This is a genomic window from uncultured Pelagimonas sp. (assembly GCF_947498515.1).
GTDB lineage: Bacteria > Pseudomonadota > Alphaproteobacteria > Rhodobacterales > Rhodobacteraceae > Pelagimonas.
Map to the genome: position 1 here is coordinate 1 of NZ_CANMKO010000002.1, position 454,645 is coordinate 454,645.

The following is a 454,645-nucleotide window of genomic DNA, read 5'->3' on the forward strand; positions in this document are numbered from 1 at the left end:
TGGCGCGGTTGACGGGGCTCGAACCCGCGACCCCCGGCGTGACAGGCCGGTACTCTAACCATCTGAGCTACAACCGCTCACTGCCGCCTGACCGTATTGGCCGTGGCGTGAGAGGGCTTTTAGGGTTAGGTCCGGGTGCCGTCAAGCAGATTTCCCAACCTTTTTGCAGCTAATTTCACTTGGGGAAAAATTGCGCTGAAAACCGCCCCTAGGGCACCGTGTCATCGCGGCCACGATGCGAGCATCCCGCCACATTTTTGACAAAATCACCTTGCGCATCAAGCGGATGACAGGCTCTTGTCTATCCTATCTGCTTTTTCCGCCATTTTCTGCCAAGGATGGCCCCCTATGACTGTTTTTTCCCGCCGGACCTTTGTGTCCGCTGGTACCGCTGCGTGCGTGTTGTCGCAGCCAACCCTTGCCGAAGCCGCAGCCCCTGCGATTTCGCTTCCTAAAGACGTGGCCCGCCGAGATGCGGCCACGGTGATGGCGGTGAAAACCAGCACGCCGGTTGTGGCCATGACCTTTGACGACGGGCCCCATCCCAGCCTGACCCCAAAGCTATTGGATATGCTCAAGTCGCGAAATCTGCGCGCTACGTTCTATCTTATTGGGAATCGTGTCGTGACCTGGCCCGATATCGTCAAACGCATCGCCGATGAGGGCCATGAGATCGGCAATCACAGCTGGTCGCACCCGAATCTTGCGAAACGGTCGAATAGTTCGGTTTTGTCGGAAATCGACCGCACCACTGATGCGATTTACAAGGTGACCGGGCGGCCACCCGTCACGTTCCGCCCCCCCTATGGGTCCTTCACCAAGCGTCAGCGCCTCATGCTCTATAATGAACGCAACCTGCCGACGATTCTATGGTCGGTGGATCCGGAAGATTGGCGTCGTCCCGGTGCCAGCGTCGTGGCCAAGCGAATCCTGCGCCATTCCCGCCCCGGAGCGATCATCCTAAGCCATGACATCCAAAAAGGCACCGTGCGGGCCATGCCCAATACCTTTGATGGGTTAACGGCGCGTGGCCTTAAGTTTGGCACGGTTAGTCAGATGATGGGCTGGCCGCTTTGGCAGCAACGCAACTTTCGCCGGGTGGTGAGCAAGGGGTAAGCCCCCTGCCCGCCTTGGCGACGCGTGTTTAGAAAAAGTTCTGTTCGTACTTCCAATTGTCGGCGTCCGGCGTCACCGAATCGAGATCGTAATCATTGTCGATGAGGTGCTGAGCCGTTGCGCTGCCCATTTTGGCGGCCTTGTCGATAATTTGCCGCCCGGCGTCTTGATCCATGGCGACGCCGCGCCCGCGCATCAGATCAAGCCCATAGTTAAACGCCGCAACCTCTGAGCCAAGTTCCATGGCGCGGCGGTCCAACTCGGCGGCGGCTTTGGGGTTTTCCGGCGCGCCAAGGCCGTTGTCTTCCATCCAGCTTAGCCACGTCATGCCCTGAACGTCGCCATTTTGGCTCAGCTCCTCAAAAATCTCGCGGGCGACAGCATGGTTGCCTTCTTTCGCGGCCCCGTAACCGATGATTCCCATCATGGGATGGCGTTCGCCATAGCGCATCCGATCAAGCGCGCCGCGCATCGACAATTCTTCGGGGTTCAAAACCCCATCATCGTCACCGGGATCATAGTTTTCGGTGGTAAAGGTCTGGGCGCTGACCGGAGCGGCCAAGCACAGCATGAAAATGAATCGCAACATGGGGTGTCCTCCTATCTTTGCGCCAGACAAGCAAAAACGGCCCTGACAGGTGTCAGAGCCGTGCAAGAGAGATGCAAAAGTTTTGCAAAATCGATGTTCTGGTGGGTTAGCCCGCGATTCTATAGCCTTGACCATGAACCGTTTCGATCAACTCGGCCTCGCCCAGTTTGCGACGCAGCCCGAGTAGATGTTGATCAAGCGCGCGAGAGTTGGGCATGTAATCCCGCCCCCACCCGGCGTCATAAAGCGCGTCCTTGCTTACCACCTCACCGGGATGATCGGCCAGCTTGCGCAAGATCGCGATATCACGGGCGGTGAGCTGTTCTTCGGTGCCGTTAACGACGCAACTGCTTCGGCGTGGGTTGATTGTAACGGGCCCAATGGCAAAGCTTTCGGGATCAGTCGGGATTTCGGGACGGCGGCGCAGCAGCCAGAAAAACCCAATCACCACAACCAACAACACGGCGATGATCACATAGAACCAGACCATGACCTTTTCAAAATAGGCAAAATACGGGTCGTCGGCCGAGGCCGGCGTGCCCATCGCTTCGGCATCGAGCACAAGGCACAGGGCCGGTTCCGAGCGGCAATGATACAGGCGGTCCGGCGATAGCGTGCTAGCTACGGTTTTGCCCGCCCCGGCAGTTTGGCTGATGGCGCGCAGCTCCGCCTCGTTATTGAGCACAATAGAATCGCTATGATGGGGCACGCCATTTGGTGGGAAAATCACCTGACCGGCATCATCCCAGCGGATCACCCCAAGCAATTCAGGGGTTTCGGCAATGTGTAGCCGCGTTTCCTGCACGGTTTTGGGCAGTTTTTGCACCATTTCATCAACCGGAGCCGCCAGTGCTGCTCCCGACCACAACGCCAGAAGCGCCCCAAGTGAAAGTATCTGTTTCATAAAACCTTGGCTTCTACCTTGGGCTATTGTCATTTTCGCGCTAGGCTAAGAGGTCGCAGCAAGAAAGACCATGCGGCAAAGGTCGGCCCTTTACCCCGGCCCCTGCTTTTCCTATATGTTTTTCTCAAGAATAACTCGGAAGGACCGGCAATGACTGATGCCAGCCCCCAAATGGAAGGCGCGCCGCTGATTGCGCCGTCTAGCACAGAGCACCCGCTGCACGACACAATTGTCGAGGCCTGCCGCACTGTGTTTGACCCGGAAATCCCGGTGAATATCTTTGATCTTGGTTTGGTTTATACCGTTGAGATCAATGATGAAAACGAAGTGCGCGTTATCATGACCCTGACCGCGCCGGGCTGCCCCGTGGCGGGCGAAATGCCGGGCTGGGTACAAGAGGCGATTGAGCCGGTGCCTGGTGTGAAACACGTCGATGTCGAGCTGACATGGGAACCGCCCTGGGGCATGGAAATGATGTCAGACGAAGCACGGCTTGAGCTGGGATTCATGTAAGAAGGCCTTTTCACTTCCTTTTTAGAAAAGAAAGTGATATGACTTCCTCATGACCCTCACCGTTCTTACTGGCGATATCGTCGATTCCACAAAACTAGACAGCGCTGCGCTGGACCGGGCTATGGAGGCTTTGTCTGACGCGGCGCTTGTCATTTCCGCTTGGGACAGCGCTCCTTGCCTCTTTGGCCGCAATAGCGGCGATGGTTGGCAATTGGCGCTGGGCACTCCATCGCGCGGATTGCGAGCTGCGCTATATATACGGGCCTGCTTGCGACGCCTCGACAAGACCATGACGACCCGTATCGCAATCGCGACCGCAGAGGGCCAGCTCCCCGATAACCTAGACATCAATAGCGCACATGGGCCGGTTTTTGTGTCTTCGGGCCGGTTGTTGGATCGCATTTCGGGTCATACCCATATGGCGCATGCCGCGGGTGGAGCGTTGAATGCCACCGTGGTGCTAGCCGATCACATTGCACAGGGGTGGACGCAGGCACAAGCGCGCTCCTTGTGTGAACTATTGCCCCCCGATGCCGGACCGCGCGAAGACGCGGCAAAGCGGTTAGGCGTGTCGCGCCCCGCCGTCAACCAAGCGCTTTGGGGCGCAGGTTTTCCGGCGCTTGATCAAGCCATCAAAGATTGGGAACACCCAAGATGAAACCGAAAACACTTCCTTTGCGGCAAAGAAGGTGAATATGCTACCTCTTCCGATTGATCCGGCTGTTGCCCAAAGCTTTGCGGCGCTGTTGTTGGCCCATGTTCTGGCTGATTTTACATTTCAGACCAATTGGATGGTGCAGCACAAGCAAAAACCCATGGTGTTGCTGCTGCATATTGCGGTGGTCTTTGTCTTGTCGACTGTTTTTCTTGGCGGGATATGGCAGGTGGCATTGGTCGTGGCGCTGGCGCATTTGGTGATTGATGCGATCAAAACATGGGCGCTTCCGGCCCAGATACGCAGCAGCCTAACGGCGTTTATGATCGACCAAGGGGCCCATATGATCACGCTGATCTGTGCGGCGGTCTGGTGGCCCGGCGCGATTTCCCAAGGGATATGGGCCGATTACGCGCCGATCGCCCTGCCCCCGGTGATCCTTTTGGCGGGGTTTATCACATCGGTCACTGCAGGTGGCTATGTTGTCGGAATGTTAACCGCGCGCTATCAAGCTGTGGCCGACATCCCCGAGGTCGGGTTGCCCGACGCCGGGCGCTTGATAGGCTGGCTGGAACGCAGCATGATTTTCTTGCTGGTGCTAATTGGTCAGCCCGGCGGCGTCGGTTTTTTGATCGCGGCCAAGTCGGTTTTACGGCTCGACACCGCCAAACAAGGCCGCCAAGCCAGTGAATATGTCATTATCGGCACCATGGCGTCCTTTGCTTGGGCGCTGGGCGCAACATATAGCACGCTTGCCCTTCTTGAGATTGCATCGCGCGTGCCCTAAATAGGAAGTCTGAGGAAAAGAGGTATCCTATGTTCAGCATTCCGGGAAAACAGGCCGTGTCCATGACCCCAGCGGCGGTCAAACAGATTTCGCGCTTGATGGAACGTGACGGGCGTCACGGGCTGCGCATTGGCGTCAAGAAGGGCGGCTGTGCGGGCATGGAATACACCATGGACTATGTTGATACCGCCGACCCCAATGACGAAATGGTCGAACAGGATGGTGCACGGGTGATGATCGCCCCGATGGCGCAGATGTTCCTTTTCGGAACCGAGATTGATTATGAAACTTCACTTTTGGAAAGCGGCTTTAAGTTCCGCAATCCCAACGTGACTGACGCCTGCGGATGCGGTGAATCGATCAAATTCAAGGATGTGTCCGAACTAGAGGCCGAACGGCAAGGCGACGCCTAAATTCAAAACCTTACGAGCCACTCTTAAGGTGAACGTAGGTCTCGTTAAACCGTTTTTGCAAATGGTCCCCGGCGCGAATGACCTGATCCGACCCCAAGGGCGCGACATTGGTGTCGTGGTTGGGGTTGAAAAACAGCGGCACCGATATGCGCTCCTGAGCTGAGCCTTTGACCCGGTGGAGCGTCGCCTTGACCCGGCCCTTGGTCCACATCTCGAGCATCTCACCGAAATTGATGATGAACGCGCCCGGTTCCGCTTGAACCGGGAACCAGGTGCCATCGTTTAATTGGACCTCAAGCCCCGGCACGCCATCGGTGCCAAGCAGGGTCAAGCAGCCATAGTCCGTATGCGCGGCAATGCCAAAATCCTTGTCCCCGGCCCAAACCGGCCGTGGCGGATAGTAATTGCCTCGCAAAAGGGCCATGGGTCGGTCAAACTTATCGTCAAAATAGTGCGACTCCTGACCAATGGCGGCGGAAATCCCGCGTAAAATATCCATCGCGACCGCAAGAGCCGACTGGTAATAGGCCTCGATCACCGGTCTAAAATCGGCCGGATCAGAGGGCCACAGGTTGGGCGCATAGACCGATAGATCGCTACCCGGAATTTCAAAGCCACAGTCAAAAACCTGTTTGTAATCGGGGTTTGCATTCGGATCGACCTGCTCGGCCTTGGGCGCGCCCCATCCCCGGTTTGAACCCGTTTCCGCCATGTCGATTTTGCGTTTTTCCGCTTCTGGCAGGGCAAAAAATGTACGATAGGTGTCAATCACCGCACGAAACTGTTCCGATCCAATGGCCGTGTTATACAAAACAAGAAACCCGGTCTCCTCTGCACCGCGACGCAACGCGTCAAGAGTGTCGGCATCACGGGCTGCGATCTTTTGGGCATCCAATCTCGGGATCATACGCTTTCCTCCTGCCCGTGTTTCATGGCATGACATATCCAAACGCGCAACTGGGCTTGACCAGCATCACCGCCCGGCGATGATAGCGCCAACAAAGCAGGAGATTCCATGAGACGTAAACTCGCCGCTGGCAACTGGAAGATGAACGGCACCACCGCTGCATTAGCCGAAATCAAGGCCATGACAGAGGAGGTCACAGGTGACATCGATGTGTTGATCTGCCCCCCTAGCCCGTTGATTACAGGGGCCAAATCCGTTTCCGGCGACATTGCCATTGGCGGGCAAGATTGCCACGCAAAACCCTCGGGTGCACATACGGGTGATATTTCCGCCGCGATGCTCGCCGATGTCGGAGCCAGCCATGTGATCCTTGGCCACTCCGAACGCCGCGCCGATCACGACGAACAAGACGACGATGTGCGCGCCAAAACCATCGCCGCGTGGGAGGCCGATCTAATCGCGGTTGTTTGCGTTGGTGAAACCCTCGCGGAACGAGAAGCGCAAAACACGCTAGATATCATCGGCGGCCAATTGGCGGGCTCGATCCCGGATGGGGCCACGGGTTTGAACCTTGTTGTGGCTTATGAACCGGTCTGGGCCATTGGCACCGGCAAAGTCCCCACCACCGACCAAATCGGTGAAGTGCATGATTTCATCCGTGCCAAACTTGAGCGCCGCTTTGGGGCCGGTGTTGGCCGCTCGGTTCGCCTGCTCTATGGCGGTTCGGTCAAAGCCTCCAACGCCGATGAAATTTTTGCGGTATCCAATGTCGATGGGGCTTTGGTGGGCGGCGCGTCCCTTACGGCCGCGGATTTCAACCCAATCATCAAGGCCTTAAACGCCAGCCTGTGATGCAAACAAAAGTGAGGGGTTAGCCCCTCACACTCCCCGGAGTTTATCCGGCAAGACAAAGACAATACCCCGTTTCATTTCGGCAGGTAACCTCCCTCCTCCACAAAACAAAACGACGCCCCAATTTGGAACGTCGCCTTGCCAGTTTCGTAAAAAGAGCGCGCGGTAGCGCTCCTTTTTGAGTGCGATTAGTTGGTGATGATCTCTGGGCCCATGAACTTGGTCGGCAGATATGTCGACAGCCATGGAATGTAGGTCACCATGATCAGGAAGACGAAGAGCACAGCCAAGAATGGCAGCGCCGCGCGCACAACCCGCATCATTGGCATGCCCGCCACCCCTGAGGTCACAAACAGGTTGAGACCGACCGGAGGTGTGATCATGCCGATTTCCATGTTGACCACCATGATGATGCCGAGATGGATTGGGTCGATGCCCAACTCAATCGCGATTGGGAACACCAGAGGTGCCACGATCACGATCAGACCCGACGGTTCCATGAACTGGCCACCGATCAACAGGATGATGTTGACGATCACCAGGAACATCACCGCGCCAAATCCAACATTGATCATCGCACCGGCGATCTGTTGTGGGATTTGCTCATCAGTGAGAACATGCTTCAGGATCAAAGCGTTGGCGATAATGAACATCAAGGTGATGGTCAGTTTGCCCGCTTCAAACAGCGTGTCTTTGGTGTCCTTGTGGAAGAACGCCGTCACAATCGCGATGGGTTTGGACAACAGGGATTTGTTTGGCGCGCCGTCTTTGCCCGCCAAAGGCCCCATATCGCGGTAGATGAAGTTGGCGATGAAGAAGGCATAGATCGCCGCCACCGCCGCCGCTTCTGTGGGGGTAAAGATACCGCCATAGATGCCGCCCAGAATGATCACGATTAGGAACAGGCCCCAAATCGCATCAAAACCGGATTCGAACACCTCGCCCCAACCGCGCCATTCGCCTTTGGGCAGGCTTTTGACCCGCGCAATGACATAGATGGTGATCATCAGCATGGTGCCCGCCAAGAGGCCCGGAATGACGCCCGCAAGGAACATCCGTCCGACCGAGACTTCGACCGCAGAGGCATACACAACCATCACGATCGAAGGTGGGATCAAGATACCCAAGGTCCCCGCGTTGGCGATAACGCCGGCGGCGAAGTCTTTGGTATATCCGACCTGACGCATCCCGGCGATGACGATAGAGCCGATGGCGACAACCGTTGCCGGGCTAGAGCCGGACAGCGCCGCAAAAAGCATACAGGCAAAGACACCCGCAATCGCCAGTCCACCGTGAAAATGCCCAACAATGGCAATGGAAAAGCGGATGATCCGCCGCGCCACACCGCCCGTCGACATAAAGGACGAGGCCAGAATAAAGAACGGGATCGCCAGAAGCGTGTAGTGGCCCGCCATCGCTTGGAAAAAGCTTTGCGCAACAGCGCTCAGCGAGGTGTCAGACAACACCAAGAGGAAAAGGATGGAGGAAAAGCCCAATGACACCGCGATTGGCACACCAATCAGCATCAGGCCAATGACCATCATGAAAAGAATTGCGACATCCATGGGATCAATCCTCGCGATTCAGATGGGCGACATCGTCGACCGCATCTTCGGCTTCGTGACTGACAATCAGGCTCTCCTGATGGCCGGTCCAGATTTTCCAACCCGCTTGGCAGAAACGATAGAGCAGCAGGGCCGCGCCAAAGGGCAAGATGAAATACGGGATAAAACGCGGGATCTTTTCGTAAGATTCGCCTTGGTTAAAGATCGGCTCGATAAAGCGCAGCCATTCAGGGATGCGGATATCGTCGACCTCATACCAAGCCTGATCGCGGCTATCGGCGAACCCGGTGGGGAACCAACGCCCCGAGGTGGCGTCAAACCCGGCAAAAGGTGCCCAATAATCCCATGCGCCTTTAAGCAAGAGCGCCGCGTAGGCGATGCAAATGGCGGCGGCAACCAAGCTTAGGGTGCGGCGCGCCGTTGGCGAGACCATGTTGAGGATGACGTCGACCCCAAGGTTGGCGGTCTTTTTCACCGCGTAGCTGATGCCAAATAGAACGAGCCAAGCGAACAAGAAGCTGGTTGCCTCAAGCGCCCAGATCATCGAGCGCGGAGCCTCGATGCCGATCACACCTTCGAAAGCGCGCCACCAGCCGGAATTGAATACATAACGGATAATCACGTTCACAAAGGTGATGATTGTCATCAGTCCCAGAATGATCGCGATAAAACTTTCCTCAAGCTCGTCGATAAAACCGCCGAGCAATGAGGGATTGTGGGAATGATCAGACATCCCGCCCTCCACTGTCCAAAGAGGATATGAAAAACCCGGCCCAAACCGATGTGGGCCGGGTTATGAGATAAGGCGCGGGGCCTTAGTACATCGCGTTAACTTTTTGCGCTTCGTCGATGTTTTCCTGACCTACGTCGTCTTTGAACTGCTCCCAAACGGGCTTCATGGTTTCAACCCAATCGGCACGCTGTTCTTCAGTCAACTGACGCACAACACCACCGGCATCGATAACCGCCTGTTTGGCCGCCTGGTTCACAGAATAGGCTTCGCCGTTACGCACTTCGGTGACTTCGGAGATGATTGTCGCCAGCTGTGTTTGAACATCCTCTGGCAGGCTGTCCCAGAAGTCGGTCGACGTCACGAGCATATAGTCGATGATGCCGTGGTTGGTTTCGGTGGTCCCGTCCTGAACTTCAAAGAACTTCTTGCCGTAGATGTTGGACCAGGTGTTTTCCTGACCATCCACAACGCCGGTTTGCAGCGCGCCGTAAACTTCGGAGAAGGCCATTGGCTGGGGCGAGCCACCAAGTGCGGCCATTTGTGCCTTAAGAACTTCGGAGTTCTGAACGCGGAACTTCAGGCCCGCAGCATCGGTTGGAGCTTCCAGCGGCTTGTTGGCCGACATCTGCTTCATGCCATTGTGCCAGAACGCCAGACCCAAGAGACCACGACGGGTCATGGATTCTTTCATCGCCTGACCGGTGTCAGAGTTCTGGAACGCGTTCACAGCATCCATGTTTTTGAACATGAAAGGCAGGTCAAACAACCGGAAGGTTTTGGTGAACTGCTCAAACTTGGACAGCGACGGCGCGGCCAGTTGAACGTCACCGTTCAGCATCGCCTCAAGCACTTGGTTGTCATTGTACAGGGTCGAGTTAGGGAAAACCTCAAGGCAGGCTTTGCCGTTCATCTCGTCATTGACGCGCTGCTCCAGCAGGCTCGCTGCGATGCCTTTTGGGTGTTTGTCGGTGTTGGTCACGTGGCTGAATTTGATGACGATTTCGCCATCATCACAGGCCGCCATGGCACCGGTTGCGCTTGTCATCAGAGCGGTGGCCGCAACAGCGGACATCAGGAACTTCTTCATGGGTATCCTCCCCAAAAGTTGAATTATGACTGCGCCACCCCTCCTCGGGTGGCTGACGGGTTAACAAAGCCCTCTGGGACGAATCGGATCAAGCCACGAAGGCATCTCGCCCAAATAGATCAGTTTTATGTCGTAAATTCTGAAGGTTGCCCTCGAATTGAGCAGTTTAGAAAACAGCACCAGAGTAGGGTTGTGCGAAAACCCGCACATGCGTTAGCGCCGGTTGTGCGGAAATCCGCACAAGATAACCGAATCGTGATTCGAATATTTCTAGTCGCGAAAATCTTCGGGCTTGAGCCCATGTTTCGCCAGCTTGTCGTAGAAGGTCTTGCGCGGCAGTTTCAATGCTTCGGCGGCCGCGCGGGCCTGCCCACTTGCTTTGCCCAACGCCTCCGCCAAAAACGACCGTTCAACCTGAGCCAAACGCTCAGCCAGCCCAAGGTCATTGCTCTGCGCCGGACCGGCCTGCCCCAACCCCAACACCAGCCGCATGGCCTCTGACATCAGCGCCCGGGCATTTCCGGGCCAGTCCCGTGCCATCAAATCGGCCAGCAAATCATTGGGAATCTCTGGCACCGGTTGCCCGGCTTGTTCGGCGGCTTGAGCAACATAGTGACGGAAAATAACCGGGATATCTTCGGGGCGCTCGCTTAATGCCGGTATGCGCAGGGTCATCACATCAAGGCGGTAAAACAGATCCGGTGAAAAACGCCCCTGCTGCACAAGGTCCGATAGGTTTAACGTCGTGCCGCCAACAAGCTTGGCCCCGCCGCGCTCCATCAAATCCATCATCGCGATCTGCGCATCCATCGACAACGCCCCGATTTCATCGAGGAAAAGCGTCCCGCCACTACATTGCTCCCAAAGGTCATGAAGCTCTGCGCGGGTCAGATCAGCGGCTGCTCGCTTTTCAAACGGGCCTTTGGCGCGGATCGAGCCAAGGTGAATCACCTCGGCGATTTTTGACACACCGGAGCCCGGCGCGCCGGTGATTAAAACATCCGCCCCGGCTTGCGCAGCCGCGCGGGCGCGGAGCCGCAAGGCATCCGCCTGTGGTGAAATACCGAAAATCAAACGAGCCGCTGGATCGCTGGCCTCAAACTGCGCCTTTAGGCGTCGATTTTCCAAAACCATATTTCGGGTGTGGATAGCGCGCTGAACAACGGCGATCAAATCTTTGGAAGAACAGGGTTTTTCCAAAAACCCATAGGCCCCCATCGACATGGCCCGCACCGCCATAGGGATGTCCCCCTCACCGGTCAACAAGATCACCGGCAGGTCTGGGTCCTGACCATTAGCGTGATCCAAAAGATGGAAACCGTCCCGACCTGGCATCCGAATATCTGAGACAATGACACCCTCAAAATCTGAGTTAATGTGATCTTTAGCCTCGAGAAAGGACCCCGCCGTAAAGGCAGAAATATCCGCCAGTTCAAGAGTTTGCGATAAAGCATCACGTACTTCGATGTCGTCATCAACCAACAAAACTCTCATCATCTATCGCCTGTTTTGATTGCGGATTGCGGGATGGCGGGCGGGGCGACAGGCTTTGCCTGAGCGGCGTCACCATCCTCGCACCAATAATCTAGCTCAACCGTAAAAACTGCGCCCTCGGCGCTGTTGGTGCCTCGGATTGCTCCGCCAAAGCTTTGCACCAACCCATAAGAGATCGACAACCCCAACCCCATGCCTTCTCCAACTTCCTTCGTCGAATAAAACGGTTCGAAAATCCGGTCCGTATCATCAATACCCGGCCCAAAATCTGTCACTGTAACAGAGAGTTGCGGACCATTATTAATGCAAATTCTTATCTGTTTTCGATCCAAGCCCGCCATAGCATCAGCGGCATTATTGATCAAATTCACAAAGACCTGACTAAGCCGCACCTCGCCGCCACGGGCAAAAACCGGCCCACCGGTGACGCTCGGAGTCCAAGCAAGCTCAACCCCATCATTTCTCAACCGCGTCTCGGTCAACTCTACTGCGGATTGGATCACTGAGACCAAATCCACCTTGCCCATCGGTTCGTTTTCGTTGCGGGCAAAGGCGCGCAGATTGGTGATAATTCGCCCGGCTCGCGCTGCCAATTGGCTAATCCGGGCAAGGTTCTCTTGGGCTTTATCTGGTCGATCTCGGTCTAAAAAAGCTTCACCGTTTTCGGCATATTGGCGGATGGCCATAAGAGGTTGGTTTAACTCATGGCTGATACCGGCGGACATTTGACCAAGGGCCGAAAGCTTGCCAGCCTGCACCAAGTCTGCTTGCGCTTTGCGCAAAGCCGCCTCGGCTTCTTCGCGCTCCACAACTTCGTGGCGCAGCGCGGTATTGGCTTGCTCCAAATCCGCCGTTCGCTCTTTGACACGCCCCTCTAGGGCCTGATTTGCCTTAGCCAAAGCCCGACGCCGAGCGCCTGCATATAGCAAAAACGCCCCCAGCCCCAAAAACAAGGTCGCAACAACCGCCGCTTGCAAACCGGCAAGGCGCTGAGCTGGACGTACGTCCAAAAGTGCCTCTCCGGTCATACCAATAACTGGCAAGGGTTGGCGCAAATACATCGCTTTGGTCGGCACATAGGGACTTAGGGCTTGGTGCCACATGTCAAAGCCATGAACGCGCATTCGTTCGACATCGTAAACTTGCCCCGTTGGATTAACAAAACCCCGCATCCCCCTTTGCCAAAACAGCAATTCAGAGCGACTTGTTACAAATATCTGCCCTTTGTCATTGCTGAAAAACACCGTTGGTCTTGAGGCGCGCCAATCCTGTTCCAGAGTATCAATGTCAACGGCAACCACCAAAACGCCGCGCACGCCACCTCCGGGCGCGAAACTGGGCGCGGCAAAGTAATAGGCCCGGCGATCGAACCGATCATTCACCCCGTGACTGGCCCCCAAGGCCCCCACCTGCGCGCGTTGAAAAAACCGGCTCTTTCCATAACTCGTCGGGCCGCCGTCGTGCGAGGACGCCAAAACCGTGCCTTCGTTATCAAGGTAGAAGGCCGTCAGCGCGCCGGTTTTATCAACTGTTTCCAAAAGCAATTGATTGGCCGCCTCGGGCCGGTCGCCCCTGTGCAACCCGGCCAGTGCCGGATGATCCGATTGCAGCACAGCCGTCGAGCGATAGCGCAATAAACCGGCCACCAGGCGATCCGAAGCCAAGGCCAAATCGGCCTCTCCCCGTGCCGAGAGCTGACCTAGCGCCTGACTATAGCCATAGCTCCATGCCCCCCAACTTAGCCCCGCGACGCAGGCCAAATACAGCACAACGGCCCAGCCGCGGTTGAAGGTCACTTTTGCCATGAGGTTCTTTAGCACCCTTCACGCGCCCCTACAAAGGCAAGGCCGTGGTCGCCTTGATCTCTTCCATCGATAGCAAGGCGGTGACGTTGTGGACCTTCACCTCGGAAATAAGGGCTTGGTAGAATTCGTCATAGGCGCGGGCGTTTTTGACCCGCACTTTGAGGATATAATCAATATCACCGGCAAGGCGATGCGCCTCTTGCACTTCGGGGCGCGCCTGTAGCGCGGCGAGAAACTTTTGCTGCCAATCGGATTCGTGTTCCGAGGTGCGGATCAGAACAAAGAATGTCGCCTCAAATCCAAGCGCCTCGGCGTCCAAGACAACCGTCTGCGCACCGATGACGCCGGCCTCGCGCATTTTTCGGATGCGATTCCAAACCGGGGTCTTCGAAGAGCCAACTTCGCGGGCAATTTCATCCAAAGATTGTGAGGCATCTCGCTGCAGTGCAACAAGGATTTTCCGGTCTGTATCGTCGATCTTCATGCATCGTTCCTGTTTTTGGCGATTTCAGGAACCGCGCTCCAGTTCGAAGGTCACTTTAGAACATCATTCCTTATTTGCCCAGCGATCTGGCAACACCTAGGGAAAATTTCCTATATTGGAAGCAAGAAACAGCCAAACAACACATCCCGAGGCCAATATGCCCCTGAAACAGATCATAGCCAACCTGCGCCCCAAGCGCCCTGCCCGTCTCCCGGGTCTGGTGCGTTTTGTTGGCGCTGGTCCGGGTGATCCGGACTTGCTAACGCTCAAGGCGTTGCGCGCCTTGCAGGAGGCCGATGTTGTCATCCATGACGGTTTGGTCTCAGGTGACATTGTACGTCTGGCCACATCGGCGCTCAAGTTTATTCCGGTCGGCAAGAAGGGCTTTGGCAGCCACACCCCCCAAGAGACCATCAACGCCCATATCGTTGAAAACGCTCAAAAGGGATATAACGTTGTGCGCCTCAAAGGCGGCGACCCAACCGTTTTCGCCCGCCTTGACGAAGAGATCGAGGCGCTAGAAACCCATGATATCGCCTATGACATCGTGCCCGGCATCACGGCGGCCTCGGCGTCCTTGGCCACTATTGGTCAATCGCTAACCAAACGCGGGCGCAATGCCTCGGCGCGAATTTTGACCGGTCACGACATGAAGGGCTTTGCCGATCATGATTGGCGCGCTTTGGCCGGATCGGGCGAAGTGGCGGCCATCTATATGGGCAAACGCGCCGCGCGGTTCATTCAGGGCCGTTTGTTGATGCATGGGGCCGCCCCCGAAACACCCGTGACCGTGGTCGAGAACGCTAGCCGCGCCGATCAGACCGTTCTGGCCACCACGCTATTGAATTTGCCTGACGCCGTTGAGCAGGCCAACCCAACCGGACCGGCCTTGATGCTTTGGGGCCTTGCCCCGCGCGATGCCGCCACCCACCCCGTTTTAAAGCAGGAGCTTGCCTGATGGCCAAAGCCTTCACTCCCAAAGTTATCACCGCAAATGCCCTTGCCGAAGGGGATGTTGTGTATCTGGACGCCAATGATGTTTGGGTGCGCGATTTGGCCCAGGCCGATCTCATCACCGATGAGGCCGTCGCCGATGCCCGTCTGGTTGAGGCCAGCACCCAGCATGACATCGTTGTTGGTGTTTATCTGGCCGATATGAAAGCCGGTGAAAACGGCCCCGAGCCAGTTCATTTTCGCGAAGAGTTCCGCCGTCGCGGGCCTTCGAATTACTTCCACGGCAAACAAGCCGCTGTTTAAGCACAGACCGCAGGAGACCAGCCATGTATAGCTATTCCGATTTCGACGCGGCCTTTGTTGCCGAACGTAACCGCCAATTCCGTGCTCAGGTGGATCGCCGCCTGTCGGGGGCGTTGACCGAAGATGAGTTCAAGCCGCTGCGTTTGATGAACGGTGTCTACCTGCAGCTGCACGCCTATATGCTGCGCGTTGCCATTCCTTATGGCACGCTCAACAGCCGCCAGATGCACAAGCTGGCCGATATTGCCGATCGTTGGGATCAAGGTTACGGCCACTTTACCACGCGTCAGAACATTCAGTATAACTGGCCAAAACTGGGTGATATTCCCGAAATGCTCGACGCGTTGGCCGAGGTTGAGATGCATGCCATCCAGACATCGGGCAACACCATCCGCAACGTGACCGCGGATCATTTCGCCGGGGCCGCCGCCGATGAAATCGCCGATCCGCGCCCCTATGCGGAATTGCTGCGTCAGTGGTCGACCGATCACCCGGAATTCCAGTTCATGCCGCGTAAGTTCAAGATTGCCGTGACCGGTTCGCCAAATGATCGCGCCGTGACCAAAGCGCATGATCTGGCCTATCGCATGGTGCGCAATGAGGCCGGTGAACCCGGTTTCGAAGTCATCGTGGGTGGCGGTCTGGGCCGCACGCCGATGGTTGGCAAAGTACTGCGCGCCTTCCTGCCGCAGGAAGATCTGTTGGCGTACTCCGAAGCGGTTGTGTCGGTTTGGAACATCCTTGGCCGTCGCGACAACAAATACAAAGCCCGCATCAAAATCACCGTGCATGAACATGGCATCGAAGAGATTCAGCGCCTGACCGAAGCGCGCTTTGAAGAGATCAAGCCGCTTTACAAAGGGGCCGATCAAGCACAGTTGAAGGCGATTGAAGCACATTTCACCGCGCCTGAGTTCGCTGAGCGTTCGGTTTCGGGCTTTGAGCGTGCCTATAACACCGATCCGGTGTTCCGCAGCTGGGCCGATACCAACCTGTCCGAGCATAAAGCCCCCGGCTATGCCATCGCGCAGATTTCGATCAAGAAACACGGTGAAACACCGGGTGATGCGACAAGCGAACAGATGCGCATTATGGCCGATATCGCATCGGAATTTGGCCATGACGAGCTACGCATAAGCCATGAGCAAAACGTGGTTCTGCCGCATGTTCACAAGGACGACCTGCCGGAAATCCACGCGCGTCTGAAATCGCATGACCTTGCCACTGCCAATATCGGCAAAATCAGCGATATCATCGCCTGCCCCGGTATGGATTATTGCGCCTTGGCGACGGCCCGTTCGATCCCGGTGGCCCAACAAATCGCCACGCGGTTTGACGAGCTGAAGTTGGAAAACGACATTGGTGATCTCAAGATCAAAATCTCGGGCTGCATCAATGCCTGTGGTCATCACCACGTGGCGCATATCGGCATTCTCGGTCTCGATCGTGGTGGCGTTGAAACCTACCAGATCACCTTGGGTGGCGATCATACCGAAACCGCCGCAATTGGCACACGTACCGGCCCCGGCTTTGGCTATGATGAGATTGTTCCTGCGATTGAACGTCTGATCGCGGCCTATATGGATCAGCGTCTAAACGAGGATGAGACATTCCTTGAAACCTATCGCCGCATTGGCATGCCGCCCTTCAAAGAGGCGCTGTATGGCGAAGAGGCAAACAAACGGTCCAAGGCAGCCTGATCCGATGACAAACACATCTGCCGGATTTCCCGGCCGCAACACCGGGGCGGTGCCCGATTGGGACGCCCTTAAGGAACGCGTAGAGGCCCTGAACGCCCGCTACCGCCATCACTCCGCAACAGCGGTGCTTGAAGGTGCCCTACGCGACCCCGAAGCCGGACGCATCGCCATGGTGTCGTCCTTTGGGGCAGAAAGCGTCGCGCTTTTGCATTTGGTGGCGATGGTGGATCGCAAGACGCCGATCTTGTTCATCGACACGCGTTTGTTGTTTGCCGAGACGCTGGTTTACCAACAGGAGCTTGCCGAACGGCTGCATCTTGAAAACCTGCAGATCATCCGGGCCAGTCAGGCCGTGCTGGACAAGCATGACCCGTATGGAGCCTTGAAACTTTCTGACCGGGATCGCTGTTGTGATCTTCGCAAGACCCAGCCATTGGAACAGGCGCTAAATGGGTTTGACGGTTGGATCACCGGTCGCAAGCGCTACCAAAGCGCGTCGCGCGCCAACCTCGAGTTCTTTGAGCTTGAAGAGGCGACAGGCCGGATCAAGGTCAATCCATTGGCCCATTGGGGCCCCGATGATGTGCGGGTTTATATGGAAGAAAACCGCCTGCCCAAACACCCGCTGGTGGCCCAAGGCTATCCCAGCATTGGCTGCCTGCCTTGCACAAGCAAGGTCAAGCCCGGCGAAGACCCCCGAGCGGGTCGCTGGCGCGGCGAAGAGAAAGAAGAGTGCGGCATTCATTTTGTGGATGGTCGTGCAATACGCCCCGGCGCACCCGCCGAAGGTGAGACACAAGGAGAAACGGCATGAGCGTGATCGTGACCGACAGCGGCTTTGCCGCAGATGACTGGACCGGCGCATTTGACGGTGAAACCGCAATTGATTTGACGTCTGACGTCGATGCCAGCACCGTGGCCTTTGACGACGCCGAGATCATCCGCGTTGATTTCCCAAGCTTTGCCGACGGGCGGGGTTTTACCATTGCCCGCCTGTTGCGCTTGCGTGGCTACACCGGCCGGTTGCGCGCCAAGGGCCATGTGATCAACGAACAATACGCCATGGCGCGGCGTTCAGGCTTTGATGAGGTCGAGATCGATGACGATCTGGCCGCCCGTCAGCCAGAAGACCACTGGACCGCCCGCGCCAATTGGCAAGAGCATGATTATCAGGCGCGGATGCGCGGTTAATCCTCCAATCGTTTGGGTAATTAAGCCGTTGCCAGTCATTTCGAACTGGCAGCGGCTTTTACCTGACATATATCAAAGCTAAATCTGAGTTACCGGTTTTATAAACCGGCAAAGGAATCATGACAGAGATGACCGCAGTGACCGAAGCCCCCGTCAAAGAAGCCAAAAAGCCGGCGATGCCGGATGCGCAAACCGTAACCGAAGTCAAACATTACACGGATCGTTTGTTTTCGTTCCGCTGCACCCGCCCCGCCTCTATGCGGTTCCGCTCGGGCGAATTTGTGATGATTGGCCTGATGGCGATGAACGAAAAGACCGGCAAGGAAAAGCCTTTGCTGCGCGCCTATTCGATTGCGTCGCCAAGCTGGGACGAAGAGCTGGAATTCTATTCGATCAAGGTTCAGGACGGCCCGCTAACCTCACGCTTGCAACACATCAAGGTGGGCGATGAGATCATCTTGCGCCCCAAACCGGTTGGGACATTGGTGCATGACGCGCTCTTGCCCGGCAAACGCATCTGGTTCTTTGCCACCGGCACCGGTTTTGCGCCCTTTGCCTCGCTTCTGCGTGAACCGCAGACCTATGAAGATTACGATGAAGTCATCATCACCCACACCTGCCGCGAAGTGGGCGAGCTAACCTATGGTCATGATCTGATCGAAGATTTGAAAACCGACGAATTGCTCAACGAAGTGATCGGCGAAGGTTTCTGGAAGAAGATTAAATACTATCCGACCACCACCCGCGAAGAGAGCCCCAAGATGGGCCGTATCACTGATTTGATGCGCTCAGGCGAAGCTTTCAAGGATTTAGGTGTTGCGCCTCTAAACGCCGAAACCGATCGCGCGATGATCTGTGGCAATCTGGCCTTCAACCTCGAACTCAAAGAGATGTTCGAAGAATATGGCCTTGAAGAAGGGGCAAATTCGGACCCCAAACATTACGTCGTTGAAAAGGCGTTTTTGGACTAAAACCGGTTTTTTGGGCCGATTTTGGCCCGCTTAACCCGATATGCACTTCTTTCTGGCCTCTTTGCTCCAACGTAACTTGGAGGCCAGAATGGACACCACCCCCCGCAAAACGCAAGCAACCCCAAAAACGTCGCCGAACCCTGTGTCGAGCGCGTTTTCTGCGATCAAAGCAAAGCGGTTGCAGCTTGATCATCTTTTGACGCGCTACGATGTTCGCAAAATTTCCCCAACTGAAATCGACAGTTTTGTTGAGGATATGGCAAAAGCCGGCCAGCCGGTTAACGCAGAGATGCTCATGCTTGCCAGTTTTGGCAAAAGCTTTTTGGATCATCTGGCTCAGGTCACCGGTCAACCCTACAACGCCTCTGTTCAGGTCGATATGATTGACGTCGCCAAAGGTCAGCGCGATGTGGCCGCACGGGCAAAGTCACATACTGAGGATTGGGACCAATTCCTGAGATTCCTGCATGTTCTGGAAGATCGGTCTGATAATTTTATGACCGCGACCCCGTCTTAATCGCGGTCCTGACCAATAAAAAAGGCCGCGAGGAATTCCCGCGGCCTTTGTTTTTAAGCTGGTGTTCGCTTACAGTCCAAGCGCGCCCTTGAGCTGGTCCAGAATGCCCGCGAGCCCGTCTGGGTTGCTCTTGGCTTGTTCCAGCAGAGCTTTGGCACCGGTTTTGGCAACCATGTTCAGCTCTGACCCATCGATATATTCGGCGACTTTGTCGTAGTCGAACCCTTCTACGGTCAATAGATCAGTAATCCCCGGCGTAGCTGCTGCATCCGCAGCTTCGGCGGCTGGTTCTGCAACGGCTTCAACAGCTTCGGCAGCTGTGTCTGCGGCTGCATCGGCTGCTTCGGCGGCGGGCTCCGCAACGGCGTCAACTGCTTCGGCGGCTGTGTCTGCAGCAGCATCGGCGGCTTCGGCGGCGGGCTCTGCCACGACGTCAACTGCTTCGGCGGCTGTGTCTGCAGCAGCATCGGCGGCTTCGGCGGCGGGCTCTGCAACGGCGTCAACTGCTTCGGCGGCTGTGTCTGCAGCAGCATCGGCGGCTTCGGCGGCGGGCTCTGCAACGGCGTCTACAGCTTCGGCGGCTGTGTCTGCAGCAGCATCGGCAGCTTCAGCAGCGGTATCTGCAACGGCGTCAACTGCTTCGGCGGCTGTGTCAGCGGCAGAATCGGCAACGTCTGTCACCGCATCTGTGGCCACATTGGCAGCGTCAGCGGCGGCATCTACTACCGCGTCTCCAACAGCACCAGTGCCTTCAACGGCATCAGCAACAGCTTCAACAGCGGCATCAGCGGCACCATCCGCAGCGTCTTTGACCGCATCCGCTGCCCCTTCCGCGACAGCAGCGGCATCGTCAGCGACACCTTCAACTGCTTCAACAGCGTCGTCCGCTGCATCCGCGACATCGGCAACGGCCTCGTCAACCTTGTCCGCAACCGCATCAACCGCATCGGTTACGCTCTCTGTTGCTTCCGCCGCACCTTCGGCAACGGCCTCGGCCCCTTCGGCTGCAGTATCAGCCACATCCTTTACAGCGTCACCAGCGGCGGCGGTTGCCTCTTTGGCCATATCCTTGGCAGACTGCCCAGAATACAAAAAGTACCCACCCGCTGCGACGACGGCTGCAACAATAATCAGGATCAACTTCTTCATGTCGAACTCCTTGCTAATACATCAAAACTAGCGCGAGCGACTCCCCCACGCGCTTCCGAGACCGGGTTTGACGTTGCTTTGAAAGCACCGCAAGGGGGAAAGACGCATATTCTGCAGCAAGCAAGGCGATTTGCCGCTTGAAAGAGCGCGTCGTCAAGTTTACCTTGCCGCCTTGATTGAGACCATAATTGGAGCAAACCCATAGCCCGCCGACCGCATAACGCGCCACCACAGCGCGACACTGGCCCCCGCGTGAATGACCGTATTCGTGCCAATGAAATCCGCCTCATCGGCGCAGAAGGTGAAAACGTTGGCGTTGTCACCCCGCACCGCGCCATGGAAATGGCCGAACAGGCAGGTTTGGACCTCGTTGAGATTTCCCCCAACGCCAATCCGCCGGTCTGCAAGATCATGGATTACGGTAAGTTCAAATACGAACAGCAAAAGCGTGAATCCGAAGCCCGCAAAAAGCAAAAGACCATTGAAGTCAAAGAGGTAAAGTTCCGTCCTGGCACGGATACCCACGACTATGATGTGAAGATGCGCAATGTTTTCAAGTTCCTTGAAGGCGGTGACAAGGTCAAAGTGACCCTGCGTTTCCGCGGTCGTGAAATGGCGCACCAACAGCTTGGTCGCGAATTGCTTGAGCGTGTTGCTGAGGACGTCAAAGACCTGGGCAAGATCGAAAACATGCCCAAGATGGAAGGCCGTCAGATGGTCATGATGATTGGGCCGCTGCCCAAGTAATCTGCCCTTTTGGTTGAGCACTAGAAATGAGAAACCCGCCGATTCCCGGCGGGTTTTTTCGTGCAGCAGTAAAAACTGCCTTTTGCTTACGGGTTGAGCAACCAGATGTTTTTTAAGCGTCGCGCAAACGCCCGCGCTGTGGGATCTCCTTGAGCAACCCGCCAACCCCCATTCCAGCGATATCCTGCGAGGTAACCGGAACGCCACAGAGCAACCGCTCTAAGACCCAATCCGCCCCATTCATCGCAGGCGACTTTGCACATCCGGGCAGGCCAATAACCGGCTTGCCCTGCAAATGCCCAAAGAACAGCAAATTACCGGGATCAACCGGCATCCCGAAATGCGTCACCTCCCCCCCCGCAGCACGTAAGGCTTGCGGGGCGACATCCAAAGCATCCGACGTGGCGGACCCCGTCAGGATCAACAGGATATCGGCGTTGGCCTGTTTCAAAGCCGTGGCGAGCGGATCGATCTCATGGGCCACAACTTGGTTTGGAGACAGCGCCACCCCCATACGATCCAATCGATCTTTGGTTGCACTATAGCCCTTGTCGCCATTTTCCCCTGCATCAACAGTGGTTTGGATCAAGCACGCGGATTTGCAGGCAACCCGGCGTAACCGTAAACCAGCCTGCCCCGCCAAACAGGCCGCGTCCAGCGCCGCTTCGGGCACCCCATAGGCGATGATCTTGACCGTCGCCACCATATTGCGCGACGACACGCGTTGCCATTTAGGTACCGTGGCGACCGTTATCATTGGATGCAATGCGTTTAACGCATCAATACGATCCGCTAAAACCTCAACAACACCAATATCTTGCGCGTAGATATTCACACGGCCAGTTGCCGCCTTTCCAAGGCGGAGACCCGCCAATTCCGGGTCCGGCACCAGAGCCCGTGCCAAACGCTCTGCCGCGTGATCTTCGCCTATATCACCAGGGTCCAATCGGGCAACCGTCACCTCTGTGATCCCAGCCCGTGCCAAAACCTCTTGATCCGCCGCCTCGATCACCCTGCCTTTACGAAGCCGCCCACCGGAATAGGAGACGGAATGCGCCAAAATGGCACCTCGCGCATCGTCCAACGGCACTGGTCCAAATTTCATGCGCCTTTCCTAAGCACTTGCACCATCTCTGACAGGATCGAGACCGCAATTTCGGCCGGGCCAGCCGCCCCTAGATCAAGACCGATTGGGCCATGAATGCGCGCGATGTCATCCGCCGTAAATCCGGCCTCTTGCAACCGCGCCACGCGTTTTGCATGGGTTCGCGTCGACCCCAATGCGCCGATGTAAAAACACCCTGACCGAAGGGCCTCCGTCAAAGCGGGATCATCAAGTTTTGGGTCATGAGTGAGCAAAACCAGCGCAGTACGCCCATCAAGCCCAAGCGCCTGCACCGCCTCGTCCGGCCAATCATGCACGATACGTTCCCCGGGAAACCGCGCTTCGGATCCGAATGTTTCGCGCGGATCGATGATCACCGGATCATATCCGGCAATGCGCGCCATGGGTAACAGGGCTTGTGTGATGTGTACCGCGCCAACAACGATTAGTCGCAAAGGCGGGTTGTGAATGGCGACAAAAACCCGGCTGTCTGGTTCAAATCCAGAGCGGTCCATGCGAAAGCGATCCTTGTGACCAGTCCCGTCAATTCGTCGCAATCCGCTATCTAAATCAACGACATAAGCCACAGCGCGCCGGTCCGCACGGGCCGCAACGAGCTGTTGCAACATTTCTTCAGGGAGGACCGCCCCTATTGGTTCGAGCAACACACGAATGGTCCCGCCGCAGGCCAATCCAACGGCAAAAGCGTCCCCATCCGAAACGCCAAATTCCAGCTCCCGGGCTTCGCCGTCTTCCAACGCCTCCATCGCCTCAACGATCACAGCCCCCTCGACACAGCCGCCAGAAACCGACCCTTCGATTTGCCCGGTGCCGGATATGGCCAATTGCGACCCGACACGACGTGGCGCAGACCCCCAGGTTTCAATCACCGTGGCCAAAACCGCACCTTGGCCGCCTCGATGCCAGGCCAAGGCCTGTTCAGGTATCCCGTCAAACCGATCCATCACCCACTCCTCCTAACCCAAGTTTTAACATGGGTGTGACCAAAGTCGCCCCCTCCTAAAGTCTGCCATTCCATATCTTTTTCAAGGGGTCGATTGAGGCAAGCTTCCTTCCCCCGGGTCCGGGGGAAGGTCAGGTTGGGGGCCGCTGGAACTGGCGCGCCTTGGCGCGGCCATTAGCGACCGGGCTAACCTTTGGTCACGTCGTGTTTGTAGATCCAGTCAAACTGACCAAGCATTTTTTCTGGTGCAAAACGTCCCAACACCCCAAGGCCAAGATGCGCGACCCCTCGGGTCAAAGGATTGCTAAGATGATACTTCCAAGCATTGCCATTGGCGGCTTCGACAACCTTGACCACTCGATCCCGACGACGGTTTTGGTAGGCCTGCAAACCGCTTGCATTGTCCTGCGCTTTGTCCAACTCATCCGCCAAGACCCAAGCGTCTTCCATCGCCATCACCGCGCCCTGTGCCATGAACGGCAAGGTTGGATGCGCGGCATCCCCGATCAAAGCGACGTTTTTACCATGCCATTTGCGCGCAACATTATGACGAAACAGCCCCCAAACACCGGGTTTATCGGCCGCGTGCAACATCTCTGGCACCATACCGCCAAAACTGGAAAACGCGGCGCGCAGTGTCGCGGGATCGTCGATGTGGCTCCATCCTTCGGCCTGCCATTCACGGCGCTCTTCCACCGCAACGAGGTTCACGGCCTCGCCGCCCCGCAAGGGATAGCTGACCAAATGCCGGCCCGGCCCCATATGAACACGCGCCTCGGGCGGATGGCCCATCACATTAGGCACCACGGCGCGCCAAGCGACTTGCCCGGTGAAAAACGGCGCTTCGACACCGTTCAAAACCGGGCGCAGTACCGAATGCAGCCCATCCGCACCAATCACCAGATCATCGTCGAACTGATCACCATTGGCCATTTCTACACGTGGTTTCGCACCGGGTTGCACTGTTTCGGCCTGTTGCAAAAGCCGGATCTGAACCCCGGCCTCTCGGGCCGCCGTGGCCAAAAGCTCAACAAATTCGGCACGATGCACAAAGCGATAGCTATCTTGCTTGGGAAGTTTGGACAGGTCGAGCCGAAGCACTTCCCGCCCCTGTTTATAATCTCGGAGCGATACCGCCTGCCCGGCGACAGTTATGTCACAAAACGCGCGGTCCAAGCCAAGCGCCTCAAGCACGCGAAACCCGTTGGGCGAAACTTGGATTCCTGCCCCGACTTCGCGAATGGCATCGGCCTGTTCCAAAACACGGACATTTGCCCCCTTGGCGCGCAAGGCCAATGCCGCTGTTAAACCGCCAATTCCGCCGCCAATAATGGTGACGCCTGTGCCGTCCAATGCCATGATATCTTCCCTCAAAAAGCAGAACGCCGGAGCCAACAGCCCCGGCGCTCATGTCTTGTATCGCAACAGCGCAACAGCGCCGGTTACCAAATCGGGTGACCCAATTAGTCGTCGCGATGGACCTTTTCGCGCCGTTCGTGGCGTTCCTGCGCTTCGAGCGTCATGGTCGCGATCGGGCGCGCATCAAGCCGTTTCAGGCTGATGGGTTCCCCGGTTTTCTCGCAATAGCCATATTCGCCTTCGTCAATCCGGCGCAGCGCGGCGTCGATCTTGTTGACCAGCTTGCGCTGACGATCACGTGTGCGAAGTTCAAGCGCACGATCGGTTTCCTCACTGGCGCGATCATTCACATCCGGAATGTTGCGCGTACCTTCTTGCAAGGTCTCAATCGTGTCACGGCTATCCGCCAAAAGCTCAGTCTTCCAAGCCAACAACTTGCGGCGGAAATACTCAAGCTGCCGTTCATTCATGAAAGGTTCGTTGTCTACCGGACGATAATCGTCAGGAAGGAAATTCTCAGGTTTCATGGTACCCCCGTTCGTTTCACCAACATCCGTCATGTTAAGTATCTCTCCAGAGTATTGGTGCCCCTCGGCGCAGCATCTACCGCATGGCCACGGTGATGTCACTAGCGAAAGCGTCAAATTGGGACACGGAAAACGATAGTAGAACAACATCTCCTAAACTCCCGTAAACAAGTCACTTCCCCATGAGAACGCTAACATCCTGAGCAAAGTGACGAAACGGTGCATCTTGCCAAGCCGCCCCGCTCTGGATACGCCTTGGCCCGAAGTTTTCAGGAGAGTTCCATGCGCTTTCAAGGCACCGATTCCTATGTCGCCACCGACGATCTGACTATGGCAGTGAATGCCGCCGTGACCCTAGAGCGCCCTCTATTGGTCAAAGGCGAACCCGGCACCGGGAAAACGGAACTGGCCCGTCAGGTGGCCGATGCGCTGGGTGCGCCGATGATTGAATGGAACGTCAAATCGACCACCAAGGCCCAACAGGGGTTATATGAGTATGACGCCGTCAGCCGTTTGCGCGACAGTCAATTGGGCGATGAGCGCGTCAACGATGTGAAAAACTACATCCGCAAAGGCAAGCTTTGGCAGGCTTTTGAGGCCGATCGCAAAGTGGTTTTGTTGATTGACGAAGTCGACAAGGCCGACATCGAGTTCCCCAACGATCTGTTGCAAGAGCTCGATAAGATGGAGTTTCACGTCTACGAAACCGGCGAAACCATCCGGGCCGTGAACCGGCCGATTGTGATCATCACCTCAAACAACGAAAAAGAATTGCCCGACGCGTTTTTGCGCCGCTGCTTCTTTCACTACATCAAGTTCCCCGATCACGACACATTGCGTAAAATTGTCGAAGTCCATCATCCCGGAATCAAAGACGCGCTTTTGACTACGGCTCTGACGCAGTTTTACGAGCTTCGCGACCAACCCGGTTTGAAAAAGAAACCATCAACGTCCGAGGTTCTGGATTGGCTCAAGCTGTTGCTCGCTGAGGATCTGGATGCTGAGGACCTCAAGCGAGATGGTGCAAACGCCCTGCCCCGGCTGCATGGTGCCTTGCTGAAGAATGAACAAGACGTTCATTTGTTCGAGCGACTGGCCTTTATGGCGCGGCGCGACCGCTAAACAAGCGGTTGCCCCTAAACTCTCGTAACTTGTTAAGAGTGGTTAACACGTTTTAACCACTTTTACGCCCAATGCGCGGCTTTGCCCCTGCGTCACCTAGGCCAAAAGCCGCAAATGCGCCGTGTTTCAACAGGCAATTACCCCTATTCCGATAGTCGAATGTTGCATAGTTGCACCTCGCAAACCCCTGCGTTTTATGACAAATTGGACCAATCCCACAAACGGGAAAAAATTTTGTCATTGGGTTCAGTCCGCTCTGTGCAGAAACCGTGTTTTTGCCCTATAGTCTCCCTACAGAGGACAGAAAAACACCGGATGTCTTGTACATCTGAGTAAAACAATGAGCAGGCAGGCTTCTAAACGTGTCCCAACGAATGGCTTTGACCGAGCGCGCTTTGCGTGCAGAGGGCGGTCCAGTGCGAACAGATTTTCGGAATGATGTAGTGTCATTTCGGGGTGTCTCTTTGCCTTATGCGACCTTCACCTCGCCGCTTGCGGACCGCTTTGGTGCGCTATCCTGTCGTGCGGCCACTTATATCATACGCCCCTTCTCGACGTTGTCTCAGGTATTCGATGTCATCGCCCGGTGTCTTTTGACCCCTTTGGCGTTGTCACACCTTTCCTCAATGACCCGAGGCTGTGATGCGTAGAACCCGTCGACTTCTTCTTCCGCTTTATCTGATGCTTGGGGCTTGTATGCCGGTCTCGCAATCAGACACCCCAACGCGATCAGCCACCACCGTCGACACCGGCCTTCCGCCGATGAAGGTGTTCTCGGTCCCCCGCCCGCAGGCCCCGGTCGCCTCCAACTCTGATATGGCGCGCGACTTTCTTGATCTGGCCTTTACGCTGGAATCGGGGCGCACGCTTAGCATGTTGACCCGCTTTGAAGGCCCGATTTCCGTCAATGTCGCCGGATCGCCGCCGCCGTCTTTGGGCCCTGATCTGACACGCCTTTTGCATCGTCTTCGCAATGAGGCCGGGATCAACATCAATCTGACCAACTCGGCCAACGCCAATATCACCATTCAGGCCGTGACCCGCGCCGATATTCGCAAATACCTACCCCAGGCGGCCTGTTTTGTTGTTCCGAATGTCTCGACCCTTCAGGAATACAAAGCCCATCGTCGCACCCGCAAGACCAGCTGGTCACAGCTAACCAAGCGCAACAAATTGGCGATCTTTATTCCCAATGATTCCAGCGCTCAGGAAGTCCGTGACTGTTTACACGAAGAACTGGCTCAGGCACTTGGCCCGCTGAACGATTTGTACCGTTTGCCCGACAGCGTCTTTAACGACGACAACGTGCACACGGTTCTCACAGGGTATGACATGACCATTCTGCGCATTTACTACGACCCGTCGTTGCGCAATGGCATGACCAGAAGCCAAGTGGCCGATCGCCTTCCTGCGATTCTTGCCAAGGTTAACCCACGAGGTCAGGGCAAACCGGCCCGACGTTTGAACAAAACGCCGCGTGTTTGGATTGACGCCGTACAAACCGCGCTTGGCCCCGGTGCCAATCCCGCCCAACGCCGCGCCGCCGCCACCGAAGCGTTGCAGGTAGCCAAGGCCATGGGCTGGTCCGATCACCGTCTGGCGTTTTCGCATTATGCCATGGGCCGCTTGTTGCAAGCGGTTGATCCCGAGGCCGCGCAGGACCACTTTGTTCTGTCGCAACGCCACTTTGGCACCGGTCCGGACACAGCCCTCCACCGCTCTTATGTGGCGTCACAGCTGTCGGCTTATGCCATCAGCGCCGGTCGCGGAGAAGATGCGCTTTATCTTTTGACGCCCCATCTCGACACAGCGATGCGCCATGAAAACGCGGCGTTGTTGGCGACCTTAATGATGTTGCGCGCCGAAGCGTTGGAAATGACGGGCCGCACCACCGAAGGCCGCCAAGTCCGACTGGACTCGCTTGGCTGGGCACGCTACGGGTTCGGCTCTGACTGGGCCGTGCGTGCAAAGCTGCGCGAAATCGGCTCGCTCAACCCACAAAGACGGAGAATTGGCGGGTTATGATCGTTATCTTGGGCGCATTGATCGGAGCGTTGATCGGCGGAATGACGGCCAAACGCCGTAACGGTGACAAGGCTGATATCGCCCAATATGCGGTTGGATATGCCATTGCCTTTGCCCTTGTCGGGGTCATCCTGACCATCGCGATTGAAAAACTGATCGCCTGAAGACCACATTTGGGACCCGACAAACAATACATAAACGCCTCGGGGACCTCCGGGGCGTTTTTGCGTTGTCGTGGAATGATTTGAACGCAACGGCGCATATTGAAGGCCCCGTCGGCCTCGCATAAGGTCCGCGCATGTTTGTACCCTTCTTTGAAAATCTCCGCAGCGCCGGTGTGCCGGTGTCCTTGCGCGAATACCTCGCCTTTCTCGAAGGGATGAAGGCCGGGCTTGCCACCTATGACGTTGAAAGCTTTTACTTTCTGGGTCGCAGCGCCATGGTCAAGGATGAGCGTCACCTTGACCGGTTTGACCGGGCTTTTTCCGCGTCTTTCAAAGGTTTGGACGCCATCACCCCCGAACAAGTTCTCGACGCTGTCGACCTTCCGGCCGATTGGCTTGAGAAAATGGCCGAAAAGCATCTCACACCCGAAGAAAAGGCCGAGATCGAGGCGCTGGGAGGCTTTGACAAGCTGATGGAGACGCTCAAAGAGCGCCTTAAAGAACAGCAAGGTCGTCATCAGGGGGGCAACAAATGGATTGGTACCGCCGGGACGTCGCCCTTTGGGGCCTATGGCTACAATCCCGAAGGCGTACGCATTGGTCAGGATAAATCCCGCCACCAGCGCGCCGTCAAAGTCTGGGACAAGCGCGAATTCAAGAACCTTGATGATTCCGTTGAACTCGGCACCCGAAACATCAAGGTCGCGCTGAAACGCTTGCGCAATTGGGTGCGTGACGGGGCCGTGGATGAGCTTGATCTAGACGGCACCATTCAGGCAACTGCGGAACATGGCTATCTCGACGTCAAAACCCGCCCCGAACGGCGCAATGCGGTCAAAGTATTGCTGTTTCTCGATGCCGGCGGCTCTATGGACCCCTATGTGAAGATCGTCGAAGAGCTGTTCTCTGCGGCGCGGGTGGAGTTCAAACATCTCGAACACTTCTACTTCCACAATTGCGTCTACGAAGGTCTGTGGCGCGATAACCGGCGTCGCAGGGATGCGCAAACCCCAACTTGGGAGGTGCTCAACACCTATGGGGCGGATTACAAATGCATCTTTGTCGGTGATGCGTCGATGTCGCCCTATGAAATCGCCTATCCGGGCGGAGCAAATGAACATTGGAATCAGGAAGCCGGTCAGATCTGGCTGGAACGCATGCGCGATCAATGGAGCAATCATTTGTGGATCAATCCGGTGCCGGAAAAGCACTGGCAATATACGCAATCCATCCACATGATCCGCGAGATTTTCGAAGATCGCATGGTACCGATGACGCTAGATGGCATCGATCGGGGCATGCGCCTATTGGGTCGTTAACCAATTATCACAGTTGGATATATTCTCGGTCCGACGTTTGATTTTTGTAAACACATCTACGGCAAATATCGCCCCAAGTAATTTAGGGCGACGACATGACGAACGACTATCAGGACCGGCTGAACACTTTTGACCTGACAGGTGAAACACTTGAAGTACTTGAAAAAGCCGGGAAAATATTGGAACCCGCTTTGGATGAGGTTCTGAAAACTCTATACGCTCAAAACATGGCCGATGGCGAAGCGGGCGCATTCTTTCCCTCTGACAAGGCCCGTGATGCCGCCCGCGAAGCCCAAAGACATCATTGGAAAATGCTCTTGTCGGGCACATTTGATGAGTCTTATTTTGCCTCGACCGATCGTATCGGACGGGTGCATTTTGCCATTCAGCTTCCCTTCCCTTTGTTCTTCTCGACCTATGCGCGGGCCACGTCGGCCATGCAGGTCAAATTGTTGGCCAAAACATCGAAACCCAGTGTTTTTAAACGGTCTGAACGGCGCAACACTGACGCAATGTTGACGGCCCTGAACCTTGCTTTTGCATTGGACATGGAATTGGTGTCCAAGGCCTATTACGACGCCGTCGCCGAACAGGATCACGTGGCTTTTAACCACATTAGCTATGCCATGGCCGAGTTTTCCGAAGGCAATTTAACTTATCAAATCCCGCCCCCCGCCAATAGCGACTTTCCAGAAACGCATAACAGTCTACGTCAGGCAATCAACTCGGCGACGGGTAAAATAGGCGACATGATGCAATCGGTGTCTGACACCGCGCTTACACTCACCCATCTCGTGGCTGAAGTGGCGCAATCGACGGTGTCCCTATCGACTCGGACAGAGAGCCAGGCCGCGTCGCTCGAAGAAACCGCGGCTGCCATGCATGAGATCACTGAAAGCGTGGCCAGCCAGTCCGAGAACACCCTAGAGGCGGATCAGGTTTCACAGACGGCACGTAAGGAGGCCATGAATGGCGCAGAAGTGGTGCGCAAAGCCACGGATGCCATGACACAAATCCAAAACTCCTCTGATCAAATCACACAAATCATCAGTCTGATCGATGACATCGCATTTCAAACCAACCTCTTGGCATTGAATGCCGGTGTTGAGGCCGCACGGGCCGGCAACGCTGGCCGTGGATTCGCGGTTGTCGCCGCCGAGGTCCGCAATCTGGCCAATAGCGCCTCCGAAGCCGCCACAGAGATCAAAAACCTGATCAACAAGAGCAGTGAAGAGGTTCAGTCTGGGGTTGATCTTGTCGCGCAGTCAGGTGAAATGTTGGATAGCATCGTTGGAGATTTCGCCAAGGTCTCGTCTTTGGCATCGACCATTGCCGCAGCCTCGGCGGAACAATCGCGCGGTCTTGGAGAGATCAACCAAGCCGTTGGCCAAATGGATTCGTTTACACAACGAAATGCCGCGATGGTGCATGAAACCCTGAGCGCGACCGAAGAGATGCAAAAAACCGCCGCTGAATTGCGTCGAATGATGCAGCAGTTTCGGTTTGATGCGGCGGGAGACCCCGACGTGGAGATTGCCGCGTAGACATCAGCCAATTCCCGCGGGCAAACGTTTTGCCTATTTAGCAAAACTGTTGGTAACTGCTTGTTTATGAGATATAATGGTGGGTGATGAGAGGCTCGAACTCCCGACATCTTCGGTGTAAACGAAGCGCTCTACCAACTGAGCTAATCACCCGTGAGGCGGTGTTTAGCCAAGGCAGCTGATCGGCGCAAGAGGCAAAATGAACTTTTTCGACAGGTTTTTTGACAATCTTATGTTCGAAGAACTTTGACCCGAACTAAGCGGTTCATAACAAAGAAAGCGCGCCCTTTTCAGGGTGCGCTCCGATGATTTTTGGAAAGTGACAAGAGACTTAATCTCCTGACATCTAGGAAGTGAAAGAAGTCTGCATTCGCTGAGCTCAGGCCCGGCGAACCAAGCTTACTCCGCCGCCTGCGCAAGTGGATCAGGATCGGCTTTGTTGCCCTCTTCTGGTTGACGAATTCGGGCGTTAATCACCTGACCATTCACACCTTTTTTCATACGGTTCACTTTGATCTTGCCAAGCGGGCGCATGTTGATTTCACGCCCCTCTGCCAAAGCTTCGCCAAGGATCGCCAAGGCCGCCTCGATGGCTGGTTTCGCATCGCGTTTCTTGACACCGCTGCGTTCAACCGCCAATTCGATCAGCTCTTTTTTCTTCATCTCTTCGCGAGTCGACAAGGGGAGCTCTTCTACCTGGATCGCCACTTCGGGGTCCGATGCCGCAGGTACTGTCTCTGTTTTGTCGATCGCTTTGGATGGTGTCGATTTGGTCTTGGACGCCGTTGTCGAACGGGTCGTCTTCCGGGTCGTTGTTGCCATTTTGCCTGTCTCTGCTCTTGTTATATACGCGCGTTTTGTGCGCCGGAGCTCGTGCTCTCTGCTTTAAGGTTAACGTAAAAACGCAATTGATGCCAGCAATTGCTTGACTCACATGCAAAAAATCAGGCAGAAATCTCCGGATTTTCGTTTTTTTGGGGAATATGTGATGAAAAGTCTAGCTGCCGCTGCAATGTTCATAGCTCTTACCAATACCGTTCACGCAGGGTCGCTTGACGATCCGATCGTCGAACCGGTTATGGCACCAGTCATGATTGAGGAAGAGGCCGCATCCAGCAGCGCGCCATCTGGAGCATTGGTGATCACTTTGGCGACCATTGCCGTCTTTGGCGCAGCCCTGGCGAATTAAGCAGGGCAAGATAAAAAAGGCCCCGAGGTTTCCCGCGGGGCCTGTATTTTAGTGTGCAATTGCACCAGAGCCGGTGTCTTTCGCCCTCAAAGCGGCGGCTGCGGCGGCTTCTTCGGCGGCTTCGTCCCATTCAACCGGTTCAGGTTGTGCGGTCAACGCCTGCTCTAACACTTCTGACACGTGTTTAACCGGGATGATTTTCAACCCGTTTTTGACATTGTCCGGAAGCTCCGCCAGATCTTTTTCGTTCTCTTCAGGGATGAACACTGTGGTAATACCACCACGTAGCGCCGCGAGGAGTTTTTCCTTGAGGCCGCCAATTGGCATAGCGTTCCCGCGCAACGAAACCTCACCAGTCATGGCGATGTCGCGACGCACAGGTATGCCGGTCAGCACAGACACAATAGACGTCACCATCGCCAAACCAGCCGATGGGCCATCTTTGGGAGTTGCGCCATCCGGCACGTGAACGTGGATGTCCAACGTATCAAATTTCGGCGGCTTCACCCCGATCTCTGGCGAAATCGAGCGGACATAGCTTGCCGCGGCTTCGATGGATTCCTTCATCACATCGCCTAGCTTACCGGTCGTCTTCATCCGCCCTTTGCCAGGCAATTTTAACGCCTCGATGTGCAATAGATCGCCACCAACAGATGTATAGGCCAAACCGGTAACAACACCGACTTGGTTCTCCTCTTCGGCGAGGCCGTAGCGATACTTTTTCACGCCAAGGAAATCATCAATATTATCGGCGTCTACTGAGACTTTGTCGTCCTCTTTCTTGACGATTTTGGTCACAGCTTTGCGCGCCAGTTTGGCGATCTCACGCTCAAGGTTCCGCACCCCGGCTTCGCGGGTGTAATAGCGCACGATGGCGGTCAGAGCATCGTCCTTGACTTCAAACTCACCCTTTTTCAAACCGTGGTTCTTGACCTGCTTGTCAACCAAGTGTCGCTTGGCAATCTCGAGCTTTTCGTCCTCGGTGTAGCCAGACAGAGGGATAATCTCCATCCGGTCCAACAGTGGGCCGGGCATATTGTAGCTGTTCGACGTGGTAACAAACATCACGTTCGACAGATCATATTCGACCTCAAGGTAATGATCGACAAAGGTCGCGTTTTGCTCCGGATCAAGCACCTCAAGCATGGCTGACGCCGGATCACCACGGAAATCCTGACCCATCTTGTCGATTTCATCGAGCAAGATCAGCGGATTGGTGGTTTTCGCCTTTTTCAACGCTTGAATAATCTTGCCCGGCATCGACCCGATGTAAGTCCGACGGTGGCCCCGAATTTCGGATTCGTCACGCACGCCGCCAAGACTAATGCGAATGAACTCGCGTCCTGTTGCCTTGGCCATAGATTTACCAAGCGAGGTTTTACCAACACCTGGAGGGCCAACAAGGCACAAAATTGGGCCTTTGAGCTTGGAGCTACGGGCTTGAACCGCAAGATATTCGACGATCCGTTCTTTTACCTTGTCCAGAGAATAGTGATCTGTATCAAGGACTTCCTGAGCACGGTTCAAGTCCTTTTTGACACGGCTTTTTGCCCCCCACGGGATCGACAACATCCAATCAAGATAGTTGCGCACAACCGTGGCTTCGGCCGACATAGGCGACATATTCTTGAGCTTTTTCAGCTCCGCGTCGGCCTTTTCCTTGGCCTCTTTGCTCAGCTTGGTTTCGTTGATTTTCTCTTCGAGTTCAGCAATTTCATTGCTGCCATCTTCGCCATCACCCAGCTCCTTCTGAATGGCCTTCATTTGCTCATTCAGGTAATATTCGCGCTGGGTTTTCTCCATCTGAGTTTTGACGCGGGTCTTAATCTTTTTCTCAACCTGCAAAACAGACATTTCGCCCTGCATCAGGCCGTAGACCTTCTCAAGACGCTCAGAAATCGACAGAGTTTCAAGCAGTTCTTGTTTCTGAGGAACCTCGATCCCCAAGTGCCCGGCGACAAGGTCGGCAAGCTGCGCGGATTCAGTCGCTTCACCCACAGCCGAGAGCGCCTCTTCTGGGATGTTTTTCTTGACCTTGGCGTAGCGCTCGAATTCTTCGGAAACGGTGTGTACCAACGCTTCGAGAGCGGCTGGATCGCCGGGCATCTCGGTCAGGTGGTCACAGCTGGCTTCGAAGAAGCTATCGTTATCAAGGTATTCGGTGATCCGAACACGTGTTTGCCCTTCGACCAACACTTTGACAGTGCCATCGGGAAGTTTCAGCAATTGCAAAACGTTGGCAAGAACGCCGGCTTTGTAAATGCCGTCAGTATCCGGGTCATCAACCGATGGATCAATCTGACTGGCAAGCAAGATCTGCTTGTCGTCATTCATAACCTCTTCGAGCGCACGCACCGATTTATCGCGCCCTACAAAGAGCGGCACGATCATATGCGGGAACACGACAATGTCGCGCAACGGCAGCACGGGATATGAGGGGTTAAGATGCTGTTTCATGCTCGTTTCCTGTTCTTGGCAAGATGGCCCCGGCCCCGCTTTGCGGCAACACTTGTCCATCTCCGGTCTCGGAAGCTTAATCTGGGGTTAATGACGCGCAAGTTCAAGCGCGACCTCCCCCAAAGCGCCGCCTTTGGTGTTTAGAATGGACCTCTCCCACCGCAGGTGCAAGTGGGGTTTTGCCGCAGATTGGGGGGATTTCGCTTACTCTTTGTTGGTGTTCTGGGGCCGCAAGAGCACGGTTTCGGTCATATAAAGCACAGTTTCGTCACTTTTTAGCGTCAACTCAGTGAGTTCCAGAACCCGGTCGTCAAAATAGGCGATATAGGTGATGGTCCCAGCGGCGCTCATCCCGCTGGTTTCTGGCATGGTCACAACCAATTGTGGCAGGTCCGATGGCCCGCATTTGGTGTCAGACAGGACATCGGCCAGATCAGGACGACCAGTTGTGTCAAGCAGATCGTCGACCCGATCCACATCGTAGGGGCGTGTCTCGGAAAGCGCTGTGTCTTGGGGTTGGCCTGTGAGGTTGTCGAAGAACTGCGATGTCACGGAGCCGTTTGACGCGATTTCAACTTGGTAGGCCGAGGACCCCTTCACAAAGGACGTCACAGCATTCTCGATCGACATAGACCCATCGCGCGCCCATGTCCCTTGCAACCGATCAAGGATCTCTTGTTCATCGGTGACCCCACAAAATCCGTCGGCCAAAAGGATAGACGGAAAGCACATGCACAACAAAGCTGTGGTCAAAACACGCATGAATTTGGTCCTTTTAAAGCTGTTCGATGTCACCGAGGGCCCTTTGTGCATGAAAATCGGCCTCCCATGCATCAAACCGCCCTTCGGCAATCGCATCCCGCATACCCTGCATGATTTCTTGGAAATAGTGCAGGTTGTGCCACGTCAACAACATTCCGCTGACCATCTCGTGGGATCGGAACACATGATGAAGATAGGCGCGGCTATAACCGGAACAGGCCGGACAGGTGCAATGTTCATCAATCGGGCGCGGATCGTCGGCGTGGCGGGCGTTTTTGATGTTAATTTGGCCACGACGTGTCCAGGCTTGCCCGGTACGCCCCGAGCGTGACGGCAAAACACAATCCATCATATCGATGCCGCGTTTAACGGCACCAACGATGTCGTCGGGCTTACCAACGCCCATCAAATAACGCGGCTTGTCTTTGGGCAAATATCCGGGCGCATAGTCGAGGCAGGAAAACATCGCCTCCTGCCCTTCACCAACGGCCAGCCCACCAACGGCATATCCGTCAAAACCGATATCAATCAACGCCTTGGCGCTCTCTTCTCGGAGATCACTTTCAAGGCCACCCTGCATGATGCCAAACAACATATGCCCGGGGCGATCGCCAAAGGCGTCGCGCGAACGTTGCGCCCACCGCATCGAAAGACGCATGCTTTCCGCAATCCGATCCCGATCCGCAGGCAGCGCCGGGCATTCATCAAAGGCCATGACAATATCGGAGCCCAAGAGTTTTTGAATCTCCATCGACCGCTCTGGCGTCAGGTGATGTTTGGACCCGTCGATATGAGATTTAAAGGTCACGCCCTCTTCGGTCAGCTTGCGCAAATCCGACAGGCTCATGACCTGAAATCCGCCGCTGTCCGTCAAAATCGGACGGTCCCAATTCATGAATTTATGCAGCCCACCCAATCGGTTGATCCGCTCTGCACCTGGGCGCAGCATCAGGTGATAGGTGTTGCCCAACAAGATGTCCGCGCCAGTCTCGCGGACACTTCCGGGCAGCATACCCTTGACGGTTGCTGCGGTGCCGACCGGCATGAAAGCCGGGGTTCTGATATCGCCGCGCGGGGTGTGGATGACACCGGTGCGGGCCTGCCCATCTTGGGCCTGAAGATCAAAGGATGTCTGTGCCATACCGTCGGTTTGCCTCATGACGGCGCGCTTGCCAAGCCCCAGTTGCAGGCCAAGATGGAGGTACCAAGGCCACAGATTGCAAAACCTGTCATTGGCTGGGCTTTGCCCCCTTGCCCCCGACATGCGCGCACAGGATGATAAAGGAATGAGCAGAACACCAACTTATAAGGGCGGTATCAACGCCTTGCTGGCCCAATATGAGGGTCGTCGCGACAGTTTTAGCTATGCCGAGGGCGAAGGATTACCCCCCCTCGACGTTGATCTAAACACGCTGGCCAATCAGGTTGTGCCCGATCCAAACCACATCGACCAAGAAACGCGCCCGTTTCGGTCAAGCTATCACCGCAAACGCTTTCAATTGCGCGAAGAATTGCAGGGGCTGTCCGAGCTGTCCTATCTAAATGGAATGCTGATCGCCCATTTGCGCAAACGGGATGTGCCTGATCATGCCCCTGCCCTATTTGTGCGGCTTTGGGCCGAACATGGCGCGCAATTGGTTCGGGAATTGGATCAGAGATGGTTGGTTTCGGCGATCACCACCTTTGGCGATCACGGGGCAAATGCCACCCAACGCGCCACCGGCCTTGCCATGACCGCCTTGTTCGGCGCTATGAAACTTTATGAATCCGAACGCTTATATTCCGGCCTAACACCTGATCAACCCTTTGCATTAACTGGGAAAGTTCGGGCAAAACTTCCGTTGGATATGGACAGCTATTCCATTTCTGGCGGCGGTTTGGATGTCAATCTGATTGCCCGTCTTTGGCAAGAGGCACAGGGCGATACCACTATTGCCCCCCTTGCCCATCATTTGATTGAGCTTCTCATCCATGATGAGCGGACGCTTTTCCGCCGCCTACAGGTGATGAAGACCCGCCGTGACCGGCTGAAAAAGGTCAAAGCCAAATCCAACATCGCACCAGTTCCGGTGGATCGTCTCACTATTGGCCAACAAGACCTGAGATGGGGCATTGTAAGCACGATAAAGGCCCCTTTGGGTCAGATTGCCCGCTTTGCAGCCCATCATCTTGAGCTTGGCGCAGACACGCTCCATATTTTTTTGGACGATCCCAAACCGGAAACCGCGGCGTTTCTAGCGCGCCATCCGAAAATCCATGTCACCCTCTGCGACGACGCCTATTGGCAATCAACCGGTAAACGCCGGATGGAGGCGCATCAGCTGCGTCAGGCCTATAATGCCACGCGAACCCTACGCGCCACTGAGGATGATTTGCATTGGTTGGGCCATATTGACGTTGATGAATTCATCATGACCGACGCGCCTATGATTGAGAAACTGGCCTCCGTTGGCCCGGCAATTTCCATGGCGCGCATTCCCCCGGCCGAAGCCTTGGCCCCCGACCGCGGAACACCGGAATATTTCAAGCTGACCCACAAACAAGCCGGGGTAAAAAAGTCTGACCTTCAAGACATTTACCCGACATTCGGACTGCATCTATATGGCGGTTTCTTATCCCATAGTTCAGGCAAAGTTTTCGCCCGCACGGGTATTCCCGACACGCGACTTGGCATTCACACGTTGAAATACAACGGTGAAGATGCCAGCAATCGCGAAAAGCCAGAGGGGCTTTACCTTGCGCATTTTCATGCCCCCAGCTGGGAACATTTCCGAGGCCATCTTGATTTCCGCCAGACAAAGGGCAGCTATCGCCCCCGATCTGAACGCCCGGAATTGGGCCAAGCCGAATTGTTGAAATTCCTCTCTGACGAAGAAGGCGACGCAGGATTGCGCGCGTTCTTTGACGAGGTGTGCGCCGACACACCAGAGTTGCGCGCCCGCCTCAAAGCCCGCAAAATGCTGTTGCACCATCAATTCGATTTTGACGCCAGCGTCATGCGCGTATTCGGGAGGATGCCTTGACCGATCTCAACGCCCGTTGGGGTGTCGTTTCGACAATCAAAGCCCCCCTTACCGCAATTTTGAATTTCGCATCTTGGCATTTTGAGCTCGGGGCGCATCGCCTTTATCTCTATCTCGACGATGACGTGCCAGAAACGCTGGCGGCCTTGAAATCACATCCAAAGATCAAGGCCTTGCACACCGATGACGCCTATTGGAACAAGCGCAAAGGCCGTCCTCAAAAACATCAGGTCCGCCAAAGCCTCAACGCCCGTCATGCCAACAACCGACGGGTCGAGGTCGATTGGTTGGCGCATATTGATGTCGACGAATTCCTGTTTCCAACGACCGATATCGGCGATCTACTGGGCGCGTTGCCAGCCCAAGCCAAATGCGCCCGTGTCCGACCGATCGAAGCCTTGGCGCATGGGGACGCGGTAGAACCCGGCGAAACCGCGTTCAAAGCCTTTCACTTGGATCAACAAAAACGCCAAGCCGCGTCAGAGGCCTGTTTTCCCAATTGGGGTCCCTATTTATCGGGTGGGTTTTTATCCCATGTGGCGGGGAAATTGTTTTTCCGCACCGGATTAAAAGGCCTTCAAATCAAAATTCACAACATTGCTCTGGATGGCGTTCAAAACCCAGGCCAAGTTGAGATTCCCGACATTGAACTTGGCCATTTTCACGCCGACAGCTGGCAACACTTCATCCAAGCCTACCGATTTCGCCTTGCTCAAGGGTCGTATCGATCTGAATTAAAGCCGCAGGTGCGCAAAGACGGCACCCCGAATTTACATGATCTGTTTCAAGCCATCGAATCTGAAGGGGGCGAAAAGGCTTTGAAGGCGTTTTTCCACGAAGTTTGCGTTGCAGATATCGACCTTTGTCTCCGGCTCAAGGCAAATGGTTTGCTGCGCAGGCATCAAATGAATTTCCAAACCCTACGTGAAAAACACTTTCCAGGCATCAATACGCTGTAAAACCGGGGAAAGTTGCCGAAATTGAAACAATCAATGGATAAGACACACGGCCATGTGACCGCCGTGATTGACCTTGGCGCATGTTTTAACTAAACCACGCGCCAAGGGGTTGAGAATGCAACCATGCAAGGCCGAACGGGCCTGCCCCCTAAGCTGCCAGCGGGCCAAGGATCGTGTCCGCAAAAAATACGGACCCGAATGACAAAATTCAGTGACCTGAACCTAAGCCCCAAAGTCCTAAAAGCTGTGGAAGAGGCGGGCTATGAAAGCCCAACCCCGATCCAAGCCGGGGCTATTCCACCCGCCCTAGAAGGCAAGGATGTGTTGGGCATCGCCCAAACCGGCACCGGCAAAACCGCGAGTTTTACGCTCCCGATGATTTCGATGTTGGCCCGTGGTCGTGCGCGTGCGCGAATGCCACGCTCTTTGGTTTTGTGCCCGACCCGCGAATTGGCGGCGCAAGTGGCGGAAAACTTTGACACCTATTCCAAGCATGTCAAACTGACCAAGGCCCTGTTGATTGGCGGCGTTTCCTTTAAGGAACAAGACGCGTTGATCGACAAAGGTGTCGATGTTCTCATTGCCACCCCCGGCCGTCTTTTGGACCATTTCGAACGCGGCAAGCTTTTGCTAACCGGCGTTCAGATTATGGTTGTCGACGAAGCTGACCGGATGCTCGATATGGGTTTCATCCCAGATATCGAACGCATTTTCAGCCTGACACCTTTCACCCGCCAGACCCTGTTCTTTTCGGCCACTATGGCCTCGGAAATTGAACGGATCACCAATACGTTCCTTTCGGCACCGGCCCGGATCGAAGTTGCCCGTCAGGCTTCGGCATCCGAAACCATCGAACAAGGTGCGGTTGTGTTCAAAGCCTCGCGTCGTGACCGTGAAGGAAGCGAAAAACGCAAAGTTCTACGCGCGTTGATCGAAGCCGAAGGCGACAAATGCACAAACGCCATCATCTTTTGCAACCGCAAGGTTGATGTGGATATTGTTGCAAAATCCCTTAAGAAATATGGCTTTGACGCGGCTCCGATCCATGGGGATTTGGACCAATCCCAACGGACGAGAACCTTGGATGGGTTCCGCAATGGTGATCTGCGCATTCTTGTGGCATCAGATGTGGCAGCCCGCGGTCTTGACGTCCCATCGGTGAGCCATGTGTTCAACTTTGACGTGCCAAGCCATGCCGAAGATTACGTGCATCGCATTGGCCGAACAGGCCGTGCCGGACGTGATGGCAAGGCAGTTACCATCGTGATTCCACGCGATGAAAAGTATTTCGACGCTGTCGAAGCTTTGATCCAAAAAGAGATTCCCCGGATCGAAAACCCGGTGAAACCCGGTGAAAAACCGGTCAAAGCCGAGAAGCCCGTTCGCGAACGTGACGAGAAAAAGGATGAGCCGGTCAAGACGAGCCGCGCCAAACCCGAAGAGCCGCGCGAAGCTAAAAATACACGGTCACGCCGCAACGAAAAACCCAAGACCGACAACCGTCGTTCTGGCGGTGGTCGCGACAACACGATAGTCGGCATGGGCGATCATATGCCCGAGTTTATCGCGCTAAGCTTCGACGAACGTCGCGCCAGCTAAGATAATCTATTGAAATAGAAAAGCCCCGCGATCAGGATTTGATCGCGGGGCTTTTTGTTGTGGTGTCTTGTCCTGAAGGATCAGCTCAAACGGCTAATCACCACGGTGACTTCGGGCTTTTTGCCGATCTCATTCTGGCAGCTTTGGCGCGTGACTTTGCGAAGTTCGGCTTCCAACTTATCGTCATCGGTCATGATCTTGGCCCCTGCCCGACCCAACAATTGCGACAGGTCTTCTTCCAAAATATCAACCAGCGGTGCATGGCTGCGCCCTTGTTCTGGCAACCCCATGACTTCACACCATGGATCACCAAGTGCCTCGTCATCTTCGTCCAAAATCACCGTGACCAAAACATGCCCGTTCAACGCCATACGAATCCGGTTGCGAACAACGCCGTCCAAGGCACCGATTTGCACTGATCCATCCAGATAGGTGCGACCAGTCTCGATGTATTCCGTCACTTTGGGTTTGTTGCCGCTGAGATCAATCATCATTCCGTTGACTGCCAACACTCCCTGACGGCCCTTGGCTTCGGAGAGTTTGACATGCTCGCGCAAATGACGGTGTTCGCCGTGCATCGGTACCACGATTTGCGGTTTGACGATGTCTTGCATGGTTTCAAGATCGGGGCGGTTGGCGTGACCCGAGACGTGATAGTCCCCATCGCCATCACCAACAATATCAACGCCTTGCTCCGAGAACTGGTTCATGATGCGGATCACACCGCGTTCATTCCCCGGAATGGTTTTCGACGAAAACAAGAACAGGTCGCCCTCTTTCAAGGTGATGCCGTTGTATTTCCCACGCGCCAATTGCGCACTGGCCGCACGGCGTTCACCTTGGGATCCGGTGACGATCAACATGACGTTGTCGCGCGGTAGTTGCACCGCGTCTTCCGGCCCAATCACCGGTGGGAAGTTTTTCAAAACCCCCGTTTCGACCGAGGCTTCGATCATCCGACGCATCGCCCGGCCGAGCAAACAGATAGACCGGCCCGCCTTGGCCCCCGCTTCGGCCAAGGATTTGACCCGAGCCACGTTGGAGGCAAAGGTCGTTGCGATGACCATCTGATCGGCCTCGGCCACCAGCTTTTCAACCGCCGGGGTGACAATCGCTTCGGATCGGCCTGCGCTGCGCGAAAAGATATTGGTCGAATCCACAACCAAGGCTTTGACGCCATCCTTGGACACTTCGGCCCAAAGCTCGGGGTCCCAAGCTTCGCCAACAAGCGGAGTTGTATCGAGTTTGAAGTCGCCGGTATGGATCACACGGCCATCTGGGCTATCGATGACCAGCGCGCTGCTTTCGGGAATCGAATGCGAAATTGGCAGGAAACCAACAGTCAACGGCCCTGCCTGCACGGTTTCGGGCCATTTGCCGACGGTTTGCACCGCGTTGCCCTCAACTCCATATTCCGCAAGCTTGTGGCGCGCGATGTTCGAGGTAAAGGCACGGGCATAGATTTTGACGCCCAGATCACCAAACAGATGGCCAACCGCACCGACGTGATCTTCGTGGGCGTGGGTGATGAACACCGCCTCGATCCGGTTGCGGTTTTCCTTGAGCCATGTGATGTCCGGCAGGATCAGGTCAACACCCGGCGTGCTGTCCATGTCGGGGAAAGTCACACCAAGATCAACAACGATCAAACGTTCCTCACCCTGTTTGCCATAGCCATAGACATAGCAATTCATGCCGATTTCGCCGGCACCGCCCAAAGGTAGATAGATCAACCGCTCCGAACTCATGCGCTCTTAGCCCCCATTTTTCTTGTTATAATTATATATGACGGTCAGCCCATGCATGGTCAGGTCGTCTTCGATACTGTCAAATAGCATTTCGCCCGTCGCAAACAAGGGGGCAAGGCCACCTGTGCCAATAACCTTCATCGGGCGACCGTATTCTGCCTTGATCCGCGCCGTGATCCCTTGGATCAGCCCAACATAGCCCCAAAACACACCCGATTGGATACAGGCAACGGTGTTGGTTCCAATCACTTGCTCCGGTTGGCTAATGTCAACATGAGGAAGCGCGGCCGCCCCTTGGTGCAAGGCTTCGAGGCTGAGGTTCACACCGGGCGCGATGACGCCGCCAACATAGGCCCCGTCCTCGGCAACCACATCGAAATTGGTCGCCGTGCCAAAATCAACCACAACGACATCACCGCCATGACGATCATAGGCCGCCGCCGCATTGGCCAAACGGTCCGGGCCAACACCGGTTCCGGTGTCAACGCGTGGCAGGATCGGCAAATCACATCCGGGTTTTCCAACGACCAGCGGGCGACAGCCAAAGAAGCGATCGGCAAAGACACGCAGGTTAAAGACGACGCGCGGCACTGTTGAGCTAATAATCACGTCCGTAATGTCAACGTTTAGCCCGTAGTGGTTCACGAGGGTCGAATACCAGGTAAAATAGGCGTCCGCCGTGCGCGAATGGTGGGTCGAGGTGCGCAGGGTACACAAGAAGCTTTCCCCATCCCAGATCGAGAAAACCGTATTGGTGTTGCCGCAATCAATCGCCAAAAGCATGCGTTACGCCTTTCAGAAAAACACATCAGCAGCCGCGATTTCTTCGCGGCCTTTTGCGGTCTTTAAGACCAGATTGCCTTGCGCGTCTACCTCTTCAAAGGTGCCGGTGACCTCATGATTGGCCAATCGTGCTGTTACTACCTCGCCTAAACGCGCAGCGCGATCCATCCACGCCTGTCTGATCGGGGCAAAGCCATAGGTGACAAAGCTGGCCTCTCGCGCGGCATAAGCCTTGGCCAAAGCCGCCAACATCATCTCGGGGCTGACGCGTTTTCCGGTTTCGGCCAAAAGTGACACAGGCGCAACCGCCCCGCTTTCAACCTGAGCGGCATCCGGGGCGGCGATCAGGTTAATGCCGATACCGATGGCCAAATGCCCACCGGGTCCGCCGATCCCTTCGAGAAGAATACCCGCCACCTTGCCGCCATTTAGCAAAACATCGTTGGGCCACTTTAGAGCCAAACCCGCCGATGTCCCGGTCAAGGCTTCGAACGCATCATAGAGCGCAAGGGCGGTGACAAAGCTGCGCAAGGCCACAACATCCGGAGTTTCGGTTGGTCGCAAAACCAGCGTCGCCGAGAAATTGCCGAGCGGGTTGACCCACGCCCTACCCCGACGGCCACGGGCCGCCGTTTGCTTGAGGCCCAGTATCCATTCCGGGCCAGCCAGATCTTTGGCGATCCGGGCCGCTTCGGCGTTGGTGCTGTCCACTTCGGCCAACACACGTTTTCCATATCCATCAGGCCAAGCCATATGTCGCCCTTTCCAGCTTATGGGTCACCAGCGAAGTCGCGGTGCCTTAATAGAAATGACGCGCCACAATGGGCGCGTCACGTTTGTTCATTCTTGAGGCTGGTCGATCACTGGACCAATGTGGCCGCCGCCGATTGCGCCCATGTTTCAACACCAAACAGGTTGACCACACCCAGCACCATAATTAGTGCGGACAGGTACAACCCACCTTTGAGAACCCAAGACCCGTTTGTTTCCAGCGCCTCTTCTTGCTCTTCGCCAAAATACATGAAGAAGACAATGCGGAGGTAGTAGAACGCACCGATCACAGAGGCGATCACACCGGCGATTGCCAGCCACGCCAGATCAGCCTCATAAGCCGCGCGCAGCACGTAGAATTTGCCAAAGAAGCCAACAAGCGGTGGAATACCGGCCAAGCTAAACAGCAGGACCAACATCGCCAAGGCTTTTGCCGGTTCACGGGTGGAGTACATGCCGAGGCTGTCGATATCTGTGACCGGTTGGCCATCACGTTCCATCGACATGATAAAGGCAAAAGTGCCGATATTCATGGTCACATAGATCGCCATGTAGATCAGCATGGCTTGCACACCAAGCGCAGTGCCGGCCGCAAGACCCATCAGGGCAAAACCCATATGTGCGATCGACGAATAAGCCATCAGGCGTTTGATGTCGCGCTGACCGATTGCGGCGATGGCCCCTAGGAACATCGACAGAACCGACAGCAAGGCGATGACTTGGCTCCAATCCGAGATGGCCTGACCAAAAGCGTCAAACATCACACGGGCGAACATTGCCATGGCCGCGACTTTTGGCGCGGTGGCAAAGAAGGCAGTGACCGGTGTGGGCGAACCTTCGTAGACGTCCGGTGTCCACATGTGGAACGGCACAGCAGAGACTTTGAACGCCAGACCGGCGATCAGCAGGACCAGACCGATCAACAGGCCGGTCGAGACGTGACCATGAACAGCCGCGGCGATGATGCCTTCGAAGTTGGTTGTTCCGGCAAAGCCGTAAGTCAAAGACGCACCATAGAGCAGCAAGCCCGAGCTTAGCGCGCCAAGCACGAAATACTTCAAGCCCGCTTCGGTCGATTTCGCGCTATCACGACGGAAAGACGCGACAACGTAAAGCGCCAGCGACTGCAGTTCGAGGCCCATATAGAGTGTCATCAGGTCGGAGGCCGACACCATGACCATCATCCCGACAACCGACAAAGCCACCAGAATGGGATATTCGAACACCAACATGCCACGACGCGCCATGTAACCTTCGCTCATCAACAGAACACAGGCCGCAGACGCCAAGATGACGACCTTGGCGAAACGGGCGAACCCGTCAACAACCAGTAGACCGCCAAAGGCAGATGTGGATCCTTCGCCGGTCATCCCGATCCAGAAGGCGAGAACCAGAAACACTGCTGCTGTGACCCATGTCAGGGTCGAGGCCAGCTTGTCCTTGCCGGTGTAGACCGCACCAAGCAGCGCGCCCATGGCAAAAACCGAAAGCAGGATTTCCGGCAGGATGATATTGAGATCAGCCGAGATCATAACCCCGCCCCCTTAATGATGTTCGACATCAGCGGATTCCGCTGGCGCACTTAGGTCCGCCGCGGCAACAGCCGTGTCATAATGTTGTACGAGTGCCGTCACCGATGGGCCGATGCGATCAAGGATCGGAGCCGGATAGACCCCCAACCAGATTGTCATAAAGACAAGCGGCGCAAAGATCAGCTTTTCACGCAGGTTCATATCGGTGATGGTTTTCAAGCTTTCCTTGATCAGGTCGCCCATGACGACGCGGCGATAGAGCCACAGCGCATAACCAGCCGACAGGATCACACCGGTTGTCGCACCAGCTGCTACCCAGGTGTTTTTCTGGAAGACACCCATCAGCGTCAGGAATTCCCCGATAAAGCCAGAGGTGCCCGGCAGGCCGACATTGGCCATGGTGAAGAACATGAAGATCAGCGCATAGGCCGGCATCCGGTTTACGAGGCCGCCATAGGCATCAATCTCACGGGTGTGCATCCGGTCGTAGATCACGCCAACACAGAGGAAGAGCGCGCCAGAGATAAAGCCGTGGCTCAACATCTGGAAGATCGCGCCATCAACACCCTGTTGGTTGGCCGCAAAGATCCCCATTGTCACATACCCCATGTGCGCAACCGAGGAATAGGCGATCAGCTTTTTCATGTCCTCTTGGACCAGCGCCACCAGCGAGGTGTAGATGATCGCGATGACCGACAGGGTGAACACAAAGTTCGCCATGACATCCGAGCCAACCGGGAACATCGGCAGGCTAAAGCGCAAGAAGCCATAGCCACCCATTTTCAACAAGATCGCCGCAAGAACAACAGACCCGGCCGTTGGGGCCTGAACGTGAGCTTCGGGCAACCAGGTGTGGACCGGCCACATGGGCATTTTGACCGCGAAGCTGGCAAAGAAGGCCAAGAACAACATGGTCTGGAGGCCGCCGACAACCTGAATACCCAGAATGCTAAAGCTTTCGGTGGCAAAGTTGTGGCTGAGCAGTTTGACGATATCGGTGGTGCCCGCATCTGCGTACATCGCGATCATCGCAACCAGCATCAGAACCGAACCAAGCAGCGTGTAGAGGAAGAACTTGAACGAGGCGTAGATGCGTTCTTTTCCGCCCCAAATCCCGATGATCAGGAACATAGGGATCAGGCCCGCTTCGAAGAACAGGTAAAACAGGACCAGATCAAGCGCCATGAACACGCCAAGCATCAGCGTTTCCAAGAGCAGGAACGCGATCATGTATTCCTTGACACGGTGGCTGATGTCCCAAGACGCTGCAATCACCAGCGGCATCATGAAGGTGGTCAACATCACAAACAGAACCGAAATCCCGTCGACGCCCATTTTGTATTTCAAACCCAAAAGCCATTCACGCTCTTCGACCATCTGGAACCCGGTATCAGCGGGATCAAACTGAAAGAGAATGAAAAGCGAGATCAGAAAGGTGGCCGTGGTGGCGAACATCGCCAACCACTTGGCATTGCGGTCAACCGCCTCGCCTTTGCCGCGCAGCAACCCAGCCAAAATCAGGGCCGCCAAGAGAGGCAGGAAGGTGACTATGGAAAGCAAGTTACCCATTAGTGCGCTCCTCCGCTGAGCGTCATCCAGGTGATGAGAACGGCCATGCCGATCACCATCCAAAAGGCATAAGTGAAGATGAAACCAGACTGCGCCTTACCGGCAAGCCGTGTGAAGTAGGGCACAATTCCCATGGCGATACCGTTGAGGGTGCCCTTGATGATAGCCTCGTCGACGTTTTTCCAAAGGAAGCGTCCGAGTTTCAGCGACGGTTGAACGATCAAGAAATCGTAAATTTCGTCGAAGTACCATTTGTTCAACAAGAACAGGTACAGCGGGCGCTGCGCCTCGGCCAGTCGTTTTGGCAAGCTCGGGTTCACGATGTAGAACCAATAAGCCGTGGCCAAACCAATGATCATTGCGATGAACGGGCTAACCTTGACCCAGACAGGTGCGTGATGCGCCTCGTCCATGACATGGTTGTCCGGGGCCATATAGATCGCGCCCTCGGGTGCTGCGCCGTGATGGGCCGCTGCCGTTGCCGCATGATCGGGGTCGCTGTGCATGGCGACATGCTCTTTGGCGTCACCGTGGTCATCTGCATGATCGTCGGCTGCATGATCGTCAGCAGCGGGTGCCGCGTGATCATCGCCATGCTCGACGGCTTCGGCATGTGCCGGGATGCCAAAGAACTTGTTGACCTGATTGTGGTCGCCAAAGAACGATCCGTACCAAACCATACCGGCAAAGACTGATCCAAGCGCCAGAACACCCAGCGGCACCAACATGACCATTGGGCTTTCATGCGCGTGTTCGTGCGTATGCTTGTCGCCGCGCGGCTTGCCAAAGAAGGTCAAGAACATCAGGCGCCAGCTATAGAAGCTTGTGAACAGAGCCGCGATAACCAGCATCCAGAAGGCATAACCGCCCTGTGTCCCAGCCCACGCGCTTTCGATCACCGCATCTTTGGACAAGAAGCCAGCGAAACCAATATGGGTGAGCGGGATACCAACACCGGTGATGGCCAGAGTACCGATCATCATCGCCCAGAAGGTTTTGGGCAGCTTGTCCTTAAGACCACCGTAGTTGCGCATGTCTTGTTCGTGATGCATGCCGTGGATGACCGAACCGGCCCCCAAGAACAACATCGCCTTAAAGAAGGCGTGAGTGAACAGGTGGAACATCGCGACCGAGTAAACGCCGACACCCGCCGCCACAAACATGTAGCCCAACTGGGACATGGTGGAATACGCAATGACGCGTTTGATGTCGTTTTGGACCAGACCGATGGTGGCCGCGACGAACGCCGTGGTCGCCCCAAGGAAAGTGATGAAACCAGTGGCGTTTGGCGCGAATTCCATCAGCGGCGACATGCGACAGACAAGGAAGACACCGGCAGTAACCATGGTCGCAGCGTGGATCAGCGCCGAAACAGGTGTCGGACCTTCCATCGCGTCGGGCAACCATGTGTGCAGGAACAGCTGAGCCGATTTACCCATGGCACCAACAAAGAGCAGCAGCGCCAGAACTTCGGCGGCGTTCCATGTGCCCCAAAGGAAATGCAGCTGCGTTTCCGCCAGTGCAGGAGCCGCGGCAAAGATATCGTCAAACTTGACGCTATCGACCAAGAAATACAGGCCAAAAATACCAAGCGCAAAGCCAAAGTCACCCACACGGTTGACGATAAAGGCCTTCATCGCGGCGGCGTTGGCGGTTGGCTTGCGATAGTAGAAGCCGATCAAGAGGTATGAGGCAACACCCACGCCTTCCCAGCCAAAGAACATCTGAACAAGGTTGTCCGAGGTCACCAGCATAAGCATCGCGAAGGTGAAGAAGCTCAGATAAGCAAAGAAACGTGCGCGGTAGCTTTCTTCGCCGTCTTTGAACTGATCATCATGGGCCATGTAGCCAAAGCTATAAAGGTGGACCAGCGCCGACACCGTCGTGACAACAATCAGCATGATCGAGGTTAGGCGATCGAGGCGAATGCCCCAATCGGTGCTCAGGGTGCCGCTTTCGATCCAGCGCAAGACCTGAATATGTTGGGTCTCAGGGCCATGGGTCAGGAAGACGATCCAGCTGAGGGCGCAGGCGAGGAACAACAAACCGGTTGATACCCATTGCGCACCGCGGATCGAAATGAACTTCCAGCCAAACCCGGCAATCAAGCTGCCCACTAGCGGGGCGAAAAGGATGATGCTCTCCATCGGGTCAGCCTTTCATCACGTTGACGTCTTCCACGGCGATCGTGCCGCGGTTCCGGAAGAAGCAGACGAGAATGGCAAGGCCGATGGCGGCTTCTGCCGCGGCAACAGTCAACACAAACAATGTGAAGACCTGCCCAACCAGATCGCCCAAATGGGTCGAAAAGGCCACAAGGTTGATATTCACCGCAAGCAACATAAGTTCAATCGACATCAACAGGATGATGACGTTCTTGCGGTTCAGGAAGAGCCCGAAAATTCCGACGACAAACAGCACCGCTGCCACCGTCAGATAATGTTCCAATCCGATCATATCCCTCGTCCTTTTTGCGGCACTTGCCGCTGCGTCTAAATTTCTTCACACCCCGAATGCAATTCGGAGGCTCTGCTTCTTTGTTCACCTGCCGATGTCGGCAGTATCCGGGTTGCCCCGTATTTCGTTTCCCGTTTACCGGTCGTCGGCTTTTCGGCCGCGCAACCCAGCTTGGGACATCATGTCTTTGTTCGGGCTAGGTTTTTGCGATGATTTACTCACCACGTCCTTGCTCACCATTCTCGGCTTTGCGATCTCCAGAGCGATCCAAATCCCGCAGCTGATCAAAATGAATATGCTCATGCCCCGGCTCCCTTCGTTTCAGGGTAAAAAAGACGGCAAGCACAGGTCAGATCAACTGGATGCTCGGACTGCGCAGGATGGACCGGCTTTGACAGCGTTTCCAAACGCTCAACCCACAGCCCGGCCGAAACCGCCTTGTCATAGGTCGTATCAAGATCAACAGGATCAGTCCGCGCCCATTTAACAACCTCACCATAGGCGCCTGCTATGGCGGCTTGGTGATCAGTGGTCGACAACGGTTGACCGGGCCCAAACAGGACTGCTTCGTCCTTGGCACAATCCAACAGAATCTGTGTTTCGGTCACAAAACAGCCATCACCAACAGAGTGGACTTGCGCCGCGTATCCGAGCCACAGGTTTTCCGCCCCTGAGAGGCCTTCGCGACCAAAGGGTGCTTTCACATGCATCACAGAACAGGCCGCACCCAGTTCGGTCTTGGCCTGATCATTTGGGGCCGGCGAACATGCCAGCGCCCCGCCTGAGGCCAAGATCAAACTGCCCAGCAGCATGACAGGATATGAAAGAGCCCGTTTCAAGTGTTAAAGCCCCTGCCCCGGTTTCACGTCCTTAAGCTCCATAGCTTTGGCAGGATCGCGATAAATCTGGGCCAGAATGTCCTGACGCTTGACGCCCGTGCGGTGACGCAGAGTGAGAACAATCGCGCCAATCATGGCAACCAGTAGGATCAAACCGGCTAGTTGGAAGAGTAGGAAATACTGATCATAAAGGATCAGGCCCAAGGCTTGGGTGTTGTGAATTTCAGAGGCATCCGGTGTCGGAGCAGACAGCTGCGATTTCGCCACCTCGGCAAAGTCCCATGCGCCAAAGGCCATAGTCAGCTGCATCAGGATCATCAAACCGATAAGCAAGGCCAGCGGCATGTACTTTGCCATCTCGGCTTTTAGCTCGGCAAAGTCGACGTCCAACATCATGACAACAAAGAGGAAAAGAACCGCGACCGCGCCGACATAGACAATGATCAGCAACATGGCGACAAATTCAGCCCCCATCATCACAAAGAACCCGGCCGACGAGATAAAGGCCAGAATGAGCCAAAGAACAGAATGCACCGGGTTGCGGCTGATCACGGTGAACAGCCCGCCCGCAATGGCGCCAAGTGCAAACAGATAGAAGGCAAAGACCATCATGTCTCATCATCCTTTTTTTCAGCCATAACGTCCTTGGCCATCTCCATGGCCCGCGTCATGGCGGGAATTCCAGCGAACATCGACATTTGTGCGATTGTTTCGGCGATTTCTTCTTCGGTGGCCCCCGCTTCCATCGCGTGGCGCACCGTCGAGCGCATCGGCACTTCGGCCTGTGCCCCCTGCATTGTCAGACCGGCCAATGTCAGCAGCAGTCGGGTCTTGGCATCAAGACCGTTTTGCGACAGCCCTTTGCCAAAGAACATTTCCATGGCGTCTTTGCCCATGGTCGGCCAAAGTTTTTCAAAGCCCGACGGGTCAAAGGACGTCATGGCCGGGTTAAAGGCCTTGGTCATTTCCTGAGCCTGTTCCATCATCAATTCGAACGGAGTCTTACCAGTCATTCTGTGACCTCCTCGGTCTGACATGGGCCAAAAACGGACAAACGGGCCGCAACCCATTTTTCTCCGCCAAAGTCGCGCGGCTCCAGGATCGAAACGACTTCTTGATCGCCCATCTGAAACGGAGCGACTGTGGCCAAACCAGAATCCGGGCCACTAAATTGGGTACCAAACCCCTGCATAAGTTGGCCGTGAATGGCCCCAATCATCGCGTCTTGGTCTGGTGCATGTGTGGTCATGAAACAGCTGCAAAAACTGTCATGCTCAATAACATCCAACAAAACCTCGGGCGGCATGTGCCAACCACTGTCGGTATCTTGCAACCCGGCATCCTTGGCCTTGGCGTCAACATCGACAAAGCTTGGCGCGCTGGCCATACATACCTGTGCAAAAATCTGCGCGCGCATCGCAACCCAAGCATCACTGCCTTTTTCAACGTCTTGCTCTGCTCCGGCCACAGCGGAATTCACCGTTGACGCCTGAAGCGCAATGGCAAAAGCAGCAAAGAAGGTGGAGCGAAGAAACATCTGGTCAGGCCTTAGCGATAAGGGGCGTCAAGTTCGAGATTGCGGGCGATTTCCGCTTCCCAACGATCGCCATTCTCAAGGAGTTTGTCCTTGTCATAGAACAGCTCTTCGCGGGTCTCGGTGGCGAATTCAAAGTTCGGACCTTCGACAATGGCATCCACTGGGCAAGCCTCTTGGCAGAACCCGCAATAGATGCATTTGGTCATGTCGATGTCATAACGGGTGGTGCGGCGTGATCCGTCTTCGCGTGGTTCTGCGTCGATGGTGATCGCCTGCGCCGGGCAGATTGCTTCGCAAAGTTTACAAGCGATGCAACGCTCTTCGCCATTTGGATAGCGACGCAAGGCATGTTCACCGCGAAAACGCGGGCTAAGTGGGCCCTTTTCATGCGGGTAATTCAACGTCGCCTTGGGGGCGAAGAAGTATTTAAACCCCAACTGGAACCCCTTTACGAAGTCCGCAAGCAGAAAGTACTTGGCTGCGCGGCCATAATCGATGTTTGCCATCAACTGGTCTCCTCGGCTTGGGCCTTCATTTCAGCCTCTAGCTTTTCTGCGGTTTCCGCATCCATCAGCGGATCGCCATTTTCGTCATATTCAACAAACGCCGCGTCCTCAGCCGTGTCGGCCTCAGCGGGGTTATTTTGATCATCGCCCAAACCTTCAGCAGGCATGGCCTCGGCTCCGGCGGCCCAACGAAACAGAGCCGCAGCGATTTCATTGGCCTGTGGCATCAAATTGCCGTCTTCGTCCGTATCCGGAAGCCCGCAATCGCGGACAACAAAATCACCCAAGGTGATCATGTCGATATACTTCGCGTTCAACAGCGCCTGTTTCAGATCAGACATAACCGGTCTCCTTGTTCCAAAGCATCTGGCCAACGGTCAGGTCGAGGGCGCAGTTTGCGCCCTTTCCCAAAGTTTGACCAATTCGCTTTGTTACGATCATGGATCAGCCCCCGGTCGCATAGCGGGCATAAACGCCCCAGAACCATTCGAACTTGGCTGCAAAGGCCACAAAGACCACCCAGATCAGCGACATAGGAAGGAAGACTTTCCAGCCAAGGCGCATCAATTGGTCATAACGGTAGCGCGGTGTAATCGCCTTCACCATCGAGAAGAAGAAGAAGACAAAGACCATCTTCGACACCATCCAGAACACGCCATCAGGCAAGCCCGGAACCGGTGACAACCAGCCGCCGAAGAACATCACCGAAATCAGTGCGCACATCAGAACAACGGCGGTCAATTCGCCAATCATAAAGAGCAAGAACGGCGTCGAGCTATATTCAACCTGATAACCCGCGACCAGTTCCGATTCCGCTTCGGGCAAATCGAACGGCGGGCGGTTGGTTTCAGCAAGTGCCGAGACAAAGAACAAGATCAGCATTGGGAAATGCGGGATCCAGTACCAGCTGAGCAAGCCAGCCCCCTCTTGAGCTTTGACGATCTCACCAAAGTTCATCGAGCCGGACGAGATGACCACACCGATGATGATCAGGCCGATCGATACCTCATAAGACACCATCTGCGCCGCAGACCGCAATGAGCCAAGGAACGGGTATTTGGAGTTCGACGCCCAACCGCCCATGATCACGCCGTAAACCTCAAGCGAGGACACCGCGAAGACATATAGGATGGCGATATTTAGGTCTGAAATCACCCAACCGTCGTTAAACGGGATAACCGCCCAAGCGATAAAGCTCATCACCAGCGAAATCATCGGAGCGAGGAAGTAAACAAAGCGGTCCGCACCAGCAGGGACAACGACCTCTTTGACGATATATTTGATAAAGTCGGCAAAACTTTGGGCAAGACCAAAGAAACCAACGACGTTCGGGCCTTTGCGCATCTGGACAGCGGCCCAAATTTTGCGGTCGCCCCACATCAAAAACGCCAAGGCCACCAGCAGTGGTACAAGAACCGCGAGAATTTGTGCCACGATCACAATCGCGATGCCTAGGTAGGTTGTGGTAAAGAATTCAGCCATCAGGTCCTCATACCATCGGTATTCCGTTCTCAGCGCAGGCCGATGCGACGGTTTCAGCGTCGATCGTCTTGAGCCCACGGGGCAGCGCCGGCGAGATGGTGTAAACCGCATCTCCCTGCCAGAGGCCACCCTCTTCGTTTACTGTCGTGCGCAAATGCCGCGCAAAGCCATAGCCGCGAATAAGCGCATATTGCGCCGCAACACATCGGGCATAGTCATCGACATCCGTCGCGTCGCGCGCACCGCGCATCGCCACGTGAAAATTCACCAGATCACCGTCCAATAGACGGGTCTCAACGCCTTCATACTTTGGAGTAAACGGCAGCTCGGCCTGTGCGGATTGCTCCGTACAGGCGCTAAGGCTGCTGGCCAATCCGACCAAAGTTATGAAGGCAACCGCCCGCACGCTTATTCGGCCGCCATTGGGGCATTGGCCCGCTCTTTGGCACCACGTGACAGATCCGCCATCAGGCTGGATGCCCGCGCAACCGGGTTGGTCAGGTAGAAATCCTTGATCGCATAGCGGAACGAGGCGCTCCCCAGCTTGTCGGTGTCCAAGGCCTGCCACTCGTTTTCTGGAACGGTGTCGATCTTGGCCAAATGCGGAACGTCGGCAACCAAAGCCTGACGCAACGCAGCGAGGCTATCCCAAGGCTGTGTGGCGTCAAGCTCAGCGCTCAATGCCCGCAAGATCGCCCAGTTTTCCTTGGCCTCACCCGGCGCGAACCCGGCACGCATCGCCAATTGTGGACGCCCTTCGGTGTTCACAAACAGACCGTTTTCTTCGGTATAAGCTGCGGCGGGCAGGATCACGTCAGCGCGGTGTGCCCCACGATCCCCATGCGACCCTTGGTAGATCACCAATGGGCCGGCGGCGATTTCGACTTCGTCGGCACCGAGATTATAGACCACATCACAATCAGACACCGCATTGCGGCCACCGTCATTGACCGCGCCCACATCCATCGCGCCAACACGACCCGCAGCCGTGTGCAGTACAAGGAACTTGCTTTCGGTCAGTTCGGCATATTTCTGAGCTGCAGCCAAAACCGCAGCGCCATCCGCCTCGGCAATGGCACCTTGGCCAACAATGACCAGAGTTTCCTTGCCCTTGGCCCCTTCAACGTCTCCATCCAAAAGCGCCTGAAGCGCCGCGCGGTCGGTACCGGCGTGGTAGTATTCGTAGGTCAGGTCGACCTTCTCGCCAACCACACCGATGTTGCAGCCATTGGTCCAAGCACGACGAATACGGGCATTCAAAACCGGTGCTTCTTCGCGTGGGTTGGTGCCGATGAGCATGATCGCCGTGGCAGAATCGATATCTTCGATGCTTGCGGTTCCAACATAGCCCGAGCGATTGCCCGCAGGCAGACGCGCGCCGTCGACACGACATTCGACGATACCGCCCTGCCCTTCGACCAGCTGTTTGAGGCTATAGGCCGCTTCGGTCGAGGCAAGATCACCAACCAAACCACCCAGCTTGGTTGCGCCTTTGATGGCACTTGCTGCCTTGCCCAACGCTTCGGGCCAGGTGGCGGGACGCAGTTTGCCGTTTTCGCGGATATAGGGCGTGTCGAGACGCTGACGACGCAGACCATCCCAGACAAAACGTGATTTATCGGAAATCCATTCTTCGTTCACACCGTCGTGGTTGCGCGGCATGATGCGTTTGACTTCGCGCCCCTTGGTATCAACCCGAATGTTGGAGCCAAGCGCATCCATCACGTCGATGGTTTCGGTCTTGCTCAATTCCCAAGGACGGGCGGTAAAAGCGTAGGGTTTCGACACCAGCGCCCCAACCGGACACAGATCAATGATGTTGCCCTGCAGGTTCGAATCCAGCGTCTGGTTCAGATAGCTGGTGATCTCGGCGTCTTCGCCGCGACCGGTTTGGCCCATCTGGGTCAAGCCCGCGACCTCAGAGGTAAAACGAACACAACGTGTGCAGCTGATGCAGCGTGTCATGTGGGTTTCAACCAGTGGCCCAAGGTCGAGATCGTCAACAGCGCGCTTTGGTTCGTTGAACCGCGTACCAGACATGCCATAGGCCATGGCTTGGTCTTGTAGGTCGCATTCACCACCCTGATCGCAAATCGGGCAATCCAGCGGGTGGTTGATGAGCATAAACTCCATCACCCCTTCGCGGGCCTTTTTCACCATAGGCGAATTGGTTTTCACAACCGGCGGCTGCCCTTCGGGGCCAGGACGCAAATCGCGCACCTGCATCGCACAGGATGCGGCGGGTTTGGGCGGACCGCCCACAACCTCGACCAAACACATCCGGCAGTTGCCAGCGATAGAGAGTCGTTCGTGATAGCAGAATCGCGGCACCTCGATCCCAGCCTCTTCACAGGCTTGGATGAGCGTCATCGCCCCATCTACTTCTACTTCATGGTCATCAATGATGATCTTGCGCAAATCGGACATGCCCGGCCTTTCCACGTTCATGGCTGGCACGGCGCCCCTTATGACACGCCGCGGTCGCTCGCCTTCTAGCGTGTGTAGCCGCGCGACGCCAGTCGTTAGAACACGGAATTGCGGGAAAAATCGCCGCGCCCCCATGGATTGGGGCGCGGTTAAATGCAGGGTTTAGAATGTATATTCAGAATTTCACCCCGGTTTGGTAAGAATGGTTAACAAAGCCGGGGCAAAACGAAATGCGACCATGGTTTGACAAGGTGGCAACACGCGATCAACGCAAGAGCGTTCCGATACCAGTCTGGCGCTTGATTTCAGCCTTACCAAAGGAACAAAGCGCCTTGCGATCTTTGTAATTGACACCTTTTGCGGTCAAGAATGCTTCGGCTTTGCCGCGCATCCGGCGCTTTTCCTTCTTCGAGGTTACGTAATCCTCGATCTCTTGTTTTGTATAGCCCATGGACAGGGCCTTGTCCCGAAGATCATTCAATCGCGATAGGCCACGGATCATCCGAGCGTTAATGCCATCGCATTGTTTGCGTATCTCGTCGGCAATAGCGACTTCCATCAATTTGTCATCAATTGCCGACACTTGGCTTAGGGGTGCCTTTGCTGCCAACGGTTGGGCAGCGCCCAGAAAAATCAGAACAACGGGAATCAGGCGCATTGCGGCCCTCCTTGACTACTCATTTGCTCAAAGATGGGCCTAGGGCGGGCTGTTATTCAATATCAGCCGCCAAATCACTGAAAAATCGGCAGGTTCCCACCAATCTTACCAAGCCTGTCTTAACCTGGGTCGCGACAAGTTCCCATAAATGTCAGGGTGTCGTTTTCGACAACAAGCGCGCTTGGGTCCGTATTCGGGCCTACTTCCCAATCGATATCGGAGGAGCCGAAGTATTCGATACAGTGGCGAATCCCCTGATGTTCGGCCGCTTCAATAGCGCCCTCCAAGGAATTGGACACGGGTTTAACGCTGGCGACAAAATGCTGGCGGTCTGACCGCTCGGCCTTGGCCTTGGTGTTGAAGGTTTGGCCATCAAAGGTTGGCATTTTGCTGCTATTGAGGTTCAGTTTTGAACACCCGGCAACCGCCAGCCCCATCATCAAAAAGATTGCGAAACGTCCCATCTCAGGCCTCCTCTGCACAGCCGCGCGAAATTGCGCCACCTTGCCATGCGTTTACCTTAACCACTTCAATCCAATAAGCCAATTGCGTCACTTGGCTATTGCAAGTGTCGCCCGTGGGCCCGGATTGGTCAAGTCAACGATCGCCCTTAGAACAGCAATCCCAACCCCACAAGGCAGGCAGCAACAAACAAGCCGCCCAGAATTGTCATAAAAACAGAAGACTCTAAGCGCATTTTTTGATGGGGCCCCTGCCCGCCACGATATCCGCAATCACAGGTGCGATGTATTGGATAGAGACGTGTCATGCAGGCCGGACATTGATCCGGGTGAAGCCCAGTTTTGGGGCCATGTCGAAAAGGCATGATCTACTCGCATCATGAAAGGGATAGCACAAGAGACTGTTAGCAATAAGTTTTTAGAGCTGAGCGCAGGTACTTAAAACACCTAAAACCAAAGCCAAGCCCAATGGCGCTAACCGCCAAAAATTAAACTTGATCAGGTTCCAAGCAGGATCTTCGGGCGCGTCATCAAGCGAAAGCGCCCCTTTGTTTCCGCAAACTGGGCAGGCTCTGTCCAAATGGACAAGAGCAGTTTTGCAATCGGGGCAAAAATGCCCTGCCCCGATGTTGTCTTCTGCCATGTTTATTCGGCGGCAATCGCGCTCAGCTTACCGGATTTTTGCGCTTTGATCCGATCTTCTATTTCTTCGCGGAAATTGCGGATCAAACCTTGGATCGGCCAAGCCGCCGCATCGCCAAGAGCGCAAATGGTGTGGCCTTCGACCTGTTTGGTCACATCCCAAAGCATGTCAATCTCTTCTAGATCAGCCTCGCCACGAACAAGACGCTCCATGACGCGCATCATCCAGCCGGTGCCTTCGCGGCACGGCGTACATTGGCCACAGCTTTCGTGCTTGTAGAATTTCGCCAAACGCCAGATCGCTTTGATGATGTCGGTCTGTTTGTCCATGACGATCACCGCCGCCGTGCCGAGGCCCGAGCCAAGTTCACCGCGCAGGTAATCGAAATCCATAATCGCGTCTTTCATGTGCTCACCGCGCACACAAGGCACCGAGGAACCACCCGGAATAACCGCAAGCAGATTGTCCCAACCACCGCGAATACCACCGCAGTGCTTTTCAATCAGCTCTTCAAAGCTGATCGACATGGCCTCTTCGACAACACAGGGGTTGTTGACGTGACCGGAAATCGCAAAGAGTTTAGTACCCGCATTGTTTTGGCGGCCAAAACTGGCAAACCACTCGGGACCGCGGCGCAAAATTGTCGGCACAACCGCAATTGATTCGACGTTGTTCACGGTTGTGGGGCAGCCGTAAAGACCAGAGCCCGCCGGGAATGGCGGCTTCATGCGTGGCATGCCCTTTTTGCCCTCAAGGCTTTCGAGCAGAGCGGTTTCTTCACCGCAGATATAGGCCCCTGCCCCGTGATGTAGAAACAGATCAAAATCCCAACCAGACCCAGCGGCGTTTTTGCCCAAAAGCCCCGCGTCATATGCCTCATCAATCGCGGCCTGAAGCGCCTCTTTTTCGCGGATATATTCACCGCGAATGTAGATGTAGCATTTGTTAGCTTGCATGGCGAAAGACGCGATCAAACACCCTTCGATTAGAGTGTGCGGATCATGACGCATGATTTCGCGGTCTTTACAGGTACCCGGCTCGGATTCATCTGCATTCACAACAAGGTAGGACGGGCGACCGTCGCTTTCTTTGGGCATGAATGACCATTTCAACCCGGTCGGGAAGCCCGCACCACCGCGACCACGTAGGCCCGAGGCTTTCATCTGATCGATGATCCAGTCACGTCCGTTCTGGATGATTTTTGCAGTTCCATCCCAGTGGCCGCGCTTTTGGGCGCCGGCCAGCGTCCGGTCATGCATTCCGTAGAGGTTGGTAAAGATCCGATCCTGATCCTGCAGCATAGCCTACCTAATCCTTGTCTTTCTGGCGGTCCCGCCAGAGTCCGTAAATCATCCATATCGCCATTGCGAACCCGGCCAAAGCCAAAAGGTCAAACAAGACGCGTGTGCGCTGGGTCCAATCCAACGCTTGCCCAAGGGCGGTCATGACGATCCAACCAATCGCAACACCGGCAATGACGAGCGAAATCACCCGCCCTTGCCGTGCCTGATTGACCTTATCGTTCATGCCCGCCCCCAAGCTTATGCGGTTGCCAGTTCGAGGGCCTGATTGACCCAATCATTGCGCGAAGCCCGTCCCCGCACACCGGCGATGTTGTCATCTACCCATGCGGTCTGGGCTTCGCTCCATTCCGCAATCTGGTCGTAATGAAAAATGCCAGCCTCTTGCAAGGCCAAAGCCAATTTCGGGCCAACACCTTTCAATAGTGTTAGGTCATCCGCTTTGCCGTTGCGCGCCGCCTTAAGCATCTCTGGCTTGGGGCTTGCTAGCTTTGCTTTGGGGGCCGATTTTGCCTCGGCTTTTACCGGCTTGGCGGCAGCATTAACTGGTGCGGAAGCCTCTGCTTTTGGCTTCGGCGCGGGCGTAGCGGGCTTTGGGGCCGCTACTTTGGCCTCTACCACCTTAGGGGCTTCAACCACTTTGGGCGCTGGTGCAGCGGCTTTCGGTGCAGTGTCTTTTGGAGCTGCGGCTTTTGGAGCAGGTGCGGCGACTTTCTTGGCCGGAGCCGGAGTATTTGTCTTTGCGATCGTCTTCTCGACTGGCTTTGCAACAGGCTCGATCTTGGAGCTTGCAACTTTTGCAGGAGCAGGCTTCGCAACAGGCTCAACTTTTACAGGAGTCTCGGCAACGGCGGCTTGTTTCGCAGGCTTCTTTTCCGAAACCTTTTGGGCCGCTTTGGCGGTCACTTTAGCAGATACCGAAGTTTTCGGCGCAACTGCGGAATTCAGGGCACCAAAACCGGCGCTCCAACTCTTCCAAGGAAGATAGGCAAACCGCATGGCAGCTTCGCTCGACTGGGCAGCAAATTTTGTTTGCATGGCCATCATGCGCGCAACAGAGGTAAAATCAGGGGTCATGGTGTACAGTGGGGTCGTCTTGGTCACGTCATCGCTCCAAACTATGAAAAGCGCAGAACACCTGCGCAATTAAAGCCCCGTTCCTCCCCAACGTTGCTAGGTCACGCCTTGCATACTGCAGCGCAGCATGCAAGGCATAGCGGTGTCGCAGGGTCTTAGTAGACCCCGCCTTTGTCGACGCGTTTGGAGAATTCAGTTTCCCCACCCGCCGCCAGTATTTTGGCCTGCTCAACCCAATTATCGCGGGTCACGCGGCCTTTGAAACCAACCAGATTAGCATTGGCCCAAGCAACCTCGTCCTCGGTCCAAGCGGCAATTTGGCTAAAGTGGTAGACGCCAAGGCTATGACAAACCTTTTCAAGCTTTGGCCCAATACCTTTGATTTCTTTCAAGTTATCGGGGCCGCCTTCCAAGGGCGCTTCGAGTAAATCCGGCTTGGACCCCTCTTCGGTGCCTTCCTTGACGCCATCACCATCATAGTCTTCGCCTTGATCTTTGGGCGTCGCTTCCGTTTTTGGGGCCGTCTCGGTCGCGGCTGCTACTGCCGCCTCTTGCGGCGCTGCCGCAGCAGGTTCCTCAGTTGCAGCAGCTTTTTTTTCTGCCGCCGGCGAAGACGCCTCAGCCACATCCTTGTCGCCACCGTCATAGCGCCAAGTTCCCTTGCGCGCAGCAAGATCAGCCTGCCCTGGCAATTCAGTCGATGGCTTGATCACAGTCTCGGTTGCATCGTCACCACCATCAGGGACATCGGCATCAGAGGCGTCGGAAGCTGCGGCCGCAGCATCATCGCCAGTGCTTTCAGCTGCGACCGGCTTGTCGGCGCTCGTGTCATTCCCTTTGGCGTCCGCACCGGCGTCACCTGCCTCGGCATCGGCTTCGCCGTCATAGCTCCATTCACCCTTACGCTCGGCCAAATCGGCTTCGCCTGCCAAGGCTTTGGAGGGTTTGACCGTACCAGCAGCTTCACCTTCACCGTCGAATGCGCCGCCCGATGCCTCAACAGCATCCGCTTCGCTTTCGTCAGCCTTTGCCCCAGTTGTATCTTCGGAGACTGGGTCTGCCTTGGCTGTTGCTGATTCCGCGGGTGGTACCGACGCTTCGGGTGCCGGTTTTGCGGCGCTCGCTCCGGCAGCGGCAACACCAGCCGCAGCGGCAACGCCCGCGCCGCGACCTGCGCTGTCCACAGGTTGCGCCTCAGCTGGACTGCTGGCTCCAATAGCTGGCACGTCCGCGCAAAAGAGCCATTTGAACAAGAACCCAAGCAGCACCGCCGCCAGAATTCCCAAAATCAGCCCTGCAAAAATGCTCTTCCCGGCCACCGCGATAGCCATTAGGGCAACAAGTACCCCTATGACACCGGCGACTGTCCAGCATTTAACCGGGCAACTCTGTCCGCCATTTGCGTTGTTCATTCCCAAACTCCCTATCCGCTTTATCACTGACACCTAGTCTTTATAGATGTCGTCCTTTTTTGCACGGGTAGCAAATTCGGTTTCTTCCCCGGAAGCAAGGGTTTTGGCTTGGGACACCCAATTATCGCGGCTGGCGCGACCTTTGAACCCTTCAAGGTTCTGATCCACCCAGCCCAACTCTTTGTCTGTCCAAGCCGCGACTTGGTCAAAATGGAAGAAGCCCATGGAATTAAGGAGTTTTTCAAGCTTTGGGCCGACGCCTTTGATCAGTTTCAGATCATCCGCACCGCCCTCGCGGGCCGCGTCAAGGGCGGCGGGTTTGTCTTCGGCACTGGCTTCTACAGGCTCCGAGACATTGGTCGTAGCTTTGACTTCAGCGGCTGTTTTTTCCCCAGCATCAGCCTTGTCGCCGCTCTCGTAACGCCATTCGCCCTTGCGTTCAGCAAGGTCCGCCTGGCCCGGAAGCTCTTTTGAGGCTTTTAAAACAGCAGTGTCCGCAGTAGTCTCAGACGTTGCAGGTTCAACCTCGGCGGCCGCCTCTTCTGTCGTCGAAGAAGGCTTGCTCACCGGCGCAGAAACAGCATCAGAAGCCAAGGAAACCGCAGCCGCCGCGCCACCGTTTGACTGATCTTCCCAGCCCTGAACTACCGGAACTTCGGTGCCATCAATACGTTTGATTGTGTCGCCAATGTCATCGGCCAATTGCGCCGAGGCATTCAGCTTGATCGAGCCGTTCACAAACTCGGTCAACGACGAGATGCCCGATTCCGGCTCGGATGCGAAGCGACCATTTTGGGGGCCAACCGTCGGAACTTTGCCAGCGGCCATATCATCTAACAGTTGCCCCAGCTTTTCGGCTGTTAGGTCTTCGTAATAGTCTTTGCCGATCTGGGCCATGGGGGCGTTGGTGCAGGCACCAAGGCACTCGACCTCTTCCCAGCTGAATTTGCCATCCGCCGACACCGTGTGCGGCTTGTCGGCAATTTTGTCTTTGCAGACCGCCATCAGGTCTTCGGCCCCGCAGATCATGCAGGACAGGGTGCCACAAATCTGAATATGCGCAACAGTTCCAACCGGTTGCAGCTGAAACATGAAATAGAATGACGCCACTTCGAGTGCGCGAATGTAGGCCATACCCAGCATGTCCGCGACATATTCAATCGCTGGACGGGTGAGCCAGCTTTCTTGCTCCTGCGCGCGCCACAAAAGTGGGATGATCGCGCTGGCCTGACGGCCTTGGGGGTATTTGCTGACCTGATTTTGCGCCCAAGCCAGGTTAGCCGGGGTGAATTCGAAGCTTTCAGGTTGCTCAGAGTGCAAACGACGCAGCATATCTTTGGTCTTTCGGTTGGCTAACCGGGAACCATGTCACCCCGGTCACTGTTTTCTATTCCTGTGGCCCCTTACGTGAAAGGTTTAGGCCTCTGTGGGCGCGCAGGCCCCTGTTATCAAACGAATTCCGCCGCCTTCAAGCGCAACCGCTTCTTCGGTTTGCAACCGATATTGGCCGACTTCGATAACTTTTTCCCGTGGCAGCCCGGTTTGCAGTTCAACCGGCAGATAATGCCGTTCAGCGACGAGATCACAGCCAATCGAGGCCACAGCCGCATCATAGGCGGCCAAATCTTCGTCGGTGATGTCCTTTGGGGGCATGACACAGGCGGAGGCCAACGTCATAGCGGCCAAAGCGGGAACAAGTTTCTTCATTATCAGGCCTTTCTGCACGATCTTGGCAATGTCTGGCGGGTTTCTTCGCCAATCTGTTGCGCTGTCTTGGTCTGGCAGGGTTGGTTACTAAGGGACGGACAAAGCGGCCGGTGTCCCAGCCGCCTTGAAGATTACCTATCGATTTCGCCGAAAACGACATCCATGGTGCCGATGATTGCCGCGACATCGGCCAGTTGGTGGCCTTTGGCAACGTGGTCCATCGATTGCAAATGCAAGAACCCCGGCGCGCGCAGTTTGGCGCGGTAAGGTTTGTTGGACCCATCAGCGACCATATACACCCCAAACTCACCTTTAGGGGCTTCGACGGCGGCATAGACTTCGCCGGCCGGAACCTTGAACCCTTCGGTATAAAGCTTGAAGTGGTGGATCAGAGATTCCATCGAAGTTTTCATTTCGCTGCGCTTTGGTGGGGTCAGCTTGCCACGGGCCAAAACATCGCCCTGCCCTTCGGGAGCACGCAGTTTTTCAATCGCCTGCAAAATGATGCTGGTTGATTGGCGCATCTCTTCCATGCGGACAAGATAGCGATCATAGCAGTCGCCGTTTTTGCCAACCGGCACTTGGAAATCGAATTCATCGTAGCATTCATAGGGTTGCGCGCGACGCAAATCCCACGCAAGGCCCGAGCCGCGCACCATGACACCGGAATAGCCCCAATCAAGGATCTCTTCTTCGGTCACAACACCGATATCGCAGTTCCGCTGTTTGAAAATCCGGTTTTCGGTCAACAACCCGTCGATGTCATCGAGAACATTGGGGAAATGACCGGCCCACTCGATGATGTCATCCAAGAGCGCCTCTGGCAGGTCCTGATGCACACCGCCGGGGCGGAAATAGTTGGCGTGAAGACGGGCACCACAGGCGCGCTCATAAAAGATCATGAGCTTTTCGCGTTCTTCAAAGCCCCAGAGCGGCGGCGTTAGTGCACCGACGTCCATCGCTTGGGTTGTCACGTTCAGCAGGTGGTTCAACACCCGGCCGATTTCGCTAAACAACACCCGGATGAGCGAGCCACGGCGCGGAACCTCAACACCGGTCAGCTTTTCAATCGCCAGACACCAAGCGTGTTCTTGGTTCATTGGGGCCACGTAGTCGAGGCGATCCAAATAAGGCAGGTTTTGCAGGTAAGTCCGGCTCTCCATGAGCTTTTCGGTACCACGGTGCAGCAGGCCAATATGCGGGTCTGCGCGTTCTACGATCTCACCATCCAGCTCAAGCACCATGCGCAACACGCCGTGTGCCGCCGGGTGCTGAGGCCCGAAGTTGATGTTGAAATTGCGGATTTTCTGTTCGCCGGTCAGGGCGTCATCGAAACCTTTGGAGCCGTCCATTTAGTTGGCCTCCTTATTCTGAACCGGAGAGGAAAATGCCACGATCCATAGTAGGATCGGCACAGTAACCGGGATTAGTGTTATCAAAGCCAGCGGTGCCGGATAGCCGTATCTCGGCAACATCTTCCAAAATGGAACAACCAAAACCAAGAGAAGAAGATTAGAAAGGAGAAAGAAAAACTGTTGCTGGCTGCTCATGCCATCTGTGTAGACGTAAACAAATACGCCCCAGATGCCCAATCCAACCAAGCCAAACAGCTTATTCATCAACCTTTGGCCTCTTCCTGCTTTTCATCACCGGGCAGCACGTATTGCGCGCCTTCCCATGGCGACATGAAATCAAACTGGCGGTATTCCTGAACCAAGGACACGGGTTCGTAGACGACGCGTTTCAGCTCTTCGTCATAACGGACTTCGGTGTAGCCTGTGGTTGGGAAATCTTTGCGCAGCGGGTGGCCACGGAAACCATAGTCAGTCAGCAAACGGCGCAGATCCGGGTGGCCCGAGAACAGGATGCCATACATGTCAAATGTCTCACGCTCGAACCAATTGGCCGAAGGGTGGACATCAACAATCGACGGAACCATTTCGTCTTCGCGCACAGACAAGCGCAGGCGAATGCGGTGGTTTTGATACATCGACAAGAAGTGATAGACGACATCAAAACGCTTGGCCCGATCAGGGTAGTCAACGCCAGACAGGTCAACCAAAGTCGAGAATTTGCAATTCGGATCGGTCTTTAGAAACTCAACAAAGCCTTTGATATTGGCCGGGGCCACATCAATGTTGAGTTCACCATAGGCGATTTCCCAACCCAAAACGCAATCGGGGCGTTTGGCTTCGATCAATGTGCCCAGTTCGTTCAGTGCTTCACTCATCGTACAAGTGTCCCCGTCCGGCGAATTTTCTTTTGCAGCGCCGTCAGGCCATAGAGCAACGCCTCAGCCGTGGGCGGGCAGCCCGGCACATAGACGTCCACCGGCACGATGCGATCACAACCACGCACAACCGAATAGCTGTAGTGATAGTAACCACCACCATTGGCACAAGAGCCCATGGAAATCACATAGCGCGGCTCTGGCATCTGGTCATAAACCTTGCGCAGCGCCGGGGCCATTTTGTTGGTCAATGTCCCGGCCACGATCATCAGGTCAGACTGGCGCGGGCTGGCGCGCGGGGCGATCCCGTAACGCTCGGCGTCGTAACGTGGCATCGAGGTGTGCATCATCTCAACTGCACAGCAGGCCAACCCAAAGGTCATCCAGTGCAGCGAGCCGGTGCGCGCCCAGTTAATGATGTCTTCCGTCGAGGTCAGCAGGAAACCTTTGTCCTGCAGCTCGCGGTTGATGGCCTGAGTGGCGACTTCTTTGTCCGCGCCGACCTGGGTCCCTGTCATCACTCCCATTCGAGCGCCCCTTTCTTCCATTCGTAAGCAAATCCGGCTGTCAGCACCGCCAAGAAGACCATCATAGACCAGAAGCCAACCATCGAGATATCCGCAAAGGCCACGGCCCATGGGAACAAGAAGGCGATTTCGAGGTCAAAAATGATGAACAGGATCGCGACAAGGTAGAAACGGACATCGAATTTCATTCGGGCGTCATCAAATGCGTTGAACCCGCATTCATAGGCCGAAACCTTTTCCGGATCCGGATTGCGCACAGCAATCAGAATGGCGGCGAAAAGGAAAACAAGACCAATGACAACGGCAATGGCCACAAAGACGAGGATGGGAAGGTATTCCCGCAGCATCTCTTCCACGAGGCGGCTCCTTCTTTGGCACGCATAACGCGCGCAGATCGGTTCAGGGATGCCTTAGCCCTATGGGCAGGCAGGGTCAACAAGGCGGGTTGATATTCAATAGAATGAAATCGAAGGTAAACAGACCCGCAGATTGTCGAAATTTTATTGAATTTCATAAACTTGGGGTAGAATGCACCCATGGTCGCATTGCCTTGCGAATTATCAAAGCGCGCGCTTGCGTCGCGGAATCATTTCGCGGTTTTCTTGGGTCGGTCAATTTGTCCCGAGACTGGCAATCATCACATGGGCCGCAAAACCCGCCATCACCAACATGATCGGGCCCCAGACCGCGCGTTCCTTTTTGGACGGTGTGATCCAGTTCAGAATCGCGCTAATCACCATAACAGCAAGGGCAATCCACCCTGCCCTTCGCGGCCAATCCAAACCGGGAAACCCCGCCGCCGACAGGATCGCCAAGCCGCAAAACAGCAAAATGGGAATCGATATGGCCGCGATGATCCGCCCCCGAAGCGGAAGCGCACCAACATGTTGGCCGCCTTGAGTGTATTCGCCAAGCGGAGCTCCAGCGATCAATGCAATTTGAAAGAAAATGATGGCAAGACAGCCGGTTGCGAACAAATGGGCGATTTGCGTGATCATGGCTTTGGCTCACAATTTCGGAAATGGATGGTTTCGTGATACTCTGAGTGAACCATTCCGGCAATCACCCCATCAATAGGAGACTGCCATGCGGCGCATAACGGTCATTTTCGGTGCCATTGTTTTGGCGGCGGCTCCCGCTTGGACGGAAAACCAAGTGCAAACCCGATCACAAGGTCAAGATTGTTCAGGCGAGAGCCAGCAGCTTGGGCTTGATCCTATCCCCGGTGGGTTCCTTGAGTTACCCGCCAATGTCCGCCACATCCGGTTTGATCAGGATATCTCTCTTTGTGCGCAAGCCGGATCAGTTGAAGCGCGCGCCGCCTTGGTGCAAACCTTTTCCTGTGCCGATATTCGCGACAGCCCAGACGACGGTGTTGGAGTTGATTTTCTAACCGCAGACGGTACGCCCCATCACATCTGGCTGCATATCAACCCTGACAATGATCCACAGGTGCTGGAATTCGGTCTCTATAAACAAGAGACCGAAGTCTATTGGGCAGTCAGCAAAATCGCGGTTTGTAGCGGCTAAAAGCCATGCTCAAGTAATCCAAACCGGCTTGCGTTTGTCGAAAAACGCGCCGATGCCTTCTTGGGCTTCCTCGCCTTCCCATCGATCAACGAGCCCTTGAATCGTTTGGTCAATCACCTCTTCGGTGATCGGCATGCCAAGCCACCGGGTAAAGCGTTTGGCCTCGGCCACAGCCCCCGGCGCGACCGATAGATAGGGAGCAACCTCGGCCTCAACTGCCGCGTCAAGCTCATCCGCAGTTACTGCCTTGGCCAAAAGACCCAAAGTCACCGCTTCATCAGCCTTGAAAATGCGGGCTGACATGAAAACACGCCGCGCCATCGCCTCGCCCAACCGGGCCAGAACATAGGGGCCAATGGTGGCGGGGATCAGGCCAAGTTTGGTTTCTGTCAAGCCGAACTTCGCACCCTCAACCCCAATCGCCACATCACAAACAGACGCCATGCCAACACCGCCGCCAAAGGCCTGACCCTGGACCCGGCCGATAAGCGGTTTGGGCATTTCATTCAGCGCCTTAAGCATCATCGCCAGTTTTTTGGCCTCGACAAAGCGGGTCTTGGCGTCGGCGGCCATCTGATCCTGCATCCAGCGTAGATCACCTCCGGCGCAAAAGCTCCGCCCCGCCCCGGTTAAGATCACCACACGCACCGCATCGTCACCGCCCAATTGCTCGGCGGCGTCGGTCAGCTCGGCGATCATTTGCGCCGACATAGCGTTGTGTTTGTCCGCCCGGTTGAGGGTGAGTGTCGCGACACCGCGCGCGTCGATTTGGATATCGATCGTTTCGAACATTCAGGCGTCCCCCCGCATGGCGCGCGCCATTTGGGCGGCCTCATCCAAAATGGCCCGATCAAGGCCGGTTTCATATCCCAGCTGTGTAACACGGTCATGGACCGCCTCGGTGGCGACATTGCCCGCCGCACCCGGCGCATAAGGGCACCCCCCCAAGCCGCCAACCGCGCCGTCAAAAACCCGAAGCCCTTTGTCCAAAGCAACCTCAATATTGGCCAAAGCTTTGCCGCTGGTATCATGAAAATGCCCGGCAAGCTTATCAGCAGGCAGTTCGTTCAAAACCACATCGAGCATCTTGGCAATGGCCTCGGGCTGACCCCGTCCAATTGTGTCACCAAGCGAGATTTCGTAGCACCCCATGTCGCGCAGCGCCGCCACAACCCGCGCCACTTGCGCCGGATCTACGGCCCCGTCATAAGGACATTCAACCACACAAGACACATAGCCCCGCACCGGTAGTCCCGCATCTTGGGCGGCTTGTGCAACCGGTTTAAACCGCTCAAGGCTCTCGGCGATTGTCGCGTTGATATTGGCCTTGCTGAAGCCCTCTGAGGCAGAACCGAAAATCGCCACTTCGTCCGCCTTGGCGGCAATGGCGTTTTCCAACCCCTTCATATTAGGTGTGAGCGCCGCATAAGAAATGCCCGCAGCACGGCGAATACCGGCCAGAACATCGGCACTATCCGCCATCTGTGGCACCCATTTCGGGCTGACAAAACTGGCGCATTCGATGCGTTTAAACCCGGCCCGGCTAAGGCAATCAACCAATGCCACCTTGTCCGCCGTTGGGATTTGGCGTTTCTCATTTTGCAACCCGTCACGCGGGCCAACTTCGAAAATCTCAACGTGATTGGTCACAAATCAGGCCTCCGGAACCGGGTAAAAATCTTTGTCATAAAACTGTTGCGCGCCCTCTCGGGCACAGGCCCGCTGATGTGACGGCAGGGCTTCGATGCGAGCTTTGTAGGCCATGAGCTTGGGAAACTCAGAAAGATCAACATAGTAAGGCGCAGCAAAGAGGTTGAAGCCCATCATGATATCCGCCCCGGAAAACCCATCGGGCAAAAGCCAGTCGCCCTCCCTCATCCGGGCCTCCATCCCTTGAAGCGCCGCGCGCAGGCGGGCCACAGTCAGCTTGACGACAATCGGGCTTGGCTTCGCAGGCGGTCGCAAGAACACCATCTGAAGGTTGAGGTTTTCGATCAGGCTGGCCATGGTTTCCGAATAGTGGATCCATTGCAAATAGGCGGCGCGTTCGATGTGACCCGCGACACGACCGAGCTCCGGCGCATGGGTTTCGACCAAATATTCAAGGATCGCCCCGGATTCGGCCATTTCCAAACCATCAATCTCGATCGCCGGTATGCGTGTTGCTGGCGACACACGCGGCAAACCACTCTCGCGCATCTCCCTTGATCCGATTTGGTGTTCGATGATCTCAAGCGGGCCAAGTTTGGCCTCTAGGCCCGCTTCTTCGATCAGCCAAAGAATACGAAACGAGCGACCATATTGGACGTGATGCAGTTTGATCATGGGGTGGCCCTCCTCCGACCTTGTTCAACCATGGTGTTTTTCACCCATCCCGGCGCGGCGCTCGTCCAAAATCCGTGCACGGATTTTTCAAAAGTTTTGCAAAACTTTTGGGTGCGCCTGCCGAGCGGTTATTGCTTAGGCCTCGACCTCTTCTTCCAGACGGATCAGCGGGGCACCGGCCTCAACCTGATCACCATCGGCGACCAAAACCTCGGCAATAGTCCCGTCACGGCCCGCAACCATTGTGTGTTCCATCTTCATCGCTTCCAATACCGCCAAACGATCACCTTCGGACACGGTTTGACCAGGCGACACATGAACCGACACAACCCGCCCCGGCATCGGCGCAAGAGTGAGCGTCGCATCCGCGCCACCATCAGAATCGCGCGCCAACAGGTCAATCACACGATAGGACCGCCCGTAATCGGTGAAAATCGTGATTTCATCGCCGCTTTGTGCGAAATTGGCGGCGCGGTCACCATCCAGTTCCCAGCCAGACGCGGTGTGCAAAGCCTCGACCACCAGCCCATCAGTTTCAACCAAACAATCGCCGGCACCACGCATTCGCAGCTTGATTTCGCGCGGCTCACCACCGTCTTCAATCCACACCGTTCGAACAAGCGGTTGCCACAGGGTAAAACCGCTGCCTGCCCCGTCCTGATCCCAAATCCCGGCGGCGATAAGTGCCGCTTGCGCACGTGCCTGCGGATTGTCATCGGGCTGCGCAACCAAGGCGTCAATGTCACGGGCGATCAGACCGGTATCGACGTCACCGCGACCAAAACCGTCGTGTTCGGCCAATGCGCCCAAAAAGGACAGGTTCGTCACCGTGCCGGCCACTTCGGTTTCGCGCAAGCCGCGCGCCAACTGCCGCAAGGCTACGGCGCGGGTCGGGCCATGTACGATCACCTTGGCAATCATCGGGTCGTAATGCGGGCTGATCTCATCCCCCGACCGCACGCCGCTATCGGCGCGCACCCCGTCCGGGAAAGCCAAATGTGCCAAACGCCCCGTGGCAGGTAAGAACCCGGCCGGAACGTCTTCGGCATAAAGACGGGCCTCAAAGGCATGGCCCTTGATCGACAACTCATCCTGTTGCGCAGGGAGACTTTCGCCTGAAGCGACGCGAATTTGCCATTCGACCAAATCCACACTGGTGATCAACTCGGACACCGGATGTTCAACCTGTAATCGGGTGTTCATTTCCATGAACCAGAACCCGTCCTCGCGAAGCCCGTCCGAGCCATCCACGATGAATTCGACCGTCCCCGCCCCTTTGTAGCCAATCGCCTCGGCGGCGCGTACCGCCGCCTGCCCCATGGCTTGGCGGACGTTCTCCGGCATATCCGGTGCTGGCGCTTCTTCGATGACCTTTTGGTGGCGACGCTGAAGCGAACAATCGCGTTCAAACAAATGCACGGCTTTTTCACCATCGCCAAACACCTGCACCTCAATGTGACGAGGTTGCGAGATGAACTTTTCAATCAGCACATGATCATTGCCAAAGGCGGTCCGCGCCTCGGATTTGGCGCTTTCCAATGCGTCGACAAATTCTTCGGGACGCTCAACAAGGCGCATGCCTTTGCCGCCGCCCCCGGCAACCGCTTTGATAAGGACCGGATAGCCGATGCTTTGCGCCTCGACCTCTAGATGTCCGGGATCTTGGTCTTCTCCCATGTAGCCCGGAACAATTGGCACGCCTGCCTCTTGCATCAGCCTTTTGGCCGCATCCTTGAGCCCCATAGAACGGATCGCATGGGCAGATGGGCCGACAAAGGTCAGACCTGCGGCCTCGACTTGATCAACAAAATCGGGGTTTTCGGACAAAAAACCGTATCCCGGATGGATTAGCTGCGCCCCTGTGGCCTGCGCCGCGGCGATGATTGCGTCGCCGCGCAGATAGCTTGCCGCCGGGGCCGCTTCGCCGATGCAAATCGCGTCGTCGGCCAAAGCCACATGTTTCGCGCCCGCATCAACATCAGAATGCACCGCGACACTGCGCAGGCCCATTTTACGCGCAGTTTCGATAACGCGACAGGCGATTTCACCACGGTTGGCGATCAAAATGGTATCAAACATGGGGTATCTCCATGAGGTGTGGTCGGCAACGAGGGGCCTGCCCCTCGCGCTCCCCGGAGTTTAATTTGCAAGATGAAGACATCGATGAATAACGCATGGGTAAATCACATGCGGAACACGCCAAAGCGTGTGTCTTCGATCGGTGCGTTCAGAGATGCGCGCAAGGACAGCGCAAGTGTTTGGCGGGATTTTCGTGGGTCGATGATCCCATCGTCCCACAAACGGGCCGAGGCATAGAGCGGGTGCGCCTGGCGTTCGAACATCTCGATGGTCGGGCGTTTGAACTCGGCCTCATCCTCGGCGGACCATGTCCCACCTTTGCGCTCGATCCCGTCGCGTTTCACTGTGGCTAACACGCCTGCGGCCTGTTCGCCGCCCATGACGCTGATCCGGCTATTGGGCCAGGTCCAAAGGAAACGCGGCTGGTAGGCGCGACCGGACATGCCGTAATTGCCCGCACCAAAGCTTCCGCCGACCAACATCGTGATCTTAGGCACATTTGTGGTCGCAACCGCGGTGACCATCTTGGCCCCATGACGCGCAATACCTTCGTTTTCGTATTTGCGGCCAACCATAAACCCAGTGATATTTTGCAAGAAAACCAGAGGTATAGAGCGTTGGGAACACAGTTCTACGAAATGCGCACCCTTTTGTGCGGCCTCAGAAAACAAAACGCCGTTGTTGGCGATGATCCCCACGGGCATGCCCATGACATGGGCAAACCCAGTGACCAAAGTTTCGCCAAAGCGCGCTTTGAATTCGTCAAATCGCGATCCGTCAACCATCCGCGCGATGACTTCGCGGATGTCATAGGGCGTGCGCAAATCCCCCGGAACAACGCCTAGGATTTCATCGGGGTCATAGGCCGGGTCTTCGGGGTTTTGCAGGTTGACCAAAGCGCCCTTGGCGGGACCAAGATTGCCAACCGCGCGACGGGCAAGCGCCAGTGCGTGGCTATCATCCTCGGCCAGGTAATCCGCAACGCCGGAAAGGCGCGTATGAACATCGCCACCGCCAAGATCTTCGGAAGTGACAACCTCGCCAGTCGCGGCTTTGACCAAGGGCGGGCCAGCCAAGAAGATCGTCCCTTGTTCTTTAACGATAATAGTCACGTCCGACATGGCGGGCACATAGGCCCCGCCGGCGGTACACGACCCCATGACAACCGCGATCTGCGCGATGCCTTTGGCGGACATGCGGGCTTGGTTGTAGAAGATGCGGCCAAAGTGATCGCGATCTGGGAACACTTCGTCCTGATTAGGAAGGTTCGCGCCGCCGCTATCCACCAAGTAGATGCAAGGAAGATGGTTTTCCTCAGCGATCTCTTGGGCGCGTAGGTGCTTTTTGACCGTCATCGGATAATACGTGCCGCCTTTGACGGTGGCATCATTGCAAACAACCATAACCTGACGGCCCTGCACCTGACCGATGCCTGCAATCACCCCAGCACAGGGGGCGGCATTGTCGTAAAGACCGTGGGCCGCCGTGGCACCAACTTCAAGAAACGGGGTTCCGGGGTCAAGCAAGTTGGCAACCCGTTCACGCGGCAACATTTTCCCACGGCTGATGTGACGATCACGCGATCGTTCGCCGCCACCCGCCGCCGCCATGTCAGCGGCCTCACGGATTTCCGCCAACGCGTCGAGGTGAGCGGACTGGTTGGATTTGAATTGCTCTGAAGAAGCAATCGCTTGGGATTGGAGCTTCATGGTGTCTCCTGCCTTTTTAGGGTGTCTGCCTGCGCTTCTGCGGCTGCGCGGGCTTTGAGTTCTTTGCGGATAACCTTGCCAGTGACGGTCATTGGCAGCTCATCCAGAAAACTGATTTCTCTTGGGTATGAATAGTTTGCCAAGCGATCTTTGACCCATGTCTGAAGATCCCTTTCACAAAGGTTAACGTCTTGTTTTACAACAACATAAGCCTTAACGATTTCGGTTCGTAGTGGATCGGGTTTGCCCACAACGCCAACGGTGGCAACGCCGGGATGGGTGAGTAAACAATCTTCGATTTCAGCCGGGCCAATCCGGTACCCCGCCGAGGAGATCACATCGTCGTCGCGCCCAACAAAGCGCAAATAGCCGTCTTGAAACACACCGCGATCGCCCATGACCATCCAGTCGCCGCGAAATTTCGCGGCCGTTTCCGCCGGGTTATTCCAATATTCCAACAACATAGAGGGCGCGCCTCGACGGATCGCGATATCCCCTTCGCCGTCGACCTCGTGGCCATCTTCATCAATCACAGCGATGTCAAACCCCGGAACGGGTTTGCCGATGGCACCCGGTTGCGGAGGAAACAAAACGCTACAGGAGCTGGCCACCATATTGCATTCTGTCTGACCGTAGAATTCGTTGATTGTCACACCAAGCGCCTGTTGCCCCCAAGCGAGCATCTCGGCCCCTAAGGGTTCCCCACCTGAGGCCACGGTACGAAGTCCAGCAATTTGGGCGTTTTCCGCCTTAAGAAAACGCAGTGCCGTTGGAGGGAAAAATATATTTTTTACATGTGCTTGTGCAATGATTCTTAAGCATTCTTCGACGCTGAACTTTGCCATGCGTGCGGCCACAACCGGAACGCCAAGCGCCAGTCCGGGCATGAGAACATCAAACAGGCCTCCGATCCAAGCCCAATCTGCAGGTGTCCAAAGAACATCACCCTCTAAACCCAAGAAATCATGACTTATTTTGACACCGGGTAAATGCCCGTTTAGCATTTTGTGCGCATGAAGCGCACCTTTGGGTTTGCCAGTGGTGCCAGACGTGTAGATCAGCACCGCCGGGTCTTGAGGTCCTGTCTCGAGCATGGGTTGTGGAACAGGCTCAGAGAGGTCTGTTTGTTGGATAACAGCGACGTCGAAAGGGGATAGGAGAGCGGCCCCTTCTTCATCTGTTACAACAACTTGCGTGCCGGAGTTGTCAAGACGAGAGGCCAAGGCATCCCGGCGAAACAACTTGAACAAGGGAACAGAAATTGCGCCCAAACGCCAAGTCGCGATATGCGCAGCCGCGCAGAGCGGCGATTGACCCAAAAGGACACCAACCCGATCGCCGGACTGAACGCCACGCGCCACCAAAACGGCCTGCACCTGCCAGCTAAGGCGTTGTAAATCCGCATAAGTGACATCAACGCGCTCGCCATCCGACAAATCAATAATCGCCAGTTTGTCGGGGAACTTCGCAGCCCAGTCATCGCAGACCTGAGCCGCCATATTTAGCCGCTCTGGAAGCTCGTTCCGAACTGCCGCCCTAAGTGCGTCGTATGAAAGACCGCGTGGCAGCATCAGTCGCCCCAAGATTCCCCAAGCAAAACAGCTTGTTCCGCGGTGGTATGAATCAAACAGTTTAACGTAGCCGGGCCGCCACCTGTGCCGCCGCTCCATTGGCTGCGCTCGTAGTCACATTTGGCGTCACGAAACGGGATCCACGCGCGCTGCATCTGTTTCAACGCATCGGCCTGTGATGGGCCAAACCCTTCGTTCGCGATGTCGTTGGCCTTGGAGGTCGCCATTTTCGCCTTGTAGTTGACGTTCAACAACCTGTCCCAGTACTGAAATTCAGCATCCAAGCAACCGCTTTCGCCGTAGGTCGAAAACCCGCCCGGCGTGTCCTGCATACATTGCAGTGCAGAAAGGCCAACACAGTCCTGATAGGGCCGCGTGCTCTGAAGACACGCGTCGGTGGCATAATCAGAATAGGTCAAATCCTGTGCGGCGACACCGCTTGAGAGGACACCAAAGATGAAGGTGAGAAGACGCATACGAGGCTCCCGTTGTGGATTGCTGGGCCGGGCACCCTGCCCGACCCGCGCGGATCAGAGCATTTTGCTCATCAATTCCCGCCCAACCAGCATACGGCGAATTTCGCTTGTGCCAGCCCCAATTTCCATCAACTTGGCATCACGGAACAAACGTCCAACGGCCGCATCGGCCAAGAAGCCCGCGCCGCCAAGCGCCTGAACCGCCTGATGCGCCTGAACCATCGCCTGTTCAGACGCATAGAGACAACACGCCGCCGCGTCCTGACGGGTGACGGTGCCACGATCACAGGCGCGCGCGACTTCGTACACATAGGCCCGCGCCGAATTCATTGCGGTGTACATATCGGCAATTTTGCCCTGCATCAGCTGGAAGTTCCCGATTGGCTGACCAAACTGTTTGCGCTCGGCCATATAGGGCATGACCTCGTCCATACAGGCGGCCATGATCCCGGTGCCAATCCCAGCGAGAACAACGCGTTCGTAGTCGAGACCGGACATCAAAACGCGAACGCCTTTGCCCTCTTCACCAAGGATGTTTTCAAACGGCACTTCGACGTTTTCAAAGATCAACTCGGCGGTGTTCGACCCGCGCATGCCCATTTTGTCGAAATGCGGGCTTGTCGAGAACCCTGCCATGTCTTTTTCAACGATAAAGGCGGTGATACCCTTGGCCCCCGCATCGGGATCGGTTTTGGCATAAACAACCAGCGTATCGGCGTCAGGACCGTTGGTGATCCAGTATTTGTTGCCATTCAACACAAAGCGATCATTGCGTTTTTCGGCGCGCAGCTTCATCGACACAACGTCAGACCCGGCACCGGGCTCGGACATTGCCAAGGCCCCAACGTGTTCGCCAGACAACAAGCCCGGCAGGTATTTCTGACGCTGTTCGTCGGTGCCGTTCAGCTTGATTTGATTGACGCAAAGATTGGAATGCGCACCGTAGGACAAAGAGACCGACGCGCTGGCACGGGCGATTTCCTCAACCGCAATCACATGCGCGAGATAAGACATTTCTGCCCCACCGAATTTTTCGGGAACGGTGATCCCCAAGAGGCCCAACTCGCCCATTTCGGTCCAGAGCTCATTTGGGAACTCGTTTGTGCTGTCGATCTCGGCCGCCATCGGCTTGACCCGCTCTTGCGCCCACTTGTGCACCATATCGCGCAGGGCGTTTACATCTTCACCTAGATCGAAAGTCATGCTGGCCAGGAACATTGCTCTGCGCCTCCTCACGCTTATTGAACACCTGTTCAGTTAAGTACACAGATTTGATGAGTCGGGTCAAGCAATGCTTGAAAATTCCGAATTCAGGGCGTGTTCCATGCCTCTTGGAAAGGCCTTGTTAACGAACATACCAAATACACCTTAATTCGAGAGCTCTTGCACTTTTTCGCCGACGACGGCAGGAACATACGACAGCACAACCCTAGGTTCGGAACGCCAAACGTATGACAGTTCGATACAAGTATTTTCCAGACGAAGGGTTCCTGTTGATGAAGTATTTCGGGCGCTCGACGCATGCTCAGCAGGTCGAGCTGTTTTCAACGGTTGCACAACAATATGACGTTGTTCCCTTTATGAATTGCGTCTCCGACATGTCAGAGCTTACGCAAACAACGATCACCTCAAAAAACATGATGTCTCAGGTGACACAAATTACCCAAGCGCTAGATGCACTGCCGCACCCCATAAAACAGGCGCTGTATGCCCCGACCCCAATGTCCATGGGTATTTCGCGTATGTATCTCGGATACGCTGATCTCTCCGCCAATCTTGACATTCAAGTTTTCGATGACCTGCAAGAGGCCATCAATTGGGCGGGCAAATCCGGCCTTGCGAATGAGTTGTTTGAGACGTCCGAATGGGACGAAATCCCGGATTAGGCACCTAAACGCTATGCTGCTGCCAAACAGCCCCCACTTCAGCGCGAATAATCCGTGCGATCAAGGCGCAGTCGTCGAGTGAGAACGTTAGCGGCAAGCGCATGTCGACAATCCCGGTCAAAATCCTATCGCTGGCGGGCATGCGCTCCGCCTCTGTATAGCGCCAGCTGTCATAGCGTGATGTAAACCCTGCGGGCTCGGCCCCACCAAACCATTTAAGCTCGACCCCGCGCGCTGCACAGCGAGAGATGACCGCATTCACCGCCTTAGGAGACCAATCCAGCAGCAAGAATTGGATCGATGATCCCACAGGTCGAGCATTGGGATGGCGGCTTACGAGCTTCAAACCGGGTGTATCGGATAACCCTTGTTCAACAACGTCATATCGTTCGTTCCAGCGTGTCACTTGTGTTTCTAGATCGCGCAGTTGAGGCCGCAATATCGCCGCACGTATATTATCCATGCGCCCAGACACGTTTGGCGTTGTGTATTTCACTCTTTCAAAAACCTCAGGGTCCGGTGCCGCCAAATGACGTTCGTACAACATGTATGACCCGGACAGGATGATAGCGCGCGCGGCTATCTCTTCGTCATCGGTGACCAAGAACCCTCCTTCGCCAGAGTTCACATGCTTGTAGGTCTGCATCGAGTAGCAGCCGATTGCCCCCTGCCGTCCCGAGGGCACGCCCCGCCATTGTGCCCCCATCGTATGGGCACAATCTTCGATCACCGTCACATCGGCTGCATCACACATCTGCATGAGCCGATCCATATCGCACAAATGGCCGCGCATATGGGACAACATCAACACCTTGGCATGGCCAAGTTTGGCCTCAAGGTCGTCAAGGTCGATGACCAACTCATCGGTTACCCCGACAAATTCCGGTTTTGCGCCAATGCTGGCAATCGCACCGGGAACTGGGGCAAGCGTAAAGGCATTGGTCAACACCGTTTCACCGGGTTGCACCCCGACGGCCCGCAGCGAACAGGCCAAGGCATAGCCACCAGAGGCCACAGCAACACAGTATTTCGCCCCGGTTTGCGCGGCGAATTCCTGTTCCAACAACGCGGCTTCTGAAAACTCGCCCTCGGCGACATTATAGCGGTGCAGCCGACCATGATTCAAAACCGCAATCGCGGCCTCAATCCCTTCCTGTGGAATGGGTTCCTGTTGTGTGAAACTTCCGGTGAAAATCTCGGTCATGCGGAATCCTTGGTGGTGACGGTCAATTGATGCGCCAGTATCGGCGGCAAATCGCGTATGATTTAGGTCGTTTTCTGCACAAAACCCGTTTTTTCAGCCAATCAGACGCATGATTTCGGGATGTAGCTCGTCAAAATGGTCAATTACGCTTTCCGGTTTCAAAGGGCGTACATCTTCGCCACCAACGGCGAATGTCACCAAAATCGATGGCACACCAGCATTGGCCGAGGTCTTGCGATCCGTTTCGGAATCCCCAACCAAAAGTGAGGCGTCACGACGTCCGCCACAGTGATCAACAGCGGCCCAATACGGGGCAACATCAGGCTTGCGGGTGGCCACGGTATCGGCCCCAATCATCGATCCAAACAGATCACGCACCCCGAGGCTACGCAACAATTTCTCGGCCAGCGCTTCGGGTTTGTTGGTGCAAATGCCCACAGCATATTCGTTGCGTAGAAGGGTTTCGACCGCTTCAACCGCGCCGGGGTACATATGGGTATAGACATCAATGGCGCTATCATAGGCGGTCAATAATTCGGGATACCACTTATCAACGGTTTGCCCCGACATAAGCCCGGCTCGCGTCAAGCCCAAGGTCAACATTGCCTTGCCCCCACGCACCGCGGTTCCGGCATCACCAACCGGGTCAAGGCGTTCGTTAATCCCCATGGCATCAAAACAATGGTTGGCGGCGGCGATCAAATCACCGCTCGTATCGGCCAACGTCCCATCGAGATCAAAAATCACACAATTCTTCATGGCCTACCCTTTTGTCATATCCAGAAACCAAGCGTGACCAGTCTCTGCTTGCCCTATTTGACCAAAGCGATAAAACGGCGGCAACCAAAAGACAAATGGGATTGAGTTTTTGAGCATTGCCCTAATCGTACTTGCCGCTGGCAAGGGTACCCGTATGCAATCGGACCTTCCGAAGGTTTTGCACAAAATCGCCCATGCTCCGATGTTGTGGCACGCCATGCGCGCCGGGTCGGTCCTAGAACCAGAGCACAGCATCGTCGTTGCCGGTCATGGAGCAGATTTGGTCGAAGTCTCGGCCAAGGATTTTGATCCCGAGGCGCAGGTCGTTTTACAGTCCGAACAATTGGGCACGGCCCATGCGGTTGCCCAAGCAAAACCAGCGTTGGATGGATTTGAGGGCGATGCGCTTGTTTTATACGGCGACACGCCGTTTATCCGCCAAGAGACACTCGAAGCAATGGCCGAGGCGCGCGCCCAGAATGACGTGGTCGTATTGGGGTTTGAAGCCGCTGATCCGGGGCGCTATGGTCGTTTGGTGACCGACGGCGAAGAATTAATGCGCATTGTCGAGTTCAAGGATGCGTCACCTCAAGAACGCAACATAACGCTTTGTAATTCTGGTGTTATTGCCGCAAAATCCGATGTACTTTTTGATCTGATTGATGCCGTTGAAAACAACAACGCATCCGGGGAATACTATCTGACCGATATCGTTGCCATTGCCCGGTCTCGGGGGTTGTCGGCATCGGTGGTGCGCTGTGATGAAGCCGAAACGCTTGGTGTGAATTCACGCGCCGAACTCGCGACCGCAGAAAGCCTTTTCCAGACCCGCGCCCGCGCCGAATTGGTCGAAAACGGTGTTTCGCTTTTGGCCCCTGACAGTGTTTATCTGTCTTGGGATACGGTCATCGGGCGCGATGCTGAAGTTGAACAAAACGTTGTCTTTGGGCCGGACGTCACCGTTGAATCCGGCGCTCGTATCCGCGCCTTTTCACATTTGGAAGGGGCCCATGTTAGCCGCGGCGCCGTTGTCGGCCCCTATGCACGTCTGCGCCCCGGTGCCGAACTGGCCGAAGACACCCATGTCGGCAACTTTGTCGAAATAAAAAATGCCCAGCTCCACCAAGGGGCCAAAGCCAACCATCTAACCTATATTGGTGATGCGGAAATTGGCGAGAAAACCAATATCGGCGCAGGAACGATCACCTGCAATTACGATGGGGTTTTCAAACATAAAACCACAATTGGCAAACAGGCGTTTATCGGCTCTAACACCATGCTGGTCGCCCCGGTGACCATTGGGAACGACGCTATGACAGCTAGTGGGTCGGTCGTGACAAGCGATGTGCCCGATGGGGCCATGGCGCTTGCCCGCGCCAAACAAGTTAACAAAGAGGGCTTTGCCACCAAGCTATTTGCGATGCTTCGTGCCAAAAAAGCCAAAAAGCAGGCACAAAACGACTGATTTCGTGACAGACCTTGCTGAGTGCAGAAAACGAGTTGAGAGGAAGACACCATGTGCGGGATTGTAGGCGTTCTTGGAACCCATGAAGTGGCCCCAATTCTGGTCGATGCTCTGCGCCGTCTGGAATACCGTGGATACGACAGTGCGGGCATTGCTACCGTGAACAACGGTGTTTTGGATCGCCGCCGCGCGGTTGGAAAACTGGTGAATCTGTCTGACCTTTTGGTTCACAATCCATTGGCCGGAAAATCGGGGATTGGTCATACACGTTGGGCCACACACGGTGCCCCAACCACTGACAACGCTCACCCCCATAGGGCCGGCGATGTCGCCGTTGTCCACAACGGCATCATCGAAAACTACAAAGACCTGCGCGCTGAACTGGCCGAACACGGCATCGAACCGCAGACCGAAACCGACACTGAATCCATCGCCCTTTTGACGCATCATTTGATGTCACAAGGTAAAGCGCCGGTTGAAGCCGCTATGGAGACCTTGGCGCGCCTTGAAGGGGCCTTTGCCTTGGCATTTTTGTTTGATGGTGAAGAGGACCTGATGGTCGCTGGGCGCAAAGGCTCACCGCTTGCCATTGGACATGGTGACGGTGAAATGTATGTCGGGTCCGACGCCTTTGCCCTTGCCCCGATGACCGACCAAATCACCTATCTTGAAGAAGGTGACAGCGCAGTTTTGACCCGCAGCAGCCTCGAAATTCGCGATGAGGCCGGGCGGTTGGTCAACCGCGAAAAGAAAACCATTCAGGTTGACGCCGCTCGTGTCGACAAGGGTGGCTACAAGCATTTCATGGCCAAAGAGATCGCCGAACAACCGTCGGTTTTGTCCAATGCCCTGTCTGCCTATGTCACCGAACATGGCATTGCTCTGCCCGATCCCGGCATTGATTTTACCAAGATTGACCGCCTGACTATGGTCGCTTGCGGCACGGCTTTTTATGCGTGTTTCACCGCGAAATATTGGTTTGAACAGCTGGCCGGCCTTCCGGTCGAGGTCGATATTGCTTCTGAGTTCCGCTATCGCGAACCTCCGATTTCCGCCAACACAGCAGCTTTGTTTGTTAGCCAATCTGGTGAAACCGCCGATACGCTTGCTGCGCTGCGTTATTGCGAAGGCAAAGCCGACAAGATTTTCTCGGTTGTAAATGTTCAAGAAAGCTCGATCGCGCGTGAAAGCGATCTAGCCTTGCCCATTCACGCGGGTGCTGAAATCGGCGTTGCCTCAACCAAAGCTTTCACCTGTCAGCTTAACGTCCTGCTTTTGTTAGCTTTGAAGGCTTCTGTTGAGCGTGGGAAAATGTCTCAGGATCGGCTTGAAGAGATATTGAACGACCTGCGCGCCCTTCCCGGCACCATCAATGCGGCCCTTGATCGCGATGGAGATTTTGCAAAGGTTTCCAATCGCTTGGCCGAAGCGCGTGATGTTCTATTTTTGGGACGCGGCCTCATGTACCCGCTGGCGCTTGAGGGCGCACTTAAACTGAAAGAAATCAGCTATATACACGCTGAAGCTTATGCATCAGGCGAACTCAAACACGGCCCGATTGCCCTGATCGACAAACATGTTCCGGTTGTTGTCTTCGCGCCCAAGGACTCCCTGTTTGAAAAGACTGTGTCCAACATGCAAGAGGTCATGGCACGCGGTGGCAAAGTGTTGTTGGTTACAGATAGCGCCGGAGCCGAGGCCGCCGGGGCGGACGTCTGGCGCACCATCGTCATGCCCCAGGTGACCGAAGTCTTGTCACCGATGCTCTATGCCCTTCCGGCCCAGCTTTTGGCCTATCATACCGCCGTGGCCAAAGGCACCGATGTGGATCAACCGCGCAATTTGGCAAAGTCAGTCACCGTCGAGTAATTTCGTCGTCAGGAGTCCTTTATGGGAAAGCAGTTTGAGACACTCAACGAAGATCACATCCGCTTTATCGCGGATCAAAAGATTTTCTTTGTCGGTTCTGCCGCCCCAACCGGCAAGGTCAACATTTCCCCCAAAGGCGGTGACAGCCTGCGGGTGAAAGGGCCCAATCGGATCATATGGCGAAATCTGACTGGATCGGGCAATGAAACCGCCGGGCATCTGCCGCTTGAAAACCGCATGACGTTGATGTGGTGCGGGTTCGAGACACGCCCCATTATCTTACGCTGTTACGGCTCGGCAACGGTGTTTCATGCGCGAGACGTCGAGTTTGATGCACTAAATGCCGAGTTCAAAGAAGATGTTGGGGCCCGGCAAATCTTTGATATGACCATCGACATGGTACAATCCTCTTGCGGATATGCTGTTCCCTTCTTTGACTACCAAGGTGATCGAACGGTTCTGGAGGGCTGGTCCGAAGGTAAGGGCCGGGATGGGATTGACGCCTATTGGACAGATCGGAACACCAAAACGCTTGACGGCTTTCCAACCTATGTAACCAAAAATGATACTTGAGGACGCCCTGACCGCGCTGCGCGATGCATCTGAGCCGGGTCGCGCCGAAGGAAGCGCCGCCTATCACAAAGCCAAGCGTGACTATCTCGGTACGCCAAACCCGGCGATAAACGACCTTACCAAGGGGTGGCGTCAAACCCTTGACCTTGAGACCCGCGTAGCCCTATCCAGCGACCTTTGGGACACAAACATTCACGAAGCCCGTGTTGCGGCGGCCAAGCTTTTGACCCAAGCGCGTATTCGCCCCGACGACGCAGTTTGGGCTTTGATCCAATCTTGGGTTCCGCAATTTGACGCCTGGGCCATCGCCGATCATGCCTGTTCTGCTGGCGCAAAACGACTTGTTGCTAACCCGTCGCGTTTGGATGCGGTTGAGGCTTGGACAGTCTCAGAACATATGTGGACCCGCCGCGCAGCGCTTGTGATCACCCTTCCTTGGACCAAGCAAAACTTCCCGACGCCCGACGATCTCGACATCCGGGATCGGGTTCTCGGCTGGGCCGGTGACTATGTGCAGGATCGTGATTGGTTCATTCAAAAGGCTGTGGCTTGGTGGGTGCGCGACCTATCAAAACATGACGCGGATCGCAGCCGGGCGTTTTTGGATTTGCACGGTGACAAAATGAAGGCCTTTGCCCGCAAAGAGGCCGGTAAGTATCTAAAATAGCTTATTGCGTCTCCAAAAGCGCAGCCAAATCAAAGAGATGCTCTTCGAACTCGAGGCACATGATTATCTCAAGCGTCTCAGGGTCATAAAAAGCATTGGCCTCGTTGCAGGCCTCGACCTTTACGGTAATCGGCTGTGAAAACCGCAACTCTTCATTCAGCGCCGCCACTTCCGGCGCTATGATTTGCGCCGTCAGCGTGGTGTCATTGCCCGAAAAAATCATCGTGTGGCCCGATGTTCGCTCCGCCATGTCATCCAAAACCGCGCCCCAGCTGTCATAGGCCTGCGAGAATTCTTCGTAGCAGTAATCGGCCCGCTCCTGCGGCAAATCCATGTCGGCGGCAAAGGCTTCGCGCGCCTCGGGATCGGCACCATAAAACAGACACACCGTGTTGTAGAAACGTTGCTCATCTGGCCCGTGGACATCCCACCACGCCACATCGCTTTGATGCTCGTCTCGCAGGGCAGCTTCACCCAAGAAACCATCGGCAACGTCATAGGCAATGCTTTGCGCCGCCTCATCTTCGTAAAGCGCATCGACCAATAGGATTGAAAACACATCTGCGGCATCTTCTTCCTGACCAAAAACTGGCAAGGCCTCTGTGTCGATCAAGGCGTGTCCAAGTTCATGGTAGAAAATGCCGAGGATATTGGCTTCGACAAAGGCCTCTTCGGCTTCGCCAGCGGCCAACGGTGCCGCGAGACCGGCAATCACCACAGCCAAGAGCGATCTATTCACCGGCAAACACCTCAATCGTAGGGAGGTCAGTCAACGGCGCTTCGATCAGGCGCATGGCGGCAAGTGAAATTCGGCTTCCGGCCGTGTCAGGCCCGTCAATAGGGATCAAATCAACCTGGGCCGATTTGCCTGATCCGGGAAAGTACACACGACCGGTCTTGGGCGATGACACAAGCGGCGTTTCAAGCCAGAACCCCGGCTTGGTCACGTCGCCAAGGCTGGCCACTGTGTCGCCAAGTCGCTGTTCCCCCCCGGTCTGCACAGGCGCAGCGGCGGCGGCTTGCCGTTCTTCGGGAGTTGTTGTGTCAAACTGTTCAACTGTTCGCGCCGATGTCGCGGGTTTGCGTGCCGGCGATGTTGTCGCCGAAAGATCAAGGTCGCCCGGACGCGCCCGTGGCCGCACAGGTTGGCCGACAATCTCGCCCGCGGGCGCTTCTGGCCGAGTGCCTTCGGACGGTTTTTGAGCAAAAGGCATTTTGGCGCACGCGGCGGTGACCAATAAAAGACAGATTAGAACACAGACTCTCATGACAACACTCTACGACCTTGGTCCGACGGATACAATTCGCCGCGCACACTTGCTCAAATCCTTGCCGAGCGCTATCTGTTTTTCATGAGCCAGCCGCTAATAGACCCGTTTCACCGTCCCATTTCCTACCTGCGCGTATCGGTCACCGACCGATGTGACTTCAGATGCGTCTATTGCATGTCTGAAAACATGAGCTTTTTACCGAAAAAGGAGCTTTTGACGCTAGAAGAGTTGGATCGGATGTGTTCGACATTTGTAAAGCTCGGCGTTGAAAAGCTTCGGATCACGGGCGGAGAACCGCTTGTGCGTCGTGACATCATGACGTTTTTCCAACGGATGTCGCGGCATCTGGACAGTGGTGCGCTAAAGGAATTGACCCTAACAACCAACGGATCTCAGCTTGCCAAATACGCTCAGGCTTTGTTTGACGCCGGGGTGCGGCGTGTAAACGTGTCTTTGGACACGCTAGATGAAACCAAATTCGCCGACATCACACGATGGGGTCGCCTCAAACAGGTGAAAGAGGGCATCGACGCAGCGCAAAAGGCCGGTCTACGCGTCAAAATCAACGCGGTGGCGTTGAAAGGGTTCAACGAAGACGAGCTTTTGACCATCACCGAATGGTGCGCCGAACGCGACATGGATCTGACTTGGATCGAAGTCATGCCGATGGGCGATATCGGCAATGAAGACCGCTTGGATCAATATTGGAAGCTGGACGATTTGCGCGACCGCCTCCGCGAAACGTACACAGTGACCGATCTGCCCGATAGCACCGGTGGCCCGGCGCGCTATGTTCGACTTGAGGAAACAGGCCAGCGGATCGGGTTTATTACTCCGCTGACGCATAATTTCTGCGAAAGCTGTAACCGCGTGCGTTTAACCTGCACCGGCGAGTTGTTCATGTGTCTCGGCCAAGAAGACAACGCCGACCTGCGCGGGGCGTTGCGCAATCATCCAGATACCGAAGAACCGCTGGAAGAGGCCATCCGCTCGGCGATCCTACTCAAACCCAAAGGCCATGATTTCGACTATTCCCGCCAGATCGTAGATGGGAAAATGTCGCGCCACATGAGCCATACCGGCGGGTAGTTCTCAAGGTTAGAAAATTGAGGGCCAGCCCCCTTTAGAGCCGAACGGCTCTATTCACCCCCCAGGATACTAGGGGAAAGGAGAAGCCTCTGGTAGACCCAGATCGCTTCACGCCCGCTGCGTTTGAAACGTTGTGGGCGTTTTCAGTTGAACGCCAATGTTTCTTCTTTCCCAAAATATCCCCGCCGGAGGCTTGCGCCTTTAGGCGCAAATACGGTCTAGTTACTACCGGGACGGGCGATTTGGCCCCCGCCAACAGCCGCCGCAACCCGGGTTGTCGATGGGCAGGATGTTGGCAGGCCCCGCGCCACCCGCACCGCAAGAAACCCAAAAGCCTGCGCCTCGAGCATGTCACCGTCCAATCCGACAGCTTCGACCGGTTCGACCGGGCAATCCAAACCGACCTCTAGCATCTTCATCATCACCGGGTTTTTGCGCCCTCCGCCAGTGACCAACACACGTGACGGAAGGCTTGGGCAATGCTCCATTCCGACCATCACCGCCGTTGCTGCCATGGCCGTCATGGTGGCTGCCGCATCGGCATCATTCAATTCTCGCACCAAATCCAGCATCAGTGAAAAATCATCTCGGTCCAAGGACTTGGGTGGCATTTTGCGAAAGAACGCTTCTTCTAGAAACAGCTCCAGAGCGCCATCTTCGACGATACCTTTTGCGGCCAGTTTCCCATCGCGGTCACAATCATGACCCAAGCGTTCAGCAACAAGATCGTTGATCGGCGCATTGGCCGGGCCTGTATCAAAGGCCAACAACGCGCCCTCCTCTTCCGGTTTGGATTTGCGCGGGTCAACCCAAGTCAAGTTGCCCACACCGCCTAGGTTCAAAAAGGCCACGGGCGTGCGCGCATCGATCCACTTGGCGCAGGCAAAGTGAAAGAACGGGGCCAAGGGCGCCCCCTCGCCGCCCATCGCCACATCGGCCGAGCGGAAATCCCAGACAACAGGCACGCCGAGGGCCTCGGCCAAAGCATCGCCATTGCCTAATTGGTGGGTACCGCGACCATGCGGATCATGGGCCAAGGTTTGACCGTGAAAGCCCACCAGCTCTGCGCCATCAATGCCCTGCAACACCTGTGTATGAACGCGTTGCACAACCTCGAGCGCGGCCTCGGTATCCTCACCCTGCCAACACCCCAACGACGCACGCAATATGGCGCGTTCCTCGTCGCTATAGGCACGGTAAGCCGACGCTCCAAACGACAAAATCCGCTCACCATCGGTTTCGATCAGCGCCGCATCGACCCCATCAAGCGAGGTTCCAGACATCGCCCCCAGTGCTTTCACCGGATTTGCCCCCAACATACTCTTTCCCTCTGCTCAAACCTTACTTATAGCTTTGCGCGATATACTAAGAGGCGGACACATGACCTACCATCCCAAATCGGACTTCATGCGCGTGATGATCGAGCGCGGCTTTCTGGCCGACTGCACCGACTATCAGGCGCTCGACGACGCTTTGCTCGAAGGTATCGTACCGGCCTATATCGGCTTTGATGCGACGGCCAAGTCCCTGCATGTCGGAAGCCTTATCCAGATCATGATGCTGCGCTGGCTGCAGAAAACCGGACACAAGCCGATCACCTTGATGGGCGGAGGCACCACCAAAGTTGGCGACCCGTCCTTTCGCGCCGATGAGCGGCCTTTGCTAACGCCGGATCAGATTGACGCCAATATCGATGGCATCAAGAAGGTTTTTGCAAAATATCTCGATTATGCAGAGAACGACAACGAGCCCTCAAGTAGCGATGCGGCAGGGCAAAATAATGATGCGCTGATGCTCAACAACGCCGAATGGCTGGACGGGTTGAACTACCTAGATTTCCTACGCGACATTGGCCGTCACTTTAGCGTCAATCGCATGCTGTCGTTTGAATCGGTGAAATCGCGGTTGGACCGTGAACAATCGCTGTCGTTCCTCGAATTCAACTACATGATTTTGCAGGCTTATGACTTCCTAGAACTCAACCGTCGCTATGGTTGTTTGCTCCAGATGGGCGGCTCTGATCAGTGGGGCAATATCGTCAATGGGATCGACTTGACCCGCCGGGTTCTAGACAGCGAAATCTATGGTCTGACGTCACCTTTGTTGACCACGTCGGATGGCAAAAAGATGGGCAAATCGTTGAATGGCGCGATTTGGCTCAATGGCGACATGTGCGCGCCCTATGAATTCTGGCAGTTCTGGCGCAACACCACCGACGCCGATGTCGGCCGTTTCCTCAAGCTTTACACCGAGCTTCCGATCGAGGAATGCGAACGTTTGGGCGCTTTGGAAGGGTCAAACATCAACGACGCCAAGATCGTTTTAGCCAATGAGGTCACAACCTTGTGCCACGGGGCCGAGGCCGCCGTCGCCGCCGAAGCCACCGCGCGCGAAGTCTTTGAAAAGGGTGGGGTTGGCGATGATTTGCCGACATTGGAACTCACAGCTGATGACATTGGCGACGGGATTTCTATCGTTCAATTGATCGTCAAATCCGGTCTGGCGAAATCCGGCAAAGAGGCCAAGCGGCTGATTGCCGAAAACGGGGCCAAGATGGACGACGCCCCGCTTGAGCAAGCCGGACTTGTCTTGGACGCAGCCGCCTTGGCCACGCCGATCAAACTAAGCGCCGGTAAAAAGCGCCATGCTTTGGTCAAGCTGGCCGATTAACCGCTAAAAGGCGAATTGCACCACTGCAATCGCCAGGAACGGCAAAGAGAGCAGCGTTGCCAAGAGCAGCGCTGCCGCCGCTGTGGGGCGCGGTCTGGATTGATTAAGGGCCATGCTTGTCACCGGTTTCGACGGATTTGGGCGTAAAGAATCAGGTTTCATGCCCGCTATTAACCATCCTTAAACTTTCTATGACGTTAATTTGCGTCATGTCTGCGTTACGATTGCCTCTGCCCCAATCCCCCGAATACGCCCGCGCCTTTGAGGCGATGGGGCGACCGATCCGCCTTTGCAAGCGCGAGGCGCGCGGTGATCTTCGGTTGCTGTGGCAAATTCAATCCCGCAAATTTGGGCCGCTGGGCCGGGTTGATATGGTGTCACGAGGCCCGGTTGCCGCCTCAGATGACGATCGCGCCAGCTGGCTAGAACGCTGGCAACGCTGGCACGATGGTCGCCCGCTCATCCTGAATGCCGATGGAATGGCCGCTACGGATTTACGGCGCGCCGGGTTTTGGCCTCTGATGACCCCGGCAACCTTGGCGATGTTGCCGATTGACGCCCCCGAAAACATGCGGGCGCGCATGGCGCAGAAATGGCGCAACCGTTTGAACCGCGCTGAAGCCAACAAAATCAAAGTGACGCAGCACAATTTGAACCGTGACCATTGGCTCTTGAAGGCCGAATTAGAGCAAGCCCGCGCCAAGGGGTATCGCGGCCTGCCCCCGGCGTTTTCCGCCGCCTATAGCAATGCCAACCCCGGCAAGGCCGTTGTTTTTGAGGCCCGGCACCGTGGCGAACCAATCGCAGCGGCCCTTGTTTTGCGTCACGGGCCCATGGCCACCTGGCAGATTGGACATTCCACACCGCAAGGGCGCAAGCTCAACGCCATGAACTTGGTGTTGTGGACGATGATGACGCGCCTGTCAGAGCTCAATCATGACATGTTGGATTTGGGCATCCTAAACCGCGATGACGCACCCGGATTGGTGCATTTCAAACTCGGCACTGGGGCTATGCCGCATAAACTTGGTGGCACATGGCTCCATCAAGGCACCTTGGCCCCCATTGCACGGCGTTTACCGCTAAGGCTCGTCGCCTGATCCCTGTCACTTGCCACGCATCCATTCGCCGTTCGGCCAAAAGGCGTGGAAGGCAAAAGCAAACATCACATCATGAGGCAGGTCACGCCCCTGCTTGTCTTTGACCCGAACCGAGCCAACATCACGCCCTTTGGCGATTACACCATGATCAAGGGCCGAGGCCTGTCCGGTTTGCCACGACAAGGTGACACCGGCCTCTGATACCTTGCCTTCGCTCGCCAAGCGATCCATCGGCCAAGCCCGGTCGCCAACGCGCACCACCCGCATCAACGGCGGGATACCATGAGGCGGCATTTCACCTGAATACAGGAACGGGCGATGAGACCGGTCATACCCCTGATACGGATTGCGGCCATAGGCCCGATTCCAAGCCGGTTCGCCCATGACCAAGCCTTCGGGATGGCGCGCCTTGTATTGATCCCAGCTTTCCATCCAGCTTGGCAGTTGTTTTAACTCGACTCCGGTCATCTCGCCGACAATCCCGGTGCCAATCGCCTGTTGCCACCAGCTCTCGGTTTCGCGGTCATACATCACCATGTCGGAGTTGCGCAGCTTGCCCGACACGCCAAAGGTCAACACCCGCCCCTGAACCCGACGATCAAATGTCAGGCCGGAATTGCACAAGGGGCAAAAGGTCACCGCCACCGGAACGCCACCAATCTGATCGTTGACGATCTCATGCCACGTCAAATAACGGATCGGATAGGCGCGCGGGCGCTGGCCATCGATCTCAACGGTGATTACCGGCTCTGCGCCCCCTATCGAGGTCTCTTTATCGGCCGTAAAAAACTGAGGATCACTGAGCGCCGGAATGCCATCTTTGGGCGGACCGCCGGACATGATTTCAACCCAGTTCGGCACTGAGGTATTGTCAAAATCGGTATTGGGCCACTCATTCTTCCAAAACTTTGGGTCAGCATTGGCCGTGGTAGTCAAAAAACAAATCATAAGGGCAGCAATGAAACGCATGACGGGTCCTCCTTTGGGGATCATGCCACCGCAAACCCAACCTGCCCAGAGCCCATACGAAGTTGTGACCCGCTGTCAAATCACTGCAACGGGGTCTGGGGGTTGGCCCCCAGGGCCTTTACGGCCTGAGTAAAAACCAAAAAGAGCGCGCCATTTGGCGCGCCCCTCAAGCGAAACCCTGCGAACAGGATCAATCGATAACAGTGACCTTTTCCATACGGTCCGGCTCACCAATCACGGACCCATTGCGGCCCTCGCCACGTTTGATCGCGTCCAACACATCCAAGCCAGAAGTCACTTTGCCCACAACGGTATATTGACCGTCAAGGAAAGTGCCCGGCGCAAACATGATGAAGAACTGCGAATTGGCGCTATTTGGGTCTTGTGAGCGGGCCATGCCGACCACGCCGCGCTCAAAGCTGATATCCGAAAATTCCGCTTTGAGATCAGGGAGGTCAGACCCGCCCATTCCCGCCATGCGCATATCACCACCCGGTACGCCAAATTTGACATCGCCGGTTTGCGCCATAAAGCCTTCGATCACGCGGTGAAACACCACGCCATCGTATTTACCATCCGCAGCAAGGGACGTGATCTGGGTGACGTGACCGGGGGCCACATCTTCGAGAAGGTCGATTTCGATCACGCCATTGGCTTCGCCAGCAACTTCGATCTTCAGACCGCTGGCATAGGCTGGTGCGCCCAGCAATGCCAAAACAAAGGCAAACTTACGCATCTGCGGCCACCTTGACGCTGATCATCTTGTCGGGGTTCGCAGGTGGCTCTCCTTTTACGATGGCGTCCACATGCTCCATGCCCGATGTGACCTGACCGTAAACGGTGTATTGACCGTTCAGGAAATCATTGTCTTTGAAGTTGATGAAAAACTGCGAGTTGGCCGAGTTCGGGTTTGCCGAACGCGCCGCGCCCAAAGACCCACGCGCATGGGGGATCTTGGAAAATTCGGCTGGCACATCCGGAAGCTCGGACCCACCGGTGCCACAGCGGCGCGGTTGGTAGTCGTCGCTATCCATGTTGCCATGGGCCACGTCGCCGGTCTGGGCCATGAACCCATCAATCACGCGGTGGAACGCAACACCGTCATAAGCACCAGAGCGCGCAAGCTCTTTCATACGCTCAACGTGTTTTGGGGCCACATCGGGCAGCAATTCGATGGTGACGGTTCCGCCTTTAAGCTCCATCAGGATGGTGTTTTCCGGATCCTTGATCTCAGCCATGTCTCTCTCCGTAAAAAAGTCTGCCCCTGACCTAGCCCGCTTGCGCGACAATGCCAAGCAGACGTTGACCTCTGCGCCGGAAAGGGGCAGACAAACGCCAATTGGTTTGGGAGCAATATCATGGCCTGGAAAACCCTCGACGACATGGATCTGGCGGGTAAGCGCGTATTGACGCGCGTGGATATCAACGTACCCGTCGAAGACGGCAAAGTCACCGACACGACCCGCATTGAACGGATCGCAGCCACGGTTCAGGATATTCTTGATCGCGGTGGCAAGCCGATTTTGTTGGCGCATTTTGGTCGCCCCAAAGGCGAGCGTAACATGGATATGAGCCTTCAACCGCTTATTCCGGCGCTAGAAGCCGTCTTTGGTGCCCCGGTGGTCTTTGCGGCGGATTGCGTTGGTCCGGCGGCGGCAACGGTTGTTGATGCGTTGCAGGACGGTCAGGTTGCCTTGCTTGAAAACACCCGTTTTCATGCAGGAGAGACCAAAAATGATGCAGATTTGGCCGCTGAGATGGCCAAACTTGGCGATGTCTATTGCAATGACGCCTTTTCGGCCGCCCACCGTGCCCATGCCTCAACCGAAGGTCTGGCCCGCTTGTTGCCCGCCTGTGCCGGTCGTTTGATGCAGGCTGAGTTGTCTGCACTCGAAAGCGCGCTTGGCACGCCGGAACGTCCGGTCTTAGCGGTTGTGGGTGGCGCGAAAGTGTCAACCAAACTGGAATTGCTCGGCAATCTGGTGGCCAAGGTTGATATGCTGGTGATTGGTGGTGGCATGGCCAACACCTTCCTCGCCGCCCAAGGCATTGATGTAGGCAAGTCACTTTGCGAACATGAAATGGCCGACACCGCGCGCGACATTCTGACCAAAGCCAAGGATGCGGGTTGCGAGATTATCCTTCCCGTTGACGTTGTTGTTGCCCGCGAGTTCAAAGAAGGTGCGGCCAATGAAGTTGTCGCCAACACTGCCTGCCCCGCCGATGCGATGATTTTGGACGCTGGACCCGAAGCAGTCAAAGCGGTTCATGCCGCCATTGAAAAGGCCAAGACCTTGATCTGGAACGGTCCTTTGGGTGCCTTTGAAATTGCCCCCTTTGACACCGCAACCAATGCCGCCGCGAAATTTGCGGCTGAACGCAGCGAAGCGGGCAAGCTGATCTCGGTCGCTGGTGGTGGTGACACTGTTGCCGCGCTCAACAAGGCGGATGCGGCGGTTGATTTCTCGTATATTTCAACAGCGGGTGGCGCTTTCCTTGAATGGATGGAAGGAAAGGAATTGCCCGGAGTTGCGGCGCTCAGCTAAGCAACCACCGACACAGTTCGAACCGCCGCTCTCAGCCGAGGGCGGCGGTTTTCTTTGCCAAAACTTACCAGTTTCTAAGCTGTTCGATCGCCTCAGGCGAGGTAAAGGCCGTGGCATGCCCTGCCCCATCGCCGCCCTCAATAGCGCTTAGATCAATCACGCTAATGGGCAACCCATCAAGGCTTTCGGCCGATGGGATCGAGCCCAGCCGGTTTGGTTTGCCGGTCAAAAACGCAGCAAGATCAAGGGCGCGGTCCTTTTGCGAAACCATCAAGGTAAAGGGTTTGGGCAATGGATCGATGCGCCGGGCCTGCTGCTTGAACACGTCTTCGTCAATGTCCGGGCTGATCAGCGCGACCGCCGCCAACTGTTCAAGCCCGCGTTTGTTCCCGGAAATCGACATCTGGCGCAATGTTTCCATCACCAAATGGCTGCCCATGGAATGCGCGATCAAATAAACCCGACGTTTGCGTTTTGACAAAAGCGTCAGCAGCTCTTCCAACCCATCGCGCGAAAACATCACACTATCGCGGTCGTAGGCATAGCCCTGCGCGCTCCCCGCGGAGGGCCACGAAAACGCAATCACCGGTATACGTGCCTGATAATCATGGGCAACCTGGGCCAAGCGATAGATCGCCTCGGCGGTGTTCACGTTAAAACCATGTACAAAAACAAAGACGTCTTCATGATTTTCGCGGGCATTCACCGCCGCCATAAACGCCGCTGATCCGTCGTATGCTTGCTGATTTTGCACAACAAAATGCTTGTTCGGGTCCGGTTTGGCATAGCCCGGCCATTCGATCCGCCCCAATTGATGCGAGGCAGGTATGGAGATGTCCATTCGCGCAAACCGCACCTCGGCGTTGCGAATATCCCCAAATTCCTGACGAAAAAGCCCCTGTGTTGTGACTTCGGATTTGCGTCGGTTGGTCGCCACAAAAATCGGCTGCACAACCGCCTGCTCTTGCGTCAGTTTTTCGTCGTCAAAATTAAAGGCCCCACGCGGCGCGCAGCCGACAAGCGAAACCGAAACAATAAAAAAGACAAGAACCCGGATCAAAATGCTTTTCCACCCATTCGCAAGAGTTAACACAGTCGGTCAAAGGTTTGGCAGGAATGCAACGGTTTTCAAACCGATTCGTACCGAGCGAAATCACTCTCTTTTCCCCTTGCGTGGCTTGTGCCACAACCATTGCACGCATCCAGTCAAGAGATGTGATCTAGGGCAGTTCTGAATGACAATCCGCACCGCGCGCCCCTCTTTTGGCGTTCTGATCTTTTTCGCAGTGACGCTGAGCTTGTCAGCTTACTTCACCTTTGCTGCTGTGCAGGGTGATTTTGGACTGTTTCGTCGTGCGGAAATCACGGTCGAGGGTGAAAAGCTTGAACGCGAAGTCGAAGAGCTGCGCGCCGAAGTTGCCCGGATGGAAAATCTGACCCTGCGCCTTTCGGATGAGTTCCTTGACCTTGATCTTCTCGATCAACAAGCACGCGATGTCTTGGGGTTGGTTCGGAGCGACGAGATCGTCGTTAATTAACCCTTGGCCAGCATCGGTCATGGCTCATGTCACAGTCATGGCAACGTTTTTCAACTCCCTCATGTTATTATGTGCAATCTGAGCCATTCCGCCGCGCATTATTGTTGCGCGGCCACTTTACGCGCAGGCTTTGCCACGCTACGGTCACGGCAACCTGAACCTAAACTGGTTTAACGTTAAACATTCTATTGGGGAGGAGACGGCCATGGCCGCGCGCAAAACAACTGCCAAGCCCAATGTGTCCGCTGATGAGCTCTTGGCTTATTACAAGGACATGCTGCTGATCCGTCGGTTCGAAGAAAAAGCTGGTCAGCTTTATGGCATGGGGCTGATTGGTGGGTTCTGTCACCTCTACATCGGGCAAGAGGCCGTTGTTGTCGGGCTTGAGGCCGCTGCCGAAGAGGGTGACAAACGCATCACATCCTACCGCGATCATGGTCATATGCTGGCCTGTGGCATGGAACCCGGCGGCGTTATGGCCGAATTGACCGGGCGAATTGGCGGGTTGTCCAAAGGTAAGGGCGGCTCGATGCACATGTTCTCCAAGGAAAAGCATTTCTACGGCGGCCACGGTATTGTTGGCGCACAGGTTCCGCTTGGCGCGGGTCTCGCCTTTGCCGATAAATACAAAGACAACGGCCGCGTGACCTTCACCTATTTCGGCGATGGGGCCGCCAATCAGGGTCAGGTTTATGAAGCCTTCAACATGGCCGCGCTTTGGGACCTTCCGGTGATTTTTGTCATTGAAAACAACCAATACGCCATGGGAACGGCGCAAAAACGTTCCACGTCGACCCCGGAATTATACACCCGAGGCGAAGCCTTTGGTATTAAAGGTGAGGTTGTCGACGGCATGGATGTGCTGGCGGTTAAAGCGGCGGGTGAAAAGGCAGTCAAACACTGTCGCGCCGGCAAAGGCCCCTATATTCTTGAGATCAAAACCTATCGCTATCGCGGTCATTCCATGTCGGATCCGGCCAAATACCGCACCCGCGAAGAGGTCCAGAAAATGCGCGAAGAGCGCGACCCGATTGATCATGTGCGCGACCTGTTGTTGACCGGCAAACACGCCACCGAGGACGATCTGAAAACGATCGACAAAGATATCAAAGCGGTGGTCAGCGCCTCTGCCGATTTTGCCCGCGAAAGCCCGGAACCACCGCTCGAAGAGCTGTGGACCGACATCTACGCCGAGGTTTGATATGCCGCATTTTGAGATACATGCAGCCGATGTCGAAGCGGCGAAAAAGTTTTACGCAGGCCTGTTTGGCTGGACATTCAGCGCAATGCCCGGCGGCGAAGAGGTTGGTTATCACCTGATTGAGGGCTCCGACATTGGTATGGACAAGGGCGTGACTGGTGGCGTGATGGCCCGCATGGGCGCTGGCCCAGAACCCGGCAGCCCAGTGCGCGGTGGAACGATGACGTTCGAGGTCGCCGATTGCGATGATCGCTACCATTGGGCGCTTGCCAATGGCGGGGCCGAAGCCCTACCGCCGACCGACTTCCCCGGCATTGGCCGCTGCGCCTATGTCGAAGATGGCCAAGGAAATATTGTTGGCATGATCACCCAAGTTGCAGGAGACACAGTCTAATGGCTACCGAAATTCTGATGCCCGCCCTGTCTCCGACCATGGAAGAAGGCACCTTGGCCAAATGGTTGGTCAAAGAAGGTGATACAGTCCAATCCGGCGACATCATGGCCGAGATCGAAACCGACAAAGCGACGATGGAATTCGAAGCGGTCGATGAAGGGGTGATTGGCAAGATTCTGATCGCCGAGGGCACTGCCGACGTCAAGGTTAACACCGCCATCGCCATTCTGGTCGAAGAGGGTGAGGATGTCCCGGCGGCCTCTGCAGCAACCACGCAGGTTCCCCAACCGGCAGCCGCGGTTGCAGAAGCGGCCCCCGCCGGGGGCTCTTTGGCGAACTCTGGCAACACCGCCCCCCTTGCCCCCGTCAAGGCGACACCTCCTTGGCCCGAGGGCACAAAAACCAAAAAGCAAACCGTCCGCGAAGCGCTGCGCGATGCCATGGCCGAAGAAATGCGCGGCGATGGTGACGTGTTTTTGATGGGCGAAGAGGTCGGCGAATACCAAGGCGCTTACAAGATCAGCCAAGGCCTTTTGGATGAATTTGGCTCCAAACGGGTCATCGACACACCAATCACCGAACACGGATTTGCCGGTATTGGTGTCGGCGCTGCTTTTGGTGGGTTGCGCCCCATAGTTGAATTCATGACCTTCAACTTCGCCATGCAAGCCATTGACCAGATTATAAATTCCGCCGCCAAGACGCTCTATATGTCTGGTGGTCAAATGGGCTGTCCCATCGTGTTTCGCGGTCCAAACGGTGCCGCCGCCCGCGTTGGCGCGCAACATTCGCAAGACTACGCCGCTTGGTATGCGCATATCCCCGGCCTCAAGGTTGTGATGCCCTACTCGGCGTCCGACGCCAAAGGCCTACTGAAATCTGCTATCCGCGATCCCAATCCGGTGATCTTCCTCGAAAACGAAATCCTCTATGGTCGCAGTTTCGATGTTCCACTAATCGACGATTATACTGTGCCCTTTGGCAAGGCGCGCGTGTGGCGCGAAGGGACTGACGTCACCTTGGTAAGCTTTGGGATCGGCATGGCCCACACACTCGAAGCCGCCGATAAATTAGCCGAGCAAGGTATCAGCGCCGAAGTCATTGACCTGCGCACCCTGCGCCCTCTCGATACCGACACCGTGATCGCCAGCGTCCAGAAAACCAATCGCTGCGTCACCGTCGAAGAGGGATTCCCGGTTGGATCAATCGGCAATCATATCTCTGCTGTGCTGATGGAACAGGCCTTTGACTACCTCGACGCTCCGGTGATCAATTGCACCGGCAAAGACGTTCCGATGCCTTACGCGGCCAATCTGGAAAAACATGCCCTGATCACCTCGGACGAGGTGGTCGCCGCCGTAAAGCAGGTCACCTACCGTTAACCTTCATCTCGCCCGCTAAACTCCGGGGAGCGCGAGGGGCTGGCCCCTCGCTTCCGCCCCAAATCAGGAGCCGCCCATGCCCATTGAAATCCTCATGCCCGCCCTGTCCCCCACTATGGAAGAGGGCACCTTGGCCAAATGGCTGGTCAACGAAGGTGACAGCGTGCAATCCGGTGATGTGATCGCCGAAATCGAAACCGACAAAGCGACGATGGAATTTGAAGCGGTCGACGAAGGGGTGATTGGCAAAATCCTTGTGGCCGATGGCAGCGCCGAAATCGCGGTTAACACGCCGATTGCGGTTCTGCTCGAAGAGGGTGAAACCGCCGCCGACATGAGCACAGCCGCGCCACAAGCGCCGGCAGAGGCATCGCCTCCTGCCGCGGCTGTGGAGGCGGCACCCGTAGGGAGCTCCGACCAAGCCGCCGCCCCTGCCCCGCAACACACAGGTACCCGCGTCTTTGCCTCGCCTTTGGCCCGCCGGATCGCCGCGCAAAAGGGCTTGGATCTTACCCAAATCACCGGCTCTGGCCCACGGGGTCGTATCGTCAAAGCCGATGTAGAAGCGGCCACCGCCTCACCGGTTGCGGCTGCCCCGGCCCCTCAAGCTGCAACAGCTTCCGCGTCTCTCGCACCGGCGACAAAACCTGCATTGTCCTCCGGTCCATCCAGCGATGCAGTCAGCCGCATGTATGAAACCCGCGAGGTTACCGAAATCCCCTTGGATGGAATGCGCAAGACCATCGCGGCGCGTCTCACCGAAGCCAAGCAAAGCATTCCGCATTTCTATCTGCGTCGGGACATCAAGTTGGATGCGTTGCTGGCATTCCGCAGCCAACTCAACAAGCAATTGGCGGCGCGGAACATTAAACTCAGCGTCAATGATTTCATCATCAAAGCCTGCGCCAACGCCTTGCAACAGGTGCCCGCCGCCAATTCAGTTTGGGCCGGTGACAAAATCCTGCAACTCACCCCGTCAGACGTGGCGGTTGCCGTCGCTATCGAGGGTGGCTTGTTCACCCCTGTTCTTCAAGACGCCGATCAAAAATCGCTCTCGGCCCTCTCCGCCGAGATGAAAGACCTTGCCGCGCGTGCTCGCGATCGCAAACTGGCTCCGCATGAATACCAAGGCGGCAGTTTCGCGATTTCCAACCTTGGCATGATGGGCATTGAAAACTTTGACGCGGTGATAAACCCGCCCCATGGGGCCATTCTTGCGGTTGGTGCCGGTGTCAAAAAGCCGGTGGTCAACGAAGATGGGGCTTTGGCCGTCGCGACTGTGATGTCGGTCACTCTAAGCGTCGATCACCGGGTGATTGACGGAGCGCTCGGGGCCGAGCTGCTGCAAGCCATTGTCGACAATCTCGAAAATCCGATGATGATGTTGGCTTAACAGGTTAGAAAATCAAAAAGGCCGGTCACATCTGGCCGGCCTTTTCCAATTTTAATCCTAGTGCCTTAACCTTTGTCGTGGAGTAACTGGTCCATTTCGACCGATGGCTGATCACAGCCTGCCTTGCCGACAATCCGCGCCGGAACACCAGCAACGGTTGTGCAAGGCGGTACTTCCTCTAAAACAACCGATCCCGCCGCCACGCGCGAACAATGGCCAACACGGATATTGCCCAAGACTTTGGCCCCGGCACCAATCAAGACGCCGTTGCCGATCTTTGGATGTCGATCTTCTTCTTCCTTACCGGTCCCGCCCAATGTCACCGAATGCAACATCGACACGTTGTCACCCACAACAGCGGTTTCACCGATCACAATCGAATGCGCGTGGTCGATCATAATTCCCCGGCCAATGGTTGCGGCCGGATGAATGTCGATCCCAAAGACTTCGGAACAGCGCATTTGGAAGAAGTAGGACAGGTCCTTGCGCCCTTCTTTCCAGAGCCAATTGGCGATGCGATGGGCTTGAATGGCTTGGAACCCTTTGAAAAACAACAAGGGTTGCAAGAACCGATGACAGGCCGGGTCGCGTTCGAAGGTTGCGGTGATATCGGCGCGCGCCGCCATAGCAAGGTCGGGTTCCGAATTATAGGCTTCGTCACATATCTCGCGAACGATCTGCTCAGACATCTCGCCATTGGCAAGCTTGAGCGACACACGGTAGCTGAGCGCCCGCTCCAATGTTGGATGGTGCAAAACCGAATAGTGGATTAATCCACCTAGCAATGGCTCTTCGGCCACCGCTTCTTCGGCTTCTCGCATGATCCGGGCCCAGACCGGATCAATTTCCGCCAGTTTTGCGCGTCTCTCTGCCATCAGTGATCTCCTTTGACCTAGGCAGAATAACAGATAGTGCCTCCGATGCGAAACGCAAATCCGTGATCACACTGTTCACAAAGTACAATTTGAAATGTCTTTTGTAAGCTGTGGTTACGAAACGGGGCTTTGGCCTCGTTTAAATAGCGCCTCAAACACTAAAAACTGACATTCCAAATAGTCCCGATCATCAAGCCGGGGTTCACGGGCCAATGGCCGCATCATTGCCGCAGACATCAATGTCCCATTGCCCCATTGTGCATGGGCTTTGCGAAACCGTTTGCGATAGCAATCAGCGGCTGCTGCCTCTTTAACCAACAGATTTGCCAAACGGGCCCGCGCGCCCGACGGCACGGGCAACAAAGCCCTCGCCGCCGCGCTTATATCACCGGGAAGAACCGGTCTCATGACTGACACGTGACCGAGGCAAATGGCCCGGGCCCATATCGCGCCGACACTTGCGCCACGGCAATCTGATACTCACCCGTCAAACCATCCGAAACCTGTTGCGAGGCCGCATAGGACCAGATTGGCGACGACACCTGTGCCTCGCGGATAACGGTTTCGCCCTGTTGAACACGAACCAAATAGGATTCAGTGTCTTCACCCAATGGCACCTCAAAGCTGTCCCAGCCGTCGCCATCAATGCGCGTCCGTCTGATCCACGACACATCTAGGTCACCGGAAACCTCACTGGCGACAAGATGCGCCGGGCTATAGGGGCGCAACCCAATCCCATCAAAAGCAATCTCTTGATGTATATAGGTATCATCGTCAAAGGAGCGGCGCGCCGGCCCAACCCTGTAGTGACGCGACACTCGACGTTGCGCCGCCGCCAAAGCGATTTGCGCCGGAGCACCATCTAGCAAGACGACAAGCGCACCTTGTGGCCAGAACTCTGGCATCACCCCGTCAGTGCCTGCCTGTCCACGCAATCGGTGTGACAAAAGCCACCTGTCTTCGGACAAAAGCTCAGCATCGCGAAACTGGAAGAGCTCCCAATTGCCCGGGCTACCGTCGCCGATCGCCATAAGGTTGCCCCCGGCCAAAAGGGCCTCATCGCTCACCGATTGCAACGCCCCCGACAACAGTTGAACCTCAAGGGCTGAGCCATGGTCGATCAACCCGGATTGCGCCGCGAACAGCGGGGTTTGGGTCACGCCAACAACGGATTGCGCCGCAATGATGCTGTTGAGTTCGTAATCCGCATCCGTTGCCGAGTCATAAATCGCCGCCGATCCCGGCCAAGGTTCAGCAGTCAGCGCCAGATGCGGCGCATGCTCGACTTCGTCTCCGCTCATCAACGGGAGATCCATAAAGATCGGCGTGACCGGAACAGCGGCCTCGTACGGCCGTATAGCCGCGGCATCATCGGTGTAATCGGACGGTTGATAGACATCCGGCTCGATCCGAACCGCATCCACGATCTGATGATCCATCACATCCACCCGGTCGATCCGCGCCAAAGTTGGCCCCGATTTCGATGGGATACGCACGATGTCACCGGCCCCAAGCTGTAGTTTGGAGGGCGGCAAGGCAAAGCGCAACGTGTCACGCCCGACCCGCCCTTCGGCAAGCCAACGCTCCGCAGTTTGCAACCCTTCACCACGTGTCATGGTCAGGGCCAGCTCGGTTTCCGCGACCGCATGGGTTTCATCATCGGGCAAGATCGCCTCTTCGGCGGCCACCTGATGATCGCCGTCGGCCTCGATAAAGCGCACACGTACACGCCCCGCCATTTCAGCCTCACCGGCGCGCACTTCGGTCAGGTCGCCATCGACTTCATCACTCAACGCAAGGTCTTCGTGATTGATATCAATGGCTTTGAGCCCATCCCGCATCCGGAAAATCAACATGCCGTCGCGTTCGATTGCATCAAACCCGTGGGCTAACATCAGGGCCTGAAGCGAGCGCCGCGCATCCGTGACATTGGGTTCAACAAAGCCACGAACAACGCCATAGAGTTGGCTTGTATCGATATGCGTTACACCCGCCCGGTTACAAAGCTCCTGAACAACTGATGCCAAAGACCGAGCCGAGGCCCGTCCATTCAACCAATGGCCACGACGGTAATTTGCCCCATCAGACCAAAGCTCACTATTGCCGGGGAACCACGGGAATGGCCGCGCATCCCATGCCCAGACATAGGCATTGTCCATGTCCAACATCGGGCCATCATAGACCTCGGATTGTGGATTGTTGGCTTCATCCGACCAATAGCCCATCATGGCGCGCAGGTATTGCCGCTGCATGGCCTCATCCCGCAAACCATTGGAAAAATGCGGCAAGGACGATTCAGACGATTTTGGATCAAGGAACTTGTTGGGCTGGTTGGCCCCTTTGTTCACCGCCGCACAGCCCAATTCGGTAAACCAGATCGGCTTTGACTGTGGCTCCCAATCGGTGGGCGTGTCATCGCGTACACCGGCACGACGTTCGTGATGCCTGTTGCCCCACCAATTGCGGATATCCTTGTAGCGCCACACCCAGGGTTCGTTATGTTCCCCATCGGTGATTGCTTTGCGGTTTTGCGCCTCGCGCCCTTCGGCTGAGGAGTAATACCAATCATACCCTTCACCGCCTTCAATATTGGCGCGCAGGTAATCGACGTTGTAGGTATTCCCCCACTCCGCATCAGCATGATCATCCCCGTCACGCCAATCCGCGATAGGCATGTAGTTGTCGATCCCAATGAAATCGATGGCCTCGTCGCTCCAAAGCGGATCGAGATGGAAATACAAGTCGCCCGAGCCATCCTGCGGGTGGTAGCCGAAATATTCAGACCAATCCGCCGCATAGCCGATTTTCACATCTGGCCCAAGGATTTGGCGGCACTCAGCAGCCAACAGTTTTAACTGTTCAACCGCCGGGAAACCAGCCGCCCCGCGAATTTGCGTCAAGGCGCGCATTTCCGAACCGATGCAAAACGACGCCACATCACCTGCCGCCGCACAAAGCGCCGCTTGGTGAAGTACAAATCGACGATAGGACCATTCCTCTGGGCCTGAGTACGTCACCCCATCACCCGAAACGGAGAAATCAGACGCCGACACGGTGCCAAAGAAGCTTGCCACCTCTGCGTCTGCTGCTGCGGTCAAATCAGGAGAGCCGTCCTGACCGGGGGCAAGACTTGTGGTGATCCGTCCGCGCCAAGGCAGCTTGGGCTGCCCGGTTCCGCCGGTCCACGGGTCAACCAAAGTGTTGTCCCCCATCTGGTCCATCAAAATGAAGGGGTAGTACATGACCTTGAGGCCCTGCGAGGACATGCGGCGGATCGCTTGGATCACGCTAGCATCTGCCGGCGTGCCCCCATAGACAACACGGCCACCCTCTTCTGGAACGACTTGCGCCGATGCACGGTCTAACCCGCTGACCACCCAAGGCATTTTTTCGGAATCGAACTCGATCTGTTCGACTTTGGGTTGGATTTCACAGGACCCACAGCGCAAGTCATTGCCAAACCAGCTCACAACCAGCGACGCTGCTCCACAATTTGGAAGCTCATCGCGCAGTTGGTTTAGCGATGTATTGAAATCGGGTTCTTCGGAGGGCGAATTGACGTTTGTCACCTTGCGGCTGGACGCAATAGTCATCCCCCCCAAGACCTCCTCGGGCAGCTCATATTTGTAATAGGTCAGGTATACCGGATCGGTCGCCAAAGAGTATTCGCCGGTTCCCGGAATCATCGCGACCCCTTTGATCGCTTGGGGAACCTCTTCACTATCTCGAAGCTCTGGACGTGTGACCTCAAAGCTGAACTGGGGAACACGGTTGCCGAAACTCGCCAGATGCAGGTTTTCCATCACGACATATGCCGTCCCACGATAGGCTGGCACCTGCCCCGCCCCTTCGATGGCTTCTATCGTTGGATCAGGCATTTGATCATCGGTGCCATAGTAGACACGCATATTGAGGTCTTTGAGAGCAACCTCAGACCCATCCGCCCACACGCGATTGATGCCAGTGATTTCCCCCTCGCACAGGGCGATCCCTAGGCTAATGGAATAACTGTAAGATTTGACCTTGGGGTTGGGCGGGCCGCCTTTGCCGCCTCCGCCAGATTTCTTGACGTGTTCTTTGAACTCGGTTGCCCAAATAACATGACCGCCAACGCGCATCCGGCCATAGACCTGTGCGATTGGGGCCCCGTCACCGGCACCGCTTAGGCGGAACCGTTCGATTTTGCCCATTTCAATGGCGTCAGACCCTTGTCCCAGCAATCGCTGATCCAAAGACCGGCCGACAGAAGCCCCAATAAAACGGCCAACAGCAGTCATGGACAATCCCAAAAGAGATCCACCCATAGAACTGCCAAGTGCTGCCCCTGCAGCTGAAAGAAGGATAGTCGCCATCACTCGATCTCCAATGGTAGGGCAAACCGCGCGACGATGCGCCGTTCCCAGGACGCGCCAAGCGCGCTTTCGATCACCCCATGCCCGCTATAGGCATGTATGAATGAGGCCCCCGCCCCTGTTTCGGCCTGAATGCCGATATGTTTCGCAACTGCGCCTTCGCGCATGCGAAACAATAGGATATCACCGGGGGCCGCGTCGTCTCGTGGTTTGGGCTGCAAATGCCGCATGGCCGCACGCCACAAACGCTCATCACCCTGAGGTTCAGACCAGTCCATGCTATAGGCCGGAACCTTTTCGGGTTCCGATCCGATCACCTCGCGCCACACACCGCGCAACAGACCAAGGCAATCAGTGCCCGCCCCTTTGCGCGATGTTTGGTGCACATAAGGCGTACCGATCCAGCCGCGCGCAGCCTCAACCACACAAGTCATCTCCGGCTGCCCCCGTTTTGCTTTTTGGCATGTGTGGGGTAAACGGTGACCCAGTCCTCTTCGGGAATGTCCGGAAACCCTTGAAAATTCAACAAATTGTTAAATTTCAAACGGCAAGTTTCCATCCGTTTATCACAGCCCGCGCTAATCCGAATGATGTCACCGGGTTCGATAGTGGCGCGCAAAGGTTCCCAGATTTCAAGGTCACGATGACCGGTCCCCGTCAGCCGATCCCGCTTGATTGAACCGGATAATCCCTTGGCCGCACCGGAAATGACATCAAGGCGGCCACGTTGAAACCAGTCGGTTTCAAATTCAGTTGCGCCCTCAAAGGAAAATACCCGGTTATCCTCGACCTGCGCAACAGGAGCCTCAAGAAAGTAACCCGGCGTGTCGAGATCAAAGCGACAGCCACGCCCACCCAAAACCGCCGAACACGGTTTTTGGTAGACGCGCCCAATCGGGCGGCCAAGGGCTTCGGTTAACCCGCGCAACTCTGCGTGAAACGCCCCGCCGCCACGACGCAACTCGCCAATTGTGCCGCGAAACATGATCCGCCGCGCCGTGACGTCTGACCAGTTCACCAACCAGGCAATTACCTCTGCGCCGTCAAAACGACCAGCAGCAATATCCTCTTCACGAATAGCTGCATCGCTCAGCGCGCCCATGGCTTCGGTATTGTCCACCGACAACCCGGTTGCCTGTTGCAGGGCCTTGGCCGACAACCCTGTATCGGCCTTGAACTCATAGCCATCAAAGGCAAGCGCACGGTCGTGGTCGGTGAAACCAAATTTGGTACCATCCTTACGGATAACGGCCCAAGCCCGACAAACCGACCCAACCCCATCTTGCAAATGCGCATGAAGTGCTTCTGCTCCCGACATCAGACCCGAACCTCCACAACCGGTACATCCGGAACCTGGCCGGCGCGAAAACTCGCCACCGATACGTTGATACGATCGGTGTCAAAGCGCACAGGCACATCAAATTCGAAACCGGCACTGATCTCGACACCAGCCAGCGGGATTTCATCAAAGGTGATGATCCCGGTGTCGGTATCAATTTCAAAATGCACGCTTTCACGACGCTCAACATCTTGAACAGCCGCAACCACGGACCCTGCCACAGGTTTGGTGATTGGACGCGCATAGGTCGCCCCGCCGGACGTATAGTTTTTGATCAGCTGGAAATCCCGCCTCACACCATCGCCATGAGCAATGATCTGATCACCAGTCCCAATCCGTTTCGACGGAGCGCAGGATTTGAAATCAGCCCAGTCTTTCCAACGAAAACCAAACAACTGACCCTGACGCGCCTCAAAAAAGGCGATCAAAGCTTCGACATCATCCAACGACCGTAGCCCCAAACCGGCATCATAACGGCGACGTGAATGTGCCCAAGGCGTGTTGCGTTCTTCGTGGCCACTGGTCAGCTGAACGATATCGGTACGGCGCTCAGGCCCACCAACGGATCCAAAGCTCAGGTCCGCCGGGAAACGAATTTCATGAAACGACATAGTACCCTCCGATCACCGATTGCGTGCGCCACGTCCCAGTGCCCGGCTCATCTGAGCGGCAATCTGCGACTGGCTGCGTTGGAACCCCTGGGCGTCAGGGGTTTGAATATTCATCACGACATTGACCGGGCTGCCCCCGCCACCGCCGCGCACACCAAGCTTGCCATCGGGGCCACGCGCCAAGGGCATGATCGCCTCGGGGCCCGCTTCGCCCATTAGTCCCATGCCGCCACGCATCGGAAAGGTCACCGGCCCATTGACGACACCGCCATTTGCAAAGGGCATGACACGCCCTTGCGAAAAACTCCCGCCATCCGCAAAAGGCGAATACGAGCCAAACATGGCCGAGGCCCCATTGGCGATCATGCCACTGATATGGTTCGCCATCGGCTTGACGGCGGCTTTCCAAGCCACGTCAATCATCGAATTGGCCACCGTACGTAGCGCATCCGACAGTTTTCCACCGTCAAGAACAACGCCATCAATCGCCTTGGTCACACCTGAGCTCAAAGAGCGTTCAAGCCGGCTGGCACCCTGCCCGGCGGTGTCAAAACTTTGGTGAACTTTTCGCATTTCCTGATCGAACTGCGCCGCCACATCAATCGCCCCGCCAATCGAGCTTTCCAAAGCATCAACCTGCGCTTGCAGGTCATCCATCATCTCACTCTCAGCCATCTCGAAGCATCTCCTTGTTCACAGACGGGGCATCATCCGGAAACGCATCCATCAGCTCATCAAGCCGTGATCGTCCCATCGGTTTTCCGCCGTCACCCTCACCCAACATCAATTGCAACTCTGCCGGGGTCAGATCCCAAAATTCCTGGGGGCGCAGGCCAAGCCCGCGCATCCCCGCTCGCATGAGCTCTGGCCAATCAAACCCCTTCATCCGCCTGCTCCGGCAACATGAAGGCGCGGGCCAAAAGTTCGGCCGCTGCGCGTGTGGCCGCCATAGGACCACCAGCAATTTCGGCATTGAGCAGGTCTTTGGCCTGCCCCTGCCATCCGCCGCCCCGCAGCCCGGCCACAATGAGCGCCAGCACGTCACGCGTGCTGAAACCGCCCTGTTCGAACCGTTGCACCAGTTCCACCAGCGATCCGCTGTCCAGCCCGGCTTCCAACTCGGCCAAAGCGCCAAGTGTCAGCCGCATGTTGTGACGCTCACCATCAATGGTCAGCGCCACTTCCCCCCGCCACGGATTGCCCATTACAGCTCCGGCACCGCAATAAAGCTGAGCTCACCAGCCGACGCCATGGAGACTTCGTAGGTCGCCTCACCGTTATGCGATCCCGAATATTCGATGCTGGACACTTGGAACGCACCTTCGACGGTTCCAAAATCGGGAATGATCACCTGAAAGTCCGGTGTTTCACCGTCGAAAAAGATCTGACGCGCCCGTTCGTCGGTCTGGGCGTCCTTAAAGACACCAGAGCCCGAGATATTGGCGGATTTCACACCAGCCCCGGCCAACAGCTCGCGCCAGCCACCTTGGCTTTCCAACGTGGTCACGTCGACCTGTTCGGCGTTAAAGCTGACGCGGGTTGCGCGTAGGCCTGCCATTGTTTCGAATTGACCGTCACCAGACAGGTCCACTTTGACCAAAAGGTCTTTGCCGTTCTGAGCACCCATAGCTACTACTCCGTTTTGAAAAGGGTCAATTATCTTCCACGCGTGCGCGGAACGTGAGATCGATCCGACGAATGCCGCCGGTTTCGCGTGTTGCTTTGGCCTTGCGGAACCACAGGCCAACCAATCGGCCTCGGCTCAGGGCCAAATCTGCCTCATGCAAGGTGTCGCTGATGGCTCCAGCGGCCTGTTTGGCGGTCAAAAAGCCAGCGGTTTCTGTGACAACTGACACCACAAACTCGTGCCAGGCCCCGTCATCCGTTCCGTCACCTGCTTCGGTTGCCGTTTCCGGGCCGATGGCCACATAGGTCTGAGGCAAAGATCCGATTGGCAAAGCGTCAAAGATGTTGTCGCCCACCAAATTGTCCAACGTCACACTGGACTGAAGCTCTGCAAAAACTGCGGTTTGCAGGGGGCCAGATAATGCATAACTCATACCGCCAACTCCTCTTCGCAATGACAATTCAAGTAGAAGCCCTTTGGCTCGGCTTCGGTCACCGCTTCGATCCGGAAAATCCGATTGCCCATGAGAAACCGTTGACCAGCGACCGGGCGCGCCGAATGCCCGTCTGGGGCTCCACGCACAACGAACCGAAATCCCGTTACCGACACCGCGCCAGCATCCCCTTCGGCCAACCGTCCGCTCCGCGGCTGTACTTCGGCCCAAAGCGTTCCAAGCTGTTGCCATGCCTCGGTAAAACCACCGGCACCATCAGCTGTTCGTTGCAGAGCCTCGAGCGCAAGTTCTCTGTTTAGGTTGGGCCGTTTCATGCGCCCGTCCCCACCCGCACCAGACGGTAACGCGCAATCAAGCTGGTGACACCAAAGGGCATACAGCCTTGGCTCAACGCCGTTTCATCGCGGTATTCGTAGTAATGTGCAGCAAGCAACAGAACCGCCTGTGCAAGATCACTTGGAACGTCTTCAAAAGCCGGGCCAAAACCTGCGTCAAATCTGATCTCAACAGCACCTTCGCTCGGTATTGCGGGTAGAGCCGTTGATGTTGATTTTAGTTTCGGCTCGAAATTGTCCTTTTGCAGACGGTAGGCCGACGCATCCAACGTGGTTGTGGCTCCAAAACGATCCACATAGGTCACGTCCGAAATCGATTGGATTGGCGCAACCGGCAATCCTTGCGCTTGGGCATTGCGCCACTGTGCAAAGGTCACAACAAATCCACGCGTGATTAACGCTTTGCCTGTTCGCGCTTCGATTGCGGCCATTGACGCGCGTAAGAACGAGGCCAACACAGAATCTTGCAAATCATCTTCTGCAAACCCGCTGCCCAGTCGCAAATGACGCGTCAGCGCCTCGATTGGAAGGGCCGCATCGGGCACCTGAGTTTCTTCCACCAACATCATGTTTTATCTCCGAAATCCCTTGGCCTTCCCCTGTCCCCGTATGGTGACGGGCGCGCGCCGCCCACGCTGCACGGGCGGAGGGGGACTGCTGGACACCATCGGCTGCGCGCGCCCTGTGAGAGGCAGGACCTGCCCCCGCCTCTCATCTCGATGCTGCCGACTTAGACGTCAGCGCAGCGCAGCAGTTTGATGGCTGCAAAGTCGCTTACGTCGCCACCAACACGTTTGGACGCATAGAACAGAACGTGAGGCTTGGCGCTGAACGGGTCACGCAGAACACGCAAGTCAGGGCGTTCGGCAATGGTGTAACCTGCACCAAAATCACCAAAGGCGATCGGAGTTTCAGAGGCACCAATATCTGGCATGTCCTCGGAAATCAGAACCGGGTAGCCCAGAAGGCGCGCAGGTTCAGCAGCCGCCAAACCGTCTGCCCACAGATGACGACCATCCTGATCCTTCAGCTTGCGCAGCGCACCAGCGGTCTTGGAGTTCATGACAAAGGTCGCGTTGGCACGATATTCGGCACCCAGTGCATAGACGAGGTCGATAATCGTGTCGCCATTGCCCAAATCTGGGGTCAGATCGGTTTCAACATAGCCAAGGTTGCCCCAGCTCCATGTCTCGTTTTCAACGGCCGTGTGGTTTAGGAAACCACGTGGCTTGTCGATACCATCGCCGGACACAAAGGCAGATGCTTCAGCACGCGCAAACTTGTCAGAGATACGGCCCGCAAGCCATTCTTCGACGTTAAAGGCGCTATCGTCCAGCAAACGCTGAGAGATCTTTGGCATCGCGTTCAGCTCATAGAGCGGGATCGAAATACGCTCGATGGTCGGCGTACCAGTCTCAGCCGAGGCGGACACTTCGTCGGCCCAACCGGCACCAGTGTCATTCTGGTCGATCAGAACATCAAACGACGTTGCTTCAACGTTCACAACGTTCGAAATCGCACGGATCGACGCAGTAGAGGCAAGGGTTGATTTGATCGACTCTGCGGTCACTGGATCAACAAGGTAACCACCATCGGAGTTGACCGCCGAGGACATGGCCTTGCCTTCAAGCTCCAGGCCGCGCAGGCCGTCGTCTTCACCTGAACGCAGATATGCGTCAAAGGCTTTCTGGTGTGGGGCGTCAACCTCTGCGTGGGTCGACAGTGCGGGGCGTGCCGCTACGGCAGATTTATGATCAAGCATGGTCAGTCGCTCTTCCTGTTTATGAAGCTTCTCTTGAAGGTCGGCCTGTAAGGCCTTGAAATCCCCAATCAGTCCCGCCATTGCGGCACTCACCCGGGCGACCGGAGGCATATCTTCCCCGGTCCGAGACTTGGTCTCGGCTGTACTCATGTGCGTGTTCCTCATGAGTGGCGTGGCTCAGTCGCCCGCCAGGTTACGGCGGGCGTCTTCAATGACGTCCGCCAAGTCACCCCAATGATCGACGTCCAGCTCTTCAGCCTTGGCCGCCACTCGGGCACTGGGTAGCATCGGGAAGGTCACAAGCGACACTTCCCAAAGCTCCAGTTCGTTCAAGAGCCGCTGGCCCTTGTCATTCTTTGCCGCTTTCACGGTGCGGTAGCCGATCGACAACCCGTCAATCGCACCCGCTTCGATCAACGCTGCGGCCTCGCGGCCCTTTTCAACGCTGTCCAGCAACCGGCCTTTGACATAAAGGCCGCGTTCATCTTCGCGCACCTCGTCCCAAATCCCGATCGGTTGGGCCGGGTCATGCTGCCAAAGCATTTTGACTGCGCGATTGTCCGATTCCAGCTTTTTGAGTGAGCGGGCATAGGCCCCTTTGCTCACCACATCACCGCCCTGATCACAGGCCCCAAAGAGCGAGGCATAGCCCTCAATCTTGGTGCCTTCGACCACAGTGATCTCCGCGTCAAAGCGGCAGAACTTGTGTTCCAGATCCATGTTCCGTCCTTTCAATGGCGCGCTTATTGCGCGGTATGCATCAAGCCTTGGAAAGCCTCGGCAAGGATCACCCCAGCCACCCCGTAAACCGTGAGCCACAGGCGCTTTTCCAATCGTTCCATCAACATCTCGATGCGCGAAAACTTGTCGTTCAGCGCGTCGATATGAAGTTTGCTAACCCTTTCATGGGCTTCCAGCCGCAAGGCCGGCGCGCAGGCAAAGGGTTCCTTTGCACGCATTTCACTCACCGTTTTCCCCTTCCGGCAGCGCTGGCAGTCCCAGCATCTGGCGTTTTTCGGCGGCGGTTAGGAAGTCAGCAACCGCAACACGGTTCCACTGCGCGTCACGCTCCGTTGCCAAGGCCGGGACCTGGTCCAGGTCTGGTTTGAGCTCGACCTCTTCGCCGATATGGTTCGACAACCAACGCCCGACCGAGGCCGAGACTTTGCTCGCCAATGGCAAAACAGTCTGGCGATAAAACGCCCGGTGTGCTTCGGCATAGTTGGCAAAGGTCGCCTCGCCCGGAATGCCAAGCAACATGGGCGGCACCCCAAAGGCGGTGGCAATCTCACGCGCGGCGGCTTCCTTGGTCTTTTGGAATTCCATATCCGATGGCGAGAACCCCATCGGCTTCCAATCCAAACCACCTTCCAACAACATCGGACGACCGGCATTGCGCGCGCCTTGGTGCATGCTCTCCATCTCATGGGTCAGGCGTTCAAACTGCTCTGGTGTCAGATGCCCCTGGCCCTCGGCCCCTTTCCAAACAATCGCCCCGCTTGGCCGGGCGGCGTTATCAAGTAGCCCTTTGGTCCAGCGGCTGGCGCTGTTGTGGACATCCACGGCCTGCGCGGCGGCTTGCAACGCCGACAGCCCATAATGATCATCCTGAGGATGGAAATTTTTGACATGGCAGACTGGTGAAATCGGTCCGGTCACATTGAAACGATGCTTGCGGCCACCAACGCTATATTCATAAGCAACGGGCCAGCCATCGGCACCGGGCACAACGCGCATCCGATCCGAGCGCAGCACATGCAGCTCAAACGGAACGCCCTGTTCACCTGACACGGCTTCAATATAACCGTCACCCGACAAAAGCATTTGACCATAAAGCGCCTCAAAGAAATCTGCGCGACCCTGTGCCGGGTTTGGACCGGCAATGAGCTTGAGAACCGGATGTTCAGCGTAACGCATATCGGCGTCCTGAAGCACAAGCGGCAACGCTGCGGCTGCCTCGGCGATTAGCTTAACGGCGCGAAACCCAACCGGATTGCCAGCAAAGGCCTGCTTGGTCAGCGAAACCGTATCACGCGGTGACCAGGCCACACGCCCGCCCGCCATCTGCGCCACGATCCGCCCTGTGGCCGATGCCTTTGCCTCTGGTGCCGGTGTGCTGGCCATTTCGGGCTGCTGTGCGCGCCGCAGAAAATCGAATACCATTCGTCTCGCTCCTCTTCCTTGGCAGATATGTCACCGGGCAAGCCGAGCCTGTTCGCAAAAACCAATGGCCTTCGCGGTGCTCGCTCTGTGTCCGGGGTCACATCCTTTGGATCAGTGTTTCGAAGGCCGCCCTTCGTCTTGAAACCTAACTTAGGGTTTGCGGGTTAAGAGGCCTTGAGACCACCGCACGCAGGTGGCGCAACACCATAAGTAATTGAAAAACAACAATTATGTCGAAATGAAATTCTAGCGACCTTGGCGCGCCCGATGGCATCCGCTAATCATCTCGTATGAAACACAACCGTCTTCATAGTGTGGCCCATAATTTCGCCGACTCGCTGGCCGGTGGCCAAAGCTTCGTTGTCCCCGGTCATGTTCTGCACACGCATGTCTTTGCCGAAGCCGCCGCCAATAAAAATCGAAGTCTCACCATTGATTTTCTGACCGGGCAAACAAAAGGGGCCTACCCGGGGGTGAAGTCGAAGAGACGGCCTTGCTGTTCAAAACCGCATTTCCGGGGTTTTGTGACAAACATGGCGTCGACGTCCAAGATTTTGAAACCTGCACTGTTAAATTTTCGTCCGGATCGCCCGGAAACCGCTATACCATCACGGTCCAAGACAAAAACGGGCGCTCTAGTGCGCGCGAGTATTTGGCCCCCAACGGAAAACGCGCCAAACCTAAATAGCGCCCCATAGCAAAAGGCACCGCAAAACTGCGATGCCTTCTTAAAACTCAAACTAGCGCAAAACCCGAACTTTCGGGGTTTGCCATCCGGCGGGCTGCATCATCAACTCCGCCAAAGCCCAAACACAGGCATCCACCCGGTCCGGGCTCCCTGCCCCCTCAAACCCCGCATGGGTCATCAGGCACATCTGGCTCTCCAACTCCTCAAGGCCGCGACAATGTTTGATCCGGCCCTGTTCATAAAGCGCAGCAATCGGTTCCGCCCTCGCGGATTTGCCCCGCGTCGCGTGCACCGCCTTGACCGCAACCATCGGATCAACCTGCCGCAATAATTCCGACACCATCGCCCCGCCTTGGTTCACCTCGGCCACGACCCGGTCCGCTTCCCACCGTTTGGCCGCCTCAACCGCTGCCTCGGCCCAGCCCAAAGGCGAAAGGCCCTGAACCGTCGCGTCCTCTAGAACATAGGCGCGCCAATCCTTTGGCGGTCCATCTTTGACCACCCCGGCCACAACGATCCCGCATTCATCACTGGTTTTGCCTTCGCCTGCGGGCGGATCCACCGCCACAACAATCCGATCAAACTCCGGCAATTTCCCGGCCCGCGCGCCGTCAAACATCTCACGCGTCCAAAGCGCCCCTTCGATCTCATCAAGCAAGACCCCATCCAGTTCCTGCAGTCCAAGCTTTGAGCCCGCATAGCGCGCCCGCACTTCCTCAAGGAACGACTTCGCCAGATTGGCAGCATTCGCTTCGGTCGCGGCGCGGGTCACCACCGTAGACGGCAACTCCAACAGTTCCTTCAACACCTCAACATTGCGCGGCGTTGTCGTCACACAAACCTGCGGGTGATCGCCCAAACGCAACCCAAATTGCAGCATATCCCAGGTTTCGCGCGCCTTCTTCCACTTGGCCAATTCATCAACCCAAGCGCCATCAAATTGCGGCCCGCGAAGCCCTTCGGCATCATGGGCTGAAAAGGCCATCGCTTCGGCACCGTTGGGCCAAACCAAACAGCGCCGCGACGCCACCCATTTGGGTTTTCGATCCGGCGGGCTGCACGCCATAATGCCGCTGTCGCCGTAAATCATCACCTCACGTACCTGATCAAAGGTCTCCCCGATCAACGCAAGCCGTCGGCACTTGCCTTTGCTCAATGGTCTCGCCCCCTCCACCATCGATCGTACCCATTCTGATCCGGCGCGCGTCTTGCCTGCTCCGCGGCCCCCCAAAATGATCCAGCTACGCCAATCCCCCTCTGGCGCGAGCTGATGCTCATGCGCCCAAAATTCAAACATATAGGGGAGCGCAATGCGCCCCCCTTCTGACAATCCGTTCAGAAACTCATCCTGCACCGTCGCAGGGGCGGAGGCGAGCCAGACGGCACCCGATCTCATGTCGGGCCGCTTCAAGGTCGAGCCCGTAATCTCCGGTGATCTCGCTTTCTTTTCGTCGGATGGCATCAATCTCACACTCCGTTTCTCTGGCTGCCTTGAGCCAATACTTCACGTCACCCAGCAACTTGCCGGATTCGCCTTTCCTCTCGGGGTCTCCATTCCTGATACGTGCCCTCAGCTCACGAATTTCCGTGGTGAGGTCATCCAGCTCCTGCGCGATTTCTTCGCGTTGTTCTTCCAGTCGCTGAACATCTTCTTTTGCCCGGATCAAAACCGGGTCCTTTTCTGCTCTTTCCATGCTCGACACCTTTTTTGCCTGTAAGGTTGCCCCCTCCAGGGTGCATGGGCATGAGACATTTGCGGCGAGGTGTTGATCACCTTTTTGCTCCGCTCTCATACCGCGTCCAGCATGTTTGGGAAGTTACGTCGGGACGGGCTCTGGGTCAATCAGGGGTGCGAACGCAAGCCGTTGATACCGTTTACAAAACTTAAGAAAACGTTACCAGATGCACGGTAGTGCTTGCCAGCCCGCCAATTGCTCTGGCATCAGGGGCGTACCACAAAAGGAACCCTACATGGCAAAACTGTCCTCACGCATCACGTCCATCACCTCCGGCGGCTCCGACGGCTGGGAAGTCTTCTATCGCGCCCGCAAAATGGTTGCCGACGGCGAACAGGTGACGGAACTCACGATTGGTGAACATGATGTGCGAACCGACAACAGTATTCTTGACGCCATGCACCGTTCGGCGTTGGGCGGGCACACAGGCTATGCTCTGGTTCCCGGCGTTCACGCGCTTCGGGATGCGGTGGCAAAACGCATTCAAACCCGCACCGGTGCCCCGACAACCGCCGAAAATATCCTGATCACGCCCGGTGGCCAATCTGCGTTGTTTGCCGCTCATATGGCCGTGTGTAGCCCCGGCGATACCGCGCTTTACGTTGACCCCTACTATGCCACCTATCCTGGCACCATCCGCTCGGCTTCGGCCAATCCGGTCGCGATTCCAACACGCGCACGTGACGCGTTCCTGCCATCGCCAGACGAAATAACCAAAGCCTCGCAAACCCATAACGCGCGATCCTTGTTGATCAATTCCCCCAACAACCCCACCGGATCGGTCTATCCCCGTGAAAACCTCGAGGCCATCGCACAGACCTGCATCGACACTGACATGTGGCTGATCTCGGACGAGGTTTACGACACTCAAATCTGGGAAGGCGAACACATCAGCCCCCGTGCCCTCCCCGGCATGATTGACCGTACCTTGGTTGTCGGATCTCTGTCCAAAAGCCACGCCATGACCGGTTCGCGCATTGGTTGGATCGTCGGTCCTGTTGATGCCATCAACTGCCTGATTGATCTCGCAACCTCAACCACTTACGGCGTGCCCGGCTATATCCAAGACGCATCGCTCTTTGCGCTTGAACAAGGCGATGCGCTCGAAGAACAGATCGCCGCCCCCTTCCGTCGCCGCCGCGCCCTCATCCTTGATGTCTTGGCCGAGCAAAACACTGTGACCGCAATCCCTTCAAACGGGGCGATGTACACAATGCTCGACATTCGCGCCACAGGCCTTTCTGGTTTCGACTTTGCCCAAGCCCTTCTGAGCGAACATAAAATCGCCGTTATGCCCGGTGAAAGTTTTGGCACCTCAGCCGCGGGTCACATCCGCGTTGCCCTCACGGTTGATGATGCCAAACTGTCGGATTCTGTCAGGACGATATGCAAGTTTGCTCAAGAACTTTCAGAGGAGACCTAAGTGACGCATGATCCCGGTCCCGCCTTTCGCGCCCTGCATGTTCCGGGTGATCCGTTCATTCTGGCCAATGCCTGGGACATCGGATCGGCCAAAATGCTGGCCGCTTTGGGGGCTCCGGCGATCGCGACTTCCTCGGCGGCCCATGCCTTTACCTTGGGTCGCCCCGACATGGGCCACGTCACCCGCGACGAAGCGCTAAGCCATGCCTCAGACCTCGTTTCGGCGCTGTCTGTTCCGGTGTCCGGTGATTTCGAAAACGGCTTTGGCGAGGCTCCTGAAACCTGTGCCGAAACCGTTCGCCTCGCCTGTGAGGTCGGTCTCGCCGGTATCTCAATAGAAGATACCGCCCTCCCCGCCGACACCCCCTATCCCGCTGATATTGCTGTTGAACGCATCCGCGCCGCCGCATCGGCTTGCCGCGCTTTGCCACGTGATTTCATTCTCGTGGCGCGGGCGGATGGCGTTATGAACGGTCAATACGACCTCGCCGAAGCCATCCGTCGCATTCAAGCCTATGAAGCCGCCGGGGCCGATTGTGTCTATATCCCCATGCCGCCGAACTTCAACGATCTCGCCACCATCTGCGCGGCGACGGCCCTTCCCGTCAATGCCTTGGCCGCCGGACCATTTGCAAACCATGACCGAACCGCTTTCGCCAAGGCTGGCGTTGCGCGCATTTCCATCGGTTCGGCCTTGGCCCGTGTCACCCATCGCGCCATCTTTGATGCCGCTTCACAAATGTATGAAGACGGGATTTTCACCTCGTTGACGCATTCGATTTCTGGGACAAAAGTAGATAAACTTCTAATCAAATGACCGGCACAGCGATCACCACAATCCGAAATCTCGGTCCATCGGTAGAAGAGGCCCTGCACCGAGCCGGTATTCCAGACGCGGAAACCCTGCGTGACCTAGGCGCACACGAGGCTTACCGACGGATGCTAAAATCCGGCACACACCCCCATTTTATTGGCTACTATGTGTTGCATATGGCGCTTCAAGGGCGGCCTTGGAATGATTGCAAAGGCAAAGAAAAAGACGCCCTTCGCCAACAGTTTGACAGCTTGAAAACCACGACAACCGCTGATCCGCTGTCTCGTATCGAAAAAGAATTAGTTGCAATTGGAGTTATTCCAAAAGGCTTCAAAGACTAGTTTGGACACACTCCTAGCTGCAAATGCGAATAGTCAAAGGTGAACCAACACCAAAGGCCAAAGGCCAACGGCCAACGGCGACATTGTGCCTAATCTCGTTCGGCAAGCTGTCGAAAACGGTATGTCTCATGTCACAATACCGATCAAACACTTCAGGGCATCAACCAAGGCCCGAACCACGCAAACGGGGTTTGAACGAAGTAACTGGTTAAGCTGAAAAACCGGCAAGTGACCTACAAGAGTTCAAGAAACCATGCCTTTTTCGCGTGATTTCTCCAATGCCAACACATCTATAACCGATGAACCCCATTCCGGTTCTTGAGGTACGGCCGATACGGTTCAGTGTCCATTACCGTCTCCATCGGAGTTCGATTTTGGGAAAATCTGCCCCTAGCGGTCGCAAAAAAAGGGGCCCAACGGGGCCCCTTTCCAAATAATCAGATCTGAACGGCTTAGCCAACCAGTTCGAGACCCGAGAAGAAATACGCGATTTCGACTGCGGCTGTTTCAGGCGCGTCGGAACCGTGAACCGAGTTTTCGCCAACAGATTCAGCGAATTCGGCGCGGATGGTGCCGGGGGCCGCGTCGGCAGGGTTGGTTGCGCCCATAACTTCGCGGTTTTTCGCGATGGCGCCTTCACCTTCCAGAACTTGGGCTACGATTGGCGCGGAGGCCATGAATTCACACAGTTCGTCATAGAAAGGACGCTCGGCGTGTACCGCGTAGAAAACGCCAGCTTGGGCTTTGGTCAGGTGGATACGCTTTTGTGCAACAATGCGCAGGCCAGCTTCTTCAAACTTGGCGTTGATTGCACCGGTTAGGTTGCGGCGGGTTGCATCGGGCTTGATGATCGAGAAAGTGCGCTCAAGTGTCATGGGCTTGCTCCGTCAAAAATGTGCGGGCATGCGGCCCGGCGTTTCTATTGCGCGCGCCCTAGCACGGGACTGTTCGTTTGGGAAGCCGTTTCCGACATCAAGCTTTGCACGTTCTGCTCACTGCTGGTTGGTGCGCCCAAACCAAGGCCCAGGTTTTGAATTCAGAAGGTTTGACAAGGTGGCCTTCCTTTGACCAACTAAACAGTTGACACCGCATAATAGAGAGATTTCAATGACTCATTTTTTTGCAGTAACAAGCCTCGTGACACTGTTCCTCGTGTCAACGATTGCGCCGGCATCGGCTCAGGACACCAAAGAAGTATCCGGTTATCCAGTGTTCTCTGACTACCAAGAGTTTCGGGACACGCTGGACCCTTTGATCAAAAGCCGCCAAGTATCACAGTTTATGAAACTCTTTGGAGGCCGCCATAACTACAACCAAGCTCAGTCGGACGATCTGCAAGCCAAAATCAGAAGCGTTCGCCCTGTTGATTTTATCAATGTTGAGGTGATCAAGTCAGACAACGTATCAGACAATTGGCATCAAGAGCTCTTGGCCTATTGGACCGGTGCAGATTATCTATTCGTGTACATTTTGTACCAACAAAGAGATGAGGGCCTGTTTCCAATCAGTCTGTATTTTAACACTGATCTCAAAGAGCTTCTGCGCTTGGTGATGTAACTTTAAGCGTCAATCGCAATAAACCTGCCTGATCCCCCTTTGGGTGGTGGTCAGGCCTTAAATTGCCTGTTAAAGCCCGCCCATGTTACGCATCCAAGATATCGGTTATTCCGTCGAAGGTCGCCCCCTCTTTGAAGGGGCCAGTGCCACCATACCCGCAGGTCACAAAGTTGGCCTTGTCGGGCCCAATGGCGCGGGCAAAACCACGTTGTTCCGCCTGATCAAAGAAGAGCTGACCCTCGATACCGGCTCGATCTCCTTGCCGCCGCGGGCGCGCATTGGCGGCATCGCCCAAGAGGTCCCCTCCTCTGATATGTCCTTGATCGACACGGTGCTTGAGGCCGATACCGAACGCGCCGAGCTTATGGCCGAAGCGGAAACCGCCACCGATAGCAACCGTATAGCCGAGGTTCAAACACGTCTGGCCGATATCGATGCTTGGAGCGCCGAAAGCCGCGCGTCTTCCATCCTCAAAGGCCTCGGTTTTGACGCCGAGGCGCAAAAACGCCCCTGTTCCGATTTCTCGGGTGGTTGGCGGATGCGTGTTGCCTTGGCTGGCGTTCTCTTTGCTCAACCAGATCTGTTGCTGCTCGACGAACCGACCAACTATCTTGACCTCGAAGGTGCGCTTTGGCTTGAATCCTATCTCGCCAAATACCCCCATACTGTCATCGTGATTAGCCACGACCGTGGCCTTTTGAACCGTGCGGTTAACTCGATCCTGCATCTCGAAGACAAGCAACTGACTTATTACGGCACGCCTTATGATGGTTTTGTCAAAATGCGCGCTGAAAAACGTGCGCAAGCCAGTGCCCAAGCTAGAAAACAAGAGGCACGCCGCGCCCACCTACAAGGTTTTGTAGACCGGTTCCGCGCCAAAGCCAGCAAAGCCAAACAGGCGCAATCGCGTCTGAAAATGATCGAAAAGATGGACATGATCACCGCGCCCGAAGACGCGGCCAAGCGCGTGTTCAACTTTCCACAACCCGATGAGTTGTCGCCGCCGATTATCAATATCGAAAACGGTGCGACCGGTTACGGCGATGTCACCATCCTGAAAAAGCTCGACCTGCGCATTGATCAGGATGATCGCATCGCGCTTTTGGGGCGCAACGGTCAGGGCAAATCGACTCTTTCCAAGCTCCTTTCGGACAGATTACCCCTGCAAGCCGGGCGCATGAACAAGAGTTCCAAGCTGCGCATCGGCTATTTTGCCCAGCACCAGGTCGACGAATTACATCTCGACGAAACCCCGATCCAACATCTTCAGCGCGAGCGCCCGACCACCTTGCCGCCCAAACTGCGTGCCTTGCTTGCTGGGTTTGGCCTAATGGCAGATCAGGCGGATACCGTGGTTGCCCGCCTGTCCGGTGGCCAAAAGGCGCGACTGTCGCTTTTGCTCGCGACTTTGGACGCGCCGCATCTGCTTATCCTCGACGAACCCACCAACCACCTCGACATCGAAAGCCGCGAGGCTTTGGTTGAGGCGCTCACCGCCTATTCCGGCGCGGTGATTTTGGTAAGCCACGACATGCATTTGTTAAGCATGGTTGCGGATCGCCTTTGGTTGGTCGGTGATGGCACCGTCAAACCCTATGACGACGATCTCGACGCTTACCGCGCGATGTTGCTGACTCCGGACAAGCCCAACAAACCGGCCAAACCCACGGCGCCAAAACCCAAACGGGCGACGCGTGATGAACTCCTCGCGCTTCGCTCTGAGGTTAGGAAATGCGAAGAACGCATTGGAAAGCTTGAGGAAATGGCGGACAAGCTATCGACCAAGCTGGCAGATCCGGAACTGTACGAAAGCAATCGCGCCGGCGACCTTGCGGTTTGGAACAAGAAATACGCCGAAGTCCGAGGTGGCATTGCCAAAGCCGAAAGCCTTTGGGAAGCAGCCGTCGACAAGTTGGAAAAAGCCGAAGCAGGATAACCCTTGTCCCAGCCGTGTTTAGCGCATAGGCAAACCACATGGACACGGCTTTTCTCATCACCGCTTTTGCTACACTTTTTGTTGTTATGGACCCAATCGGGCTCACAACGGTGTTCATTGCCCTGACCCAAGGGACAAGCCCGGCACATCGCCGCGCGGTCGCATTTCGCGCGTGTATCATCGCCGGCGCAATCCTAACCTTGTTCACGTTTTTCGGTGAATCCGTCCTTGGCTTTATTGGAATTTCCATGCCGGCCTTTCGCATTTCCGGTGGTATTTTGCTGTTTCTGACCGCTTTGGACATGCTTTTTGAGCGCCGCACCAAACGGCGCGAAGACCGGGCCGAGGAAGAAGACTTTCCCGATCCGTCTGTTTTCCCGATGGCGATTCCGATGCTGGCCGGCCCCGGTTCGATTGCCACTGTGATTTTGCTGTCGGATCAAGCGGATGGCTTGGCCGAATTCTTCGGCGTTTTGGGCATCATGCTTTTGGTTCTAACCATGGGCCTGGCCTTTTTCCTCCAGGCTGGTCGTGTTGAAAAAGTGCTGGGACGCACCGGCATTATCGTCACCACTCGGCTTTTGGGCATGCTTTTGGCGGCCTTGTCCGTACAATTGGTTCTGGACGGGTTGCGCGATTTTGGCATTACCGCCGGATAGGCTTGCATCCCCCTGCAATCACTCCCAAATTACACATGGGTATCGTTTGCGCGCGGCGAGGAGTGTTTCATGGAAGATTTTGAAATCGCCAACTTGATTTATCTCGGGGCATTGGCCGCGGTTTTGGGAAGTTGGTACATTGTTCAAAACAAAGGCGGGCTTAGCAAGATGGTCCGCGATGCCGCCGCTTGGGTGTTCATTTTTGTTGGCGCACTGGCTGTGATTGGCCTGTGGGATGACATCCGTCAAAACATCATGCCCCGCCAAACCGTTATTGATGACGCTGGCCGGGTCGAACTCCCCAAGGGGCGCGATGGTCACTACCGTGTGACCCTAACCGTGAATGGAAAATCGGTTCCCTTTGTGGTCGATACCGGCGCAACTTCGGTTGTTTTGACCCATGCCGCCGCAGAACGCATTGGCCTTGACCCCGACAATCTGGTGTTTTTCACCCAAGCCATGACCGCCAACGGCCCCGTCGATACAGCCCCGGTTACTTTGGACAACGTCACGCTTGGCCCGTTTGAGGATAGCCGCGTGTCGGCCTATGTGAATGGCGGCGACATGGATACGTCGCTTTTGGGCATGACCTATCTGAACCGCTTTGACAGCATTCAGATCAAAGGCAACTTGATGATTTTAGAACGTTAATTTAGGCCGTTAGCTTTCGGCCTTCTTTTCCCAACGCCCTGTTTCCTCGGACCAATACTGTGCCGAACATCCCGCGCCCGTTAACTCTTTCCACTGAACGCGGGCGTTTTGAACCGCCTCTTGGTCATAGCCGTCGAACAGGATGCACACCCGATCCAGCGCCTTGACCTCGTCGGCGGTAATCCCGGCCCCATCTACTGTCATCACACAATTGGCGGCATTGGGTGCTTCGGGACCGCAAGTAAGAAGCACCGGTTGGAGCGCATCATGCGGCCCACCGATCTGGCCATGGGGCAGAAAATCATCCTCCTGCCCAAGCCAAAGCCGTTGATCCAGCCAATCCATCCGGCCGGGATCGGTGCCGCGCACTGCCACCTTCCAACCCGCGCCCAAAGCCTTGCCCAACAACATGGGCAAAGTGTCTTCGAGCGACCGCTGGGTCAGATGGTAAAAGAACGCGGCCCCCATGGGTTACTCGGCCTCGAACGTGTCGCGGACCAACCGATCAAGCGCCATAACGCCCCAACCGGTTGCGCCTTTGGGCGCAAGTGCGGTTTCTTTGGTGTCTTGGGCGACCCCGGCGATATCGAGGTGAATCCACGGCAAACCGTCTTTGACAAAACGCTGTAGGAATTGCGCTGCGGTGATAGACCCGGCCGCGCGGCCACCGATATTCTTAATGTCGGCTTTGCCACCATCCAAAAGCTTGTCGTAAACCGGTGCCAGCGGCATGTGCCACGCGCCCTCGCCTTCGGCCTTTGCCGCCTTGAGGAAGTCATTGGCAAAGCTGTCATCGTTTGAGAAAACACCGGCTTTGTCATGACCAAGCGCAATGATAATCGCCCCGGTCAATGTCGCCAGATCAATCATTGCGCGCGGCTCTTCGCTGATCTGCGCATGCCACATCACATCGGCCAAGACCAAACGCCCTTCGGCATCGGTGTTAAGCACCTCAATCGTATCGCCTTTCATGGACGTTACGATATCGCCGGGGCGCTGCGCCGTGCTCGACGGCATGTTTTCAACCAAGCCAACAAGGCCGACCACATTGGCTTTGGCCTTTCGCATCGCAAGGGTTTTCATCACCCCCGACACAACACCAGCGCCCCCCATATCCATGGTCATATCTTCCATGCCGGGGGCCGGTTTCAGGCTGATACCACCGGTGTCAAACACCACACCCTTGCCGATCAAGGCCAGCGGCGCGCCTTTGCCACCGCGCCAGCGCATGACAACAACCTTGGACGGCATGGCCGAGCCTTGCCCAACACCCAACAACGCACCCATGCCCAATTCGGCAAGCTTGTCCTCTTCGAGAACCTCAACCTCAACACCCAAATCCTTGAGCGCGACTAGGCGGTCGGCGAATTCGGTCGTTGTCAAAACATTGGCGGGCTCGGAGACCAGATCACGGGTAAAGGTCACCCCTTCGGCAACGGCGCGGGTTGCGATTGCGGCCTCTTCGGCAACCTCTGGGTCTTTGCACATCACCACGGCCGCGCCGAGATCTTTGGTTTCGGCGGTTTTGCGCGCATCAAAAACGTATCCACGCAATGCCAAACCCATGGCAAATTCCGCGGGATGTTTAACGTTTTCACCCAAAACAATCAGCGCGGCCTTGCCCGCGACCTTGGCCAATTTGGCCCCGGCTTTTCGGGCCTCAACAGCCGAGGGACGACGTTCGAGACAGATGATATCAACCGCTTCGGCCTTCATCCCCGCCGGATAGGCCAAGGAAACAACGTCTCCGGCCTTTTTATCGGCCCATTTTTCATCCTCAACCACGCGGGCAATCGACCCTTTGGTCAGGCGATTGAGCCGACGCGCTCCGGGGCTCATGGTGCCCTCGGACGGGATCAAAACCGCCACACGGCCCGTGGCCTCGGCCAATGCATCCAGATCAACAGGGGCAAATGAGAATGCGCGCAACTCGGTCATCTTGTTTTCCTTTGGCTAAACCTTGCCCAAGACCTAGCCTTGCGCGCACCGATTGACCAGAGCCACCTTTTCCCCGAGGCAAAGGTGACGTATTGTACAAATCGAAGGCACATCCGGGGGGACACTTCGTTTGCAGAGATTCGACAGATATGTGCTGTCGCAACTTATGGTGTTGTTTGGTTTTTTTGCCCTAGTGCTGGTATCAGTTTACTGGGTCAACAAGGCCGTTGTGCTGTTTGATCAACTGATCGCCGATGGCCACACCGCCGGCATTTTCCTCGAATTTACCGCGCTAAGCTTACCAGCGGTGATTTCACTGGTTCTCCCTATGTCGGCCTTCGCGGCCACCGTTTATGTCACCAACCGCATGTCCGGCGACAGTGAATTGACCGTGGTGCAATCCACCGGCTATTCACCGTGGCGTCTGGTGCGGCCTGTGTTGTTTTTCGGGATTATTGTTGCGGTGATGATGGCGATTTTGACCAATTTTCTTGTGCCCAAATCCGTCGAGCAATTGCGCCTGCGCCAACAAGAAATCTCAAGCTCCGTCGCCGCACGCCTTTTGCGCGAAGGTAGCTTCCTACATCCGTCCAAGGGCGTAACCTTTTATATTCGCGACATTTCTCCGAATGGCGAGTTGCATGATGTATTCCTGTCGGATCGCCGACAAGACGGTCGCGAAGTGACCTATACCGCCGAGCGCGCCTATCTTTTGCGTGATGATAGTGGCCCGAAACTGGTGATGCTGTCGGGGATGGCTCAGACCCTCGACCTTGAAGGTAAACGGCTCTCGACCACCAATTTCAACGATCTGACCTATGATATTTCTGGTCTCATTACGTCGCCCAAACCCAAACGCCGCCGGTTGAATTTTGTCTCAACCCCCGAATTGCTTTTGGACACGGATGCCATTGCCCTAGAAACCAAAAAGCCCGTCGCCGAGGTGTTGGAAGAAGCGCATTCGCGTTTTCAACAACCTCTGCTGGCTTTGGTTGCGTCCCTGATCGGCTTTTCGACCCTCATCGTCGGAGGGTTTTCCCGATTTGGAGTGACCAAACAGATTATCGCGGCGATTTTCCTGTTGGTGGTCGTCAAGCTGGTTGAAAGCACCATCACGGAACCGGCGCGAAACGATCCCCATTTGTGGCCGTTGGTCTATCTACCCAGCGTCGTCGGAATATTGATCGTGTTGTTTATGCTTTGGCGCGCCGCTCGCCCTTACCGGCCGCGTCGCTCGCAATCCAGCGAGGTGCCCGCATGACCCTTCACTTCTATTACGCGCGCCGCTTTCTGGTGATTTTCCTCTCGGTTTTGTCCGTTTTGGCGCTATTTCAGGCGCTCTTGGACCTGATCGAAGAATTGCGGTTTCTCGACGACGGGGCGACCTTTGCCCAAGTAGTTCAACTGGTTGGCTTGAAACTGCCCGAAGGTCTTTATCAAATCATGCCGCTTGTGGTGATCTTGTCGACCATCGCGATGTTTATCAGTATGTCACGCTCATCCGAATTGGTTGTCACGCGCGCCGCCGGGCGTTCCGGGCTTGCGGTTTTGGCCTCGCCTTTGGTTGTTGCATTTATTGTAGGTGGTTTGATTGTGGGCATGATGAACCCAATCGTGGCGGCGACGTCTAAACGCTATATTGAACTCAGCGAAAGCTTTGAAAATGGCGGTCGATCCGCTGTCTCTATTGGGTCCGAAGGTCTGTGGTTGCGGCAGGGTGGCCCTCAGGGTCAGGCTGTTATCCGTGCGTCGCGCGCCAATCCCGATGCGACCGAGCTTTATGACGTGTCCATCGTTAGCTATGCGCCCGATGGCGGCCCAGCTCAACGCATTACCGCACAACGGGCCACTTTGACCGAAGGGGCGTGGGTTCTTAGCGGGGCCAAAGCCTGGCCATTAACCGCCGGGTTGAACCCCGAAGCCGGGGCCAAAGAACACGACACGCTCAGCCTCACATCGACCCTAACCCCAGACAGCATTCGCGACCGCTTTGGCAAACCGTCCTCGGTCGCGATCTGGGATTTGCCCGGCTTTATCTCTGACCTAGAACTCTCCGGGTTTTCCGCCCGCCGCCACATCGTTTGGCTCAATATGGAATTGGCCCGCCCACTCTTCCTTGTTGCGATGGTTTTGATCGGAGCAGCCTTTACCATGCGCCCGGCCCGACTTGGCAAAACCGGCCTGTCGGTTTTGTCGGCCGTGATGCTTGGCTTTGGCCTCTATTATGTGCGAAATTTCGCCCAGATTCTTGGGGAAAGTGGTCAGCTGTCTCCGCTTATTGCCGCTTGGGTTCCGCCTGTGGCGTCAATCTTACTTGCACTTGGCCTCGTGCTGCATATGGAGGACGGATGATGCGACTAACCGCCCTCGCCTTTTGTCTGATGATGACCAGCCCCTCCGCGGTGTTGGCACAGGACGCTGCCACCAACTCCGCTCCGGCGCTTTTGGTGGCCGACAATGTGTTTGTCGAAAGTCAGGATCGTTTGGTGGCCACCGGCAATGTCGAAGCTTTGCATGACGGGGCGCATTTGACCGCCAACCGGATCATTTATGATCGCAGCACCGACAAGATCGAAATCGAAGGCCCCATTCGCATTGTTGCCGAGGACGGCACCGTTTTAACCGCCGATTACGCCACTTTGGATCAAGAGTTCCAAAATGGCCTGCTCAAAGGCGCGCGCATGGTGTTGGACCAGCAACTGCAACTTGCCGCAGTAGAGGCACGCCGCGCCGCTGGCCGTTATACGCAGCTAAGCCGCGTTGCGGTCACCTCGTGCCAAGTCTGCGAACATGAGGCAACGCCGCTTTGGCAAATCCGGGCCACACGTGTTGTTCATGACCAAGTAGAACGCCAACTTTACTTTGATAACGCGCAGTTGCGGGTGCTAGATATTCCGGTGCTCTACTTGCCCTTTATGCGCCTACCTGACCCGACATTGAAACGCGCCCGCGGCTTTCTTGTGCCAAGTGTCCGGAGCTCAACCTTGTTGGGAACCGGCTTGCGCGTGCCGTATTTCATCCCGATTGGCGATCACAAGGATCTTACACTAACCCCGTATTTGTCGCCCAAAACCCGGACGTTAGAATTCCGCTACCGTCAGGCCTTTGCCAATGGCGATTTGGAATTGACCGGGGCCGCCTCTAGCGATTCACTTTTGCCGGATGTGTTGCGTGGCTATCTTTTTGCCGAAGGGAGATTTGATCTCCCCAAGGATTTCAAACTGAAATTCGACATCAACACCGTTCTCGATGCCTCCTATCTGAACGACTACAATATTTCAGATGATGACCGTCTGAAAAGCTCGTTGACGTTGGAACGGGTTCGGCCATTGCAATACACATGGGCCGAACTCACGCATTTTGAATCCCTGCGCGAGCAAGAAGACAACGACACCCAAGCCGCCATCGCCGTGAGTTTGGGACATGAGCAGCGCTTTTTCCCGAGCCAATTTGCGGGTGGCGAATTTCGCGCCTCAATCGAAGGACATACGCATTATCGCTATTCCTCAATCCCGATTGACAGCGACGACGCGGATTTCGATGTCGATGGCCGTGATGTCACACGGGTGAATGCCGAGCTAAGCTGGCGTGATCGTTGGACGCTTGTCGGTGGCATTCGCGCCGGGGCTTCGGCCCATCTTTGGCTTGATCACTATCACACGGAACAGGACGACACCTCTGATAGTGCTGTGTCCGCCGCGACCCCCGGTGTCGCCGTCGACTTGCGTTGGCCCTTTCAACGCACGGGCGCAGATGGCAGCCGAAGCTTAATTGAGCCCATCGTTCAATATGGCTGGGTTGGCGGAGAGCGCGCCAAAAACCCCAATGACGAAAGCACCCGTGTCGAGTTTGACGAGGGTAATCTGTTGTCCCTGTCGCGCTTTCCGGCAGCAGACCGGCGCGAACGCGGGCAACAGTTTGTTGCCGGGTTGCGGTGGTTGCATGTGTCAAACACCGGCTGGTCCGCTGCAGCGAGCGTCGGGCGCGTTTGGCGCGATACCTTTGATGATGACTTCACCCGGTCCTCTGGCCTAGAGGGCAAAACCTCGGATTGGCTGGTCTCTGGTCGCTTTACCCATCCCTCCGGATTGTCCATCAGCGCGCGTGGCTTGCTCGATGACACGGGCCGCGCCACCAAGGCCGAAGGGTCCGCAACTTGGAGCAACACCCGCCTTGATTTAACCGCCTCCTACCTGCTTCTCGTCACGGATTCCGAAGAATACCGCGATCAGGCCCAATCAGAATGGACCTTTGACAGCACGGTGCGCATGTCCACCCATTGGAACAGTTCCTATGAGGCGCGCTATGATCTCGCGGATCAACGCCTTGACCGCCTCGGGCTTGGCCTGCAATACCGGAATGAATGTGTTGAAGTAGACCTCAAGGCAACTCGAAAATATGCTTCGGCAACCAATCTAGAACCCTCAACCGATTTCGACCTGACTGTCTCGCTGAAAGGTTTCAGCACCGGCGGCAGCGCCAAGGAGTATCGACGCACATGCGCCCATTGACCCGCTTTATTATGCCGCTGGCCCTTGTGGCCGCATTGTCCTTTGCCCCGGCGACACTTCCTGCTCAGGGCCTTTTTTCACCTGTCATCACAGTCAACGAACAAGTGATTACTGGCTATGAGTTGCAACAGCGGGCCACCATGTTGAAACTGCTGCGCGCGCCCGGCAACCCCGAAACCCTTGCGCGCCAACAGCTGATTGATGATCGTTTGCGCATGCAGGCCGCCAATGATGCTGGCATCCGCCCAAGCCGCGAAGAAATCCTTGATGGGATGGGCGAATTTGCGAGCCGGGCCAACATGTCGCGAGAAGATTTTGTCAAAGCGCTGGCCTCATCCGGTGTGTCCGAAGAAACATTCCGTGATTTTGTGCGCGCGGGTCTAAGCTGGCGGATGCTTGTTCAACAGCGGTTTGCCGGGCGGGCCAGTGTCTCCGAAGCTGAGGTGGATCGCGCGCTTTCCAAAGGTGGCGGCAGCAATATCAGGGTTCTGGTGTCTGAAATCATCATGCCCATGCCACCACAACAGGCCGCTCAGGTTCAAGAACGCGCTGACCGTATCGCCCAGCTGACCAGCCCGTCGGCATTTTCCGCCCAAGCCCGACGTTTTTCCGCCACGGCGACCAAGGGCAACGGTGGTCGCCTGCCTTGGCGTGATCTGTCTGAAATGCCCGCGCCCCTGCAACCCTTGCTTTTGGCGCTGCGCCCCGGTGAAGTCACGGATCCTATTCCGCTCGATGGGGCAATCGCCCTTTTTCAGCTACGTGACATTGAGGAAGGGGCTTACACTGCGCCGGAAGTCGCAGCTATTGAATACGCGGCCTATTATATGCCCGGCGGTCGTTCCGAAGAAACGCTGGCCAAGGCACGGGTTCTAAAGGGCAAGGTTGATCGCTGTGATGATCTTTATGGTGTTGCCAAAGGCCAACCAGAAGAGGTGTTGCAGCGCGACGCATTGCCTCCATCGGAAATTCCGACCGATGTCGCCTATGAGCTTTCCAAATTGGACCCCGGTGAGGTGTCAACGGCGCTGACCCGTGCCAATGGCCAAACTTTGGTTTTCCTGATGCTCTGTGGCCGATCGACCAAGATCAGCGAAGATGCCGATCGTGATCAAATCACAATGGGCCTTCGAAATCAGCGTGTTACTGCACAGGCAAACGGCTATTTGGCCCAACTGCGCGCCGACGCCCGCATCATCGAAAACTGAGCTTGCCAAACGTGTCGACACCAATTGCCGTAAGCTGCGGTGAACCCGCAGGAATTGGCCCAGAGCTGGCGGAAGCCGCCTGGGCCGAGTTGCGTTCAGATGTGCCGTTTTTCTGGATTGGAGACCCGTCGCATTTGCCCGGGACGGTGCCCCATGTTGTGATGGACGACCCACGCGATGCGATGACCGCCTGCGCCAAGGGCTTGCCCATTTTGCCCATGCCTTTCAACGGCGTGCGGGTGCCCGGTCAACCACAAAAGGCCCATGCCGCTGGGGTCATTGCAAGCATCGAAAGCGGCGTCGACTTTGTTCAACATGGGGTGGCCTCTGCGCTTTGCACCCTGCCTATTCACAAACAAGCTCTGGCTGATGGGGCTGGCTTTGCCTTTCCGGGGCATACGGAGTTTCTGGCTTATCTCGCGGGGGCCGATGAAGTTGTGATGATGTTGGCCTCTGAACAGTTGCGGGTTGTTCCGGCAACCATCCACATTGCCCTTGAGGATGTGCCAACTGCCCTAACCGCTGAGTTGTTGGAACGACGCTTGCGCATTACCCATCAGGCCTTGATTGAGCAATTTGGGATTGCTTCACCACGTATTGCGGTGGCCGGATTGAACCCACATGCTGGCGAAGGCGGGCGGATGGGGCGCGAAGAAATCAACATGATTATCCCGTTGCTCAACAAGTTGCGCGGCGAAGGTCTGAAAATTTCCGGCCCCTTGCCGGCCGATACAATGTTCCACGCCCAAGCAAGGGCAGGCTATGATGTGGCGGTTTGCATGTACCACGATCAAGCGTTGATCCCGATCAAAACACTGGATTTTGACCGCGGTGTTAACATCACTTTGGGCTTGCCCTTTGTGCGGACATCTCCAGATCACGGAACGGCTTTTGACATTGCGGGTCAAGGACTTGCAAACCCAAGCTCAACCATTCACGCCCTGAAACGTGCCTTTGAAATGGCACGTGCCAGTGCCCCATGAGCGACGCCAAATTTCGTGCACGAAATTTGCAAATTCCATCAATGGAATTTCGCCTGCCTAACAGACGGTACCCGACATGAGCCAAATCGACAGCCTCCCTCCGTTGCGTGACGTCATCACTGCGCATGACCTCAAGGCAAAAAAGGCACTTGGTCAAAACTTTCTGTTGGACTTGAACCTGACATCGCGCATCGCGCGTATTCCAGGCGATTTATCGAATACTGATGTGATTGAAGTTGGCCCCGGCCCCGGTGGATTGACCCGCGGTCTCTTAGCGGAAGGGGCGCGCAAGGTTCTGGCTATTGAAAAGGACAGCCGTTGCCTCCCAGCACTCCAACAAATCGCGGACCTCTATCCGGGGCGCTTTACCTATGTCGAAGGCGACGCCCTCAAAATTGATCCCTTGGAGCACCTGACACCGCCGATCGCGATCTGTGCCAACTTGCCCTACAATGTTGGTACGGAACTATTGATCCGCTGGTTAACGCCCAAAGAGTGGCCGCCCTTTTGGTCGTCTTTGACGTTGATGTTTCAAAAAGAAGTCGCCGAACGCATCACCGCAGCCCCCGGCTCCAAGGCCTACGGTCGCCTTGCCCTTCTTTCGCAATGGCGCGCCGATCCGCGCATCGCTATGACCCTGCCGCCCGAGGCGTTTTCCCCGGCCCCAAAGGTGCATTCCGCCGTTGTTCACCTCACCGCCCTGCCCGAACCGCGCTTTCCCGCCCGTGCTGATATTTTGGAACGTGTTGTCGCCAAAGCCTTTAACCAGCGTCGTAAGATGTTGCGATCCGCGTTGAAATCACTGGCCCCCGATGTCGAAGACCGTTTGATAGCAGCCGGAATCAAACCCACAGAACGTGCCGAACAGGTTCCTCTTGAGGCATTCTGTGCCTTGGCGCGGCAGTTTGAAACTAGCTAACAGTCATGGCTCGTCCTGTAGCGGCGGCGGCAATATAACGCTTTTTCAAGAAACATCTCTGCGCTATGCCTGCTTCTTTGATCTTCAACTCCATCTCTGGCCGACAATCCGATCGCCTCTGATATCGGACGCTTTCAAAAAGGCACTGAACTTGTTTGGTCAATCTCGGTGACTAGGCTCGTTTAGGCATGTTGTGCACGGTCGAGATTCTATTGGACAGCGCGTCGATTTACTACAACGAAAGATCGCCGATGGCTGGAAGACCATTGGGAACCAATTGGTTCGATCGTGACGGTGATTTTCTCAGTTACAAAACGGCGAATGGCCTAGATGTGCGTTAAAAGCCGTATGGCTGCAACCGCACCTTTGGCACCTGTACTTACACCGAGAATCGCAATGGCAAAAAACGCCGGCTGGTGAGCACAGTTGCTGTCAAAGGGACCTCCGCTTGTTGCACCGCGCGAGATCGCGACACCGGTGAATTGGCGCGCAAGGGTGGCTTTGAACTTGGCCCTAACTGTCTCAACACGACCGGCTGGCATTTGGTGAACAACTAAGAGCGCAAGGAAATTCGACTGCTCTCAGTCGCACCGCCAAACCAAAAAACCGAACGGATTCTAAACGTAGAAAAGGCACCCACTCGGGTGCCTTTTTGTGTTTACGCGCTCACCACTGATTTACTCTGCGGCGGAAGCATCCCCAGCGTCGGGCACCGGAGCAGGATCAGCCTTTGGCTCATCCTTGGCAGCGGCTGTTTCGGCCTTGGGCTTGCGCGGCGTACGCGGTTTGCGGGGCGCGCGTGGCTTCTTGGGCTTTTCGGCCTTTGGCTTTTCTTCCGCTTTGGCGTCTGCCTCTGCAGCAGGTTCATCAACCGGGTCTTTGGGTGCTTCTTTTACAGCCGCCTTAGGAGCCTCTTCTGGCTGCGGAGCCACCTTGGCTTCTGGCGTTTCGACCAGCTCAGGACCAGTGTCCTCAGGCGTTACAACGGCCAGAACATCCGGTTGGTCGGCTTCGGATGGATCAGGCTGCTTTTGCTTCTCGGCGTGCTGCGCCTCGCGTTGGGCACGATCACGGTCGCGCTGAGCCTGACGTTCCCGGTTTTCTTTTTCCTGCTGCTCACGACGTGCGTCTTGCTCGCGCTGCGCCGTGCTTAGCATACGCATGTAATGCTCGGCGTGCTGTTGGAAGTTTTCCGCGGCAACCCGGTCATTGCTTAGGGTCGAATCGCGCGCCAGCTGGTTGTATTTGTCAATAATTTGCTGCGGCGTACCGCGCACCTTACCCTCTGGTCCCGAGCTATCGAACACCCGATTGACCACATTGCCAAGGTTATTATTATTGTTGTTGTTGCGATTGCGGTTATTCTTGTTCCGCGAACGGGATTTGGAAGAGCGCATAATGTTCAGATACTCAGCCTAATTTTCGACTGTTGAGGGACCGTACGGCACATGTCGCGCCAGCTTAGAAACCGATCACCTATATGTTTGGCTTACTGTCGGGCCGGACAAGCAACTGTGTTCCGCCATCCCGACGGTATTTGAATAACCATAGCTGCGTCATCAAAACAAGAGGTAAAGACCAAACAGGCCGGAATTTGCCGCCAAAACCGCTATTTTGTGGCTTTGACACCCAGAACCACACGATCACGGCCATCCAGATCGGGAATCGTTGACACCTGCTGCAAATTTGCGGCGCGCATCATCTCGGCGACGGCCGCGCCTTGGGTTGGGCCGATTTCAACCATCAGCCGCCCGCCGTCCGACAAAAACGGGCCCGCGTGATCAATAATATGACGATAGGCTGTCAGGCCATCGGCCTCATCCGTAAGCGCCATGCGCGGTTCATGATCACGCACTTCTGGCGATAGACCCGCCATTTCGTCGACGCCGATATAGGGGGGATTAGAAACGATTAGGTCAAACGTCGCTTTGGTGCGCGTCAACGGCTCAAACCAACTCCCCTGCACGAGGTCGGCCCGATCCCCAAGGTCCAAAGCATTGCGGTTCCAATAGGCGACATTCAACGCCTCGGGGCTAAGGTCAATTCCAACCCCTTTGGCGGTGTGCGTCTCGGCCAAAAGGGTTAGCAAAATGCACCCTGACCCCGTCCCAAGATCAAGCACATGGTGAATTGGCAGTGCCAGAGCCGCCTCTATTAGGGTTTCGGTTTCTGGGCGCGGGTCGAGCACTTCAGGCGTGACCAAGAACTCGCGCCCATAAAACAAGCGCCGGCCAGTGAGATGGCTTACTGGCACCCGTTCGGCCCGGCGTTCGATCAAGGTGTGATAGATCACTTCTAACTCGGGTGTGACGTCCTCGGGCAAAAACAAAGTCAATCGCCCTGGAGGAACCTTGAGCACATAGGACAGCAATCGGCGGGCGTCTCGCCCTGCGTCTGGCACCTCGGCTGAGGTCAACCGTCGCGTTGCGATCGCCAAAAGCTCAGCCCCGCGCATAACGCCTCCTGACAGGCGCAACACCCGCAGCGCGCGCACCCAAATTCCGTGCACGGAATTTGCAAATCTCGTGCACGAGATTTAGCCCAAGTCGCACCCTAGCTCTCCATATCGGCCAAAAGCGCCGCTTGGTGTTCCGCTGTCAGGGCATCGACGATTTCATCCAAATCGCCCTGCATGATCTGATCAAGCTTATACAAAGTCAGCCCGATGCGGTGATCCGTCATCCGCCCTTGTGGAAAATTATAGGTTCTGATCCGCTCAGAGCGATCCCCGGACCCCACCTGTGATTTCCTATCCGCAGACCGTTCATCCGCCGCCTTTTGACGCTCAGCATCATAAAGACGGGCGCGCAAAACCTGCATGGCAATCTCACGGTTGCGGTGCTGTGATTTCTCGGAACTGGTCACCACGATACCGGACGGAATGTGGGTAATTCTCACCGCGGAATCGGTGGTGTTGACGTGCTGCCCCCCCGCCCCGGACGAGCGCATCGTATCAATGCGGATGTCATTGGCATTGATGGCAATATCGACCTCTTCGGCCTCGGGCAAGACGGCGACAGTCGCGGCAGAGGTGTGGATACGCCCCCCCGATTCTGTTTCCGGCACCCGCTGAACCCGGTGAACCCCGGATTCGAATTTCATCCGGGCGAACACCCCATCGCCTTTGATGCGCACAACAAGTTCACGAACCCCGCCCAATTCGGAATGGGCTTCTTCGATCACATCCCACCCCCAACCGCGCGCTTCGCAATACCGCTGGTACATGCGGGCCAAGTCGCCGGCGAACAAAGCCGCCTCATCGCCACCGGTACCGGGGCGTATCTCCAACATCGCCGGACGGGCATCTGCGGCGTCCTTGGGCAAAAGTGCCAATTGCACCGCATGTTCCACCTCAGGCAAACGCGCCTTGAGACTGGGCAGCTCTTCTTCTGCCAGCTCGCGCATTTCCGGGTCGTCCATCATCACTTCTGCCTCGGCAATATCACCGACAAGGCTCTCCCAGTCGCGGATCTGATCCACAACCGGTTTTAGCTCGGAATATTCACGGCCCAATTGCGCAATATCGCCCTCGCCGGACGACATGCGCACTTCGACATATTCCAGCCGCTCTTTGATTTGTTGTAAACGCTCAGTAGGGATCATTCAGGTTGCATTGCCCATCACGCAAGCCGGGTCAAGCACCCTCTTGCGAGAAGGCAGCCAACCACCCGTCAACACGGGTCTTATTCACACCCATATCCGATCGCCCAAACCGCAAGCGCCCCCAGACTTCCAACACGTCGCCGTTGGCCTGAACGGTGGTATAATCCGGGAACCCAAAGCCAAGGCTCCGGGTTATATAGGTGGCATGTCCGTCTTCTGGGCCACCGGCCAAAAGCACCGTGCGTGGCGTCGCCATGATGAGTTTATGCAAGCGTTCGAACCCGCCCTCACCGGCCGGTACCCGGCGGCGGACACCATCGGTTAGGTCCTGATCCGCCGAAACCTGCGGGTCGACATGCCAATCCGCGACTTCGGATGGGGCGAACCTAATCCACCCCAACACACCCAAAACGGCGATAAGAATCGCGAAAAATGCCATGCGCACGATGGTCCTCTGATTTTATTATTATGCTCGCCTCATCGATGCACCCAAAAGCGCGATTCTTAAAGGGTGCTTTGATCACATTTGCGGTTTTCCACCGATTTTTAAGCACCAGTCAGAGCAACGCTTAGCGTCGGGTCCAACCCCACAAACAGAGCAGTTCGGTCGCCACATGCGCCGCGGCAATGGCGGTGGCCCCGGTGGTATCAAAGGGCGGCGAAACTTCGACAACATCGCCGCCAACCATATTTATCCCGGCCAAGTCACGCAGCATCACCGCCGCTTGCGCGCTTGTCAAACCACCCCAAACCGGGGTTCCTGTTCCCGGCGCATAGGCCGGATCAAGCGCGTCAATATCAAAGGTGATATAACACGGATTGTCGCCAACAATGTCTTTGATCTGCTGGGCAATGGCTTCGGGGCCTTGGCGATGAACAGCGCGCGCATCGAGGATATTGAACCCAATCGTGTCCGGATTATCGGTTCGAATGCCAATCTGGGCCGAGCGTTCCGGCACAACCACGCCTTCTTTGGCAGCTTTGTACATGAAGGTGCCATGATCCACGCGCCCCGCGTCATCATCCGCCCAGGTGTCCGTATGCGCGTCAAACTGGATCACGCTTAGCGGCCCGTGCTTCTCGGCATGGGCGCGCAGGCACCCGTGCGTGACGGAATGATCGCCACCAAGAGCGACACAAGCACTTCCCTGCGCCAAAATTCCGGCGACATGATCCTCGATCAAACCGGGCACAAGATCGGGGCGGGCATAGTCAAAGGCCATGTCGCCATAATCGGCAATCGCAAACTCCGACAACACATCATAGCCCCAACCATACGGCGCATCACAAGGCTGCAGCAAAGACGCCTCTCGGATCGCACGCGGGCCAAGGCGCGTGCCGGGCCGATTGGTAACAGCTTGATCAAAAGGCAGGCCGGTGACGACGATATCCACCCCGCTCAGGACTTTGGAGTATTTGCGACGTAGGAACGAGGCCGCCCCGGCAAACACATTTTCAAAGGAGGGCCCTTTGAAATCCTTGCGCGTAAAGGCGTGGTCAATCTGGGTTTTGGCGTCTTCGAGGCTCATGGATCAGGCCCTTTGCAGTGTCGGGGTGGGCGGGTGGGCGACATTGCAAAGGGCCGGCCACCACATTTGATCAAATTCTGCCTCAGGTCAGATCACAAGGGCAAGGCTTTCTCGACCAATCTGGCGAAAAAGCTGGCCCCAACCGGCGCAATGGCGTCATTAAAATCGAACTCGGGGTGGTGGCAAACCGGCCCTCCGCCCTGCCCTAGAAACAAATACGCGCCCGGACGTGCCTCAAGCATGTAGGAAAAATCTTCGGCGGCCATGATGGGTTTGACATTGTCATCCACCTTGTCATTGCCAACAACCTCGCGCGCAACTTGCGCCGCAAAAGCCGCCTGATCAGCATGATTGACTGTTGCCGGATAGCCCTGTTCATAGGTGAGCTCCGCTGTCATCCCAAAGACCTTGGCCTGATGGTCGACGATCTCAGACATGCGTTCCATGACCAGCGCTTGAACGCCTTTGTCAAAACTGCGGACCGTCCCCTCGATAAAGGCCGTTTCTGGAATGATATTGTGACTGGTCCCGGAATGGATTTGCGTGACGCTGACAACCAAACGATCCAAAGCATCCACATTGCGCGACACAATCGATTGAATGGATTGTACGGTCGCCACGGCCGCCATGATCGGATCACGCGTGGAATAAGGCATCGCCCCGTGGCCACCCTTGCCCTTGATGTTGATCTGAAAGCTGTCAACCGCAGCCATCAACGGGCCCGGTGCGGTCAACAAATGCCCTTCGGCATCTTCGGGTGAATTATGGATGCCATAGACCTCGTCGATCTCAAAACGCTCCATCATGCCCTCTTCGACCATGATCCGGCCGCCACCGCCGCCTTCCTCATCCGGTTGAAAAATCAACGCGACCCGTCCGGCGAAATTGCGGGTTTCGGCTAGGTATTTCGCCGCCCCAAGCAACATGGTCGTATGGCCATCGTGGCCACAGGTATGGGCAACTCCGGGCACCTTAGAAGCGTGGTCCGTGCCCGACATATCATCCATGGGAAGCGCGTCCATATCGGCCCGCAACCCGATGGTGCGCCCGGGTTCTCGCCCTTCAATAATGGCGACAACCCCGGTGCGCGCAATACCCTCGTGAATTTCGGTGATCCCGAATTCTTTCAGCTTTTCAACAACAAACGCAGCCGTCTTAAAGCAATCCAACCCAAGTTCCGGGTGCTGATGAAGATGACGACGCCATTCCGTCAGATCATCTTGCATAGCGGCGATAGAATTCACGATAGGCATCGATAGGTCTCCTTTGCGCCAGAGCCTTTCGCAATTCCTCTCAAAGCTCAAGCGCTCTCTCACGCGGCGCGCAACAAAATCCATGCATGGATTTTACAAATTCCGTGCACGGAATTTGGGCCCGCTTAGACGCGATGCCGCGTTTCTATCAAACGGGCAAAGAAAGACGCCCCGATCGGAGCCGCGTCATCGTTAAAATCAAATTCCGGGTGATGCACTGACGGTCCAACTCCCTGGCCCAAAAACAAAAACGCACCGGGTCGCGCCTCAAGCATATAGGAAAAGTCTTCGGCACCCATTTCCGGCGGCAGATCATCAATCACCTGTCCCGACACCTCACGCGCCACATCCGCCGCAAACATCGCCTGTTTTTCGTGGTTGATCGATGGCGGGTAGCTTTTGTCGTAGTCCAGCTCGACCTCCATTTCAAAAGCCGCCCCCTGCCCCTCAACAATGGCGCGGATGCGCTGCTCGGCCAACGCCCTCACCTCTGGCGTCAAACTGCGCGCCGTTCCCGCAATCATCAATTCACCGGGAATCACATTCATGGCTGATCCGCCGTGAAATTGGGTCATCGAGACAACCAAGGCCTCAAGCGGGTCGACATTTCGGCTGACAATGGTTTGCAGGGCCTGTGCAATCGCCACCCCACAGGGAAAGGGATCACGGCAATTGGCGGGATAGGCCGCATGGCCCCCCTTACCGCGAACCGTGATGGTGAAATCATCCACCGCCGCCATGATAGGCCCACCATTTGTGCGAAACTCGCCCAGCTCTCCAAATGGGTCCGTGTGAAGCGCATAAACCTCTTCGATCCCAAACCGTTCCATCACGTTCTCATCTTGGACCATAATCCGCCCGCCACCGATGATTTCTTCGGCCGGTTGGAACAGCAAGACAACCTTGCCGGTGAAATTACGCGTCTCGGCCAAGTATTTCGCAGTGCCCAGCAACATCGCCGTATGCCCATCATGGCCACAGGCATGCATTCGCCCCGGCACTTGGCTGGTATAGGGTCTGCCGGTGGCTTCATCCATCGGCAGCGCATCCATATCGGCCCGCAATCCAGTCACCGGCCCGTCGCCCGTGCCGTTGATCACCGCGACCACTCCACTTGTTGCGATACCTTCATGAACCTCATCCACACCAAATTCGCGCAAACGCGCGGCAACAAAAGCCGCCGTTTTATGACAATCCAACCCAAGTTCCGGGTTTTGGTGGATATGCTGACGCCATCCCGCCATTTCCTCTGCAAAACCCGCAATTCGGTTCACAACTGCCATGGCTGGACTCCTCTGTCTTGATGCCGCATCCCTTTGGTGAACAAAAGCCTTGGGACATGCAATGACCGACGTGACGAAAGACGCCTCTGACAAACTGGTACACACCCCAAACGGCGGCATGCCCCGCCTGATCGAAATCATGCGCCGCCTGCGCGATCCAAACGACGGATGCCCTTGGGATTTGGAACAGGATTTCGCCAGCATCGCCCCCTATACCATTGAAGAGGCCTATGAAGTCGCCGACGCCATTGAGCGCGAGGCTTGGGATGAGCTTAAGGGAGAGCTGGGCGACCTGCTCTTTCAATCGGTATTTCATGCCCAAATGGCCGATGAGGCCGGGTATTTCAACTTTGATGACATCGCCGATACCATGTCGGACAAGATGGTCGCCCGGCACCCCCATGTTTTTGGCGACGAAAACCGGGACAAATCCTCAGACCAACAAACTTTGGATTGGGAAAAGATCAAAGCCGCCGAACGCGCTGCCAAGAAACAAACCGGTGTCTTGGACGGTGTCGCGATGGGCCTACCCGCTTTGATGCGGGCGGTGAAATTGCAAAACCGTGCCGCGCGGGTCGGATTTGATTGGCCCAGCACCGACGAGGTCTTTGACAAACTGGTTGAAGAAATGCGCGAAGTCGAACAATGCGAGACGCCCGAGGAAAAATTCGAAGAGTTTGGGGACTTGATGTTTGTCATGGCAAACTTGGCCAGACACTGGAAAATTGACCCCGAAGCGGCCTTGCGCGCCGCCAATGCCAAATTCACCCGTCGCTTTGAGTATATCGAAGCGGCGTTGGAGGCGCGTGGAAAATCCCCAAAAGACAGTGACCTACAAGAAATGGATGCGCTTTGGGATGCGGCAAAAATCGAAGAAAAAAGTACCTGATAATCATTATCAGGTATTGACCCAAGTAATTTAGTCAGGTTAAGAGACGCGCAACGAAAACGTTGCTTTAGGAGAGCACCATGTTCTTGCGCCTTACCACCGCCCTCACCACCCTGGCCGTTGCCGCACCCGCTTTTGCAGAAGAAATCAACATCTATTCCTATCGTCAGCCCGAGCTGATCGCGCCGCTTACAGATGCGTTTACCGAAGAAACCGGCATCAAAGTCAACGTCGCGTACCTGAAACAAGGTATGATCGAGCGCCTTCAGGCCGAGGGTAGCCGCTCCCCCGCTGACATGATCCTGACCACAGATATTTCGCGCTTGGCCGCCGCCGTAAACGCGGGTCTGACCCAACCGGTTAAATCCGAAGCGCTCGAAGCCAACGTGCCCGCCGCCTATCATGACCCTGACGGTCATTGGTGGGGTCTGACCACCCGCGCGCGGATTGTCTATGCTTCCAAGGATCGCGTCGCCGAGGGCGAAGTCTCCACCTACGAAGATCTCGCGGACCCGAAATGGAAAGGTCGCATTTGCACGCGCTCAGGCACCCATGCCTACACCATCGCGCTTGTATCGGCGATGATCGAACATCACGGTGCCGAGGAGACCAAAACCTGGCTCGAAGGCGTCAAAGCCAACCTCGCACGCAAACCACAGGGCAACGACCGCGCTCAGGTCAAGGCGATCTGGTCCGGCGAATGCGACATCTCGCTTGGTAACACATATTACATGGGCAAAATGCTATCGGACGAAGAGCAAAAAGCTTGGGCCGATAGTGTCAACGTGATCTTCCCCGTGTTCGAAGGGGCCGGCACCCATGTGAACGTCTCTGGTGTGGCGATGACCAAATCCGCCCCGAACCAAGAGAACGCGTTGAAAATGATGGAATTCTTGGCGTCCCCCAAGGCTCAGGAAATCTACGCAGAGGCAAATTTCGAATACCCGATCGCACCGGGCACCGAAGCCGACGCACTGGTCACCGGCTGGGGAAGCTTTACCGCCGATGACGTCAACCTTATGACCCTTGCTGGCCACCGTGCCGAAGCGCTGAAATTGGTCGAAACGGTCGATTTCGACGGGTAAGTCTCGAGACATCGGAAAACATCCCCAGTCACCAGCCTAGCAATAGAAAAGGCCCTCTCACTAACGAGTGGGCCTTTTTCGTGTTCCAACTGACGGGATGGTGGGCGGGGCGGCGTGCCCCTAGGGGCACCAGCGGCGCTCCCATCCAAAAGAAAACGGCGCCCAAAAGGACGCCGTTTCACTGCAAGTCTCAGAGAAGCTTAGGACGCTTCTGTGATGAACTTAACCGCATCGCCAAATGTCTGGATGGTTTCGGCGGCGTCATCTGGAATCTCGATGCCGAATTCTTCTTCGAAAGCCATAACCAGCTCAACAGTGTCGAGGCTGTCTGCGCCAAGATCGTCGATGAAAGAGGCGGCTTCAACAACCTTCTCTTCTTCCACGCTCAGGTGCTCAACAACAATCTTCTTCACGCGATCTGCGATGTCGCTCATGTTCTTTCCTCACTTCTATCAGGCCCGGTCGGCCCGTTTTGCCCTCGCCCCAACGGGGTGGCTTGGTTAGTGCCCCAGCCGGGGGGCTTGGTTTGCCCTTGCGGGCGGCTCGTTCCCCCGGATTTACCGGGCTCGTCTGGATAGAAGGAATCCACCCAAACCTTTTCCTGCGCGCCTATATCACAGGCAGCGGTGATGGCAAATGCTTTCCACCGCCGCAGGGTCAAAACCGTGCTGCGCGGTTACAACATGGCCATGCCACCATTGACATGCAAGGTCGCGCCCGTGGTGTAAGACGCTTCTTTGCTCGAAAGATACAAGACCGCCGCTGCGATCTCTTCTGGTGTGCCCATGCGCCCGGCGGGAACCTGCGTCAAAATCCCCGATTTCTGATCATCTGTCAGCTTGTCAGTCATCGCCGTTTCAATAAATCCCGGCGCAACAGCGTTCACTGTGATCCCACGCGAAGCAACTTCATAAGCCAAAGACTTTGACATGCCGATCACACCGGCCTTGGCGGCGGCATAGTTGCCCTGCCCCGGATTGCCAGTGGCCCCAACCACCGAGGAAATATTCACAATCCGGCCCCAGCGCGATTTCATCATGCCGCGCATCACCCCTTTGCAGAGGCGGAAGGTCGCGGTCATGTTGACCTCAACAACGCTGGCCCATTCATCTTCGGACATGCGCATAAACAGGTTATCGCGGGTGATCCCGGCATTATTGACCAGAATATCAACCGCCCCCATGGCCTCGATGGCTTGCTTGGGTAGGCCGTTCACGGCCTCCGCATCCGAAAGGTTGCAAGGCAACACAAAGGCGCGCTCGCCCAGCTCAGCCGCCAAAGCCTCAAGCGGTTCCACCCGCGTGCCAGACAGCCCGACATTGGCCCCCGCCGCATGCAGCGCTTTGGCGATTTCGCCGCCAATACCACCCGATGCACCGGTGATCAGTGCTGATTTTCCTGTCAGATCAAACATCTCTTATCCTTTCTCCGCCCGCCGTTCCGGGCCCCAAAAGTTTTCTGAAAACTTTTGCAAAACTTTTCGAAAAGTTTTGGTCGCCCAGATTAACCGTTTAGGCTTTCGGCCGCCGCTTTTGCGTCTGCGGCTGTGCCAATATTGCGCAGGGTCGCACCGCGATGGATGCGTTTCACCATGCCGGAAAGGGCCTTGCCCGCGCCAATTTCCCAGAATTCGGTGACATCGCGCGCCACCATCCATTCAACCGACTCGCGCCACCGCACAGAGCCACAAATCTGATCAACCAAAAGCGACCGGATCACGGCCGGGTCATCAATGGCCTCAGCGACAACATTGGCGACCACCGGAACTTTGGGTGTTTCAATATGTGTGGCTTCTAGGGCCTGCGCCATGGCATGGGCCGCGGGCTCCATCAAGGCGCAATGGAAAGGCGCGCTTACCGGCAGCAACAGCGCCCGTTTGGCCCCGGCTTCCTTGGCGATATCAACGGCGCGTTCCACGGCGGCTTTTGAGCCGGAAATCACCACCTGCGCAGGGTCGTTGTCATTGGCCGCAGCGCAAACCTCGCCTTGGGCCGCTTGTTTGGCAACCGCACGCACGGCTTCAAGGTCAAGACCCAGAATGGCGGCCATCGCTCCCTCGCCCACGGGAACCGCGGCCTGCATCGCATTTCCGCGTGCACGCAGCAATTTGGCCGCATCACCAACAGTCAACGCACCGGCCGCCGTCAGCGCCGAATATTCCCCCAAAGAGTGACCCGCAACGAATGACGCCGCCTCGATCGACACTCCTTCGGCCTCTAGCGCGCGCATCGCCGCAATCGAAGTCGCCATTAGCGCCGGTTGCGCATTGGCGGTCAGGGTCAGATCAGCAATGTCACCCTCCCAGATCAGGTCAGACAGCTTTTCGCCAAGCGCCTCGTCGACCTCATCAAAAACCGCTTTGGCTTGGGGATATGCCTCGGCCAGATCGCGGCCCATGCCGATGGATTGGGCCCCTTGACCGGGAAAGATGAAAGCGCGGGTCATGCCTGTCTCCTTAGGTAAAGCTCTTTGTCTCCCCCTGCCCTTACAACTCTGTGCCCCGCCGTGCAACGACAACGCACCAATGCTGTGCATTGGCGGCAATTGCGCGCAGTTTTGCAAAGGGTAAGACCAAGGGATCGTTTCAGGAGTTTGCCCCAGGAGTTTGCTCATGGCCCTCGCCAATACATCATCCCACTACGGGAGCCTTGCCAAAGCCCTTCATTGGCTGACAGCCCTTGGCATTTTTATCATGATCCCCTTGGGCATTGTCGCCAACGGGGCCGCTTCGGATAGCCCCGAGGCGCTTGCATGGAAGGTGCAGCTTTTTTCAGCCCATAAAACTTTGGGCATCACGGTGTTTGCCATCGCCATCGCGCGGATTTTGTGGATGTTCTCGCAACCCAAACCCGCACCTTTGCATCCCGATCGCAAGCTCGAAACCTTTGCGGCCGAAACTGTGCATGTCTTGCTATATGGCTCGCTTGTGTTGGTGCCCCTGTCGGGGTGGGTCGAACATGCCGCCACAACCGGGTTTGCCCCAATCCTGTGGCCCTTGGGTCAAAGCCTACCCTTTGTTCCACAAAGTCCGGAGTTGGCCGACATGGCCGCTGGGGCGCATATTGTTTTGGAACGAGTTTTGGTTGTGTCCTTGCTGCTGCATATCGCTGGGGCGCTCAAACATCGCTTTGTCGACCGCGATGAAACTTTGGCACGGATGTTGCCGGGGCAATCCTCTGAAGCGGCACCAATCACCGCCCCGCACCACAAGGGTCAAAAGCTCGCCCCTATAAGCGCGGCGGTTGTGGTGTGGATTGCAGGGTTTGGGATCGGCTCCGGTTTGGGTCTCTTTGATCACACCGAAATTGCCGCGCCCCAACTCGAAGCCGTTGACACCGAGTGGCAAACACGTGAGGGCACAATCGCCTTGACCATTTCCCAGTTTGGCAGCGCCGTTGCCGGTGGCTTTTCAGATTGGACCGCAAGCATTTCCTTTGACGAAACTGTGCAGGACGGCGTGGCGGGATCGGTTGATGTGACCATCGCTATTGCCTCGATCAGCCTCGGCTCGGTCACCTCCCAAGCGCTTGGCCCAGACTATTTCGATGCACCGTCGTTTCCAACCGCGCAATTCGTGGCCGATATCATCGTCCAAAACGACACCTATGTTGCCAAAGGCACTTTGACGATACGCGACCAAACGGTTCCTCTAGAATTTCCCTTCGACCTAGCCTTGGATGGCAATCAGGCACAGATGCAAGCCGCTTTCGAATTGGATCGTCGCGCTTTTGGCATTGGCGAGGGCAATCAAGACCCCGGTCAGCTTGGATTTGAGGTTGTTGTTGAGGTGTCACTCACTGCAGAGCGTTAACACCCAAGCCAAATCTGGACATAAAAAAGCCCCCGCGACACCAATCGCAGGGGCTTTTATTCATTAGCGATAGTCGCTTACTCGGCTTTCATTGCCTCAACCGAAATCATCAGCTGGACTTCGTCACTGACGTAGGGGGCAAAGGCACCCAAGTTAAACTCGGAGCGGACAACGGTCGTCGTGGCGTCAAAGCCGGCCCAAGGTTTGCCCGCCATCGGGTGGTCGCCCTCTTGGTTCAACTTGGCATCCAAAACAACCGGCTTGGTCACACCGTTCAAGGTCAGGTCGCCGGTGATTTTGGCGGTTGTGTCGCCAGTGACTTCGATGCTTGTCGAGGCGAAGTTCACCATTTCATCTTCGGCAGCGTCAAAGAAATCGGGAGCCATGAAATGGGTGAAACGTTCTTCCCAACCGGTCATCATGGTGCGAACCGGGAAAGAAACGGTAACAGACGACTTGGCAACATCGTCGCGATCCCAGGAGATCTGACCTTCAAAGCCAGAGAACATCCCGTAAGTCGTTGAATAACCGAGGTGGTTGTAGTTGAAAACAATCTGGCTATGGCTTGGGTCGAGCACATAGTTGTCGGCAGCGGTGGCTGCGATTGGGGCGGTGGCCAAAGCGGCAGCAACGAGGGCAAACTTCATGACGCGTTCCTTGTGTGTTCACGAAAAGATGCGACATAGGTGAAGCGTGGTCGCTCTGTGCGCAATTGCCCGATTACCCACAGATTTGGTGCGCATTTCAACAATCACGCGCCCGTGATCGCGAAACGCTTTAGGAACGCGCAACCAACATGCAACATAGTCCGACGATCAGCATGAACAAGGATAGGCCTAGCTTGATCAACAACATCACCGGATCGCCCGAGACGCTCGACACCAACCAGATGCCAAATCCGGCCATGCCCATTGTGCATCCGATGAAAGACAGGATCAGTTTTTGCAAAAACCGCGATGGGGCTGTTAAACGAGGGCCTTGTTTGGCCAACTGTGACATTGCGATATCCATGACGGGTCTCCTTGCCTTCTGACCCTCCCAGAATTTCGTTAAATAAAGACGTAAATTGGGCGGATCAGCGAGGATTTCAGGGCATCCCGATCAAGGCGGCAAAAAGGCCGTTCAAAAGCCGCCCATCGCCCTTGCATGCTTGGCCAAAGCGTGTAGAAGGAGCCATCCTTCGCAAGATAGTTTGAACCGCGCAGTCTCTCGTGGGTTGGGGCGAAAGGATTTAACCCGGCCCTTTGAAATGCGCCTAGATATAAACGGAGAGCACATGCCCCTGTACGAGCATGTCTTTATTTCGCGTCAGGACTTGTCCAACGCGCAGGCCGAGAGCCTTGTAGAGCACTTCACCACAGTTTTGGCTGATAACGGCGGCAAAGTCGTTGAGTCCGAATACTGGGGCGTGAAGACCATGGCCTACAAAATCAACAAGAACCGCAAAGGTCACTATGCCTTCCTGCGTACCGATTCCCCCGCTCCTGCGGTTAAGGAAATGGAACGTCTGATGGGTCTGCATGATGACGTGATGCGCATCCTGACCATCAAGGTCGATGAGCACGCCGAAGGTCCTTCTGTTCAGATGCAAAAGCGTGACGAACGTGGCGACCGCCGCGAACGCCGCCCACGCGACTAACCCAAAGAAGAGGAGCTAAACCATGGCTGCAAAACCGTTTTTCCGCCGTCGCAAAGTCTGCCCCTTCTCGGGCGACAACGCACCTAAGATCGATTACAAAGACACACGTCTTCTGCAGCGCTACATCTCTGAGCGCGGCAAAATCGTTCCTTCCCGTATCACCGCAGTATCCGCGAAAAAGCAGCGTGAATTGGCAAAAGCCATCAAACGCGCCCGCTTCCTCGCCCTGCTGCCCTACGCCGTGAAATAAGGAGAACTGACAATGAAAGTTATCCTTATGGAACGTGTGGCCAAGCTAGGCCAAATGGGCGACGTCGTAGACGTTAAAGCGGGTTACGCACGTAACTTCCTGCTGCTGCAAGGCAAAGCACTGACCGCCTCGAAAGAGAACATCGCTCAGTTCGACGCCCAGAAAGCTCAGCTTGAAGCGCGCAACTTGGAAACCAAAAAAGAAGCCGAAGCGCTTGGCGAAAAACTCGATGGCGAACAGTTCGTCGTGATTCGTTCCGCGTCTGACGGCGGCAACTTGTATGGTTCCGTCACCACCCGTGACGCCGCCGAAGTTGCAACCGCTGCTGGTTTCTCGATTGACCGCAAACAGGTTGTGATCATCGATCCAATTAAAGAGCTGGGTCTGCACACTGTAGATGTTGTTCTTCACCCCGAAGTCACCGTTCAGATCAAAATGAACGTTGCTCGCTCGGAAGAAGAAGCAGAACTGCAAGCCTCCGGCAAGTCGATCCAAGAACTGGCCGCTGAAGAAGAAGCGCAAGCTGAATTCGAAGTGTCCCAGTTGTTTGACGACCTTGGTGCCGCTGCTGACGAAGATGGTGATGATGCACCGGCTCCGGCCGCAGAAGACGACACAGCTTCCGAAGACTGATAGGTCTTTTGAAAAAAATAACCCGCTCGAGGCATCCTCGGGCGGGTTTTTTATTGCTCGGTTTAAACTTGGTATTCCCACATTCGGACCGCTTTAGACCTTAGTTGGAGAGTTCCAACGTTTTCGCACGGTCGTAAACGGATTGGGTCGGAACATTCAGCGTTTCGGCAGTTAACTGCCCCCCACCCTCATACCATAGGCTTTTGAACGCGGCTTCTGGCATCAACAAAGCAAAGGCAAAGCGCCGTGCTTCATTGAACGCCTCAGGGTCCGTTGGGTCATAAAGTGCCTGAATGCCAACATCGGGATGGGCCTTGCGCGTCGGGGGCACATGCAACAACCAATGGCCAAGTCCAGTCGCCGTTGCGAGACGATCATGCCGGGTTTTGGAGTTTTTTGCTAAAAAAATCACCGCGTTACGATCAGCGGGAACATCCAACAGGATATCGTTGGGCAGATCAGAATACTCTACATCCACTTCCAAAGCGCGGCACAACGAATCCAGCGGACCACCGTCTTGCAAAGACAATTGCGGGTTTTGAACCAGAAGCTTGTCAACAATGGCGAGTATCTGATCATCCGTCTTGCCGCAGGTCAAAGGCTCAATATACGGATAATTCGGGTATTTACGGGGCATTCACGACGTCCTACATGGCCAACTTAGAAAAGCGTAGCAGTTTGCTCTTAGTCAGTTAGCACGACAAATCTTTCCGCCCGGTAAATCCCCACATTACGCCAAGCTTCCCATGCAAAATCGTTTAGAAACCATGCAGCTACGGGGAATTTCCTGACAAAACCTCGGCCGGTAAAACCGATTTCAAGGTCATTCCGACCGTCTGAATTAGGGAAAACCAATGGAAAACTTTAAAATCGTTCTTTTAATCAGCGCTATGTCCTTGGGCGCGTGCACCGAACCGATGGATCGCTCCTACGTCACTGACGGCCCACGCAACGCAATGTTTTCACAAGATTTAAAGGGCTGCAAAGAGCTGGCTGCGAATTACCGCCCCGACGCACGTGGCAACGGGGCGCTGATCGGGGCCGCGAGTGGGGCTGTTTTTGGAGCATTGGATAACGAAGACGATGTCGCCGAAGGCGCGTTGGTCGGAGCCGGTGTCGGCGCAATAGCGGGTGTTGCGGCGGCTCAAGATGACCTAAACGTCGAAAAACGGCACGTTGTGATCCGCTGTCTTCAGAACCGCGGTCACAACGTGGTCGGCTAAGTGTTAGGACCCCAGGGCGGCAGCTTTGGGGTTTTATCCAATTTTGATAGCTTCGACTTTATCATTAGTAACTTCCTCACTTCTTTTGAGCAGTTTCAAAGAAATTGCGCGGACAAAAAGGAGGCTGCAATGACGTTCTTTGGCAAACCGCCTCAGAAACAAGACCAACACAATCGCGAGCAAAACGCGTTGTTAAAGATGATCGAGGAAACTCAGGCAGTCATCTATTTTGAGCCGGATGGTACTATCACGAATGCCAACCAAAATTTTCAATCGGCGCTTGGCTACGATCTGACTGAAATCAAAGGTCAGAAACATGCGATGTTTGTTGACCCTGAATATCGACAAAGCTCAGAATACAAAGAATTTTGGGAGGATTTGAGGGAAGGAAAATCCTTTTCTGATCAGTTCCCGCGACGGCGCAAAGATGGGTCCACCATCTGGATTCAAGCAACCTATTCACCGGTGCGAAATGACAATGGAGACATCACCCGCGTAATCAAAATTGCCAGCGATGTGACCGCTCGGCGCACCGGAGTTGGTAGCATCTCAAAGGGGCTTCATCGGCTTCGAGATGGGGATTTAACATATCGCGTTGCCCCCTGTGACGTTCCAGACCTTGATTCGGTTATTGAGGCCTTTAACGAAGCCTGCGACCAGCTGCAGTTTTTGGTATCGCAGGTGAAATCTGGTAACGCGACGATTTCTCAGAGCAGCAGTCTTATGCATCTATCGTCTGAACAGCTTTCGGAACGCACCGAAACACAAGCTGCGACATTGGAGGAAACCGCCGCGGCAATTGAGGCGCTGACCACCCATGCCACCTCTGCTGCTGATAAGGCGCGCAATGTTGATGACATCGCGTCCAATACCCGTGCCGCCGCGCAAGACAGCGGCCAAGTGGTCAAGGATGTGACCGACGCTATGGGACGAATCGAAAAATCGTCCGGGGAAATCTCTCAGATCATCACTGTCATTGACGATTTGGCGTTTCAAACAAACCTTTTGTCGTTGAATGCCGGTGTTGAAGCAGCCCGCGCGGGCGAGGCAGGACGTGGATTTGCCGTCGTCGCAACCGAAGTGCGTGCCCTTGCCCAACAATCAGCCAATTCGGCGCGTGACATCAAACAGCTGATCAACCAAAGCAGCGAACATGTGGCCGAAGGGGCGGAGTTGGTTCAGCAGGCGAGCCGTGAGTTAAACAATATTTTTGAAGGTGTCGGGACAATTTCTAGTCACATCAAAGATATCTCCAGCGGCCTGAACCAGCAGTCTTCGACATTGGCCCAAATTAACACTGCCATCGCTGATTTGGACCACGTGACGCAAAGCAATGCGTCAATGGTTCTGGAAACAACCGAGATCAGCAAATCGTTGCAAAAAGACAGCGCTTCCCTGTCTGATCAGGTTGCCAGTTTCAATACAACGCACTCCGATGCCACCGCTTGGGACACAACCAAAGGAAAAGTACAGCGCGCGTCTTAAACGAAAAAAGCCGCCTGAAATCTCAGGCGGCTCTCTATTAGTGTCAAGCGTTGGCTTACTCGTCGTCGAGCGCTTCCACAGCTTTTTGCAGATCGTCTTTAGAGATCTCTTTTTCGCTCACATTAGCCTGCTCGGCGATGTGATCGATCACTTTGTCTTCAAAGATTGGTGCGCGCAGCTGTTGCTGCATCTGTGGGTTTTCACGCACATAGTCAAAGAACGCACGCTCCTGACCTGGGTACTGGCGCGCTTGGTTCATAATCGCCTGGGTCATTTCAGCTTCTGAAACTTCCACTTCGGCTTTCTGCCCCAGCTCGGCCAACAACAGGCCTAGGCGCACGCGACGCTCGGCAAGTGTGTTGTGCTCGTCCGTTGGCTCGATCTTATCGTGATCGTGGCCTTCGACCTCTGGGTTTTCTTCATGCCACAGCTGGTGGGCAATCTGACCCGCTTCTGCTTCGACCAGCGACGGTGGAAGATCAAAAGAAACCAGTTTATCGAGCTCGTCCAGCATGGCGCGCTTCATCACCTGACGGGCTGCGCCGGTGTATTCCGCTTCCAAACGCTCACGGATTTGACCTTTGAGGCCATCCAGATCTTCGGCACCAAATTTTGTAGCCAGTTCGTCATTGATCTCAGCGGCTTTGGGCGCTTTGACTTCTTTGACTTTCACCTCAAACACGGCGTCTTTACCGGCAAGGTTTTCCGCGCCATATTCCTCAGGGAACTTGACGTTGACGTCTTTTTCGTCACCAGCTTTGACGCCGATCAGCTGCTCTTCGAAGCCGGGGATGAAGGAACCGGAGCCAAGTGCCAGCGGGTAATCTTCGGCGGCACCACCGTCGAATGCTTCGCCGTCAACTTTGCCCAAGAAGTCGATGACAACTTGGTCTTTGTCTTCTGCGGCACCGTCTTTGGTGTCGAATTCCTGCGCGGTTTCGGCCAGAGATGCCAGGGCTTCGTCGACGCTTGCATCATCAGCTTTGACAACCAGTTTCTCAACCGAGATGGCGCTCATGTCGACTTCTGGAACTTCGGGCAGCGCCTCGTAGGACATATCGACATTGATGTCGTCGCCCTCTTTCCAGTCTTCGTTGGTCATCTTGATTTCAGGCTGCATCGCAGGACGATCGCCACTGTCTTCAAAATGCTTGTTCATCGCGCCGTCGATGGTTTCCTGCATGGCTTCGCCCATCAGGCGCTGACCAAACTGCTTTTTCAGCAGAGGCATAGGGACCTTGCCCTTGCGGAAGCCTTTCATTTCGACTTCAGGCTGCGCTTCTACCAGCTTGGCATCAACCTTTGCATCAAGCTCGGCAGCTGTGATCACGATGGAATAGGCGCGCTTCAAGCCTTCGTTCAGGGTCTCGGTGACCTGCATGTTCGTCCTCTTTTCGGCTTGGCCGAGGCGCGCAGCGCCACAGCACATGTATAAATCTGCGCTCTTCTAAGCATGGGCGTCGGCCCGCGCAAGGTCATTTCTGTGCTGAATCGACCTGCAACCGCCCAACCAGGCGTAAATTGTCACTTTCCGCTGCTTCGCGGTCATCAACCGTCGCCTTGAACAAGGTTATACACTCGTGTCGTGAGTTTTGCACAAAGAGGCTGGCACCTTTCGAGAACCATCGCTAATGCGACGAAATGAAGTGCCCAGCCTCATTGTATCCTTCGAGCATAGCAGTCAGCCAAAAACAGTTTTTTGCTGTTATAACCAACCAATTTTGGGAAAGTTTAAACAACAATGCCAGCAAGTCTTAAGGCGGCGTTAACCGCTTGGACTTATCCGTCACTGAAGACCAGATCAGACCACTGAGGCGGACCTTTCAATGCTGCACAGACTGCTTGACCCGAACGCGACGAACAAACTGACACCTCGCAAAAACGAGCGCTATTCAACGTCTGTACCGGCGCAAGTTTCGCAAGGTCATCATGTTGTGCCATGCAAAGTAAAAGATGTTTCTTCGGCCGGTGCCATGGTTGAGTTTCAAGGTGATCCCTGTCCCTTTCAAGAACATCAAATCGTTCGTTTTACTGTCCCTGGACAGGGAACTTGTGAAGCTAACCTGCGCTGGATCGAACCCTTTAAGGCCGGGTTGGAATTTCGGATTTCCGAAGCTGAAAAACAGATTTTGGCGAGCTATTTGGAGACACGGTTAGCGGACCAGTTTTGACCGTCCTATTCAGAGCGACTTGACGGGAAGAAATCCAAGGTTACCCCAGGACTTGTTTTCACAGGGCAAGTCTGAAACACGCATCGCACCTTTTGAAATCAGTGATAATGGTGCGGGTGAAGGGACTTGAACCCCCACGCCTTGCGGCGCCAGAACCTAAATCTGGTGCGTCTACCAATTCCGCCACACCCGCATCCTAAACCGGTGACTCGCATTTCGCTGCTCCGGTCTGGCGGGGTTTAGCAAAGCTTTGACGTAAGTGCGAGAGGAAAATTACAATTAATTTGATCGGATTTAAGCGTAAGAAAAAGCGCGACATTTACTAGTTCTTGCAATAATATGGCGACAATGAGGCAGAAAACATAAGAGGCAATACGCCAATGGAACCGAAAACGGTCCGGCGTGCTCTAGGGGCAGATTCCCACGCGCGCCATATTGCGCCTGAAGACGCTTGTAATGCGTTACCCGCCGGAATGGTGGTTTTAACGTTGGACGGCGCACTTCCGGTAGAATTTTTGAACGAGGGGGATCGTGTGATCTCTCGCAATAGTGGGGTCGCAACGCTTGTTCGGATCAACCGCTATCGCCGCGACATCCCAACCGTTGAAATCCAACACGGAACGTTGGGTGTCTCACGCCCTGAACGCGACGCGCTAATTCCTGCAAATCAAGAGATTCATGTCAGAGATTGGCGTGCCGCAGCATTGTTCGGTGCGGATCAGGCTTTGGTGCCGGCCAGCCGTCTGGTGGATGGAGAGTTCATTCGCGATGCCGGCACAGTTACTTTGGACTTGTTCGAATTGCATTTCGATACACCACAAATCATTTATGCCGATGGTCTGGAGCTGGCATCGGCCACTCAAGTGACCGTGCCAGCCTGACCGTCTAGCACTAGTTTATAGGCCCAAGGATCGAAAAACCTTGGGCAATTGCTCGGGCAAATCTTCGGCAATCAACCCGGGCCCAAAGCTGCGTGCGCTTTCAGAGTGGAGCCACGCCCCGGCTTGCGCAGCTTCAACGGCATTCATTCCGCGCGCCAAAAGGCCTGTGATTACCCCAGCAAGGACATCCCCAGCCCCGGCAGTCGCCAGCCAAGGGGCCGATTGGTCATAGTAAGATGCATTGACTGAACAGTATCCCTCTGATGAGGCAATCACCGTGTCTGCGCCTTTGAATAAGACAACGCATCCGGCCCGCTTGGCCGCCTCGCGCGTGGCCTCGACCTTGGAAAACCCCGGTTCATGTTCGAGTTTGTCAGCAATATCCGGGAACAGCCGGGCGAATTCGCCGCCATGGGGTGTCAGAACACAGTTGTCATGTAAGGATTCAAACAAGATTTCCGGTTTACGTTGAAAGCGGGACAACGCGTCGGCATCAAGCACGGTGCCGCGTTTTGAAGACAGGGTGTTGCGCACCAAATCCGCCGTCGCAGGTCCAAGCCCCAAACCTGGCCCAAGGCAAACCGCATTAATCCGACTATCTTCTAAAAGTTCGGAAAGCCCATGGGTGCCATCAAGCCCCCGCACCATAATGGCGTTCAAATGGATGGCATGTTCGGTCACCGCCCGCATCGGACAGCCAACCGTCACCAGACCGGCCCCGACCCGCAACGCCCCGCGCGCCGCCAAACGCGCGGCCCCACCCTGTCCCGGAGGGCCGGACAAAACCAATGCATGCCCATGATCAAACTTGTGGCCCGAAAGTTTTTGCAATTGTGGGACATGTTTGACCAACGGTCGATCGCGACCAAAAAGCTTGGGCTCCAACAAACGAACATGTCCGGCTTTGGAAACGGGTAGCCCCCAAGGGCTATCGTAGGGCGGTATACCGGTTAGGCGTTTGATCACAATCTTGCCTGTCGGCCCATCACCAGACCCAATAAAATGGCCTAGTTTGGCATTGTGAAAGGTGACGGTTAAATCCGCATGAAACACCCAATCCATGAAACCGGGCCACTCCTGTGCCAGCCCCTCTTTCGGGTCAATATCGGGCAAAAGGATCGCCCCGGTATCAGACGACAAACCGCTTGCAATATCAACCGCAACACATCGACAGGTACGCCCATCTTTAAGTGCTTGCTTTTGCCATTGATCGCGAACCCGACGGAAGATGTCGGCGACAGTCTGCGGAACCGGTCGCGCCAACCCCGTTCCAAAGATCGCATCAACAACAAGGTCCGGTGCCGCCAATTCCTTGAGCTGCTCCCACTCAGTGGTTGCCCCGCCGAGTTCAATCCATTGTTTCTCACATTCAAGCGCATCTTCGGCGGACGCGCTGAGCGGCGCCAATTGCCACAACACAACCTCCCAGCCACACCGTTTCAACAAACGTGCAACAACAAAGCCATCACCGCCATTGTTACCGGGTCCACATAAAACAACCGCCTTCAGCGGCGCGTCATTTTGCCCACCAAACTCCGGGGAGTGCGAGGGGCTGCCCTCTTGCTCCGCTGTGCGCAACAATTCCGGCCATTCTTCAAAAACCGCGTCAACAACGCCCTGCCCGGCGCATTCCATCAGCTCAAGTCCTGTGACGTCCCCGCTCTTGATCGCGGCCTCTTCTATGGCCCGCATCTGCGCCGCCGTCAGCAATTCCGTCATCGTTCAAATCCCCGCGATTCACTTTCGCACATTTTTTAATCATTTCGCCCAATTTGAGGGCGTGATGAATTTTTCAGCACATCAAAACCGACCTGCGTCACCCTATCCGATTGTCCCTGACCAATAGAAGTGGTCTCCCTCAGCCCCAAGAAATGGGATTACATGAGAGGAGCCAAGGCCATGAAAAAGATCGAAGCGATCATCAAGCCATTTAAGCTCGATGAGGTAAAGGAAGCCTTGCAAGACGCCGGCATTCAGGGCCTTAGCGTCGTCGAAGTCAAAGGCTTTGGCCGTCAAAAAGGTCATACCGAGCTGTATCGTGGTGCAGAATATGTCGTCGACTTTCTGCCCAAAGTAAAAATCGAGATCGTTTTGGATGACGATCAGGTCGATGGGGCCGTCGAAGCGATCACATCCGCGGCGAAAACCGACAAAATTGGTGACGGCAAAATTTTTGTCTCCCCTGTTGAGCAAGCCATCCGCATTCGGACTGGCGAATCCGGTTCGGACGCTCTGTAAAACCACATTTCGGGGCGCAGAGGTTTCAACAAAACCATGTCCGCGCCCTGCTTAGATTTCAAGAACAACGCAACCAAGGGAATAGTGATATGAGCGCACAAGATCTGCTCAAGCTGATCAAAGACGAAGACGTCGCATATGTCGACATTCGTTTCACCGACGTACGCGGCAAGCTGCAGCACGTGACCGTCGATGTTGATCTCGTTGACGAAGACTTCCTCGAAGAAGGCTTCATGTTTGACGGCTCCTCCATCGCAGGCTGGAAATCGATTGAAAACTCGGACATGAAACTCATGCCCGACTGTGACAGCGCCTATGTTGATCCGTTCTATGCGGAAAAAACCATCTGCGTTCACTGCTCGATCGTAGAACCGGACACCGGCGAATCTTATGAGCGCGACCCACGTGGTACCGCCCAGAAAGCCGAAGCTTATCTGAAGTCCTCCGGCATCGGCGACGTTGCTTACATGGGCCCAGAAGCCGAGTTCTTCCTGTTTGATGACGTTCGTTTCTCGAACACAATCAACAAGGTATCCTACGAAGTTGATGCAATCGACGCCTCGTGGAACACCGACACCGAATACGAAATGGGCAACACCGGCCACCGTCCGGGCGTTAAGGGGGGTTACTTCCCTGTGAACCCAATCGACGACGCTCAGGACATCCGTTCCGAAATGCTGTCGACCATGAAACGCCTCGGCATGAAAACCGACAAGCACCACCACGAAGTGGCGTCCTGTCAGCACGAGCTGGGCCTGATCTTTGACAGCCTGACCAAACAGGCCGACGAGCTGCAGAAATACAAATACGTGATCCACAACGTGGCTCAGGCGTATGGTAAATCCGCAACCTTCATGCCCAAGCCGATCTACGGTGATAACGGCACCGGCATGCACGTAAACATGTCGATCTGGAAAGACGGCAAGCCCCTGTTTGCAGGCGACAAATACGCCGACCTGTCGCAGGAAGCGCTGTATTTCATCGGCGGTATCCTGAAGCACGCGAAAACGCTGAACGCCTTCACCAACCCATCGACAAACAGCTACAAGCGTTTGATCCCAGGGTTCGAAGCTCCCGTTCTGCGCGCCTATTCGGCTCGCAACCGGTCGGGTTGTGTTCGTATTCCATGGACTGAATCGCCAAAAGCCAAGCGCGTTGAGGCTCGTTTCCCTGATCCAGCGGCAAACCCCTACCTGTGCTTTGCAGCTCTGCTGATGGCTGGCCTTGACGGCATCAAAAACAAGATCGATCCCGGCGAAGCCATGGACAAGAACTTGTATGATCTGCCTGCCGAAGAACTGGCCGGTATCCCAACTGTTTGTGGGTCGCTTCGCGAAGCCATGGAGAGCCTGGAAGCCGATCATGACTTCTTGGTTGCTGGTGACGTGTTCACCAAAGACCAGATCGAAGGCTACATCGCCCTCAAAATGGAAGAGATCGAGCTGTACGAGCACACGCCACACCCTGTTGAGTTCGGCATGTACTACAGCTGCTAATCCATTTTGGATTTCAGATTTGGAAAGGCCTCCGGTTTCCGGGGGCCTTTTCTTTTGACCTCGTTTCTTTGGTCCAAACGCCCGCTCAGCGCCACATTATTGCCTTGAATTTTAATCAACTCATCGCTGTTTTGGGGCATTTTGATGTCAATTCGGGCCTTTCTTGTCAAAACGGCCCTAATCCAACGCCATTTTGACAAAACCAAGGGCGGCGTGACGCAGTCCTGCCCTATTTCCCTCTCCCCTGCCCCAGCACTGCCTTTCTTGCCCACGATACAGGTGTTTCAGGCACCCACCCGCAAAGGAGAGACAGGGCATGCAACGTTCATTGGCCACAACAGCAACCATGATCTTTACAGAAGATCGGTTTGTGTCCCTGTCCAAGGTGGCCGAGATTCTGACCACGGCCCTTTTGCGTGTCAAAGAGGTGGTTGCCGCCGTTGAAACCACGCAAAACTGTGTCATCGTGACCTGCGATCATTTTTGTGCACACCTCGAAGTCGTCTATGGCGATCGCGAAACCAATTTGACCGTTTGTGTTGCCGATCGAAATGACGCGCTACAATCCGACACCGATACCAAACGCGCCCATTTGGCGTTTTTGCTTTTCCCGCTCGCACTGAACCTACCGGTGACGTTCCTTGTTTGGCCAAGTTCGGATGTGCGTATCCCACGCTTGCGGTTCATCGAAGGGTTGGCGGACAGTTTCTCGCCGCATAAAGACGCAATTACACCGCGGGAAAAACCCAAAGATGATTTGCCCAATGAAGACGAGCTGCGCAGCCTGATCCGACAGGCCTCGGGCAGTTTGACCGGAGCAAACAGCCTGGCCCCGCCGCCAGAGCCAAAATCCATGTTTGAACGTCTGGCTGACGCCGCCCGCCCTGTTCTCAGCAGCCTACACTAAGAGTTGGGCCAATGGTGCTTGATGGTTGACGCCATGCTTTCAATAGGCAGGCTTTCCACCCCTGACCGGCCACGGGCAACAAAACCAACTACTGCCAAACCCGTTTGCGGCGTTATCGCATGAACGGCAATTGCATCGGGCACGATAAGGGTTCGCCCATAGGCCTGTTGTTGCGGGAGCGATAGGCTCGGCATCGCCAAATTGATCAATTCAGCACAAAACAAACAGGATTGGGATGACAGATCCATGCGCATATCAAAGGGTTTTCCCAACTGCGCCACCAATGTTGTCAGCGCATAGTCGCGCTCGGACTGATCCAAATCCGGACGTAGCATCGCAACACTATCAACATCAAAAACCTGCTCCGCAGGCGAAAAGGTGACCGCCGGCGGCGTGCTTTCAAAAAACACCTCGCCCTTGCGAATGCGATCATGGTGCGGGCGCAAAGCGGGTAAATCCCAAAGCCCACGCTGACGGAGCTGCGTTTCGGTGCCTAGATAGACCAATGAATGCGAGAAATAGCCCGGAATCAAATAGCCGCTGATCTGGCTTTTGTCGCTGACAAGCAAGATATCCAGCGGACGCAGATACCCCATCACATAGTCCCACGCTTCCGGCTTGTCCTTTAAATAAGGCCGTCGCAAGACTTGCGGCTTGTTCAAAAGAGCGGACTCATCGGCCTTTGGCTCCATGATCGACACCATCGGGTCGGGATAGACTTCAAGCGCAGCGCAGCACGCTTGACCAAGTTCTTTTGCACTTTGCTGATCGTTTGTTGGGGCAACTGTATATGGGGTACATGCCGCCAAAAGCGCCACTCCTCCAATCGCCGCGGCACAGCGAAGCCTTTGCCAAGTCGTCATTGCCTCTCCTTGATCCGACCAGACCATTTTTCGCCACAAAAGATGCGCCGTGGCGGTGGTTTTTACAAGCCGACTGTGCCGCAACCGCTTGCGGCATTTACGTCTGCGAGCCACGACCCAAGTCGCCCAAAGTCAGGAATTCCCCCTTGGCCCTGCGCCCCTAAACCGGTTAACGTCGCGTTGAATTTATACTTATGTCCGGAGAGCCTCATGCGCCGTTTCGTTACCGCCCTTTGCCTTTCACTATTGACCGCAGGCCCCGCGCTCGCCGCCAGCTGCGGCAATGACAGCTCTGGGTTCAACGCCTGGAAAAAGGAATTTGCCCGCGAAGCGCAGGCGGCAGGCGTCAAGCAAAGAGGCATTGATGCGCTTATGGGGGCAAGCTATTCCCACGGCACAATCAAAGCCGACCGTAGCCAAAAGGGTGTGAAGTACAGCTTTGATAAGTTTGTGAAAATTCGCCTCGGATCGCTTGACGGGTTCGCCGCAACGGCCCGCAAACGCAAGGCCCGCAACGCCAACTTCTATGCCAGCCTCGAAAAACGCTATGGTGTGCCCTCCGGTGTAATTATTGCGATCCACGGCATGGAAACCGCCTATGGCAAATTCATGTGGCCCAAAAAGGCCCCGACCGTTGTGTCGTCGATCTTGACCGTTGCCTATGATTGCCGCCGCTCGGCCTTTTTCACCCCCCATGCGATGGCCGCGTTGAAAATGGTCGATCGCGGCATGCTGAGCGCCAACCAAAAAGGCGCCTATCATGGCGAGTTGGGACACACCCAGTTCCTACCGGGCAACGCCATGCGCTACGGCGTTGATGGCAATGGCGATGGGCGTGTTGATTTCTACAAAGAGGCCGATGCGCTTGCCTCGACCGCCAACTTCCTGCGCCAAAAAGGCTGGAAGCCCGGTCAAGGTTACCAAGAAGGTCAGCCAAACTTTCGCGTCTTGAACGAATGGAACGCCGCAACCGTCTATCAACAGGCGATTGCCGCGGCTGCGATCCGCATCGATCAATAAGATTTACGTAGCGTTAACCATTACGGCAAAACGCGTTCGCTAAAATACCGTTAAAATCTTTATTCCGCCTGATTGTTACCCAATTCAGGCGGGATAACAGGTCCTCAAGATGAATGTTATTTCAATGAGGACTCTTATGTACGCCACCGAGTATCCATATGCAGGGTTGATTTTACCCGATGCACAGGATCTGGACCCTCGTCCGTACCTGAACGCCGCGCGACGTGTTCTAGCCAAACTAGACCCACATCCGAACGGCGGATCACGTCTCAATGACACTGCGGATACAGTACGAGGTGGATTTTTCGGCCTCCGCGTTACCCCTCAGGAAGACAGCGACTACGGCCCTCGTATGGTTCTCGAAGTGGTCACTAGCGAAGGCACGCCGACAGAAGACGAAGCCGCCGCACAGATTTTGTCTGACACGGTTCTAAGCGCCCTCAAGGATTCGCCTGCCGACATTATCGAATGGTATTCGCCAGACGTTTTGCTTGATGCCGAAGACTTTGTGCGTCTGCGTAGCTATGTGTCGCCCAAGCGCGGACGGGTAAACCCGACCCAACCTACTCCGCCTGCGGAAACTCGGACCTTGCCCGAACCTGCGCCCTTGTCCGAACCGATCACCGAAACCTTGGTTCTGGGTGACCATTTCGAAGAACAACCGCTGGAACGGGACATTTTAACTGAACTCTATGACACAACCGAGGATGAGCTCGCTGCGCCAGCGGCGACACCGGAACCCGAAGTCTCCGATCAAGCACAAACGTCAAGGCTTAGCGCGGCCAGTTGGTTGATCGCCGCCATAGTCGCCATCATTTCTTTTCCGGTCGGCGTGGCGATGTTCATCATTGGCCTCTATCGCGGCATGGATTTTCGTCTGGTATCGCAGGTGATGGTTGTGACCATTTTGTTCGCGGTTCTCTACAACACCGATCGTCTCAATCTGGTCCTGCGTCAGGTCTTGCAATAAGCCCGCATCGCGTCATCGCGGTTCAAAACAAAGCTGTGGATGGAAAACACCACAGCTTTGGTTTCTGGCAGCCTGAGGATGCATTGCCGTTCGCATCGTAAGTAAGGAGCTGTATCCGGATCTGCCGGAGGGCGCGGATCAGAAACCGCCCGAGGTTGAAACAGGTCCGGGTCGTCGTTCCAAAGCGCGTTCCATCGCCAAAGCGGTTTTTCCGGTCGCACACCGTCGAAAAGCCGCTGAACCCGTTTGGCAATATTCGGATCATACTCATCAACCGCTCCATGAATGTGGGTCAGTGGTCTGTTGATTTTTTCCATCAACATCCAACTGGCTGGAAAGCAGAGCACAGCTGCTGTCATCACATGTTCCGAGTCGGTTTTTTGGAGAATGCAGAAGTCTTCTTGAACTATTTTTCCAATTTTTTCCAGATCACTACCCTGCGATTCCGAAGTGAAACGCAGGGCTGCGCCCGCTGCATGATCTGGATTTTTTCCAGATAGAGGCGGTAGATTCTGCAACACGGTTTCTAAGAGTTCCTCGGCCGCCTCACCCGCACTTTGCGACTGGGCCAAAACATCTTGCGGTCGCTCCGTTATCAACCGTCGCCGAAGGGCCATTTGCTGTTCATAGGTCTCGTCGACATGCAGCCATTCCGCCATCTCCAAGGGCGCAATGCCGGGCAATGGCCTCGGCTTGGAGAGATCAAAAGGCAGGCGGCGATTTACTATCAGGGGTTGTTTAAAGCCAGTTTCAGATGTCATTTTCACCACTCTGGCTACGCGATCCGACATCTCGTTCTACGACTTTGTCGCGCAATCTAAGAACAGAAATGTCGCGCGTATAAATCTCTAAATCCGCTAAGGAAATCCATTTCAACGCTTTGGATTCAGCGGTGAGTTGAACCTCCCAATCATCCGCCTGCATCAAAAAGCGGACATCAAAATGCAGATGCTCTGGCTCCCTAGAAGTTGCAGGAATGCTGTGAATGTCGAGGTCAAAAACGTCGGGCGACAAGAATGAGATGTGCGACAGACCGGATTCTTCATAGGCTTCTTTTTGCGCGACAAACCGCACATCGCAAATCCCGTCACAATGCCCGCCCAGTTGCAGCCATCGGTCCAATTTTGCGTGATGGGTCATCAAAACCGCTCGTTTATCCGGCGACAGGACAAAAGCCGATCCGGTGACGTGACCGCCAATATGAGGGTCACGTGAAAAACTAGCCGCGCCATGTTCGTGTAAGAACGCCGCCAATCGCGCCTTGTCACCCCGTTCGCGGGCGTCATCAAACATAAAACGCCCGATATCGTGCAGATCAGTCATGAATAGACCTCGAAAAGCTTGCCCACAAACCGTGGTGATCCGAACCGGATATGTCCAGACGCGTCACCGTGTTTGCGGTGTCGAGACTTGTTAGAACATGATCGATCCCAATGGGTAAACCGACCATCGGCAAGTAAAAACTCACCATATAAGGGCCAATCCGCTTGGTTCCCGATACGGTTTGCATTTGGCTTAGCGTATGTGACCAGGCCACCGCGTTGAAATCCCCGGCGATGACAATCTGCCCATCCAAGCGTTCCAGATGAGGCAAGATTTGCGTCACATGATGGGCCTGCCCTTTTGGCCAAGGCCAGCTCAGATGAACCGACACCACCCAAATTGGCCCGAACGGCGTTTGCACCTGCATGCCCGCCAGACCATCACGGGTTGAACAAAACCCGCTTCCTGCGATTTTGGGATGGCGGGACAACACGGCCTCGCCTAGATCGTCCCCCAAGGGACAAAGGTGTTGTGACGGGTAATCAGGGCGCAGAGCGTCAAGTATTGGTCGATTGGTGACTGATACTTCTTGAAATGTTACAAAATCTGGCAGCCTTTGACGCACGACATCTATTGCGCCGGCCCCTTTGTCGCCTCGGTTGAACAACAGGTTTTGTTGATACAACGTCAGATCACCGCCGCTTTGCCCCGATGGCATTGCGTTGAAAACATGCACCGCCAGAATTCCAAGACAAAGGGCCGTGACGCCCCAACGGATCAATTTCGGCCAGGTCGACCAAGTGATCGCCAAGGCGCAAATCACGGTAAATTCAACCCGAAACACCGCCAGAGAGTCCCCGACCGGGTACCATTTCCCGGCAAATCCACCCAACACTGTCAGCCCAGCCAGTATTGCAACAGCTTTCACCAAAACCGTCAAACCGCTCACCTTCCCGTCATCAGACCGACACATCCCTTGTGTGCGGCCGCTTTGGCGCTCAGTTTTAGGGCAACGCCACACACATACAATCACAAGATCAGGGGCCGCCCCTGATACAGGATGTCAAATGCCCACTGAACGTATCACTTTCCAAGGCCATGACGGCACGCTTGCCGCCCGGCTTGACCTGCCCGATGGCCCGCACCTGACCACGGCGCTGTTTGCGCATTGTTTCACTTGCGGTAAGGATATTCCCGCCGCACGCCGGATTGCCGCCCGTCTTTCGGCGATGGGGATCGCGGTTTTACGCTTTGACTTCACAGGTTTGGGCCATAGCGAAGGCGAGTTTTCAAACACAACCTTCACCTCAAACGTTGCCGATTTGCGCGCCGCCGCCGCCTATCTGGAAACGCGTGGCATGGCCCCTAGCCTGTTGATTGGCCATTCGCTTGGCGGGGCGGCAGTGTTACGCGCCGCGCCTGATATCGCGTCCGTCAAGGCGGTCACAACCATCGGGGCCCCGTTTGACCCCGGACATGTGACACATAACTTCGGCGATGCGCTTGATGAAATCGCCGCCAAAGGCAAGGCCGAGGTCATGTTGGGCGGACGTCCCGTTACCCTTGGCCATGACTTTGTCAAAGACGTCGAGGCCGAAACGCTTGGTCCGATTATTGCGACAATGAAACGTGCGCTGTTGGTGCTTCATGCGCCACGCGATGAGATCGTCGACATTTCCAACGCGACCGAGATTTTCACCGCTGCAAAGCACCCCAAAAGCTTTGTAACGCTTGATGATGCCGACCATTTGGTCACCGATCCCTGTGATGCGGAATACGCCGCCGACGTGATTTCGGCCTGGGCCGGTCGCTATCTGGACCTGCGTCCACCTGCTCCGCCAATTGGGGCCCCCGAAGGGGTTGTGCGTGTCAAAGAGGCCGACCCCGCCGGGTTTTTGCAGGACATCCAACATGGGCCACATCACCACGCCGTTGCCGATGAACCGCTAGCCTATGGCGGGACCAATCGTGGCATGTCGCCCTATGGGTTTGTCGCCGCGGGTCTTGGGGCTTGTACGTCGATGACGATCCGGATGTATGCGCGTCGCAAAGGGTGGCCGCTTACCGGGATTTCGGTGGATGTGGTACATGACAAGGTTCATGCGCAAGACGCAGAAACCGCCAAAGACACGCGGGTTGATCGCTTTGTGCGCCGGATTTGTTTTGATGGCACTCTGAGCGAGGATCAAATCCAGCGATTGTTGGAGATTGCCGATAAATGCCCGGTGCACCGGACCTTGGAAAAGGGTGCCCAGATCGACACGGAACTGGCGGTATGCCCGTCGGAATAACGCCTTGCGTGCCCCTACCCCGCCTCGTCCAAGACCGTTAGGGCGTGGCGGAAGAGGAAGTGGAACTCTGATGCGCTTTGCGGCGTCATACGCGACAAGAGCAAAAACCGATAGTTGTCTGCATCCGCCATGCGCAGTGCAGATGACAGCGCCAAAAGCCAGCTTTCATCAAAGCTTCGATTGCCGTCACCGGGGGCGTTGAACGCAGGATCGCGCGCCAAAAGACGTGGCATGGCGGTCAACATCGCCGCCACTGGTTCCTCGGACTGACGCATGCCAGTCTCTTGGATATGGGCCGAAACAATGCGCAATGTTTCCAGCAATGGATCATAGCTAACATCCATATGTTGCACCCAAAGGCGCGACCAATAGGTATGAGCCGCCTGACGAGTTACCATGATGATCTCCTGTACCTTTGACCACAGCTATGGTATCCGAGTATTTCAGTCAAGTTTTTAAAACGCACAAAAAAAGGGCCCCGGAACCTCGGAGCCCTTTCTTGATTGTTTGTCGCTTACCTTAGTCGATGCGCTTGAGCAGCTCATCAAGGGATGCTTTGGCGTCACCGTAGTACATGCGGGTGTTTTCTTTGTAGAACAGTGGGTTTTCGATGCCGGAATAACCGGTACCCTGACCACGTTTGCTCACAAACACCTGCTTGGCTTTCCAGCATTCCAGAACCGGCATACCGGCGATAGGCGAGTTGGGATCTTCCTGAGCGGCCGGGTTCACGATGTCATTGGAACCAATAACAATCGCAACATCGGTCTCTGGGAAGTCGTCGTTGATCTCGTCCATTTCCAGCACGATGTCATAAGGCACTTTGGCTTCGGCCAAGAGTACGTTCATGTGACCGGGCAGACGACCGGCAACGGGGTGGATCGCGAAACGCACCTCTTTGCCAGCAGCCCGCAGACGGCGGGTCAGTTCAGCAACGTTCTGCTGGGCCTGAGCCACGGCCATACCGTAACCGGGGATGATGACAACGCTGTCGGCTTCTTCCAAAGCTTGGGCAACACCATCGGCGTCTATTGCGATCTGCTCGCCTTCGACTTCCATCGCGGGGCCAGACGCGCCACCAAAGCCACCAAGGATAACGCTAATGAACGAGCGGTTCATCGCCTTACACATGATGTAGCTTAGGATCGCACCGGACGAACCAACCAACGCGCCAACCACGATCAACAGATCGTTGCCAAGGCTAAAGCCAATCGCCGCCGCGGCCCAACCGGAATAGGAATTCAGCATCGAGACAACCACAGGCATGTCCGCGCCGCCGATCCCCATGATCAGGTGATAGCCGATAAAGAACGCCAGCAGAGACATCAGGATCAATGTCCAGCCGCCACCGGTGCTCATGTAGATGGCCAGCAGGATCAGCGAGCCAATGGCCGCTGCTGCGTTCAGCATATGCCCACCGGGCAATTGCGTGGCCGAAGAGGTCAGCTTGCCCGAGAGTTTGCCATAGGCCACAACCGAGCCGGTAAAGGTAATCGCACCGATGAACACACCTAGGAAGACTTCGACCTGAAGGATGCCGATTTCAACCGGAGTTTTATGCGCAACTTTGGCCGAGAAGCCCTTGAGCGCATCAATGCCAGCCGCATCGAGACCGGCAACATTGTTCATCACCAGTTCGGCGTTATAGCCAACAAAGACCGCCGCGAGGCCAACCAGAGCGTGCATACCGGCGACAAGTTCCGGCATCTGGGTCATTTCGACCTTGGTGGCCAGCATGTAGCCAATCACACCACCACAGGCGATCAGAATGACCGACAGCCACCACAACCCGGCACCGGGGCCGATCAATGTGGCGACAACCGCCAGAGCCATGCCAACGATGCCGTACCATACGGCGCGCTTGGCGCTTTCTTGTCCGGACAATCCGCCCAGCGACAAGATAAAGAGGACAGCCGCGACCACATAGGCCGCTGTTGTAAATCCGTAATCCATTGTCCTCTACTCCTTAGGATTTCTGGAACATGGCAAGCATGCGCCGTGTCACGAGGAAGCCACCAAAGATGTTGATCCCTGCAAAGAAGATCGAAATCGCGGCCAGCAGAACCACCAAGAACCCGCCGCCTGATCCGATTTGCATCAGGGCGCCAAGAATGATGATCGAGGAAATGGCATTGGTCACAGCCATCAGCGGAGTGTGAAGCGAATGCGCAACGTTCCAGATGACCTGGAAACCAATGAACACCGACAATACAAACACGATAAAGTGCTGCATGAAGCTTGCCGGAGCAACAAGCCCGACACCAAGGATCACTGCTGCACCAACCGCCAACAGGGTGACCTGCTGTTTGGTTTGCGCTTTGAATTCAGCAACTTCTTGGGCTTTCTTCTCTTCTGGCGTCAGCTCAGGAACAACTTCCTTGGGCTTGGCCGCAATCGCCGCAACCTTGGGCGGTGGCGGTGGGAAGGTGATCTCACCCTGATGGGCCACGGTCGCGCCGCGGATAACGTCATCTTCCATGTCATGATTGATCTGACCGTCTTTTTCAGGGGTCAGGTCGGTCATCATGTGACGGATGTTGGTCGCGTACAAAGTCGACGACTGGGCCGCCATGCGCGATGGGAAGTCGGTATAGCCGATAATGGTCACGCCATTTTCGGTGACAACTTTCTCGTCCATCACGGTGCCTTCGGCGTTGCCGCCTTTTTCGGCCGCAAGGTCAACGATAACCGAACCCGGCTTCATCGCCGCAATCATATCCGCCAGCCAAAGCTTGGGCGCTTCGCGGTTGGGTATCAAGGCGGTCGTGATGACGATATCGACCTCTGGGGCCAATTCGCGGAACTTGGCAAGCTGCGCTTCGCGGAACTCGGGGCTTGAGACCGCGGCGTAACCGCCGGTGGCCGCGCCATCCTGCTGTTCTTCCTCAAAATCGAGATAGACAAACTCGGCACCCATCGATTCGACCTGCTCCGCCACTTCTGGGCGCACGTCAAAGGCGTAGGTGATCGCACCAAGCGAGGTCGATGTCCCGATTGCGGCCAGACCCGCAACACCGGCACCAACAACCAAAACCTTGGCTGGGGGCACTTTGCCCGCCGCGGTGATCTGACCGGTAAAGAAACGGCCAAAATTGTTGCCTGCCTCGATCACGGCACGGTAGCCGGCGATGTTGGCCATGGACGACAGGGCGTCCATCTTTTGGGCGCGCGAAATACGCGGCACCATTTCCATGGCAATGACGTTTGCGCCCGATGCCTTGGCTTGTTCCAGACCGGCCTCATTGCCACCTGGATTAAAGAAGGTGATCAGCGTCTTGTCAGACGTCAGCCGACCCAGCTCTTCTTCGGTTGGTATGCGCACCTTGGCGATGATGTCGGCGGAAGTCCAAAGCGCGTCGGCACCCTCGACAACTTCGACATCGGCAGCCGCGTAATCAGCATCCGCAAACCCGGCTTTCGCACCGGCCCCGGACTGGATCACGCAATCGTAACCAAGTTTCTGCAATTGACGCGCCGAATCCGGTGTCATCGCAACGCGATTCTCACCAGCTTCGACCTCTAACGGCGTCCCTATCTTCACGGTATTCCCCTTTATGCTCAGGTACTCCTACGCCCCTGATGAGGCGTTAATTCGCGTTTCGCCTTGACTAAAGGCACTGCAGCGACAGGCAGCGCGCGCTGTAAAGCACAAAGCGCGATAAAGTTAAAGCCACCGGCGTGTTTGTTGCGAATAGCGCGTAAATTCGGCAACAAACTTTCGTCGTAATCCGTTTTCTTCCGGCTCGATGAATCGTTTTTCAAGAATCCAGACGAAGATGGGAATCAACGGCAGCGATAGCACCGCATCCCAATAGAGAATAAAGCCTGACAATATCAGGACATCCCCAAGATAAATCGGATTGCGTGACCGCTTGAAAATACCACTGCTCACCAAACGATCCGCGCTTTGATGGGGAATGATGGTGGTGCGATGGCGACGCATCTCATGAATGGCCAAAGCCATCAAAATCACCCCACCACCAATCAAGATACCGCCCAAAAAGTCAGCGAATCCGGGACCAAAGTCTAACCCTAGTGAGAAATAGGTCTTTTGCCACCAGGCCAACCCCAAGGCCCCCGCCAGCCAAACCGGCGGCATATCCAACCACTTCATGCAAACCCCCAGTGTTTCTTCTTTCCCAAAATATCCCGGGGTGAAGTGACCGCAAGGTCACAAGGGGCAGCGCCCCTACTCCCACTCCATCTCTTCAAACACGCGACCGGCGTTTTTGGTTGCCAATTCCTCAAACGTATCCATGTGCTTCCAACGTTCTTGATCAACGTAATAAGCCCCGGCAAGGTCGCCACCTGCGTCAATATGCGCCGCAATCTTTGCTCGCAAATCATGCAGGTAATCCGAGGTTCCCATGGTCACCATGGCCATGTTGGTCGGATGCCCATGTCCGGGGATCACATAAGTCGCCCCCAAGTCGGTAAACGGCCCCTCAAAGGTTTCCAACCAGCAACTTGTACAGGTTTCGGCAAAGATCGGCGGCATCCGCTCATGGAACGCAATGTCCCCGGCAATCACGATCTTCCATGCCGGAATCCAGACCTGAACGTCGCCGGGGTCATGGGCCGGGCCAAGGTGCAACGCCTCGATGGTCAATCCGCCCATTTCGATGACGTATTTGTCATCAAAGGACAGGTTCGCCGCAACAACCCGCGTCCCTTCGGCCTTGTCGCGATTATAGCGCTCCATCCCTTGCAGGATGAAATCGCCGTTTTCCTGAACCACATGGTTTGCATCCGCATGAGCCAGAATATCAACGCCAAGATCAGCCCAGTAGGCATTGCCGAGCATAGCATGCCCCTGCCCGTTCTCATTGATCACAAGTTTCACCGGCTGATTGGTCACAGCCTTGATTTCGTCGTGTAAGGCCGCCGCCAACCGCACACTGGCCCCACCATTGATCACAACAACACCGTCGCCGGTCACAATAAAGGACAAGTTATTGTTATGGCCCGAATTCTCATAGGTCGGCGGCGCGGTCGCCCCAATCGCCGAATAAACCCCCGGTATCACTTCGACCGGTTTGTCATAAAGCTCGGACTGTGGGTATTTGTCGGCAATATCTTCGCTGGCCAAAGCTGTTGTCGCCAACAGAGTGAACGCCAAAACGCTACGGATCATGCGGGGTCTCCTCCTGAAATCGAAAACACATTCGCATACGTGAATTGGAAAGCCAAGCGCCGTTGCGTCACGGCCCTCGTGTTCCCTTGTCTCATCCCAGATCACCGTTACGCTACCGCCAAACGGGAGGACATCATGCTTAACAACAAACACGCGCTGGTCACCGGCGGTGGCACTGGTATTGGGCTGGCCATTGCACAAACCTTGGCCGCCAACGGGGCAGAGGTCACAATCACAGGCCGCCGCACCGAAGTTTTGGAGGCCGCCGCAAGCGACGTAATCCACCCGCTGGTGATGGATGTCTGCGATGAGGCCTCGGTAAGCAAGGGAATCGCCTTTGCGGTCGCGGCGCGCGGCCCAATCCAAATATGCGTGCCCAATGCAGGCATCGCCGAAGGCAAATCCATCTTGAAAACCGATCTGGAGTTTTGGCGCAATATGATGGCCACCAATCTGGATGGGGCCTTCCTCACCATTCGTGAAAGCCTGAAATCCATGACCCAAACCGATTGGGGCCGGGTCATCGCCGTAAGCTCGATCGCTGGCGTTCGCGGCCTCAAAGGCGCGCCCTGTTATAGTGCCACCAAACACGGGCTTCTTGGGTTGATCCGCTCACTATCGGCCGATTACGCCACCAAACCCTACACGTTCAACGCCCTCTGCCCGGCCTATGTAGAAACTGAAATCATCACGCGCAACGTCACCTCGATCATGGAACGCACCGGCCTGCCCGAAGACAAAGCTCGCGCCTTGATGACCGACATGAATCCACACGGCCGCTTGATCACAGTCCAAGAAGTCGCCGATGCAGCGCTTTGGCTTTGTGGAGACAATAGTGGCTCTGTGAATGGACAGGACATCCGCATCGCAGGCGGTGAAATCTAACTGATAGGCAAAACCGAAACGGCACGCCTGAACACCAACTCGAGGAAGACGGCTCTGCCGGATGACGAGGGATCGTGGGTGTCCCATCGGGGCACCCCGTTTAACAACAGCCCGCAACCAATTGGGTTAAGTCGACAATCCGCGCCCAATCAACTTGGCCAATTGCACTAGGTTTGCGTCTAACTGATCAAAGGGCGGTTTTTTGATGCCATCAAGGGCCGATACGATCACCCGCGCCACTTCGCGCGCTTCGCCTTCATAACGCACCACCCCAGCGGCGGATTGCACCTCAAGCCAATCGGCAAAACCTTGTTCCAGCTGTGCCATACCTTCGGCGACATCCTCCGCCGATACCGCATGCCCCAGCGCCAATAGCTCTTCGCCGTGCGGCGCGCTCAGAACCTCTTCCATCCCGTCCAACTTGGCTCGAAATGCCTGTTCCAAAACCTGCTCTGGGTGGCCCGGTTCCGCCAAAGCCGCTCTGACTTTGCCGACTGCCTCGGTGAAATACCCCCGCACAAGGCTGCATGCCACATCGTCTTTGTTGCGGAAATATTGATACAATGCCGGGCGTGACATACCGGCCGCGCGCGCTAGATCCTCCATCGAGGTCTTGCGATACCCATACTGAGAAAAGGTCTGGAGCGCCGCCGTTAGGACGGCTTGAATTTTCACCGGGTCTTTGCCTGTATCATCTTTCATAAGACCCTTCTGACAAAAATTACAGTTTTTGTCAAACCGACAATTGACACCCTGACATTTTTCGCGCATTTTGTCAGAAGCGAACGGAAAGAGGAGTTTTCCATGGCCAAGTCGATTACCGTCAACGGGCAGACCCATCAGGTCAATCTGCCAGACGATGTTCCCCTCCTTTGGGTTCTGCGCGATGAGCTGAACATGACCGGCACCAAATTTGGCTGCGGCGTGGCGGCCTGTGGGGCTTGTACGGTTCATATTAATGGCGAAGCTGTGCGGTCTTGCCAGATGACGCTGTCCGATGTCGAAGGTGAGATCACAACAATCGAAGGTCTTGGCACCCCGGATATGATGCACAAGTTGCAACAGGCCTGGGTCGATAATCAGGTCGCCCAATGTGGATATTGCCAGTCTGGCCAAATCATGCAGGCCGCAGCCCTATTGGAAACCACGCCAAACCCCAGCGATGACGACATTGACGAGGCCATGGCCGGAAACCTCTGCCGCTGTGGCACCTACCCCCGCATTCGCGCCGCCATCAAAGACGCCGCCGGGTTGGAGGGATAAGACATGGCTAGCATTGGAAAAATCGCCCGTCGCACATTCTTGTTTGGCTCGCTCGCCATTGTTGGCGGTGTTGCCGTTGGCGCGTGGTATGTGAACAAACCTGCCCCGAACCCGCTTAAACCCGGCCCGGACGAGGCCGCGCTTAACCCATTCGTATTGATCAACGCCGATGGCATCACTCTGATCGCACCACGCGCCGAAATGGGCCAAGGCACGCATACCACTTGGGCCGCTCTGCTCGCCGAAGAACTCGATGTGACTTTGGATCAAGTCACCGTTTTACACGGTGAACCGGCGCAGGCCTATTACAACAGCGCTTTGATGGGTGAAGGGTTAAACACCAAGGGCTATGATGACAGCTCGTTCCAACATGCACTGGCCGGGGCCGTCGGCAAGGTTGGCAAAGTGCTCAGCCTTCAGGTCACTGGTGGGTCAACCGCCATGCGCGACGGCTATGAGCGGATGCGCGTAGCCGGAGCCGCTGCCCGCGAAATGCTCAAGGAAGCGGCGGCGCAACAGCTTGGCGTCAAAGCCAAAGAGCTGAAAACCGAAAACGGCACCATCATCGCCCCCGATGGCACCACCCTGCTCTATACAGATGTGGCCATGGCCGCCGCCGAGCTTGACCCGCCCAAGGTCAAACTGCGCCCGCAATCTGACTGGAAAATCCTTGGCAAGTCCATTCCGCGCATCGACATTCCCGGCAAATCCACCGGCACCGCGCAATTTGGCATCGATACCCGCCTGCCGGGGATGAAATTCGCCTCGGTACGCATGTCGCCCAAACGCGGTGGTATGAAAAGCTTTGACGCCCGCGATGCCAAGGCGATGCCCGGTGTCGAAAAAGTCGTTGATATGGGCGACGGCGTTGCAGTTATCGCCAATAACACTTGGTTGGCGATGCAGGCGCTCGACGCGATTGAGGTCGAATGGGACGATGCGCCCTATGAGGCCACAACCGACGCCATTTTCGCCAAGATCGAAGCCGGGTTTGACCTCGAGCCAAACTCGACCCTGCGCGACGATGGCAAAGCCGATATATTGCCCGAGGGTGCAACCGAGGTCACAGCCGAATACCGCGTGCCTTTCCTAAGCCATGCCACGATGGAACCGCAAAACGCCACAGCGTGGATTGATGGGCGCAAATTGCGCGTCTGGTCCGGCAATCAGGCCCCGGGTTTCACCCAAAGCGCATGCGCCGAAGAGGCCGGGCTTGATGTCGACGATGTGATTGTTGAAACCACCCTGATGGGCGGCGGGTTTGGACGGCGCGGTGAGCTCGACTTTTCGGTGCTGGCCACCCGTGTTGCCAAATCCGTTCCCGGCACGCCGGTTCAAGTCACATGGTCACGCGAAGAAGACATGACCCATGACTTCTATCGCCCCGGTGCCATTGCGCGCATGACGGGCGGTGTCAAAGATGGCACGGCGGTCTTGCTTGATGCGCGTGTGTCGGCCCCTTCGGTGACCAAACAGGCGATGAACCGCTGGCTTGGCTTCACCCCCGGTGGTCCCGATCGCGCCATCACCGACAGCCTGTTCAACCAACCCTATGGCATCGAAAACTACAGGGTGCGTGGCTATCAGGCCGACACCAACCCGCCAATGGGCTTTTGGCGGTCTGTCGGAGCGAGCTTTAACGGTTTCTTCTCCGAAAGCTTTGTCGATGAAATGGCGCTGGCGGCCGGTGTTGATCCGCTTGAATTCCGTCTCAAGCTAACGCGGGATGAATGGGAACCGGCCTATAATGTCTTGCAGGCCGTCAAAGAGATGTCGGGCTGGACCGGGGAAACACCTGATGGTGTCGGGCGCGGCGTGGCGATGGTCTATAGCTTTGGCTCCCCCGCTGCGATTGTCATCGAGGTCAAGGATCAGGACGGCGACATTCGCATGACCGACGCTTGGATCGCGGTTGATCCCGGCGTCGCGCTTGACCCATCCATCATCGAAGCCCAGCTTTTTGGTGGTATGGCCTATGGTCTTTCCGCAGCTATTGGCGAGGAAATCACATGGGCAGATGGTGAGGTCGAACAGCTCAACTTCCCAGACTACGAGCCGCTGCGCATTCAGCAAATGCCGCGGGTCAGTGTTCGCGTATTGGAAACGCAAGAGCACATCGGCGGGATCGGCGAAGTCGGCACACCGCCCGCTGCTCCGGCGCTGGCCAATGCCATTTTTGACCTGACCGGAACACGTGCCCGGAGCCTGCCGCTAAACAAGGAATTCAGCTTCTTCGTGTAAGATACACCTTTCGTTACAAGGAATTGCCCGGGCTTTATCGCTCGGGCTTTTTCACATCTGACCACAAAATATTTGTGTCCAACCTATCTAAAACTTTCCCCTGATTTGCCTCAATTGGCCCACATCGCCGCCACGCCGCAACTGTATCCCTTTTGGAAACGGACCCGAAAACCGGGCCACGAGCAGTGATTTAGGTAGGAGCGAGACGATGCCAAACGGTTATCTCGTCACATTAGGAAACGGGGTTCTGGATCCAGGCGACACAATAAGTGGCAGCCTGATCACCTTCACCACCTCAAGCAACCTTGGCAACGGCCAATGGGAATGGTCCGGCACCTATGGCGGCACCACCTATACAAACGAGCTTGAACCGGGCACCTATTACCTTGCCACCGATGGCAACACTTATTTTGTCCCTGCCTACGGCCCTGTCGATACGCTGACCTCTTCGAGCGTTGTGACCTCCCCCGCTGATGGCATTGTGTCGGGCACCTCGGGCGCCGATCTGATCGATCCGGATTTCACCGATAGCCAAGGCGAAAGCCCCGAAGATGTGTCCACCGGTGATGACATTCGCGCCGGTGATGGCAATGACACGGTGATGGCTGGCAACGGCAATGACACCGTCGACGGTGAAGCGAGCGATGACCTCATTTATGGCGACTACGGCACCTATACCCCGGACAACATCGCGCAAACCCTGAACTGGACCAACCAGGGCGGCAATGGCACCGATGTCTCGGCGGGCTTTACCCAAGACACCGGCGATATTGATGTGACGCTTGGCTTCACCAATGACGGCGACAACGCACCGCTGTTTCAGGTCGATACCGATGATTTTCAATATAATGCGGGTGGGTTTGCAGGCCGCTCGTCGCTTTACCTTTATGGCAACGGTGATGGCGATACCTCGACGACAAGCATCTCCTTTGGGGCCAGTTCCGGGGCATCCGTAGAAGACGAAGTCGAAAACGTCACCTTTCGAATCAACGACATCGACAGTTTTGCCGGCAACCACACCGATGTGATCACCGTCAACGCCTATGACGCCGATGGCAATGCGGTCACGGTAACCTTTACCCCTGCCGGTGGCGATACGGTTGTTGGCAATACCATCACGTCGGATGCCGCCTTGAACAACCCCAACGACGCGGATGGGTCGGTTCTAATCGAGATCGCCGGACCGGTGGCCGATATCGAAATCATCTATGGCAACGGTCAGGATGGCACTCAGGCCATCTGGCTCACCGATATGCAATTCGAAGCGGTTCAGATTGCCAATGGCGACGATTCCCTTATCGGCGGAAGCGGCGACGACACCATTTATGGCGAAGCGGGCAACGATACGCTTGATGGCGGTGCGGATGACGACGTTTTGGATGGCGGCATCGGGGCCGATAGCGTTCTAGGAGGGGCCGGTGACGACACGATCTTTGCCAGCCAAGGCGACACCATCAACGCCGGGGATGGCGACGATGTCATCACCCTTGTTGATCTTGCCGAAAGCGGTTCGGGTGACATCTTTATCGAAGGTCTCACCACCTTTGAGGGGACCGGCGATGTTCTTGACCTAAACGGCGTTGCCGATCGCGGCACCTTGAACATCACGTCGAACGTGGCGGGCGAGATGTCCGGCACGGTTCAGATGTATGATGGATCGGTGGTGAACTTCACCAATATCGACGACATCATTTGCTTTACCCCCGGCACGCGCATTCTGACCGCGACCGGGTACCGCGCCATCGAAACGCTGAAACTCGGCGATATGATTGTGACGCGCGACAATGGGCTTCAGCCGCTGCGCTGGACCGGGTCGCGCACCGTGTTGGCCCGTGGCAAAACCGCGCCCTACCGCATCGATCCCTCGCTCTTTGGTGGCGATCGCCCGCTCATGGTGTCGCCCCAACACCGCATGTTGCTCGAAGGCTATCAGGCCGAGTTGATGTTTGGCGTTGACGAGGTTTTTGCAGCCGCGCGTCATCTGGAAAACGGCCATGAGGTGCGTCAGGTCGAAGGCGATCTGGTCACCTATATCCACCTTATGTTGGATCAACATGAGGTCATCTACGCTGAGGGCATGGCCACCGAGAGTTTCTTTGTCGGGGCCGAGGCGCTCAAGGCGCTGCACCCACATGCCCGTGACGATCTATTTGAAAATTTCCCGCATCTGCGCGACGATCCGACAAGCTTTGGCCCGACCGCCCGCCTGTGCCTCAAGAAATACGAAGCCCAAGCTTGGATCACGCAAATGACAGCACAGCCAATGGCTTTGGCCGCTTAAGGTTACGCAGTCTTACGGACCGGATTGCGCCGTGCCTCGGCATAGGATCGCACCGCATCGCCAAAGGCGGTGAAAAGCGGGCGTGACACCGGATCATTGGCCGCATCCCATTCCGGGTGCCACTGCACCGACATCGTGAACCCCGGCGCATCCTTGATATGGATCGCTTCGGGGGTTCCATCATCTGCATGACCTTCGACAATCACCCGCGCACCAGGGCGTTTGATTCCTTGTCCGTGCAAGGTGTTGGTCATCACTTCGGTCGCGCCAAAGAGATCTTGGAATAGCCCCCCCTCTTTGAGGTGAACCATGTGGCGAATTTCGAACTTTTCCTCAAGCGTGCCGTCGGGCGGCATGCGGTGATTGTCCCGCCCCGGCAAATCACGGATTTCAGGGTGAAGTGAGCCACCCATCGCGACGTTGACCTCTTGAAAGCCACGGCAAATGCCAAAGAAGGGCTGACCGCGATCCACACAGGCCCGCACCAATGGCAAGGTGATCGCATCGCGCGCCCGGTCCATGTCGCCATGGGCGTCGCTATATTCCTCACCATATTCTTCGGGGTGCACATTGGGCCGCCCCCCGGTGAGCAAAAACCCGTCACAGGTTTCCAAAAGCTCTTCGACCGACACAAACCGCGGATCGGCCGGGATAAGCAAAGGCAAACAGCCCGACACCGTTGAAATCGCTTCTGAATTCATCGTCCCGCCCGCGTGGGCTGGATACTGGTCATTCAACAGATAGGAATTGCTGATGATACCAACTATGGGCCGAGGCATTTTAATCTCCTGCTTGTTTCACTCAGGTTTATACCACTCCGGGCCTTGTCGAAAGGTTTTCGAACGGTTCTAAGCGTGCGCAACCGCACAACGCCCATGTCACTTTCACGACACCGCGCGCAAAAGCTTGGATTTCAACTGTGCCCAAGCCGCGCTGATCATGCGTTTCGGCCCTAATTCACAACGGATAAGACCCGCGAGTTGAGATTCGGACAAACGTGCCACGCGCGCAATCGATTGGTCCCAATCGGCGACCCCATAGCGGGCGATTTTTCGATTTGCCCAAAAGCCAAACAGATATTGAACCAATAGCCGTTTTTGCCAGCGTTTCTGGTAATTGCGAAGCGGTCGGTCCGAATTCTGATCTGCGCAATCGCAAAGCCGCTGCCCCAAATCACGGCCCATTTCGATGGCAAGCCGAATGCCTTCGCCAACGGTTGGGGTCGCGACATTGGCGCTATCCCCGACCCGAATAATCCGGCCATACACCAAACGCGCGTCATAGGGTTCAGACGGGATAACCCCGGCGTTCACCTGAATACGCGCGCCGAGTTTCAGCCCGTACCCTTGCAGGAACTCAGGTGTGAGCAGTGGATCGATAATGTCGCGCGGCGACAGATCAGTATCGGGATGGATCACTCCAACACCGATGCGCAAATGATTGTTCGGGGCTGGAAAAATCCATCCATAGCCCTGCAACACCGGGTTTCCGACAAAAAGGACCGCGCGGTTTGTCGGGGCCTCTAAGATTTCATATTCGTATTCAATCCCAACGCCGCGACGTTCGGCCCGTTTGCCCAAAGCCAGCGATGCCAAAACCGCACGGGGCGTTCCCGAGGCATCAATCACATAGCGTGATCGATATTGAACATCGCCCTGCCCTTTTTGGCGCACATCAGAGAGATAGTGATCACCCTGTTTGACAGTGCTTTGGAACTTGGCCCCTGTGTAAACCTTGGCTCCCGCCTCACGCGCCAAATCGGCCAGCCATTGGTACAAGCCGGTGATGTCCAACACCGCCATTTTATGGTGATGCATGTGGTGAAAGCTACGCTGGTGATCAGATCGTATTTCGATCTCGTCTATGGTTTGATAAAACCGCTCGGGCACGCCAAGCGCTTGCAAATCACGCACCCACGACCCACCAGAGGTCCGCACCGGCTTGCCGATTTCGCTATCCTGATGAACAACAACACAGCTGAGATGCCCCGGCAATTGTGCGGCACAGGCAAGCCCCGCCGGGCCACCGCCAACAATCAACACATCGACATCAATCGGATCACCCACAGCGCGCATCCTGAAATGAGGGGCGGACGCAGCGCGTTATCCCAGAGAAACGCCCTTGCGACCGGCCAGATCGGTAAAATACTGCCACGCCACCCGACCAGACCGGGCCCCACGCGTCGCTTGCCATTCAATGGCTTCAGCATGCAGGGTTTCATCCGTTATTTCAACACCATAGGCGGTGCAATAGCCACGGATCATTGCAAGGTACTCTTCTTGGCTACAGGGATGAAAGCCGAGCCAAAGACCAAAACGATCAGAGAGCGATACCTTTTCCTCAACCGCCTCAGAGGGGTTAATCGCCGATCCACGTTCGTTTTCGATCATGTCGCGCGGCATCAGATGACGGCGGTTCGAGGTCGCATAGAGCACCACGTTGTCGGGCCGTCCGGCGACGCCCCCGTCCAAAACCGCCTTGAGGCTTTTGTAATGCTGATCGTCATGACTAAAGCTAAGGTCATCACAAAACAGCACAAACCGATAGGGCGCGTCGCGCAGAATATCCATCAGGCGAGACACTGTCGGAAGGTCTTCGCGCTGAAGTTCAACCAGCTTCAGATCGAGGTCTTGCGCACAAACAGCGGCGTGTACCGCTTTGACTAGGCTCGATTTCCCCATACCTCGTGCGCCCCACAAAAGGGCATTGTTGGCGGGTAATCCACGGGCAAATTGCAACGTATTGGCCAGCAAAGTATCGCGCGACCGATCCACCCCAAGCAAAAGAGACAGATCAACCCGCGAGACTTTGTTGACCGGTTCCAGCTGTTCCGGACCAGTGTGCCAGACAAAGGCCTCGGCACTGAAATCAGGGGCCGCCAGCGGCGCAGGAGACATACGCTCCAACGCCGCGGCGATGCGTTCCATCGGGTCGGTCAAGTGATCCATCACTTGCTATCGCCCTTTTCGTCGTCATCTTCGTCGAACTCTTTGAACAAGGGGTCTTCACCCTCTTCGTCGTCTTCGAACCACAATCCTTGCGCCCGCAAATCCGCTTCGCGGCGTTTTTCGACCATACGGACAAGGAAGATCGACAACTCATAAAGACCATAGACAACCGTGAACAAGATCAACTGGGTCACGACGTCCGGGGGCGTTACCAAAGCCGCCAAAATCAGGATGGCAATCATGGCGTATTTACGCACGCTACCAAGACCCTCAGCAGAGACCATGCCGGCCTTACCCATCAGGGTCAAAAGCACCGGTAGCTGGAAACACAGACCAAAGGCCATGATGAATTTCAGCGTGATATCAAGGCTTTCGTTCACCTTCCCAAAGAAAGTGATCCGAATTCCGTCATCGGTTTCCGGCACAACAGCGGCCGCGTCAGGCAGGTTTTGAACCGATCCGGCCAAGAGATTGGCAAAGATTGAACTGACATCCGCAAACCCAAGGAAAAACGCCATGGCCAGAGGTGTCACAACAAAATGGGCAAAGCTTGCGCCCAATAGGAACATCAAAGGCGAGGCGAGGATGAACGGCAAAAACGCATTCTTTTCAGTCTTGTAAAGACCGGGTGCCACAAAGCGCCAGAGCTGATGCGCGATCACCGGAAAGGCGAGCGCAAAACCAAACACCATGGAAATGCGAAACAGCGTAAACAGGTATTCCTGTGGGCTTGTATATTGCAACGTCGGGGACGGATCGCCCAACTCACGCAGGGTCGCTTCGATCGGGGCGAGCAAGAATTGCAAGATCGGCTCGGCCACGACAAAGGCCAGAATGATCCCGACCAAAAACGCCCCAACGGCGCGGATCAGACGGGTACGCAATTCTGCCAGATGTTCGATCAGCGGCGCGGCGCTGTCTTCGATCTCTTCTTCGGTGGCGCTCATGCGTCTCCTCCGTCGCCGCCGCCATCGGCGGGGCCGTCCGTGTCACGGGTCATCATTGCAGCTTCGAGTTCCTTGGCTTTCTTCGAGGCCTCTTCGGCCTCACGCACCTTGCGATCCGCCGCAACCCTGGCCGCGTTGGCCTCGATTTTCTTGCGGGCGTCTTCGCGTTCGGCTGCCAGTTTGCCGGTTTCGCTATTGGGGTCGAGGTCGGTGACAGAGCTGGTTAGATCTTTGGCTGCATCCTTGACCCCGTCCATGGCGGTCCCCACCGGGTTGGTTGCCGCTTTAAACGCCTTTTGAGCGTCCTTAACGCCACTTGCATCCGCCGCGTCATTCATGGCGCTGCTGAATTCGCGGGCCATGCCACGCGCTTTGCCAACAAATTGGCCTGCTTTTTTAAACAGAACCGGCAGATCCTTGGGGCCCACGACGATCAACGCCACAACCCCCACGACCAACATCTCGGGGAACCCGATATCGAACATGGCTACGCCTCGTTGCTTCAGACTTTGTCTTTTTCTTCCGCAGGCGTCACATCGACCGCCTCATCTGCGGCTTGGTCTTCGATCTCTTGTTTGCCGTCATCCACACCCTTTTTAAAGGCGGTGATGCCCTTGCCCACTTCGCCCATCAGCGACGAAATTTTACCGCGGCCAAACAGAACCAGAACCACGACGGCGATCAGCAGAAGGCCAGGAAGGCCGATATTGTTGAGCATGACTTTCTCCTTGTCACGGGCGGGCAGGTTAAGCGATCCGCCCGGATAAATTCTACATGACGTATCTAATGCGTCTCATCCCTATCGAAAAGCGCCAAAGCGACGCGTTGCGCTTTGACTTTTGTCATGAGAGTGTCAGTTGTCAGGAATTTGTCAGGAGCAAGTGAAACAATGCGGCGATCAGATCGGCTTTATGCGCTGATGCAACGGTTGCGCGATGGGCAATTGCACACGGCAGAGGCGATGGCGCAGGACCTCAAGGTGTCGGTGCGTACCATTTACCGCGATATGGAGACATTGGCAGAATCAGGTGTGCCCGTCGAAGGCACGCGCGGATACGGCTATACGGTACGCGCCGCTGTGACGCTTCCGCCGCTGAACTTGACCGAGAAAGAATTGGAAGCCTTGCATTTGGCGCTTGCCACGCTTGGGGCCTCCGGACTTGACGATTTCAGCGCCGCGGCACGCAGCTTGTCAGGAAAAATCGATGCGGTACTCCCCGAAGACTCGGGCCCCGCCCCTGCCCCCTTTGGCTTTGCCACCGATGCCTTTGCCGAAGCCGCCCGTGGCTTCACCCATATGCCCGCCATCCGCAGTGCCATCCGCGCAAGACAAAAGTTGCGCATTACCAGCGCCGGACAAGACCACATCATTCGCCCGCTCCATATTGATTACTGGGGCCGGGTTTGGACCTGTGTCGCCTATGCTGAAACGACGGGCGCGTTCTTGTCTCTTCGTATTGATCGCATCGACAGCCTTGCGGTCCTTCCCGGCCTATTCGTCGATGAGCCGGGCAAAACCTTGGCGGATTGGCGGGCCCTACAAGACCCGCGTCCCTAACCGGTTTTTTGGGGTCGTGTGTCCGACGCAGGTCGCAATTGGAACCGATTGACGATGGATTTCAGATGCTCCGCGCTTTCTCGCAACTTGTGGCTCGATCCTGCGGTTTCCACCACCATAGCAGCGTTTTGTTGCGCGACTTGATCTAGAACTGTCATTCCGGTGTTAATCTCCGTCAACCCATCGGATTGCGCACCGGCTTCTTGCGAAATTTTCGACACCTGCTGGGCCATGTCTTTGACCCCGCTGACAATCGCCTCAAGCGCATCACCGGTTTTACCAACCAAATCGACACCATGTTCGACTTGATCAGATGAATTTGTGATCAGCTTTTTGATTTCCATTGCCGATTCCGAGGCCCGTTGTGCCAAGGCACGCACTTCTGCTGCGACGACCGCAAACCCCTTGCCCGCCTCACCGGCCCGAGCGGCCTCAACCCCGGCATTCAGGGCCAGTAGGTTGGTTTGGAACGCGATGTCGTCAATCACCGCCAGAATGTGGGAAATTTCAGACGATGACTGTTCGATCTGGTTCATAGCCGCCACGGTGGAACGCACGATGGCTTCGCTTTCCCCGGCTTTGCCTTGTGCCGTATCCATTGCCTGCTCAACGGATTTTGCATCTTGCGCGGCCTGTGTCACAAACGCCGTCATCTCATCCAAAGCGGCGGCGGTTTCCTCTAGTGTTGCGGCCTGATTTTCAGTCCTCTGTGACAGGTTGTCAGAATCCTTCGTGATCTTTTGGGACCGGTCGTGAATGACATTGGCAACCGCCACCGCCTCACTCAATGTTTCGGAGAGAGTTTCAATGGCCGTATTGTAGTTTTCACGCAGTAATTCATGGTCTTGTGGGAACGCTTGATCAAGCGGCGCTGTCAAATCGCCTTGCGCCAATCGCGTCAATCCGGCGCTCAGCTCCTCGACCACAAAAGCTTGGTCTTCTTGCTGTTTATGCCGTTCCATTTCTGCGGCATGGGCCATTTCCAACTCGTTGCGCAAATTCACAAGACTTTTACCGATTTTTCCGATCTCGTCCTTGCGGCTTGCCGCCGTGATTTCCGTATCAAATGCGCCGCCTGAAACCGCTTGCATATTGTCACAAAGGGCATCCACCGGGCGCGACACTGATTTTGCCATGGCAATCGTGGTGACCAGCAAGGCCATCCCCGCCATGACAAGGCCGGCCATGATCTCCCAGATTGTGGTGTTGGCTTGCGCCAACGAGGGTGTGATGTCTTGGCGAACTTCGATCACACCGCGCACATCACCGATTTGCCAATCATCCTTGGGCGTGTCCACATGGCCGTTGTGGCAGGTCACACAGACCTCGGATGACATTTTATCGGCGATCGCCACGCGTAAAAAGGAGCCCGTTTCATCTGTTTCCAACCGCTCAAAAGACTCGTTGGGATTGTCGACCAGAAAAGCCCAGGCCTCGGTCATGAACGTATCAGACTGGCGATCTGCTCGGTTTGGAAACGGATAGGCGCTATAGAGCGAGAAATTTGTCCGCTCCTCGGCTGATAAAGCGCTGATGTCATGAACAAAAGTCGCCGGAAGCGGAACAACCGCCGGGTTGTCTTTGTGATCGATCCCGGTCCGAAGCCCTTCAGTGCCCAGAACATCGGCCACCACGTTTTGGGTATAGTACCCCCGGATCATCTTGATCTGTGAAACCGTTTGAAACGCGCTTTCGGTTGCTGAGGAAATAGTGTTGGATTTTATCGTATCGGGAATAAACCAAGCAGCGATCAACATGCTAGACCCCAACACAATTGGAATGGGAAGCGATAGCTTAAAAGGGAGCGAATGACGGTCTAAGGCGAAACATTTGGTCGACATAATGAACTCATCTCAGTTGATGAGTCCGCCTTGCGCCCGAAAGAATAAGAATCTGTTTACTATTGATACATACCCAAGGCATCTTTTCCGCGACACCTTAGTGAGGTCACACTGTAAGATCGCGCCACAACCGACTGTAAAAAAACAAAAACCCCAAGGTGATGCACCTTGAGGTTTCTGGCATTTAGAACAGTTCGACGCTTACAAAGAAGCGTTGAAAATTTTGTCGATGTTGCCACCCAAAGCGGCGTTGAATTCATCATCAGATTGCTGCTTTGACAGGCCTTCGGTCAAGGCGCGGCTAAAGGAGGCGATCATCTTGGGCTGTTTGGCCAAACGGTCACAGGCGACTTCGGTCGAATAGCCGCCCGACAATGCCACAACACGCACAACGCGTGGGTGATCCGCCAAGCTATCATAAAGCCCATCGACATTCGGGATGGTCAGTTTCAACATCACATTCTGGCCCTCGGCCAATGCATCAAGCTGCGCGGCGATCTCGGCTTTCAGAATGCCTTCGGCTTCGGCTTTGGTGGCAGAGTTGATGTCGATCTCAGGTTCGATGATCGGAACGAGTCCGGCGGCAACCACCTCTTTGCCAAGCTCAAATTGCTGGGCAACCACGGCTTTGATACCCTCGGCGTTGGCTTCGTGGATCACCGACCGCTCTTTGGTGCCGAAAATGCCAAAGCCTTTGGCATCGGCCAATGTTTCGGACAGGCCAGGGATCGGTTTCATCAGTTGAACACCATTGGCCTTGTCTTCCAAACCTTTGTCGATTTTCAGGAACGGCACGATACCACGGTCTTCCCAAAGCAATTGCGCCGTTGGCTTGCCATTGATCTCACCGCGCATGGTGCGTTCAAACAGGATCGCACCGATCACCTTGGCGCTGGTGAAATCAGTTGCCAATACAATGCGCGAGCGCATGGCGTGGATTTCGTCAAACATCGCCTCGTCGCCGTCATACATGTCCGCCGTCACACCGTATAGGCCAAGCGCCTTTGGGGTGGAGCCGCCCGATTGGTCAAGCGCTGCAATAAAGCCCTTGCCGGAGGCCATCTGTTCGGATTGCTTCTCAAATGACATGTCTGATCCTCGCTGGAAAACGTCTTTGCGCCTTCCTTAAACGAGCCGTGCCGCGCATGGTAGAGCCGTTACAAAGGTTTAGCGCTAACGATTTGGTATACCAATTTTTTCGCCCTTCAAATTAATTGAACGGGCTATCTTTGACTGATTTTTAACCAAATTCCGTCCCTTGCGCGCACGGTCAAATGCGCCTCGGGGACCGGGTCGCGCCCCTCTACCCGCTCAACCTTGAGATCACGCAGCAAGAGCGACAGTAAAAGCACCCCCTCGACCATGGCAAACCCCGCCCCCGTACACACACGCGGCCCGGCGGAAAACGGCATATAGGCGTCCCGCCCACAGGTCTTGGCCTCTTCCCCCTGCCATCGCTCGGGTTTGAAGGCATCCGGGTCGGACCAAATGCGTTCATGACGATGCAAATGCCATGGGCTTAGGACAATTTGCGACCCCGTCGGCACATCACGGTCGCGAAACCGCTCAGGACAGGTCGTTTCCCTCACCATCATCGGCACAGGAGGATAGAGCCGCAGCGTTTCGCGAAACACATCGCGGCACAGGCGCAGTTTCGACATCTCGGAAAAGGCCCCGGTCAATTGCGCGTCCTGCGCTTCTTTGGAGACTTTGTCTTGCCACTCCGGATACATCGCCATCAGATAGAGGCCCCAGCCCAAGGCGCTGGCACTGGTTTCGTGACCCGCCAAAAAGAAGATCGCCACCTGATCCACCATCTCCTCAGCTGAAAATGTCTCACCCGTTTCTGGGTCTTGGGTCGTCATGATCTTGGTGGCCAGATCATCGGGCGCGGTGCCGTCCTTGATTGCTTGCATGCGTTGATCGGTGAGCTGGCCAATGAGATCACGAATGCGTTTGGCCGAGGCTTTGGTATCCTTGCGGAAAAACCGCGGCATCCAGCGTGGCATCGGCAAAAAAGCCGCGAGGTTCAAGATCGGTTGGCTACGTTGATAGGCGCGAAATTCGTGGAACACCGCGCTGGCGATGTCATCCTCGATTGGGATGGAAAACAGGGTGCGAAAGATCACATCCGCCGCCGCGTGGCTGGCAAGTTCTTCGACTTCGACAACCGATCCCACCTGCCCGGCCAGCCGCGTTTGTGCCGCCAAACTCGCGGCCCACATTGCCGGGAAGGTATCGCGCAACCGCCCACCTTCAAACGCCGGATCAATGATGCGGCGTTGGCGTTTCCATGTTTCGCCATTGGTCAAAAACACCGAATTGCCAAGCAACGGCCGCAGGCCTTCGGAAATCCGGCCGGATTTTGGGAAATCCATCGGGCGTTCCTTGAGAACGGTTTTGAGCAGCTCAGGTTGGTTGACCAGATACGACCGAAAGAACGGCGTTTTGAACTCGGCCATCCAAGCGCGGTAAAGCTTGGCCGGCTGCGCCGACAAGATGTCTTGGCGAAACAGCTTGGTGTATTGGCGCAGCGACACCCGCCCTTCTCTGGCTTTGGGTTTTGGGGGCAAAGGCGCGGTCATGATTTTGTGCTCGTAAATTTCGACACCGCGTGATCGATGCGGCTTGCCGATGGGGGGCGGTTTGCGTAGCGATCCGCCAAAAATTCCGGCCCGGCGGTGATTTGGAAATAATCGTAATCAAGCGGGCGATCAAAGGCGCAGAGATATTGAAAATGCAGGCGGAAAAACCGCCAGCGTAGCTCTTTCCAACGCTCCGGGCTGAGGGATTTGGTGAACTGGGCGGAAAACACCAGAGGCCAGCGTTTGTTATCCGGGGCAACGCCGGAGACCGAAACCGGATCGCAAAGCGCAAAGGCACAGCCATCGCCCGGCGCGGTCACATCCACCCAAACAAGCTCATCTCGTGCACTGAGATATTGCAGATCGGCCCGCAACCGCCACGCATCGCGCAGGAAGGACACCATCGGCACAACCTGCCCAAGGCTTAGAAACGCCAATTTGGGGCCAGTTTCAGGCACCTGCCCTTTGCGGATCAGATCGGCAAGAATGGAGACCGCCAGATGCGCGCCGGAACTATGGCCAACCACCAAAACTTCGTCGACATCACTTTGCAGAGCCTCGGCTATGATCTGTTCAAATTCGGCCAGACGCCCTTCGAGCTCGGGCGGATTGGCCCCGCGATAGCGCGCCGAATAGGCGTAGTCATGCATCAGGTAATAGATGTAAAACTTGCCATCGCGCGCCTTGAACCAGCGCAGAACCAGCCAAGCGCCAATCGGCGTCACAACAAAAAACGCAAGCGCGCCCAACAAGGCCCCATCCTCGGGGCCGGTGAATTGATTGACACCCCATTCAACGGTGCTTCCGGCGGCAAAACCCATGATCGCACCGATCAGAACCGCCAAAATCAGCTGTAAAATCAACGCCCCAATTGGGTATAGGGCCGCAATCACCGGCCCCTTGCGGAGGCGCATCAACCGCCAAAGCGCGCCGGTGGCGATATACTCCCAAGACGTGCGCAGCATCTGCCAATAGGTCGCCGGGATTGAATTTGACATGCTGTCGCGCACAATATCCGACCAGACCAGCACCTCGACATCGGCCTGAACCGGTTGGGCGTCGATAGTGGCCTCAACATGCCAACCATAGGCCCCGCCGCCAGTTTTCGGGCTTATCCCGATGTCATAGCCAGATACCTGTGCCTGCGCGGCGCTTTCTTTGCGGTAAAGTTCACGGTAGCGGCGCGGATGGATCGGGTCGTAGCCGGGAATGTAAAACACCCGCCGCCGTGTCACAGATTGATCTTGCATCTTGCCCATACGCATTCGCCTTGTCTTGGCGCTGACACTAACGCGCCAATTCGGCAAGAGTAAGACCGCAATGGGGTTTACCTAAGGGGGAGCGATGAAACGTCGGGTTAGCCGACCGTCGCCAAAACCGGAAAGGTTTCGAGCAACCAAAACGCCATGGCCGTAAAGGCCCCGGTGATCATCGCAACGCCAACGGCGATCAGCAAAAGGCCCATCGCCTTTTCGATCACACCCATGTGGCGCTTGATCTTGTTCATGACACCCATCGCGCGGGTTAGGAACACAGCCGCCAAAAAGAACGGCACCCCAAGGCCAAGCGCATAAACGCCAAGCAGGATGGTGCCGCGTGCCACCGATGCCTCGGACGCCGCCAAAGATAGGATCGTGCCAAGGATTGGCCCAATACACGGCGTCCAGCCAAAGGCAAAGGCAAGGCCCAGCACATAGGCCCCAAAGGCCGACCCACCGGTTTCGCCGGTGTCCATACGGGCTTCGCGATCAAGGAAACCGATCCGGAACACACCCAGAAAGTGCAGGCCGAAGATGATGACAACTGCGCCGGCGACCTTGGCCAGGATATCTTGGTTATAGAGGAAGAACGACCCGAGCCAAGAGGCTGTGAATCCTAGGAAAATGAAAACCGTAGACAGGCCCAACACAAAGAACAGCGCCGCAATAATGAGGCGTGATCGGCTGCGCCCTTCGGTCATGTCCCCCATGCTCATCCCTGACATATAGGCAAGGTACGGTGGCACGATTGGCAGCACGCAGGGGCTGAGAAAGGAGACAATTCCAGCCAGCAGCGCCACAAACATGGCAGGCAAGAGCGAGGCGTCTATGAGGTCGATTCCAAACATAGCCCCGACATAGGCCATCGCGCGCTTGGCGTCACCTGCACAAGCGGTCACATCCTCGTGGACCTCTGTGTCAGATCGGTCTATCTGGGGAATATGACCCATGAATTAGACGCCATCGGGCTACTCTGCCCCCTGCCCGTTCTCAAGGCCCGCAAGCGGATGCAAGCGTTGGCCGTTGGTGAGACCCTTGTCGTCCATACCGACGACCCCGCCGCCGTGATCGACATGCCGCATTATTGCAATGAAAGCGGTCATGAGCTGGTGGGTCAGGCCCAAAATGGCGATGTGATGGTTTGGACGCTGCGCAAAGCATGAGCTAAGCCACGTGATAGGTTGCCCTGAGCCGCCAAGAATTGCGTTTCAATGACAGATCAGAACAGACCATTTATGTCTTTGGGTCATAAATTGAACGGTACAAGACAAGGCTTTGGTCACCACTATTGACAGGTTGGTCGGGCAAGAACTTGGGGCCCATAGATTTTGCGGTTGGTTTCGGCTCATGCCCGACATCAGAATGGACATAGGTCGAGGCTGCTTTTCACCTTTGAATGTGAAAGCGCATTGCAGTTCTTTGCGACAAAGTCGCGGTTCAGAAGGATTTCTACCCGACCGAACCGCGATTGCGGCGTTATTCGCTGCGTGTGGCCCAGTTTTGGTAGGCGGCTTGCGCATCGTCACAGGGTTCAAGCGACAGGTTCTTGATCTGGTTTTCCTTGCTGCGACCAAACCGGGTCGCTTCGGCCACAGTCAAACACATATCAGTTGCGGAGGCGGGTGTGATTGCCCCCTCGCCAGAGAACACAAACGATTGCGCCTCGCTGCCATTGCAAGCTGAGAGATCAATACTTGTTCCGGCGGCAACTGACGCGACTTCGGCGCAGACATCGAACTCTGGCATGTAAAGGATGCCGTCCGCGAATTTGTCCGTCTCAAAAATCTGATCAACACCTAGCGCACCGAGTGCGCTATAACAGGTATGACCTTGAAGGCCCTTTTCGGGGTTGGCATCGCGCCCTTTGGCACCACCAATATCAAGGCAATAGCCGTTCTGAATATTGTCCAAAGCGTCGGTCAGGTAGATTTCTACCGGTTCAGCTTGCGCTACAAAAGCGGTCAAGACGCTGGCGGTAAGTACGGCTGAGAAAAGGCGGTTCTTCATGAGGTTTTCCTAGAGATATTTGTCAAGCTTGGGCTGTTTGGTGAGCTGCGCCGGGTTACGGCACAAGTTTCCGGACACAACGCACGAGATTGTCGGAGCGGTTGTAGTCACACGCGTTGATCGAACAGGTTGTGTCTTCGGTCATTTCCTGATCGACAAGCGATTTGATCGACGAACGTTGCGCGCCCGCCCCATGCCAATCGGTGAATTCAGTCTGCTCTCCGGCTTTGCTCAACGCCTTGCCGAAGGCGACAACATTGGCGTAGTTTTTAAAGTCGCCAAATGTGGTGCTGCTCCAAAAATCGAGAGAGTCGCTATCCTGCGTAATGGCAAAAACCGCCTCATCGATTGCTGGAAATCCGGAGCGATCATAATCAACGATGCTTTGCAGCTCCTTGGAGTGGGGCAAGGTCCAATCGTCAAAACCAGCGAGATCAAGCGCTTCGCAATAAGCGAGAGCTTGGTGCCATTCCCGGCGGGTGCCGTCGTCTGCCTTTTGCCACATACGCCCAGTGGCCGTGTCAGTGACCGTGCCATCGCCATTGTCAGCAAAGGCATTCACACCAAAAACGCCCTCTGGGCCGTTGACACAGCGCACATAGTTGCCCGGCGCTTTTCCATCATCTGGTCCATTAGGAAGACCGCTGCTTGTGGCGGCGGCACCGGTGTAAAAATCCAAGCCCGTGCCATAAGATTTGATATGCCCATCCGCAAAGTTAAAGCCAAACGCCCCCTGATTGCGCCCATTCATGACCGGCCCTTTGATGTAAAGCGTGCTGCTCCAATACTGACCGGCAAAGATCATCCCGCGATCTGGGTATTCGAAATCAAAAACGGTGGTGTCGATATAAGGTGTTGGTTGGCCCTCTTCGGGTTTAAGCAATTCCCCTCGAAAATCGGCGAGTGAATACAGTTCCTTGATTGATGGGACGCGCCAATCGGCCCGTCCGGCAAGGTCTAGCGCCGCGCAATAGCTCAGCGCGTCTGAGTATTGAAAGCGATCATTTAGCGGTGTTTTCTGCCACAACAAGCCAGTGTTGTTGTCCGAAACCGACCCGTCGCCATTGTCCGTATAGGACGCAGCCAGATGGGGATGTTGGGCATCCTGCCCGTATAGGTCTTCACCAACAGCGGGACAGGTGATTTCCACCCCAGCAAGGTCAAAACAGGCATCCTGCATCGTATCGACAATCGGGTAAGTGAGATCCTGAGCGGCGATGCCCTGAGCGGACAAAACGAACAGAAGTGTTGGCAAATACGTGGTTGCGGTTGTTTTATAAACGCGGGTCAAGGGACCGATCCTTTCGGGTGTCGTGCTTTTGCGCCCAAATGGAACAAAATCCCGAGAAAATCGTCCCAGCCGCCAAGCCCGTACGTTTTATCTTTGCGAAAAACTCCCTTTAGACCAAACCGAGCGCGTTTTTCCCTTTAAAATCAGACAATAACCTAGATTGATCGTATTATGCCAACTGACGGCGATATTGCGACGGAGTCATCCCCGTGAGCTGTTTGAACGCTGCGTTGAAGGGGGATTTTGAGTTAAAACCATGTGCATAGGCGAGATCAAGAAGCGTCTGATCCCCGTTTTCAGGGCTGTGCATCGCCTGTTTTACCGCCTCGATCCGGTATTCATTCACGAATTGATAAAAGCTTTTGTGATGCCGCGTGTTGATGACCTCGGTAAGGTGATGGCGCGGAACCGCCATTTGTTTGGCAAGGTTCGCGATGGTCAGATCGGCAGACAGATAAGGCCGTTCGGTCGTCATGAATGCGTCGAGTTTTTCAGAAATCTGCGCGGCGCGCTCGTTGGTTAACCCCGATCGGCTATAGGGGATTTTGGTATCGTCTGGCTTGGGGGGCTGATTGGGGTGCTCAAATCTCCCTTGTTGAGACAGTTCCGTGTTGGGATGAGTTATTTTACCCTGCCCGGCGAGACCCTGCCCATTGAAATCTTGCCCTCCAAAACCTTGCCCGCCAAAACCTTGCTGGTGGTCGAAAATCTGAACTTGCCTCAGTCCAAAAAAGCTTAGCGCCATAATGATCACGAGCTGCGCCGGCAGATGTATACGCAGCAGGTCAGGCAGCGACAAAACCGATGCTAAGAACAATAATAGGGAAACAGCCGAGAACCCAGCCGTCAGCCAGTAAAGCCAAGTCAAAGTCACCCTATTGGACAGGCTCGAAAAATGCTGAACGACTTCTTTGCCATGTTGTCTTAACCGACGGGCAACAGCCCCGGAATATGACAGCATCGAGACAAGATTGAGCGCCCCGATAAATCGTGTACTGGTGTCAAAGTTCGAGAATTCCGGATTGGGCGGTGGCGGTGCCCAACCAGTTACAAGTTGCACCATGCTGATCAGGAAAAAGGGCAAAAAGTGAAGCAGATCGCGATGTGTAAGACGATCACCGCCCCCCGTTAACGTCCGGACATAGAGCCACATGAAAGGACCATAAGTGAGCGGATAAATCAGGTCCGCGCTCAGGATCGGAAGCGAAACATCAGGCCATAATAGTATGGCCGTCCCGCCAATCATCGGCAAAGCAATAAAAACCATCCAGACCGCAAGAATCCGGTCAGAAAACGGACAACTGCGCCTGGATGCAAGGAAAACGGTCGTAAATATCGCCTGGGCAACGCCAACGAAAAGTAGGTTTTCCATACTGAACCGAAATGTCCTTTGATACCGGAGCCGTTGGCCCATGGTTAACAGTTGACGTCTGGTCGCGCAAATAAGGTGCTGGGCGCTATCAGGGCGCATTCCGAGCGGTGGGATCAGAGGATTTGCCGCACGCCAAGGCCCACTTGCACAGCTTCGAAACAAGCAGCCTTAGCGTCAGCTCATTTGAGAAATTGGCTGCGGTGTTTTCTCTTTATGTAGGTCCAAGCAACAAACCGGCTTGTTTTTTGCCCCTGTGCCATTTCGACGATTTTTACGTCGGCAACCTTTGCCGTTGCCAAAATGCGACCAATCGGGTCGAGGTTATCTTTTTTCGAAACCAACGATGTAAACCACAAACACTGGTCGGCGAACTCTCTGCTTTCTTCGACCATGCGGGCGATAAATTTTATCTCGCCCCCCGGGCACCAAAGTTCAGCGTTTTGACCGCCAAAATTGAGCTTGGTGGACCGCCCCTTGCCAAGGTTTGCCCATTTGCGCCGGGTACCTTTGTTGGCTTGTTCCTCGGACGAATGAAACGGCGGGTTGCACATGGTCAAGTGGAACGCATCCCCGGTATCTATCACGCCGCGGAAGATATTCCGAGGCTCATCTTGCTTCTTAAGAATGACGTTCAACTCATTGTTTTTGATAATATTAAAAGCCGATTCAAGAGCCACCTCATCGACATCAACACCCGTAAAACTCCACCCGTATTCACTTTGGCCCGTTAGGGGGTAAACCAAGCTTGCACCGGTTCCTATGTCCAACACTTTGATGTCTTGACCGCGCGGAATCTCTTGGTTTTTACCGCCGGCAAGCAAATCCGCCAGATAGTGGATATAATCCACGCGGCCGGGAATTGGCGGGCATAAATAGCCACTTGGGATATCCCAAAAATCAACATTGTAATGTGTCTTGAGCAACGCCCGATTGAGCATTCGGACCGCGCTGACGTCCTGAAAATCAATGGTCGTCTGACCACGTGGATTACGAATGGTAAAAGCCTCAAGCTCAGGCGTCTGGGCGACCAAGCGGACAAAGTCGTAGCCATCTAAGTGTTGATTGCGGGGGTGCAGCTTGGTTTTGGTGGTCATGGGGACGCCTTTTCTAAGAATAGTGGGCGTCACGCGCCAGTTGGTCCGTTGGTCTTAGGCCCTCATGCGCAAATAGTAAATTCAGGAGCGGAGCAAACCCTCCTTTGGCGCAAGCCCCCGACCGTTTTTCCTAGGATGGAACGTGATCGAGACAGTGGCAAACACCGGTTGAAAAATCTGACACTCGGATCAACAATCGAGGTGGTCCAGCTCTGCCACAGAGGCCAAACCAGATTGTCGTCGACCTGTTGGCTAAACACTATCAGATCGGCACATTGCGATCTCCTCACCAACTCACCCAAATCTGCCCATTCCACCAGATCGAGGATCAGCGCTTGATGATCACCTCAATTCCCCTACTGTCGATGGCAGCGATACAGGAATACAAGGAAAGCCAATGACAAAACTTACCGGAACATGCCTTTGTGGTGACATTTCATTTGAGGCAGACGGCGAGGTGCCGGTTATGGCAAATTGCCATTGTACTGCTTGTCGCCATTCAACAGGCAGCGCCTATGCCACGCTGATGTTTATGAAACAGGACGATGTAAAGGTTACGGGAACGCCAAAAACCTTTCAGCATAGCTCAGATGCTGGCACGACCATGACCAAGCATTTTTGTGAAAACTGCGGAACGCCGATGTTTACACAAAATTCCGCCCGCGAAGGCATGCTTGGCTTGAGAGCTGGTATCATCAACGAACATGAAGAGTTTTCACCCAAAGTGAATGTCTACACATCGAGCAAGATGAAAGCGACGATCCTAGAAGACGGTATTCCGGCGTTCGAAAAGATGCCCGGGTAAACACCGATAAATCCAGTCACGGTTCTCTCTAGGCCTCAAAAGGTTGAGAGAGAACCGTACCGGTGGTCAATAGATGCGCGCGTTATTCGGATGCCTCTTTAACGACCCATTGCTTGAACTCGGACTTCAGATCGGCGCAAGGCGCAGCGAGAAGATGACGCGATTGATAGGGACCCGCGTTGTCAATCGTTGCGGCGACCGTGACGCATTGCGACGGTTGGGAGGCCAAGTGCAGTTCCATGCTTGCCGCATCATAAGCAAATTTCTGGGCCGGGTCGGTTTCGTCACAAGTGACCAAGCCAAACGGGGTGGCGGCATTGTCAGGTGCATTATAGGCCATGCACCGCCCCTCGTATGTGACGGACTCAATCCAACTGCTTGTTTCTTCGTAGGAAAACAACACGTCGTCCCCATTCGGTTTACACGAATGCGCATGTAGCAATTCACCCAATCCACGGCCTTGGGTGTCGATACACCAACCAAGCATGGCCTCTTCGTTGAGGTTGTCGGCAAGGTGGATAATCGCGCCTTTGGTCTGAATATTTGGCGCTTGGGCCAACGCATTTTGAGGGAGAGCCAATCCCACCGACGCGGTGAACATGGCGGTGCAAATAGAAGTGAAGTTTGTCATATGTTCGTCCTTTGTGACGCGGGTAAGAATTTTCGTTCTGCTCGACATCCACCGCGCTTTGCGACTTGGACAGGGTGGAATCCTTTTTGGTTTTGGTACGCGGTCAGATGGGTGAGATGCCTTAAGCGCCAAATTCCTGCTGAAACGCACGAATGCGGGCGGCGTTGACACCTTGGTCGCTACGACCAACGCGTGAAACGCTACGCATATCAACGCGGCTTCCGTCGGCCTCTGGACTAACAACAATCACAACGTCATCTGCAAAGTAAAAGACCGACGTGCGGGCGGTGGCTTCAAAACGGTGGCGATCTTGATCAGAGGAAATGATGTCCCAACCCATATCCTTTGCGGTGGTCAAAGCGCGTTGATAAGCGGCGTCAACGGCCAGGTCCGAGTGCAACGGGGCGATATCGGATAGGCTGCGGCCTGCGCTGCGGCCAGTTTCGGCCCCGCATAGACGAGCGTGTTTTTGGCACCCGAGCGGGTATCATCCAAGGTTTCAAAAAGCGGTGGGTTGGTCGTATCGGTTGAAATATCGTGGATCGGAGCTGCGCGTTTTTGCGGGTTGATTGTTCCCATCCCCAACGGGACCAAACAGAGGGCCCCAAACACGACCGCAACTCCCCCGCTGATGATCCCGCGTTTTTCTTTGCGCAAGGCGTGAACGATCACTGCGAATAGGCCGACAGCGGCGACAATCATAGCGAGAGGATTGAAAAAAGTGCGATAAAGGCCGAAACCGGTGATCGGTTCCCATAGACCGGCGCGTGCGCCCAAAAGCATCAAACCCATAGCCAACGCGCCGATAACAACGACAAGAAGTGCAATTTTGCCTGCGTATTTCATTTTCGACCTGTCCTTGACTAACTTCGGAAGTGAGTGCTGAATACGCAAAGATTGCACACTACGCAAGGTTTTGACTGATGACACTTTCGTTACGAGAAAAGCGACGGCAGGAAACAGCACGCGATATTCAGAAATCGACGCTGGAATTGGCCGTTTCACACGACCTCGACAACGTAACGACCGAAGAGATTGCCGCCGCGGCAGGAATAAGCACGCGTACGTTCTTTAACTATTACGCCAACAAAGAAGCCGCCGCGATTGGTCACCCTCCGAGCTTTCGTGATGATGAGATTGAGGCGTTGCGCACCGGGTCCGGGGATTTGGCGGCGGATCTGAAACTCTTTTTGGATCGGCACATCGCGACGTTGGCGGGCGATGAAGATATTCTTCGCATGGTCGGCAAGGTCCTTCAGTCAAACGAAAAAGCACGCGGTATTCTTGATGGGTTTCTGATGACAGAGCGTCACGTGCTAACCGAGTGCCTAAGCGAGCGTGTTGGCAACCGCCAAACCGCCGCCGCCTTGGCAAGCTATGCCACCGACGCGATTGGCCGGGCGATCTTCCTCTGGGAACACGCTAAAAGCATGTCCCTAAATGAGGCATTGGATGTTGTTTGGGGAGGAGTCATTGATGCGTCCCGCGTGTTGATCAAACCAAACCGTTAAACCGGCGCCTAATCAAACGTGCGCTGAATATTGTTGCTTGTGTCAATAAGCGCCCTTTCAATCGTCTGCCTTTGGTCAGAAAATCGCGTTGAGGGGACGGGGATCGAAATCGCGTGCAGGTCCCCTGCCCAATCATGAAAGGCAAAGCCGATCGCCGAAACACCCGAGGCATGTTCGTCCAGATCATAGGCCAACCCAGTGCGGCGCACCTCTTCGAGTTGGTGTAAAAGCTGGGTCAAGTCCTGCTCAACACCGTTGCGATCCCATTCATTGCGGATCAGTTTGATCGCCTCGTCTTGATCCATCAAGGCAAGGCAGGCTTTGCCGTTCGCCGTTGTGGTCAGGGGAAACACCTCTCCGACCTTAGAGACAGTGGTCAGGCGGTGAATACCGGGCACCTGATCCAAAAACACCATTCCAATGCCACGCATCACCGCCAAGTCGGTCGTCTCGCCGGTTTTTTGGGTCAATTCAGTGAGCAAAAGCCGACAATGTTCCACAATGTTGTATTGCGCCGCCCCCGCAAGGGAACTGAGCTCAGGACCTAGCCGGAGGCCACCACCCTGAATGTCGGCGATGACAAAGTTCTCTTCCGCCAAGGCGCTTGTGATTCTTTGTACCGTAGAGCGGGGCAGACCAACTTGATCGGCGATCTTGCCAAGGCTCATGCCCGACTGCGCATCTTTGAGAACCCGAAGGATTGATGCCGCGCGGGAAATGACCTGAATTCCAGACCGATCGCTTTTAGGATTGCTTTCAGACATTTAGCCCCCTTGATTTCGACTGTTCTTCGCGGAGTCCGCGGTTGCTTCCTCCTCATTACTGTCCCGCATTGCGATACATGTCAACCGTATCGTGATCTTTTTTCTTGACCGCAATACGGTGCATATGCATCACTATGCGAGACAGGTGGAGGAGCCACCCAGACATTTTGAAACCAGAAACGCCGGGATTCCGGCGAACAGAGGAGGTGTGCCCAATGGTTGAAATTCGCGGAATCGAGTTCCAGGCCAACGACGATAACGATATGGGGCTGGAGTTTGTGAACCTGAGCCATCGGTTTGGCTACCAATGCCCGAACTGGCCGTATTTCAAAGACGTTCAGATCGATCGTAAACACTACATGGCCAAGTCCGGCGTGCTAAGCCAGACGATCACCACAACGATGCACGTCACAACTCATATCGACGCGCCAGCGCACGTGGTTCAGGGCACGCCCTTTATCGACGAGGTGCCCCTGCCCCATTTCTTTGGCTCGGGTCTTGTTGTGTCCATTCCCAAGAAGAAATGGGAATCCATCACCGGAGACGATCTGGAAAAAGCCTGTGGCCATGCCATCCGCAAGGGGGATGTTCTGATCATCAACACCGGCTGGCACAAGCAGTACGAGGATGGTGATTACTTTGCCTATTGCCCCGGATTGGTTCAGTCCGCCGCCGATTGGATGGTGGAAAAGGGTGTGAAAGTTGTCGGCCACGACACCCAAGCCAATGACCACCCGCTTGCCACGGCCATCGGCCCGCAGCGCAACGGCCCGATCCTTCCTCACCTTGAGGAAGAGTACAAAGAATGGTCCGGCGGCAACGACTGGAAAGACGATTTCCCCGATTGGGAGCCAGTGCACAACACCCTGTTTTCGAACGGAATCATGGGGATCGAAAACGTTGGCGGTGATCTGGATTCAGTGACCGGCAAACGTGTGACCTTTGCCTTCTTCCCATGGAATTGGGATCGCGGTGACGGCTGTATCATCCGATTGGTCGCGATGGCCGACAAAGGTCAGAACTACCGCATCGAAGCGGGCGCAGACTTCTAATCACTCCCAGACCGGTCGCCGGGCAACCGGCGGCCACCCTTTTCACAAAAAATTTCGGGAGGAGTCACATGCACATCAAGCGCTTCAAAGACGCTTTGCCCTATGAGGCCCCAAACCATTTTGGGTGCCACGGCCTTCGGTTGCAGGGCTTCGAGGAAGGCGGCCCCACGAACCAATGGGTGGGGTTTAGTCAATTTCTTCCCGGTGGTGGTGCCGGGCCGGATTCGACCCCGTTTGAAAAAATCTACGTCGTGCTCGAAGGCGAGATGACGCTGACCGTTGACGGCACGTCGACCCCCCTTGGCCCGATGGATAGCTGCACCATTCCGCCGGGTGAAACCCGCCTGCTCGAAAACCAATCGAACCTGACCAGCAAGATGTTGGTCGTCATTCCCTATCCCTCGGCCCAACCCCCCGGAGAGTTGAAATGAACGCAATGGCAAACCCTTTGTCCATGTTTGACATCAAGGGCAACGTCGCCCTGATCACCGGTGCCTCGGGTGCCTTTGGGATGGTCGCTGCGCGTATCCTCGCCGGGGTGGGATGCAAGCTTGTTTTGGTGGCTGGCAATCAATCCGCGCTGGACGACATCGCCGAAGAATGCCGTAGCATGGGTGCCGAAGTCACCGCGATCAACACTCGCCCCACGGACGAAGACATCTGCAATGGTTTGGTGGCGCAGGCGGTTGAGGCCTATGGCAAGCTCGACATCTTGGTCGTCGCCTCCGGCATGAATAAGGTCGCGCTGATCAATGACATGACGCCAGAAACCTTCAATGCGGTCATGGATGCCAATGTCAATCAAAGCTGGCTTTTGGCACGCGCCGCCGCTGGCCAAATGAAAACCCAAGGTCACGGCAAGATCGTTTTGGTTAGCTCGGCGCGCGGCTTGTTGGGCCATCCGGCGGGATACACCGCTTATTGTGCGTCCAAAGCCGCAACCGACGGGATCACCAAATCGCTGGGCTGCGAACTTGGCGCGCATGGGATCACCGTGAATGCCATTGCACCGACCGTGTTCCGCTCGCCGCTTACTGCGTGGATGTTCGAAGACACCGAAGAGGCAACCAAAGTGCGCAACGGCTTTCTGGCCCGCGTGCCGGTTGGCCGTTTGGGTGAACCCGAAGATCTCGCCGGGCCGCTTTTGTTCCTCGCCTCCAAGGCCTCTGATTTTTACACCGGGCATATTCTTTATGCCGACGGTGGCTATACGGCGGGTTGAATGATGGTTGCCAAGAAACAGCAAATCGCCGTCATCGGGGCCGGTCTTATGGGGCATGGCATTGCTTTGACCCTCGCCAAAGCCGGGCAATATGTGGCGATCACCGATCCCTTTGAAGAGGCCCGCGTCACAGTTGCGGCGCGTATTCGCAAAAGCATGCAGGCCATGGGGGATGATGAGACGGTCATCGCCAAGGCGTTGAAGATGATCGAGATTTTCGACAGCACAGCCAGTGCGGTGCGTAAGGCCGATATGGTGTTTGAGGCCGCACCCGAGAAGCTTGACCTCAAACAGGCGATTCTTGCGGAGATCGAGTCGCATGCGCCTGATCACTGCATCCTCGCCTCCAATACGTCGGTCATGCCGATCACCAAGATCATGTCCAAGCTGCGTTTGAAAAACCGCGCCGTGGGCACCCATTGGTGGAACCCACCGCACATGATCCCCTTGGTCGAAGTGGTTCAAACCGAATGGACGAACCCAGCGGTGGCGCAGGCGACGTTCGACCTTTTGGCCGATGCGGGCAAGACGCCGGTTATGGTGGCCAAGGATGTTCCGGGCTTTATCGGCAACCGGCTGCAACATGCGCTCTGGCGCGAGGCGATTAGCCTTGTTGAGAATGGCATTTGCGCCGCCGAAGACGTTGATACGGTGGTGAAATCCTGTTTTGGCCGTCGCCTTTCTGTGCTTGGCCCGTTGGAGAACGCCGATCTGGTTGGCACCGATCTAACGCTCGATATTCACGAAAACGTTTTGCACGACCTCGAAAGCCGCAAAGGGCCATCGCCCTACCTTGAAAAGCTCGTGGCCGAGGGGCGTTTGGGCATGAAGTCAGGCGAAGGGTTTCGAAAGTGGACACCGCAAGAGGCCGATGCGACCCGCGCGCGCGTCGCCAGCCATCTGACGAAACTCGCCACCATACTCGAAGATTAAACAAAAACGTCGGCGAGGAGGCCGACGAAAGGGAGGAAGACATGACAAAGATTTTCAAAAAGCCATCGCGACGCAGCTTTCTAACCGGGGCCACCGCGGCAATGGCGGCTCCGGCCTTGCTAAGCGCGACACGGGCCTATGCCGCGACGCCAACTTTGCGCATTGGCCATGTCAGCCCGCGCACTGGCCCCTTGGCCGGGTTTGCCGAGGCGGATGACTATGTGATTTCGGGCATCGAAAAGGCCTTGGCAGGCGGATTGCAGAACAATGGCAAAAGCTGGAATGTCGAGATCATCTCAAAGGACAGCCAGTCAAACCCCAACCGTGCCGCCGAAGTTGCCGCGGATCTGATCCTTGGCGATGAGGTCGACATCATCGTTGCGGCATCAACCCCCGACACGGTGAACCCCGTTGCCGATCAGGCCGAAATTAACGAAGTGCCCTGCATCACCACCGATTGCCCATGGCAGCCCTATTTCTTTGGCCGCAACGGTGTTCCGGGTGAAGGGTTCGCCTCGACCTACCATTTCTTTTGGGGGTTAGAAGACGTCATTGGGTCTTTCCTTGATATGTGGGGCCAAGCCGGTGTGGCCAAATCCGTCGGCGGATTGTTCCCCAATGACGCGGATGGCAACGCTTGGGGCCACCCTGAACTTGGCCTGCCCAAACCCTTGGCCGAAGCGGGTTACAACCTTGTTGATCCGGGCCGTTATCAACCGCTGTCGGATGATTTCTCCAACTATATTGCGGCCTTCAAAGAGGCGGATTGTGAGATCGTAACCGGCAATATGATTGCTCCGGATTTCGCAACGTTCTGGGCGCAGGCGGCGCAACAGGGGTTCAACCCCAAGATCGTGACAATCGGCAAGGCGCTGTTGTTCCCATCGGTTATTGCCTCGCTGGGTGAACGCGGTGATGGCCTATCATCCGAAGTGTGGTGGTCACCAAACCATCCGTTCTCCTCCTCCTTGTCGGGCGCATCTTCGAAAGAAGTGGCCGAGGGGTATTCCGCCGCCTCTGGCCGCCCTTGGACCCAGCCTATCGGCTTTAAGCACGCGCTGTTTGAAGTTGTCGCAGATGTGGCCAAACGTGCCGAAGACCTCGAAAATCCAGAGGCCATTGTCGCCGCGATCAACGGCACCAACCTCGATACAATCGTGGGCAATGTGAACTGGGCCAACGGGCCGATCAACAACGTCACCAAGACACCTCTGGTTGCGGGCCAATGGCAAAAAGACGGTGACGCGATGGACCTCAAGATCGTGGCCAACTCAGCGGCTCCGAACATTCCGTTGACCGGCGAACTCAAATTGCTCGGCTAAAACCCAATGGGCGGCGCGCTTTGTGCCGCCCACTCATTTGGTGAGGACTTCATGGGCTCTATCTTGAAATTAGACAGGCTAAGCAAAGCCTTTGGCGCTGTGACTGCGGCCGACGCGCTGAGCTACGACGTGCAAGAAGGCGAAGCCCTAGGCGTGATCGGGCCGAACGGGGCGGGCAAAACCTCGATGTTCAACCTGATCACCGGAACCCTGGCTCCAAATTCCGGCAATGTGGAATTTGCTGGGCAAAACGTGACCAAATGGAATGCCGCCCGGCGCAGCCATGCCGGGGTTGCGCGGTCCTTTCAGGTCCCGCAGCCGTTTTCGGGCATGACCGTGTTTGAAAACGCCATGATCGCCGCCACGCAATCGGCAGGCCTGCATGGGCATGAAGCCGAGCGATTTTGCCTAGAGGTTCTTGAGCAAACCGAGCTTCTGCCAAAGGCCAATGTGCTGGCCGGGAGCCTGACCTTGTTGGAACGCAAACGGCTTGAGTTGACGCGCGCCCTTTGTGCCAAACCGAAATTGTTGTTGTTGGACGAAATCGCCGGGGGTTTGACCGAAGGTGAATGCGCCTCGCTTGTGCAGACGATCAAAGACATCCACGCCTCGGGCGTGACGATCATTTGGATCGAACACGTGGTGCATGCGCTGTTGGAAGTTGTCGACCGGCTGATCGTGATCGATTTCGGCAAAAAGATTGCCGAGGGCGAACCGCATGCGATCATGAACAGCCCCGAAGTCAAAGAGATTTACCTGGGGATAGAAGCCGATGCCTGAACCCATCCTTCAGATGCACGCGCTTGATGCGCATTACGGTGATTTTCAAGCGCTTTACGGCGTCGATATGGAGGTGTCGGAGGGCGAAGTTCTTGCCATTATTGGCTCCAACGGCGCGGGCAAGACAACCTTGATGCGCTCGATCACCGGGCTGTTGTCCAACGAGCCCAGCCAGATCACATACCACCGCGAAGACATAAGCAGCCTGCGTGCCGATGAAGTCGCGATGCGCGGATTGGCGATGGTGCCCGAGGGGCGGCAATTGTTCCCGTCGCTGTCGGTGCGCGAAAACCTGATGATCGGGGCGCAGGTCGGGCGCAAGGGGCCGTGGAGTTTGGACGCGGTTTATAAGCTGTTTCCGATCCTTGACGAACGCAAGGATCAGCAATCGACGTCGCTCTCTGGTGGGCAACAACAGATGGTTGCCATTGGTCGCGCCTTGATGGCCAACCCCGATCTGATCCTTTTTGACGAGATCAGCCTCGGGCTCGCTCCGATCATCATAAAAGACATCTACGACGCCCTGCCCGGCATCATCGGCGAGGGCATGAGCGCCATCATCGTTGAGCAAGACATCAGCAAAGCGCTCTCTGTGTCTTCGCGGGTGTACTGCCTGCAAGAGGGGCGCGTTTCGCTCGAAGGGGCGTCGGATACTGTATCGCGCGAGGATATTTCCCGCGCCTATTTCGGGATTGAATGACATGGGTGGAATGACATGGACTGGCTGAATGCAGTTGTTCAAGGAACCTTGCTTGGCGGGCTATACGCCCTTTTTGCCGCCGGGTTGTCGCTGATCTTTGGGGTCATGCGACTGGTCAATATTGGGCATGGCGACTTTATCGTTTTGGCGGCCTATCTGGGTCTGACCGTCACCACCGCAACCGGACTGCATCCGCTTTTGGCGTTGATTGTTGTGGTGCCGACCATGGGTGTGATTGGCTATGTCTTGCAGCGCGGGTTGTTAAACCAAACGCTGGGCGACGACCTATTGCCGCCTTTGTTGGTGACTTTCGGGTTAAGCGTCATTCTTCAAAATGGCCTGCTTGAGGTCTATTCCGCCGATCCGCAAAAAATGGAGGCCGGCGCGCTTGAAACCGCAAGCTTTGCCGTGGGTGGATTGAACCTTGGCGTATTGCCAGTTTTGACCTTTGCGGTGGCCGTTGCGGTGATCTGGGGTCTGCAATGGACCTTTTATCACACGGCTCTGGGCCGGGCGTTCCGCGCCGTTTCCGACAACCAAGACATCGCACAGCTGATGGGGTTGAACCGGCGTCACATCTTTGGCGTTGCCATGGCGCTGGCGCTTGGCGTGACGGCAATTGCCGGAATTCTGCTGGGAATCCGCACCAGCTTTGACCCTTCGATTGGCGGTGGCCGTCTGATCTTTGGCTTTGAGGCGGTGATCATCGGCGGGCTTGGCAATCTCTGGGGCACTTTGGCCGGTGGCGTAATCCTTGGGGTGGCGCAAACCGTCGGGGCCAAGATTGATCCGGGCTGGCAAATCCTATCCGGTCACCTGGCCTTTCTCTTCATCCTTGCCATCCGTCCCAACGGTCTCTTCCCGAGGATTTCAGCATGACCTTGCAGGATTATCACGTTACGAGATCCTCGAATGCGGCCCGTGTCGCGGCCATTCTAGGCGCAGTTGCCCTTATCATTCTTGTCGCCGCGCCTTGGTGGGCGGGCCGTGCCGATATGCGACTAATGGGGGAGCTGTTTCTTTATCTCGCTCTGGCGAGCCTGTGGAACCTGATGGCGGGCTATGCCGGGCTGGTATCGGTGGGTCAGCAGGCCTTTGTCGGCTTTGGCGGCTATATGTTGTTTGCGCTGACCATGTTTGCCGGGCTGCACCCGATTGCCGCGATCGTCTGCGCCGGGGTGCTTGGGGCTTTGGTCTCGATCCCCGTGGCGGTTCTGATCTTTCGCCTACGCGGAGCCTATTTCGCCATTGGCACGTGGGTCATCGCCGAGGTGTTCCGCCTTGGGTTTGCGCAAATCTCCGCCCTCGGTGGCGGGTCGGGCTCATCGCTGCCCGTGGCCATCGTCAAATCCTTGGCCTCGAAACGCGCCATGCGTGAATCGCTGAGCTATTGGCTCGCACTTGGGGCCGCCGTCATTGTTGTCACCGCCGTCTATCTGTTCCTGCGCTCCCGCAAAGGGCTGGCCTTGACCGCGATCCGCGACAATGAACTCGCAGCAGGTAGCCTTGGCATCGACATCTGGCGCACCAAGTTTGTTGTCTACGTGGTCACGTCGGCCCTAACGGCGATGATCGGCGCGCTCATCTTTTTGCAAAAACTGCGGATATCACCGGATGCGGCGTTCAGCGTCAACGATTGGACCGCCTTCGTGATCTTTATCGTGGTCATCGGTGGCATCGGCACAATCGAGGGGCCGATCATCGGCACGCTGGTGTTCTTTGCCCTGCGCGAAACCCTTGCTGATCTTGGCACGATTTACCTGATCGTTTTGGGCGTGGTGGCCATTGTGATGATGCTCAAGGCTCCCAAAGGCATTTGGGGCCTGATCCGCAGACGCTATGACCTGCAACTTTTCCCGCTGGGCTATCGCGTCATCGCCCCCGGCAAATCCGACAAATCCTAAGGAGCACGCCCAATGGCACGCCAGAAAAAGACCATCATCACCTGCGCCATCACCGGGGCCATCCATACGCCCACCATGTCGGATGCACTGCCCTATACCTATGACGACATCGCCACCCAGGCAATGGAGGCCGCCGAGGCCGGGGCCTCGATCCTGCATCTGCATGCGCGCGACAATGAAACCGGGGCACCCTCGGTCGATATCAAGGATTTTGCCCCCTTCTTGCCCCGGATCAAACAGGCGACGGATGCGGTGGTGAATATCTCGACCGGCGGGTCCCTAACCCTGTCGATTCAAGACCGGATCAACCCAGCCAAGACCTTTAGCCCCGAGATGTGCTCGATGAATATGGGCTCAATGAACTTTTCTTTTCACCCGCTGGCGAACCGCTACAAAGACGATGATTGGAAGTTCGACTGGGAAAAGGATTATGTCGCAAATTCCGATGGCAACATCTTTCGCAACACCTTTCGCGAAATCAAAGAAGCCGCCGAAACGCTTGCCCCGCATGACATCAAATTCGAACATGAATGTTACGATGTCGGGCATCTCTACAACCTGAAATTCTGCATGGACATCGGCTTGTTCAAAGCCCCGGTTTTCATCCAGTTCATCTTTGGCATTCTCGGAGGCATCGGCCCCGAGATCGACAACCTCGTCTTTATGAAACAAACCGCTGATCGTCTGTTTGGCGATGACTATCGTTGGTCGGTTCTGGGGGCTGGCGGATCACAAATGTCGCTAGGCACAACCGCCACGCAAATGGGCGGCAATGTCCGCGTCGGGTTAGAGGATAGCCTGTTCATCTCACGCGGAAAACTGGCCGAAAGCAACGCCAGCCAAGTCGCAAAAATTCGCCGTATTGTCGAAGATCTTGGCTGTGAAGTGGCCACGCCCGATGAAGCACGTGAGCTGCTTGACTTAAAGGGCGGTGATCGGGTGGCCTTCTGATCTCCTATGCACCCAAAAACACTTTTGGGCGGCTCGCGAGACCGACAACAACACATAAACGGCACACTCCGGGCTCTCTCAACTTATCAGAAACCGTCAGCCTATCCATCGTGCAGAGCTGAAAAGAAACCTTTGCGAACCAAAGCCCTGAAACGACCGAACTAAGTGGCAAGACACCGCCTTCCACAATCAGATACAAAAACGCCGCCAGACTAAGTCCGGCGGCGTTTCTTTGCTTTTGAAGCTAGGCCGCGATGGCCAGCTACTTTTTTTAGCGTCCCAAAGACCACCAACCGCGCCGTTTTGGCTTGGCTTCTTGGCTGGCATCCCCAGCCGGAGATGCAGGCTCGGCCACAGGTGCGGTTTCCGCAGCTGGCTCTGCCGGAGCCTCAGAAGCAGCAGCTTCGGGCTGTGCTTCTACAGAGGTCTCACCGTCTTTTGCGGCGTCTTGCGCCACAGGTTCCGATGCACTCACGACCGACGCAATCACATCCGACGCTTTGCGCCGCGTACGAGCGCGTTTGGGCTTGGCATCGGTAGTGTCCACGACATCCGCCTGAGGGGCTTCTGGTGTCGGCGCGACCTCGGGTTCAACTGCCACTGGCTCTTTTGCCGGGGCATCGGCTTGTGCTTCTGGAGCCTCTGCAACTACCTCGGCTTTCGCGTCGGATGTGTCCGCCGTAGCATCTTTTGACGCGGTTTCCGCAGGAGCATCTTCGGCAGCCTTAGCATCGGCTTCGGAAGCCGCCTCATCACCTTTGACCTCGCCCGTTTCGGTCGATTTCTTGCGTGACCGAGACCGGCGCGTGCGGCGCTTTTTAGGCTTTTCTTCCCCCTCAGAACCATCAACCGGAGCAGCCTCACCATCGGTTTTGACTTCACCCGCGTCCTGAACTTCGCCTTCTGGCTTGTCCTCAGCCGGCTTTTCCGCGTCCATCCCTTCGCCGCCCTCTTCGCGGGACTTCGATGACTTACGGCGACGACGGCGACGACGCTTCTTTGGCTGTCCGTCTTCACCGGTTTCGGTGGCCTCGGGCTTTTCGGTCCGTTCAATCACTTCGGCATCTTCAATCGCGTCGGCTTCGGCCTCTTCGTCGATCATATCCATGAGCGACGTGTCAACAGACACAACCGGGGCAGTGGCCACGGGCACAACCCGCGTGGCGACCTTGAATTTCTCCATCGAGAAATCAGGCGCAACCAGATGCGGATCACCTTCGATACGCACCGACATGCCATAGCGCGTTTCGATCTGAGCGATGTGTTCGCGTTTCTGGTTCATCAGATAGTTGGCAATCGAGACCGGGCATTTCACCAGAACCTCGCGCGAACGACGGCGCACGCCCTCTTCTTCGATCTGACGCAGCACCTGAAGCGCCATGTTGTCGTCGGACCGGATCAGACCGGTGCCGTGACAGGCGGGACAAGGCTGGGTCGTTGCCTCGATCATGCCGGGGCGCAAGCGCTGACGCGACATTTCCATCAGGCCAAAGCCGGAAATCCGGCCAACCTGAATACGCGCACGATCGGTTTTCAGCTTGTCCTTGATGCGTTTTTCGACGGCTGCGTTGTTCTTACGCTCGTCCATATCGATAAAGTCGATGACAATCAGACCGGCAAGGTCACGCAGACGCAGCTGGCGCGCCACTTCTTCGGCGGCCTCCAGGTTGGTCTTGGTCGCGGTGTCCTCGATGCTGCCTTCTTTGGTGGCACGACCCGAGTTCACGTCGATGGCAACAAGTGCTTCGGTCACGCCTATCACGATGTAACCGCCGGACTTGAGCTGCACCGTTGGGTTGAACATTCCACCCAAATAGCTTTCGACCTGATAACGCGCGAACAAAGGCATCGCTTCGTTATAATTTTTCACGTTTTTGGCGTGGGACGGCATGATCATTTTCATGAAGTCCTTGGCAATGCGGTAACCGCGCTCGCCCTCGACAAACACTTCGTCAATCTCACGATTATAAAGGTCGCGGATCGAGCGTTTGATCAGATCGCCTTCTTCGTAGATTTTCGCCGGCGCGGTCGATTTCAGCGTTAGCTCGCGGATTTGTTCCCACAGGCGTTGCAAGTATTCGTAATCGCGCTTGATCTCGGTCTTGGTGCGTTTAGCACCGGCGGTGCGAATGATCAGGCCCGCGCCCTTGGGCACGTCAATCTCATTGGCAATGGATTTCAGCTTGGAACGGTCCGCCGCATTGGTGATCTTGCGGCTGATGCCACCACCGCGCGCGGTGTTGGGCATCAAGACACAGTAGCGACCCGCCAGCGACAGGTATGTCGTCAGGGCCGCGCCCTTGTTGCCGCGTTCCTCTTTGACAACCTGCACCAGCAAGATTTGGCGCACTTTGATCACTTCTTGGATCTTGTAGCGACGCGGGCGCGGTTTGCGACGCGGACGAATTTCTTCTTCCGTGTCATCATCAGCAACCGATTCAATCGACGCGTCTCGATCCGAAGCCTTGGCTTTGGCCTTGGGCTTGTCGTCCTCATCGCCTGTCGCAGCGGCTGCATCGGGCGTTTCGGCGGCGTCTTTTCTCTCGTCCTCAGCCTTTGCGTCAGCCTTTGGCGCAACAGCGGCATCGGCGGCTTGCTCGGACACCTCTGGTTCGGCAGGCTTTTCTACCGCATCCTCGACAGGTGTGTCCTCAACAAGAGTGTCAGAGACCTCTGGCTGTGCAGTCTGTCCCTCGGAGTCGGGGGCTTGTTCGGCCTCTGGTGCGGCTTCTGTGTCAACCACAACGTCGTCGGTCTGAGCCTCAGCTTCGGTTGGCGCGACAGCCTCAGCAGTATCAGCAATCGGGGCGTCTTCAACTGGATCAGCCGACACGTCCGAAGCAGCCTCTGCAGCCTCGCCCGTGTCTGCCACTGTTTCAGGAGACGTTTCCGCCACAGGTTCGTCTGCCGCCGGAGTGTCATTCACCTCCGATGGATCGGCGCTTACGATGACCGGTTTATCATCTGAATCCGCCGCAATCGGACGTTTAGGAGTATCTGCCTCATCAGAGGTTTCTGCCTCTGCGGGCTGATCCACAGCGGCCACTACCGTGTCGTCAACGGGTGAAACCTCGGCTACGGCCTCTTGTGTCGGCTCTTCGGCAACCGGAGCTTCGACTTCGGCGACAACAGGTGTTTCCGTAACCTCTTCAACTGCCACGGCTTCTGGTTCAGCTTCTTCCGCAGGCGCGGCCTCAGAAACTTCTTCAGACTCGACACCTTCAACGGAATCGATTGGCTCGGCCACAGGGACCTCGTGAACCGTTTCCATCGGAGACAGGCCTTCGCCCGGCTCCCCCGCTTCGGTATCATCGCCATCATCAAGATCGATGGTTTCCATGCCGCTGATTTCACGCGGTGCGTCCGACGATTTTGGCGCAGCAGGCTGCTCCGCCGCAGCCTCGGGCGCAGGAATAGCGACCGGCTCATCCTTGGCTTCATCGGGTTTGGTGTCCGACGTCTTGGGCTTGCGACGCGAGCGTGACCGCGAGCGTTTGGGCTTTTCGCGTTCTTCATCCTCTTCCGCCGCCGCAGCGGCCAAAGCGGCCTCTTCTTCCATCAAAGCCTGGCGATCCGCGACAGGAATCTGATAGTAATCGGGGTGAATCTCCGAAAACGCCAGGAAACCATGTCGGTTTCCACCATAATCCACAAAGGCCGCTTGCAGCGAGGGTTCAACCCGCGTGACCTTTGCCAGATAGATATTGCCAGCTAGCTGGCGCTTGTTTTCTGATTCAAAATCGAATTCCTCGACCTTGTTTCCGTCCACCACCACAACGCGTGTCTCTTCCGCGTGGGTGGCATCGATAAGCATTTTCTTAGCCATGTTTTCCGTGTGCACGCGGCCGATCCCCTGTTTGACAAGGAGTGTTCCGCCGGGGGTATCCCCGCGGTCACCCCTGGCGGTGCAGAGGTTCGGTAGGCGTGGCTTGTAAGGGCGAGCATAGGCGCGCGGGCATGGCGGTGCGATGTCGCCCCGTCTCGATGCCTCATATATGTCGCGCGCTTCATCGCGTTTCTTCTCCGACGCTCGGCCCTCCTGATACAGGAGGCGGCGCCCATTCAAGGCCCGTCGCTTTTGGCGGTCCGGGCACAGTTCATTGGCCTTACGGCCCAATCGGTCTGCTTTGGGGGTCAGCGACATGCTGATCAGGGTCCAAAACAGCGAAACTCTCTGGCGGTCTGCGTGGCACACGCGCCTATCATGCAACATAAAGGTAGGTCTGTGGAAAAGACAATGGGCAAAATCACGTCATAGCAGGCTCAAACGCCGATTTGATCGCGGATGGTACGACTGGGTGCATAAAATCTTTTGCAAAAAGATTTGCAAATTCCATACATGGAATTTTTCACCCAGCCATCAAAGACACCACCACCCAAACCAGCTTTGCAAAAAACGCGCCAGAACGCAAAACGCACCGCTCACCCCTCGTTTTCGAGCGAAAAGCCTTCAGCCAACGAGAGCAGCGATCCTTTGGCAGAAACGCTCAAACTGCAATGACCACCAACAGCCCTTTCACGACATTCGTGCGAAGCCCGGTTTTGAGCCGCTGCAATCGCAAAAAACTGGGTGGATTTGCCGAAACCGGGCATATAGTGCTCGTCCAAACATCAAGGAGAAACTGCGCTGGCATAGAAGAACAGTGAAGCGCAGAAAGCGAGCTCTTCAGAGTAACACAAGCATTCTCTAAACTCTGAGCACCCTGTCAAAACGCGTCTGGATTAAACATTTAAATTTTACCATTCAGTTTCGATAGAATGCTTTCAACTTCTCTTTTGTATTTCTCATATGGCTCATGTTTTCTAAGGTAGGGACTCAAATAGGAAAGTGCTCAAGGACATGATTGAGAGAAGAGATTGAAACCCGATTTTTGAAACATGAGGCATGGGTTCAAGGTAGTGCTCAGCCAGCTTTCTTTAAGCTTCCTTTGACCAAGAAGAGTGCGAGACAACCTCATAAGCCAAACCCAAGTCGTTACCACCTGCAGGCAAATTATGAACAAGCCAGCTAGCGGAATCCATACTAGACATTTCTCATATTTTTTTTGAGAATTTCCCTTGTCTCGTCCCTCATTTCTTTCACTTCTCAAAACGGAATGAGCTTGTCAATCGGAAGCCCTGATTGCGATGCTAGACTGTTAGGAGGAGTGTAATGTCCAAAGGCAGCCCAAAGCCGACGTCAAAACAAACCCACCGCAAAAGACGCTCTCAAGGCTACTTAGAGTTCGGAATTTTGTTTTCTCACTTCTGCCAAAATTGAGGCCAACGCTAAAAAGATCAGACTAACCGCGATGATCGATACGTTGGAATCTAGATTTCTATCTGCCCCTGCGTATCGCCGCACGGCTTCAGCATCAGCGAACAGTTTGATCGCAGCATTGAACATGGCGATCACGATGCCAAACCATCCAAGAATTCTCAAAATCAGTACCACAATCAATTTCTCCTCAAAGTTTTCTAAACATGGACCTCCGGGCATTTCTCGCAACCGAAAGGCTGCAGCCAGCCTATTCTGTTGAAAAACTCACCTTCCGATAAAACGCAGCCAGAATTTAGAACAAGTGTTTTGTGAGCGCGCCACTGGCAGACAGAATTCTCAGAAAGACCCACCGACGGGACAGTGTTCCTCTGATGCGCATGCTACTGGCCAAACTCCGGGTTTTTCAACAGAATGAGCCCTCAGCGGACCTTGGATCAAGCTGTCCACTCTGAGGCGCAGTCTCCTGAAAGCAAACGATTATCAATCCTGCAGAAATTCAATGGCTCAGATGGCAGTCACGTGGACTTTTCCTGCAGCGCGCCACAAAGTTGAACTGTAGCAAAACCTCGGGTACCCCTCATTTTCAATGGGGATCGGCTCTAGAGCTAACGCGGCCATTTTCAGGTTCGTGGCGGGTGTTATGCCGCCAATGCCCATGTTGGGTCGTTCATTGTGTAAGTCCACAGCCATTGTTCACCGACAACCGTTCCAACCAGTCTGCATTTGTCTCGTTCTCATCACTCAGCACTGGACTGCAACGATAACACGTCTCGCTGATCTTAAATGCTCGGCTGGCCAGCGCGATGCTGATCCCGTGATCTGTGACCGCATTCATGGCCACCTCCCGCCTCCGTCCCTCACGGGACATTGCAGGGCAATGCCCTGGCGGGCAGTGGACGGCCTTAGCGCTTTTTCGAGCGCCTGCTCAGGTTCTCTCGGACCAATGGCGGACAAAAGCTCGCTCTCAGACATCAAAGACGCATCCATACCGCCAAACGTCGCCCGCCATTTAAAGAAACTCGCGCTGCTCATCCCATGCTCTCGGCACAGTTTAGAAACTGGCACACCGCCCTCTGCTTGCTTCAGGATCGCCATGATCTGCGCGTCGCTGTATCATCCGTTCTTCATTCCAAACCTCCTCAGATATCGTGCCGAGAAAATTCTACTTTTGAACACCACTAATTTCGGCGGGATTACCCCACAACCTAGATAAGCCCAACGCCCTCTTAGCTTTATCCGCCTTTGGCCCCCAGAACCCTGACGACAAACGCGGTTACAAGGCAATGCAAACAGGTTTTATCTCCCCCAGGGGCAGAGTGCTTCGACCTGTTGGCGACCAAGTTTATTCAATGTTTTTATGTTATCGATATAAATCTTCTCGGGGTCCGAAACATGAGCGAGGACTTTGGTCATCTGATCTTGACGCAGAAGATGTATGGTTGGATAGGGCGAGCGATTGGTAAAGTGGCTAAGATCGTCCGCGTCCACTCCCTCAAATTGATATTGGGGATGGAAGGATGCTAATTGCACGTGCTCTGTTAGCTCTGCTTGATCCAATAGCTGCTCAAACCATTCGAGCAAGTCGAGGTAATCACCGAAATCACCTAGACCTTTGGTAAACATAAGCAAACTAGTGGCAATGTCATTTTCGTTGGTCCCGAGCAGGCGCTGTAACTCAGCCACGAAGAACAGCTTTAGTTGTGCATCGTCGGTTGCATCACAGACAGCATAAAAGACTTGGTCTCGGGCTATAACGCTAGAGGAAAATGGGCATAGATTTAGTCCCACTACCATTTCTTCAAGCCATCGACGGGTGTTATTGACCACGTCTTGATGAGCTATTGATAGCGTCTTTGGGTCAAACTTATTGATACGATAAATCCTTTCTTGTTTGACTAACTCTGAGCCTGTTCTGCTCATATTTTCATTTTTTTCAGAAGCCAAAACCATCGTCTCGGCGCAAACACAACCGCCTATTGTGTCATACCATCCCCCGCCATTGGCAAGCAGTCCTTAGCGGTCTTCTGACACTACCCCTAAATGCTGCGGTCGCAAGGTCGCACTCAGCTCGGCGTTTTGCTGTTCGAACAACTCGCTCAGGGGCTCTATCAAAAGACTATAAACAGTATTGGCAAGCAAGAGTCCGACGTCCTTTCGCAACTGCATTGCAGGCAAGTCTTAGAACTTGCCTGAATTACCCCACGCCTCGCGGGGGCTGATCTCTTCTTCGTTCATCCAATGTTCGATGATTTTACCATCCGCGACACGGTAGAGATCGAAGACGGCAATATCCTTGCCTTGCGCATGGCGCTTGCCATAAGTCACCACAAAGTCGCCCTGACCCATGAGGTGAAAAAGCATTTCGTACGACCCTGATTCATCAGATGAAACCCATTTGGCAAGACCTGCCCGGCCAGCACCGATCGTAAATGCGTGTTGGATGATTTCGTCGGACACAAAGTCTGGGATTTTGCTGATCTCGCCTTCCTGAAGCACTTGTTTTGTATACTCAAGAACCAAGGCTTTGCTGGCGTCTGTGTTAGCTGTCTTATCGACATCACGCGCGCCTGACACCATATCCTCACCAGAAGCACTGTCCTTTGTGTAGGCCATAATTGTGTCCCAGTGCTCTAAGATCAGCCCATCGGGATCGGTGTAAAACATGTCCATCGTGACCCACTGTGCCGCGCCGTCGTTCAGCGATTGGTAAGCGCTACAAAAAACCCACGGGCCGTCTTCGAAAATGCGAATGATCTCAATTTCGCGCTTTGGGTTGCGTTCTACGAACGGTTCGAAAAAAGCCAAGAAACCTTCGGCACCGTTTCCTACACCTGTCGAATGCTGGGTATAGCGATGTCCTGTGTACTTTTGCACGGCCTCGCGCGCATGTCCGCCTGCGATCCCTTCAAGGTAAATCGCCGCTACGTTATCCATTCCCTGCCCCATATTCGCCGTCCTATTGGTTTGTGATCAAAGTGAATTCAGGCTTGCGCCACATAAAGAAGGTGGCGAAAGCCGTGACTATTGACAGGCTGGGCTTGCTTTTGAGCAGCCAAAAGTGACAGAAATTCCGCACCTGAAGGGATCGCTAGCTGCGAATGCCACAGCAGTAATTTAGCAAGCCCACCTTCTCCAATGCGTCCGTTCAGCCGCCCTACGATAGCACCGGTTTTACTCTTCGGGCCAGATTTCCGCCCAATCCTGGGCCATATCGGCAAAATGCCAACCTAGGCCGGGTCCTTCGTCAAGGCCGCGGTTCAAGACACCGATGTGCCCCTCGCGGTCATAGGCCCATTCCCGATCTGCATCCGTATGATGGACCAATAGGCCAAAGGACGGGCCTTCGCCGGATGTGGTCCATTCCAACATCTGAAAATCGCCGTCAGAGTTGCCGCCAGCGAAAATTGGCCGCTTGCCGATATGGTGGTTGATGGCGACTGGCTTGCCGGCTTTGTCGTCGTTAAAAAAGAGATCGGGCTTTTTCATCAGCACGGGTGCGCCATCGCCGACGACATATTCCGAGACAAGCGAAGAGCCAATGACCTGATTAACAGGGATGTTATAGGCATCCTCTGACAAAACTCGGATGAAATCGATACCGCCACCAGAGACGATGTAGGTCGCAAAATCCTCGTCGCGCAGGTAACTCAGCAATTCCAGCATCGGTTGATAGATCATCTCAGTATAGGGCCTGCCCGTTGTCGGGTGGGACGCCTCGTCGAGCCATTGGGCAACTGAGGATTTGAAATCAGCAACGCTCATACCGGTATGCGCCGCGGCCAGCACTTCAAGCAGCCCCTCTTTACCACTCGCCAAGAGCGCTCCGATGTCACCGGCGGCTGCGGCCTTTAGGGCGTCCGAGGTCAGCTCGGATGCATCCATTTTCTTGACCTGGTCGATCGCAAACAGGATCTGAAAATAACCCGGCTGTTCGGTCCAGAGCGTCCCGTCATTGTCAAAGACTGCGATCCGGTCGTCCGGCGTGACATATTTTTTTGACTCCGGATCAGTCACCGCATCGACGAACGCAATAATGGCGGATTTTGTCTCACCGGAATTCCACGACGGCAGTGGGTCGGCGGCCAAGGACGTCGCCATTACGGTTGCGATAATAGCAGTCATGGTTGTGGTACTGGTTTGAAAAATCATCTCGTTAACTTTCTGTAAGGTCGGCGGCAAGTTTTAGTGCCGTCCATGGCTTTGTTACACAAATCGGGGGCTGAACGCATTTCCCCTTTCCCGAACGGGCTTATCCTACAGGCTCTGTGACAGGTATGCCAAACGCGGAGTAGCGATTGAGCACAGCGACACGGATCTGATTTTCCGCAACGTGCCATTCGAAGTCCCGCGCCAACGCGGACGTACACGATACGTGTAACATCTCGCGCATCAAAGGTATTGTGAGGGCGGGCAGAAACGTCGATGTTGCAACCATGGCAACTGAAACAGAGTTTTCCTTCGAAGCGCTAACCGGTTCGGCACAACGGCATATTCGGGTGTTCCAGCTGCACCAGTTTCTTGACCGTTTTGCGATGGGTTTGACGGTTGCTGTTGTTGCTCTTGCGTTAACTGACCGGGGTATGGACCTCTTTCAAATCTCGCTTCTCTTCGGGGTCTACTCGCTCACGACGATGGCGATGGAGCTGCCGTTTGGTGGCCTCGCCGACAGTATTGGTCGCAAGCCTGTCTTTTTGACGGCGGTCGTCGCCAGCTTGGTGTCACTCGCTCTCTTTCTCTCAACCAGCGATTTCCACGTTCTCGCTCTTTCATTTGCATTCATCGGTTTTGGGCGCGCGCTGCGATCAGGCACGCTTGATGCTTGGTTTGTCGAAACGTTCAAGGCCCTAGCGCCGAATGTGGATGTCCAGCCCGCTCTGGCCAAAGCACAATGGGCTAACGCCGTAGGGTTGGCCATTGGTGCCATTCTCGGGGGGATTCTGCCTGATCTATTGGGCGAGGTCGCAAAAAGCCTCGGGGTCGGCATCTATGATGTGTCCTATGTGGCAAGCTTCATAGTCATGTTAGGTGTGTTTATCTTTACGATGTTCGCCATTATCGAAACACCGCGCCCCTTGAACGCCGCGGCTCTCATTCACGGCCTTGCCAATGTCCCAGTCGTGATCAAGGACGCGAGCCTTTTGGTTCTCAAACATCCCACTCTGTCGGTATTGCTAGCGGCGTTGGCGCTCTTTTTGATGGCAACAAATCCGGTCGAAGTGATCTGGCCGACCCATGCAAAACCCATGTTGGACGAGCGTTACGCAAACACCGTCATCGGTGTTGTCACTGCGACGTATTTCTTCTCCATAGCTTTTGGCGCGTCTCTGTCTCCGCACATCAGCCGGATGTTTAAGCGGCGTCACGCCATAACGCTGACTGCGAGTTTCGCTTGCTTGGCAACCGTTCAGATCGCATTGGCGCTGCAAAGCAGTATCATCGGCTTTGCGACTGTATTCGTTCTGTATTCTGTAATCCTTGGTGTTAGTGAAACGCCAGCCAGCAGCATTCTGCATCGCTGTGTAGACGACCATCATCGGTCGACCATGCTCTCTCTGAGGTCGCTGATACAACAGCTGGGGGCCGCATTGGGTCTTGTTCTGGCCGGAACTATCGCTGAAATCTACTCTACGCCTATCGCGTGGATTGTCGGTGCGGTGTTTCTATTCATTGCGGTGATACTGATCTTGGTGTTGGTCAGACGACTGGCCGAATAAGCTGGCAACTGAGATTTAGGCACTGCGCAGCGTCGGGTGCATTTGCGCTCTTTTACAGACTTCGGAGGAGGTGACGCACCGCGTGGTATTGTGTCTGGGGCAACGCCTGGTTGTCGTTGTGGGAGGGCTTGGCGGATCGGAGGATCAGTCATGGAAACACCAAACTTACCTACCATTCGCGCACGTCGTCCTGCCTGGAACAAAGGTCGCATTGTCGGTCAGAAACGGCCACTAAAACCAAAACACGTCTGGGCGATCAGAGTTCGGCTGGAACTGGCTGAAAACCATCGCGATCTCGCATTATTCAACATGGCTATCGACAGCAAGCTTCGTGGTTGTGATCTGGTAAAGATGAAAGTCGTGGACGTTATGGCATCCGGTCAGATCAAGGAACGGACCTCTGTATTACAGAGCAAAACGCAAAAACCAGTGCGCTTTGAGATTTCTGAAGGGACGCGCGATTCCGTTGAAAAATGGATGAAGGATGAGCTGATGGTCGGCTCAGAATACCTTTGGCCAGGAAGATTTCATGAGCGCCTTCATATCTCAACCCGACAATATGCGCGGATCGTGCGAGATTGGGTGACGTCAATCGGCTTGGAGGCCAGCGCGTACGGCACACATTCGATGCGCCGAACCAAGGTCACCCAGATTTATAAGAAAACGGGGAACCTACGAGCGGTACAACTCCTGCTAGGTCACACCAAAATGGACAGCACCGTTAGGTATCTGGGTGTCGAGATAGAGGACGCTTTGGCCATTGCGGAGGCCATCGAGATCTAACGACTTTGGGCCGTCGTCGAGGACGGCCCAGAGCTGCCGTTCATCTCCCTTCAGTCTTGACGCACCGCGGTCCGTCAGAACGAACGTTCGCTGCAAATGCGAAACGGACACGCCCGTGCTGTTGGGATCTTCGTCTAGATGATTGATACCTTGGTCTGGTGCTGGCACTAGTGTGGGAAGCAAAGTACTCGCTATGATTGAACAGGAGATAAAGTAATGGGTGAAGCTAAGAGACGCATGAATGGTGATAAAAACCAATTTGATCGGCTGAATAAGGAACTAACTGATTTAGGCGTAAAGACTGACCAGTTTGGTTTTTGCGACGAACGCGAATTCTTGGCCGCTGAGCGTAGTAACCCGACCATATTGGAGACATACGCTAAGTGGGTTATGCTCCGCCCTCGCGATGCAAATTACGACGCCCATGTTAACAGGATCGTGCCCAAGCTAGCTCAACTTGTGGCAGCGGTCTTAGAAGAGGACGAACTTGAGGGATCATGTGAGATGGCCTGTTCACTACTAACCAAAAGTCTTGATCGTCTCGGTGTGTGGTCTGTCGGCATAGTCGGCAGTTCGACATTTGAAGTCAAAGGCAAGAACATTTGGCGAGGCTTGCACACTGTTGATCGCCCAGATTTTCCCGGCGCGAGGCTTGGGCACACATGGGTTTGCGCACCACCATTCATCGTTGTTGATGCGTCTATCAAAAGACAGCGATGGAGCGGTGACGCAATCTATCCCTATGTTCCGTCGATCATTCTCGATAATCACGGTCAAAAAACGAAACCAACGCCTAAGGATGTTATTAGCTCCGAAATTCGAGGTGAAATGATGATGGTGCACGGCACCATCCCAGACGGTGTAATTTATCAACGGGAACCAAACCTTAAGAAGTTCAGTGAAACCTTTCCAGCGACCGAAGTCATGGTTGATGAACTAACAGCAAGGTATATTCCGACTGCCGCTAGCTTGGCGGATGGAACGCTAGAAGAAATAAACGGCGGGGGCGACAAAGGGCGTATTGGTCGAGAAATCTGGAACGACGTGATCATGCCAGCCTTCAACGTAAAACAATAGTCCTAGCCATTGGGGTGTAATAGTGTTGAATACTCAAGGCGCGAAAGGAGCTGAATTCAGTCGGTCCTTTCCCAGAACAATAATCGCGCAATGGTTCTTCGCGCGGGTCATGGCATTGTATATCAAGCGCCGTTTATGCTCATCGCTTCCGGTTACTGATTGCGGCCAAAGGACAATTACTCTGTCGAATTCTCTGTTCTTTGCTCCGTGGATGGACATAACCTTTATCTTCGAACTTTTCTTGAAGCCGAGGCGTTCGTTGGCTCTGACTGCGTCGGAGATGAAAGTCTCTAGTTGTGACTTCTCGAACTCGTTTTGGCCAGTCACTCTTTGCAGTCTACGGACGCGTCGGTCCACTGTTTTTACTATTGAGTTCACTAGGTGCTTGTCAAAGAGCCCGCATAACTCATCATAAGAAACTATGGCAGGAAGCTCCAAGCTCTCCGCAATGCTGTCCACGATAGCATTGTCATTCCCTTCCCAAGTTGCTGAAAAGGGGCCAAAAGTTCCGCCGCGTGGCCAATTCCAAGATCTCTCCCTGACAGAAGCTATCCCATTTCTAATTATTATGCTCCGCGCGTCTGGTGTGAGAATTGCAACATCGTCGGTTCCGCGCGACAGTTGAAACGCGATGGTCCAAGCAAGCAATCCTGGGTTCCTAGCGTTGGCAGGAACCCAGGAGAGTTCAATACCTTCGCCGATCCAATGGACATTTCCATTTTTCCCGATTGTTTGCTTATTCAACACGTCAAGGATATTTTCACCCTTCCTCACCGCCAATGCGGCGGCAAGCAAACCTCCCTTATTAGTTCTGTGACACTGGGTGAGGGAGTGAGTGGTTCCGGCGCTGTTTAGTTGGTCGATGAAGTTCACTGTTTCTTGGCCGTCAGACAAACACTGGAAGCTGTCAGCCGCTACGACAGTCGTGCAACACTCCTTCAAACCAAGAATGATACCTTGCCGATGGACATCTAGGTCTTGAGCCTCATCGACCAGGACTAGGGGATAAGTTCTGGCCACCCAACGACTAACCTCTGCATCTTTCAAGAGTTCACCGGCCAAGAAACAAGGCCCGTGAAATTGGCCCAACGCCTCTGCCTGCTGCCGCATTTCATCGGTCAGTTTAGTACTTCTTCGCTTGACCAGCTTCTGAGCAAAAGAGTCGAAGGTGAGACAGTCGAATTTTCGTCTGAATGAGGATTCAGCGTTCAAGCTTTCTGTCAACCGTCGTCGCGCACCGTTCATAAAGGTGAGGGCAAGCATACGTTGACCCTCATCCAATGCATCGTTCTCAACCAATTGACGGGCGTGAGCCACCATGTTGAAGGTCTTTCCTGATCCAGCAGGCCCTTCGAAGAAGTCAAACGTCATTGGGCGGCTCGAACCGGAAGGTGGGCATTTCAGCTCCATCATCGGTCTCTTGAACGAAAAGCGGAGAACTCTGAAATGATGGGTCAAGTAAAGTGTCGCTAAGGGCATTAAGTAGCTGCGCTGCCCTCTTGCGACATGCGGCTTCATTCATCAGGATTGCAGACGTTATTTCTTGTGTGGGGGCGTAGGACTTTCTTTTTTCTAGGAAAGCAGAAAGCTCTGCCGAGTTACTGATATCTGCGCTATTTGCTTCTGCTATCTGGGGCAAAACTTGCGCAATGTTCGCTTCCGCGATCCAAGTGATCACGTGTTCAACTTTCCAATCGATTGGCCATACGACTGCCGCACTAGGCGATGGATCAACCGCCCTCAATTCCGCTAGGTAATCCCTTCCGGCTTGATCTCCGTCAACAAGAATCGCGCAGTGGCGATGGACGTGTCTAATCACATTGTGCGTCTCAGAGATTTTTGCTTCGTCTGTCGGTACTACCCCAACAAAGGTCGAGAATTTCGATTGTTCGTCGTCAGGCGAGTCCCAACTTTGCCTGAGTTCCAACGCCGTCTGGATCGCCTCTAGCCAAGCAACATCGCTGATACCCTCTGGGATCAGAACACGCTGATGCATCAGCGCGGCAATCAGCTTTTGCCGCCAAGCAAAGAACAGGTGCTGTTTGTGGTTAGTCGGACCAGCAGGTTCTGTTTTTGAGAGTGGTGCGACAGTCATTTGACCGTTTTCATTGTCGACAAAGTACGTTGCTTCGACGGGGAACATCGCCGCGACAAGTGGCGAGTGTGTAGTGACAATGGTCTGATCGCAAAGCGCGTTTAGTCGGTTGACGAGCCGTTTTTGTTGGGAAGGTTGAATGTGCAGTTCAGGCTCTTCCACCGCGAGGACGAATGACTTGTTCGCATCTGCTCTGGCCTTTCCGAATTGCATTAGTAGCAGAAGACTTTGCAAGGAAGTCAAACCAGTTCCTTGCCGAGCGGAAGGGAGGGTTGGACCGTCCCCGTGAGCAAAATGAGGCACGATGCTTTCAAGGACTGAATTGCTATCTGTCCCCGTTATCCGAAGTTGAAGCTTTGGCGATGATGGCATGAGCTTTCCAAGTTCATCATTGGCCTGCTCAACAATCGCTGTAACGCCGTCCTGTTCTTCTAATCTCTGACCTGCTTCCGGTTCCCAAAGGCGCTCCCGTGCATCACGTATGGCAGTCGCAGGAAGGCCACCCAATGTTGCCACGAGACGCCGGAAAAGCTCTGACGTAAAAGAGATCCATTTGTCCCAGGTTCGGGACGCCGGTACCATGAAGAAGCCAAGTTCTTGAAGCGTCTTGGACGATATCGGAGTGTGGCTTGTATCCTCATGGAACGGATCACCAAGGGTTGCTTCATCATCCACAAAGAATCTGACGGTTTCGGCTTCGAGTTCTTGGAGATCAAATCGGGCCGCAAATGCAATTTGAACACTAAGCTCTGTGTGATGTGCGTCCGCTGAGGCGGCAAGGTCGCCTGTGCTTGGATTGAGCCACTTTTCGACACCGCCGCGACCCATCGCAAACCAAGAAGGACTATGATGAGGGTCATTTTCTGGAAAGCCTGAGATAGTAGCGATGATTAGGATTCGAGTTGTCTCGATTGGTCTGCTTTGGTGAAAGTCATGTTCGGTCAAGCGCCGCACCAATCGGTCCCTACCCAACAGCAGGGCAAGAGCCTCAACAATCGTTGTCTTACCGTTGTTATTTGGCCCTACTAGAACAGAGTGTTTGCCAAAAATAATGTCTGCGTTTTGCACACCGCGCAGGCCCGAAATCTTGAGACGATGAATATGCATTAATAATACCTGTTTCGGCCACTATCAAAACCGCGTGACACGTTTAAGGTGAGCATATTGCGATACGCTTCAATTTGAAATGCCCTATAGACAGGTATGGCCAACAAGCCCCAAACATCTGATCATTTGCTGTTTTCTTTGCTTAGCCACTCAATTGCATCTCGCGCATGCAGCGAACGGCAACTCTCCGCCCATACTGTGAAAAACAACGTGTTGCTGGCGCAGAAAGTGTGGTTTTAAATGAAGCGCGAGCGCCTTTTGATCAGGCTTTGCTTGTTTGCTGCGGTGCAGGAAAGATCTTAGCTAATATACGGAGGTTTTGGGCGGTAGAGGCGAGAAGGAATTCGTCATTTGCACCGCATGGAGCACGTAATCGCAATCGTCCCAATCCAAGAATGCGTTTGAAGTGTGCGAAGAGCATCTCCACCTTTTTATGCAACCGCATTGAAACCGCATATTGCTTTGCCTTGGCAATATCACGGGCGAGCTGTCGGGCATTTTCATGTTCTTCACGTGTGATTTTGCGTGCATCTGCTTTTGGGCAGCATTTCATCTTCGATGAGCAAGCTTGGCACGCGTGTTTTAATGCCTGGTATTTGGCGACGCTCTTGCCTGACGGACCACGGTATGGATCAGAATAGTTCCGGCGAAACTGTTTGAGCGGCTCTCCTTCAGGGCAGATGTATTGGTTATTTTCGGGGTCCCATTCGAAGTCGGTACGAGACCATGTGCCGTCGGTTCGACCTGTTTTATCAAGTACAGGAGTATAGGGCTTGATGCCGCGATCCACGAGCCAACCGAGCATCGGGCCTGAACCATAGGCTGTGTTTGTGATCAGACGCTCGGGGTCGATGTCATGCCTTTCTTTAGCCCGATCCAATATGGTGCGCACCGATCCGACCTCGGCCTATCGGATGGATCAGTTGCCTTCGACGACCACTAAAACGCTGTGGTCAGTATCAATCAGAAAATTGGCGGAATAGCTGAAGAACGCAGGGCCTTTACGGGCTGCTGTACACTGACTTGCCGGATCAGAATGGGACATGAACTTGGGTTCCACCTCCGACGCCGCACCAAAGGCCACATTATCCAGTACGTCCAAATACTCCTTCACGGCGCGCGATGCATCATCTTGATCAATGGCGCTGCGATCCCAATCTTCCTTCGGTGTAGAGTTCTGCTTGTTCGCATCGGCTTCAATCAAACTGGCATCTGCAGCCAGACGTTGGCCACTTACCAAACCATCCGCAATGCAGCGTGCGACGGCCTTCTCAAACAGATGACGCAGCAGTTTGCGCTCCCTGAAACGACCGGGTCGGTTCTTGGAAAAGGTTGAATGGTTTGGCACCGTGTCAGTTGAGTCGAGACGGCAATACCAGCGATAAGCCAGGTTCAAATGCACCTCTTCGCACAATCGGCGCTCTGACCTAATCCCAAAGCAATAGCCGACCGACAACATGCGGATCAGCAACTCAGGATCTATCGGTAGGCGTCCGGTATGGCTGTAAAACTCAGCTAGATACCGGGGATGTCGCCTAGGTCGACCAACCGATCAATCGAGCGCAGAAAATGATCTGGCGGGACATGATCTTCAAGGGAAAACTCGTAAAACCGCGCCGCCTGTGCTTCCTGCTTCGGTCCCATCATCGCTAAATCCTCCAACCAATGTGGAAATTGAAAAAGCAAATGGGCAACCGACCAAATCAGAGTTTTTCAACAGAATTCGCCCAGAGCTGCCGTCAGGACTTGTAGTCAGCTTTCTTCCAAGCGGCTCGAAGTCTGTTCTTAAGCCAATACTCATTTCTAGGCTGCAACATCAATTTGCCTGCAAACCCCTCGTATGGATCAGCCCCCGCTTCACACGGCGCGTTGACGCGGGGGCCTTGAAACACCGTGCGGCCGAAGCTCACATTCCCCAAGCCCCCCGGCCCCTTATCCCATTTTGCGTAAACGCTTAAACAGACTGGACGTGTCCCAGCGACCACCACCCATTTTCTGGACGTCTTTATAGAACTGATCGACCAGTGCCGTCACAGGCAAGGACGCGCCAGTTTCATCGGCGGTATCGAGGCAGATACCAAGATCCTTGCGCATCCAATCTACCGCAAATCCATGTTCGAACTCGTCATCAATCATGGTTTCAAAACGGTTGACCATTTGCCAACTGCCTGCGGCTCCGCCACCAATGACCTCGACAACCTCGCGCCCGTCAAGCCCGGCTTTCTCGGCGAAATGCAGACCTTCGGACAGGCCTTGAACCAAGCCAGCGATGCAGATTTGGTTGACCATTTTACACAACTGCCCTGCCCCGCTTTCACCAAGACGTTTGCAGAGTTTCGCATAGGCCGCCATGATCGGTTCTGCCCGCGCATAGATTGCCATATCACCGCCGCACATGATCACCAGCTGGCCGTTTTCGGCCCCCGCCTGACCACCTGACACTGGTGCATCGACAAAGGCGACCCCGGCGCTTGCCGCGATGTCGTGCAACTCGCGCGTTACCTTGGCCGATACGGTGGTGTGATCGACAAAAACGCTCCCCGCCGCCATACCGGCAAAGGCCCCTTCGTCGCCCAAACACACGCCGCGCAGATCATCGTCATTGCCCACGCAAGCCATGACAAAATCCGCGCTTTCGGCGGCCTCACGTGGAGTTCGCGCGGCCTTGCCGCCAAATTCCGCCGCCCAAGCTTCGGCCTTAGAAAAGGTCCGATTGTAAACTGTCACTTCGTGACCGGCTTTGGCCAAATGTCCGGCCATCGGATAGCCCATCACACCCATGCCCAAAAACGCAAGTTTCGCCATTCTCTGTCTCCCTCAACTCCCCCGCCCCTTGGCAAGCCGCCACACACGGGATAGGTCCAATCTCACCTTCAACTAACGCATGGTGAGGACAAGGGAAATGGTACTTGTGTTCCGGTGGCTGTTTCGGCTGACTGTCTTGGCTATTGTGGTGATCGTGCTGGGTGGCCTTACTGTGCGCTATCTCGCCGGGCGCTCGCTCCCCAATTATGACAAATCCCTGCCTGTTGCCGGGATCACCGCCGACATTGAGATCGTGCGCGACAATGCTGCCGTGCCCCACATCATGGCGCTATCGGATCGCGATGCGTTCTTTGGCCTTGGCTATGCCCATGCCGAGGATCGCCTTTGGCAAATGACGGTTCTTCGCCGCACAGTGCAGGGGCGGTTGTCCGAAATCTTTGGCACGCGCACGATTGAGACCGACACGTTGATGCGCCGTCTTGACCTTTATCCGTTGGCGGTGAAATCGGTGCCCCATCAGGACGCCGCGACATTGGATGCGCTTGAGGCCTATGCCGCCGGGGTCAATGCCCGCATCACCGAGATCAATTCCAATAGTCTTGGCCGTGGTGCGCCGGAACTCTTTGTGTTCAACGCGCCGATTGCCCCATGGCAACCGGCGGATTCGATTGCCATTGTCAAACTGATGGCGCTGCAATTGTCCGGCCATCTACGCGAAGAGGTGCTGCGCGCCCGCACCTCGCTCTTGCTTGATGACAACCAACGTCTCTCTGACATCCTGCCGGACATGCCCGGCGGCGGTATTGCGGCCTTGCCCAAATATGCCGATCTGGCCCCCGGCCCTTTGAAACGGTTCGCCGAAAATCAGGTTAGCCCGACCTTCCTCCCCGCCATTCCCGAGCGCGGTTTGGCCGGGGCGTCAAATGCTTGGGCCGCTGCGCCGGAACGCAGCGCCGGGCGTGGCACTCTCTTGGCCAATGATCCGCATCTTGGCCTGACCGCACCATCCTTTTGGTATCTTGCCCGCCTACAATTGGCCGATGGCGGTGTGATTGGCGGCTCCATTCCCGGTGTCCCGACCATCACCGTTGGTCGCTCTGAAAACCTCGCTTGGGGCGTGACCTCCTCTTATCTCGATGATCAGGATATTTTCATCGAAGAATTGAACCCCGACGACCCAGAGCAATACCGCACGCCGGACGGGTTCAAACGGTTCGAAACCCGCAAATCCATCATCAACATCAAAGATGCGGCCCCGATCACCGTTACATTGCGCTGGACAGACAACGGCCCGGTGTTGCCGCGTTCGGTCTTTGACATCGACGCTGTGACGCCGCCGGGCCATGTCGCGACGCTAAGCTGGACGGCATTGTCGGCCCAAGACACATCGATGACCGCCGCGATTGGGTTGATGTCGGCGAAATCCGTCGAAGACGCGCTTGAGCTGTCCCGCGCCTATGTGGCACCGGCGCAGAACCTAACATTGATTGATCATGACACCGTGGCGATGAAGCTTGTCGGGGCGATGCCGCGCCGCGATGTTGGCCATCAAAGCCAGGGTCGCCTGCCCAGTCCCGGCTGGATCGCAGAGAACCGTTGGCAGGGCGTGTTACCTTATACCTCAAATCCCGAATTTCTTGCCCCCGAGGGCGGGATTGTTGGCAATACCAACAACAAAACCATCGACCGCGCCTTTCCCAACCATGTCAGCTATGACTGGGGCGATAGCCAGCGGGTTCAACGCTGGCGCGGCTTGATGCAGGGGCGCAAGGTTCACACCCGTGACAGCTTTATCGAAGCCCAGCTTGACACCGTGTCAGTCACCGCGCGCACCCTCTTGCCTCTAATAGGCCGTGACCTTTGGTACACCGGCGAAGCCGCCGCCGAAGGCACACCCGAACGCCAACGCCAACGCGCGCTTGATCTCTTGGCCAATTGGAACGGTGAGATGAACGAACATCTCCCCGAGCCGCTGATTTATAGCTCTTGGCTCCGTGCCCTTCAGGAACGTTTGATCCGTGACGATCTTGGCCCATTGGCGGACAAGTACCGCCATGTAGAACCGCTGTTTATCGAACGAGTGTTCCGCGATTTTTCCGGGGCGTCAAAGTGGTGCGACATCATCCGTTCCGTCAAAATCGAGAGCTGTTCCGACATTTCGCGCCTCGCTTTGGATGACGCGCTGATTTGGATCAACGAAACCCACGGCTCTGCGCTGGAAAGCCTGCGCTGGGGGGATGCGCATGAGGCCACCCACGAACATCCTGTGCTTGGCAAAGTGCCGCTTGTGCATTTGTTTATGAACATCACGCAATCGACCTCGGGTGGTGATCACACTTTGCAACGCGGTCGCACCTCGGGCAAAGACCCCGAACCTTTTGCCAATGTCCATAGCGGGGCCTACCGCGGCGTCTATGATTTCGCCGATCCCGATAGTTCGGTTTTTATCATTTCGACCGGTCAATCCGGGCATTTCCTGTCGCGTCATTACGAGGACTTGGGGCAGCTCTGGCGGCGTGGTGAATACATCCCAATGTCGCTGGATGTTGGGCTTGCTCGCGCGGCCTCGGTTGGGATCACGCGACTGGTCAAACCGTGAGCGGTGCCACGCATTTGACCGGCGAGGCAGCCTATGAAATGGCCATGGCCGCCTTGGGTCGATTGTGGCCGGATTGGTCCGGTGAGTTAACGCCGCTCAAACCCTTGACCCAACCCTTGCGCGCCACGCCTTTCCGGCTGTCCGGTGGGGCAAAACCCGCAGTTATCAAAGTCTGGGGTCCCGGCAATGCCTCCAAGGCTGCGGCCCAAGCCGCGCGCCAAGAAGAGGTCGCTCTGGCGATGGTTACCGGTGAAAACCGAGGCGTCCCGGTTTTTGGATTTGACACCGCGGCTTGTGCCCTTTTGATGCAAGATGTGTCCGGTGATACCATCGACCACGCCTTGGAAGAAACGCCGGATCGGCTCAACGAACTGGCCACCCGCGCTGGCACTTGGTTACGCGACTATCACGCCCTGTCCCTGCGCCCTGCCCCGTTTCGCCCCGCTGGGCATATCGCATGGTTGGAAAAACTGCGTACTCAGATTGCAGACGGTCATCGAGAGGTCGCCGATCCAGACAGGTTTTGCCGTCTCACGACACAGATCTGTGACAGTGCCATGACCCTGCGCAAACGCCCAGCAACCAAGGTCATCACTCATCGCGACCTCACCCTTGGCAATCTTTTGGTTGATGATCAAAACACTCTTTGGGGCATCGATTTCGAAAACAACCGCGAAGACGAACCGCTGCGTGACCTGTTCACCCTAGCCGTTGATTTGATCGGGTTTACCTCCAACGGCCTACAAGCGAGTGAAACCTATCGCCGCCTCACACTGGCCTATGGCGATCGCGAAACCGACCCAGAGGTTCACGCGTTTCTGTTTCACTGCTTTGCGCTTGGGGTTTGGGCCAACACGCCGGCCACACCGTCGAAACGGCAGGCCAAGCGGTTTCGGGTTGTGCAATGGATGTTGCAAAACCCTTCTACAATAACGGGTTAAAGGCTTTCGAACCGCGCCCTGTCTTTGGCGGACCAACGCAGGCTCAGATGGTAGCCATCCTCTTGTTGCCGCTCCGCTTCGATCAGACCCTTTTCAAACAACCAAGCCCGCTCGCGGCCCTTTTCATAACCCAGAACCAGCTCTTCGTCGCGTTTTTCTTCGCCAAGCGCGCGGGTGACTTCGGTGAGGAAATCATCCAAGCCCTCGCCACTTAGGGCCGACACCGCAAAGATATGATCTTCTCGCTCAGCACGGGATCGGATCGCCTCGGCTTCCTCCGCGCCAAGCTGATCCATCTTGTTCCAAAGCTCGATCTGTGGTGTACGTTCGTCCACTCCAAGACTATCGAGAATGGTCGCGACATCGCGAGCTTGTTCGGTGGTTTCGGAATGGGAAATGTCGCGCACATGTACGATCACATCGGCGGCCAAGACTTCTTCTAAGGTCGCACGGAACGACGCCACCAATTCGGTGGGTAGGTCCGAGATAAAGCCAACCGTATCCGAGAGGATTACATCCGCTCCGGTGGGCAAGCGAACCGAGCGCATGGTCGGGTCAAGCGTGGCAAAGAGCATGTCCTTGGCCATGACTTCGGCCCCGGTCAAACGGTTGAAAAGCGTCGATTTCCCTGCGTTTGTATAACCAACCAGTGCCACAATCGGATAGGGAACTTTGGCGCGGGCCTTGCGGTGCAATTCGCGGGTTTTCACCACTTTTTCAAGCTGGCGACGCAGACGAACCAGTTGCTCGTCGATCGCCCGACGGTCGGCCTCGATCTGGGTTTCACCGGGACCACCGACAAAGCCTAAACCGCCCCGCTGGCGTTCTAGGTGGGTCCAAGCGCGGACAAGGCGAGTGCGCTGATAACTAAGCGCCGCCATTTCGACCTGTAAAACCCCTTCGCGGGTGGCTGCTCGGTCCGAGAAAATTTCCAAAATCAGGCCGGTCCGGTCGAGCAATTTGACCTTCCAAGCCTTTTCTAGGTTGCGTTGTTGCACCGGCGTCACCGGGCCATCAATCAGCACCAATTCGACATCATTGGCATGCAGCTTGGCCTTAAGCTCTTCGATCTTGCCAGACCCGAAAAGCATCCCCGGCTGAGGTTTCGACAAAGGCACAACATCGGCCCCAGCCACCTCAAGTTCGGGCAAGGCATGGGCCAAGGAAACAGCCTCGGCCAAGGCCATCGTGGCATCACGACGGTCCCTATCAATTTTGATGTCAGGATGCAGGACCCAAGCGCGGGTCACATGCGCGGCATGTTCCTTCAAGAGGCGTCTTCACCATCATAGAGGTTGATTGGCTGACTTGGCATAATCGTCGAAATCGCGTGTTTATACACAAGCTGCGACTGACCATCGCGGCGCAAAAGCACACAGAAATTGTCAAACCAAGTGATCACACCCTGTAGTTTGACGCCATTAATCAAGAAAACCGTGACCGGAACCTTGGTTTTACGAACATGGTTAAGAAATGCGTCCTGTAGGTTCTGTCTATCCGAAGCCATTGAATTGCCTTTATTCTTGCCATTGCCCCGAATGCGGGCCGTCCCTCGTCGAACCGAGTATGTCTTGCAAATCCGAGAGTTTCCAGCGCAAAAATGGACCTTTTCGAAACCGTGTCTTATCCGCGCCAGCTTTCGGGGCTTATCATCACGATAATCGCCAGCAATTCCAACCGCCCGAGCACCATGGTTGCACATAAAATGAGCTTTGCGGATGGGGCCAAGGTGATGAGGTCAATTTCCTCGGCTGGGGCAACGGAAATCAACGGACCGGTATTCGACAGGCAGGCAACCGTTAGCGTAATTGCCGCTTCAAAGTCCAATCCATAGAGCCCAAGGATCATCGTCAAAGCCGCCAAAGACACCGCAAAGAGCATGAAAAACACCCAAGCGATAAAGGCCCCTTCGCGGCGAATGCGCCGCATCACCGGGCCGGAACTTCCGACCGAGGATGGGTGGATCAGTTTTTCAATCTCGCGGGCGCCATTCACATAAAGTGCAAACACCCGGAGCAGTTTCACCCCCCCCGCCGTGGTGGCTACCCCACCGCCTAAGATCGACAGCGCAATCAAAATGATGCCTGGTGTGGCCAGTCCCGACCAGCCCTGCGCCGACGCCCATTCCGCGCTGACAAAGCCTGTGGTGGTCAAAAAGGACAACCCGGTAAACAATCCCCCCCACAAGGCGCGGAAACCAGCAGCAAGGTTTTGTTCATCGCCAACCTCAAAGGCGGCGACCCAATGGCGCAAGAATAACAGCATTGGCACAATCAGAATGATCGCTATCCCCAACCGAAACTCGGGGTCATAAAGCAAACCGGTGCGGGTGTTTTGCCCGGTATCGGTCGAAAAGGTCAGACGCGACAAGGCAAAGAACAAAAAGCAAAACACGATCATTTCGCCGGGCAAGCCGCTTGGGCTATTGGCGACACCTCCGACCGGTGAAATGCCCGATGTCGACATCACCGACATGGCATGGCTCACTGCGATCAACGGTGGATCCCCCGAAACCAACAACATCACGCAAAGCGCGGCGGTCAACCCGACATAGACCGGAAACAGCTCTTGGGTGCTGCGCAGCAAACGCGCGGCTGGATCGCTCTGCCCGGCGCGTGCAGCGCCATGGGTCATCGTTTGGCCCGGCGCGCCTCTGGCGGTGACTTCGAACCCGCCAAGCGCCAAAGGGGCCAAAATCGCCGAGGCGGCGACCCACATCAACAAGCCCCCCATCCAACCAACCTGTGCGCGCCACAGGTGTTCGGGACCAGACAACCGGTCAGGCTCAAACAAGGTTGCCCCGGTGGTTGTCATTGCCGAGACCATTTCGAAATAGGCGCTGGAAAAGGACGTGTTGCGCACCGCCTCGTGGAAAGGCACCGCCAATATGATCGGCAACAAGGCAAACCCCGCCAAAAGCGCCACCAACTGCCGCAAGGCGCTGGTATTATGCGGGCGGGTGGCAAGGGCGATGCCCAAAAAGCTGGTTAGGATCAGGCCAATCAAGCCTGCATAAAAGAACGAGCGCGCATCGTGAAACTCTTCGATCACCAAAGCGTAGGCCGCTGGCAAAAAGGTCGACACCGACGCAATGGCCAGCATCAGGAGGAAAAATGGTAGGTTCTTGATCGTATTCATGGCGCGTGGGGGCCTTTCGGCTCAGAAGAAATCGATCGAAACTTGTAGAAGACGTTCGACTTCGGCCACGTCTTTGCTCAGGACAAACAAAACGATATGGTCCCCTTCTTCGATTGGCAATCCTCCGGTGATACGCACCACCTTGTCGCCCTTGCGCACGGCACCAATCAATACGCCCTCGGGAAAATCAATGTCGCGCACCTTGCTCCCGGCGATGGGTGATGTCGAGAGCACCTCGGCCTCGATCACCTCGGCCTCAGCATCGCCAATCGAATAGACCGATTTCACCCGGCCATGGCGAATATGGCGCAGGATCGAACTTACCGTGGTGGCGCGCGGGTTGATATAGGCATCAATCCCAAGCGGTTCCATCAGGGGCACCAAGGTTGGATCATTGATCAAGGCAATCACCATCGGACAGCCAGCCGCCTTGGCCCGAACCGCCGCCAGCATGTTCACCTTGTCATCATCCGTCACACAAAGCGCCGCATCAGCCCGATCAACCCCGGCCTCGCGCAAAAGCGCCGCATCCATCCCGTCGCCGTGTAAAACAATGGTGCGCTCTAGTGCCTCGGCGGCATGTTCGGCACACTTGCGGTTGCGTTCGATCATCTTGGCCCGCACCCGGCTTGGCCCGGATTCAAGATGTTGCGCCACCGACAGACCGACGTTGCCGCCGCCGACAATCACGACACGTTCCTGTTTGCGGGTGCTTTTGCCAAAGATTTCAAGCGTTCGCGCCTGATCCTCGGCATGCACCATCACATAGCAACTATCGCCTACAAAAAGCTGATCACGCGGTTCGGGGGCAAAAAGGCTGCCCTCGCGGCGCACCCCAACCACAACCGATCGCAGGGTGGAAAAGAGATCGCTCAACTGCCGCAAAGGCGTGTTGACCACCGGGCATTCTTCGTCAATCGATAGGCCAAGCAATTGCGCATTGCCATCCAGAAAGGTTTCTGTGTCAAAGGCTGCAGGGGCCGATAACCGCTGCATCGCGGCGGCGGCGACTTCGCGTTCAGGGCTGATCACCACATCAATCGGAAGGTGGTCGCGGCGATAAAGGTCGGAATAAATAGCCGTCAGGTAGCTTTGCGCCCGCAAGCGCGCGATCTTGCGTGGCACTTCAAACACCGAATGGGCCACCTGACAGGTCACCATGTTGACCTCATCGGAATGGGTGGCGGCAATGACCATGTCCGCATCACGCGCGCCTGCCCGATCCAACACATCCGGATATGACGCAAAACCGGCAATGCCCTGTACGTCCAAAGTATCCGTGGCGCGGCGCACCAACTCGGGGTTGCTATCCACAACCGTCACATCGTTGCGCTCACCTGACAAATGTCTGGCGATCTGCCAACCCACCTGACCCGCACCACAAATGATGACTTTCATGCCCATCCCTCAAACGATTTCGTCCCTTGGCATGACACGCCCCCGCGCGCCCGTCAATCATCCCACCGTTTGCAAAGGGCCAACTCGGGCGCAACAGGCACCCTAGCCCATCATCCGCTCTTCGTTTTGCTTAAACCGTCACCCTGCCACGCACCAAAACAAAGCGCGCGGAAGCGCATAATGTAACAGCGGTTTGTGTCCAAAAAGGTTAGCTGTCCGTGTTGTTGCGCGCGTCGCGACGTTTGCGTTTGTAGGCAAAAACCTCGGACCGTTCGACCCAACGGTACTTTGGGTCTTGTGTCACCTTGGTGAAAAACAATTGCCCCTGCCCCAACCGCCATGGGTCAAGCACAATACCGTCGGCCATGCCGTCGCCCTTGGCCGAAACAATCAGAGTTGAATGCTCAACAAGGATGTTGTCGTGATTGGCGATCGCGCGGTGCCAATCGAGGGTTTGAACCCCTTCGCGAGCCAATCGCACTTGCAGATCATCGGCCCAATCCTTGCACAAGCCGCGCGGTTTTTTGCCTTGGTTGACCTTGATATTGTGAATATAGGGCGCGTCCTCAACGCCCCATTCCTTGGCCCATATCAGCGGATCTTCAACCGCGATCCGCGCCACAAGGGCGGCCTCGGCCGGGTCTACATCGGGACCAAGCGCCGCGATCAACGCCGTCAATTCGTCGATCTTGGCCTCTTCGGCATCCACCTGAGAAAAGGCCATGGTTTGGGGAACGGTGTCGACCCGCTCCGGCGCGACACACCCCGCCGCCGCCACAAACATCAAAACCGCGAAAACTCCGCGCATCACATACTCTCCCGTGACTCAAGGCACCCTATTTAGGATGCCTCTTGCACTTCATCCTCAAGCCGCGCAACCCGCGCGCCCGATTTCTGCGAGGTCACAACCCCAAGCGATTTCAGCTTGCGGTGTAAGGCTGAGCGCTCCATGCCAACAAAGGACGCGGTCCGGGAAATATTGCCGCCAAACCGGTTGATCTGGGTCAGCAAATACTCGCGTTCAAACGCCTCACGTGCTTCACGTAGTGGCAATGTCGCCAAGGTTCCCGACAAAACAACTCGCCCGTCATCGCTTTCGGTCGGGCCGCTGTCTTGGGGCAACTCACGGGCCTCAATCGGGCCAGTGCCGTCGCCTAAAATCAACACCCGCTCGATCAGGTTCTTGAGCTGGCGCACATTTCCGGGCCAGGTCATGGTCTGCATCAATGCGACCGCATCATCCGACATCTCGCGAAGCGGCAGGCCCTGCGCTTTGTTGCACAGTTCCACAAAGAATTGCGCCAAAACTGGAATGTCTTCGCGGCGTTCGGCCAGCGAAGGCACCAAAATCGGCACAACATTCAGCCGATGATATAGCTCTTCTCGGAACTGCCCCGCCGCGATTTCGGCTTGCAAATCTCGGTTGGTCGAACTGATGACACGCAGGTCCACCTTGACCTTGTCTGAACCACCAACGCGGGTGAATTGCTGGTCCACCAAAACACGCAGGATCTTGGATTGTGTCCCAACCGGCATGTCCGCGACTTCGTCGAAATAGATCACGCCGCCATGGGCTTGTTCCAATAATCCCGGCTCAACGCCCCGCTGCCCACCTTCGCGGCCAAACAACATCGCTTCCATCATTTCCGGTTCCATCCCGGCACAGTTGACCGTGATAAAGGGGGCACTGGCGCGGTTGGAATTGGCATGAACATAGCGCGCCGCCACTTCTTTGCCCGACCCGGCCGGGCCGCTTAGCATGACGCGACCGTTTGATTTCGTCACCTTGTCAAGCTGGCTGAGCAGGGTTCGGAACGATGCACTGTCCCCGATCATCTCGGCGGGCTTGCTGTCTCCTTGCTTGAGCTTGCTATTTTCACGACGCAAAAGCGAGGTTTCCATCGCCCGGCGGATCACCACCAAAAGCTGATCAATATTAAAGGGCTTTTCGATGAAATCATACGCGCCCTGTTTAATCGCAGCCACGGCGATTTCGATATTTCCGTGGCCTGAAATGATCACCACAGGCACGTCTGGATAATCTCGTTTGACACATTTCAGGATGTCGATCCCATCCATCTTGCTGTCCTTCAGCCAGATATCAAGGATAAGCAGCGCTGGCGGTTGCTCTGCCACCTGTGCCATGGCCTCCTGGCTGTTGCCTGCCAATCGCGTGGTATAGCCTTCATCCTCGAGGATATCCCCGATCAGCTCCCGAATATCACGTTCGTCATCGACGATCAGAATATCGCTCATGTCATGTCCCTCAACAAACCCATGGTCAAACTCCCTCCAATAACCGAGCCCGGTCCTCATCCTCTTGCGCGTCACTCAACGGCAATTGGATTACGGCCATAGCCCCTACATTGGCACCTTCCTCAAAGGCAGGTGCAGTTTCGAGCGCCAGCGTTCCGCCGTGCTCTTCGATAATCTTTTTTACGATCGGCAGGCCAAGGCCGGTGCCCTCATCGCGCGTGGTGACATAGGGTTCAAACAGCCGCGCCCGATCTTCGGGAAGGCCGATCCCATTGTCCATAATCCGAATTTCAACCCGCGCGTTGTCGACAATATCAGCCGTCACACGGATTTCAGGTTGATGCCCTTCGGGGGCCCCCTCCCGATGCAAGCTTTCGATCGCTTCACCGGCGTTTTTAATCAGATTGGTCAGCGCCTGCCCGATCATGGTCGCATCAAGGTCCCCGGGCATCGGCTTGCGCGCGATGTCGGAAACGAATTTCACATCTGGCTGGCCGTTTTCCTGCAAAAGCACCGCACCGCGTAGCAAATCGCCAATATCTTCGTGTTTGCGTTCCGGTTCCGGCATCCGGGCGAATTTTGAGAATTCATCAACAATGCGGCGCAAGTCGCCGGTCTGACGGATAATCACCCCGGTCATATCTTCAAGCTGATCAGCGCTTGTCTCGTCCAACTGGCGGCTGAATTTGCGCTTGATGCGCTCTGCTGATAATTGAATCGGCGTCAGCGGGTTCTTGATTTCATGGGCAATGCGGCGGGCCACGTCGCCCCAAGCCGCGGTTCGCTGCGCACTTACCAAATCGGTGACATCATCAAAGGCCACAACATAGCCCTCAAGGCTCCCGTCTGCGCGGCGACGACGCGAGAACCGCACAAGCAAATGCTCCATCCGCCCTTCCCGGCTCACCTTGACCTCTTCTTGCACCATCTCGCGGCCTTCGCCCCGGATACGGTCAAACAAGGCCCCAAATTCGGGAACCGCCACGGCGATAGGGTCGGCGCGGTGGTTTTCATGCCAGCCCAAGAGCCGTTCCGCTGAGCGATTCACAAAGGTCACCTTGCCTTCGGCATCAAGCCCAACAACACCTGACGTGACAGAGGACAAAACTGAATCAAACAGCCGTTGGCGGCGCTCAATCTGGCGGGTGTTTTCAAGAAGCTCCTCGCGCTGTCCCTTAAGCTGGCGGGTCATCTGGTTGAAATACCGCCCCAGCATCGAAATCTCATCATCGCCTTCTTCTTCGATGACCTGCACATCAAGATCGCCGCCACCAACACGTTGCGCCGCACCGGTCAGACGACCCACAGGGCGGCTTAGCCGTTCGGCAAACCACAGGCCCGCCCATGTGGCGGCAAGGATCAAAAGAACCGCAAACCCAAGATAGAGCAGCGCAAAGTCAAACAAACGGCGGCCGCGTTCGCTTTCTTGTTGTTGGTAGAACTGCGCGGTTTCCTGGGTTTCATCCAGTAGTTTCAGTAGTTCGCCGTCAATGTCACGACTGACATAAAGGTAGCCATCAGGAAAGGTGCGCAGCTCAACCAACGCACGCATCTCATTGTTTTCCCAATCGGCGATGACGCTCACTCCGTCGGCACCAAGATTGTCAAACGCCCATTGTGGTGGCTGTTCATAGTCAAACAAGTAACTACGCTCGCCGCGCACTTGAATTTCGCCGGCGCTATTGATCACATAGGCTTCGCGCAGCCCGCGTTGGATTTGCCCCTGCCCTTGGCTAAGATCCTGACGCAGCTCACCGAAATCGGCGATAAAGCGACCGCGCTGTTTGGCGTCCAAAAACCCGCCAAGCGCCCAGACATCCTGAACCAAACCTTGGCGCTGCTCCTCTTCATAGGCCTCCGCCGCCGAGAGCGACGCCCCAACCACGTTCTGAACCCGATTGGAGAACCACGTTTCAAGACCAATATTGATGGTCAGAACGGCAAACACCGCCACAGTTACAGTCGGCAATAGCGCCATAAGCGCAAAAGCCGCCGTCAAACGCAGGTGCAACCGCGAGCCGGCGGATTTGGCTCGCCGTGCGGCGATCATTCGGGCGACTCGGCCCAACACCATCGACGCCAGGAACATCACATAAATAAGGTCAGCCAGAATGATCAAGCGCAGGCTGATATCCGATGCGCTTTGATCCAATGGACCCAAAACCAAAAAGGTGACAAAGGCCAAAATTGGCCCAAGCGCCACCACAGTCAGCGCAAGCGCGTTTTGCACACGGCGTGTGCGGCGCAGTCGGCTAAACCGATTCCAAGTCCAAGAGCGTGCCCTTGTGGCCACAGCCAAACCTCTTACTGATGTGCCGACCTAGAGTTCCCCAAGCCAGCGACCGCCATATTTTGTGGTCTTTCCAACACAGCAAGGCATTGGCGCCACAGTTATGTGGCTCTTTTACATCAACTTACGGCGACGTGTCACGCGAATATCGAGTTCGGTGATTTTCTTTCTGAGGGTGTTCCGGTTGATTCCCAATAAATCCGCACATTTAGCCTGATTTCCGCCTGTCGCCTCTAGCGCGATTTCGATCAACGGGGCCTCAACTTCACGAAGAATGCGCCCGTACAGACCGGGAGGCGGCAACATCGCCCCATGCAAATCAAAGTAACGGCGCAAATGACGCCCAACGCTTTCACCAAGCTTATCCCCGTCGCCGCCGCGTAACACCGGCCCCGTATCAGGCTGATTGCCTAACACGGCCTCAACTTCGGATCGGCTGATCTCTTCGTTGCGGCTGGTTAGGCTTAGGCGGCGCACCGCATTTTCCAACTGGCGCACATTGCCCGGCCAAGAGTAGATACGGAAAAGCTCCATTGCGCTTTCCGACATGACCCGATGTGGCGCGCCATCGCGCTCACAGCGTGTTAGGAAATGCTGCGCCAACAAAGGGATGTCTTCAACCCGTTCGCGCAACCCTGGCACTTCGATCGCAGCGCCATCTAGACGATAGAACAGGTCTTTGCGCACCTTGCCGTCTTCGATCAGCGCGTTCGGATCATATTGCGATGAGGCGATAAAACGCGGAACATGATCGCCCGGAACGTCCATCATTCGCACGATGCGCCCCTGAACCTCGTCATCTATATCGGCGATTTCATCGATCAAAAGCGTCCCGCCACGTACCCGTGCCAAGACCCTTGCCGGGCCGTCAAGATCAGTCAGATCAGCCCCGGTCACCGTCACAAATGGCAGGCTGCGGCGATCAGAAAAATCGTGCAAAGCTTTGGCAATAAGTGACTTGCCGGTCCCACTTTCACCGGTCACCAAAACCGGCAAATCCGTATTCATCACCCGCGCCACCAAGCGATAGAGCGACTGCATCACCGGAGTTTTACCGACCAAAGGCAACTCTTCGGGCGCATCGGCCTGAGCGACCGGCTCGTCCCGACGTGGCGTCCGTTTGCGGCTATCCAAAGCCTTGGACGTACGCTTCATCAGGTCCGGCAAATCAAACGGCTTGGGCAAATAGTCATATGCCTCGGCCTCTGCCGCCTGAATGGCCGTCATGATGGTATTTTGCGCCGAGATCACGATAACCGGCAAACCGGGGCGATCTTCTGCGATTTTCGGAAGCATTTCCAAGCCATTGCCGTCTGGCATGACCACGTCAGAAATCACCACATCGCCTTTGCCTTCGCCAACCCAACGCATGAGCGTGGTCAGGCTAGATGTGGCATGCACCTTGCACCCGGCCCGTGTCAGCGCCTGGGTCAAAACGGTACGGATTGTGCGGTCATCATCCGCAACAAGGACGGTTCCATCCATCACTTACTCTCCTGTGCTGTGCCTGCCGGTTTTGTGACCGCGCGGGGCAGAGAAATGCGAAAAACGGTACGTCCGGGGACACTGTCCACCGAGATCCAACCGTCATGATCTGAGATAATTTTGCTGACCAAGGCCAAGCCCAACCCGGTGCCATTTTCCTTGCCCGACACGAACGGATCAAACACATCGCCGGCGATTTCGGGCGGCAGGCCTTTGCCATCATCGATAACCTCGATCTGTAGCGGCAAGACCTGCGTGGCACCGTCGGCGCGGCGGGTTCGGAAACTGTGATCGTAATAGGTGTGGAGGCGAATATTTCCGCCTTTAGAATCAGCCGCTTCTGAGGCGTTCTTCAACAAGTTCAAAACCACCTGCAACAACTGATCTGGATCGCCAAGCGCCATAGGCAAGGATGGGTCGTAGTCTTCGACAATGGTCATGTGACCACCAAAACCCAACAAAGCCGACCGGCGTGCCCGGTCCAAAACGTCGTGAATATTCACTTCGCGCCGCTCTGGTGCAGAGAGGTTTCCGAATTGCTCGACCTGTTCCAAAAGCTTGACGATACGGCGGGTTTCCTCGACGATTAAATCAGTAAATTCAAGGTCTTCCGGAGGAAGGCTCATGCTAAGAAGCTGGGCCGCGCCGGTGATCCCCGCAAGTGGGTTTTTAATCTCATGGGCTAGCATTTCGGCCATACCGATTGCAGACTTCGCCGCCGATTTCACCGAATGGTTTTGGGTCATACGACCTGCCAACTCGCGCGGTGAGATGAGCATGATCATCCAATTTGGCTGCCCTTGAAGCGGTGCAATCTGCAAATTGCAAACAAGCGGCGCGCGGTTTCCCGTGCCAACGTCCACGTCATTCACAAACAACGCCGTTCCGTGATCGCGCGCGCGGATCAGGCTTTCTTCGAGCGGGGCATCCACATGAATACGGTCCCAAATTGGTTGCCCAATCAATGATTTAGCCGAGGAGTTCATAAACCCTTCGGCCGCAGGATTGACCCCGCCGATGTTTTCATCCGGGTCAATCAACAGGGCGGGCACCGGCAAAGAAGACCAGATCGGATCGGTTTGAACAGTCATGCCGCCACCGCCTGATCCATCGCCAGTGCGTCACGCAAAAGAACCAGAACCTGCTTGGGGTCTTTTTCCGTCAACACCCGTCCACGCAAAGCGCGCGGCGTTGCGGCGCGGTCCATATACCACCCCAAATGCTTGCGGGCGACGCGATTGCCAAGCGCCTCGCCGTAAAAACTCAACATTGCCTCATAATGACTTGATACCATGTTATAAAATTCGATTCCTAACGGGATATTTGGTCTAGGCGTGTCGTAAAGAGCGGCCGAGATTTCGGCCAGCTTCCAAGGCGCGCCTTGCGCCCCGCGGCCTACCATTACTCCGTCGGCCCCTGACCCGCGCAATGCCGCCTTGGCCGAGCCCGCACCAACAATGTCACCATTGGCAATGAGCGGGATGTCGATGGCTTCGCGCACAGCGCGGATAGCCTGCCAATCGGCACGCCCTTTGTAGAACTGGCATCGGGTGCGACCATGGATGACAACCATTTGCACCCCGGCATTGGCCGCTCGCTTCGCGAGGTCCGGCGCATTGATTGACGCGCCATCCCAACCCAATCGGGTTTTTAGCGTCACCGGCAAATCGACCGCATCAACCACCGCCTCAATCAAACGTAGCGCATGATCGGGCACCTGCATCAAGGCGGAGCCAGACCAGCCGCCAGTGACCTTTTTCGCCGGACACCCCATATTGATGTCGATGACCCGCGCCCCCATGTCGGCGACCATTTTGGCGGCCTCGGCCATAGGTTCTGGCTCGCGCCCAGCAATCTGAACGCTGGTGTTTTCAATCTGTGCACCAAGCTCGGCTTTTTCGCGAGTACCGGGGCGTGCCGTTAGGAATTCGCCCGACGCGATCATTTCCGACACAACAAGGCCTGCGCCAAAGCTGGACACCAGATTCCGGAAGGGCAAATCGGTGATTCCCGCCAACGGAGCGAGCATCACAGGTGCCGATATTCTTTGTTTTCCGAGTGAAAAGCCCAAACGCTTAATCCTTGTGCAGTGCCTCTGAGGTAGCCGTTGTGCTGCTATTGTACAATATTTCAAGCGCATTTTGCAGGTGCAGCAAAGTCATTTGCCTAATTTTTAAGCATTCACCTTGGCCAGATTGCCTAAACCCTTCCAACGGCCTAAACCCAAGACCAAAGAGGATAGGATATGACAACAGCCGCCATCATCGTTGCCGCAGGGCGTGGGACACGCGCGGGCGGGCCTTTGCCGAAACAATGGCAGGAGGTGGCCGGAAAACCCGTTGCGCGTTGGACGCTTGAGGCCTTTGCCGCGCAGGTCGACACCCTTGTCATGGTCATCTCACCACGGGATCGGGCGCGGGCCGAGGCCTTGATCGACGGTCTTGAGGTGCTTTTGGTCGATGGTGCGGATGAACGCGCCGGGTCCGTGCACAATGGGCTTGAAGCGCTGGCGCATACCGCGCCCGATCATGTTCTCATCCATGATGTCGCCCGCCCCTGCATCCCGTCCGAGGTGACGCAATCGGTTTTGCACGCTTTGACCCAAACCCCCGGAGCGGCCCCGGCCCTTGCGGTCACCGACGCCTTATGGACCGGCCAGAACGACAGGGTTAGCGGCACACAGGACCGAACAGGTTTATTTCGCGCCCAAACCCCACAAGGGTTTCACTATGATGCCATATTAAACGCCCATCGCGCCCATCCGGGCGGCGCAGCAGATGATGTTGAGGTCGCGCGCACCGCAGGGCTGGACGTTGCCATCGTTCCGGGCGATGAACGCAATCTCAAAATCACCACCCCCGCCGATTTCGCCCGCGCCGCGGACATTTTGGCCAAACAGACGGAGAGCGCTTTGGATATTCGGTTGGGCAATGGCTATGACGTGCATGCCTTTGAAGATGGCGATCATGTCATTCTTTGCGGCGTCAATATCCCCCATCATCGGGCGCTTAAGGGTCATAGCGACGCCGATGTTGGCATGCATGCGGTGACCGATGCGATTTACGGGGCCTTGGCCGAAGGCGACATTGGCCGCCACTTCCCGCCGAGCGATCCGCAATGGAAAGGCGCAGCCAGCGAAATTTTCCTCAAACACGCCTGTGATCTGGCACGTTCTAAGGGGTTTGAGATCGGCAATGTCGATTGCACCCTGATTTGCGAACGCCCCAAGGTTGGCCCGCATGCCGCCGCCATGATGGCGGAAATGGGCCGGATCATGAGTTTGACCCCGGATCGCGTATCGATCAAGGCAACAACGTCCGAACGGCTTGGCTTTACCGGACGAGAAGAAGGGATTGCGGCGATTGCGACCGCAACATTGGTGAAATCATGAAAGCTATTGCCTCCCTTTTCTATGTCGGCTTCCTAAAACCCGCGCCGGGCACATGGGGGTCTTTGGCCGCCCTGCCCCTCGCCTATCTTGTGCATCAAATCGGTGGTTTCACTTTGCTGGTTGCCTTGACCACCATCGCCTTTGGGCTTGGCTGGTGGGCCACGGCACAGGTTACCGCCAATGCCGTCACCGAGAAAGATCACGACCCGAGCTGGGTGGTGATTGATGAGCTGGTCGGACAATGGATCGCGCTTTTCCCGGTGAGTTTTGGCGCAGGTATGATGGGGATCGAGATTTGGCGGTTGTGGCCCGGTTGGATCGCTGGCTTTGTGCTCTTTCGACTATTCGACATCACCAAACCGTGGCTGGTCGGCAAGGCCGATCGCATGGGGACGCCGCTTGGCGTAATGTTGGATGATGTGATCGCAGGTGTCTTTGCCGCCATTTGCGCCATAGCTTTGGCATCGCTTTATCATGGGTGGTTGATGTGACCGCGGTCTTAGCCACCAAAATCCTTGAGTTGGCCAAGGCGCAGGGCAAAACAATAACCTGCGCCGAAAGCTGTACCGGGGGCAAGGTGGCCGCCGCCTTGACCGACATCGCGGGCAGCTCGGCAATTTTCGAGCGCGGCTTTGTCACTTACTCCAACACGGCCAAAAACGAGATGCTCGGCGTCTCCACCGCCACCTTGGAAACTTACGGAGCCGTATCCGAACAGGTTGCCCAAGAAATGGCACTTGGCGCGCTAGGGGCCGCCAAGGCCGACGTCGCGGTTGCCATTAGTGGCATTGCCGGCCCTGGCGGATCGGACTTCAAGCCTGAAGGTCGGGTGTGCTACGGCATTGCCACCCCAAAGGGTGTGCAGACCGAAACGATCGAACATGGCGCTTTGGGCCGCGCCCAAGTGCGTGACGCCGCCACCCGCCATGCGCTTGGCCTGATCCTTGCGGCGCTGGCGGCCTAAGCATCCCGCCCAAAACTCCGCATATTTTGTGAGCAGCTGAAAAATTCAAAAGCGCCCACTTAATGGGCAGGTCTCACTTTAGTCGCCTAAATTTTGAGCATTTCGCAAACCGCCCGTCATTTACGCGCCCTCAAACGGCCTTGCTTCTTTTTTCCGCGCCCGAATCCCGCTTGAAGCCCTGTCAAACGGGACAATTGAAGGGAAAGACCAATGAACGGAGCGGATACCGCCTGGATCATCGTCGCCACAGCGCTGGTGTTGTTCATGACACTGCCAGGATTGGCATTGTTTTACGGCGGGCTTGTACGGGCGCGCAACGTGCTCAGCGTTTTTATGCACTGCTACGCCATCGCCTGCTTGATGAGTGTTCTCTGGCTTGCCGTTGGCTATTCCATCGCCTTTGGCGGCGGCGGCACCGGGTTTTGGGGCGGTCTGGACAAGGCCTTCTTGAACGGTGTCACGGTTGATAGCCTCTCGGGCACCCTGCCCGAAGTGCTGTTCTTTGCCTTTCAAATGACCTTTGCGATCATCACACCGGCGCTGATTGTTGGTGCCTATGTGGAACGCGTCGGATTTGGCTTTGTCATGCTGTTCTCGGGCCTGTGGATGCTGCTGTGCTATGCGCCGGTGGTTCACTGGATCTGGGGCGGCGGGATGCTGGCTGATGGTGGTATCTTTGGTGAAACCGGGGTCAAAGACTTTGCCGGTGGCATCGTGGTTCACGAAACCGCTGGTCTGGCTGCGATCCTGATCGCCGTCTTCCTTGGCCCTCGCAAGAACCAAACCACTCCTCCGCATAACCCCGGTTTTGTGATGATCGGTGCTGCGATGCTTTGGGTTGGCTGGTTTGGCTTTAACGGTGGCTCGCAATTGGCGGCCGATGGCGGTGCAGCCATGGCGCTAACCGTGACCCATATTTCGGCTGCGACCGCATCACTATCATGGGCGGTTTGGGAAAAGATCAAGTTCGGCAAAGCCTCCTTGGTTGGCATCGTGACCGGCACCATTGCGGGTCTCGCCTCGATCACGCCGGCATCTGGCTTTGTTGGTCCAATCGAAGCGCTGATCATCGGGGCCGTCGCGGGTATCTTGTGCCAAGAGGCCGTGGTTTTGGTCCGCAACAAGCTGAAAATCGACGACACATTGGATGTCTTCGCGGTTCACGGTGTTGGCGGTATCTTTGGTACCATCATGATCGCCGTCTTTGGCGCGGGCTCTTGGGCTGCGCAGCTCGGTGGCTTGGCGATTGTTGGTATCTTTACAACCGTTGTCACAGTTGTCCTGATCTTTGTGGTCAAGGCCATCACACCGCTGCGCGTTGACGCGGAAACCGAAACCAACGGTCTTGATTTGATGGTACACGGCGAACGCGCCTACGATCACAACAGCTGATCCAACCGCATCTACACTATTGAACGGGCCTCATTCGGGGCCCGTTTTCTTTGGACTGTGGTCGCTATTCTTGTGGCCAGTCTAGCCCTAGGTGTAGCTGATCGCTAACGACCCTCAGGGCCTTTTGCCCCGTCCATAGCCAGCCAGAGATCACATATCCTATCGCTCCGACAGGTTACTACATGAGACTGATAAGGTTAGGAAAATCGCCCTGCTCTACAGCCAGCCAAATTCGGTCATCACCAACCAAACTATGGGCCTTGCGCCGAATTTTCTGGCGGCGTTGCGCGATGTCCAAAGGGGCCGTCAAATCAAAACTTGCGTGATGTTCGGTCTTGGTTGTGACCGATACGCGGGCCTCGGTTTCAGACAGGGTGGCATCATCCGCCACCTCAACCAAATTGCGCAAGGCCACTACCCGAGCATCAGCCATAAGCGCATCGTCATAGGTGCCAAGCGCTGCGGTGTCATAGCCCAAGATCGACAAGGCGATCACCGTCCGATAGCTAAACTTTGCCCCCAACCCGGTTGTCGGGGCAATTTGATTGCAGACTGTCATCCAACGGGGATGTGTCGTGACTTGCACCTTGCGAACCCGCTTGGGATCAAATGGTTTAAGCCCCTCCAACGCCTCAAGTGCCGCATGAAGACCGTGACAGCAGGCATGAAACTTGTGACTAATGTCTTCCATAAACCAGCCCTCGGGGGCGGCCTCCTCGCCGTCACAGTGATGCGTGGGGAGAAAACCGTTCTGACCGGCGAGAGCCATCGGGTTCGACTCAAAGCCACGCGCCGTTAACAAGGCTGCTTCGACCCCGTTGGATGCGGCAATCCCGGCGTTATAGGGTTTGCCCATAGTGCCAAATTGCGACTTTAACCCCGAGGCGCGCGTGCTTACCAAACCAAGCGCTTGCGCCATTTGAAACTCGCTCAGGCCAAGCAACTGGCACGCCGCAACCGTCGCCCCAAAGGCCCCCGCCGTTCCGGTTTGATGAAACCCGACCTGATAGTGGCCACGCCCCAGCAGAACCCCGAAACGGATTGAGGTTTCGCAACCTGCTAAACAGGCGCGCAGAAACGCATCAAAGCCCGCCCCTTGCGATTGCGCAATGGCCAGCGCCGCCGGAATCACCGCCACAGAGGGGTGGCCGATATGGGCAAAATGAGTGTCGTCATAGTCAAGCGCATGGCTGGTTGCGCCATTGACCAAGGCCGCCGCGCGACATGGGACTTGTCCGCCGCCAAACATATTGGCTTGCGGTGTGCCGCCCTCTTCGAGGGCCAAGGACCGGGTGATTTGAGCTACCGGTTCCGAAACGCCGGCGATGCCGCAGGCCAACCAATCCACCAAGGACAGGCGCATGATCTCAAGCGCTGCCTCACTTGGGTCCGTCAAGGCCGGGCGTAGCCAGCTATCAACCATAAAGCTCCTTTGCGCGCTCTTCAAAGGCGCGCACCACACGTTGCATCGCCTCATAAAAGAACAGGCCAGCGGCCTTTTGCAAGATCACATTCTTGAATTCAAAATCCACGTCGAAAGAGACATCACACCCACCATCCTCGGCATCGGCAAAGCGCCAATTGGAGACCAAATATTTGAACGGCCCATCCAAATACTCGGTTTCAATGCGCCTTTCACCTTCGAACAAGCGCACCCGCGATCCAAAGCGTTCCCGAAAGACTTTGAAGCTGATCACCAAATCGGCCAGCATCTCGATATGATCCGCGTGCTGATCAGTTGACCTAATCCGCGCCGCAGCTGTCCAAGGTAGGAACTTGGGGTAATTGGCGACATCCCCCACCAACGCATACATTTGATCCGCGGTATAAGGCAGGCGTTTTGTCTCGGAATGGGATGGCATCTTGCTCTCGGTTAGGTGTTTGGGGTACGGCAGGTTGGGCCGCATGACGTGCGGCAGATGTCGTATGCCACGCGTGAAAATACAAGGGTCCAGCCATGACACAGCGTCCTTATGTCGTAGACGAAATGATCTCGGCCAAGGCCATTGCCGCCCGGATCGAAGAGCTGAGCCGCGAAATTCATCGCGATTTCGCTCATACTAACAAGCTTTATGTTGTTGGGCTGTTGCGCGGATCTTTTGTTTTCATTGCCGATTTGGTGCGCGAATTGGATTTGCCCGTCGAGGTCGATTTCCTAGAGGCATCATCCTATGGAAATGACATGGAAAGCAGCCGAGAAGTGCGCATTCTCAAAGACTTGCGCGGTCCAATTGAAGGGCGTGATGTGCTTTTGGTCGAAGACATTGTCGATACCGGCCACACGTTAAACCACGTGATCCATTTGCTCGAAAGCCGCGCGCCGGCCCGCTTGCGCACCATTGCCTTGCTCGACAAACCGACTCGGCGAGAAGTTGATGTACGCGCCGACTGGATTGGCTTTGAGATCCCGGATGAATTTGTCGTAGGCTATGGCATCGACTACGCACAGCGTAACCGCAACCTGCCCTTTATCGGCAAGGTCCGTTTCGAGGACTAACTTGGCGTGCGGGCGGCGGGCTATTCCGGCTGATACGCCGCCAATTCCGAAAACACCCCACCATATCGGCCAAGCATGGCGCGATCTGGCTTGTAAAACATCCAGTTTCCAAACTTCTGTCCGCGCACCAGCCCCGCAGCCGCCAGCTTTTTCATATGTGAGCTGATGGTCGGTTGGCTCAGGCCGGTTTTTTCAGTGATCGCCCCGACACAGACCCCATCTCGCACCAAATCCCCGTCGATTTGCGGCGGGAAATGCGAGCGCGGGTCCAGTATCCACAGCATGATTTGCAACCGCACCGGGCTCGACAGCGCCGCAAAAACCTTGGCGCTTGACTCCGCGTCCATATCGTCAAATATCAATATAGATGTTTCCCTATATAGGCTGTTTTCGATATGACCATACCTGAACCTCCCCTGTCTCGCCAAGCCTCGGCATATGCGCTTGGGTCACAATATGGCCGTGCCTATCTTGAGACTCTATCGGACCGATCGGTTTTGGCCGAAAAATCCGACCTCGACGCGCTCAACCTTGCCTTGCCCGACCAAGGGGTGTCGGCCGAAACCATTCTTGAACTTATGAACCGGGTCGGTTCCCCGGGTACGATGGCAAGCGCGGCGGGGCGTTATTTTGGCTATGTGATCGGCGGGAGCCTCCCTGCCGCATCCGGGGCGCGCACCCTATTAAGCGCTTGGGATCAAACCGCCAACTCCGACACAGGTCCGTCGGTGATCAAACTGGAAGAGATCGCCATTCGCTGGGCCATTGACCTTCTGGACCTGCCGACCGAAAGCACCGGAGCCTTTACGACCGGGGCCACGATGGCCAACATGACCCTCTTGATGACCGCCCGCGATCGACAATTGGACCGGCTTGGCCACCCGCGCGGCAAGGGATTGATTGGGGCCCCTGCCCTTCGGGTAATTGCTAGCGCCGAAATTCACGCCACCGTTCTAAAATCCTTGCGCATGATTGGCCTTGGCAGCGACGCTATCGAATTTGTTCCCGTTGATGATCAAGGTCGGATGCGCGCCGATCAAATGCCAGACCTTGACCCAAGCTGTCTTGTGCTTGCGCAGGCGGGCAATGTTTGCACCGGCTCCTTTGACCCGTTTGACGCCTTGGCAGATCAATGTCAGGCCGCCGGTGCGTGGTTGCATGTGGATGGGGCCTTTGGGCTTTGGGCAAGGGCATCTTCGCAACTCGCCCCTGCTTTGGCGGGATTGGAACGCGCCGATAGCTGGGTTGTCGATGCCCATAAGACCTTGAACGCGCCGTATGATTCGGGGCTGGCGCTTTGTCGTCACCCCGATGAATTGCGCGCTTCGATGGCGATTGGGGCCGGGTATTTGCCAAAAACCGATCCAACCCCGTCTGACCTCGCCCCCGAGTTTAGCCGGGCCGCCCGTGGCGCGGAAACATGGGCCGCTTTGTTGTCGCTTGGAAGACAGGGGTTGGATGACATGGTCACGCGGTTTCATCATCAAGCCGCCTCGCTTGTCCCGCGCTTAGAGGCGCTAGGGTTTAACGTGCCACATCAGGTCCATTTCAATCAGGTCTTTGTCACTCGCCCCGGCGAGGATGCGCTTTGCGCCAAGGTGGTCAAACACGTCCAGCAATCTGGCGAGGCTTGGTTTGGTGCCGCAACTTGGCAAGGCCAGAACGGCTTTCGCATCAGCCTATCGAATTGGGCGACCCAAGATCAAGATTTGGATCGCTTGAATGGCGCACTCGAGACCGCCCTTGGTGATCTTGCCTAACCGGTCACAGCCCGTCCGCAAACAGGCGGGCTGTTTCCTTTTCAGTATCGGAAAGATCGGCGGAGGTTCCCGCACAAATCGGATCAGCCTGATCCGGGTCATGTCCTAATTCCAAAGCCTTAAGGCAATATCCATAGGCCTTGACCGGATCGCGCCAAACCCCGTCAAACCGCGTATCAACAGAGAATTGTGCCAACCACAGGGCCGCTTTGGAATTGCCGCGATCAACCCCATAGAGGTAAAGCGTATAGGCGCGCAGTGGATCGGCATCGAGGCCTTCGCTCCCCTCGTAAAGATACGCCAAATCGGGGATCGACCGCGTGTCGCCCGCTGCCACCGCTTGGTCTAGATAATCCCGAACAAGCGTAATATCGCGCTCGACACCTTCGCCATGGAAATAGGCATATCCAACCGCGCGCAGCCCAACATAAGACCCCATATCGGCCGCCTGTTTGTAGTGCATAAAGGCCTTGAGCAAATCCTTATCGGTGCCCTTGCCTTGATGGAACATGTCGCCAATCAGATTGGGCGCGTGGATGTAGCCCATAGAGGTGGCTTTTTCCGCCAAAGCGCGGGATAAATCGTAGTCGGCGGTAAAACCTTCGTGATCCGTTTGCCAAAACAAGGCGAGGTTATAGACCGCTTTATCAAAGCCTTGCGCCGCCGATTGTTCATACCAAGCCAGCCCAGACTCAGCGTTATACTCCAACCCTTTCGAGCCATCCGGCGTGGTCAATGCCGCGCCTAACATGTTCTGGGCAACGGGGTCGCCGCCCTGCGCCTCGGCCTCAATAACGGACCATATGCCACTGTAATCGCCGGACAAATACCGCTCGCGCGCCTGTGACAGCTCCGGTGACATCTCCGCAAATGCCAACCCCGGCCAAACCATCATCACCAAGCCTAAAAGCCGCATGTCATATCCAATCCATTATCACTTTGAAAACATAGCCAAAGGCACCCACAAATTAATCTCTGGGTCAAGTGTGGGGATTCAGAATAGGATTGTCACATACGCCGTGCATATTATGGTGGGAAGTATTGAAACCAGGGAGATACCAATGAAAAAGTCTTTCGCCACCGCAGCCATTTTGGCCACGCTCGCAACGACTGCCCTCGCCGAAGTGCCTCAGGCCGTCAAAGCCCGTCAGGGTCAATTTAACCTGATGGCGCTGAACCTCGGCATTCTGGGTGGCATGGCCAAAGGTCAAGTCGACTACACCGCCGAAGCCGCACAGGCCGCCGCCGACAACCTTGTCGCCGTGTCGATGATCCATCAGCCCGCCCTGTGGCCAGAAGGCACCGACACCATGTCAATCGATGGCACCCGTGCCCAACCCAACCTTTGGGAAAACATCGATGATGTGATGGCCAAATGGGGCGCGTTTGGTGAAGCCGCCAAAGCCATGCAAGCCGCCGCTGGTCAGGGCAAGGATCAAATCGGCCCCAACATGGGTGCGCTCGGAGCCTCTTGCAAAGGCTGCCATGACACCTATCGCGCGCCCAAGTAAATGCGCCGCGTATTGAAATTGTTGGTTGCGGCGGCCGTTCTCGGCGTCGCAATCGGCCTCTGGCTCACCGCCCCGGATCGGGTCGCGCCTGACCGTTTTGCCAATCTGACTGGCGATGTCGGCCAGGGTGAGCATGTCTTCACCGCATCAGGTTGTGCGTCGTGCCACCATGTGCCCAAGGCAGAGGATAAGTTGATTTTAGCCGGTGGCATGGCCTTCCCATCGGATTTTGGCACTTTCTACGCTCCAAATATTTCCCCCGACCCAGAGCAGGGCATCGGAAACTGGGAGCTAGTGGATTTGGCGAATGCGGTAACGCGCGGCGTGTCGCCCGCCGGACAACATTATTACCCGGCTTTTCCCTACAACGCCTACAACAAGATGGCGGATCAGGACATTGCCGACCTCTTTGCCTATCTGCAAACCCTACCCGCCGATGCGACACCCTCCAAACCACATGACGTTGGATTTCCGTTTAACATCCGCCGCTCTCTTGGGGGGTGGAAGTTGCTGTTCTTTAACGACGACTACGTGATGGATGTGCCCGCCGATCTGGAACGCGGTCGTTACTTGGCCGAGGCTCAGGCCCATTGCGCCGAATGCCACACACCGCGCAACGTGCTTGGCGGATTAGATACGTCTCGCTGGATGGCTGGGGCTCCGAACCCATCGGGCAAAGGCACGATCCCTGCCCTGACCCCGGACAAACTAACCTGGTCCGCCGAAGACGTGGCATACTATCTCGAATCCGGCTTCACTCCGGATTACGATAGCGTCGGAGGTCATATGGCCGAAGTGGTAGATAACTTTGCCGCCCTTAGCGCCGAAGACCGCAACGCCGTCGCCGCCTATGTCAAAGCGCTTCCTGCGCCGGGAACGGCACCGAAAAGCGACTACTGATTTTGCTTCGGAGCCATCCCTCACCTTTGCCCAAAAAGGCCGGGGGTGGCTCTTGGCGCAAGAAAAATTGCCGAGGGGCCCCATAGCATGGGGATACGGCCATTTTACTTGAGACCAGAGACAGTTTCGGTCAGGGCAAGTCAGGTGAGAGATGGGTCTGACGCAAAAGGATTTTGCTTTGGTGAATCCTGATCCACCACTGCCATCAACAACCCTCCCGCTATCGATCGACCGTCACCTATCACACCATCTCATAAAGCGCGCGGAAGCGCATAATGTAACAACGGCCACGTCAAAAAAACGGAGGCGCGATCAGATGATCCGCCTCCGCTTGCTGTGATTACATGACCTCGCGTTGATGCCTTACGCTTGGCCCAGCTTTTCCTCACGCGCCGCACGCAACCGCGCAAAGTCATCACCAGCATGATAGCTTGACCGGGTCAAAGGCGTCGCTGAGACCATCAAGAACCCTTTGCCAAAGGCGGTTGTTTCATAGGCCTTGAATTCGTCAGGCGTCACAAAACGGTCGACCACGTGGTGTTTGGGTGTGGGCTGCAAGTATTGCCCGATGGTCAGAAAATCGATGTCGGCGGCCCGCATGTCATCCATGACTTGGTTCACACCTTGGCGATCTTCACCCAACCCTACCATGATTCCCGATTTTGTGAAAATCGACGGGTCCATTTCCTTGACCCGCTGCAACAAGCGCAACGAATGGAAATAGCGCGCACCGGGGCGCACGGTCGGATATAGGCCGGGAACCGTTTCAAGGTTGTGGTTGAACACATCCGGTCTGGCTTCGACTACGATTTCCAAAACAGACGGATCACATTTCAGAAAATCCGGTGTCAGAATTTCGATGGTTGTATCGGGCGCGCGGTGGCGAATGGCGCGGATGGTCTGGGCAAAATGTTCCGCCCCGCCGTCTTCCAAATCGTCCCGATCAACAGAGGTGATGACCACGTGGTTCAAGCCAAGCTTATTAACTGCGTCCGCCACCCGTCCCGGTTCAAACGCATCAAGCGTGTCCGGCTTACCGGTGGCAACGTTGCAGAAGGTACAGCCCCGCGTACAAATCTCGCCCATGATCATCATGGTGGCGTGGCCTTGGCTCCAGCACTCCCCTGCATTGGGGCAACTCGCTTCCTCGCACACCGTCGAGAGCTTGTTCTCACGCATAATACGGCGCGTGGTGTTATACCCCTCGCCCCCCGGAGCCTTGACCCGGATCCAAGATGGTTTCTTTGGCTGGGCATTGTCCGGGCGATGCGCCTTTTCAGGATGCCGTTCAGACGGAATTTTGAGATCACGCACAGATTTTTCCCCGCGAAGGTTTCACGCTACGTCACTAATACGGACTTGCAGGGGGTTTTTCCAGTGAAGCTTAGCTGAGAAATCAGCGGCGCATCCCCAAATGTAGCGAGTTCCCCCTGCACCGCTGCAAAATATGGGCTTTTAGCCTTGTGTGCAGCGAATTGCCGCCATGCGCTGCGAAACCAATCTCGCAAATGCGCCATATCCTCTTGCGACTCGCTTCACGCTTGGGTACCCCGCGTTTAGAAACATTCCAAACTCTCAAAGGTGCCCGATGAAAGCTGGTTTCACCCTCCCCGACGTAACATTCCACACCCGTGTTCGTGACGAAAGCATTGGCGGCGACAACCCCTTCCGCTGGCAGGACATGACCACCGCGGATTATTTCAAAGGCAAGCGCGTCATCCTATTCTCGCTACCCGGTGCCTTTACGCCCACATGCTCGACTTACCAGCTGCCCGGCTTTGAAAAAGGCGCTGCTGATTTCGCCAAGCACGGCATCGATGACATCTATTGTCTGTCCGTCAACGACAGCTTTGTCATGAACAAATGGGCGCAATCGCAGGATCTGGAAAACGTCAAAGTTATCCCAGACGGCTCCGGTGAATTCTCGCGCAAAATGGGTATGCTTGTTGCCAAGGACAACCTTGGTTTCGGCATGCGCAGCTGGCGCTATGCGGCCATCATCAACGACGGTCAGGTCGAAGCATGGTTCGAAGAGCCCGGCCTGTCGGACAACCACGGCGAAGATCCTTACGGCGTGTCTTCCCCTGAAAACCTGATGAAGCACCTCGAAGAGAAAGCGTCTTCTGCGGCCTAAGCCTCACAGATTGCAAAAACAAAGGGCCCGCCATTTTGGCGGGCCTTTTCGTTTTGAACTGTATTCGCGTTAGCCCACAAGATCGCCGCCTTTGGCGGAGAGCTCTTCATAGTGGCGGCGTAAGCGCTGCAAAGCGATCCGCAAGACAACTTTGCCGGAACGTGCCGACCATCCGAGATGCTTTTCCGTGGTTTCCAGCCCCTCGAGATAACAGCAGCAGCGCAAGGCGACATCGCCCAATCCCGGACCCAAGTCCTTGAGAGCCGCCTGCAAACGGCCCTGTGCTGCGGTAGTCCCACTTTTTGGCTCACCAGCATTGCCAGTGTCTCCAGTCAAAAAGTGATCCCAGTTTTGCGCAACACGCGGGCCAATCTGCGCCAATTCGAAATCTTCACGCAGACGTTCGCCAGCCGCCACCAACTCATCGGACAAAAACGGCGCGCCCTCTTTGTCTTTGCGACGTGACAAAGCCGTGAGAGGGCTTTCCGCCAGCAAATAACGCCCTTTGCGCACACGCGGGTCGCGTTCGACCTCTTCCAACGCCGCCTCTGCGGCCCGACCAGTGTCAAATCCGGCCTGGGCTTCTGCAAATCCGCGAACCTTGTTCTCTTGCTCTGCCACCATACGGCTCAAGGCTGCGCGGCCGGTTGATGTTATCCGATACCGAGAAATCCGTCCCGGCGCATCGCAGGCGATCCAATCTTGCAAGGCCATCGCCTCCGCAATCGGGGCGTCAACCACGGCGGTGCGGGTGCTGCCTCCTTCGCCCGTGTCACGCACGACCACAGCCTTTTCCATTTCTGCAGCGACCGCCAAGACAGCGCCGCTTTCACACAAACGGCGCAACACCCGGCGCGCTTCACGTGCCAGTGTGGTTTCATCTGGGGGGGTTACGGTATCTTGGGCAGCAGTCATCAAGTTCTTGTCCTTTCCGACATCAAGCGCTGCGACATTTGAAACCTCTGACTTGCCTGTGGATGGCTGACCAAGATGGCGCAGGGCGGCATCAACAAGGGGATCATCGCGCCGTGTTTCGATACGGCGAACCTGACGCAGAACGGTCGAGGCATGACAGCCCGCCTGACGCGCCAGTTCACGAATTGTGCACCCCTTTTCGGTATGCGCAAGATAGACACGCGCTGCGTCCGGCACCCACTTGGGCAACCCCATCACTGCACTGTCCAAATTCGCTTCGCCCATCTCGCGTATTCCCGTTATATTTGCTCGTTTTCCACAGATTTATCCCCAGAGGGACAAGTCGCAACCTAGGCGTGTGTAGATTACTGCTAGGTTAACAAAGTCGCACAAATGCCATCATTGTGCCCAAAGTATAAACGTTTCTAACCCCTGCGAACGCCAACAACCTGCGCAACGCAACAGCGCACAACCTGTGAGAATGTTTCCTCAGAATCACGGCTATTCGGAGAGCGAAAATGAAAGATATACTAAGCATTCTCAGCGACTTGCGCCGCCCCCGCCTTCTTATTCGGGCCGCACGCATCGGCGCTCAGGACTATCGCCGCAACCCACAACTCCATAGACTTTTAGGATATGGTAACCTTCCACGCCCCGGCGCGGCGCTTATGAGGTTAATGGAAATTGAAGCGGACCTTAACGATCGCCGTTGCGGAAACGATTCGGGATATTCAGTGAGTCGACACGTTGAGATCCTAGTCGCCATGATGGGCGAAGCCCGCGTCTTGCGCGAAACTCAGGCCAGCTACGACTAAAAAAACGCCCCCTCTGATCACCAGAGAGGACGTGACAGGGCCAGACGGGCGCGCCAAACTTGGCCGCCCGCCGGAAACACCCAAACTTTAGGTAAAGCTGTCGGGCATCGACGCTTTCTTATCCGCGACGTATTTAGTCAAAGCCTCATGGATCGCCGGATCCAAGGCTGGCTGTTTGTAGTTGTCCAACAGGTATTTGACCCGCGCGGTGGCCAAGGCCACGGTATCGCGTCCACCTTCCTCTGACCACGTCTCGAACGGTTTGTAGTCAAGCAGATCGGTTTTCCAGAACGCTTCTTTGAAATTCGCCTGTGTGTGGGCGCAGCCAAGGTAATGCCCGCCGGGCCCTACTTCGCGGATCGCGTCCATCGCTTGGGCGTTTTCATCCATCTCCACCCCTTTGGCGAGACCGTGCAGCGTTCCGAGCTGATCCGCGTCCATAACGAATTTCTCAAACGACGACACTAAGCCACCTTCAAGCCAGCCACAGGAGTGCAGCATGAAGTTCACCCCTGACAACAACCCCATGTTCAACGAGTTCGCGGTTTCATAGGCTGCCTGTGCATCGGGAAGCTTGGAGCCACAGAACGACCCAGCCGAGCGATAAGGCAACCCAAGACGCCGCGCCAATTGCCCAGCGCCATAGGTCACATGTGACGCCTCGGGCGTGCCAAAGGTCGGCGCACCCGATCCCATGTCGATAGACGACACAAAGGCCCCAAAGATCACCGGCGCACCGGGTCGGATCAACTGGCTATAGGCGATACCGGCCAAAACCTCGGCCAAAACCTGTGTCAACGTGCCCGCAACCGAAACCGGAGCCATCGCCCCGCCAACGATAAACGGCGAAATGATGCAGGCTTGGTTGTTCTTGGCGTAAACCTCAAGCGCCCCCATCATCACATCGTCAAACTGCATGGGCGAGTTGATGTTGATGAGCGACGTCATCACGGTGTTTTCCTGAACGAATTCTTTGCCGAACAGAATCTCACACATCTCGACGCTGTCTTGGGCGCGCTCTGGCGCGGTGACCGAGCCCATGAACGGCTTGTCGGAATAGACCATATGCGACAGCAACATATCGAGATGGCGCTTGTTCACCGGCACGTCCGTGGGTTCGCAAACCGTACCACCGGAATGGTGCAACCATTTCGACATATAGCCAAGCTTCACGAACTTATCGAAATCTTCCATCTTGGCATAGCGGCGCCCGCCTTCGGCATCGCGCACAAAGGGCGGTCCATAGACCGGGGCCAGAACAAGGTTATTGCCACCCACCACAACCGACTTCTCCGGGTTGCGCGCGTGTTGGGTGTATTGGCTCGGCGCTGTGGCACATAGCTTGCGTGCCAATCCACGCGGAAGACGGACCCGCTCGCCCTGAACATCGGCACCAGCTTCGCGCCACCGCTCAAGCGCGGCGGGGTTATCGACAAAGTTCACACCGATCTCTTCCAACACCGTTTCGGCGTTGTGTTCGATGATATCCAACGCCTCTTCACTCAACACCTCAAAGTTGGGGATATTGCGTTCGATGTATTTGGCGGTCTCGATGCTTACTGCGGTGCGTTCTGCCCGGCGGGCTGCGCCGCCACCGCCACGGGATCGTCTGCGCGCTGGTTCTGCCATGGGTTCATGTCCGTCCTGAATTTCGCTTGGGGTCCGTGATAGCCGATGCCCAGCGCCTCGCGTCACAGGTTAGCGGCGTTCCAAGTGCAAAAGCGACATTTGGGCCCAGGTAAGGCGACATCCCCATAACGCCTTTGACCCACTAGCCCCCATCGGGCACCATGCTTGTTCCTGAGGAGGAGACATTTATGGATGCGCAGGATCGCAATGCCCTAACCCCGGCTGAAATCGGCGCGGTGGCGCATTTGTATCGCGGCGAAGTCTATCGCAGTACGATTTGGCGGACCCGGCTCGACACAACCACCAATTGGGCCGTTGTCACCTTGGGCGTGGCCTTGTCGATTAGCTTTGCCTCCCCCGAGGCCTCCCCCCTACCTTTGGTCTTGGTCGGTGTGCTGATCATCCTGTTCCTGATGCTCGAGGCGCGGCGCTATCGGTATTTCAACGTCTGGCGAGCGCGGGCGCGATGGCTTGAGACGCATTTCTACGCTCCCATGCTCTATGACGGTGATCTGCATCTCGAGGAAGACTGGCAAAAGGTTCTCGCCGACGATTATATGAAGCCCACTTACCATGTGTCGGTTATGACGGCGGTAGGGCGGCGTATCCGGCGCAACTATCTCTGGATCTTGATTATCCAGTCCCTCGCCTTTGCCGGAAAGCTTACCGTTCACCCCACCGCCGCCACTAGCTTTGACGAAGCGGCGCGGCGTGCCGATATTGGCCCCATCCCCGGAGAGGCCATCATGGGTGTCGGGGTTATCTATCTTCTGACTTGGGCCGGTATTGCCTATTGGTCGTGGCAAGAAGACATTCACCGCGGTGAACAACGCGGGGCTGAGAAATCAGAGAGTATGGGATAAACCCCAACACAGGCAATTACTTGGTCCCATAGTAAAAAGTTTAAAGAGTGAGACGGTATGCAAAATAGATATGTTGGCGATATTGGCGACTATGTGAAATTTGGGCTCCTTCGTCGGCTCATCCCCAATCGCACATTGGGGGTCGCGTGGTATCTACACCCGGATGAAGGGCACAATAGCGACGGCGCGCATATCCGGTATCTCGAGCAATCCGAGACATGGCGTTCCTTTGACCCTGGCCTCTTTGACGCCTTGCAGCGTGTTGTTGCGTCAGGCCGATCCTTACGCGCCATCGAGAACAGCGGCCTATTAGAGGCGCAATTTCATTCTGACCCGTTGATTGCCCCCAAGGGCCCGGCGCAAAGATCGGGTTTTCGTACCCAATGGTTTGAGACCGTCCAGACACGGCTTAGCGCCTGCGACCTTGTGTTTGCTGATCCCGACAATGGCATTATCGATGACAAGCCGGATCGCAGACGGGACCACAAGCTGTCGAAACAAATACCGATTGGCGAAGTCCGCGCCCTTGCAAAGGATAGAACCGCCATCATCTACCACCACAACACGCGGTTTAAAGGCGGGCATGACGCCGAGGTCGATCACTGGATCGGTGAAATTGACCTCCCGACACTGGCTGTTCGGTCAACGGCCTATAACTGTCGCACCTTCTTTGTGGTCAATCCCGACGAAGAAACCGCCCGGCAGGTTCAATCTTTTTGTCAGGACTGGTCAGGAGCCAAGGTTCACCTACATGGCGACGGGCACAGGAAACAACAGTTCCGCTCAAACCCTCGTCCCACACGACCTATTTCTCCTAGGACCATTCCCATGACCAACACCACCGAAACCGGCCGCACGCTATCAGAAGAGCTTAACCCCGGCATGGAGGCCGCGCTTGAAGCACGCTATGGCCACTTGATCCCCGGCATGGCCGAAGGCGTGGTGGATTTCGCCTATGGCCGTCAATACGCACGCCCGGGTCTTCCCTTACGGGATCGCTATCTTGCCACCATTGCGGCGTTAACGGCCTTGGGCGGGCAAACTGCCCCCCAGCTCAAGGTTAATATCGCCGGTGGCCTCAAAGCTGGGCTTACCCAAGAAGAGATCGCAGAAACCATTTGGCAAATGTCGCTCTATGGGGGCTTTCCCGCCGCCATCAACGCCTTGAACGCCGCACTAGAGGTGTTTGACGATCATGGCTTATCCCCACCCAAGTAAGGTATACCCTCGGTATGGCATGCCAGACTATCGGTGACATCCCATCTCTCTAGGGTAAGGGGCAGACCACGCGCCCTCCTCTTACCCCGGAAAGCCTGTCACATGTCCCAACTATTCAAAACCGCCGCGCTTGCCTGCGCCTCATTTCTGATCTGTACAGAGGCCTATGCCGCCAAGCGGACCCCGATCAGCCGCAGCCAAGCCAACATGAACATTTTTGTATGTGGTCAGGTCCCCGGAAGCTTCCCTCTGGAAACCCTAAGCTCATCAGGCTGTTGTTTTGAAGATGATCAAAGCGACAAAACCTATTGCACCATGTGCAACAAAGAGACCCAAGACTGCGCCGAGTACGAGGCACGCGAAACCTCGCCCCGGACCCTAGGCAAACAGGTCTTACAGCAATCCAGCCCGGTAGTCGCGCCAACGCCCCCTAGCCCGCGTAAAAAGCAAAGCAACGCGCCCGCCATTGGCAGTACCAAGAAACCTTGACCAATCGCGCGTCACCAAGCGCCGCCCCTTAGTCGCGCCAGTAGTTATTCGCCTGCGCGACGGTCTGAAAGTTGGTCGCCACAACATGGGACACCTGTGTCAGACTATCGGCGTTATTGGCATAGTCGGGGCGCATGGCACTACGCGCTTCGTCATTGGGTTGGGTTTTCTTCACCGCCATCCGCGACAGTTTGATCGCAAGGTCATATCCCTCTTCTGGGGTGGCGGTAATCAATGTGGGTAGCCAAGACATCGGGCATTCCTTTGTACGGGGTTGGTTGAACTCTTTCACAGGCTTCTTGGTCTGCCCCCCGTTGTCAACCGGACCAATGCGCGTCACAAACGTGTGGTAAACTAAGGGGGCGACCTATGGCACATGATCATTCTTGCGGATCGGGCTGCGGCTGTGACCATCACGCGGACACTGGCCCACGTCCCGACGTTGCCCAAACCCCGCCCCCGTGGCGGCCCGCCCAACGAATCCGCGTTCTAAGCATCGCCATCTTTCGCCGCGGAGATCACATCCTTGCCGGTCCGGTCTATGACGACAACGGCCAAATCAAGGGTTGGCGCCCGCTTGGCGGCGGCATCGAATTTGGCGAACGCGCCATTGATGCGCTTGCCCGTGAACTCCAAGAAGAAACCGGCCAAGAAATCACCGACATTCACCACATCGGTGTCATGGAAAACCTCTTTACCCATCACGGGGAAACCGGCCATGAAATTGTGATGATCTACGCGGCGCGTTTTGCCAATCCCGACATATACAAAGCCGATCTCGTGGCCTTTGCCGAAGAAGACGGCATCGAAATGCACGCCAAATGGATTTCCCTGCCAAAAGCCTTGGCTGGACGCACGCAATTGTTCCCAACTGGCTTGGCCGAGCGTCTTCTTGCCAAGTAGAACGGGCAAAGCTGAGATCGCCTAGGTTTGCCCTACCGCAATCGGTGGTCGTCTTTGCGCGATCATTCCATTAGTTGCCGTTAAAACACAGGAAAATTTCGTACTTTTTTGCGCCCGTTTTAATTCCATCTCGCCCCTGATAGGCCGCAAGAAATTGTTTATATTATCAAGGTGTTTTCCGGATGAGACCTCAGATTGCAACCGCAACCACAACAGCATTGACCGCCGCTTTCCTGACGACTGCTGCGATGGCTGGCGATTTATCCCAAGTTACCACAGACCCTGTTCCCACCGCGCCTAGCACGGATTGGAGCGGCTTGTACGGTGGCTTAACCCTATCAAAAAGCACGGGATCGTATTTCGGCGACTTTAGCTCGGCTGGTACCCACTTCCCTGCTGAAGAAGGTGATCTTGACGGCGTGGGCTATGGTCTTTTGCTGGGTCACAACTGGCAAAAAGGCAAATTTGTTTATGGCGCAGAGCTGAGCCTGTCAGGACAAGATATCAACGGGTCAGAATCTTGCCCCAACGACAACTTCGACTGTAACGCCAAAATAGACCGCCTTGGATCGCTTCGGGTCCGAGCCGGTATGCTGATGGGTGAGAAGTCTTTGGCCTTTGCAACGCTTGGCTATGCGGCTGCTGATATTACAGCGTCGGCCAAAGGCCTTGGCCTCAAAGGTGAACATACCGAACGCTTCACAGGGTTCGTTTATGGGATTGGCATGGAACACGCCCTAAACCAGCGCTATTCCATTCGCGCCAGCGTCCTCAAACACGATTTCGGCTCCAAGGATCTGGAAGTTCTGGGGATCGCAGTTGACGATTTCAATGCCGATTTCACAACTTTGGAGTTGGGTTTTGTGATGCGTTTCTAAACGCATTAGCATTCCTTGTTTTAACGGCCCGCCCTTGCGGGCCGTTTGCGTTTCAAGCCCGGGTTCAGACCCGTGTGCATTGGGCTAGATCAATATTGCACTTCTGGTCGTTGCTGCCTATTAGAGCGCATGACCAGCACCCAGCATGACCGCCTCTTAATCATCGACTTTGGCTCTCAGGTGACGCAGTTGATTGCGCGCCGCCTGCGTGAGTTGAACGTCTATTGCGAAATCCACCCCTATCAGGCCGTGACCATGGATATGGTCCACGAGATGTCGCCCAAGGCGATCATCTTTTCCGGTGGCCCAGATAGCGTCACCCGCGACGGCAGCCCACGTGCCCCGCAGGAAATTTTTGACCTCGGTGTACCGATCCTTGGCATCTGTTATGGCCAGCAGGTCATGATGCATCAGCTCGGCGGCAAGGTCGAAAGCGGCCAAGGCACCGCCGAGTTTGGCCGCGCCTATGTGACCCCATCGGTGAAATCGCTTCCGCTTCTCGACGGTTGGTTCCAATCCGATCAGGATCGCGAACAGGTCTGGATGAGCCACGGCGACCACGTCAGCGAGCTGGCCCCCGGTTTTGAGGTTTATGGCACCTCGCCCAACGCGCCTTATGCGATCACCGCCGATATGGCGCGTAACTTCTATGCTGTGCAATTCCACCCCGAGGTACATCACACCCCCAACGGGGCCAAACTGTACGAAAACTTCGTCAAATTGGCTGGATTCGCTGGCGACTGGACAATGGGTGCCTACCGCGAAGAGATGATCGGCAAGCTCAAGGAACAGGTCGGCGACAAGAACGTCATCTGTGCCCTATCGGGCGGTGTTGATAGCTCGGTCGCGGCGGCGCTCCTGCACGAAGCCATCGGTGATCAGCTGACCTGTGTGTTTGTTGACCACGGGTTGCTGCGCAAGGATGAGGCCAAAGAAGTCGTAGGCATGTTCCGCGACAACATGAACCTATCCGTCATTCATGCCGATGAAAGCGATCTGTTTTTGGGTGAGCTGGACGGTCAGTCCGACCCCGAAACCAAGCGCAAAATTATCGGTAAACTGTTCATTGACGTGTTCCAGAAATACGCCGATGAAATCGACGGTGCCGAGTTCCTTGCCCAAGGGACGCTTTACCCCGATGTGATTGAATCGGTCTCCTTTTCCGGTGGTCCATCGGTGACAATCAAATCGCATCACAATGTAGGTGGCCTGCCTGAGAAGATGGGTCTGAAACTGGTCGAGCCGCTGCGCGAGCTTTTCAAGGACGAGGTCCGCGCCTTGGGTCACGAACTTGGCCTGCCCGCGTCCTTTATCGGTCGCCACCCCTTCCCCGGACCGGGTCTTGCCATTCGTTGCCCCGGTGAAATCACCCGCGAAAAGCTGGAAATCCTGCGCGAGGCGGATGCGATCTATATCGACCAGATCCGCAAGCACGGGCTTTATGATGACATCTGGCAAGCCTTCGTTGCCATCCTGCCGGTGCGTACCGTCGGTGTGATGGGCGATGGTCGCACCTATGACTACGCCTGTGCCCTGCGTGCGGTGACAAGCGTCGACGGTATGACGGCGGATTACTATCCGTTTAGCCACGAGTTCCTTGGTGAGACCGCGACCCGGATCATCAATGAGGTCAAGGGCATCAACCGCTGTACCTATGACATCACCTCCAAGCCTCCGGGCACGATTGAGTGGGAATAAGCCGCTTCATAATCAGGCTGGGCCTTATCGGGTCCGGCCTTTTTCTTGCGACCTTTGCGGCGGTGTCGATTTGGACCTTTGGTGATTTCTGGACGACCGAGGCCAAAGCGCCAAAAAGCGACGTTGTGTTTTGTCTTGGCTCGGGCATGGACCCATCAACAGGCAAGCTTGATCCATTTTCGCGACAACGAGCGAAAACATGTGCGCGCCTATTCGCACGTGGAAAGACCGACAAAATCATTTTCACCGGTGCCGGGCCGCGCGGAGCGACCGATGTTGCGACGCTCATGGCGCAGCTGGCGCAGCAAAACGGCGTCCCACCCGATGCGATCATCGTCGAACCAAACGCTCAGTCGACGCTCCAAAACGCTTTGTTTTCTCAGAAGCTTTCGATGAATGCGCACTCCGCCATTCTGGTCACCGACAGTTTTCATCTCCCAAGGAGTTGGATGTCGTTTTATTGGCTGGGCACACCTGACCTCACCCTCATCCCCAGCCGGTCTAAAAACCCCGCGGATCAGGTCATGCCGAAGGTGCCCATGCTAACCCGCGAAACTCTGGCGATATGGTTCAACGCGCTGCGCTTTCCCGTTTACTGGGCCGCCAAACAACTTAACGTTTCCAACGCTGTAGACATTTTATACTAGGAGAAACTCCATGACTGTCACCCTAGAGGGATACATCCAAGTGCCAGAGGATCGTTTGGACGATGTTCGGACCGCCTTGGTGGAGCACATCAAATTGACCCGCGCCGAACCCGGTTGTCTACGATTTGAGATTGTCGCCTCGCAAACCAAAATGGGCCGGTTTGATGTGTCCGAAGAGTTCCTGAACAAGGCCGCGTTTGAAGCCCATCAGGCGCGCGTGAAATCCTCTGATTGGGGGCGCATCACCCAAGGTATCCCGCGCGACTACGAAATTAGCGGCCTATAGCGCCAAATTCATAACGATCTTGCAGATTATGAATTTGCCTAAAGGTGCAGGATGTGAAAAACCGCGCCCAAACCTATAAAGGCAGACCCCATGACCAATGCATTGACCCGCGCCCTTGAAACCCGTGATTGGCTTTTGGCCGATGGGGCCACGGGCACCAATCTGTTCAATATGGGCCTGCAATCGGGTGATGCGCCTGAGTTTTGGAACGAGATTGAACAGGATAAAATTCGCGCGTTGTATCGCGGTGCTGTTGATGCCGGGTCCGATCTGTTTTTGACCAACTCCTTTGGGGCAAATGCGTCGCGTCTCAAGCTGCATGACGCCGGTCATCGCGCTTATGAACTTTCTAAACTGGCCGCTGAGTTGGGTCGCGAAATCGCCGACGCCTGCCCGCGTGACATCATTGTTGCCGGGTCCGTTGGCCCAACTGGCGAAATCATGGGTGAAGCGGGGTCGCTAAGCCATGAAAGCGCGGTTGAGATGTTCGAAGAAACCGCCAAAGGTTTGATCGATGGCGGGGCTGATGTGCTCTGGGTCGAGACGATCTCGGCCCCCGAAGAGTTCCGCGCCGCCGCCGAAGCCTTTGCCAATATCGACGCGCCTTGGTGTGGCACCATGAGTTTTGACACCGCTGGGCGCACCATGATGGGCGTGACCTCGGCCGATATGGTCAAACTGGTCGACAGCCTGCCCAACAAGCCGATTGCCTTTGGCGCGAACTGTGGGGTTGGGGCCTCTGACCTGTTGCGCACCATCAAAGGATTTGTTGCCCAAGGCACCGAAACACCGATCATTTCCAAGGGGAATGCCGGTATTCCGAAATACCACGACGGGCACATCCACTATGATGGCACGCCTGAACTGATGGGCGAATACGCTGTGCTTGCGCGCGATACTGGTGCCCGGATCATCGGTGGCTGCTGTGGCACCATGCCAAACCACCTCAAGGCCATGCGCGCTGCGCTTGAAAACACGCCCAAGGGCGATATCCCGACCCTCGAATTAATCGCCGAAAAGATGGGTGGATTCAGCTCAGAGAGCGATGGCACAGGTGAAGGTGGCGCGGCCCCTGCGCGGCGCAATCGCCGCCGCCGCGGTTAAGGCGATTTAAACCATGGCATGGGCAGGCTTTGGTCATGACCCATGTTCCAATCACCCAAAGACCAGAGGACTGGATACGTTCTGTCTTCTCTGCGCGCACCGCCGCAGAGGGCGGGATTGTACGACGTCAAAGCAAAGATATCGACAGGATCGTAGGACGTGACAGATTTCTGGCAGAATTGGACAGACGCGGGTTTCGCGCCGTCGAAAATGCCGGACAAACCGTCATCTTCTGCAATCGCGAGCCGGTCAAGCTTTTGCGCTAGCGTGCGGCAACCGGCATCCAAATTCCATCCATGGAATTTGCAAATTCCGTCGACGGAATTTGGTGCGCGCCGCTCAAAACAGGCTCATCTGGTCGCCGACTCGCAAGGGTGGCTGAAACAAGTCACACCGCAGGGCCGGCGTCTCGATCGCCAATCCCAGACGTCGTACCGCCGTGTGGAATCTCTGAGCGATCAACTCGGCGTAAACGCCCTGCCCGCGCATCCTCTTGTTCCATTGCGCCGAATACAGCTCTCCACCGTGCATATCGCGCAGATGGTTGAGGATGCGATTGGCCCGATCCGGATAGTGTTCGGCCAACCACTCTTGCCAAAGCGGGGCAACCTCAAGCGGCAGGCGCAGCATGATCCAGCTCGCCGCATCCGCCCCTGCATCGCGTCCGGCCGTCAGGATTGCCTCAAGCTCAGGATCGCTCAGCGCGGGCACCAGCGGGGCCGCCATCACCCGCACGGGCACCCCTGCCCCGGTCAGGCGCTCGATCATTTGCAAGCGCCGCTTAGGGCTTGGGGCACGCGGCTCCATCTTGCGACTCAGATCGGCATCCAAACTGGTGACCGACACGCCGACCCGTACCAAACCGCGCTCGGCCATACCCGCCAAGATATCCAAATCCCGTTCAATCAACGCGCCCTTGGTGACAATGGCGACGGGATGGTTGAAGGCCTGCAAAACCTCCAAACAGCGCCGCATAATCCCGCGATCCCGTTCAATCGGTTGATACGGGTCGGTGTTCGTTCCAATAGCAAGCGGCGCGACACTGTATTTCTTCGCCCGCAACTCACGCGCCAAAACCTCGGGCGCGTCAGGGCGCGCTATCAGTTTGGTTTCAAAATCCAGCCCCGGCGACAGGCCCAAATAGGCATGGGTCGGGCGCGCAAAGCAATAGATGCACCCGTGTTCACAGCCCCGATACGGATTCAACGTTCGATCAAACGGCAGGTCGGGCGAACGCACGTAGTTGATCACACTGCGCGGGGTTTCGTCGCGCACCTCTGTCCGAATGGCTGGCAACTCCTCGGGGATGTCCCAACCATCCGCCTCATCCACTTTGGCGAACCGCTCAAATCGCCCACAATCACGGCTCAGCGCGGCGCGACCTTTGCGGCGATCGGGGTCAACAGGGCGAAGCGAGTCAGTCATCGCGCCATAAGAACACAACAGGAACACACCGCGCAACCCAACACACAATTGCGCCAACACCGCCCTCAGGTCGCTGCCAGATTGCCCAATGTCGCAATTTGCCATTTGTCCTTTGGAAAAAATGAAGAATAGTCGCCTAAGATCACGTGCAGCCGCGACCTGCCAGCCTAAAGGAAACGCCCCATGTCCGACGAAGAAGACGACATCATCCTCTCCGAACTGAATGATGAAGAGCTGGTCCAACAGATGTTCGACGACCTCTATGACGGTCTCAAAGAAGAGATCGAAGAGGCCGTAAACATCCTATTGGAACGCAAATGGGAACCCTACCGCATCCTGACCGAAGCCTTGGTTGGCGGCATGACCATTGTTGGAGCAGACTTCCGCGATGGTATTTTGTTTGTCCCTGAGGTTCTTTTGGCGGCCAACGCAATGAAGGGCGGCATGGCCATCCTGAAACCGCTATTGGCGGAAACAGGCGCGCCACGCATGGGCAAAATGGTGATCGGCACGGTCAAAGGCGACATCCACGACATCGGCAAGAACCTTGTGTCGATGATGATGGAAGGTGCGGGTTTTGAGGTTGTCGATCTTGGCATCAACAACGCCGTCGATGCCTATATCGACGCGATCAAAGCCGAAGAAGCCGACATTTTGGGCATGTCCGCTCTGCTGACCACAACCATGCCGTACATGAAGGTCGTCATCGACACGATGGTCGAAATGGGCATCCGCGAAGACTATGTTGTTTTGGTCGGCGGCGCACCGCTGAACGAAGAATTCGGCAAAGCCATTGGCGCAGATTCCTATTGCCGCGATGCCGCCGTTGCCGTGGAAACCGCCAAGGAATACATGGCCCGCAAGCACAACCAATTGGCCGCCGGGTAACACCGCGCCGATCCTTGCGATTCTGTTTTGAGACCCCGGCTTTAGCTGGGGTCTTTTAACACAGGGCACGATATTATATATTGTAGAGAGTGGGAGATTTTGATGCCCTTAGATAAATTCGTTTTGATTGTGTTTTGTTGTTTGGCTGGCACTGCGGCGACCTTCTGGCTGACCTCTCTGATTTTTGCCGCAATTGCTGTGCCCTATGGCTGGCTCGCGCTTATTCCCGCCGGTTTGGTGGGGTATATCATTTACAAAGTGATCCAAGAACGTCTTCGCAATGCGGATGACGATCATTATGACAAAATGGAGTATTGAGTGTGCTGATCATTACATCGGAAAATGTGGCAGGCTACAAAACGGTGGCGACTTTGGGCATGGTGCGCGGCGCCACCGTGCGCGCCAAACATGTGGGAACGGACATCGTTGCCGCTCTCAAATCCATCGTCGGAGGTGAGCTGGGCGGGTATTCTTCGCTGATGGCCGGTGCCCGTGAACAAGCCTTGGATCGCATGGTCGAAGATGCGGAGCGTTTGGGCGCAAACGCCATTGTTTCTATGCGGTTGCAAACTTCGGCGATCGCCAAAGGGGCCTCTGAAATCGTCGCCTATGGCACCGCTGTCAAAATCGTACCGATGGACGACAACCAATAATAATACCCTCTGAAAAATTGGCCTTTTTCTTTACGGTTTCATGCGACATACTGACAAGGAAGAGGAGAGTCGAATGCCAGTAACATCCTTTGCGCTTTTGTTAGTCACGGTGATTGCCGCTGCTGCTGTAACTGTCATGGCGATGTCGACTTGGGGTGCTCTGAACGTTTTGCCTGTTCTTCTCGTATTCGCGCTATTGGCCCGTTGGGGACTGGCGCATGTGTCCCATGACGACACCCACCGCCCCTAACGATACCACCCTAACCGCCGACGGTTTGGCCCCTTCCGGCGACGGGCAAGTGTTGCTTTTGGCCTGCGGGGCCTTGGCGCGTGAAATTCTTGATCTCAAAAAACGCAATGGCTGGGATCACCTTGATCTGACCTGCCTTCCTGCGATTTTGCATGTCCACCCTGACCGCATCACCGACGCGGTGCGCGAGGCCGTTGCCAAACATCGCGACTGCTATTCGAAAATTTACGTGGTCTATGCCGATTGCGGCACCGGTGGGCTGTTGCAAGCCGCTTGTCAGGAGCTTGGCGTTGAGATGGTGCAAGGCCCGCATTGCTATGCGTTCTTCGATGGGGTTCAGGCGTTTGAAGATCGCGGCGAAGTGACCTCGTTCTTCCTTACCGACTTTCTGGTTCGCCAGTTTGATAGTTTTGTATGGAAACCCCTGGGCTTAGATCGCCACCCAGAACTTTTGCCGATGTATTTCGGAAATTACGAAAAACTCGTCTATCTCGCCCAAACTGATGCCCCAGACCTGCACGCCCTTGCCCAACAACACGCGGAGCGAATGGGGTTGCAATTCGAGCACCGCCAAACCGGCTACGGGGATCTTGAGACCACCCTAAAAGACTGGGCCCAAAAATAGCCGACATCCCAGTTTTAGAGAGGGATCAGCTTTTTGAAACCTTTTGATCAATGTCAGCGTCGCGCAGAATGCAGAGTTTGCATAGCAAATCTTTTGTCCCGGTGGTTCATCAAATCAAAGTCCAATGCCTTATAAAAACTGGCCACTCGTGAACGTCTAGATTTTTCATGGGGTTAGATTGTGACATTCTATTTGATGCTTGAGATCAGCGATACCCACCTTTGGCATAGTGCATTTTGAGCAAAGAGAGGGAATAGACAGCAGATCGGCGGAAGGCCTGTCCATCTTCTGAAACTTACGCGATCTTGGACCCCCAACCACTTTGCGCGCAGTCTTGCAGTCCGCTCGAAAGAGGCTGAAATCGCATACTGTCATCAGGGTTAAGATGCAGGCAGATGTCATCGTCTCGCCCTGCCGGTCTGGAATATTGCGATGGCAAGCTGGGACCACTTGTCAGACCGGCATCACTAGGACGGACACATCACCACTTCTGCAACCGTACGTCGTAAATCGTCGAGCGAGACCGGCTTTGACATATGGCTATTCATTCCGTGAGCCAAGCAAGACTTCTTGTCGCTTTCCAAGGAATGCGCTGTCAATCCAACGATATGACAGGGAGCCCAATCGTTTTTCCGTTCAAGCCTTCGGATTTCTCGTGTTGCGTCTAACCCATTCATAATTGGCATGCTGACATCCATGAAAATGAGGCGTGGTCGGTAGGTTTCAAAAGCTGCAACAGCTTTTTCTCCGTCCTTGGCTTCGATTTGTTTGTGTCCCATGCGGTTTATGATTATTTTCAGCAGCTTGAGGTTGGTTGCATTGTCATCCACAATCAAAATATCAGCGGTGTCCCGGTGGCTCGTTTCGGTCACATTCTGTCTCTCTGAGGCGATTGAGAGATCGGTTGAAACACGCCCCATGTTGGGGGTTTCCCCACCTTCTGAATCCCTGTCTATTGCATCGGGGCTATCAGATAGAAAGCAATTCAAAAGCCGGATTGTCCCCACTGGTTTAGGTAGGGTCACGTCCCAACGATTGTCTTGAAATTCATTGAGTTGTGAACTCGAAATTTGACACAACTGTATCAGTTTCGAAGACTTTGAACGTGGATGCTTGCGAAGCTTGTCGGCAAGATCGTTTAGAGGGATATCGGACAGGTTGTCGTTGACAAGAACAACGTCAAACGAAATGGCTGATTTTGATGGGGTGTCAAGTAGCTCAATCGCACCGGATCCCGTCGTTACGGAAACGACGTTACAGCGCCAGGATCGCAACTTTTCCTCATTGATTTCAACGCTTTTCTCGTTTGCGTCGATAAGAAGAACGTTCTTTTCACTGTCGTCTTGGGGCAATTGAATTGGTAGTGAGGCACCGCGGTCCTTCGCCCTCTTTAACGGAACTTTGAAAGAAAACGTTGATCCTTGACCTTCTTGCGATTCAACCCAGATCTCACCCTGCATTAGCTCTACAAGCCCTTTGCTTATAGAAAGCCCAAGGCCTGTGCCCACATGAGGGCGGGTAAGTGAACTATCCGCCTGAGTGAACTTTTCAAAGATCTCATTGAGTTTTAACGCGGGGATTCCACAACCTGTGTCGTGAACATCAACTTGAATGACAAATCCGCCGTCGCTGTCTTGTACGTTGTGGAGGTCAATGAAGATATTGCCGTTTTGTGTGAACTTCACGGCATTCCCAACAAGATTGGTCACAACCTGTTTTAACCGGGGCAAATCACCAACCGCCAGTTGGGGTAGATCGGTGCCAACGCGTGTCAAAATCTCGACACCTGATTTTGACGCCTGCGCCGCCAGGAGCTTGGCCGGGTCGTCGATCAGATCGCAAAGCAAAAAGGGTTCGGCCCGCAGATTGAGGTGCCCACTGTCTATTTTTGAGTAGTCGAGGATGTCATTGATAATGGAAAGCAGGCTCCGACCTGACGACTGAATGACATCCAAAAGGCCGCGTTGATGACTGTCTAATTCGCTTTCCGCCAAGAGGTCAGACATCCCAAGAACACCATTCATCGGCGTTCGAATTTCGTGACTCATCGTTGCAACGAACTCAGACTTGGCTTTGTCAGCGGCTTGGGCTTGTTCTAACGCGCGCCGAAGTTCATCATTCTTTGATTGCACCTTTCGTTCCGCCTCGACGATAACCGTCGCGTCCGCAAAAATCCCTCGATAGCCAATAAAGCGATCAGAGTGAAATTGCGGTCGACCTTTCATCAAAATCCATCGCGTTTGTTGCAAGTCAGGATCGGTAAGCGCAATCCGAATGTCGTGAAATTCCATTTGTTCGCAGAACGCGTGATCAAGCCGGTTAATATCCTCATCGGACACGGTATCCGCCCCGTCAGAGAGAAGCGTCGCCAAGGACGCGCCCCGTTTGTTCTTGACGCCAAGAAGCTTCAAAACGGGCTCAGGACATCGAACAATGTTGCCCTTTGCATCTGTCTGCCACAACCACTGTGTTGCCTGCTCCTCATAGTCTTTGAGCAGAAGTTCGATGACTTCACTCTTTTCGCTGAGTTCTTCGTGGTTTTTAAATGCTTCGATCGTGGATTTTCCGCGTTCCACCACCACATTTAAGAGGCTTGCTCCGGCTGCAACACATAGAAATGACACCAAAAAATCAGCAGACGAACCGGTCACCATCCCGGTGAAAAACGCGACAAGGCTGTTGAAGATCGTTTGAATCGCGAGGTAAACAAATGCGGCAGATGGTGCGAGTGAAAACCCCACAGTCCCAAGAGCAAGTGACCCCGCCATAATGGTCGTCACAATCGCCTTTTGGTCCCCCTCGGCGACGGGAAAGAAAAGCGCCATGCCAAGCGCCCAGAACGACGAATTGACAAAAGTTTGAGCAACAAAGCGGCGCATGTCGCGCGCGCTCCCATCTGTTTTGTATTCGCGACGCCACACCCAAAAAAGTGACCAGGAAAAAATCAAAATGGACACGGTCCAGGCAATGACCAACCCATTAACCCCACTGTTCCACACCTGAAGTGACAGAGCCGGTGCAAAAAAAGTGTTGCACAGCAGCATGATGCGCATTTGCTCAATGGTGCCGCGGATCTGTTGACGTCTAAGCCGCTTCGCAACATCTTCGGAAAACTGTTGCGGTCGTAAATCAGCACCAGGGATTTTTGCCAAAATATCTAAAAATGGCGTTCTGGGTTCAGTCACAGGCCTCTGCCCCTGTTTGAGCTTGAATTTACGCAAGGTACAGCAAACCCGTTAACACACTCAAAACCCGAAGCTTCTGTTTGAGGGGTACCAAGGATTGTTTCGACAAACTTCGGTAGATCTAAGAAAGCCTTAGGGTTGAGCTCACTTGGCTAAAAAGACCCGCAAATTGCGTGATGACGACCTCTAATGCGAGGTCAACCAATCGTCTTACTGTTGCGGAGGCCACGTCACAGGGGCTCTTCGCGAAGGTTGCCAGAGTTCTACACACGAAACCCACCACAAAGGATGGATATCACTCACAATACCGAGGTCCAAAAACACGGCCGCTTTGGCGGTTTTAAGGGCCCCGCTTGGGTGGCCTAGGCAATCAAGTTGCAGTAGTCGGAAAGCGAGAATCGCCATGGCACACGTCCGCTTGAGACTGACGGCGGTTCTTTAATGCCCGGGTTCAAGGCGCAGGTTGAACACGTGACTCGCCCCAACTTTAACCACTTATTTTTTCGCGTTTTCCATCAAGACCGTGGACACGGGGACGATGGAGATTGAGGCGTTTTTGTCTTGCAAGCCCCACTGGATCAACCCGGAAATGGTGTTTGCGTGCAAACGCCCCAGCATGACAACCGAGCCGTCTTGTTTGGCGCGGAACACGGCCTGATCCAAGGCGCGTCGCACGGCGGCGGCGTCTTGTTTGTCACGATCCATGTCGCGGAATAGGCTAGCCGAGGGCACACCGGCTTTGGCCGCCAATTGCTGGGCGGTGTTCAATCCTTTGGGCATCATGACCAAGCCATGGCCGCTTTCAGCGAGAAAAGCAGTAGTTTGATCCGAAACGGCGCGGCTGGATTGCACGCCGCCATTTGGGTCTTCGAGAACGGCAATCGCCTCGGGGACGGCTTGCAAAGTGCCGCTCAGCGTCACTTCGACATCCGAGGGTTGGGCACCCACCGGGATATCGGCCATCGCCAGAACTTCAAACCCGAGTTTGCGATAGGCCGCTGCGGTTTTTGCAGCCTCTGGGTGGGATGGAGGAATCGCAATGCTGACCTGAAGTGGCAAGGTTTTCAACGCCTCGGGGCCCCAAGTATCGACCTTATCGTCAATCAAAATCACCGCAATCTGCGGTTGGCCCTCGGCTGGGGTGGTTTTGGGTGTCGCTGCGAACTGGATCAAAGGAGAGGTTTGCGCTAGCGGCTTATCGACCTCAGGCGCATCATCTCCACCCAAACGAGGCAAGCGTGACGTTGTTATACCGCTATCACGGTTCAACAAGGATCCGGCAGGTTTGCCAATTGATGGGCGGCTGGCGGCCGCTTCGGGTTCTGGTTCAACCACCGCAATCTGTGCCGGTTCTGGCCTCGGTTCAGGCTCAGGGTCTTGCGTGTCCGCCACAGGTTCCGGGATCGGCTCTTGCTCCGGTTTCACCTCTGCAACGGTTTCGGGGGCCTCTTGGGGGTCGTCCTCAACTGCGTCCTCTACAACGTCTGCCTCAATTGCAGGGACAAGATCGCCCTCCCCTTCCTCTGGCAACAAAGCGGTTTCTTCGGTTGGAACGGCGGGGGCCGGTGGCTGGGCCGGGTCTGTAGAAATATCCAACGAGGTTTCTGGCTTGGGCGCACCAGGAATATCGGCCTGTGCAATGGCCTGAACAGGGCCATCCGTCCCGACGCTCACTTGTGCGGCCTCTGAACTTGGTTCGGCCCCGGATAGCGCGGCGGGGGCGTCACCAATTACCGGCTGTTCAGGTGAGGCTGTGTCGGCCCCAACCGCAAACGGTGCTTCGGGGGCGTCCAAGGCTCCACCCGGTGCTTGAGGCGTCTCAAACGCAGTTTCCGGAGTTGGGCGCCGCCCCGGTTTTGCCGGATCAACGGTTTCGGGTGCGGCGGCGACCTCTGTTGGCTCCGCCTTCTCAGCATCTAAGGTTGATGGCTCTGGCGCATCTATTGCGACGTCGGCTGTATCAGGTGTTTGCGCCGGCTCTGGCTTGGCAGGCATAGCTTCTGGTGCTTGTGGAACAGGATCAGCAGGCGCAGCTTCGCTCATCTCTGGGGCCGATACCGGGGCAACAGGCGCATCATTGGCCGGTTTTAAACCGTCCTTGAGCGGCCCGGTCGCCACCGAAAGCGCCCCAACAGCCGCACCACAAATCACCACACCCCAGATTGATCCGCTCAAAAAGCCCCGTGCCATGTGCCGTTCCTCACCCGTTCTTTGCCCATTGCGTGCTATATCGCACTTGTCCTGAGAGACCCGCGCCCCTTGACGCCGGTCTGACTGCCTGTGCATGTATACCGCGACCAAGCGGCCCGCCGCCACCCATAACAGCGTAGACCCATGCTTCTTCTGATAGATAACTATGACAGCTTTACCTACAACCTTGTTCACTACTTGGGCGAATTGGGCGCTGATGTCGTTGTTCACCGCAATGACGCGCTAAACGTGCAAGAGGCGATGGCGCTGAAACCGTCGTCCATTCTGCTGTCGCCCGGCCCCTGTGATCCCGATCAGGCGGGCATTTGTCTGGCCCTGACCGAGGCCGCCGCCGAAACCCGCACCCCGTTGATGGGCGTGTGTTTGGGGCATCAAACCATTGGTCAGGCTTTTGGCGGCACGGTTGTGCGCCACGACGAAATCGTTCACGGCAAAATGGGTGAGATCAAGCACGAAGGCAAAGGTGTCTTCAAAGGCCTGCCCTCGCCGCTTCTTGGCACACGCTATCATTCCTTGGTGGTGCGCCGCGATGATTTGCCCTCCTGTCTTCAGGTCACAGCCGAGCTGGAAGATGGCACCATCATGGGGCTGCAACACGAAAGCCTGCCGATCCAAGGCGTGCAATTCCACCCGGAATCGATCCGCTCGGAACATGGGCACGCGATGCTGCAAAATTTTCTTGATCTGACAAAGGAACCAGCATGAGCGATCTGCTGAAACCGCTGATTGGCGCCGCCGCTGATCGCCCGTTGACCCGTGATGAAGCCGAACAAGCCTTTACCGTTTTGTTCGAAGGTGACGCCACCCCGGCCCAGATTGCCGGCCTGTTGATGGCGTTGCGCACCCGTGGCGAAACCGTTGATGAATATTCCGCCGCCGCCGCCGTGATGCGCGCAAAATGCAACGCGGTTAAGGCCCCCAGTGGCGCGATGGACATTGTCGGCACCGGCGGGGACGGCAAAGGCACGTTGAACATTTCCACCGCCACCGCCTTTGTTGTGGCGGGTGCCGGCCAGGTTGTCGCCAAACACGGCAATCGCAACCTGTCATCGAAATCCGGGGCCGCCGATGCGCTTGGTCAGATGGGCATCAACGTCATGATCGGCGCGGATGTTGTTGAAAAGGCGCTGGCCGATGTCGGCATCTGTTTCATGATGGCCCCGATGCACCACCCGGCGATGAAGCATGTCATGCCGGTGCGTATGGAGCTTGGCACGCGCACGATTTTCAACATCCTCGGGCCGTTGACCAACCCGGCGGGTGCGAAACGTCAATTGACCGGGGCCTTTACCCGCGATTTGATCCGCCCGATGGCCGAAACTCTGGGTCAGCTTGGCTCGGAACGCGCGTGGTTGGTGCACGGCTCCGATGGTACGGATGAGCTGGCGATCTCCGGGATCAGCTGGGTCGCCGCCCTCGAAGAGGATGGTAGTATTCACGAAGCAGAACTGCACCCCGAAGACGCAGGCCTGCCGCTCCATCCGTTCGAAGACATCCTTGGCGGCACACCAGAGGACAACGCCGTTGCCTTCCGTGCCTTGTTGGACGGAGAACATTCGGCTTACCGCGATGCGGTTTTGCTAAATTCGGCGGCGGCATTGACCGTGGCGGGCAAGGCGGCTGACTTGCGGGTTGGTGTCGAAATGGCGCGCGAAAGCATCGACAGCGGCGCGGCCAAAGCCAAGATCGAAGCCCTGGCCAAAGCGACACAAGCCGCCTGATCCTCGCTAGGAACTTCGGATTTCACAAAAGAGGAGATCAGCATGTCTTTGACAGGTCCAACAGCTTGGGCTGATCTCCCATTCTTTGCCGATGATTTGCCCGAAATCGCGCGCAAGCTTGACCAAGATGCGCGAGACATCCTTCCGCCCCGACACCAAGTTTTTGCTGCGCTTGAAGCCTGCCGCCCTGAGGATGTCAAAGTGGTGATCCTTGGCCAAGACCCCTACCCGACCCCCGGCCACGCCCATGGATTGGCTTTTTCGGTGGAACCGGGTGTGAAGCTCCCCCGCAGTTTGACCAATATCTACAAAGAAATGGTCGAGGATTTGGGCAGTGCCCCGATCACCGGCGATTTGCGCGGCTGGGCGACCCAAGGGGTTTTGCTTTTGAACACTGCGCTGACCGTTCCCGCCGGTGAGGCCAACGGCCACAAGAAACTCGGCTGGGCCAAATTGACCGAGCAGGTCTTGACCCGCCTCTGCGAAAGCCCGCGCGCTTTTGTGCTTTGGGGTGGCCACGCCCAAGGCTTTGCGCCGCATATCACCGGCGATCAACACCTGATATTGAAAACCGCACATCCCTCGCCGCTTTCGGCCCGGCGCGGCTTTTTCGGCTCCCGCCCCTTTTCCAAGGTCAACGACTGGCTTAAAGCCAATGGAAACACTGAGATTAACTGGACATCCTCATGAGCACGACCATTCTTGACAAGATCAAAGCCTACAAGCTTGAAGAAGTGGCCGCCGACAAAGCGTCCCGTTCCCTAGCCGAGGTCGAGGCCGCCGCGCGCGAGGCATCACCGGTGCGTGGCTTTGCCGACCGTTTGTTTGCCGCCGAAAAAACCGGCTATGGTCTGATTTCCGAAGTCAAGAAAGCCTCCCCTTCCAAAGGGTTGATCCGCGCCGATTTCGAACCGGCCAAATTGGCCAAAGCCTATGAGGACGGCGGCGCGACTTGCCTGTCCGTGTTGACCGACACGCCGAGCTTTCAAGGCGCAAAAGAGTTTTTGGTCGCCGCACGCGAAGCCACCAACATGCCCGCCCTGCGCAAAGATTTCATGTATGATACCTATCAGGTCGCAGAGGCGCGCGCGCTTGGGGCCGATTGCATCTTGATCATCATGGCAAGCGTGTCGGACGCCCAAGCCCAAGAGCTTGAAGATGCTGCCTTTTCATGGGGTATGGATGCCTTGATCGAAACCCATGATGCGCCAGAAATGGAACGCGCCCTGCGGTTGAAATCCAAGCTGATCGGGGTGAACAACCGCAACCTTAAAACCTTTGAGACCACCTTGGATACCACCCGCGATTTGGCCAAAATGGTGCCATCTGACCGGATGCTGATATCGGAATCCGGGTTAAACACGCCCAAGGACCTTGCCGATATGGCCGCCCATGGCGCGCGGACCTTCCTCATCGGTGAAAGCCTGATGCGCAAGGACGACGTGCGCGCCGCCACCCGAACTCTGCTGGCCAACCCGGTTTCTGCGTAAATAAGGACATGACATGAGCGACCTGACCCATTTCAACGAAGACGGCCATGCCCATATGGTCGACGTGTCCGACAAAGCCGTCACATCGCGAGTTGCGACGGCTGAGGGCTGGGTCAAGATGGCCCCAGAGACCTTTGCATTGATCACCGAAGGACGCGCCAAAAAGGGCGACGTAATCGGCGTGGCGCGTTTGGCGGGCATCATGGGCGCCAAGAAAACCCCCGACTTGATCCCGCTTTGCCACCCCTTGCCCGTCACCAAAGTTTCGGTCGACCTGACCCAAGACCCCGATCTTCCCGGCTTGCGGATTGAGGCGACGGTCAAGACCACCGGCCAAACCGGCGTCGAAATGGAAGCGTTGACGGCCGTCTCGATCGCCGCGCTAACGGTCTATGATATGGTCAAAGCGGTGGACAAAGCCATGGAGATCGGCGGCACCCGCGTCATCTTGAAAGATGGCGGAAAGTCAGGACGTTACGAGGCATCATGAACAAAGGTCGGTCCCTTGAGTTGTATTTCGTTGACGGTCGCCCCGATGGGATGTTGACCGCCGAAGTGTTCAATTGGACCGGCCATGTATTGCGTATTCCTAAAATCCGTTTGCCGGATGGATTGCGTCGCCCAGAAGCCAAGCAGACCGGCGTTTACGTGTTGCTTGGACAAGATGAGACAGGCGCGCTTGCCTATATCGGCGAGGCCGAAAACATGGCCGACCGTCTACGCCAGCATGCCAGCCAAAAAGAGTGGTGGGACGAGGCCGTATTGGTGACAACGGCCGGTGATGGGCTTCACAAAGCGCATGTCAAATACCTCGAAAGCCGTTTGGTTGAGATCGCCAAAGATGCAGGTGTGATGCGGCTGGAAAACGGCAACATCCCCCCCAAGGCAAGCCTGAACGAAGCTGCCACGGCCAACATGGAAAGCTTTTTGGACACGCTACACATGGTGCTTCCGGCCATTCGTGTGGATATGTTTCAGACGAGAACCCGTCAGAATCTGATACTCGACGCCTCCAAGTCCATCGGGCAAAATGACAATCCTACAACGTTCTATTTCACTGTAAAAAGAAACGATCTTTCAGCAAGCGCTGTAGTCGCTGGTGACGAGTTCATACTCCAAAAAGGGTCTAGAGTTCGTTCACAGTGGGCTGGTGATCGCAAACAGAATACGCACTACTGGAAACTTCACGATGAATTGGTAGCCAAAGGCACAATTCGATTGACCAACGGACAAGCGATACTGGCTGAGAATGTCGCTTTCTCCAGCCCTTCCGCTGCTGCGGCTATTGTAGCGGGCCGTTCCTCCAACGGTCGGACATCTTGGAAAACCCAAGGCGGCAAAACCTACGCCGAATGGGAAGAAGAACAACTTGAAAAGGTCGATGAATGATCTCCGTATCCCAAGCGCTTGACCATCTTTTTGCCCTCGCCAAACCCTTGGCCTCTGAAGAGGTGCCTTTGATCCAAGCCGCCGGGCGGGTGATGGTCAAACCGGTACAGGCGCGGCGTGATCAACCGCCTTTTGCCGCCTCGGCGATGGACGGATACGGCACGATAAATCCTGAGGAGGGTCAAAAGCTCAAGGTCGTAGGGGAGGCCGCGGCCGGACACCGGTTTGACGGCGATATCCCCGCTGGGTCCTGCATTCGTATCTTTACCGGCGCGCCGGTGCCCGACGCCGTCACGCATGTCACCATACAGGAAAACGTCACCCGCGAGGGCGATCACATTGTGGTTAACGACTTGGGCTCGGGTGACAACATCCGCCCCGCCGGCGGCGACTTTCGCGATGGTCAAACCGTTGGCGCGCCGCGGCGTTTGACCGCCAATGACGTCGCGCTTTTGGCAGCGATGAATGTCCCGACCGTCACCGTAGCCAAGCAACCCAAGGTCGCGCTGATTTCCACCGGAGACGAACTTGTCATGCCCGGTGAAAACCCCGGCCCGGATCAAATCATCGCCTCCAACACTTTTGGCCTTCATGCCATGTTGCGCGACCTTGGGGCCCTGCCCCGTTTGTTGCCCATTGCCCGCGATACCGAAGCCTCCCTGCGCACCGTATTTGATCTTGTGGATGATGCTGATCTGGTGATCACCATTGGCGGCGCGTCGGTTGGCGATCATGATCTTGTCGCCAAAGTCGCTGGTGATCTTGGCATGGAGCGCGCGTTCTACAAAGTCGCCATGCGTCCCGGAAAACCGTTGATGTCCGGTCGCTTAGGCGATGCGATGATGATGGGGCTTCCGGGCAATCCGGTTTCGGCGATGGTCTGTGGGCACATATTTGTCGCCCCGGTCATTCGCGCCTTGATGGGTCTTGCCCGCTCCGCCGCGCCGCGTTTCCAAACCACCCTCGCCGCCCCTATCGCCGAAAATGGCCCGCGCGAACATTATATGCGCGCCGAGGTGTCCCCGAACGGTTTGACCGCGTTTGAGAAACAGGATTCGAGCTTGCTCAGCGTTTTGGGTGCCTCCAACGCATTGCTTGTGCGCGCGCCCAATGACCCCGCGCGCGTAGTGGGTGAAAAAGTGGACTACATCCCGCTCTAAATGAACCTCTGGTTGATTTACCCACAGATCCGTTGACACAAAACGAGAACAGGGGTAGAACAAAACCTGACACGAGGTTGGGAGCAGACCATGCTGACAAAAAAGCAATTGGACCTTTTGGACTTTATTAACAAGCGCATGACCCGAGACGGCGTGCCGCCTAGTTTTGATGAAATGAAAGACGCGTTGGACCTGCGATCCAAGTCCGGGATTCACCGGTTGATCACCGCCTTGGAAGAGCGTGGATTTATTCGCCGGTTGGCCCATCGCGCCCGCGCTATTGAAATTGTCAAACTCCCCGAAAGCCTTGGGGGTGCCCCCGCCGGGTTCCGTCCGCAGGTGATTGATGGTGATCGCCCTGATAGCACGCCAAGCGCCGCGCAAAACATCGCCAATGGTGCGATTGCCAAGCTTCCCTTGATGGGCCGCATTGCGGCAGGTCAACCGATTGAGGCGATCAATGACGTTCCACCCGGTGTGATGGTGCCGGGACAGATGGTTCAGGGTGCCGGAAAACACTACGCCCTTGAAGTCAAAGGCGATTCCATGATCGACGCCGGTATCAACGATGGTGATGTTGTTGTGATCCGCGAAAGCAATGACGCCGCCGAAGGGGATATCGTTGTCGCTCAGGTCGAAGGTTATGAGGCGACTTTGAAACGCTTTCGCCGCCGCGGTGGCATGATCGTACTTGAGGCTGCGAACCCAGCGTATGAATCGCGCGTTCTCCCCGAAGGTGCGGTAAGCGTGCAGGGCCGTTTGGTGGGTTTGATACGCACCTACTGAGCCTTTTTGGCAAGGCGGAGGGGTTCCTGCTTGGCCCCATGCCACAGCCGAATGCCCGAGGTTTGACGGTCCGTCACCATGCGCCATCCGTCATCCTCGGCCCAAAAGGCCACCGAACCGGTATAGCGTAAGCGCGCCGGATCGAAGACATCACAGGCCCCATTTGGCTGCGCATTGGCGCTTGCCACCACAATTTGGCCCGCCGAACAAAGCTCTAGCGTTGCGACAGCGCGCTTGCCCTGCAAATGAATGACCTCCTTGGCCCCGATTTGCGCCCGTGCCACTCGGGCTTCTATTGACCCCGGCCATCGACCTGCTGCGTCCCGTTGAGACCCGGCAAACCCATCATTTTCCAACCAATTCTCGGCGACGAATCCCGACCCCTTGGGCCGCGACAAGGCCCGCCCGTGATCGGTCATGACGCCGACCAAGGTGCCGGTGTCCGAAATCAACAAGGCGGGACGTTCCGTTCCCATCCAAAGGAAAACGGCCAAGGCGGCGGGCGCAAGCCCAACCAACCGCCCCGTGCCGCGCCACAAACACAGGATCAGGCCACCTATCGCCAGCAATGGTAAAACCCGACCATCCGGGGCGATGACGGCGCGTGTCACTCCTTCCCAGCTGGCAACCCACTGAGCGACGCCCAAAATCCAATCCAAGCCCAAGGCCATCAGGTTCAGCGCGATCCAATCAAGCCCGAAAGGCATCAACAAAGCGGCCAAAACCGCCATAGGCACAACCACCAAACCCATAACCGGCACAGACAACAAATTTGCGACCAAACCATATTGCGACAACATATTGAAATGCGCCATGCCCACAGGTGCGGTTGCCGCCCCTGCCACCGCAGAAGACACAACCAACCCCATGACGGGGGCAAACCAGCGCGGCATTTGGCGCCCCTGTTGCCAGAGCGTGATTTGTTCAAACACGGTGATGAGGGCGGTTGTCGCGGCAAAAGACATCTGAAATCCGGGTGACACCAAGGCTTCGGGGCGCAGCATCAAAACGACGAGCGCCGCCATGGCCACGCTTCGTAGCGACAAGGCGCGGCGATCCAACATCGTTGCGGTGAGGGCCGCCGCCGCCATGATAAAGGCGCGTTGGGTTGCGACGCTCCCCCCCGACAATGACAAATAGCCAAGTGCCGCCAGCAAGGCCCCCGCCGCCGCCAGCTTTTTCACCGGCCAGTTGTGGCGCGCACGTGGAATGAGCAAAAGCCCAACGCGCAAGGCTGCAAAGACGAACCCAGCCAACAACCCCATGTGTAGGCCTGAAATCGCCAGCAAATGCGCAAGGTTGGTTTCACGCAGAGTGCGCAGCGTGTCCTGCCCCATGCCCGAGCGGTCCCCGGTCATCAGCGCCGCCGCAAAGGCCCCGGTTTCCCCCGGCAATAGGTTTTGCACTCGTTTCGATAGCCACATTCGCGCTTTGAACAGAACCTGCCCTTGCCCCGGTGGATCTAATAAGAGCACCGGGCTGCGGGTGTAGCCAACGCCGCCAAGTTTGAGAAACCAAGCGTGGCGACGGAAATCAAACCCCCCCGGTTCAACGGCCCCTCCGGGGGGCGACAAATGACCGGTTAAAATGATCGTGGCACCGGGTTCGGGATCAATAAACCCTTGTTTTCCATGCAAAGACACGCGAACACGTTTTGGGATTTCGTCGGGGTCCATGCGTTGAAGAACCACGCGATCCAGTGTCAGACGCACCGCATCAGAGCCAGAGCGATCAATGCCAACAATGCGCCCTTCGATAGGGCCGTAATATCGAAAGTCCAACACCGGACCAGAGACCATATGGGCGCGCGCACCGGCCAGCGAAAAGCCCAAAGCCACCAAGCCAACCGCCGCCATAATTGGCCCGAAAACCGGGCCTGCGCGACCTTGAAACGCGATGATCGCGGTGCCACTCAGCCCAAGCGCTATCAAAATCCACACGTCCGGTTCGGCGCGCAGGGTAAAATACGCGCCAATCCCCACGGCCAAAAGGACCGGGGACCACGGGAACAAATACCCGCGTTGCCGCAATAAAATCGCAGCAACAATGTGATAGGCCTGTGCCATGCTTGCCTTGTAACGGCTCTGGGTAACGGCTCTGGCCTGCGCTTTGCTTGCCCTAGGCCGGGCCTGAGTTTAAGGAACAGCCCAAGCTACTCCATTCCCTGTTAGCAAAAGGTTAACCAAGATGACTGCTGTCGTAACCCGTTTTGCCCCCTCGCCCACTGGCTATCTGCATATCGGCGGCGCGCGCACAGCGCTGTTCAACTGGCTCTATGCCCGCGGCCGTGGCGGCAAATTCCTGCTGCGGATCGAAGACACCGACCGCGCGCGCTCAACCCCAGAAGCCACCGATGCCATTTTGAAAGGCATGGAGTGGCTTGGCCTCGACTTTGATGGCGAGGTGATCAGCCAGTTTGACCGTGCCGATCGTCACGCCGAAGTTGCCAATGAGCTTTTGGCCAAAGGCGCGGCTTACAAGTGTTTCGCGACCCAAGAGGAAATCGAAGCCTTTCGCGAAGAGGCCCGTGCCGCGGGCAAATCGACGCATTTCCAAAGCCCCTGGCGCGACGCCGATGCCGCCACGCACCCCGATGCGCCATATGTTGTGCGCCTGAAATCCGCGCAGGATGGCGAAACGGTCATCAACGACGAAGTTCAGGGCACCGTTCGGATCAAAAACGAAAACCTCGATGACATGGTTTTGTTACGTTCCGATGGCACGCCGGTCTATATGTTGGCTGTGGTTGTAGATGATTACGATATGGGCGTGACCCATGTTATTCGCGGGGACGATCACCTGAACAATGCTGCACGTCAGATGGGCATCTACACCGCTATGGGTTGGGATCTACCCACCTATGCCCATATTCCGTTGATCCACGGCCCCGATGGCAAGAAGCTTTCCAAGCGCCACGGTGCCCTTGGTGTCGAGGAATATCAGGCCATGGGCTATCCCTCCGCTGGCATGCGTAACTACCTTGCGCGCTTGGGCTGGAGCCACGGTGATGACGAATTCTTTACGGATGATCAGGCAAAGGAGTGGTTCGGGACCGACGGAATCGGCAAATCGCCCGCTCGGTTTGATTTTAAGAAGTTGGAGAATATCTGTGGTCAACACATTGCCATCACTGACGATGCTGCGTTGCTGCATGAAATCGTGATGTATCGCGAGGCGGCGAACTTACCTGCCTTGACGGACGTTCAGTCACAGCGGCTGAACGCCGCGCTTTATTGTCTCAAGGACCGGGCCAAGACTTTCCCAGAACTCCTTGAAAAGGCTCACTTTGCATTGATCGAAGGCGAGATTGAGGTCGAGCCAAAAGCGGCTAAGAACCTTGATACGGTATCCCGTGGTATACTGGGCGCGTTGACGCCGCAGCTGCAAAATGTTAGCTGGACCCGGGATGAACTTGAGGCGGTCTTAAACCGCTTTGCAGAAGATAATGGCATGAAATTCGGCAAGCTGGCTGGCCCCCTTCGGGCGGCTCTGGCGGGCCGGGCTGCCACACCGAGCGTCTTTGACATGATGCTTGTACTTGGTCAGGAGATCAGCCTTGAGAGGTTGACCCAGGCCGCAAATGGGGGAGACAGCTGACCGTATAACGCGTCGGCCTTTCCCGAATACAACAAAGACTGCGGGCCGCAGAAGTGGCCCGCTTACGTTCGAGAACAAGGGAAAACACGCATGGCTGATACGACCAAAACCGCGACGCTGACAATTGATGGGCAGTCCTACGACCTGCCAATCCACTCGCCGACGGCTGGCCCGGATGTGCTTGATATCCGTAAATTGTATGCCCAAGCGGGCGTTTTCACCTACGATCCCGGCTTCACCTCGACCGCGAGCTGTGACAGCACCATCACCTTTATTGATGGCGGCAAGGGCGAATTGCTACATCGTGGTTACCCTATCGACCAGCTGGCCGGTAAATCGCATTATCTAGAAGTGTGTTTCCTGCTGCTTTACGGTGAATTGCCGACGGCTGCCGAACTGGAAAAGTTCGAAACCACCATCACCAACCACACCATGATCCACGAACAGATGCACAACTTCTTCCGTGGTTTCCGCCGCGATGCGCATCCGATGGCAACCATGGTGGGTGTGGTCGGCGCGATGTCGGCCTTCTACCACGACAGCACCGATATTGCCGATCCGCGCCAGCGTGAGATCGCGTCGCATCGTTTGATCGCCAAAATGCCCACAATCGCGGCCATGGCGTACAAATACTCGATCGGTCAGCCTTTCGTGTATCCACGCAATGACCTCGATTACGCGGCCAACTTCTTGCACATGTGTTTCGCGGTTCCCGCCGAAGAATATAACGTTAATCCGATCCTGGCCCGTGCCATGGACCGCATCTTTACTCTGCACGCCGATCACGAGCAAAACGCCTCGACATCAACCGTGCGTTTGGCTTCGTCTTCTGGTGCCAACCCATTTGCATGTATTGCCGCTGGTATTGCCTGTCTCTGGGGCCCCTCTCATGGTGGCGCAAACCAAGCTTGCCTTGAAATGCTCAAGGAAATCGGGTCACCCGAGAATATTCCGGAATACATCGCCCGCGCCAAAGACAAGAACGATCCGTTCCGTCTGATGGGCTTTGGACACCGCGTTTACAAAAACTTTGACCCACGCGCGACTGTGATGAAACAGTCCGCTGACGAAGTTCTTGATTTGCTCGGCGTTGAAAACAACCCAATTTTGGCAACCGCCAAAGCACTGGAAGAAGCGGCGCTAGCCGATCCCTACTTTGCTGACAAAAAGCTGTTCCCGAATGTCGACTTCTATTCGGGCATCATCCTCGAAGCGATGGGCTTCCCCACTTCGATGTTCACACCGATCTTTGCGCTGTCGCGCACCGTTGGTTGGATTTCGCAGTGGAAAGAGCAGCTGTCTGATCCGGCACATAAAATTGGCCGTCCACGTCAGTTGTACCTCGGTGAGACCGAGCGCGACTATTCGGATATTGAAACCCGCTAAGCGGCACTCGAATCAGAAATTCAGGAACCCGGCTTTTCCCAAAGCCGGGTTTTTTCGTGCCTTGTTTCCGTCAATTTTTATGGAAACAGTTTTTAGGCAGGCTGGCCATTGTTCCCAGCATCTAGCGCATACATTGCCAAATGTGGCAGCGATAAGGCCGAAACGCATTGTTTCCGCTAAAACCCGCGCAATTTCGAACAGATTTCGGCATGAATTGGTCAAATTTTTACAGTTTGCCGATTGCGCAGGAGCTCCCCATGGCCACATCCACCCCAACCGAAGTTTTACTGGGTTGCGACCCTCAGGTTCGCGTCACGATTATCGAAGATGATGGCAACCTGTTCATGCGCGTGGTCACCGAAAACCCGGAAACCACCGACCTTGACGGTTTGTTCTTTAACCTTGCCGATGATGTCGATGCCTCTGCTCTGACGATCTACCCCGACTTTGACGAAAATGTTGGCTCCAACGGTGAAAACGTCACCGGATATACCGTCGCCTCCGGCACCATGAACCAGTTGGACAACGGTGCGCAGATCCAAGAACCCTATGACGTGCGTCTGGAATTTGGCACCGTGCCGTGGACCTCGGGCGGTGACGTCGACGAAGCAACCCTAACCTTCTACATAGATGGCGGCGATTCCAACCTCACCGCAGATAGCATCGACCTCAGCAATCTCACCGCCGTTGTAAATAGTGACAATGGCGCGGGCCTTGCCCTCACCGGTGGCACCGGCAACTCGGGCGATGACACCACGACGGTTTACGAAACCGTCACGGCGATTGACGAAGACATGGACGACATCGCCGCGGGCTGTGGTCGCGGTCAAACCAATGACAATGTTGTCGAAAACGACTTCAAGGCCGTCTATGGCGAGCTGATGACCAACGGCTATTGGGATGGCGATCTGCAATTGGCTGCGGTCGAGAGCGACGGCCCAGTGACGTTTAGCTTTGACGCCCGCGCCAATAACACCGAGGCCTTTGAAAACTCTGGCCGCTATGCCGATAGCCTTGAGGTGCAAGTGCGCCTCGACAATGGCGAATGGCAGACCTTGGACACCTTTATGGTCAATGACGCCGGTACTGCCCTCGTAGGCGATCAATCCGGCCAAACTTTTGGCTCTGACGGCAGCACTCTGACCTATTCCGGCGGTGTGCTCGACAACGTTGATGGCACAGCAGAATTCCGCATCGTGTCCGACATTTCGGCCTGCAACGAAAAAATCTTCCTCGATGACATTCAAGTCACCACCACCGAAGCGGTCGATGTTCCGTCCACTGGCGACAGCTCGGTCATGGTCACCGCACTAAGCGAGGACTTTGTTGGCGATGACACGCCCGAAAGCTCGGACGCTATCGTTCACAGCGATCGTTGGAATGTGGAACAAGAGGCGTTGTTCACCAATGGTCACAATGACGGCCGTGTTGAGTTGGCCGAAGTTGCAACCGATGGCCCGGTCGAGTTCAGCCTTGATGCTCAGGCCGTTAACATCGACAGTTTCGAGAACAGCGGCCACTATGCCGATAGTTTGCGGGTCGAAGCCCAGATTGACGGTGGCGATTGGGTTCTGCTTGATGAATTCCGCGTCAATGATGCCGGCACCGCTATGGTTGGCGATCAAACAGGTCAGACCTTTGATGGCGACATGACCACGCTCAACTATTCCGGCGGCGTTCTGGATGGGGCGAGCGAGAATGTTCAATTCCGTCTGGTTTCTGACATTTCGGCGAACAACGAAATCTTGCGCGTCGACAATCTTGAGGTACGCGTCACCGAAACCACCGACGGTGAGCACGCCGACGAGACCTGTGAAGGCTTTGACGGAGCTGCATCGGGTGACACCGCCGCGCTGCAATTTGATGGCTTTAGCGTCACGGCACAACGCGCCGGGGATGATGCCGCAAGTGAAAACGATGCGATGATCTTTGACACCGCCAACCCGACCGGTGGCGACAGCGATCTGGCCTATGACGATCAAGGCAATGCAATCATCATTTCCGAAGACAACGATGCTTCGGATGCCGATGACAATGCCGGTGGCGGCACCATCACCTTTGATTTTGACGTGCCAAGCGACGTTGTGAGCCTCAATGTTCTGGATGTCGAAGAAGACGGCGGGTCGATTGATCTCTTTGATGCCGAAGGTGAGCTGCTCGACTCAGTCGCCATTCCCGGTATTGGCGACAACTCCTTGCAAACCATCGACATTTCCGTCGATGGCGTGTCGTCAATGCAGGTCAATCTTGCCGGGTCCGGCGCGGTGGATGACCTTTGCTATGCCACGCCCGATGATATGGGTGCGGATTGCGGTCAGTATTTGGTCACCTACGATGATCTGATGAAAGACCCAGATCCGCTTGATCCAAATGATGAAGCGGATGACGCTGACCCTGCTGCTGATCCGGCAAGTGCAGCGGATGACTACATTTAAACCAAGACCACTCACGAACAAAAAGGGCGCGGATAACTCCGCGCCCTTTGCTATGTGAAAAGCCCGAGGTTTAGCGCCCCTCGTAGTCGGGCTTGCGTTTATCCAAAAACGCCATGACCCCTTCCATAAAGTCGCGGGATTTGCCGCATTGCCCTTGCAGGCTCGCCTCAAGCGCCAGTTGATCCTCAAGCGTGTTGTCATAAGATGCGCGCATCGCTTGTTTGATCCGCGCATAGGCCAGCGTTGGACCATGGGCCAAATGGGCGGCGCGGGCTTTCCAGATGATCTCAAACTCGCCATCGGGAACCGCTTCCCAGATCATGCCCCATTCATCCGCCTGCCGCGCGCTGATCTTTTCGGCGAAGAGCGCCTTGCCCATCGCTTTGGCCAGCCCGATCTGACGCGGCAAAAACCATGTGCCACCCGCATCCGGGATCAGCCCAATCTTGCTAAATGCCTGAAGAAAATAGGCGCTTTCGGTGGCAATCACCACATCCGCCGCCAGCGCAAGATTGGCCCCGGCTCCCGCCGCCGCGCCGTTGACCGCGGCAATTGTCGGCACCGGGCATTCATAGATCGCGCGCAACATCGGCACATATTCGTCATTCAACGTACGCTGCAAATCAAGCTGGGCAATGTTCTTGCCATCCCCCAAATCCTGACCGGAACAAAACGCTTTGCCGTTGCCGGTCAAAACCACCACACGCGCCTCTTTGCCGCCACGGGTAAAGGCGTCGGCCAATTCCGCGCGCATCTGCGTGTTCAGCGCGTTCATCACATCGGGGCGATTGATCGCGATTGTGGCGATGTCGTCTTCTACCACATAGGTGATCGTGTCGTATTTCATGGGAACTCCGTTAACCTGTTGCGCGCATCAAATACCGATGACGCCGGAATGGCAAAGCGAAACCCCGCGTCACGGGGCCAGCTTCGCAATAAGGGCCAAGGCCTCGGGCGGTGGCAATTGCTCCACGCGCTCATAGGCTGACCCATCAAGGTTGCGGGTTAGCATGGCGTGTTCAATCATCCCGCGCCTGATCTGGGCAGCATCGCGAAAAAGGGTCATCGCATCAATCAAACCGCTTATGTCGCGTTCTGTCAGCGTCTGACGCGCAGGCAAACGGGCCCACAAGACCCAAAGGCACAGCCCTTGAATGCGGGTTTTCCCCGGCCATCGTTTAAGCTGCCCCTTGTCGTCAAAATGCTCAAGCGCCCGCGCCACAAGCTTGTCATCGGCGACCGGCTTGGGGGTGTTTTGCGCCCTAAGATGTTGAAAATTCCGATACCCGGCCGCACGCGCAACAAGGCCCAATGTCTCAACATGGCTCGGGGTGTTAGGAAGTTCGGCGCGCAGCGCCTTGGCAAATTGCTTAAGATCTTTGATCTCAAGCGAAATCGTCTCACGGGTCATCTGTCCCTCCGTTCTGACGATACCGCACCACCAAAGGTGGTTAGGAGGTCCGCCCTTGTCCAGAGGTATCGCCTGAAAAAAGGCAGATCACTGAAAGTCGACAACAGGTTTAGCGCATGGCGGAGCCTAGGGATCCTGTCACCCTACCGTTTGGCTACCGTGCTGACACCCTTGCGTCAACGCCCATGCTTCTTCTTTCCCCAAATATCCCGAGGAGGCTCGAGCAAAGCTCGAGGCGGGGCAGCGCCCCTACCCCTTCATGATCTCGTCAAGACGGGCCTGTTCCTCGGAGCTTAACCCTTCACTGGCTTTCGCCGGCGCCTGTGCACGGCCCCGCAGGTAAAACGCCGCCACAACCAAGGCGAAGAGCAACCCCAAAGGCCCCGTCGCCCACAGAAGCCAGTTCCAGCCGCCTGTGGTGGGTTGCAGCAACACAAACTCGCCATAACGGGCCACAACATAGTCAACAACTTCGTCGTTATTGTCGCCCGCCATGATCCGTTCGCGCACCAAAAGCCGCAAATCACGCGCCAATGAGGCGTTTGATTCATCAATGCTTTCGTTCTGACACACAAGGCATCGCAGCCCTGCCGAAATGTCGCGTGCCCGTTGCTCTAACGCCGGATCGGCAAGCATCTCATCCGGTTGCACAGCCGCAGCCGGAAGAGACACAAACGCCAACATCAGCGCCGCAATCAAAGTCTTGAGCAGTTTCATTCCGCCGGAACCCCCTTGATCACCGCCGCCTTTTTGCGCGCACCTGCGGCAACACGATAGCGACGATCAGACAGGCTTAGCAGCCCACCAAGTGACATCAGAATACAACCCGCCCAAATCCAGTTGGCCAGCGGTTTGATATAGATCCGCATGACATAGCCGCCATCGGCTTGCGCGTCGCCGATCACAACATAGACGTCGCGCAGAAACCGGTAATCAATCGCCGCCTCGGTGGTTGGCATCTGCTGAACCGGATAGCTGCGCTTTTCTGGATAGACGCGCACAATCTCTTGCCCGCCTTTCAGAACGCTGACTTCGGCCATATCCGACATGTAGTTTGGCCCTTGAACGGTATCGACACCGCGCAAGATGAACTCAAACTGACCAACGGTGAAAGGTTCGTCGATCTGGGCAACCAGAACGCGCTCCTCTTCCCAGGCCATCAAACCAGCGATGCCCAGCATAGTGATCCCAAGACCGCCATGCGCAACCGCCTTGCCCCAATCGGCACGCGGCAGGCGCAACAAGCGCGAATAATCACGAGTTTTGCCAATCTTGCTTAGAAGGTCAATCGTCGCGCCAGAAACAAGCCAAGCGCCAAGGAAGACACCAACAGGACCCAGCATGGATTTGCCGGTTTGCATCGCCCAAACCAAACCGCCAAGCGCCAGCGCAAGCATAAAGGCCGGGACAAGTTGCTTGATCACGCGATCAGCACGCCCCCGCTTCCAGCTCAGCATCGCGCCAATCGGCAAAATCAGACCGAGGATGACCATGAACGGTGTGAAGGCCATGTTGAAGAACGGCGCTCCAACCGAAAGCTTACGATCAAAGGCCATTTCCGCCACCAGCGGCCACATGGTCCCGACAAAGACAACCAAACTGGCCACAGCCAGCAGGATGTTATTGGCAACAAGCGCGCTTTCGCGGCTGACCACGCCAAAGACGCCTTTGGCCTGCATCGCATTAGCCCGCCCGGCAAATAGGGTTAGCGCCCCGCCGGTAAAGAACACCAGAATGGCCAAAATGAACACGCCGCGCTCCGGATCGGTGGCAAAGGCGTGGACCGAGGTCAAAACACCCGAGCGCACGATAAACGTCCCGATAAGTGAGAAGCTAAACGCCATGATGGCCAAAAGGATGGTCCAGCTTTTGAGCGCCTCACGCTTTTCAACCACAATGGCCGAGTGCAAGAGAGCCGCCGCAAAGAGCCATGGCATGAACGAGGCGTTTTCAACCGGATCCCAGAACCAGAAACCGCCCCAGCCAAGTTCGTAATAGGCCCACCAAGACCCAAGCGCGATACCGATGGTTAGGAAAACCCATGAGATCAACGTCCAAGGCCGCACCCAGCGCCCCCAAGCCGCATCAACGCGCCCCTCGATCAGAGCGGCCACAGCAAAGCTGAAGCAGATGCTAAGGCCAACGTAGCCGAGATACAAAAACGGTGGGTGAAAGGCGAGACCGGGGTCCTGCAACAGCGGGTTCAAATCCTGCCCGTTCATCGGCACCACATCCAACCGCAAGAACGGGTTCGATGTGAAAAGGATAAAGGCGTAGAACGCCACGCCAACCGCCGCCTGAACACTAAGGACGCGGGCGCGCAAAGTGGGTGGCAGGTTGTCGCCAAACCAGGCCGCCATCGCGCCAAACAGCGCAAGGATGAAGACCCATAGCAACATGGAGCCTTCGTGATTCCCCCAAACGCCGCTGATTTTATACAACATTGGTTTGCTGGAATGGCTATTGAGATAGACCAATTGCACCGAAAAGTCGGAAACAACAAAGGCATATGTCAGGGCTGCAAAGGAAGCTGCTACCAACACAAACTGTGTGGTAGCAGCAGGTTCCGCGACGGCCATCCAGCCGGGCAGACGTTTATGGGCGCCGATCAATGGCACCACCGCTTGCACGATGGCGACCATAAAGGCGAGGATCAGGGTGAAGTGGCCAAGCTCTGTAATCATAGGCGTGGTTATACGCGCATCGATTCCGTCGTCCAATGACTTATGTCAGGACCCCTTGTTCACTTTGTCGCGTGTTGGGTCACCGACGCTCTGCATCCCAAGCGGCCAAAGCCGGGTTGTCAGCAAAGCTTTCGCCCTGCTCTTCGGCCTCATCTGGCGTCACATCGCGCAGCGCGTGAACATCACGCACCGTTTTCACAACCTGCGGAACCGCGGCCATGGTTGCGGCCAAATCGCGCTGAAACTCTTGGCCTTTGGCCTGATGTCGGGCACCAAAATAGAAACTGACAATTGCCCCCAAGAGCCACCAAAGCGGCTCGGGCACCAAGGCGATCCCGGCCATACGGGCGGCAAACCACACCGGATCAACCATCGCCGCAACGAACAACCCCATCGTTCCCAAGGCCATCGCCGGACGCGGAACCCGGTTCATCGCGTCCATAAAACGATCAAACCACCCGCGCCGCACAACGGCAAACTCATGCCCAAACTGCGTAAGCGCAGCGCTGCGCAAATCATGATCCCGCGCCGCATCCGCCTCGGCATTGACGCGAAACACTTCTGCGGTTTCGGCAACGACATTGCGCCCACCGCCAAACACCACACCCAAAATGCGTTCGATCAACCCCATGACGCCACCCGCTGCGCAAATTGCGCATCCGTCAAATGGTAGCGCGCCGAGATAAACTCTTCGGCCCGTTTGATCCAACCGCCTTTGCCGCCGGCCCGCGTCCGGGCATATTTTCGGCTGGCGGGGCGTCGATCCGCAATGTTGAAATAGTAGTTGCGCCGTTCTATGCCATAGGCATCGGCAAGGTGATCGGGGGCCTTGGCATAGGCGCGTGCGCAGGCCGCAATGGTTTGCGGACCAATCGCGCCATCAACGCTGACCTCTTCGCCCATCTGTCGCAACAAACGCTGCAAAATCTTCACCGCATTGCCGCCCGCATTCACATACATATCGAACACGGTTTCATGCAAAGCCTGCGGAAGCTCAGCAATGCGTGGACGCAAGAAATAATGCTGCAAAAAGATTTCGACCGCTTTGTTGCGGCTCAACCGTTTCACATCTTCGGCTGTGATTTGACCATCCTTGTCCATATCAAGGCCAAGGCGGCGCATTGTATGGATGGTCACCCCATATTTTGTCGCGCCACCCGGATCGTCGGGATCGTTCACATAGCCACCCTCGCGGGCCACGATTTGCTCGGCCATATGCCGAATGCCGTTTTGAATTGCCGCCATTTGTGCCTCCTGCTCGAAGCGGTTATTGACGGCGTCAGGGTGCGCCCGGTTTGTTAACCAACCTTGAGAGGACCGTACGGTCATGACGGCAGACGAGATAATCGCCCAATTGCAATTGGCCCCCCATCCCGAGGGCGGGCACTATCGCCAGACATGGATCGCCAATGCGGCCGACGGGGAACGCCCCGCCGGAACCTGCATCTATTTCTTGCTGAAATCAGGGGAAAGCAGCCATTGGCACCGCGTTGATGCGGTGGAAATCTGGCACTACTACGCCGGGGCCCCTTTGATCCTATCCATGGCCGACACCGATACCGGCCCCCGCAAGGATCACGTCTTGGGCCCCGATCTATTGGCCGGTCAAAACCCGCAACTCATTGTCCCCAAGGACCATTGGCAAGCCGCACGCACGACAGGCGATTGGACCTTGGTCGGTTGCACAGTCAGCCCGGCGTTTCAATTCGCAGGCTTTGACCTCGCTCCACCGGGTTTTGACATAAAATAACCCAAGGCCAACAACCGGCCTCGGGTCTTCTTCGTTCCAAAAACATCCCGGGGAGTCTCGAGCTTGCCTCGAGACGGGGCAGCGCCCCGCCTCTCCCCCGATGCTTTACGCGCTATGGCGATGAACAAAGCTCAACAGCTGCACCGTTGATCCATCTTTGTCCTCAACCGGCGCGTCACCAGTAACCAAAGGCCCCAAAGCCGTGGCCAGCTCTTTGCCAAGCTCGACACCCCATTGGTCATAAGAGTTGATGCCCAAGATCACCCCTTCGACAAACACCCGGTGTTCGTATAGCGCTATGATTTTGCCCAAAGTTTCCGGGTCCAGCTTTTCGTAAATCAAAGTGGTCGACGGGCGGTTGCCGGGGAACACGCGGTGGCGCGCTTGGCGCTCAAGCTCATCCCCTTCAAATTTATCCGCGACTTTGGCACGGGCGTCTTCCAAGGACCGGCCGCGCATCAAAGCTTCGGATTGGGCCAAACAATTGGCAACCAACAGTTGATGATGATGTTTTAGATCATCCTCATGCCCTTCGGCAGCCACCAAAAACTCGCAGGGCACAACAGCCGTCCCTTGGTGGATCAACTGATAAAACGCGTGTTGTCCATTGGTGCCGGGTTCCCCCCACACAACGGGCCCGGATTGCACCGGCAAGTCCGTGCCATCCATGGCGACGCCTTTGCCGTTGCTCTCCATTTCCAACTGTTGGAGATAGGCTGGAAGACGCATCAAACGGTTGTCATAGGGAAGGACGGCGCGACTGGCATAGCCCATGCCTTGATTGTGCCAAATCCCGACCAAAGCCAACAAAACCGGCAGGTTTTCGGACAGATTGGCCTGTTGGAAATGTCGATCCATGGCCTGACCACCGCGCAAAAACGCCCGGAACGCATCCCCGCCGATGGCAATCATCAGCGACAGGCCAATCGGCCCCCACATCGAGTAGCGACCGCCAACCCAATCCTCAAACCCAAACACCCGTTCCGCCGGAATGCCAAAGGCCCCGGCCGCCGGAACATTGGTGCTAAGCGCCACAAAGCGCCCGTCGGACGACACACCTTTGTCGGCAAGCCACGCCTTGGCAGTGCGTGCGTTTGTCATGGTCTCGATGGTGGTAAAGGTCTTGGACGCAACGATAAACAGCGTCGTTTCCGGGTCACACCTACGCAACGTATCGGCGATATCCGCCCCATCAACGTTGGAAACAAAATGACAACGCGGGCCATCGTGATATGGAGCCAGCGCCAGCACCCCCATCACCGGCCCAAGGTCGGAGCCGCCAATACCGATATTGACAACATCGGTGATCTCGCCTTTGCGAATGTCTTCCGCCAAGATCTCCATCCGGTCCAAGGTTGCCAAAACCTCGGGCATCACATCCGCCCCGTCCACCGAAACGGCACCACCATCAAGGTTACGCAACGCAGTGTGCAACACGGCCCGGCCTTCGGTTTCGTTGATCTTTTCGCCTGCAAACATCGCGTCGCGACGGGTTTCCACCTCTGACGCTTTGGCCAAGGCGATCAGCGTCTCCATCACCTCGCCATCGATCTGGGTTTTGGAGAAATCGAACAACATGCCCAAGGCCGTGGCGCTAAAGTTTGCCGCACGGCTTTGGTCTTGGAACAGGTCTTCGATACGCCGGTCTGCAACGCGTCCGGCGTGGTTCTTCAAATCAATCCACATTCGCTTACTCCGCCCAATGAACCTTGGCACCGTTTAGAACGGCGTTAATCGGGGCCTCAAAAATTGATTTGCCCCTCGCATTCTCAAGAGCGGCACGTTTGGCCACCCCAAAGATCAACACATGTTTGCGCAGCGCGCCATCAAGAACCCGCGCCGACAATGTGATGCGGGGTTCGGGCGCACCGGGGGCACGCATCGGCACAAGAATTGGCGAGCCAGGAAGCAGCGCCTCTTCGAGTCGGTCCGCTTCTGGAAACAGCGACGCGGTATGCATGTCTTCACCCATGCCCAACAAAACCACCGCCAAGGGCAGCTCGGGCGCGATGATGCTTTCGAGTTCGGGAAGCACCTCTTCGGGGGTCGGTTTGGGGGCATACATCGGTAGAAGCCGGGCTTTTTCAGCACGGTTCACCAACAAACGTTGCCGCAAAAGCCGGGTATTGGACCGTTCGTGATCTTCGGGGACCCAACGCTCGTCACTTAGCAAAACGTCGACGCGGCTCCAATCAAGGTCCGATCCGCACAGGTCGTCAAAAACCGGCCCAGGTGATGTTCCCCCCGGCACGGCCATTGCGACGCGATCTTCGTGATGCAGCGCTTCTTCCAAATCGTCAGACAGCTGGTTGGCCAAATCAATAGCCAGCATATCGCGATCTGGGTATTCGATGAATTCGTAGCTCACGCTTTGATCTCCCGCCACTTGCGCCCGTCTCCCGCGGGTTCCCCCGCGTGCGGCAACATATTCTTCCTAGCAAAACGCAAAATGCCCTGCATCACGCTTTGATCTCCCGCCACTTGCGCCCGTCACGATGCATCAGCATCAGCGCATCTTCCGGCCCCGAGGACCCGGCATCATAGGGTTTAGGCACTTCGCCGCGACGGTTCCAGCCTTCAATGATCGGATCGGTCCAAGCCCAAGCCGCCTCGACCTCATCGCCGCGCATAAACAGGGTTTGGTTGCCACGGATCACATCCATGATCAGGCGCTCATAGGCGTCTGGCACGTCTTCCGCGTCATCGCCCAAGGCTTCTGCGAAACTCATATCCAACGGCACATCCAAAAGCCGCATCCCACCGGGTCCCGGCTCTTTGATGGTTACGTCTAGGGTCATGCCTTCATCCGGTTGTAGGCGAATGGCCAAGACATTGCTATGACGCCCGGCCTCTTCGCCAAAAATCGAATGCGGCGCGTCTTTGAACACCACAGCGATCTCAGACCCACGACCGCGCAGCTTTTTACCGGTACGCAGATAAAATGGCGTGCCCGCCCATCGCCAGTTGGAGATATGGCATTTCAGCGCCACAAAGCTTTCGGTTTTGGAGCGGGGATCGCCGACATGGGCACGATAGCCCGGCTGATGTTCATCCGCCGAATACTGTCCGCGGGCAATGTGGTGATAGTCAACCGGGTCTAGCGCACGGATAACTTTGAGCTTTTCGTCACGCACCGAATCCGGTTCAAACCGGGCGGGTGGTTCCATTGCGATCAGGCACAACAGCTGCATCAGGTGGTTTTGCACCATGTCCCGCATCGCGCCAGATTTGTCATAGTAGCCACCACGACCGCCCACATCGACGGTTTCGGCCACGGTGATTTGAATATGATCGACGTATTGCGCATTCCAGAGCGGCTCAAACAACATATTGCCAAAGCGCACCGCCATCAGGTTCTGCACCGTTTCTTTACCAAGATAATGGTCGATCCGGTAAATTTGATGCTCGTCAAAATGCTGAGCCAGCGTTTTGTTCAACGCCCGCGCGGTTTCCAGATCGTGACCAAAGGGTTTTTCGACCACAACCCGGCTGTCATCATCCGCAAGGCCAAATCCACGCAACCGTTCGGCCAAGGCACCAAACAAGCTAGGCCCAACCGAAAAATAGAATGCCTTGGTGACGCCATCGCGCAACCGCTCCTTGAGCTCAAGCCAACCATCGTCGCCCATCGCGTCGACGCGCACATAGAAGATTCGGTCTAAGAATTTCTCAAGCGTACCATCCTCGCAATGGCGCCCTCCGCCAAATTCGCGGATCGCATCGCCGACGATTTGACGAAATCCATCGTCGCCATCGTCCGAGCGCGCAGCCCCAATAATCTGGGCGTCTTCGGGGATTTGGCCGGAACAATACCGCCGAAACAGCCCCGGAAGGATCTTTCGACGAGCCAGATCGCCGGTGCCTCCAAATATGACAAGGTCAAAATTCTCGACCGGAATGACGCGTGATACCATGGCTTGGCCTCTCTTTGGGTCGTTAGCGCTAACGGGTTCATTCACCGGGGCGTTTAACTGATCTTTTCACCGGAGTCTAACATCCAATTGATCCATCACAATGGCGTCAGTGAAATCTTCATGCTCTGGTCACATCTTGGCAGAGGCCATAAGTGTGTTTCAAACCGCGCATAGGACGACCATGAAAGACAATGTTGACGCCAAACTGGGCAAATTCGAACACCCCGGCATCACTGCCAAGGGGGACAAGCGCGCACGTGTTGCCCTAAGTGATCCTCAGACGCTTTGGTTCAATACGGGAACGTTGTGCAACATCACCTGTGCAAATTGCTACATCGAAAGCTCACCGGAAAACGATCGGCTGGTTTACATCACCGCCGATGAGGTGACCAACTACTTGGATCAATTGGACGAGCGTAAATGGCAAGTGCGCGAAATCGCCTTTACCGGTGGTGAGCCCTTTATGAATCCGCAGATGATCGACATGGCGCGCGTGTCTTTGGAACGCGGGTATGAGGTGCTGATCCTCACCAATGCGATGCTGCCGATGATGCGGCGGCGCGTCAAAGACGGGCTAGAGGCATTGAATGCTGACTTCCCCGGCAAATTGACCCTGCGTATTTCGGTTGATCACCACAGCGCCGAATTTCATGACGAAGAACGCGGCAAAGGCACCTTTGAGAAAACCTTGACGGGGATGCGTTGGCTTCGCGATGCCGGCATCCCAATGGCCGTTGCTGGGCGGACCATGTGGAACGAAAGCGACGTAGATTCGCGCTCCGGGTATGCCGCCCTATTTGCCCAAGAAGGGTTTGACATTGATGCCATGAATCCGGGCACGACTGTGTTGTTCCCCGAGATGGATGAAACCGTGGATGTGCCCGAAATCACGACGGAGTGTTGGGGAATACTGAACAAATCCCCCGACAGCGTCATGTGTGCGTCTTCGCGCATGGTGGTCAAACGCAAAGGGGCTCAAAAGCCAACGGTATTGGCCTGTACATTGTTGCCCTATGATCCGCAGTTTGAAATGGGACACACATTGAAAGACGCGGAAAGCGCCGTGCCCTTGAACCATCCACATTGTGCCAAGTTCTGTGTGCTGGGTGGGGCCAGCTGTTCAGCCTAGGCTAAGCGCTGGTCTAGACCCAAAGCATCCAGAAGATCAGCCAACCGATCGCTGCCAAAAACGGAACAAACCAGATCCTGTTCAAATAGCTTGTTGGTTTGAAGCAATAGCTGCAAGTACCAGCGCCAAACCGATTTCTATGATTGCAGCTTTTACACGTAATAAGTCTTGTTTTCATAGGCTCAGATTATACAAAAAAATCTGTGAGAAAAGCTCCTAAAACCAAGCGGTATAAGGGAAATTTCGCCTTCACCTCCCCTTTTTAGCGTCCCCGTTAGGCTTGTTGCACGGGCAAGTTGTAGAATCACATCCGTCTTTATTTCCAAGGTCGGCCCCCATGCGCTTGATCCTGTTCCCTTCGCATGTCACCACTTGCGCACACCTAAAGGAGATGCCGAATGGCCGCGACGACAGCGAAGAACATCATCATTGATACGGACCCCGGACAGGATGATGCCGTCGCCATTCTTCTGGCTCTGGGATCTCCCCAAGAGTTATCGATCTTGGGCATCACAACAGTGGCCGGGAATGTCCCGCTTGAGCTTACAACGCGCAATGCCCGCATGGTTTGCGAACTGGCCGGGCGGCCCGATGTCGCGATCTACGCGGGCTGTGATCGCCCCTTGGCTCATACTTTGGTGACGGCCGAACATGTGCACGGCAAGACAGGCCTCGATGGCCCCACTCTGCCCGAGCCAACCATGCCGGTTCAGGACAAACACGCCGTTGACTTCATCATTGAGACGCTGCGTGCGGAACCCGCCGGAACTGTCACGCTTTGCCCGCTTGGCCCTTTGACCAATATCGCCACGGCGCTACAACGCGCCCCAGATATTGCGGATAGGATTGAAGAAATCGTATTGATGGGTGGGGCCTATTTCGAGGTCGGCAACATCACCCCCGCAGCTGAATTTAACATCTATGTTGATCCCGAAGCCGCCGAGATCGTGTTTAAATGCGGTGCACCCATCACGGTGATGCCGTTGGATGTGACGCACAAAGCCCTTGTGACCAAACCGCGCAATGATGCCTTCCGCGCCCTTGATACCCCCGTCGGGATCGCAACGGCGCAGATGACCGATTTCTTTGAGCGGTTTGACAAGGAAAAATACGGCTCGGCCGGGGCTCCGTTGCATGACCCTTGCGTCACGGCCTACCTGATCAATCCCGACCTATTTTCGGGCCGTCATATCAATGTCGAGATCGAAACCCAGTCAAAATTGACCCGCGGCATGACAGTTGCCGATTGGTGGAACGTTACGGACCGCGCGCCCAATGCCACGTTTATGGGCGATGTCGATTCTGACGGTTTCTTTGCGCTGATCACCGAAAGGTTGGCCCGCCTATGAAATCTCTTCAGCTTGCAACAGAAGACGATGCGCCCAAGCTTTTGCCATTGATTGCCGCCTTTCATACGGAAATGGGGTTTGAAACCAACCAAGAACAGCAAACCGCCGCGGTTGCCCCTTTGTTATCAGGCTCGCCTCACGGCGCGATCTGGATGATTGGCCCCCGCAAAGCCCCGGTAGGCTATATCGCCATCACCTTTGGCTGGTCGCTGGAATTTGGCGGTATGGATGCCTTTGTCGATGAACTGTACATCCGCCCAGCTGTGCGCAAACGCGGCATGGGTAGCGAGGCGCTAAGTGGTCTCGCCAAGGCATTGGGAGACGGTGGCGTGCGGGCATTGCATTTAGAAGTTGACCGCGACGACGAAAACACACAGCGGTTTTACACCCGCGCCCGTTTTGCCAGACGCGACAAATATGTGTTGATGAGCAAAGAGCTTTGATTGGTCTTTCTGGTGGTTGGCCCCTGACAAAGGCACATCCCTGCCCTATCTATTGGCCATGACCACACCCATGACCTTGCACATCCCTTTTGACAATTCCTATGCGCGGCTGCCGGACCCGTTCCACAGCCATCAGCCACCTACCCCGGTTCAAGCGCCAAGTCTGATTGCCTTCAATCACGACTTAGCGGCGGAATTGGGGATCACGGGCACCGATGATCCCCAACTGGCATCCTACTTTGCTGGGAATATGCTTCCCCAAGGGGCCGAGCCGATTGCCCAGCTTTATGCAGGGCACCAGTTCGGACAATACAATCCGCAGCTTGGCGATGGGCGCGCAATCTTGTTGGGCGAAGTTGTCAATCCAAACGGCCTGCGCCGCGACATTCAACTCAAAGGGTCGGGCCAAACCCCCTATAGCCGCCGTGGTGACGGGCGCGCTTGGCTTGGTCCAGTTTTGCGCGAATATGTGGTATCTGAAGCTATGCATGCGCTTGGCGTGCCCACGACACGTGCGCTTGCCGCAACGCGCACCGGGCAGGACGTCATTCGTGACCGCCCGCTTCCCGGAGCCGTGCTAACCCGCGTCGCCCAAAGCCATATCCGCGTCGGCACCTTTCAGGTGTTCGCCGCCCGTGGCGAGACGGACGCGCTCAAAACCCTATTTGAATACACCGTCGATCGTCATTACCCACAGGCCCAAGACCCCAGTGACCTCTTGCAAATGGTCATGGATCGACAGGCCGCTTTGATCCCTCATTGGATGTCTTTTGGTTTTATCCATGGGGTGATGAACACCGACAATTGCACCCTGTCTGGTGAAACCATCGACTATGGTCCTTGCGCCTTTCTTGATGGGTTTGACGCGCATGGGGTATTTTCCTCGATCGATCGACGCGGGCGCTATGCCTATAGCGCGCAAGCCGATATTATCGCGTGGAACATGGCGCAACTGGCAACGTCTATTATTCCGCTTATGCCTGACCAAGACAGGGCAGTTGATCAGTTCACCAAGCAAATCAATGCGATGCCCGAGTTGATCCGGGCCAATTGGCTCTCCCGATTTGCTGCAAAGATCGGCATTGCCTCCCCTGCTCCCGACGACGAAACACTGATTACCGACCTGTTGATCTTGATGCACAAAGATCAGGCCGATTTCACCAATACCTTCCGTGCCTTGGTCAATGACACCGGCCGCGACCAATTCGTGGATCGCGCTGCATTCGATAGTTGGCGCGCCCGCTGGCAGTCACGGATCGAGAGGGAAACAGCCCCTGATACGATCATGAAACAAGCCAACCCGGCCTTTATTCCGCGCAATCACCGGATCGAACAAATGATCGACGCGGCCGTGGCCGGCGATGATGATCTGTTCCACCGCTTAAACCGCGTTCTTGCGAATCCGTTTGACGATCAACCGGATGAAAGTGACCTTGCTGCCCCCCCACAGCCGTCCGAGGTGGTCAAAGCAACGTTTTGCGGGACCTAAGTCATATCCGCGCATTGGCGGTTTTTCCCCCTACCCATTTGCGCCCAAGCTGTCACTCTGGTTCCAAATTATAAAACCGAGAGGATTGAACAATGGGTCTTATGGGAACGCTGGCCAAGGTCGCCATCGGATATGCCACCGCGCGCGGAGTGGACAAACTAGCCGGTGGCGGTGGTCTTGGTGGTCTGTTGGGCGGTGGTGCCCAAGTCAAAGGTCAAGAACCTGCCTCTGAAATGCAGGCCCAGATGGGTCAGATGCTTTCGGGTCAAATGCCAGAGGGTGCCGGAAACCCGATGCAGGACATGATGGCCAAATTCCAAGAAGGCGGCCTTGGCGCTATGATGGGCGGCGGCGATGGCAACCCGATGGCCGAGATGATGGAAAAGATGCAAGGCGGCTTTGACATGTCTTCGCTCATGGGTGGCGGCGATGGTGCGCAGGGCGGCTTGTTGTCGGGCCTTGGCGGCGGTGCGGGTCTCGCTGGGATGTTAGCGGCGGCTGGCGCGGCCCAAGGTCAAGGTCTCGGCGGGTTGCTCGACAGTTTCAACACCAAAGACAGCGCCCCACAGGCCGAAGAAGCCGCTGGGTTGATGCTGCGCGCTATGATCCAGGCCGCGAAATGCGACGGTGACATCGATGAGGCCGAAAAAGCCAAGTTGCTGGACACCATCGGTGACGACGCCGACGAAGAAGACATCGCGTTTATTCAAGCGCAATTCACAGCGGCCGTTGATCCCGAAGCGCTGGCCAAGGACACGCCCGAAGCTCAGCGCATGCAAGTTTATTCAGCCTCGCTGATGACAATCCGTGTCGATACCGCCGCCGAGGCGCAGTATCTTGATCGTCTGGCGCGGGCCATGGGGCTTGATGAAGGCTCCGTAAACACGCTGCACATGCAGATGGGCATGCAACCGCTCTACAACTGATCCGGTTATCCACAGCCTGCGTCTTTGGTCTTGGCCTGAGACGCAGGTTTGCCTATCAGGGGCGAAAGTTTCGACAAGCCAGGGCCATTCGCCAATGAGTGACACTATAACAGATCGCTGTGCCGCCAAGGGCCTGCGCATGACCGGCCAACGCCGCACCATTGCCGAAGTGCTTGAAGAGTCCAAGGACCACCCGGATGTCGAAGAGCTATATGCCCGCGCATCGGCCCGCGATTCCGGAATTTCAATCGCCACGGTCTATCGCACGGTAAAATTGTTCGAAGAAGCCGGTATTCTGGAACGTGTCGATTTCGGCGACGGTCGCGCCCGCTATGAAGACGCAGAACGCGAACACCACGATCACCTAATCGATATGAATTCAGGCGAAGTCATCGAATTTGTCGACCCAGAAATCGAAGCCCTTCAGGAAAAGATCGCCCAAAAGCTTGGCTATCAACTCAAAGGCCACAAGCTGGAACTCTACGGTGTTCCGCTTAAAAAGACTTAACCTACAAGCCTTCCTGCACATCTGTTACCTCGCGCTATGTTTGGTATCAGTTGCCCTTTTTCATTGGGGTTGGGCCACCGCAGAACCGCAGCTGCGACGCGAAATCTATCTCTACCCGGTTGCTCTTATGGCCTGGATAAGCTTTCCACTCAGCGTTTTGTCGGCCGCGTTCTACGATCCATTTATAGGCACAGGCCTGACCGAACCATGGGGCTATACTCTCCTGTTTTGGCTTCCGACATGCCTGCTCGGCTACATCCAATGGTTTATTCTGCTCCCCAAGCTTTGGCGCGCCCTGCGCCTCCGAATCTGACCCAAGCCTGTGTTCGGGCCTTTGTTTCGGAGCCACCTCTTGCCTGAGCCCGAAAAGACCTGTCCACGCAACTGAGACAATGAAAATCGCCGTGGCGCCCCTTTAGGGGATACGGCTATTTTCCTTGGCGCAGAGGCGGGGATAGGTCAGGGCGCAATCAGTTAAGCGGTTGAACTGAGACAAAGGCGCTTTGTTTTGGTGAACTGCGCAGCCCCTGCAACACCTCTCCAACAAACCCGCTAAAAATAAATCGTCACCTCTCAACGCGCCCAAAAAGCATGCGGAAGCATCCCTTTTAACACCCTTACCGCGCGCGAAGCATCAGCTATCAATCCAAAGAAATGTTGATCCGCCGGTTCTGTTTGCCCTTGTTCTGTACCTTGGTGATCCGCACAGTTCCGATCTCCCCCGTACGTGCCACATGGGTGCCGCCACAGGGCTGCAGATCGACTTGTTCGGTGCCGGTTCCAATCCGCACAAGTCGAATGCGCCCGGCCCCTCGTGGCGGTTGCACCGACATGGTTTTCACCAGCCCCGGATTGGCGCTCAACTCCTCGTCGGAAATCCAACCTTCGGTGACTTCCAAATCCCGATCAATAAGCTTGTTCAAACTATCTTCTAACACCTGCACGTCTTGGGGCGGTTCGGGCATTTTGAAATCGAGCCGCCCGGTCCCGGCCCCAATCGCGCCACCGGTGACGGGCAAAGGCACAATCACGCTGAGCAAATGCAGCGCCGAATGCACCCGCATATGCTTGTGACGCCGCTCCCAATCCAACACCTGCACCACATGCGCACCCTTGGGTGGCAGGGCCTCGGGTTCAGCCGGGACCAAGACACTCTCACCATTTTCGCCTTTGACAGTGGTCGCAATAGACAAACGCTTGCCGTCCCATTCCAACCACCCGCTATCACCTGGCTGGCCACCACCTGTTGGATAAAACAGCTCAGGCTCGACAAGAATCCCGCCTTCATCCGTGTGCCCAATCACAACACCAGAGACATCCCGCGCATAGGCGTCTTGACGGTAAAGGGGGTCGCTCATGTCTCATCCTCTGGTTTTTGTGGGGTTTCCCCGCGCAAGGCTTCGGGATTGCGTAACCAAATATCGCGCTGTGCAAAGGGAATTTCGATCCCTTCTTCGGTGAAACGTTCAACAATCTGATGGTTGATCTCGGTGCGCACACCCAGACCTTTGTTCACATCCCGCAAAATCACTCGGATTTCGAAATCCATCGAATCCGCGCCAAAGCCACGGAACACCACATATGGGGCCGGATTCATCAAAACCATGTCGTGGTCGCGCGCAATCGTTAGCAAGATCTTTTCAACCCGACGGGTATCGGTGCCATAGGCGACCCCGACCGGCACGATAAGGCGCCCCAAAACATTGCCTCGGGTGTAGTTTGACACTGTCCCCGACACCAAATCGGCGTTGGGAACAATCATGTCGAACCGGTCAAATGTTTCGATCCTGGTGGAACGCACTGAAATATCGCGCACCGTACCGTGTACCCCGTTGACCTCGATCCAATCCCCTTCGGAAATGGGTCGTTCAATCAACAAGATAATCCCAGACACAAAGTTTGACACGATGTTTTGCAGGCCAAAACCAATACCAACCGACAGGGCACCAGCCACAATCGCCAGCGAGGACAGATCAAGCCCGCCAAGCGTAATCGCAATCAAGGCAGAAGCGAAAATACCGATATAACCAATGCCCGAGACAATGGCGTTTTGACCGCCCTGATCGATCTTGGTCCGTGGTAAAACCGAACTGCGCATCGCCCCTTGGATCAAGCGGGTGATCATGTAGCCAATCACAAAGAGAATGATGACGATCATGAAATCGCTGGGTGAAATCCGGGTTTCGCCGATTTGGAACCCTTCTTGGAAACGGGCCCACACTTCGGTGAGATCAGATTTCCGCGCGCCCCAAATCAGCGCCAGAATTGGCAGCGACAATATAAACAATGCGACACCGGCAAGAACCGGAAAAAGCCCTTCAGACTCCTCCTCTTCTTTGCCACCAATCAAAGCCGACAGATCACCAATAAACGATTGTAAAACAAAGGTGATCCCAATCAGCGCCAAGGTCGCAACAGCCGGGTAAACCATCCCGACGCCAACATTGGTGTAGCCGATGGCGGCTAGAACCGGACCAAGTATACCGATGATGAGCGACGCCCGCCCAAGCAACCGCGCCAGACGCAAACGATAGATACCTGAATCCGCGTTGCGCGCCGCCAAAGTGCCGGCAACCGCCGCGTCATTGCGCACACGACCAAGTTTGAACAGGAAATACCCCGTCAAAACAATCAGCGGAAATTCGATAACTGAGAGGGTTTCAGGCGAGTAATTATCGAATTCAGTCAGGGTTTTAACAAACCCCCGCGCCACAAACAAAATGGCCAGCACGTCGGAAATCCACCGCGCACGCTGACGGTCTTCTTGGGCAAGAGGCATGACGGCGATATCGACATCGTCATGAAAGGCTTGGTCAGCCAACCAATGGATGCCCAACATGCCTGCCGCCCAGATCGGTACGTTTTCCCAAAACAGCGTCCAGCGAGGCCCGGCAAATCCGAGTGCCAAAACTGCTTGGGTCAGCAAATAGACACCAAGTACCGGTAAGAGGATTTGGCCCAATGAGACAAAAAAACGAATGACTTTGCGGCTATTGGAACCGCGTTCGGTGAACGAGCGTGACGCACGACGCGCCCAGCCACGCCCACGCAACAACAACATGCCGCCCACAAAGGCCAAGCCCAGTACAAGAGGAAGATTGGCCTGAGCGCGTTTGCGCAGGATCGGCGACGACCATTTGCGTTGTGCTTCTTGAATGGATGCCAAAACAGAGTTGTGCAAATCCGCAATCGCCTGGCCCCAATGGGTTGGGTTTAGGGGCGACGGACCCAGGGTCAAAAAGGCATTGGCCTGCCGGTTGCGGATCGTCCGATCGATTTCGCTGATGATGCCGTTGGAGCGCGTATAGGCCTCTTCGGCCTGTTTGACCGGTGCCAAAAGCCGCGCCAGTTGCTCTTTGAGCTCGGCGCGCCGTTCGCTGATTTCTGGCGCTTCTTCTTCGCCTTCCGCAGGTGGTTCTCCAAGGGAGTCTAGCTGCGACTGCACCGTTTTTATGCGTGTATCATTGCCGCTTTGAGCGCCCAAAAACTGATCGCGCCATTGCGCAACTTGGGCACGGATTTGCTCTAGCCGGTCATCCGTGGACTGATCCGCCTCAAGCGCCGTTTCAGCCTGAGACGCGATCCGTTCCCATGTCGTATAGTCCGGGCCGCTGTCTTGGGCCAAGACTGGGGACAGAAACACAAAAAGGGCAAACAGCCCGGCAATGCAGCCACGCAGCAATCGGGTCATGAATCCTCAAATACACCTGGAATGCTCGCCGGAGCCTTGGTCATCCATGGGGGCGTCGGCAAGCCTTTATCCTTTAAAAATTCGGGGTTGAACAATTTCGACTGATAGCGTGTGCCATAGTCGCACAGCACGGTCACAATGGTATGTCCCGGTCCCATTTCCTTGGCCATGCGAAGCGCACCGGCCACGTTTACGCCAGACGACCCACCCAGGCACAGACCTTCGTTTGCCAAAAGATCAAAGACAACAGGCAGGGATTCCGCATCTGGAATGCGATAGGAAAAGTCCGGCGTAAACCCTTCGAGGTTGGCGGTGACCCGGCCCTGCCCGATGCCTTCGGTGATCGAATTTCCGGGGTTTTCGTCGCCGGTATAAATCTTGAACATGCCCGCGCCTTCGGGATCGGCCAAGGCGATTTTGACGCCTTTGGGTTGCAGCGCTTCGGCCACACCGGCCAGTGTTCCGCCAGATCCTACCGCACAGACAAAGCCATCAACCTTGCCGCCCAGCTGTTCCCAGATTTCGGGACCAGTTGTTTCAACATGGGCCTGTCGATTGGCAGTATTATCAAACTGATTGGCCCAGATCGCGCCATTTGGTTCCGTCTTGGCCAGCTGCTCGGCCAAGCGACCAGAATAGCGGACATAGTTGTTGGGGTTGGCATAGGGTGCGGCGGGCACCTGAACCAACTCAGCACCGGCAAGGCGCAACATGTCTTTCTTTTCCTGACTTTGCGTTTCAGGAATAACAATCACGGTTTTGAACCCCATCGATGCCCCAACAAGCGCCAAACCGATACCGGTATTGCCCGCTGTGCCTTCGACAATGGTTCCGCCCGGTTTCAAAAGGCCTTTTTCAACCGCATCGCGAATGATGTAGAGCGCGGCTCGGTCTTTGACCGATTGACCGGGGTTCATAAACTCGGCCTTGCCCAAGATTTCACATCCCGTCTCTTCGGACGCCTTGTTCAGACGGATAAGAGGGGTGTTTCCGATGGCCTGAGCCAAGTCAGAGGCAATGCGCATTCCGAGTCCTTTCGTCGCGTTTATCAAACAGGTTTAGGACCGCGCGGCGCTGAACTCAAGCCACTGCAATCACAGTTGCGCGCGCAAACTCTCTCGTTTTCTGCACAACCACAGCAGCATCATCGCCAAAGGGGCAACATTGACCTCACCACTGTCGACAAGATCCATGGCGTGATGGAAGGAAATCACATGGTTGCGGATGTCTTCGTTTTCCGACGCAAGGCCGCCCTGCCCTTGCCCGCGCCCGCCAAGATCGCAGATGCCAAGGTAGCAATGAAAGAATTCGGTCGAATATCCCGGTGAGGCATAGACCTTGGGCATGTCTATCAATTGGGTCAGGTTCAGATGCGCCTCTTCGGCACTTTCACGGATGGCGGCGTCGCGAGGGGCTTCGCCGGCATCGACCAACCCGGCAATCGGCTCCAACACCCATGGGGCGGGATCACCTCGATTAAAGGTGCCAAACCGCACCTGTTCAATCAACAAAACCTGATCGGTGACAGGGTCATAGGGCAACAACAACGCCACATCAAAGGACATGAAGGTTTCACGCGGTAAAGCCGGGCTTTGGGTACCGTCAAACTTTTTGTGGCTGACCTGAAAGGCTTTGACCTGAAAGAAGCCGTTAAACCCCGGACGGTCTTCGACAATGTCTATATCTTGCGACGACATCGGGTTTCTAAGGGTCTGCGGTGCGGGCGTTTCGGCTAATTCCTGCGCCCAAGCACGGGCGCGGAAAAACGGCAGGAGATGCACGATCTCTTGGGCCGACACATGACCACGGCGCACCATGACTTCTTGGGCGGCCCGCAAGGTCATACGTGACCAAGTCGCAGCCCAATCCTCAAGCGACCACCGCGCCCCTTTTTCCCATAGGGTTTCATCCGGGAAATAGACTTGCGCCGCAAAGACCCGCCCATCTACAGCCACCTCTACGGGTCGCAACTCATAAGCAAACCCACCTTCGTAAAAGTTCAGTCGGTCCAGATCATCTTGACTAAGATCGCAAACCAAGAGCCCCTCGGCCACAGTGTTCTCTTCGGCATAAATCATTGGGAACGCTTGGTCTTTGGCCCAATACACCGCATGATTTTCCAAAGTCGCGGGACGCGTGTTGATTTGATCGAACCCGCGGCCAAGAACCAGTTCTAGGAGCGGCGCATGGCACAGAGTGCCATAGAAAAACAAATTAGCCAGAGTTACCTCCAGTGGCGCGATGCAATCTCGCTAACCCAACCGGTCACAATTGCACCGATCAACAAGCTAAGAAGCACAGGCCCATTGACCAGATTTTCGCCAAGCTTGATGCACAGTTCGAAAATGGCGGCAAAGGCTTCGACAACGCCATCATACCGGTGCTTCATCGATTCCTGAACCATCTCATAAACTGCTTGCGCGAACAGGCACCAAAACACCATCGCAACCGTTCCGGTGAACCCGTTGGACACCGCCGCAGACATACCGCGCCCGGCGCGATTGCCGACAATGGCCCAGCCACAGACAAATCCGATCACCGCATTCACCTGCGAAAATACACCAAATGCCGTGCTGGCGGGCATCTGTGTCTTGATCAACTCCGAAACACCATAGGCAAGTGCGGCAAGAAAGACGGCGGCAACAAGTTTTGCGGCTGTGGGCATGGGTGAACTACTCTTGCAAATAAAGATACCCCAACACATAGCGCCGCTTTTTGTCTAAACGCAAGATGTTGCGGTTACGCATTTACAACCCTAAGGCGCATTTCGCCCCAAAATTCAGCATTTTTCGTCGGTTTGGGTTTTCCATCGCTCATAGGCGTCTAGAGCATCGCGCCGCCCCTGAGCCAAAGAGACAATCGGGTGCGGGTAAGGCGCGTTAGGTGACAGCCCCCAGTTTCGAGGCACGGCATCAAAATAGGACAAGGCCAATGCATCGGGTGACGGGGATGTTTCTGCCAACCAGCGCTGAACGTATCGTCCACCTTTGTCGAATTTATCCCTCTGTGTATCCGGGTTGAACACGCGAAAATACGGCGAGGCATCCGGCCCACAACCGGCCACCCACTGCCAGCCCATCGCGTTCGAGGCCGCATCCCAGTCGGTCAGACAATCGGCAAACCATGCCTGCCCCAAACGCCAATGCATCCGCAAATGCTTGGTCAGATATGACGCAACAATCATCCTAACCCGGTTGTGCATGGTGCCGGTGACATAAAGCTCGCGCATCCCAGCATCAACAAGCGGCACACCGGTTCGGGCTTGAGACCAAGCGATAAAATGCGGGTGATCCGGGTCGGTGTTCCACTTAAAACCGCGCCATTCCGGGCGCCAGGCTTTGGTTTGCATGTCCGGAGAATGCCACAGCAGATAGCCGGCAAATTCACGCCATAGCAGTTCTTTTAGAAAGGTCTCGGCCCCGGGATTGCCCATTTGCAAGGCGTGTTGACCGGCCTGCCAGCAGCGCGCGACACTGATTTCGCCCAGTGCAAGATGGCCGCTCAGACGTGAGGTGCCGTGCACCGCAAGCTGATCGCGGTCCGTTGCATAGCGGCTTAGGTCATCCGTGATGAAGGTTTCCAACCGTTCAAGCGCCGCCTCTTCGCCAACCGGGTTATGGTTCGCCAATACCGCCCCACCGCGGTTCATTGGTCGGGTCAGATGCCAGTCCGACAAAGCCTCGCTTGTTGGCCAAGTTGTGGGCGATGTCGGTTTAGGAACGGGCGCAAGGGACGGAACGATATTACGCCCCCAAACCGCCCGTCGAAAGGCGGAATAGACTTTGTAATCTGAGCCTTGTCCGGTTTTGACTGTCCATGGTTCATGCAAAACAGCCCCGTCAAAACTTTGCGCCTCAAGGCCTTGCGACTTGAGCGCGGCTTTGACTTGGGTGTCGCGAGCAACGCTTTGCGGATCATAGGCCCGCTGCCAGACAACTCCGCTGGCTCCAGTTTCGACGCAGAGCTGAAGCAGACATTGCTCCGCATCACCGGATCGCAGGATCAAACGCGAGCCAAGCTCCGACAGGGCCGCACCAAAGACCTCCAGCCCCTTGTGCAGTCGCCATTTCGGTGCCGCGCCCAAGTCGGAAACGGACGTGTCATTCAAAAAGACCGGAATGACGGGCCGCCCTGAATTGACGGCATGGGTAAGCGCCGCGTGATCACGCAAGCGCAGGTCTCGGCGAAACCAGAGGATGATGGGGGCAAGGTCAGTCATGCCACGCAACTTAGCCCGCTGTGTTTAATGACAAGGGCGCGGCGTCACAAAACGACATCCAAGGCGCTGATAAGCTGCTGCATTTCTTGTTCCGAGGTGTAGTGGGTGAAGGACAGCCGCAAAACGCCATGCTCTGGCTTGACCCCCATCGCTTCAAGCGCACGAACCGCATAGAAATCACCGCCCCCCGCCATGATACCGTGGGCAACCAAATCTTTGGCCAGCTCGGCACCGGGTTTGGGACATTCAATCGCCACGGTTGGCGCGCGGTTTTGCGCGGATTTCGGGCCAAGCAACCGCACATCGTTGCGGTCAGAGAGGTAATCCAAAAGCGGCTGCAACAGCTTGGTTTCGTGATCGCGCTCAAGGTCATGCACTTGCGCAGCGGTAACATTGTGATGCGCTGCAATGCGATCGACATAGTCCACCATCCCGGCGCAGGCGGCGATTTGGGCATGATCGGGGCCCGCTGGTGTGAAACGTTTATAGAGGCTATCGGCATTGAAATAATGCGCCTGATTGGGCAAGGCCATGCCAAGCGCGCGGCGCATCACCATGATCCCCTGATGCGGACCAAAGGTTTTATAGGCCGAAAACAGATAGATGTCCGCCCCAAGCGCCCCCACATCCGGAAAACCATGCGGTGCATAGCTCACACCATCGACACAGACAAAGGCCCCGGCCGCATGGGCCAAAGCGGTGATTTCAGTCACCGGGTTGATTTCACCAACCACGTTAGAACAATGGGGAAAACACACCAGCCGGACGTTTTCATCCAGCAAGGGTTCCAGATCTTCGGGGTTCAGAGACCCGGTGGCGGGATCAATCTTCCATTCCCGAATTTCAATCCCCTCGTCGGCCAACCGCCGCCACGGGCCAGTATTGGCCTCGTGATCCTGATTGGTGACGACAATCGCTTCGCCCGGTTGCATGAATTGGCGAAAGGCTTGGGCCAACACATAGGTGTTTTGGGTTGTCGACGGCCCAAAGGAAAGTTCATCCCCCTCAACGCCCAAAAGCGCCGACAATCGGCTTCGGGCTTCGTCCATCTCTTCGCCACCTAGGCGGCTCGCCTCATAGGCGGCGTAGGGTTGCACTTTGCGCTGGGTGTAAAACCGGGTGAGCCGATCAATGACGGGCTGACAGGTATACGATCCGCCAGCATTCTCAAAGAACGCCTGCCCTTCTAGAGACGGCTCCTGAAACGCCGGAAACTGTGATCTGACGAAATTGATATCCAGCATAGTGCCCCCCGAATTATCTGCCTCGCAGAAAAGCGAGGTTTCGCGGTGCCGTCAAGCACTTGGCACGTGTCAGCGGGCAGCTGTCATAAAATGACAAGGTGGCATGTCACCCTATCCGGAGTGCAACAAAAGGATAGCATCATGACCTATCAACCAGAGCATTTTCTTGTGTGGGGCGAATTGCCGGTCACAGACCTTGATCGTTCGATCGCGTTTTACAAGGCCGTAACCCAAGGGGAGGTCACGCGAGATGACAGTGGCCCAAACCCGATGGCGGTTTTTCAGCCAAAAGATATGAAAACCGGCATCGCGCTAAGCATGTATCCGGGCAAACCGGCGGTGCGTGGCACCGGGTCGACCCTGCACTTATCGGCGCAAGGGGCGTTAGAAGACACGATGCAGCGAGTGCGGGAGGCGGGCGGCGAGGTTGTGTCAGAACCGATTCCGCTACCGGCGGGGCGCTTTTTTTATGCGCTTGACCTCGATGGCAACTCGGTTGGGTTTTTCGAAACCAAGTAATCCGTCACAACACGACTGTTTGGGGCGCGATCAGAGCGCCCTGCCCCGCACCATTTGCCAATGTAGCGGCAGGGACGGCAGGAAGAATAACACCATGCCAAAAGCCCACCAGCTTAAAAACAAAACTGGAAGGAGAGCTAAGCACGCCAAAAGACCAACGCCACCGGCGATACGCTGAGCCATGTGATAGGGCACAAGCCGCCCCAAAAGCAGGTAGAACAGCTTGCCACCATCCAAAGGTTGAATCGGGATCAAGTTGAACAGCGCGAGCCAAAGATTGATCCACGAGAGCGTCGCCAACACCCAGAATATTTCTTCGTTCGGTGCCAAAGGCGTTAACAGCGAACAAATCGCCCATAGTGCCAGATTTACGATGGGGCCCATCGCAACGATCAATTCATCCTCTGTGTGGGAGGTTGCCGGACTATGTTCGCAAAAGCCGCCACCGCCGTGCAACACCACACGACCAACCGCAACCTTTTGGATCAAACACCCCCAGGCATGGCCAAGCTCGTGAAGGAAAATCGACAGGATCAACAGAAAAACAAACATCAGGTCAAAGGCCAAAAACTCGGGGTTGGCGACATCGACATAGACGAAGATCAGCAACAAAAGGCTGGGGCAAACACTGACCGGGACCGACATTGGCCCACGGAATTGAAACAGCGCAAAATCGGACGAAAACATAAGGCACCTATCACATGAACAGGTGCCAACTTAGCGAAACACTTCGGCAAGAATTTGACAGAGCCAAGGCCCGTTGGCGTCAGCTCTGCCTATTTGTTAGGCGTTCACGTCAACAACAACGCGGCCCTTGACCTGTCCGGCAAGAATATCAGCGCCCAGTTTTGGCAAATCTGACAGGGTCGCCGGTTGGATCATTGCCTCAAGCTTGTCCATCGGCAGGTCGGTCGCGACACGCTGCCAAGCACGCAGGCGGTTGTCATAGGGCTGCATGACGGAATCGATCCCAAGCAAGTTCACTCCACGCAGAAGGAAGGGAATGACCGTCGCAGGAAGCCCCGCACCACCCGCAAGCCCAACCGCCGCAACCGAGGCACCATATTTCATCTGGCCCAAAACGCGCGCCAGCATGGCCCCGCCAACTGCGTCAACACAGCCGGACCACGTTTCGCCCTCAAGCGGGCGTTTGGTGGTTTCATTTAGCTCTTCGCGCGCGACGATCTGGCTCGCCCCAAGAGATTTCAGGTAATCGCCGGTTTCCGGGCGCCCGGTAACACCGGCAACCTCATAGCCAAGATTGGCAAGAATAGCCGTGGCAACAGAGCCAACACCACCGGCGGCCCCAGTGACCAAAACCGGCCCCTGCCCCGGCTTAAGCCCGTGATCCTCAAGCGCCATCACCGCCAACATCGCCGTGAAACCCGCAGTCCCAACCGCCATCGCGCGGCGCGTATCCAACCCATCGGGCAGCGGAACAAGCCAATCCCCTTTGACGCGCGCCTTTTGCGTGTATCCACCCCAATGTGCCTCGCCCACACGCCAACCGGTCAAAACGACCTTGTCGCCCGGCGCATAACGAGGGTCATCAGACGCCTCGACGGTGCCGGCAAAATCGATCCCCGGCACGTGCGGATAATTGCGCACCAAACCGCCCCCCGGCCCAATGCAAAGCCCGTCTTTGTAATTCACAGTGGAATAGTCGACCGCAACGGTTACATCGCCGGCAGGTAGATCATCTAGCCCTATCGATTGCACATTAGCAGCGGTTTTGCCGCTCTCTGTGTCCTTGGTCACAACAAGCGCGTTGAACATATCGGGCCTCCCTATCCATATGGTTCATAGCCATTGCTAAGCAGGCTTACGGTCCGACGCAATCCTCAGCGTCAGACATAAACGTGAGGTCGCTTGTCGCGCCTTCGCATCCCACCGCCGTCAACATCACATGAAGCTGCCCCCGGTGATGCGTTTGATGATTGAACATATGAACAACACATAGCCCCTTGGACCTCGTGTATTCTCTTTGATTGACGACAGAAAACCAGCTCAGCTCCCCCGTCAGGTCGACGGCTTTGATACGGTTGCTCCAATCGCAAATCGCCTGATCCAGTCGAAACCTTTGAATTGCCCAGTCTTCAAGAGAGGAAGACATCTCTGTACCTTTGGCGTAGTTCGCTGTTGGCGCTGGAAAACCTGCGAACCTCGACATCCACAATTGGTCTGACCACAAAACATGATTGGCTGTCGCAAAGATTGACCCAAAATAGGCCCCTCGTTCCTGAAACAATACCTCTTGGTTCAACCCGCGCATCGTTTTCAAAAGCTGAGTGTTTTGCCACTCATTGTATTGCGCAAAAGTCCGTACATATTCGGGGTCAATCATCCTCAATCTCCTTGGTTTCCCAATGAGAGGGCGGCAAATAAGTACGGCGTTTCTGTTGGAACCAATCCAGCAACCCAAATTTCCGGCTTACCTGTCTTAGGCCCCCTTGGTCGTGTTTTATCATATGCGCATACCTGTACAAATTGCCCGTCCTGCTCCGTCTCACAGCAAAAGCCAAACTTATGTGCCGTTTTCAGAGAGAAAATGTCTCCAAAAGAGTGAGACCGGCCGACGCACTTTAGTCGGTGGCAGATCAAATACTCGGACTTTTGCCATTGGACCATTGAAGTAAAACAAGTTTTGCCAGTTTGGGCAAGCGACTGTGACCAAGCCGCGGGACACCTGACCTCGACACAACACAAGCAATGAGCGCGATGGCGAACCGAAATGCGATGGGACATCTGTCATAGTGGGGCAACGCGGTTCTACGCCCGGCCCCTGCTCAACATGATCTCAATCCTGTTGCGACCTGTGTTTGGAGACCTGTCATAACAGACAGAGCTGCAGCACGGTTTTCGGCATACAAAACTGACGCGCGCACTGATCTTACCCCTAGATAGCTGGGTGACGCGCTGAATAAATGCTTAGTCAGGCCACGAGTCCCCTCATGACATCAGCCCCCAAACCCCGTGATGCACCAAAAAGAGCATGCTCAAGTAAACTTAATGTGGCAACTCGGGGAAACCCAAATCTCAGAGCCTTGTTTTCAAACAAAAATAATGGATTTTTGGCGCACCTGAGAGGATTCGAACCTCTGGCCTCTGCCTTCGGAGGGCAGCGCTCTATCCAGCTGAGCTACAGGTGCATACATTGGCCTTATAGGCCGAGCTTTGGGCCGTTGCAACGCAGGTAATCCCCCACGTTGCAAAAATTTTCAGTCCCCCATGGGGAGATGGTGGGATGGTGGGCGGGGCGCATTTCCAACGGAAACAGCGCCGTCCCTCATCCTAGCAAATCATGGGCCAACTCAAGTGCGTCAACCAATTTGTCGACCTCATCACGGGTGTTATACATCGCGAAACTCGCCCGACAGGTCGCGCTGACGCCGAAATGATCCATCAGCGGCCCGGCACAGTGGTGCCCCGCGCGAACGGCAACACCCTTCTTGTCAAGAATCGTTGAAATGTCATGTGCATGCCCTGCCCCGTCCATAGTGAAGGAAAATATCGCCCCCTTCCCCGGAGCGTTGCCTTGCACTTGCAACCAGTTGATTCCGCCTAGTTTGGAAATCGCATAGTCACGCAGGTCCGCTTCATGTGCGGCGATGTTCTCCATGCCGACGCCCATCATGTATTCTAGCGACACCCCCATGCCGATTTGCTGAACTATACCCGGTGTGCCGGCTTCGAATTTCATCGGCGGATCATTATAGCTCACACAGTCTTTGTGAACTTCGCGGATCATATCGCCACCGCCCATAAACGGTTGCATCTCATCCATGCGGGCGCGTTTCATATAGATCGCACCCGAAGCTGACGGGCCGTATAACTTGTGACCGGTAATCGCATAGAAATCGCACCCGATATCCTCGACATTGACCGGCATATGCACCGATCCTTGCGAGCCATCCACAAGCACAGGCACACCCTTGTCCCGCGCTGCGGCACAGATGGATTTCACATCCACCACCGTACCCAAAACATTCGACATGTGGGTAATCGCAACAAGCTTGGTTTTCGGGCCAATCGCGTCGATAACCTTTTGCGGATCAAGCCCGCCTTGATCGTCAACATCAACCCATTTCAACACCACACCTTGGCGTTCACGTAGGAAATGCCAAGGGACGATATTGGCGTGGTGTTCCATCACACTTAGGACGATCTCATCACCCGGTTCTAGGTTGGGCATTGCCCATCCATAGGCGACCATGTTGATGCCCATTGTGGTGCCGGTGGTGTACACAATCTCTTCGGGGTCAGATGCCCCAAGGAACCGGGCCACAATCTCGCGCACGCCTTCATATTTTTCAGTCGCAAGGTTGCTAAGGTAATGTAGCCCCCGGTGAACGTTGGCATATTCCTCGGCATAGCCTTTGGTGACCGCGTCAATCACCACCTGCGGCTTTTGCGCAGAGGCACCGCTATCAAGATAGACCAAAGGTTTGCCATTCACCTCACGGCTCAGAATGGGAAAATCCGCGCGGATTTTGGTGACGTCATACATATCCGTTAATCCCTGTAGGATCGACCCCGATCAGGGTCAGTAGGATCGACAGGGCAAAGGCCATGCCCATCAATCCAAAAACAATTGTGCCAAGTGCCTTTAGCAAACTGCCAAAACCATGGGCTTCGTCCAAAAAGTGCAACAAGATCCAAAAGCCAATGACCGAAGTCAAAGAAACCGCCAAACCGCCTAAAAAGGCCGAGGCTGGCATTAGGATCAGCAAGGCAACCTGAACCAAGGCCCGCAAGGCTTGCAGCCAGATCACCAGAACCGCGATGTCGGCAAGGCGCGCCGTGCCGCTAAACAACCGTCCGCCCCACAAAAACGCCAGCATCGTCGCCAAAAGCGATCCGGCCTGCAAAACGCCATAGACCGACGGTTGCGCCAAAAACCACGGCAGTGGTGTCGGGTCCACCAAAACCGCGATCCCGAAGAGAAGCGTGTTTAGAACCACCACCAGTGCAAAACAGGTCAGCAGCGCCTCATTTGACAGCCGCAGACCAATCAGCCAGCGCGCCACCAATCGGGGTTCGGTGAGACTACGTAACACCAAGGTCAATGCCATTTGGCCCATTATGGAGCCCTTTTCTTGTGAACAGTGCGCAGACCTGCCAACCAAAACCACAAAAAAACCAACCAACACAAGAGCTTTACCAACTCGGCTTGTGTTCCCGGCCCAACAAAACCAGCCACCAGCCCATAAAGCAGCAAAAGCGGACACATCGCCAGAAACGCCCAGAACAAAGCAAGACGCGACCCATACGATGTACCCTGCCCGCCGAACAACCGGGCGATCCAATGGCTGACAAAGCCAACAAAATAAAGCGCCAAAGGCAAGGCGAACACGGTGATGACAAAGGATTTGCCCATCGGTTCCAACATCGATGTCCCGGCAAGATGCGCAGCACGCGACAGTCCGGGCCATTGGGCGATGAACATCACAAAGGCTGCGGCCATCACAAAGACGAGGGCGCGGTCTTCGCGCTCCCCAACCGCGCGTAGCCGGGCAATCACCTTGCCCGGCCCCCGGTAAGTCGCGATGATATCGCTGCTTAATGCCATAACCCGGTGCGCCCTAGTCTTTGCGGTGCCGCGACAACCACGCCTCGGCCCGCGTCAGGATTTCCTCCTGCAGGGCTTCGTCTTCGATCTCATCCACGGCCTCGGCCAGAAAGCTCAGCACAAGCAAATCTTGGGCGATCGAATGCGGAATGCCCCGAGATTGCAGATAGAACAGCGCGTCTTCGTCGATCGCCCCAGATGTCGAGCCATGCGAACAAGCCACATCGTCGGCATAAATCTCAAGCTCTGGCTTGGCGAGGAACTGACTATCCTCATCCAACAGCAAAGATTGCGAAATTTGGTAGCCATCGGTTTTCTGGGCATCTGGTTTCACCAGAATTTTGCCCTGAAACACCCCGGTCGCCCCGTTGCGCAGCACCTTTTTGAACACCTGACGGCTTTCGCAATTCACCGCGTCATGGGTGATGAAAACGGTGTCATCGTGATGGAAATCACCGTCGCCCATACAGGCCCCGGCAATATGCGCCACTGCGTCGTCACCGGTCAGCTCGATCACACATTCGTTGCGGGTCAGCACGCCGTTCACGGTCATGGTAAAGCTTTTGAACGTGCTTTCGGTACCCAGACGTGCAAACATATGTGTCGCCGCGCGGCGTTCGTGATCGCGCCCTTGGGTGCGCACGTGATGGAACGCGCCACCATCGGCAATGTCGACCTCAAGGCACTTGTTGAAACGGGCTGCCGCCGGGCCGTTTTCCAACACGGTTAGGCTGGCTCCGCTGTCGACCTTGACCACATGATGCAAGATCGCGTCCGAGCTATCGGATTGATGCTTGTAGATCAGGTTGACGGGTTTGGACGGGGTTTTCGTGGCGTGGATCAGCACACCGTCACTTGCAAAAGCAGTGTTCAACGCCGCCAAGGGGCGTTCAACCGGGTCTTGACCTTTTACTTCAAGAGCGCCGTACAAGTCTTTGGCCCAATGGATATCTTTTGCATCTGAGAGACGGTCAATCGTGATCCCCTCAAGGCTCAGATCGTCCGAGGCATCCGCATCAAACACACCGTCCACAAAAACGATTTTCAACCGATCCATGTCGCCAAACATCGGTGCTTCGTCGGTCTCATATACGGCGGCCTTTGGGGCAGTCGCATCAACCAGCGTCGCGGGCTTGGTGTATTTCCAATATTCGTCGCGGGCATGGGGCAACCCCATGTTTTGCACCCGCGCCAACGCATCCTGACGCGCCGGTGTGGACCAGCCGCCAGTGGGCAAGTCAAGCGCGTCCAAACGCGCCTGTGTTGCATCCTGTTTCACCAAAGGAGCGGCCATTATGCGATCTCCGCAAGAATGTCAGCGTAGCCGTTCTTTTCAACTTCCAGCGCCAGCTCGGGACCGCCGGTTTTGACGATACGACCGGCCGCCATGATGTGAACGACATCGGGTTTGATGTGATCCAAAAGACGCTGGTAGTGGGTGATGACAAGAAAACCACGGCCTTCGTCACGCAGAGCATTCACCCCTTCAGCGACCAGCTTCATCGCGTCAACATCAAGACCGGAATCGGTTTCGTCCAAGATGCACATCTTGGGCTCAAGCATCGCCATCTGAAGGATTTCGTTGCGCTTTTTCTCACCACCAGAAAAGCCAACGTTGACCGGGCGTTTGAGCATATCTGCGTCAATTTTGAGGTCTTTGGCCTTGGCGCGCACCAGCTTGAGGAAGTCAGCGGCTGACATTTCCTCTTCACCGCGGGCTTTGCGCTGCGAATTCACCGCCGTGCGCAAGAAGGTCATGTTGCCCACACCGGGGATTTCAACCGGGTATTGGAATGCTAGGAAAAGGCCCGCTGCTGCGCGCTCTTCCGCTTCCATGTCCAAAAGGTCTTCGCCCGCCAAAGTGGCGTCGCCACCGGTGACTTCGTAGCCGCCCTTGCCGGACAACACATAAGACAAGGTCGACTTGCCAGAGCCATTCGGCCCCATGATCGCGTGCACCTTGCCCGCCTCAACGGTCAGGTCGACACCTTTGAGGATTTGCTTATCCTCTTCTTCCAATTTCACCTGCAGGTTCTTGATTTCCAGCATGTTTTATCCTTCCTCAGCAGCCCTAGGGGTTCTGCAAAAACTTGACCACCTGGAACAGTTTTTCCGGTGGAATGGCCATGGGCGTGACGCGAAAATGCGCCATGCGCCCGGTGATTTGCGGGGGGCCGAGGTAGTCCTCGACCTTGTGATAATGCTTGCGACCAGCGTAATCATCAAAGAACAGGTCAACCGGTTTGGTTGACAAAAAGGCAGTGGCCAAGGCACAGGCCTGACGAAAGCGGCCATCGACCAGCACAACATCGGGTTGAACGAAATCGCGGCGACGCCACACGTCGAGCGCATATTTGGGATAGGCACGCCAATGGGCGTCATCCACCGGATGCCCCCATTCCTTGGTCGGGCCAATATCGACCCAAATCATCTCGACTTGGGTTCCAACCACCGGTGGATTAGCAGCCAAGTAACCTTTCATCATTTCGGTCCAATCCTGCGCGGATTCGACCGAAAACACCCGCTTCCCGGGCAGTTCGGACGCCATGACGGTACTACCGCCCGAGCCGTATTCTAAGATGACTTCAGCGCCCTTATAGGCGTGAGATAAAAGCGCCGCCTCCGCAGCGGGCAAGGTCAGCTCCGGTCGTGGGATCACATCAGTCATAGCGCCCCCGTCAACCAAGGGGTTTCCCGCCCAAGTTGGGAGCAAGGCACCACGGACTGCCAGAATATGTTAGGGAAAAGCGTCACGTTTAACCCAATACCACCGCTGTTCCGCTGGCTGAGACCATCAGCATATTGTTGATCACCTCGTAGTCGAGATCGACGCCGACGACGGCCGTGGCCCCGAGGGCGGCGGCGCGTTCTTCCAACTCTCGCAGAGCGGTTTCGCGGGCCTCGCCTAGTTTGGCCTCATAGGCACCAGAGCGGCCCCCGATGATGTCGGTGATACCGGCAAAAATATCGCGAAACACGTTGGCTCCAAGGATAGCTTCGCCGGTGACAATACCTTTGTATTCAGCGACTTGATAACCTTCGACACTTGGCGTGGTGGTGACGATCATGCGTTCTCTCCGACATATTTCATAAAGAAATTCATGTTGGCCCCATAGTGGCGGACCTCAAACACCGATTGATAGCCGCGCTTGGAACACCAGCTTTGGAAAGCCTCGGCATTGGCGTCATCAACTTCGATAAACAGCAATGGTTTACAGCGTTCAACCGTCGCCTCAAGCCCGGTCAAGACTTCCATCTCCATGCCTTCGACGTCGATCTTGATCAGATCGAACTGCTCCTCTTCAAAGAGCATATCCCCGGCATGAACCTCTAGGTCTCCGTCCCGCCCGCGCAACATCTTAGTCCCGCCAAGGTTGCGGTCGTGGCGTTTCATAAACAGCCCGGCTTCGCTTTCTGCCCCAAGGCCAACGCCTAGCGCGTCCATGCGGATCACATCCGTCAGGTTGTTCAGAACGATATTGGCCACCAGTGGCGCAAGCGCCAGCGGGTTCGGCTCAACCACAATCACGCTGGCCGCGTCACATTGCGTGGCGAAATAGATAGCGTGATTGCCGACATTGGCCCCCACGTCCAAGACACGCGGCGCTTTGGGAAGATGTTCGGCCACCTTGGCCAAATCCTCGGCCTCAAAGAAAGCGCCCTTGCGTTGCGCCTTTTGCACCGGGTCGCGGTCAAAATTCGAACAAAACGTCAGATCATGGCCACCGATGCGCAAACGCGTGATGTGGAACGGTGGGAATACCAATGGCGCACCACTGTCCAACGCCTCAAGCGCCGCGCCGAGGTCGAAATAATCGGCCCCCGTGCTTTCGGGGGCTGGAATGTTGATGGTGCCACTCATACCGCGTTCCTAAACTTACTTGCGCCAACCGAACCGGTCGGCCAGATGGGTCACACCCTTGGCCAGAAAGATTCCGGAAATCACCCCCCCGGCGACGGCGAAAACAGGGTTGAAATGATCGGTGCCATAACGCGCCCAGAACATGCCAATCGCCCCGCCCAGAACCGGCAAGCCATAAGGCAGGAAATCCCAGATACCGCCTTTGTTGAAATCGGACATCGCCATCTTCCTTTCTTAACTCTCGCCGCGCCATTTCTGGACCAGTTGCGCGATCGTGCTTCCCAAGAACCCCGAGATAAACGAAATCACCACCACCGCCGTCATCGACAATTGCACCGCCACTTGGCTCACCATCACCGAAAACCCAGCGCAAAAGATGCCGGTTAGAATCGCGGTGGTGAGCAGGGTTTTCAGCATGTGATCCAGTCTCTATTTCTCCGCTCGGTCATGTGGCCATACTCGTGCTTATCGCAATGGTGAACAAAACCGCGCTCATGAAGCAAATTGCTCCTGGTCTTTTGCTGGCCTCCCAGCGGCGGTCTAACCACGTCCCTTGAACATCCGGATTCTGAAGTGTGCTCGTGAAATCCCACACATACCAAAAAGCAGGAAAGGCAAAGGCGAGCAGAACCACATCACCGTAGGGAGCACGACCATAGGCAACAATCAAACTGACCAGTAAACCAATGCAAATTGCGATCATGTATGACATGAAGTTGCCCATGCGACGCGCCCTTTCCGAAGCGACTTACCCCACCGACCCTTCAAGGGAAATCGCCACCAACTGCTGAGCTTCCATCGCGAATTCCATCGGCAGCGCTTGCAGCACTTCCTTGCAGAACCCGTTCACAACCAAGGCCACCGCCTCTTCTTCGTCCATGCCGCGCTGGCGGCAATAGAACAGCTGGTCGTCATCCACCTTGGATGTGGTCGCCTCGTGCTCAACCCGTGACGAGTTGTTCTTGACCTCAATATAAGGCACCGTGTGCGCCCCACATTTGTCGCCAATCAACAGGCTGTCACATTGGGTATAGTTGCGCGATTCCTTGGCCTTAGGGTGCATCGACACAAGGCCACGATAGGTATTCTGAGCAACGCCAGCAGAAATCCCCTTGGAGACGATCCGCGATTTGGTGTTCTTGCCCAAATGCACCATCTTGGTGCCGGTATCGGCTTGCTGATGGTTGTTCGCGATGGCGATGGAATAGAACTCGCCCTGCGATTCTTCACCGCGCAAAATGCACGACGGGTATTTCCATGTCACGGCCGAGCCGGTCTCAACCTGCGTCCACATCACTTTGGAACGATCACCGCGGCAATCGGCACGTTTGGTCACAAAGTTATAGATGCCACCGCGGCCCTCTTCGTCACCGGGATACCAGTTTTGAACGGTCGAGTATTTCACTTCGGCGTCTTCTTCGATGATGATCTCAACCACAGCGGCGTGCAGCTGGGCTGTGTCACGCTGAGGCGCAGTACAACCTTCGAGATAGCTCACGTATGACCCCTTGTCGGCGATGATCAATGTGCGTTCGAACTGGCCGGTGTTTTCGGCGTTGATACGGAAATAGGTCGACAATTCCATCGGGCAGCGCACGCCCGGCGGCACGTAAACAAACGACCCATCCGAGAACACCGCGCTGTTGAGCGTCGCATAGAAGTTATCCGAAACCGGCACAACGGTGCCGAGGTATTTCTTGACTAGCTCAGGATGCTCGCGAATTGCCTCGGAGATCGAACAGAAGATCACGCCAGCTTTCTTCAGCTCGGCCTGAAAGGTTGTGCCGACGGAGACGGAATCAAACACCGCATCGACAGCAACCTTGCGGCCCTCGGCGGGCATGTCTTCGGCCCCTTCAACCCCGGCCAAAATCATCTGTTCCTTAAGCGGAATGCCGAGTTTCTTGTAGGTTTCCAAAAGCTTGGGGTCGACATCATCAATCGACTTGGGCTTTTCGGCCATACTTTTGGGGCGGGCATAGTAATAAATGTCCTGAAAGTTGATCTCAGGATACTGAACCATTGCCCAATCCGGCTCGACAAGCTTTTCCCAACGCGAAAACGCTTGCAGACGCCATTCGGTCATCCACTCGGGTTCGTCGTTCTTTTCGGAAATCAGACGCACGATATCGGGGTTCACGCCTTTGGGGGCGTATTCCATCTCGATCTCGGTGTCCCAGCCATATTTGTAGGTGCTGACAGCCGCGACGGCGTCCACAGTTTCCTGATCAACGCCTTCCTTGACGACCACGTCTTCTTTAGCTGTCATCTCATGTCCTTTTCTCATGCGGCCCGTTCGCAGTGCCGCTTATATGCCTTGAGCCACGCTTCTGCGAAACGCGTCACATCTTCCTTCGAGGTGGTGGGCCCGATGCTCACCCGGATCGCCGATTGGGCAACCCTCTCGTCATATCCCATCGCGGTCAGCACCCGGCTGGCCCGCACTTTGCCGCTTGAACAGGCGCTGCCTGCACTTATGGCAAATCCCGCCAGATCCATCTGCATCACCTGCGTTTCGCCCTTCCAACCGGGAACAGCAAAACAAGAGGTATTAGGCAGACGAGTCGCGGATTTCCCGACAAAAATAGTCTCTTTCGTACCAGCCGCAATAGTTGATTCTAGAATGTTTCTAATTTCTTCAACCTTGGTCCAACAACCCGCGTCTAAATCTCGGGCCGCCGCCTCGGCCGCCGCGCCAAAGCCGGCGATGCCAATGACATTCTCTGTTCCGGCGCGTCGTCCCATTTCCTGACCGCCGCCTTTAAGCTGTGCCGCTAGGTCGGTGCCGCGCTTGATCACCAATGCACCAATGCCTTTGGGGCCGCCAAGCTTGTGCGCCGAGATCAAAGCCATCTCGCACCCGAGCCAATTGAACGCCACTGGAATCTTGCCAAAGGCCTGTGTCGCATCGACTACGGCCAACCCCGAAGGCAAATCCTGAACCACCCCGGTTTCGGAATTGGCCAATTGCAACGCGGTCCGCCCCGGTTCCGACACCGTCACACGCCCGTTTTGATCAACATCCAAAACAGGATCAATCCACGCGCCGACCGCATCATGTTCTATATCCGCGCCAACCAAGTCGCGCCCAGCACAGGCCAAGGCCGCCGCCTCGGTCGCGCTTGAGACGAACACCACATCCGCGCCATCCGCGCCAAAGGCACTGGCCACTTGCGCTCGGGCGCGCTCAACCACGGCTTTGGCTTTGCGACCCTCACCGTGAACCGATGACGGATTGCCAACCACATCCATCGCCGCAGCCATCGCAGCGCGCGCTTCCTCACACAGAGGCGTCGTGGCATTCCAATCCAAGTAACAACGGTCCAAGGTGTTTTCTTTCCCTAAATATCCCGGGGTGAATTGGCCCTTAGGGCCCAAAGGGGTTGGCCCCTCATTCGACCTTTTCGTCGTCCACGACCGAAAACAATGTCGGCACCGCCGGACAGGGCGTCAGATCATTTTTGACCACATCGGACAACCGTGTCTGGTGCAGGAACACATAGACATGCGCGCTTAACCCTTCCCACAAGCGGTTGGTCAAGGATTGCGCCCGGCTTCCCGACAAGCCCCCCGAGGCCCCCGCCCCTTTGTGCATCGCGTCAACGGTTTCATCCACCGCGGCCAGAATATCGGCGACCCGAATATCCGATGGCACCCGCGCCAGCCGGTACCCGCCCCCTGGTCCGCGTACTGATTCTACCAATCCAGCCCGCCGCAATTTGACAAAAAGCTGCTCAAGATAGGGGAGCGAGATGTCCTGACGCTTCGAAATATCGCCCAAGGTGACCAAGGCATCGGCGTTTTGCAGCGCAATATCTGTCAGGGCCACCATGGCATACCGGCCTTTTGTGCTTAGTTTCATGTCGGCCCACCCTTTTTGTTTCCCCAATGCGCCACTGGGCGGCTGATTTTCAGCTGCCCTTGCGCTAACAATTGACCTTGGCGCGGCAATTGCCTATCTGCATCAAAGCCCAATCCCGGCATCGCCTGGATTTAGAACCGTTCTAAGGTGCCCAAGCGAATTCGTCAAGAATGTGCATGCACCCGTATCAGGAGCCCGTTACCGCCCTATGCCCGAGGTCATTTTTCCTGGACCCGAAGGCCGCCTCGAAGGCCGCTACCACCCGCAAAAAGACCGCGACGCACCTATTGCGATCGTGCTGCACCCGCATCCGCAATTTGGCGGCACCATGAACAACAAGGTCGTGTATAATCTGCACTATGCCTTTTACAACATGGGCTTTACCGTTTTGCGGTTCAACTTCCGTGGCGTCGGCCGCAGCCAAGGTGAATATGACCAAGGTGTTGGCGAATTGTCCGATGCGGCGTCGGCGCTCGATTACCTGCAATCGATGAACAACAACTCCAAGCATTGCTGGGTAGCTGGCTTCTCGTTTGGGGCATGGATCGGTATGCAGCTGTTGATGCGTCGCCCGGAAATCACCGGCTTCGTATCCGTGTCGCCCCCCGCCAATATGTATGACTTTTCGTTCTTGGCACCCTGCCCAAGCTCCGGTTTGATCATCAACGGCAAAGCCGACCGTGTGGCCCCGCCTACGGACACAACGGCCTTGGTCAACAAGCTGCATGAACAAAAGGGCATCACGGTCACCCATGAAGAAGTCGACGGTTCCGGCCACTTCTTTGAGGAGCCTTACATGGATCCGATGATCGATACCGTGACCGGCTACGTCAAACGGCGCCTGACTGAAAACACCCGCTAATCCTATCGGGCCGCGCCTTTTGCGGCCCGCACTTTGCCCAAAACAGAGGCTGATATGTCTGTTGTAGAAGAACTCTCTGATAAGCTTGCACAAGACGTCATTAAGGCGATGGATGCATTGGGAGACGAACAGTTACCCGATCAGGTCGCGAATGTTTTAGGGGCCTCGTCTCCGAGCTCAGAAGAGATTTTCCGTGCGGCGGTGCGCATTCGGCTTGCCGAACGCCGCGCCCGATTGTTCCTAAACGACCATGTCAAAACGGCGCTTGAGGCCAAAAAACAGGGCCAAGAAGCCCCCAAAGCCCTTGCCCCCGGTACTGATAACGAACACCTCTAAGGCGGGGGGCCCCTGCCCGATTGTAAAGGACAGGACATGAGTTCCAACCGCTTAGACGATCAGATGGCGTTTCTGGTCGAGATTGACCGTTTAAAGTCGGTCAACCGCGCAACCACATTGTGTGATGGCTCACGTCGCGAAAACAGTGCCGAGCATAGCTGGCATGTGGCTTTATATGCGCTGACTTTGGCGGATCAGGCCCCAGAAGGTTGCGACATAAATCGCGTTATCCAGATGCTTTTGCTACATGATTTGGTGGAAATTGACGCGGGCGATGCGCCAGTTTTTGGCGATCATGACATGGCAGCAATCGAAACGGCAGAACAGGCCGCCGCGGATCGGATTTTTGGTTTGCTTCCCAACGATATCGGCGCAAAATTTCGCGCCATCTGGGATGAGTTTGAAGCCAACACGACGCCGGAAGCGCAATTTGCCAAATCGCTGGATCGCATGGTGCCACCGGTTCAAAACCTGCAATCTGGTGGTGGGTCTTGGGTCGATTACAAGGTGGATTGGCAGATGTTTTCTGCTCGTGTCGGCCACAAGATTGAAAACGGCGCACCGGGGTTGTGGGCGTGGATGGCCCCCAAGGCGCAGGCCTTTTTGAACCGCTTAAACAACAAGTAATCACGCCACTCATCGTTGGACCGAGGGGCCAGCCCCTCGTTTTTTTTCGCAATGTGAAAGGGTTACGTCGCGGTGATCGGCCAGCGGCGCTGGAGGTCTTCTAGCCCGGCTTGGATCAACTCGCCCAGGACATCAAGGTCGACGCGATTTAGGGCACCAAGGTACAAGCATGATTTTCCCAGCTTATGCGGGCCGAGCCGGGACAGAATGTCAGAGAAATCCGCATAGCCCGGCATGATGTAGACGACCATCTTGGCCTTACGCGGTGCAAAACCAGTGGCAAGGAATTCGCCATCACGGCCGCTGTCATAGACATAATGATAGCTGCCGTAACCAACGATGCTTTCGCCCCACATTCGCGGTTGCCAGCCGGTGGCCTTTTGAAACACCTCATCCAAAACCAGGGCGTCGGCTTTGCGCCGGTCGGGCGCAACGGATGACAAATAGTCACCCACCGATGCCGTGGTCATTTTCGTTTTGTTGCCTGCCATATCCTCTCCCTTTCAGGTCAGAAATGAATGGCCTTTCCAAAGGCATCTAGAACCGATTCATGCATCATTTCCGACAGGGTTGGATGCGGGAACACCGTGTTCATCAGGTCCTCTTCTGTTGTTTCCAACTGGCGGCCAACAACATAGCCTTGGATCAATTCCGTCACCTCGGCGCCTACCATATGCGCGCCCAAAAGCGCCCCGGTTTTGGCGTCAAACACCGTTTTGACCATGCCTTCGGGTTCACCAAGCGCGATGGCCTTGCCGTTGCCGATAAACGGGAAACGTCCGACTTTGACCTCGTAACCCTGCTCTTTCGCCTGTGCTTCGGTCAGGCCGACGCTGGCCACCTGTGGGTGACAATAGGTGCAACCGGCAATGCTATCTGGATCAACCGCATGGGGTTTGCCACCGGCGATCAGCTCGGCAACCATCACCCCTTCGTGGCTGGCCTTGTGGGCAAGCCACGGGGCCCCCGCAACGTCACCAATCGCAAAGAGGCCTTCAACACCGGTTCGGCAATATGGGTCGGTCACGACATGCGTTCTGTCTACACGGACACCAAGGGCCTCAAGCCCCAAGCCTTCGACATTTCCGACAATTCCAACCGCAGAAATGACCGTATCAAAGGTCTCTTTTGCAGTTTTACCACCTTGCTCAATATGAGCCGTGACCTGCCCTTTGCCACGGTCCAACTGTTTGACCATGGCCTTTTCGCGGATCGTCATCCCTTGTTTGACGAACTGCTTTTTGGCAAAGGCGCTGATTTCGGCATCTTCGACCGGCAAAACACGGTTCATGACCTCAACCACGGTCACATCGGCCCCCAGTGTGTTGAAAAAGCTGGCGAATTCAATTCCGATTGCACCCGATCCAATCACCAAAAGCTTTTTCGGCATCCGTGGCGGATTAAGCGCGTGTTTGTAGGCCCAAACCAGATCGCCGTCGGCCTCAAGCCCCGGAAGTTCGCGCGCCCGCGCGCCCGTCGCGAGAACGATGTTCTTGGCGCTTAACTCTTCGGATCCCTTGTCGGTTTTGACGCTCACCCGTCCCTTTTGCGGGATCGTAGCCTCACCAATGATCACCGTGACCTTGTTCTTTTTCAGCAAATGACCGACGCCACCAGATAACTGTTTGGCCACACCGCGCGAGCGTTTCACAACCGCATCTAAATCATAGCCAAGCCCTTCGGCCTTGAGACCAAATTCCTTGGCGCGGTGCATAAGGTGAAAAACTTCGGCGGATCGCAACAGGGCTTTGGTGGGGATACAGCCCCAATTGAGACAAATGCCGCCCAAATGCTCGCGTTCGACAACGGCCACCTTTAGGCCCAGTTGCGCGCCACGAATGGCCGCCACATAGCCGCCGGGGCCCGCCCCGATCACGATCATGTCGAATTGCTGTGCGGCCATACGCCCCTCCTGATTTGGCATTCCTTAGGACGCTAGCGCAGGGGGGGCGGTGCCGCAACAGGCAGGCCGTTTATCAAGCCGCCTGTTTTTCCTGAAGCTGGCGCAGGGTTAGGCCATAGCCTCCCTGATCGACATAGCTTTGCTCGGCTGCGGTAAAGCGCCGGTCTAGCGCTTCGTTGCGATAGGGGAAGCGGCCAAATTGGCGGATGACTTCACGGTGCACTTGCGCGTGCAACAAGTTGCCCTCGCCCGCTTGTGGCATCCGCTCTTTCATCAGGCGCACACAACGATCCTGATCACAGAGGTTTTCCGAATGCATCAACGGCAGATAAAAGAACTGGCGCGCGGGTTCATCAATCTTAAGATCCCAACCGCGTTTGATCGCCTGTTTGGCGGCCGCAAGTGCTACCCGATCAGAGGCAAATGCTTTGCGGTTGCCACGGAACATGTTGCGGCTGAATTGATCCATCAAGAGGATGTAAGCCAAAGCCCCGCTTGGATAGGTCAACCACAGGGCATAGCGCCCGTCCATCGCCCCCTCCCAGGTGCTTTGAAACCGCTCACGGATCGTTTGATCCAGCGCGTCATTTTGGATGTACCAGTCTTTCGGCTCAACCTCATCAAGCCAAAACGACAGAATCTCCTCGGGGGATGACATAATTTTTCCTCCTGCTCCCACGCTACGCAACATTGTTGCCCCGCAAATATATTAACGCGCAATGAATCTTCAACCCAAGTCACGAATTCTGTCAGTTTCTAACACAACTTACGCGATTTCAGTCGCCAGCGGCCTCATCGTCCAACTCTTCCGCAACTTCGATGGCGTATTCCTGTGCCACCTCGACCGCGATGGGCGTCGCGGCAGGGGACAGAGCGGTATAAAGACCGGTGTCTTCGACGGAAATGGCGTCGCGTTGCGTCATTCGGAACAACGCGTAGCAAGACATCAAGGTGAGCAAAACGAGGATCAAGAGAAAGAACCCCGGAGGTCCGACCATCGCCATGGCCCAACCAATCACCAGTGGTCCAGCGATGGCCCCAAGCCCGTTCACAAATAGCAACCCCGCTGATGCGCTGGCCATGTCAGAGGAGTCCAAATGGTCGTTTGCGTGGGCAATCAATAATGAGTACAAAGGGTTAGCAGACCCGCCAATCGCAAATGCCGCCGCCAATAGAATGCCAAACGAACTTCCAAACATCATGGCAATCAAAGCCGCCACGGCCCCGATGGCGGCGCTAGCAAAGATCAACAACCTCCGGTCCATCCGGTCGGACATCCAGCCAATCGGATATTGCAGCACCAGCGCGCCAATATAGAAAGACGCGATAAAGAGCGAAATTTGCGCCAAGGACAGGCCCGCTTCGGCGGCGTAAACCGCGGCCATCCCGAATTGAGCGGCGAAGACGCCACCCAACAAGTACATGCCAACCACCCCAAGTGGCGAGTAGCCATAGAGTTCACGAAGCGTCATTGGCTTGGTCGATTCAAAAGCAGGTGTAGGTGAAATCGACAGCAAAATCGGCGCAAATGCCACACTAACGAGAACCGATGGGATCACGAACAGCAAGAAACCGCTTTCATCAGGCACCAACAAAAGCCCCTGCGCGGCGATAACCCCGGCCATTTGGACAATCATATAGGCCGAAAGCGTCTGACCACGGGTTTCATTGCTGGCACTGTCGTTCAGCCAGCTTTCCGCAGTCACATAGACACCGCAAAAGCAAAACCCGATGATTACCCGCCCCGCCGTCCAAGCAAAGGGATCGACAACGGCGGGAAACAAGATCAACACCGCCGAGACCAATGACCCAAGCGCCGCAAACACCCGCACATGGCCGACCCGGCGGATCATGCCCGGCGTCACGCGGCTGGCAATTAAGAAACCGGCGAAATACCCCGACATCACAATCGACATCATGCCGGTCGAAAACCCCGCCTCGGGTCCACGCACCCCAAGCAACGACCCTTGCAGGCCATTGCCCAGCATCAAGAGCAACATGCCCAACAACAAAGCCCAAGAATTCTTCAACACGTCCAGCATGGCACCCTCACCGGTTCGAAAACAGACCCCGACCGCTAGGGCGTTGATCCGGATTCGACTGTGCCACAAACGACATGTTTTGTGAAAATGTCGTCTTTGGGACAGGTCCCGCCTATTTGCGAGGCGGCGGGATCAAAAGTGAGGCGTCGCCATAACTGAAAAAGCGGTATTTCGCGGCGATGGCATGATCATAGATGTCGAGAATACGATCGTGCCCAACCAAGGCGGCGACCAGCATCATCAAAGTGGATTTCGGCAGGTGGAAATTGGTCATCAACGCGTCGGCGACGTGGAATTCAAAACCGGGATAGATGAAAATGTCGGTCACACCTTCATAAGCTTTGAGTTCGCCATCTTGTGCGGCGGTTTCGATCAATCGCAGAGCGGTTGTGCCCACCGGAATGACCCGCCCCCCGGCGGCTTTGGTCGCGGTGATCTCATCCACAACCGCCTGAGACACCTGCCCCCATTCGCCATGCATTTTGTGGGTGGTGATGTCATCAACCTTGACCGGAAGGAACGTCCCTGCCCCGACATGCAGCGTCACATGAGAAAATTCGACGCCTTTAGCCCGCAATAGTGCCAGCAACGCATCATCGAAATGCAGCGATGCCGTTGGCGCGGCTACGGCACCGGTGTTGCGGGCCCATACCGTTTGATAATCATCATGGTCTTGTGCATCGGCCGGGCGTTTTGCGGCGATATAGGGCGGCAAGGGCATCGCGCCCGCCACATTCAACGCGGCATCAAAATCGTCACCACTTAGGTTGAACCGTAAATGCCCCTGCCCGTCTTCCTTGCTTTCTAAACTCGCGGTCAACTCATCGGAAAAGCGAACCTCTTCGCCCTCTTTGATCTTTTTCAACGGCTTGACCAAAGCCGCCCATGTGCCGTCGGCGCGGGGTTCTAGAAGGGTCACTTCGATCTTGGCTTCGGTTTCGCCCTGTGCGCTTGTCCGGCGGCGAATACCGCTTAGCCGCGCCGGGATCACCCGCGTGTCATTTAGCACCAACCGGTCCCCCGGCCGTAGCCAGTTAACCAGATCGGTCACCACCTGATCGTGGATCGAGGCGCCATCCGCCACCAAAAGACGCGCCGAAGATCGCGGCCGGGCGGGCCGTGTGGCGATCAACTCTTCTGGAAGATCGAAATCAAAATCACTCAACTGCATAGCGCAACTCGCTGATATTATTGCGACACCTTGGGCGGTGGGCGGCGAAAGATATCCCGGAACATTCCGGGCGTTAAGACCGACAGCGGATTAACCGCCACGCGCGGATTGTCAACCGATCCGTTGAGATTGAAGTTGAAGCCAATCAGCCCTTCGCCCTTGCGCGCGATAATCCGACCGATGCCGTTGACGAAATAAATCGGGGATAACACGCCCTGCATATCCATGCGCCCCGATCCCAGATCGTAAAACCCATCCATCGAAATCCCCATCGACGGGCCAACCGCGCTGGCTTGTTTCAACACCACATTGTCGGGGGTTAGGCGGAAATCGGCTTCGACATTGGCAAAGAAAATCCCCGGTCCGTTGAGCTGATCCAGAAGGCCGACAATACTGATCGCGTCTAGCAAGGCTCCAATCGCCGGAGCATCGCGCAGGCGGGTTCCTTCGATGTCGAGCTTGCCGTCATAGCTTCCGGTGGTGCCTTTGACCGGGGCTAGGTCAAGTCGAAACGTGCCATCGGACACGGTTTTGAGATAGCCCGTGTCACGCAGGATATCTCCTGCATCCTCACCGGTGATCCGAAAGGCGCTGCGCCCATTTTGGGGAATAACCCGGCCTTGAATATCGGCGCGCTTGCCAAGACTGGCGTCAAACCGGCCCTCAAGCCCTTGGGACATATCAAAATTTCCGCGAAACTTTTGCATTGTGATGGTGTCTGTGACCCGCAATCGTTCAAGCGTAACTGCCATCGGCCCACCTTGGGATGCGGCGCCACCACCGCCGCCTCCGCTGCTGCCCCCCCCTCCAAACGTTGCCTGTCGCAAGTCAACTGATCCTGATGTGACTTCTATCGCGGGCACCTTGCCCGGACCGCGTGATTTCATCACCCCAGCCACATCTAGCCACGACCCAATCGTGAGCGAAGCAAGCGACATTTGCCGAAAGCCTCCTTCGGGGGTCAGAACAATGCTACCGGATGCATCAAGCCCACCCGCCTTTAAATCTAGCCGGTCTATCGTCATGGGCTTGGCAAAGGTTCCCGACACGTCAAATCGACCTGTTGCGTTTTGCGACAACCGCCACCCAAGCGGAGGAATGGCCAAACCGATGCCGCTTAGATTTGAGGATAGTGTAAACTCAGGCACTTGCCCTTTGACCAATGCCAATGAGAATTGGCCGGTTCCCGAGCCGTTGATCATACCATCCGGCAGGGCCACACCCAAAATTCCCATGGTTTTCGGAGAGATCGTCACATCGGCAACAACCTCCCCTGGCCCACCCGTTAGCGATTGCTGCCACCGACCTTTGGCAGGCACACCAGATAAGGATACCGGCCCCTCAAGTGAAACTTGATCGTTGGAAACCGACAAGTCCAACACATCGGCGGTTAAGGTATGTCCGGGCACCAATTTCGCGGTGCTGACATCGCGCACCTGTCCGCTCAGCGCCATTTTCACATCAGGAAGCTTGGTGCCTTTGACCAGTGGAAGTTCAACGCGCCCTTTGAACACCACCCGACCTGAGGCCAAATCCACCGGCCGATTGATTTTGCGCATGACCTGCCAGCGCTCATTGTCAAGAAGCGACAATCCTGCTTCGACACTGCTTTGCCCCGCCAACTTCAGCTGACCAGTTGCCGGTTTCTGCTTCATATCTGGAATGACAAATTCTGATCCGGCCAAATCAATGACGCCACCTTGTTTGGGGGTCATTTGCCCGGCTTCCAGCCGCAGGCTTAGGCGGTTGGCATACATCGTCATCCGCCCCACCCCCTGTTTGACCGGCGGCAAGGCGCGGTTCACGGTGACTTCGCCCTGCGCAAAGCGAAAATCCAAATAGGTTTCCGGCTTTTCGCCCGGCTCCGCCCGGAGCGCAAAGGTCGCGTCGCTTAGAACCCCGGCCCGAACATTGTCAGCGACCCATTTGCGCGGTTTCGGTTTGAAACTGGCTGGCCAAAAGGACAACACCTGATCCGGTTGGGTTTCTTCGGCGGTTGCATCCAATGAAACAGCCCAGCCATCGCTTCGCGCTATCAACTCGCCCCGCGCTTGCAGTGGGAAATTAGGGTCGGTAACCCGGATATTTCCCAAAGACACCTGAAACGGGTTCAACTGCATTTTAAACGCCGTTTCCGCGCCCGAAACATCCAAGGCCCGCTCAAAGAGAGTCCCCTTGGCAAGTTTGATATCAGACAAACGGAACTGGCCAATCAACGCTTTGGGCCAGCCAAGGTCCAAACCCTGAAGCTGGGCCGTGCCCTCGGCAGCGATGTGCCCAAGCGATGACGACACCGAAATTTCATCAAAAGACAAAAGGGCAGTTTCCGGATCATAGGTAAAATACGTCCGCGCGCCGTCAAAAGGCACCGCTTTGGTCGCCCGGTTTGGTTGCAAAACCCCTTTGCCGATCTGCAAAGTCGCGTTCAATAGGCCCAACGACCCGTCTTGACGCATTCGGGATCTTAAGGCTCCCGAAATCGGCGCATCAAGCTCTTCTAGCCATGCAAGTGCCGGGCTTTGTGTGGCAATGTCGCGCGATCCGAGATCGTCAAAGGACACGCCGAAGTTAAGCGATGTATCGCCAATCTCGCTATCTGCGTTAAGCGAAATGGTTGCCACACCATCGCCGCCGCCCAAAAGCGCAACGTCACCGGACAGTTGCAATTCACCGTCCTTGCGCGACAGTCGGATACGCCCGCCATCGGCCGTCCAACCCTTGCGGGCCCGCTTGTCTTCAAAGCGTAGCGTCAGGGCGTCAGCCTCAAACAGGTTAAGCTCAACCAAACGTGGATCCAACATGGCCTGATCAATCTGGCGTAAAATCTCGGTCACATCTGGCATATCGGTGTTTTCGGCAAAAGCATCGCCAAGCGCCAAACCAAGCCGTCCTTGTTCGTCGCGCTGCAAGGTCACAAAAGCACCGGATACCTGCGCCTCTTTCAACACCAGCTGACCGCGCAACAAGGCGGCGGGTGACAAGCCAGCTTCGATATCAGAGAGCGCTGCGATCTGGCCGCCCTGTTTATTCTGGATCGACACATCCCAAAGGATCACCCGCGCCAAGCCGCTGCGCTGAACGAGCAAACTCATTTTGCCAAAATCGATATCAATGCCGGGCACCGTTTCGGCAATGCGCTCTTCGATCTTGTCGCGCAACCACGGCGGTGCATCGACCGGGCGGCCAACCATCAAAACCGCGCCGACACCCGCCGCGATCAACACGACGAACAGGGCCAGCATCGCGATCAGCCCGCCTTTGCGACGACGGCTGCGCGGCGTTTTCTGGATTTCGGTGTCGCTCAACTCATGCCTACTTGCTGCCCGGTCCCACAGGACTATTCTTGTTAACGAACTGGTCCTAGCGCCAGCATAAAGCATTCACCAACAGGAGACACGTATGTCTGACACAGTTTTGACGCCCGCCCCGGAATTTTCGCTGCCATCAAGCACTGGGGAAGATGTGTCATCGGCCGATCTGCGCGGAAACCCGGCTGTTTTGTTCTTTTATCCGCGTGACAACACGCCGGGATGCACAACAGAAAACCTTGATTTTACAGCGCTCTATCCAGAGTATCAGGCATTGAATTGCTCGGTTTTTGGCATCTCCAAGGACAGTATGGAAAGCCACGAAAAGTTTATCAGCAAAAAGGCGCTGGCCGTGCCCCTTTTGTCCGATGAGCACAGCACAGCCTGTGAGGATTTTGGCGTTTGGGTCGAAAAGAAAATGTACGGCAAGGTGTTCATGGGCATTCAACGCGCCACATTTCTAATTGATGGCGATGGCCAGATCGTCCGGGAATGGCGCAAGGTCAAAGTCAAAGAGCACGCCGCAGAGGTTTTGCAGGCCGTCAAAGACCTAACCGCTGGGTAGCTGAGCACACTTGGCAAATGTCCCACGCCATGGCAGACCGCGTAAATGGCTAAAATGACCCTTTCCGAGATGGCGGTGGACGTATTGACCACCGCCGATGGTTTTGAAAAAACCGCGAAATCCCGCGACTACGCGGCACAATGGTTTGCGGCGCGCGACGCCGGGACGCCATTGGAGGTTGGCCGGGCCGATCCGCCCCTGCGCCCGTCCCGCCCGGCTAAGCCCGAGCTTTTGGACCCACGCGACGTTCCCAAACGCAAACCCGGAAGCCCACAGGGCCGCATCGCTTTGTTGCATGCAGTTGCCCATATTGAGCTGAACGCAGTGGATTTGCACTGGGACATCATTCCGCGCTTTGCGGATACGGAGATGCCGCTTGGGTTTTATGACGATTGGGTCAAATCCGCTGACGAAGAATCCAAGCATTTCAATCTGATCTGCGATTGTCTTAAAGAACTGGATAGCTTTTATGGCGCGCTTCCAGCACACGCAGGCATGTGGCGCGCCGCCGAGGATACCAAGGACGATTTCATGGGCCGTTTGGCCGTGGTCCCAATGGTGCTCGAGGCCCGTGGCCTTGATGTCACCCCCGGCATGATCGAGATTTTCCGCCGCGCCAAGGCCGATAATGCGGTGAAATCCCTTGAGATTATTTACGGCGAAGAGGTTGGCCATGTTGCCTATGGCAGCAAATGGTTCCACTTTCTCTGCGGTCGCCACAACCATGACCCGAAAGACACCTTTCACACTCTTGTTCGGAAATATTTCCACGGGGCCTTGAAACCTCCGTTTAACGAGGAAAAGCGCGCCGATGCTGGCATTCCGCCGGATTTCTATTGGCCTCTTGCGGATCAACAGCCGCCAAGAACCCGTTGAATCGGCGGATTTTTGCCATTTAGGCCACAGGTCGCTCATGTCTCCGAATCACTCGCCTAAAATTCTTGCGGAATGCGTAACGCCCCGCTAAGGCTTTTGCGGTGGCGACGGAGGGGGACAACCGCGCGCTACATTGGGACGGGTGACATAAGGACAGTCGCGTGAGAACACGTCTGGCAATAAAGACACATGCGCTTCTTGAGCGCTTTTTTCCAGAGCGCCGGTTATTCCTGCGTTCGGATAATGATACACGCTTTATCCGGTTGAAATCCGGCACACAGGCGGTTGCGTTTCTAGGCGCGGCTGGGGTTGTGTCTTGGACGATTATCGCCACAGCAATCTTGCTGATGGATTCAATCGGGTCCGGCAATTTCCGCGAACAAGCACGTCGCGAACAAATCACCTATCAACAACGTTTGAACGCCCTGTCGTCCGAACGAGATACACGCGCCTCCGAGGCCGTGGCCGCGCAGAACCGGTTTAACGCCGCGTTGCGCCAGATTTCGGTGATGCAGTCCGAACTGCTGGATAGCGAAACCCGCCGTCGCGAATTGGAAACCGGGATTGACGTGATCCAGGAAACCCTCCGCAACACTATGAAAGAGCGTGAACTGGTTGGTGACCGCCTCGCCGCTCTTGAAGAACAGATCGAAGGTGGCGAAACCGTCGCTTCCGCATCGGTTGGCTCTGATAGCACCCTCAACATTTTGTCCGATGCGTTGGCCGCAACCGCCGCCGAACGCGATCAGGTTGTTGCCGATGCCCAAGACGCCTTGATCCGGGCCGCAGAGATGCAGGCCGAGATCGAGTCGATGGAAGACAAAAACGACCGCATCTTCCGCCAGCTCGAAGAAGCGATGACCGTTTCGGTCAAACCGCTCGACAAAATGTTCAAAGCCGCAGGCATGAACCCCGACACCATCCTGCGCCAAGTCCGCAAAGGTTATTCCGGTCAAGGTGGCCCGCTCACCCCGCTGAGCTTTACCACCCGCGGCTCTGAGCCGACCGAAGACACCAACCGCGCCAATTCCATTTTGGGTCAGATGGACCGTCTGAACCTTTACCGTATCGCCGCCGAAAAGGCCCCCTTTGCCAGCCCACTCAAGGATAAGTTCCGCTTTACCTCGGGCTTTGGCTATCGCTGGGGTCGCTTGCACGCCGGAACCGACTTTGCCGCGCCACATGGCACGCCGATCTATTCAACCGCTGATGGTGTGGTCATTCACGCCGGTTGGTCGTCGGGTTATGGCCGTCTGGTCAAGATCCAGCACGAGTTCGGCATCGAAACCCGTTACGCACATATGTCAAAAATTCGTGTTAAGGTAGGCCAAAGGGTCTCGCGCGGGCAGCGTGTTGGTGATATGGGGAATACTGGACGGTCGACCGGGACCCATTTGCACTACGAAGTCCGCGTCGGCGGCAAACCCGTCAACCCGATGATCTATATCAAGGCTGCAAACGATGTTTTCTAAAAGCAAAATCAATGAACCGGGCCAAAAACCCGAAGATGCACCCGCCGCGGCCAAGCCCGCCACACCGGATGCACCGCGCCCACCGGCAGGCGATTTCAAACCCTCTGCCCCCAAGGCCAAACCACCGGCCTCAACCCTGAGCCCAGACCTGCACATCACCGGCAACATCAAGACAACCGGTGACATTCAAGTCGAAGGCACAGTGGAAGGTGATATTCGCGCCCACCTGCTCACCATTGGCGAAAGCGCCACCATCAAAGGCGAAGTGATTGCCGATGATGTGGTCATCAATGGTCGTATCGTTGGTCGTGTTCGTGGTCTCAAGGTCCGCCTGACCGCCACCGCGCGTGTCGAAGGGGATATCATCCACAAGACAATCGCAATCGAATCCGGTGCCCATTTCGAAGGCTCGGTTCAACGTCAGGACGATCCGCTAAACGGCGGCAAAGCCCGCGCAGCAGCGGCAGCAGCGGCCAAGGCCCCTGTCGAAGGCTAAGCCTTTTCTACGATCTCAAATTCAAACGGGCACCCGAGCAATCGCGGTGCCCGTTTCACATTTAAACCGAACAAATCGCTTTCCTTTTTGGGCAACGCACTCCGCGCACGCGCCCGCTCCGTCAGAAGAGCGCATGCTCCTGCTTTAGCGCCCCCTCGACCTCGCCGAGCTTGGTTGCGACGTTCGCGCCTTTGCCCATCTCTCCGCGCAATGCCAATAACATCTGACGGTGATCCGCTTTGTAAGCTACCGTTGCCCGCGTGTGGGCCGCAGACTTGCGAAGAAACTCACGCCAGTTCTTTTCGTTCATGACATAGGGTCTGCTAAAGGTCCCGTCGCCGTAGCCGTTTCGGTACACTTGCTTGCCAAGCAACACCGCCTGAAACGTATGGTGGGTAAACAGGAATTGCGTCGGCAGATCCAATGGGCTGGGCAACCGGTGTTTCCAAAGCTCAAGGTTTTCCGCCAATCTATCCGGTAGCTTTAATTCCCTGCGCGCATCGATCCAATATGGGTCATCCGTCCGATTGCCGAGACGGTAGTGCAAACAGATGAAATCGCGCACTTCGTTGTACATCGCGTCGACGGTTCGATTATAGCGATCGCGCGTTGCGTCATCAGCGTCTTGCGATGGAAAGTACAGCAGCAGCCAGCGCAGCCCCATATCAATCATATGGATCGCAGTGCTTTCCAAAGGCTCTATGAACCCACCAGAAAGACCAAGAGACAGGCAATTCTTTACCCACGCCCGGCGCGTCCGGCCCACCCGCATAGGAATAACGCGCGGCTCCGCTCCTTTTGGGGCTGTGTCACCGAGATGGCGCATAAACTCGTCTCGCGCTGCGTCATCGCTGCGATGGGCACTTGAAAACACATAGCCCGTCCCGATCCGATTAAACAATGGAACGGACCAACTCCACCCCGCTCCTAGGGCTGTTGAACTGGTTGCCGCTGGCAAACGCAACGGATCCGGGTGTGGAATTTGCAACGCCAAGGCCCGATCATTGGCCAAATAGTCGCTGTAACTTTCAAAGGGTTCGCCCAATGCTTTTTGCGAAATCAGCCCCTGGAACCCGGTGCAATCAATGACAAATTCCACCTCATGACGACCATGCTCTTGCAACTGTAGCGCCGCCACGTAACCACGATCATCCAGCTCAACATCTTGGACATCATCCAAAATGTGTTCAACGCCACGGTCATTGCCGATTTCGGCTAACATCCCGGCAAATTTACCCGCGTCGAGATGATAGGCATATCCGACACGCGGCATGGGATCATCTTTACCGCCAAAGGACAGCGGACATTTCCCCGCCTGCAACAAATCCATTAAAGGTGAAAAGCTTTGAATAAAATCGCGTTTGCCCGCCCCAAACGCATGGAAAAAGTAACCTGCCTCCATACGGTCGATCATTGGCGGGGTGATGAACGGATTCATATAGCTGATGAAATCGCCGCGATGATCGACGTTCCAGTTCCGAAACATCACCCCCATTTTGATAGAGGCATTGCAGCGCTTGAAAAAATCGCGGTCCTCGATCCCAAGTTCACGCAGCGTGGCAGGCATATTTGGCACGGTTGCCTCACCGACACCAACGGTGGGGACATTGGGGCTTTCGATCAGCGTGACTTTGATTTTCTTGGCAATTTTGGTTCGCAAAAACACCGCCGCCAACCAGCCCGCGGTGCCGCCCCCAACGATCGTGATAGATGTGATTGGTTTGGCCATGTCGTCCCCCTCCTACATGCTTACCTAAGGTAAACCAACTTTAGGGTTTTGGGGAGGAATTCACTGTGCGGCACCAATTGCCGCAACGCTTCTTTGTTCACATCCGGCGCAATATCCCGTAGAACGACGCCTTCCTTAGCACTGCGGTAATGCCCAATGACCTTTGATCTAACGACTCATCGCTCCGAACTCCTGATGCCAGCGGGCAACCTGCGCAAGCTCAAGATGGCCATTCTATACGGGGCGGATGCCGTTTACCTTGGCACGCCAGATATGTCCCTGCGCACCAAGTCTGAGTTCAGCCTCGATGAGGTCATCGAGGGGGTTCAATTCTGCCATGACCATGGTCGACGCGCCTATCTGACGCTCAACCTGTTTAGTCATAACAAAGACATTCCAAAGCTCGATGAATACATCGACACCGTGCGCAAGGTGAAACCCGACGGTTTGATCATCGCCGATCCCGGCGTGTTCCAATATGTCAAAACCCGCGCCCCGGAATTGCCGCTGCATATCTCGACTCAGGCCAATATCTGTTCTTGGTTGTCGGTGGATTTCTGGAAAGCCCAAGGCGCGGAGCTTGTGGTTCTGGCGCGCGAAGTTTCTTATCCGGAGCTGGTGGAAATTCGCGAAAAATGTCCGGATATCAAACTCGAAGCCTTTGTGCATGGGGCGATGTGCATGACCTATTCAGGTCGCTGCTTGCTTTCGAACTTCATGGCGGAACGTGGATCGAACCAAGGCAATTGCGCCAATTCCTGCCGCTGGAACTATAGCCTCAAGCTGCGCCTCAAGGATGGTACGCGCGAAGAGATCAAGATCACCGAAGACAATGCCGACCTGTTTGAATTTCTGCTCGAAGAGGGCTGTCGCCCCGGTGACTTGATGCCGATCGAAGAGGATGATCGCGGTTCCTATATCCTCAATTCCCGTGATCTTTGCATCATGCCGAAACTCGATGAATACCTGAAAATCGGTGTGGATAGTCTCAAGGTCGAAGGGCGTGGTAAGTCCGAATATTACGCCGCCGTCGTCGCACGCGCCTATCGCATGGCCATTGATGATTACTATGCCGACCCCGAAAATTGGGACCCAAAACCCTATATGCGTGAATTGGAATCGGTTGGGAATCGCGGCTATACACTCGCCTTTCATGAGGGGCGTTTGACCAACTATTCCCACGATTACGAACACACCGCCGCCATTGCCCAATGGGAATATGCCGGGGTTGTGACTGATGTCACCGAAGATGCGTTTTTGGTTGAGGTTAAAAACAAACTCGACGCTGGTGAGGTATTGGAATTCGTCTCACCCATCGCGCGCGAAACGGTTTTGTTGCGCATGTATGACTTTGAACAAGCCAAAGACGGAAAGAAACTTGATGTCGTTCACGGTGGGTCCAAAACTGTGATCCGCATCCCCTTTGCGCTGTTTGATCACGAGGATCTTGACGATCTCAAGGCCCGTTTCCCGGTCTATTCAGTGATGCGCAAAGAGCGCCCTTTGACCGAAGAGCAATGGGCCCGCATTCGCTTTGACAAGCTCACCCAAGGGCTTGAAATGAAGGGCAAACGCGACGACGCCGCTTATGAAAAACGCCGCGACACCTTGGTCGAGGAAATTGGCGAAGGAGCCACGGATCGACGCTTCAAAACCAACCGCCTTGGGGTTGAGGGGTGTTGTGGCAAGGGGTGCAACGGCTGTTTGATCTTTTGGCAGGACGACCAATACGCCAAAGCCCGCGACATGTTGTTAAAACGCAAACAGGGCGAACAGCTGAGCCGGGCCGAAGCGAGTGAATTCAAGCTCCCCAAACCGGCGTAAAAAGCTTTGAAACCCTTTTGGGCGCTCCGCCGTTAGGTTGGGCGAATTTGGAGAAGGCATGAGGGCCCAGCCCCTCTTGCCGCGCGCGGCAATTCACTCCGGGATATTTGACGAAAGAAGAAACCAACGGCGTTAGGCGTAGGTTGTTTTGATCTCCTGGACCAAGCTTTCAAGGATATCCGTTTGGTTGAGGGCAACAGCCATGCTCATCGCGCCTTGGAGCGTGGCTTGAATTTGCAGAGCTTGTTGTTCTGACAAACCAGACGCTTGTAGCCAGCTGAGATTGGACTGAAAGAAACCGGCGACTGGGGTGGCAACGCTCTCGGGCAAACCTCGGCTTTCTGCTGACAACATACTACACAGGCATTGCAGCCCCTGCCCTTTCAGCGCGGTCACATAGACATCACAGAATTTGGCAACGGCCTTGGGACGTTTCAACGCGCCTTGCGATCCCAAAGTCGCGGCCACCTTACCACTATAGCGCTCGACCACCGCGGCTCCCAAATCATGTTTGTGGCGAAAATGGTAATGAATGCTTGCCGATTTGATCCCCAGCTCGTCCGCTAAATCCCGAAAGCTAACGGCGTGATAGCCGCGCAACCGCATGGCGCGCTCCGCGTGGTCTAGGATTTGCTCTTTGGTGTCCATCATGTTCTCACGCTTTTGCGACCTATCACTAGATAGGCTTGACCGGTGATGAACGCAACGCTAAGCATTCTATCTATCACTAGATAGACAAACGGAGCCAACATGAAGATTTACGAAACACAGGGGTTTCCTAACCCCGCTCGCATTCGCATTGCATTGGCCGAAAAGGGTCTTTTGGATCGTGCCGAGTTTATTCAGGTCAACGTCCCCGAAGGCGAACATCAGACAGATGCCTTTCGGGCCAAAAACCCCTTTGCTGCGGTGCCTGTGTTGGAACTTGAGGATGGGACATGCATTTCCGAATGTTCCGCCATCACCGAATACCTTGACCATTTGGACAGCGCCCCGACCCTGACCGGCACAACCGCCAAAGAGCGCGCGCAGATTGCCATGATGCAGCGTCGCGCCGAAGCCGGGCTTTTGGACGCCGTTGCCACCTATTTTCACCATGCCACACCGGGCCTTGGGGCCGAGATCGAAGGGTATCAATGCGCCGAATGGGGCAGCCATCAAAAGGACGCGGCCCTCAAGGGGATGCAATATTTGGACGGCGTACTTGCGCAACAGCCTTGGGTCGCGGGTGAGGCATTTAGCGTTGCCGACATCACCACCTTTGCCGGTTTGGCCTTTGCCGGATTTGCCAAGATCGACGTGCCACAAGACTATGCTAGCCTGTTGGCATGGCAAGACCGGATGGCACAACGCCCATCCGTGGCCGCATTGGGGTAAACCTATGAATGTGAATGTAAACTTTGACGAACGGGTTTCGGTTCATGCCGACACACCTTGGGTTGCGTCGCCGATGGCGGGGGTTGAGCGGCGCATGTTGGATAGGATTGGCGAAGAGGTCGCGCGGGCTACAACCATCGTGCGCTTTGCACCGGGGAGCACGTTCTCTCCGCATGTCCACACTGGTGGTGAGGAGTTCTTGGTTCTGGACGGCGTCTTTCAGGATGAACACGGCGATTTCCCAACCGGAAGCTATATTCGCAACCCGCCGCAATCGTCCCACACCCCTGCCACTGCGCCGGGCTGTACGATCTTTGTAAAGCTTTGGCAGTTTGACCTTGCTGATCGCACACATGTCCGCATCGACACCAACAAGGCGCGATATCTTTCGACCGCGGATGGGGTGAAAACCTTGCCGCTGTTTCAAGATGAACACGAAGATGTGGTGATGGAAGTTTGGGACGCCGGTGCCGAGGTGGACCTAAGCGCCCATGCCGGAATGGAAGTCTTGGTGCTCTCCGGCAGCTTTGTTGAAAACGACGAAGAGTTTGCTCCGCAAAGTTGGCTGCGGCTTCCTTATGGGGCCCGTGCCACCGCGCTAGCTGGACCCGAGGGGGCCAAGGTTTGGATCAAACGGGACCACTTGAAAACCCCGCCACTAGCGCCTGTTGTATAATGGCAAGGCCCCACAATGGGGCCTTGCCTTAATCTAGCGCGGCGAGCGTTTCGAATAGCTCTTTGTCGAGGGACATCGCGCTATTGGGCGCGGTCAACAAAGCGTCGCCATAAAAGATCGAATTGGCCCCGGCCATGAAACACAAAATCTGATCTGCGACCGTGAACCCGTCGCGCCCCGCCGACAGGCGCACGCGGGCCTTGGGCATCAGAATGCGTGCGGTGGCCACCATGCGGATGATTTCGGGGGCACGGACGCGCGGCAGATGCGCCAAGGGCGTGCCCTTGACCGGGATCAGCGCATTGATCGGAACGCTTTCCGGGGCCGGGTCGAAATTGGCCAAAACCGCCAGCATTTCGGCCCGGTCTCGGATGGTTTCGCCCATGCCAATGATCCCACCGCAACAAATCGAAATCCCGGCGGCACGGACATGGTCCAGCGTGTCCAACCGATCACGATAGGTGCGGGTGCCGATGATTTCACCATAAAACTCCGGTCCGGTATCTAGGTTGTGGTTATAGGCGCTTAGTCCGGCCTCGGCCAAGGCTTGGGCTTGATGACGCTGCAACATGCCGAGCGTGACACAGGCTTCCATATCCAAGGCGCGAACACCACGCACCATTTCAAGCACCGCATCAAACTCGGCCCCGTCCCGCACCTTGCGCCACGCCGCCCCCATGCAAAACCGCTCTGCCCCGGCATGTTTGGCCTTTTGCGCCAGGGCAACCACCGCGGATGGGTCCAAAAAATGCTCTTTTTGCAGGCCGACCTCTTTGTGATGCGCCGATTGTGGGCAATAGGCGCAATCCTCGGGACAGCCACCGGTTTTAATGCTTAGAAGGCTGGCTTTTTGGATGTCTGTCACGTCGTGATGCTTGCGATGCACCTCAGCGGCTTTGTGCAACAGGTCGAGCAGAGGCGCTTTGAGCAGCGCCTCCGCTTGATCCGCCGATTGGGTCACAGACGGCTGATCAAGGTCAAACATCGTGGGTCCCTTTGATAAAGGCCGTCACTTTGCGGGGCGCGGCCCAAGCTATGACACCAGCCAAGACCATCTTGACAACATCGCCCAACACAAAGGGGGTCACCCCAAAGGCGAGCACTTTGTCAGCCGGTACAAACTGCGCCAACCAAGCGGCCCCCAAGACATAGATCGCGATCAAACAGGCCGGCAACGCAAGGGTCATTCCGACCTTGCCAAAGCGATCAGCGGCCCACCCTACCAAAAGCGCAGCGACCAGGAATCCGATCAAATACCCACCGGTTGGACCGGCCATATAGGCCAGACCAAGGCCTTTTTCCGGTGTTCCCGCAAAAACCGGCATTCCGGCGGCCCCAGCGACCAAATAGGCCCCAACCGCTTGAACACCAAAAGCAGCGCCACCGACCGCCCCCATCAACAAGACAACTACGACCTGTAGGGTCATTGGCACCGGATAAAACGGCACGTTGATTTTCGCAGAAAGCGTCAAGAGCGCCACCGCAGCCACCAAGAGGAGCGTGCGCGTCAGCAAGGGTGAGCGTTGGAGTGCGATTTGCATGGGTATTCCTTTTATAGATAATTTCAGAGTGATTAACCTCATAGTGATTTTTTATTGATATTTTGAATTCAGACGCAAGCAGTTTTCCTGCCCAATGGGCAGGTTTACGCAAACATGCATGAACCTAAATATACCGTTTTTTTTGATAGGCTGCGCTTTAGCCGCGTGACAAATGCCGCTTAAGAACCGCAGAAGCGGTTGCTCCGTCTGCTTTTTTCAGCGCCAAAACAATCGCCAAATGGTCAGGGTCACTTTTGCGACGCCAGCCCCTACTCCATTTTACATGGAAATGCCACGCGGACAGATTTTGTAGATTTTCGGCGGTTTTCAAAAGACGCTTGCGACCACAGGGACGGAGAATCGCCAAGTGAAAGTCGCGATTAGCGCGCTCCCATGACACGGCGTCTTGGGCGCGATCACAGGCGATCCGCAATTCTTCGATCTTGGCCAAATGCTCTGGCGTCACCTTTTTGGCCGCCAAAGACACGGCAAACGGCTCTAGCGCCAATCGCATGTCGCGAATATCCCGGATGTCGTCTTGGCTAAGCCGCACAACCCGCACACCCCGGCGCGGCACCGCCTCGGCAAGCTCCATCGTGACCAATTGGCCCAACGCCTCGCGGACGGGCACATGCGAACACTCAAACCGTTTGGCAATATGATCCTGCGCCAGCCTGTCACCGGGCTGATAATCAGAGCGAATGATCTCTTCTGCCAATGTTTGGGCAATCTGATGGGATAGTGGGGTCTCGGCCATAGCGGCAACCTAAACGCCCAGCGCCACCAACCGCAAGCCGTTAGGGAGCGGCCCTTACGCCTGCAATTCTGCGTCCCAATACAAAAAGTCGACCCAGCTGTCGTGAAGATGATTTGGCGGGAAACGCCGCCCCATGTTCAACAATTCCGGCGCCGTTGGTTGACGTGGTGGTTTGCGCAAAGCCATGCCGGTCTGACGCAGGCTTCGCGAGCCCTTTTTGAGGTTGCAGGGCGAACAGGCCGCGACAACGTTTTCCCAAGACGTTATCCCACCAGCGGCGCGCGGGATCACATGGTCAAAGGTCAAATCTGCCTTGGTGCCGCAGTACTGGCACCGAAATTCATCCCGCAAGAAAAGATTAAAGCGCGTGAAGGCCACGCGCTTTCTAGGTTGAACAAAATCTTTAAGGACGACGACGCTCGGTATTTTTAGCGTCATACTGGGGCTTCGGACCACCTCGTCATATTCGGCGACGATGTCGACCCTGTCTAAAAACGCCGCCTTTACCGCATCTTGCCAAGGCCAAAGGCTAAGTGGGTAATAAGACAGCGGTCGGTAATCCGCATTTAACACAAGCGCCGGATGCTGCTTAAGCGCACCCGCCTCTCTCACAAAATCAGTTCTGAAATTACCGTCCATTTGGGACTCTTTCCTCGCCCTGTCACTTAACCGCTAGCGACCGGGGCGGGAACACCGCCCCAACCTCTGAAACCACTATATCTCGCGTTTGAACTCTGACAACCCCCGCTAGATAGAGTAGGTGGCGGCAATTTTGCAGGCTTTGGTGACAGTGGCGTGACAGAAGGCCCAGTTGCCCCTTTGGCGCTAAACATCCTCTAGGTACGTCCCGGCCAACACACCGTCATAGGTAATATCAACAACCTCGTTCAAACCGGCGCCCCAAGTGTATGTGAAATCGTCGTAATAGCGTGCACCCAAATCGATCTCGGCAATGGTACGATACGCTGGAAGACCCTCAACAGGATCGCCATGGAATGCTTCATCTGCAATCCCCTGCATCAGAGTGTCGTCAATCGCTCCGCTGTACCCGTCCTCGATCTGAACCAATATCATGGAATGGTCATCATATCCGTTGGACCCACCGGTCCCCTCATGAAGGGTAAGGGCAACGACCGGCCCACCGGATGTGGGCAGGGTGATCTCCAGGCTGTCCGTGTCATCTCCGAAATCAATCTCCGAAACCAACGTCGAGTTGGCCGCATCGGACAGGTCGAGAAAAATATCGTCCGCCCCGTCGCTCTCTTCCACAACCGCACCGGGGCCCACATTAATTGTGTCTTCGCCATCACCCGCTAGAACCGTGGCCTCGCCGTTCGCTGAAAAGACATCATCCCCAGAACCAAGGTCAACATAGCTTGCCGTGTCAGTAAGCACCGCTACCGTGTCATTTCCTTCGCCGGTTGTGACCCATGGTTCGCCCGCAACATCAATTTGATCTGCGCCAGTTGTTCCCTCAAGCGCCGGAGTGGCGCGAATTATCAGATCACCGCCTTCGGTCTGACCAAATCGAAGGAATTCGTCTGAATCGCCGTCGTTAATATCAGCAGCGTCCACGCCGGCCAAACCTATCGTCGCAATGGGAGTTACCCCAAGTCGCTGATATACATTGACAACACTGCCCTCTGACGACGGCGCATCGACGATAAGGAAGCGAAGATCGCTGCCATCAGTCGCCGCGATCCTGAGTTCATCGCTGGCAAGGTCAAAATCTGAAATCAAATAGGCAGGAAGGGCCTCGCTCCCTTCTGTTTCATCAGGGGACACCACGATGCGATAGGTATCCGCCCCCGAACCGCCCTCCAGGTTGATCGGCGTCAGATCGCCCAGCGCATTAAATGGATCGGATGCCTCGAGCGTGTCATCGCCGTCGCCACCGTATAAATAGGACCCCTCGCGGGCCTGTAAGGCATCATCACCTGCATCACCCAAAAGAACACTCTGCTCATCCGCAGACAGGCTATCGTTGCCGTCCCCACCCGACAAGTAAGCGTTAAAGCCTCCCTCCAGCGTATCATCGCCCTCTCCTCCGCGCAGCGCGGTATTGGAGGCCGCCGTTGTGATCAGATCGTCGCCCGCTCCGCCTCGTAAATCGGCACTATCGGCAAAGACCCCGCTTACCAACGTGTCATCCCCGTCTCTGCCCTCAAGGGTAACACGCTCAAAATTCAAAGCGTCCATAAGGTCGTTGGAGGACGTGCCCTCGACCACCTCAGCATCTGCACTTGGAGAAATGGCACCATCGTCCGGCCCCGCATCCGTGTCATCAGAGCTGGAGCTGTCGTCACTATCCCCGACCATCAATGCCAACATGCCAATGGCCAAAAGACCCAACAGCGCGACCGTCATAACACCACCTATAATTTAAAGCTCGGCGCACTATTCACCCGACGCCACATGGCGTCAAGCGCGCTTGTCTTTTGTTTCCCGTTCAAAAACAAAAGGGTAAAAACTCCGACTTCGTTCCCGAAATCAGAACAAAAAGAAACGCCGCACCCTTTGGTACGACGTTCCCGTTCAATCAATTTCCCAGCGGTTTTAGAACCCGCATTTATCCCGCAAAAACGCCAAGGAGACTGACAATCCATCTTGGGCAATGCCATGGGCGGTGCCTTCTTGGATATGGGCAAAGACCTCTTTGAACCCGGCGTTTTGCAAGCCTTCGGCCGCCTCGGGGAGCGATTGCACCGGCACCACGTCATCTTGATCGCCATGCACCAAAAGGATCGGCATTTTGCTCACCACCTCATCGGTCAAAAGCTCGGGCTGGAGCAAGCGGCCAGAAAAGGCGACAACACCGGACACCGGGTCTTCGCGGCGCGGGGCCACATGCAGCGCCATCATTGTCCCCTGGCTAAAGCCAAAGATCGCCACCTGTTCGGGCAACAAATCTTCGTCTACCATCAAAGCATCCAGAAAGGCGTTTAAGTCCTGAACCGCGCGGTCCATGCCCTCCATGCTTTCCTCTTCGGAGGATCCATCAATCCACGGGATCGGGAACCACTGGTAGCCCATGGGTGACCCGGCACAATCCTCTGGCGCATCCGGGGCGACAAACAACGTATCAGGAAGATGTTCGCCCAGCGGATCAGCAAGACCCAACAGGTCGGCCCCATTGGCCCCATAGCCATGTAGAAAAACAACGCAAGACCGTGTCTCGCCTGAAACCGGTGCCTTGCGGCCTGCCTTGAGTACGCGTGTCATGTGATGCCCTCTCGATCCTTTGCGACATGGTAGTAGGCAAAGAGCGTGCGGGCCGCAACCGCTCTCCATGGGCTCCAGTCTTGTGCCATTTGGCGAAGCTCGCGTTCCTTGGGGCGCTCGGGCAGTTCAAACAAGACGCGCGCCGCCTCCTGAAGGGCCAAATCACCGGGGGCAAAGACATCCGCCCGCCCGAGGGAGAACATGCAATAGATCTCAGCCGTCCAAACCCCGATCCCCTTGACGGCAACCAAGGTTTTGACAATGTCCGCATCGGGCATCTCGCGCAGGGCGTGAAAATCAATCCCTGCCTCGGCCAAAGCCAAGGCATAGGTTGCCTTTTGCCGAGATAGGCCCAGCGCACGCAGGGACTCTTCGCTTTGCCCGGCCACAACGTCGGGCGTCACCATCCCCGCAGTTTCCAACCGTGACCAGATCGCACGCGCCGAGGCGACACTCACCTGTTGGCTCACAATCGCGCTTAGCAACTGGGCAAACCCATCGTCTCGCAACCGCAATGGCAAAGGCCCCGTCGCCTCAAGCGCCTTGGCAAAACGCGGTTCGTGTTGTGCCAACCACGCCGCCCCTTCGGCCACACAAGCATCCGAGGTGATGATACGCCCTATTTCCGCTCCAGCCATTCCATTGCCTCCCCTACCGTTCCAACACATGGGCCACCGGGCCAAGGTTCACGCGCGACCAAGGCCACCCGAACCCCAAGACGGCGTGCCGCCTCAAGTTTCGGCGCTCCACCGGGTCCACCTGCGTTGCGCAAAAGCAGCCAATCAATCCGTTCCTTGCGTAAAAACCGCATTTCCTGCGCCACCTCAAACGGCCCACGGGCATCGATAAACCGCCCATATTTCAACGGAAACGCGCCGCTATCGGGGCGAAGACGCCGCGCAATCACAAAAGCGTTCAACGTCCTAAGGTTCGGCAATCCCCCACGCCCAAGCGTGGTCAAGACCCGCGCGCCCGGCTTTATAACCTGCGCGGCGTCCGCCTCTTTGCTCAAAGCAACCCAACGATCCCCACGTTGCGCACTCCAAACCGGGCGTCTGACCTGAAGAACGCGGGCCCCAATCTGGTGCCCTGCCCGATGGCCAAGGCGCGCCGCCCGCTGATCACAGGGATGCGGGGCAACAATAACCATGTCACATCCGTTTTGGGGCCGCAGTGCGCCGGTCACAACCGGACACGGCCATTCGCGCGGCACACGTTCAACCTCAGGCAACCATACAACCGCCTCCGGCATAGTTCGCGCCAAGTCCCAAGCCTCTGACGACCCACCAATAATGAAAACCGATCCCATGCCCCTAGTTACCCACGCCAAACCGGAAACCCAAGCCCCGAAACACTCCGCACGAAACATCCGCCAGACCTACAAGCTTTGTATCGGAGCCACCTCTTGCCTCTGCCCGATCAGGTAGGATCAAAGCGCCAAGACACGCCAAATCGCCGAGGGGCCCCTTGGGGAAACGGCTATTTTGCTTGGCTTGGGGGTTTGGTCCTGTCAGGGCCAGAGCAATCAAGGGGTGGAACCGACACAATGCGTCTTTGTTTTGGTGAACCTTGAAGCCCTGCTATACGCTCCTCCCCACCTCAGCCTGATTTTACCATCACCTCTCCTGAACACGTAAATTATGAATGCGGTAGCATTCCTTTTAACTGCGATAACCTGCGCCCAATACCCGCCTTGGTGCGTCTTATGTTCGGCCCCTTCCACAGCCAAGCCATCACATCGCGCTGAAACATACATTCACCTCTTGTGATATACGTCACAGCCCCTTACCCATTCGCGCATGACTCATTCTTCCTCGCCCCAAGCCGATGACTCCCGCGCCCGCCGCAATGTAACCGTGCTCGTTCTGGCTCAGGCCATTTTGGGCTCGCAAATGCCGATGATCTTTACCGTCGGCGGTCTGGCAGGTCAGCAATTGGCCCCCAACCCCTGCTTTGCGACCCTGCCGATCTCTCTGATCGTGCTTGGTTCAATGCTCGCCGCGACGCCGGTTTCCAACTTCATGCAAAGCCATGGTCGCCGCGCGGGTTTCCTTCTCGGGGCATTTATGGGCGCACTCGGGGCCGCGATCTCGGCCTTTGGCCTCTATCAAGGCAACTTTGCAATCTTCCTGATGGGGAGCCTCGTCACAGGCGTCTACATGTCGGCCCAAGGCTTCTACCGCTTTGCCGCTGCGGACACGGCCTCAGATGAATACCGACCCAAGGCGATTTCCTATGTTATGGCCGGTGGCCTCATGGCGGCAGTCATTGGCCCGCAGTTGGGGAACTTTTCCTCGCTCGCCTTTGGCCCGATCCCGTTCTTCGGCACCTATCTGACCGTCGCGATCATCAACGCGCTTGGCGCGATGCTGTTCTTCTTTCTCGACATTCCCAAGCCCCCAAAACCAGACGCTGACGCCCCCCAAGGGCGCACGCGTATGGAAATGCTGCGCACCCCGCGCATCGCCGTGGCTATCATCGCCGCCATGGTGTCTTACGCCCTGATGAACCTTGTCATGACCTCCACGCCTTTGGCTGTGGTCGGCTGTGGCCTGACCGGGGAAACCGAAATCCCCGACTACATCACCAACCTGCTGCCCGAAGGCACCCTGCGCGAGAAATTCACCTTTATCGCTGGTTATGTGGTCACCGCCCACGTCTTGGCGATGTATGTGCCAAGCTTCTTTACCGGTCACCTGATCGCCCGCTTTGGCAGTGAAAAGGTCATCGCGACCGGATTGGTCATTCTGGCGGGCGCGGGCTTTGTGGCCCTTCAGGGTGTGGCGCTTGAAAACTTCTTTGTCGCGCTCATCCTTCTCGGGATCGGTTGGAACTTTGGCTTTATTGGCGCAACCGCCATGTTGGCCGGGTCTCATACCCCCGAGGAACGTGGCCGTTTGCAGGGCATGAACGACTTCATCGTCTTTGGCGGCGTGACCTTTGCCTCGCTTAGCTCAGGTGGTTTGATGAACTGCTCCGGTGGCTCGGCTCAGGATGGCTGGATGGCGGTGAACGTCGCCATGGTCCCCTTCCTCGCTCTTGCCGGTGCGGCGCTGATCTGGTTGGTGCTGCGGCCCAAGAGCCTCTCGGAAACCTAAAACAAAAGGCCGGGCATTTTGCCCGGCCTTTCTATGTCTACGATCTACAAGTCCTGCCCCTACAAGATCAGCAATCGCAATCGCTTCGAAAATTCGCTGAGCTGTACGCGCCCATCGGCAACGGAATTGGGATCCTTGGCCACTCCCTGCAAAAGTGCCTTGGCCTGCCAACACTCCATCACCGCCGCCCCCGCCGGGCCAAGCCCACGGTGCAACCCGCGCAGGCCCCCGGCCCCCTTGAGGGTCGTCAAAACCTTTCGGGCCTGATCCTCTAGCGCCTCAGGACGCCCATCCGGAAGGGGTAGTTTCCCTCGCGCCACCAATTCTGGAACCGCCTGTAAATAGCGCGCAAAGCCCGCCGCCCGCGCCCATACCGCAATGCGATCGAACATATCCGGGGGTGCGCCCAATGCCGCCGCGGCCTCAAGCGTCAAAGCCCCGGCTGTCTGGTCGACATGGGTGTGCAAAGCATCCCAATCCTCAAACGGCGCGCGTTCAAGGTCTTTCTCACGCGCTGAAACCGCGCCTTTGAGGCGGCTCATATCTTTGCCCTGCAAGATCATCGCCAAAGGTGTGACCACCTCATGACGGCGTACAATCCCACCGGCCTCGATCTCATCCAAGGCATCCACCCACCATTGCAGGCGCATCTTGGCAATCAACTCTTCTTTGCTGGCCCATGGCGCACGCGCCACCTCGATGTTGAACGCATAGATCGGAAACAACACCGCACGCGCCGCCACCGGGGCCGCCATTGCCGCCTGAAACCGATCCGCATCGGCCTTTTCAACCAAAGCGGCGCAGGCGACGAGATCAGGATTGTCCTGAAACGGATCGCTCATGTCTCTTTCACCGCAACAATCTGTACATAGCCAAATTGCCGTTTGTATTTGCGCCAAATCGCGGCTTCGGCCGCGCCCTCATCAAGCACTTTGGCAAGTTCCGCACTGGCCCCATCCCGCAATTTGGCAACGCGGGCATCCATTGGCGTGTAGTATTCTTCCCAAGCCTCATCAGACACCGGAAAAGCCGCCCGGATCTGGTATCCAGCTGCAACCACCCGGTCTTTCAAACGATCAATCGAGCCAATATCGGGATATTCGGCCTCGCAATCGATCCGCAATTCTTCCGCTGGATCATCAACCAGATAGACCAGTTCGGAAAACACCAAAGCGCCGCCTTGAGTTAACCGCGTGCCCATTTCTGCCAAAGCCCGTTCGATGCCAAGGAAGTACAAAGCCCCTGCCGACCAGATCAAATCAAACGGCTCGGTTTGATCCAACATATCCCCGGCAATCGCCGTGACTCGCGCATCATGACCCCAGCCTTCGGTGACTTTGGCAATAAAATGCGCCTGCCCATCAACCGCCGTGACATGCCCCTGTGGCGCATGGGCCAAAAGGCCGGCAATATCGGCCCCCGGACCACAGCCGGCATCAAGAATACGAGCGTTTTGGGGCACAGTGATGTGGCTTAGGGCCTTGTCGAGATCGGCGCGGCATCCCGGCCCTTCGCGCGGCAAGTCGCTATGTAGGATGAAAAACGGGCTTCTATCGCTCATTGCGCTCCATCCCGCACCAACTTCCAGCGCACCGCATCCAACAGCGCCTCAAACGAGGCATCGACGATATTGGCGCTCACCCCAACGGTGGCCCAACGTTGCCCCTGTGCGTCTTCGCTGTCGATGATAACGCGGGTCACCGCCGCCGTGCCGCCTTGGGTTATGCGCACTTTGAAATCGACCAAGCGCATGTCGTCGATCATCGCCTGATAGGGCCCAAGGTCCTTGGCTAGCGCTTTGGCTAGGGCGTTCACCGGGCCGCGATCGCTTCCGTATTCATCCATGCTTTCACTGACCGAAAGCTTTTTGTCATCACCGATTTTGACGACAACAACGGCCTCAGAGAGAGACACCATTTGGTTGTACTTATTCTTGCGCCGCTCCACCGACACCCGATAGCGTTTGACCTCAAACAGGTCAGGCATCCGCCCCAATACATCCCGCGCCAAAATCTCAAACGACGCCTGCGCGGTGTCATAGGAATAGCCCTGCGCCTCGCGTTCTTTGACCTTATCAAGGATCAGGCTCAGGCCCGGATGATCCTTGGGCACCTCAAGCCCCGCTTCGGCCAAACGTCGCCGCAGGTTCGATTGCCCCGCCTGATTGGACATCGGCACAATGCGGCGATTACCGACAATGCTCGGGTCAATGTGTTCATAGGTCGTTGGGTTTTTCAGGATCGCGCTGGCGTGCAATCCGGCCTTGTGGGCAAAGGCCGAGGCCCCGACATAAGCCGCCTGTTTCATCGGCACCCGGTTGAGAATTTCATCCAGCATTCGGCTTATCCGCGTCAAGCTTTCTAGCGTTTCGCGTTTGACGCCGATGTCATAGCTACTGGCGTAGGGTTCCTTAAGCAGCAGCGTCGGAATAAGCGTGGTTAAATTGGCATTGCCGCACCGCTCCCCCAAGCCGTTCAACGTGCCTTGGATTTGGCGCGCCCCGGCGTCCACCGCCGCCAAGCTGCCGCCAACGGCATTTTCGGTGTCGTTATGGGTATGAATGCCCAGATGGTCGCCGGGGATGCCAGCGGCAATCACATCGCGCACAATCTGCCCGATTTCATGCGGCAACGTCCCGCCATTGGTGTCACATAGCACAACCCAGCGCGCCCCGGCCTCATAGGCGGCCTTGCATGCTTGGATCGCATAGTCGGGATTGCCTTTGTAACCGTCAAAGAAATGCTCGGCGTCATAAAGCGCCTCGCGTCCCTGCGCGACGATATGGGCAATCGAAGCGCGGATGTTGTCTAGGTTTTCCTCAAGCGTGATACCCAACGCCGTGGTGACGTGGAAATCATGGCTTTTGCCAACCAAACACACCGCTTGGGTTCCGGCGTTCAACACAGCCGCCAAGACATCGTCATTCTCGGCGGATCGCCCGGCGCGTTTGGTCATGCCAAAGGCGGTCATCATGGCGCGGGTCTTGGGCGCATCGTCGAAAAAGGCGCTGTCGGTCGGGTTCGCCCCAGGCCAACCCCCTTCGATGTAATCCACACCCAATTCGTCCAAGGCGGCAGAGATCCGCAGCTTTTCCTCGGTTGAGAACTGCACACCTTGGGTTTGTTGGCCATCCCGCAGGGTGGTGTCGTAGAGGTAGAGTTTTTCTTTGGTCATGCGTGCTCTCCTACCACCAAGGTCCGTGCCCCAAATTGATCAAGCGGGTCAGTGCAAATCACAAAGGGCTGCCCTCGACCGCGGGTGGGGGTGAAGCCCCCGCCCATGGGGGCGGTCGGGGGCTGCCCGGCTAAACGCCGGGCGGAACAAAATAGAAATCGCATCACAATCCCTCCAGTTTCGCCGCATCGAAACCCGGCCCTGGCATCAGTTCAACACCGGCCTTTGACATGCGCACTTCAACACCGGCGTCAATAAGGGCCTTTTTCATCAGGTCCACCTCGGAGAAGTCTTTGTTTTCCATGGCAGTTGTGCGAACAGCAGCCAATTTCTCGGCCAATACCGTGAAATCAAACGACGGAGCCTTGGCCCAGTCCCCCAATTCATCGGTCAACAGGCCTAAAAATTGCGCCGATGCGAGAAAATCAGACAACGAAACCTTTTTTTCAAAATCATACATTTCAAAAGGAAGCGCTCCGGTAGCGACAGAAAAAAGCTTATGGAGGAAGGAAATAGCTTGAGAGATATTTAAATCATCTGCCATTGCAGCAAGAACAGCCTTGTGGGGAGTCGAAGGTTTTACATCAGCAACTGCAGCACGCCACTTGCGAAGCGTGGCCTCGGCCTCTGTCCGCTTCTTCTCGGTCCAATCCATCGGCTTGCGGTAATGCGTCGACAGCATCACGAACCGGATCACCTCACCCGGTACGCCCCGTTCCAGCAAATCGCGCACCGTAAAGAAGTTGCCCAAGGACTTGGACATCTTCTTGCCCTCAACCTGCAACATCTCGTTGTGCAACCAGACCCGCGCGAATTCCGCGTCAGGATGGGCACAGCAGCTTTGCGCGATCTCATTCTCATGGTGCGGGAATGTCAGATCATTGCCGCCGCCGTGAATGTCAAAGGACGGGCCCAAAAGCTCATAGCTCATCGCCGAGCATTCAATATGCCACCCCGGACGGCCCCGGCCCCACGGGCTCTCCCAACCGGGTAGATCATCGGTGGAAGGCTTCCATAGGACAAAATCCATCGGGTCTTCTTTGAACGGGGCCACTTCGACCCGCGCCCCGGCGATCATATCATCAACCGAGCGCCCCGACAGCGCGCCGTAATCCTTGTAGGATCGCACGCGGAACAACACATGCCCCTCGGCGGCATAGGCGTGATCCTTAGCAATCAGGTCCGAAATCATCGCGATCATCTGGCCGATATATTCGGTTGCGCGCGGCTCATGATCGGGCCGCGCCGCCCCAAGCGCATCCATATCCTGATGATACCATTCAATGGTCTCGCTCGAACGCTCATGCACAAGCTCTTCCAACGTGCCCTCTGCCCCGGCCTCTTTGCGCGCGACTGCGGTGGCGTTGATCTTGTCATCGACGTCGGTGAAATTGCGCACATAGGTGACGTGATCATCCCCATAAACATGGCGCAACAACCGTTGCAGCACATCAAACACCAATACGGGCCGAGCATTGCCCAGATGCGCGCGGTCATAGACCGTCGGACCACAGAGATAGAGCCGGACGTTTTTCGGGTCGATCGGCTCAAACCGCTCTTTTTTGCGGGTTTTGCTGTTGGTTAGCTGAATGTCCATGGCTCACGTCCTTAGCAGGGGTCGCGGCGGGCTTAGCAAGTCTGGTTCAGAAATAGAAGGTTCGAAACAAAAGAGCGCCCGCCAATGTCGGGCCCAATCTCAGGCACCCGACGATGTCAGGTAATAATGCAACAAATGAGAGGGCTGCTTTTGTTCATGCCCCATATGTGCCGCATGACATTGTGGCGGTCAAGTCCGCTGGCCTCGAAAACTCACCAAAAGCGCCGCGCCGGTGATACAGGCCACCCCAACAAGGCCCAAGGCACCGGGAAATTGCGCAAAGATCACCAGATCGAGACCCAGTGCCCAAACCATCCCCGTGAAATCAAAGGGGGCAAGCGCGCTCACCGGGGCGCGGGCCACGGCCTCATTTGCCACGATATGACCGATACCGCCACTTGCACCGGCCAAAACCAACCATCCAAACGCCTCCGCGCTTAGACTGATCCAGCCAAAGGGCAGCGTCACCAAACCAGCTAGAGCCGCGACAATGGCAAAGTAAAAGGCAATGGCCGAACTGCTTTCGCTTTCGGTCATACGTTTGGTATGCACCCGGACAAAGGCCATAGTCGCCGCATAACCAAGCCCCGCCGCGATCCCGATCAAGGTGCCCTGCCCTTGCAGGTCCAAGGCCTCCCAGAGCAGGGCAATCACCCCGGCAAAGCCCAACCCAACGGCAATAATCACTGCCATCGTCAGACGTTCCCCGAGCAAAAGCGCCGCCAAGGGAAGCGTTAGAACCGGAGCGAGATAGGCCAAAGCTTGGGCATTGGCGACAGGCAGATAGGCCAAGGACACAAAGGACAAGACCATCGAAAACGCCCCGAAAAGCGAGCGTGTGACATGCAATCCGGGCCGTTTGGTTCGCAATCCGTGTGGGAACTGTCCGAGGTAAATCAGATAGGCGATGATCGGAACAATCGCCAAAGCCGAGCGCCAGAACATGATTTGCCCAACCGGCACCGTTTTTGCCGCGCCATGCACCGCCGCTGACATCACGGTAATCAACAGCGCTGCCAAAAGGCGCAGCGCAATGCCTTTGTGAAACTGGGACAAACCAAACATACCGCCGAGATCGCAGATCGCACTCCCGGCGGCAAGTTACGTTATTGTAAATCAGCGGCGCGTCTAACGTCGGCGTGCGCGGCGCTGCCATAAACAAGGCAAGGCCAGACGCGGATGCACAAAGCTGCAGCTGATTTGACGGGGTGGAGTGTGGCAGAGATACAGATCAATCATAGCTGACCATCTCGTATTCCACCCCATCGGGTCCGTCGAAATAGAACCGCTGACCTGGTTCGTAATCGGCGTGACTGTGCGGGATATACCCAAGCGCGGCGACCTTATCCTCAACCGCTTTTAAGTCATCCACAACGATACCAATATGGTTGAGCGAGCCGCTGTGATCATAGCGCGGGGCCTGCCCCTTGAGGTCCGGTTTGGGGGAATAAAGCGCCAGATAGCTCCTCTCGTTCCCAACGTGCACAGTGTATCCATCGTTTAGCGCCGCGCCTTCCCAGCGGGTCTCCCAACCCAAGAGTGTTTGCAAGAATTGCGCCGTGGCGCGGGCGTCGGGGACGGTGATGTTCACATGTTCCAGTTTCGCTTGCATTGCTGCCTCCTATTTCAAAACTGGCATCAGGATAATTCTTCAAGTACACTTGAGGGCAAGAGCTAAGAAACGTTTGGAAACAACAAGATGAAGAGACATGATTTAACAATTGGCGATGTAGCCGAACGCACTGGCCTCGCCACGTCGGCCATTCGGCACTACGAATCAGAGGGGCTTGTCCATCCCTATCGCAATGATGCAGGTCAACGCCGCTTTGCCAGAACGGACATCCGGCGGCTGTCATTCATCCTCATCGCCCAACAACTCGGCTTTCCCCTATCCGACATTCGCGATCAGCTTGCGCCGCTGCCACAATCGCGCGGTCCCAATAAATCCGATTGGGCGCGCATGTCGCGCCGATTTGGCCGAGTCTTGGATGAGAGGATCGCGCAAATGCAACGTCTGCGCGATCGGCTTGATGGCTGTATCGGCTGCGGGTGCCTGTCGCTGGAAACCTGCGCCTTGTACAATGCCGAAGATCGCGCCGCCAAACGCGGTGCCGGGCCGCGCTTTGTGATCGACGACACTGTGGACGACTAGGTCAAACCGGTCCACACTGTGCCCATGACACGTGAATTGGTAAATGAGATTTGTCAGGGGCTTGCCGGGGCAACGTGGTCCGACCCTTGGGGCGGTGGCCATGATGCTTGGAAGGTCGGCGACAAGATGTTCGCCTGCATCGGCGTGATCCAAGATGGCGTATCGGTGAAGACGCCATCCATCGAAGATGCCCAACTTTTGATCGACATGGGGCGCGGCGTCAAAGCCCCCTATTTCCACCGCTCTTGGGTGCGGGTGGATTGGACGGCTGTTTCCAAAGCTGAATTGCGGGACCGGATCGAAACATCCTACGGACTCGTGTTTTCCGGCCTGACCAAAAAGCTGCAACGCGAGATTTCCGGCACATGAGGCCTCTGTATTTGCACGGATTGCCCGGTTCCGGGGCCGAGCTGTCGCTGGCTGTGCAAGAGATTGAGGTTTTGGATCGAAACGCACCAAGTTTTGCGCAATTGGCGCTGTCTCTTCCAAGTGGGCCTTTGCATTTGATCGGGTTTTCCCTTGGGGCCGCCTGTGCATTGCGTCTGGCCGCGTTGGCCCCCGAAAAGATTGCCAAGCTGACCCTGATGTCCGCCGCCGCCCCCTTGGAACTTGGCGATTTCCTGCAAGATATGGCCGGGGCACAAGTGTTTCGCGCCGCCCGCTCTCATGCGCAGCTCAGCGCGTTGACCGCCGTTCAATCCACTTTGGCAAGGGTTTCACCGGGTATGATGGCGCGCATGTTGGCGCGGGGCACAGGCCTAGATGAGACACAGTTGATCACCAGCGCCGGTGTAAAGCGCGCATTGGCCGAAGGGTTGACCACGCACAAACAAATCTACCTGCGAGAACTATCTGCCTATGTGTTACCTTGGGCGCATCATTTGCCATTGGTCCACTGCCCGGTCACGTTGATCCATGGGGCCAAGGACCGCTGGGCCCCGCTTGCAATGGCCAAAGCGTTGCATCGCGCCCTGCCCCATTCATCGCTGACAATCCAAGCGGAGTGCGGGCACTACGGATGCCTCAAACGCAGCCTAGAAAGGCTTTGACCAAAGCTCGCGTCTGGACCCAAATTTCATCGATGAAATTTGCAAATTCCGTGCACGGAATTTAAGCGCGCCCAGATTAATTGGCGCGCTCCAACGCCCTATAGGCGGCGACATTGCGGTTGTGTTCATCCAAGGTCACCGCAAAATTGTGACCATCGCGCGGATCCAGTGACTTGGCGACAAAGAAGATGAAATCCGATTGCTCCGGGTTCAACGCGGCTTCGATACTCGCGCGACCGGGGTTGGCAATCGGTGTCGGCGGCAAGGCCGGAATCACATAGGTGTTATAGGCGGTCGCTTTGCGTAGTTCAGACTGTCGTAAACCGCGCCCCAACGTGCCTTCGCCTTTGGTAATGCCATAGATCACCGTCGGGTCGGTTTGCAGACGCATACCCTTTTCGAGGCGGTTCACAAAGACGCTGGCCACAAGACCACGTTCGCCATCGCCACCGGTTTCTTTCTCAACGATGGATGCCATAACCAACGCTTCTTCCGGCGTCTCATAGGGCAATCCGCTGGCCCGACCTTCCCAAGCCTGGGCAAGGATGAGCTTTTGGGCATCCACCATGCGGGAAATCACGCTATCGCGGCTATCGCCCGGGCTGAACTCATAGCTATCAGGGGCCAATGCCCCTTCGGCGGGCTGCTCTACCGAGCCTTCCAAAAGATCGATGCCATTCAACGCATTCACGATCTGCCAGCTGGTCACGCCTTCGGCCAAAGCAATCCGGTACCGGGTGTCCGCCTTTTCTAGAACCGCCGTATAGGCAGCTGGGTCGTCATCCTCAGCGGGGTTAAACGCCGCCATCTCTTCGTAGCGACCCGTTGCTGGATTGATCTCACGGACCTGCACCGAGGCCCGTGTCACGCCAATGCGGTAAACCACTTCGGTGCCACAGGTCGACGCGCCGCCACGGGTCACAACATCGGTGATCTCCGCCATCGACGCATTGGGTTTGACCAGATAGCTACCGGCTTTGAGCGCTTGGGTTTTCTTGGTGTAATCTGCCCCAAGGCGAAAGATGGAGCCGTTGGATATGGCCCCACGCTCTTCGAGGGTCTGAGACAGTTTGCGCATAGAGGTGCCACGTGGCACCTCAACACAAATTGCCTGAGCAAGCGGACCTTGCGCACTATATTGATTTTGTCCCCACAGCAGAACGCCGGCAAGAACAAAGACCACGACAACCAAAAAGGTCATCGCATTAGACGCGAGGCTCCGCCACATCAGAGGTTACTCCACCTTACCGAAAATCACCGAGGCATTGGTGCCACCAAAGCCAAAGCTGTTGGACAAGGCATAGGTGATCTCCCGCTCATGCTTGGCCTTGGCGGCCAAGTTCAGTGGGGTTTCAACCGCAGGATTATCAAGGTTCAAGGTCGGCGGGGCGACTTGATCGCGGATCGCCAAGATCGAGAAGATCGCCTCAATCGCGCCTGCAGCCCCCAAAAGGTGCCCGGTGGCGGATTTGGTCGACGACATCGTCGCCTTGGCGGCCGCATCCCCCATCAAACGCTCAACAGCGCCCAACTCGATGGTATCGGCCATGGTCGATGTGCCATGGGCGTTGATGTAGTCAATAGAAGACGCGTCCAGACCGGCATCTTTCAAAGCGGCCCGCATTGAGCGCTCACCACCTTCACCATTCTCGGATGGCGCTGTGATGTGATAGGCATCGCCGGACAAGCCGTACCCGCAGACCTCTGCGTAAATCTTGGCACCGCGCGCCTTGGCGTGTTCGTATTCTTCGAGAATAACAACACCGGCCCCCTCGCCCATGACAAACCCATCGCGGTCCGCATCATAGGGACGGCTTGCGGCCTTAGGGTCATCACTACGTTTGGTGCTCAGCGCCTTGCAAGCGTTGAACCCGGCAATGCCGATTTCGCCAATCGCGGCCTCGGCCCCACCGGCAACCATAACATCCGCGTCACCATATTTGATCAAACGCGCCGCATCGCCAATGGCATGGGCCCCGGTTGAACAGGCGGTGACAACCGCATGGTTTGGCCCTCTAAATCCGAATTTGATCGATACATTGCCCGAAATCAGGTTGATCAAAGCGCCGGGAATAAAGAACGGCGATACGCGGCGCGGTCCACGTTCCTTGATCAAAACGGCTGTATCGGCGATCGAATTCAAACCACCAATACCCGAGCCAATCATAACACCGGTGCGCTCACGCGCTTCGTCGGTCTCAGGCTCCCAACCGGAATCCTTGACCGCCTGAATGGCCGCCGCAACACCAAACAAGATGAACTCATCAACCTTGCGTTGCTCTTTTTTGTCGAGCCAATCCGCCGGATTAAATGTGCCGTCGCTGCCATCGCCATAAGGCACTTCACAGGCGTAATTGGTGGCAAGGTGGTTGGCATCAAACTTGGTGATTGTGCCCGCACCTGATTGTCCGTCCAACAGGCGTGACCATGTTTCTTCGACCCCACATGCCAGCGGAGTGACCAGTCCTAGCCCTGTTACTACTACTCGACGCGCCATGCGAACGTCCTTTCCTCAATCTCTCTCGCCCCGCTCTTACCCTGTCTGCCCGCATAGGGGCAAGGGTTCGCAAACCATCATGGCGGAGCATTGCCTTCCCCACATAGGGTCGGTTCTAAATCTTGCAAACAAACTCCGAGGAGTCTCAGCTCGGCGCAAAAGGGGACACCGCCCCTACAACGTCAGCCTCACAGACACCGCTCACGTCAGAGCACCCAAATTCCATGCATGGAATTTGCCCCTCGCCTCACGCCCACTGCGCGCCCAAATCGTCACGTGTTCGATCAACCCAATGATCCTGCAACCAGCCACAGGGCTTGGCATATCGAATAAGCGAGCCAGTGTAGCCCTCGATCGCTTGCGGCATTTTGGGACGGCCATGAAAACACACCACCTTGGCCGCTTCGGGTAACGTCGCGGCGCGCAAGTAATTCATCGGAAACGGGTTGCAGTCATACTTGAACGACACCACCCAATCACCGGGAATATAAGTAAAAACACCGTTGTCCATCGCCTTGTGCGAGGTATATCGTTGCTCCGATCCACGCGCCTTTTCCACCTCTTCATAGGGGTTGGCGGCAAGATCATTATACAAGAACGGATGCGCCGCTGGATCAAATCGAAACACCGATCCGTGTCCGGTTGGGCGGCCCTTGCGTGCCTCTACCCAATCGTGGCGCATGGCGATTGTCCCCGGAGCAAGGTCGTGGATCTCGTCCAGTGACCCGGTGATCACCACGTCCAAATCAAACCCCAACACTGGCCCTTTGAGATCAGGGATCAAACCGGGTTTGAACAAAGACGTCTTGCGCATCGCACCTTGACGGTTCGCCACCGCAAGCGCTTTGTTCATCGGCTCCAAGTAGGGTTCGACCGGCAGCGGGATCACCTCAATATCAGGGTGCAACCCATCGGTTTCTTCGGTCATGCAAATAAACCGCACCGGGCGTGACATGTTCCGACGCACACCAGAATAGAGCCGGTTCACATATTCAGGCCCAAACAGAGTGCCCCATTTGATGCACATGATATTGACTGGATCGCTCATTTCATTTCCCGGCGTTTGTTCGTGTCTTCGCCATAACAACAGGTGGGACAATTTGCCAGAACCCCTTGCCCCGGGGCGCTCAAATCGCTACCTCACCACCAACATCAACCCGAGTGTCGGAGGTTTTTTGGAGATTGTATCCATCCTCCGGGTCGCAGATCACTAATCTGCTGACCCGAGCAAGCCTTACCAACCGCCCATCCGGCGGTGGGTTTACGCATGCCTTTACGGGACTAAGACATTGACTAACTTTACTCTTTCCGACCTTGGATGGTCGGACCACTTTGCACGCCAAGTCACAGAAGACACGGGCGAGCTTACCCCTGCCCGCATCTATGAGGTCCAGCGCGACTTGCTTTTGGTGCTCACAGAAGACGGCACAAAATCGCTGATCCCAATCGAGTCTGCTGGCGAATATGCAGTCGGTGATTGGCTGCTGTGCGATGGCGTCAAAGCCCTGCACCGCCTTGATCCGGTTTCGAATCTCACGCGCAAGGCCGCCGGTCACGTCAATTACCAACAGCGCATCGCCGCCAACATCGACACCATCGCCATCGTCACCAGCTGTAACGCCGATTTCAACGTGCCACGGCTGGAACGGTATTTGGCCATGGTCACAAGCGCCGGGGCCATGCCTTTGGTTTTGTTGACAAAGGCCGACCGGGTTGACGATCCGCGCGATTTTCAACGTCAGGCCGAGCGTATTTCGCCGCTGGTCACGGCCATTGCTTTGAACGCCAAAGACCCTGACGACGTCGCGCAACTGATCCCGTGGTGCAAGAACGGCCAAACCTTGGCGCTTATCGGCTCTTCAGGCGTCGGAAAAACCACCCTGCGCAATTCATTGACCGGTGAGAATGCGGAAACGCAGGACATCCGCGAGGATGATGCCCGGGGTCGTCACACCACCACGCATCGCTCGCTTGTGCCAACACCTTATGGTGGTTGGCTCATCGACACGCCCGGCATGCGCGAATTGCAATTGGCCGGAATGGAAGACGGCATCAGCGCGGTTTTTGAGGATATCGAAATTCTCGCGACCGAATGCAAATTCAACGATTGCGCCCATGAAGCCGAGCCGGGCTGTGCGGTTCAAAAGGCGATTTCCAAAGGCGAACTTGACGAAGACCGGCTGAACCGGTGGCGCAAACTGCTCCGTGAAGACGAGTACAATACCGAAAGCATTGCCCGCCAACGCGCCCGCAATAAATCCTTTTCAAAGATGGTGAAGAAAACCATGGAAGGATCGAAAAAGCGCAAGGGGCGATAGCCGCCAAGGCGTTCTTAAAAAACCAAAGGCCGCCGGGATATCCCAGCGGCCTTTTCAATTTCCGTACCAAAGCCGGAGCGGTTTTAGGCAATCGGCATACGCTGTTCGACGATTTCGGCCCACCAGCTACAGCCAGCCGGGATGGCATTGTCGTCAAAATTATACTCTGGGTGGTGCACGGCGGCGGTGTCGCCATTCCCAACCAGAATATAGGCACCGGGGCGCTCTTCGAGCATAAAGGCAAAGTCTTCTCCGCCCATCACCAGAGGTGCGTCTTCGCAGGCCCCCGACACAGAGCGCGCCACTTCGGCGGCGAATTCGGTTTGAACCTCGTGGTTGACCATGACCGGATAGCCCCGGTTATAGGTCACATCGACGGTGCCTCCGAATGTGGCCGCAACCCCCTGACAAATCTCATTAATGCGCTTTTCAGCAAGGTCACGCATGTCCTTGGACATGGTGCGCACGGTGCCTTTGATCTGCACCGATTGCGGAATCACATTGAAGGCTTTGGACGAGGTTTCAAACGAAGTCACCGAAACAACTACCTGATCCACCGGGTCGGCATTGCGCGACGCGATGGTTTGCAGCGCCAAGACCGCCTGCGCGCTCATCACGGTGGTGTCGATGGTCTCGTTTGGCTTGGCCGCATGGCCGCCTTTGCCCTCGAACGTAATATCATAGGTGTCGGTGGCCGCGAAAAACGCACCGGGACGAATGGCAAAGGATCCAACCGGGCGACCCGGCCAGTTGTGCATGCCATAGACCTCTTGGATGTCCCAACGGTCCATCATGCCATCATCGCACATCTCTTTGCCGCCACCGCCACCCTCTTCGGCGGGCTGAAAGATCACAACAACTGTGCCGTCAAAGTTGCGCGTCTCAGAAAGGTATTTCGCCGCCCCAAGCAGCATCGCCGTGTGGCCATCGTGGCCACAGGCATGCATCGCACCCGGCGTTTTGGAGGCATAATCCAAACCGGTCGCTTCAAGAATAGGCAGAGCATCCATATCGGCGCGCAGGCCAATCACTTTGCCCGAACCGGATTCCCGCCCTTTGATCACACCCACCACGCCGGTGCGCCCGATGCCTGTCACGATCTCATCACAGCCAAACTCCTTGAGCTTGTCCGCCACCAGCGCCGAGGTGCGATGCGTGTCAAACAGGATCTCTGGGTTCTCGTGGATGTCACGTCGCCACAGGGTGATTTCATCCTGCAACTCGGCAAAACGGTTTTTAACGGGCATGAAGGGCTCCATGATTGGGTGAGCGATTAGGGTGAGGTTTGGGGCCCAAGGGCCCTCTGGCCATTGTGGCCTATGACGACACCCTGCCAGCCCTTGCTTAACAAAGCAAGTGGTCAGGGTATCAGACCAGTCCAGCCAATTTGTACAATTCGGAGCGGGTTTTGTACAAATTGCTAAGTTAGCCGCGCCAATAATCGCTCCATGAACCTCTGCCCTTCTTCAAACTGCGCCGTTGTGATGAACTCATTGGGTTGATGGGCCACATCGATATTTCCCGGCCCACAGACGACAACCTTGTACCCGGCATTTTGAAAATGACTGGCCTCGGTTCCATAGCTGACAAAACCGTCGGAATTGTCGCCCGTGAGTTGGCGCACCAATTGTTCGGCGGTGTTATCGGCCTCTGGCGCAAAGGGCGGCAGGTCAAACATTTCCGTCGCCACAATCGCCGTTTCTGGACGCACGGCTTGCATTGTGGCCTCTAGCTTGGCCCGCGCCTCTTCGAACGCTGCGCGCCATTGATCAAGGCTCTCGCCTGGCACAACCCGGAACCCAACCGCAAAGCGGCAATCCTTGGCGGTGATGTTATGGGCGGTGCCACCGGTGATCATTCCGACGTGAACATTGGTGTAAGGCGGGTCAAAAAACGCGGCCATACCTTGGGGCGTGGCGGCGGCTTGGGCATCGTTGACCTGATTGCACCATTCGATCAGTTTCGCACCATACATGATCGCGCTGACCCCGGTTTGCAGGATTGAACTATGGACTTCAAACCCTTGCATTTGCACATCAAAACTAACAAAGCCCTTGTGGCCCAACACCGCGCGCAGCTCGGTTGGTTCGCCAACGATCACATCACTGGCCTTGGGCAAAATCTGCATCGCCTTGGCCAACCCTTCGGCCCCGGTACAACCGATTTCCTCGTCAAAGCTTAGCGCGATTTGTAGCGGGCGGGTGACGCCCTTTTTCTGCGCCTCGACCATGGCCCAAATCGCCAGTGCATCAAAGCCCTTCATGTCGGTCGAACCGCGCCCATAAAGACGCCCGTCGCGCTCAACCAACGTGTACGGGTCCGTGACCCAATCTTGCCCCTCAACCGGGACAACGTCGGTATGGCCCGACAACACAACGCCCCCCGCAATCTCAGGCCCGACATGCGCAAATAACGCCGCCTTGTCGCCATCGTCATTCCAGTGGCGATGACAGGTGATGCCGTGGCCTTGCAGATAGGTTTCGACCCAATCGATCAAATCAAGGTTGCTGTCGCTGCTGACCGTGGGAAAGGCGACAAGCCGTTCCAAAATGGCGCGCGGGCTAAGTGTTTGGGCCATGGGCATCCCTTTTTGCCTGAATTGCGGCCACCTTACGCCTTTGCCCAGCCGTGTCACGGGGCGGATTGGGTTACGGTAATCGAAAATCCGCAACCACCGGATAATGATCGGAGGGCCAGCCGCCGCCATATTGTTGACGGACAATCCAAGGCCCGCCAAGCTGTTGGATCTGGGGTGTTGTTCCGATGCGATCAATCGCGCCGTAAAGGCCAAGCCCGGCATTGAAATGAAAGGTCGCCCCCACCGTTTCAAGGATTTTCAAACCCGCCTTGCGAAGCGTTTGAACCGTGCGGCCATCCTCCAATGCGTTGGTGTCTCCCACCACAAAAATCGGGTCGCCGCGCTTTAGGATGGGGGCGATTTTGTCGGTTAGAATGCGCGCTGCCTGTTCCCGTTTGTCCGGGTCGCTGTAGTGGAAGTGGACGTTGTAAACGTGAAAGACCCGCCCCGACGCGTCGCGAAATGTCGCCCAAGAACAATAGTATATCCAAAATTCTTTGAGATGTTGTTCACGGGCGACTTCGGCGGGATCATCAAAATAGAACCACCCTTGATCCAAGACCGAGATGTGATCTTTGCGATAAAAGATCGGTTGCCGCGTTGGGAAGACCCGCCAATCGCCGCTTCCTGCGACGCCGTATTCCGGATTCCGGGCCAAAAGCGCATCGCGCGCAAGGTTTAGCGAGCGGTCCGGGCCATCGGTTATGCTCACCATTTCCTGAAAGGCAATGATATCCGCATCCAAGGCCTTGAACGTTGCGTCCAAGGCCCCTTTGCGCCGGTCCCAATCGGCCCGCGACCATGGACCAGTGGCGCGATCAAGCCGGATGAAATGCACATTGTGCGACGCGATGCGCAAAGCTGCGTCCGATTTGGGCGGTGGAATAGGTGTGGGAGTGTTGGCGGCACAGCCCAAGAGCACACAGGAAAAAGCCAGACAGGCGAGGACGTGTCTGACTTTTCCAATGTATGTCATCTAAAATACCTTTGGCCGCCGAGGATGTCCGGCAGCCAAATATTCAATACCCGCTATCTGAAATCAAGACTTTGTGGCCCGGGCTGACCTCTTTGTATTCCGAGGGGCCGGGTTCATAGCCAACGGGATGAATTGGCGATGGGATCGGTTTGAAGTTGAGGTCTTTTTCGGTTTTGCGCTTGCGAGGATCAGCAATCGGAACCGCGCTCATCAGAGCTTTGGTATAGGGGTGTTGCGGGTCTTCGAACACCGCGCGGCGCGGCCCTAGTTCAACGATCCGACCCAAATACATGACGCCAACGTGGTGGCTCACCCGTTCGACAACCGCCATATCGTGGCTGATAAAGAGATAGCCAAGGCCGAGCTCCTGCTGCAGTTCCATCATCAGATTGATGACCTGTGCCTGAACCGAAACATCAAGCGCCGACACTGCTTCGTCGGCGACGATCAGTTTCGGGTTGAGCGCCAAAGCGCGCGCAATGGCGATCCGCTGGCGTTGACCACCAGACAATTCGTGCGGATAGCGGCGCATAAAGCTGCGCGGCAGTTCCACCCGATCAAACAGATTGGCGACGCGGTCATGCAATTCACTTTTGTCATATGAACCATAGTTCAAAAGCGGCTCGGTGATTTGATCCATCAACACCATTTGTGGATTGAGCGAGGCAAAGGGGTCTTGGAAGATCATCTGCATGTCTTGCCGGACGGTGTGCAATTCCTTGGCGTCCAAGGACATCACATCACAGCAATCAAACTCAACTTGACCCGACTGCGGCTCCACCAGACGCAGGATCGAACGGCCGGCAGTTGATTTGCCACAGCCAGATTCGCCAACGAGGCTTAATGTTTGACCTTTGTTGATAGTGAACGACAGATCTTCGACCGCGTGGACATTGGCGACGGTGCGTCGGAAGAACCCACCCTTGACCGGAAAGCGCGTCGTCAGGTTTTTGACCGTCAGGATCACCTCATCGCTGCCTTTGATCGGCACCGGGTTGTGATCCTCTTGGCCGACAAGACGCATCGGTTCGGGAAGGTCTTTGCCGGTCATTTCACCAAGCTTGGGAACCGCTGCCAAGAGCGCTTGAGTATATGGATGCTGGGGGTTTTCGAAGATTTCTTCGACGGTGCCCTCTTCGACCTTGTTGCCGCGGAACATGACAACCACACGGTCGGCCATTTGCGCCACAACCGCCATATCATGGGTGATGAACATCACCGCCGTGCCGGTTTCGCGTTTCAACCGGTCCATCAGTGCCAATATTTCCGCCTGAATGGTCACGTCTAGGGCCGTGGTCGGTTCATCCGCGATCAACAGGCGCGGTTTACAGGCCATGGCCATGGCAATCACCACCCGCTGTCGCATACCCCCCGACAGTTCGTGCGGATATTGGGTTAGACGACGCTCGGGCTCAGGGATGCGTACTTCGCGCAAAAGTTCGAGCGCGCGTTCGGTGGCCTGAGCTTTGCTCATGCCACGATGCACGCGCAACCCTTCGGTCAATTGGCGGCCAACGGTGAACACCGGGTTCAGCGCGGTCATCGGTTCTTGAAAGATCATCCCGATCTCGTCGCCGCGAATCCCCCGCATTTTGTCTTGGTCGACCTCGGTCAGGTCGATAACCCCGCCCTCACGGCGATCAAAAAGCAGGCGACCGCCTGAAATTTCACCACCGCCATATTCAACCAATCGCATCAAAGACAGCGAGGAAACCGATTTTCCGGACCCCGATTCGCCAACAACACAGACGGTTTCGCCCGACCCGACTTCAAACGAAACATCCTCGACCCCAAGGACAGGTCCGTCCTTAGTTTGAAACTCAACCCGCAGTTTTTCTATGCGGGCGATAGGACCTGTGTTGGTGGCCTCGGGGGCTGCATCAAGCATGGTTAGCGCTCCAATTTCATTTGGGTGCCAAGGCTAGTGCCTGTGTCGACAAAGTGTAAACCCCTGCAAAACTTTTTCCGCAGATGCCGATACGTTTCACAAACGCAGCCCTTGCAATTTGCCAGACTTCTGTTTTCGATGTTGCGTAGTGTGGGTTCGGTTTGTGCATATTTTTTGGGCAATTGCTTGCGGTTGCGTTCGGAGGGTGCCAATCTCGAACCCATTAATCAATGTGGACAGGGTCATCAAAGAACCTTGCCCAAACAACATGGAGAGTGACATGAAACTCAAGTCTTTGATGCTTGGGGCCGCGGCATCGTTCGCACTGGCCCCTGCTGCATTCGCGGAACGCGGCGGCGATGGCGAAGTCAAAATCATTTATTGGCAGGCCCCGTCGATATTGAACCCGTTCCTGTCGGGCGGCACCAAGGACGTGGAATCAGCTTCGATGATTATCGAACCGCTGGCGCGCTATAACGAAAAAGGCGAGCTGGTCCCTTGGCTGGTGAACGAAGTGCCTACCGTGGCCAATGGCGGCGTAAGCGAAGATTTGACGTCGATCACTTGGAAGCTGACACCCGGCATCACATGGTCTGACGGGTCTGCTTTCACTTCGGCGGATGTTGCGTTTACCTACGAATATTGCTCGCACCCAGAGGGTGGTTGCGCCCAGTTGACCAAATTCGAAGGTGTGAAATCGGTTGAAACACCAGACGACACCACCGTCGTCATCACCTTCGAAAGCCCAACGCCCAACCCATATGGCCCCTTTGTCGGCGGCGAGAGCCCGATCCTGCAAAAAGCCCAGTTTGCATCCTGCCTGGGTGCCGCGTCATCGACCTGCACCGAGCAGAACTTTAACCCAATCGGCACTGGCCCGTTTGTGGTTGATGAGTTCAAGCCAAATGACGTGATCGTCATGTCCGCCAACCAAAACTACCGCGTGGCTGACAAGCCAGCCTTCGCCAAAGTGACCTTTAAAGGTGGCGGATCCGCGGCGGCATCGGGCACGGCCGTTATGGAAACAGGCGAATTTGACTACGCTTGGAACCTTCAGCTGGCACCCGACGTAATTGCTAAAATGCAAGAAGGCGGCAAAGGCACACCGGTTGCGGGCTTTGGCCCATTGCTTGAGCGCATCATGCTCAACAACACCAACCCATCGCCCGATTTGGGCCCGGATGAGCGCTCGGTTATCCGTCCTCACCCGTTCCTGAGCGATCCTGCGGTTTACAAAGCCATGTCCATGGCCATCGACCGCCCATTGCTGGTCGAAGTTGGTTACGGCCAAGCGGGTCGCGTATCTTGCTCTTGGGTTCCGGCCCCAGAAGCATTCGCAATCGACGTTGAAGGCTGTGACGTTCAGGACATCGCAGGTGCCAACAAAATGCTCGACGATGCAGGTATCGTCGACACCGATGGTGACGGCATCCGCGAAAAAGACGGTGTGCCTCTCAGCATTCTGTACCAGACCTCGACCAACGCCGTGCGTCAGGATTTCCAAGCTCTGATCAAAGAGTGGTGGGGCGAAATCGGCATGGAAGTCGAACTGCGCAACATCGACGGTTCGGTCTTCTTTGGTGGGGATGCAGGTTCGCCTGACACCTTCCAGAAGTTCTATGCCGACGTTGAAATGTACGCCAACACCTTTAACGGCACCGATCCTCAGGCTTACCTGGGCAACGGCCTGTGCGACAAAGCTCCTCGTCCAGACAGCCAGTGGCAGGGTGAGAACATCTCGCGCTTCTGCTCCGAAGAGTTTGACGCCTTGCACGCCAAACTGTCGGCAACCGCCGATATGGCCGAGCGTTCGCGCATCGGTAAAGAGCTGGGCACCATCGCCTTTGAACAAGGTATGATGATCCCACTCGTTCACCGTGGCCGTCTCTCGGCGCACTCCAACTCTTTGGGTGGTGTTGTGCTGAACGTTTGGGACAGCGAACTGTGGAACGTTGCCGATTGGCACCGTATTAAGTAATACGACTTTGGGTGCCGCAGGAAACTGCGGCACCCGCTTTCGTTTTCAAGTGATGGGCTGGTGCACACCCGCCCTTCTCGCAAGGACCCAAATCCCAATGAAACTTATGATCCGAGGCGCCGCATGCTGACATATGCCATCAGGCGGTTGTTCCTATCTATTCCGACGCTTCTGTTCATCAGTTTCGTCATCTTCATGCTGCTCCAGCTGGCCCCGGGCGACCCGATGGCCCAGGTGCCGCTGACTGTCCCACCAGAAGTAAAACAGAAGATGCGCGAAGCGCTTGGTGTGGGGGAACCCGCCCTTGTTCAATACTGGAAATGGCTGGTTCAGGTCTTTTGGATCGAACCGCAAGTCGCCATTGACGCCATGTTCGGCACCAATTGGTCCGAAGGCAAACAACGTGTGATCAGCTGGCAGACCCGGTCGCCGGTGATGGACATCGTAATCCAGCGTATCCCCCAGACCCTGTGGGTTGTGGGTGTGGCCTATGTGGTTGCGATCCTGATCGCCCTGCCCATCGGTATCTATTCGGCCTATCGTCAGTATTCGGTCTTTGATCAGGCCGGGACTTTTGTGACGATGATCGGCTTTTCTATCCCACCGTTCTTTACCGGCCCGCTGCTGATTGTGATCTTTTCGGTGCAATTGGGATGGTTCCCGTCGATCTATGACACCACCCATGTGGTCAATGATTGGGCAAGCTTCAAAGAACAGCTGCAACAGATGATCATGCCGGTCATGGTTCTTGCGTTGCAGATCACTGCGATGCTCAGCCGCTACATGCGTGCCTCGATGCTTGATAACCTTGGCCAAGATTACGTGCGCACCGCCCGCGCCAAGGGGTTGAGCGAGAGCGCCGTGGTTCTTGTCCACGTGCTGCGCAATTCCATGATCCCGGTTGTGACCGTGATTGCCCTTGGTATTCCGTCGATCTTTGGCGGCGCAATCATCACCGAAAACGTGTTCAAGGTGAACGGCATCGGCCAGCTGTTGTTGACCTGGCTCTTTGCCAACGACCTTCCCGGTGTTATGACCCTGACCTTTATCTTTGCCGTGCTCATCGTGCTCTTCAACCTGATTGCAGACATCCTCTACGGCCTGCTCGACCCGAGGATCCGCTATGACTGAGACCATTGCCCCAATCGAAGCCCTGAAAGACAAAGGCCCGGACAAACCGCCACGGTCCCGTTGGAAAGATGTCTGGGACCAGTTCAAAAAGCACAAAGGCGCGATGTTCGGTCTTGGCTTCTTGATGTTCATCACTTTGGCCGTGCTAATTGGCCCGTTCCTGTGGGATGCTGATCCGCAAAAGATCGACATCCGCAACAAGAACATGCGCCCGATCTATACGGCGATCTGGGATGGTGATGCCAAAGTTGGTTGGAACAAACCATTGGGTTCAGATCAACTGGGCCGCGATCAAATGGCGCAAATCCTCTCGGGTGGGCGTGCGTCGATGGCGGTTGGCTGGGCGGCGATGGTGCTGTCTCTGCTGATTGGCACCGCGATTGGTGTGGCTGCGGGCTTTTACAAAAAGCTTGATGGCCTGCTGATGCGCACCACAGATTTGTTTCTGGCGCTGCCGGTATTGCCGCTCTTGTTGCTGGCGGTGACCTTGTTCCGACAACCGCTCACGTCGACCTTTGGGCCCGAAGGCGGGATGTTTATCCTGATCGTATCGATTATCGCGGTGACCTCTTGGATGCCGACCGCGCGGATTGTGCGTGGTGATGTTCTGGCGATCAAAGAGCGCGAGTTTGTTCTGGCGGCGCGCTCGATTGGTACCCTGCCCGGCAAGATCATCCGCCGTCACCTGTTGCCCAACGTGCTGTCGCCGATTCTGGTGTCGGCGGCTTTGGGTCTGGCAACGGCGATCATCACCGAAAGCGCGCTCAGCTTCCTTGGCGTTGGCTTCCCGTCTGACTTCCCCACATGGGGCAAGATGCTCGCCGATGCTGTGGTGCGGATGGAGGAATACCCCGAGCGGGTTCTGCTCCCCGGTATTGCGATTTCTTTGACGGTTCTATCGGTGAACTACTTGGGTGATGGCTTGCGCGACGCGCTCGACCCGCGCATTCGCGGACGCTAACACCCCTTGACATAGATGAATATGGGCGGCCCTTGGGTCGCCCTTTTCTTTGCCCTTCTCCCAGTGACAATGGACATCCTTTTGGCTGGAGCTCGCCCCAATGTTCGCTTATTGTTCTTCATAAATTTAGTGGGAGGATACTATGATCAAGGGAAGTTGTTGCTGCGGAGCCATTCAGATTGAGCTGGCCGCGCCACCGTCGATGTTGGGCAAATGCCATTGCACGCGCTGTCGCAAACTTGGGGTTGGTGACCTTGTCTTTGTCAAAAAGGCCGATCTGACGCTTTTGCAAGGCCGTGAGGCGATAACAGTGTTTGAACCAACTGAAGCCTACACATACAGGCGATGTTTTTGTAAAATCTGCGGCACGGGCCTTGGTGAGATCCTGTCAGATGACGAAAGCTTTCCAATCTCGGCACATGTGTTGGATGACGAGATCACCCTGCCGGTCAAATTCCATGAGTTCACTTCCGAAAAACCCGAGTGGTCGGCGATTGGCGATGACGCACCGCAATTCACCCATCATCCGGGGTGACAGATAAATAAGGATGCAGGCGGTTACGCTTGCGTCCAGACCGAAACCTTTGACCTTGCCAACACCTCAACCGCAGAACAGTCCTCCTGCAAAAACCCAGAATAACAGAACTCCATCCCGACAAACATGCGAATGCGTGCATGGAAGGCGCTTGCCAAAGCGATTTTTGACCGTCAAACGGAACGCTGTTCCAAACCCGGAGACCGTCATGTTCGAATCGCTTGGCTTTGAAGAGCTGACTGCACCACAGGTTGCAGTCTATTTCGCCTTGATCCTAGGGGCGCTTTTTGGCGTGTTGGCAGAGCGCACCAAATTCTGTTTTCGCCGCGGTTTGGTCGGTGAAGATCGCAGACAAGCGATGGGTGTTTGGATGACCGCCCTTGCCGTGGCCATCATCGGCACCCAAGGTGCCGTTGCTGCCGAGCTGATTGCCTTTGATGAGCATCGTTTCATGGCCTCCGAACTCCCCTATGTCGCGATCCTGATCGGTGGGGCGATGTTTGGCGCTGGGATGATCCTGACACGCGGCTGTGCTTCGCGCCTGACGGTCCTGTCCGCAACTGGCAACCTGCGTGCCTTTGGCGTTTTGGTCCTCTTTGCCATCGTCGCCCATGCGACACTCAAAGGGGCCTTGGCCCCGGTGCGTACGGCTCTGACCGGCATCACCTATGACATGGGCGACGCTATTAGTCTTGCCGCGCTTCCCGGTGGGGCGTTGGTCTGGTCCGGCGTGATCGCCTTGGCCGCTCTGGCCATTGGCCTGCGCTCTGGCAACCGTCCAACCACCCTGATCCTCGCGGCTCTGCTCGGCGCGCTTGTGCCGCTCGGCTGGGTTGGAACCGGCTACATCCTTTATGATGACTTCGACCCAGTCGCGATGGAAAGCCTCGCCTTCACCTCGCCTTGGACGGACACATTGTTCTGGACGGTCGCCGCCTCCTCCATTCCTGCCAACTTCGGCCTTGGCCTGATTGGCGGCACCTTGTTGGGGAGTTTTCTCTCCGCCGCCGCCGGTCGTCGCTTGGCTTGGCAGAGCTTTGGCAATGCGCCCGAAACCCTACGCTATATGGCCGGTGCGGTTCTGATGGGCTTGGGTGGCGTGCTGGCGGGAGGGTGCACCATTGGTGCCGGTCTCTCCGGTATTCCAACGCTATCCGTTGCCGCCCTGCTCACACTTGCGGCAATCACAGCCGGGGCTTTGGCGACAAACGCAGCACTGTCCCGCTCCACTCAAGCAGCGGCGGTTCCCGCGGAGTAACCCGCCAAAGCTTCTTCTTTCCCTAAATATCCCGGGGGTCCGCGCCTTGGCGCGCAGGGGGCTGGCCCCCTTCCCCAACATCCAGGCCACGGCTTCACTAGAAACCTAAACCCAAAGCCACCCGTTACATGTCCGGCCCGGATTGATCCCCGCCCGCATCTACCTTGTGCTTGATGCGCCGGATCATCCACCACACCAGCCCCACAACCGGCAACACCAAAAGCGCGGTCATCATCCCCTTAGAGAGCCCAACCGCGCCCGCCAAAGGGTACATAAGATAGCCCGCCAAGGACACGGCGTAGTAGCTGATCGCAACCACCGAAAGCCCTTCGACGGTTTCTTGCAACCGCAATTGCAACTCGGCGCGTTGGTTCATGCTGTGCAGCAATTGTTGGTTCTGCGCCGAACGCCCAACCTCAACCTGTGTGCGCAGCAAATCCGCGGCACGGGTGGCGCGTTGCACCATGCTGTCCAATCGCACACCGGCGCTTTTGACGGTGCGCATCGCCGGATCATAGCGGCGCATCATAAACTCGGCAAAGGTCTGGCGGCCTTTGTAACGTTCTTCGCGCAGCACCTTGATCCGTTGATGGACAATAGCCTCATAAGCCCCGCTGGCCCCCATCCGAAACGATGTGCGCGCCGAGAGGCTTTCCAATTCGGTCGACACTTGCAAAAGCGCGCGCAGCGTCGCCTCTTCTTGACCATCATCATTGGCCATCAACTCCATGAGCCGCATCAACTCACCATCCATTTCGGCGAGCCGTGGCCCGATATCGCGCACACGGGTAAAGCCAAGCATCGACATGGCCTTGTAGGTTTCGATCTCGCACAGCCGTTGCGCGATCCGCCCGGCGCGACGTTCACCGACGCTATCGCGCACAAACACCGCAAAGCGTTGATGCCCTGACGGATCAATACGGAAATCCCCGGCGACCACGGCATCGTCATCAAGCACCCGACTAACGGCAAGGCTTTCGGGAACAAACCAATCCGACAAGTGTTTGTCGATGTCCTTGTCGGGCACGCGCGACGCAATGCGCAGCATCGCCGAAGTCACACGCACGCCGGGCGCATCCATCAACCAATCGCTTGGGAACACGTCAAAATCACTGGGATCAAACGGCTTTTCGCCCAGCCCGGATAGAAAAACCGTATAGGTCACAAACTCGGTATGCTGTTCCCATTTCAACATATGCTGGCCGATTTGCCCGGAGTAATGCGTCGCGCCCGGTTGCGGATGGGCCGCCCCGTATCGGTCAAGCAATGCAACCAAATGGACCAAATCCTGAGACCGGTCCCGTGATGCGGCATCCTTTGGCTGTTTGATGGCCAAATAGATCGCCCGACACGGCGCGCTGAGCGAGGGGAACGGCCGGGCGTGCAGTTCGTTGGCCAGTTTGAAACGCAGCGGATGGTCTTGGATCGGGGGCATGGGCGCAACCTTTGCAGTTTGGCGGAACATGCGCAGAGCGCGCGGGCTTGTAAAGAAGGAATTTGTTTTATTTCAACATCTTACAGGAATACAATTGTATACCGCATCTTTGATGTACCTTAGCACAATCACCGCAAAGGCCGGTAACGGCTTGTCATTACATAGTCTTTGCGCGGGCCGCGAACCGCCCATTGGCACGACCAATTCGGCCATTGGCCAAAATCATAAGAGGCATCATATTGGTCCGGATCACACCAATGCGCGCTCTCGCCGCCGTCCGCGGGTACCGAATGAAAGTAGCGACCATCGTCAAAATAGACCCGCAGATCATTGCCCCAGCGATAGCGGCGCTCTGATCGGAACTGCCCTTGTCCCGGCATGACCAATTGCCCCATCTCGAGATAATTGGCGCCGTCATCATCCGCATCCCAACGGGCGGTTCCCTCAAAATGCGCTTGTGATCCGTCCGCTTGCCGGATGTCCCGCTCAAGGGACCAAACGCCAAGAAAATCGCTTAACTGCCTCAAAAACCTATACCTTTTCCCAAAGGGAATTGCCGCTTTTTGACGTAAAGTCACCTTGCTTAAAACTTTGTTTACATATTGGACACAATTACCTCAAATCCTCCCTATTTGCGCCTAGCTAACCGCCTATACCAAATACAGGCCGCAAAGAAACGGCCCCCATAAGCAGTCTTTAGGATCAAGGTTATGTTTTCTCATCTCTCTCGCAGCTTGTTTTTGCTGTCCATCTGGATGCTAACCGCATCAGTTCAGCCCTCAACACATCAAACTGCGCATATTCTTGCCAGTTTGTTTCCGGACCACACGACCCAAGCGTCACAAGATACCCCGTCTCTCCAAAGCTTGTAATCGCCTCTTTTCCTTGCTGACTGGGTCACTGTTTGGTGGCCCATTTGGCCGTTTGAGAAACCTTTTTGATCCCCTTTGCGTCGCCCTCCTCAAACCCCCAATGGCAAATAAAACCTGATCAGGGCAATCAGTCTCAGCCCCCTGCCCTTGTGACATGGGCGGTGTCGGTTTATGACGCCCCCGCTCGCCCCAATAACTCACAATAAGGTTTGCCAATGATCCCGCGTTATTCCCGCCCCGACATGGTTGCCATCTGGTCCCCTGAAACCAAATTCCGCATCTGGTACGAGATCGAGGCCCATGCCTGTGACGCACAGGCCAAGCTGGGTGTGATCCCACAAGAAAATGCCGACGCGGTTTGGAAAGCCAAGGATGTCGAATTTGACGTCGCCCGCATTGATGAAATCGAAGCTGTCACCAAACATGACGTCATCGCCTTCCTGACCCATCTGGCCGAACATGTTGGCTCGGACGAGGCACGTTTTGTCCACCAAGGCATGACCTCCTCCGACGTCCTCGACACTTGCCTCAATGTTCAGTTGGTGCGCGCCGCCGATATCCTGATCGAAGATATGCACAAGCTGCTCGCTGCGCTGAAAAAGCGCGCGATTGAGCACAAAGACACCGTTCGTGTTGGCCGCAGCCATGGCATCCATGCCGAGCCGACCACCATGGGCCTGACCTTCGCGCGTTTCTATGCAGAAATGGATCGTAACCTATCGCGTCTGCGCGATGCACGGGCCGAAATTGCCACCGGTGCGATTTCCGGCGCTGTAGGCACATTCGCCAATATCGACCCCGCCGTCGAAGAGCATGTCTGTGATCAGCTTGGCCTGATCCCAGAGCCGATCAGCACACAGGTTATTCCGCGTGACCGCCACGCGATGTTCTTTGCTGTCCTCGGTGTGATCGCCAGCTCGATCGAAAACGTCGCCATCGAAATCCGTCACATGCAGCGTACCGAAGTTCTTGAAGGTGCTGAGTTCTTCTCGATGGGTCAAAAGGGCTCGTCGGCGATGCCACACAAAAAGAACCCGGTTCTGACCGAAAACCTCACCGGTTTGGCGCGTCTGGTGCGCATGTCGGTGATCCCGGCGATGGAAAACGTCGCGCTTTGGCATGAGCGCGATATTTCGCATAGCTCGGTTGAGCGTGCGATTGGCCCTGATTCCTGTGTGACACTTGATTTCGCACTGGCCCGTTTGACCGGCGTTATCGAAAAAATGCTGATCTTCCCTGAGAACATGCTCGACAATATGAACAAGTTCCCCGGTCTGGTCATGTCACAGCGCGTGTTGCTGGCCCTGACCCAGGCGGGTGTGTCGCGCGAAGATGCCTATGTCATGGTTCAGCGTAACGCGTTGAAAGTCTGGGAATTCCGCACTGATTTCCGCGAAGAGCTTTTGGCCGACGAAGACGTGGTCAAGGCGCTTGGCACCGATGGGATCAATGAAAAATTCGACATGGCCTACCACACCAAACACGTCGACACGATCTTTGCCCGCGTGTTCGGCGAAGACTAATTTCGCAAAATAGCGAATTTATGGTATCCTCCGGGGATCATCCCCCGGAGGAGAACCGCAAAATGACATTCAAAACTGTTTTTTCTGTTCTGGCATTGGCCCTGACGCCCGTTTTAGCATCGGCCGAATGCTCTTCTAATCATGCTCAAATGATGACCTGCGCCGAAGGCACGGTTTACGATGCCACGTCGCAAAGCTGCAAACCTGTCTCTAGCTGACGCATTTGTTTAAAATTGGCCATTTAGCCAAACAAGCTTAACGCGCCAGAAACCTATCGGCGTTACCTCTTGTTGCAACTTCCCTGCGATTAAGAGGACCGCAATGACAGCTCTTGCTCTTCCTGGCCCTATTGGCTCTGTTCCGGCTGGCTTGTCGCGCAAAACCAAAGCCGCGATTGTCGTTCAGTTTTTGCTGAACGAAGACGCGGATATTCCGCTCACGGATCTGCCTGATGACCAACAGGCGGAGCTTACCCTTTTGATGGGTAACATGCGCTATGTAGATCGCGAGACGCTCAATAATGTGATTGAAGAGTTCTCAAATGAACTCGAACAAATTGGCCTGTCTTTTCCGGGGGATATGGCCGGTGCTTTGTCCGCATTGGATGGCAAAATCAGCCCACGCACGGCGATGCGGTTGCGCAAAGAGGCGGGCGTGCGTCAAACCGGTGATCCGTGGCAACGGATCAATGCGCTTGATGTCGAACGAATTGAAGAATTGGTAAATTCCGAAGCCACCGAAGTCGCCGCGGTGATGATGTCGAAAATTGACGTCGGCAAAGCCGCTCAGGTCTTGGCCAAGCTGCCCGGTGACAAAGCCCGGCGCATTTCCTATGCCGTTTCAATGACAACCGGCGTGACCCCGGATGCGGTTGACCGAATTGGCCTTGCCATTGCGGCACAGCTGGATGCCGAGCCCCCGAAAGCCTTCAAAGCCAAACCAGAGGAACGGCTGGGCTCCATCCTGAACTACTCGAACTCCGCAGTGCGAGAAGAGTTGCTTGGCGATTTGGAGAAAGAAGACGAAACCTTTGCCAATGCGGTGCGCAAAGCCATCTTTACCTTTGGCAATATCCCAGAGCGTTTGAACGCCATTGATGTACCCAAAATCACCCGTGACGTGAAACCAGAATCGCTTGCCACGGCGATTGCTGCAGCCAGCGACGGCAACGAACAAGAACAGCGTGCCGGTGATTTCTTGTTGGAAAACATGTCCAAACGAATGGCCGACAACATCCGTGAAGAGGCCGACGCGAAGGGTGCTGTGAAGCCAAAAATCGGCGAAAAGGCCATGAACGAAGTGGTCGCCGCGATCCGTGACTTGGTCAATGTCGGTGAGATCGAATTGCTCAACCCCGACGAAGAGGAATAAAAGAGCAGCGCTTGCCGCCATCACAGGCACAGCTTAAAACAGGTCTCAACATCGAATGAGGCCCAGTTTTGGCAAAATCAATAAAGGCAAAGCGCCAGCACGGCGGTTGGCAAGACTGGATCGCAGATCGCGCGATTCGCAGTTTGATTTGGATAGCCTTGCAGTTTCCAATCAGGACCCGCCTCAAGCTGGTGAGTTGGACAGTCCGGCGGTGTATCTCGCCGCTTGCCGGTTGGCACAGGCGTATCTACGCCAATCTCGACTATGTCTGGCCTGATTGCCCCAAGGACAAGCAAGCGCGCATCGCCGAAGATGTGATCGACAACGTGGCGCGGGCTTTTATCGAAAACTACGACATCCCTGAAATGATGGAGCGCAGCGCCAAGGCATTTGTCAGCGGACCGGGCTTGGCCGCAATTGAACAAGCCAAGGCAGATGGACGTCCCGTGATGTTCGTGATGGCTCATTTCGGCGCAACCGAATGCGCCCGCTGTTCCCTTCTGGCGCGTGGGTTTCAAATCGGTGGGCTGGTCCGGCCAATGTCCAACCCCTATTTCAATAAGCATTACGTTCAAAACATGCGTGATATCTGTGAACCGGTTTTTGAACAGGGGCGCAAAGGTACACTTGGCCTCATCAAACACATCAAAAAGGGTGGCATGGCTGTCCTGTTGTTTGATGTCTATGACAGCTCGGCCCCTGTGATCGACTTTCTTGGCAAACCCGCGCCAACAATGACATCGGCCGCTGAAATCGCTCTGCGCACCGATGCGTTGTTGGTGCCGGTTTTCGGCATTCGCCGTGAGGGTGGCTATCATTTCGACACAGTGGTCGAAGAGCCAATTCCCCACGGTGAGCCGATCGACATGATGCGCGAAGCCACGCGCCGTTTAGAAGCGCGGATCGACGAGAATCCGGGGCAATGGATGTGGATTCATCGGCGTTGGAAACCCGAACGCCAAGCCCGGCGTCAGCGCAAACGCGCCGCTGCCACAATGTCACCGTGACCGGGTTCCTGTAGGATCACGACCACAGGCTCATCGCCCTTGAGGGATAGGTTGGCCTCATAGGTCCCCTGCCCGTCCCAACGCGCAACCTTTTGCCAATCCTTGACAATATGGCTGTAAGCGAGCGAACGACCGGCGTTTTCACCCCGGGTGATTTTGACTTTTTCAAGCGGTTCGTAGCGGACGATGTGGATGTCGCAAGGTTCACCGGTTTGCAACGATGTTGCTTTGATCAAAAGCTTGCCGCCTTTGCGCGTGACATCAAGATCAACGCGAGGTGCGCGTTTGGCATGTTTGCGGATCAAATCGGTGACCTTCATCGGGCGTGACCCGACCACGTCTTCGGCCCCATTCACCACCATTTGAGGCGTGTAAATCGTGCGCCATCCACCGGCACGGGCATATCCACGCTGGCGTTTGGTGAATTTGGGCTGAGCGAAGACATCTTTCCAGCCGATGTAATCCCAATAATCGACATGAAGCGCCAAGGGAATCACATCGTCACGCCCGGCCAATTCATGCAAAAGCGCATCAGCAGGCGGGCAAGACGAGCACCCTTGCGACGTATAAAGCTCTACCACCACAGGGTTTTCCTGCGCCCAAAGCGCCCCTGAAAACGCCGTCCAAGCGGCAACTGTCATGGGAATGATCTGAGGGATGAGCTTGCGCATGGGTATTCTATTCTCCGTCTCTGTCCCCTTGGTGTAAAAGAGAGCGGGCTGTCATGCCAATCACTCATTTGCGACCACGTTGTGACAACCCAAGCGAGTTTGGACGAAACTTCCTTGGTATATCAACCCCGCGACGCCATATTAATGTAGACATCTTTCGTCCGTTTTCGGCACGGGCAGAAAGGGCAATTCGAAACACGTTTCTTTTCACGTCACGATCCCATCGGAGGTTATCATGCCCATTACCGTAGGCCAGGACAGCGCCAAGACGCGCAAAACACTCACAGTTGGTGACCAGTCGGTTTCCTATTACTCCATCCCTGCCGCACAAGAGGCCGGGCTAGGCGACTTTTCCGGGCTGCCCGCTGCGCTCAAAGTGGTTTTGGAAAACATGCTGCGCTTTGAGGACGGCAAGACCGTCACCGTTGAGGATATCAAAGCCTTTGCAGACTGGGGCGAAAACGGTGGTAAAAATCCACGCGAAATCGCCTATCGCCCTGCGCGCGTTTTGATGCAAGATTTCACCGGCGTTCCGGCGGTTGTTGACCTTGCAGCCATGCGCGATGGCATTGTCGCGCTCAAAGGCTCGGCCGCCAAAATCAACCCCTTGGTGCCTGTCGATCTGGTGATCGACCATTCGGTGATGATTGACGAATTCGGCAACCCGCGCGCCTTTCAGATGAATGTTGATCGCGAATATGAACGCAATATGGAGCGGTATACCTTCCTCAAATGGGGCCAAACCGCCTTTGACAATTTCCGCGTGGTTCCCCCCGGCACCGGGATTTGCCATCAGGTGAACCTTGAATACCTTGCCCAAACCGTTTGGACAGATACCGACCAAAACGGTGATCAGGTTGCCTATCCCGACACTCTGGTTGGCACCGATAGCCACACTACCATGGTGAATGGTGTTGCCGTTCTGGGCTGGGGTGTTGGCGGGATCGAGGCCGAAGCCGCCATGCTGGGCCAGCCGATTTCGATGCTGATCCCCGAAGTCATCGGGTTCGAACTCACCGGCGCAATGGTCGAAGGGACCACCGGCACCGACTTGGTTCTCAAGGTCGTCGAAATGCTGCGCGCCAAAGGGGTGGTCGGCAAATTTGTTGAATTCTATGGCGAAGGGTTGGACAGCCTGCCCTTGGCGGATCGGGCCACCATCGCCAATATGGCCCCCGAATACGGTGCGACCTGTGGTTTCTTCCCTATTGATGGCGAAACCCTGCGTTACCTGCGCAATACCGGCCGGGATGAGGCGCGCGTGCAGCTTGTCGAAACCTACGCCAAGGAAAACGGCTTTTGGCGCGGGGCGGAGTATGCGCCGATCTACACCGACACATTGACGTTGGATATGGGCACCATCGTTCCCGCCATTTCCGGCCCCAAACGCCCACAGGATTTTGTTGCGCTTGATGGCGCTGACGTGGCCTTTAACGATGAGATGGCCAACACGTTTAAACGCCCAATGGGCAAGGAAGTCGCGGTTGCGGGCGAAGATTACACGATGGAATCGGGCAAGGTTGTCATCGCGTCAATCACGTCCTGCACCAATACATCGAACCCCTATGTGATGATCGGCGCCGGGTTGGTGGCGCGCAAGGCTGCGGCTTTGGGTCTAAATCGCAAACCCTGGGTCAAAACCTCTCTGGCTCCGGGTAGCCAAGTTGTTTCGGCCTATCTTGAGGCTGCGGGCCTGCAACAGGATTTAGACAAGATCGGTTTCAACCTCGTGGGTTACGGCTGCACAACCTGCATCGGCAATTCCGGTCCGATCCAGAAAGAAATCAGCGATGCGATTGCCGAGGGCGATCTTGTGGCCACCTCGGTCCTGTCGGGGAACCGTAACTTTGAAGGGCGCATTTCGCCGGATGTGCGTGCCAATTACCTCGCCTCGCCGCCTCTGGTCGTCGCCTATGCGCTTGCCGGGACCATGGACATCAACCTCGCCCAAGACGCCATTGGGCAAGACAAAGACGGTAACGACGTTTTCTTGAAAGACATTTGGCCCAGCAACCAAGAAATTGCCGAGCTGGTCGAGAAAACCGTGACCCGCGACGCCTTTCTTGAAAAATATGCGGATGTGTTCAAAGGCGACGAAAAGTGGCGCGGCGTCGAGGTGCCGGATCAGGAAACCTATGATTGGCCGGCCCAATCGACCTATATCCAAAACCCGCCCTATTTCCGCGACATGGGGTCCGAGCCGGGCGTCATTAGCAATATCGACGGGGCCAAGGTTTTGATGGTTCTGGGCGATATGATCACCACCGATCATATCTCGCCAGCGGGTTCCTTTGCGCAATCAAGCCCGGCCGGTCAGTATCTTACCGAGCGTCAGGTCGCCCCGCGTGACTTTAACTCTTATGGCTCGCGTCGAGGCAACCACGAGATCATGATGCGCGGCACGTTCGCCAACATCCGCATCAAGAACGAAATGCTTGATGGTGTTGAAGGTGGCTTTACCAAAGGCCCGGATGGTCAACAGACCTCGGTCTTTGACGCGGCTATGGCCTATCAAGAGGCGGGCACGCCCTTGGTAATCTTTGGCGGTGCGCAATACGGGGCCGGGTCGTCGCGCGACTGGGCGGCCAAGGGGACGAACTTATTGGGGGTCAAGGCGGTGATCGCCGAAAGTTTTGAGCGCATCCATCGCTCCAACCTTGTCGGGATGGGGGTGATCCCCTTCGAATTCACCGGTGGCGATACACGCAAAACTCTTGGTCTTACCGGAGCGGAAACCGTTTCGATATCCGGATTGGATTCTGTGCAACCGCTCCAAGACGTGCCCTGCACCATCACCATGGGCGACGGAACGGTCAAAGAGATCACCCTGAAATGCCGGATCGATACCGCGATTGAGATCGAATACATCGAGCATGGCGGGGTGCTTCACTACGTGCTGCGCGATTTGGCCAAGTCGTAAGACCGTTGGATTGAACCCACGGTATGCTAAAAAAATGCATGGAGGTGCCTAAAATGGTTATCTTCATGCGCCAATACGAGCCAACCACCCTTTCAAGCCGCAATTTTTCAAAGAGTATGTGATGGTTTTAGGCCTTTCAAACCGTGCCAAAATCGAAGATCGCCTGAAAATGTTACTCGTTGCGTTCTGTGTCCCTTTTTTTCTATTCCTTCATTTTACCCCTTTCATCACAATCGGAGGCGAAGCTGCATTCGATGCACGGATTGTGCAGATAGCCGAGAAAAGTGACAGCCAAGACGCGTTCATATCCCGTCTAGGGTTGCATGGTTTTTCTCAATCAGATTCGGATGATATCAAGCGACGCTTGACGTCATTGGCGCGCTGGGTTTGCCACCCAAAACAGCGCGGCTTCGTACCCCAACGCAAGATTGATCAGTGCCTGGACACGCATGGTTTTCCCAAGACACTGCAAAACGGAAGTGCCCCTGACGGCTATTCTTTGGCGGTATATGACAAAGGGGCCGGACCATCTTGCCAGACCTATCACTGGGTTCTATGGAAAACCGATAACGACCAAGTCACTTGGACCGAAGGACGATCGATCAAAGCCTGTCGCGAACGCGAACCTTGGTCATTTCCCAACTAAATCAACGACCCACACTTGAAAGACGTCTATGCCCCTCCACCGTGAAAACCTCATCGGCAGCCTTTGGATGATTGCTGCAATGGCCGGGTTTGCGCTTGAGGATGCCGCCATCAAAGCCGCGGCCCAGGGCTTGCCCGTGGCTCAGGTTCTTGTGCTCTTTGGCCTTGGGGGCATGGTTGTGTTTGGGCTTTGGGCATTGTGGCAAGGGGACGTGATCTTCACCCGCGACGTCCTATCAAAACCAATGCGCATCCGGGTTGTCTTCGAAATTTCAGGACGGTTGTTTTACGTCCTCGCGCTGGCTCTGACGCCGCTAAGTTCCGCCACCGCGATCTTGCAGGCCACGCCCTTGGTGGTGGTTCTTGGGGCCGCCTTGTTCTTTGGGGAACAAGTCGGGTGGCGTCGCTGGAGCGCCATTTTTGTTGGCCTGATCGGCGTCTTGCTGATCCTCAAACCCACACCAGAGAGCTTTTCACCGCTCTCAATCTTGGCGGTGCTCGGGATGCTTGGTTTTGCCGGACGCGATTTGGCCAGCCGCGCCGCGCCCAAATCCCTAAGCACAACCGTGCTTGGCGTGTTTGGGTTTGCGGCAATCATTGCCGCAGGTGCTCTCTATGCCCTTTGGGAACAGCGCGGCTTTGTCAGCATGAGTATTCAGCAAACCCTGATGATGATGGCGGCGGTTGGTTTTGGAGTCTTGGCCTATAGCGCCCTCATGCGGGCGATGCGCACCGGTGACGTGGCCAGTGTCACACCGTTTCGTTACACACGCTTGTTGTTCGGCCTAGGGCTTGGCGTTGTGCTATTTGGTGAGAGCTTGGACAGGCAAACGATGGCGGGTTGTGCGATTGTTGTTGCCTCGGGGCTTTTCATCATGTGGCGCGGCAAGCACCAGCAATAAATCGCACAGCATTTGAGGCATCACGCGAAAACTCGCGCATTTGTTAGTCAATTCATCGGGTTTGAAGCAAAGGGTCAGGAATTCCCCCCTACCATTTTAAGCTAGGTGCCCCATGTTGTAGTCAAGACAACAAAAGGCCTGAGCCCATGAAAACCATCACATTGATCCAAGCCGCCGCCCTGCTGGTTCTGGCCGTAGTGGGCGCTTATGCGGGTTCCGAAGACATCAAAGGCGGCTGTCCGGGGTCCGAACCAACCGCCTATTGTGAGCTTTAATCAGCTTTCGTTAGCCGCGTCCGCCAACGCCTTTTCCAAAGCCGGTACAAAGCGTTGCTCATAATCGGAGCCAACAAGCGGGCCGGTGTAACGGAACAACACCTTGCCCTGACCGTCCAAGATGAAGGTCTCGGGCGGCGCGGTGACCCCCCAATCAATCGCAGTGCGCCCCGGCGGATCAAAGGCCACCGCCATAAAGGGATTACCGCCGCCGCTTAGAAATTGTTGCGCTTGGGCGGTTTTATCTTTGAAATTCACCCCGACAATGCGCAAGCCGTCGGCCTGCATTTTCATCAGGTTGGGGTGTTCCACCCGGCACGGCGGGCACCAGCTTGCCCAGAAGTTCACCAAGGTCACCTCGCCCGAGGTGATCATGTCGCGGGTGATGCCGTCATAGCCTTCTAGCGCCGTTTCAGTCAGCGCCGGAGCCGGTTGGCCGATAAAGGTCGAGGGCAGTTCGCGAGTATTGCCACGCTGCATTCCGAAATAGACCATCACCGCAAATCCCAAAAAGATCAGCGGCGGCAAGAGCATAAGCGGCGAAATACCACCTTTGTTCGGTTCTTGTTCAGCCATTTTTCACGCGCTCCTCAATGTCGGCCAGATAGGCTTTCATTTTCCGCGACCGGCGGATCGACAATGCGACCAAAACCACCAGCAACAGGATCGACACGGCATAAGACGACAAAACCGCGTCGGCGTATTTTCCCAGATCAGGCATCATGCCAAACGCTCCCGTGCGATAAGGGCGCGCGCGCGACGGGCCCGGATTTCAGTTTGCGTGCGCAAAAACACCAGCGCGATGAACAGCAAGACAAAGCCCGCGATACAGACATAGAGCGGCGATGAAAACACATCGGCAACGTGCTCTTCTTTGTCCAAAGACAGCGACGCGCCTTGGTGAAGGCCTTGGTTCCAAAAGAGAACAGCATAGCGCGACAGAACCGCAAAAACCGAGCCAACAAGGCAGAGGATCGAGGTCAGGTCCGCGGCGGTATCGTCGTTTTCGATCGCCTCCCATAGGGCCATGTAGCCCAAATAGAACAGGAACAGGATCAAGAAAGACGTCAGACGTGGATCCCAGACCCACCATGTGCCCCACATCGGTTGCCCCCAAATCGCCCCGGTCGCCAAGGCGATCAACGTCATGACCGCCCCAATCGGTGCCGCCGCCCGCGCAGCCAAGGCCGAGACGTGATGGCGGCGCACGATCCAGACCAGTGAGGCCACCAACATCATCATCCACGCGTTGATCGCCATCAAAGCGGCTGGCACATGCAGGTAGATGATCTTGACGGTTGATCCTTGGCGGTAATCATCGGGGGTAAAGAAGAACCCCCAGACGAGACCAGAAACGAGACAGACCACCGCGCCGACGGCCAGATAGGGCATCATTCGGTCGGTGGTTTTGATGAATTTCACCGGATTGGCGTATTCCCAGATTGACATGGGTGTGACTTGTCCTTGTTGCGCGCGGCAATTTACACCTCATATTGCGGCGAGGCGCAAGTTTGCCGCTCATCACTTTTGTCCGCCACTGGTTGGGTCAGCGGAATTGAGTATCTTTTGCGGCACCTTTTGCCAGAGGTCCTTGATTTAAAGCAATCCTAACGCTCACATTCGCGTGGGTCGGATCAGCGCAGGTTGATGCGCAACACCGCCGCGCTGGCGAAGGGAAGCAAGGCAACCGCGCCACAGCTTATCCCGGCGAGCATCAACAAAGGTGTTTGCACCACCAAACCCTCGCCGCCGCGCCGCGCGACCTCTGCCCCAAACACCAGAGTTGGAACATAGAGCGGCAGCACCAGCAACGACATCAACAACCCGCCGCGTTTCAAGCCGACGGTCAGCGCCGCGCCAAAGGTGCCGATCACCGAAAGCGCCGGTGTGCCAACCAACAAAGACACGACGATCCAGAAATACCCGCCTTGCGGCAGGCTTAACAGTACACCCAATGCCGGAGCGGCGAGGACAAGGGGCAAGCCGGTTGTCAGCCAATGCGCCAAGGCTTTGACTGTGACGATCCCCTCCATCGGGAGCGGCGCGGTGGCAAGCAAATCGATGCTGCCATCCTCGAAATCCAGAGCGAAAATCCGATCAAGCGACAGAAGGCAGGCGAGCAACGCCCCGATCCACAATATCCCCGGAGCGATTTTCGACAAAAGTGCGGTTTCGGGGCCGACGCCAAGCGGGACCAAAACTGTGACAATCAAAAAGAACGCCAGACCAAGGCCAAAGCCGCCCCCCGCACGCACCGCAAGGCGCAGGTCCCGCATCAAAAGCGCAATCATAAGAAGGCCTCATCAAGTGCCGAGACGCGCGGTTTGGCGCGGCATGGGGTGACATCAAAGGTGTCGGCCTCATCAAGGCCCAAATCGATATGCGTGGCCATCAACGCCGATCCCCCCGCTTGCAAATGTGCGCGCACGGCTTCGGCGAACAGGGCCACCGATGCGGCATCTAACGACACGGTCGGCTCATCCAGAACCCAAACTGGGCGGCCCGTGACCATCAGGCGAGCCAAACCCAAACGGCGTTTTTGTCCGGCCGACAAGGACCCGGCGGGCCGATCGGCAAGGTCCAAAAGGTCGAACCCGGTCAAAGCCGCAGAAATATCAGAATTGCCAAAGACCTTGGCCCAAAACGTCAGGTTTTCGGTAACGGTGAGCGCGGTTTTCAACCCATCCGCATGGGCCGCATAGGCGATGCGCTCCCCTGCCCCGATGACCTCACCTTCGAGCGCGGGTTGCAACCCGGCGATGGTGCGCAGCAAGGTGGTTTTGCCAGACCCGTTTGGACCGCGCAAAACCAAGGCACGGCCATCGGCCACGCTAAAGTTCAGCCCTTCGAGAACAGGAACCCCGCCCCGCGCCACGGCCAGATCAGTCACTTGCAAATCCATACTGCCCCCTTGTTCATTTGGTGCCTAATGAGGAAAAGCTGTTAACGCTTTGACTCTGATCAAGGGTTCCCCCCACCTCGTTTACCGTGCCAAGTTTAACGTGCTTCTTTTAAACCGGAAGCGCCGCCACCGCGACACGCCGGCCTTCGCTAAGCAAAACGTTAAAGGTGCGACAGGCGGATGGGGAACTCATGCTTTCGACGCCAAGCCCGACCTCTTCGAGCTTGCGGCGCAGATCGGCCGGGATATGGGCAATTTCGGCTCCGGTACCGACGAACAAAACATCGATCTGGTCCTTGAGTGCGACCAAAGCCGCGTCGTCGTCTAATCCACCCCAAGGCAAAACACCCGTCGCGGTTAGCAACAATGGACCTTCGAAAACCTGATCGGCAACGCGGAAAAAACCGGGGCCATAGCCATCCACAGGCACCGCATCTTTGAAGGACATTTCATTGAGTTGCATGGGGGCTCCTTAGCTCCAGAATGGCAGGCCGGACACGGCCGAGGCGGCGATCACCGAATAGGCCGCAGCTCTGTATACCTTTTCCAGCCCCGGACGAAAGAGCCTGCCGCCGAGCCAATTGCCCAGCATGCCCGGAATACCCATCAAAAGACCCAATACAGCCCATTCAAGCTCCATCCGGCCAAAGGCGGCGATGGCGGTCATGATCATCAAGTCATAGCCGAAAAGATAGAGTAAAGTGTTGGCGCGGATCACTTGCGGGGGCAGCGGGCGTGCCATGTAAAACATGATGACCGGAGGCCCCGGCAAACCAACCGCCCCACCAAGAAAACCGGCAGCGCAGCCAATGGCATAGACCATCGCCGATTTGATCACACCACGATAGCGCAGGCCTAGGATCAGAGCGAGCAACATCGCAAGCGCCAACCCACTGACCCCAAGCCGAAACACGTCGCGGGGGACCAACGCCAAAACCGCCAGCCCGACAGGTAAGGTGATCGCGGTGCCGATCAATAAGCGTCGTAAATCCGCCTTATCGGCATCACGCCACGCCGGTTTCAGCACCGGCAGCGGGCTTAGCAAATCCATAAAGGTCAACGTCAGGATCGCCGCAAAAGGAGGGAGAAATTGCGCCGCTACGGGAAGGAACACGAGGGCGGTTCCAAAGCCGGTAAAGCCACGCACTAGGCCGCTAATGAAAGCGGCAAAGGCTATCCAGCCTAGCCCCGGAAGCGAGGCAAGGCTGGATAAGATATCAGGCATCCACGTCGCCAAATTGGTTGCCGGTCGTGTCGACGGGCTTGGACCAATCGCGTTTGACACCAAGACGCAAGAGGATCGAAGAGGCCACAAAGATCGAGCTATAAGTCCCGACCACAACGCCCCAGATCATCGCGAAAACAAAGCCGCGGATCACATCACCGCCCAGCACAAACAGCGCAATCAGCGCCAGCAATGTGGTGGCCGAGGTCATGAAAGTCCGGCTTAGGGTTTCGTTGATTGACAGGTTCAAAACCTCTTTGAGATCCTTGGACTTGTACTTGATCAGGTTCTCACGCACTCGGTCAAAGACAACCACGGTATCGTTCAGAGAATAGCCAACAATGGTCAAAAGCGCGGCGATGATGGCCAGATCAAATTTGATCTGCACCGCAGCAAATACGCCGATTGTGAGCACCACGTCATGCACCAAGGCCGCAACCGCCCCGAGGGCGAATTGCCATTCAAACCGCAGCCAAATGTAGAACAGAACCGCCGCAATCGCCAAGGCAACCGCTGTTGCCGCCGTCGAGATCAGTTCGCCCGAAACTTTGGGACCAACCGATTCAACCGACACAAACTTGATGTCCGGTGCCACGGTGGCCAGAGCGGTTTTGGCGTTCTCGATCACGTCTGACGTCACCGATTCCTGCCCGTCTTGGGCCTGAATGCGGATCATCGCAACATGTTGGTCTTCGCGAAAGTTCACGTCGAAGACTTCGGAAATCACCACATCCCCTAGGCCCAGCGTTGCCAAAGCATCCCTGTATTCGGACACAACAATCGCTTGCGTACTTTCGGTCCGGATCGTGGTGCCGCCGCGAAAATCGATGCCAAAGTTAAGGCCTAGTGAAGCAAAGGCCCCGATGGAAACAAGCACCAGCAAGGCCGAGATTCCCAACCACATTTTCGCGCGGTTGAAGAAATCCCATGAGGTGTTTTCAGGAACTAGTCTTAGTCGCATGTTACACCTCAATCGTTTTGGGACGGCGTTTTTCGAACCACATAACAATCAGCAGCCGTGTGACGAAGATCGCAGTGAAGACGGATGTCATAATGCCAAGACCCAAGGTGATGGCAAAGCCACGCACCGGACCAGAGCCCATCACGTAAAGGATAACAGCGGTGATAAACGTGGTAATGTTGGCATCGACAATCGCCGACAGGGCTTTTTCATAGCCAAGTTCGATGGCTCGCGCCGGGCCTTTGGCGGTTTTGAGTTCTTCGCGGATACGTTCAAAGACCAGCACGTTGGCGTCAACCGCCATACCCACGGTAAGCACGATCCCCGCGATACCGGGCAAAGTTAGCGTCGCGCCAAGCATCGACAACATTCCAAAGATCAAGGTGATGTTGATGATCAAGGCGACGTTGGCAAAGATGCCAAACAACCCATAGCTCAGCGCCATAAAGACCAACACACCGATAAAGGCAACGGCCGTGGCGATTTTACCGGCATCGATACTATCCTGCCCCAATTCCGGGCCAATTGTCCGTTCTTCGAGGAATTCTAGGCCCGCAGGCAAGGCACCCGCGCGCAAGAGCACGGCAAGGTTGGTGCTTTCTTCGACATCAAAGTTGCCGGTGATGATGCCAGAGCCACCTGGAATATGGCTTTGGATGACCGGGGCGCTGATGACTTCGCCATCAAGGACAATGGCAAAGGGCGAGCCGATGTTATTGGCGGTATAATCGCCAAACTTGCGCGCACCCGTCGGGTTAAAGCGAAAGTTCACAGCAGGCTGACCGTTTTGGTCAAACGCAGGTTGCGCATCGACAAGCTCTTCGCCGGTCACAACCGGCGTTTGCTCAAGAATGAAAAACACGCCCTCTTCGTCCAGAGATGGCAGGACTTCGTTGCCAACTCCGGCCGGCGCATCGGCATTGGAGGCCCGGCTAACAACAGGTTGGAAGGTCAGCTGAGCGGTGGTGCCGATAATTTCTTTGAGTTCTTGTGCCGAACCGATTCCCGGAACCTGAATCAGGATCCGATCAAAGCCTTGGCGCTGAATTGTGGGTTCACGCGTTCCGACCTCATCAATCCGTCGACGGATGATTTCAAGAGACTGGCGCAGGGTGCGTTCATCTGTGGCTTGTTGTTCGGCTTCTGACAACGTGACAACAATTTCAGAGCCTTCGCCCCTCACGTCAAGATCAGTTGCCCCGGCTCCGGTGAGCGAAACAACCGGGCGCGCCAATCCGCGAACGATACCAAGCGCATGTTCCATGCCCTCGGGTTTAGAAATCCGAACGCGCAATTCGCCTAGCTTGACCGCGTCAGAATTCCAGCGAATGGTGCCGATTGTGGTGCGTTCGCCCCGCAGAGCGTCGCGCACATCGGGCCAAAGTGCTTCCATGCGGGCTTCGTACACATCTTGGACCTGAACTTCGGCCAGAAGATGCGCACCACCGCGCAGGTCGAGCCCCAGATTGACCAATCCAGATGGTAGGTACGAGGGCCAAGTCCCCGCAATTTCACGGTTTTCCGTGGTATCCGCCCCCAGCTCAATCGCGGCGGTGGCGTCATTTGCGGTTTCGACCCGGGTATAAAATGCGTTGGGCAGCGCAAGCGCCAACCCAATCACAATCGTTCCCCAGATTAGAACCCGCTTCCAGAGATCAATCTGCAGCATGATGAGTTAGCTTTCGGCAGGTTCGGTTTTCGACGTCACCTGAACGATGGTCGACTGAACAACGCGCACTTTGACACCTTCGGCGATTTCGACGTCTACTTCGTTGTTTTCTTTGACTTTAACAACCTTGCCGATAAGCCCGCCTTGGGTGACGACTTGGTCACCGCGACGCAGCGCTTCGACCATGGCTTTGTGTTCCTTCATCTTCTTTTGCTGTGGGCGAATAAGAAGGAAGTACATGATGGCAAAAATCAAACCCATCATGACGAATGAAGACATGGTCTGCTGATCCATGAGATGCTCCTATGCAAAAAGCGGGGTCGATGCCCCGCGAACGTCGGGCGGAACCTATGCTTTGCAAAGGGTGGATGCAAGGCGGCGTCGCGCTCAAAGCCCACCTATCCGCGCTGTTTTCGCGAGTCTATCATCAATGTCTTGCTTAAAACGCCAAAGGCGGGCCAATTGGCCCGCCCTGAAATCTCAATATTCGACAGCTTAACCTTTGAACAGCGACAACAATTGTTGCGGTGCTTGGTTGGCGATAGAGAGCGCTTGAACACCAAGCTGCTGTTGAACCTGAATGGCCTGTAAACGGGCCGAAGCCTCTTCCATATCCGCATCAACCAGCGATCCGATCCCAGATTTCAACGCATCGGTCAAACCTTGGATAAAGTCGGATTGAGTTTCAATCCGCCCCTGAACCGAACCGAAATTCGCAGCAGATTCGATAGAAGATTGCAGCAGTGATTCAACAGCTTCCAAAGCTGCATCTGCGCCGTCACCAGATGTCACATCAAAATTGCTGAGCATTTCGAGGCTACCGCCGATGGTGCCGTCGTTTTCGGTGTTGTTGGCCGATTGTGCCGCGTCCGCAGCGGCCACTGTGATGGTCGCGCCGGAATTGTTGGTCATGTCAACCTGGCCGGCTGTGGTGCCATTTTCCGCGAAACTGACGTCCAAACCGTCTGATTTCGCTTGGAAATTCAATTTGGCGACCAAGGCGTCCGTCACGTCTTGCAGCGTATCGCCGTTGCGGGCCACATAAGCAACTTCGGAGGAGAAGTTCACCCCACCTGCTGCCACCATCTTATAGGACATGCCTGCCTCGGGCGTGCCGGTCAGGGTAAAGGCCTCGGCAGTTGCGCCATCGGCAATTGCGTTGGTGCTACCAACATCGGTGCCGGTGGTACCGGCTGTTGCCGCACCAGCGCTAAGATCCTGACGGGCAACCGTGATTTCAGAGGCTTGGACCCCAGTTCCGGAACGGTCAAGCGAAGCCAGAACATTGACGCTCTCCGCGGTCAGCGTGTTGTTCTGCAGCAGGTTCAAACCGTTGAACTGCGCCGCACCAACAACCGCACCGATCTGATCGCGCAAAGCGACAATGTCGGTCTGGATTTTGTCGCGATCAACGTTTTCTTCTTGGGCGGCAACAATCTTGCCTTTGATTTCAGTCAGAAGGTCGGTCACGGTTTCCGATGCCTGACGGGCAACCGCCGTGGTGGATTGCGCTAGGTTCAAACTGTCGGAAATGCCTTTGAAGCTTTTGACATCCGAGGTCATCACCGCCGAAATCGCCCAAATCGCCGAGTTATCCTTGGCGTTGGCGACGGATTTGCCGGTTGAAATCTGATTTTGCACATCGGCCATGCTCGAGTTGACCGATTTAAGCGTTTGCAGTGCCACCATGGCACCATTGTTCGTAAGAATGCTGGACATATGTTTCATGGGTGCCTTTTGGCACCTTGGCTCCTGTTTTTTACACGTCAAAGCGGCCCGTTCTGACCGTCGCCCATATTCATTCCGCATTAGGGTTAACACCTTCTCTAAATTCGATGGGTATCTGGCCACAAAAGACTCTAAAATTTTCAGAGCATTGGAATAGACATCCCTGCGCAACCAGCGGGTGGACCATCAGACCACTCGCCCCTAAAGTGAAACCGCAAGTTTTTCAGTGTGATTTGATGGCAGATACTCCAGACCCAAGCCCGATTCTATTTCACGTTTCGATAACCAGTGATGACTTTTGGACTGGTCTCGCCGTTTTGGCGTTTACCCTGTTTTTGATTATCTTCTTTGCTGGCGTGCTTTTTCCGACCCGTGAAGAGCGGCCTGATTGGCTCAACAGGTTGCAAAAATGGCAAGGCATGGAGACCACCAATTCCGGGCTTTTCCTTGGAATGGCGACGTTGACGCTTGTCGCTGGGTTGATTTGGGCCGCGCTCTTATCTGTGCTGGTTTTTGGTTTGTTTGGCTTGCTGATCAACATACCGGACATGGCCCCACCCGAAAACAAAGAGGCGCAAACCGCCTTTCGCTTTTTGCTGGCTCAGATTGCTGGGTTGACGGCGGTGACGGGGGCGGTGATCGCGCTCCCCTTTACGGTCATACGCTTGCGGTTGACCCAACAACAAACGGACACGGCGCGCGCCGCGCTTTTCAACAACAAGATCACCGAAGCCGCCGCCGATCTACATGCCATGCGACAGGTGTCCAAGAAGGTTGGCGAGAACTGGGAAACCCTTTGGGAAGACGACGTGGTGCGCCGCAACGCCGCCATTGATCGGCTTGAAGGGTTGGTGCGCGAGGAACCGGAAGAAGCGGAGCGTGTGTCGCGCTTGTTGAGCGTTTATGTCCGAGAATTGTCCAAGGTCTATCCGGCGCAACAGCCACCGGAAACTGAGGATGATGAAAAGCTAAGAGAGTGGTCAAGAACCTTAAAAATCTCACGGTCGGACCTTGAAAACGCCGTGCAGGTCCTTGGGCGATTGGCCCAAATCGACAGGGTTGATGCAACATCACTGGCCATTGATCTTTCGGCCGCCAATTTACAAGCAATGGACCTGCAAGGGCTGAGTTTTGACAGGGCGCAATTGCTGGGCGCGCAGTTGCAGGGAGCAAAGCTGATCAGGACGCAATTGCAAGGGGCCCAGATCAGCGAAGCGCAGTTGCAAAGGGCAAACCTCCGCGAGGCTCAGTTGCAGGAGGCAAACCTCAGCAACGCGCAGTTGCAGGGGGCAATGCTCAGCGGGGCGCAGTTGCAGGGGGCAAACCTCTTTCATGCGCAGATGACGGGGGCAGACCTCTTCCGTGCGCAGTTGCAACGGGTAATCCTCAACGGAGCGCGGTTGCAGGGGGCAAACCTCCGTGACGTGGATTTGATGGGGGCAGATTTACGCGAGGCGCAGTTGCAAGGAGCAGACCTCAGCGCGGCGAAGTTTGACCCGGTAACCTCCCTAACAGCCGCTACACTCCAAGGGGCTGCTGTTAGCTTTATCGACTTCACCAATACTCCACAAATCATCGCATTTCTGGATGACATTTTTGGCGATGGATCAACCAAGCTCCCAGCAGGAACAAAGTGGCCAAAACACTGGCCCAAGGAAACTCTGCATTGGCCCGACTTCAAAACCCAATGGCGCGCTTGGGCCAAGACCAAGGGTATCGACATCCCTGATTAACCACCTCCCCCTACCCTCGCGCCGAAAACTGGGGCATAAGCCCGCCACACGACTCAACCGCTATAGGACAGACCGATGCATGACATCCGCGCCATCCGTGACAATCCCGCTGCTTTTGATGCGGCTCTCTCGCGCCGTGGGATCGAAAATGCATCCGCGCCGCTTTTGGCGCTAGACGCCGAGCGCCGCGCCGCGATCCTCGCCGCCGAGACCGCGCAGAGCGATCAAAAGAAGGCCGCCAAAGAGGTTGGGGCCGCCAAAGCCAAGGGGGACGAGGCCGAGTTTGAACGGCTGCGCGCACTTGTTGGTGAGAAAAAGACCGAAGTTGCCGATATGCAGGCCAAGGCCAAGGAGTTGGACGAGAAGCTGACCTATGAGCTCTCGGTTATTCCGAACCTGCCCTATGATGATGTGCCCGATGGCGCGGATGAGGACGACAATGTCGAGGTCCACAAATGGGGCACGCCGGTTGCGTTGGATTTCGAGGCCAAAGAGCATTTTGAGCTGGCCGGTGTTGCTGCCAACATGGATTTTGAACTGGCCGCCAAGATTTCTGGCAGCCGCTTTGTAATGCTCAAGGGGGCGGTGGCCCGGATTCACCGCGCGTTGGCGCAGTTCATGATCGACACCCATGTGGATGAAAACGGCCTGACCGAGATGAACTCGCCGGTTTTGGTGCGCGATGAAGCCATGTATGGCACTGATAAGCTGCCGAAATTTGGCGAAGACAGCTATCAGACCACCAATGGGTGGTGGCTTGTGCCGACGTCTGAGGTACCGCTGACCTATACCGTGGCCAATGACATCGTTGAGGAAAGCGCCCTGCCGATCCGCATGGCGGCGCATACGCTGTGTTTCCGCTCCGAGGCGGGCTCTGCGGGCAAGGATACATCGGGCATGTTGCGCCAACACCAGTTCGAAAAGGTCGAAATGGTGTCGATCACCCATCCGTCGAAATCGGATGAGGAACAACAGCGCATGTTGGGCTGTGCGCAGGGGATTTTGGAAAAGCTGAACATCCCCTATCGCACCGTTGAGCTTTGTACCGGGGATACCGGGTTTGGCGCGCGCCGCACCTTTGATATCGAAGCGTGGTTGCCCGGTCAGAATACGTACCGTGAGATCAGTTCCGTTTCGACAACCGGTGATTTTCAGGCCCGCCGGATGAACGCGCGTTTCCGCCCCGCCGATGGTGGTAAGCCCGAGTTTCTCCATACTTTGAACGGGTCAGGCCTTGCTGTGGGCCGGTGTTTGATTGCTGTGCTTGAAAACGGTCAGCAAGCCGATGGCTCTGTAACGTTGCCCGAAGTGTTGGCCCCCTATTTGGGCGGCAAACTGACCCTAAACAGCGATGGAACGCTGAGCTAAACCAGTATGGGCGCGCCCTCATCAGCGCGCCTTTTCCCTTGGTTCTCGGCCCAAGGCATGGCGTCTAGAGCCATATCGACAATCACTTGCAATTGATCCCGTCCAACACCCGTGCGGGCCAACGACGCCATGGCGACAATCTGGGCATTCAAAAACATCAACAAGCGGTTACAATCGGCGTTGGGAGAAAGCTCGGCCTCATCAAACGCGCGGCGCAGCCGATTTTGTAAAGCAATTACTCCTTTGGATTTCAGCGCCGCCAAACGCGGGCCAACCGGCTCGGACGTGTCACCAAAGTCAAAACTGGCCAGAATACACATGCAACCATGGGGTTGCTCATACAATGTGACGCCATCCGCCAAACCGTTGAGATAGCTTTTCAGATCCTCGCGAAACGGCCCTGTCCCTTGTTCAAACGGGATGCGCACCGGGTCACCATATTGTTCAACATAGCGTTCCAAGCTCTTGATAAAGAGCGCATCTTTGTCACCGAACGTTGCATACAGCCCCGGTTTGGCCATGCCAGTGACCTCAGAGATGTCGTTCATCGAGGTGCCCGCATACCCGCGTTTCCAAAAAAGCTTTAGTGCCTCGGACAACACTTTGTCCGGGTCATTTTTGCGTGGCCGACCTCGTGCCATCTTTTCACTCCGAACATTTTATACCAATCGGTATTTAAACACCTTGACTATCCGCTTCAACACCTCAAATAAAGTACCACTTGGTATTTTAAAGGAAGCACCCATGACCGATCTCCCCTCCTCTGTCGTCTTTGTGACCGGCGCCAACCGCGGCATTGGCCGCGCCTTAGCCCAAGAACTGCTCACAGCTGGCGTTTCAAAACTATACGCTGCGGCCCGCGACACCGACTCTTTGGCCGAACTTGTCAACGCCCACCCAGATCGAGTTATCGCCATCCAACTTGACGTGACCAAAGCCAACGAGATCGCCAGCGCCGCCACCTTGGCCTCGGATACAACCTTGTTGATCAACAATGCCGGTGTCGCCGGTTTTACCAGTTCGATGTCCGGCGACGCTATTGAACAGGCGCGGGTCGAAATGGACGTGAATTATTTTGCGCCACTGGCCGTCACCCAAGCATTTGCCCCAGTTCTCAAAGCCAACGGCGGCGGCGGGGTTGTATCTCTCAGCTCGATTGCCGCCCTGTCGAATTTCCCTGTTCTGGGCACTTACTCGGCCTCCAAAGCCGCTGTGCATTCGCTGATGCAAGCGTTTCGCGCCGAACTGGCCGCCCAAGGGACCTATGTTGGAACCGTTTATCCCGGCCCGGTTGATACCGACATGGCCGCCAATTTCGAATCCGAGAAGACCGCCCCCGCCGATGTGGCCAAGGCGATTTTAGCCGGGATCAGCGCCAAACAGGAAGAGATTTTCCCAGATGCGATGTCGCAAAACCTTGTCGCGGTGCTTGACAAGGATCGCCATGAATTGGACGCGATGACGGCGACGTTCTTGCCAGCGGCCTAAAATGAAAAAAGGCCTTCGCGTCTCTGCGAAGGCCTTTGCTTTGGATTCTAACCTATTGATTTTGCAAGGGCCGGATCAATGCCGCCCCGCTAATCGCAATTAGTCTTTGGCTTTAGGCAAACTGCCAAGGTGCTTTTTCAATGCCCCAGCGTTCTTTTTCTTGCGGCCTTTATAGGGGTTTTTGTCGCCCTGCCCGCGCATCGTTAGCCGGATCGGCGTGCCCGGCATATCGAAATCTTCGCGCATGCCGTTGACCAGATAGCGCGAATAGCTTTCGGGCAATTTGTCAGGCAAAGAACACATCACAACAAAGCCCGGCGGACGGGTTTTGGCTTGGGTCATGTAGCGCAATTTGATGCGACGACCTTGCGGCGCGGGCGGCGGATGACGTTCGATCATTTCACCAAGCCAGCGGTTCAATTGCGCGGTTGGAATGCGGCGGTTCCAAACGTCATGCGCCTTCATGATCGCGGCCTGCAACCGTTCCATACCACGCCCTGTGCGGGCCGAAACAGTCACCAAAGGTGCACCGCGCAACTGTGGCAACAGACGATCAAAGGCCTCTTTCAGGTCGCGCAGTTTTTCTTGTTTCTCGTCTTCGATGTCCCATTTGTTGACCGCAACCACGACGGCGCGGCCTTCGCGCTCGGCCAGATCGGCGATCTTGAGATCTTGGTTTTCAAACGGAATCGCCGCGTCGAGCAAAACGACGACAACTTCGGCGAATTTGACCGCCCTGATCCCATCAGAGACCGATAGTTTTTCAAGCTTTTGCTGAACCTTGGCGCGTTTGCGCATCCCGGCGGTATCAAAAATCCGCATGTGGACACCGTTCCATTCTTTTTGAACGGAAATGGCGTCGCGGGTGATTCCGGCCTCGGGGCCGGTCAACAAACGATCTTCGCCGATGATCTGGTTGATCAGCGTTGATTTGCCTGCATTCGGGCGGCCAACCACGGCGATCTGCAAGGGTTTTTCGGCTGTAATTGGGCGCGGTGCGTCTGGGTCTTCGTCGTCAACTTCGACTTCAACCTCTGGTGCGTTGGCTTGGGCACGGGCTTGAAATTCTTCGTCGATTGGCAAAAGAGCGGAGTACAGCTCGTTCATGCCCTCGCCATGTTCGGCAGAAAGGCGCATTGGTTCCCCGAGACCAAGGCTGTAGGCTTCGATCACCCCGGCATCCGCGGCATTCCCTTCGGCCTTGTTTGCCGCAAGAAGAACCTTGTCGGCGCGTTTGCGCAGGATTTCGGCGAAAACCATATCGTCCGGCAAAATCCCGGCGCGCGAGTCCACAAGGAACAGGCAGACATCCGCCATATCAACGGCGCGCTCGGTCAATCGGCGCATCCGCGCAGGGAGCGATTCGTCGGTGGCATTTTCCAACCCGGCGGTATCAATCACGGTAAAGCGTATGTCGCCCAGACGCGCTTCGCCTTCGCGCAAATCGCGTGTGACACCGGGTTGATCATCGACCAACGCAAGGCGTTTGCCCACAAGGCGGTTAAACAGGGTCGACTTGCCCACATTGGGGCGGCCAACGATGGCGAGGGTGAAAGACATGGGTGACACTCCGGATCAAGCCGCCCGCTTAGCCTATTTTGTTCGGACAGGAAAGCCCTGACAGACCGGCACGCGCGCCGCCCAAATTCCATGCATGGAATTTGCAAAACACGTGCACGCGTTTTAGGGGCGTCTGGCCGATCTGGCTCGCTTATTTAAAGGCGTGCAAAACCCCGTCTCCCGACACCACGTAGAGGGTATTGCCCGCAACGATTGGGCGCGTGGTGGCTCCGCCTTTGATCTCAACGGACGACACCAAAGACCCATCAACAGGCGAGAAGCTGCGCAGCTGCCCATCTGACCCGGCGACGATCAACCGTCCCCCGGCGAGGATCGGACCATGGTTGGCATAGCTGCTATCGCGTTTTCTGTTTGGCTTGTTGCGTGGCACCCAACCAGGGAGGTCCGTCGCCCAAATTTGCTCGCCATTGGCAGCATCCAGCCTGATCAATTGATTGCGATCTGAGACAAAGAACAGAGAACCACCAGCCGGCCAAGCGGGTCCAAGCGCGCCCTGACGGGTGGTCCAGAGCCGCTCACCGTCATGCAATGAAAACGCCACGATACGCCCGGAATGGTTCCCGGCATAAACGGTATCGCCGGAAATCACCGGATCGCCCGTTAGGTCATCAACACCAGAAATGGCAACGCCGTTGCGCCGTCCCAAAATGTCAGCATTCCAAAGACGCAAGCCGCCCTGACGGAAGGCTGTCTGTACCGTGGCCGCGCCAAAGGCAAAAACCACATGTTTGTCGCTTACCGCAGGGGCCGGTGCGCCGGCGACGTTATTGATGTCACCTGTGCCCTCGATCTGCCAACGGATGCGACCAGACTCAGCCTCAATCGCCCAGCCAACTTGATCCGCCGAAACGATGTACAATACGCCATCACGAATGGTCGGAGCCCCGGTGGCAGTACCGCCAAGCCGTTGCACCCAAAGTTCTTTGCCTGTGGCTGCATCCAAGGCCGAAAGCGTCCCAAAGCCAGACGCGGCGAATAGTTTACCGTCCGAGTAGGCCAGACCGCCGCCCTGCCCCTCGATGTTTTTGTCGCGCAACGGGGTAAGGTCACGGCTCCACAACACCTGACCCGCGGTTGAAACCGCACTGACCACATGTTCTGAATCCATCGCGAAAACCCGACCATCTGCCAGTACGGGGTCGACATTCAAACGCTGACGACGGCTATCGCCCGCGCCAATATCCGTTGCCCACACTTGGGTCAGTGACGGAGAAAGGGCCGCGTGTGAAACACGCGCATGCGGAGACACCATGCTTTGCGACCAGAACCCATTCGATTGGGCACCGGGCAAGGACACCGCCTGTGATCCAGTTTCGGCCAGTGTCTCATCCAAGCCAGCTTGGCTTTGCAAGATGTCGCGGACATTCATGCGCTCGCCTGGGAGAATCTCTTCTTTTTCGGCACAGCCTGCCAAGACCAAAGCCCCAACAACGGCCCCGATAAAACCGAGCGTTTTTGCTTTTTGCGCCATGGTTTGCCCTTTCTTGCCAGCTCTTTGGCTCAGCTTTGCTCGACTGCGCCACCCAGCGCCACAATCAACTGACTTGCCCGGCGGCGCAACCCTGCGGTCACTTCGGAGTCCACAATCAGCGCTTGTAAGCGGGTCAATGCCGCTTCTTTGTCGCCAGTCTCTATTTCGATGAGGGCCAATTGCTCCTCGGCCAGAAGGCGCAAGGGCTGACCAGCTACGGCCAAGGCTTCAAATCCGGCCTGACGGTCTTCGACTGACAAAACCTCGGCACCACGCGCCAAGGCTTTGTAGCTCGCGATCTGACGATAGATCGTTGGCACATTGGCATCGTTGGCAACAGCCTGCAAACGTTCAATCGCGGCTGCGTCGTCGCCCTCATTGCCTTGCTCGGCTGCGATAAGCATATCAAGAACCGCCTTGGCATCCGAGCCAGAGGTCGGCAGGTTTTCCAACTCAGACACGCGCACTGCGCTATCCTCGTTTTCCAACGCCGCCAAGATTCCATCGCCAAAAGCCTGCGACTCTGCGGCCAATGTTGCGCTTTGATATTCGCGCCATGCGGTTCCACCGACAATGCCCAGCACAACCAGTACACCAACCCAGCCGTAGCGTTTCATCAACTTGAAAACGCGGTCGCGGCGGACTTCCTCTGTAACTTCCTCGATGAAGCTTTCCGGATTGCTCACATTGCCTCCTTGGCCCCAGCGGCCAAACTTGTGCTTTTGCCTCTCATACCGCGCCACACGGGCGGCGCCAAGGGACCTCAACTGCCCATTTTTGGCACTATGTTGTCAGAAAATTGCCTTGAGGCCGGGTTTAAACACAGAAAACACGGGTGGCGTGGTTGAAGATGACTCTGCGACACCCTAAAACTGAACTAACCCGTTTAGAAAACGGCGGGGCTTTGTTTTCCAACTTGTGCCCCTACATATAACTGGTGCGAATGCACCACGAGATAGATGGACAGTGGGTCAGGTATGCGCCTCTTTTCTTTGATTACCGCCTTAGTGGTGGCCGCCGTTTTATACGGAATTGTTTTTGAACGTGATCGCTTGCTTGGGTTTGCGGGTGTCGACACTAGCGACGCACCTGCCGAGGAAACCGCAGTTGAGGCCGACGACGAGGCCGACAATGCCGAAGCCATTCCCGAGGGAACAGTGCGTGTTATGGCTCTGCGCTCGGTTGCTCAGGAAATCGACAATGCGGTTTACCTACGCGGCGAAACTGCTGCTTTGCGCGAAATCGAAGTTCGGGCCGAAACCAGCGGAAAAATCATTTCCGATCCGCTTCGCAAGGGCACAATGGTCGAAGAGGGCCAATTGCTCTGCGCCGTTGATCCCGGCACCAGCGACATTAATTTGCGTGAAACTCTGGCACGTTTGGCCGAAGCCAAGGCCCGTTTGCCCGAAGCCGCCGCGCGTTTGCTAGAAGCAGAGGCTCAGGTTCCCGCCGCCAAAGCGCGCATTTCTGAGGCCGAAGCCGCCGTCCCCGCCGCCGAAGCCCGCCTATTAGAAGCACATGCCGGTATTCCCGCAGCGTTGGCCCGTCTAGAAGAGGCCAAAGCCCGCGTTCCCGAGGCTCAGGCCCGGCTAGAAGAGGCCAATTCGCGCATTCCAGAATCTGAAGCGCGTTTGTCCGAAGCCGAAGCCGCCGTTCCGGCCGCCGAGGCGTCGCTGGCCGAAGCAGAGACCCGCCTCCCCGAAGCCGAAGCGCGATTGATCGAGGCGCAGGCCCGCGTGACCGAAGCCGAAATCAATCTCAACGCGGCTCAGAAGCTGCAAAAAGGTGGGTTTGCCGCGAAAACCCGTTTGGCCGGGTCCGAAGCGTCGAATGAAGCCGCCAAAGCCGGGGTGCAAAGCGCCCTCGCCGGATTGAAAGCCGCAGCCAGCGGCATCGAAAGCGCCAAGAGCCGCCTTCAAGGGGCCTTGGCCGGGGTGCAAACAGCCAAAAGCCAAGTCGAATCTGCCCGCGTCGGAGTACAAGCCGCGCAAAGCGAGATTCAGAACGCCAAAGCCGGTGTCCAAACGGCAGAAAGCCAAGTCGAAGGTGCGCGCGCCGCCGTTGAAACGGCCATTAGCGCCGTCGAAGGGGCCAAAGCCGCGGTTATCTTGGCCAAATCGCAACTTGATGGGGCCGAGGCCGGCGTGCAATCCGCCAAGACCGGCGAAGAAAGCGCGCGCACGTCGATCCAAACCGCCGAAGCGGCCATTGCCGGGGCCGAGATGAGCATTGACCGTCTTGGCATCCATGCGCCCTTTGCCGGGTTGTTGGAAACTGATACCGCCGAACTTGGCGCGCTGCTGCAACCGGGGGCTGCCTGTGCAACCGTGATCCAACTTGATCCCGTCAAGATTGTCGGCTTTGTCCCCGAAGCTCAGGTCAATCGCGTCAAGTTGGGGGCCAATGCCGGTGCTCGTCTTGTGGATGAACGGACCGTTGTGGGCAAAGTGACCTTTGTGTCGCGTTCAGCCGATCAACTGACCCGCACCTTCCGCGTGGAAATCACCCTTCCCAACCCAGACCTGAGCATTCGTGATGGTCAAACCGCTGATCTCGCGATTGAGGCCGAAGGGGCCATGGCGCATTTGTTGCCACAGTCGTCTTTGACGCTTGATAACGATGGCCGTTTGGGTGTTCGCCATGTGGCCGAAGACGGCACCGCGCAATTCCTTGCGGTGAAGCTGCTCCGCGATTCCATCGATGGAGTTTGGCTCGCCGGGCTTCCCGAGACTGTGGATGTGATCACCGTCGGCCAAGAATACGTGACCGATGGCGTGCCTGTGGCACCCAGCTTTGAGGAGGTCATCCAATGACCGGCATCATCGACTGGGCCTCTGAACGCGCCCGAATGGTTATCGCCTTTATCGTGTTGTCCCTTGTGGTTGGGGGCTACGCCTACCTGTCATTGCCCAAAGAAGGCGAGCCGGATATTGAAATTCCGGCTCTCTTTGTATCGGTGCCCTTCCCCGGCATTTCCGCCGCCGATGCGGAAAATCTTTTGGTCAAACCAATGGAAACAGAGCTGGCCGATCTCGATGGCCTCAAGAGCATGTCCGGCACCGCCTCTGAAGGTTACGCCGGTCTGGCGCTTGAGTTCGAATTTGGCTGGGACAAGACCAAAATCATGGCCGATGTCCGCGACGGGATGAAAAACGCCGAGGCCGATTTCCCCGACGGGGCCGAGCAGTATTCGATCAACGAAATCAACTTCTCCGAATTCCCGATCCTGATCGTCAACCTCACCGGCCCATTGCCGGAACGGACGTTGAACAAGGTCGCCAAAGACCTGCAAGACCGGGTCGAAGCCCTTGATTCCGTTCTTGAAGCTGGGATCGCGGGCAATCGCGATGAGATGCTTGAGGTCATCATCGACCCGCTGCGCCTCGAAAGCTACAACGTCACCGCCGCCGAATTGATCAGCGTTGTGCAAAACAACAATCAGCTGATCGCCGCCGGTGAAGTGCGCACCGATCAAGGGACCTTTGCCGTCAAAATTCCGTCGAACTTTGACGAGGCCGAAGATGTCTTTAACCTGCCGGTCAAAACCAACGGCAACCGGTCGGTGACGCTTTGGGATCTGGCCGAAATCAACCCAACATTCGAGGACCGCGAAGGCACCGCCCGTTTCAACGGCGAAACCACCGTGGCGCTACAGGTTGTGAAACGCAAAGGGTACAACATCATCGACACCTCGGAAGAGGTCCGTGCGGTGATCGAAGAGGCCCGCAAGGCATGGCCCGAAGAGCTGAACGCCATCATGAAGGTTGGGTCCTCAAACGACCAAAGCCGTCAGGTCGACAGTATGGTGAGCCAGCTCGAGGGCTCGGTTCTGACCGCGATTGCGCTGGTGATGATCGTGGTTTTGGCCTCGCTTGGTCTACGCCCTGCCCTCTTGGTTGGGTTTGCCATTCCGACATCGTTTTTGCTCTGCTTCCTGACGCTCGCCCTCATGGGCATAACAATCTCTAACATCGTGATGTTCGGCCTGATCTTGGCCGTGGGCATGTTGGTGGATGGTGCGATTGTTGTGGTGGAATATGCCGACAAACGCATTGCCGAGGGCACCGGCCCGATGCACGCCTATGTTGAGGCCGCCAAACGGATGTTCTGGCCGGTTGTCAGCTCAACCGCGACGACGCTTTGTGCGTTTTTGCCGATGCTATTCTGGCCCGGCGTTCCGGGTCAATTCATGGGTATGTTGCCCGTCACTCTGATCTTTGTTCTCTCGGCTTCGCTTATTGTGGCGCTGATCTATCTGCCCGTCATGGGCGGTGTCTCTGGCCGCTTCTCGCGCCAAATCCACGTGATGGGCAACGCAATGCGCGCCCGCTTGCCATGGGTTGTGCGTGCGGTGTTGGTTTTGGTCGGCATCTTCGGTGTCTTTGTTGGTGCAATGATGGTACTGAACCCATCCTACCTATCCGAAACCGAGGCCACAGGCTTTGGCGCGCGCATGCCCGGCGTCATCATTTTCCTGATCTTCTCAATCATCACCTCGATCTTTATGGACAGCGCCGAATACCGCCGCAAACGCACCCATATCGACAGCGCCTACCGCCGTACGCCCTTTGGCATGTTCATCAAATTCATCGCTGGAAACCCGGTTATGCCGTTGGTCTCCGTTGGCGCGGTGATCTTTGTGGTCATAAACGTGTTCACCTATTTCGGCGAAAACAACAACGGCGTCGAATTCTTTGTCGAAAGTGAACCGGAACAAGCGATTGTCTATGTGCGTGCACGTGGCAACCTATCCTTGGCCGAAAAAGACGCATTGGTGGAACGGGCTGAAAAGATCGTTCTAGCCCATCCCGGTATTCTAAACGCTTTTGCCTTTGCTGGTGACGGCGGTTTGGACAACAACACCGGCGGTGCACAGCCCCCCAAAGACACCATTGGGCAGGTTCAGTTTGAAACCATTCCATGGGAAGATCGTCGCGCCTATGCCGATGAAACCGGTCATGACTATGACAAGCTTGATGGCGACGTGATCATTGATGATCTCACCGCCAAGCTTGAACAAATCCCCGGTATCAAGATCGAAATCCTAGCGCAGGCCCGTGGCCCGGCCTCGGGGAAACCGGTTCATTTGCGTCTTAAGGGCGACAATTGGCAGGACCTTTTGGATGCGGCGGCCATGGCGCGGGCGCAATACGATGTGACCCCCGGCCTCACCCTAATCGAAGACACACGCCCCCTTCCCGGTATTGATTGGGAAATTGAGGTCGATGTCGAAAAGGCCGGTCGCTATGGCGCGGATGTCGCCACGGTTGGCGGCATGGTCCAACTGGTCACGCGCGGTATCTTGCTTGATAGCTACACACCCGAAGGCTCGGACGAAGAGATCGAAATTCGTGTGCGCCTTCCGGAAGAAGACCGGGTGCTCAGCACCTTGGATTCGCTCAAAGTGCGCACCCGCGACGGTCTGATCCCTCTCTCCAACTTTGTCACCCGCAAGCCGGTTGAGAAACTGGCCGAGATCAACCGGATCGATCAAAAGCGCTATTTTGATGTAAAGGCCGATGTCGGATCGGGTTTAGTCAATATTGTCAGTGTCGAAGACGGCACCGATGTCTTGTTGGCGACGCTCCGCACCCTTGGCGACGATGCTGTTCCACAAGGCGGCGAGACCGTCACCGGTTCGGATGGCACCAACTATGAGGTGGTGGCATTGGATCAGGCAGGATCAGTCGCCGATGTTCAGTCTGCTTTGGATGACGGCGATGCCAAGCCTGTTCCCCTCACTGCAAATGAACGTATCGCCCATATTACCAAATGGCTCGACACCAAACCGCTCCCCGCTGGGATTGAGTTTGAGTGGACAGGTGACCAAGAGGACCAAGCCGAAAGTCAGGCCTTCCTAGGTTCGGCGTTTAGTGCAGCTTTGGGTCTGATGTTCATCATCCTGCTGGCGCAGTTCAACTCCTTCTACAATGCAACGCTTGTGCTCTTGGCGGTGGTTTTGTCGACCACGGGTGTGTTGATTGGCATGTTGGTGATGGATCAGTATTTCAGCGTCATCATGACAGGCACCGGGATTGTGGCCTTGGCGGGGATTGTGGTGAACAACAACATTGTTCTGATCGATACCTATCAGGAATACGCGCGGATCATGCCGCGGATCGAGGCGATCATTCGCACCGCCGAAGACCGTATTCGCCCGGTTCTTTTGACCACCATCACCACCATGGCGGGCCTTGCGCCAATGATGTTTGGCCTTTCGCTAGATTTCTTTGGCGGCGGTTATTCCGTGAACTCGCCCACCGCCCTATGGTGGACAAATTTGGCAACGGCTGTGGTTTTTGGTTTGGGTGTCTCAACTGTTCTGACGCTGATCTTTACCCCATCGATGTTGGCGCTGCGCGTCTGGTTCTGGACCTATGTCAAATGGGTCACCCGCCTTCTGGCGCGCATGGGATCAGGACGCAGCAGCCGCGCCGCCCGCGATTGGGCATTGGCGCGTCAGGCCAAACAGTCCAAGCTTCCTGAAATCTATTGGGATGAGGAACCTGCCACGGTTCAGCCGGTGGATTTACGCGCCGCCGAATAAGCCCATCTAGGGTCAATTCTGAAACAGGGAGCGCGGGGTTAAACCTCTCGCTCCCTTCTTTTTGACCCGATGAAGGCAGGGCGTTGGTTGCAGCGCGGTTGAGGGGCGCGTAGGCTCGCGCTCAACGAGTTTCCCCCGTGAGGATGTCATGAAAGACGCGAGCCCCCAAATCACCCCAGAGACCATCTATCTCAAAGATTACACCGCCTTTGGTTGGCAGATCGAAGATGTGCATCTGACCTTTCATCTATCGCCCGGGGCGACGCGGGTGGTGTCAAAAATCCACTTTGCCCCCAATCCCGATGCACCCGAGCAGGAATTTTTCTTGCATGGGGAACAGCTTAATCTGATCCGTACAGCGATTGATGGCGAAGAGGTCTCTCCAGAGGTCGACGCGCATGGCCTGCACTGCAAAGTGCCATCGGGCCCATTTTTATGGGAGTGCGAAGTTGAGATCGCCCCGGACGCCAACACCGCGCTCGAAGGGCTTTATATGTCCGGAGGCATGTATTGCACCCAGTGTGAGGCCGAAGGCTTTCGCAAGATCACCTACTACCCCGACCGTCCCGATGTGATGGCGGTGTTCACCGTGCGGGTTGAGGGCGACATGCCGGTTTTGCTTTCCAACGGCAATCTCAAGGACAAGGGCGATGGTTGGGCCGAATGGCACGACCCGTGGCCTAAACCGGCCTATCTCTTTGCGCTTGTCGCCGGCGATCTGATCAATCACCCCGGCGCGTTCAAGACCATGTCGGGTAAAGACGTGGAACTGAACATCTGGGTGCGTCCCGGTGATGAGGGCAAATGCGCCTTTGGCATGGAGGCGCTGATTGCCTCGATGACATGGGATGAAGAAGTTTATGGCCGCGAATATGACCTTGATGTTTTCAACATCGTTGCGGTGGATGATTTCAACATGGGCGCGATGGAGAACAAGGGGCTGAATGTCTTCAACTCGTCTTGTGTTCTGGCCTCACCCGAAACTTCGACTGACGCCAATTTCGAACGCATTGAGGCGATCATTGCCCATGAGTATTTCCACAATTGGACCGGCAACCGCATCACCTGCCGCGATTGGTTTCAGCTCTGTTTGAAAGAGGGTTTGACCGTCTTCCGCGATGGTCAATTCACCAGCGATCTGCGCAGCGCTCCGGTCAAGCGGATCGAAGATGTGATCACCCTAAGGGGCCGTCAGTTCCCCGAAGATCAAGGGCCGCTGGCGCATCCGGTGCGCCCCGAAAGCTTTCAGGAAATCAATAACTTCTACACCGCCACCGTTTACGAGAAAGGCGCAGAAGTCATTGGGATGCTCAAGACGCTGGTTGGGGATGTCGCCTATTCCAAGGCTGTTGATCTTTATTTTGAACGTCATGACGGCGATGCAGCCACGATTGAGGATTGGATCAAGGTCTTTGAAGACAGCACCGGGCGCGATCTGACCCAATTCAAACGTTGGTATTCACAGGCTGGTACGCCCTTGGTGGACGTGTCCGAAGACTGGAACGATGGCACTTTCACCCTAACGCTAAAGCAGCACACGCCGCCCTCCCCCGGTCAGGATGTCAAAGAGCCCTATGTCATCCCGATTGCCGTTGGTTTGATTGGCCCGAATGGCGACGAGGTTTTGGAGACACAAATCCTTGAGCTGACCGAAGCCGAACAAAGTTTCAGCTTTGACGGGCTGCCTACGCGCCCTGTGGCCTCGGTCAATCGCGGGTTTTCTGCGCCTGTTGTGCTTAGCCATGATGTCGATCGCGCCTTTTTGCTTGCCCATGATACCGACCCGTTCAACCGATGGGACGCCAGCCAAGGATTGGCCAAAGAGTGCCTTGTGGCGATGATCCGCGATGGGGCCGAGCCGGACCCGATCTGGCTTGATGGGTTGGAACGAGTCTTGCGCGATAGCACACTTGACCCGGCCTATCGCTCTTTGATGCTCGACCTGCCCGGTGCGTCGGAAATTGCGCAAATCTTGGCCGACCAAGGCGTGACACCCGATCCTGAGGCGATCTGGGCCGCGGGGGAGCGGCTTGTTCTGGCGCGGGCTGAGGGTTGGAAGGACCTCTTGCCACAACTGGCAAAAGAGGCACAGGTCAAGGGCACCTACAAACCCGACGCCGAGCAATCTGGCAAGCGTGCGCTGGGGGCCAGCGCCGCGACTTTGATCAGCCGGTTGGATGGTGGTGCCGCTGCGCAAGAGCGGTTTGAGGGCGCTGACAACATGACGTTGCAACTCTCGGCGCTTGCCAACCTGATCCGCGTTGGCAAAGGAGATGAGGCCCTAAGCAAGTTCTATGAGCAATGGAAAGACGACCGTCTTGTCATGGACAAATGGTTCGGTCTGCAAATTGGTGCGTCGCAACCTGAGGCGGCGATTGAGCGGGCAGAAGCCCTTACCCAGCACGCTGATTTCGATTGGACCAATCCCAACCGGTTCCGCGCGGTGTTCGGGGCCTTGGCCATGCATCACGCCGCCTTCCACCATGTGTCTGGGCGCGGCTATGCCTTGTTGACCGATTGGTTGATCAAGCTTGATGACAAAAACCCGCAAACCACCGCCCGTATGTGCAGCGCTTTTCAGACTTGGAAACGTTATGACGCCGATCGTCAGGCGCTTATCAAGACACAGCTCGAACGCATCATGGCCAAGCCGAACCTAAGCCGAGACACCAGCGAAATGGTGAGCCGGATTTTGGCCAGCTAAGCCCTTGTTCTTCTTGTGCCGTCGCGCCAATGTGGCGGCACAAGAGTTCAGGAGTTTGTGTTAATGCCTTTTATTATTGCCGCCCTTGGGGCCCTTGCCGCCCTTTATTTCTTTGTCATCCGGGCGCGCGGTGCCGCCGATATGGCCAGCGAAGTCTTGGACGCTGCAAATGATGTTCGGCTTGCGGCACGCCGGTTTGGCTTCACCCGCAAGACCAATATCCACCCGGTCGAAGCCATCGAAGACCCCGATATTGCATTGGCCAGTATTGGCGCGGCTTTTGTCGAGCTGGATGACCTCCCCACCCGCGAACAGCGTGATGCCCTAAGCGCGGCCATTGCCCAGACGTGTGAATTGACCTTGCAAGACGCCGAAGAATTGGGTGTCTTGGGGCGATGGATGGTGGGCGAATGCGGAAGTCCGGATCAGGCAATTGTCCGTCTGTCTCGCAAGCTCTTTAAACTACAGGGGGCCAATGGGTTTGCCCCTGTGATGGAGGTGATCAAAATGGTCTCAACCGCCGGGTCGGGTTCGCTAAGCCTTAAACAAAAAGAGGCGCTGGATGACATCAGCCGCGCGTTCAAAGTCACATGAGTGACCTGCTAATTGTCACCGGGGCCAGCGCCGGGATCGGTGCTGCCACTGCGCAAATGGCCGGGTTCAACGGTTGGAGCCGCGTTGTTGTGCATTACGGCACTGACAAAGCCGGCGCCGAGGAAACCGCCGCCATGGTCGAAAGCATGGGCGCACAGGCCTATCTTTTGCAGGCCGATGTCGCCAAACCCAAAGCCATCGAAAAGATGTTTGCCAAGATTGGTGAACTAAAGCCGGGGCGTATTGGGCTTGTGAACAATGCCGGGGTCGTTTCCCCCACCGGGAGCTTTGCCGACCAAACCCCGGACAAGGTCAAACGGGTGTTCGAGGTCAATGTTTTTGGGGCTTTCGAGGTCGCGCGACAATGCCTTATGCTGATGCGCGCATGGGGCAAAGGCGGGGCGATGGTCAATATCTCCTCTGCTGCGGCCCGTTTGGGATCGCCCAACATGTACGTCGACTACGCCGCGTCCAAGGGGGCAATCGAAACGATGACCATTGGCTTGGCCGAAGAACTGGCCGCCGAAGGCATCCGCGTCAACGCCATCCGCCCCGGATTGATCGAAACCGCAATCCACGCCAAGGGCGGTGCCCCTAACCGGCTAGACCAAATCGGTCACACGCCCCCCATGGGCCGCCCCGGCACACCAGAGGAATGCGCCGAAGCTGTTTTGTGGCTGCTCTCGGATCGCGCAAGCTATGTCACCCGCACCATCATGGATGTCACCGGCGGACGGTAATTCAGGCAGGGCTTGGTCTTTGAATGGAGACGCAGGCAAGCCCCAACAGGGCCGATACTTTCAACCAACTGCTTTTATGCAAATCTCCCACGGATCAAAGCGTGCGGAAAGTCTCCTGTGGACTGCATTTAGTTGAAGTCAGCCAATTGAAGCTCAGCGCAGCATTATTCACGGCCAAGGGGAATGACTGCGGACAAAAGCAACATTGCCTAAAGTACCGCAGCTGCAAATACTATGCGGTTAGTTGTCAATACGACAACCAGCTAAGCGCTCACCACTAAGAGAGACAACCGACATGGGAAACAAAAAAGTGGCAGTCGGCATTGCTTTACTGCTTGCGAACACGGTTGAGGCACAAGAAGAAGTGTTCGACAGTATTGCTGTTAATTGTATGCAAATTGCTTCTCTATCTGAGTACGATTTGAAGCAGCTATTCGCGGCAAAACGCCTCGCTCGGCAGCTTCGCGAAATTGCGGATGATGCGGCGGCAACGGGAACCTTGTCTGACTTAGAACCAACATTGAACGGAGACGCTGCCGCGTGTCATGCCTTTGCCTTTGAAGTTGAAGGTGAAGTAAGGTTTCACCCGCAATATCATCGTTTTGGCAATCTGGAAGATATTCGACGCTCGGTCGGTAAGGCGGAGCAAAAAGCTGCGCTTGAAGCATCGCGGGCGGAGAAGCGAGAAGCTGCCGATGCCAGAGCTGCGGCAATAGATTTGGCAAGGCACCAAGAAGAAGAACGCGCGCGACGACTAAATCAGGAACTTGGGTAATCGTGTTTATCAGTCATGTTCTGAACTTTCGATATCCGACCCAAACACCGCATACACCAGCCAAATCTGTCTTGATTCATTCCGCGTGAACGGTCTTCCAGACTAATCCGAAGTTTTTTCAATGGCGTGATACGGAGGTTTCGCTGCACGAAGCAGTCATCTACGCGAAACCTAGCACCGGAAAAACTAGGCTCAACTCAGGCCTGCAGTGGTGCGGCAACGTGGCCGCAGCGAAATCACCTGTGATCCCCGCAGCCTAGTGACCGGTGTCAGCCCGAGGCGGACCCGTCTTGGCCCAGCCTTCGCTAGTGCAGCATCTGCAGGTCGGGCGGGAAGCAGTCTTTCGCTGCAGTCACAAGGGCAACGCTTCGCCCTGGCAAAAGCGGCCATTCAAGCCCAATCAGCGCGGAACCCGCTTGCTGTGCCGTGCGCCAACGTCAGCAACGCGCAGTTAGGTTGCGACCTTTGCAAAGTCGAGGGCCGAGAAGCCAGAGATCGGCAAGGACGGCCCATACCAGCCATTCATCGCGTCGGTTCACGCTGCAATGCATCTTCTCTGAACCGGCCATTCGCCGCGCCTATGAGATCAACGCGTTACCCGAAGTCGGCAGAGCGAACCAAGGGTGAATTTGCTGCAGCTGCGCCAAAGGCCTTATTGTGGTGTAAAGCCACCAGTCGCGCAGAGTACAATGCCTTGCGGTAGTATTGGGTGCTTTGCTGGGGATGGACATTTAGGAACCAAAAATTGAATGTTGCGCAGCAAATTGAGAGGATCTTCTGATTATGAACAGCACAGTCTGGATATCGTACGACTTAGGCGTCCGAGGCGACTACGAGGGGCTTTATGCTTGGCTTGATGACCATGAAGCGAAGGAGTGCGGGGATTCCATGGCCCTGTTGAAGTATTCCCATAGCGACGACCTAATTGAGCGGCTCAAATCCGATCTACAAGCCGCGGTAGAAATCAACAAGAAGACCCGAATTTACGTGATCTACCGGGACCGCTCGACAAACAAGAACAGGGGCAAGTTCATCTTTGGCAAGAGGAAGGCTGCAGCATGGGTTGGATTCGGTGCATCCGACGGTGGGAACGTGGACGAAGAGGACTAGCCCTTGGCGCGAGTTCTCATAGACACAGGCGTTTGGTATTCTCGCTATGACCAGCGAGATACAGCTGCATCTCAAGAAGATATGGAAGCTGTTTTCGAGCTAGTTCAACCTTTCGATATCATACTTCCTTGGCCAATCGCATACGAAACACTTAGAACAAGGTTTACCCGAAACAGGATTGGAATGTCCTTATTTGAGGAAGAACTAAAGTCACCAAAAGTTCAGTTCATAGACGACGCGCAGTATAGAGATGATGCTATCGAGCTTTCATTCGAATCCTCTCGCGCCGGGCGGCCATTATCAATGGTGGACTGTGTGCTACGCCTCATAATGGACGACAGAAACATCAAGATCGGGTATTTTGCGACTTGGAATCTCAAAGACTTTTGTGACGTATGTGCCAGCAGGCAAATTGAACTCATATCAAACTAGGTCTTCTCAAAACAGAGGGTTGCCGCCTAACCCTCTAGACAAGACTAACTGAGTTCGCGCGTTCTCGCCCGTAAGGCGGTCCTAAATGTCCGAAATCGGTTCAGAAACTGACGTTAGGGTGCCGCATAGCATTCGGTGCTTTGGGCTCAAAGCCGCCAGTTCCTGTTGTGCAGCATTACAAATATAGTTCGCGTAAGGCGCAATCACTTACGGCCCAAAGCCGAACTTCATGGTAACCGTGTCCAACGACTGCTTTCCAAACGAATTAGACATGTTAGAGGGCGGCGCCACAGTTTTCTCAATCAGGTCCAAATCTACAGATCATACTTGAGTTGCATCAGAGCGCTTCTTGCGTCCAGGTGGTTCCGGAATCTCGGCCTCTTTGCTTCCTTCAATAATCCAATTTGCCCATTGTTTGAGGGCATTCCCTGTCCGCGCTTTGGAAGCATCGGTCCAGTTTAAATTGAACTCGTCAGAAACGAAAGCACCCAGCTCTGGCCCAGACAGTGACACATTTCTTTTCAATGCTTCTATACACTTGGTAATCGCCACTTCGTTCTTCGCGGAAGTCCATACCGCTTCGGGAACTCCTCCAAACTTTGCAAGCGCTTGAACGTTGAGTTTGCCAACATCATTTTCCACCTCAATAAGGTTGAACCTCTTCAAAACGGAGACTGAGTTCCGGTAACCTAAAGTATTTGCGTTTTCGACATCTGAATTATTCTGCAGCACATAGAAGGCATCACAGACACTTGCTGGGGATGCCATAGCGGAAAACACTTCACTTGATCGAGAACGTCTCGACACTTTTGAAACAACGCTCCCGGAGTCTTGGACGGTAAATCTCGGCCCTGAACGAGCCAAAAAACCTAATTGAACGAAAATATTAACGAACCTGTTCGTGTAGATACCCCAAGTTTTGTCTGAGAACTTCTCGTTTGGAAGGCAGTCTTTCAGTCCACTTAGAATTTCGGGCTTAGCAATCGTTTGACCCGCGTGGTTCCGATAGAGATCAATTTTCAGAGAGTGTTTGTCGATCTTATTCCTGATCCTCGACAAAATACCGCGAACGGTTCCATCAGCCATGTCGCGATGAAGCTTAAAAGAGGTTCCTTGCCTTTCAGCGACTCCAAACAGTACTAAGTCAGCACCAATATTCCAAACGGTTCGTTCATTTAGGCTTGTTCTAGAAGCGATAGTCTCGGAGGTTTGAAGTCGATTTTTTTCTAACACTTCACCGACTTTTAGCATGGCGTTGATATCGGACGAAGGGATGTAGTTGAACGGCACAACTGGCACATTCCCAGACAACAGATAGTCTCTGAAGATATCCCAGTACACGTTCAGGCGATCACCACTCCTGATGATCAATCTTTTGGCCACAAGACTGTTTACGGTTGCCACCCCTGAGATTTCTATGATCTCACTCCAGTCCGCTGGCGCTTTTGCCGCGATGAGCTTTAGACTTGCGTCTTCCCTTTGATTGAGTGTTTGGAGATCGTTTTCAAATAGGTTTTTTACATCCAACTCCAAAAGGGTCGAGTTTGTGCCATTTTGCTGGTCTTGGTTCTCGTAAAGATGAATGCACAATTTCTTGAGCAACCATGGGAACCCTTGGCTTGAATGCGAGATTTGATGCCTGATTTCTGCAGTCAGCTTGAAATCGGCCTGTTTCTCAAATGCAGTGATTGCCTTAGAAATCTCACCCTTGTTGAAGCTATTTAGCTTAAATTCTCTTCTGTGATCGGATAGCTCATGCCAAATGTGGTATGCGGGATGGTCTTGCTGCGTTGTGCTGTCAGTTTTCCACGCAAAACCCAACCCGAAGGCTCCCTTGAAGGAGGCGACATCAATCATAAGGTCCTTTGCGGCGGTGAAGACACTGTATAGTTCAGGCTTTGAGTAAAGCTCTTCAAACTGATCAAAAATGAGACAAACAAACTTGCCTTCCTTTTTTAAACTCTCCAAATATTCAGAGATGCTCGGGGAGGATAAGGGAGTGCTCGGATTTGTAAGTTGAATGTCTATCTGCTTTCCAAAACCTGCCTTTTGGGCCTGTTCCAAGCACTTGATCAAGGATGCTGAGACATACGCGGGGTTCCGCGCGCCTCGCATGTCTATCGCAAACGTAAAAAGCTTCTTCTTGTAGTGTTTATTTTTGGTTCTATCTCGAACTTTGGCCACTAACGAGCTTTTCCCCAAACCAGAATTTCCTGTGATAGCAAATATTCTGGTAGCGTCGTCTGTCGTGCGAGCATTTTCTAAGAAATTCAGGATGTGCTTTTGCGTATCATCTCGACCAATGAAATCTTGTGGTCTAGCAGGGCGATAGTCATCCCACGATTCACCGGTTTGAACCTCAACCACGTTTGGTGGCGTAATGTCGGTGACGTTCTTCGTTTCGGTCTTAACCTCCACGCCAACTGTAACGTCATAATCGCACAAGACGCTCTCCAAAGTGGCAATATTATTGAGGGTTTCGCTGTCGGAAATCCGTTGTCCGGTCTTTGTCCCAAAGAAGATAACCCCATGTGGTGCTCCTCCCAAAAGAGTATAAGCAGCCCAAAAACGACCAAATGGAGAGATTACGAGCGTCCATTCCCCAATCGCTTCACTTGATCCCACAAACGCTGATGCCAATTCAATAGGTGGGTCACATATTACCGATGCCTTTTTGAGCGATTTAATGATAAGATCGGGCGTGTAAAAACTGAGCCGAGAAGCCTTATCGGCAGGCTTATTTTTCCACATTTCTGCGAAGCCTTTAGCTTCCTTTCCAAACTCAGCTGTGGAAACAAGCCATCCTTCAGCGTAGTCATATGCGTCAACTGTCCCATTGAGCTGCCGAAGTATTGGGGCACCTATGTTTCCGGCCTGTGCCTTGCACTCTACGTAAATTTCTTTCCCGCTGACCTCGTGCTTACAAAGGAGGTCGAGTTCAGCCCCGATAACGCGAATTTCTTCAATCACTTTGAAGCTTTGAGCTGAGAGGAGGTCGGTTGCTAAGCCTTCCAGTAAGTCGCCCTTCGCCTTAGTGGTGTCGTCTGCTCTGCAAGCAACTTCGATCTTCATAAATTGGCCTCAGGAATTTGATGTTGCAACTTACCGAGTGTAATACACTGGCCCCTCATAATGTCCATGTTACGGCGGATTTTACCATAAGTTAGATCACGCTTCTCGTCTTAAGGTGGATTCGGACAGACTAAATTTGGAGATTGCATGAAGTCCTTTGTTTAAAGCTGCATACCAATTTGTTGAAACTCCCTTGAAGTCGTTTCGCCTGAGGCTGCGCTTTGCTGTTGATGCAGTCAGTTCTCGCTTTTTTTGCGCTGCTGGCATGCAGTGGTGCAGTTTGAAACGTTTACTTACTGTAAAAAGCTGCCGTTCGGATACTCCGCAGCGAAAGTCCGGTTTCCGCCCTTTGTGTCGAATGTGGCGAACGGCCCACAGCCGACCTTGGCCGGGTGCCCTAACGCTGCGTTGCCGCTTTTCTGAAACGGACGTTCGACACCTCACGCAGCATTTTTAACGGCCCAAGTTCAGCTAAGCGGACACAGCTGCCGTACGTCGACGGACGTTCAATGTCCGCGAACCACCAGCAAAGCGGTTCGAATAAACCTATTCTTTCGAGGGCGAACAGGACGTCGAAACCTCCCAGTTGCTGCCCTTTCGTTTTTTTGTTTCGCTCCAACGCACAGGCACAGGACGAAGCCCGTTGCGCGCACAAATTGCATCTATCGCCAATACAGCTATCAGAAAATTAGCGTGCTCAGAGAGTGTCGGAGCGTCGATTGCAATGCTCAAGTCTACCGAATTGTCAGCTTCAACTACACTCCCGCTAAAGTCTTCACCAAGAAACCGTCCTAAAAAATCAGAAGCTTGCTCACCAGAGGAAAGAACCGGGAATACGATCCTAAAACCCGACAACATTTGTTCTACGTCAACACTACCATCAGGCAACTCTGGCACCCGAACCGTTTCTGCTTGTGCTAGTTGCGCCGTAATAAAGCAGACGAAAAGAACGGACTTGAGGTGCATGTGCAGGAACTCTGTTTAACCACTGAAGGCACGCATAGTGTCTATCGCTTCGAACAATTGTCAAGCTGGTAGGATCAAACAGCCACTCGCTTTGAAGACATTTGCGTTGTGTACAGAAACTTGTAGGTCTGGGCTCGAAGCCGCCTTGGCGGTGCGGCACGCGGTATTCGTCCTGAACGTTCTGTGAAAATGTTAGGGGACGGCACGTGTCAGCCCAGAGCGGACATGTTCGATCTACATATCGGGAAGGAACCAAACTTTCTCCGCTAAACGAGCTAAAGCACCCATTCTTACACTCGGTCTCGATCCATTTTTGGGGCCCCGGCGCTCTACTCATTTTCACCACTTTTAGGCGGCCTCGGAAATCAATCTAGGCCCCCGCTAATCTGGAAAAACTGTTCCAAGGCCTGCCTTGTATCAAGCCAGGAGATGCCTTTTGGTCACGGCGCGCTCTCGCGTCGTCAATTCGTTCTAGCCTTGCGCCAAGAGGTGACACCGCTCGCACAGAGCAATCAGTAACGTCCAACCGTTCACACGAATGAATGGTTCAGATGAGCAGAGAGCGCCCTGTGCCCAAACCCTTGGAAAACTCCGGCCGAACGATCAAAACACGGGTTGTGGGTCAGCCAACCATGCTCCAACTTTCAAATTGGATCACTCAAGTAGTTCTCCTTAAACTCAAATTGGCGGATTCGACAGGAATCAAATCAGAATGTACGGCTCAAGACATCGCCACCCATGCCGAATTGCGGTTTGAACTGCGCACACAGGCGTCAACAAAACGCATGCCCATCATGCCCTCGGCAATGCCGGGCAATGGGGCCTCGGGCAAGGTCTCTCCTGCGTGATGGGAGCGGATCATTCCGGCGGCTTGCACATAAAGATTGGCAAAGCCTTCCAAATAGCCTTCGGGGTGGCCACCCGGTGTGCGGCTAACGGCATTGGCCACGCCACTGGCTCCGGCACCGCCACGGGTGAGAATGCGGGTCGCCTCGCCAAAGCGGGTGAACAACATGCGATTGGGATCTTCCTGAGCCCATTCAATGCCGCCCTTTTCGCCATAAATCCTTAGCCGCAACGCGTTTTCATTGCCCGGTGCCACTTGGCTGCACCACAACATGCCGCGCGCGCCGCCTTTAAATCGCAACATCACATGGGCGTTATCATCCACCGGCCGGCCCGGCACAAAGCTTTGCAAATCGGCGGCAAGGCTTTCAGGCGTCAGCTGGCTGACAAAACAGGCGAGATTAAAAGCATGTGTGCCGATGTCGCCGGTGGAGCCGCCGACCCCTGACCGGGCAGGATCAGTGCGCCAACCTGCTTGTTTGTTGGCGGGATCCGCCGCCTCGGTCAGCCAATCCTGCGGGTATTCGACCTGCACGACACGCAGGGTGCCGAGCTCGCCATTGGCGACCATTTCACGCGCTTGCCGGATCAACGGGTAGCCGGTGTAGTTATGGGTCAATACAAACAACGCCTCAGATTTTTCCACCGCCGCCGCCAGCCGCCGTGCGTCGGCCAACGTGCTGGTCAGCGGCTTGTCACAAATCACGTGAATGCCGCGCTTGAGAAATTCGCGCGCGGCTGGATAATGCATGTGATTGGGGGTGACGATTGCCACTGCCTCGATCCCGTCTTTGAGCCGGGCTTCGCGGATGGCCATGGATTTAAAATCATCATAGCTGCGCGCCGCCTCCAACCCCAAAGCAGCGCCAGAGGCGCGGGCTTTTTCGGGCGTCGATGACAACGCCCCGGCCATGAGCTCAAAGTGCCCGTCAATCCGCGCGGCAATCCTATGTACCGCACCAATAAAGGCGTCGTTGCCGCCTCCCACCATGCCCAGTCTGATCTTTCTCATGCTCTTTCTCCGCCAATGTCATCTTGCTCAAATAAGCCCGCCGGAGGCACGCCATGGGGCCACAGTTGCCGCCGTTTGCGGCCTAAATCCCTAACATGCGCTGGTTGGCCGCCTGACCCGCCCCGCCGCCGGCGAAGTCATCAAATGCCTTCTCGGTTACCCGGATGATGTGGTCGCGCACAAAAGCCGCGCCTTCGCGCGCGCCGTCCTCGGGATGTTTGAGACAGCATTCCCATTCAACAACGGCCCAGCCGTCAAAATCATTGGCCGCCATCTTGGAAAAAACCGCCTTGAAATCGACCTGTCCGTCCCCCAGAGAGCGGAACCGTCCAGCCCGATCGACCCAGGGCTGATAGCCCGAATAAACGCCTTGCCGTCCGGTTGGGTTGAACTCCGCGTCTTTGACGTGAAACATCTTGATGCGGTCGCGGTAGATGTCGATGTTTTCCAGATAATCAAGGCATTGCAGCACGTAGTGGCTGGGATCATAGAGCATGTTGCAGGCCGGATGATTGCCAACCCGCTCAAGGAACATCTCAAAGGTGACCCCGTCGTGCAGGTCTTCTCCCGGATGAATTTCATAACAGATGTCGACGCCCATATTGCCGGCCAGATCGAGGATCGGACGCCAGCGTTGGGCCAGCTCGTCAAAGGCGGTGTCGATCAACCCCGGCGGCCGCTGCGGCCAAGGGTAGAGATAGGGCCAGGCCAAGGCCCCGGAAAAGGTCACGTGGCGATGGATGCCAAGGTTGTAGGACGCAGTGATCGCCAGCTTCATCTGCTCAACCGCCCAAGCTTGTCGCGCCTTGGGGTTGCCATGCACTTGGGGTGGCGCAAAGCCATCAAAGCCTTCGTCATACGCGGGATGCACCGCCACCAACTGGCCCTGAAGATGGGTTGAAAGCTCGGTCACCTCAACGCCGTTTTCGCGGGCGGTTCCGAGAAATTCGTCACAATAACTGCGCGAGCTGGCGGCCAAGGCAAGGTCGATCAGTCGGCTGTCCCAGCTGGGCACTTGCACGCCTTTGTAGCCACAGTCCGCAGCCCATTTGGTGATGCTGTCCCAGGAATTGAACGGGGCTGTGTCGCTGGCGAATTGGGCCAAAAAGAGGGCCGGGCCTTTGATGGTTTTCATCGCTTTATTCCTTGGTTTTGGTGCCTGCGTCACGTGGCTATCGCGACGCAAGCAGATCGAGTGAGGATGGCGGGTGTGGCAAGTTGGGAAAGGCTATTGGGAGTAGACCTTTCCCCGGATTTCCCGTGCTGTTCAGATCAGAACGGCGAGTCTGGGAAATAAAAGCTGGCGGCGTTTTCTTTGGTGATCAAAGTCGCACCAAGAATATATCGCCCGGCCACCGGACCGTTGGATTTGAACGCAGCCACGGTGACGTCCATCGCGGTGGCGATCATTGACGGCGGATAAAGCACGTCCACCGGCACCAATTCGTTGCCATCCATGATGCCTTTGATGGTTTCTTTCATCCCAGCGCCGCCGACGACAAACATGCCGTCACCGTCGCGGCCCGCCTGTTTCAGTGCGGCAACCACACCAATGGCGATGTCATCATCCTGCGCCCAAACCGCGTCGATGTCAGGAAAACGCGACAGGAAATCCTGCATCACCTCAAAACCGTCATCGCGGTTCCAGTTGGCGTGTTTGTGGTCCAGCACGTTGATGCCGGAGCCGTCGATCTCAGCCATGAAGGCGTCAAAACGTTCGTTGTCAATCAGCGTCGGGATGCCGCGCAGCACGACGATGTTGTCGCCCTCCTTGAGCCGGCCTTTCATATAGATCGCAGAAACCCGACCCAGTTCCGGGTTGTTGCCAGCGACATAGATGTCTTCGATGCCCGGCTGGCTAAGCCCTCGGTCAACCACGGTGATCAAGGCACCGGATTTTTTCACGTTCAGCACCGGATCGGTGAGCGGCTCGCTTTCAAAGGGCAGAACGACCAGTGCGTCGATGCCATGTACGGAAACCAGATCTTCAAGTGCTGAGGCCTGAGCCGAGGGATCGGGTGAGTTGATCAACACCAGATCCACATCCGGATAGAGCGCTTCGAGCCGTTTCTCGGCCTGTTCTGCGTGCCAGTTCATGCCGGCGGCCCAAGCATGGGTCGGGGTGGGATAGCTGACCCCGATCTTGATGGTTTCTGCACTAGCCATACCGGTCAGTGCAAGGGTCGCCGCAGTCGCCAACGCCCCTATTTTGCCAAATGTATTCATGTCTTCCTCCCTTTCGATTGGACGCAGCTCACCTGTCCGGTGGCGCCCGGTTCTTTCGCGCAAGTGGTTGCGAGAAACTCAGATTGTGCTCAGTTTGCCTTTGATTTGCGGCCAAAGTTGCCCCGTTGCAGCCAAACCGCCACGATGATGATCAGCCCCTGCATGGTGCCATTCAGATAGTTGGAAATCATGTCGGTGAAGTTCAGGATATTGCCAATGGTGGTGAGGATCAGCGCCCCAAGGATGGTGCCGCCGATGCGCCCGTAGCCCCCCTTGAGTACGGTGCCTCCAATGATCACCGCAGCGATGGCCTCAAGTTCCCACAACACCCCTGTCGAAGAGGAGGCCGAGCCCAAACGCGGCACGTAGATGATGGTGGCAAGCGACACGCAAAGTCCCTGGATCACATAAGTTAGGGTTTTCACCCGGTCGACCTTGATCGCCGAATAGCGGGCCACGTGTTCGTTGGAGCCGATGGCCGTGCAATAGCGGCCAAACGCGGTGCGATTGAGCAGGAACCAGCCACAGATGGCCACCACGATGAACACCCAGACCGGGATCGGCAGGCCGCCAAAGCTGTCGTAGTAGACCGGGCGGTAGGTGCCGCGAATATCGTAGTTCAACGACAGCGTGCCGCCATCGGCGAAATAGGTCACGAGGCTGCGATAGATGCCCATGGTGCCAAGGGTGACAATGAAGGCTTCGATTTTGCCCTTGGTGGTCAGAAAGCCGTTGATGAAACCGGCGCCGATGCCAAGGATCACAGAACAACCACAGCCGATCAACACCGTGGTTAGCCCGCTGCCGAAAGTGTCCACTGCGCCGTTCATCACGATGATCATCACCCCGGCGATCACCGCCGCCATCGATCCCACTGAGAGGTCAATGCCGCCGGCGGTGATGACAAAAGTGGCCCCCACCGCGATGATGCCGATAAAGGCTGACCGGGTGAGCAAGTTGGTGATGTTGCCTTCGGACAAAAACGCCGGGTTGAGCGTAAAGCCGATCACGCAAAGGATCAGCAAGGCGATGGCGGGACCAGCGGTTTTGAAATCAAAGCTGCGCATGAGGGTCTTGGTTGGTTTTGACATGGCGGTTTCAGTCATGGGGGCGCTCCTGCTTCAATCCGGCGGCATAGCGCACGATTTCGGTTTCGTTGATGTGGTCCCCGGTCAGGATGCCGGTGATTTCGCCCTCGCGCATGACCACCACGCGGTGGCTGATGCCAATGATTTCGGGCATTTCTGAAGAGATCACCACCACCGACACCCCTTCGGCGGCAATAGCGGCGATGAAATGATAGATCTGTTGTTTGGTGCCGACATCGATGCCGCGGGTGGGCTCGTCAATGATCAGGATCGATGGGTCACATTCCATCACTTTTGCCAACAAGAGCTTTTGCTGATTGCCGCCCGACAGATCACCGACCAGCACATTGGGGTCGCGCGCTCTGATGTCAAAGCGGCGGATGGCGCGCTCCATTGCCGCTGTCTCGGCGCGGGTGTCGATGGTCTGTCCGCGCAGGAATTTGGGCAGGGCAAACAGCGTCAAGTTGGGCTTCATCTGCTTGTCCAGCAACAGGCCTTTACCTTTACGATCTTTGGTCAGGTAAACCAGTCCCTTTTCGCGCGCAGCAGCAACGGTGGCGATATGCGCGGGCAGCCCGTCCAGCAAAAGCTCCCCTTCCTCAATCGGCGCCAGCCCACAGATCGCTTCAAACACCGCGCTGCGGCCTGAGCCGATCAAACCGGAAAACCCCAATACCTCGCCGCGGCGCAGGCCAAAACTTACCCCATGCACATCAGGCGCTTGCAGATCGCGCACCTCCAACACCTTGGGCGCGTCCACGTCGACCTCGTTGAGGGGCGGGTAAAGATCGGAAAGCTCGCGCCCCACCATCATCTGCGCCATCGCATCAGGCGTCAGCTCATCCGCCGCGCGGGTGGTTATCCATTGGCCGTCGCGCAAGACCGTGACACGGTCGGCGATGGCTTTGACTTCGGCCAACTTGTGAGACACAAAGACCACGCCGACGCCTTTGGCTTTCAGAATTTCGATCTGGGCAAAAAACAGATCGGTTTCGGCTTGGGTCAGTGTGGCGGTGGGCTCATCCATGATTAACACACGGGCGTCGCGGCTCATGGCGCGGACAATCTCGACCATCTGTTTCTGCGCGATCGGAAGGTCGGCGATGCGGTCTTGCGGAGAGATATTTAGGCCGATGTCGTCAAGATATTGCTGCACAATCGACGACATGGCGGGTTTATCAAGAATACCGCGGCGGCAAATTTCGCGGCCCAGAAACACATTCTCCTCCACGGTCATCTGCTCCGCCAGATTGAGCTCCTGATGGATAAGCACCACGCCAAGCGCCTCCGCCTCGCCATTGGCGGGCAAAGCCACTTCGTGCCCATCAAGAAGTATGCGGCCAGAAGTGGGGGCGAGAAAGCCTGAGAGGATTTTCATCAAGGTGGATTTGCCGGCCCCGTTTTCACCAATCAGCGCATGCACTTCACCAGCGCGCACTTCCATTGAGACGCTAAACAGCACCGGCACGGCGCCAAAGGATTTACTGATCCTGTCCGCTGCCAACACAGCAGTGGTCGTTAGATTGCCATCCGGCACAGTGTTTCCTCCCTGGTACGGGCGCATTTTTGGCCTCGCATTGAAGCTCGGTGTAAACCTTTTCACAGCTCATGTAAACCTTTACATAATGCTATGGAAACCTTTTCATGGACTCAGCAAGGGGCTATACCCTAGGCAAAGATACTGAAATGTCAGCAAATACCGCGCCCCGATTGCTGGCGCGCGGCAGGACCCAAAACCGTGAAGCAGCCCGTTCAAAAAGCCGCCACTATCGAGGATGTTGCCAAGCTGGCAGGGGTGTCGATTGCCACCGTCAGCCGGACGATTCGCAACCCGGAGAAAGTGGCGGAAAGCACCCGCAAGAAAGTAACCGGCGCCATTGCCCGCACCGGCTATACCGCTAATGCCATGGCCCAGAGCCTGCGCATGCAGCGCTCGCGCATGGTGTTGGTGCTGGCACCATCAATCGCCGACCCCAATTTTCCGGGCATCCTGATCGGTCTGGAAAAAGTCGCCAATGAACGCGGCTATGGAGTGTTGATCGGCAATACCCATGGCGAAGTCAGCCTTGAGGCGACGCACATGCGTTTCCTGTCGACCGGCATGGCGGATGGGGTGATTTTGCTAACTGGGCATTTGCCGGTGGCAGGGCAACCACAGCCAATCACCACCCTGCCACCGGCGGTGGCAGTGGGGCGACCGATTGATGGGCGCGTTGGCGGTGGGGCGATTGCCTTTGTCGGGGTTGAGGATGTGGCGGCCAGCAAAATGGCCACCGAATATTTGGTATCACTCGGGCACCGGAGGATTGTCTATGTCACCGGCGGGCCCGGCAACATGGTGTCCGAGCGGCGCGAACAGGGTTATCGTCAAGGGCTTGCGGAATATGCCGAACCGCTGACAAATTGGTGCATTGACGGCGATGGTTCCAGCGAAGGCGGGCGCGCAGCGGTGGAGCGGCTGTTTATCAAAGACACGTTGCCTTCGGCGTTTTTCTGCTACAACGACGATACGGCCATAGGGGTGATTTCGGCCTTGCGTCTGCGCGGCTATGCGGTTCCCGGTGATTTCTCGGTGATCGGGTTTGACGATATCCCCTTTGCCAACAACATCACCCCGGCGTTGACCACCATCCGCCAACCGCGCAGCCACATTGGTGAGCGGGCGATGACGCTGCTGCTTGACGCGCTAGAAGGCCGCGAAGCGGCGGTTGGTCAAGAGCTGCTGCATGGGGATCTGGTGGTGCGGGAGAGCTGTGGCCCGGCTTGACGGTGACGTTTGGCCTGAGGTCTAACCTCTTGCAGACCTATATGCTCAGCGGGTTGGTTTTCTGAAACCCACCATAAAGTTTCCTGGTTGTCGCAAATGACCGCCATCCGGAAATTCAATAAGGTCGTTCGACTAGGTAGCCGAACGACCGGTTTGGGGGCGAGAAGATCATCTCCCGCCGCCGACCCTTTTACGTCACAGAATGAGATCACTCGCATCGATGGTTGGCGCTCCGGTCACATCGACCGAAAAGTCGGACGCACTGTCGCCGTCAAGGTCGATATAAAGCCGCCCGACGGTCGCGTTGTAGCGCACTTCGTTTGCGGCACCCGTGTAGCCCGCTACGAAGGTCAGCGTGCCAGAAAAGCCCGAGAGGTCGATCATGTCGCCATCCTCGAAATCCGTGATCACGTCACGGTTCGACCCATGTGCGCTTTGCAATTCGCTCGAAAAAACAAACACATCCGCGCCAGATCCGCCCTCCAACGTATCACGACCAAGCCCGCCAATTAGCCGGTCAGCATCCGCGCCGCCCTGCAGCAAGTCATTGCCGTCATTGCCCGATAACGTGTCTGCACCGCGGCCGCCCAGAAGATCATCGTCATCATCTCCTCCGCGCATCAGATCATCGCCCAACCCGCCCAAGAGCATGTCATTGCCGGCCTCGCCGCCCAGATCGTCGTCGCCAGTGCCGCCAAAAACCGCGTCATCGCCATTGCCGCCGCGCAAATAATCATCGCCCGCATTGCCTGCGAGTGTGTCATTGTCATTGCCGCCGAACATGCGGTCATTGTCGTCGCCGCCGCGCAGCGTATCCTCGCCGTCATTGCCCGAGAGCGTGTCGGCCCCCGAACCGCCTCGCGCCCAGTCAGCGCCGTTATCGCCGCGCGCGAAATCATTGCCAGACCCTGCCACGATCCCATCCGCACCATCACCGCCCTCAACGCTGTCATCGCCAGAGCCGCCAAGAAGATCATCATCGCCCGTGCCGCCAAGCAGCGTGTCATCCCCGCCCAACCCTTGCAAAACGTCATCGCCGGCACCGCCATCGGCGCTGTCATCACCTGACCCGGTGTCGAGCTGATCATCCCCTGCGCCGCCGTGCATCGTATCGTCACCACCAAGGCCGGAGACGACATCAGCACCAGCGCCGCCGGACAGATCATCCGCGCCATTGCCCCCCGTCACCACGTCATCGCCGCCACCGACCTCATAGACGTTGACGGCGTTATCACTCCGCCCAGTGATCAGCAGGTAGGTGGTGCCGTCAATGGTCACCGAATGGTGGCGCGCTGCACTGCTGAGCGCCCCTTCGCCATTATTGTCGACAAGGCTTTGCAGCACTGTCAGCTCGCCGGTGTGTCCGCTCAAGGGGTTTTGGTCGATTGCAAAAAAATGCGCCTGGCTGCTGTAAAACGCCGTAACCGAAAGAAAAAGCTGATCACCGATCTCGACGATCTCTGCTTCACGGGCCCCATCCAACGCGGAATCGGACTGCATTCGTTGCTCCAGTTCAATCGAGCTACCATCGAAGGACAGAACCGAAATGGCATTGCCGCTTTGTTCGGGGACATAGAGATAGGCAGTGCCATCAATGACCACCGCATCAAGGAAGTCCGCGCCATCGAGAACACCATCCGCGGCCCCGTCAATGCTAGCGGTATGCGTTAGGGCACCGGTGGTCTCATTCACTGAAAAGATCGAGACGCCATCATCGAAAAATCCGGTTGCGGCGATAAACTGGGTTTCGTTTAAGTAGAAAGAGGCTAGGCCATGGGGTCCATTCAGTTCCAAAGTCGCATCATCATCGACATTCTCTACGCTTGTTAGCCCACCTGACGCAGCCACTTCGAAGACGCTTAAACCGTCGATATTGTTGCCCATGACATAAAGAAATGTTCCCCCGGATAGGGTTAGAATCTCAATATCGTAGGTAGAATCTAAATTGTAATCTGGGTCATCCGTTTGAAAAACAGCATCTGCAAAGGTCAGGTAAGGGGCGGTGTCCCCAATCGTATAGATGGTGACCCCATCATCGCTGAATCCTCCTGCGGCTAGGAACTGAGTGCCGGCCACTTCGAAAACCTTGACCTGATAGGCCTGATCAATAGAGGTGCCAGCAGCATCATTGACGACAGCAACCGGCGTCAGGGTTCCATCCGCCGACAGGGTCGAGACCTGGATCGCGTCGTCAAAGGCCGAAGCGGTATAGATGTAGGTGGTGCCGTTCACCACCGCGCTGGCGATTCCATTTGCACCGTTCAACCCGAGGCTTGCGGTATCGACCAATGTGTCGGTGAGTGTCAGGCTGCTGCCGGAGAGTGTGACCATGGCTTAAATCCCTAGAGAAATGAAAATAGTAAATTTTCTGCGGGAAACGCATCCCCACCGCGCAGACCATAACCGGAAGAACCATTTGGTCAAAACGTGATATTAATATTTGTTTCATGCTTAAAGCCGCGAGGTTCGCCGCACTGCGATCTAAGGAGAGTTCACCCGTTGCCTTCACCCATGATAATGATCCATGGCGGCGTCCAAATGGGTGCGGGAACCACAAGCTGAGAAAAGCAGCATGTGAAACCCACAATCGGCAGCAGCCATTCGCGGGCCTGCCATCCCAAACACACATGGCTTAACCGACTTTCCGCGACACTGACCGCAAATGCTGCACTCTTTTGAGGCTCTGCATGACCGGATTGGCTAGGCAAGGCCCGAAAGCTATTTTGACTATGCAGTTTTGCACAGTCAGCTTCCTGCGCATTGCTGATGTCGATGCACAGCGCAATTGGGTTCCGCTCCGATCGTGGGTGAATGGCCGCTTTGACCGTCACTGTAATACTTACCACAATGGCCCTTATCAGAATGGCCACTGCTGAAAGCCTTTATTTTCAAGGCTACCCGCAATCTTCCGGGTTCATCCACCCTCTTCCGAGATCACTGTTATAAGGTGTACTTCCCTACAGTGACACTTGGTTTTACAGTAAATTACACTAGCTATTACAGAAAATCAGTTTTGGGCTGAGGTGGGACTAGCCGGGCGATCTGGTGGAAAAGCAGAACCGTTTCTGCGCCTAGCCCGTCGCGATCTACCTCGCCCACAGCAATGTCCAATCGCTAAAATGAGGTCTCAGTATAGCCAACCTGTAAGCCAACAGCACAGATAGCTGCGTTGCGTTCTGAAAACGTACAATAGCCACGCGGCTGCAGAAACTTAGAGCGGCAGATGGCGAACAAGACTGTTGAACGTCCGATCAGAGGATCAGATCCTCAGCATTGATCAAGGGTGCACCTACTATGTCGATGGACAAGTCGGCTTCACGGTCACCGTCGATATCAACATAGAGCCGGCCAACTGTACCATTGTAGCGCACTTCGCCAGCGGCCCCAGAAAAGCCTGTCCGACCGACAAAGCTTAGCCCAGACATGATGCCAGTCAGGTCAATCTGGTCCAAACCCACTTCAAAATTGACAATGATGTCGCGATTGACGCCATGGTTGCTCTCGGCGACGTCGGCAAAGACAAACACGTCGCCTCCGGTGCCTCCATCCAGCGTATCGCGACCAAGGCCACCGGTTATTGTGTCGTTGCCCGCCCCCCCATAGATTTCGTCATTTCCATCCCCACCTGAAACGATGTCGGCCCCGCTGTTGCCGAATAGGGTATCCAAACCCTCCCCGCCGCTAAGGCTGTCGCCCTCCGAGCCTCCGGCAATTTGATCATCGCCTAGGCCACCAAGCAAGCGGTCGCTCCCGTGTGAACCATAAACGCTATCGTCGCCACTTCCGCCTGATAGATAGTTAGAAGCATCACCGCCGCCGCGCAGAATGTCGTCGCCATCAAGGCCATATAGGGTATCGCTGCCAGAGTTGCCGCGCAGGCTATCGTTTCCAGCATTTCCAACGAGCCGATCATCGTCGTTTCCGCCAAAGATCGTGTCCGCACCATCCCCGCCAGACAAGACATCATTGCCATTGCCACCCGAGAGGAGATTGGCGGTATCACCACCGCCCCTTAGGGTGTCATCCCCGTCAAGGCCATAAAGAGTATCGCTGCCAGCGTTGCCGCGTAGACTATCGTCTCCAGCATTTCCAACGAGCCGATCATCGTCGTTTCCACCAAAGATCGTGTCCGCACCGTCCCCGCCAGACAAGACATCATTACCATTCCCACCCGAGAGATAGTTGGCGGCATCACCGCCGCCTTTTAGGATGTCGTCGCCGTTCAACCCGTAAAGGGTATCGCTGCCCGCGTTGCCCTCTAGACTATCATTCCCGTCATGGCCAACCAACCGATCGCCATCCTCCCCACCAAAGAGGGTATCGTTGCCGGCACCACCAGAAAGCGTATCGGCACCATAGTAGCCCCAAATCACATCATCGCCGTCGCCACCATGTGCCGTGTCATCGCCATAGTAACCGTCTAGCGTGTCATCTCCCGAACCACCGTCAAGACTGTCGTCGCCAATGCCGCCACTAAGGGTATCCTGACCATCCCCACCGGTAAGCGTATCATCACCGTCATCCCCCCTAAAACGAACATTTGTAACCAGACCCGCGGCCGTCAGGGTGTCGTCGTAGATTGTACCGCGGACCTGTTCGATACTGATCAGCGTGTCGGTATCCCCAAACGTATCGATGGCAATGCCAGTGAAAAGATCAACCGTGACACTGGTGCCGACGTGATCTGACCATGTCTCATACAGGTAGTCCACAAAGTCCTGAGACCCGCCACCGCCATCGATGGTATCGTCCCCTGCGTGGCCTTCGAACCCTTCTAAGAAATCGAAATCACCGCCTGTTATATGGTCCGCATCCTGTGACCCGGCCAGCCAGTTAGCATAGGTAAATGTGTCATTCACACGTCCATCGCCGCTGACCACGGTGCCTGATCCGTTGGCATCTGAGACAATGGTCACGCCACCAATATCAGACTGGCCGCTATAAGTGATGCCTATTCCTTCGTCGTTGGCCCACAAACCGGCATGGCCAAGGATTGTATCCTCACCCAGCCCTGCCCGGACCCAATCTCCCCACTCCTGGCTTTCGGCATCGCCGCCCGAGGCATCGAGCAAATCGTTGCCCTTGCCGCCATACAACAAATCGCGACCTGCCCCTCCCCTTAAGGTGTCATCCCCCCCCTCGCCCCGCAGGCGGTCATTCCCGGCGCCACCAACAAAGAGGTTGTCATATACGTCGCCGGAAATCGTGTCATTGTGCGACGTGCCAATGATGTTTTCCACGTCGACCAATAGGTCTCCTCGGGCAAAACCGCCCCATGCCCGATAGTCGCTCGACAAATCGATCCGGATTTCGTGATCTGACCCGGAATAATCAACCGTATCATTGCCTTCACGACCATATAAAAGCTCGTCGTCATCCGTTGCGACAAGCAAGTTTGACCCACTGTCACCCACCGTCACACGATCCACCGCGACTTCTGTGTCGATCCCGTTAAACATGTGCTTCATGTCTTTGACACGGGATGTATCCCATGAAAATGCTTGGTTGAACGCGTCCGCGCCCGAAAACATGCTTCTCATGCTCTGAACGTTGGACGTATCCCACCCACTGAGGTCTTGATTGAACGCCCTCGCAGAACTGAACATATGATCCATGTTTATAACACTGGATGTATCCCAGCTGGAGATGTTCTGATTGAATATAGTTGCGTTAGAAAACATAGAGCCCATATCAGAAACGCTGGATGTGTCCCAAGCACTAAGATCCTGATTGAAGGTATTTGCAAGACTGAACATACCTTTCATGTTGGTGACACTGGATGTATCCCAAGCACTAATATCCTGATTGAAGGCAAATGCAAAATGAAACATATACCCCATATCCGTAACACTGGACGTATCCCAATGTGATACTGATCCATTGAACACACTTGCAGCAAAGAACATCCTGTGCATATCGGTAACATTGGACGTATCCCAATTGCCAATATCCTGATTGAAGGCGTAGGCATAGGTAAACATGTTCCGCATCGTCGTAACGCTGGAAGTATCCCAATTGCTGATATTGTGATTGAAAAAATCGGCACCCTCGAACATAAACGACATATCTGTGACACTGGAGGTATTCCACCCACCAATATCTTGATTGAACGCGTCGGCCCTATAAAACATCGACCCCATATCTGTGACACTCGAGGTGTTCCACCCACCGATATCCTGATCGAATAAGTCAGCGTTGGCAAACATGTGGCTCATATCTGCGACACTCGAGGTGTGCCATCCACCTATATCCTGATCGAATGAGCGAGCGCCATCGAACATATGGCTCATATCTGTTACGTTAGACGTGTTCCAGTTACCGATATCCTGGTTAAACGAATTTGCTGAGAAAAATGTCGACCCCATATCGGTGATGTTGGACGTATCCCAAGCACCTATATCGGAATTAAACCTACTAACTCGTCCCCACGGATGAAGACCAAACATGTCGTTCATGCTAGTTACGTTTGACAAGTCAGGGGAATCCGTTGCCGATATTACAAGCCTATCAACTCCCGAAAACATTCCCGACATATCCTGCCAAACCGTATCACCCCATTGAACAATTTCAACGGAAGTAGATCGAAAGTTGGAACCGCCAAAACTTAGAGAAGACAGGTCGCCAGAAATCGTCACATCGAAGCTTCCGCGAGAGTTATACCTATGAGAAACAGGGGTTGATGTATACGTTATTGGGCCGCTTCCGTCCCCCCAATCGATAGTGACATTCACCGTCTCTGTCGTAAAAGGAATTGTAAAAGATGCGCCATAACTGTTTGAACCAGTGTGCAACCGAAAAATAAACTCGCTAGGCATGACCAATCTCTCACATTTTTTTTACGATAGCCCCCAACCCAGAGGCGACACAACTCACGTCTATCAGATTGGAGCAGATATCCAAGGCTATTGGCCTCTTCTTTTGCCCCTGCTGGGTTGTGATCTGAGCCTCTCCTGTTGAAGTGGTCCACCCCTATGTTTAGGAAACGGGGGCTAGAAATGGCAAACAAACGACCCAAGCCCGAAGAGATTGTGACGAAGTTACGGCAAGTTGAGGTTCGGGCTGGGCAAGGCATGCCGCGCCTAGATGCGATCCGGCAGATCGATGTGACCGAACCAAACTATTACCGCTGGAAGATCGAAGCATCGAATGCCGATGGTTTGAAAGAGATGCGGCGGGTACGGTGGAATGCAATCAAAACAACTTAAGGAACTGAAGCGTCTTCAGAAAGAGAACAAGCGTTTGCATCGTGCGGTTTCTGATCTGACCTTAGACAGGTTGATCCTGAAAGAAGCTGCATCGGTAATACCGCTGACCGGCAGGCTTTGCGAAGCAACGCTGAGAGGGACCTGAGCCCTTCGCGTCGGCGGGCTTGAATTTATCATGTGCGTCGCCGGTTCAAGGTATCCGAGCGAAAAGTTTGCCGTGTTCTGGGCCAACCCCGATCGACACAGCGTCGACTGCCACGTGGACGCGCTGACGAAGAACGCTTGGTCGAGGACATGATCGAGCTGACACGCCAACTTGGTTGATATGGCTACCGTCGAATTGCTGCCCTGCTGAGAGACGCAGGCCGGCAAGTGAGCGACAAACGTGTCGAACGGCTGCGGCGGCGAGAGGGGCTTAAAGTGCCAATGAAACAACCAAAGTAGGGACGGCTCTGGCTCAATGATGGGTCGTGCATCCGCTTGCGGCCTGAACATCGCAACCATGTTTGGTCGTATGACTTGTTGCATCACCGGACAGACGATGGCTGGGAGTTCAGGGCGCTCAACATCTTGGACGAACATAGTCGAAAATGTCCCCTCGCGTCAGCATCCTCTGGATGCGCCTGCCGGGCAATGGGACGATCCGGGTCAAACGGAAGCTGAACTCGACTGAGGTTATCGATGCGTTGACAGACCTGTTTAACCTGCGCAGGTTGCCTGCCTACCTTAGGTTAGACAATGGTCCTGAGTTCATTGCTGAGGCCGTCAAAGATTGGAGCGAGACAGTTGGAGCCAAGACCGCACACATAGAGCCCGGGTCAGCTTGGGAGAACAGGTACTGCGAAAGTATCAACGGGAAGATACAGGATGAACTGCTGAACGGTGAGATGTTCTACTCGTTTCGGGAGGCTCAAATCATCATCGAAAGGTGGATGAACCACTTCCACACCAAGCGACCACACAGTGCATTGGGCTATCGCCTGCCTGAGCCTGAGGCCATCATCCCGATAGACCAAAGGCCAAGAATGCACTCGCTTTCAATATGGATCACTCAAGTCGGGCTGCACACTGGTCGGCAGGGTTTGGTTTTGCGACTTACGGCCCCGTGTTGTACAGTTTTTGCACGCTCTGTGGCCTTTCAACATCACGCCCGATTCCAGAAGTGCATCCCGCGGGGAAACGCTGCCATCAAGGGATGAAACATATAGACTAAGGTGAGGTTCTAGGGCGACGGTCGTCTGCCTTGAGTGGATTCGAGGCGAAAACTGCTAAGCTGCAACAAGTGCAAACTGCGGGTTAGAAAGACTGCCAGTGCCTCCATTTTCCCCGTGACCTTCCTTCAATTGTAATTCAAGCAAGGCCGTACCATTGGAACTAAACATGTAGCTAAATGTGGTGCCATCGTCCGCAAGTACTGTTTCGATTTCTAAATCGTCCAGAACTGCTTGCGGTGCTGTCAGTTCAATTCTATCTTCTGCGCCAAATTCTGTCACCAAGGCAGGCCCACGATCCAAATGGCTTTCCAACACGGTAATACGAATGGTATCCTTATCTGTTTCCTCTGGATCAAAGTCGCCAATGTACGGCCCCAAACCAGCATATTGCCCAACGTACATCTCAATGACATCGTCCCCGCTTTCTGCGAAAGCTCCACCAAATATAAAGCCCATGTGGTTCGAGGTATCCCAATAATCGTCAGGGGTAAGCCGGATCAAGTCATCCCCTCCGCCACCGCTCAATGCCGAGACGCCGCTGCCGGTTAGGGTATCATTTCCGTCTCCCCCGAAGACACTGTTGCCTCCGCTCACATCGGTCAAGACATCATCGCCCGTACCTCCGTATAATTGCAATGAACTACCTTCGGCAGAGATTGTGTCGTTTCCGCTCTCCCCTTTTAGGCCACTGAAAACGCCATTGTAATTGATTATATCGTCGCCTTCACCTGCACGGATACCAGAACGACCTTCACCTGCGGAAGAAATCGTATCGTTTCCAGCGGTGGTAAACACGGTAGTCTGATTACCAGAATAACTGGAAGTGGTATTATTAACCAAGACCTCGTCGTCCCCAGGGCTTGTTACAACCACTGTATCAGGAGCCACAGAAATCACGCCACCATTCGCTTCGGCCAGGATAATCGCTGGCTCAGTATCATCGTATGGCTGATCGCCACCTTCGAACCGAGCGATGCTAATTGAATCTTCTGATATCGGCCCACTATTGTTTAGTATTACAGTTTGCGACAATGTACTCTCTGTACCATCCGAACGTAGGTTGGTTAAAGTAAGGGTCACCGCATTATCATTAGTTCCCTCGATAGCATTTTGCGATAATTCAAAAGTAACTTCGCCAGCGTCGTCCAGTGTTCGATAAATACCTAGATTGGACGGGAACTCAAAAACCAACAGATCTTCGGTTTCGTCAAAATCCTCGATCGAGATATTTTGGGCCTGGAGTTCATCACTAAGCCCAACCGCAAGTGTATCGCTTCCCTCTCCCAAAACAACGAACCGATCACCGGCATTATCATATACATCATTCAAACGAATAAGATCTTCGCCCTCACCACCAGAGAGTGTTGCATCTTGTGCACCTAAGTATCTCAATGAAATTTTGTCATCGCCCGAGCCGCCTTCGATCGTCACAGGGCCAGTGTCACTTCCTGCGTTTTCGGGTAGCACTTCGTCGCCGTATAGCACATCCATGAATGTGTCATCTCCAGCTCCGCCTTGGGCGTTAATGCTTCCCACCGTCGGTATTCGAAAACTTTCATCTTCGTCTGAACCAACAAACGATAAAACCTCGGGGATATCCACAGGAACGGTATCATTTCCGTCGTGACCATCTTCAATGTCATCGCCATTGTTAGCATCGTCATTTGAAGCGCTATCTGCCCCAAGCGCCGGGATTATCAATCCAGCAAAAATAGCAATAAGAAAAATGAGCACTGGAATGATTCCTTTTGACTAAATGCATACTTGATACTGTATTGTCGGGTGATTTTTGTCACCCTCTATTTCTTTGAACGCGGATGACTTGTTGTTCGACAAAAGATTTGGGGAGTTATCGATTGGGTTCAAGAAGCCCTTTGGAAATGCCCGACTAGAGACGTCTTTTCCATACCGAACGGACTTCGCAAACTCCGTTATCTGCGCTTCGCGGACCTACGCACGATCCAGCTTCGCCCTGGTTCGCCCAGCGTCGTTCGTTTCGACCCGAAATGACGGCAGTCAGCCCAAAGTAACCAATGTCGGGCGACTGCGAAGGGCATTGCCGCAGGTGCCAACTGTTTGCCTCGAATTCCCTAGAGCGGACATTCATACTCAACACGACTGATTTCAACGCTCAAAGGCGGGTCTGAGCCCAGACTCACCGATGCTGCACGATGCACGAATGTCCGCCCTCTCGCGGTGTTGCCAAAAACGTGACAAAATCAAAGGCAGTTTTGCCAAAGGTATATGGCGCAAGTTGTTTCGATATTTCCGGTAAAGGTGCGTGTGTCGTAAAACGACCGTTTTCGTAAATCTTATAGGACACAAAGCCTATTCAAATGCTTCGCGAGGAATTATGGCTCCAAAGTTTTCGAAATACTGCTTGGGTAGAACTAGGTGATTTCTGTACGCAAGCGAAATATCTGATTTGGCAGGCGGGATTATGGAAACAACACCATGTCGACACTTAACATCAGATCGTTGCAGAACTTCCTCGAGAAATTTCGACCATTCCTCTACACTAAACAAATGATGAAAGATTGGCCATTCCAACACCGGAACACCCCCTTCCTGATCATCAATTGGTATGGAGAGTTCGGCGGTATCCATATTGTTTGTCATTTTCCGAGTTTTTGGTACCGAGCCATTTGTATACCAAAGGCTTACTAAAAACAGCGCATTGGCCATACCGGTATTATCATTCTCGAAGCTTGGCTTCTCTGCATCCAGTCTCGTTGTTAACGCGTAAAAATATTCACTGCCAAGTTTATTTGGAATGAAGCATCTTTTAATAACGTCTGATAAGTATTCGCTTGGCCGTGAAGATATCGAAACCGCAACGGCAATTTCTGCAGCGAGATTCTCGATTTCATCTTTCCGCGTCGGTGGATATGGCAATCGTACAATTAGTTCTGCAGCTAAGTACTCATGAAGGGACTTGTGAGCAAATTCAAAGCTATCAAACCCAACCTTTAGATAGAGACCAGTATGACTTTCAAGTTCATCTACTACGAGTTCGGCTTCAGAGGTGGGAAGTCGGAAGCGCCGGGAGATTTTTTGATAAGCTGATATCAAATCATTTCTATCAATTGTGTATCTTCTTGCTTCAACAGACATCCAATGAGCAAGTTCACAAAGAAAGTCAAACTTTTCGTCCACATCAAAATTGGCATACCGGGATCGTCTCGGAGTTTTACGCTGTTCATTCCACTCTTCAAGTAGAAGCCGTACAATCTTTCTGTATATCGTCTTAGGTCGCTCGGATATTTCACCGGTTGAGCTATAAAGCATGCACAGAAATGCTAGTGTGAGAGGCTTTATAGCGGTGTCGTTAAATGGACTCTTGTGTAAGCGATCTAAGAAGTCAAGACGCTTCTCCGGATTTGGAAGCCACTTAGACGTGAAATCATTGATTTGTGGTTCACTTAAGGGGGCTACTTCGTATTCTGAGAACGAATAGACGTTATTTTTTATTTCCCCCGTACGACACGTCAGTACTAACCGAATTCCTGGAAACTGTTGGCCAATAAATTCTATCTCAGAAAGCGCGCCCTTCTTCATAGTTTGGTTGGGTAGTTCATCAAAGCCATCGAGCACAATCAGTGGCTCTGTAGACTCAATCAACTTATAGAATGCGCGCTTCTTCTCGGTTCGCAGAACTTGTTCGAGTTCCTTTTTCGCATCCTTGGGCAAGTCGTTTGAAGTGCTGTCCTCATAGGTTACGTGAACATGTTTTGATATCTCGGAGTATAATACTTCATCTGGCCTGATATCTGTTTCAACGTCCCTGAAGCGAACGAGGATTGGATAGCTTGCGCCATTCTCAAAGGATTTTCGTCCAGTAATTAGAGAATTTACCACCTTCTTCATCGTGGTGGTTTTACCTGCACCGGGTAAGCCTAGGATTAGTATATTTCGGGGTTCATCGTCTAGTATCTGTTCCAGGGGCTTTCTTGGAAGCTCGATATTGGGTTCGATGCGAGCCCTCGTTGGTGTGAGGTGCGCATCCAATGCAATATAGACAGATGAGACGCGGATAGTCTCGCCAAACTCTTTGATCTGTATGCTATCGGACCACTCCGTAAGAAAGGCGTTATGCGCGTTGAGACGCTCTAAGGTCTTCGGTGTGGAAACATTTAGACGGATATCAACAGGGTTCAGGTCTAAAATCGATCGGGCTTTTCGGACGATGCGATCGTCGAGATTTGTATTAGATAGTAGGTCTTCATCAGAGTTTATCTTGTCAAGTTGGCCAGAGAGATATTTCTCGGCTAGCCGAACTCCAGCATCAATCACTTTTTCTAGTATCATATTTGCCTCGATTGCCGGTTGAAATGGCTGGGAGCATAAGGTGTAAAATCTTAGCTATTGGATATCGCTTTTAATGGTGTTGGCAACCGTCTCACGGATATTGAGCCTATCCGCCTGTTTTCTTCCTTGTTCGTAGCCGGTTTCGACGCCCTCATCAGCGCCGGCACATTCTTGAGTACGCCCGTCGGCACCTTTGCAAACCGCGCTTCCAGTAGTGAGGATAGGGCGGCTGATGCACGTCCTCAACGGATTCCTTCCGAAACTCTTTCATATCTCGAGATTGCCAGAATTCAATCGTTTCTGTCACCGGCGGAAGCCACCGATTTTGACCATGTTCAGTTTCTAGCAAGCAGACCTTGGCGCAAGTGCAGCGAAATGGTGCTTTGTCCGCACACCCGACCTTCAGCACGTGAAATCATGGTTTTGACCCACCAAACTTGTCGGATGACTGCAGTGAGCCCAGAGCAGACAAAATTTGTGCTTTTGTCTAAAGATACATTTATTGTTGTTACTTAAGGAGAGACGAAATGGCAGCTTGGCAGTTTCCCGTTATGCTCATACCTGCCAAGGCGATGTTATCCGAGCCTCAACTTCGTCTTCAGGACTTCCTCACTGATGATGGTTGGGATGTAGTGGAATTGTGGAGCGAAGGTCCTAATGTAGCCAGAGCTGGGGCTGCTGTCAGCGAGTTTCTGGGGAATTCAACTAGCCTAAACGGTTGGGACCAAGCTTTCTACTGGGGGACACGCACTGGCAATGATGCCTCGCTTCATTTCGATGGAGCCAAAGTAGAGAACTTGAGCTTTCGGTTAGACATGCGTTCGTTCGATGAGGGCTTTGTTCGATCCATCGTTTCCATTGCGTTTAACCTTCAGTGCCACACCCTGATCATGGAACGCGGTATAGCTGTGGCACCCACAATTGATGGTCTCAAAAGGCAGGCTGAGAAGTCACGGGCAGCAAGATGCGCGGAGGTTAGTTAGGCTAACTCTTGAACGCCCGCTCCGTCCGCGCTGCCGTCATCTAGCCCAAATTTTCGCTGCAAGGCTCACCAATGACCGCTGTTCTCGCGGCGTTGCAGCGTTTTTTCCAGAACTGTCTGGCCGAGGCCCTGACTTTGCAAAGGTCGCAATCTGCGCTTCGCTGACATTGGCACGCTTCGGTGGCTCCGGGCTGGCCGCCCAGCCCTTTGAACGACCGGTGTCAGCCCGAAGCGGACCGACGTCGGTTGACCACGAACTCCCGACAAGCGGTCAAAATGTGTTTGCCTTGCCGTCCCCTGAGCGGGCATTCATTCCGAAAAAACCTTTTCAAGGGCCGAAGTCCAATGACATAGTGGAAAATCAGAAAATCGTCATCATCACAGGCGATTATCTCAAAAGCATTCCGCATTCTTTCTGCTTGTGTTGGCGTGCAAAGACAGGCTGATCTGGCGCGGAATGAAAGTTATCTAACATTTGGATACTTGTAGAGGTTATGAAAAAAAGACTTTCCCTAATCATGTTTGTTGTGGCCTGCTTTGGTATGTTGAGCTTTATTATCAAAGTAATTGTGGGATTTGATTTTGTTGACGAAAACGATTTCCCCGCCGAAATTCTCGCTTTGGCCGATATTGCGTTTGCCATTTTTGTGGCCCAAACAATGGTGTCGGCAGTATATGATTTTCTAACGAAATAACTGAACGCAAATTTTTGAAACATGGCTGGGCGCGCTTTTAAGCAGTATTAGGTCATGTTGACAAAAGGCGCACCCAGAGGCGGATGGAAGTGATGTCTGTGAAGCCCAGGAAGCTTTCGGCAATTTTGTCGTTGCATGTGGCGAAGCGGCGGGTCTTCAAACACTGCTCATCAAAGACGGCTTCTCACATTGCATCGCAGCGGTTGCTGGCCGCGCCCGAGACCGAAGTGCGGACTTTGCAAAGTGCACTATCTGCGCAAAACAGACTTACATGCATACCGAAAAATCCGCAAATTTTCAGACCAATAACGGCGAAAGGGGCGACCCAGACGGCGCACGGGCGCCTTTTAGTCAAGCCTTGTGCGGTTGCTGCGGTGCAAGAAATATCTTGGCCAGTTTGGGAAGAATTTGGCGGTGGCGGTAAGTCGGATATTCATCATTTGCACCGCATGCGCTGCCCGGTCGGGTCATGGTATGGGCATGATCCCGAGAGGGTCCATGTAGTCTGAGCTGCCCAAAACCGAGGATTCGATTGAGGTGGACGAAGAGTATCTCTACCTTCTTCCTGCCCCCTTCGAGATTGCATATTTCTTTGTCTTTGCAGTATCGAAGGCGACTTGGTGGGCGTCTTCATGTTCTTCGTCGAGGATTTTGCGCACATCGGAGTTCGGGCTGCATGGCATCCAGGGCGGGCATGCTTGGTAGGTGTGTTTGAGAGCCTCATAACTGGCGACACGCTTGCTGGTCGGCCCACCGGTCGGGTCCGAGGAATTGCGTCTGCATTGTTTGAGCAGCGCGCCTTTAGGACAGATGTATTGGGTTTTTTCGGGTATTCATTCGAAATCAGTGCGGCTCCAGCTGCTGGTCTTATGGCCCGCTTCGTCCAGCACCGGCTTACGGGGTGATGTCGCGGTCAACCAGCCAACCCAGCATTGGCCCAATCCCGTACGCGCTTTCTGCGACAAGCCGTTCAGGATCAATACCGTGCCGGTCCTTGATCCGATCCAACATGGTGTGCACCAAGCCCACTTCGGCCCGTCAGATTGTTCTGGTGTCTTCGACGTCCATTGCCCGTAAATGCATGTTTTCATGCTTGAACGGGGCGATGACGCTGTGGTTTGTATTGATCGGGGAATTGGTGGAGTAACAAAAGAATGCTGGCCCTTTGGGGACTGCGGCTGACTGGCTCGAAGGGCCTGAGCGAGATGTAAACTTGGGTTCCACATCCGATGCAGCTCCAAAAGCGGCATCGGCTAAAACACCCAAATACTCCATGACATCGCTTGGTGCACCCGCTGGATCAACAACGCTGCGATCCCAATTATCCTTTGGCGTGGAGTTTTGCTTTATCGCATCTGCTTCGATCAAACGGGCATTTGCGGCAAGGCTCTGCCCGCTCACCCATCCATTCGCAATGCACCTCGATACGGTTTTCTCGAACAAATGGCCCATCAGCTTGCTCTCCCGAAAGCGACCCTTTCGGCAGATCGTTGCGCAATGCCCTGCCGGGCGATGGATCAACAATTAGGGGGCGGCAGATGGGCGACCTTTGTGGCTGTCAAAGACCGCGTGGCACTGACACATGTCATTCAGATCGACGAACCGGTCAATCGGGCATAGCGGATAATCTTGCGGGACGTGCTCTTCCAAAGAGAACCCAATAAACAGCGCCACTGCTGCATTTTGCACCAAGGACTTGGAAGAGTTGAAAGCCGCAAATACAAAGTCATTGGTCGGGCAACGGGTACAATTGGGTTTCTGGTTTTCTATTGGCGGGCTGTTCGTTTAGGGTTCGCAGGCGGGCGCACCGCGTCCTAGTTTGACCAAAGAGACGACTTTGAAATGACCCCATCTCAGGTTCCCCCGCTTTTGCATCGCTCTCAAGCGCGCTCTTTTCGGGCGGCCTTGGTTTTGGCGGGGGTTTGGCTGGTGTTGTTGATCCTGTGGTCAGAGCTTGACGCGGCTCCTTGGATTATTGCGCTCTTGTTCCTCCCGTCCCTTCCGGCGGCTTATGAGTTTGCGGTCGACAAACAGGTTTGGTTTGAACTCACCGACAACTTGATGCGTTGGCAATCGGGGAACCGGCGGGGGGACATCGCGATCGACAAGGTTGAGGCCGTGCGCCTGAAAACCCGACTTGATCTTTCGGTACGGGTGCAGATTTTGGCCGGTGGCAAGCGTATCATTCTCCCTCAAGACTGCGTGCCGCCACATCAAGACTTGGAAAAGGCGCTGCAAGCGCGTGGCATTCAAGTGACCCGCCACCATTTCGGCATCTAGGCACCCCTGCCCCACCCTGTGTCATATGGCTGTCACCGAATCCTGCGATTTTTGCAGGCATGAAACATCGTATCGACCCGTTGATCCAAGATCGCGCGCCCTGGCTCTTTCAAAACCGTCCGGGCACCGCCCTAATGCGCGCCCTGTTGAACCGAATGTTGGGCTATGACCGCACTTTGCAGATTGGCGAAACGCTTCAGGATATGAGCGCCGATCACATCATGACCACCATGGGCAATCTGTTGGCGCGCAATGTTGAGACCACTGGATTGCGCCACCTGCCCGGCTATGGCCCGGCGCTGATTGTTGCCAACCATCCAACCGGCATTGCCGATGGCATCATCCTGAACCATGTGCTGCGTCAGGTGCGCCCCGACATTTATTACTATGCCAATCACGATATTCTGCGCGTTCTCCCCCAGATGGGCGAGGTGATCGCCCCAGTCGAATGGCGCAAGGAAAAGCGCAGCCATGCCAAGACCCGCGCCACCATGGCCTACACCCGTCACGCGGTGGATGCGGGACGGCTTGGAGTGATTTTTCCATCTGGGCGGCTCGCCAAAAGACGTGGGCTAAGCCTGCATGAAAGGCCTTGGATGGCCTCGGCGGCGATGATTGCCCGCAAGTTCGATCTGCCGGTGATCCCGGTGCATATTCAGGCGCGCAATTCGGCGATGTTCTATCTGTTTGATCGCATCCATCCAACCCTGCGTGACATCACCTTGTTCCATGAGACCCTGAACAAAGCCCGACAGCCCTATCAAATTACCATAGGTGAACCGATTTCAGCCTCGGCCCTTCCGGCGAAATCCGAGGACGGAATTGCGATGCTGCGCAGGGCAACCCTTGGGTTGGCGGGGCGCAAAGCCCCGGCTGTGTCTTTGGTCGATGCAACACGCCGCCCCAGCCGGACGTGATCCGGGGCGGAGACGCAAAAGGATTAGCCTTCACTGACCGCTTCAGGCTCAAAATTGATGGCCTCTAGCGCCGGGGGCATGTTTGGTCCAATCGGATCAAGAGGACGCATTTGCGGGCGTAATGGCTCTGGCCCAATGCCGTCTGGACGGGCCACAGGGCGCAGTGAACTGGACATCCCAACACAATAGTCTTGCTTGCGAGTCCAATCCTTCATGTCCTGACGCTTGCGTTTGGAATGAAACGGCCCCCAATCCGCCGCAACCCCGCGCCAGTTTTCACTGACAACGCCGTCGCGCGGAACCGTCACCGCCATGATCCGCATGGCGCAGGAGAGATTATCCTCTGGATCTTTAAGCGCCTGACCGCTGCGCGCCTTGCACTTATAGTGCCTTGCCGTGGCGGGTAGAATTTGGACCAGCCCATACCACAAGCCACCACCGCCAACCGCATGGGGGCGATGGGTGCTTTCGTGCCATGCGAGCGAGGACACGAGGCCAACCCAAAAATCTTCGCGCTGTTCGCGGCTCGCACTTGGATAGGCCGGGCAATAGGCGGCAATGTCACGCGGCACCATCTCGGGCAGAACCGAGGCATGGGTTCGCAGGCTGGTTTGGATGGCGCGAGTCCAGCTAGACCGCCCCCCCTTGGTTCCCCAGCGGGCATTTGGCAACGGACGAACCGCCCGCCGCGCCACAGGGCGCAGAGAGGCGGTTACAGCGAGCTTCGAGGGCACAGCAGCAACCCCGACCGCGGGCATCGGAGCAGATTCCAATGGAGCGGGACCAGGATTGGCAGTGGCTTGCGCCGCAAGAAGCGTGAAAAGTAGGGCAGCACGCAACATGGGCACGATACGTGCCGCAACTCAAAGATTCGCGCAAGACTTGTGGTCGTTCGTGAATTGGCAACATTGCGTTCTTGATCCCGCATCAAAGCCGCTGAATGACCGACACATCGCCCGCGACAAACCGCTTTGGTGCCCCGTTTTGGCCGCAAAGCCCCGGCAGATTAGAGCCTGTAACAAGGACCGACATGCTGCCACCATGCGAATTCTATCAGAAAAAATAGCCGCCTTCAGGGCGGGTCAGGGCCTCCTGTCTAACGACAATGAGAGCTCCATGCCAAATCCAACGACGCCGGCCACGGCCGAAGTTGCTCCGCTGCGCCCCCGCGTTGACATTCCGGTTTGCGATCCCGCACCAGATGCCAAAGCCCAGAAAAAAGCCTTTGAACGCGGTCAGTTCCTTGTTCGGCAGGACGCCTGCGACACCTTGGCAAAAGAGATACGCACCGCCGAGGAAAACCGCCAACTGACGCCCGGTTTGGCCTCTGTAACGCACATCATGGCCAAGGGCGCGCGCTCTGACATTCTGACCGCGATGCACGCCATGGTTAGCAAAGCGGAACCCAAAAAGGCGCAAGTCATTCTCGCCTCGCTAGAGGCCAGTTTCGAAGACTGCCCTGATGATCCGACCTTGGCCTATATTCTGGCCATGGCCCATGTTGATCTGGCCCAGCTTTGGCGCGGAGCGTCACGGGTTCGCGACCTTGCGCCGCAGCGTCGAGACGCCTTTGACACCCATATCCAGGCGGCGGCGGCATTGGCGGATCGATACGACCCGTTTGAACTTGATTCGCCACTTTGGGCAGAGGTGCGTTGCGCCGTCCTAGAAGCCGATCCGCGACCGGCACAGCGGGTGTCAGACGACTTCGAAGATCTGATTGATCTTGATCCCACCAATCCCTCACACCTTCTGGCCTTGGGGCGCGAGCTGTTGCCGCGCAATCATGGGACGCTGGAACTGCTAGATATTCAGGCACGCCGACAGGTTGCTCTGCTCAAAGATATCTGGGGGACAGGTGCCTACACTTGGGTGTTCATGGGGGCATTGCAGATCGACCCTTCGGCGTTTCGCCGCGTTGAGCCCGAACTCTTTGTCGAGGGGATGCATGACATTCTTGGCCGCCACCCGTCTCAGCATATGGCCAATGTTATGGCCGCATTCAGCGGGTTAACTATTGCAGCACCGAGCGAAGACAACAGTTCCCGCATGAGGCTAATGGATTGTTTCAGCTGGATTTTGCAAGACCATCTACGCGAATTGCATCCGCTTATCTGGGCTCTGGCTCCTGTTCCGGGCAAGCCAAATATGTGCCTTGGTGATGATGTCGATCTTGTCAAATTTGGCACAACACGCGCCATAGGCAGCATCGCCCAGCATTTTGCCCCGGCTCTGGACGCGGGTCGCCGCCTTGTCTTTACCCCAGACGGTCTGCAATTGCGCTAATCACAATGCGCCTGGCGTCTCCTTTCGCCTGCCTCTTGCCCCCTGCCCCGCCTTGGCGTATTCCCTGCCTCATTCCATGAGAGCCGAGGAACGCCATGCTGGACCTGACATTCGACACCCCAAAGCCCAAGGTCATTGCCGGGGCCAAGTATGACTGGGAATTGGTCATCGGGATGGAGGTGCATGCGCAGGTCTCCAGTCAGGCAAAACTCTTCTCCGGGGCCTCGACCAAATTCGGTTCTGAGCCGAACTCAAACGTGGCATTCGTTGACGCCGCCATGCCCGGCATGTTGCCCGTCATCAACGAATATTGCGTCGAACAAGCGGTGCGCACCGGGCTTGGCCTCAAGGCGGAAATCCACCTGAAATCGGCCTTTGACCGCAAGAACTATTTCTACCCGGATTTGCCGCAGGGATACCAAATTTCCCAGCTTTATCATCCGATTGTCGGCGAAGGCGAAGTCATCGTTGATATGGAACCGGGCATTGCACGCCGCGTCCGCATTGAACGCATTCACATCGAACAAGATGCGGGTAAATCGATCCATGACATGGATCCGCATATGTCCTTTGTTGACTTGAACCGCACCGGTGTTGCGCTGATGGAAATCGTCAGCCGCCCCGACATTCGCGGACCAGAGGAAGCGGCGGCCTATGTCGCCAAGATGCGCCAGATCCTGCGCTATCTCGGCACCTGTGATGGCAATATGCAAAACGGCAACCTGCGGGCGGACGTCAACGTGTCGATCTGCCGTCCAGGCCAGTTTGAGAAGTACATGGAAACGCAGGACTTTTCGCATCTGGGCACCCGCTGCGAAATCAAGAACATGAACTCCATGCGCTTTATCCAGCAGGCGATTATGGTTGAGGCGGAACGCCAAATCAAAATCGTTGAAGGCGGTGGTGAAGTTGATCAGGAAACCCGTTTGTACGATCCTGACAAGGGTGAAACACGCTCGATGCGCTCCAAGGAAGAAGCGCATGATTATCGCTATTTCCCCTGCCCCGATCTCTTGCCATTGGAGATCGAACAGGCGTGGGTTGACGATATTGCGGCTTCGCTCCCTGAGCTTCCAGATGAGAAAAAAGCTCGCTTTGTCAATGACTTCGGCCTATCCGAATATGACGCCTCGGTCCTAACCGCCGAAACCGTCAGCGCCGATTTCTTTGAGAAAGTTGTGGCCGGGTCCGGTGATGGCAAATTGTCCGCCAACTGGGTGATCAACGAGCTGTTTGGGCGTCTCAAGAAAGAAGATCACGACATCACGGATAGCCCGGTGAATCCTGAGCAACTCTCTGGTATCATTAAGCTAATCAAGTCCGACGCCATTTCTGGCAAGATCGCGAAAGACCTGTTTGAAATCGTCTATACCGAAGGCGGCGACCCCGAAGCCATCGTTGAAGAACGCGGGATGAAACAGGTGACCGACACCGGCGCGATTGAAACCGCGGTGGATGAGATCATTGCGGCCAACCCGGCGCAGGTCGAAAAAGCCAAGGCAAATCCGAAGCTTGCCGGTTGGTTTGTCGGTCAGGTCATGAAGGCCACCGGCGGCAAAGCCAACCCCAAGGCGGTCAACCAGATCGTTGCAGCCAAATTGGGTCTATAACCCAATTTGAGCGGCGATCCGGGGGCGAAAGCGCGCTTGTCGC

Annotated in this window: 436 protein-coding genes, 4 tRNA genes and 7 pseudogenes; 182 read left to right on the forward strand and 265 right to left on the reverse strand. The window is 55.7% G+C overall.

Going from position 1 to position 454,645, the window contains the following annotated elements; translation table 11 throughout:
* Positions 1-77, reverse strand: a tRNA-Asp gene (locus Q1A43_RS03355).
* A gap of 271 nt (positions 78-348) precedes the next feature.
* Here Q1A43_RS03355 and Q1A43_RS03360 point away from each other — a divergent pair.
* Positions 349-1,116, forward strand: coding sequence for a polysaccharide deacetylase family protein (locus Q1A43_RS03360; protein ID WP_299932567.1), 768 nt, complete (start codon positions 349-351; stop codon positions 1,114-1,116).
* Positions 1,117-1,144: 28 nt separating this feature from the next.
* Here the strand turns inward: Q1A43_RS03360 and Q1A43_RS03365 are convergent, their stop codons facing one another.
* The gene (locus Q1A43_RS03365) at positions 1,145-1,705 is read right to left on the reverse strand and encodes a tetratricopeptide repeat protein (protein WP_299927252.1); all 561 of its coding nucleotides are present in this window, start codon (positions 1,703-1,705) and stop codon (positions 1,145-1,147) included.
* A 106-nt stretch (positions 1,706-1,811) separates the two neighbouring features.
* The gene (locus Q1A43_RS03370; protein WP_299932569.1) at positions 1,812-2,609 is read right to left on the reverse strand and encodes a winged helix-turn-helix domain-containing protein; all 798 of its coding nucleotides are present in this window, start codon (positions 2,607-2,609) and stop codon (positions 1,812-1,814) included.
* Between the two features lie 150 nt (positions 2,610-2,759).
* On the opposite strand from Q1A43_RS03370, the gene Q1A43_RS03375 reads away from it, so the two are divergent.
* Genes Q1A43_RS03375 through Q1A43_RS03390 form a run of 4 tightly spaced genes read left to right on the forward strand, consistent with a single transcriptional unit; the run spans position 2,760 to position 4,977 of the window.
* Positions 2,760-3,122, forward strand: a complete 363-nt coding sequence (locus Q1A43_RS03375; protein ID WP_299932571.1) for an SUF system Fe-S cluster assembly protein — start codon at positions 2,760-2,762, stop codon at positions 3,120-3,122.
* A 49-nt stretch (positions 3,123-3,171) separates the two neighbouring features.
* On the forward strand, positions 3,172-3,780 hold the full coding sequence (locus Q1A43_RS03380) for a MarR family transcriptional regulator (protein ID WP_299932573.1): 609 nt from the start codon (positions 3,172-3,174) through the stop codon (positions 3,778-3,780).
* 37 nt (positions 3,781-3,817) lie between these two features.
* The gene (locus tag Q1A43_RS03385; RefSeq protein WP_299927263.1) at positions 3,818-4,564 is read left to right on the forward strand and encodes a DUF3307 domain-containing protein; all 747 of its coding nucleotides are present in this window, start codon (positions 3,818-3,820) and stop codon (positions 4,562-4,564) included.
* 29 nt (positions 4,565-4,593) lie between these two features.
* Positions 4,594-4,977 (forward strand): iron-sulfur cluster assembly accessory protein, encoded by a 384-nt coding sequence (locus Q1A43_RS03390; RefSeq protein ID WP_299927266.1) that lies wholly within the window; start codon positions 4,594-4,596, stop codon positions 4,975-4,977.
* Between the two features lie 10 nt (positions 4,978-4,987).
* On the opposite strand, the gene Q1A43_RS03395 is transcribed toward Q1A43_RS03390, so the two are convergent.
* Entirely contained in the window at positions 4,988-5,884 is an 897-nt protein-coding gene (locus Q1A43_RS03395) for a 2OG-Fe(II) oxygenase family protein (RefSeq protein ID WP_299932575.1), read from the reverse strand.
* Between the two features lie 108 nt (positions 5,885-5,992).
* Between Q1A43_RS03395 and tpiA the strand changes: the two genes are divergently transcribed.
* On the forward strand, positions 5,993-6,736 hold the full coding sequence (gene tpiA, locus Q1A43_RS03400) for a triose-phosphate isomerase (RefSeq protein ID WP_299932577.1): 744 nt from the start codon (positions 5,993-5,995) through the stop codon (positions 6,734-6,736).
* 188 nt (positions 6,737-6,924) lie between these two features.
* Here tpiA and Q1A43_RS03405 read toward each other — a convergent pair whose 3' ends face one another.
* From Q1A43_RS03405 to Q1A43_RS03430, 6 genes are all read right to left on the reverse strand, one after another.
* On the reverse strand, positions 6,925-8,301 hold the full coding sequence (locus tag Q1A43_RS03405) for a TRAP transporter large permease (RefSeq protein ID WP_299927273.1): 1,377 nt from the start codon (positions 8,299-8,301) through the stop codon (positions 6,925-6,927).
* 4 nt (positions 8,302-8,305) lie between these two features.
* A complete protein-coding gene (locus Q1A43_RS03410) occupies positions 8,306-9,034 on the reverse strand; it encodes a TRAP transporter small permease (RefSeq protein ID WP_299927275.1) in 729 nt (242 codons plus the stop codon).
* Between the two features lie 82 nt (positions 9,035-9,116).
* Positions 9,117-10,121, reverse strand: coding sequence for a DctP family TRAP transporter solute-binding subunit (locus Q1A43_RS03415; RefSeq protein ID WP_299927276.1), 1,005 nt, complete (start codon positions 10,119-10,121; stop codon positions 9,117-9,119).
* A gap of 270 nt (positions 10,122-10,391) precedes the next feature.
* Positions 10,392-11,618, reverse strand: a complete 1,227-nt coding sequence (locus Q1A43_RS03420) for a sigma-54 dependent transcriptional regulator (RefSeq protein ID WP_299932579.1) — start codon at positions 11,616-11,618, stop codon at positions 10,392-10,394.
* Positions 11,615-13,420, reverse strand: coding sequence for an ATP-binding protein (locus Q1A43_RS03425; RefSeq protein ID WP_299932581.1), 1,806 nt, complete (start codon positions 13,418-13,420; stop codon positions 11,615-11,617). Before Q1A43_RS03425 ends, Q1A43_RS03420 begins: the two co-directional genes overlap by 4 nt.
* A gap of 28 nt (positions 13,421-13,448) precedes the next feature.
* Entirely contained in the window at positions 13,449-13,904 is a 456-nt protein-coding gene (locus Q1A43_RS03430) for an Lrp/AsnC family transcriptional regulator (protein WP_299927281.1), read from the reverse strand.
* Positions 13,905-14,118: 214 nt separating this feature from the next.
* On the opposite strand from Q1A43_RS03430, the pseudogene cobA reads away from it, so the two are divergent.
* The 7 genes and pseudogenes from cobA to Q1A43_RS03465 form a co-directional block, all read left to right on the forward strand.
* Positions 14,119-14,862: pseudogene (gene cobA, locus Q1A43_RS03435) on the forward strand (uroporphyrinogen-III C-methyltransferase); the annotation flags it as partial.
* Positions 14,862-15,161 carry a DUF2849 domain-containing protein gene (locus Q1A43_RS03440; RefSeq protein WP_299927283.1) on the forward strand — a complete coding sequence of 100 codons (300 nt, stop codon included), beginning with the start codon at positions 14,862-14,864 and terminating at the stop codon, positions 15,159-15,161. The pseudogene cobA and the gene Q1A43_RS03440, both read left to right, overlap by 1 nt.
* 23 nt (positions 15,162-15,184) lie before the next feature.
* A complete protein-coding gene (locus Q1A43_RS03445; protein WP_299927284.1) occupies positions 15,185-16,861 on the forward strand; it encodes a nitrite/sulfite reductase in 1,677 nt (558 codons plus the stop codon).
* Between the two features lie 4 nt (positions 16,862-16,865).
* Positions 16,866-17,675, forward strand: a complete 810-nt coding sequence (locus tag Q1A43_RS03450; protein ID WP_299932584.1) for a phosphoadenylyl-sulfate reductase — start codon at positions 16,866-16,868, stop codon at positions 17,673-17,675.
* Positions 17,672-18,052, forward strand: coding sequence for a DUF934 domain-containing protein (locus tag Q1A43_RS03455; RefSeq protein ID WP_299927288.1), 381 nt, complete (start codon positions 17,672-17,674; stop codon positions 18,050-18,052). Before Q1A43_RS03450 ends, Q1A43_RS03455 begins: the two co-directional genes overlap by 4 nt.
* 119 nt (positions 18,053-18,171) lie before the next feature.
* Positions 18,172-19,023: a ferredoxin--NADP reductase gene (locus Q1A43_RS03460; protein ID WP_299932587.1), complete on the forward strand. Its 852-nt coding sequence runs from the start codon at positions 18,172-18,174 to the stop codon at positions 19,021-19,023.
* Between the two features lie 88 nt (positions 19,024-19,111).
* Positions 19,112-19,540 carry a hypothetical protein gene (locus tag Q1A43_RS03465; RefSeq protein WP_299932590.1) on the forward strand — a complete coding sequence of 143 codons (429 nt, stop codon included), beginning with the start codon at positions 19,112-19,114 and terminating at the stop codon, positions 19,538-19,540.
* A gap of 69 nt (positions 19,541-19,609) precedes the next feature.
* Here the strand turns inward: Q1A43_RS03465 and Q1A43_RS03470 are convergent, their stop codons facing one another.
* Positions 19,610-20,689 (reverse strand): hypothetical protein, encoded by a 1,080-nt coding sequence (locus tag Q1A43_RS03470; protein WP_299932592.1) that lies wholly within the window; start codon positions 20,687-20,689, stop codon positions 19,610-19,612.
* A gap of 201 nt (positions 20,690-20,890) precedes the next feature.
* Between Q1A43_RS03470 and infC the strand changes: the two genes are divergently transcribed.
* A complete protein-coding gene (gene infC / locus Q1A43_RS03475; protein ID WP_366140060.1) occupies positions 20,891-21,436 on the forward strand; it encodes a translation initiation factor IF-3 in 546 nt (181 codons plus the stop codon).
* Between the two features lie 112 nt (positions 21,437-21,548).
* On the opposite strand, the gene Q1A43_RS03480 is transcribed toward infC, so the two are convergent.
* From Q1A43_RS03480 to dksA, 4 genes are all read right to left on the reverse strand, one after another.
* Positions 21,549-22,541 carry a molybdopterin-binding protein gene (locus tag Q1A43_RS03480; RefSeq protein ID WP_299932594.1) on the reverse strand — a complete coding sequence of 331 codons (993 nt, stop codon included), beginning with the start codon at positions 22,539-22,541 and terminating at the stop codon, positions 21,549-21,551.
* On the reverse strand, positions 22,538-23,506 hold the full coding sequence (locus Q1A43_RS03485) for an XdhC family protein (RefSeq protein ID WP_299932596.1): 969 nt from the start codon (positions 23,504-23,506) through the stop codon (positions 22,538-22,540). Before Q1A43_RS03485 ends, Q1A43_RS03480 begins: the two co-directional genes overlap by 4 nt.
* A 185-nt stretch (positions 23,507-23,691) precedes the next feature.
* Entirely contained in the window at positions 23,692-24,864 is a 1,173-nt protein-coding gene (locus tag Q1A43_RS03490; RefSeq protein ID WP_299932598.1) for an FAD-dependent monooxygenase, read from the reverse strand.
* Between the two features lie 104 nt (positions 24,865-24,968).
* Positions 24,969-25,391 carry an RNA polymerase-binding protein DksA gene (gene dksA, locus Q1A43_RS03495; RefSeq protein ID WP_299927307.1) on the reverse strand — a complete coding sequence of 141 codons (423 nt, stop codon included), beginning with the start codon at positions 25,389-25,391 and terminating at the stop codon, positions 24,969-24,971.
* A 282-nt stretch (positions 25,392-25,673) separates the two neighbouring features.
* Here dksA and Q1A43_RS03500 point away from each other — a divergent pair, with 282 nt between their 5' ends.
* From Q1A43_RS03500 to Q1A43_RS03520, 5 genes are all read left to right on the forward strand, one after another.
* Entirely contained in the window at positions 25,674-26,513 is an 840-nt protein-coding gene (locus Q1A43_RS03500) for a MoxR family ATPase (protein WP_299932601.1), read from the forward strand.
* Between the two features lie 642 nt (positions 26,514-27,155).
* Positions 27,156-28,538 carry a DUF2927 domain-containing protein gene (locus Q1A43_RS03505; protein ID WP_299932604.1) on the forward strand — a complete coding sequence of 461 codons (1,383 nt, stop codon included), beginning with the start codon at positions 27,156-27,158 and terminating at the stop codon, positions 28,536-28,538.
* On the forward strand, positions 28,535-28,702 hold the full coding sequence (locus tag Q1A43_RS03510) for an apolipoprotein acyltransferase (RefSeq protein ID WP_299927314.1): 168 nt from the start codon (positions 28,535-28,537) through the stop codon (positions 28,700-28,702). The genes Q1A43_RS03505 and Q1A43_RS03510 overlap by 4 nt, the downstream gene beginning before the upstream one ends.
* A 134-nt stretch (positions 28,703-28,836) precedes the next feature.
* On the forward strand, positions 28,837-30,021 hold the full coding sequence (locus Q1A43_RS03515; RefSeq protein WP_299932607.1) for a VWA domain-containing protein: 1,185 nt from the start codon (positions 28,837-28,839) through the stop codon (positions 30,019-30,021).
* Positions 30,022-30,116: 95 nt separating this feature from the next.
* Entirely contained in the window at positions 30,117-31,565 is a 1,449-nt protein-coding gene (locus tag Q1A43_RS03520; protein ID WP_299932610.1) for a methyl-accepting chemotaxis protein, read from the forward strand.
* Positions 31,566-31,642: 77 nt separating this feature from the next.
* On the opposite strand, the gene Q1A43_RS03525 is transcribed toward Q1A43_RS03520, so the two are convergent.
* Positions 31,643-31,718: transfer RNA gene (locus Q1A43_RS03525), tRNA-Val, on the reverse strand.
* Between the two features lie 246 nt (positions 31,719-31,964).
* A complete protein-coding gene (locus Q1A43_RS03530) occupies positions 31,965-32,387 on the reverse strand; it encodes an HU family DNA-binding protein (RefSeq protein WP_299927323.1) in 423 nt (140 codons plus the stop codon).
* A 166-nt stretch (positions 32,388-32,553) separates the two neighbouring features.
* Here Q1A43_RS03530 and Q1A43_RS03535 point away from each other — a divergent pair, with 166 nt between their 5' ends.
* Complete coding sequence (locus Q1A43_RS03535) at positions 32,554-32,754, forward strand: hypothetical protein (protein ID WP_299927326.1); 201 nt, start codon at positions 32,554-32,556, stop codon at positions 32,752-32,754.
* Positions 32,755-32,802: 48 nt separating this feature from the next.
* On the opposite strand, the gene lon is transcribed toward Q1A43_RS03535, so the two are convergent.
* From lon to tgt, 3 genes are all read right to left on the reverse strand, one after another.
* Positions 32,803-35,211, reverse strand: a complete 2,409-nt coding sequence (gene lon, locus Q1A43_RS03540; protein WP_299932612.1) for an endopeptidase La — start codon at positions 35,209-35,211, stop codon at positions 32,803-32,805.
* A 204-nt stretch (positions 35,212-35,415) separates the two neighbouring features.
* Positions 35,416-35,973, reverse strand: a complete 558-nt coding sequence (locus Q1A43_RS03545; RefSeq protein ID WP_299932614.1) for a hypothetical protein — start codon at positions 35,971-35,973, stop codon at positions 35,416-35,418.
* Positions 35,974-35,986: 13 nt separating this feature from the next.
* Entirely contained in the window at positions 35,987-37,114 is a 1,128-nt protein-coding gene (gene tgt, locus Q1A43_RS03550; protein WP_299932616.1) for a tRNA guanosine(34) transglycosylase Tgt, read from the reverse strand.
* A 145-nt stretch (positions 37,115-37,259) separates the two neighbouring features.
* On the opposite strand from tgt, the gene Q1A43_RS03555 reads away from it, so the two are divergent.
* The 3 genes from Q1A43_RS03555 to Q1A43_RS03565 all read left to right on the forward strand — a co-directional run bounded on the left by Q1A43_RS03555 (position 37,260) and on the right by Q1A43_RS03565 (position 41,554).
* The gene (locus tag Q1A43_RS03555; RefSeq protein ID WP_299932619.1) at positions 37,260-38,996 is read left to right on the forward strand and encodes a glycosyltransferase family 2 protein; all 1,737 of its coding nucleotides are present in this window, start codon (positions 37,260-37,262) and stop codon (positions 38,994-38,996) included.
* On the forward strand, positions 38,993-39,955 hold the full coding sequence (locus tag Q1A43_RS03560; protein ID WP_299932622.1) for a glycosyltransferase family 2 protein: 963 nt from the start codon (positions 38,993-38,995) through the stop codon (positions 39,953-39,955). The genes Q1A43_RS03555 and Q1A43_RS03560 overlap by 4 nt, the downstream gene beginning before the upstream one ends.
* 198 nt (positions 39,956-40,153) lie before the next feature.
* On the forward strand, positions 40,154-41,554 hold the full coding sequence (locus Q1A43_RS03565; protein WP_299932625.1) for a DEAD/DEAH box helicase: 1,401 nt from the start codon (positions 40,154-40,156) through the stop codon (positions 41,552-41,554).
* Positions 41,555-41,634: 80 nt separating this feature from the next.
* Here the strand turns inward: Q1A43_RS03565 and Q1A43_RS03570 are convergent, their stop codons facing one another.
* The 31 genes from Q1A43_RS03570 to Q1A43_RS03720 all read right to left on the reverse strand — a co-directional run bounded on the left by Q1A43_RS03570 (position 41,635) and on the right by Q1A43_RS03720 (position 68,219).
* Positions 41,635-43,302 (reverse strand): ribonuclease J, encoded by a 1,668-nt coding sequence (locus Q1A43_RS03570; protein ID WP_299932628.1) that lies wholly within the window; start codon positions 43,300-43,302, stop codon positions 41,635-41,637.
* Between the two features lie 6 nt (positions 43,303-43,308).
* A complete protein-coding gene (locus Q1A43_RS03575; protein ID WP_299932631.1) occupies positions 43,309-44,085 on the reverse strand; it encodes a type III pantothenate kinase in 777 nt (258 codons plus the stop codon).
* A gap of 12 nt (positions 44,086-44,097) precedes the next feature.
* Complete coding sequence (locus tag Q1A43_RS03580) at positions 44,098-44,838, reverse strand: biotin--[acetyl-CoA-carboxylase] ligase (RefSeq protein ID WP_299927352.1); 741 nt, start codon at positions 44,836-44,838, stop codon at positions 44,098-44,100.
* Positions 44,839-44,945: 107 nt separating this feature from the next.
* Entirely contained in the window at positions 44,946-46,388 is a 1,443-nt protein-coding gene (gene nuoN, locus Q1A43_RS03585; RefSeq protein WP_299932634.1) for an NADH-quinone oxidoreductase subunit NuoN, read from the reverse strand.
* A gap of 12 nt (positions 46,389-46,400) precedes the next feature.
* The gene (locus tag Q1A43_RS03590) at positions 46,401-47,957 is read right to left on the reverse strand and encodes an NADH-quinone oxidoreductase subunit M (protein ID WP_299932637.1); all 1,557 of its coding nucleotides are present in this window, start codon (positions 47,955-47,957) and stop codon (positions 46,401-46,403) included.
* Entirely contained in the window at positions 47,957-50,104 is a 2,148-nt protein-coding gene (nuoL, locus tag Q1A43_RS03595) for an NADH-quinone oxidoreductase subunit L (RefSeq protein ID WP_299932640.1), read from the reverse strand. The genes Q1A43_RS03590 and nuoL overlap by 1 nt, the downstream gene beginning before the upstream one ends.
* A gap of 4 nt (positions 50,105-50,108) precedes the next feature.
* Positions 50,109-50,414: an NADH-quinone oxidoreductase subunit NuoK gene (nuoK, locus tag Q1A43_RS03600; protein ID WP_097802727.1), complete on the reverse strand. Its 306-nt coding sequence runs from the start codon at positions 50,412-50,414 to the stop codon at positions 50,109-50,111.
* A 135-nt stretch (positions 50,415-50,549) separates the two neighbouring features.
* A complete protein-coding gene (locus Q1A43_RS03605; protein ID WP_299932643.1) occupies positions 50,550-50,717 on the reverse strand; it encodes a hypothetical protein in 168 nt (55 codons plus the stop codon).
* Positions 50,714-51,226, reverse strand: coding sequence for a hypothetical protein (locus Q1A43_RS03610; protein ID WP_299932647.1), 513 nt, complete (start codon positions 51,224-51,226; stop codon positions 50,714-50,716). Before Q1A43_RS03610 ends, Q1A43_RS03605 begins: the two co-directional genes overlap by 4 nt.
* Positions 51,227-51,256: 30 nt before the next feature.
* A complete protein-coding gene (locus tag Q1A43_RS03615) occupies positions 51,257-51,865 on the reverse strand; it encodes an NADH-quinone oxidoreductase subunit J (protein ID WP_299927374.1) in 609 nt (202 codons plus the stop codon).
* On the reverse strand, positions 51,862-52,266 hold the full coding sequence (locus tag Q1A43_RS03620; protein ID WP_299927377.1) for a carboxymuconolactone decarboxylase family protein: 405 nt from the start codon (positions 52,264-52,266) through the stop codon (positions 51,862-51,864). The genes Q1A43_RS03615 and Q1A43_RS03620 overlap by 4 nt, the downstream gene beginning before the upstream one ends.
* Positions 52,263-52,790 (reverse strand): hypothetical protein, encoded by a 528-nt coding sequence (locus tag Q1A43_RS03625; RefSeq protein ID WP_299932650.1) that lies wholly within the window; start codon positions 52,788-52,790, stop codon positions 52,263-52,265. The genes Q1A43_RS03620 and Q1A43_RS03625 overlap by 4 nt, the downstream gene beginning before the upstream one ends.
* Positions 52,791-52,801: 11 nt before the next feature.
* Positions 52,802-53,296, reverse strand: a complete 495-nt coding sequence (gene nuoI, locus Q1A43_RS03630; protein ID WP_299927383.1) for an NADH-quinone oxidoreductase subunit NuoI — start codon at positions 53,294-53,296, stop codon at positions 52,802-52,804.
* On the reverse strand, positions 53,296-53,637 hold the full coding sequence (locus Q1A43_RS03635) for a hypothetical protein (RefSeq protein ID WP_299927386.1): 342 nt from the start codon (positions 53,635-53,637) through the stop codon (positions 53,296-53,298). Before Q1A43_RS03635 ends, nuoI begins: the two co-directional genes overlap by 1 nt.
* A gap of 103 nt (positions 53,638-53,740) precedes the next feature.
* Positions 53,741-54,778, reverse strand: coding sequence for an NADH-quinone oxidoreductase subunit NuoH (nuoH, locus tag Q1A43_RS03640; protein ID WP_299927389.1), 1,038 nt, complete (start codon positions 54,776-54,778; stop codon positions 53,741-53,743).
* A 7-nt stretch (positions 54,779-54,785) separates the two neighbouring features.
* Positions 54,786-55,184 (reverse strand): hypothetical protein, encoded by a 399-nt coding sequence (locus Q1A43_RS03645; protein WP_299932653.1) that lies wholly within the window; start codon positions 55,182-55,184, stop codon positions 54,786-54,788.
* A gap of 2 nt (positions 55,185-55,186) precedes the next feature.
* Positions 55,187-57,205 (reverse strand): NADH-quinone oxidoreductase subunit NuoG, encoded by a 2,019-nt coding sequence (gene nuoG, locus Q1A43_RS03650; protein WP_299932656.1) that lies wholly within the window; start codon positions 57,203-57,205, stop codon positions 55,187-55,189.
* Positions 57,206-57,470: 265 nt separating this feature from the next.
* Positions 57,471-57,863, reverse strand: coding sequence for a DUF5333 domain-containing protein (locus Q1A43_RS03655; protein ID WP_299927398.1), 393 nt, complete (start codon positions 57,861-57,863; stop codon positions 57,471-57,473).
* Positions 57,864-57,982: 119 nt separating this feature from the next.
* Complete coding sequence (locus tag Q1A43_RS03660) at positions 57,983-58,327, reverse strand: hypothetical protein (protein ID WP_299932659.1); 345 nt, start codon at positions 58,325-58,327, stop codon at positions 57,983-57,985.
* A 642-nt stretch (positions 58,328-58,969) separates the two neighbouring features.
* On the reverse strand, positions 58,970-60,268 hold the full coding sequence (gene nuoF / locus Q1A43_RS03665; protein ID WP_299932661.1) for an NADH-quinone oxidoreductase subunit NuoF: 1,299 nt from the start codon (positions 60,266-60,268) through the stop codon (positions 58,970-58,972).
* Between the two features lie 7 nt (positions 60,269-60,275).
* On the reverse strand, positions 60,276-60,494 hold the full coding sequence (locus Q1A43_RS03670) for a DUF5337 domain-containing protein (protein WP_299927405.1): 219 nt from the start codon (positions 60,492-60,494) through the stop codon (positions 60,276-60,278).
* Between the two features lie 14 nt (positions 60,495-60,508).
* Positions 60,509-61,372, reverse strand: a complete 864-nt coding sequence (locus tag Q1A43_RS03675) for a hypothetical protein (protein WP_299932664.1) — start codon at positions 61,370-61,372, stop codon at positions 60,509-60,511.
* A 128-nt stretch (positions 61,373-61,500) separates the two neighbouring features.
* Positions 61,501-62,757 carry a hypothetical protein gene (locus Q1A43_RS03680; RefSeq protein ID WP_299932667.1) on the reverse strand — a complete coding sequence of 419 codons (1,257 nt, stop codon included), beginning with the start codon at positions 62,755-62,757 and terminating at the stop codon, positions 61,501-61,503.
* 33 nt (positions 62,758-62,790) lie between these two features.
* Complete coding sequence (locus tag Q1A43_RS03685) at positions 62,791-64,089, reverse strand: NADH-quinone oxidoreductase subunit E (protein ID WP_299932669.1); 1,299 nt, start codon at positions 64,087-64,089, stop codon at positions 62,791-62,793.
* Between the two features lie 84 nt (positions 64,090-64,173).
* Positions 64,174-64,464 carry a hypothetical protein gene (locus Q1A43_RS03690; protein WP_299927417.1) on the reverse strand — a complete coding sequence of 97 codons (291 nt, stop codon included), beginning with the start codon at positions 64,462-64,464 and terminating at the stop codon, positions 64,174-64,176.
* Positions 64,465-64,595: 131 nt separating this feature from the next.
* Positions 64,596-65,816 (reverse strand): NADH-quinone oxidoreductase subunit D, encoded by a 1,221-nt coding sequence (locus Q1A43_RS03695; RefSeq protein ID WP_299927419.1) that lies wholly within the window; start codon positions 65,814-65,816, stop codon positions 64,596-64,598.
* Positions 65,817-66,083, reverse strand: a complete 267-nt coding sequence (locus tag Q1A43_RS03700) for a hypothetical protein (RefSeq protein WP_299932671.1) — start codon at positions 66,081-66,083, stop codon at positions 65,817-65,819.
* On the reverse strand, positions 66,083-66,694 hold the full coding sequence (locus Q1A43_RS03705; RefSeq protein ID WP_299927425.1) for an NADH-quinone oxidoreductase subunit C: 612 nt from the start codon (positions 66,692-66,694) through the stop codon (positions 66,083-66,085). Before Q1A43_RS03705 ends, Q1A43_RS03700 begins: the two co-directional genes overlap by 1 nt.
* Positions 66,691-67,221 (reverse strand): NADH-quinone oxidoreductase subunit B family protein, encoded by a 531-nt coding sequence (locus Q1A43_RS03710; RefSeq protein WP_299932673.1) that lies wholly within the window; start codon positions 67,219-67,221, stop codon positions 66,691-66,693. The genes Q1A43_RS03705 and Q1A43_RS03710 overlap by 4 nt, the downstream gene beginning before the upstream one ends.
* Positions 67,212-67,577: an NADH-quinone oxidoreductase subunit A gene (locus tag Q1A43_RS03715; protein ID WP_299927431.1), complete on the reverse strand. Its 366-nt coding sequence runs from the start codon at positions 67,575-67,577 to the stop codon at positions 67,212-67,214. The genes Q1A43_RS03710 and Q1A43_RS03715 overlap by 10 nt, the downstream gene beginning before the upstream one ends.
* Positions 67,578-67,832: 255 nt before the next feature.
* Complete coding sequence (locus tag Q1A43_RS03720; RefSeq protein WP_299927433.1) at positions 67,833-68,219, reverse strand: hypothetical protein; 387 nt, start codon at positions 68,217-68,219, stop codon at positions 67,833-67,835.
* A gap of 88 nt (positions 68,220-68,307) precedes the next feature.
* Between Q1A43_RS03720 and Q1A43_RS03725 the strand changes: the two genes are divergently transcribed.
* Positions 68,308-68,751: a hypothetical protein gene (locus Q1A43_RS03725; protein ID WP_299932676.1), complete on the forward strand. Its 444-nt coding sequence runs from the start codon at positions 68,308-68,310 to the stop codon at positions 68,749-68,751.
* A 9-nt stretch (positions 68,752-68,760) separates the two neighbouring features.
* On the opposite strand, the gene Q1A43_RS03730 is transcribed toward Q1A43_RS03725, so the two are convergent.
* The 8 genes from Q1A43_RS03730 to Q1A43_RS03765 all read right to left on the reverse strand — a co-directional run bounded on the left by Q1A43_RS03730 (position 68,761) and on the right by Q1A43_RS03765 (position 78,129).
* Entirely contained in the window at positions 68,761-69,543 is a 783-nt protein-coding gene (locus Q1A43_RS03730; RefSeq protein WP_299932678.1) for a crotonase/enoyl-CoA hydratase family protein, read from the reverse strand.
* The gene (locus Q1A43_RS03735) at positions 69,544-70,401 is read right to left on the reverse strand and encodes a hydroxymethylglutaryl-CoA lyase (RefSeq protein WP_299932681.1); all 858 of its coding nucleotides are present in this window, start codon (positions 70,399-70,401) and stop codon (positions 69,544-69,546) included.
* A gap of 3 nt (positions 70,402-70,404) precedes the next feature.
* The gene (locus Q1A43_RS03740; RefSeq protein ID WP_299932684.1) at positions 70,405-71,076 is read right to left on the reverse strand and encodes a glutathione S-transferase family protein; all 672 of its coding nucleotides are present in this window, start codon (positions 71,074-71,076) and stop codon (positions 70,405-70,407) included.
* A gap of 135 nt (positions 71,077-71,211) precedes the next feature.
* Positions 71,212-73,155, reverse strand: a complete 1,944-nt coding sequence (locus Q1A43_RS03745) for an acetyl/propionyl/methylcrotonyl-CoA carboxylase subunit alpha (RefSeq protein WP_299932686.1) — start codon at positions 73,153-73,155, stop codon at positions 71,212-71,214.
* Between the two features lie 104 nt (positions 73,156-73,259).
* Positions 73,260-74,864: a carboxyl transferase domain-containing protein gene (locus tag Q1A43_RS03750; RefSeq protein WP_299932689.1), complete on the reverse strand. Its 1,605-nt coding sequence runs from the start codon at positions 74,862-74,864 to the stop codon at positions 73,260-73,262.
* The gene (locus tag Q1A43_RS03755) at positions 74,861-76,435 is read right to left on the reverse strand and encodes an AMP-binding protein (RefSeq protein ID WP_299932691.1); all 1,575 of its coding nucleotides are present in this window, start codon (positions 76,433-76,435) and stop codon (positions 74,861-74,863) included. The genes Q1A43_RS03750 and Q1A43_RS03755 overlap by 4 nt, the downstream gene beginning before the upstream one ends.
* Positions 76,435-76,911, reverse strand: coding sequence for a lysozyme inhibitor LprI family protein (locus Q1A43_RS03760; protein ID WP_299927457.1), 477 nt, complete (start codon positions 76,909-76,911; stop codon positions 76,435-76,437). The genes Q1A43_RS03755 and Q1A43_RS03760 overlap by 1 nt, the downstream gene beginning before the upstream one ends.
* Positions 76,912-76,965: 54 nt before the next feature.
* Positions 76,966-78,129, reverse strand: coding sequence for an isovaleryl-CoA dehydrogenase (locus tag Q1A43_RS03765; RefSeq protein WP_299927460.1), 1,164 nt, complete (start codon positions 78,127-78,129; stop codon positions 76,966-76,968).
* Between the two features lie 233 nt (positions 78,130-78,362).
* Here Q1A43_RS03765 and Q1A43_RS03770 point away from each other — a divergent pair, with 233 nt between their 5' ends.
* Positions 78,363-78,797, forward strand: a complete 435-nt coding sequence (locus tag Q1A43_RS03770) for a hypothetical protein (RefSeq protein ID WP_299932694.1) — start codon at positions 78,363-78,365, stop codon at positions 78,795-78,797.
* 4 nt (positions 78,798-78,801) lie between these two features.
* Here the strand turns inward: Q1A43_RS03770 and Q1A43_RS03775 are convergent, their stop codons facing one another.
* Complete coding sequence (locus Q1A43_RS03775; protein WP_299932697.1) at positions 78,802-80,001, reverse strand: DegT/DnrJ/EryC1/StrS family aminotransferase; 1,200 nt, start codon at positions 79,999-80,001, stop codon at positions 78,802-78,804.
* 93 nt (positions 80,002-80,094) lie between these two features.
* Entirely contained in the window at positions 80,095-80,760 is a 666-nt protein-coding gene (locus tag Q1A43_RS03780) for an HAD-IA family hydrolase (protein WP_299932700.1), read from the reverse strand.
* A 109-nt stretch (positions 80,761-80,869) separates the two neighbouring features.
* Between Q1A43_RS03780 and glmU the strand changes: the two genes are divergently transcribed.
* From glmU to Q1A43_RS03800, 4 genes are read left to right on the forward strand one after another with little or no spacing between them, the layout of a single operon-like run.
* A complete protein-coding gene (gene glmU, locus Q1A43_RS03785; protein ID WP_299932703.1) occupies positions 80,870-82,225 on the forward strand; it encodes a bifunctional UDP-N-acetylglucosamine diphosphorylase/glucosamine-1-phosphate N-acetyltransferase GlmU in 1,356 nt (451 codons plus the stop codon).
* 51 nt (positions 82,226-82,276) lie between these two features.
* The gene (gene glmS / locus Q1A43_RS03790; protein WP_299932706.1) at positions 82,277-84,094 is read left to right on the forward strand and encodes a glutamine--fructose-6-phosphate transaminase (isomerizing); all 1,818 of its coding nucleotides are present in this window, start codon (positions 82,277-82,279) and stop codon (positions 84,092-84,094) included.
* A gap of 21 nt (positions 84,095-84,115) precedes the next feature.
* The gene (locus tag Q1A43_RS03795) at positions 84,116-84,667 is read left to right on the forward strand and encodes a pyridoxamine 5'-phosphate oxidase family protein (protein ID WP_299932709.1); all 552 of its coding nucleotides are present in this window, start codon (positions 84,116-84,118) and stop codon (positions 84,665-84,667) included.
* Positions 84,657-85,334 (forward strand): DNA alkylation repair protein, encoded by a 678-nt coding sequence (locus tag Q1A43_RS03800; RefSeq protein ID WP_299932712.1) that lies wholly within the window; start codon positions 84,657-84,659, stop codon positions 85,332-85,334. The genes Q1A43_RS03795 and Q1A43_RS03800 overlap by 11 nt, the downstream gene beginning before the upstream one ends.
* A gap of 1 nt (position 85,335) precedes the next feature.
* Here Q1A43_RS03800 and Q1A43_RS03805 read toward each other — a convergent pair whose 3' ends face one another.
* Positions 85,336-86,073 (reverse strand): DUF4344 domain-containing metallopeptidase, encoded by a 738-nt coding sequence (locus tag Q1A43_RS03805; protein ID WP_299932715.1) that lies wholly within the window; start codon positions 86,071-86,073, stop codon positions 85,336-85,338.
* On the reverse strand, positions 86,066-86,548 hold the full coding sequence (locus Q1A43_RS03810) for a hypothetical protein (RefSeq protein WP_299927484.1): 483 nt from the start codon (positions 86,546-86,548) through the stop codon (positions 86,066-86,068). The genes Q1A43_RS03805 and Q1A43_RS03810 overlap by 8 nt, the downstream gene beginning before the upstream one ends.
* Before the next feature lie 138 nt (positions 86,549-86,686).
* Here Q1A43_RS03810 and moaA point away from each other — a divergent pair, with 138 nt between their 5' ends.
* Complete coding sequence (gene moaA, locus Q1A43_RS03815; protein WP_299927487.1) at positions 86,687-87,694, forward strand: GTP 3',8-cyclase MoaA; 1,008 nt, start codon at positions 86,687-86,689, stop codon at positions 87,692-87,694.
* Positions 87,695-87,912: 218 nt separating this feature from the next.
* Here moaA and Q1A43_RS03820 read toward each other — a convergent pair whose 3' ends face one another.
* Positions 87,913-89,013: an anhydro-N-acetylmuramic acid kinase gene (locus Q1A43_RS03820; protein ID WP_299932718.1), complete on the reverse strand. Its 1,101-nt coding sequence runs from the start codon at positions 89,011-89,013 to the stop codon at positions 87,913-87,915.
* Positions 89,014-89,074: 61 nt separating this feature from the next.
* Here Q1A43_RS03820 and tyrS point away from each other — a divergent pair, with 61 nt between their 5' ends.
* Positions 89,075-90,364, forward strand: coding sequence for a tyrosine--tRNA ligase (tyrS, locus tag Q1A43_RS03825; protein ID WP_299932721.1), 1,290 nt, complete (start codon positions 89,075-89,077; stop codon positions 90,362-90,364).
* Between the two features lie 209 nt (positions 90,365-90,573).
* Positions 90,574-91,464 carry a GNAT family N-acetyltransferase gene (locus tag Q1A43_RS03830; protein ID WP_299932724.1) on the forward strand — a complete coding sequence of 297 codons (891 nt, stop codon included), beginning with the start codon at positions 90,574-90,576 and terminating at the stop codon, positions 91,462-91,464.
* 6 nt (positions 91,465-91,470) lie between these two features.
* Here Q1A43_RS03830 and Q1A43_RS03835 read toward each other — a convergent pair whose 3' ends face one another.
* From Q1A43_RS03835 to Q1A43_RS03845, 3 genes are all read right to left on the reverse strand, one after another.
* Positions 91,471-92,433, reverse strand: coding sequence for a DUF3179 domain-containing protein (locus Q1A43_RS03835; protein ID WP_299932727.1), 963 nt, complete (start codon positions 92,431-92,433; stop codon positions 91,471-91,473).
* Between the two features lie 190 nt (positions 92,434-92,623).
* Positions 92,624-93,169 carry a peptidylprolyl isomerase gene (locus Q1A43_RS03840; protein ID WP_299932730.1) on the reverse strand — a complete coding sequence of 182 codons (546 nt, stop codon included), beginning with the start codon at positions 93,167-93,169 and terminating at the stop codon, positions 92,624-92,626.
* The gene (locus tag Q1A43_RS03845; RefSeq protein WP_299927506.1) at positions 93,162-93,671 is read right to left on the reverse strand and encodes a peptidylprolyl isomerase; all 510 of its coding nucleotides are present in this window, start codon (positions 93,669-93,671) and stop codon (positions 93,162-93,164) included. Before Q1A43_RS03845 ends, Q1A43_RS03840 begins: the two co-directional genes overlap by 8 nt.
* A 120-nt stretch (positions 93,672-93,791) precedes the next feature.
* On the opposite strand from Q1A43_RS03845, the gene Q1A43_RS03850 reads away from it, so the two are divergent.
* Entirely contained in the window at positions 93,792-94,979 is a 1,188-nt protein-coding gene (locus Q1A43_RS03850) for a phosphoglycerate kinase (protein ID WP_299932732.1), read from the forward strand.
* A gap of 64 nt (positions 94,980-95,043) precedes the next feature.
* On the opposite strand, the gene Q1A43_RS03855 is transcribed toward Q1A43_RS03850, so the two are convergent.
* Positions 95,044-96,072, reverse strand: coding sequence for an alpha/beta fold hydrolase (locus tag Q1A43_RS03855; RefSeq protein WP_299932735.1), 1,029 nt, complete (start codon positions 96,070-96,072; stop codon positions 95,044-95,046).
* 142 nt (positions 96,073-96,214) lie between these two features.
* Here Q1A43_RS03855 and Q1A43_RS03860 point away from each other — a divergent pair, with 142 nt between their 5' ends.
* From Q1A43_RS03860 to Q1A43_RS03880, 5 genes are all read left to right on the forward strand, one after another.
* Positions 96,215-96,517 carry a septum formation initiator family protein gene (locus Q1A43_RS03860; protein ID WP_299927514.1) on the forward strand — a complete coding sequence of 101 codons (303 nt, stop codon included), beginning with the start codon at positions 96,215-96,217 and terminating at the stop codon, positions 96,515-96,517.
* A gap of 205 nt (positions 96,518-96,722) precedes the next feature.
* Complete coding sequence (gene pdhA / locus Q1A43_RS03865; RefSeq protein ID WP_299932738.1) at positions 96,723-97,718, forward strand: pyruvate dehydrogenase (acetyl-transferring) E1 component subunit alpha; 996 nt, start codon at positions 96,723-96,725, stop codon at positions 97,716-97,718.
* A gap of 1 nt (position 97,719) precedes the next feature.
* Positions 97,720-98,112, forward strand: coding sequence for a VOC family protein (locus Q1A43_RS03870; protein WP_299932741.1), 393 nt, complete (start codon positions 97,720-97,722; stop codon positions 98,110-98,112).
* On the forward strand, positions 98,112-99,494 hold the full coding sequence (locus Q1A43_RS03875) for a pyruvate dehydrogenase complex E1 component subunit beta (RefSeq protein WP_299932744.1): 1,383 nt from the start codon (positions 98,112-98,114) through the stop codon (positions 99,492-99,494). The genes Q1A43_RS03870 and Q1A43_RS03875 overlap by 1 nt, the downstream gene beginning before the upstream one ends.
* A gap of 76 nt (positions 99,495-99,570) precedes the next feature.
* Positions 99,571-100,887 (forward strand): pyruvate dehydrogenase complex dihydrolipoamide acetyltransferase, encoded by a 1,317-nt coding sequence (locus Q1A43_RS03880; RefSeq protein WP_299932747.1) that lies wholly within the window; start codon positions 99,571-99,573, stop codon positions 100,885-100,887.
* A gap of 65 nt (positions 100,888-100,952) precedes the next feature.
* Here Q1A43_RS03880 and cysE read toward each other — a convergent pair whose 3' ends face one another.
* From cysE to Q1A43_RS03975, 19 genes are all read right to left on the reverse strand, one after another.
* Positions 100,953-101,762, reverse strand: coding sequence for a serine O-acetyltransferase (gene cysE / locus Q1A43_RS03885; protein ID WP_299927529.1), 810 nt, complete (start codon positions 101,760-101,762; stop codon positions 100,953-100,955).
* Positions 101,763-101,876: 114 nt separating this feature from the next.
* Entirely contained in the window at positions 101,877-102,170 is a 294-nt protein-coding gene (locus Q1A43_RS03890) for a hypothetical protein (protein ID WP_299932749.1), read from the reverse strand.
* A complete protein-coding gene (locus tag Q1A43_RS03895) occupies positions 102,167-106,114 on the reverse strand; it encodes a glycoside hydrolase/phage tail family protein (RefSeq protein WP_299932752.1) in 3,948 nt (1,315 codons plus the stop codon). Before Q1A43_RS03895 ends, Q1A43_RS03890 begins: the two co-directional genes overlap by 4 nt.
* Entirely contained in the window at positions 106,114-106,548 is a 435-nt protein-coding gene (locus tag Q1A43_RS03900; protein WP_299932755.1) for an NlpC/P60 family protein, read from the reverse strand. The genes Q1A43_RS03895 and Q1A43_RS03900 overlap by 1 nt, the downstream gene beginning before the upstream one ends.
* On the reverse strand, positions 106,545-107,432 hold the full coding sequence (locus Q1A43_RS03905) for a DUF2163 domain-containing protein (protein ID WP_299932758.1): 888 nt from the start codon (positions 107,430-107,432) through the stop codon (positions 106,545-106,547). The genes Q1A43_RS03900 and Q1A43_RS03905 overlap by 4 nt, the downstream gene beginning before the upstream one ends.
* A complete protein-coding gene (locus tag Q1A43_RS03910; RefSeq protein WP_299932760.1) occupies positions 107,432-108,064 on the reverse strand; it encodes a DUF2460 domain-containing protein in 633 nt (210 codons plus the stop codon). Before Q1A43_RS03910 ends, Q1A43_RS03905 begins: the two co-directional genes overlap by 1 nt.
* A gap of 12 nt (positions 108,065-108,076) precedes the next feature.
* A complete protein-coding gene (locus tag Q1A43_RS03915) occupies positions 108,077-108,739 on the reverse strand; it encodes a phage tail tape measure protein (protein ID WP_299932762.1) in 663 nt (220 codons plus the stop codon).
* Positions 108,732-108,950, reverse strand: a complete 219-nt coding sequence (locus Q1A43_RS03920; RefSeq protein ID WP_299932765.1) for a rcc01693 family protein — start codon at positions 108,948-108,950, stop codon at positions 108,732-108,734. The genes Q1A43_RS03915 and Q1A43_RS03920 overlap by 8 nt, the downstream gene beginning before the upstream one ends.
* Positions 108,937-109,269, reverse strand: a complete 333-nt coding sequence (locus Q1A43_RS03925) for a gene transfer agent family protein (RefSeq protein ID WP_299932767.1) — start codon at positions 109,267-109,269, stop codon at positions 108,937-108,939. The genes Q1A43_RS03920 and Q1A43_RS03925 overlap by 14 nt, the downstream gene beginning before the upstream one ends.
* Positions 109,269-109,691: a phage major tail protein, TP901-1 family gene (locus Q1A43_RS03930; protein ID WP_299932770.1), complete on the reverse strand. Its 423-nt coding sequence runs from the start codon at positions 109,689-109,691 to the stop codon at positions 109,269-109,271. Before Q1A43_RS03930 ends, Q1A43_RS03925 begins: the two co-directional genes overlap by 1 nt.
* A 25-nt stretch (positions 109,692-109,716) precedes the next feature.
* The gene (locus tag Q1A43_RS03935) at positions 109,717-110,124 is read right to left on the reverse strand and encodes a DUF3168 domain-containing protein (protein WP_299932773.1); all 408 of its coding nucleotides are present in this window, start codon (positions 110,122-110,124) and stop codon (positions 109,717-109,719) included.
* Positions 110,121-110,459, reverse strand: a complete 339-nt coding sequence (locus tag Q1A43_RS03940) for a phage head closure protein (protein WP_299932776.1) — start codon at positions 110,457-110,459, stop codon at positions 110,121-110,123. The genes Q1A43_RS03935 and Q1A43_RS03940 overlap by 4 nt, the downstream gene beginning before the upstream one ends.
* Positions 110,456-111,049: a head-tail connector protein gene (locus Q1A43_RS03945; protein WP_299932779.1), complete on the reverse strand. Its 594-nt coding sequence runs from the start codon at positions 111,047-111,049 to the stop codon at positions 110,456-110,458. The genes Q1A43_RS03940 and Q1A43_RS03945 overlap by 4 nt, the downstream gene beginning before the upstream one ends.
* 161 nt (positions 111,050-111,210) lie before the next feature.
* Positions 111,211-112,392, reverse strand: coding sequence for a phage major capsid protein (locus Q1A43_RS03950; RefSeq protein WP_299932782.1), 1,182 nt, complete (start codon positions 112,390-112,392; stop codon positions 111,211-111,213).
* Positions 112,393-112,419: 27 nt separating this feature from the next.
* Positions 112,420-112,962 (reverse strand): HK97 family phage prohead protease, encoded by a 543-nt coding sequence (locus Q1A43_RS03955; RefSeq protein WP_299932785.1) that lies wholly within the window; start codon positions 112,960-112,962, stop codon positions 112,420-112,422.
* A 23-nt stretch (positions 112,963-112,985) separates the two neighbouring features.
* Positions 112,986-113,201: a hypothetical protein gene (locus Q1A43_RS03960; protein WP_299933502.1), complete on the reverse strand. Its 216-nt coding sequence runs from the start codon at positions 113,199-113,201 to the stop codon at positions 112,986-112,988.
* A gap of 1 nt (position 113,202) precedes the next feature.
* The gene (locus Q1A43_RS03965; protein ID WP_299932788.1) at positions 113,203-114,405 is read right to left on the reverse strand and encodes a phage portal protein; all 1,203 of its coding nucleotides are present in this window, start codon (positions 114,403-114,405) and stop codon (positions 113,203-113,205) included.
* Between the two features lie 740 nt (positions 114,406-115,145).
* Positions 115,146-116,489 carry a terminase family protein gene (locus Q1A43_RS03970; protein WP_299932791.1) on the reverse strand — a complete coding sequence of 448 codons (1,344 nt, stop codon included), beginning with the start codon at positions 116,487-116,489 and terminating at the stop codon, positions 115,146-115,148.
* The gene (locus Q1A43_RS03975) at positions 116,437-116,787 is read right to left on the reverse strand and encodes a hypothetical protein (protein ID WP_299932794.1); all 351 of its coding nucleotides are present in this window, start codon (positions 116,785-116,787) and stop codon (positions 116,437-116,439) included. The genes Q1A43_RS03970 and Q1A43_RS03975 overlap by 53 nt, the downstream gene beginning before the upstream one ends.
* Positions 116,788-117,064: 277 nt before the next feature.
* Between Q1A43_RS03975 and Q1A43_RS03980 the strand changes: the two genes are divergently transcribed.
* From Q1A43_RS03980 to Q1A43_RS03990, 3 genes are read left to right on the forward strand one after another with little or no spacing between them, the layout of a single operon-like run.
* Positions 117,065-118,252 (forward strand): pyridoxal phosphate-dependent aminotransferase, encoded by a 1,188-nt coding sequence (locus Q1A43_RS03980; protein ID WP_299932797.1) that lies wholly within the window; start codon positions 117,065-117,067, stop codon positions 118,250-118,252.
* On the forward strand, positions 118,253-119,068 hold the full coding sequence (locus tag Q1A43_RS03985) for an isocitrate lyase/phosphoenolpyruvate mutase family protein (protein ID WP_299932800.1): 816 nt from the start codon (positions 118,253-118,255) through the stop codon (positions 119,066-119,068). It begins immediately after the preceding gene.
* Positions 119,065-119,406: a TfoX/Sxy family protein gene (locus Q1A43_RS03990; protein ID WP_299932803.1), complete on the forward strand. Its 342-nt coding sequence runs from the start codon at positions 119,065-119,067 to the stop codon at positions 119,404-119,406. Before Q1A43_RS03985 ends, Q1A43_RS03990 begins: the two co-directional genes overlap by 4 nt.
* 452 nt (positions 119,407-119,858) lie before the next feature.
* Here Q1A43_RS03990 and ndk read toward each other — a convergent pair whose 3' ends face one another.
* Positions 119,859-120,281, reverse strand: a complete 423-nt coding sequence (gene ndk, locus Q1A43_RS03995; RefSeq protein ID WP_299928284.1) for a nucleoside-diphosphate kinase — start codon at positions 120,279-120,281, stop codon at positions 119,859-119,861.
* A gap of 262 nt (positions 120,282-120,543) precedes the next feature.
* On the opposite strand from ndk, the gene Q1A43_RS04000 reads away from it, so the two are divergent.
* From Q1A43_RS04000 to Q1A43_RS04015, 4 genes are all read left to right on the forward strand, one after another.
* Complete coding sequence (locus Q1A43_RS04000) at positions 120,544-120,963, forward strand: hypothetical protein (protein WP_299932806.1); 420 nt, start codon at positions 120,544-120,546, stop codon at positions 120,961-120,963.
* A gap of 82 nt (positions 120,964-121,045) precedes the next feature.
* Positions 121,046-122,899: an ABC-F family ATP-binding cassette domain-containing protein gene (locus tag Q1A43_RS04005; RefSeq protein ID WP_299932809.1), complete on the forward strand. Its 1,854-nt coding sequence runs from the start codon at positions 121,046-121,048 to the stop codon at positions 122,897-122,899.
* A 38-nt stretch (positions 122,900-122,937) separates the two neighbouring features.
* Entirely contained in the window at positions 122,938-123,558 is a 621-nt protein-coding gene (locus tag Q1A43_RS04010; protein ID WP_299928277.1) for a MarC family protein, read from the forward strand.
* 69 nt (positions 123,559-123,627) lie between these two features.
* The gene (locus Q1A43_RS04015) at positions 123,628-124,209 is read left to right on the forward strand and encodes a TIGR02281 family clan AA aspartic protease (protein ID WP_299928275.1); all 582 of its coding nucleotides are present in this window, start codon (positions 123,628-123,630) and stop codon (positions 124,207-124,209) included.
* 9 nt (positions 124,210-124,218) lie between these two features.
* On the opposite strand, the gene Q1A43_RS04020 is transcribed toward Q1A43_RS04015, so the two are convergent.
* Together Q1A43_RS04020 and Q1A43_RS04025 are read right to left on the reverse strand one after the other, a co-directional pair.
* Positions 124,219-124,677: a DNA polymerase III subunit chi gene (locus Q1A43_RS04020; protein WP_299932812.1), complete on the reverse strand. Its 459-nt coding sequence runs from the start codon at positions 124,675-124,677 to the stop codon at positions 124,219-124,221.
* A 3-nt stretch (positions 124,678-124,680) separates the two neighbouring features.
* Positions 124,681-126,147 carry a leucyl aminopeptidase gene (locus Q1A43_RS04025; RefSeq protein WP_299932814.1) on the reverse strand — a complete coding sequence of 489 codons (1,467 nt, stop codon included), beginning with the start codon at positions 126,145-126,147 and terminating at the stop codon, positions 124,681-124,683.
* Positions 126,148-126,298: 151 nt separating this feature from the next.
* Here Q1A43_RS04025 and lptF point away from each other — a divergent pair, with 151 nt between their 5' ends.
* The 7 genes from lptF (at position 126,299) to Q1A43_RS04060 (ending at position 134,325) form a co-directional block, all read left to right on the forward strand.
* Positions 126,299-127,408 (forward strand): LPS export ABC transporter permease LptF, encoded by a 1,110-nt coding sequence (lptF, locus tag Q1A43_RS04030; protein ID WP_299928267.1) that lies wholly within the window; start codon positions 126,299-126,301, stop codon positions 127,406-127,408.
* Positions 127,405-128,499 carry an LPS export ABC transporter permease LptG gene (gene lptG / locus Q1A43_RS04035; RefSeq protein WP_299928264.1) on the forward strand — a complete coding sequence of 365 codons (1,095 nt, stop codon included), beginning with the start codon at positions 127,405-127,407 and terminating at the stop codon, positions 128,497-128,499. Before lptF ends, lptG begins: the two co-directional genes overlap by 4 nt.
* Positions 128,496-130,658, forward strand: a complete 2,163-nt coding sequence (gene lptD, locus Q1A43_RS04040) for an LPS assembly protein LptD (protein ID WP_299932817.1) — start codon at positions 128,496-128,498, stop codon at positions 130,656-130,658. Before lptG ends, lptD begins: the two co-directional genes overlap by 4 nt.
* The gene (locus tag Q1A43_RS04045; protein ID WP_299928259.1) at positions 130,646-131,866 is read left to right on the forward strand and encodes a peptidylprolyl isomerase; all 1,221 of its coding nucleotides are present in this window, start codon (positions 130,646-130,648) and stop codon (positions 131,864-131,866) included. Before lptD ends, Q1A43_RS04045 begins: the two co-directional genes overlap by 13 nt.
* An 11-nt stretch (positions 131,867-131,877) precedes the next feature.
* On the forward strand, positions 131,878-132,849 hold the full coding sequence (pdxA, locus tag Q1A43_RS04050) for a 4-hydroxythreonine-4-phosphate dehydrogenase PdxA (RefSeq protein ID WP_299932820.1): 972 nt from the start codon (positions 131,878-131,880) through the stop codon (positions 132,847-132,849).
* Between the two features lie 76 nt (positions 132,850-132,925).
* On the forward strand, positions 132,926-133,768 hold the full coding sequence (rsmA, locus tag Q1A43_RS04055) for a 16S rRNA (adenine(1518)-N(6)/adenine(1519)-N(6))-dimethyltransferase RsmA (RefSeq protein ID WP_299932822.1): 843 nt from the start codon (positions 132,926-132,928) through the stop codon (positions 133,766-133,768).
* 416 nt (positions 133,769-134,184) lie between these two features.
* The gene (locus Q1A43_RS04060; RefSeq protein WP_299932825.1) at positions 134,185-134,325 is read left to right on the forward strand and encodes a hypothetical protein; all 141 of its coding nucleotides are present in this window, start codon (positions 134,185-134,187) and stop codon (positions 134,323-134,325) included.
* A gap of 120 nt (positions 134,326-134,445) precedes the next feature.
* Here the strand turns inward: Q1A43_RS04060 and Q1A43_RS04065 are convergent, their stop codons facing one another.
* The 7 genes from Q1A43_RS04065 to Q1A43_RS04095 form a co-directional block, all read right to left on the reverse strand.
* Positions 134,446-135,165: a DUF4167 domain-containing protein gene (locus Q1A43_RS04065; protein ID WP_299932828.1), complete on the reverse strand. Its 720-nt coding sequence runs from the start codon at positions 135,163-135,165 to the stop codon at positions 134,446-134,448.
* A gap of 212 nt (positions 135,166-135,377) precedes the next feature.
* Positions 135,378-136,223: a peptide chain release factor N(5)-glutamine methyltransferase gene (gene prmC / locus Q1A43_RS04070; RefSeq protein WP_299933504.1), complete on the reverse strand. Its 846-nt coding sequence runs from the start codon at positions 136,221-136,223 to the stop codon at positions 135,378-135,380.
* A gap of 98 nt (positions 136,224-136,321) precedes the next feature.
* Positions 136,322-137,371 carry a peptide chain release factor 1 gene (prfA, locus tag Q1A43_RS04075; protein WP_299932831.1) on the reverse strand — a complete coding sequence of 350 codons (1,050 nt, stop codon included), beginning with the start codon at positions 137,369-137,371 and terminating at the stop codon, positions 136,322-136,324.
* Between the two features lie 31 nt (positions 137,372-137,402).
* A complete protein-coding gene (locus Q1A43_RS04080) occupies positions 137,403-137,810 on the reverse strand; it encodes a DUF1499 domain-containing protein (RefSeq protein WP_299928241.1) in 408 nt (135 codons plus the stop codon).
* A gap of 130 nt (positions 137,811-137,940) precedes the next feature.
* Positions 137,941-138,900 carry an agmatinase gene (gene speB / locus Q1A43_RS04085; protein ID WP_299932834.1) on the reverse strand — a complete coding sequence of 320 codons (960 nt, stop codon included), beginning with the start codon at positions 138,898-138,900 and terminating at the stop codon, positions 137,941-137,943.
* Positions 138,901-138,992: 92 nt separating this feature from the next.
* Positions 138,993-140,153 (reverse strand): M20 aminoacylase family protein, encoded by a 1,161-nt coding sequence (locus Q1A43_RS04090; RefSeq protein WP_299932837.1) that lies wholly within the window; start codon positions 140,151-140,153, stop codon positions 138,993-138,995.
* A 125-nt stretch (positions 140,154-140,278) separates the two neighbouring features.
* Positions 140,279-141,436, reverse strand: a complete 1,158-nt coding sequence (locus Q1A43_RS04095) for a M20 aminoacylase family protein (RefSeq protein WP_299932840.1) — start codon at positions 141,434-141,436, stop codon at positions 140,279-140,281.
* A 61-nt stretch (positions 141,437-141,497) separates the two neighbouring features.
* On the opposite strand from Q1A43_RS04095, the gene mazG reads away from it, so the two are divergent.
* Positions 141,498-142,325, forward strand: a complete 828-nt coding sequence (mazG, locus tag Q1A43_RS04100; RefSeq protein ID WP_299932843.1) for a nucleoside triphosphate pyrophosphohydrolase — start codon at positions 141,498-141,500, stop codon at positions 142,323-142,325.
* 80 nt (positions 142,326-142,405) lie between these two features.
* Positions 142,406-143,410: a Fe(3+) ABC transporter substrate-binding protein gene (locus Q1A43_RS04105; protein ID WP_299932846.1), complete on the forward strand. Its 1,005-nt coding sequence runs from the start codon at positions 142,406-142,408 to the stop codon at positions 143,408-143,410.
* 200 nt (positions 143,411-143,610) lie between these two features.
* Here Q1A43_RS04105 and Q1A43_RS04110 read toward each other — a convergent pair whose 3' ends face one another.
* The 3 genes from Q1A43_RS04110 to fabD all read right to left on the reverse strand — a co-directional run bounded on the left by Q1A43_RS04110 (position 143,611) and on the right by fabD (position 145,855).
* Positions 143,611-143,844 carry an acyl carrier protein gene (locus tag Q1A43_RS04110; RefSeq protein ID WP_299928226.1) on the reverse strand — a complete coding sequence of 78 codons (234 nt, stop codon included), beginning with the start codon at positions 143,842-143,844 and terminating at the stop codon, positions 143,611-143,613.
* Between the two features lie 242 nt (positions 143,845-144,086).
* Positions 144,087-144,824, reverse strand: coding sequence for a 3-oxoacyl-[acyl-carrier-protein] reductase (gene fabG, locus Q1A43_RS04115; RefSeq protein ID WP_299932849.1), 738 nt, complete (start codon positions 144,822-144,824; stop codon positions 144,087-144,089).
* A gap of 89 nt (positions 144,825-144,913) precedes the next feature.
* Complete coding sequence (fabD, locus tag Q1A43_RS04120; protein WP_299928222.1) at positions 144,914-145,855, reverse strand: ACP S-malonyltransferase; 942 nt, start codon at positions 145,853-145,855, stop codon at positions 144,914-144,916.
* A gap of 166 nt (positions 145,856-146,021) precedes the next feature.
* On the opposite strand from fabD, the gene Q1A43_RS04125 reads away from it, so the two are divergent.
* Positions 146,022-147,221: a cytochrome b/b6 domain-containing protein gene (locus tag Q1A43_RS04125; RefSeq protein ID WP_299932852.1), complete on the forward strand. Its 1,200-nt coding sequence runs from the start codon at positions 146,022-146,024 to the stop codon at positions 147,219-147,221.
* Between the two features lie 77 nt (positions 147,222-147,298).
* On the opposite strand, the gene Q1A43_RS04130 is transcribed toward Q1A43_RS04125, so the two are convergent.
* The gene (locus tag Q1A43_RS04130; protein ID WP_299932855.1) at positions 147,299-147,868 is read right to left on the reverse strand and encodes a YceI family protein; all 570 of its coding nucleotides are present in this window, start codon (positions 147,866-147,868) and stop codon (positions 147,299-147,301) included.
* Positions 147,869-147,998: 130 nt separating this feature from the next.
* Complete coding sequence (locus tag Q1A43_RS04135) at positions 147,999-148,232, reverse strand: hypothetical protein (RefSeq protein ID WP_299932858.1); 234 nt, start codon at positions 148,230-148,232, stop codon at positions 147,999-148,001.
* Between the two features lie 265 nt (positions 148,233-148,497).
* Between Q1A43_RS04135 and rpsF the strand changes: the two genes are divergently transcribed.
* The 3 genes from rpsF to rplI are packed head-to-tail and all read left to right on the forward strand — an operon-like array spanning position 148,498 to position 149,743.
* Positions 148,498-148,860: a 30S ribosomal protein S6 gene (gene rpsF, locus Q1A43_RS04140; RefSeq protein WP_299928210.1), complete on the forward strand. Its 363-nt coding sequence runs from the start codon at positions 148,498-148,500 to the stop codon at positions 148,858-148,860.
* 22 nt (positions 148,861-148,882) lie between these two features.
* A complete protein-coding gene (gene rpsR, locus Q1A43_RS04145) occupies positions 148,883-149,110 on the forward strand; it encodes a 30S ribosomal protein S18 (protein ID WP_097802815.1) in 228 nt (75 codons plus the stop codon).
* Positions 149,111-149,122: 12 nt separating this feature from the next.
* Complete coding sequence (rplI, locus tag Q1A43_RS04150) at positions 149,123-149,743, forward strand: 50S ribosomal protein L9 (RefSeq protein ID WP_299932861.1); 621 nt, start codon at positions 149,123-149,125, stop codon at positions 149,741-149,743.
* 100 nt (positions 149,744-149,843) lie between these two features.
* On the opposite strand, the gene Q1A43_RS04155 is transcribed toward rplI, so the two are convergent.
* Complete coding sequence (locus tag Q1A43_RS04155; RefSeq protein ID WP_299928202.1) at positions 149,844-150,380, reverse strand: ImmA/IrrE family metallo-endopeptidase; 537 nt, start codon at positions 150,378-150,380, stop codon at positions 149,844-149,846.
* A gap of 217 nt (positions 150,381-150,597) precedes the next feature.
* Here Q1A43_RS04155 and Q1A43_RS04160 point away from each other — a divergent pair, with 217 nt between their 5' ends.
* Complete coding sequence (locus Q1A43_RS04160; protein WP_299928199.1) at positions 150,598-150,966, forward strand: YMGG-like glycine zipper-containing protein; 369 nt, start codon at positions 150,598-150,600, stop codon at positions 150,964-150,966.
* 129 nt (positions 150,967-151,095) lie between these two features.
* Positions 151,096-152,451 carry a PAS domain-containing methyl-accepting chemotaxis protein gene (locus Q1A43_RS04165; RefSeq protein WP_299932864.1) on the forward strand — a complete coding sequence of 452 codons (1,356 nt, stop codon included), beginning with the start codon at positions 151,096-151,098 and terminating at the stop codon, positions 152,449-152,451.
* Positions 152,452-152,506: 55 nt separating this feature from the next.
* Here Q1A43_RS04165 and tig read toward each other — a convergent pair whose 3' ends face one another.
* Positions 152,507-153,832, reverse strand: coding sequence for a trigger factor (tig, locus tag Q1A43_RS04170; protein WP_299928193.1), 1,326 nt, complete (start codon positions 153,830-153,832; stop codon positions 152,507-152,509).
* Positions 153,833-154,277: 445 nt separating this feature from the next.
* On the opposite strand from tig, the gene Q1A43_RS22475 reads away from it, so the two are divergent.
* Positions 154,278-154,622 (forward strand): PilZ domain-containing protein, encoded by a 345-nt coding sequence (locus tag Q1A43_RS22475; protein WP_299928190.1) that lies wholly within the window; start codon positions 154,278-154,280, stop codon positions 154,620-154,622.
* A 108-nt stretch (positions 154,623-154,730) separates the two neighbouring features.
* Here the strand turns inward: Q1A43_RS22475 and Q1A43_RS04175 are convergent.
* Positions 154,731-154,815 (reverse strand) — tRNA-Leu (locus Q1A43_RS04175).
* Between the two features lie 280 nt (positions 154,816-155,095).
* Between Q1A43_RS04175 and Q1A43_RS04180 the strand changes: the two genes are divergently transcribed.
* Positions 155,096-155,503 carry a Hint domain-containing protein gene (locus Q1A43_RS04180; RefSeq protein ID WP_299928188.1) on the forward strand — a complete coding sequence of 136 codons (408 nt, stop codon included), beginning with the start codon at positions 155,096-155,098 and terminating at the stop codon, positions 155,501-155,503.
* Between the two features lie 15 nt (positions 155,504-155,518).
* Here the strand turns inward: Q1A43_RS04180 and Q1A43_RS04185 are convergent, their stop codons facing one another.
* The gene (locus Q1A43_RS04185) at positions 155,519-157,222 is read right to left on the reverse strand and encodes an NAD(P)H-hydrate dehydratase (RefSeq protein WP_299932867.1); all 1,704 of its coding nucleotides are present in this window, start codon (positions 157,220-157,222) and stop codon (positions 155,519-155,521) included.
* 180 nt (positions 157,223-157,402) lie between these two features.
* Here Q1A43_RS04185 and Q1A43_RS04190 point away from each other — a divergent pair, with 180 nt between their 5' ends.
* Both Q1A43_RS04190 and glnA read left to right on the forward strand, forming a co-directional pair.
* Positions 157,403-157,741 (forward strand): P-II family nitrogen regulator, encoded by a 339-nt coding sequence (locus Q1A43_RS04190; RefSeq protein ID WP_299928182.1) that lies wholly within the window; start codon positions 157,403-157,405, stop codon positions 157,739-157,741.
* Between the two features lie 89 nt (positions 157,742-157,830).
* A complete protein-coding gene (glnA, locus tag Q1A43_RS04195) occupies positions 157,831-159,237 on the forward strand; it encodes a type I glutamate--ammonia ligase (protein WP_299932870.1) in 1,407 nt (468 codons plus the stop codon).
* Here the strand turns inward: glnA and Q1A43_RS04200 are convergent.
* A complete protein-coding gene (locus tag Q1A43_RS04200) occupies positions 159,234-159,509 on the reverse strand; it encodes a hypothetical protein (RefSeq protein ID WP_299932873.1) in 276 nt (91 codons plus the stop codon). The genes glnA and Q1A43_RS04200 overlap by 4 nt on opposite strands.
* A gap of 44 nt (positions 159,510-159,553) precedes the next feature.
* Between Q1A43_RS04200 and Q1A43_RS04205 the strand changes: the two genes are divergently transcribed.
* A complete protein-coding gene (locus Q1A43_RS04205; RefSeq protein ID WP_299932875.1) occupies positions 159,554-160,144 on the forward strand; it encodes a hypothetical protein in 591 nt (196 codons plus the stop codon).
* On the opposite strand, the gene Q1A43_RS04210 is transcribed toward Q1A43_RS04205, so the two are convergent.
* Positions 160,141-161,007 carry a YiiX/YebB-like N1pC/P60 family cysteine hydrolase gene (locus tag Q1A43_RS04210; RefSeq protein WP_299932877.1) on the reverse strand — a complete coding sequence of 289 codons (867 nt, stop codon included), beginning with the start codon at positions 161,005-161,007 and terminating at the stop codon, positions 160,141-160,143. The genes Q1A43_RS04205 and Q1A43_RS04210 overlap by 4 nt on opposite strands.
* A 210-nt stretch (positions 161,008-161,217) precedes the next feature.
* Here Q1A43_RS04210 and Q1A43_RS04215 point away from each other — a divergent pair, with 210 nt between their 5' ends.
* Entirely contained in the window at positions 161,218-162,027 is an 810-nt protein-coding gene (locus Q1A43_RS04215; RefSeq protein ID WP_299928170.1) for a lytic transglycosylase domain-containing protein, read from the forward strand.
* A 136-nt stretch (positions 162,028-162,163) separates the two neighbouring features.
* A complete protein-coding gene (locus tag Q1A43_RS04220) occupies positions 162,164-162,997 on the forward strand; it encodes a hypothetical protein (RefSeq protein WP_299932880.1) in 834 nt (277 codons plus the stop codon).
* Here Q1A43_RS04220 and Q1A43_RS04225 read toward each other — a convergent pair.
* The 3 genes from Q1A43_RS04225 to Q1A43_RS04235 are packed head-to-tail and all read right to left on the reverse strand — an operon-like array spanning position 162,982 to position 165,209.
* Positions 162,982-163,758 (reverse strand): DUF3445 domain-containing protein, encoded by a 777-nt coding sequence (locus Q1A43_RS04225; RefSeq protein ID WP_299932884.1) that lies wholly within the window; start codon positions 163,756-163,758, stop codon positions 162,982-162,984. The two genes, Q1A43_RS04220 and Q1A43_RS04225, sit on opposite strands and share 16 nt — an antisense overlap.
* A complete protein-coding gene (locus tag Q1A43_RS04230; RefSeq protein ID WP_299932887.1) occupies positions 163,748-164,320 on the reverse strand; it encodes an NUDIX hydrolase in 573 nt (190 codons plus the stop codon). The genes Q1A43_RS04225 and Q1A43_RS04230 overlap by 11 nt, the downstream gene beginning before the upstream one ends.
* A complete protein-coding gene (locus Q1A43_RS04235) occupies positions 164,313-165,209 on the reverse strand; it encodes an endonuclease/exonuclease/phosphatase family protein (protein WP_299932890.1) in 897 nt (298 codons plus the stop codon). The genes Q1A43_RS04230 and Q1A43_RS04235 overlap by 8 nt, the downstream gene beginning before the upstream one ends.
* Positions 165,210-165,327: 118 nt before the next feature.
* Between Q1A43_RS04235 and Q1A43_RS04240 the strand changes: the two genes are divergently transcribed.
* On the forward strand, positions 165,328-166,551 hold the full coding sequence (locus tag Q1A43_RS04240) for a bifunctional alpha/beta hydrolase/OsmC family protein (protein WP_299932893.1): 1,224 nt from the start codon (positions 165,328-165,330) through the stop codon (positions 166,549-166,551).
* Between the two features lie 14 nt (positions 166,552-166,565).
* On the opposite strand, the gene Q1A43_RS04245 is transcribed toward Q1A43_RS04240, so the two are convergent.
* From Q1A43_RS04245 to Q1A43_RS04265, 5 genes are all read right to left on the reverse strand, one after another.
* On the reverse strand, positions 166,566-166,949 hold the full coding sequence (locus Q1A43_RS04245; RefSeq protein ID WP_299932897.1) for a hypothetical protein: 384 nt from the start codon (positions 166,947-166,949) through the stop codon (positions 166,566-166,568).
* A 121-nt stretch (positions 166,950-167,070) separates the two neighbouring features.
* The gene (locus Q1A43_RS04250; RefSeq protein WP_299932900.1) at positions 167,071-168,504 is read right to left on the reverse strand and encodes an NAD(P)(+) transhydrogenase (Re/Si-specific) subunit beta; all 1,434 of its coding nucleotides are present in this window, start codon (positions 168,502-168,504) and stop codon (positions 167,071-167,073) included.
* 13 nt (positions 168,505-168,517) lie between these two features.
* Positions 168,518-170,092, reverse strand: coding sequence for a Re/Si-specific NAD(P)(+) transhydrogenase subunit alpha (locus tag Q1A43_RS04255; RefSeq protein ID WP_299928146.1), 1,575 nt, complete (start codon positions 170,090-170,092; stop codon positions 168,518-168,520).
* Between the two features lie 123 nt (positions 170,093-170,215).
* Positions 170,216-170,665 carry an isoprenylcysteine carboxylmethyltransferase family protein gene (locus tag Q1A43_RS04260; protein ID WP_299932903.1) on the reverse strand — a complete coding sequence of 150 codons (450 nt, stop codon included), beginning with the start codon at positions 170,663-170,665 and terminating at the stop codon, positions 170,216-170,218.
* Positions 170,666-170,740: 75 nt separating this feature from the next.
* Complete coding sequence (locus tag Q1A43_RS04265) at positions 170,741-171,685, reverse strand: MBL fold metallo-hydrolase (protein ID WP_299932906.1); 945 nt, start codon at positions 171,683-171,685, stop codon at positions 170,741-170,743.
* A 132-nt stretch (positions 171,686-171,817) separates the two neighbouring features.
* On the opposite strand from Q1A43_RS04265, the gene Q1A43_RS04270 reads away from it, so the two are divergent.
* The gene (locus Q1A43_RS04270; RefSeq protein ID WP_299933506.1) at positions 171,818-172,570 is read left to right on the forward strand and encodes an SDR family oxidoreductase; all 753 of its coding nucleotides are present in this window, start codon (positions 171,818-171,820) and stop codon (positions 172,568-172,570) included.
* Positions 172,571-172,696: 126 nt separating this feature from the next.
* Here the strand turns inward: Q1A43_RS04270 and Q1A43_RS04275 are convergent, their stop codons facing one another.
* Entirely contained in the window at positions 172,697-173,272 is a 576-nt protein-coding gene (locus Q1A43_RS04275) for a TetR/AcrR family transcriptional regulator (protein ID WP_299932909.1), read from the reverse strand.
* 102 nt (positions 173,273-173,374) lie between these two features.
* On the opposite strand from Q1A43_RS04275, the gene Q1A43_RS04280 reads away from it, so the two are divergent.
* The 3 genes from Q1A43_RS04280 to Q1A43_RS04290 all read left to right on the forward strand — a co-directional run bounded on the left by Q1A43_RS04280 (position 173,375) and on the right by Q1A43_RS04290 (position 178,355).
* Positions 173,375-173,833 (forward strand): (2Fe-2S)-binding protein, encoded by a 459-nt coding sequence (locus Q1A43_RS04280; protein ID WP_299932911.1) that lies wholly within the window; start codon positions 173,375-173,377, stop codon positions 173,831-173,833.
* Positions 173,834-173,836: 3 nt separating this feature from the next.
* The gene (locus Q1A43_RS04285) at positions 173,837-176,074 is read left to right on the forward strand and encodes a molybdopterin cofactor-binding domain-containing protein (RefSeq protein ID WP_299932914.1); all 2,238 of its coding nucleotides are present in this window, start codon (positions 173,837-173,839) and stop codon (positions 176,072-176,074) included.
* 208 nt (positions 176,075-176,282) lie between these two features.
* On the forward strand, positions 176,283-178,355 hold the full coding sequence (locus tag Q1A43_RS04290) for a Hint domain-containing protein (protein ID WP_299932917.1): 2,073 nt from the start codon (positions 176,283-176,285) through the stop codon (positions 178,353-178,355).
* A gap of 2 nt (positions 178,356-178,357) precedes the next feature.
* Here Q1A43_RS04290 and Q1A43_RS04295 read toward each other — a convergent pair whose 3' ends face one another.
* From Q1A43_RS04295 to Q1A43_RS04320, 6 genes are all read right to left on the reverse strand, one after another.
* Positions 178,358-179,134: a gamma-glutamyl-gamma-aminobutyrate hydrolase family protein gene (locus Q1A43_RS04295; protein ID WP_299932920.1), complete on the reverse strand. Its 777-nt coding sequence runs from the start codon at positions 179,132-179,134 to the stop codon at positions 178,358-178,360.
* 105 nt (positions 179,135-179,239) lie between these two features.
* Positions 179,240-180,430 (reverse strand): NAD(P)/FAD-dependent oxidoreductase, encoded by a 1,191-nt coding sequence (locus Q1A43_RS04300; RefSeq protein ID WP_299932923.1) that lies wholly within the window; start codon positions 180,428-180,430, stop codon positions 179,240-179,242.
* Between the two features lie 27 nt (positions 180,431-180,457).
* On the reverse strand, positions 180,458-181,303 hold the full coding sequence (locus Q1A43_RS04305; RefSeq protein WP_299932926.1) for an ATP-binding protein: 846 nt from the start codon (positions 181,301-181,303) through the stop codon (positions 180,458-180,460).
* Positions 181,303-182,250, reverse strand: a complete 948-nt coding sequence (locus tag Q1A43_RS04310; RefSeq protein ID WP_299932929.1) for a twin-arginine translocase subunit TatC — start codon at positions 182,248-182,250, stop codon at positions 181,303-181,305. The genes Q1A43_RS04305 and Q1A43_RS04310 overlap by 1 nt, the downstream gene beginning before the upstream one ends.
* Positions 182,247-182,735 (reverse strand): Sec-independent protein translocase protein TatB, encoded by a 489-nt coding sequence (gene tatB / locus Q1A43_RS04315; RefSeq protein ID WP_299928116.1) that lies wholly within the window; start codon positions 182,733-182,735, stop codon positions 182,247-182,249. Before tatB ends, Q1A43_RS04310 begins: the two co-directional genes overlap by 4 nt.
* Positions 182,736-182,752: 17 nt before the next feature.
* Positions 182,753-182,968: a twin-arginine translocase TatA/TatE family subunit gene (locus Q1A43_RS04320; RefSeq protein WP_299928114.1), complete on the reverse strand. Its 216-nt coding sequence runs from the start codon at positions 182,966-182,968 to the stop codon at positions 182,753-182,755.
* 171 nt (positions 182,969-183,139) lie between these two features.
* Between Q1A43_RS04320 and Q1A43_RS04325 the strand changes: the two genes are divergently transcribed.
* Complete coding sequence (locus tag Q1A43_RS04325) at positions 183,140-183,808, forward strand: YafY family protein (RefSeq protein WP_299928111.1); 669 nt, start codon at positions 183,140-183,142, stop codon at positions 183,806-183,808.
* Here the strand turns inward: Q1A43_RS04325 and Q1A43_RS04330 are convergent.
* The 5 genes from Q1A43_RS04330 to Q1A43_RS04350 form a co-directional block, all read right to left on the reverse strand.
* Complete coding sequence (locus Q1A43_RS04330; RefSeq protein WP_299932932.1) at positions 183,805-185,565, reverse strand: methyl-accepting chemotaxis protein; 1,761 nt, start codon at positions 185,563-185,565, stop codon at positions 183,805-183,807. The two genes, Q1A43_RS04325 and Q1A43_RS04330, sit on opposite strands and share 4 nt — an antisense overlap.
* 285 nt (positions 185,566-185,850) lie before the next feature.
* Positions 185,851-186,738 carry a fructose bisphosphate aldolase gene (locus tag Q1A43_RS04335; protein ID WP_299932935.1) on the reverse strand — a complete coding sequence of 296 codons (888 nt, stop codon included), beginning with the start codon at positions 186,736-186,738 and terminating at the stop codon, positions 185,851-185,853.
* A 134-nt stretch (positions 186,739-186,872) separates the two neighbouring features.
* Positions 186,873-188,234 carry a cytochrome P450 gene (locus Q1A43_RS04340; protein ID WP_299932938.1) on the reverse strand — a complete coding sequence of 454 codons (1,362 nt, stop codon included), beginning with the start codon at positions 188,232-188,234 and terminating at the stop codon, positions 186,873-186,875.
* On the reverse strand, positions 188,231-189,493 hold the full coding sequence (locus Q1A43_RS04345; protein ID WP_299932941.1) for a hypothetical protein: 1,263 nt from the start codon (positions 189,491-189,493) through the stop codon (positions 188,231-188,233). Before Q1A43_RS04345 ends, Q1A43_RS04340 begins: the two co-directional genes overlap by 4 nt.
* Positions 189,494-189,591: 98 nt before the next feature.
* Positions 189,592-190,341 (reverse strand): cytochrome c biogenesis CcdA family protein, encoded by a 750-nt coding sequence (locus Q1A43_RS04350; RefSeq protein ID WP_299933509.1) that lies wholly within the window; start codon positions 190,339-190,341, stop codon positions 189,592-189,594.
* A 93-nt stretch (positions 190,342-190,434) separates the two neighbouring features.
* On the opposite strand from Q1A43_RS04350, the gene Q1A43_RS04355 reads away from it, so the two are divergent.
* The gene (locus Q1A43_RS04355; RefSeq protein ID WP_299932944.1) at positions 190,435-190,656 is read left to right on the forward strand and encodes a sulfurtransferase TusA family protein; all 222 of its coding nucleotides are present in this window, start codon (positions 190,435-190,437) and stop codon (positions 190,654-190,656) included.
* Positions 190,657-190,969: 313 nt separating this feature from the next.
* Here Q1A43_RS04355 and Q1A43_RS04360 read toward each other — a convergent pair whose 3' ends face one another.
* From Q1A43_RS04360 to rlmF, 4 genes are all read right to left on the reverse strand, one after another.
* Positions 190,970-191,500: a ricin-type beta-trefoil lectin domain protein gene (locus Q1A43_RS04360; protein WP_299932947.1), complete on the reverse strand. Its 531-nt coding sequence runs from the start codon at positions 191,498-191,500 to the stop codon at positions 190,970-190,972.
* A 55-nt stretch (positions 191,501-191,555) separates the two neighbouring features.
* Entirely contained in the window at positions 191,556-192,791 is a 1,236-nt protein-coding gene (locus Q1A43_RS04365) for a DUF1566 domain-containing protein (RefSeq protein WP_299932950.1), read from the reverse strand.
* A 169-nt stretch (positions 192,792-192,960) separates the two neighbouring features.
* Entirely contained in the window at positions 192,961-194,058 is a 1,098-nt protein-coding gene (locus tag Q1A43_RS04370) for a helix-turn-helix domain-containing protein (RefSeq protein WP_299932953.1), read from the reverse strand.
* A gap of 284 nt (positions 194,059-194,342) precedes the next feature.
* Positions 194,343-195,257, reverse strand: coding sequence for a 23S rRNA (adenine(1618)-N(6))-methyltransferase RlmF (gene rlmF, locus Q1A43_RS04375; protein ID WP_299932957.1), 915 nt, complete (start codon positions 195,255-195,257; stop codon positions 194,343-194,345).
* Between the two features lie 397 nt (positions 195,258-195,654).
* On the opposite strand from rlmF, the gene Q1A43_RS04380 reads away from it, so the two are divergent.
* On the forward strand, positions 195,655-196,062 hold the full coding sequence (locus tag Q1A43_RS04380; protein WP_299928085.1) for a GFA family protein: 408 nt from the start codon (positions 195,655-195,657) through the stop codon (positions 196,060-196,062).
* An 82-nt stretch (positions 196,063-196,144) separates the two neighbouring features.
* Here the strand turns inward: Q1A43_RS04380 and Q1A43_RS04385 are convergent, their stop codons facing one another.
* The 3 genes from Q1A43_RS04385 to Q1A43_RS04395 form a co-directional block, all read right to left on the reverse strand.
* The gene (locus Q1A43_RS04385; RefSeq protein WP_299932960.1) at positions 196,145-196,693 is read right to left on the reverse strand and encodes a hypothetical protein; all 549 of its coding nucleotides are present in this window, start codon (positions 196,691-196,693) and stop codon (positions 196,145-196,147) included.
* A 121-nt stretch (positions 196,694-196,814) separates the two neighbouring features.
* Complete coding sequence (locus tag Q1A43_RS04390) at positions 196,815-197,051, reverse strand: DUF1499 domain-containing protein (protein ID WP_299932963.1); 237 nt, start codon at positions 197,049-197,051, stop codon at positions 196,815-196,817.
* Positions 197,048-197,539 (reverse strand): hypothetical protein, encoded by a 492-nt coding sequence (locus tag Q1A43_RS04395; protein ID WP_299932966.1) that lies wholly within the window; start codon positions 197,537-197,539, stop codon positions 197,048-197,050. The genes Q1A43_RS04390 and Q1A43_RS04395 overlap by 4 nt, the downstream gene beginning before the upstream one ends.
* Before the next feature lie 77 nt (positions 197,540-197,616).
* Between Q1A43_RS04395 and Q1A43_RS04400 the strand changes: the two genes are divergently transcribed.
* Positions 197,617-198,204, forward strand: coding sequence for a TetR/AcrR family transcriptional regulator (locus Q1A43_RS04400; RefSeq protein ID WP_299932968.1), 588 nt, complete (start codon positions 197,617-197,619; stop codon positions 198,202-198,204).
* A gap of 8 nt (positions 198,205-198,212) precedes the next feature.
* On the opposite strand, the gene Q1A43_RS04405 is transcribed toward Q1A43_RS04400, so the two are convergent.
* A complete protein-coding gene (locus tag Q1A43_RS04405; protein WP_299932971.1) occupies positions 198,213-198,968 on the reverse strand; it encodes an IclR family transcriptional regulator in 756 nt (251 codons plus the stop codon).
* 215 nt (positions 198,969-199,183) lie between these two features.
* Here Q1A43_RS04405 and Q1A43_RS04410 point away from each other — a divergent pair, with 215 nt between their 5' ends.
* The 10 genes from Q1A43_RS04410 (at position 199,184) to Q1A43_RS04455 (ending at position 207,832) form a co-directional block, all read left to right on the forward strand.
* Entirely contained in the window at positions 199,184-200,020 is an 837-nt protein-coding gene (locus Q1A43_RS04410) for a cyclase family protein (RefSeq protein WP_299932974.1), read from the forward strand.
* Between the two features lie 68 nt (positions 200,021-200,088).
* Positions 200,089-200,451: a cupin domain-containing protein gene (locus Q1A43_RS04415; protein WP_299932977.1), complete on the forward strand. Its 363-nt coding sequence runs from the start codon at positions 200,089-200,091 to the stop codon at positions 200,449-200,451.
* A gap of 23 nt (positions 200,452-200,474) precedes the next feature.
* Positions 200,475-201,242, forward strand: coding sequence for an SDR family oxidoreductase (locus Q1A43_RS04420; protein WP_299932980.1), 768 nt, complete (start codon positions 200,475-200,477; stop codon positions 201,240-201,242).
* Positions 201,243-202,175, forward strand: coding sequence for a 3-hydroxyacyl-CoA dehydrogenase NAD-binding domain-containing protein (locus Q1A43_RS04425; RefSeq protein WP_299932983.1), 933 nt, complete (start codon positions 201,243-201,245; stop codon positions 202,173-202,175). It abuts the gene before it with no gap.
* A 41-nt stretch (positions 202,176-202,216) separates the two neighbouring features.
* Positions 202,217-203,497: an ABC transporter substrate-binding protein gene (locus Q1A43_RS04430; protein ID WP_299932985.1), complete on the forward strand. Its 1,281-nt coding sequence runs from the start codon at positions 202,217-202,219 to the stop codon at positions 203,495-203,497.
* A 51-nt stretch (positions 203,498-203,548) separates the two neighbouring features.
* A complete protein-coding gene (locus Q1A43_RS04435) occupies positions 203,549-204,277 on the forward strand; it encodes an ABC transporter ATP-binding protein (protein ID WP_299932988.1) in 729 nt (242 codons plus the stop codon).
* Positions 204,270-204,977, forward strand: a complete 708-nt coding sequence (locus Q1A43_RS04440; protein ID WP_299932990.1) for an ABC transporter ATP-binding protein — start codon at positions 204,270-204,272, stop codon at positions 204,975-204,977. Before Q1A43_RS04435 ends, Q1A43_RS04440 begins: the two co-directional genes overlap by 8 nt.
* 15 nt (positions 204,978-204,992) lie before the next feature.
* The gene (locus tag Q1A43_RS04445) at positions 204,993-205,856 is read left to right on the forward strand and encodes a branched-chain amino acid ABC transporter permease (protein WP_299932992.1); all 864 of its coding nucleotides are present in this window, start codon (positions 204,993-204,995) and stop codon (positions 205,854-205,856) included.
* Positions 205,853-206,881 (forward strand): branched-chain amino acid ABC transporter permease, encoded by a 1,029-nt coding sequence (locus Q1A43_RS04450; protein ID WP_299932995.1) that lies wholly within the window; start codon positions 205,853-205,855, stop codon positions 206,879-206,881. Before Q1A43_RS04445 ends, Q1A43_RS04450 begins: the two co-directional genes overlap by 4 nt.
* Before the next feature lie 12 nt (positions 206,882-206,893).
* Positions 206,894-207,832 (forward strand): 3-keto-5-aminohexanoate cleavage protein, encoded by a 939-nt coding sequence (locus Q1A43_RS04455; protein WP_299932997.1) that lies wholly within the window; start codon positions 206,894-206,896, stop codon positions 207,830-207,832.
* A 271-nt stretch (positions 207,833-208,103) separates the two neighbouring features.
* On the opposite strand, the gene Q1A43_RS04460 is transcribed toward Q1A43_RS04455, so the two are convergent.
* The gene (locus tag Q1A43_RS04460) at positions 208,104-211,658 is read right to left on the reverse strand and encodes an Rne/Rng family ribonuclease (RefSeq protein WP_299932999.1); all 3,555 of its coding nucleotides are present in this window, start codon (positions 211,656-211,658) and stop codon (positions 208,104-208,106) included.
* 513 nt (positions 211,659-212,171) lie between these two features.
* On the opposite strand from Q1A43_RS04460, the gene Q1A43_RS04465 reads away from it, so the two are divergent.
* Complete coding sequence (locus Q1A43_RS04465; RefSeq protein ID WP_299933001.1) at positions 212,172-212,333, forward strand: hypothetical protein; 162 nt, start codon at positions 212,172-212,174, stop codon at positions 212,331-212,333.
* 717 nt (positions 212,334-213,050) lie between these two features.
* Here Q1A43_RS04465 and Q1A43_RS04470 read toward each other — a convergent pair.
* The 6 genes and pseudogenes from Q1A43_RS04470 to Q1A43_RS04495 form a co-directional block, all read right to left on the reverse strand.
* The gene (locus Q1A43_RS04470) at positions 213,051-213,266 is read right to left on the reverse strand and encodes a hypothetical protein (RefSeq protein WP_299933003.1); all 216 of its coding nucleotides are present in this window, start codon (positions 213,264-213,266) and stop codon (positions 213,051-213,053) included.
* Between the two features lie 517 nt (positions 213,267-213,783).
* Positions 213,784-214,187, reverse strand: a pseudogene (locus tag Q1A43_RS04475) (transposase); the annotation flags it as partial.
* A gap of 201 nt (positions 214,188-214,388) precedes the next feature.
* Positions 214,389-215,042 carry a DUF1415 domain-containing protein gene (locus tag Q1A43_RS04480; RefSeq protein ID WP_299933006.1) on the reverse strand — a complete coding sequence of 218 codons (654 nt, stop codon included), beginning with the start codon at positions 215,040-215,042 and terminating at the stop codon, positions 214,389-214,391.
* A 228-nt stretch (positions 215,043-215,270) separates the two neighbouring features.
* Positions 215,271-216,026 (reverse strand): hypothetical protein, encoded by a 756-nt coding sequence (locus Q1A43_RS04485; protein WP_299933009.1) that lies wholly within the window; start codon positions 216,024-216,026, stop codon positions 215,271-215,273.
* Between the two features lie 237 nt (positions 216,027-216,263).
* Positions 216,264-217,214, reverse strand: coding sequence for an HAD family hydrolase (locus Q1A43_RS04490; RefSeq protein WP_299933012.1), 951 nt, complete (start codon positions 217,212-217,214; stop codon positions 216,264-216,266).
* A gap of 127 nt (positions 217,215-217,341) precedes the next feature.
* Positions 217,342-217,446: pseudogene (locus tag Q1A43_RS04495) on the reverse strand (IS5/IS1182 family transposase); the annotation flags it as partial.
* 79 nt (positions 217,447-217,525) lie between these two features.
* Between Q1A43_RS04495 and Q1A43_RS04500 the strand changes: the two are divergent.
* The 3 genes from Q1A43_RS04500 (at position 217,526) to Q1A43_RS04510 (ending at position 220,666) form a co-directional block, all read left to right on the forward strand.
* Complete coding sequence (locus tag Q1A43_RS04500; protein WP_299933015.1) at positions 217,526-218,806, forward strand: MFS transporter; 1,281 nt, start codon at positions 217,526-217,528, stop codon at positions 218,804-218,806.
* Positions 218,807-218,956: 150 nt separating this feature from the next.
* Positions 218,957-219,589, forward strand: coding sequence for a tyrosine-type recombinase/integrase (locus tag Q1A43_RS04505; RefSeq protein WP_299930671.1), 633 nt, complete (start codon positions 218,957-218,959; stop codon positions 219,587-219,589).
* 216 nt (positions 219,590-219,805) lie between these two features.
* A complete protein-coding gene (locus tag Q1A43_RS04510; protein WP_299933016.1) occupies positions 219,806-220,666 on the forward strand; it encodes a hypothetical protein in 861 nt (286 codons plus the stop codon).
* 33 nt (positions 220,667-220,699) lie between these two features.
* Here Q1A43_RS04510 and Q1A43_RS04515 read toward each other — a convergent pair whose 3' ends face one another.
* The 4 genes and pseudogenes from Q1A43_RS04515 to Q1A43_RS04530 form a co-directional block, all read right to left on the reverse strand.
* On the reverse strand, positions 220,700-222,079 hold the full coding sequence (locus Q1A43_RS04515) for an ATP-binding domain-containing protein (protein WP_299933017.1): 1,380 nt from the start codon (positions 222,077-222,079) through the stop codon (positions 220,700-220,702).
* Positions 222,027-223,868, reverse strand: coding sequence for an AAA family ATPase (locus Q1A43_RS04520; protein WP_299933018.1), 1,842 nt, complete (start codon positions 223,866-223,868; stop codon positions 222,027-222,029). Before Q1A43_RS04520 ends, Q1A43_RS04515 begins: the two co-directional genes overlap by 53 nt.
* A gap of 262 nt (positions 223,869-224,130) precedes the next feature.
* Positions 224,131-225,515 (reverse strand): annotated as a pseudogene (locus tag Q1A43_RS04525) (IS1182 family transposase).
* Positions 225,516-225,800: 285 nt separating this feature from the next.
* Complete coding sequence (locus Q1A43_RS04530) at positions 225,801-226,673, reverse strand: NAD(P)-dependent oxidoreductase (RefSeq protein ID WP_299933019.1); 873 nt, start codon at positions 226,671-226,673, stop codon at positions 225,801-225,803.
* A 97-nt stretch (positions 226,674-226,770) separates the two neighbouring features.
* Between Q1A43_RS04530 and Q1A43_RS04535 the strand changes: the two genes are divergently transcribed.
* Both Q1A43_RS04535 and Q1A43_RS04540 read left to right on the forward strand, forming a co-directional pair.
* Positions 226,771-229,233 carry a penicillin acylase family protein gene (locus Q1A43_RS04535; RefSeq protein WP_299933020.1) on the forward strand — a complete coding sequence of 821 codons (2,463 nt, stop codon included), beginning with the start codon at positions 226,771-226,773 and terminating at the stop codon, positions 229,231-229,233.
* Entirely contained in the window at positions 229,230-230,174 is a 945-nt protein-coding gene (locus Q1A43_RS04540) for an aminoglycoside phosphotransferase family protein (protein WP_299933021.1), read from the forward strand. Before Q1A43_RS04535 ends, Q1A43_RS04540 begins: the two co-directional genes overlap by 4 nt.
* Here the strand turns inward: Q1A43_RS04540 and hflX are convergent.
* The 10 genes from hflX to dusB all read right to left on the reverse strand — a co-directional run bounded on the left by hflX (position 230,171) and on the right by dusB (position 242,812).
* On the reverse strand, positions 230,171-231,424 hold the full coding sequence (gene hflX / locus Q1A43_RS04545; protein WP_299933511.1) for a GTPase HflX: 1,254 nt from the start codon (positions 231,422-231,424) through the stop codon (positions 230,171-230,173). The two genes, Q1A43_RS04540 and hflX, sit on opposite strands and share 4 nt — an antisense overlap.
* Positions 231,425-231,441: 17 nt before the next feature.
* Complete coding sequence (hfq, locus tag Q1A43_RS04550) at positions 231,442-231,681, reverse strand: RNA chaperone Hfq (RefSeq protein WP_097802888.1); 240 nt, start codon at positions 231,679-231,681, stop codon at positions 231,442-231,444.
* Positions 231,682-231,797: 116 nt separating this feature from the next.
* Positions 231,798-233,312 (reverse strand): potassium transporter TrkG, encoded by a 1,515-nt coding sequence (locus tag Q1A43_RS04555; RefSeq protein ID WP_299924630.1) that lies wholly within the window; start codon positions 233,310-233,312, stop codon positions 231,798-231,800.
* A 21-nt stretch (positions 233,313-233,333) separates the two neighbouring features.
* On the reverse strand, positions 233,334-234,710 hold the full coding sequence (gene trkA / locus Q1A43_RS04560) for a Trk system potassium transporter TrkA (RefSeq protein WP_299933022.1): 1,377 nt from the start codon (positions 234,708-234,710) through the stop codon (positions 233,334-233,336).
* A 208-nt stretch (positions 234,711-234,918) separates the two neighbouring features.
* Positions 234,919-235,518: a hypothetical protein gene (locus tag Q1A43_RS04565; protein ID WP_299924636.1), complete on the reverse strand. Its 600-nt coding sequence runs from the start codon at positions 235,516-235,518 to the stop codon at positions 234,919-234,921.
* Between the two features lie 32 nt (positions 235,519-235,550).
* Positions 235,551-236,966 carry a sigma-54 dependent transcriptional regulator gene (locus Q1A43_RS04570; protein ID WP_299924639.1) on the reverse strand — a complete coding sequence of 472 codons (1,416 nt, stop codon included), beginning with the start codon at positions 236,964-236,966 and terminating at the stop codon, positions 235,551-235,553.
* A 25-nt stretch (positions 236,967-236,991) separates the two neighbouring features.
* Positions 236,992-239,259 carry a PAS domain-containing sensor histidine kinase gene (locus Q1A43_RS04575; protein WP_299924641.1) on the reverse strand — a complete coding sequence of 756 codons (2,268 nt, stop codon included), beginning with the start codon at positions 239,257-239,259 and terminating at the stop codon, positions 236,992-236,994.
* 111 nt (positions 239,260-239,370) lie between these two features.
* On the reverse strand, positions 239,371-240,741 hold the full coding sequence (locus Q1A43_RS04580; RefSeq protein WP_299933023.1) for a response regulator: 1,371 nt from the start codon (positions 240,739-240,741) through the stop codon (positions 239,371-239,373).
* Complete coding sequence (locus tag Q1A43_RS04585; RefSeq protein ID WP_299933024.1) at positions 240,741-241,832, reverse strand: ATP-binding protein; 1,092 nt, start codon at positions 241,830-241,832, stop codon at positions 240,741-240,743. Before Q1A43_RS04585 ends, Q1A43_RS04580 begins: the two co-directional genes overlap by 1 nt.
* Positions 241,829-242,812, reverse strand: a complete 984-nt coding sequence (dusB, locus tag Q1A43_RS04590; RefSeq protein WP_299933025.1) for a tRNA dihydrouridine synthase DusB — start codon at positions 242,810-242,812, stop codon at positions 241,829-241,831. Before dusB ends, Q1A43_RS04585 begins: the two co-directional genes overlap by 4 nt.
* Before the next feature lie 174 nt (positions 242,813-242,986).
* Here dusB and Q1A43_RS04595 point away from each other — a divergent pair, with 174 nt between their 5' ends.
* The 4 genes from Q1A43_RS04595 (at position 242,987) to Q1A43_RS04610 (ending at position 246,488) form a co-directional block, all read left to right on the forward strand.
* Positions 242,987-244,132, forward strand: a complete 1,146-nt coding sequence (locus tag Q1A43_RS04595; RefSeq protein ID WP_299933027.1) for a bifunctional 2-C-methyl-D-erythritol 4-phosphate cytidylyltransferase/2-C-methyl-D-erythritol 2,4-cyclodiphosphate synthase — start codon at positions 242,987-242,989, stop codon at positions 244,130-244,132.
* Positions 244,129-244,623 carry a phosphatidylglycerophosphatase A gene (locus Q1A43_RS04600; protein ID WP_299924656.1) on the forward strand — a complete coding sequence of 165 codons (495 nt, stop codon included), beginning with the start codon at positions 244,129-244,131 and terminating at the stop codon, positions 244,621-244,623. The genes Q1A43_RS04595 and Q1A43_RS04600 overlap by 4 nt, the downstream gene beginning before the upstream one ends.
* Positions 244,620-245,096: a CinA family protein gene (locus Q1A43_RS04605; protein WP_299924659.1), complete on the forward strand. Its 477-nt coding sequence runs from the start codon at positions 244,620-244,622 to the stop codon at positions 245,094-245,096. Before Q1A43_RS04600 ends, Q1A43_RS04605 begins: the two co-directional genes overlap by 4 nt.
* A gap of 210 nt (positions 245,097-245,306) precedes the next feature.
* Positions 245,307-246,488 carry an ammonium transporter gene (locus tag Q1A43_RS04610; RefSeq protein ID WP_299933029.1) on the forward strand — a complete coding sequence of 394 codons (1,182 nt, stop codon included), beginning with the start codon at positions 245,307-245,309 and terminating at the stop codon, positions 246,486-246,488.
* A 178-nt stretch (positions 246,489-246,666) separates the two neighbouring features.
* Here Q1A43_RS04610 and Q1A43_RS04615 read toward each other — a convergent pair whose 3' ends face one another.
* The gene (locus Q1A43_RS04615) at positions 246,667-247,911 is read right to left on the reverse strand and encodes an MmgE/PrpD family protein (protein WP_299933031.1); all 1,245 of its coding nucleotides are present in this window, start codon (positions 247,909-247,911) and stop codon (positions 246,667-246,669) included.
* Positions 247,904-248,350, reverse strand: coding sequence for a type II toxin-antitoxin system RatA family toxin (locus Q1A43_RS04620; protein ID WP_299933513.1), 447 nt, complete (start codon positions 248,348-248,350; stop codon positions 247,904-247,906). Before Q1A43_RS04620 ends, Q1A43_RS04615 begins: the two co-directional genes overlap by 8 nt.
* Positions 248,351-248,445: 95 nt before the next feature.
* On the opposite strand from Q1A43_RS04620, the gene hpt reads away from it, so the two are divergent.
* On the forward strand, positions 248,446-248,985 hold the full coding sequence (gene hpt, locus Q1A43_RS04625) for a hypoxanthine phosphoribosyltransferase (protein WP_299933033.1): 540 nt from the start codon (positions 248,446-248,448) through the stop codon (positions 248,983-248,985).
* A 20-nt stretch (positions 248,986-249,005) separates the two neighbouring features.
* Here the strand turns inward: hpt and Q1A43_RS04630 are convergent, their stop codons facing one another.
* Entirely contained in the window at positions 249,006-249,332 is a 327-nt protein-coding gene (locus Q1A43_RS04630; protein WP_299933035.1) for a metalloregulator ArsR/SmtB family transcription factor, read from the reverse strand.
* A 48-nt stretch (positions 249,333-249,380) separates the two neighbouring features.
* Between Q1A43_RS04630 and Q1A43_RS04635 the strand changes: the two genes are divergently transcribed.
* A complete protein-coding gene (locus tag Q1A43_RS04635; RefSeq protein WP_299933037.1) occupies positions 249,381-250,745 on the forward strand; it encodes an aminotransferase class V-fold PLP-dependent enzyme in 1,365 nt (454 codons plus the stop codon).
* Between the two features lie 4 nt (positions 250,746-250,749).
* Here the strand turns inward: Q1A43_RS04635 and Q1A43_RS04640 are convergent, their stop codons facing one another.
* Positions 250,750-251,661, reverse strand: coding sequence for a hypothetical protein (locus Q1A43_RS04640; protein ID WP_299933039.1), 912 nt, complete (start codon positions 251,659-251,661; stop codon positions 250,750-250,752).
* Positions 251,662-251,806: 145 nt separating this feature from the next.
* Here Q1A43_RS04640 and Q1A43_RS04645 point away from each other — a divergent pair, with 145 nt between their 5' ends.
* Positions 251,807-252,256 carry a cytochrome c gene (locus Q1A43_RS04645; RefSeq protein WP_299924680.1) on the forward strand — a complete coding sequence of 150 codons (450 nt, stop codon included), beginning with the start codon at positions 251,807-251,809 and terminating at the stop codon, positions 252,254-252,256.
* Positions 252,257-253,156, forward strand: coding sequence for a cytochrome c (locus tag Q1A43_RS04650; RefSeq protein ID WP_299933041.1), 900 nt, complete (start codon positions 252,257-252,259; stop codon positions 253,154-253,156).
* 363 nt (positions 253,157-253,519) lie between these two features.
* Here Q1A43_RS04650 and lipA read toward each other — a convergent pair whose 3' ends face one another.
* A complete protein-coding gene (gene lipA, locus Q1A43_RS04655; protein WP_299924686.1) occupies positions 253,520-254,470 on the reverse strand; it encodes a lipoyl synthase in 951 nt (316 codons plus the stop codon).
* A 274-nt stretch (positions 254,471-254,744) separates the two neighbouring features.
* Between lipA and Q1A43_RS04660 the strand changes: the two genes are divergently transcribed.
* The gene (locus Q1A43_RS04660; protein ID WP_299924689.1) at positions 254,745-255,290 is read left to right on the forward strand and encodes a peroxiredoxin; all 546 of its coding nucleotides are present in this window, start codon (positions 254,745-254,747) and stop codon (positions 255,288-255,290) included.
* A gap of 69 nt (positions 255,291-255,359) precedes the next feature.
* On the opposite strand, the gene Q1A43_RS04665 is transcribed toward Q1A43_RS04660, so the two are convergent.
* Positions 255,360-256,490 (reverse strand): DUF6456 domain-containing protein, encoded by a 1,131-nt coding sequence (locus Q1A43_RS04665; RefSeq protein ID WP_299924692.1) that lies wholly within the window; start codon positions 256,488-256,490, stop codon positions 255,360-255,362.
* A 233-nt stretch (positions 256,491-256,723) separates the two neighbouring features.
* Here Q1A43_RS04665 and Q1A43_RS04670 point away from each other — a divergent pair, with 233 nt between their 5' ends.
* Positions 256,724-257,020, forward strand: coding sequence for a DUF6477 family protein (locus tag Q1A43_RS04670; protein ID WP_299924695.1), 297 nt, complete (start codon positions 256,724-256,726; stop codon positions 257,018-257,020).
* 87 nt (positions 257,021-257,107) lie between these two features.
* Here the strand turns inward: Q1A43_RS04670 and Q1A43_RS04675 are convergent, their stop codons facing one another.
* The gene (locus Q1A43_RS04675; protein ID WP_299933043.1) at positions 257,108-258,649 is read right to left on the reverse strand and encodes a trimethylamine methyltransferase family protein; all 1,542 of its coding nucleotides are present in this window, start codon (positions 258,647-258,649) and stop codon (positions 257,108-257,110) included.
* A gap of 161 nt (positions 258,650-258,810) precedes the next feature.
* Between Q1A43_RS04675 and Q1A43_RS04680 the strand changes: the two genes are divergently transcribed.
* From Q1A43_RS04680 to Q1A43_RS04690, 3 genes are all read left to right on the forward strand, one after another.
* Positions 258,811-259,512 carry a DUF2270 domain-containing protein gene (locus Q1A43_RS04680; RefSeq protein WP_299933044.1) on the forward strand — a complete coding sequence of 234 codons (702 nt, stop codon included), beginning with the start codon at positions 258,811-258,813 and terminating at the stop codon, positions 259,510-259,512.
* A gap of 57 nt (positions 259,513-259,569) precedes the next feature.
* Entirely contained in the window at positions 259,570-260,730 is a 1,161-nt protein-coding gene (locus Q1A43_RS22480; RefSeq protein WP_366944229.1) for a carboxymuconolactone decarboxylase family protein, read from the forward strand.
* 102 nt (positions 260,731-260,832) lie between these two features.
* Positions 260,833-261,219, forward strand: a complete 387-nt coding sequence (locus tag Q1A43_RS04690) for a hypothetical protein (protein ID WP_299933047.1) — start codon at positions 260,833-260,835, stop codon at positions 261,217-261,219.
* Between the two features lie 28 nt (positions 261,220-261,247).
* Here Q1A43_RS04690 and Q1A43_RS04695 read toward each other — a convergent pair whose 3' ends face one another.
* The gene (locus Q1A43_RS04695) at positions 261,248-261,472 is read right to left on the reverse strand and encodes a hexameric tyrosine-coordinated heme protein (protein WP_299924706.1); all 225 of its coding nucleotides are present in this window, start codon (positions 261,470-261,472) and stop codon (positions 261,248-261,250) included.
* Positions 261,473-261,588: 116 nt separating this feature from the next.
* Here Q1A43_RS04695 and Q1A43_RS04700 point away from each other — a divergent pair, with 116 nt between their 5' ends.
* The 7 genes from Q1A43_RS04700 (at position 261,589) to Q1A43_RS04730 (ending at position 267,001) form a co-directional block, all read left to right on the forward strand.
* Complete coding sequence (locus Q1A43_RS04700) at positions 261,589-262,122, forward strand: NUDIX hydrolase (protein ID WP_299933050.1); 534 nt, start codon at positions 261,589-261,591, stop codon at positions 262,120-262,122.
* 182 nt (positions 262,123-262,304) lie between these two features.
* A complete protein-coding gene (locus tag Q1A43_RS04705) occupies positions 262,305-263,000 on the forward strand; it encodes an outer membrane beta-barrel protein (protein ID WP_299933053.1) in 696 nt (231 codons plus the stop codon).
* A gap of 129 nt (positions 263,001-263,129) precedes the next feature.
* The gene (guaA, locus tag Q1A43_RS04710; protein ID WP_299933056.1) at positions 263,130-264,698 is read left to right on the forward strand and encodes a glutamine-hydrolyzing GMP synthase; all 1,569 of its coding nucleotides are present in this window, start codon (positions 263,130-263,132) and stop codon (positions 264,696-264,698) included.
* A gap of 62 nt (positions 264,699-264,760) precedes the next feature.
* Positions 264,761-265,345, forward strand: a complete 585-nt coding sequence (locus Q1A43_RS04715; RefSeq protein WP_299933059.1) for a YdcF family protein — start codon at positions 264,761-264,763, stop codon at positions 265,343-265,345.
* Positions 265,346-265,355: 10 nt separating this feature from the next.
* Positions 265,356-265,631, forward strand: a complete 276-nt coding sequence (locus tag Q1A43_RS04720) for an antibiotic biosynthesis monooxygenase (RefSeq protein ID WP_299933062.1) — start codon at positions 265,356-265,358, stop codon at positions 265,629-265,631.
* 90 nt (positions 265,632-265,721) lie between these two features.
* On the forward strand, positions 265,722-266,735 hold the full coding sequence (gene bmt, locus Q1A43_RS04725) for a betaine--homocysteine S-methyltransferase (protein ID WP_299924722.1): 1,014 nt from the start codon (positions 265,722-265,724) through the stop codon (positions 266,733-266,735).
* A gap of 35 nt (positions 266,736-266,770) precedes the next feature.
* Entirely contained in the window at positions 266,771-267,001 is a 231-nt protein-coding gene (locus tag Q1A43_RS04730; protein WP_299933065.1) for an N-(5'-phosphoribosyl)anthranilate isomerase, read from the forward strand.
* Between the two features lie 73 nt (positions 267,002-267,074).
* On the opposite strand, the gene Q1A43_RS04735 is transcribed toward Q1A43_RS04730, so the two are convergent.
* Positions 267,075-268,160 (reverse strand): PA0069 family radical SAM protein, encoded by a 1,086-nt coding sequence (locus tag Q1A43_RS04735; protein WP_299933515.1) that lies wholly within the window; start codon positions 268,158-268,160, stop codon positions 267,075-267,077.
* A gap of 183 nt (positions 268,161-268,343) precedes the next feature.
* Between Q1A43_RS04735 and Q1A43_RS04740 the strand changes: the two genes are divergently transcribed.
* From Q1A43_RS04740 to Q1A43_RS04760, 5 genes are all read left to right on the forward strand, one after another.
* A complete protein-coding gene (locus Q1A43_RS04740) occupies positions 268,344-269,048 on the forward strand; it encodes a B12-binding domain-containing protein (RefSeq protein ID WP_299933068.1) in 705 nt (234 codons plus the stop codon).
* Between the two features lie 102 nt (positions 269,049-269,150).
* A complete protein-coding gene (locus Q1A43_RS04745; protein WP_299933071.1) occupies positions 269,151-269,366 on the forward strand; it encodes a hypothetical protein in 216 nt (71 codons plus the stop codon).
* Positions 269,367-269,368: 2 nt separating this feature from the next.
* Complete coding sequence (locus Q1A43_RS04750) at positions 269,369-269,701, forward strand: YbjQ family protein (protein WP_299933073.1); 333 nt, start codon at positions 269,369-269,371, stop codon at positions 269,699-269,701.
* A gap of 73 nt (positions 269,702-269,774) precedes the next feature.
* Positions 269,775-269,951 carry a hypothetical protein gene (locus Q1A43_RS04755; protein ID WP_299924737.1) on the forward strand — a complete coding sequence of 59 codons (177 nt, stop codon included), beginning with the start codon at positions 269,775-269,777 and terminating at the stop codon, positions 269,949-269,951.
* Positions 269,929-270,576, forward strand: a complete 648-nt coding sequence (locus tag Q1A43_RS04760) for a DUF1638 domain-containing protein (protein WP_299933075.1) — start codon at positions 269,929-269,931, stop codon at positions 270,574-270,576. Before Q1A43_RS04755 ends, Q1A43_RS04760 begins: the two co-directional genes overlap by 23 nt.
* Before the next feature lie 467 nt (positions 270,577-271,043).
* Here the strand turns inward: Q1A43_RS04760 and Q1A43_RS04765 are convergent, their stop codons facing one another.
* Both Q1A43_RS04765 and Q1A43_RS04770 read right to left on the reverse strand, forming a co-directional pair.
* Entirely contained in the window at positions 271,044-273,761 is a 2,718-nt protein-coding gene (locus Q1A43_RS04765; protein ID WP_299933077.1) for an ATP-binding protein, read from the reverse strand.
* Between the two features lie 495 nt (positions 273,762-274,256).
* Entirely contained in the window at positions 274,257-275,951 is a 1,695-nt protein-coding gene (locus Q1A43_RS04770) for a divergent polysaccharide deacetylase family protein (RefSeq protein ID WP_299933080.1), read from the reverse strand.
* A gap of 144 nt (positions 275,952-276,095) precedes the next feature.
* On the opposite strand from Q1A43_RS04770, the gene Q1A43_RS04775 reads away from it, so the two are divergent.
* The 8 genes from Q1A43_RS04775 to lexA all read left to right on the forward strand — a co-directional run bounded on the left by Q1A43_RS04775 (position 276,096) and on the right by lexA (position 282,518).
* Positions 276,096-276,677 carry an aminodeoxychorismate/anthranilate synthase component II gene (locus Q1A43_RS04775; RefSeq protein WP_299933083.1) on the forward strand — a complete coding sequence of 194 codons (582 nt, stop codon included), beginning with the start codon at positions 276,096-276,098 and terminating at the stop codon, positions 276,675-276,677.
* Positions 276,674-277,693: an anthranilate phosphoribosyltransferase gene (gene trpD / locus Q1A43_RS04780; RefSeq protein WP_299933086.1), complete on the forward strand. Its 1,020-nt coding sequence runs from the start codon at positions 276,674-276,676 to the stop codon at positions 277,691-277,693. Before Q1A43_RS04775 ends, trpD begins: the two co-directional genes overlap by 4 nt.
* 42 nt (positions 277,694-277,735) lie before the next feature.
* A complete protein-coding gene (locus Q1A43_RS04785) occupies positions 277,736-278,383 on the forward strand; it encodes a uracil-DNA glycosylase (RefSeq protein ID WP_299933088.1) in 648 nt (215 codons plus the stop codon).
* A complete protein-coding gene (gene trpC / locus Q1A43_RS04790) occupies positions 278,380-279,183 on the forward strand; it encodes an indole-3-glycerol phosphate synthase TrpC (protein WP_299933090.1) in 804 nt (267 codons plus the stop codon). Before Q1A43_RS04785 ends, trpC begins: the two co-directional genes overlap by 4 nt.
* Positions 279,184-279,196: 13 nt before the next feature.
* Positions 279,197-279,673: a cyclic pyranopterin monophosphate synthase MoaC gene (moaC, locus tag Q1A43_RS04795; protein ID WP_299933092.1), complete on the forward strand. Its 477-nt coding sequence runs from the start codon at positions 279,197-279,199 to the stop codon at positions 279,671-279,673.
* Positions 279,670-280,572 carry a GIY-YIG nuclease family protein gene (locus Q1A43_RS04800; RefSeq protein ID WP_299933094.1) on the forward strand — a complete coding sequence of 301 codons (903 nt, stop codon included), beginning with the start codon at positions 279,670-279,672 and terminating at the stop codon, positions 280,570-280,572. The genes moaC and Q1A43_RS04800 overlap by 4 nt, the downstream gene beginning before the upstream one ends.
* The gene (locus Q1A43_RS04805; RefSeq protein WP_299933096.1) at positions 280,569-281,732 is read left to right on the forward strand and encodes a molybdopterin molybdotransferase MoeA; all 1,164 of its coding nucleotides are present in this window, start codon (positions 280,569-280,571) and stop codon (positions 281,730-281,732) included. Before Q1A43_RS04800 ends, Q1A43_RS04805 begins: the two co-directional genes overlap by 4 nt.
* A 90-nt stretch (positions 281,733-281,822) precedes the next feature.
* A complete protein-coding gene (lexA, locus tag Q1A43_RS04810; protein ID WP_299933098.1) occupies positions 281,823-282,518 on the forward strand; it encodes a transcriptional repressor LexA in 696 nt (231 codons plus the stop codon).
* On the opposite strand, the gene Q1A43_RS04815 is transcribed toward lexA, so the two are convergent.
* Positions 282,512-284,584: a ComEC/Rec2 family competence protein gene (locus tag Q1A43_RS04815; RefSeq protein ID WP_299933100.1), complete on the reverse strand. Its 2,073-nt coding sequence runs from the start codon at positions 284,582-284,584 to the stop codon at positions 282,512-282,514. The genes lexA and Q1A43_RS04815 overlap by 7 nt on opposite strands.
* A gap of 121 nt (positions 284,585-284,705) precedes the next feature.
* On the opposite strand from Q1A43_RS04815, the gene gltX reads away from it, so the two are divergent.
* From gltX to Q1A43_RS04830, 3 genes are all read left to right on the forward strand, one after another.
* Positions 284,706-286,115 (forward strand): glutamate--tRNA ligase, encoded by a 1,410-nt coding sequence (gltX, locus tag Q1A43_RS04820; RefSeq protein WP_299933102.1) that lies wholly within the window; start codon positions 284,706-284,708, stop codon positions 286,113-286,115.
* Positions 286,116-286,205: 90 nt separating this feature from the next.
* Positions 286,206-287,501, forward strand: a complete 1,296-nt coding sequence (gltA, locus tag Q1A43_RS04825; protein ID WP_299924777.1) for a citrate synthase — start codon at positions 286,206-286,208, stop codon at positions 287,499-287,501.
* A gap of 257 nt (positions 287,502-287,758) precedes the next feature.
* Entirely contained in the window at positions 287,759-289,936 is a 2,178-nt protein-coding gene (locus Q1A43_RS04830; RefSeq protein WP_299933105.1) for a hypothetical protein, read from the forward strand.
* A 70-nt stretch (positions 289,937-290,006) separates the two neighbouring features.
* Here Q1A43_RS04830 and Q1A43_RS04835 read toward each other — a convergent pair whose 3' ends face one another.
* The 6 genes from Q1A43_RS04835 to Q1A43_RS04860 form a co-directional block, all read right to left on the reverse strand.
* Positions 290,007-290,783, reverse strand: coding sequence for an enoyl-CoA hydratase-related protein (locus Q1A43_RS04835; protein WP_299924781.1), 777 nt, complete (start codon positions 290,781-290,783; stop codon positions 290,007-290,009).
* A gap of 69 nt (positions 290,784-290,852) precedes the next feature.
* Complete coding sequence (locus tag Q1A43_RS04840; protein WP_299933107.1) at positions 290,853-291,347, reverse strand: DUF2087 domain-containing protein; 495 nt, start codon at positions 291,345-291,347, stop codon at positions 290,853-290,855.
* A gap of 249 nt (positions 291,348-291,596) precedes the next feature.
* Positions 291,597-292,064 carry a cytochrome c-type biogenesis protein gene (locus Q1A43_RS04845; RefSeq protein ID WP_299933109.1) on the reverse strand — a complete coding sequence of 156 codons (468 nt, stop codon included), beginning with the start codon at positions 292,062-292,064 and terminating at the stop codon, positions 291,597-291,599.
* On the reverse strand, positions 292,061-294,031 hold the full coding sequence (locus tag Q1A43_RS04850; protein ID WP_299924787.1) for a heme lyase CcmF/NrfE family subunit: 1,971 nt from the start codon (positions 294,029-294,031) through the stop codon (positions 292,061-292,063). Before Q1A43_RS04850 ends, Q1A43_RS04845 begins: the two co-directional genes overlap by 4 nt.
* A gap of 79 nt (positions 294,032-294,110) precedes the next feature.
* Positions 294,111-294,662, reverse strand: coding sequence for a holin family protein (locus Q1A43_RS04855; protein WP_299933111.1), 552 nt, complete (start codon positions 294,660-294,662; stop codon positions 294,111-294,113).
* Entirely contained in the window at positions 294,653-295,276 is a 624-nt protein-coding gene (locus Q1A43_RS04860) for a holin-associated N-acetylmuramidase (protein WP_299924791.1), read from the reverse strand. Before Q1A43_RS04860 ends, Q1A43_RS04855 begins: the two co-directional genes overlap by 10 nt.
* Positions 295,277-295,358: 82 nt before the next feature.
* Between Q1A43_RS04860 and Q1A43_RS04865 the strand changes: the two genes are divergently transcribed.
* On the forward strand, positions 295,359-295,781 hold the full coding sequence (locus tag Q1A43_RS04865) for a cupin domain-containing protein (RefSeq protein ID WP_299933113.1): 423 nt from the start codon (positions 295,359-295,361) through the stop codon (positions 295,779-295,781).
* Positions 295,782-295,886: 105 nt separating this feature from the next.
* Here the strand turns inward: Q1A43_RS04865 and pgi are convergent, their stop codons facing one another.
* From pgi to zwf, 3 genes are all read right to left on the reverse strand, one after another.
* Positions 295,887-297,467: a glucose-6-phosphate isomerase gene (pgi, locus tag Q1A43_RS04870; protein ID WP_299933115.1), complete on the reverse strand. Its 1,581-nt coding sequence runs from the start codon at positions 297,465-297,467 to the stop codon at positions 295,887-295,889.
* 4 nt (positions 297,468-297,471) lie between these two features.
* Positions 297,472-298,149 (reverse strand): 6-phosphogluconolactonase, encoded by a 678-nt coding sequence (pgl, locus tag Q1A43_RS04875; RefSeq protein WP_299933117.1) that lies wholly within the window; start codon positions 298,147-298,149, stop codon positions 297,472-297,474.
* A 91-nt stretch (positions 298,150-298,240) separates the two neighbouring features.
* The gene (gene zwf / locus Q1A43_RS04880) at positions 298,241-299,695 is read right to left on the reverse strand and encodes a glucose-6-phosphate dehydrogenase (protein WP_299933118.1); all 1,455 of its coding nucleotides are present in this window, start codon (positions 299,693-299,695) and stop codon (positions 298,241-298,243) included.
* Positions 299,696-299,876: 181 nt separating this feature from the next.
* Here zwf and Q1A43_RS04885 point away from each other — a divergent pair, with 181 nt between their 5' ends.
* From Q1A43_RS04885 to Q1A43_RS04910, 6 genes are all read left to right on the forward strand, one after another.
* Positions 299,877-300,824, forward strand: a complete 948-nt coding sequence (locus Q1A43_RS04885) for a radical SAM protein (protein ID WP_299933120.1) — start codon at positions 299,877-299,879, stop codon at positions 300,822-300,824.
* Positions 300,825-301,222: 398 nt separating this feature from the next.
* Positions 301,223-302,173, forward strand: a complete 951-nt coding sequence (locus Q1A43_RS04890; RefSeq protein ID WP_299933122.1) for a nucleoside hydrolase — start codon at positions 301,223-301,225, stop codon at positions 302,171-302,173.
* Positions 302,170-302,616, forward strand: a complete 447-nt coding sequence (locus tag Q1A43_RS04895) for an N-acetyltransferase (RefSeq protein WP_299933124.1) — start codon at positions 302,170-302,172, stop codon at positions 302,614-302,616. The genes Q1A43_RS04890 and Q1A43_RS04895 overlap by 4 nt, the downstream gene beginning before the upstream one ends.
* A 70-nt stretch (positions 302,617-302,686) precedes the next feature.
* The gene (locus Q1A43_RS04900) at positions 302,687-304,105 is read left to right on the forward strand and encodes a YdiU family protein (RefSeq protein ID WP_299933517.1); all 1,419 of its coding nucleotides are present in this window, start codon (positions 302,687-302,689) and stop codon (positions 304,103-304,105) included.
* A 92-nt stretch (positions 304,106-304,197) separates the two neighbouring features.
* Entirely contained in the window at positions 304,198-305,031 is an 834-nt protein-coding gene (locus Q1A43_RS04905; RefSeq protein WP_299933126.1) for a DUF533 domain-containing protein, read from the forward strand.
* Positions 305,032-305,125: 94 nt separating this feature from the next.
* The gene (locus tag Q1A43_RS04910) at positions 305,126-305,539 is read left to right on the forward strand and encodes a Fur family transcriptional regulator (RefSeq protein WP_299924816.1); all 414 of its coding nucleotides are present in this window, start codon (positions 305,126-305,128) and stop codon (positions 305,537-305,539) included.
* A gap of 641 nt (positions 305,540-306,180) precedes the next feature.
* Here Q1A43_RS04910 and Q1A43_RS04915 read toward each other — a convergent pair.
* The 7 genes from Q1A43_RS04915 to Q1A43_RS04945 form a co-directional block, all read right to left on the reverse strand.
* On the reverse strand, positions 306,181-306,897 hold the full coding sequence (locus Q1A43_RS04915; protein WP_299933128.1) for an alanyl-tRNA editing protein: 717 nt from the start codon (positions 306,895-306,897) through the stop codon (positions 306,181-306,183).
* Positions 306,894-309,230 carry a DUF3772 domain-containing protein gene (locus Q1A43_RS04920; RefSeq protein ID WP_299933130.1) on the reverse strand — a complete coding sequence of 779 codons (2,337 nt, stop codon included), beginning with the start codon at positions 309,228-309,230 and terminating at the stop codon, positions 306,894-306,896. The genes Q1A43_RS04915 and Q1A43_RS04920 overlap by 4 nt, the downstream gene beginning before the upstream one ends.
* Positions 309,227-310,255 carry a cysteine synthase A gene (locus Q1A43_RS04925; protein WP_299933132.1) on the reverse strand — a complete coding sequence of 343 codons (1,029 nt, stop codon included), beginning with the start codon at positions 310,253-310,255 and terminating at the stop codon, positions 309,227-309,229. The genes Q1A43_RS04920 and Q1A43_RS04925 overlap by 4 nt, the downstream gene beginning before the upstream one ends.
* A 69-nt stretch (positions 310,256-310,324) precedes the next feature.
* Positions 310,325-311,443 (reverse strand): gamma-glutamylcyclotransferase, encoded by a 1,119-nt coding sequence (locus tag Q1A43_RS04930; RefSeq protein ID WP_299933134.1) that lies wholly within the window; start codon positions 311,441-311,443, stop codon positions 310,325-310,327.
* A gap of 11 nt (positions 311,444-311,454) precedes the next feature.
* On the reverse strand, positions 311,455-311,895 hold the full coding sequence (locus Q1A43_RS04935; protein WP_299924831.1) for a TrgA family protein: 441 nt from the start codon (positions 311,893-311,895) through the stop codon (positions 311,455-311,457).
* Positions 311,896-312,009: 114 nt separating this feature from the next.
* The gene (locus Q1A43_RS04940; protein WP_299933136.1) at positions 312,010-313,449 is read right to left on the reverse strand and encodes a deoxyribodipyrimidine photo-lyase; all 1,440 of its coding nucleotides are present in this window, start codon (positions 313,447-313,449) and stop codon (positions 312,010-312,012) included.
* 44 nt (positions 313,450-313,493) lie between these two features.
* The gene (locus tag Q1A43_RS04945) at positions 313,494-314,693 is read right to left on the reverse strand and encodes an aminotransferase class V-fold PLP-dependent enzyme (RefSeq protein ID WP_299933138.1); all 1,200 of its coding nucleotides are present in this window, start codon (positions 314,691-314,693) and stop codon (positions 313,494-313,496) included.
* Between the two features lie 141 nt (positions 314,694-314,834).
* Here Q1A43_RS04945 and Q1A43_RS04950 point away from each other — a divergent pair, with 141 nt between their 5' ends.
* Positions 314,835-315,212 (forward strand): VOC family protein, encoded by a 378-nt coding sequence (locus tag Q1A43_RS04950; protein ID WP_299933140.1) that lies wholly within the window; start codon positions 314,835-314,837, stop codon positions 315,210-315,212.
* 30 nt (positions 315,213-315,242) lie between these two features.
* On the opposite strand, the gene Q1A43_RS04955 is transcribed toward Q1A43_RS04950, so the two are convergent.
* The 18 genes from Q1A43_RS04955 to Q1A43_RS05040 all read right to left on the reverse strand — a co-directional run bounded on the left by Q1A43_RS04955 (position 315,243) and on the right by Q1A43_RS05040 (position 328,505).
* Entirely contained in the window at positions 315,243-315,824 is a 582-nt protein-coding gene (locus Q1A43_RS04955; protein WP_299933142.1) for a site-2 protease family protein, read from the reverse strand.
* A 171-nt stretch (positions 315,825-315,995) separates the two neighbouring features.
* Positions 315,996-316,988, reverse strand: a complete 993-nt coding sequence (gene acuI / locus Q1A43_RS04960; RefSeq protein WP_299933144.1) for an acryloyl-CoA reductase — start codon at positions 316,986-316,988, stop codon at positions 315,996-315,998.
* Positions 316,989-317,034: 46 nt separating this feature from the next.
* Complete coding sequence (locus Q1A43_RS04965; protein ID WP_299924849.1) at positions 317,035-317,556, reverse strand: DinB family protein; 522 nt, start codon at positions 317,554-317,556, stop codon at positions 317,035-317,037.
* Positions 317,557-318,284: 728 nt separating this feature from the next.
* Positions 318,285-318,361: transfer RNA gene (locus tag Q1A43_RS04970), tRNA-Arg, on the reverse strand.
* A 137-nt stretch (positions 318,362-318,498) separates the two neighbouring features.
* Positions 318,499-319,719, reverse strand: a complete 1,221-nt coding sequence (locus Q1A43_RS04975) for a cysteine desulfurase (RefSeq protein WP_299933146.1) — start codon at positions 319,717-319,719, stop codon at positions 318,499-318,501.
* Positions 319,712-320,293 (reverse strand): YIP1 family protein, encoded by a 582-nt coding sequence (locus Q1A43_RS04980; RefSeq protein ID WP_299933148.1) that lies wholly within the window; start codon positions 320,291-320,293, stop codon positions 319,712-319,714. The genes Q1A43_RS04975 and Q1A43_RS04980 overlap by 8 nt, the downstream gene beginning before the upstream one ends.
* Entirely contained in the window at positions 320,293-320,781 is a 489-nt protein-coding gene (locus Q1A43_RS04985) for a YIP1 family protein (protein WP_299933150.1), read from the reverse strand. The genes Q1A43_RS04980 and Q1A43_RS04985 overlap by 1 nt, the downstream gene beginning before the upstream one ends.
* Positions 320,782-320,794: 13 nt before the next feature.
* Positions 320,795-322,075, reverse strand: coding sequence for a Fe-S cluster assembly protein SufD (sufD, locus tag Q1A43_RS04990; RefSeq protein WP_299933152.1), 1,281 nt, complete (start codon positions 322,073-322,075; stop codon positions 320,795-320,797).
* Entirely contained in the window at positions 322,075-322,830 is a 756-nt protein-coding gene (gene sufC / locus Q1A43_RS04995) for a Fe-S cluster assembly ATPase SufC (RefSeq protein WP_299933154.1), read from the reverse strand. Before sufC ends, sufD begins: the two co-directional genes overlap by 1 nt.
* Positions 322,831-322,852: 22 nt before the next feature.
* Positions 322,853-323,449 (reverse strand): hypothetical protein, encoded by a 597-nt coding sequence (locus Q1A43_RS05000; RefSeq protein ID WP_299933156.1) that lies wholly within the window; start codon positions 323,447-323,449, stop codon positions 322,853-322,855.
* Positions 323,450-323,537: 88 nt separating this feature from the next.
* A complete protein-coding gene (locus Q1A43_RS05005) occupies positions 323,538-323,849 on the reverse strand; it encodes a heavy metal-binding domain-containing protein (protein ID WP_299924870.1) in 312 nt (103 codons plus the stop codon).
* The gene (locus tag Q1A43_RS05010; RefSeq protein WP_299933158.1) at positions 323,846-324,643 is read right to left on the reverse strand and encodes an FkbM family methyltransferase; all 798 of its coding nucleotides are present in this window, start codon (positions 324,641-324,643) and stop codon (positions 323,846-323,848) included. The genes Q1A43_RS05005 and Q1A43_RS05010 overlap by 4 nt, the downstream gene beginning before the upstream one ends.
* Positions 324,644-324,658: 15 nt before the next feature.
* On the reverse strand, positions 324,659-324,862 hold the full coding sequence (locus tag Q1A43_RS05015) for a hypothetical protein (protein WP_299924876.1): 204 nt from the start codon (positions 324,860-324,862) through the stop codon (positions 324,659-324,661).
* A gap of 15 nt (positions 324,863-324,877) precedes the next feature.
* Entirely contained in the window at positions 324,878-325,060 is a 183-nt protein-coding gene (locus Q1A43_RS05020) for a hypothetical protein (RefSeq protein WP_299933160.1), read from the reverse strand.
* Positions 325,061-325,088: 28 nt separating this feature from the next.
* Positions 325,089-325,367 carry a hypothetical protein gene (locus tag Q1A43_RS05025; protein WP_299933162.1) on the reverse strand — a complete coding sequence of 93 codons (279 nt, stop codon included), beginning with the start codon at positions 325,365-325,367 and terminating at the stop codon, positions 325,089-325,091.
* Positions 325,368-325,391: 24 nt separating this feature from the next.
* Complete coding sequence (gene sufB / locus Q1A43_RS05030) at positions 325,392-326,912, reverse strand: Fe-S cluster assembly protein SufB (protein ID WP_299924883.1); 1,521 nt, start codon at positions 326,910-326,912, stop codon at positions 325,392-325,394.
* A 14-nt stretch (positions 326,913-326,926) separates the two neighbouring features.
* Entirely contained in the window at positions 326,927-327,970 is a 1,044-nt protein-coding gene (locus tag Q1A43_RS05035) for an aminotransferase class V-fold PLP-dependent enzyme (protein ID WP_299933164.1), read from the reverse strand.
* A 64-nt stretch (positions 327,971-328,034) separates the two neighbouring features.
* Positions 328,035-328,505: an Rrf2 family transcriptional regulator gene (locus Q1A43_RS05040; RefSeq protein ID WP_299924888.1), complete on the reverse strand. Its 471-nt coding sequence runs from the start codon at positions 328,503-328,505 to the stop codon at positions 328,035-328,037.
* A gap of 208 nt (positions 328,506-328,713) precedes the next feature.
* Here Q1A43_RS05040 and Q1A43_RS05045 point away from each other — a divergent pair, with 208 nt between their 5' ends.
* The 3 genes from Q1A43_RS05045 to Q1A43_RS05055 are packed head-to-tail and all read left to right on the forward strand — an operon-like array spanning position 328,714 to position 330,330.
* On the forward strand, positions 328,714-329,367 hold the full coding sequence (locus tag Q1A43_RS05045; RefSeq protein ID WP_299924891.1) for an alpha/beta hydrolase: 654 nt from the start codon (positions 328,714-328,716) through the stop codon (positions 329,365-329,367).
* Between the two features lie 54 nt (positions 329,368-329,421).
* Entirely contained in the window at positions 329,422-329,703 is a 282-nt protein-coding gene (locus Q1A43_RS05050) for a hypothetical protein (RefSeq protein WP_299924894.1), read from the forward strand.
* A 36-nt stretch (positions 329,704-329,739) separates the two neighbouring features.
* Complete coding sequence (locus Q1A43_RS05055) at positions 329,740-330,330, forward strand: HD family hydrolase (RefSeq protein WP_299933166.1); 591 nt, start codon at positions 329,740-329,742, stop codon at positions 330,328-330,330.
* 62 nt (positions 330,331-330,392) lie between these two features.
* On the opposite strand, the gene Q1A43_RS05060 is transcribed toward Q1A43_RS05055, so the two are convergent.
* The 6 genes from Q1A43_RS05060 to Q1A43_RS05085 all read right to left on the reverse strand — a co-directional run bounded on the left by Q1A43_RS05060 (position 330,393) and on the right by Q1A43_RS05085 (position 338,751).
* On the reverse strand, positions 330,393-330,821 hold the full coding sequence (locus Q1A43_RS05060; protein ID WP_299933168.1) for a DUF1801 domain-containing protein: 429 nt from the start codon (positions 330,819-330,821) through the stop codon (positions 330,393-330,395).
* Positions 330,822-330,838: 17 nt separating this feature from the next.
* Positions 330,839-332,233: a dihydrolipoyl dehydrogenase gene (lpdA, locus tag Q1A43_RS05065; RefSeq protein ID WP_299933170.1), complete on the reverse strand. Its 1,395-nt coding sequence runs from the start codon at positions 332,231-332,233 to the stop codon at positions 330,839-330,841.
* Positions 332,234-332,306: 73 nt separating this feature from the next.
* Positions 332,307-332,891 (reverse strand): DUF924 family protein, encoded by a 585-nt coding sequence (locus Q1A43_RS05070; protein WP_299933172.1) that lies wholly within the window; start codon positions 332,889-332,891, stop codon positions 332,307-332,309.
* A gap of 118 nt (positions 332,892-333,009) precedes the next feature.
* Entirely contained in the window at positions 333,010-334,275 is a 1,266-nt protein-coding gene (locus Q1A43_RS05075) for an MFS transporter (RefSeq protein WP_299924909.1), read from the reverse strand.
* Between the two features lie 112 nt (positions 334,276-334,387).
* On the reverse strand, positions 334,388-335,446 hold the full coding sequence (gene queA / locus Q1A43_RS05080) for a tRNA preQ1(34) S-adenosylmethionine ribosyltransferase-isomerase QueA (protein ID WP_299933173.1): 1,059 nt from the start codon (positions 335,444-335,446) through the stop codon (positions 334,388-334,390).
* A gap of 17 nt (positions 335,447-335,463) precedes the next feature.
* Complete coding sequence (locus Q1A43_RS05085) at positions 335,464-338,751, reverse strand: AsmA-like C-terminal region-containing protein (protein ID WP_299933175.1); 3,288 nt, start codon at positions 338,749-338,751, stop codon at positions 335,464-335,466.
* A gap of 94 nt (positions 338,752-338,845) precedes the next feature.
* On the opposite strand from Q1A43_RS05085, the gene Q1A43_RS05090 reads away from it, so the two are divergent.
* From Q1A43_RS05090 to Q1A43_RS05105, 4 genes are all read left to right on the forward strand, one after another.
* Complete coding sequence (locus Q1A43_RS05090; protein WP_299933177.1) at positions 338,846-339,319, forward strand: peroxiredoxin; 474 nt, start codon at positions 338,846-338,848, stop codon at positions 339,317-339,319.
* 45 nt (positions 339,320-339,364) lie between these two features.
* Positions 339,365-340,195, forward strand: a complete 831-nt coding sequence (locus tag Q1A43_RS05095) for a ferritin-like domain-containing protein (protein WP_299924923.1) — start codon at positions 339,365-339,367, stop codon at positions 340,193-340,195.
* A 161-nt stretch (positions 340,196-340,356) separates the two neighbouring features.
* Complete coding sequence (locus Q1A43_RS05100) at positions 340,357-341,667, forward strand: M23 family metallopeptidase (protein WP_299924926.1); 1,311 nt, start codon at positions 340,357-340,359, stop codon at positions 341,665-341,667.
* Complete coding sequence (locus Q1A43_RS05105; protein ID WP_299924929.1) at positions 341,657-342,163, forward strand: polymer-forming cytoskeletal protein; 507 nt, start codon at positions 341,657-341,659, stop codon at positions 342,161-342,163. Before Q1A43_RS05100 ends, Q1A43_RS05105 begins: the two co-directional genes overlap by 11 nt.
* Positions 342,164-342,284: 121 nt before the next feature.
* Here Q1A43_RS05105 and Q1A43_RS05110 read toward each other — a convergent pair whose 3' ends face one another.
* Positions 342,285-343,892 carry a tryptophan halogenase family protein gene (locus tag Q1A43_RS05110; protein ID WP_299933179.1) on the reverse strand — a complete coding sequence of 536 codons (1,608 nt, stop codon included), beginning with the start codon at positions 343,890-343,892 and terminating at the stop codon, positions 342,285-342,287.
* A 156-nt stretch (positions 343,893-344,048) separates the two neighbouring features.
* Here Q1A43_RS05110 and Q1A43_RS05115 point away from each other — a divergent pair, with 156 nt between their 5' ends.
* Positions 344,049-345,716: a U32 family peptidase C-terminal domain-containing protein gene (locus tag Q1A43_RS05115; protein WP_299933181.1), complete on the forward strand. Its 1,668-nt coding sequence runs from the start codon at positions 344,049-344,051 to the stop codon at positions 345,714-345,716.
* A gap of 132 nt (positions 345,717-345,848) precedes the next feature.
* Here the strand turns inward: Q1A43_RS05115 and Q1A43_RS05120 are convergent, their stop codons facing one another.
* Positions 345,849-346,367 carry a TetR/AcrR family transcriptional regulator gene (locus tag Q1A43_RS05120; RefSeq protein ID WP_299933182.1) on the reverse strand — a complete coding sequence of 173 codons (519 nt, stop codon included), beginning with the start codon at positions 346,365-346,367 and terminating at the stop codon, positions 345,849-345,851.
* Between the two features lie 99 nt (positions 346,368-346,466).
* On the opposite strand from Q1A43_RS05120, the gene Q1A43_RS05125 reads away from it, so the two are divergent.
* Complete coding sequence (locus Q1A43_RS05125) at positions 346,467-347,093, forward strand: glutathione S-transferase (RefSeq protein WP_299933184.1); 627 nt, start codon at positions 346,467-346,469, stop codon at positions 347,091-347,093.
* 4 nt (positions 347,094-347,097) lie between these two features.
* Positions 347,098-347,769 carry a cupin domain-containing protein gene (locus Q1A43_RS05130; protein WP_299933185.1) on the forward strand — a complete coding sequence of 224 codons (672 nt, stop codon included), beginning with the start codon at positions 347,098-347,100 and terminating at the stop codon, positions 347,767-347,769.
* A 28-nt stretch (positions 347,770-347,797) separates the two neighbouring features.
* Here Q1A43_RS05130 and bioB read toward each other — a convergent pair whose 3' ends face one another.
* From bioB to Q1A43_RS05170, 8 genes are all read right to left on the reverse strand, one after another.
* Entirely contained in the window at positions 347,798-348,754 is a 957-nt protein-coding gene (bioB, locus tag Q1A43_RS05135) for a biotin synthase BioB (protein ID WP_299933187.1), read from the reverse strand.
* Positions 348,747-349,310 (reverse strand): biotin transporter BioY, encoded by a 564-nt coding sequence (locus Q1A43_RS05140; protein ID WP_299933189.1) that lies wholly within the window; start codon positions 349,308-349,310, stop codon positions 348,747-348,749. Before Q1A43_RS05140 ends, bioB begins: the two co-directional genes overlap by 8 nt.
* Before the next feature lie 157 nt (positions 349,311-349,467).
* Positions 349,468-350,067, reverse strand: a complete 600-nt coding sequence (locus Q1A43_RS05145) for a GntR family transcriptional regulator (RefSeq protein WP_299924951.1) — start codon at positions 350,065-350,067, stop codon at positions 349,468-349,470.
* A gap of 54 nt (positions 350,068-350,121) precedes the next feature.
* Positions 350,122-350,706, reverse strand: a complete 585-nt coding sequence (locus Q1A43_RS05150) for an HNH endonuclease (RefSeq protein WP_299924954.1) — start codon at positions 350,704-350,706, stop codon at positions 350,122-350,124.
* Positions 350,707-350,892: 186 nt separating this feature from the next.
* Complete coding sequence (locus Q1A43_RS05155; protein WP_299933191.1) at positions 350,893-352,434, reverse strand: hypothetical protein; 1,542 nt, start codon at positions 352,432-352,434, stop codon at positions 350,893-350,895.
* Between the two features lie 189 nt (positions 352,435-352,623).
* Positions 352,624-353,289: an alpha/beta fold hydrolase gene (locus Q1A43_RS05160; RefSeq protein WP_299933193.1), complete on the reverse strand. Its 666-nt coding sequence runs from the start codon at positions 353,287-353,289 to the stop codon at positions 352,624-352,626.
* Positions 353,286-353,927 (reverse strand): DNA-3-methyladenine glycosylase 2 family protein, encoded by a 642-nt coding sequence (locus Q1A43_RS05165; RefSeq protein ID WP_299933195.1) that lies wholly within the window; start codon positions 353,925-353,927, stop codon positions 353,286-353,288. The genes Q1A43_RS05160 and Q1A43_RS05165 overlap by 4 nt, the downstream gene beginning before the upstream one ends.
* A complete protein-coding gene (locus Q1A43_RS05170; protein ID WP_299933197.1) occupies positions 353,909-354,598 on the reverse strand; it encodes a precorrin-6A/cobalt-precorrin-6A reductase in 690 nt (229 codons plus the stop codon). The genes Q1A43_RS05165 and Q1A43_RS05170 overlap by 19 nt, the downstream gene beginning before the upstream one ends.
* Before the next feature lie 490 nt (positions 354,599-355,088).
* Between Q1A43_RS05170 and Q1A43_RS05175 the strand changes: the two genes are divergently transcribed.
* On the forward strand, positions 355,089-356,387 hold the full coding sequence (locus tag Q1A43_RS05175; RefSeq protein ID WP_299924968.1) for an MFS transporter: 1,299 nt from the start codon (positions 355,089-355,091) through the stop codon (positions 356,385-356,387).
* A gap of 59 nt (positions 356,388-356,446) precedes the next feature.
* Here Q1A43_RS05175 and Q1A43_RS05180 read toward each other — a convergent pair whose 3' ends face one another.
* The 6 genes from Q1A43_RS05180 to Q1A43_RS05205 form a co-directional block, all read right to left on the reverse strand.
* Complete coding sequence (locus tag Q1A43_RS05180) at positions 356,447-357,229, reverse strand: squalene/phytoene synthase family protein (RefSeq protein ID WP_299933199.1); 783 nt, start codon at positions 357,227-357,229, stop codon at positions 356,447-356,449.
* A complete protein-coding gene (locus Q1A43_RS05185; RefSeq protein ID WP_299933201.1) occupies positions 357,226-357,948 on the reverse strand; it encodes a class I SAM-dependent methyltransferase in 723 nt (240 codons plus the stop codon). The genes Q1A43_RS05180 and Q1A43_RS05185 overlap by 4 nt, the downstream gene beginning before the upstream one ends.
* The gene (cimA, locus tag Q1A43_RS05190; protein WP_299924977.1) at positions 357,945-359,561 is read right to left on the reverse strand and encodes a citramalate synthase; all 1,617 of its coding nucleotides are present in this window, start codon (positions 359,559-359,561) and stop codon (positions 357,945-357,947) included. Before cimA ends, Q1A43_RS05185 begins: the two co-directional genes overlap by 4 nt.
* A gap of 163 nt (positions 359,562-359,724) precedes the next feature.
* Complete coding sequence (cysS, locus tag Q1A43_RS05195) at positions 359,725-361,158, reverse strand: cysteine--tRNA ligase (RefSeq protein WP_299933203.1); 1,434 nt, start codon at positions 361,156-361,158, stop codon at positions 359,725-359,727.
* A gap of 189 nt (positions 361,159-361,347) precedes the next feature.
* Positions 361,348-362,223, reverse strand: a complete 876-nt coding sequence (locus tag Q1A43_RS05200; RefSeq protein ID WP_299933204.1) for a DMT family transporter — start codon at positions 362,221-362,223, stop codon at positions 361,348-361,350.
* Between the two features lie 166 nt (positions 362,224-362,389).
* Entirely contained in the window at positions 362,390-362,770 is a 381-nt protein-coding gene (locus Q1A43_RS05205) for a VOC family protein (RefSeq protein WP_299933205.1), read from the reverse strand.
* Between the two features lie 87 nt (positions 362,771-362,857).
* Here Q1A43_RS05205 and soxR point away from each other — a divergent pair, with 87 nt between their 5' ends.
* The 3 genes from soxR to Q1A43_RS05220 are packed head-to-tail and all read left to right on the forward strand — an operon-like array spanning position 362,858 to position 364,359.
* On the forward strand, positions 362,858-363,310 hold the full coding sequence (gene soxR, locus Q1A43_RS05210; RefSeq protein ID WP_299933206.1) for a redox-sensitive transcriptional activator SoxR: 453 nt from the start codon (positions 362,858-362,860) through the stop codon (positions 363,308-363,310).
* Positions 363,311-363,334: 24 nt separating this feature from the next.
* Positions 363,335-363,679, forward strand: a complete 345-nt coding sequence (locus Q1A43_RS05215; RefSeq protein ID WP_299933207.1) for an MmcQ/YjbR family DNA-binding protein — start codon at positions 363,335-363,337, stop codon at positions 363,677-363,679.
* Entirely contained in the window at positions 363,676-364,359 is a 684-nt protein-coding gene (locus Q1A43_RS05220) for an alpha/beta hydrolase (RefSeq protein WP_299933208.1), read from the forward strand. The genes Q1A43_RS05215 and Q1A43_RS05220 overlap by 4 nt, the downstream gene beginning before the upstream one ends.
* Positions 364,360-364,435: 76 nt before the next feature.
* Here Q1A43_RS05220 and mltG read toward each other — a convergent pair whose 3' ends face one another.
* From mltG to Q1A43_RS05235, 3 genes are all read right to left on the reverse strand, one after another.
* On the reverse strand, positions 364,436-365,587 hold the full coding sequence (mltG, locus tag Q1A43_RS05225) for an endolytic transglycosylase MltG (protein ID WP_299933209.1): 1,152 nt from the start codon (positions 365,585-365,587) through the stop codon (positions 364,436-364,438).
* Between the two features lie 6 nt (positions 365,588-365,593).
* On the reverse strand, positions 365,594-366,856 hold the full coding sequence (fabF, locus tag Q1A43_RS05230) for a beta-ketoacyl-ACP synthase II (protein ID WP_299933210.1): 1,263 nt from the start codon (positions 366,854-366,856) through the stop codon (positions 365,594-365,596).
* Between the two features lie 247 nt (positions 366,857-367,103).
* The gene (locus Q1A43_RS05235) at positions 367,104-367,904 is read right to left on the reverse strand and encodes a glycosyl transferase (protein WP_299925004.1); all 801 of its coding nucleotides are present in this window, start codon (positions 367,902-367,904) and stop codon (positions 367,104-367,106) included.
* A 241-nt stretch (positions 367,905-368,145) separates the two neighbouring features.
* Between Q1A43_RS05235 and rsgA the strand changes: the two genes are divergently transcribed.
* Complete coding sequence (gene rsgA / locus Q1A43_RS05240; RefSeq protein ID WP_299933211.1) at positions 368,146-369,174, forward strand: ribosome small subunit-dependent GTPase A; 1,029 nt, start codon at positions 368,146-368,148, stop codon at positions 369,172-369,174.
* A gap of 83 nt (positions 369,175-369,257) precedes the next feature.
* Here rsgA and Q1A43_RS05245 read toward each other — a convergent pair whose 3' ends face one another.
* The 4 genes from Q1A43_RS05245 to Q1A43_RS05260 form a co-directional block, all read right to left on the reverse strand.
* Entirely contained in the window at positions 369,258-370,421 is a 1,164-nt protein-coding gene (locus Q1A43_RS05245) for a M20 aminoacylase family protein (RefSeq protein ID WP_299925010.1), read from the reverse strand.
* A 173-nt stretch (positions 370,422-370,594) separates the two neighbouring features.
* Positions 370,595-371,752 (reverse strand): acetylornithine deacetylase, encoded by a 1,158-nt coding sequence (argE, locus tag Q1A43_RS05250; protein WP_299933213.1) that lies wholly within the window; start codon positions 371,750-371,752, stop codon positions 370,595-370,597.
* A 70-nt stretch (positions 371,753-371,822) separates the two neighbouring features.
* Positions 371,823-372,728, reverse strand: a complete 906-nt coding sequence (locus Q1A43_RS05255) for an endonuclease/exonuclease/phosphatase family protein (RefSeq protein ID WP_299933215.1) — start codon at positions 372,726-372,728, stop codon at positions 371,823-371,825.
* Positions 372,729-372,771: 43 nt separating this feature from the next.
* Positions 372,772-374,616 carry an ABC transporter ATP-binding protein gene (locus tag Q1A43_RS05260; protein ID WP_299933217.1) on the reverse strand — a complete coding sequence of 615 codons (1,845 nt, stop codon included), beginning with the start codon at positions 374,614-374,616 and terminating at the stop codon, positions 372,772-372,774.
* A gap of 280 nt (positions 374,617-374,896) precedes the next feature.
* Here Q1A43_RS05260 and Q1A43_RS05265 point away from each other — a divergent pair, with 280 nt between their 5' ends.
* The 5 genes from Q1A43_RS05265 to Q1A43_RS05285 all read left to right on the forward strand — a co-directional run bounded on the left by Q1A43_RS05265 (position 374,897) and on the right by Q1A43_RS05285 (position 380,479).
* Positions 374,897-376,594 carry a peptide ABC transporter substrate-binding protein gene (locus Q1A43_RS05265; RefSeq protein ID WP_299933219.1) on the forward strand — a complete coding sequence of 566 codons (1,698 nt, stop codon included), beginning with the start codon at positions 374,897-374,899 and terminating at the stop codon, positions 376,592-376,594.
* Between the two features lie 123 nt (positions 376,595-376,717).
* Positions 376,718-377,725 (forward strand): ABC transporter permease, encoded by a 1,008-nt coding sequence (locus tag Q1A43_RS05270; RefSeq protein ID WP_299925023.1) that lies wholly within the window; start codon positions 376,718-376,720, stop codon positions 377,723-377,725.
* Positions 377,718-378,686, forward strand: coding sequence for an ABC transporter permease (locus Q1A43_RS05275; protein WP_299925026.1), 969 nt, complete (start codon positions 377,718-377,720; stop codon positions 378,684-378,686). The genes Q1A43_RS05270 and Q1A43_RS05275 overlap by 8 nt, the downstream gene beginning before the upstream one ends.
* Before the next feature lie 142 nt (positions 378,687-378,828).
* The gene (locus Q1A43_RS05280) at positions 378,829-379,221 is read left to right on the forward strand and encodes a GFA family protein (RefSeq protein WP_299933221.1); all 393 of its coding nucleotides are present in this window, start codon (positions 378,829-378,831) and stop codon (positions 379,219-379,221) included.
* A gap of 208 nt (positions 379,222-379,429) precedes the next feature.
* Complete coding sequence (locus Q1A43_RS05285; protein WP_299933222.1) at positions 379,430-380,479, forward strand: YeeE/YedE family protein; 1,050 nt, start codon at positions 379,430-379,432, stop codon at positions 380,477-380,479.
* Between the two features lie 124 nt (positions 380,480-380,603).
* Here the strand turns inward: Q1A43_RS05285 and Q1A43_RS05290 are convergent, their stop codons facing one another.
* Positions 380,604-381,914 (reverse strand): DUF3422 family protein, encoded by a 1,311-nt coding sequence (locus Q1A43_RS05290; RefSeq protein WP_299933223.1) that lies wholly within the window; start codon positions 381,912-381,914, stop codon positions 380,604-380,606.
* Between the two features lie 128 nt (positions 381,915-382,042).
* Positions 382,043-382,441, reverse strand: coding sequence for a DUF6314 family protein (locus Q1A43_RS05295; RefSeq protein WP_299933224.1), 399 nt, complete (start codon positions 382,439-382,441; stop codon positions 382,043-382,045).
* A gap of 560 nt (positions 382,442-383,001) precedes the next feature.
* On the opposite strand from Q1A43_RS05295, the gene purB reads away from it, so the two are divergent.
* The 4 genes from purB (at position 383,002) to Q1A43_RS05315 (ending at position 386,687) form a co-directional block, all read left to right on the forward strand.
* Positions 383,002-384,309 carry an adenylosuccinate lyase gene (gene purB, locus Q1A43_RS05300; RefSeq protein WP_299929027.1) on the forward strand — a complete coding sequence of 436 codons (1,308 nt, stop codon included), beginning with the start codon at positions 383,002-383,004 and terminating at the stop codon, positions 384,307-384,309.
* Positions 384,310-384,371: 62 nt separating this feature from the next.
* On the forward strand, positions 384,372-384,527 hold the full coding sequence (locus tag Q1A43_RS05305) for a carbohydrate-binding module family 14 protein (protein WP_299933225.1): 156 nt from the start codon (positions 384,372-384,374) through the stop codon (positions 384,525-384,527).
* A 103-nt stretch (positions 384,528-384,630) separates the two neighbouring features.
* A complete protein-coding gene (locus Q1A43_RS05310; protein ID WP_299929033.1) occupies positions 384,631-385,680 on the forward strand; it encodes a FliG C-terminal domain-containing protein in 1,050 nt (349 codons plus the stop codon).
* Between the two features lie 68 nt (positions 385,681-385,748).
* Entirely contained in the window at positions 385,749-386,687 is a 939-nt protein-coding gene (locus tag Q1A43_RS05315; RefSeq protein WP_299933226.1) for a lysophospholipid acyltransferase family protein, read from the forward strand.
* Here Q1A43_RS05315 and Q1A43_RS05320 read toward each other — a convergent pair.
* Positions 386,651-387,358, reverse strand: coding sequence for a thioredoxin family protein (locus Q1A43_RS05320; RefSeq protein ID WP_299929038.1), 708 nt, complete (start codon positions 387,356-387,358; stop codon positions 386,651-386,653). The genes Q1A43_RS05315 and Q1A43_RS05320 overlap by 37 nt on opposite strands.
* Positions 387,359-387,593: 235 nt before the next feature.
* Here Q1A43_RS05320 and acnA point away from each other — a divergent pair, with 235 nt between their 5' ends.
* The 3 genes from acnA to Q1A43_RS05335 all read left to right on the forward strand — a co-directional run bounded on the left by acnA (position 387,594) and on the right by Q1A43_RS05335 (position 392,100).
* Positions 387,594-390,278, forward strand: coding sequence for an aconitate hydratase AcnA (gene acnA / locus Q1A43_RS05325; RefSeq protein WP_299933227.1), 2,685 nt, complete (start codon positions 387,594-387,596; stop codon positions 390,276-390,278).
* 674 nt (positions 390,279-390,952) lie between these two features.
* Positions 390,953-391,825, forward strand: a complete 873-nt coding sequence (locus Q1A43_RS05330) for a DMT family transporter (protein ID WP_299933228.1) — start codon at positions 390,953-390,955, stop codon at positions 391,823-391,825.
* 146 nt (positions 391,826-391,971) lie between these two features.
* The gene (locus tag Q1A43_RS05335; protein WP_299929047.1) at positions 391,972-392,100 is read left to right on the forward strand and encodes a hypothetical protein; all 129 of its coding nucleotides are present in this window, start codon (positions 391,972-391,974) and stop codon (positions 392,098-392,100) included.
* Here the strand turns inward: Q1A43_RS05335 and Q1A43_RS05340 are convergent, their stop codons facing one another.
* From Q1A43_RS05340 to Q1A43_RS05390, 11 genes are all read right to left on the reverse strand, one after another.
* Positions 392,101-392,676: a DsbE family thiol:disulfide interchange protein gene (locus Q1A43_RS05340; RefSeq protein WP_299933229.1), complete on the reverse strand. Its 576-nt coding sequence runs from the start codon at positions 392,674-392,676 to the stop codon at positions 392,101-392,103.
* Positions 392,669-392,824 (reverse strand): heme exporter protein CcmD, encoded by a 156-nt coding sequence (gene ccmD / locus Q1A43_RS05345; RefSeq protein ID WP_299933230.1) that lies wholly within the window; start codon positions 392,822-392,824, stop codon positions 392,669-392,671. Before ccmD ends, Q1A43_RS05340 begins: the two co-directional genes overlap by 8 nt.
* Entirely contained in the window at positions 392,821-393,549 is a 729-nt protein-coding gene (locus Q1A43_RS05350; protein WP_299929056.1) for a heme ABC transporter permease, read from the reverse strand. The genes ccmD and Q1A43_RS05350 overlap by 4 nt, the downstream gene beginning before the upstream one ends.
* Before the next feature lie 185 nt (positions 393,550-393,734).
* Positions 393,735-394,391 carry a heme exporter protein CcmB gene (ccmB, locus tag Q1A43_RS05355; protein ID WP_299933231.1) on the reverse strand — a complete coding sequence of 219 codons (657 nt, stop codon included), beginning with the start codon at positions 394,389-394,391 and terminating at the stop codon, positions 393,735-393,737.
* Entirely contained in the window at positions 394,388-395,002 is a 615-nt protein-coding gene (ccmA, locus tag Q1A43_RS05360; RefSeq protein WP_299933232.1) for a heme ABC exporter ATP-binding protein CcmA, read from the reverse strand. The genes ccmB and ccmA overlap by 4 nt, the downstream gene beginning before the upstream one ends.
* Before the next feature lie 109 nt (positions 395,003-395,111).
* On the reverse strand, positions 395,112-395,465 hold the full coding sequence (locus tag Q1A43_RS05365; RefSeq protein WP_299933233.1) for an Mth938-like domain-containing protein: 354 nt from the start codon (positions 395,463-395,465) through the stop codon (positions 395,112-395,114).
* A gap of 9 nt (positions 395,466-395,474) precedes the next feature.
* Positions 395,475-396,227, reverse strand: coding sequence for a sulfite exporter TauE/SafE family protein (locus Q1A43_RS05370; RefSeq protein ID WP_299933234.1), 753 nt, complete (start codon positions 396,225-396,227; stop codon positions 395,475-395,477).
* Positions 396,220-397,188 (reverse strand): protein translocase subunit SecF, encoded by a 969-nt coding sequence (gene secF, locus Q1A43_RS05375; RefSeq protein ID WP_299933235.1) that lies wholly within the window; start codon positions 397,186-397,188, stop codon positions 396,220-396,222. The genes Q1A43_RS05370 and secF overlap by 8 nt, the downstream gene beginning before the upstream one ends.
* Position 397,189: 1 nt before the next feature.
* Complete coding sequence (gene secD / locus Q1A43_RS05380; protein WP_299933236.1) at positions 397,190-398,857, reverse strand: protein translocase subunit SecD; 1,668 nt, start codon at positions 398,855-398,857, stop codon at positions 397,190-397,192.
* A gap of 6 nt (positions 398,858-398,863) precedes the next feature.
* Positions 398,864-399,151 carry a preprotein translocase subunit YajC gene (gene yajC / locus Q1A43_RS05385; protein ID WP_299929077.1) on the reverse strand — a complete coding sequence of 96 codons (288 nt, stop codon included), beginning with the start codon at positions 399,149-399,151 and terminating at the stop codon, positions 398,864-398,866.
* A 201-nt stretch (positions 399,152-399,352) separates the two neighbouring features.
* Positions 399,353-400,576: a flagellin gene (locus tag Q1A43_RS05390; RefSeq protein WP_299929190.1), complete on the reverse strand. Its 1,224-nt coding sequence runs from the start codon at positions 400,574-400,576 to the stop codon at positions 399,353-399,355.
* 245 nt (positions 400,577-400,821) lie between these two features.
* On the opposite strand from Q1A43_RS05390, the gene Q1A43_RS05395 reads away from it, so the two are divergent.
* On the forward strand, positions 400,822-402,318 hold the full coding sequence (locus Q1A43_RS05395; RefSeq protein WP_299933237.1) for a pentapeptide repeat-containing protein: 1,497 nt from the start codon (positions 400,822-400,824) through the stop codon (positions 402,316-402,318).
* A gap of 75 nt (positions 402,319-402,393) precedes the next feature.
* Entirely contained in the window at positions 402,394-403,686 is a 1,293-nt protein-coding gene (serS, locus tag Q1A43_RS05400) for a serine--tRNA ligase (RefSeq protein WP_299933238.1), read from the forward strand.
* Here serS and Q1A43_RS05405 read toward each other — a convergent pair.
* A complete protein-coding gene (locus Q1A43_RS05405) occupies positions 403,683-404,327 on the reverse strand; it encodes a TetR/AcrR family transcriptional regulator (protein WP_299933239.1) in 645 nt (214 codons plus the stop codon). The genes serS and Q1A43_RS05405 overlap by 4 nt on opposite strands.
* 103 nt (positions 404,328-404,430) lie before the next feature.
* Between Q1A43_RS05405 and Q1A43_RS05410 the strand changes: the two genes are divergently transcribed.
* Positions 404,431-405,174: an SDR family oxidoreductase gene (locus Q1A43_RS05410; RefSeq protein WP_299933240.1), complete on the forward strand. Its 744-nt coding sequence runs from the start codon at positions 404,431-404,433 to the stop codon at positions 405,172-405,174.
* A 99-nt stretch (positions 405,175-405,273) separates the two neighbouring features.
* On the opposite strand, the gene der is transcribed toward Q1A43_RS05410, so the two are convergent.
* The 3 genes from der to Q1A43_RS05425 form a co-directional block, all read right to left on the reverse strand.
* Complete coding sequence (gene der / locus Q1A43_RS05415) at positions 405,274-406,734, reverse strand: ribosome biogenesis GTPase Der (protein ID WP_299933241.1); 1,461 nt, start codon at positions 406,732-406,734, stop codon at positions 405,274-405,276.
* Between the two features lie 151 nt (positions 406,735-406,885).
* A complete protein-coding gene (locus Q1A43_RS05420; RefSeq protein ID WP_299929092.1) occupies positions 406,886-408,226 on the reverse strand; it encodes a PQQ-like beta-propeller repeat protein in 1,341 nt (446 codons plus the stop codon).
* Between the two features lie 29 nt (positions 408,227-408,255).
* Positions 408,256-408,912 (reverse strand): hypothetical protein, encoded by a 657-nt coding sequence (locus tag Q1A43_RS05425; protein WP_299929095.1) that lies wholly within the window; start codon positions 408,910-408,912, stop codon positions 408,256-408,258.
* 291 nt (positions 408,913-409,203) lie between these two features.
* On the opposite strand from Q1A43_RS05425, the gene Q1A43_RS05430 reads away from it, so the two are divergent.
* The 7 genes from Q1A43_RS05430 (at position 409,204) to Q1A43_RS05460 (ending at position 420,696) form a co-directional block, all read left to right on the forward strand.
* The gene (locus Q1A43_RS05430) at positions 409,204-411,039 is read left to right on the forward strand and encodes an efflux RND transporter periplasmic adaptor subunit (protein WP_366944235.1); all 1,836 of its coding nucleotides are present in this window, start codon (positions 409,204-409,206) and stop codon (positions 411,037-411,039) included.
* Positions 411,036-414,773 carry an efflux RND transporter permease subunit gene (locus Q1A43_RS05435; protein WP_299933242.1) on the forward strand — a complete coding sequence of 1,246 codons (3,738 nt, stop codon included), beginning with the start codon at positions 411,036-411,038 and terminating at the stop codon, positions 414,771-414,773. The genes Q1A43_RS05430 and Q1A43_RS05435 overlap by 4 nt, the downstream gene beginning before the upstream one ends.
* Positions 414,774-414,921: 148 nt before the next feature.
* Entirely contained in the window at positions 414,922-417,477 is a 2,556-nt protein-coding gene (pepN, locus tag Q1A43_RS05440) for an aminopeptidase N (protein WP_299933243.1), read from the forward strand.
* A 63-nt stretch (positions 417,478-417,540) separates the two neighbouring features.
* Positions 417,541-418,071, forward strand: a complete 531-nt coding sequence (locus tag Q1A43_RS05445; RefSeq protein ID WP_299929104.1) for a hypothetical protein — start codon at positions 417,541-417,543, stop codon at positions 418,069-418,071.
* Positions 418,068-418,811: an SDR family oxidoreductase gene (locus Q1A43_RS05450; RefSeq protein WP_299933244.1), complete on the forward strand. Its 744-nt coding sequence runs from the start codon at positions 418,068-418,070 to the stop codon at positions 418,809-418,811. Before Q1A43_RS05445 ends, Q1A43_RS05450 begins: the two co-directional genes overlap by 4 nt.
* Positions 418,812-419,106: 295 nt before the next feature.
* Positions 419,107-419,586 (forward strand): hypothetical protein, encoded by a 480-nt coding sequence (locus Q1A43_RS05455; RefSeq protein WP_299933245.1) that lies wholly within the window; start codon positions 419,107-419,109, stop codon positions 419,584-419,586.
* A gap of 783 nt (positions 419,587-420,369) precedes the next feature.
* Positions 420,370-420,696, forward strand: coding sequence for a hypothetical protein (locus tag Q1A43_RS05460; protein ID WP_299933246.1), 327 nt, complete (start codon positions 420,370-420,372; stop codon positions 420,694-420,696).
* 753 nt (positions 420,697-421,449) lie between these two features.
* Here Q1A43_RS05460 and Q1A43_RS05465 read toward each other — a convergent pair.
* From Q1A43_RS05465 to Q1A43_RS05495, 7 genes are all read right to left on the reverse strand, one after another.
* Complete coding sequence (locus Q1A43_RS05465; protein ID WP_299933247.1) at positions 421,450-424,200, reverse strand: restriction endonuclease; 2,751 nt, start codon at positions 424,198-424,200, stop codon at positions 421,450-421,452.
* 546 nt (positions 424,201-424,746) lie between these two features.
* Positions 424,747-425,166 (reverse strand): hypothetical protein, encoded by a 420-nt coding sequence (locus Q1A43_RS05470; protein ID WP_299933249.1) that lies wholly within the window; start codon positions 425,164-425,166, stop codon positions 424,747-424,749.
* Between the two features lie 721 nt (positions 425,167-425,887).
* Positions 425,888-427,024: a Gfo/Idh/MocA family oxidoreductase gene (locus tag Q1A43_RS05475; RefSeq protein ID WP_299933251.1), complete on the reverse strand. Its 1,137-nt coding sequence runs from the start codon at positions 427,022-427,024 to the stop codon at positions 425,888-425,890.
* Positions 427,025-427,106: 82 nt separating this feature from the next.
* Entirely contained in the window at positions 427,107-428,159 is a 1,053-nt protein-coding gene (locus tag Q1A43_RS05480; protein ID WP_299930593.1) for a sugar phosphate isomerase/epimerase, read from the reverse strand.
* Between the two features lie 137 nt (positions 428,160-428,296).
* The gene (locus Q1A43_RS05485; protein ID WP_299933253.1) at positions 428,297-429,250 is read right to left on the reverse strand and encodes a substrate-binding domain-containing protein; all 954 of its coding nucleotides are present in this window, start codon (positions 429,248-429,250) and stop codon (positions 428,297-428,299) included.
* An 89-nt stretch (positions 429,251-429,339) separates the two neighbouring features.
* Positions 429,340-430,317 carry an ABC transporter permease gene (locus Q1A43_RS05490; RefSeq protein ID WP_299930601.1) on the reverse strand — a complete coding sequence of 326 codons (978 nt, stop codon included), beginning with the start codon at positions 430,315-430,317 and terminating at the stop codon, positions 429,340-429,342.
* 31 nt (positions 430,318-430,348) lie between these two features.
* A complete protein-coding gene (locus Q1A43_RS05495; RefSeq protein WP_299933255.1) occupies positions 430,349-431,875 on the reverse strand; it encodes a sugar ABC transporter ATP-binding protein in 1,527 nt (508 codons plus the stop codon).
* A gap of 201 nt (positions 431,876-432,076) precedes the next feature.
* Between Q1A43_RS05495 and Q1A43_RS05500 the strand changes: the two genes are divergently transcribed.
* Positions 432,077-433,105, forward strand: coding sequence for a LacI family DNA-binding transcriptional regulator (locus tag Q1A43_RS05500; RefSeq protein ID WP_299930584.1), 1,029 nt, complete (start codon positions 432,077-432,079; stop codon positions 433,103-433,105).
* Positions 433,106-433,300: 195 nt separating this feature from the next.
* Here Q1A43_RS05500 and Q1A43_RS05505 read toward each other — a convergent pair whose 3' ends face one another.
* The 3 genes from Q1A43_RS05505 to Q1A43_RS05515 form a co-directional block, all read right to left on the reverse strand.
* Positions 433,301-435,436 carry a hypothetical protein gene (locus Q1A43_RS05505; RefSeq protein WP_299933256.1) on the reverse strand — a complete coding sequence of 712 codons (2,136 nt, stop codon included), beginning with the start codon at positions 435,434-435,436 and terminating at the stop codon, positions 433,301-433,303.
* 161 nt (positions 435,437-435,597) lie between these two features.
* The gene (locus Q1A43_RS05510) at positions 435,598-435,951 is read right to left on the reverse strand and encodes a hypothetical protein (RefSeq protein WP_299933258.1); all 354 of its coding nucleotides are present in this window, start codon (positions 435,949-435,951) and stop codon (positions 435,598-435,600) included.
* A gap of 405 nt (positions 435,952-436,356) precedes the next feature.
* Complete coding sequence (locus tag Q1A43_RS05515; protein WP_366944236.1) at positions 436,357-439,920, reverse strand: BspA family leucine-rich repeat surface protein; 3,564 nt, start codon at positions 439,918-439,920, stop codon at positions 436,357-436,359.
* A gap of 180 nt (positions 439,921-440,100) precedes the next feature.
* Between Q1A43_RS05515 and Q1A43_RS05520 the strand changes: the two are divergent.
* Positions 440,101-441,320, forward strand: a pseudogene (locus Q1A43_RS05520) (IS3 family transposase); the annotation flags it as partial.
* 258 nt (positions 441,321-441,578) lie between these two features.
* Here the strand turns inward: Q1A43_RS05520 and Q1A43_RS05525 are convergent.
* Both Q1A43_RS05525 and Q1A43_RS05530 read right to left on the reverse strand, forming a co-directional pair.
* On the reverse strand, positions 441,579-443,258 hold the full coding sequence (locus Q1A43_RS05525; protein ID WP_299933260.1) for a hypothetical protein: 1,680 nt from the start codon (positions 443,256-443,258) through the stop codon (positions 441,579-441,581).
* A gap of 594 nt (positions 443,259-443,852) precedes the next feature.
* The gene (locus Q1A43_RS05530) at positions 443,853-445,832 is read right to left on the reverse strand and encodes an NACHT domain-containing protein (protein WP_299933262.1); all 1,980 of its coding nucleotides are present in this window, start codon (positions 445,830-445,832) and stop codon (positions 443,853-443,855) included.
* Between the two features lie 57 nt (positions 445,833-445,889).
* Between Q1A43_RS05530 and Q1A43_RS05535 the strand changes: the two genes are divergently transcribed.
* The 3 genes from Q1A43_RS05535 (at position 445,890) to Q1A43_RS05545 (ending at position 447,509) form a co-directional block, all read left to right on the forward strand.
* Positions 445,890-446,348 (forward strand): hypothetical protein, encoded by a 459-nt coding sequence (locus Q1A43_RS05535; protein ID WP_299933264.1) that lies wholly within the window; start codon positions 445,890-445,892, stop codon positions 446,346-446,348.
* A gap of 11 nt (positions 446,349-446,359) precedes the next feature.
* Positions 446,360-446,815, forward strand: coding sequence for a hypothetical protein (locus Q1A43_RS05540; protein WP_299933266.1), 456 nt, complete (start codon positions 446,360-446,362; stop codon positions 446,813-446,815).
* Positions 446,816-447,332: 517 nt separating this feature from the next.
* Entirely contained in the window at positions 447,333-447,509 is a 177-nt protein-coding gene (locus Q1A43_RS05545; RefSeq protein ID WP_299933269.1) for a hypothetical protein, read from the forward strand.
* Positions 447,510-447,561: 52 nt separating this feature from the next.
* Here the strand turns inward: Q1A43_RS05545 and Q1A43_RS05550 are convergent.
* A pseudogene (locus tag Q1A43_RS05550) lies at positions 447,562-447,663 on the reverse strand (IS5/IS1182 family transposase); the annotation flags it as partial.
* 197 nt (positions 447,664-447,860) lie between these two features.
* A pseudogene (locus Q1A43_RS05555) lies at positions 447,861-449,201 on the reverse strand (IS5/IS1182 family transposase).
* Positions 449,202-449,351: 150 nt separating this feature from the next.
* On the opposite strand from Q1A43_RS05555, the gene Q1A43_RS05560 reads away from it, so the two are divergent.
* Complete coding sequence (locus tag Q1A43_RS05560; RefSeq protein WP_299933271.1) at positions 449,352-449,789, forward strand: hypothetical protein; 438 nt, start codon at positions 449,352-449,354, stop codon at positions 449,787-449,789.
* 59 nt (positions 449,790-449,848) lie between these two features.
* The gene (locus tag Q1A43_RS05565) at positions 449,849-450,706 is read left to right on the forward strand and encodes a 1-acyl-sn-glycerol-3-phosphate acyltransferase (protein ID WP_299933273.1); all 858 of its coding nucleotides are present in this window, start codon (positions 449,849-449,851) and stop codon (positions 450,704-450,706) included.
* Positions 450,707-450,729: 23 nt separating this feature from the next.
* On the opposite strand, the gene Q1A43_RS05570 is transcribed toward Q1A43_RS05565, so the two are convergent.
* Positions 450,730-451,440, reverse strand: coding sequence for a transglycosylase SLT domain-containing protein (locus Q1A43_RS05570; protein ID WP_299933275.1), 711 nt, complete (start codon positions 451,438-451,440; stop codon positions 450,730-450,732).
* A gap of 382 nt (positions 451,441-451,822) precedes the next feature.
* Here Q1A43_RS05570 and Q1A43_RS05575 point away from each other — a divergent pair, with 382 nt between their 5' ends.
* Both Q1A43_RS05575 and gatB read left to right on the forward strand, forming a co-directional pair.
* Positions 451,823-452,992 (forward strand): hypothetical protein, encoded by a 1,170-nt coding sequence (locus Q1A43_RS05575; protein ID WP_299929120.1) that lies wholly within the window; start codon positions 451,823-451,825, stop codon positions 452,990-452,992.
* Positions 452,993-453,087: 95 nt separating this feature from the next.
* On the forward strand, positions 453,088-454,602 hold the full coding sequence (gene gatB / locus Q1A43_RS05580) for an Asp-tRNA(Asn)/Glu-tRNA(Gln) amidotransferase subunit GatB (RefSeq protein ID WP_299933277.1): 1,515 nt from the start codon (positions 453,088-453,090) through the stop codon (positions 454,600-454,602).
* Positions 454,603-454,645 lie beyond the last annotated feature (43 nt).

What these genes read in the sequence shown, in the direction of transcription:
- Q1A43_RS03360 (WP_299932567.1), top strand. Translation starts at nt 349, where the DNA reads ATGACTGTTTTTTCCCGCCGGACCTTTGTGTCCGCTGGTACCGCTGCG.
- Q1A43_RS03365 (WP_299927252.1), bottom strand. Translation starts at nt 1,705, where the DNA reads ATGTTGCGATTCATTTTCATGCTGTGCTTGGCCGCTCCGGTCAGCGCC.
- Q1A43_RS03370 (WP_299932569.1), bottom strand. Translation starts at nt 2,609, where the DNA reads ATGAAACAGATACTTTCACTTGGGGCGCTTCTGGCGTTGTGGTCGGGA.
- Q1A43_RS03375 (WP_299932571.1), top strand. Translation starts at nt 2,760, where the DNA reads ATGACTGATGCCAGCCCCCAAATGGAAGGCGCGCCGCTGATTGCGCCG.
- Q1A43_RS03380 (WP_299932573.1), top strand. Translation starts at nt 3,172, where the DNA reads ATGACCCTCACCGTTCTTACTGGCGATATCGTCGATTCCACAAAACTA.
- Q1A43_RS03385 (WP_299927263.1), top strand. Translation starts at nt 3,818, where the DNA reads ATGCTACCTCTTCCGATTGATCCGGCTGTTGCCCAAAGCTTTGCGGCG.
- Q1A43_RS03390 (WP_299927266.1), top strand. Translation starts at nt 4,594, where the DNA reads ATGTTCAGCATTCCGGGAAAACAGGCCGTGTCCATGACCCCAGCGGCG.
- Q1A43_RS03395 (WP_299932575.1), bottom strand. Translation starts at nt 5,884, where the DNA reads ATGATCCCGAGATTGGATGCCCAAAAGATCGCAGCCCGTGATGCCGAC.
- tpiA (WP_299932577.1), top strand. Translation starts at nt 5,993, where the DNA reads ATGAGACGTAAACTCGCCGCTGGCAACTGGAAGATGAACGGCACCACC.
- Q1A43_RS03405 (WP_299927273.1), bottom strand. Translation starts at nt 8,301, where the DNA reads ATGGATGTCGCAATTCTTTTCATGATGGTCATTGGCCTGATGCTGATT.
- Q1A43_RS03410 (WP_299927275.1), bottom strand. Translation starts at nt 9,034, where the DNA reads ATGTCTGATCATTCCCACAATCCCTCATTGCTCGGCGGTTTTATCGAC.
- Q1A43_RS03415 (WP_299927276.1), bottom strand. Translation starts at nt 10,121, where the DNA reads ATGAAGAAGTTCCTGATGTCCGCTGTTGCGGCCACCGCTCTGATGACA.
- Q1A43_RS03420 (WP_299932579.1), bottom strand. Translation starts at nt 11,618, where the DNA reads ATGATGAGAGTTTTGTTGGTTGATGACGACATCGAAGTACGTGATGCT.
- Q1A43_RS03425 (WP_299932581.1), bottom strand. Translation starts at nt 13,420, where the DNA reads ATGGCAAAAGTGACCTTCAACCGCGGCTGGGCCGTTGTGCTGTATTTG.
- Q1A43_RS03430 (WP_299927281.1), bottom strand. Translation starts at nt 13,904, where the DNA reads ATGAAGATCGACGATACAGACCGGAAAATCCTTGTTGCACTGCAGCGA.
- Q1A43_RS03440 (WP_299927283.1), top strand. Translation starts at nt 14,862, where the DNA reads ATGGCCAAAGCCTTCACTCCCAAAGTTATCACCGCAAATGCCCTTGCC.
- Q1A43_RS03445 (WP_299927284.1), top strand. Translation starts at nt 15,185, where the DNA reads ATGTATAGCTATTCCGATTTCGACGCGGCCTTTGTTGCCGAACGTAAC.
- Q1A43_RS03450 (WP_299932584.1), top strand. Translation starts at nt 16,866, where the DNA reads ATGACAAACACATCTGCCGGATTTCCCGGCCGCAACACCGGGGCGGTG.
- Q1A43_RS03455 (WP_299927288.1), top strand. Translation starts at nt 17,672, where the DNA reads ATGAGCGTGATCGTGACCGACAGCGGCTTTGCCGCAGATGACTGGACC.
- Q1A43_RS03460 (WP_299932587.1), top strand. Translation starts at nt 18,172, where the DNA reads ATGACAGAGATGACCGCAGTGACCGAAGCCCCCGTCAAAGAAGCCAAA.
- Q1A43_RS03465 (WP_299932590.1), top strand. Translation starts at nt 19,112, where the DNA reads ATGGACACCACCCCCCGCAAAACGCAAGCAACCCCAAAAACGTCGCCG.
- Q1A43_RS03470 (WP_299932592.1), bottom strand. Translation starts at nt 20,689, where the DNA reads ATGAAGAAGTTGATCCTGATTATTGTTGCAGCCGTCGTCGCAGCGGGT.
- Q1A43_RS03480 (WP_299932594.1), bottom strand. Translation starts at nt 22,541, where the DNA reads ATGAAATTTGGACCAGTGCCGTTGGACGATGCGCGAGGTGCCATTTTG.
- Q1A43_RS03485 (WP_299932596.1), bottom strand. Translation starts at nt 23,506, where the DNA reads ATGGATCGGTTTGACGGGATACCTGAACAGGCCTTGGCCTGGCATCGA.
- Q1A43_RS03490 (WP_299932598.1), bottom strand. Translation starts at nt 24,864, where the DNA reads ATGGCATTGGACGGCACAGGCGTCACCATTATTGGCGGCGGAATTGGC.
- dksA (WP_299927307.1), bottom strand. Translation starts at nt 25,391, where the DNA reads ATGAAACCTGAGAATTTCCTTCCTGACGATTATCGTCCGGTAGACAAC.
- Q1A43_RS03500 (WP_299932601.1), top strand. Translation starts at nt 25,674, where the DNA reads ATGCGCTTTCAAGGCACCGATTCCTATGTCGCCACCGACGATCTGACT.
- Q1A43_RS03505 (WP_299932604.1), top strand. Translation starts at nt 27,156, where the DNA reads ATGCGTAGAACCCGTCGACTTCTTCTTCCGCTTTATCTGATGCTTGGG.
- Q1A43_RS03510 (WP_299927314.1), top strand. Translation starts at nt 28,535, where the DNA reads ATGATCGTTATCTTGGGCGCATTGATCGGAGCGTTGATCGGCGGAATG.
- Q1A43_RS03515 (WP_299932607.1), top strand. Translation starts at nt 28,837, where the DNA reads ATGTTTGTACCCTTCTTTGAAAATCTCCGCAGCGCCGGTGTGCCGGTG.
- Q1A43_RS03520 (WP_299932610.1), top strand. Translation starts at nt 30,117, where the DNA reads ATGACGAACGACTATCAGGACCGGCTGAACACTTTTGACCTGACAGGT.
- Q1A43_RS03530 (WP_299927323.1), bottom strand. Translation starts at nt 32,387, where the DNA reads ATGGCAACAACGACCCGGAAGACGACCCGTTCGACAACGGCGTCCAAG.
- Q1A43_RS03535 (WP_299927326.1), top strand. Translation starts at nt 32,554, where the DNA reads ATGAAAAGTCTAGCTGCCGCTGCAATGTTCATAGCTCTTACCAATACC.
- lon (WP_299932612.1), bottom strand. Translation starts at nt 35,211, where the DNA reads ATGAAACAGCATCTTAACCCCTCATATCCCGTGCTGCCGTTGCGCGAC.
- Q1A43_RS03545 (WP_299932614.1), bottom strand. Translation starts at nt 35,973, where the DNA reads ATGCGTGTTTTGACCACAGCTTTGTTGTGCATGTGCTTTCCGTCTATC.
- tgt (WP_299932616.1), bottom strand. Translation starts at nt 37,114, where the DNA reads ATGGCACAGACATCCTTTGATCTTCAGGCCCAAGATGGGCAGGCCCGC.
- Q1A43_RS03555 (WP_299932619.1), top strand. Translation starts at nt 37,260, where the DNA reads ATGAGCAGAACACCAACTTATAAGGGCGGTATCAACGCCTTGCTGGCC.
- Q1A43_RS03565 (WP_299932625.1), top strand. Translation starts at nt 40,154, where the DNA reads ATGACAAAATTCAGTGACCTGAACCTAAGCCCCAAAGTCCTAAAAGCT.
- Q1A43_RS03570 (WP_299932628.1), bottom strand. Translation starts at nt 43,302, where the DNA reads ATGAGTTCGGAGCGGTTGATCTATCTACCTTTGGGCGGTGCCGGCGAA.
- Q1A43_RS03575 (WP_299932631.1), bottom strand. Translation starts at nt 44,085, where the DNA reads ATGCTTTTGGCGATTGATTGCGGCAACACCAATACGGTTTTCTCGATC.
- Q1A43_RS03580 (WP_299927352.1), bottom strand. Translation starts at nt 44,838, where the DNA reads ATGGCTTGGCCTGATGGATATGGAAAACGTGTGTTGGCCGAAGTGGAC.
- nuoN (WP_299932634.1), bottom strand. Translation starts at nt 46,388, where the DNA reads ATGATCTCGGCTGATCTCAATATCATCCTGCCGGAAATCCTGCTTTCG.
- Q1A43_RS03590 (WP_299932637.1), bottom strand. Translation starts at nt 47,957, where the DNA reads ATGGGTAACTTGCTTTCCATAGTCACCTTCCTGCCTCTCTTGGCGGCC.
- nuoL (WP_299932640.1), bottom strand. Translation starts at nt 50,104, where the DNA reads ATGGAGAGCATCATCCTTTTCGCCCCGCTAGTGGGCAGCTTGATTGCC.
- nuoK (WP_097802727.1), bottom strand. Translation starts at nt 50,414, where the DNA reads ATGATCGGATTGGAACATTATCTGACGGTGGCAGCGGTGCTGTTTGTC.
- Q1A43_RS03605 (WP_299932643.1), bottom strand. Translation starts at nt 50,717, where the DNA reads ATGAGCATATTCATTTTGATCAGCTGCGGGATTTGGATCGCTCTGGAG.
- Q1A43_RS03610 (WP_299932647.1), bottom strand. Translation starts at nt 51,226, where the DNA reads ATGCTGCTGGGCAGTTTGATCTTGGCCTCAGGCGGGGCGCTGGCATGT.
- Q1A43_RS03615 (WP_299927374.1), bottom strand. Translation starts at nt 51,865, where the DNA reads ATGATGGTCTTTGCCTTCTATCTGTTTGCACTTGGCGCCATTGCGGGC.
- Q1A43_RS03620 (WP_299927377.1), bottom strand. Translation starts at nt 52,266, where the DNA reads ATGACTGGTAAGACTCCGTTCGAATTGATGATGGAACAGGCTCAGGAA.
- Q1A43_RS03625 (WP_299932650.1), bottom strand. Translation starts at nt 52,790, where the DNA reads ATGTTTCTTCGCTCCACCTTCTTTGCTGCTTTTGCCATTGCGCTTCAG.
- nuoI (WP_299927383.1), bottom strand. Translation starts at nt 53,296, where the DNA reads ATGGCAAACATCGATTATGGCCGCGCAGCCAAGTACTTTCTGCTTGCG.
- Q1A43_RS03635 (WP_299927386.1), bottom strand. Translation starts at nt 53,637, where the DNA reads ATGTCTGATCTGAAACAGGCGCTGTTGAACGCGAAGTATATCGACATG.
- nuoH (WP_299927389.1), bottom strand. Translation starts at nt 54,778, where the DNA reads ATGGCTGAATTCTTTACCACAACCTACCTAGGCATCGCGATTGTGATC.
- nuoG (WP_299932656.1), bottom strand. Translation starts at nt 57,205, where the DNA reads ATGTCCGATTTGCGCAAGATCATCATTGATGACCATGAAGTAGAAGTA.
- Q1A43_RS03655 (WP_299927398.1), bottom strand. Translation starts at nt 57,863, where the DNA reads ATGCGCCTGATTCCCGTTGTTCTGATTTTTCTGGGCGCTGCCCAACCG.
- Q1A43_RS03660 (WP_299932659.1), bottom strand. Translation starts at nt 58,327, where the DNA reads ATGGGACGTTTCGCAATCTTTTTGATGATGGGGCTGGCGGTTGCCGGG.
- nuoF (WP_299932661.1), bottom strand. Translation starts at nt 60,268, where the DNA reads ATGCTGCAGGATCAGGATCGGATCTTTACCAACCTCTACGGAATGCAT.
- Q1A43_RS03670 (WP_299927405.1), bottom strand. Translation starts at nt 60,494, where the DNA reads ATGAACGATAAGGTCAATCAGGCACGGCAAGGGCGGGTGATTTCGCTC.
- Q1A43_RS03680 (WP_299932667.1), bottom strand. Translation starts at nt 62,757, where the DNA reads ATGAACAACGCAAATGGCGGACAGAGTTGCCCGGTTAAATGCTGGACA.
- Q1A43_RS03685 (WP_299932669.1), bottom strand. Translation starts at nt 64,089, where the DNA reads ATGCTGCGTCGTTTGCACTCTGAGCAACCTGAAAGCTTCGAATTCACC.
- Q1A43_RS03690 (WP_299927417.1), bottom strand. Translation starts at nt 64,464, where the DNA reads ATGAAGAAACTTGTTCCCGCTTTGGCCGCTATGACGTTGGCCTCCGCC.
- Q1A43_RS03695 (WP_299927419.1), bottom strand. Translation starts at nt 65,816, where the DNA reads ATGGACGGCTCCAAAGGTTTCGATGACGCCCTGACCGGCGAACAGAAA.
- Q1A43_RS03700 (WP_299932671.1), bottom strand. Translation starts at nt 66,083, where the DNA reads ATGAATAAGCTGTTTGGCTTGGTTGGATTGGGCATCTGGGGCGTATTT.
- Q1A43_RS03705 (WP_299927425.1), bottom strand. Translation starts at nt 66,694, where the DNA reads ATGAGTGAAGCACTGAACGAACTGGGCACATTGATCGAAGCCAAACGC.
- Q1A43_RS03710 (WP_299932673.1), bottom strand. Translation starts at nt 67,221, where the DNA reads ATGGGAGTGATGACAGGGACCCAGGTCGGCGCGGACAAAGAAGTCGCC.
- Q1A43_RS03720 (WP_299927433.1), bottom strand. Translation starts at nt 68,219, where the DNA reads ATGATCACGCAAATCGCCCATTTGTTCGCAACCGGCTGTCTTGCCATC.
- Q1A43_RS03725 (WP_299932676.1), top strand. Translation starts at nt 68,308, where the DNA reads ATGCGGCGCATAACGGTCATTTTCGGTGCCATTGTTTTGGCGGCGGCT.
- Q1A43_RS03730 (WP_299932678.1), bottom strand. Translation starts at nt 69,543, where the DNA reads ATGTTCGAAACGATCGATATCCAAATCGACGCGCGCGGTGTCGCGACA.
- Q1A43_RS03740 (WP_299932684.1), bottom strand. Translation starts at nt 71,076, where the DNA reads ATGATCAAACTGCATCACGTCCAATATGGTCGCTCGTTTCGTATTCTT.
- Q1A43_RS03745 (WP_299932686.1), bottom strand. Translation starts at nt 73,155, where the DNA reads ATGTTTGATACCATTTTGATCGCCAACCGTGGTGAAATCGCCTGTCGC.
- Q1A43_RS03750 (WP_299932689.1), bottom strand. Translation starts at nt 74,864, where the DNA reads ATGAAGCTCCAATCCCAAGCGATTGCTTCTTCAGAGCAATTCAAATCC.
- Q1A43_RS03755 (WP_299932691.1), bottom strand. Translation starts at nt 76,435, where the DNA reads ATGCTGCCACGCGGTCTTTCATACGACGCACTTAGGGCGGCAGTTCGG.
- Q1A43_RS03760 (WP_299927457.1), bottom strand. Translation starts at nt 76,911, where the DNA reads ATGCGTCTTCTCACCTTCATCTTTGGTGTCCTCTCAAGCGGTGTCGCC.
- Q1A43_RS03765 (WP_299927460.1), bottom strand. Translation starts at nt 78,129, where the DNA reads ATGTTCCTGGCCAGCATGACTTTCGATCTAGGTGAAGATGTAAACGCC.
- Q1A43_RS03770 (WP_299932694.1), top strand. Translation starts at nt 78,363, where the DNA reads ATGACAGTTCGATACAAGTATTTTCCAGACGAAGGGTTCCTGTTGATG.
- Q1A43_RS03775 (WP_299932697.1), bottom strand. Translation starts at nt 80,001, where the DNA reads ATGACCGAGATTTTCACCGGAAGTTTCACACAACAGGAACCCATTCCA.
- Q1A43_RS03780 (WP_299932700.1), bottom strand. Translation starts at nt 80,760, where the DNA reads ATGAAGAATTGTGTGATTTTTGATCTCGATGGGACGTTGGCCGATACG.
- glmS (WP_299932706.1), top strand. Translation starts at nt 82,277, where the DNA reads ATGTGCGGGATTGTAGGCGTTCTTGGAACCCATGAAGTGGCCCCAATT.
- Q1A43_RS03795 (WP_299932709.1), top strand. Translation starts at nt 84,116, where the DNA reads ATGGGAAAGCAGTTTGAGACACTCAACGAAGATCACATCCGCTTTATC.
- Q1A43_RS03800 (WP_299932712.1), top strand. Translation starts at nt 84,657, where the DNA reads ATGATACTTGAGGACGCCCTGACCGCGCTGCGCGATGCATCTGAGCCG.
- Q1A43_RS03810 (WP_299927484.1), bottom strand. Translation starts at nt 86,548, where the DNA reads ATGCCTTTTGCTCAAAAACCGTCCGAAGGCACTCGGCCAGAAGCGCCC.
- moaA (WP_299927487.1), top strand. Translation starts at nt 86,687, where the DNA reads ATGAGCCAGCCGCTAATAGACCCGTTTCACCGTCCCATTTCCTACCTG.
- Q1A43_RS03820 (WP_299932718.1), bottom strand. Translation starts at nt 89,013, where the DNA reads ATGTTGGGGGCAAATCCGGTGAAAGCACTGGGGGCGATGTCTGGAACC.
- tyrS (WP_299932721.1), top strand. Translation starts at nt 89,075, where the DNA reads ATGACCTACCATCCCAAATCGGACTTCATGCGCGTGATGATCGAGCGC.
- Q1A43_RS03830 (WP_299932724.1), top strand. Translation starts at nt 90,574, where the DNA reads ATGTCTGCGTTACGATTGCCTCTGCCCCAATCCCCCGAATACGCCCGC.
- Q1A43_RS03835 (WP_299932727.1), bottom strand. Translation starts at nt 92,433, where the DNA reads ATGCGTTTCATTGCTGCCCTTATGATTTGTTTTTTGACTACCACGGCC.
- Q1A43_RS03840 (WP_299932730.1), bottom strand. Translation starts at nt 93,169, where the DNA reads ATGCGTAAGTTTGCCTTTGTTTTGGCATTGCTGGGCGCACCAGCCTAT.
- Q1A43_RS03845 (WP_299927506.1), bottom strand. Translation starts at nt 93,671, where the DNA reads ATGGCTGAGATCAAGGATCCGGAAAACACCATCCTGATGGAGCTTAAA.
- Q1A43_RS03850 (WP_299932732.1), top strand. Translation starts at nt 93,792, where the DNA reads ATGGCCTGGAAAACCCTCGACGACATGGATCTGGCGGGTAAGCGCGTA.
- Q1A43_RS03860 (WP_299927514.1), top strand. Translation starts at nt 96,215, where the DNA reads ATGACAATCCGCACCGCGCGCCCCTCTTTTGGCGTTCTGATCTTTTTC.
- pdhA (WP_299932738.1), top strand. Translation starts at nt 96,723, where the DNA reads ATGGCCGCGCGCAAAACAACTGCCAAGCCCAATGTGTCCGCTGATGAG.
- Q1A43_RS03870 (WP_299932741.1), top strand. Translation starts at nt 97,720, where the DNA reads ATGCCGCATTTTGAGATACATGCAGCCGATGTCGAAGCGGCGAAAAAG.
- Q1A43_RS03875 (WP_299932744.1), top strand. Translation starts at nt 98,112, where the DNA reads ATGGCTACCGAAATTCTGATGCCCGCCCTGTCTCCGACCATGGAAGAA.
- Q1A43_RS03880 (WP_299932747.1), top strand. Translation starts at nt 99,571, where the DNA reads ATGCCCATTGAAATCCTCATGCCCGCCCTGTCCCCCACTATGGAAGAG.
- cysE (WP_299927529.1), bottom strand. Translation starts at nt 101,762, where the DNA reads ATGGCAGAGAGACGCGCAAAACTGGCGGAAATTGATCCGGTCTGGGCC.
- Q1A43_RS03890 (WP_299932749.1), bottom strand. Translation starts at nt 102,170, where the DNA reads ATGAGACCGGTTCTTCCCGGTGATATAAGCGCGGCGGCGAGGGCTTTG.
- Q1A43_RS03895 (WP_299932752.1), bottom strand. Translation starts at nt 106,114, where the DNA reads ATGGCGACTATCCTTCTTTCAGCTGCAGGGGCAGCACTTGGCAGTTCT.
- Q1A43_RS03900 (WP_299932755.1), bottom strand. Translation starts at nt 106,548, where the DNA reads ATGACTTGTGTGGTTGAGGCTGCGCGCGGCTGGATCGGTACGCCTTAT.
- Q1A43_RS03905 (WP_299932758.1), bottom strand. Translation starts at nt 107,432, where the DNA reads ATGTCGGGAGCAGAAGCACTTCATGCGCATTTGCAAGATGGGGTTGGG.
- Q1A43_RS03910 (WP_299932760.1), bottom strand. Translation starts at nt 108,064, where the DNA reads ATGTCGTTTCATGAAATTCGTTTCCCGGCGGACCTGAGCTTTGGATCC.
- Q1A43_RS03915 (WP_299932762.1), bottom strand. Translation starts at nt 108,739, where the DNA reads ATGGCTGAGAGTGAGATGATGGATGACCTGCAAGCGCAGGTTGATGCT.
- Q1A43_RS03920 (WP_299932765.1), bottom strand. Translation starts at nt 108,950, where the DNA reads ATGAAGGGGTTTGATTGGCCAGAGCTCATGCGAGCGGGGATGCGCGGG.
- Q1A43_RS03925 (WP_299932767.1), bottom strand. Translation starts at nt 109,269, where the DNA reads ATGGGCAATCCGTGGCGGGGGGAAGTGGCGCTGACCATTGATGGTGAG.
- Q1A43_RS03930 (WP_299932770.1), bottom strand. Translation starts at nt 109,691, where the DNA reads ATGGGTGCTCAGAACGGCAAAGACCTTTTGGTCAAAGTGGACCTGTCT.
- Q1A43_RS03935 (WP_299932773.1), bottom strand. Translation starts at nt 110,124, where the DNA reads ATGAGTTATGCATTATCTGGCCCCCTGCAAACCGCAGTTTTTGCAGAG.
- Q1A43_RS03940 (WP_299932776.1), bottom strand. Translation starts at nt 110,459, where the DNA reads ATGAAACGGCCCAACCTAAACAGAGAACTTGCGCTCGAGGCTCTGCAA.
- Q1A43_RS03945 (WP_299932779.1), bottom strand. Translation starts at nt 111,049, where the DNA reads ATGATGTTGGTGGAAGAAACTCAGGTGCCCGATGCGGCCCTTCCAATC.
- Q1A43_RS03950 (WP_299932782.1), bottom strand. Translation starts at nt 112,392, where the DNA reads ATGAGTACAGCCGAGACCAAGTCTCGGACCGGGGAAGATATGCCTCCG.
- Q1A43_RS03955 (WP_299932785.1), bottom strand. Translation starts at nt 112,962, where the DNA reads ATGGATCTGGAACACAAGTTCTGCCGCTTTGACGCGGAGATCACTGTG.
- Q1A43_RS03960 (WP_299933502.1), bottom strand. Translation starts at nt 113,201, where the DNA reads ATGCGTGCAAAGGAACCCTTTGCCTGCGCGCCGGCCTTGCGGCTGGAA.
- Q1A43_RS03965 (WP_299932788.1), bottom strand. Translation starts at nt 114,405, where the DNA reads ATGGTATTCGATTTTCTGCGGCGCGCACAGCAGCCCGAAATGGCCAGC.
- Q1A43_RS03970 (WP_299932791.1), bottom strand. Translation starts at nt 116,489, where the DNA reads ATGAGATCGGGTGCCGTCTGGCTCGCCTCCGCCCCTGCGACGGTGCAG.
- Q1A43_RS03975 (WP_299932794.1), bottom strand. Translation starts at nt 116,787, where the DNA reads ATGGAAAGAGCAGAAAAGGACCCGGTTTTGATCCGGGCAAAAGAAGAT.
- Q1A43_RS03980 (WP_299932797.1), top strand. Translation starts at nt 117,065, where the DNA reads ATGGCAAAACTGTCCTCACGCATCACGTCCATCACCTCCGGCGGCTCC.
- Q1A43_RS03990 (WP_299932803.1), top strand. Translation starts at nt 119,065, where the DNA reads ATGACCGGCACAGCGATCACCACAATCCGAAATCTCGGTCCATCGGTA.
- ndk (WP_299928284.1), bottom strand. Translation starts at nt 120,281, where the DNA reads ATGACACTTGAGCGCACTTTCTCGATCATCAAGCCCGATGCAACCCGC.
- Q1A43_RS04005 (WP_299932809.1), top strand. Translation starts at nt 121,046, where the DNA reads ATGTTACGCATCCAAGATATCGGTTATTCCGTCGAAGGTCGCCCCCTC.
- Q1A43_RS04010 (WP_299928277.1), top strand. Translation starts at nt 122,938, where the DNA reads ATGGACACGGCTTTTCTCATCACCGCTTTTGCTACACTTTTTGTTGTT.
- Q1A43_RS04015 (WP_299928275.1), top strand. Translation starts at nt 123,628, where the DNA reads ATGGAAGATTTTGAAATCGCCAACTTGATTTATCTCGGGGCATTGGCC.
- Q1A43_RS04020 (WP_299932812.1), bottom strand. Translation starts at nt 124,677, where the DNA reads ATGGGGGCCGCGTTCTTTTACCATCTGACCCAGCGGTCGCTCGAAGAC.
- Q1A43_RS04025 (WP_299932814.1), bottom strand. Translation starts at nt 126,147, where the DNA reads ATGACCGAGTTGCGCGCATTCTCATTTGCCCCTGTTGATCTGGATGCA.
- lptG (WP_299928264.1), top strand. Translation starts at nt 127,405, where the DNA reads ATGACCCTTCACTTCTATTACGCGCGCCGCTTTCTGGTGATTTTCCTC.
- lptD (WP_299932817.1), top strand. Translation starts at nt 128,496, where the DNA reads ATGATGCGACTAACCGCCCTCGCCTTTTGTCTGATGATGACCAGCCCC.
- Q1A43_RS04045 (WP_299928259.1), top strand. Translation starts at nt 130,646, where the DNA reads ATGCGCCCATTGACCCGCTTTATTATGCCGCTGGCCCTTGTGGCCGCA.
- rsmA (WP_299932822.1), top strand. Translation starts at nt 132,926, where the DNA reads ATGAGCCAAATCGACAGCCTCCCTCCGTTGCGTGACGTCATCACTGCG.
- Q1A43_RS04065 (WP_299932828.1), bottom strand. Translation starts at nt 135,165, where the DNA reads ATGCGCTCTTCCAAATCCCGTTCGCGGAACAAGAATAACCGCAATCGC.
- prmC (WP_299933504.1), bottom strand. Translation starts at nt 136,223, where the DNA reads ATGCGCGGGGCTGAGCTTTTGGCGATCGCAACGCGACGGTTGACCTCA.
- prfA (WP_299932831.1), bottom strand. Translation starts at nt 137,371, where the DNA reads ATGATCCCTACTGAGCGTTTACAACAAATCAAAGAGCGGCTGGAATAT.
- Q1A43_RS04080 (WP_299928241.1), bottom strand. Translation starts at nt 137,810, where the DNA reads ATGGCATTTTTCGCGATTCTTATCGCCGTTTTGGGTGTGTTGGGGTGG.
- speB (WP_299932834.1), bottom strand. Translation starts at nt 138,900, where the DNA reads ATGAGCCTCGAAGACGCCAAAACCCAGATTGACCACGCCTTTACGCGC.
- Q1A43_RS04090 (WP_299932837.1), bottom strand. Translation starts at nt 140,153, where the DNA reads ATGCCTATCGTGAATTCTATCGCCGCTATGCAAGATGATCTGACGGAA.
- Q1A43_RS04095 (WP_299932840.1), bottom strand. Translation starts at nt 141,436, where the DNA reads ATGGCAGTTGTGAACCGAATTGCGGGTTTTGCAGAGGAAATGGCGGGA.
- mazG (WP_299932843.1), top strand. Translation starts at nt 141,498, where the DNA reads ATGACCGACGTGACGAAAGACGCCTCTGACAAACTGGTACACACCCCA.
- Q1A43_RS04105 (WP_299932846.1), top strand. Translation starts at nt 142,406, where the DNA reads ATGTTCTTGCGCCTTACCACCGCCCTCACCACCCTGGCCGTTGCCGCA.
- Q1A43_RS04110 (WP_299928226.1), bottom strand. Translation starts at nt 143,844, where the DNA reads ATGAGCGACATCGCAGATCGCGTGAAGAAGATTGTTGTTGAGCACCTG.
- fabG (WP_299932849.1), bottom strand. Translation starts at nt 144,824, where the DNA reads ATGTTTGATCTGACAGGAAAATCAGCACTGATCACCGGTGCATCGGGT.
- fabD (WP_299928222.1), bottom strand. Translation starts at nt 145,855, where the DNA reads ATGACCCGCGCTTTCATCTTTCCCGGTCAAGGGGCCCAATCCATCGGC.
- Q1A43_RS04125 (WP_299932852.1), top strand. Translation starts at nt 146,022, where the DNA reads ATGGCCCTCGCCAATACATCATCCCACTACGGGAGCCTTGCCAAAGCC.
- Q1A43_RS04130 (WP_299932855.1), bottom strand. Translation starts at nt 147,868, where the DNA reads ATGAAGTTTGCCCTCGTTGCTGCCGCTTTGGCCACCGCCCCAATCGCA.
- Q1A43_RS04135 (WP_299932858.1), bottom strand. Translation starts at nt 148,232, where the DNA reads ATGGATATCGCAATGTCACAGTTGGCCAAACAAGGCCCTCGTTTAACA.
- rpsF (WP_299928210.1), top strand. Translation starts at nt 148,498, where the DNA reads ATGCCCCTGTACGAGCATGTCTTTATTTCGCGTCAGGACTTGTCCAAC.
- rpsR (WP_097802815.1), top strand. Translation starts at nt 148,883, where the DNA reads ATGGCTGCAAAACCGTTTTTCCGCCGTCGCAAAGTCTGCCCCTTCTCG.
- rplI (WP_299932861.1), top strand. Translation starts at nt 149,123, where the DNA reads ATGAAAGTTATCCTTATGGAACGTGTGGCCAAGCTAGGCCAAATGGGC.
- Q1A43_RS04155 (WP_299928202.1), bottom strand. Translation starts at nt 150,380, where the DNA reads ATGCCCCGTAAATACCCGAATTATCCGTATATTGAGCCTTTGACCTGC.
- Q1A43_RS04160 (WP_299928199.1), top strand. Translation starts at nt 150,598, where the DNA reads ATGGAAAACTTTAAAATCGTTCTTTTAATCAGCGCTATGTCCTTGGGC.
- Q1A43_RS04165 (WP_299932864.1), top strand. Translation starts at nt 151,096, where the DNA reads ATGACGTTCTTTGGCAAACCGCCTCAGAAACAAGACCAACACAATCGC.
- tig (WP_299928193.1), bottom strand. Translation starts at nt 153,832, where the DNA reads ATGCAGGTCACCGAGACCCTGAACGAAGGCTTGAAGCGCGCCTATTCC.
- Q1A43_RS22475 (WP_299928190.1), top strand. Translation starts at nt 154,278, where the DNA reads ATGCTGCACAGACTGCTTGACCCGAACGCGACGAACAAACTGACACCT.
- Q1A43_RS04180 (WP_299928188.1), top strand. Translation starts at nt 155,096, where the DNA reads ATGGTGGTTTTAACGTTGGACGGCGCACTTCCGGTAGAATTTTTGAAC.
- Q1A43_RS04185 (WP_299932867.1), bottom strand. Translation starts at nt 157,222, where the DNA reads ATGACGGAATTGCTGACGGCGGCGCAGATGCGGGCCATAGAAGAGGCC.
- Q1A43_RS04190 (WP_299928182.1), top strand. Translation starts at nt 157,403, where the DNA reads ATGAAAAAGATCGAAGCGATCATCAAGCCATTTAAGCTCGATGAGGTA.
- glnA (WP_299932870.1), top strand. Translation starts at nt 157,831, where the DNA reads ATGAGCGCACAAGATCTGCTCAAGCTGATCAAAGACGAAGACGTCGCA.
- Q1A43_RS04205 (WP_299932875.1), top strand. Translation starts at nt 159,554, where the DNA reads ATGCAACGTTCATTGGCCACAACAGCAACCATGATCTTTACAGAAGAT.
- Q1A43_RS04210 (WP_299932877.1), bottom strand. Translation starts at nt 161,007, where the DNA reads ATGACGACTTGGCAAAGGCTTCGCTGTGCCGCGGCGATTGGAGGAGTG.
- Q1A43_RS04215 (WP_299928170.1), top strand. Translation starts at nt 161,218, where the DNA reads ATGCGCCGTTTCGTTACCGCCCTTTGCCTTTCACTATTGACCGCAGGC.
- Q1A43_RS04220 (WP_299932880.1), top strand. Translation starts at nt 162,164, where the DNA reads ATGTACGCCACCGAGTATCCATATGCAGGGTTGATTTTACCCGATGCA.
- Q1A43_RS04225 (WP_299932884.1), bottom strand. Translation starts at nt 163,758, where the DNA reads ATGACATCTGAAACTGGCTTTAAACAACCCCTGATAGTAAATCGCCGC.
- Q1A43_RS04230 (WP_299932887.1), bottom strand. Translation starts at nt 164,320, where the DNA reads ATGACTGATCTGCACGATATCGGGCGTTTTATGTTTGATGACGCCCGC.
- Q1A43_RS04240 (WP_299932893.1), top strand. Translation starts at nt 165,328, where the DNA reads ATGCCCACTGAACGTATCACTTTCCAAGGCCATGACGGCACGCTTGCC.
- Q1A43_RS04245 (WP_299932897.1), bottom strand. Translation starts at nt 166,949, where the DNA reads ATGGTAACTCGTCAGGCGGCTCATACCTATTGGTCGCGCCTTTGGGTG.
- Q1A43_RS04250 (WP_299932900.1), bottom strand. Translation starts at nt 168,504, where the DNA reads ATGGATTACGGATTTACAACAGCGGCCTATGTGGTCGCGGCTGTCCTC.
- Q1A43_RS04260 (WP_299932903.1), bottom strand. Translation starts at nt 170,665, where the DNA reads ATGAAGTGGTTGGATATGCCGCCGGTTTGGCTGGCGGGGGCCTTGGGG.
- Q1A43_RS04265 (WP_299932906.1), bottom strand. Translation starts at nt 171,685, where the DNA reads ATGATCCGTAGCGTTTTGGCGTTCACTCTGTTGGCGACAACAGCTTTG.
- Q1A43_RS04275 (WP_299932909.1), bottom strand. Translation starts at nt 173,272, where the DNA reads ATGAAAGATGATACAGGCAAAGACCCGGTGAAAATTCAAGCCGTCCTA.
- Q1A43_RS04280 (WP_299932911.1), top strand. Translation starts at nt 173,375, where the DNA reads ATGGCCAAGTCGATTACCGTCAACGGGCAGACCCATCAGGTCAATCTG.
- Q1A43_RS04285 (WP_299932914.1), top strand. Translation starts at nt 173,837, where the DNA reads ATGGCTAGCATTGGAAAAATCGCCCGTCGCACATTCTTGTTTGGCTCG.
- Q1A43_RS04290 (WP_299932917.1), top strand. Translation starts at nt 176,283, where the DNA reads ATGCCAAACGGTTATCTCGTCACATTAGGAAACGGGGTTCTGGATCCA.
- Q1A43_RS04295 (WP_299932920.1), bottom strand. Translation starts at nt 179,134, where the DNA reads ATGCCTCGGCCCATAGTTGGTATCATCAGCAATTCCTATCTGTTGAAT.
- Q1A43_RS04300 (WP_299932923.1), bottom strand. Translation starts at nt 180,430, where the DNA reads ATGCGCGCTGTGGGTGATCCGATTGATGTCGATGTGTTGATTGTTGGC.
- Q1A43_RS04305 (WP_299932926.1), bottom strand. Translation starts at nt 181,303, where the DNA reads ATGGATCACTTGACCGACCCGATGGAACGCATCGCCGCGGCGTTGGAG.
- Q1A43_RS04310 (WP_299932929.1), bottom strand. Translation starts at nt 182,250, where the DNA reads ATGAGCGCCACCGAAGAAGAGATCGAAGACAGCGCCGCGCCGCTGATC.
- tatB (WP_299928116.1), bottom strand. Translation starts at nt 182,735, where the DNA reads ATGTTCGATATCGGGTTCCCCGAGATGTTGGTCGTGGGGGTTGTGGCG.
- Q1A43_RS04320 (WP_299928114.1), bottom strand. Translation starts at nt 182,968, where the DNA reads ATGCTCAACAATATCGGCCTTCCTGGCCTTCTGCTGATCGCCGTCGTG.
- Q1A43_RS04325 (WP_299928111.1), top strand. Translation starts at nt 183,140, where the DNA reads ATGCGGCGATCAGATCGGCTTTATGCGCTGATGCAACGGTTGCGCGAT.
- Q1A43_RS04330 (WP_299932932.1), bottom strand. Translation starts at nt 185,565, where the DNA reads ATGTTGATCGCTGCTTGGTTTATTCCCGATACGATAAAATCCAACACT.
- Q1A43_RS04335 (WP_299932935.1), bottom strand. Translation starts at nt 186,738, where the DNA reads ATGTCATTTGAGAAGCAATCCGAACAGATGGCCTCCGGCAAGGGCTTT.
- Q1A43_RS04340 (WP_299932938.1), bottom strand. Translation starts at nt 188,234, where the DNA reads ATGACCGCGCCTTTGCCCCCAAAACCCAAAGCCAGAGAAGGGCGGGTG.
- Q1A43_RS04345 (WP_299932941.1), bottom strand. Translation starts at nt 189,493, where the DNA reads ATGGGCAAGATGCAAGATCAATCTGTGACACGGCGGCGGGTGTTTTAC.
- Q1A43_RS04350 (WP_299933509.1), bottom strand. Translation starts at nt 190,341, where the DNA reads ATGTTTGGAATCGACCTCATAGACGCCTCGCTCTTGCCTGCCATGTTT.
- Q1A43_RS04355 (WP_299932944.1), top strand. Translation starts at nt 190,435, where the DNA reads ATGACCCATGAATTAGACGCCATCGGGCTACTCTGCCCCCTGCCCGTT.
- Q1A43_RS04360 (WP_299932947.1), bottom strand. Translation starts at nt 191,500, where the DNA reads ATGAAGAACCGCCTTTTCTCAGCCGTACTTACCGCCAGCGTCTTGACC.
- Q1A43_RS04370 (WP_299932953.1), bottom strand. Translation starts at nt 194,058, where the DNA reads ATGGTTTTTATTGCTTTGCCGATGATTGGCGGGACGGCCATACTATTA.
- rlmF (WP_299932957.1), bottom strand. Translation starts at nt 195,257, where the DNA reads ATGACCACCAAAACCAAGCTGCACCCCCGCAATCAACACTTAGATGGC.
- Q1A43_RS04380 (WP_299928085.1), top strand. Translation starts at nt 195,655, where the DNA reads ATGACAAAACTTACCGGAACATGCCTTTGTGGTGACATTTCATTTGAG.
- Q1A43_RS04385 (WP_299932960.1), bottom strand. Translation starts at nt 196,693, where the DNA reads ATGACAAACTTCACTTCTATTTGCACCGCCATGTTCACCGCGTCGGTG.
- Q1A43_RS04395 (WP_299932966.1), bottom strand. Translation starts at nt 197,539, where the DNA reads ATGAAATACGCAGGCAAAATTGCACTTCTTGTCGTTGTTATCGGCGCG.
- Q1A43_RS04400 (WP_299932968.1), top strand. Translation starts at nt 197,617, where the DNA reads ATGACACTTTCGTTACGAGAAAAGCGACGGCAGGAAACAGCACGCGAT.
- Q1A43_RS04405 (WP_299932971.1), bottom strand. Translation starts at nt 198,968, where the DNA reads ATGTCTGAAAGCAATCCTAAAAGCGATCGGTCTGGAATTCAGGTCATT.
- Q1A43_RS04410 (WP_299932974.1), top strand. Translation starts at nt 199,184, where the DNA reads ATGGTTGAAATTCGCGGAATCGAGTTCCAGGCCAACGACGATAACGAT.
- Q1A43_RS04415 (WP_299932977.1), top strand. Translation starts at nt 200,089, where the DNA reads ATGCACATCAAGCGCTTCAAAGACGCTTTGCCCTATGAGGCCCCAAAC.
- Q1A43_RS04420 (WP_299932980.1), top strand. Translation starts at nt 200,475, where the DNA reads ATGTTTGACATCAAGGGCAACGTCGCCCTGATCACCGGTGCCTCGGGT.
- Q1A43_RS04425 (WP_299932983.1), top strand. Translation starts at nt 201,243, where the DNA reads ATGATGGTTGCCAAGAAACAGCAAATCGCCGTCATCGGGGCCGGTCTT.
- Q1A43_RS04430 (WP_299932985.1), top strand. Translation starts at nt 202,217, where the DNA reads ATGACAAAGATTTTCAAAAAGCCATCGCGACGCAGCTTTCTAACCGGG.
- Q1A43_RS04435 (WP_299932988.1), top strand. Translation starts at nt 203,549, where the DNA reads ATGGGCTCTATCTTGAAATTAGACAGGCTAAGCAAAGCCTTTGGCGCT.
- Q1A43_RS04440 (WP_299932990.1), top strand. Translation starts at nt 204,270, where the DNA reads ATGCCTGAACCCATCCTTCAGATGCACGCGCTTGATGCGCATTACGGT.
- Q1A43_RS04445 (WP_299932992.1), top strand. Translation starts at nt 204,993, where the DNA reads ATGGACTGGCTGAATGCAGTTGTTCAAGGAACCTTGCTTGGCGGGCTA.
- Q1A43_RS04450 (WP_299932995.1), top strand. Translation starts at nt 205,853, where the DNA reads ATGACCTTGCAGGATTATCACGTTACGAGATCCTCGAATGCGGCCCGT.
- Q1A43_RS04455 (WP_299932997.1), top strand. Translation starts at nt 206,894, where the DNA reads ATGGCACGCCAGAAAAAGACCATCATCACCTGCGCCATCACCGGGGCC.
- Q1A43_RS04460 (WP_299932999.1), bottom strand. Translation starts at nt 211,658, where the DNA reads ATGGCTAAGAAAATGCTTATCGATGCCACCCACGCGGAAGAGACACGC.
- Q1A43_RS04465 (WP_299933001.1), top strand. Translation starts at nt 212,172, where the DNA reads ATGGAATTTTTCACCCAGCCATCAAAGACACCACCACCCAAACCAGCT.
- Q1A43_RS04480 (WP_299933006.1), bottom strand. Translation starts at nt 215,042, where the DNA reads ATGGTTTTGGCTTCTGAAAAAAATGAAAATATGAGCAGAACAGGCTCA.
- Q1A43_RS04485 (WP_299933009.1), bottom strand. Translation starts at nt 216,026, where the DNA reads ATGGATAACGTAGCGGCGATTTACCTTGAAGGGATCGCAGGCGGACAT.
- Q1A43_RS04490 (WP_299933012.1), bottom strand. Translation starts at nt 217,214, where the DNA reads ATGACTGCTATTATCGCAACCGTAATGGCGACGTCCTTGGCCGCCGAC.
- Q1A43_RS04500 (WP_299933015.1), top strand. Translation starts at nt 217,526, where the DNA reads ATGGCAACTGAAACAGAGTTTTCCTTCGAAGCGCTAACCGGTTCGGCA.
- Q1A43_RS04505 (WP_299930671.1), top strand. Translation starts at nt 218,957, where the DNA reads ATGGAAACACCAAACTTACCTACCATTCGCGCACGTCGTCCTGCCTGG.
- Q1A43_RS04510 (WP_299933016.1), top strand. Translation starts at nt 219,806, where the DNA reads ATGGGTGAAGCTAAGAGACGCATGAATGGTGATAAAAACCAATTTGAT.
- Q1A43_RS04515 (WP_299933017.1), bottom strand. Translation starts at nt 222,079, where the DNA reads ATGATGGAGCTGAAATGCCCACCTTCCGGTTCGAGCCGCCCAATGACG.
- Q1A43_RS04520 (WP_299933018.1), bottom strand. Translation starts at nt 223,868, where the DNA reads ATGCATATTCATCGTCTCAAGATTTCGGGCCTGCGCGGTGTGCAAAAC.
- Q1A43_RS04530 (WP_299933019.1), bottom strand. Translation starts at nt 226,673, where the DNA reads ATGGCGAAACTTGCGTTTTTGGGCATGGGTGTGATGGGCTATCCGATG.
- Q1A43_RS04535 (WP_299933020.1), top strand. Translation starts at nt 226,771, where the DNA reads ATGGTACTTGTGTTCCGGTGGCTGTTTCGGCTGACTGTCTTGGCTATT.
- hfq (WP_097802888.1), bottom strand. Translation starts at nt 231,681, where the DNA reads ATGGCTTCGGATAGACAGAACCTACAGGACGCATTTCTTAACCATGTT.
- Q1A43_RS04555 (WP_299924630.1), bottom strand. Translation starts at nt 233,312, where the DNA reads ATGAATACGATCAAGAACCTACCATTTTTCCTCCTGATGCTGGCCATT.
- trkA (WP_299933022.1), bottom strand. Translation starts at nt 234,710, where the DNA reads ATGAAAGTCATCATTTGTGGTGCGGGTCAGGTGGGTTGGCAGATCGCC.
- Q1A43_RS04565 (WP_299924636.1), bottom strand. Translation starts at nt 235,518, where the DNA reads ATGCGCGGAGTTTTCGCGGTTTTGATGTTTGTGGCGGCGGCGGGGTGT.
- Q1A43_RS04570 (WP_299924639.1), bottom strand. Translation starts at nt 236,966, where the DNA reads ATGAGCGATATTCTGATCGTCGATGACGAACGTGATATTCGGGAGCTG.
- Q1A43_RS04580 (WP_299933023.1), bottom strand. Translation starts at nt 240,741, where the DNA reads ATGGATGGAACCGTCCTTGTTGCGGATGATGACCGCACAATCCGTACC.
- Q1A43_RS04585 (WP_299933024.1), bottom strand. Translation starts at nt 241,832, where the DNA reads ATGACTGTTCAAACCGATCCGATCTGGTCTTCTTTGCCGGTGCCCGCC.
- Q1A43_RS04595 (WP_299933027.1), top strand. Translation starts at nt 242,987, where the DNA reads ATGACAACAGCCGCCATCATCGTTGCCGCAGGGCGTGGGACACGCGCG.
- Q1A43_RS04600 (WP_299924656.1), top strand. Translation starts at nt 244,129, where the DNA reads ATGAAAGCTATTGCCTCCCTTTTCTATGTCGGCTTCCTAAAACCCGCG.
- Q1A43_RS04610 (WP_299933029.1), top strand. Translation starts at nt 245,307, where the DNA reads ATGAACGGAGCGGATACCGCCTGGATCATCGTCGCCACAGCGCTGGTG.
- Q1A43_RS04615 (WP_299933031.1), bottom strand. Translation starts at nt 247,911, where the DNA reads ATGGTTGATAGCTGGCTACGCCCGGCCTTGACGGACCCAAGTGAGGCA.
- Q1A43_RS04620 (WP_299933513.1), bottom strand. Translation starts at nt 248,350, where the DNA reads ATGCCATCCCATTCCGAGACAAAACGCCTGCCTTATACCGCGGATCAA.
- hpt (WP_299933033.1), top strand. Translation starts at nt 248,446, where the DNA reads ATGACACAGCGTCCTTATGTCGTAGACGAAATGATCTCGGCCAAGGCC.
- Q1A43_RS04630 (WP_299933035.1), bottom strand. Translation starts at nt 249,332, where the DNA reads ATGGACGCGGAGTCAAGCGCCAAGGTTTTTGCGGCGCTGTCGAGCCCG.
- Q1A43_RS04635 (WP_299933037.1), top strand. Translation starts at nt 249,381, where the DNA reads ATGACCATACCTGAACCTCCCCTGTCTCGCCAAGCCTCGGCATATGCG.
- Q1A43_RS04640 (WP_299933039.1), bottom strand. Translation starts at nt 251,661, where the DNA reads ATGCGGCTTTTAGGCTTGGTGATGATGGTTTGGCCGGGGTTGGCATTT.
- Q1A43_RS04645 (WP_299924680.1), top strand. Translation starts at nt 251,807, where the DNA reads ATGAAAAAGTCTTTCGCCACCGCAGCCATTTTGGCCACGCTCGCAACG.
- Q1A43_RS04650 (WP_299933041.1), top strand. Translation starts at nt 252,257, where the DNA reads ATGCGCCGCGTATTGAAATTGTTGGTTGCGGCGGCCGTTCTCGGCGTC.
- Q1A43_RS04660 (WP_299924689.1), top strand. Translation starts at nt 254,745, where the DNA reads ATGAAAGCTGGTTTCACCCTCCCCGACGTAACATTCCACACCCGTGTT.
- Q1A43_RS04665 (WP_299924692.1), bottom strand. Translation starts at nt 256,490, where the DNA reads ATGGGCGAAGCGAATTTGGACAGTGCAGTGATGGGGTTGCCCAAGTGG.
- Q1A43_RS04670 (WP_299924695.1), top strand. Translation starts at nt 256,724, where the DNA reads ATGAAAGATATACTAAGCATTCTCAGCGACTTGCGCCGCCCCCGCCTT.
- Q1A43_RS04675 (WP_299933043.1), bottom strand. Translation starts at nt 258,649, where the DNA reads ATGGCAGAACCAGCGCGCAGACGATCCCGTGGCGGTGGCGGCGCAGCC.
- Q1A43_RS04680 (WP_299933044.1), top strand. Translation starts at nt 258,811, where the DNA reads ATGCTTGTTCCTGAGGAGGAGACATTTATGGATGCGCAGGATCGCAAT.
- Q1A43_RS22480 (WP_366944229.1), top strand. Translation starts at nt 259,570, where the DNA reads ATGCAAAATAGATATGTTGGCGATATTGGCGACTATGTGAAATTTGGG.
- Q1A43_RS04690 (WP_299933047.1), top strand. Translation starts at nt 260,833, where the DNA reads ATGTCCCAACTATTCAAAACCGCCGCGCTTGCCTGCGCCTCATTTCTG.
- Q1A43_RS04695 (WP_299924706.1), bottom strand. Translation starts at nt 261,472, where the DNA reads ATGTCTTGGCTACCCACATTGATTACCGCCACCCCAGAAGAGGGATAT.
- Q1A43_RS04700 (WP_299933050.1), top strand. Translation starts at nt 261,589, where the DNA reads ATGGCACATGATCATTCTTGCGGATCGGGCTGCGGCTGTGACCATCAC.
- Q1A43_RS04705 (WP_299933053.1), top strand. Translation starts at nt 262,305, where the DNA reads ATGAGACCTCAGATTGCAACCGCAACCACAACAGCATTGACCGCCGCT.
- guaA (WP_299933056.1), top strand. Translation starts at nt 263,130, where the DNA reads ATGACCAGCACCCAGCATGACCGCCTCTTAATCATCGACTTTGGCTCT.
- Q1A43_RS04720 (WP_299933062.1), top strand. Translation starts at nt 265,356, where the DNA reads ATGACTGTCACCCTAGAGGGATACATCCAAGTGCCAGAGGATCGTTTG.
- bmt (WP_299924722.1), top strand. Translation starts at nt 265,722, where the DNA reads ATGACCAATGCATTGACCCGCGCCCTTGAAACCCGTGATTGGCTTTTG.
- Q1A43_RS04730 (WP_299933065.1), top strand. Translation starts at nt 266,771, where the DNA reads ATGACCCATGTTCCAATCACCCAAAGACCAGAGGACTGGATACGTTCT.
- Q1A43_RS04735 (WP_299933515.1), bottom strand. Translation starts at nt 268,160, where the DNA reads ATGACTGACTCGCTTCGCCCTGTTGACCCCGATCGCCGCAAAGGTCGC.
- Q1A43_RS04740 (WP_299933068.1), top strand. Translation starts at nt 268,344, where the DNA reads ATGTCCGACGAAGAAGACGACATCATCCTCTCCGAACTGAATGATGAA.
- Q1A43_RS04745 (WP_299933071.1), top strand. Translation starts at nt 269,151, where the DNA reads ATGCCCTTAGATAAATTCGTTTTGATTGTGTTTTGTTGTTTGGCTGGC.
- Q1A43_RS04755 (WP_299924737.1), top strand. Translation starts at nt 269,775, where the DNA reads ATGCCAGTAACATCCTTTGCGCTTTTGTTAGTCACGGTGATTGCCGCT.
- Q1A43_RS04760 (WP_299933075.1), top strand. Translation starts at nt 269,929, where the DNA reads ATGACGACACCCACCGCCCCTAACGATACCACCCTAACCGCCGACGGT.
- Q1A43_RS04770 (WP_299933080.1), bottom strand. Translation starts at nt 275,951, where the DNA reads ATGGCACGGGGCTTTTTGAGCGGATCAATCTGGGGTGTGGTGATTTGT.
- Q1A43_RS04775 (WP_299933083.1), top strand. Translation starts at nt 276,096, where the DNA reads ATGCTTCTTCTGATAGATAACTATGACAGCTTTACCTACAACCTTGTT.
- trpD (WP_299933086.1), top strand. Translation starts at nt 276,674, where the DNA reads ATGAGCGATCTGCTGAAACCGCTGATTGGCGCCGCCGCTGATCGCCCG.
- Q1A43_RS04785 (WP_299933088.1), top strand. Translation starts at nt 277,736, where the DNA reads ATGTCTTTGACAGGTCCAACAGCTTGGGCTGATCTCCCATTCTTTGCC.
- trpC (WP_299933090.1), top strand. Translation starts at nt 278,380, where the DNA reads ATGAGCACGACCATTCTTGACAAGATCAAAGCCTACAAGCTTGAAGAA.
- moaC (WP_299933092.1), top strand. Translation starts at nt 279,197, where the DNA reads ATGAGCGACCTGACCCATTTCAACGAAGACGGCCATGCCCATATGGTC.
- Q1A43_RS04800 (WP_299933094.1), top strand. Translation starts at nt 279,670, where the DNA reads ATGAACAAAGGTCGGTCCCTTGAGTTGTATTTCGTTGACGGTCGCCCC.
- Q1A43_RS04805 (WP_299933096.1), top strand. Translation starts at nt 280,569, where the DNA reads ATGATCTCCGTATCCCAAGCGCTTGACCATCTTTTTGCCCTCGCCAAA.
- lexA (WP_299933098.1), top strand. Translation starts at nt 281,823, where the DNA reads ATGCTGACAAAAAAGCAATTGGACCTTTTGGACTTTATTAACAAGCGC.
- Q1A43_RS04815 (WP_299933100.1), bottom strand. Translation starts at nt 284,584, where the DNA reads ATGGCACAGGCCTATCACATTGTTGCTGCGATTTTATTGCGGCAACGC.
- gltX (WP_299933102.1), top strand. Translation starts at nt 284,706, where the DNA reads ATGACTGCTGTCGTAACCCGTTTTGCCCCCTCGCCCACTGGCTATCTG.
- gltA (WP_299924777.1), top strand. Translation starts at nt 286,206, where the DNA reads ATGGCTGATACGACCAAAACCGCGACGCTGACAATTGATGGGCAGTCC.
- Q1A43_RS04830 (WP_299933105.1), top strand. Translation starts at nt 287,759, where the DNA reads ATGGCCACATCCACCCCAACCGAAGTTTTACTGGGTTGCGACCCTCAG.
- Q1A43_RS04835 (WP_299924781.1), bottom strand. Translation starts at nt 290,783, where the DNA reads ATGAAATACGACACGATCACCTATGTGGTAGAAGACGACATCGCCACA.
- Q1A43_RS04840 (WP_299933107.1), bottom strand. Translation starts at nt 291,347, where the DNA reads ATGACCCGTGAGACGATTTCGCTTGAGATCAAAGATCTTAAGCAATTT.
- Q1A43_RS04845 (WP_299933109.1), bottom strand. Translation starts at nt 292,064, where the DNA reads ATGAAACTGCTCAAGACTTTGATTGCGGCGCTGATGTTGGCGTTTGTG.
- Q1A43_RS04850 (WP_299924787.1), bottom strand. Translation starts at nt 294,031, where the DNA reads ATGATTACAGAGCTTGGCCACTTCACCCTGATCCTCGCCTTTATGGTC.
- Q1A43_RS04855 (WP_299933111.1), bottom strand. Translation starts at nt 294,662, where the DNA reads ATGGGGTTGATCGAACGCATTTTGGGTGTGGTGTTTGGCGGTGGGCGC.
- Q1A43_RS04860 (WP_299924791.1), bottom strand. Translation starts at nt 295,276, where the DNA reads ATGGCGGCAATTCAAAACGGCATTCGGCATATGGCCGAGCAAATCGTG.
- Q1A43_RS04865 (WP_299933113.1), top strand. Translation starts at nt 295,359, where the DNA reads ATGACGGCAGACGAGATAATCGCCCAATTGCAATTGGCCCCCCATCCC.
- pgi (WP_299933115.1), bottom strand. Translation starts at nt 297,467, where the DNA reads ATGTGGATTGATTTGAAGAACCACGCCGGACGCGTTGCAGACCGGCGT.
- zwf (WP_299933118.1), bottom strand. Translation starts at nt 299,695, where the DNA reads ATGGTATCACGCGTCATTCCGGTCGAGAATTTTGACCTTGTCATATTT.
- Q1A43_RS04885 (WP_299933120.1), top strand. Translation starts at nt 299,877, where the DNA reads ATGAAAGACAATGTTGACGCCAAACTGGGCAAATTCGAACACCCCGGC.
- Q1A43_RS04890 (WP_299933122.1), top strand. Translation starts at nt 301,223, where the DNA reads ATGGCCGCGACGACAGCGAAGAACATCATCATTGATACGGACCCCGGA.
- Q1A43_RS04895 (WP_299933124.1), top strand. Translation starts at nt 302,170, where the DNA reads ATGAAATCTCTTCAGCTTGCAACAGAAGACGATGCGCCCAAGCTTTTG.
- Q1A43_RS04900 (WP_299933517.1), top strand. Translation starts at nt 302,687, where the DNA reads ATGACCTTGCACATCCCTTTTGACAATTCCTATGCGCGGCTGCCGGAC.
- Q1A43_RS04905 (WP_299933126.1), top strand. Translation starts at nt 304,198, where the DNA reads ATGGGTCTTATGGGAACGCTGGCCAAGGTCGCCATCGGATATGCCACC.
- Q1A43_RS04910 (WP_299924816.1), top strand. Translation starts at nt 305,126, where the DNA reads ATGAGTGACACTATAACAGATCGCTGTGCCGCCAAGGGCCTGCGCATG.
- Q1A43_RS04915 (WP_299933128.1), bottom strand. Translation starts at nt 306,897, where the DNA reads ATGAGCGACCCCCTTTACCGTCAAGACGCCTATGCGCGGGATGTCTCT.
- Q1A43_RS04920 (WP_299933130.1), bottom strand. Translation starts at nt 309,230, where the DNA reads ATGACCCGATTGCTGCGTGGCTGCATTGCCGGGCTGTTTGCCCTTTTT.
- Q1A43_RS04925 (WP_299933132.1), bottom strand. Translation starts at nt 310,255, where the DNA reads ATGCGCATTGCCTCTGACTTGGCTCAGGCCATCGGAAACACCCCTCTT.
- Q1A43_RS04935 (WP_299924831.1), bottom strand. Translation starts at nt 311,895, where the DNA reads ATGCCCACAGCCGCAAAACTTGTTGCCGCCGTCTTTCTTGCCGCACTT.
- Q1A43_RS04940 (WP_299933136.1), bottom strand. Translation starts at nt 313,449, where the DNA reads ATGACTGACCTTGCCCCCATCATCCTCTGGTTTCGCCGAGACCTGCGC.
- Q1A43_RS04945 (WP_299933138.1), bottom strand. Translation starts at nt 314,693, where the DNA reads ATGCTGGATATCAATTTCGTCAGATCACAGTTTCCGGCGTTTCAGGAG.
- Q1A43_RS04950 (WP_299933140.1), top strand. Translation starts at nt 314,835, where the DNA reads ATGACCTATCAACCAGAGCATTTTCTTGTGTGGGGCGAATTGCCGGTC.
- acuI (WP_299933144.1), bottom strand. Translation starts at nt 316,988, where the DNA reads ATGTTCAACGCGCTTGTTGTGACCAAGGACACAGAGAGCGGCAAAACC.
- Q1A43_RS04965 (WP_299924849.1), bottom strand. Translation starts at nt 317,556, where the DNA reads ATGATTGACCCCGAATATGTACGGACTTTTGCGCAATACAATGAGTGG.
- Q1A43_RS04975 (WP_299933146.1), bottom strand. Translation starts at nt 319,719, where the DNA reads ATGTATGACGTCACCAAAATCCGCGCGGATTTTCCCATTCTGAGCCGT.
- Q1A43_RS04980 (WP_299933148.1), bottom strand. Translation starts at nt 320,293, where the DNA reads ATGGGCCAAATGGCATTGACCTTGGTGTTACGTAGTCTCACCGAACCC.
- Q1A43_RS04985 (WP_299933150.1), bottom strand. Translation starts at nt 320,781, where the DNA reads ATGGCATTAAGCAGCGATATCATCGCGACTTACCGGGGGCCGGGCAAG.
- sufD (WP_299933152.1), bottom strand. Translation starts at nt 322,075, where the DNA reads ATGGCCGCTCCTTTGGTGAAACAGGATGCAACACAGGCGCGTTTGGAC.
- sufC (WP_299933154.1), bottom strand. Translation starts at nt 322,830, where the DNA reads ATGCTGGAAATCAAGAACCTGCAGGTGAAATTGGAAGAAGAGGATAAG.
- Q1A43_RS05000 (WP_299933156.1), bottom strand. Translation starts at nt 323,449, where the DNA reads ATGACTGATGTGATCCCACGACCGGAGCTGACCTTGCCCGCTGCGGAG.
- Q1A43_RS05005 (WP_299924870.1), bottom strand. Translation starts at nt 323,849, where the DNA reads ATGATCGTCACCACCACGCCAAGTGTCGAAGGTTATCAAGTCGCTGAA.
- Q1A43_RS05010 (WP_299933158.1), bottom strand. Translation starts at nt 324,643, where the DNA reads ATGAGTGGCACCATCAACATTCCAGCCCCCGAAAGCACGGGGGCCGAT.
- Q1A43_RS05015 (WP_299924876.1), bottom strand. Translation starts at nt 324,862, where the DNA reads ATGTCCGATTTCAACAAAGGCGGTATCTGGGATTTCCTGCCTTATGGC.
- Q1A43_RS05020 (WP_299933160.1), bottom strand. Translation starts at nt 325,060, where the DNA reads ATGCTGAAAACCCTGCTCACCACCGCGATTCTAACCGGCATCTTTTGC.
- Q1A43_RS05025 (WP_299933162.1), bottom strand. Translation starts at nt 325,367, where the DNA reads ATGGGCAACTTCATGTCATACATGATCGCAATTTGCATTGGTTTACTG.
- sufB (WP_299924883.1), bottom strand. Translation starts at nt 326,912, where the DNA reads ATGACAGCTAAAGAAGACGTGGTCGTCAAGGAAGGCGTTGATCAGGAA.
- Q1A43_RS05040 (WP_299924888.1), bottom strand. Translation starts at nt 328,505, where the DNA reads ATGAAACTAAGCACAAAAGGCCGGTATGCCATGGTGGCCCTGACAGAT.
- Q1A43_RS05045 (WP_299924891.1), top strand. Translation starts at nt 328,714, where the DNA reads ATGCCCGAGGTCATTTTTCCTGGACCCGAAGGCCGCCTCGAAGGCCGC.
- Q1A43_RS05050 (WP_299924894.1), top strand. Translation starts at nt 329,422, where the DNA reads ATGTCTGTTGTAGAAGAACTCTCTGATAAGCTTGCACAAGACGTCATT.
- Q1A43_RS05055 (WP_299933166.1), top strand. Translation starts at nt 329,740, where the DNA reads ATGAGTTCCAACCGCTTAGACGATCAGATGGCGTTTCTGGTCGAGATT.
- Q1A43_RS05060 (WP_299933168.1), bottom strand. Translation starts at nt 330,821, where the DNA reads ATGGCAGGCAACAAAACGAAAATGACCACGGCATCGGTGGGTGACTAT.
- lpdA (WP_299933170.1), bottom strand. Translation starts at nt 332,233, where the DNA reads ATGGCCGCACAGCAATTCGACATGATCGTGATCGGGGCGGGCCCCGGC.
- Q1A43_RS05070 (WP_299933172.1), bottom strand. Translation starts at nt 332,891, where the DNA reads ATGTCATCCCCCGAGGAGATTCTGTCGTTTTGGCTTGATGAGGTTGAG.
- Q1A43_RS05075 (WP_299924909.1), bottom strand. Translation starts at nt 334,275, where the DNA reads ATGCTGGACGTGTTGAAGAATTCTTGGGCTTTGTTGTTGGGCATGTTG.
- queA (WP_299933173.1), bottom strand. Translation starts at nt 335,446, where the DNA reads ATGCAGTTGAGTGATTTTGATTTCGATCTTCCAGAAGAGTTGATCGCC.
- Q1A43_RS05090 (WP_299933177.1), top strand. Translation starts at nt 338,846, where the DNA reads ATGTCTGACACAGTTTTGACGCCCGCCCCGGAATTTTCGCTGCCATCA.
- Q1A43_RS05095 (WP_299924923.1), top strand. Translation starts at nt 339,365, where the DNA reads ATGGCTAAAATGACCCTTTCCGAGATGGCGGTGGACGTATTGACCACC.
- Q1A43_RS05105 (WP_299924929.1), top strand. Translation starts at nt 341,657, where the DNA reads ATGTTTTCTAAAAGCAAAATCAATGAACCGGGCCAAAAACCCGAAGAT.
- Q1A43_RS05110 (WP_299933179.1), bottom strand. Translation starts at nt 343,892, where the DNA reads ATGGCCAAACCAATCACATCTATCACGATCGTTGGGGGCGGCACCGCG.
- Q1A43_RS05115 (WP_299933181.1), top strand. Translation starts at nt 344,049, where the DNA reads ATGACCTTTGATCTAACGACTCATCGCTCCGAACTCCTGATGCCAGCG.
- Q1A43_RS05120 (WP_299933182.1), bottom strand. Translation starts at nt 346,367, where the DNA reads ATGATGGACACCAAAGAGCAAATCCTAGACCACGCGGAGCGCGCCATG.
- Q1A43_RS05125 (WP_299933184.1), top strand. Translation starts at nt 346,467, where the DNA reads ATGAAGATTTACGAAACACAGGGGTTTCCTAACCCCGCTCGCATTCGC.
- Q1A43_RS05130 (WP_299933185.1), top strand. Translation starts at nt 347,098, where the DNA reads ATGAATGTGAATGTAAACTTTGACGAACGGGTTTCGGTTCATGCCGAC.
- bioB (WP_299933187.1), bottom strand. Translation starts at nt 348,754, where the DNA reads ATGTTTGACCTTGATCAGCCGTCTGTGACCCAATCGGCGGATCAAGCG.
- Q1A43_RS05140 (WP_299933189.1), bottom strand. Translation starts at nt 349,310, where the DNA reads ATGCAAATCGCACTCCAACGCTCACCCTTGCTGACGCGCACGCTCCTC.
- Q1A43_RS05145 (WP_299924951.1), bottom strand. Translation starts at nt 350,067, where the DNA reads ATGGCCGAGACCCCACTATCCCATCAGATTGCCCAAACATTGGCAGAA.
- Q1A43_RS05150 (WP_299924954.1), bottom strand. Translation starts at nt 350,706, where the DNA reads ATGGACGGTAATTTCAGAACTGATTTTGTGAGAGAGGCGGGTGCGCTT.
- Q1A43_RS05155 (WP_299933191.1), bottom strand. Translation starts at nt 352,434, where the DNA reads ATGACGGTCGCGCTGTTGGGTCTTTTGGCCATTGGCATGTTGGCATTG.
- Q1A43_RS05160 (WP_299933193.1), bottom strand. Translation starts at nt 353,289, where the DNA reads ATGACACGCGTACTCAAGGCAGGCCGCAAGGCACCGGTTTCAGGCGAG.
- Q1A43_RS05165 (WP_299933195.1), bottom strand. Translation starts at nt 353,927, where the DNA reads ATGGCTGGAGCGGAAATAGGGCGTATCATCACCTCGGATGCTTGTGTG.
- Q1A43_RS05170 (WP_299933197.1), bottom strand. Translation starts at nt 354,598, where the DNA reads ATGGGATCGGTTTTCATTATTGGTGGGTCGTCAGAGGCTTGGGACTTG.
- Q1A43_RS05175 (WP_299924968.1), top strand. Translation starts at nt 355,089, where the DNA reads ATGACTCATTCTTCCTCGCCCCAAGCCGATGACTCCCGCGCCCGCCGC.
- Q1A43_RS05180 (WP_299933199.1), bottom strand. Translation starts at nt 357,229, where the DNA reads ATGAGCGATCCGTTTCAGGACAATCCTGATCTCGTCGCCTGCGCCGCT.
- Q1A43_RS05185 (WP_299933201.1), bottom strand. Translation starts at nt 357,948, where the DNA reads ATGAGCGATAGAAGCCCGTTTTTCATCCTACATAGCGACTTGCCGCGC.
- cimA (WP_299924977.1), bottom strand. Translation starts at nt 359,561, where the DNA reads ATGACCAAAGAAAAACTCTACCTCTACGACACCACCCTGCGGGATGGC.
- cysS (WP_299933203.1), bottom strand. Translation starts at nt 361,158, where the DNA reads ATGGACATTCAGCTAACCAACAGCAAAACCCGCAAAAAAGAGCGGTTT.
- Q1A43_RS05200 (WP_299933204.1), bottom strand. Translation starts at nt 362,223, where the DNA reads ATGTTTGGTTTGTCCCAGTTTCACAAAGGCATTGCGCTGCGCCTTTTG.
- Q1A43_RS05205 (WP_299933205.1), bottom strand. Translation starts at nt 362,770, where the DNA reads ATGCAAGCGAAACTGGAACATGTGAACATCACCGTCCCCGACGCCCGC.
- soxR (WP_299933206.1), top strand. Translation starts at nt 362,858, where the DNA reads ATGAAGAGACATGATTTAACAATTGGCGATGTAGCCGAACGCACTGGC.
- Q1A43_RS05215 (WP_299933207.1), top strand. Translation starts at nt 363,335, where the DNA reads ATGACACGTGAATTGGTAAATGAGATTTGTCAGGGGCTTGCCGGGGCA.
- Q1A43_RS05220 (WP_299933208.1), top strand. Translation starts at nt 363,676, where the DNA reads ATGAGGCCTCTGTATTTGCACGGATTGCCCGGTTCCGGGGCCGAGCTG.
- mltG (WP_299933209.1), bottom strand. Translation starts at nt 365,587, where the DNA reads ATGTGGCGGAGCCTCGCGTCTAATGCGATGACCTTTTTGGTTGTCGTG.
- fabF (WP_299933210.1), bottom strand. Translation starts at nt 366,856, where the DNA reads ATGGCGCGTCGAGTAGTAGTAACAGGGCTAGGACTGGTCACTCCGCTG.
- Q1A43_RS05235 (WP_299925004.1), bottom strand. Translation starts at nt 367,904, where the DNA reads ATGAGCGATCCAGTCAATATCATGTGCATCAAATGGGGCACTCTGTTT.
- Q1A43_RS05245 (WP_299925010.1), bottom strand. Translation starts at nt 370,421, where the DNA reads ATGCCCGTTAAAAACCGTTTTGCCGAGTTGCAGGATGAAATCACCCTG.
- argE (WP_299933213.1), bottom strand. Translation starts at nt 371,752, where the DNA reads ATGGCCCAAACACTTAGCCCGCGCGCCATTTTGGAACGGCTTGTCGCC.
- Q1A43_RS05255 (WP_299933215.1), bottom strand. Translation starts at nt 372,728, where the DNA reads ATGACATACATTGGAAAAGTCAGACACGTCCTCGCCTGTCTGGCTTTT.
- Q1A43_RS05260 (WP_299933217.1), bottom strand. Translation starts at nt 374,616, where the DNA reads ATGCTTGATGCAGCCCCCGAGGCCACCAACACAGGTCCTATCGCCCGC.
- Q1A43_RS05265 (WP_299933219.1), top strand. Translation starts at nt 374,897, where the DNA reads ATGAAACTCAAGTCTTTGATGCTTGGGGCCGCGGCATCGTTCGCACTG.
- Q1A43_RS05270 (WP_299925023.1), top strand. Translation starts at nt 376,718, where the DNA reads ATGCTGACATATGCCATCAGGCGGTTGTTCCTATCTATTCCGACGCTT.
- Q1A43_RS05275 (WP_299925026.1), top strand. Translation starts at nt 377,718, where the DNA reads ATGACTGAGACCATTGCCCCAATCGAAGCCCTGAAAGACAAAGGCCCG.
- Q1A43_RS05280 (WP_299933221.1), top strand. Translation starts at nt 378,829, where the DNA reads ATGATCAAGGGAAGTTGTTGCTGCGGAGCCATTCAGATTGAGCTGGCC.
- Q1A43_RS05285 (WP_299933222.1), top strand. Translation starts at nt 379,430, where the DNA reads ATGTTCGAATCGCTTGGCTTTGAAGAGCTGACTGCACCACAGGTTGCA.
- Q1A43_RS05290 (WP_299933223.1), bottom strand. Translation starts at nt 381,914, where the DNA reads ATGCCCCCGATCCAAGACCATCCGCTGCGTTTCAAACTGGCCAACGAA.
- purB (WP_299929027.1), top strand. Translation starts at nt 383,002, where the DNA reads ATGATCCCGCGTTATTCCCGCCCCGACATGGTTGCCATCTGGTCCCCT.
- Q1A43_RS05305 (WP_299933225.1), top strand. Translation starts at nt 384,372, where the DNA reads ATGACATTCAAAACTGTTTTTTCTGTTCTGGCATTGGCCCTGACGCCC.
- Q1A43_RS05310 (WP_299929033.1), top strand. Translation starts at nt 384,631, where the DNA reads ATGACAGCTCTTGCTCTTCCTGGCCCTATTGGCTCTGTTCCGGCTGGC.
- Q1A43_RS05320 (WP_299929038.1), bottom strand. Translation starts at nt 387,358, where the DNA reads ATGCGCAAGCTCATCCCTCAGATCATTCCCATGACAGTTGCCGCTTGG.
- acnA (WP_299933227.1), top strand. Translation starts at nt 387,594, where the DNA reads ATGCCCATTACCGTAGGCCAGGACAGCGCCAAGACGCGCAAAACACTC.
- Q1A43_RS05330 (WP_299933228.1), top strand. Translation starts at nt 390,953, where the DNA reads ATGCCCCTCCACCGTGAAAACCTCATCGGCAGCCTTTGGATGATTGCT.
- Q1A43_RS05335 (WP_299929047.1), top strand. Translation starts at nt 391,972, where the DNA reads ATGAAAACCATCACATTGATCCAAGCCGCCGCCCTGCTGGTTCTGGCC.
- Q1A43_RS05340 (WP_299933229.1), bottom strand. Translation starts at nt 392,676, where the DNA reads ATGGCTGAACAAGAACCGAACAAAGGTGGTATTTCGCCGCTTATGCTC.
- ccmD (WP_299933230.1), bottom strand. Translation starts at nt 392,824, where the DNA reads ATGATGCCTGATCTGGGAAAATACGCCGACGCGGTTTTGTCGTCTTAT.
- Q1A43_RS05350 (WP_299929056.1), bottom strand. Translation starts at nt 393,549, where the DNA reads ATGTCAATCTGGGAATACGCCAATCCGGTGAAATTCATCAAAACCACC.
- ccmB (WP_299933231.1), bottom strand. Translation starts at nt 394,391, where the DNA reads ATGATTGCGCTTTTGATGCGGGACCTGCGCCTTGCGGTGCGTGCGGGG.
- ccmA (WP_299933232.1), bottom strand. Translation starts at nt 395,002, where the DNA reads ATGGATTTGCAAGTGACTGATCTGGCCGTGGCGCGGGGCGGGGTTCCT.
- Q1A43_RS05365 (WP_299933233.1), bottom strand. Translation starts at nt 395,465, where the DNA reads ATGCAACTCAATGAAATGTCCTTCAAAGATGCGGTGCCTGTGGATGGC.
- Q1A43_RS05370 (WP_299933234.1), bottom strand. Translation starts at nt 396,227, where the DNA reads ATGCCTGATATCTTATCCAGCCTTGCCTCGCTTCCGGGGCTAGGCTGG.
- secF (WP_299933235.1), bottom strand. Translation starts at nt 397,188, where the DNA reads ATGCGACTAAGACTAGTTCCTGAAAACACCTCATGGGATTTCTTCAAC.
- secD (WP_299933236.1), bottom strand. Translation starts at nt 398,857, where the DNA reads ATGCTGCAGATTGATCTCTGGAAGCGGGTTCTAATCTGGGGAACGATT.
- yajC (WP_299929077.1), bottom strand. Translation starts at nt 399,151, where the DNA reads ATGGATCAGCAGACCATGTCTTCATTCGTCATGATGGGTTTGATTTTT.
- Q1A43_RS05390 (WP_299929190.1), bottom strand. Translation starts at nt 400,576, where the DNA reads ATGTCCAGCATTCTTACGAACAATGGTGCCATGGTGGCACTGCAAACG.
- Q1A43_RS05395 (WP_299933237.1), top strand. Translation starts at nt 400,822, where the DNA reads ATGGCAGATACTCCAGACCCAAGCCCGATTCTATTTCACGTTTCGATA.
- serS (WP_299933238.1), top strand. Translation starts at nt 402,394, where the DNA reads ATGCATGACATCCGCGCCATCCGTGACAATCCCGCTGCTTTTGATGCG.
- Q1A43_RS05405 (WP_299933239.1), bottom strand. Translation starts at nt 404,327, where the DNA reads ATGGCACGAGGTCGGCCACGCAAAAATGACCCGGACAAAGTGTTGTCC.
- Q1A43_RS05410 (WP_299933240.1), top strand. Translation starts at nt 404,431, where the DNA reads ATGACCGATCTCCCCTCCTCTGTCGTCTTTGTGACCGGCGCCAACCGC.
- der (WP_299933241.1), bottom strand. Translation starts at nt 406,734, where the DNA reads ATGTCTTTCACCCTCGCCATCGTTGGCCGCCCCAATGTGGGCAAGTCG.
- Q1A43_RS05420 (WP_299929092.1), bottom strand. Translation starts at nt 408,226, where the DNA reads ATGGCGCAAAAAGCAAAAACGCTCGGTTTTATCGGGGCCGTTGTTGGG.
- Q1A43_RS05430 (WP_366944235.1), top strand. Translation starts at nt 409,204, where the DNA reads ATGCGCCTCTTTTCTTTGATTACCGCCTTAGTGGTGGCCGCCGTTTTA.
- Q1A43_RS05435 (WP_299933242.1), top strand. Translation starts at nt 411,036, where the DNA reads ATGACCGGCATCATCGACTGGGCCTCTGAACGCGCCCGAATGGTTATC.
- pepN (WP_299933243.1), top strand. Translation starts at nt 414,922, where the DNA reads ATGAAAGACGCGAGCCCCCAAATCACCCCAGAGACCATCTATCTCAAA.
- Q1A43_RS05445 (WP_299929104.1), top strand. Translation starts at nt 417,541, where the DNA reads ATGCCTTTTATTATTGCCGCCCTTGGGGCCCTTGCCGCCCTTTATTTC.
- Q1A43_RS05450 (WP_299933244.1), top strand. Translation starts at nt 418,068, where the DNA reads ATGAGTGACCTGCTAATTGTCACCGGGGCCAGCGCCGGGATCGGTGCT.
- Q1A43_RS05455 (WP_299933245.1), top strand. Translation starts at nt 419,107, where the DNA reads ATGGGAAACAAAAAAGTGGCAGTCGGCATTGCTTTACTGCTTGCGAAC.
- Q1A43_RS05460 (WP_299933246.1), top strand. Translation starts at nt 420,370, where the DNA reads ATGAACAGCACAGTCTGGATATCGTACGACTTAGGCGTCCGAGGCGAC.
- Q1A43_RS05465 (WP_299933247.1), bottom strand. Translation starts at nt 424,200, where the DNA reads ATGAAGATCGAAGTTGCTTGCAGAGCAGACGACACCACTAAGGCGAAG.
- Q1A43_RS05470 (WP_299933249.1), bottom strand. Translation starts at nt 425,166, where the DNA reads ATGCACCTCAAGTCCGTTCTTTTCGTCTGCTTTATTACGGCGCAACTA.
- Q1A43_RS05475 (WP_299933251.1), bottom strand. Translation starts at nt 427,024, where the DNA reads ATGAGAAAGATCAGACTGGGCATGGTGGGAGGCGGCAACGACGCCTTT.
- Q1A43_RS05480 (WP_299930593.1), bottom strand. Translation starts at nt 428,159, where the DNA reads ATGAAAACCATCAAAGGCCCGGCCCTCTTTTTGGCCCAATTCGCCAGC.
- Q1A43_RS05485 (WP_299933253.1), bottom strand. Translation starts at nt 429,250, where the DNA reads ATGAATACATTTGGCAAAATAGGGGCGTTGGCGACTGCGGCGACCCTT.
- Q1A43_RS05490 (WP_299930601.1), bottom strand. Translation starts at nt 430,317, where the DNA reads ATGCGCAGCTTTGATTTCAAAACCGCTGGTCCCGCCATCGCCTTGCTG.
- Q1A43_RS05505 (WP_299933256.1), bottom strand. Translation starts at nt 435,436, where the DNA reads ATGGTCACACTCTCCGGCAGCAGCCTGACACTCACCGACACATTGGTC.
- Q1A43_RS05515 (WP_366944236.1), bottom strand. Translation starts at nt 439,920, where the DNA reads ATGCCTAGCGAGTTTATTTTTCGGTTGCACACTGGTTCAAACAGTTAT.
- Q1A43_RS05530 (WP_299933262.1), bottom strand. Translation starts at nt 445,832, where the DNA reads ATGATACTAGAAAAAGTGATTGATGCTGGAGTTCGGCTAGCCGAGAAA.
- Q1A43_RS05540 (WP_299933266.1), top strand. Translation starts at nt 446,360, where the DNA reads ATGGCAGCTTGGCAGTTTCCCGTTATGCTCATACCTGCCAAGGCGATG.
- Q1A43_RS05545 (WP_299933269.1), top strand. Translation starts at nt 447,333, where the DNA reads ATGTTTGTTGTGGCCTGCTTTGGTATGTTGAGCTTTATTATCAAAGTA.
- Q1A43_RS05560 (WP_299933271.1), top strand. Translation starts at nt 449,352, where the DNA reads ATGACCCCATCTCAGGTTCCCCCGCTTTTGCATCGCTCTCAAGCGCGC.
- Q1A43_RS05565 (WP_299933273.1), top strand. Translation starts at nt 449,849, where the DNA reads ATGAAACATCGTATCGACCCGTTGATCCAAGATCGCGCGCCCTGGCTC.
- Q1A43_RS05575 (WP_299929120.1), top strand. Translation starts at nt 451,823, where the DNA reads ATGCCAAATCCAACGACGCCGGCCACGGCCGAAGTTGCTCCGCTGCGC.
- gatB (WP_299933277.1), top strand. Translation starts at nt 453,088, where the DNA reads ATGCTGGACCTGACATTCGACACCCCAAAGCCCAAGGTCATTGCCGGG.